We start from the raw sequence: 461,373 nt of genomic DNA on the forward strand, positions 1-461,373 counted from the left end.
TAATTCTGCCAAGCACATACATCGTTATAGCTGCGATAATAGCGCCGACCGACTGGGCAGTACCCAAAGCGCCTTCCTTTCCCAGTAAACGCATGATAAGCATTGCCGGTGCAGTGACCAGGAAACCCTGTGCCAAACCTTTCAGCAATGCCAGGAACAACATGCGGTACCAAAGGGGATGGAATTTGAAATAAACAAACTTCCGCTGTACCGGATTGGTAAAATGGCCACGGAAGCAGACAACAGAAGCCAGAATAGTTATCACCAGCACCACACCTGTGATAATGGAATAAGCCCTTTGAACCGCCGCCGCTCCGTCGTGCGATTCTATAAACCAGCCAATGACCACCGGGATCACTACTGCTATGATAGTATAAAAGAAGGTCTCCAGCCCATAGTAATAGTTACGGTTGCCATCATTGGTAATTGCCAGCGCCAGATAGTCGCGGTTCGACCAGTAAAAGCCGAAAGACATTCCCATAATGATACCTGCTATACCAATACCTGTAAGGTCAAGTGTTTTCAAAGACATCATCACCATCATAGACACGGCGCTTAACATCATACCTATTGAATACAGTTTCCTGATGTTAAAGTGTTTCAGGAGGAATCCATTCAGGAGAAAGGTAAGCGGGATGCCGGTATAAATAGTGAGCTGGTAGATCACCACTTTGGTGGGATCATTGGAATTACGCATGACGTAGGCGGCCACAAAAATATCGATCACCGGCAGCACGAATGCATACACCAGGTTGGTGAGCACCAATATCCGGAAATTATGTGGCTGGCTATTAAAGTGCGCAACTTCACTGCTTAGTTTGTTCGCCATAAGATTATTTTAATAGATCCAGGATCGCTTTCAGCGAAAAATCTGCGCCACATACGAACTCATCGGCAGCACCATAGTAAACGGTGATAGTATCACCATCCGGATGAACAATATGCCCGTTTGTAAAAACCACTTTACCAAAGAAGCCATTAAGTTCATAATCGGCAGACGGCACCATGATAGGAGTATCTGTCCGGGCAAGCACTTTCGACGGATCCTGTAAATCGAGCAATACAGCGCCCAGGCAATATTCATGTGCTTCGTTGGCACCATGATAAATTTCAAGCCATCCCTTTTCTGTTTTAATGGGCGCAGCCCCGGCGCCTACACGTGCACTATCCCATTTCCCCGGGCGGGTTTTTACCAGACAGTGGTGATTCCCCCAATGCAGTCCATCGGGAGAGGACGCCAGCCAGATATAGTTACCACCCAGGTCAACGCTGCTGGGACGGTGGAGCATATAATACAGACCATTGACCTTTTCTTCAAAGATGGCGCAGTCTTTATTATGCGGCGGCAGTATCATACCATGGTTCTCGAACTCATCCCAATTGACGGTGGTACGCATGCCTACTCCTACTCCATTTTCAGATACGGCGGTGAAGGTGAGATAATACCTGCCTTCCAGCAGTGTAACACGGCAATCTTCGATACCAAAGGCTTCCAGGATGCCGGAGCCCTGTAATAAAGGATACCCCCCGGGTTCATAGAACCTGATGCCATCCTCACTGCATACAAGACGCAGATGAGATAATGTCGTCAGGTAATCGGCTCCTTTATAAGTAATCACACGCGGGTCAGAAGCATCCAGTTCCGGGTCATCTGTAGCAATTTCCATGATACGCATACCTGTTGGCGTTAAAACCGGAAACGAGATAATACCATCTTTCTGTACCGGCCTTTCTGCTACACGGATCAGCATCCAGGTTTTACCGTCATATTCAAATACGCCGGGGTTCAGCAGGCAGGCGATCTGAAGGCCCTCCCTGGAGGGCTTCAGATCTGCGGGCGCCAATAACGGGTTTGCGGCAAAACGCCTTGCTATATCTTTCATTCATTTATTATTTAAATAATGCCTGGTGTTTTCAAACTAAATAACGCTTTATTAATAATCAGCATTCTGCGCCATAGTACCACCTGACCTGTCGATCTCTATTTGTGGAACGGGATATAAGTAATGCCTATCCTGGAAGTTGCGGCCGATGCCTGTAAGAAATGACTTTGCAGTTTTCCAGCGTTTGAGGTCGAGGAAGCGATGTGACTCAAAGCCAAGCTCTACCCTTCTTTCCTGCATCAGCCAGTTTTTCACGGTAGCCTTATCCGTTGCACTTACATTCCTGTCGGGTAAAGTGCCTGCGGGTGCTGTGCCGCCGGTGGCAGTAACCGTAGTACGTGCACGCTGTCTTACCTGGTTGATCAATGCTATGGCAGCGGCCGGGTTATTGATTTCGTTATATGCTTCCGCTTTCCATAACAGCACATCTGCAAAACGGATCAGGACCTTATTAGAAGGAGATTGTTCGTTTCCTTTATTACCGGTGTTGGTTTCGCCCAATATTTTATAAGAAGCCTGCGCTGTAGTATTAACCGTATATAACAACCTGGGATCATTGGCTTCAAAAGCAGCCAGGAAGTTTGCTGTAGGCGCCATAAAGCCCCAGTCCATGATCGCGCAAAGGCCGTTACCATTTGCGGGTACTTGCCCGGTTACATGGTTATAGGAAAAGATCACCTCCTGATCAGCGTATTCTTTGGCAACGGCAAAGTTGTCGAAATAGTTCGCGTTCAGGTGATAGAAACCGGTTGTTTCCAGTTCATTCACCAGGGTAATAACATCGTTCCAGCGCTCCTGGAACAGTGCCACTTTTGCCTGCATAGCAATCACAGCTCCTTTCGACACACGCCACTTATCGGTATTATCGGCATATTTTGTATTAGGTAACAGGTTCTTTGCTTCACCAAGGTCTTTTACGATCTGCGCCCATACCTCTGCCGCAGGAGCTCTTTTAGCGACTTCGTAGGCCTGCTGGAAGTTAGTCAGCGGTGTTAAGATCAAAGGCACATCTCCCCAGTAGTTCACGAGTTCAAAATAGTAGTATGCTCTCAGGAAAAGCACCTCTCCCAGCATCCTGTTACGGAGCGTTTGATCCATAGACAGGCGGGTAATCAACGCTTCATCGGTAAGATAAGAGATGGCTTTATTGATACGGGCAATACCTTCATAACTAAAACTCCACTGCCCTCTGAAGCCGGGGTTATCGGCAGTGAACGAAAAAGAACTAAACTCATCGATCCAGGCCTGATCGCCGTCGGGATTCCATTTCTTTTGCATATCGGCAGAAGCAATGTCCTGCAGAATGATATCAGGGCGGAAAACTGTGCCACCAGTCCAATCCCAGTTACCTCCCAATACATTTAAAGTATTGGCAAGTGTTTGATAAGAACGGTTGACAAACGAGGTGATGGTGCCTATCTGAGGATTACTTTGAACATCTTCCTCCGTTAGCTGGCCTATAGGTTTTTTATCCAGTTGTTTGGAGCATCCAATGCCGGTGCCTATCAGCAAACAAGTGGCTATGATATATATTGATCTCATGATTATAATGTTTAGCGTACTATGAAACTCAAGCATGTTTTAGAACGTCATGTTCACACCGAAAATGAAAGACTTCGCCAATGGATACGTACCCATATCCCTGCTGTCGGTAGACTCCGGATCCAGTCCTTTGTATTGGGTAACGGTAAAGAGGTTTTGTGCAGACACATATACTCTCAGGTTCTGGATCTGCGGAACTGCTTTACCCAGTAAAGACCTGAAGGAATATCCCAGCTCTACGTTCTTCAAACGCATATAAGAGGCATCTTCGATGTAGATAGAAGACATGCGGCTGCTGCCATTGTCGCTGAAAGTAGACCGCGGCGTGCTGTTACTGCTGCCTTCTCCATTCCAGGCTTCCAGCGTACGTACGCTATGGTTGAAAGGACGCGTATCATAATCAGTGATCTTTTTCATTTCATTGAACTTATCTACGTCCTGGATGCCCTGGAAGAGAATATTCAGATCAAAGCCTTTATAACTGCCGGACATGGTAACACCATAGGTCATTTTAGGAACAGGATTACCAATAAAGGTTCTGTCCTTATCGTCGATCACACCATTATTATCCAGGTCTTTGAACCTGATATCTCCGGGTTGTTCGCGTGGATGATCGGGAGCGCCTGCATTCAATGTATTAAACAGGTGCTGTTGTACTTCGGCTGTGTTCTGATAGATGCCTTCCATTACATAACCATAGAAAGATCCCAGTGGTGTACCCGGCTGGTCTCTCCAATAGTCACCCACCCTTACAGGCAGGTTAGGGTGTAATTGTTCTACCTTGTTGGTTACAGTGGCCAGGTTAGCACCTAATGCATATTTAAATGCATTATCATAGTTCTTGTAATTAATGGCCAGTTCGATACCTTTATTAGACACCTTGGCGGCATTGATATAGGTTGGGTCCACAAAACCTGTAGAAAGCGGCAGGTTCACGGGAAGCAGGATATCGCTTGTATTCTTGATAAAATAATCAACAGACACACTTAACTTTCTTGCAATCGTGATATCTGCACCAAAGTTGGTTTGTGTAGTAGATTCCCATTTAAGGTCCGGGTTGCCATAGCGGGCAATTACATAGTCGTCACCCACTTTGCGCATGAGCTGCTGCCATTGGTAATCTTCGAACTGCTGGTTACCCAGTTTACCCACGCTGGCACGCAGCCTGAGATCGGACAACCATTTGGCGCTTTTCATGAAAGACTCTTCGCTGATGCGCCAGCCTGCCGATACGGAAGGGAAATACCCCCACCTGTTATTAGGACCAAAGCGGGAGGAGGCATCTGCGCGAAGGTTAGCAGTAAGCATATACTTTGAATCGTACATATAGGTAGCCGAACCAAAGACAGAGAATAGTGTAGACTCAATTGCGGAGCCGGAACTGCGCATATCGGTTACAGAACCATCGCTGCCATAATCGAGATACTGGAAGGAGGGATCACTATATTCAAAGCGCCTGCGTGAGCCGCCCATGTTATCACTTCTGTAAGTGATATATTCCGTACCTACCAGTGCGCTGATGGAATGTTTGTTAATTCTTGTGGAATAGTTCAATGTATTGTTCCAGGTAACAGCATACTCCTCACCTCTTGCCTCATCCAATGAGTTGGGCCTGTTCTGGCGTCCCAGTCCTTTGTCGGCATCTTCGCCTCCGCCATTATCATCACCGAAGTTCTGGTTGAACTTTTTGCTATGCCCCATGGTAAGATCAATACCTACGTTGGTACGGAGCTTCAAAGCCTGGTTTTTCAGGAAACCATATTCAGCGTAGAAGTTACCGAAGGTTTTAAGGTTATTCACCCTGTCGTTTGTGAAATAAGCCAGGGCAATGGGATTGCTGGTGTATTCGTATTCACTTTCCCAGCCACCGGCAGCCAGGTTATTATTTTTATAAAAAGGCAGATCAGTGAACGGATCCCTTGCTTTCCAGGTGGGATCGGAGGGATCTTTATAAACCGGGATCACAGGAGGCCGGATGAGCGCATGGCGGATGATACCAGGGGCATCTCCCCTGGATGATATACGGCTGAAAGCAGTATTACCAAGCTGGATATTAGTGCCCACCCTGAGGCGATCGCTCAGTGATGCATTAATATTGGTACGAAATGTAAGCCTTCTGAATTTGTCGTTGTCGAACACTACGATACCGTTTTCCTGGTAATAAGTTCCGGAAAGCAGGTATTGCACTTTATCGCTGCCGCCGCTGGCGCTCAGCTGAACGTTCTGAGAGTAGCCTGTTTCAAACAGTTCGTCCAGCCAGTTGGTATTGGCCAGGTCGGAACGGTTCTTATCGGCAGTGTAAGGATTGTTCGAGGGAGAATAACCGATGGTATTGTTCCAGCTTTCTTCCATTTTGGCCATATACTGCCGGCCATTGAGCATTTTGGGCAGGTTGCCTGCCTGCTGGATACCGCGGAAATAGTTCAGGTCGAGGCTATTCCTGCCTTTTTTACCGGTTTTGGTAGTGATCACGATAACACCGTTAGCGGACCGGGAGCCATACATGGCAGCGGCAGAAGCATCGCGCAAGATGGACATGCTGGCGATATCGGTAGGATTGAGGAAGGTGATATCGGTAGCGGGAATTCCATCTACCACAAACAGCGGGCTGGTACTGCCGATGGTACCCACGCCCCTTACCTTAATATCAATTCCATCGCCGGGAGCCCCCGTAGCGGAGGTAACATTGAGGCCGGGCACCTGGCCTTGTAACATTTGCCCTACATTGGCGACCCTGCGCACCTCGGTGTTTTCCATGTTCACCGTAGACAAAGCGCCGCTGATGGAGTTCCGGCGCTGGGTAGTATAACCTACCACCACAACATCGCTCATAGAACTGTCAACCGCTGCGTTCAGCACAATGGATAGCGCCGACTGATTCGCTACCTGTACCTCCTGTGGCTGGTAGCCGGCGTAACTTATTACCAGGGTACCGGATGGTGGCGCCATAATAGAGAATTTACCCAGTGAATCGGTAGTTGTTCCCCTGGTAGTACGCTTCACTTGTATGGAAGCATACTGCAAGGGGCTGCCTGAAGCCGATAAAACGGTACCGGAAACGCGGATATCCGGGTTCTGCGCCCGGAGCATGGCAGGTAATAAGAAACTAAGAAAAAGGATGCCGGTGCAGTACAGAAAAGACCGGATCCGGGCAGATAAGTGGGAGCTTCGCTCCTGCTGATTTCTTTTCATATAGCAGTATATTACTGTTTTAAATACCCGTAATGAAATAACCGTTAATACCATAAAAGTATGACGGTGAACAAGTTAGACTTTGCACTATAGTATCAGGACCTTACACTATAGTAACATCCGGCCATTGAGCCGGCTGCTTTTACGGGTAGTCCCATGCAGGCTGGTCATGAGATAGCTGATTGCTGCGCACGGTAGTCGTTTGGCGCCAGGTCGTATCGTTTTTTAAATTCACGGTAGAAATAAGACTGGCTATTAAAGCCGGTACGGTAGAAAATTTCGGATACGGTAAGCTGGGTAGTTGCCAGCATATGCGCTGCGTGGCGGAGCCGGATATTCTTAATGAACTCGCCCGGCGTCATGCCGGAGAGGGTTTTAATTTTCCTGTACAATTGCATTTTGCTCATAGCCAGTTCCTTTTCCAGGCGGGCTGCATTCAGCTCTACATCGTCGAGCGCGGCCTCCACGATGGCCACTACACTATCGATAAAAGCTTTATCGGCGTCGGGGATGCCGGAAGATTCCAGGTCCAGGGTTGCCGTATCCCTGAAGATCTCCGTGGTTCGTTCGCGGTATTCGAGCAGTTTCCTGATGCGCACCAGTAAATGAGCGGTATGGAAAGGTTTCGCGATATAGGCGTCGGCGCCCACCTCATAACCTTGGGTTTGATGTTCCATACTGTCTTTGGCCGATAGCAGGATAAACGGGATCTGGCAGGTAGCCGGCGCTTCTTTTACACGGCGGCACAGTTCCAGTCCATCCATATCAGGCATCATGATATCACTTATAATAAGATCGGGGGTATGCTTTTGTAAAAAGGCGATCGCTTCTGTGCCATTCACGGCTTCATACATATTATAGTGTTCCTGCAAAAGGTCACGAAGCAGGTAGCGGATATCGGCATCGTCCTCTACAATGAGCAGTTGTTTGCGGTCTTCATCGCCTACTACCTGTGTCAGGTAAGTACGTTTATTCTGTTCGCCGGCGTCATACACCTGTGGAGCTCTATGCCAGGCTGTTACCGAACGGTAGAGTAAAGAAGGATGTTCCGAAACCGTTGCAGCCGAAGCGTGATCATCCCTGTTCACCAGAGGTAACTGTACATGGAATGTTACTATATCATCGTTACATTCTGCATGAATGGCTCCCTGTAACATCGTAACCAGCTGCTGTGTAAAAGCAAGCCCTATTCCGGTACCAAATTTATCGGCCGTGCTGCCGGCGGCTGAGCCCGAATAAAAGCCGGTAAAGAGTTTATCCATTTGCTCCGGCAACATATGACAGCCGGAATTGGAAACCATCATATCAAGACGGGCGCCGGTTCTTTTCATCACGAATAAAACCGTTGCCTGTGGCGGAGAGTGCCTGAAAGCATTTGACAGCAGGTTAAAGACGATCTTTTCCAGTTTGTCTTTATCCATCCATCCTGAAATACCTTCATCGATCTGGCGGCGATAGGTTTTCTCCTGTTGTTCTGCCAGCGGAACAAAAGGCGCTGCCAGGTTGTGCAGCAGTTCGGAGATATCGCAATAACCATATTTAAGATCAGCGACATCGGCTTCCGCTTTCCTGAAATCGAGCAATTGCTGAACGAGATAGGTAAGGCGGGCAGCCTGCTGGTGAATCACCGACATAAAACGGGATCTGTCTTTTTCCATCGACCGTTCAGCCGAACCCAGGATCAACGTCAATGGCGTTTGCAGTTCGTGGGCAATATTGGTAAAGAAGCCAAGACGTTGCTGGTGCAGTTCTTCTTCCCGCAGCCTCATACGATGTTCCAGTTCCAGTTCATTACGGATCAGCATCCTGTTGCGACGGTAGCGGTAAATTGCATAGGCGCCCCAGAGGAACAGGAGCACATAGGCGATCAAAGCCGGCAATGACAGCCAGGGATACTGTTTCACTGTTACCTGCATAGCAGTAACTTCCTGAGACCATTGCCCTTCACCATTAGACCATTTCAATTTCAATTTATAGTTACCGGGTGGCAGGTTGGTATAAATGATCTTACCGGGCGTAGTTTCTTCATGCCAGATCTTATCATATCCTTCCAGCAGGTAAGTAAACTTACATTTTTCGGCATTAAAGAAGCTGACTGCCCTTACCTCCATTTCAATAAAACCTTCTTTGCGCTGCAATACATATTCGCCTGGTGTTGAGCCGGATGGATGTATGACGCTATAACTATCATCGGGTTTTAAGACCTCTCCTATGCGGCGGTTAGCCAGCACCAGGTTAGGCAGGTCATCGGTATTTTTAATTTCAGCCGGATGAAAATAACTGAAGCCAGCGACACCTCCCATCAGCAGGTATCCCGCCGCATCGCGGTAAACTGCGCCATCGGCAAACTCATTGCCATGCAAACCATCGGCCTGCTGGTAATAACTGATAGCTGCTTCCATGGGAGCAGCAGCCGAACTGGCAGCAAGCGCACCAGCAGACGAATTAGCCGGATCAACAGTTGCAGCGGCACGGGCAACCGGCGTTCCTGAAGCAACGGCCGGCGATACACGGGCCAATCCCCTGTTGGTGCTTACCCATATGGCGCCGGCGGCATCTTCCTGAATAGCGTGAATCGTATTATTGGGAAGACCGTTATCCGTAGTTAATTTATTAAACACAGGCATCGCCTTTCCCTGCTCATTTTCATTAAGCGCGTTCAAGCCATAACTTGTACCTATCCAGAGACGATGACCATTGTCGTAATACAGAGATAATACATCGTTGTTTGACAGGCTTCCTTCATAGGTAAATGCTTTATACGATGTAAAACTGCGTGACTTCTTATTCATCAGGCTAAGACCACCGTAGCGGCATCCTACCCAAAGATTATTATTCCTGTCTTCCGCCAGCGCATAAATAATGTCATTGGCGGGACCATTAACACCGTTCTTACTGTTGTTCGAAGTGTATTGCGCTATAAACTTAACGGCAAAGCCTTTACCGGGTTGTTCAGTTAATTTCAAGTGCACCAATCCAAATCCACTGGTACCCAGCCAAACAGAGCTGTCTTTATCGGGCAGGACGGCATATACCGAGCCGAAGGCCGGGAAGCGTTTTGTTCCACTCACTTCACTCCACTTTATAAAGCGCCTGTTTGTTTTATCATAAAGACCAATGCCAGCTCCATCGGTGCCTATATAAACGAGCCCATCGTGTCCTTCTTTCATTACATACACAGCATTGTTATCGAGGGATGCCGGATAAGAATAGTAACGCCTGCCAATGCCCGTTGCAGCCGCACTTACATCCGGCATTTCTATGATACCACCACCTTTGGTACCTATCCACAGGCTTCCATTCACTTTACAGAATGAACGTACAGCGCGATTGTAAGGCATATTGTTATCTGCCATCGCAACAGAGACAAAAGGTTTGGTTGCCGGAGACACTTTGATGATACCATTACCATCGGTGCCATACCATAAGATCTGTTGTGGTCCCTTGCACCAGGATGTGATACGGATATGCTGCATCTGCTGTACTTCTGCAGCCAGGAAAGACGACGATTGAAAAGCAGCATCATACACGGCAAATCCCCTGTTTGCCCACGCCAGCAGATAATGCTCTTTGTAGAAGCTCATAGCAGTAATCCCTGCAGGCAATGTAAGCAGCCTGGTTGTTTGACGCGCATTGCCGGAAAGGCGATAAAGCTGGTTACCGGCGTCAACATAAAACAAGGCATCATTCAGGAGAAAAAAGCTATTGATGCCGCGGGTGGCAGCTGCATGACGGATAGCATTAAAGCTCCATCCATCGGCCTGGTATGCTTCCAGTATGCCGGCATTATTCAGCAACCAAAGGCGATTAGACCTGTCGAAAGCCATTTTAGTTACACCGGATGGGTGGCGTGGTAAAACACAAAGGCGAAAAGTATCTGCCGCCACGTCGTAACGGAGCAGCCCGTCATGCTGGGTAAAACAATACACAGTTCCGGCAGTATCAACAGTCAGCTGAAACTCCTGTTCACCGATGTTGCTGCGCTGATACTGGCCGTAAAAATAGTTTCTGATCGCACCGGTAGTTTTATTGAAACGGGAAATACCTTCGATAGTGCTCACCCAAAGATTTCCCCTTTTGTCTTCTGTAATAAACCGGGCGACATTGTTGCCTATGCCACTGCTGCTACCGGTGTTGCCATAATTGAATACATGGAAACTACTGCCATCGTAGCGGTTAAGGCCATCCCAGGTAGCAACCCATAGGAGGTTATCGGCGTCGTTATAAAGAAAATTCACAGAGCTGTTAGAGAGGCCGTTCTTGTTATCGAGCTTTTGAATGAGGAAGCGTGCAAGCGGAACAGGCTGGGCATGCAATTGAGAGAACGCACTGCAAAACAATACAGGCAAAAGGATACAGCAGCATAATCCGGATATTGGAATGCACCGGGCAATCCTCTTCTTCGCAAGCAACATTCGCATCGGGTTTTATAGTGGTACAAGGGTTGACCACAAAAAGTACGCCGTTTGGAAACGGCGCCGCATGATACAGTCTTCATATGCGAAGTTTTGGATCAGTATTTCATTATCTGCGTCTTTAAGTATGCGTCCAGTTCCTGTTGTTTTAACTCCAATAAGGTGCCGATCCCGGAAACTATATCGGCATCAGGGATAGCAAGGAACTGCTTCCAGCCATCGAACCCTTTCTTTTCATATACCAGCTTTGCCAGCAGGGAACCTATAGCATAGAGCGTCGACACATCGGCATTGATATCTTTCATAGATCCTTCCGGGAGGAGACCGGAGGGGCTGACATTATTATCGAGGACATATTTCTTTAATACCGCCAGCAATTGCTGATAAGGAAGCCCCGCGCTACCTCCCAGATAGGAAGCAATACCTTCATTGGCCAACCTCAATGGCGATGCAATGCCGAGATCATTTATATATTCGTGCACCAATTCATGCGGATAATATTCAGTATTACTTCCCGAGAATACAACGCCATTCTCTATCACACCACCGTTCCTGGCATAAAACATATTGCGTACATAATCCGCCCCTTTCACATTATACATTTGATGTACATCTCTGCAAGAGTAATAGGTAAACTTCTTAACGGGCAGCTTAAACAGGTGTGCCAGTGAATCATTGAATTTATTCAACGCATTTGCTTCGTTGCGGTTAAAGGTTTCCTCTGACTGTTTTAAATAGCTGATGTTACCTATTGTAGTTTTATACCAGTCTCTTGTATACCAGTCGGTATAGCTTTCAAAAACAAACTTTTTCTTTATGTTATCATAATTAGCCAGCAGGTTGTATACTGCCTGGATTGAATTGTGAGAAGTGTCGTCCCGCGATATAAATGCCATCTTTGCAATGTATTGTTTACCGGTAACTATATCCATTACGCCCAGCAAAGTTGGCTTATAGTACTCCGGGTTATCGTAGTACATACCAGAATAGTAGATCTTATAGATCAATGCTGCGTCTCCCCATTTTGCCATTGCCGAATCGCTGAACTGGTTATGCAAATATTCAAGATCCCTCCGGTTCCGGAAAAGGGAATCCACTGCGTTATAAAATTCTTCCTGCCGTTCTATATTGGCAGAATTATGTTTATGATCGAGGTTCCAGGAGATGCCTCCCAACTGTTCAATAGACTGTGCAGTTGAAGGAAAAGACCAGGTTAGCAGTAACGCTATCCCCCAAATAAAACTCCGCCCCTGCCGAAAATTCTTCATGGTATCTTTTTAAACTTGTTTTACTACCAAGGGGTACGAAAGAGCAGGCAAGGATTAAACCTGCGGACACTAAGATCGTGGTGTTTGGCCGAACAAACCATCTGCTCATACTATAATAGCGCCGTTAGTGTAAATAGAGTGCTGGCGGTTTTTACTATATTGGAGATCCGTTGCTGTCCATTTCAGGCAACGGTATAAGGTTTAGTGACGGCCAACCGGAGTAGGGCAATAGTTTGCGTAACCTGCGGGGAACGATTGGCGCCCTCAAGGGCAGTTTGCATATAGACAGTACTTACGGAAAGGCCCCAAAATATCGTTGAGTATCCCTTACCGTAACAACCTCTAAAGTTCCTAGCGAATGCGGAGGAGACACCCAAAAATGGCTATAAAGTGATTAACTTAGGATATGGCTGTCTAAGTAGTTTTATTCGACGATAATGCCTTCCTGCTGGATGCGTTTGAGATCCTGTTCTATAATATGGAACATATTGTACTGAAAGCCCGTTTTACCGATACCCGCGACTTATTGACCCGTATACAGCAATAACAGCCTGATATATACTTATGGATATCAACATTCCACCCATGGACGGCATAACAGCCATCCTTGAGATCATTGTTGCACACTCACAGGCGAAGATCATAGTGAAGGTCACAGCTATAAAATGATCGCCGATGAATGTGGCATCAGTTACCAGACCGTGAAGTCTCATATCAAGAACATATACCACAAGCTGCATGTAGCCAGCATGACGGAAGCAGTAAGTAAAGCGCTCCGGGGAAAGCTGGTATAAACCAATAGGCGGTTATCCATTACACCGGTTCAGGTCCTGTGCCTTTGTCGTCAATCTTTATTTCCCCGGTTTTGACCGGGCTTTTGGAAGGTTGTTCTTCGCCGAAGAGCACTCCCCACTGGCGGAACATTTCTGTGCGGTCGAAGATGATCTTAAGAATGGCTATTATGGGTAAAGAGAGGAACATACCCGAGATACCCGCCAGCTTGCCGCCTACGAACACACCAACGATACTAGCCAATGCGTTGATCTTTACTTTGGAGCCAACGATCCTGGGCATGAGAATATTGTTATCGAAGAACTGAACAACAGCTATAACGATAAGAACCGTCCATACCGGCCCCAGTTCCTGCGAAGATGAGACCGTTAATAAAACGGCAATGAGGTTACCTATCAGCGCTCCTATATAGGGAATAAGGTTAAGGAAGGCAAACATAATAGCTATTAAGATCGCATGCTTGATCCCAAAAACAGAAAGCAGGATGCCTAACAATATTGTCATATAAGTTATCTGAATGAGCAAGCCCCCAATATAACTTTTGATAATAGCTTCTGTTTCGTGCATCACCTCCTGTACCTTATCATGGGCCGAGCCACGAAACCAAAGGAAGACGAAATTGAGTAATAAATTTTTATAATATAAAAGGAAAAAGATATAGATGGGGATGAGTCCGAAGAAAAGGAGCAGGTTGGTGGCTGAAGCCGCAACGGAGCCAAGCAGGTTGCCCGCATAGTTGAGCAGTTTATTCCCCTGTTCGTTTATTACCTGGGTTTGCTGCTGGGCAGAAAAATGGCCTTTCTTTTCGATCCATGCGCTCAGATTATTGATGTGCATGGTCATATTATCTCTTATTTTGGGAAAATCGCTTACGAGGCTGTTTATCTGGCGGAAGAAGAGCCATACGAAGAGCGCCACAACAATCACCAGCAGCAGGATAGCAAGCAGTATAGCTATCGTTTGGGGCACCTTTTTTTTCACCAGGAAACGACAGACGGGCAATAACACCAGGGAAAGAAAGAAGGAAAGGATAAGCGGCATGATAACGTCGCTCGCCAGCATTATGAGGGCGCCAACCAAAAAAAGCCCCAGCATTTCAATCGATCGCCGCACGGTGAGGGGCAGGGTAGAATTTTCCATGGTGTGTCAGTTGTTTTATAGCCGGTCAATATTTCAAGAAGCAGGCCATTCCTGCAATCTAATGAAAAAAACAAGATTACCTGTATACAGGTATTGTTGGTATCCTGTTTGAGTTATAGGTTTGTGGTACATTTTTTATAGTAAAATATTGGTATGCGGTATAAGTATGGGCGTGCTTATAACCAAATCCAGTTTAGCGGGCACTTTCGGGTGCCCGTTTTATTTTAAGAATGGCGGAGCAGCAGAAGCTATAAAGCCAAAGGCCGGATCGTTAAAAGATCCGGCCTTTTTATCATTAAAGCGGTTAAGCTTTATCCTATCTGAAGTTGTACTTGATACCAACAGTCCATGTTCTTCCGAAACCAGGATAAACGCGGTTGTTTTTACCAGAGCCATTGTCACCGATTTTGAAGTCGGTAGCAACAGTAGGATCATACTTAATGTCATCAGTAGATTCTGCGATATATTTTTTATCGGTCAGGTTGTCTACGTTCAAACGGATAGTGAACCTGTCTTTACCCCATTTGAAGTTGTAAGAGAGCATACCATCGAACAGGCCGTAAGAAGGCAGTTGCCAAGCTTGCTGACCTTCTTTAGTAGCATCTGTACGGTTTTCCGGAGTGAAATTGGCGTAAAGTTTAGTAGCATAGTAGTAAGAACCTCTCAGCCTTAAACCTTTTACGATTTCGTAAGTAGCGGCGAAGTTAGCTGTCGTTTGAGCAGCGTCACCTACTTTCAGTCCTTTGGTATAGAGGTTAACAGTACCGAGTTTTTCGTTGCTGTCGTTGAACACGTCGGTAACAACGTTGTTGTCGTATTTCCAGTTACCGAATGAAGCCATAGCCTGGATTTCGAGCTGTTGAATGGGATGGCTGTTCAGTTCAAATTCAACACCCTGGTGAATAGCAACCAGACCATTGATATTAGCCCTGTAAGTTAAGCCAGTTGCAGGGTCGGGGAAGTTCCTGATGATGTTTTTATCTTTCCACTCAGTACGGTAAAGGTTCACATTAGCGGCCAGGTATTTAGAACGGAAACCGTAACCCAGTTCGCTTGTGAAGATCTTTTCGTTAGTGATATTTTTTACGATATCAACGTTGTTGTTGTTAGGCCATACGGTGTTGAAGAAAGGCGCCCTTGTGAGGTAACCGATGTTTCCAAACACGTTGTGTTGTGCATTGATACGATAGTTTACACCACCTTTAACTGTATAAGCCAGGAAGTCTTTCTTCTCAGATTTCCACCTGGAATCAGTTTTCTTGTCGTACAGGAAGTGATCGATACGCTGATAGTTCGTATTGCTTAAAGAGCCGGCAGCGAAGATGCTGAAGCTTTTCACGTTATACTCACCAGACAGGTAACCGCCGACTTGTTTAACCAGACCATCGTTCGCATAGTCGATAGTACCGTTTTTATCGTAACCGGCTACGTATTTATTAGGGTTGTTTACGTCTTTAGTTTCGAAGTAAGCAGCAGTACCCAGGGCATCATCTACTCTGCGGTAGTGAATACCTTTATAGTAACGTAAGTCGAGACCCGCATTAACAGTGATAGCATTAGTGAAGTCATGTTTCAGGTTCACGATAGCGCCATACCAGTTGTGAGAGTTCATAGAAGCACGACGGATGATACCATTGTTAGAAGCGTCGGCTACGTATTGTCCCTGGTAAGCACCAGCAGTAGGCCATGCGGGGTTAGCAGTAGTAGTACCGAAACCAGCAGTAGCGAAACCGCTGTTCCAACGTTTGATATCGTCGAAGCGGATCAGGCCATTGGCGTCTTTAGCAACAGTGAAGCCAGTAGAGCCGTTGATAGTGCCGATAGGGCCGGTTCCACCACCACGACCGAGAGATGCATAAACTACAGCGCTCAGATCAGTTTTTTCGCTGATATTCCAGTAGTAGTTGATGTTAGCCACTGGTTTGTGGTAGAAGTTTTTGCTCCAGCTATATTCTTTGCCATTGAGGTAACCGTAAGAGTCGTTATACTTGTCGCCTCTGTTCACAACAGCAGTGTTGTTAGGGTTGCCGTACAGGGTTTCGTATTTGATAGCTGCGCTACGCTGGTTGTGCCATTGAGGCGCACCGGTTACAGTAGCAGTAAGGGTGTGGTGGCTGTTGATCTCCCAGCCCAGGGTAGCGAAATAGTTCCAGCCTTCGAATTTAGTTCCGTCTACATAGCCATCGCCACGTGTGTAAGAACCTAATACAGAGAGAGCCAGGCCATTTTTATTTTTACCGGTGTTATAACCGAAGGTATATTTCATGTAATTGTCGTTACCAGTGGTAGCAGAAACCTGACCACCTTTTTCCATTTCGGTAGCTTTTGTAACGATGTTGATGTTACCACCTACAGCTGCAACAGAGAGTTTAGAAGCACCAAGGCCTCTTTGAACCTGAACGTTGCTGGCGATTTCGGCCAGACCAGCCCAGTTACTCCAGTAAACCGCGCCGTTTTCCATGTCGTTTACAGGAACACCGTTCACCATTACGGCGGTGTTAGCCTGGTTGAAACCCCTAACGTTGATACGGGAGTCGCCGAAGCCACCACCGGATTTTGTAACGTAAGTAGAAGGAGTAACCTTCAACAATTCGGGGAATTCTTTATTACCGATCCTTTCTTCAATTACTACAGAGCGTAAAGTAGAAACGGCAACCGGCGTTTTACGGTCGATAGCGATGTTACTGCTTACAACCACTTCTTTCATTGCCAGCTGGCTAGATTCGAGGCTTACATCGCCAAGATCCTGACCTGCCTGAACACTGATAGTTTTAGGAAGAGATCCAATAGAGGAGATTTCAACGGTAGTGGCTTCAGCCAGTGGGAAGGAAAAGCTTCCGTCCGCACCTGAAATGTAACGAACTTCTCTACCTGACTTTTTTACTGTTAGGGTAGCGCCAGGGATACCTTCTTTGGTAACGGCATCAATGAGGCGGCCTTTTACGTGGGATTGGGCTAACATTGCAAGGGGAGCTAATAGCACGAATGCAATTAGCAGCAGTTTTCTCTTTAAAAGCATAAGAATGTTACTTTTTTTCAGCTGCAAAGAAAAGAAATAAAAAGTTTCCAATTTCAACATAATGTTAACAAACGGTTACGTAACCTATTGACATTTTGGTCTGGGAGGGTTATATTCTCCTGTTAACCTGTTAGTTAAAAGGCAATTACGGTAAAGCCGATGCTTCCCCGTATTTTTGCATTTCAATTCCGAAATATGCTGGATAGTATAGAAAGTGCACTTGACGACCTGAAGAAAGGAAAGCTTGTGATAGTAGTAGACGACGAAGACCGTGAGAATGAAGGCGATTTTGTTACGGCAGCTGCCAATGTAACCCCCGAGATCATCAATTTCATGAGCAAGGAAGGCAGGGGCCTGATCTGCGCTCCTTTGACCGAGGAAAGGGCCGACGAACTGCAGTTAAACCTGATGGTCAATAATAATACGGCGTTACACGCCACGCCTTTTACGGTAAGTATAGATCTTTTAGGGCATGGATGTACCACTGGGATCAGTTCTCATGACCGCGCCAAGACCGTTCAGGCGCTGATAGACCCGGCCACCACTCCTGCCGACCTGGGCCGTCCGGGGCATATTTTCCCCTTAAGGGCCAAGAACGGGGGCGTTTTGAGGCGTTCCGGCCACACAGAGGCCACTGTTGACCTTGCCAGGCTGGCGGGATTTGCGCCTGCCGGGGTATTGGTAGAAATAATGAATGAAGATGGCACCATGGCGCGTCTTCCCCAGTTAAGAGAGATCGCCAACAAGTTTGATCTCAAAATCATTTCCATCAAAGACCTGATCGAGTACCGTTTACAGACCGATTCTCTTATAGAGGAGATCGTTCGGGTAGATATGCCTACGCAATATGGTCATTTTAAACTGGTGGCTTTCCGGGAGAAAACGAATGGGGCAGAGCATCTGGCGCTTATTAAAGGGGAATGGACCAAGGAAGAGCCGGTACTGGCCAGGGTGCATTCCAGCTGTTTTACGGGTGATATATTGGGCAGTATGCGTTGCGATTGTGGTGAGCAGCTGCACAAGGCTATGCAACGGATTGAGGCAGAAGGGAAAGGTATTATATTATATATGAACCAGGAAGGCAGGGGAATAGGACTTGTAAATAAGCTGAAGGCCTATAAGCTACAGGAGGAAGGAATGGATACGGTGGAAGCAAACCTGCATCTGGGCTTTCCCATGGATCAGCGCGATTATGGTGTAGGGGCGCAGATCCTGCGTTATCTTGGCGCCACCCGCCTGAAGCTGATGAGTAATAATCCCCGCAAGCGGGCGGGACTAAAAGGTTACGGCATCGAAATTGTAGATATCGTACCCATTGAAATTTGCCCTAATGAGCATAATGAAAAATATCTCAGGACCAAAAGAGATAAACTTGGACATGAAATACTTTCCAACAAATAGCTTTTAGTGCATACTCTAAACCAAAAATAAATATATACCCAATGGCTTCAGACCTGTCTAAACTACTGCAGAAACAAAAGAACCAGATATTAGAGATATGGATGAACAAGCAGCTTGCGGATATAAGTTTGCGTGAAGACCTTTTGTCCAACGAAGATCTGCGGGAGCAATCCACAGAATTGCTGGATGCCGTTGTAAAATATATCGGAAAGAACAATACTGATGGTAACGCGGATGAATTCGACCCTGTATTCGAGATCTTGTCCGGGATATCGTTAAGCCGGGCCAAGCAAGGTTTTTCGCCCCGCGAAACCGGCATTTATATCTTCAGCCTCAAGGAGGCGCTGCAGGAAGTTATTCAAAAGGAATACAGTAATAATACCACGCTTTTATACGAGAGCTTCATTACGATCAATAAGCTGGTCGACAGTTTTGGCATTGTTACTTTTGAAACATACATCAAAGGTCGTGAAGAGGTGATACTGCGCCAGACAGATGAGATCACGGAAATCTCCACTCCCGTTATACGGGTATGGGACGGCATACTGGCATTGCCTATTATAGGAACGCTTGACAGTTCGCGTACACAGATCGTAATGGAGAACCTGCTCCAGGAGATTGTAGTAACCGGCAGCAGTATAGCGATCCTGGATATTTCAGGTGTACCTACGGTAGATTCGCTGGTTGCGCAGCACCTGATAAAAACAGTAAGCGCTACGCGACTGATGGGAGCGGAATGCATCATCAGTGGCATCAGGCCGGAGATTGCCCAAACGGTAGTTCACCTGGGGATAGACCTCTCCAATATTATTACAAAAGCTTCTCTTGCCAGTGCATTACATTATGCGTTCAGCATGTTACAACTGGAAGTAAAAAAGAAATCTATAAAAGCAAACCGGGTGTAGGACATGGACAGAATTCCTATTCTAAGAATGGGTCACTTTCTGTTGGTGACCATACAAACGGACCTATACGACAGGCTGGCACTGGAGCTGGAAGCGGACCTGGTGCAAATGGTGAATAAAACCAATGCCAAAGGGGTACTGATAGATATTTCAGCCCTGAGCATAGTGGATTCCTTTATGGGAAGGATCATTGGCAATATTGCCAGCATGTGTAAGATACTTGATGCCGAAACGATCGTAACCGGCATGCAACCTGCGGTAGCCATCACTTTAATAGAACTGGGGCTTGATTTAAAAGGCGTTCATACGGCTCTGAATGTAGAAAGGGGTATGGCGATACTGCAGGCGAAGATCAGGGAGCAGTCCGATATCAGCGAAGAGACAGACGACGAAGACGACGATGATTATCCGGATACTGAACGCTTTGAATCTTCTGATACATGATCCTCACACTCAACCAGGAGACCCTCCCTTTATATAAGGAGCAGGAGGTGATACTGCTTCGTAACCGGATCAAAGAGTATGCGGTTAAAATAGGCATGGGCCTGGTAAATCAAACAAAACTTATCACTGCTGCCAGCGAGCTGATGCGTAATATGCTGAAGTATGCTGCCGGCGGCTCCGTAAAAGTAGAAGCTGTTAGTAAAGGCAGGGAAACCGGCATCCGGCTTGTATTTACAGACAAAGGGCCTGGCATCCCGGATATTGCACTGGCGATGAAGGACGGCTATTCTACAGGCAAGAGCCTGGGAGTAGGCTTACCCGGAACCCGGCGACTTGTAAGTGAGTTTGATATCAAAAGCAAACCGGGAGAGGGCACTGTTGTAACAGTAATAAAATGGAAGAATGGCTAGAATGCACCATCAATTTTTTAATGTCGCTGACCGAAGCTACCTGGCCATCATAAAAAAAGATATTCATTCCCTTGCAGTACAGTTGCCGTTTTCATCGAACCAACTGGCAGAGATAGATATCATTGTTGCGGAATTAACCAGTAACCTGATCAAATATGCAAAAGAAGGACAGTTGCTGGTAAAATTAATTGATGAAGACGACAGGCAGGGAATAGAGATCTTAAGTATAGACCAGGGGCCCGGCATGTCGGATGTAAGCCGTATGCAGGAGGATGGCGTGTCTACCGGCACGTCCCTGGGCCAGGGTTTGGGCGCTATTAAACGGCTGTCGCATGAATTCCAGGTGTATTCCGTAAAGGGCTGGGGCACTATTGTACTTACACGGGTATGGACAAAAGCGCCGTCGTTTATTAAACCCAGGAAATTATTTGAAGTACAATCGGTAGTTGTACCCAAACCGGGAGAAACCGGGTGTGGCGATGGCATGGCGTATAAAAAGACGGGCAATCACCTGCTTATATTTTCCGGAGATGCTTTAGGTCATGGCGAGGATGCCGGGGAGGTGATGGAAAAGGCTGTAAAAGCATTTCATGACAGCCCTGAGACAAGCCCGGCAGCAACTTTGCGTTTCATGCATACCGAGGTGCGGAAAACACGCGGGCTGGTAGCATGCGTAGCTTCTTTCTCATTCAGAGAAAAAAAATGGACCATTGCCGGGGTAGGCAACATTAGTATACGTTCCGGCAACTTTGAATTTTCGAAAGGTTATTTTTCATATAACGGCATTGTAGGTTTAAATATACCTGGCAGTATGAAAGACCAGGAAATCATTTGTGAGCCGCATCAGCGGCTTGTATTTTGTTCTGACGGTCTTAAATCGAGATGGGAGTTGCCCAAACTGGCGGGCATTTATAAATATGATCCAATAATACTGGCAGCAGCTTTGTATAAGGATTATGCCAGGAATACAGATGATATGTCGGTTATCGTTGGCAAAATAAACGTATCGTAATGAAGGAAATCGCCAGGGTATCTCTGTCAAATGAAATGGACCTGATACTGGCTCACCGCCGGTCGATGAAGCTTGCCGAGATAGCAGGGTTATCTTTATCGGCACAGACTACATTTGCGACTGCCGTATCGGAGGTGGCGAGGTTAATCCTGGACCGGAGCCGTGAAGGCGTTTTAAAAGTAGGCATTTATTCCCTTGGCAGGGAGCAGGCCGTGGTGGCCTATATCTGCGACAGAAGAGCCGATATTTCCCTTAAAAATCCCGAGTTACAGAACGCCCGCAAACTGGTCAATAAATTCCAGATCACAACGACGCCTGAAGAGGTATGTATCGAGCTTTATTATAACATTCCGCTGCTGATCCGTAATATAGAACAGAAAATCAAAGACTGGCAGACGATGTTCAGCCAGGACCTTCCGGTATCGCCCTATGAAGAGATCAAGCGGAAAAATGAGCAATTGTTACTACTGGCGGAGAAATTAAAAGCCAGTGAAAACCAATACCGGACGCTTACCAATGCTTTGCCCCTGATCATTTTCACGCTCAACAGCAAAGGCCAGGTGGTGTACACGAATAACTGGATGCATACCTATACGGGTTATACGGCCGATCAGCTGAACGAAGAAAAGTGGCAGCAGGTAGTTCATCCCGAGGATCATCCTTCGTTCCTGATGATGCTGCAGAATGTAGCGGCGGCAGAGGGCGCGATCATTAAAACCCAATGCCGGATCAAAGATGCGCTGACGGGCAGGTTCAACTGGCATGTGATATCGGTATCGCCTTTACAGGAGGAGAGCAACAGTGACCTGTTCATAGGTTATATCGTAGATATTCATGCCCAGAAAGAGTTTGAGCAGGCAATGCGCGACAACCAGCATCTGAAGGAAATACAGCATAAGCTTACGCGCAATGAAATGGAGTTGCGGCATAATATCAACCAGCTCAACCGGAGCAATACCGAGTTGCAGCAGTTTGCCTATGTAGCCAGTCACGACCTGCAGGAGCCTGTTCGAAAAATGATCTTCTACAGTGACTATTTTCATAAGAACTATTCGCAACTGATAGATGAAAAGGGCAGTTTGTTCTTAAACAACATGCTGCATGCCTCGTACCGGATGCGTAACCTGATCAATGATCTTTTATCGTTCGCCAAAATACGGAAGGAAGACACCAGTTTTGAACCTGTAGAGCTTAATGAAATTGCATCGGAGGCGCTTCGCGATCTTGAGATAACCATTAATGATAAGAAGGCCAGCATTCATATAGCGCCACTGCCTGCCATCGAAGGCAATGCGATACAGCTGGTACAACTATTCGAGAACATTATCGCCAATGCGCTGAAGTATGGGAAAACGGATGTTGCTCCTGAAATACAGATACAGGCCAGGTTCACAGATGATCAGCAGGTACGTATCAGTTTTGCGGATAATGGCATCGGTTTTGAGACCAAATATCTCCCCAAAATGTTCACCTTGTTCCAGCGGTTACATGGTATCGGGGAATACGAGGGCACGGGCTTTGGGCTGGCCATTTGTAAAAAAATTGTTGATTTGCATAATGGAACTATTGATGCGAGCAGTACACCGGGAGCGGGCGCTGTATTTACGGTCACGCTTCCTTTGCTGCAATCTAAAAAAATAAATGGCGATGTCTTTGAATATTAAGATACTGCTGGCAGACGACGATAAAGAGGACCAGCTGATACTTTCGGATGCTTTTCACCAGATAGGCATCACGAATGCTGTTCATTTTGAAGACAATGGAGAAGGCGCGTTGCAGCACCTGGAACGTAGTTTCGAGGAGAACGTGTTACCCCAGCTTATCATACTGGACCTGAACATGCCGCGTATGAACGGTACACAAACCCTGCGTATTTTGAAGCAGGATGCGCGGTTCAAACATATTCCTATCATCATTTATTCCACTTCGCTGAACAACATCGAGCGTGACGAGTGCATCAGGCTTGGAGCGCATTCTTATATCATCAAGCCACTCACTTTCAGCGAGTATATTAAATCGGCGGAATACTTCTACAATTTATGCCTTCCTGCGCCTAACGAGCAGTAAGATGCAGACAACCTGTTATTGTCCGGCCAGGAAAACAGCATTTGCGAAGAGTAGCTTTCCTCCTTCCCAGAAATGGCGGAAAAGGGGGTTATCGGCCAGGTAAACGACGGTACCTTTTCCGAGTCCCTGCGCGCCAAAGACCAAACCATCTTTAATACGTGGTTTCAGGCGGCTTCCTACAAAGCCTGAAACGTAGTTCTCTTTTTTAAGGACGCCTACATTCCAGCCGTTCTTCAGGAAATTATATACTGTTGACTGCTGTTTAAGCGTATAGTAGCTGCCGCTGTAGCCATAAGCCAATGGATGGGAATCGTCGAGGTCGACCCTGAAAATAGCGCCGGGTATTGCTTCTGCAGCGCCGTCACGTTCCTGCTCGCTGAAACGGTGGAGCATGCTGTAGCTGCCAACAGAGTCATTGTCTTTTTCTTCTTCTTTTGGCTGGATGCCCCATCCTTCGTCCGACAGTCGCGCCACTGCCTGTTCTATTGCCACCAGCTTCCCTCCTTCTTTTACGAACGTCCTGAGCTTATCATTTACATTTTTATCGTTGAGGACGTCGTAATAGCCGTCGGGCATGATGAGCACATCATAATTCCTGAGGCTGAAATCGGCGAGATCGCGGGTATTGAGTAAAGTGACGGGATAATCAAGCACCTGGTCGAAGAAGGCCCAAACTTCGCCTGCGCCGAGCGAAGAAGTTTGTTCGCCTGTCAACAGTGCTACGCGGGGTGCGTGCAGGTAGTGAATGCCTGAAGAGCCGAAATCGGCGCCCTGGTCAACAAAACCACTTTCCACAGATTCGGGTTGCAGCTGGAAGTTGCGGCAAACTTTGTTGGTGACAGCGCTCCATTCAGGGATATTTCCTCCTTTCAATACCAGGAGGGTACCCCTTTCATAGACCTTATTTTTATACGTAAACGGTTTTTGAGCAAACCGCAGTCTTACTTTCTGCTGCAGCAAGGCAGCCATCGCCTGGGCACTTTGCAGGGAATTATAAGGAATGAGCAGGCCATAATTGCTGGTAATGTCGGCAGCAGGCGCCGGTTCGCCGGTTCTATTCTCCTGAATTTCAAGGCGTTCTTTAACGGCATAGGCTTTCAGGTTATAAACATAAGGTATTGCCCAGGCGGTAATATCGTAAGTCACCGAATCGTTAAGCCGGCTTCTGGGTTCGAACAATACCCTGAGCAGGTTACTACGTGGCTGGAAGGCAGTTATAGCAAGGTGTTCACCTTCGTCGCGGAAGCTTTCTTCTTTATCGGAAAAGTAGTTCAGGCCGCGGAACGATTTGGAAGCCAACTGACCATAGCGGATATCATTTGCATGGAGGAGCCGTTTCAATCCTTCCAGCTGCGCTTTGTTTTTAGTGGTCACCACATATGTTTTATACACGGCGTCTTTGGCGGCGGTGTTATCGTCGAAAAACTTTTTGTATTCGGTAACCAGGCGGGCAGCGTTTTTGGCGCTGATCTCGATGGTGGAAAGTCCTGCGGTGTAGTGGTGTGCAATTCTATCGGAGAGCGTTAATGTATCGCCGTCGCTTTTAACGATGCCAAGTCCTCCCCTGCTATGGCCGCCTTGTTCAAAGGTCATGCCTATGGCGCCGTTGTACATGGGATAGGTATCGCCGTAAGAGGGGTAAAAGAGGTCGAATTCTTCGCGTGTAAAGTAGAGCCACCCGTTGGCGTCGAAATAGCGGGCATTGTTTTTCCCGGACAGAACCTGGAACTCACGCTGCCAGGGTGTGATAACTTCGTGGAGCGGTTCGGCTGCGGGGGCAAAATAATAGGGAGAATTATAAAGCTGTTCGTGGAAATCGACATGCACCTGCGGCATCCACTCGTTGTATTTTTTCATCCGCTGCTGCGATTCTACCTGGGTTTGCCATGCCCAATCCCTGTTGAGATCGAAGTTGTAGTGGTTACTTCTGCCGCCGGGCCATGGTTCATCGTGTTCGCGTGACTGTGGATCGACATTGTATTTTCTGCCTACCACGCTGTTAAACCAATTCACATAGCGGTCTCTGCCATCGGGGTTGATGCAGGGATCTATGATCACTACAGTTTGTTTCAGCCATTCTTTGGTTTGTTTATTTGCGGGATCGGCGAGGGCAAACAAAGTTTGCATGGCAGCCTCTGAGGAAGAGGGTTCGTTGCCGTGTACGTTGTAACTAAGCCAAACGACTGCGGGGGCCTGCGTGGTAGCAGCAGCGTCTTTGCTGCTCCCTGCCAGTCTTAAGTTATTACGTTGTATTTCGCCCAGTTTTGCGATATGAGAGGGGTCGCTTATATATACGACGATCAATTCCCTGTTCTCCGTGGTTTTGCCATAAGATTCCACTTTCACCATATCGGGCCGGGCTGCTGCTACTGCCCGGCAATAGGCTACCACCTGGTGATGTGCGGTGTACCTGCTTCCTAATTTATAACCGAGGAACTGTTCCGGGCTTTGAACCGATTGCGCGTGGACGGTAAAAAAGCAACACAATAAAACGGAGAATAGAAATATTTGCCTCATAAACGCGATATGAAATAAAGGTGTAATATAGCTGATTTAGGAGTTTCATTCTTAGATTTTATGTAGGTTTGAGGAGCCTTTTGCATGTATGCAATAACGGGTGACAGAGAGACCAGTAAAAACATTGATATTATGAGTTTCGAACAAGGATTTCTCGCAGATATTACAAAGCGATTCCGTATCTATAAAGAGATGGGTGATAAAACCCTTGCACAGCTCAGCGAAAAGGAGCTGTTTTTCCGTCCCTCGCCGGAAAGCAACAATATTGCCATTATCATACAGCATATGTATGGCAGTATGTTAAGCCGCTGGACCAATTTCCTTACGGAAGACGGGGAGAAACCCTGGCGGAAAAGAGATGCCGAGTTTGAAGCTACGGAAGCTTCAAAGGCAGACCTGTTGTCGTTTTGGGCGGAGGGCTGGAAATGCCTGCTCGACACGCTTTCTTCCCTGAAACCTGAAGATCTCACCAAAACCATTTATATCCGTACGGAACCTTTGATGGCCTATGACGCCATATTAAGGCAGCTGGCGCATTATTCTTCACATGTAGGGCAGATCATCCTTCTGGGAAAAATGATCAGGGATAAAGACTGGCAGTCGCTTAGTATTGTTAAAGGCCATAGCTCGGAATATAACCAGTCTATGGGCATGCGTTAGCGGGAATTCCGCCGCTTGTCCGTTTTTTGGTATCTGATTTGTCAATGGTAGCTTATCTTTATTTTTTAGGGTTAAATCACGCGTCTTCTGAAGAAATTTCTGAAAATACTTGGTCGTATTCTCCTTACCCTATTGGCGATTCTGTTATTATGCTGGTTGCTGTTGCAAACAGAAACGGTTCAGAATTTCATCGTACGTAAGGTAACTGTCCGTTTGTCTAAAGAGCTGAACACGGAGGTGCGGATCAAGCATGTAAGTCTTACTTTTTTCAACAAGATGAACCTGGAAGGCACACTGGTGAGGGATCTTCAGAAAGACACCCTGTTGTATGCCGGCAAGGTGAAGTTGCGGATCACGGACTGGTTTTTCCTGAAAAGCAAGGCCGACCTGAAATATATAGGGCTGGAAGATGCGGTAGTAAAACAGTACCGGAAAGATTCCATCTGGAATTTCCAGTTCCTTATCGATCATTTTTCCAGTAACGACACGGTTCCCAGGCCAAAGCGGAAGTCGCAGTTGTCGTTCAATATCAAAAAGCTGGATCTCAAAAACGTATCGTACCTGAAGAATGACCTTTGGGTAGGGGAACGGATGCGTTTGAGGGTGGGCAGTCTTTTACTGGATGCAGATAATATTGATTTCAATAAAGGTATTCTGCAGGTGAATGAAGTGATGCTCGATAAACCATTCTTTACCATCGAGGATTTTGACGGGCTGCGTCCGCCCAGGCCTCCGCGTAAGAAAGGTTTGGATACGGGCATGTATTTTAACAGCGGGCACCTGTTTGTACAGGTTGGGAAGATAAAGATCACCAATGGTCATTTTGCGATTGGTGCAGAACACCCGGATTCGGACCCGGGTCTTTTTGATGGCGCCAATATTGTTTTTTCGAAGATCAACAGCGATATCACCGGCTTCAGTTTCATAGAGGATACGATGCGGGCCAATCTTGTGCTGGCAGCCAAAGAGCGGTCGGGGCTGGATGTAAAACAGCTAAAGGCTAAGTTCCGCTTTACTCCCCAGATCATGGAATTTGCGCGCCTGGATCTGCGCACCGGCAAATCACGTCTTCATAATTACTATGCGATGAAGTATAAAGACTTCAACAAAGACATGGGTGATTATATAGACAAGGTGATCATGGATGCTCATTTCAATGAGTCGGAGGTGAGCTCGGATGATATTGCTTATTTCGCGCCGGAACTGCGTAACTGGAAGCAGCTGGCGCTGATGAGCGGTAAGTTCAACGGCACTGTCGCCGATTTTTCGGTTAAAGATCTTTTTGCCCGGACGGGTAATGTTTCGTTTATAAAAGGCAACCTGTCTATGAAGGGACTTCCCTATATCGGGAAGACCCAGATATCGTTTACCAATGGTCTGTTACAAACCAATTATCAGAATGGCGTAGCCTTATTACCTGCGTTAAAAGAAATAAAGGAACCCAACCTGGCTGCGCTGGGGACCGTTCAATACAAGGGTGATTTCAATGGTACCATCTATGATTTCAAGACGATAGGCAATGTTACTACCAGTTTGGGTGGTGTGTACACAAACCTGAGCATGAAATTCCCTGCGCGCGGCGAACCGTCATATGCGGGTTCGGTGATCACCAAACAATTTAATCTTGGAAAATTCATCGAGCAGCCTATGCTGGGCAGGGTAAGCTTCGACGGGCAACTTACCGGTTCGAGCTTTTCGATGAGCCGGTTAAAGACGGAGCTGAAAGGGCATTTCAGCGAGCTTGAATTCAATGATTATGCTTACAGCGACCTGGTATTCGACGGCACGATCGAGAAGCGTTTTTTTAAGGGAGCGTTTAAATCGAATGATACCAATTTCGGTTTCACCAGTAATATACAAATAGACCTGAACGATTCTGTTCCGAGGATCAACCTGCTGGGCGACCTTGTTAATTCGAATCTGAAGGCATTGAATTTCACCAAGGCTGATTTTCGTCTTACCGGGTTATTTGACCTTGACTTTGCGGGCAAGAACATCGATGATTTCCTGGGATCGGCCAAAATACTGAATGCCACCTTATCGCACGATACCAGTCATTTAAGTTTCGATTCATTAACAGTCACCGCCTATACCGATACCGCCAACCGCCGTGTGCTTACTGCGCAGAGCAATGAATTTGATGTAAGCCTGCGCGGGCAATATAATATCATGGACCTGCCGAACAGCTTCCAGCTGTTCCTGAACAAGTATTATCCAGCTTATTTTAAAGCGCCTGCCGTAACGCCCAAGAACCAGCGTTTCATGGTTTCATTAAAAACACGTGCGTTCGATGACTATGCGCGGATCATCGATTCCAGGTTATCGGGCCTTAACAATGCCCTTCTGATAGGTGGGATCAATACCAGGGATTCAGGCATCTTTTATGTGCGTACGGAGGTTCCTTTTGTAAAGTATGACAAGTATCGTTTTGAAAATGCGAATTTTCAGGGACGTGGTGATTCTATAAAGCTGCGTTTAACGGGTACACTGGACAAGGCTTATATTGGCGACAGTCTTTTCTTCCCCAATACTTCCATTGCCATTAATTCGGAAAAGGATCATTCTGTTATTAAGTTAACCACCAGTGCGAATACCACATTAAATGCCGTAGAGCTTAATGCCGATGTGTTCACGCTCGAAGATGGTGTACGTATTAATTTCCAGCCATCGTCGTTCGTGGTGAACAACAAATCGTGGACGCTTGAAAAAGAAGGAGAGCTGGTGATCCGGCGCAATTTTGCATCGGCCAGGAATGTTCGTTTTACGCAGGGTTTCCAGGAAATGAACATTGAAACGGAGGAAGTTGAAGGCGGCAATCACTCGAACCTGGTGTTAAGGCTGAAGAATGTGAACATAGGCGACTTCACGCCACTTATCACAAAAACGCCGCGCCTCGAGGGTGTTGCCAATGGCAGTGTGCATGTAAGCAATTTCTTTGAGAAGATAAATATCAATGCCGACCTGCAAACGGAGCAGTTCAGGCTGGATGATGATTCGGTGGGAGTAGTGATGTTGCGGGGAGATTACAATGGCAGCACGGGAATGGCCAGGTTCAATGTACTTTCGGACAATGAGAAATACAAGGTTGCAGCCCAGGGCACCTATAATACCAAGGACTCTGCTGGTTCGCCTCTTGCTATAGAAACCGACTTGAAAGATACCAGGGTAACCATCTTAAACCGTTTCCTGAACGGGCTGTTCTCGGAGATCACCGGGCAGGCATCGGGTAAGCTAAGGATAAGCGGCAATCCTGCTACCCCGGATTTAAACGGCAGGCTAACGCTAAGGAAAGCCGGGCTGAAGGTCGACTACACCCAGGTATATTATTATATAGACTCTGCGATCGTAAATTTTGATAACAGTGGTATTGATTTCGGCGAATTCACGGTAAGGGATAACCGCAACAACAAAGGCACCGTAAAAGGTAAACTATACGAAAGAGGGTTTGAGAATATGCGGTTTGATTTCGACATGAGCACCAATAAGCTATTGGTACTGGATACCAAACCGCGCGATAACCAGCAGTTTTATGGCCAGGCGATAGGCAGGGCTACCCTTTCGCTGAAGGGCCCCCTGGAGAATATGCGGATGACGATCACCGGAGAGGTGAACGATACTACCCATATCTATATTCCCAGTTCTATCAACAAGGAAACAGCGGAAGCCGATTTCATCGTCTTCCGCAAGTACGGTACGGAGATGCAGCAGCTGGAGAAGAAAGCCGGCAATACCAAGCTTAGCATAGACCTGGACTTAACGGCAAACAACCAGGCTACCATTGATGTGATACTCGATGAACTTGCGGGTGACGTTATTAAAGCCACGGGCAGCGGCCGTTTACAGATAAGTGTTCCGGCTACCGGGCCTTTGACGATGAAGGGGCGTTATAACATTGAAAGAGGTAGTTATGATTTCAATTTCCAGTCTATCATCAACAAACCCTTCCTGCTGCTGGAAGATGCGGGTAACTATATAGAATGGAATGGTGATCCTTATGATGCCAATCTTCATATCGATGCACAGTACATTGCAGAGCGGGTGTCGTTAAACGAGTTGCTGAGCAACCAGGCATTGAACCTTAGCAGTGCGAGCGGATCGTTGCGTGGCTACCGTGGCGAGGTATATGTCATTGCAGCGTTACGCGGTAAGTTAAGCCGGCCTGATATCGGGTTTAAAATAGACTTCCCTCCTACCAGTGTCATCAAGAATGACAATGACCTCATATTGCTGATGAACCGCCTGCAGAGCGATGACAATGAGATGCTGAAGCAAGTGACTTATCTTATCGTATTCGGTTCCTTTGCTTCTTATGGTGAAGCGAGGACGAATACGAATGTAACATCTTTAGGCCTTAATACGATATCACAGAAGATCACGTCGGAGTTAAACAAGCTGGTCTCCAACTTCCTGGTAAAACTTACGGGAGATAAAAGTCTCCAGTTCGACGTAGGCACTTCGGTATATAGCAGCGCAAGTTTATTTGGCGGGCAGGATGTGGGGGCCAACAAGGTAGACCGGCAGAATGTGAATCTTAAGATCAACAAGAGCCTGCTCGACGGCAAGCTGATCATCAGTTTCGGTGGTGACTTCGATTTCAATCTTAGTAATGCGCAGGCTGCCCAGGCGGGTAATTTCCAATGGTTACCGGATCTGAGGGTTGAAATTGTATTATCGAAAGACCGCAAGCTTCGTGCGGTTGTGTTTAATAAAAGCAGTCTTGATGTGAACTCCGGTGTCAACTCTTCCGGTCTTGGAAGGAGGAACCGGCAAGGGGTGAGTATTTCTTATACACGTGATTTCGATCGTGTATTTGGAACGAAACCCAGGCGGGTAAAGGTGCCTGAGCCGGCTGAGCCAGCGAAAGTGGATGGGGGGAAATAGATATCAGAGGGCAAACCTTGAGAGCCTCTCAACAAGTTTCAATTTCACACAGGATTATTTTATATTAAAAAACATGAGAACATTAGCATTATTAGCCATCTGTATAACATTTGCTTTGCTCACCAGTTGTGAGCAGACGCAAAACAATTCAACAGAACAGGCACAGATCAATTCCAACAAACCCGCACAAGACAGTGCTAAGCAGCCAGCCAACGACTCTGCAGCGCAGGCTCAAAACAATACTGAAGAAAAAGCAAACCAGTTGTTAAAGGAGTTTTATACGAAGTATATTACAGCCTTTGCTACGGAGCCTGCCGGTCCTGAGAATGAAAAGAAAATAAAAGAGTTACAGAAAGAATACTGCACAGCAGCATTTTTTAAGAAAATTCCAGGCATCATAGAGGAATCAGAAGCTGATCCATTTTTAGATGCCCAGGACAGTAATATTGCTTACCTGGAAACATTAACTATTGAAAAAGGAGCAGCAAAGGATGAATATATTGTCTCTTATATTCCAAAAGAAGATAAAATTATTGTTCATGTCACAGTAGTTAAAGAAGGAGATAGTTATAAAATAGATTCAGTAAAGTAATTTCGTTTCTTCTCTTCAAATTAGTTCAACAATATTAGCAAGCTCTTTCAGTAGGAAGCCCCGATGTTCTTCAATGGTAGAAGCCTTATTAAGTTATTTATCACCTCGTAGCATTGTCTTAACAAGCGCTAAATCATACCAATTCTCATTTGGCAGACAGCTTTGTACATCGATAGTTACAGATTTTGACCGACTGCCCGCAGACAGCCATTTGTAAAAACATTGTAGTGGCTATAGCAATTCGATTTGTATTGCCTGTACATTATGGCCTCCCGCCAGTAATGGTGCCACCGGCAGCTTTGCACCTATCTCATTTATGATTCTATGAAATAAAGGCAGAAATGCTTCTTTTCGAGACAATACAAAATCGGCGTACGGGCATTTTTTCAGTATTTCGAAATTGTTACGCAAACGTTCCCAAAAAGCCGGGGGTTGATGGGCAAAAAAAATAGATTTCGTTGAAAAATAACGGAAGATTATTGAATTTCATCCAATTAGAGAAAACGCTAACATACGAACAAGTGTAAGTTTTATGCGTAATTTTGAATTTCAAAGTTTGTATCGCGTATGTCACTTACATCCACTATTGCGCTCCCTGTTACGGGGCTGACCGAAAGCGGTATCACCTGCCACCAGGTGCATTACCAGTTAACACCAGAGGAATTAACCGCGCAGGCGGTGCAACGCCAGGAGGGCGAGCTTAATGATTCCGGAGCGTTGTGTATCAATACCGGTGAGTTTACCGGTCGCAGTCCACAGGACAAATTCATTGTAAAAGACATTATCACAGAGGACACTGTGAACTGGAACCAGTTCAACATTCCTATCGGCGAGAAATATTTCCACCAGTTGAAGGCCAAAATGCTGGACTACCTGAATGCGAACGATGAAATATGGGTAAGAGATTGTTATGCATGTGCCACACCTGCTTTCCGGTTAGGGATCAGGGTGATCACGGAGTCGCCCGCGGCCAGTTTGTTTGCCCATAATATGTTCCTGCGTCCTGCGGAGGAAGAACTGGAGTATTTCAAGGCAGAATGGCAGGTGATACAAGCGCCCGGCTTCAAGGCAGATCCTGCTGTTGACGGCACGCGCCAGCACAATTTTGCTATCATTTCGTTTGTACACAAGACCATATTGATAGGCGGTACAGGGTATACCGGTGAGATCAAAAAGGGGGTTTTTACTATTCTCAACTACCTGTTGCCCCAGTTCAAGGATATCCTGAGTATGCATTGCAGCGCCAATATGGGCAAATCGGGTGATGTTGCTTTGTTCTTTGGATTGAGCGGTACAGGTAAAACCACTTTAAGCGCCGATCCGAGCCGCAGGCTGATCGGTGATGATGAACATGGCTGGAACAAGAACCATATTTTCAATTTCGAGGGTGGTTGTTATGCGAAATGTATTGATCTGAGCGCAGAGAAAGAGCCGGCTATATTCCGGGCTATCCGTTCGGGAGCGCTGGTAGAGAATGTTGGTTTTTATGAGGGCACGCAGGAGATCGATTTCTCGAACCGTGCCATTACAGAGAATACGAGGGTAAGTTACCCTATTCATTATATTCCTGGTTCTGTTGAGCCCAGTATTGGCGGCGTTCCTGCCAATGTATTCTTTCTTACCTGCGACGCATATGGGGTATTGCCTCCTATCAGCAGGCTGAATGAGGCGCAGGCCATGTATCAATTTATCAGCGGTTATACCGCACGTGTGGCAGGTACTGAAACTGGAGTAACCGCCCCCAAAGCAACGTTTAGCGCGTGCTTTGGCGCTCCTTTCCTGCCATTACACCCTGCTGCCTATGCCGAGATGCTGGGCAGAAAAATGAAGGCACATAATGTGAATGTATGGCTGGTGAATACCGGCTGGACAGGTGGCCCATATGGCACCGGTAACCGGATGTCGTTAACGCATACCAGGGCTTTGATCACCGCTGCTTTGAATGGCACGCTGCAAAAGGGCAACTGGGAGAAGGATCCTGTGTTTAACATGGACATACCACAGTCTTGCGCCGGCGTGCCGCAGGAAATTTTAAACCCACGCAGCGCATGGGCCGATAAAGTTGCCTACGACGAAGCTGCTGCGCAGTTGGCAAAGTTGTTCAACGAGAATTTCTCGAAATATGCCGACAGAGTACCCGCTGAAATTTTAATCGAGGCACCTTTGGCAGTTTAAATAATTTGCCTACATTTAACAACTTGATTTTTCAGTTTTTGCTGAAAAACATATAAAACGGCCTCTTCGATTGCTATGACATAAAATAAGAACTCCGCTCAAGGGCGGAGTTCCTTTTTATAGCTATATCTGTTTTGTATCGCTTTATGGCCTTTACCGGCACCGGCATATCGGCATCGGTTGTTGTTATGTAAATGGCGCCTGTTTCTCCTTATTTGCACAACACTTTATTTACACAGCACTTTATTTGCGCAACACTTTAAATTCTGTGCGGCGGTTCTTTTGCCGTCCTTCAGGATTATCGGAGCCATCGTCGTTGGTGTTTGGCGCTACGGGCTGGCTATCGCCGTAACCTGCTGCTTTGAGGCGGCCGGCGCTGATGCCTTGTGTTACCAGGTAGGCCACTACATTATTTGCACGTTGCTGGGAGAGTTTCTGGTTGTATGCTTTGCCGCCGGTGTTATCGGTGTGGCCGCTGATCTCGATCTCCATGGAAGGATTATCTTTCAGCATTTGCACCAGTTCATCCAGCGCGGGTTTTGATTCGTCGAGGATGACGGCTTTATTCAGGGCATAGAATACATGTTCGAGCACCTTCACCTCGCCTGCTTCGGGAACGGGCGCTATTGCGGTCAGGCACAGGTCGGGGTTGCGCAGCAATGCTGAATCCCATGAGGCCTGGCTTTGAAATAAAAGACTTCCCTGCTGGTACGAAGGCGCTTCGGCTGTAGCCTGCAGCGTTGCTGCTTTTGCCGGTGTAAACTGATAGCTGCCATCGTCGCCGGTGGTAACCGTAGACAGTTTGGACTGATGTGCGGCATCCCATATGCTAACACGCACACCGGACAATGGCGCTCCTGTTTTACAATCTTTCACGAGGCCGGTTACCTGCTGCATTTGCGGCGCTTTGCGGATGGTAAATAATTCGAGGCAGCAGGCGCTGGTACGATCGGAGCTTAAGACAACGGCAGACTGCCATGACTTTGTACCGGGAGCTACAGCAAAATAGAGATCGTCTTTCGCGGAGTTATAGGGATAGCCGATGTTTACAGGCTCCGCCCATGTTTCGCCCTGCTTTTTAGTGCTGTAGACATCGAAACCTCCCATGCCGATACGGCCGTTGGAAGCAAAGAAAAGCGTTGCACTGGCTTCATGAAAATACGGGGCTTGTTCATCGGTAGCGGTATTGATGGCTGCGCCCATGTTTTCTACTTTAACGGGTTCGCCGGAGGCATCGAGCTGTGCGCGCCAGAGGTCGTAACCCCCATAACCGCCGGGCCGGTCGCTGGCGAAGATCAACCACTGTGCATCGGGCGTAAGATAGGGCTGCTGGTTGTTTGTTCCCTTGCTGTTTACCATCGCGTTTAAGGCAATGGGATCGGACCAGCCATTGCCATTGCGTTTACAGCGGTAAATGGCGGCGGACTTTTGTTTTCCGATGGTAGTCCAGCGCGTGATAAGCATGGTTTGCCCGTCTTTGCTAATAGCAGCAACGCCCTGGTGCTGATCGTTGGATTGCGTTAATTCCAGTTTGTTTACAGACACGGGAACAGTATCGCGGTAGACTGCTTCGTATAACCTGTTATGGTGGAGTTTGTTTTTTGCAGCTGTGGCATCGGCACGGGTAGAGGTAAACACCAGGGTGGCAGCGTCTTTCCATACGGGAGCATAGCTGGCGCCTTCGGTATTCATGATAGCGGGTGCGGCTGCCACGTGGAATAAAGCAAGATCGCTGCGCTGCAACTGCTGCCGGATAAAGTCGAGGGATGCCAGTTCCTGTTTGGCTTTGGTCACGTAAGAAGAGGCGGCACTATCTTTATAATTATTTATAAACAAACTAAGATAATCTGCTGCTTCGGCGTATTGGCCTTGTTTCTTTAAAGTTTCCCCATAGTGAAAGAGGGCCAGCGGGTGTGCATTTTTACCGGCGTCGGCTACCTCTTTGTAGTAGGGCGCTGCTTTTGCGTAGTGCGTTAGCAGGCGATAACTTTCGGCGAGGTGGTAAACAGCATCGAGGTATTTATCGCTGCCATCGCGTTTTTTAATGGCGAGGGAGGCTGCACTATAGGGGTCGAAGCTATCGGCATCTTTATCTTTTTTTCCGGCAGCGAGGTATTTCTCGTAATAGCTGCTGGCAGAGGCGTAGTCGCCTTTTGTATAGAAGTTATTGGCGGCGTCGAGGTATTGATAGCTAAACTGCGCGTGCAGGGTTATTACGCCGGATAATAAGGTCATGCTTAGTAAAAGCCTTTTCATATATAAGTTCTCCAGGTTTGATAGTTGATGAAATGATTACAACCGCGGGCAAACGAATTCCACTTCTTCGGTCTTTACTTTGCGGCGGATAACTGTGCTGAGAGAGATCTCGAAGCTGTTAGCGCCTTTGGCTATTTTACCAAGATCGGAAGTATTGATGTCGTAGCTGGCACCCAGTACCCAGTTGTTATAGTTGACGCCTACGAAGGGCGACAAAGCATCGCCGAAGCGGCAGTTGGCGCCTATCATTACATCGGTACCGGGGGCGGCCTGGCATTGCACGTAAGCGCCGAGCATTTTTTCGGTTGCTTCGCCCTGTTTCATATAAAGGGCATTGGGTGTGATGCTTGCTCTATCGGACAGCATGATCCTCACCCCTGCGTGGAAGTTGTAGCGCATGGCCAGTTTCGCTTCCTCGGAGCCATCGATGAAGCGGTCGTTAGGGCGTGTAAGGTGCGCTACCGAGAAACCAGCGAAGAGGTTCATTTTCTTACCGGGTGTGGCGTCGAAATAAAGAGCGCCTGCCCCTGCATCGAAGTTTGTTTGTGCGCCTCTTACAAACGTTTCGCCACCTGTACCGGGGTTATAACCTGTAATGGCATTATACTGGTTACCGAATGTTGCTTTAGAGAAATCGAATTTCTTTTGGATCAGGCCGGCCTGTAAACCCAGGTTGAGCCGGTGATAGCCATTCTTACCAAAACGCACGCCTGAGAACGACATGCTGCCATAAGCGGTGGTATGACTAAAGCCGCCATCGCCGGCAGACTGGCGGAGTGCGCTTATGCCGAAAGCGGTACTGGATGTGGCATTGAAATCGGCAGCAACACCGGGTGTATTAAACGCGGGTGCAATACTCCCCCACTGGCTGCGATAGATGCCCGATACGCGGACATCGCCATCGAACACACCTGTAAGGGCTGGGTTTAACCAGGCGGGATAAATGTAGTACTGAGTGTAATGCGGATCCTGTGCCTTCGCATGCTGTAAAACTGCGCCAGTAAGCAGCAGTAAGAGGATGGTTTGTTTCAGTTGTTTCATTTCTTATAAGCTTTAGTCGGAATGTTTGTTTTAGAGATTTATCTTAGAATGGTTAACGTTCCGGTAATCGTTTCCTTCTTAACCGGGAGGCGTATGATATAGTAATACGTTCCGGCGGCAAGGGGTTTTCCTTCGGAGGTTCCATCCCATGGGGTGGTGTAACCAGCTGCGTGAAAGACCTGCTGGCCGTACCTGTTGACGACTATCACAGAAGCACCTTCATAAGCTGCAAGCTGTGGAATGAACCAGCGGTCGTGGATGCCGTCGCCATTGGGGCTGAAACTATTGGGCACTTCAACCGGCAGAAGCATCGTTACTTTAACGGAGTCGGTAGCCGTGCAATTGCCCGGGCCGCCCGAAGCTTTTAGCAGGAAGCGCTGATCATGTGTTACACGATAAGAAGGGTTCAGCACATCGGGACTGTTGAGCAAAGCTGCGGGCTGCCAGCTGAATGTAAGCTGCGCTGCATTCATGGCGGAGGCCTTTAATGTAACCTGGCTGTCTTTTAAAGCATTGAGGTCGGCACCTGCATCTATAAGCGGCAAGGCATGAACAGTATAGCTGGCGGTTGCCGGTAAAGAAGCACATCCCTGTCCGCTGGTGACTGTGAGGTTTACCGTATAGTTACCGGGACGGGCAAATTGTTTTACCGGATTTCGGGTAGTTGCGCCGGAGCCATCACCAAAATCCCAACGCCATTCCTTTATTACTTCGCTGGTACCGGCCGGGGTTTCACCGGTGAACTGCAAAGGCGCATCCTGGCAAACGGAAGCGGCATCCGCTGAAAATAAGGCTATGGGAGCTGCGGGGATATTAAAACCAAACGTAGTGTCGGCAACACAACCCTGTGCATCGGCGGCCAGCAGGCGCATGGTATGCGGACCTGGCTGCAGGCTATAGCTGGTTGTTTTGGTTTTAGCAATACTATCATCGGGGAAATACCATTGCCATGTGCTGATATCTTCACCACCTTCAAAGGAAGCAGCAGCATTGAATACAACGTCTTCTGTTTTCCGACAGCCTTTGTAGCTGACATCGTAAGCTATGACATGGGTTGCTTTTACCTGTATGTTATAGGGTATACGTTCCGTATGGCTGCAGTTGGTGACTGATAAGCCGGTAGCATACAGCGGAAGATCGTACATGCCTTCCGTTTTGAATGCGTAATACCCGGGTAAGCTGTAGCGATAGTAGGTGATGCCATCAATTATTTCGGTTCCGGTGGAAACGGGTTGCAATGTTGTAACATTTGCGGCCGGCGTAACAACAGCCGGCAATTCGGAGAAACGCCATTCGAGGCGTTCGGGCTGGTATCGCAACAAGACCGACAGCGCTACGGGCGTGTTAACGCAGGTAAACTCCTGGCTGCCTGTTGTGGCTGCATACTTGTTTTGAATAGAGGCGAGGCCGCTCTTAGCCGACAATAATACGCCTGCGTTAAAGCCATAGCTTAAGCCTGCTCCCATTCCGCAGGTGATAGCAGTAAAAGCATCATCGCTGTCGATGACACATTGCTGTGCTCCCCCGGCAGACCAGCGTTTTACCACTACTGTATAACCGGCTTTGTTGGGATGGGCATATGCGTTGTCGTAGTTATCCGGCTTTCCATCGATCTTCAGCTGAGCTAAGCCTTTAGACGGTATAATGAGCAACAGGTAGGTGGCTTTAACGCTGTTGCTGTTATCCCTGAAGCACTGCGTGCGGCGTACCGCCTGACTGGTTGCACTAAGATAGATCATGGATGGATTACCTGTTCCGGTGTAACTGCATGCATTTGCCGACGGCATATACTGTGCTACAAAGATGGGCTTATCAGCTTCAATGAAGTCGGCAGTGTTACTCTGGTACTCGTAGTAAGAGCCGTTTAGTCCCCATAACCGCTGGCCATTCTTTTTCACGATAGTTGCGGGATCGGATACCAGGATACGATAGATATTGATGTTATGCTGCGCGGGATTATCATCGACACTGGTGGGGCTGGTCATAAACTCCGTTCCCCAGGCAGGAAGCGGGACGGCCTGCTGCAGCAGGTTTTGAGCGCTGCCATCGGTGCCGGTACAGGCCACCTGCGTATAACTGCTGCCGGAGAAAACGGCTACCGGGTAGCAATTCCCCTGGTCGTTGGCAACGGATGTTACCCTGGTGCCAGAGAGATCAGCGCCGTTTTCATCGTCTACTGCTTCGCCGGCCATCAGGAAAACTTCTCCTTTCTGCAATGTAAGCGTAAAGGCCGTTCCTGCTTTGCGGCCGCCGCGCGTATTGGCAGATGGCGTTATGTTCAGGCGCGTATTGTTGTTTGCGGCGATGATGTACATAAAAGAGAAACAATCTTTATTTCCTCCCCTGGTTCTGGCGCAGGATTGTTTTGAATTCAGGGATACATAAGCATAACCCCATGTATCTGCCGGCAGCAGTAAAGCCGTAGCAGCGCCATCGGGGGCTGCTATGCGTGCATAGGCAACAACAGGCACATTAGTTTCGATATGAATGGCGTGCTGACGATAGACATCTTCTACGTTACCTGTTTTAAACAAACGTGCATCGTAAGCCGCCGCAGGAATACCTTTGGGAATGGGTTTACTGGTAGCTATTGTATTAGCTGCCACATCATATTCTTCGAGATAGGCGGTTCCACTGATAGTTACACGAATATGCGCATTTGTTGCTGCGCTGAAGCACAGGTACATTTCCTGTGCATTACCGGCGCCGCTTCCCATAAGCCTGTGCGGGGCATATGCCACCCAAAACTCCTTTCCTTCGTTGGAAAGAGATTGCGCAAAGCACCACTCCTGCTGCAAAAACAGCAGGATGGTTACCGGCACGATCGTTTTAATATGGGTGATTACAAGATGCCACATAATGTAAGCTTTATCTTAAAATAGTTACGGAGCCTGTAAGTGGTTTTTCAGTTTTTTTCAATTGTATGATATAGTAGTATGTCCCTGAGGGTAAACGGCTGCCGTTCTGCGTTCCATTCCATGGAGCGGCGTACCCTTTGGAATGATAAACCTGCTGACCGTAGCGGTTAAACACAGCAACAGTACAATCGGTATATGCAAACAAGTTCTTTATTTCCCAGAGATCGTGGATACCATCGTCGTTAGGCGTAAAGGCATCGGGGATAACAACGGAGCGAAGCATGGTTACTTTAACATCGTCGGTAGCCGAGCAAACGCCATCTTTATCGGTAGCGGTTAATGTGAACACCTGGTCCTGAATCACTTTATAAGCAGGGTTCAAGGCGCCCGCATGATCGAGCAGGGCTGAGGGCGACCAGGTAAAACGTAACTGGCCAGCCTGTTCTGCTGTGGCTTTCAGTATGATGGCATCACCCTCTTCGCCAAACAAATCGGGGCCGGCGCTGATACGGGGGCTAAGCTTTACCTGCAGTTGACCCTGCGCATCGGTGGAGCGGGAAGTACAGCCATCGTTATCCGTTACGGAGAGATGCACAAGATAAGCGCCTGCCTTTTCAAACTTTTTATTTGTATTTTGTTTGTTATCGGTGGTGCCGTCGCCAAAGCTCCATGACCAGGAAACAATGGGGGCAGCAGCTGCGGTACTTTTATCGGTAAAGACTACTGTTGTTCCTTCGCAGGGAGCCTTATCAGAAAGATCGAAGCCTGCAACGGGGCCATTTTTAAAGATGGCGCTGCTCATATTCTTTTCCAGGGAAGCGCTGCAGCCAAAGGCAGATGTAGCCTTAAGGCTAACCTTATACGCTTTTGCGGTTGCATAGGTATGAATCGGATTACCGGCTGTGGCGGTGTTGCCATCGCCGAAAGTCCAGTAATAAGAAAGCGCACCCTGTTCACTTATTGTAGTGTTATTGGTAAAGACGGCTTCTCCTCCCGGCATACAAACAGCATCCGGCAAGGTAAACTGTACATCGGGCAAGGCATGTACTTTAATAGTACGGGTAGCGGTATTGCCTATACAACCGTTGTTACCAGTGGCTTTGAGCGTAACCGTGTAGGTTGCTGCGGCAGCAAAATTCTTATCAAAGGGAGCAGCGGTGTTACGTGTAACATCCGGTGTACCATCGCCGAAGCTCCAGGTCCGTGATTGAATAGCGGCACCGGGGTCTTTGCTGTTATCTATGACAGACAGATCGGTAAGCGTTGCGGCAGCGTTCAGGCAAAGATCTTCCGGCGCAGTGAAAGCTACTGCCGGAACAGGTTTCACGAAGATATTCGCCGAAGCGGAGTCTTTACAGCCTTGTGTTGTTGTGTAGATATACCATACAGCGTGGCTTCCCATGCCTGCTTTTTCGGGCTGGAATGTACCATCATTTGCGGTAGCCTCTCCCCTGTAGTAACCACTCCCCGTTAAACCGTTTGTGACGGTGGCGCGGGCTACGGATACGGATGCCGTGTTAAGGCAAACATCATCCAGTGCGCTAAAGCTTATGGCAGGAGCGGGTTGCAGCACCAGCTGCCAGGAAGAATCGTTCACACACCCTTTTTCAGTTGTTGCTTTCAGTTGCAGCTGGTAGGTGCCTGCACTGTATTTGTGTGAAGGACTGGCCGTTGCAGCCGTATTGGGATTGGCAGGTGTTGCAGCGGCATCGCCAAAGTTCCATAACAATGCGCTGGCCAACTGTCCGTCTGTGGCAGTAACATTACTTTTAAACTGTACAATGCCATTGGAAGGCAGGCAGCCTTTGTCGTGCGTTACATTCAACACTGGTTTTGCATACACCTGCAGATTCAGCAGGGCTGTATCGCTGATACAGTTTTCACTTATTTTAAGCACGTGTTTTATAGTAACCTGCCCGGACGACTTATAGGTATGCGACTGATGCTGTCCATTTGCTGTAGCTGTAATTACTTCACCGTCGCCAAAGTTCCAGTACCAGGAATGCGCCGGCAGCATGGGGTTGGTTTCCTGCAAAGCAGTAGCAGCCTGTTCACAGCTAAAGGTTCCGGCGGCTACATTGAATACGGGTGTAGCCGGCTTATCAACCAGTGCAAACAGTGCGGTGGTATCGGCTACGCAGGCGTTGCCATCGATGGCTATGAGGCGGGCGCTGTTGTTACCGGAATGGAAGGTATAAGCAGCATCACGTCCGCTTGCCGTTCCTGGCGTGGCGCCATCCATAAATTCCCATTCCCATCTTTTGATCTCTGAGGAGTCGTTGAACTTGCCACGCGCCGCAAAGCGGATGAGCTCGGATGATCTACAATTTTCATAAAGAATGCTGAAGCCCGTTCGCAGGCTGTCTTTTACAATGATGTCGTAAGGAATACGTTCCGTGTTAGCGCATTGCTCTACGCTGGATGCGGTAGCGAATACAGGCACTGAGAATTCTCCGGGTTTGAGGAAGGTGTACACGCCTGGCAAACGATACCTGTAGTACAATACCCCGCTTACCATTTCCTGTCCTGCTGCTACCGGGCTATTATCGACTATATCTGCGGCAGGCGTAATCGTTCCGTTCAGGTCGCTCAGCTGCCATAGAAGACGTGAGGGCTGGTAACGGATGAGCACCGACAGTTCAACAGGCGTTCTGGCGCAGGTATAGTGGTTGGCGGTATCGCTGCTGTTGTATTTGTTATGAAGGAAAGGCACGCCACTGAGGTTATTGATATAGGTACCTGCGTTATAAGAATAACTTAATGCGCTGGAGAAGCCATAAGTGATGGCGTTAAAGGTGGAATCGCTTTCAACGATACAGGTGGCGGGCGCCCTGGGATCGGTGTTGGACCTGGTATTCCAGCGGCGGACCACTACGGAGTATCCGGGCAGGTTGGGGTTTGGATAGGTGTGGCTATAATTATTTTTCAGGCCATCGATGGTCAAGGAGGCAAGGCCTGCAGTAGGGATATTCAGGGTGAGGAAATTCCAGTCGATTGTTAATGGCCGTGCTTCCATACCGGGAAAGGCAAGGCGCTGGAATGCCGTTTTTTTGATGCCTTGTTCTATAGGGCTCAGGAAGATCATTTCCGGATCGCCGAGGCCCTGGTAGCCGCAGGTGCCTGTAGAAGGAAGGATCTGCATTACCTGAACCGGTTCATTGGCTTCGATATAATCGGAGGCTGAGGACCAGTATTCGTAATATCCTTTAGAGGTCATGCCCGTCATAACAGCGCCGTTACGTTTTACGATGGTGCCGGGCAGTTTAGGCATTACACGGAAAAGGTTGGCGTTATGCATGGTGGGATCGGAGCTTACACTGGAAGGAGTTGTAATGTAACGTCGTCCCCAGGTTTCTACTGGAAACATTTGCTGGATGGCCATGTCTTCGGGCGGATGGCTGCCGCTAAACGATCCGCAGGATACGTAGGCACCGCTGCTTCCCACAAATGCGGCTATCGGGAAACAGGTACCATCGCTGTTGACAACCGACTTTACAGTTGTGCCTATAAAGTCGTTGGAACCCCTGATATTACTGGTGGGTACGTTTGCCATTACCTGGTAGATCTCCCCTTTATTGAGCGTAGCGTAGAAAGGCGTACCTGCCGGCAGGCCACTGCGGGTGGCATTGGTTGGATTTATTTCGATGCGGGTATTGTCGTAATGCGCCACTACAAAGATCCATGCAAAACGGCCCAGTTTTTCGAATTCGGTTACTGTTTGATCGTGGCTCAATACGCGGTAAGAATAGCCCCATGATTTAACGGGGATGAGCATGGTAGCTGCGGCGGAAAAGGGTGCGTATTCAATTTCATAAGCAACGATGGGCACATCGCTTTCGATATGGATGCCTTTGTTTCTGAAAGTGCCTTCGGAGTTGGTGCCGCCGGGCCAGATAGAAGACCTGCTGTACAGCATGGCATCCCAGGGCGAGGCCGGGATATCGCGTAATCCCTGCGGGATATTTTCGCTGCGGACAACGGTATTGGCGGGTACGCGGTATTCTCTTTTATAGGTAGTGCCGTGAAGCGACACCGTTACTTTAGCATCCTGTTCTGCGCTAAAGGCGATGGCAACGCGCGGCGTATCGAGCCATGCATTGTTTTCCATTTCTGCGGCATGGCCGAAGCCCGCCCAGAATTCAGTTCCCTTATTGGTAATATTCTGTGCAACTGCCAGCGTTTTCAATCCCAGCAAAAACAATATGATATAAAGTTTCCTCATGGTCATCACTTCACGCATTCACGTTTTAAATAAAAATCTTACTATTTATAAGGCGCTTCACAGGTTATTGTGCATACTGCCGGCAAGTGATTTGCCGGCAGTATGCTATTGTATTTTTTATCGCACCAGGTTTATACTTCCTTTCTTCGTCATCTCTTCGCCGCTGAGCATGGTCATCTGGCATACATAGATGTAGACACCCGACGGCTGGAGAGCGCCATTCTTTCTTCCATCCCATCCTTCTTCTTTGTTGCTTGTTTCAAACACCTTTTGTCCCCACTGGTTAAAGATCATCAGTCGTAATGACCTTATCTCGTTACCATAGATGCGGAAGACATCGTTCACTGCATCGCCGTTTGGCGTGAAGCTGTTTGGGATGAAGATGTTATCGGTATAGGTTGTGGCTGTGGCAACCGGAGAAGTAAGCAACTCACATCCTCCAAGGCCTCTTACCAGCAATGTCACTGTTTGCGAAGGTTGCAACCCGCTGATGGTATGAGTTGTGCCATTGGCTCCGGAGCTTGGGGTAGTCCAGGTGGCGCCGTTATCGGCAGATACCTGGTAACCTGTTGCGTTGGCCACTGCATTCCATTTAAACCTTACCATGCGTACACCTGCGGTATCAACAGTTACTGCGGGCGCTGCTACGTTAGGTATGATATATAAACCTGCGGGCACCCTTGCTGCGATATCGCACCCACCACGGTTGGCACTTGCATAGTATTGCGTTGCGGCTGTTGGGTTGGTGACTGTGTACGAAGTACCGGTAGCCAGCAGCGTGCCGCCTGTTACCCTGTCGTACCAGGTATAAACCACATCGGAAGCAGGGTTTTTGATCTGGAATGTAACGGCGCTGCCGGGGCATGTGCCGATGTTGTTGTTCACCACTTCGAGCACGGGCAGTTCTTTTACAGTAAACTGTTTACCTACATTGCCTATACAACCGTCGTTGGCTATAGCTGTAAGCGTTACCGTATAGTTGCCTGCTGTATTCCATTTCTTAGAAGTGGTTTTATCGGAAGCGGTGGTATTGTCGCCGAAGTTCCAGCTCCACCTGTTCAATACGGCTCCGTTACCTGCTGTACCGTTTCCTTCAAAGTTGCCTGTGAAGTTGATACAACCCGTGTAGTTGGTAGTATAATCAACAACAGGCGCTGCTATTACATTGATTGTAATGCTGCCTTCCACCAATTTGCTGCAGGTAGCAGCATCTTCGCTATATACAGCCTGTACAGGGATGATAAAGTTTCCTGCTTGTGTAAAGCGGATCTCGTTTGCCAGCAGGTAGCCATAGAAGATACGATTGTCTGATACAATTGTATCTACCGGTACCGGGGTATTGACGACAACATCACCCGACGGTGTTATACCTGTTGCTGCACTGAGTTTCCAGGTAAGTGAACTTGCCATTACAGGCAGGTAGACTTTGGGTTTAAACGGTGCATTGACACAGGTATAGGTATTGGCTTCGGGCAACTGGCTGTAAGTGTTGCGATAAGATTCATTGGTGAAGTCTACCGGCGGCACCTGGAAGCCAGCATTGTAAACAAAGCCCTGAACGTTGTGTGGCGCATGAACCAATGCCGTAAAGGGTTGATCGCAGGTAATACGAATAACAGAATCTACATTGTTGTACCGCTTCATAGCCACTTTATAACCGGCAAGCTGCGGGTGCGTATAGCTGGTATCAAAACTATGTACTCCTTCTATTTTAAGCGAAGCAAATGCAGCTTCGGGTACTACGGCAGTAACATAGTTTATAATGGTTTCGTAGGTACTGGATGATTTTCGCACGTAGGAGAGAATGTCTTTCACACCATATCCTAACGGGGTAAGGTAGTGCATGCCTTCATTAGAACCCGGGTTGCTATATTCATCGTTGCCACAGGCAGTAAAATAGGTCGTAAACTGCCCTACCATTACTGGTTTATCGGCTTCGATGTACTGGGGCTCGCGGGTGGAGAATTCGTAATAATTGCCTTTGATGCCTGTCATGACAACGCCATTACGTTTTACGACGGTAGCCGGATCTTTTACCATTACACGGAAGATATTGAAGAGAAACTCGTTCTGGCTGTTCTTCGATGCCAACGGCGTGGTAAGGTAGCGGGTGCCCCATGCCTGTGAAGGATAAGCCTGCTGATAGAGCGACTGATCGGCACCATGTAAAATTGGTTCGCAACGGATGCCTGTACCGGAGCTGCCTGAGAACACTGCTATTGGCTGGCAGTTACCGCTTTCGTTTGGCACAGAAACTATTTTCGTTCCTGTGAGTTCGTAGGATGCATAGGTGAGTTCGTTATAAGTGCCTCCTGTTTCGGCTTGTGTATAGCTGCGGATATAAGCGCCAATTAGCTGGTAAACCTGGCCACGTTGTAATGTTACACGGAACGGTACCCCTGCCTGGCGTCCGCCTTCGGTATTATTCGAAGGGGTTATTTCCACGATAGTGCTGTCGCGGTCGGCCACTACATTCACCCAGGCTTTGCCCATCGTCATATTGCCATAACCGCTGAACTGGCGTGCACCGAGTGTGGTATAAGCTTTTCCATAAGTACCTGCCGGCATGAGCAGGGAATAATTTGCTTCCAATTCCATGAACGCCGTAGCTGCAATGGGCTTATCGCTTTCTATGAGCACCCCCCTGCTGAACAATCCTTCGCCGCGCAGACGTGCATCGTAAGCGCCTGATTTAGGAATGGCGTCGGTGGTCAGGATCTTACCTGCGGGAACTGTATATGATTTTTTATAATTGGTTCCGTTTACGGAAACAGTTACCTGTGTTGTTTCATCTGCTGCCAGTATAAACCTGAAGTTCTGCCCGTTACCCTGGTACTGGTCTCTGGTGAGGCCATATGGCGCCCAGAACCTGGTACCCCTGGTGCTGCTGTCGGACGGAGTTGTTACTACAGGGCGAACGGGTTCTTTTCCATCGGTCATACCGGTAAACTTACCTGCAAAAGCGAGGTCTGCTTCCGAGATCTTATTACCCAGTGAATCGATGATGCTGTTAACGCCGGCTGTCCATACAGCGGCAGCATTGGTGCGTCCCAGTTTAATCTGAGACTTGATGGGTAAAGTATAAAGCCAGGGATCGATAAAGAACTGTTCAACGGAATAGTTATAAGAACCGGCGCCTGTTGTTGCTGCGTCTACGTAATAGTAGAGTGATTTTTCTGAGGCGGCCAATCCTGCGGGCAGCACGCCTGAATATCGTTTCAGGGTAATAGCAGCAGGCACGCTGGCGCCCCATGTAATAGCGGTAACGGTATCGGTACCCATCATAAACACCTGGCGTGTACCTGCTGCCGGCGCTGCCGGTATGGCTGTAAGCGCAGGCGGCGCTACTGAAGGGAAGAATTCGTAAGCACCAAGATCTGGCACACCACCTGTTAATGTTACGGAACGTGTGTTACCAAGTTTATCGGAGGCGTTACCTTCCAGCTGCATACCACGGCCCTGTAAAGCCCATGAGCCATCGTTCGCTGCTGCGGGACGCAGATCGGTATTGCTGGTGTAAGCCGGCTGGTACACGATAGAATTCATTTCGGTACCATATTGCGCCTGCCATGCGGGCAGGTTGGCGAAGTTCTTTTCGAACGCACCATTGGTAGGACCTTGTTTCACGAGCAACGCACCGGACGTATAAAGCAGGTTGTAATCGGAGTTGATATGTTCTGCCGTATAGTTATAGAACACAGCCGGCCCACCGCCGGTGTTGGCAAAGATGTTATTGAACACATTGGTGAAGGAACCGGAGTTGGCATACTGGTGATTTACCCAGAATGCCGTGTTATAAATACCTGCAGCAGGAGAAGTATTTAAGATAGAGTTGTTATAGTAATTGGTAAAGGCTGCGTTGCCGGTATAGATACCTGTTGCATAAACGCTGTTACTTGTTCCTGCTATCGTTGAGTGAACGCTGATCTCGTTGTTGATGATATCGAGATAGGTTGCAGATTCGTTATAGAGACCCGTCACCAGTGAAGTTAACCCGTTGCGCGCCATCACGGTGTTATTCCGGATCTTACCTCTTGCAGTGGCAGTACCATCGTTACCCGTCATATAGATACCGTAGATATAGCCGGTATTATCCTGCAGGCTGATGTTATTGCCGGAGAGCTCAAAATCGCCGTCGCAGTTGTTCGTGTAGATAGCATATACGCCCTGGTTAAAGCTCGCCGCCTTGTAAGCAGTTTTCACGGGTACGGTATTGTTCTGAATTTTAATGCCTTTGGTATGCTGAACGTAGATAGTGTGGTGATAACAACTATCGAAGCTGTTGTTAACGATAGAATCTTTTTCGGATGGGCGGCTGGCGGTTCCTACTATGTAGATGCCTTTGGCGCCACGCTGGAATTTATTGTTTTTGATAACAAGCGCATTGCCTTTAAAACCTGTAGCGGCATGGATACCTGCAACAGTTGTTTGATCGGCGCCGTAAGTAGCATACGCTGTAGCTGAAGGCAATGCTGCTTTAATGATACAACCTTCGATCCTGATATCTGAAGCCAGGTTCAGGATATCGAAGGTTCTTCCGTAGGTCGCATTTTCGGAGGCGATGGTCATATTCAGGAAACGGAAGTGGCTTGCGCTATCGAGGCGCAATGTATAGTTCAGGGGAACAGACTGCGCATTGAAAGTTACGATGGCATCGGCTGCATTACCTGTTTCGCTGCGGAAGGTGATGGAGTTTGTTTCGGAGCTATTGGGGATAGCTGCAAAACGCACCTGTTCGCTATAGGTACCGGCTTTAACGTTAAACACCACCGCGCTTGTAATACCACAGGAGATAGCTTTCTCCACATCGGCGAAAGAGCTGAAGTTGCGGGTGCCGGCGGGATCGGTGGGCTGCGTTTTATCGATGGTATAAGTACCGCCGGGGAAGAGCCCTCCTATCGTAATTTTTACGGGATCGGAATAGGCCGGTGTACCGCCGTTACATGATACTGCCGCCCTATAGTACAAAGTATTATTTGTTGTTGTAAAACGAAGCGGCGGCGCTACCAGCGGATCGGAGATATTCGTCCAGGTTCCGGAAAGATCAGTTGCCGATTGCCATTGGTAGGTCATACCCAGGCCAACGTCGTTATTTTTAAGATTCAGCAGCACCTCTTTGCTTACGCATGCGGTAGTACCTACGTTGGCAAAGCTTTGCCCCGGCAGGAAAGAAGTGTTACAGCTGGGTAAAGAAAACTCTACGGCGCCGATATCGGGTGTAGTAGTATTACGGGCTGTTTTATAGTAGTCGACCGTCACTTCTGCGAGCGCTTTGCCTTTACCGTCGAATGCTGCCGATGTTGGTGTAAAGTTACCGGAGGCAGCATCCTTGAAAGCGGGATCAACCATAAGAGAAGCAGCATCGAAGCCTGTACCTGTACGCCAATCGGCCAGTGTAGCGTACTCTACACCTTTGCTATAACCGTATAATACGGTAGGGTTGGCATCGAAGAAGAAGTTGTTATAGTTCAGGGTGAATAATGAATAGTCGTTATCGGCGAAATAAACGGCATACTTGAGTCCTGCCCCACCGCGTGTAATAAAGAAGATGTTATCGATGACATTCACCGAACCTACGTTGGAAGAAGTATAGAAGCCATATGCGGGTGTGAGGGCTGTTGAAGCGCGATCGTCGAGCGAAATGGTATTATGGTAGTAGTTCACCATATTGGACCCCATGTTATAAAGCGCATAGATGGTTCCGAGGCCTTTGATATCGTAGATGATGTTATTGGCGACCAGGTGTTCGAAACCTGCTTCGGAATCGGCATTGGAGTGGCCGATGCCATAAAATACGATAGCTGCATTTTCGAGGTGACCATCGAAGAAAGCATGGATACGGTTCCTGGTAATTGCCGAAGCCATATTGGCCTGGGAGAGGTAGATACCGTATACTGCTGAAGGCGTAGCGGTACGATCGGGGCGGCTGAGGTCGTTACCGTCGATAGTGGTAAGCGCGGTATTGGTCAGGTAGATACCATAGGTGTAGAAGTTCTTAATGGTATTATTGATGATCTTATTGTTTGATACGGGATAGTCTTCGTAACCGGGCGTGCCACCGACGATAGAGATGCCATATACGCCGCCATTGATGCTGTTCGATTCCAGCACGTTGCCATCGCAATAGGAGCCATAGGCAGTTGGGCCTGAGCCGCCGCTGATGACGATACCGTTATAGAAGGAACTGGTAGTGGCGCTGTTGACGTCGATGATACAATTCTTCACGGTATTGGAGTCGGCATTGTTCATTAGATGGACGCCGTAGCCATATTGGGAAGAAGTGGTGCCGAGTGCGGTTATGCGAAGATTATTGAAGATGACGTGCGAGGTACCGTTCATTTTGATCACCGCTCTTTCATTGGTATTGGAGCTGAGATAGTTGATGGTTGCGCCGTTACCGTTAAAGGTGATGGTATTGGTGGTGGATGTACCATAAACCTTATTCATCACCAGTTGTTCGTTGTATGGCGTGCCTGTATTCACCACGTTAAACACAACGGGGCCGCCGATGCCGCATTTGATATAGTTATAAGCGTCTGTAAACGTTTTAAACTGCCCGGCTCCGGGTGTAGTGAGACTATTATCGATGGTAAAGGTTCCTGATACGCCGGGCGTTTTAGACACCAGTACGCTGGATGAGGGTGCAGACTGGTTGCTGGCAACACAGGTTACCATCAGGCGATAGTACGTATTGCTTATAAGCGAAGTAGTGAGCGTGTCTTTGGCAGCGCCGGCGATGTTCTGCCAGGTATTACCGTCGGCGGACGACTGCCATTGATAAGCCAGTCCCATAGCTTCTGTACCTGTGCGTGACAGGAAGAACGGTTCTTCGGGGCAGGCGATGGTTTTAGTGGAATTGGCCGTACCTGCCGACGGGGCTCCGCTACAATCAGGAGGCGCTACCTGCCAGGTAAAAGTAAGGTTGGGGCGTGTAGTTGCGGTACCCAGCTCTGTGGTAGTTGTAGTGGTACAGAAGCTGGTGATATCGTTGGCGCCGTAGGTGTGGGAAGCGTTAAAGGGAAGCCCGGTAGTCCAGGCCACTGTTGGGTTAAAAGTTTCAAGCTGCAGAAACCGGCTGCCGCCGTTCACGCAAATTTCGATAAGGATATTGCTGGTACCATTCCAGAAAAATTTATCGCTAAAAGTAAAAGTATTGATTCCGGCAACGGGTGATAGTGCAGCGTTGGTATAGAACTGGGCCGGAGTAGGCTCCCAGGCTGTACCAAGAGTAGCTTTTGCCGTGGCGCCCATTTTAATCGAATACTGTTGTAATATGCCGCAGTTGTTAAGCGCCAGCACATTCACCTTCAATCCGGTGATGTAGCCGCGTGTAAGACCTGCGGCCTGCAATTCGGATGCAAGGAAAAGATACTGCGAGCGGCTTCCTTCTTTGTTGCCTGGTAAAGGGGAAGGGAAGCTGGTAGCGGTATTGCCGGTAGTTCCGGAGCCAACTGTAAAGTCGGTTTGTGCTTTGAGTTGCCGGAATGGGAGGACCGTGGTTACCAGTAATAAAATAAAGGATACACAAAAAAATTGGTTGATTTTTTGCTTCATCATTGCAGTTAGTATTTGAACGTGGTAGCGGGCGAAATAATTCCTGGGAACAGCTCCTGCCCTTCGTGTAAAAATAGTCTTACTGTATTTCAAAAGTTATAGGCACAAACACGCAAAATCCACTGAGTAGAAACCCCTATACGGATAAAATTTATAATCCAATAGTCGTTGATCTTCATGTTATTTCTTTGAGTAGAAACACTCAAATCAGTTAACTTTGAGAAACTACTGTTTAATATCTTACTACATTTCTCACCTCAAATATCCATTATGCCGGTCTGCCGATTTGTGTACCTGCTATTGTTCTGGCTTTCAGTGCAGTTATGTGCTGCGCCTGTTTATGCCCAGGAAAGGGCAGCCAGTACCGATACAGCCGGGATACTGCGGATGCTGGCGACAGCGGATTCGGTTTCACATGCGAATCCACCGGAGGGTTATGCATTATACGCCGAAGCGTTAAAGAAGAGCTGGGAAGCTCATTTTTACAAGGGTGTTGTTATGGCGCTAACCAAAACAGGCACCTGGTTCTTCGGCAACGACATAGGTATCGCTATTCGTTATGGCACAGAGGCATTGCGTGTGTATGACGAAAAACGGCTCAACGATATCAAGGTAAAGGCTCCTCTTTATCTTTTACTGGCTGAGGCTTACGATGAAAAAGGCAGGCAGGATTCCTCAGCCTATTTCTATTACCTCCTGAACGATGATCTGGATCGGCTACCCCAGGTGAGTCCTGCGTTTGCCACCAATCTTTACATTAAGCTTACGGTGTTCTGGCTGCATATGAATTATGATACGGCATCGATACGGTATACAGCAGGGCAGTATGTGAACCAGGCATTGAAGGCTGCTGCGAACCAGCCAGAAACCAGTGCGGCGCGGCTAAACACTTTTTTCCTGCAGGGACTTTATTTTCATGCCATCCGGCAATATGATTCTTCACGCTATTATTTTCTTCTTTATTTAAAGAAAGCACCGGGAATGAATATGGCGCGCCGCATATCCACCTTGCTGAATATTGCGGATACCTACCTGCTCGAGCATCAGCCGGAGAAAGCACTGGTTTATACCAACCAGGTAATAGCCCTGAGGCAGAACAGCGACTACGAGGTATCGTTATCCTATTACCTGAATGAAGCTGATTTCATGAAAGCCGTTGCTATGTTTCAGCAGGGCAAGTATGCACAAACGATTCCCATGTTACAGCAATATCTTTCTTATTCCACAGGCAAGGGTAAGCTGCTCCGCTTTGATATGATGGAGGCGCACCGCATGCTGGCAGAATCGTATGAGCACCTGGGCATGTACGACAAAGCGCTGGAGGAGAACAAAATACATATCCGGCAACAGGATAGCCTGAATCAGAAAGACAAGCTGGATATGATCAACCGGCTGGAGATGCGTTACCGGATAGCGCAGAAGGATAAGGAACTTGCCTTACAACAACTTACAATCACGGAAGCGGGTAATAACGTGCGGCGTAAGAATTTCTGGATAGGCATTATATCGATATTGGCGGGCGGGCTTGCCATCATTTTTGTTTTATGGCAAAGAAGCAGCCGGCATAAGCAAAAATTACAGGCCGAAAAAATAAACAGTATACAAAAAGAAATGGAGATCACGCGGTTGAACGCTACGATCTCGGGTGAGGAGAAAGAGCGGAAACGACTGGCGCAGGAGCTGCATGATGGTGTGGGCGGCATGCTTGCTGCGGCGAGGATAACACTGGAGCTGGCAACGCACAAACTGCCGCCAGTGCTGGTTCCCGACTTTAGTGAAGGCATTAAGATATTGGAAGAGGCTGCTATTGAATTGCGCAAAACCGCGCACAATATGTTACCCGATGTATTAGAGACAAAAGGGCTTGTGCAGGCAGTAAAATCGTTCTGTTATAAAGTAGGTCACAATCATGCTACCGAACTTTTTTTTCAGTGTTATGGTACAGAAAGGCGATTCAACATTATTTTTGAGCTGGCTATATACCGGGTTGTACAGGAATTAGTGCATAATATTTTAAAGCATGCACACGCCAGCAAGGCTATTATTCAAATGGAATTTACGGAAACGGGTATTTCTATTACGATAGAAGATGATGGTGTAGGAATGCCCGAAAATGTGAAACAAGCTTCGGAAGGTATTGGCCTCGCTAACATATATGAACGGGTTCGCACTGCCGGTGGTAGTATAGATATTGAAAGCAGTCCCGATAACGGCACCAGTATTTACCTGGAATTCGAGATCCAGGCAGAAAACCAAAACTAATGATCAACGTAGCAATCACTGATGACCAGGCCATCATTCGTTATGGAGTGGGACGGATACTTGAAGAAGATCCGGGGCTTAGCCTTACCGGTATTTACAATGGAGGGGAGAGCCTGCTTGCCGGCTTACGCAATGAGCAGCCTGATGTATTATTGCTGGATATACAAATGCCCGGGCAAAACGGCGTAGAGCTGGCGGGCATCATCACTCAACGTTATCCTGCGATACGGATCATAGCCCTTACCAATATTGATTCTCCCGAACAGGCAAGGGATATGATACAACAGGGTTGTCTTGGATATTTACTAAAGGATACCGAGCCCCGTGTATTGATTGAAGCCATCAAGACGGTATATCGCGGAGAGCAATTCATTTATGAAGATCTGAAGAAACAGTTGCTGAACCTGATGCTTCAAACGCCAAGTAATATTATCACGCGCCGTGAAAGAGAGATCCTTCGTTTTGTAGCGGAGGGGTATACCAACCAGGCAATCGCCAATGAGTTGTTTCTTAGTTTGCGCACTGTAGAAAACCATCGCACACGGTTATTACAGAAACTAGGTGTGAAGAATACGGCATTGCTGGTAAAGGTTGCGCTGGAGAAGAAGCTGATATAAGATGCCGCTGTTCCTGGCTGATACAAGAGGCTGCAAAGCTACTCCGATATAAGAAAACCGTTCCGGTTGATCAATGCTTTTGATGCCTGATGCCGGAACGGTTTTAAGAAGCTATATAGGAGCAAGACGAAGATCAGAAGAGGCCAAACAACATGCCATCTACTTTGCTGATGATCTCACCAAAGTCTTCTTCGCGTTCTACAAATTTATTTTTGTCTACATCAATGACAAGTACAGGACCTTCTTTATAGTTATCGATCCAGCGGTTGTAGAGTTCATTCAGTTTTTTAAGATAATCGAGGCGGATATTTTCTTCATATTCCCTGCCGCGTTTTTGTATTTGTCCTACCAGCGTAGGTACCGATGCTTTGAGGTAGATCATGAGGTCTGGTGGTTGCACCATAGACTTGAGGGTCTGGAAGAATTCGTAGTAATTATCGAAGTCTCTTTTGCTCATCAATCCCATTTCGTGGAGGTTGGGCGCAAAGATGTTGGCATCTTCGTAGATGGTTCTATCCTGGATAACGGTTTCGGTTCCTCTGTGAATTTCGAGCAACTGGTTGAGGCGGCTGTTGAGGAAATAGATCTGGAGGTTAAAGCTCCAGCGTGGCATATCCTCGTAGAAGTCCATGAGGTAAGGGTTATGGTCTACGTCTTCGAACTGGGGGATCCAGCGGTAGTGTTTACTCAGGAGTTCGGTCAATGTGGTTTTACCGGCGCCAATATTGCCGGCTACGGCCACATGTTTTGGTTTTTTGGTCTTTGCCATTGTTTTTATAAGTACGTGCGGATAGTTAAAAATAGTTCACTCCTGTTGCCTGGCGTACCAGTTTCAAAGTTTCGCTGGCGCTTGCCCTTGCTTTTTCGGCACCTGCTTTCATGATTTTGGCGAGCAATTCTTTGTTGGCCTGGAGGTCGGCTGCTTTTTGCCTGATAGGCGACATAAAGTTCACCATATCTTCTGCGAGTTGTTTTTTAAGATCGCCATAGCGGATGGCGCAGCCGTTGAAGGCAGTTTCGTAGTGTTGCACGACATCGGGCGTACTTACGAGGTTCATGAGGGTGAACAGGTTTTCGATATAATCCGGCTTTTGAGAATTGGGTTCGGTTGGGCCGCTATCGGTTTTTGCTTTCATGATCTTTTTACGGATGGCATCGTCTTCATCGGCGAGGTAGAGGGTAGCCATCTGGTTTTCGCTTTTGCTCATTTTGCCGTTGCCGTCGAGGCTCATGATCTTTACGAGCTGTGTGCCATAGTTGAAGGCCTGGGGAGCGGGGAACAGGTCGCCGTAACGATAATTGAATCTTTCGGCAAATTTCCTGGCCAGTTCCACATGTTGCTCCTGGTCTTTTCCCACGGGCACTTTTACGGCCCTGTGCACAAGGATATCGGCTGCCATAAGAACGGGATAGGTCAATAAACCTGCGTTTACGTTATCGGGGTTCTGGCGGACCTTATCTTTAAAAGTCGGCGTTTTCTCCAGTTCGCCAACATAAGCCATCATATTAAGATAGAGATAGAGTTCTGCGATCTCTTTCACATCGCTTTGTACGTACAGGGCTACCTTTTCGGGATCAAGTCCGCACGCAATATTTTCAGCTACTACACGCAGCACGCTGTTCTTAAGCTCTTTTGTATCGGGGTGAGTGGTAAGGCTATGCCAATCGGCCACAAAGAAATAACAGTTATACTCATCCTGCATGCGCACGTAGTTGCGCATAGCGCCAAAATAGTTGCCCAGGTGTAAGAAACCGGTCGGGCGAATACCGCTTAATACTACTTCCTTCATAGGGCGCGAAGATAAGAATAGATGGCAGATGATGGACGGCGGATGGCAGAAAGAGATTTTTTAGGCAGGCGCTCATAGGTGAAACGGAGGAGGCGATATAGGAAAAGAAGCAGTTCTATTAGCTTTAGGCGAGCCAGGTGCCAGAAAAAAGCCGGGTAAGCCAACTCTGTTATAATAAAAGTTTATCATCTCTTGATGGAACGTTCCGGCAAACCATGTTTTTTTATAAACTCAGTGGCCTGCTGGGTTTTTCTGACAACAAAGGGGTCATTTGCATAATCACGCATTTTTACTCTGGCAACTGCGAGACTCCTCTTTTCCATTTTCTTTCCATTAGCTACCATAAAAGCGTTTTTATCTTTATCAAATTTAGACTATTTTCTAACCTCGAGCAAAAACGACGAATAATTGGTTCCCCTCTGCAAGTTTTCCCATCGATCGCTAATAAACCCACGTACAATAAACCATACGTTGATCTCTTTCCAAAACCGCCAAATATTCATCTGATATAACCTGGTGCGGCTTTCTGTACTTCCCTGCAGAAAAACAAAGGCTTCCGGATTCGTTTCAATAAAATCCAGCACTGTAAAGGCTACTGTTACCAATATCTTATCGCGATCTGCATTGTTTGTTACGGCTTTATCATTAATTGTTTGTGCAGCATCGTCCCAATCGCCGAAAGAAAGATTATAAGCTTCAGTTTTTATACCTCGTAAACGTATGTAAACTACAGCCTTTTTGATCCGGCCACGCGGGCCTTCGCTGTAGAATTCGTAATAGGATTTCCGGGTGTCTTTTACAAAGGCATAACTATCAAGCAGCATCTCATACCATTTACACGATGTTAATTTAAGGTTTTATTTCCCAGGCCTTCGGGAGCTTTTCCGACAGATACGAAACTTTGGATAGCGGACTGTAGCATAAGGCCTGCTTTTGTGATTTAATCAGGCTGTTTTCAAGCCGGATAGCTGTATTTAAACACGCTGCATTTCTTATTTTTAGTTATCAAAAGCTATTGTTTATGGTGCGGTTCACGGCGGTTATTGAAAAATTCGAACAGAAGGGGGAGAAAAGCGGGTGGACCTATATTGCCATCCCGGAAGAACTGGCGCAGGAGCTGAAACCTGGGAATAAAAAGTCGTTCAGGGTGAAGGGCAAGCTTGACAATTACGCTTTTTCGGGATTGACGCTGCTGCCCATGGGAGATGGCAATTTTATATTACCCCTGAAAGCGGAGATCAGGCGCGAAATAGGAAAGAACAAGGGCAGTAAGCTGCTGGTACAAATGACGGAGGATAAAACCTTTAAAATTGTTACCCCGGAAGACCTGACGGCCTGCCTGGCAGATGAACCCGGGGCATTGCAGCATTTTGAAAAAATGGCTCCCTCCCACCGGAACTACTTCATAAAGTGGATCGATGAAGCGAAAACCGATGCCACCCGTACAAAGCGGATCGCTATGACGGTAGAGGCCATGCGGAAAGGGATGGATTATGGAGCGATGATAAGAAACGCAAGGCAGCAATAGAACAGGTGCCGGATAGCAGTTCTTGTGAGCACAAGTAATAGATGAGGGTGGAATTGAATGGAGCATGATCCGGGAGAACAGCGATTCCAAGGCACCTCTGAGGTGTTCCAGGACGGCTCTGAGATTCCCAAGGCGGCTCTGAGATTCCAAGGCACCTCTGAGGTGTTCCTGGGCGGCTTTAAAGTGGCTTGTGAACGGCTATATAAAGCGTTCTTTTGAGCAGCGAGGTGCGCGGGGGAGAGATTACAACCAGGCGCTTTGTTTAAATCCACCACAATTTACGATTCCTTTCAAGTTATCATTCTTCCCAAACAGGTTTGCCCCGGCGGCTTTTTGCTAAAAAAAGAGACGGTTTTGGCAAGGATGCGCTAAAGCATCCTTAAAGCTTCCTAAAAGCTTCTTTAAAGCATCCTAAGAAAAGTTCGTTTTTTTAGCAAACCGGAAAATGTGCTCCAAATATCTTAGCAATTTTTGTTACCGTTTATTTTCCTTTATCTACCTTCCTCTATCTGCGGTCTGCCCTATTGGCTTCTGCCATCTATTTTCTATTTCCCGATATTTGCTTTATCGATACCAGTACCTACATACCAGCGAGTGTTTTAGATTCTTCTATTGAGTACCTGAAGGGCGTTGGGCCTTTGCGGGCAGATATGCTCAAAAAGGAACTTAATATTTTTACTTTCCGGGACCTGCTGGAACATTTTCCTTTCCGTCATATCGACAAAACCAAGGTGAATCTTATTGGCGAGATCTCGCCACAGACCGAATATGTGCAGGTAGCGGGCAAGCTGGTGGATATCGGAGTGCTGGGAGAGAAACGCGGAAAAAGGCTTGTCGCCTATCTCAAAGATAAAAGCGGTACGCTGGAACTTACGTGGTTCCAGGGGATCAACTGGGTGCAGAAAAGCCTGCAGCCGGGACAGGACTACCTGGTGTACGGGAAAACAGGTTTCTTTAACGGGCGGCCACAGATCACCCATCCCGAGCTGGAGTTATTAGCGGGTGTAAAGGCCGATGGCAAGGCATTCCTCGAGCCAATTTATCCTACTACCGAAAAGTTGAAGGCAAGGGGCATTACTGGCAGGCAGATTGGGAAATTTACCAGTGCGTTGCTGCCTTTGCTGTCGGAAAGAGAGCTGCCGGAGAACCTGCCGGCATCGATGCTGGAGAAGTTAAAGCTGCCTTCGCGGTTTCAATCGTTTTGCAATGTTCATTTTCCACGGTCGCAGCAGGATTATGATGCGGCGGTGCGGCGCCTGAAGTTTGAAGAGCTTTTTGTGGCGCAGGTGAGCCTGGCGCTGGTGCGTATGGAAAGACATCGTTTCAGCCGTGGGGTGAAGTTTGAGAAGGTGGGTGAACTGTTCAATACATTCTATAATACTGCGCTGCCTTTTGAGCTTACCGGCGCCCAGAAAAGGGTGTTGAAAGAGATCAGGAATGATACGGCCAGGGGACGGCAGATGAACCGTTTGTTACAGGGCGATGTAGGCAGCGGGAAAACGATCGTAGCCTTATTGAGCATGCTGATGGCGGCAGACAATGGTTTCCAGAGCTGCCTGATGGCGCCTACGGAGATCCTGGCGCAACAGCATTATGCAGGCTTGTCTTCTTTACTGAAGGATATGCCCGTGGAGATAAAGCTGCTCACAGGCAGCACCAAAGCGGCAGAGCGGCGGAAAGTGCTGGCGGCGCTGGCCGAAGGCAGTTTGCATATGGTGGTAGGTACGCATGCGGTGATAGAGGATGCGGTTCAGTTTGCGAACCTTGGACTGGCCATTGTAGATGAGCAGCATCGCTTTGGCGTGGCGCAAAGAGCGCGGCTATGGAAAAAGGCGCCCATTCCCCCGCATGTGCTGGTGATGACGGCCACTCCTATTCCGCGAACGCTGGCGATGACGGCTTATGGCGATCTTGATTACAGCGTGATGGATGAACTGCCGCCGGGGCGTCAGCCCATTACCACAGTGCATCGTAACGAGATGCAGCGGGCGGGCGTTATGGATTTTATACGCGCAGAGATCGCCAAGGGGCGACAGGCTTATATTATTTATCCGCTGATAGAGGAGAGTGAGAAGTTAAGCTATGAAGATCTGATGCAGGGTTATGAGCAGGTAAAAAGCTTTTTCCCGGAACCCAAATACCGGATAAGCATGGTTCACGGGCGGCAGCCCGCTGAACAAAAAGACGTTAACATGCAACGTTTTGTAACGGGTGATACCCATATTATGGTTAGTACTACCGTTATTGAAGTAGGTGTAAATGTGCCGAATGCTTCGGTAATGGTGATAGAAAGTACGGAGAAGTTTGGGTTATCGCAGCTCCACCAGTTGAGAGGACGCGTTGGGCGGGGAGCTGAAAAAAGCTTTTGCATACTTTTAACAGGGTCTAAAGTAAGCAATGATGCCCGGGAAAGGATCAAGATTATGTGCGCAACGAATGATGGGTTTAAAATAGCGGAGAAGGACCTGGAGCTTAGGGGACCCGGTGACATTGAGGGGACGAAACAAAGCGGGATGCTAAACTTTAAGCTTGCCAGCCTCGTAAATGATAAACAGATCCTGGAGTCGGCCAAAATATTTGCCGGGCAGCTCCTCGACAATGATCCGGACCTGAGTTCGGCAGATAATTTGCCGCTAAAGAACTATCTTCTTGCCCGGAAGGGAAAAACTGCGTGGAGCAAGATTTCCTAACAACATTTTAGCATCGTACAACGTTTTAGTTATTAGCTTATAAAAATTCATTCAGCTTGAAAACCTTTACCAGGATAACCGGCTTTGTTTTGCTGTTGCTGGCAGTGCGGACTGCAGATGCTCAATATTATGAATTTATAGAAAACAAAGGTCAGTGGAATGAACGCGTTAAGTTTAAGGGCAATATTCCCAACGGCAGTTTTTACTTACAGACGGCAGGCTATAAGATAGTACAACACAATGCAGCCGACCTGGTTGCGCTATCAGAATATTATACGGGGCATTCGCATGGCAGCGCCAGTAATGCCGGTTCTTCGCAGGGAGGATCGTCGGGAGGGCATGCGCAGCAAAGCGCGCTTCGTTCAGGCGATGACCATGCGGGAGAAGGCGGCACTGCCGGTGGCGCTCCCGGCAGTGGCGGTACAACACCACCATTGGTAGTTCGTTCTCATGCCTATGAGGTAACTTTTCTGGGGGCTTCTACCACGCCAACGATTATTAAAGACAAACCTACCGAAGGATATTACAATTACTTCCTGGGTTCCGATTCTTCGAAATGGGCATCGGGATGTAAGGTTTTCCAGGCTGTTACCTACAAGAATATTTACCCGAACATCGATATCCGCTATTATACCGACAACGAGTTCCTGAAGTACGATATCATTGTGAACCCGGGTGGTAATGTGAGTGATATTATCATGCAGTTCGACGGCGCCGATAAACTGGAAGTGAAAAAGGGAGAGCTGAAGATAAAAACAACTACAGGTGATGTTACCGAACGTGCGCCTTACACTTATGAACTGGGCGGTGCAGGAAGAAAAACGGTGGATGCATCGTATATGGTAAGCGGTAACATTCTGAAGTTCAAGGTAGGCAATTACGATGCCGCCTCAACATTGGTGATCGATCCTACCGTGATATTCGCCACCTTCTCGGGCAGTACATCGGACAACTGGGGATTTACGGCAACGTACGACGGCCTGGGTAATTTCTATGCCGGCGGTATTGTTTTCGGTGATCTGTTTCCTGTTACGAACGGGGCTTATCAAACCCAGTTTGGCGGAGGTGACCGGAGCGATAACAGTGCGCCCTGTGATATTGCCATTATGAAATTCAATCCTTCGGGCCGCAGTCTTATTTATGCTACGTTACTGGGTGGCTCGGGTAACGAGCAGCCCCACAGTATGATCGTAGACCAGAAGAATAACCTGGTTATTGCGGGCAGGACCAGCTCCTCGAATTTTCCGCAAACAGACACTACCTGGGGACCGGGTGGTGGTTTTGATATTTTCATCACCAAGCTGAATGAAACCGGCTCTGCCCTGATTGGCTCGCGGAGGATAGGCGGCACTGCATCGGATGGCGTGAACATTATTCCGAAATATACCAGCGCCGGCTCTTTCCCGCTTCGTCCCAATTATGGTGATGATGCGAGAAGTGAGGTGATACTGGATGACGAAGACAATATTTACCTGGCGGCGCAAACGCAGTCGGGCAATTTCCGTACTACAGCCAATGCCTTTCAAACTACTATGGGCGGCGGACAGGATGGTGTGCTTATAAAGACCAGTCCAAATGTCAAGAACATTCTTTTCAGCAGTTTTCTTGGCGGCTCGAAAGATGATGCGGCTTTTGTACTGGCATTACATCCTACCACTAAAAACATTTATGTAGCGGGCGGCACTACCAGCCTCAATTTCCCCGGTACACAAAACGGGGCTGTTCTTCAAAGCAGCTACCAGGGCGGTGATGATGACGGTTTTGTGAGCATTGTAAGCAATGACGGCAGCCAGCTTATCAAGTCGTCTTATTTCGGTACCGGCGCCAATGATCTCATTTTCGGGATACAATTCAACAGAGTAGGCGATCCGTTTATCATGGGCACTACTACCGGCAGCTGGCCGGTTCAGAATGCGGCGTTTGTAGAGGCCAATGGTAAACATTTTATCAGCAAGCTGAATGCAGATCTTACGGCTTACCAGTATTCCACTACGTTTGGCCCCAACAGAACAACGCCCAGCATCTCTCCTACCGCCTTCCTGGTAGACCGTTGTGAGAATGTGTATGTATCGGGCTGGGGCGGAGGTATCACCATGAGCAGTGGTTATAACCAAAACAGCGGCACACGCGGACTTACCACAACGCCAGATGCTGCAGTGCCTAACGACAACTCCAGGGACGGCAGTGATTTTTACTTCTTTGTCCTGAAAAAGGATGCCACCAGCCAGTTATACGGAACCATGTTTGGCCAGACCGGTGGTATGGGAGATCATGTGGATGGTGGTACTGCGCGTTTCGACAAGCAGGGGATCATTTATCAATCTATCTGCGCCAACTGTGCGGGAGGTGCGCGCTTTCCCACCACTACAGGTGTATGGTCGAATACCAATAAAGCATTGGGCGGAAGAGGCTGTAACCTGGCCGCGCTGAAAATTGCCTTTAACCTTGCCGGGGTGGGCACTTCCATCAGGGCTTCGGTAAACGGCATTGTAAAGAAAAGCGGCTGTATTCCACTTACGGTTGATTTCAGGGATACTATCGGTATTGCGAAAACATATACCTGGAACTTTGGAGATAACAGTCCCGAGGTTACCACCACTACCCCATCGACAAGTCATACTTATACCGCTGTTGGCATTTACCGTGTGCGGCTGATAGCAACAGACCCTTCTTCCTGTAATATTTCCGATACGGCGTATATCGAGATTAAAGCAGGTGATAACAGGGCTGATCTTGGTTTCACTTACCGGAAGTTAACGCCTCCGTGCGATCAGCTGAATTATGAATTCACGAACACTTCTACGGCGCCTTCCAAACCTTTCCTCGACACTTCGTTCGTATGGAGCATGGGCGACGGCACTATTTTAACGAGACAAAGTCTTACTACACCTTTTGTGCACCAATATGCCAGTGCAGGCACTTATAATGTGGCGCTGCGGCTGGTGGATACCAGTTACTGTAATTACCCGGATTCTGTTGTGCAGCAGATCAGGATCGCTATCAATGTAAAGGCGCAGTTTGAAACACCTGCATCAGGATGCCATCCTTATACGGCGGTGTTCAACAACACCTCACTCGGCGGGCAAAGCTTTTTATGGAATTTTGGAGACGGCACCACTTCTACCGAAGAATATCCGTCACATACTTATGCACAACCGGGCACATATACGGTAACACTTACAGCCACTGATCCTACCACCTGTAACGTAACGGATGTTTCGGCGCCGTTCACTGTTACGGTAAGTCCCAATCCTGTTGCGGGCTTTACTTTCACGCCTACGCAACCGGTTAAGAATACGCCTTATACCTTCACCAATACCTCATCCGGCGCCGTGTCGTATATCTGGTCATTTGGCGATGCGGAAGGCGTTGCAACCACCAAACGTGATACCGTTATCTCACATATCTATAATGAAAGCGGGGAATATACTGTTTCACTGATCGCGACGAACCAGTATGGCTGCCGCGATACGGCAGAACAGCAGGTTTCGGCTATTATAGAGCCGCTGGTAGACGTGCCAACAGCGTTTACGCCCAACGGCGATGGCATCAATGATTATGTGCGTTTGCGTGGTTATGGTGTGGCGCGTATGGTATTCCGCATTTACAACAGGTGGGGAGTATTGATGTATGAGTCGATCAGCGCCAAAGATCCCGGATGGGACGGTCGCTATAAGGGAGCGCTGCAGCCCCAGGATGTGTATGGCTTTATTGCAGACGTAGAATTTTCGGACGGAAGACGTTATCAGAAAAAAGGCGATATCACCTTATTGAGGTGATGCAGCAGATTTATTGAAGTAAAAAGATTAGAGATATGCCTAGTTCATCACACTGGAAAAAAGCAGCGTTTGCGCTTGTAGCCGCGATGACATTCGTGTTATCTGCCGGGGCGCAGGACCTGCATTTTTCGCAGTATTTTAATTCGCCCCTGCTTGTGAATCCTGCAAACACTGGTTTTGCACCGGATGTCGACTGGCGGGCCGGTATCAACTACCGGAACCAGTGGTCGAATATTACCAATAATCCCTATAAAACCATGAGCGCCTGGGGCGATATGCAGCTGTTCAACGACCGTTTTGAAAGCGGCTGGCTGGGTGTGGGTGGCTCGCTGCTGCGCGATGTGGCGGGCAGTGGTAATCTTACTTCTACCAAGATCTATGGCTCTGTAGCCTATCACCAGATGCTGGGACTGGCCAGTTTGCTTAGCGCGGGCTTCAGCGGGGGTTGGGTGAACAAGAGGGTTGATCTGTCGAAACTTACTTTCGACAATCAATGGAATGGTGATTTCTTCGATATCACGCTGCCCAACAATGAGCCTTTTGCCTATTCTGCGGTTGGTTATTTTGACCTGAATGTGGGTATGAACTATGCTTATTTCCCGAATGACAAGGTTTACCTGAACGCGGGCGCCAGCGTAATGCACCTGAACCGGCCGAAAGAGTCCTTTTTTTCGGCAACGTCTGTTGACGCCCAGCTTAATATGCGTTACAACTTCTTCGTGAATGCTGCCGTTAAATTAAATGACAAGTGGATCATCAACCCGAATGTTTACTATAGCCGTATGACGAACGCCACAGAGGTGGTACTGGGGCTGAATGCCAATTACAACCTCAGCGGCGATGGTTCGGCACAATTGATCGGGGGCCTGTATTACCGTAAGGATGAAGCATTTATACCTATGGCGGGTTACCAGTGGAACGATCTGAAACTCACTATCAATTATGATGCTACTACGTCGTCGCTGAAGTCGTATAACCAAACCAAGGGGGCGTACGAGTTCTCGCTCGTTAAAACGGGGCTTTTCAATGCCACTAAACCAATAAAATGTCCCACCGTCAAGTTTTAGCAGAACGGCTGCGGTTTGTTTGCTTCATGTTACGTACTTTGCGACAAACAAACCCCTTTCATGTTCGAATTTCACGCCGACAGGAAAAGATATTTTGACATACAGATAGCTAATGCGGCCCAGCATGTGATCCCATTCATTAACGAGGTATTTCCTGTTAAGCCCGGTATGCGGGTGCTGGAAATAGGCTGTGGCGAAGGCGGCGTTCTGAAAGCATTCACCGATAAAGGCTGTACCGGCATAGGCGTTGAGTTTGATGCGCAACGTATAGAAAACGGCAAGCTGTGGCTGAAGGAAGATATTGAAGCCGGCAAGATCCATTTTATCACGAAAGACATTTTTGATACCGACGCCGAGAAAGACCTTGGCGGCGCTTTTGACATTATTCTCCTGAAAGATGTGATCGAGCATATTCATGACCAGCCCCGCCTTATCGGCTGGATGAAGCAGTTCCTTAAGCCAGGCGGCACCATTTTCTTTGGCTTTCCGCCCTGGCAAATGCCATTTGGCGGACATCAGCAGATGTGCACTCATAAATGGCTGAGCAAGCTGCCCTGGTATCATTTGTTGCCGCGTTTTATATATAAAGGCATATTGAAGCGTTTTAATCAACCTGTGAATGATCTGCTGGAGATAAGGGATACCCGTATTTCGATAGAAAGATTCGAGCGTATAGCGCGTGAGCAGGGCTACAATATTGTGAATAAGACCCATTTCCTTATTAACCCTATTTATGAATGGAAATTTGGCTGGAAGGTAAGAAAGCAGTTCCCATTCATTACACATATACCCTACCTGAGAAATTATATCACCACCTGTGTTTACTACCTGATTGCCGATAAGAATGTTACGACATCTCGCAATTAGGGTTTATTTTTAATCAAAAAAAAGGAATGGTATCCGTTGTGGAAAGAGGAAAAATAACAACCGAACATCTAACTGCTTTAAAGGAAATTGTTGGCGACGAATTTGTATTCGTTGATGCCGACTCTGTAAAGTATTATGGGCATGATGAAACAGAACATCTGCTGTATTTGCCCGACGTAGTGGTAAAGCCGCGTACTGCTGAAGAAATCAGCGCTATCATGAAATTATGCAATGAATATGGCATCCCTGTAACCCCGCGCGGCGGCGGTACCGGTTTGAGCGGCGGCGCCTTACCACATCTTGGCGGTGTATTACTGGCCACAGAACGACTGAATTCCATTCTTGAAATAGACGAAAGAAACCTGCAGATAACAACCGAACCGGGTGTTATTACGGAGGTGCTTCAGAATGCAGTAAAGGAAAAGGGCTTATTCTATCCTCCTGATCCCAGCAGCCGCGGCTCCTGTTTTATAGGCGGTAATATTGCCGAAAACAGTGGTGGTCCGAAGGCTGTAAAGTATGGCGTGGTCAAAGATTATGTGCTGAACCTGGAAGTGGTGCTGCCTACCGGCGAGATCATTTGGACAGGCGCCAATGTATTAAAGAATTCTACGGGTTATAATCTTACCCAGCTGGTGGTGGGCAGTGAAGGCACGCTTGGTATTGTTACCAAGATCGTATTACGACTTATACCCTTACCGAAATATGACCTGCTGATGCTGGCGCCGTTTGCATCGCTTGAAAAAGCCAGCGAAGCGGTCAGCGCGATCTTCCGTGCGGGCTTTGTGCCAAGCGCTATGGAGCTTGCAGAGATCGATGCGCTGAAGATTGTAAGCAAGATGGTTGACAGCCATGTGGTACCGGTAAACGATGATATTGCAGCCCACCTGATCATTGAAGTAGACGGTAACAATCTTGATGTACTGATGAGCGAAATGGAAGCCATCGCCACTTTATTGCAGGATTTTGAAGCCGGAGAGATCTTTTTCGCCGATGATGCCCAGCAAAAAGCGGAGCTATGGAAGCTACGCCGCCGTGTAGCCGAAGCGGTGAAGAGCAGTGGTTATACTATCGAGGAAGACACTGTTGTTCCCCGTGCAGAATTGCCTGCCCTTATTAAAGGGGTGAAGGCGCTTGGCAAAAAGCATGACTTTCATGCCGTATGCTATGGTCATGCCGGAGACGGTAATCTTCATGTACGTATCCATAAAGACGGTATACCCAACAGTCATGGTAACGACGAAATGCAATTCATACTTAGCGAACTGTTTAAACTGGTGTACAGCCTTGGCGGTACCATCAGCGGTGAGCATGGCATAGGACTTATTCAAAAAGGTTATATGAATATCGTATTCCAGGAGGCAAATCTGAGACTGATGCGGGAGATCAAAAAAGCTTTTGATCCGAACAACATTCTCAATGCCGGGAAGATCTTTGATATAGCATAACCCCTAAAAGAAGATAAAATGAAAAAGACATTACTGGTTTTAGGTTTATTGCTGGGTATTACCCAATTGCAGGCACAACAAGGGCTGCCGCCTACGTATGAAAGCGGAAGCGGTTCCGGGGAAGGTTTTCAGACCAATAACATTTTTATAGGTGGAAGCCTGAGTCTTGGATTTGGTTCCAACTATTTCAATATTGGCGGCAACCCTGAAATCGGCTACAGCTTTTCGGAGTGGATAGATGCGGGTCTGGCTTTCAACATCAACTATACCAGTAATAAGTGGAACTACACCGGGGGCGGCGATATTAAACAGAATACATTCAACTATGGCGGCGGTGTATTTACGCGGTTATATCCTATCCGCAACCTGTTTGTTCAGTTGCAACCTGAATACAACTGGAGTTCCACTACCTACAAAACGCCTGGTTATGCCGATGAAAAGTATACGACCAGTGCGCCCAGCCTGCTGGCAGGTATTGGCTATGGCCAGCGGATAATAGGGCAAAGCTCTTACTACATTGCCTTGTTATTTGATGTAAACAAGGATAAGAACTCACCTTACAGGAACTATGACGGAAGTTTTATTCCTATTTTACGGGCGGGCTTTAACTTTTACCTGCATCAAAATCGTTAACGATTTCAATCGGGGTATTGTACACTTTCAGGCGGTCGCGCCAGTCTTCGTATAAAAACCCCTGTAATTGCTGGTGATTGATGTGGCCGATAATATGATTATAATATCCTGCTGTATTCAGCAGGATTATTTTTTTCTGGTAAACCGTTCCTGAGTTCCAGGTAAGCATTTCGAACATTTCATCGAGCACGCCATAACCTCCTGGTAATACAATAGCGGCATCGGCGAGGTCGTACATCATTTGTTTCCTGGCGGGTAAGTCTTCCACCACATGCAACTCGCTGATGCCTTCGTGCTGGTTTTCCATTGCCACCAATGCTTCGGGCATTACGCCTACCACCTTGCCTCCGGCATGCATGGCGGCGTTGGCTAAGGCACTCATCAATCCTTTGTTTCCCCCGCCGTAGATAAGCGTAATTTTCCGTTGTCCCAACAGGCTGCCCAGTTCGGCAGCGTGTTGTTCATATAAGGGAGATGCGCCCTTGCGGGAGCCGCAAAATACTGCCACTGCTTTGTATGCCATACATGGGAATTGAGGCGCAATAATACAACAGGTCACACAAATTCAGGGAATATTCCGCGCATATACTTCTCGATCACCGAGAGCTTCCAGCGCAGCAGTTCCAATTCCTGCTCCTGCAAACTGCCTTTGGGGCGGGCACCGGGGATAGACTGCTGCTCCGCCGTTGTTTTTACGTGCAGCAAAACGCCTTTGATCTTGCGTTCGAGCTGAATGGTTTTGCTGTTTGCCTGTTGCACCTGCAGGTTATATGATTCTATGCGTTCTGTTAGTTTTTTGTTGCGCTCTTCAAAAGCCTGGGCTTTCATTTGCAGGTCGTGGAGCTTTGCTGCATTTGCGTTTTCGGTAAATTCAACAGGTGGCTGCGGATCCTGTACCGGGATGCGCCTGCGCCGTTTGAGTGTAAAAGGGCCGTGGTTATCATTCATAACTTGCTGATAGCTATTAATGGAAACCAATATATAACAAATTATCTTCAAAATACAAGCGTTCAACCGTATTTTCGGTGTAAACAAAGATAAAGCAAGAGGCCCCCAAACACAATCCTGCACAAAAACGCATAAACAGGAATGATAAATTGCAAAAAACCTCAGTTTTATTGATATTTGTTATTCACCATCATCAGGAATATTTATATGTCACCACTATTGCTGTTCTCTTTTGTCATTGCGTATTTCGTGATCCTGCTTGTTGTTGCCTGGTATACGGGGCGTAACTCGAACAATGAATCGTTTTTTATAGGCAACCGCAACAGTAACTGGATGCTTGTTGCGTTTGGGATGATAGGAACTTCGCTGAGCGGTGTCACGTTTGTGAGCGTGCCGGGGGGCGTTGGTGATGTTGCGGGGGGCAGTTTCAAGGGTTTTGCGTATATGCAGGTGACCATAGGTTATCTTATCGGCTACTGCGTTATTGCTTTTGTGTTACTGCCGCTGTATTACCGGATGCAGCTCACTTCCATTTACAATTATCTGCAGCATCGTTTTGGAAATATTGCCTATAAAACGGGGGCTTTATTCTTTATCATCAGCCGTACCGTAGGCGCTACCGCCAGGCTTTATCTTGTTATCAATATCCTGCAGTTCTTCATTCTTGATAAAATGGGGGTGCCGTTTGTGGTAACAGCCGCCGTTATCCTGCTTATGATACTGCTGTACACTTTTGAGGGCGGCGTGAAAACCATCGTTTATACCGATACATTGCAAACCTCTCTGATGATCATAGGACTGATCGTATGTGTTGTATATATACTGCAGCAACTGCATTTGAGCGGTGGCGAAGCGCTAAGCCAGATGCAGCAGAAGGGCTACCTGAATGTGTTCAATACCGATGTAAACAGCAAAGGCTTTTTTTTGAAGCAGATCATAGGGGGCGCCTTTATCACCATATCGATGACGGGGCTGGACCAGGAAATGATGCAGAAGAACATTAGTGTGAAAAGGCTTGGCGATTCGCAGAAGAACGTTGTTACCATGGCGGTAGTTATGACGGGGGTATTATTCCTGTTCCTGATGCTGGGCGGCTTATTATACCTGTATGCGGGCAGCATAGGCGGCACTTATACCGATGCAGTGGTGAACGGGGCTCCTGTAAAGCAATTTATTGTGGCCCATACCAGCGATATAGGGCATTCCACCAATGTCATAGGAGACAAGATCTTCCCTACGCTGGCGCTGAATTATTTTCCACCGGCGATCAGCGTCATATTCATCATTGCACTGATCTCGGCATTATTTCCCAGCGCCGATGGTGCGCTGACCGCGCTCACCTCTTCTTTCTGCATCGATATGCTTGGACTGCAGCAGCGGGAAGAACTTGGTGAAAAAGGAAAGAAAAGAGTACGTTTGACGGTACACCTGAGTTTCGCGATCATCTTCCTGTTATGTGTGATGGTATATTATTTCCTGAACAATAACAGTATCATCGATATCATTCTTGACCTGGCGGGATATACTTACGGTCCGTTGCTGGGGTTATTTGCTTTTGGTATTTTCACGAGGAGGGGGCTTCCCAATTCGCTTTGGGTGACGGCTGTTTGCCTGATCGCTCCTGTTTTATCGTATTTTCTATCGCACAATGCCAAAGCCCTGTTCAATGGTTACCAGATTGGCATTGAATTGTTGTTAATCAATGGTTTATTTACTTACCTGGGCTTATTACTCATTTCCAAACCGGCAAATGCCACAACAGCAGCAGCAGTATGAACCCGGTTTTAGTACATCCTGATGCAGAAAATTATGCTGGCAGTCACACCAGCCCTGAGGATGCCGTGTTACAAAAAATTAATGCGGCTACTTATGCCGGTCATGCCCAACCGCATATGCTTAGCGGGCATGTGCAGGGCAGGCTGCTGGAGATGCTTAGTAAGATGCTGAGGCCCAGGCAGATATTGGAAATCGGCAGTTTTACGGGTTACAGCGCCGTTTGCCTCGCAAAAGGGTTACAGGAAGGCGGGCAATTACATACCATCGAGCTGCGGGAGGCGGATGCCACTACTTCAAGGGAAAATTTTCGGCTTGCCAACATGCAGAATCTGATAACTTTGCACACCGGCAACGCTTTGGATATTATTCCGGCACTGCCCTATACATGGGATCTTGTTTTTATAGATGCAGATAAAGTTAACTATATCGCATACTACGAAATGGTATTACCACGTTTAGAGCAGGGAGGCATTATAATTGCCGATAACGTATTATTTCATGGCCAGGTGCTTCAGGAGCCTCTTAAGGGCAAAAATGCGAAGGCCATTGATGCTTTCAATAAGCATGTGCGTGAGGATATACGTACTGAGCAGGTGTTTTTAACGGTACGTGACGGACTAATGCTTGTGAGAAAGAAATAAAAACTTACCGGATGAAGAAATTGATCTGTATGTTTAGCGCCATATGCCTGGCGCTAATGGTAAAAGCACAGGCTGACGCTGTGGCTACTTATATTGCGGCTTACAAAGACCTGGCGGTGAAAGAAATGATCCGTTCCGGGGTTCCCGCTTCCATTACGCTTGCCCAGGGTATACTGGAAACCCAGGCTGGGCAAAGTGTGCTGGTAAAATCTTCCAATAATCATTTCGGTATCAAGTGTAAAACAGAATGGAAAGGTGGTAAAGTGTACCACGACGATGATGAGAAAGGCGAATGTTTCCGCAGTTATATCAGTGCAGAGGAGTCGTACAGGGATCATTCCGATTTCCTGAGAAACAGGGCGCCTTATGCGTTTCTTTTCCAACTGGATCCAACCAATTACGAGGGCTGGGCCAAGGGGTTGCGTAAGGCTGGTTATGCCACCAATCCTGCCTATGCACAGATGCTGGTAAAAATAATTGTAGACAACAACCTTCAGCAATATACCCTGCTGGCTTTGAACGGCATTCCGGCCGAAGCGAAACAGGACGATATTTTCGCTACCCGTACAACTACTCCTGCCGGTGCGCCGGTAATGACCCCTGCCGGGATAAACAGTGTACAGGCAGCCGCAGAACAGGAAGAAGAAGCGGCGGCCAACGGCCAGCCTGAAGATTCTGAAACAACAGCACCAGTTGCCGTTGCTGCCCCGGTAAAACCTGCTGTGGCTGCGGCAAGCTATCCTTCCGGATTATTCAAGATCAATGAAACCAGTGTTATCTATGCCAGTTCCGGCACTTCCCTTTTCGCGCTGGCCAATAATCATAATGTTACCTACAAAAAGCTGCTGGAGTTTAATGAGATGGAGGAAAAGGACATCCTGGAAAGCAGCCAGCTGGTGTACCTGGAGAAAAAGCCTAAAAAAGGCAGCAAAGACTTTCATGTAGTGACCACAGGTGAAACCATCGAGACAATTGCCCAACTGGAAGGCGTTCGTCTTGAAAGCCTGATGCTTTACAATCACCTTGTAAAGGGCCAGCAGCCTAAGACAGGAGAAAAGGTTTATTTACGAACCGTTGCCCCCACAGTTCTTGCAAAAAATAAAAAGTAGACATTAAAACAGTTTAGGACCGTATTTTTGACGCCCGGAATATTGGATATTACCTATAAACTATTTCTATGTCATTGATACAGGTCCGCGATAAAAAGTTCACTTCTTACCTTACTGCACAGGATATTCAACAACATATTGCGACACTGGCAGACCAGCTGAATACTGATTATGCCGGCAAGCGTCCGCTTTTTATCGCTGTTTTGAACGGATCGTTCATGTTTGCCTCTGACCTGTTCAAGTACCTTACCATAGACGCTGAGATCTGCTTTATCAAGCTGGCATCTTATAAGGGAACCAAGTCTACCGGTCATGTTATCACTGCCATAGGCCTGGATACCGACATTACCGGCAGGGATATCATTATCCTGGAGGATATTATTGACACCGGCAAAACCCTGAACCAGTTTCTTCCGCAGATCACCAACCAGCAGCCTGCTTCGCTTAAGATAGCAGTATTGCTGCATAAGCCTGAAGCGACCGTGTTCCCGGTACAGATCGACTACTGCTGTTTTTCTATCCCCGACAAGTTTGTGGTTGGCTATGGACTTGACTATGATGGCTTAGGCAGAAATCTGCCGGAGATCTACCAACTATCCCAGGATTAAGCTAATTTTAGTTTTTACCCAGACTCCCTCAGCGTGAAAAAATTGTTGCTTGTTATATTAACCTCCATTATCCTATCATTTACCGGCCGGGCGCAATACTATATCCGCGGCACTATAAATGATGAGCATGGCAAACCGCTCCCGAATGTTAAGATCAACCTTTTTTCCAAAGGATATATAGGCTTGTTTTCCGGCAGTTGCGGCATTCCCAGTTCTCTGCGGGTAGATACCATCATACTGGAAGCGGAGGGATACCAGTTATTAAAAACCGCTGTCAATACCAGCCAGTTCCAGCAGTTTGTTCTCAAATGCCTGCCGGCAACACAACCGCCTCCCATGCATTTATCGTCTGTGACAAAGAACCTGCTGGCATCGGGGCGATACAGTTTCGTTCCTTCGAACGAGAGTTATAGCAGGCAGATACAAAATGACTTTGTAACCTGCGCCGAATATCCCGAAACAGGATTCGCGTTAAATGTAGACCGGGCTTCTTACAGCAATGTAAGGCGTATGGTTAAAAGCGGCAGCTTTGTTCCACCTGATGCGGTACGGATCGAGGAAATGCTGAACTATTTCAACTTTAAGCTGCCAGAGGAGGAAGGTGATATATTACCTGCAAAAGGCTTTACCTGCCTCAGCCAGGTGACATCGGCTCCCTGGAGCAAGACCAACCAGTTGCTTTTTATTAACCTCAAGGCCCCCAAGGTTGACCTCACCAATCTTCCACCTTCCAACCTGGTATTCCTGATAGATGTTTCGGGATCGATGGACAAGCCCAACAGGTTACCCCTGATACAATCTGCATTCAAATTACTGGTTGAGAATCTCCGGCCTATAGATACGCTTGCCATCGTAGTATATGGCGGTGATATTGGCGTTAAGCTGGCACCTACTTCCGGGGCTGACAAGAAAAAGATCAATGATGCGATAGACCTGCTGGCGCCCAATGGCGATACGCCCGGTGCGGGCGCTATTAAAGCGGCTTATGCCGAGGCGGCAAAATCGTTCAATCCCAATGGTAATAACAGGGTGATACTGGCTACCGACGGGGACTTCAATGTAGGGGAGTCGAGCGAAAAGGCCCTTGAAGAGCTTATTATACAGCAGCGCCAGTCGGGTATTTATCTTACCTGTCTTGGATTGGGCATGGGCAACTACAAAGACAGCAAGCTGGAAACACTTGCCAAAAGAGGCAATGGCAATTTTGCCTACCTGGATAATATGAATGAAGCGGAAAAGGTATTGATAAAGGAGTTCACCAAAACACTGTATGCTGTTGCCAATGATGCGTTCCTGCATATCAGCTTCAATCCGCGTATGGTTTCTTCTTACCGGCTTATAGGTTTCGATAACAGAATGGAGGCGTTAAACGATAGTACTGCCCAACTGGAGGGTGGCGAAGTTGGGTCGGGGCATTCCCTTGTAGCTATTTTTGAAATTGTTCCGGTAGCGAAGAATGTGGCTCCTGAAGGAAGCGATGTTATCGTTGCTGGCCGTTACGGCACCATAAAGCTGCAATATAAAATACCTGGCAACACCAATACACGTAAGCAACAGTTTAGCGTACCTGCCAATTTTATACCTTTTGATCAAACCGATCCGGCTATACAGCAGGCAGCTGCTGTAGCAATGTTTGGAGAATTATTAAAACATTCTAAATTTGCAGCCGGTTACACCTGGGATGATGTAAGGAATATTGTAGCGAATGTTAACCGCAAAAGCGATTCAGTGTTGGACAAGGAGCTGTTGACGTTGGTAGATAAGGCCCGGAAGATCTATACTTCCGGAAAAAAACGTAAACGGAACAACAAAGATTAAGGAGCTGCTGTTCTATAAAAAGCAAACAACAACTAAAGTATAATTAGCCAAAGGAGAACAACAACTAAAAAACCGAAAGAGGTGTTCTAACTGAACACCTCTTTTACTTTATCGAAAAAGCTCTTTTCATTTTTGCCTGGTTGCGGCTGGAAGTTGGAGCTACCGGATAATTTTTCCAGCATATCTTTTTCTTCGGCCGTCACATTCTGAGGGGTCCAGATGTTCACATGAATCAGCTGGTCGCCTCTTGTGTAACTGCTGTTCACATCGGGAAATCCTTTTCCTTTTAAGCGGAAGATCTTACCGCTTTGCGTACCTGCCGGGATCTTGATTTTGGCCCTGCCGTCGATGGTGGGTACTTCTACCTGTGTACCGAAAACGGCATCGGGGAAAGAAAGGTAGAGGTCGTAGGCCACATTCAGCCCATCGCGTTGTAATTCTTTATGTGCTTCTTCTTCTATGAGAATGATAAGATCGCCCGGCATACCGCCCCGTTCTCCGGCATTACCTTTACCGCTGAGGCTTAGCTGCATTCCTTCCTGCACACCTGCGGGAATATCGAGGGTTACCATTTCTTCGCCGTAAACCCTGCCTTCTCCTTTACAGGAGCCGCATTTGGCTGTGATGGTAGAACCTTCACCATTACAGGCAGGACAGGTTGTTACGGTCTGCATTTGACCGAGGAAAGTATTGGTAACGCGTCTTACCTGGCCGCTGCCGCCGCAGGTGCCACAGGTTTGGACGCTGCCTTTGTCTTTGGCGCCGCTGCCGCCGCAGGTATTACAGTTAACGTATTTCTTTACTTTGATGGTTTTAGAAACGCCGTTGGCCATTTCTTCGTAGTTGAGTTTGATCTTCACACGAAGATTGCTGCCGCGTACGCCGCGTGCTCTTCCGCCGCCTCCGCCGCCGCGACGGCCACCGCCGCCACCGAAGAAGCTGCCGAACATATCGTCGCCAAAAATATCGCCGAACTGGCTGAAGATGTCATCCATGTTCATGCCGGCTCCGCCGTAAGCGCCGCCACCTGCAGCACCAGGTCCGAAGGCATTATGGCCAAAACGATCGTATTTGGCGCGTTTATCAGCGTCACTTAGTATTTCGTAAGCTTCTGCTGCTTCTTTAAACTTTTCTTCAGCTTCTTTGTCACCGGGATTTCTGTCCGGGTGGTATTGCATAGCCACCTTACGATAAGCTTTTTTGATCTCATCGGCAGCGGCCGTTTTGCTTACACCCAGAATTTCGTAAAAATCTCTCTTTGCCATTAGGATATTATGTAATTACTATTTGCCAACTACCACCTTGGCAAAACGAATGATTTTGTCGTTCAGGTAGTAACCCTTTTGAACTTCGTCGATCACTTTTCCCTTTAACGACTCATCGGGAACCGGGACTTCTGTAATAGCTTCGTGTTTTTCTACATCGAATTCGGATTGAACGCTTTCCATGGCTTTCAATCCTTTTCCCTGTAGTGTGCTTCTCAGCTTATGGAAAACCAGCTGAATACCTTCTTTGACTTGTGCCAGATCGCCTGCTGACTGTAACTGTTTTTCGGCCCTGTCGCAATCATCCAATACATCGAGCAGAGAAACGATGACTTCTTTACCTGCGGTTTGCATTAATTCGAGGCGTTCTTTTGAGGTTCTTCTTCTGAAATTATCGAATTCAGCCATTAAACGCAGGTACTTGTCTTTTTGCTCCGCCACTTCGGCCTGCAATTTTTCGAGTTCACTGCCAGATACGTCACCAGATGAAGCAGCAGCGTTGTCTGCGCCTGCATTTTCGTCAGTTTGAGTAGCCTGGGCATCCGTGTTTTCAACAGTAGCATCTGTATTTTGCTGCAATTCTTGCTCTTCCATAGTCATATTAATGTTGTCAGGTACAAAGGTCAAATTTTTTGCCAAGGCAAAATAAAGGAAAAACTGTCAGTACCTTTGCTGGATGACAAAAGTGTTCCTGAAGAAAAAAATCGCTCCGCGTGTTGCTAACGGCCATCCCTGGATCTTTGCCAATGAGGTAGAGAAGGTAACCGATGCTGCTGTTGAGCCCGGTGCTATTGTAGATGTATACTATCATGATGAGAAATTTTGCGGCAGAGGTTATATAAATCCCAAATCACAGATCCTTGTTCGCCTGCTTACCCGTAAAAAGGAGGCTATTGACGAGCAATTTTTCCATAATCGCATACTCCAGGCCTGGCAATACCGCCAGCGCACCGGTTATACTGAGAACTGCCGCCTGGTTTTTGGTGAAGCCGATGAGATGCCTGCGCTCATCATTGACAAATTCAACGATTATTTTGTTATCCAGACACTTTCGCTGGGCATGGACAACTGGAAACCAGCCATCATTGCCGCCCTGCAGCGAATTTTCGAGCCTAAAGGCATTTACGAAAGAAATGATGTTCCGGTGAGAGAACTGGAAGGGCTGCAACAGCAAAAAGGCTTTTTGAGCGAACCGTTTGATCCTAAGATCATTATAAATGAAAACGGGCTTCGTTTTCATGTAGATCTTGAAAATGGTCAGAAAACAGGCTATTTTCTTGATCAGCAGGATAACCGCCGCGCCATACAGCATATTGTAAAGGGGGCCGAGGTATTGGGTGCTTTCACTTATACGGGCACCTTCGAGATCCATGCTGCTCATTATGGGGCAAAAAGTGTACTTGGGCTTGATATCAGCGAGAATGCCGTAGCCCAGGCCAATCGTAATGCTGCCCTGAATGGGTTGGACCAGATCTGCCGTTTTGAAGCTGTCAATGCTTTCGACGTGCTGAAGCAATGGGTAAAAGATGGCCGCCAGTATGATGTAGTAATGCTTGACCCACCGGCGTTCACCAAAAGCCGTGAAAATATCCAGAAAGCCATCACGGGGTATAAGGAGATCAACCTGCGTGGTATGAAGCTCGTTCGTAACGGTGGTTTTCTTGTAACCAGCAGTTGTACCAACCTGGTACATCCCGAGTTATTCCTGCAAACCATAGATATGGCTGCCAAGGATGCCCGTAAACGCATAAGGCAGGTAACTTTCCAGGCACAGGCCAGTGATCACCCGATCATCTGGGGTATGGATAATACCAATTACCTTAAATTCCTGATCGTGGAAGTGTGCGACAGGTAACCGTTACTGTATTACCTGGAACCGGCCGGTTTCGATGATCCTGCCGGCCTTATCTTTTAGCTGAAACACATACAGACCTCTGTAATAACCGGCAAGGGGAACAACGATCTTGTTGTTCTCTATTGCCGTTTCTGTCATTTTCTTACCAACAAAGCTGAAAATAACGAGGCTGTAGTTTTTGTCTATTTCGCCGGGGAATTCAAAATTGATATAGGAAATGGCGGGGTTGGGATAGTATTTTACCAGTTTAGGACTGAGAAACGGCTCTTCGGAGCTTGCCGCATAAAAGGAAGTGCATGCCAGCAACAGTACCCCTATCAATAGCAACAGGGGTGTTTTTTTTACTGTTTTTTGTATAAAATATGCGTGTAAAGCTCTTCTCATATCCTGTGGTGTTTCTTTAATAAAATTACGAAATAATCGTGCCTGAGTAAAAAATCCGGAAAATTTTAAGGTAGCATGAATTTTTGCCTGATATAACCGACAAAAAAGCGGCTGTCGAGCCCCTCTCCTGTCACTTCACGGCATAAAGCCTCAGTTTCCAGCGTCCTGCCTTTTGCATGAATCTCAGTACGTAACCATTTTAACAGTCCTGCCAGTTGCACATTGTTGAGCTGGCTATTCAATGCCGGCATTACCTGTTGTGCCTGGTGCCAGAACTGGGCGGCGTACAGGCTTCCAAGGCTATAGGTTGGAAAATAACCGAAACTGCCATGGCTCCAATGCACATCCTGCAGGCAACCTGTAACATCATCTTTTACTGTTACTCCCAGATGATCGCGATAGAGTTCGTTCCAGCGGGCAGCTACTTCCTTTACCGGCAATTCCCTGGAGATCAGTTCCTTTTCTATCACATACCGTATATATACATGCGAGTGATAGGTTAATTCATCGGCTTCGGTTCTTATAAGGGAAGGCTCTACCTTATTTATTCCCCGGAAAAAGCGTTCAGGATCGACCTCTTTAAGCTGCTCAGGGAAAAAGCGTTTTAATTCGGGCAGGTAATGCTGCCAGAATACCAGGCTGCGGCCCACACAGTTTTCCCATAACCTGCTTTGCGACTCGTGGATACTCAACGAGGCATATTCTCCTGAAGGCAGGCCATATTCTTCGTTGGGAAGGCCTTGTTCGTATAAGGCGTGGCCCACTTCATGAATGCAGCTCCAGGTCATATTCGCCAGGTCGTTTTCATCGATACGGGTGGTGATACGCACATCCTTTGCACTGAAATTAGTGGTAAAGGGATGTTCGGACAGGTCCTGGCGGCCTGCTTCGAGATCAAAGCCTAATTCTTTTACCAGATACATTCCCCATTTCCATTGCTGCTCCTTTGGATAATTCTGTTGAAGAAAAGAAGTATCCGGTTCCGGCTGCTGCCTTACCGCATCGATCAGTTGCTGCAAGGCGGGCATAAGTGCGCCAAAAAGGGCATCGAGGCTCTTTACTGAGGCAGATCTTTCATATTCATAAATGAGGGCGTTGTATGGATGGCCTTCATACCCTAGCAGGTCGGCTTCTTCGGCCTTCAGGCCGACCAGTTCGGATAAGGAAGACTGGAACAATTTGAAGTCATTCGCCTTACGCGCTGCTATCCAGCTCTGGAAAGCACGGGAGACCGCTTCTGAACTACGGCGTACAAAGGCTGCGCTCAGTTTCTTACGGCGCACCAGCTCATCGTAAGACAATGCTATGTTCCTTTGTTGCACGGCATTTAAATCGCCGCGCTGTTGTAATTCATATACCAGCTTTTCAAATGCAGCAGCAGTGGCCCATTCGTGTGCCGTTTCACTTAATGTTGCCAACTGCCGGGCTCTTGCTCCGGCGCCTTTCTGCGGCATATAAGTTTCCTGGTCCCACTGTAAAACAGCAGCTGCATAACGCAGGTCTGCCACACGGCGCATATGATCGCTATATTGCTGGTAAAGGCTGTCGGATGCTATCATCATCTACTGGCTTTTGATAAGCTGCGATTTTACAACATAAAACGCATCCGGCAGCGCGAGGTTTATAAAAACATTTCAGGAACCTGGTCAGGCACAACGAGCCGGCCCAATGTTTTTTGTTTTATCTCTTCCATACTTACGCCGGGAGCCCTTTCTTTTAATACGAAGCCTTCGGCCGTTATTTCCAGCAGCGCAAGTTCAGTTACTATCTTTTTCACGCAGGCAACACCTGTCAGGGGCAAGGTACATGCGGGTAATAATTTGCTTTCACCCTTTGGATTGGTATGCTGCATGGCTACGATGATATTGCGGGCGCTGGCCACCAGGTCCATTGCACCGCCCATACCTTTCACCATTTTGCCGGGGATCTTCCAGTTGGCGATATCCCCATTGTCGCTTACTTCCATTGCACCCAGTACCGTGAGATCGATCTTTCCGGCGCGGATCATACCAAAACTCTCTGCGCTGTCGAAATATGCGCCGCCTGGCAGCAGTGTTACTGTTTCTTTTCCTGCATTAATTAAATCGGGGTCTACATCGTCATCAACGGGATAGGGGCCTGTACCCAGGATACCATTTTCGCTCTGAAGAATTACTGTCATTCCTTCGGGGATATAATTAGCTACCAGGGTAGGAATGCCAATACCCAGGTTTACATACATACCATCTTTTAATTCACGGGCAATACGTTTTGCAATGCCGAACTTATCAAGTGCCATAGATCGTTTGAGATTTTAACAGCCAGAACAAAGAATTACTGAGCAGTGAGGCGTACTGTTTTTCTTTCAATACGCTTTTCATAACCTACTCCCTGGAAAATGCGGTGTACATATACGCCTGCCACATGGATCATATCGGGGTCAAGCTCGCCGGGAGCTACGAGATGTTCCACTTCGGCAATGGTAATGGTTCCCGCTTTGGCCATTGAAGAAGAGAAGTTACGTGTGGCTTTACGGAATACCAGGTTACCCATGGTATCGCCTTTCCATGCTTTAACAATGGCATAGTCGGCGGGCAAAGCCAATTCCATCAGGTATTGTTTGCCATTGAATTCACGGACTTCTTTGCCTTTGGCGATCTCGGTGCCTACACCAGCGGGGGTAAAAAAAGCAGGGATGCCCATGGCGGCCATTTGTATACGAGTGGCAAGCGTTCCCTGGGGAATGAGATCAACCTCCAGTTCGCCTGATAACAGCTGGCGTTCAAATTCAGCATTCTCGCCTACATAGCTGCTCATCATTTTTTTGATCTGTCTTGTTTTCAATAACAAGCCCAGGCCAAAATCATCCACACCGGCATTATTGGAAATACAGATAAGATCTTTAACGCCCTTTTCGACAAGGGCTGCAATACAGTTCTCCGGGATGCCACATAAGCCAAATCCTCCCAGCATTAAAGTGGCGCCATCGGCAATGTCGCGGATGGCTTCTCCGGCATTTAAGACAACTTTATTCATATAACAAGCAATTGACGTGTTTTTTAAGCTTAGCGCAGCTTATGTGCCGGCGTAAACCGCAGGGAATTTTTATCGAGTTTCCCTTTATCCATACCAGGCTTTATTTTCAAGCGTTGAAGATGCGTGGTATCGGCAGTTTTCAGCGCTTCTTTTCTTAGGGCCTCTTTGTTATTTACTTTAGGTAAAACCGGTACTGAGTCGTGTTTCTGAAGTGAATCCTTTTTGCCGGCCAGGGAGTCTTTTTTCAGATTAATTTCTTCCTGTTTCAGCCTTATGGAATCTTTTATGCGAAGTTTTACCTGTAAAATGGAATCTATTCTGCTCTGTTCATCTCTTGCCCTGTTACCTAGCGCCTGCACAGAATCCATCAGCACTTTATTCTTATCGGGGTGCTCCTGATAATAACGTATGCTGCGATAAAACTCTTCTCTGGTGATATGGTGAACCTCAAAAACCTGCTGATATTGTTCTACTGCATGTTTAAAAATACTATTACGAGCGGTATCGTGTGCGCTTGCATCCATGGCCAGTTCATCGGCCCGCATCATATCCCACATCACCTGCTGCATTTTGTCCGGTGATAAAATGCCACCGGGATTACCGTTTCCACAGCCGCCAGCCATCAACAGCAATACCAGCGATAGTATATATGCAAAGCCCAGATTAGGTTTGATCATTTCAATTCCTCCTTATACTTACTCATATTAGCAACGTCGAGCTTTGATAAAAGGTCGCCGGCACGAACGCGGTCCTGTGGTGGCGCCTTTTTGAAAATACCGATAAATTCGGATGCTTTACTTTGCATAAAGAACTGGACGATCATTGTATTAGGGTTGTCCTGGTTCATAGATTGTAATTTGGTTAATCCATCCAGCACACTTTTCCTGGCTTCATTTTCTTTATCGAAAAGCATATCGAGGCCGGAGCGGTAGTACCCGTAAATAACATCATGTACAATATTATAACGGGTATTGTTAAGGTTTTCGGCCAGCCAATACCTGTTACGCAAACCGTCGAACGAGCGCCATCCACTGATGTTACGTGCTTCGGGCGCATTATTGACAATGTTCTGAGCTTTCTGAAAATAAGGAGCACCGGCTTTTAATGCAAATGAGTCGTAATCGAAGCCCAGGATCATATATACGTAATAAGCAAGCGTAGCCGTTAAATTGGCCGCAAGTGCGTCTGAGCCCTGGACCCTGTTTTCGTTGAACTCTACGGGCTGGTATTCGACATACTTAAATACAAATTCACCGTCCTGGAAATTGATGAGTGCTGACTGGAAGGAACTGTTATATACGGGACGCGCCGCCTGCACTGTAAGATTTGCCTTAAATACATTCTGTTCCACCATATCGGTTATGGTGACCAGGAAATTACATACGATCTTCTCATCGGGTTTGAAGACATCGTTTGTCCATTTACGGTTATTGAGCAGGTTGGTTAGCTGCGTTTGTAATGTATTGAAGATCTTTTTATCGATGGTATTATATACCCGCTGCGACTGTACGGTTACTTTGGCCTGCAGTTCCTGTGCCTGCGAAGCAAGTCCTGTACATAGGATCGCCAGTAGCAAATAAAGTTTACGCCTCGCCATAGAGTTTTTGAATAATGGTATTCACAATATCGATCGCGATCTCTTCTTTCTGTTTTACGTCCGATTCAAACACCACTCCCTGTTTATCTAAAATAGTCACCTGGTTGGTATCAATACCAAAGCCGGCATTTTTATTCCTTAATGAATTTAAAATAATCAGGTCTGCGTTTTTTGCAACGAGCTTCTGATTTGCAAATTCCATTTCGTTTTCCGTTTCCAGAGCAAAGCCCACCAGTAACTGCCCGGGTTGTTTTAAGCTACCCAGCGACTTAAGCACATCATCAGTTTTTACCAGTTGCAGGCTTAGTTCACCTGCGGTTTTTTTTATTTTTTCTGTTGCCACTTCAGCAGGCCTGTAGTCTGCTACGGCCGCCGATAATACGGCTATATTAGTATTACTGAAGTCTTTAACGCAGGCTTCATACATTTCCTTCGCGGTAGTCACGTGCGTTACTTTTATATGGGCACAGTTAACTGACTGCGAGGTAGGTCCGGTTACCAGGTGTACTGCTGCTCCCTGCTGATAGAGGGCTCTAGCGAGGGCAAATCCCATTTTGCCTGAAGAATGATTTCCAATGAATCTCACGGGGTCAATGGGTTCATAGGTAGGCCCTGCGGTAACCAGTACGTTCTGACCTTCCAGCGTTTTCTCCCTGAACACGTTGTAAGTGAGATACTGCATAATATCTTCGGGCTCGGCCATTCTACCTTCGCCGTACAGGCCACTTGCGAGTTCGCCATTGGCGACGGGGATCACTTTGTTGCCATACCCGATAATTCTTTCGAGGTTGTTACGGGTAGCGGGGTGATGCCACATATCTTCATCCATAGCCGGCGCTACTACAACCGGGCAGGTTGCTGAAAGATATACTGCCAGCAGCAGGTTATCGCATTGCCCGTTTGCCATTTTTGCCAGTGTATTACAGCTAAGCGGCGCTATCAACATTACATCGGCCCAGCGGCCCAGCATTACATGGTTGGCCCAGGTTTGTTCATCGGACAGGTCCATTAATACCGTTGATTTCGATAAAGTAGAGAGCACCAGCGGCGATACAAAATCAGCGGCGGCGGCAGTCATTACAATACGAACTTCTGCGCCGCTTTTCACCAGCGATCTTACCAGCAATATTGCTTTATAAGCAGCAATGCTGCCTGTAATTCCTATCAATATTTTCTTCCCTGCCAACATGTTTGTGTCAATACTTTTCAAAATAACAAAAAACGACAGTTGCTAACTGTCGTTTTCATGAATTTATTTTCCCTGGCGGTGCTGCTCTTATCTGAACAGATCGTCGTCGTTTTTGCGGTAATAGACCTTTTCCTCCATAAATTCCTGGGTAGCAAGGATAGCCGGGTTTGGCATTTTTTCATATGCCCTTGAGATTTCGATCTGCTCCTTGTTTTCATGAATTTCTTCGAGGCTGTCGGTATGGCTGGCAAACTCTTCCAGCTTATTATGCAGCTCTTCACGCAGGGCAATATTGATCTGGTTCGCTCTTTTGGCTATGATAGCGATAGATTCATATAAATTGCCGGTTTTTGCCTTGATATCGACAAGACTTTTCGTTTCAACCACATTGGTTGTATTAGCGCTGAGTTGCCGTCTTAGCTTGCTCATCTTTTAAATCTTTTATGTATTTAATTGTATGTTCGGAAGGAGCTTTCAAGCTATTCACTTCCTTAAAATATTTACTATGCGGAAAACGTTCGTTAAAATCTGTGATCTCTGCAAGCACCTTTTCAAAACGTTCTTCCTGCTTGTCAATAATACTTAGTTCGGCGTATTTGTAATACGATTTGATGGACAGACTCTTATAGAAGTCGGTCTTTTCAGAATCCGGATAATCGTCTATCAGTATTTCAAAAACAATAGACGCTGCTTTATAATAACCGAGGTTATAATAAAGTTCGGCGCTTTTGAAATCTTTTTCTTCCAGTTTGGCGCGGCAGAGGTCGATAAGGGCGGCTGCATCTTTCGCTTTAGCAGAACCGGGGTGCATATTGATAAATGCCTGCATCAGGCCCATTGTTTTGCTGGTAGGGGTTTGATCCAGTTCTACTTTTGGCGATTGTTTAAAGAAGCTATAAGCGCGCATGTATTCGCATTCCTCCGCTCTTGGGCTACCGGGGAAATTGTCGACATATGATTTAAAGAGGTTTTCGGCATTCAGGTAGTCCTTCATGTAGTAGTAGGCGAATGCGTTTTTATAGTGCATGTCTTCGAACCGCGGCGTGCCCTTTACGTAAGGGAACAGCTCGTCGAAAAGCTGCGTAGCATAGCTATAACGCTTCTGGGCGTAATAATTCTCTGCCATCTTGTACTTGTATTCGTTATCCTTGCTTTTCAGCACACGGCTGAACTTGGAAGCACAGGAAGTTAATACCGCGCAGATCAGAATAAAGAAGACAAGTTTTTTCATCATAAAGTGGGCAAAATTAAGGTATTACCCGCAATATAGAAAGGCCTTCCTGTTTACAACCTTTCTAATTTCTGAAATAATAGTTAATTGTATTGTACAAAACACAGCATGACAGCCTTTAAAAGCACCCCGTTCGTACATTTCATACTACATATTAAGCTGTATGTCAACAACTTATTAGTACAATACCGGTTTTTAGTTTAAATAGAACCATCAGCAGGCCTGATTGGCTGCCGTATAGAATTATTATTCACTACACCCGGCAGGCTCCAGTTAAGAAAAGTTTGTAGCAAGCCATGCCTGCGGAGACCGCAATGCGGCGTAACATACTAATCTATTACGCACTTCCGTGCTTTTGTATTCCGCAGCCTTTGCCTGTAATCAGCTGTCAACTGAATATCGCCGAGGTTGAAATAGCGCATGGCAATGCTTACGGCTACTCTTCACCCAACTTATAGTACCCGCCTGGCGATGCAAGGCATCATCGGGGCCACGTGAGCGCAGCAAGGGGATAAGTTAGCGACAAGGTGCCAGGCGCCCTTTCTGCTGCAAACGGCAGCCTGGCCCGGTTCAAAGTACCGTGCTGTCATCGAGAGACTATACAGGCATAAAAAAACAGCCCTCCGTATGGAGGGCTGTTTAAAGGCTAAAAGTATTTAGAACTATTTAGTACGCTTTAAGTTTGGGTGTGGAGCTGGTACTGAGTTAGGACCATCTTCAGTTGTACCCTCGAAGTCTACAGTGTTAGCATCACCTTCCTGACCGTAAACGAACAGTAAGCGGCTTTCAGAGATACCTTGTTTTTCAACCAGGTACTTCTCAACTGCATTTACACGATCCCAGCTTAATTGCTGTGCACGTTTGTTAGCAGCACCGTAACCGATGATCTTAACTTTACAAGTTGGGTTTGCGTTCATTTTTTCTGCGATGCTAGCTAAGATAGCTTCACCATCTTTACCGATTCTTACGGCGCCAGATTTGAAAGTTAAGCTAGGCAGATTAGTGATAGCGCAATCACCGCCTGGTTTCCAAGAAGCTAATTTATCGCGTAACTCTTTGCAGCACTCAGGCTCAGGGCAGTTACCTACACCATCAGCGTTAACAGGGAAGCATTTTTGAGGAGTCAGCAATTCTTTGTCTTTGTAGTCAGGAACACCGTCACCATCTGTATCGAGTGCACGACCGCGAGAGTCAACAGGTGCTCCGGCAGGAGTGTTAGGCTCGAGGTCGAATTGATCAGTGATACCATCACCATCGGCATCAGGTAATACCGGAGGAGGCAACTTCATGTGTTTAGGGCTGTTGAGCTCGTTGTAGATGAAGTTGTTGGGGTTGATCCACCAAAGGGGAGCCACTCTCTTAGAAGAGTTACCCAGGGCCAGACCACCACGGATAGAAGTGTAGCTGATGAAGTCGTTAGACTTACCTGCGTTCACACCGTCCAGGTCATCAGAGAAAGGCACAGTAAACCTTTGTTCGATACCCAGAGACAGTCTGTTGCTAAGTTTCCAAGCGATACCGCCACCGAAGCTTGCAGCATGACGTAACAGGTAGTTATCGTCGATACGGCCAACTGGTTCACGGTTTCCGTTAGGAACAGGAGCGTTAACATTATAGTCGTTCATCCTGTTTTTCAGGGCGTCTTTAATGTCTTTTCTTTTACCGCTGAAGTTAATGCCGTTCAGGTTTGCACCTCTCAGGCTGTTATCAACGTCAACATCAGCTGCAACCAGGCTATAACCTGCAAACACGTAGATATTTGCTTTAGGATTGCCTCTGTAGTTGCTGATAGTATTTAAAGAAGCGATCAGGTCTAAGTTACCCTGGTGAACCGCTGTCTTGTAGTTAGCAACATAAGGACCAGCGCCCCAAACAGCAGCTTCTGCACCGTTAGTGGCAACTCTTGTACGATAGTCCAGACCATAGTTGAAAGAACCGGTGTAATCAGCTCTTACAGAGAACACGTGGCCTAAAGACTTTCTCAGTGAGAGACCACCGCCAAAACCTGGACGACCATCGATATCACTGATAATAGTGGAGTATCCACCGTGGAATCCTAATTCCCACATATCACGAGGACGGGCAGGGTAAGGATACTGGTTGTTTTGGAACTCATTGTACTGAGGCAGGCGCTTTGTAGCAACCTTCGAAGAATCTTTCCACCAATCCGCGGTGGCGTCATTTTTTTGTGCAAACGTCGCAGATCCTGCCAGGCCTAAAAGACCCAGGATCATTGTGTACTTTTTGCTTGCCATAGGTATAATTTAATTTTTTTGTTAATATTTTCTACCCAATAATACTACAACTTGGCACGGCAAAGTTAATCATCGGGAGTAAAATACCAAATTTTTAGAACTTATTTTGCCGTGATCTACAAAATGAAGACAGCAATTGCAGTGCCAATGTTGCTTTTAACATTTAATTTTTATTGTGGCTATATTGCAGCCCAAGTTTAAGCAATGGAAGCAGCACGCAGGGTAATATCATCGGAACTGGAACTATTTGAGTCCCACTTCAGGGAGGCAGTGAAAAGCCGTGTCTCTTTATTAGACAGAATAATGCAATACATTGTAAAGCGAAAGGGTAAACAATTGCGTCCCATGTTCGTTTTACTTAGTGCCAGGCTGGGTGGGCCGGTCAATGAATCGACCTACCGGGCGGCTTCGCTTGTAGAGCTTTTACATACGGCCACGCTTGTTCATGACGATGTGGTGGACGATTCCCTTGAACGGCGGGGCTTCTTTTCCATCAACGCCTTGTGGAAAAACAAGATTGCCGTACTTGTAGGCGATTATCTTTTGTCGAAGGGGTTACTTCTTTCGCTTGACAACGGTGATTTTGGCGTATTGCAGGTGCTGTCGCGCGCCGTTAAAATGATGAGTGAGGGGGAATTACTGCAAATGGAAAAATCGCGTAATCTCAATCTCAGCGAAGCCACTTATTATGAAATCATCAAGGGAAAAACAGCCTCTCTTCTCGCCTCAGCGTGTGCTGCTGGAGCCAGCACTACTTTCACGGACCCGGCTGCTGTAGAAAAAATGCAGCTATTTGGTGAAAAAACAGGAATGGCCTTCCAGATAAAAGACGACCTTTTTGATTATGGCAGCAGCAATATCGGCAAACCTACAGGTAACGATATAAAGGAAAAAAAGCTGACGCTGCCACTGATCTATACACTCAACAACTGCGATGCTGCACTTCGCAAAAAGCTGATCTATATCATAAAAAATGAAAATAAGAAAAAGGAGAAGGTTCAGTTCGTGATAGATGCGGTGACCGATGCAGGGGGTATCCGGTATGCAACCGAAAAGATGTTCCGTTTTCGAGACGAAGCATTGCAATTGCTGCATGAATTTGAAGATTCAGAAGTACGAAACGCGCTCGAAGAACTGGTTCGCTACACTACGGACAGGGAATTTTAACCAACCTCAACTGCATTTTTTTGATACAGAAACGCTGGAACATATTAAAGGCGGATCAGCCTAAGGCTCAGGCATTGCAGCAGGCGCTGCAGATCAACGAAACACTTTGCGAGATTCTCGTACAAAGGGATATCAGCACTTATGAACAGGCTTTCCGGTTCTTCCGGCCCAGTCTTAGTCATCTTCATGATCCCTGGCTGATGAAGGACATGGAGAAAGCTGTAGCGCGTATTTTGAGAGCGATCGGGAAACAGGAAAGGATCCTTGTTTTCGGCGACTACGATGTTGACGGAACTACTTCTGTGGCATGTATGTACCGCTTTTTGTTTAAACTTCATAAGGCTGTTGAATTTTATATTCCGCACCGGTATAAAGAAGGCTATGGTGTATCGCGGGAAGGTATTCAGTTTGCAAAATCAACGGGCTGCAGCCTGGTTATATCGCTCGATTGCGGCATAAAATCCGTTGAGCTCATTCGCGAGGCTGCTGATATGGGCATTGACTTTATCGTTTGCGATCACCACCTGCCCGATCCTGAGCTGCCGGCTGCCGTGGCCATTCTCAATCCCAAACAACCCGACTGCGAATATCCCTATAAAGAGCTTTGTGGCTGCGGTGTAGGCTTTAAGCTTATTCAGGCGCTGTCGCAAAAGCTAAACCTGCCGGAAGAGGCTTATATGGGCTACCTGGACCTGGTGGCAACCGCCATCGCTGCCGATATTGTTCCCCTTACAGGCGAAAACAGGACCCTGGCTTATTTTGGCCTGCAACAGATCAACAGCCATCCATCTGCGGGCATCAAAGTACTAGTAGCGCAAGGTAAACTTACCAGTCCTGTTCTGCTTAGCAACCTGGTATTTGTGGTAGCACCGCGTATCAATGCAGCCGGCCGTATGGATGATGCCCGCAAGGCAGTACAACTATTCATAGAAGAAGACCCGGAAAAGGCGCAGCACTACGCCGAAGAACTGCAAAACAATAATACCGATCGCAAGGAAGCGGATTTCTCCATCACTGCCGAAGCGTTAGCCCTTATACAGGGCGACCCGGTAATGCTGCAACGAAAAACAACAGTTTTGTTCCAGGAGCATTGGCATAAAGGAGTGGTAGGGATAGTAGCTTCACGTTTAATAGAAAATTATTACCGTCCTACTATCATTCTCACCAAAAGCGGCGAGGTGATTGCGGGAAGTGCACGCAGCGTTAATGGTTTCAATCTTTATGAAGCCATCCATGCGTGCCGCGAGCACCTGCTTGGGTATGGAGGTCACTTTGCAGCAGCAGGCATGACCCTGCTGCCAGACCAGGTAGCTGCGTTCAGCAGCAAGTTTGAGGAAGTAGTAGCTGCCACCATTGCACCGGAATCTCTTGTACCGGAAATTATAATAGACGCAGTTGTGAGCTTCGCCGATCTTAAACTTTCTTTTTATAATATTCTCTGCCAGATGGAACCTTTCGGGCCGTGTAATACACGCCCGGTATTTCTTTCGAGAGGCGTGTTCAATACAGGTAATTCGAAGCTGGTAAAAGAGCAGCATATACGGTTTGTAGTAAAACAAAATCATATCACCATTACCGGAATCGGCTTTAATATGGCCAGCCGTTTTCACCTGCTGGAGCAAAATCACCCTATCGATATTGTTTATACACTTGACCTCAATGAATGGAATGGTGAAAAATATCTGCAATTAAAAGTTATTGACTTCAGATTGTCTGAGTAATAAGAGAGCGCAATTCAAAAAAAGAGGATGGCTCCTAAATAAAAATAGTCGCCGATCGTCGCTTAAACAGGGACCTTCTCTGCCAGGGACCCGAATGAAAGGAGGAGGTTGGCTCCTAAATAAAAATAGCCTCTGAGAATCGCTTAAATGGGTACCCGACTCCATCAGGGATACGAATAAAAAGAGGGTATTCTACATAGAATACACCCTCCTCTTTTACATTACAGCGCTCTACTTTGGAGCGCACAGGCATCAAAAAGCCCGTTATTCCATCTGAGCCGGCATGCCCGCCGATTTCACTGGTGTCATCGCTGCAATACTGATCGCCTATGTGTTGTTTAGGCAGACATTAGATAACGGAAGAGATGAGCGATGCGTTGCTAATAATATTAGTGGCTTTTTTTTTACAAATGATCTTTTGCTAAAAAAACGATCTTTTTCAAGGAAGCTTTAAAGAAGCTTTTGAGATGCTTTAGTGAAGCTTTAAGAGTGCTTTGTCAAAACTGCGCTTTTTTTTAGCAAATAGTATATGGCTCCATCGGGGCCCCGAATGAAAGAGGCCGTATCGCACTTATGTGATACGGCCTCTTTTTTATAATTTATTATATTAAGAAAGTAACGCCACGCTCCTGTTTATAAACTCAGTAAGATTAGCGCCTTTCAACAAGCCCTGGGATAGCAACGCCAGATCGGCGAGGTTACGAATTTGTTGTTCCTGCTTCGCGGTATCACTTTCTTTCAACAAAGCCTGATACACTTTATGATTACCGTTAACAGTTAAATTCACTTCATCGGGCATCGTTGCATAAAAAGCAGCCATACCTCCACCCATGCCAGCCATATCTTTCATACGGCGCATGAACTCGGGCCTGGTAGCAATTACAGGAGGGGTATCGGGGCTTAAGCCTTTTACCTCTACATTCAAGTTCAAATCGGATACCTTAAAGCCAAACAAGCCTTTCAGTTTTTCCTCTTCTTCCTTGCTCAGGACCATATCGGTATGTTCCTGTTTGTCGACGAGGTTGTCGGCAATATCGGAATCCACCCGCACAAAATGAACGCTGTCCCATTTCATCTCCATATTGTTGATGAAAGCGGCGTCGACCATGGTTTCCAGCTTCACCACTTTATATCCTTTGCCTTGTGCCGCTTTGATATAAGCGTCTTGCTGAACAGGGTCGGTGGTGTAGATAATAACGCTTTTCCCTTCCTTGTTTTTCTGTAAAGTATCGGCAGCCGTTTTGTATTCTTCCAAAGTGTAGAACACGCCATCGGCAGCATCTTCCATTACCAGGAATTTATTTGCTTTGTCCAGGAATTTATCGTCGGTCATCATCCCGTACTTAACAAATAATCCCAGGCTTTCCCATTTTTCCTCGAATGATTTTCTATCGTTACGGAAGATCTCATCCAATTTATCGGCAACCTTTTTGGTAATATGGGCATTGATCTTTTTTACATTGGGATCGCCCTGAAGATAGCTACGGCTAACGTTCAAAGGGATGTCGGGGCTATCGATCACACCATGCAGCAGCATCAGGAACTCGGGCACGATATCTTTTACTTCGTCGGTAACGAATACCTGGTTGCTGTACAGCTGAATTTTATCCTTTTGGATCTCGTAGCTCTGTTTGATCTTAGGGAAATAAAGAATACCGGTAAGATTGAACGGATAGTCGACGTTCAGATGGATCCAGAATAAAGGCGTTTCGCCGGCGGGATACAATTCACGATAAAAGTTCTGATAGTCTTCATTAGTAAGCTCGGAAGGCTTCTTAACCCAGATAGGATTGGTGTTATTGATCGGGCTTTCTTCTTCTTCTTTTGCTTCTTTATCATCGGCCTTTGTAGACTCGTCTTTGAAGTAAATAGCTACCGGAAGGAATTTACAGAATTTTTCCAGGATCCTTCTTATGCGGTAGCCATCCAGGAACTCTTCGCTATCCTCATTTATATGAAGCACGATGCGGGTTCCCCTATCGGCTTTATCTATTTCGTACAACTCGAACTCGGGGCTTCCATCGCAGCTCCAGTATACCCCTTTGGCATCTTCGCGGAAGCTTTTGGTAAATACTTCCACTTTACTGCTCACCATAAAGCCGCTGTAAAATCCGAGGCCGAAATGGCCAATGATATTGGCGTCTTTGTATTTGGTCAAGAACTCTTCGGCGCCGGAAAAGGCTACCTGGTTAAGATATTTATCTACCTCTTCGGCAGTCATACCTACCCCACGGTCTATTATACTTAATGTTTTTTCTTTAGGATCCAGCACAACATCTATCCGCAACTCTCCCAGTTCGCCTTTTGCTTCACCGATAGAAGATAATGTTTTTATTTTTTGCGTGGCATCAACGGCATTACTTACCAGTTCACGCAGGAAAATTTCGTGGTCACTGTATAAAAATTTCTTAATGATGGGAAATATATTCTCCGTCTGAACACGAATCTGCCCTTTTTGCATACGAATTCTTTTTGGGGAGAAAAAGAACAAAGAAAATACCAACCCTGCGGCTCCGCCATTTTGACGCATCCCTGCTCTTCAAATATGTCAATTTCTGCTGCTATTTCACTAATGCCGGCTTCCCTGATTCGTGAATGCTATGATCGGGTGGGAAATGTCAAGCCTTTGCGTACCTATTCCAAGGGAAATGACGGAAGCCTGTTTTATTTTCTGTTTCCCAGTTTTTCTGACGATTCCCGGATTATCAGTTCTGCCCTGAGGAAAGTAGTATGAGCGGAGCGGATCACTGCCGATCCGGTCAAATGATTAATGAGGTTACTGGCAGCCACCTCTCCCATCTGGTAGCCGGGATAATTAATGGTTGTAAGATTAGGTTCGACCACTGTTGAGACGGGATCGTTATTAAAACCGGCAAAGGCAATATCGCCGGGAATTGCCACTCCAGCTTTTTTTAAAGCGAGCATACAACCTACTGCTGCGTGGTCGTTGGCAACAAAGACCCCATCGGGTCTGCTCTTCATTTGCAATATCGTTTCGGCTGCGGCGGCGCCGGCTTCGGGGCTTAAATTGCCGGTAAGCACCAGCTTTTTGTCGAACTTTAGCTGGTGTGCCGTCAGTGCACGCTGATAACCTGCCAGCCTGTCGGCATAAACATTCATTTCAGAAGCCACGGTAATGTGCGCAATGCGTTTACAGCCCTGGCTTATCAGATGACTTGTTGCCTCAAAAGCCGCTTTTTGGTTATCGATTAAAATGGTAGAACAGTTTTCGACCTCCGCTACGCGGTCAAAGAATATGAGTGGAATGTTTTTATGCAGGAAAGGGTCAAAATGAGACAGGTTATTGGTATCATAAGCCAGCGATACCAGCAGCCCATCGACGCGGCTATTAAACATGGTTTTCGCGCTGGCGATTTCTTTTTCGGTGGATTCTGAAGACTGGCTAATAATTAAATTATACCCTTCCTTGTTCGCCACACTTTCAATTCCCGCAATTACAGTAGACATGAAATAGCTATTCAAGCGGGGAACGATTACGCCAATCGTATTTGTTTTCGCATTCCTGAGGTTTCGGGCAAAATGATTTGACCGATATCCCATTTCTGCCGCCAGCTCAGTGATCTTCTTTTTCGTTTTTTTACTAACCACGGGATGATCCTGTAAAGCCCTGCTAACAGTAGCAATGGAAATATTCAATCGTTTGGCAATATCGTAGATCGTAACTTCTTTGTTCATATACAATCGATTGCGGTATCTTGACCGGTAAAGCTAAGGCATTTGTTCTGAGATTCCGGCTGAGAAATAACCCTTCCTATTATGACCGTTTTCATTAGCGGCAATCTGCGGTCAGCAGCCTGCCAGTTATTCGAGGTGATGCATTCGTATAAAATTTACCACACCTGCGATATTTTTCACCTCGAGTTTGCGCAAAATATTCTTGCGATGCGTAGCTACGGTCAACTCGCTCAGGAACAGCTGGTCGGCAATTTCCTTTGTCGACAGCTCCTTCCCTATCAGCTTTACGATTTCTATTTCACGACGTGTCAACTGGTACTTTTTCATAAAATCGTCCGGGAACCATTCATCTGCGGCGGGGGGTGTTGCCTGTTCCTCGAAACAGGTACCACCAGCCAGCACCCTGGTTATCGCTTCTTTCAACAGAGCAGCCGATATATTTTTCAATAAATATCCGGCAGCGCCCAGCTTTCGAACGTCGGCCTGTAGCTGCGGCTGATTATAGTTTGAGATCACCAATACTTTGACTTCCGGGTAATTTTTACTTATAGCTGTCAATGCCTGAATACCATCGAGCCTGGGCATATTTAAATCGAGCAGTACCAGATCGGGCTTAGTATTTGCCAACCGGTCAAGTAACTGCCGGCCGTTATTCACTGCCTCCAACACTTCCCAAGCGGGTTCTGTTTGTAAAACAGCGGTTAAACCGTCTATCAGTAACTGGTGATCATCGGCTATTATAATACGGGCCCGTTTCATTTTGTACTGTTTTTTTGATAGGACAAGGGAATTTCTATATTAACCAGGCTGCCCTGGGGCAGCACATTTTCGACATTCATCTGTCCTTCGAGATAGGCCACTTTGGTACGGATACTCCGCAGGAACAAATTTCCCTGCTCCTGAACATGCCTGGGTATTCCCCTACCATTATCTTCGACCAGGATACTTACGACGTCGTCATGTTCCACCACTTGTACCAGCGCCTGGGTTGCGCCTGCGTGTTTTATTATATTCTGCACCAGCTCCTGTATGATGCGATATAGAGTATTATGGAAGGTGACAGCATACGGCTGTTCTCCCTCAAATCCTATAAATACCAGCGTAATATTCAGTTTACCTGAAGTATTCGCCAAACGCACCAGATCTTCCGTTGCATGTCTGAAGCCATATTTTTCTATCGCTACAGGCGTCAGCTGGTGACTTATATTACGCACGGTATGTGTTACCATTCCCAGGATCACTGCTGCCTGTTCCCTTTTTTCATCCTGCGGCAAAGCGCTTATATTTAACGAAGCCAGTGATAACATTGATCCCAGTTCATCGTGCAACTGGTCTGCCAGCACCTTCCGTTCGTTTTCCTGGACAGCTACAATAGTATCGGTAAGTTGTTTCTGCTGTATATTCATTTGTACCAGCAATTCCTCTTTGTCTCTTCTATAACTGTTAAACCGGCTTGCCAGTCCAAACGTAATAATGATCATCTCCAGCACGATACCTGTGAACATGCTATACTTTTCAAGATAGGATGGCAGTGCTATCAGCCCCATATGATACAATGCCTCTGCCAATGCGCAGAAGGCAAATACCACTATTGCCAGCAGGTAAACCTTTGCCTCACGACTGCCGCCTAATGCCCGGCGAACCAGGTATACCAATACGACAAGAATAGCAGCAAAAGAGGTTGCAGCCAGGATCCGCAAGAAATACATGGTAGGCTCATTCATCTGCTGATAAGGAATAGGCGCCAGTATCAGTAAAGCCATTATTCCCATCACCAGCTTTCCTGCGGTGATCACCTTATGGTACCAGCTGGCCCTGTTCATTTGCGTGAATACCTGCAAAAACTGCAATGAAGCAATCATATTGAGTACTGCAAATAAAGGTCGCGACCGGCTGGGGAAATAAGTCCATTCCGGCCATAAATAATGAAAACCTAACCCTTTGTCGGCCCAGATCCATAATGTTACGGAGAGCACGTATAATGAATACCAGAAGTACACCCTATCGCGCGTAGTAGCGAACAGGAACCAGCCGAATAAAATAATCAGCACTACTATGCCTGTAAGCAAACCATTCAGCAGGTTCTCCCGGGAAGCTGCCGCCAGCAACTGCGCTGCGGATCTTATCGTAAAATTTACGTTGAGGGATTCATGGTGCTTATCTACCAGCAGCAGGTAGGTTTCAAAGCCTGCTGTAAAAGGAAAAACAAAAGAGGAATACTGCAAGGGCCGCTGTTCAAAAGGATAGTAATCGCCGGTCACTGACAAGCGGTGTATGCTGCCGTCGTTTGTTACTCCATACCATTCGAGGCGGTTAATATGTGCATTGTCTGTTACCAGATACCAGTCGTTGCCGGCAGGCGCCTGGCGTGCGTCAATGGCCATCCAGAAAACGGAAGAGGTAAAACCGGGTTTCAGGGCCGGTGCCGGCATCACAGAAAAGCTGCCTTTCTTTAGTAAACGGAAGGCTTCCCGGGCTGTAGCGGTACGGCTGCTATCTTCCCAGATCCGCATTAAGGTTATAGTGCTATCGTCCGGACGGGCCTGTAAAAGGCCTGCCGGAAACAAAATTATCAGCAAAAATAAAAGCGGGTTTAGCCTTCGCATAGCGTCTTTCACAAGATACATCGTGAAATTTGCATTAACTACCTTGAAAAAGGTATTTTTTAGTGTCACAAATACATTAAATTTACCGTGGTTCAACCCTCACCCCTTTAATACCCCCGTCAGCAAAGCATTCAAAAGCAAGAGGTTGTCTCAACAGAGACAACCTCTTGTGTTTTTTACAAAAACGAAGACGCCTTCTTTTGGAAGGCGTACCCTTAAAATTGTATCCCATATTCAGAGGATCTCAAAAAAAAGACACCTGCCAATTGCAGGTGTCGTTCCATATTTCAATTACTTTTTCTTATGCTTATCCTGCAGGTCCTTTAATTTCTGCTGAGATTCAAGCATCTGCGAATATCGCTCCTGCCACTTGCTTTTCGTCTTGGGCTTTTTACGGTTCGCATCCATCTTAGCGAGGATCTTATCATGATCGATAATATAATGCTGGATCACAAACTGTAAGGCCAGTGTAACTACGTTGGACACAGTATAATACCAGGTCAGTGCCGAAGGCAGCTTATTGAACACAAATAACAGGATGAAAGGGAAAATATAGGGCATGTATTTCAACGCAGGGTTATCCTGTGTAGGCGTCATGCTCATATTGTAAATAGAGATGAGGAAGCTAGTAACCACCGCAGTGATTGTAAACAAGCTCAGGTGATCGCCCAGTCCGGGTATACTGAAAGGGAATTTCAGTACATCGTCAAATGCCGACAGATCTTTTGACCATAAGAATTCCTGTCCGCGTAACGCGAGGTTGGAGTTAAAGAAACTATATAATGCAAAGAAGATAGGGATCTGCAATAAGGCGGGAATACAACCTCCCAACGGATTCACGCCGGCTTCGCGGAACAGCTTCATCTGCTCCATTGCAAACGCCTGCTGATCATCGCCCAACCTTTTCTTAATGGCATCCAGTTCCGGACGCAATACCTTCATTTTAGCGCCGCTCAAATAGCTGCTATAGGTTAATGGAGAAGTCACCAAACGAATAAACAGGGTAAGCAGTAAAATCACCCATCCGTAGTTACTTACCAGGCTGGCAAAGAAATTAAATACCGGCATGATGATCCATTTGTTGATTGGACGTACAAATGAATACATATCCCTACCCAGGTTCACGATCTTGTCCATTTCGGGAGCGGCGTTCTTCAATGCCTTGTATTCGTTAGGACCATAGAACAATTGCAGCGGGACAGCGATCTCAGCCGATGCCGGCGCTTTGATCTGCAGATTTGCCTTAACGTTACTCAACACATCGGAAGAATCTGTTCTGCGCGCCCAGTTCACTTCGCCGCCTGCAAAACCTGACCTGCTGATAACCGTTGTGTTAAAGAACTGCTGAACAGCGCTTACCCATTGTACAGGCTTCTCAAACTTTTTGTTGGTTTTGGAAGAAATATAGTCAAAGTCTCCGCCTTCGCTAAAACAGATATTACTCTGTTGCCTTTCGTAGTCCCTGGAACGTTCGTGGCTCTCGGGGTTTACATTCCACAGGAAGTTGAGCACATTGCCTGTAAGCAGTTTGTCGGCTTTTACCATTCCGATGTTCCAGTCGATCAGGTATTCGTTGGGTTTAATAACAAACTGGTGTGTTACGCGCTCTCCCCCGGCAGCAGCCAGCGTGTAGGTAAGCGTTTGGCTACCGTCTGCATTTTTAACAACGGGTGACGCCTGGAAAAACAGCTTTGAGACCTCTGCTGCATGTCCATCGGATGTATTGATATTATAAGTCAGGTTGTCGCCTTCCTGCGCGCCCAGTTCCACTGTTTTACCGTCGTGAGCGCGATATTTTTTCAGCAGCACGCTTTTTACCCGGGCGCCTTTGTTGCTGAAGCTTACTTTCATCAACTCATTCTCTACTACGGTCAGTTGCTCTGCTCCGTTTGCAGCATCGAGGAAAGTACCGGCATCGTTAACCCTGGTAGCAGAATCCCTTCTGACAGAGTCCTGTGCCGCAGCAGCCTTATCGGCGGGCGTGATCTTGTTCAGATTGGCCAAAGCAGTAGAATCTTCCAAGCGTTTTCTTTCCGCGATAACAGCCTGATTCTGTCTGCCGGTGTACCAGAAAAAGGTAATAAACAATATCCCCAATAACACAAAACCAATGATCGTATTCTTATCGGTCTTCATATATGACTATAAAAATTGAGCGGCAAAGGTAGGGATTGAAATGAAGAACGCCGCTCAAAAGGGCGGCGTTCTTGGAAACTAATGATTTTTAACTACTTGTATACCGCCTATCCGCTTTTTGCACCCTATATCAACATACTTGTTTCAAAAACAGCTTTATTTTTCAGCGGTAAACCGATTTTAACGTCCACCGCCGGGGCAGTTACGTTTCAGGAATTCGGTGAAAGTGCTTTTCAGATGTTTCGTTGTTCCTTCGCCCTCGTTGATAGAATGGGTACGGTTAGGATAACTCATCAGCTGGAACACTTTGTCGTATTTGATCAGTTCATTTATCAGCATCTCTGCGTTCTGGTAATGCACATTGTCGTCGCCGGTGCCATGCACCAGCAGCAGCTTACCTTTAAGATTCTTTGCATAAGTAACCGGCGAGCCGTTTACAAAATCTTCACGGTTCTCCTGCGGGATCCCCATGTAACGTTCCTGGTAAATATTATCGTAGGTCAGTTGGTTTGCTACGGGTGCAATAGAGATACCGGTTTTGTAGATCTGCGGATACTGAAACAACAGGTTTAATGTAGTAGAGCCGCCGCCGCTCCAGCCCCAGACTGCAATTCTGCTGGTATCTACAAACGACCACTGTAGGATCTTTTCAGCTGCCTGCGCCTGGTCGCGGATATTGATGCGACCTATATTACGGTAGATAGCTTTTCGCCATGCCGCACCTTTGGCAGCTGGTGTGCCGCGTCCGTCGAGACTTATCTGAATATATCCGTCTGCTGCAATATCACCATCGTATAAGCGGGTTCCTGCACTGCCGTAGCTGTCTTTAACCGTTTGGGTTGCGGGCTCGGTGTATACATAAAACAGGACAGGATATTTCTTCGTTGAATCGAAGTGGGCAGGTTTAATCATCCAGCCATCCATGGTTACCCCTTCGGCAGTTGTTACCTGGAAGAATTCTACCGGATAACGCGGACCTGGTTTGCCCGGGCTACGCTGCTGGTTGCTGATGGTAGTATGCTTAGGCAGGCTTACCCATTCACCCATAGGAGGCGTATTTGCATTCGAAAACTGATGTTCGGCATAAGCGCCGTTAGGCGACACTTCATAACTGTGTGTGCCCTTCTGGCTGGCAGGCGACAACAAAACATTCTCACCTGTATTTATATTCACGCGGTACAGGTATTTCTGTGTAGCATTTTCAGGCGATGCCATATAATAGATGTTACCTGTTTTATCGTCAATAGCCTGGATGGTCATGATATCATACTTGCCTGTAGTAATGCGCTTCTCCGTTTTTCCATCCCTGCTTACCAGGTAGATGTGCCTGTAACCATCCTTCTCTGAAACCCACAGGAAATTTTTACCGCCATTCAACCATTCCCATCCTTCCGGAATATCGCTCCAGCGGGCTTTTATATCAATCCAGGCTTTTTCGGTTTCGGTATATATTACCTGAGCTGCGCCAGTGGCGGCAGTACACAGGAATATTTTACTTTCATTTTGTTTGCGGTTCAGTTGCTGTAGTACCAGCTCTGTAGCGTTTGCAGCCCATTCCATGCGTGGGATGTAGTGCTGGCGGTTATCGCCGGGCACGTTCATCCAGCGGGTTTGTGCGGTAGTGATATCTACTACCCCCACTTTGCATGGTGACGGCGCCTCTCCTACTTTAGGATACTCGACAGGAACAGTAAAAGAATAGATAGAGTCTGTATTGTTGATCATCAGGAAGTTCCTGATCTGACGTGCGTCAATTTGCCAGTAGGCGATCTTTTTACTATCGGGACTCCAGCGGAAACCATCGCGGCAATCAAACTCTTCTTCATACACCCAGTCGAAAGTACCGTTGATCATACGGTCTGTACCATTCGTGGTCAATGCCTTTTCCTTGCCAGTAAGGGCATCTTCCATATAGATATTATGCTCGCTAACGTAAGCTACTTTTGAGCCATCGGGCGACAGCTTTGCAAACATCAGCGAGGCTGCAGCACGTGCTGTCCCTACTTTACGCAGTTTACCTGAAACCAGGTCGAGCAACCAGTAGTCGCCACGCGTATCCAAACGCCATACTTTCTTGCTATTGGTATAGATCAGCAGTTTTTTACCGTCTTCTGAAAAGAAGAAATTACGCACTTTTAAAGGTGCACTGCTATCCTTAGGTGTAAGGCGGGAGGGTTCCACTATTACTTTTCTTCCAAATGCCGGAAGCTGGTACTGGACGATAGCGCCTTCTTCTTCCTGGTAAAAACCATTGCCATCGGTTGTCCATTGATATCCTGTTGGCGGCTGGGCTTCTGAACGGGTTGCAATAAGCAGTGCGGCAATGCCGAGCAGTTTAAAAAAATGCTTCATTCTGGTAGCTTCTTTTTCTTGGTTTATTGGTATAATCTAACTTCTGTATACTTAATGACCGGCAGCCTTTTAGCTGCCGGTCACAGGCAAGATAAGTATTGCCGCTTTATATGTTATATTAAATAGCTTCGCTCTGCAGCACTGTGTTCTTCAGAATACTTTTCTGGTCGTTATAACTGCGCGCTGCTGCTATAAAGTGTACGAATAAAGGCGCAGGGCTTTCCACTGTACTCTTCAGTTCGGGGTGATACTGAACGCCGATAAAGAAAGGATGGCTGGGGATCTCCATGATCTCCACAAGACCAGTTTCGGGGTTGCTTCCGCTGAATACGACACCGCTTTCTTCATATTTAGAAAGATACTGGTTGTTGAACTCGTAACGATGACGATGGCGTTCGCTGATCTCAGTGCTTCCGTAAATACGATGTGCCAGGCTACCTTCTTTTATTGCACATGGATAAGCGCCTAAACGCATGGTACCGCCAAACTGGGTAACTTTTTTCTGTTCTTCCATAATGCTGATAACCGGATCGGGGGCATTGGCATCCATCTCGGTAGAGTGTGCGCCTGTTAAGCCCAGTACATTACGGCCGTACTCAATAACAGCCATTTGCATACCCAGGCAAATACCAAAGAACGGCAAACCATTTTCACGTGCATACTGTACTGCAACGATCTTACCTTCGATACCACGCAATCCGAAGCCAGGCGCTACCAGCAGGCCATCGAGGCCATCGAGTTTTTCTCCTACGTTTTCAGGAGTGATGTATTCACTATGTACGTTCACGACCTGTACTTTCACCTCATTCATGGCGCCGGCATGTACGAAGCTTTCGAGGATCGACTTATAAGCATCCTGTAGTTCAATATATTTTCCGATAAGGCCAATAGTAACTTTGCTCTTAGGATATTTCAGTTTATCGAGAAAGCCTTTCCATTTTTCGAGTTCAGGTTCTTTATATGCGGTGATATTAAGTTTGCGCATACAGATAAGATCGAGCTTTTCGCGCAGCATCATCAAAGGCACTTCGTAAATAGTAGATGCATCCATCGCTTCAATTACCGCTTCTGTTTTAACATTACAGAACAGTGCAATTTTACGTTTAATATCATTGCTCAAAGGCTCTTCGGTACGGCACACGATGACATCGGGATGAACGCCGGTTTCGCTCAGCATTTTCACGCTGTGCTGGGTTGGTTTGGTTTTCAATTCTTTTGCTGCGCGCAGGTAAGGAATGAGCGTGAGGTGAATTACCGCAACATCTTCTTCGGGCAATTCCCATTGCAGTTGGCGAACTGCTTCTATAAAAGGTAAGCTTTCGATGTCGCCTACTGTACCGCCAATTTCGGTGATCACGATATCAAACTTGCCTTCTTTGCCTAAAAGCAGCATGCGGCGTTTGATTTCGTCGGTAATATGCGGTACCACCTGAACGGTTTTGCCCAAATAGGCGCCTTCGCGCTCACGGTTGATAACGTGCTGATATATACGGCCTGTAGTAACGTTATTAGACTGGGAAGTGAATATATTAAGGAATCGTTCGTAGTGTCCAAGATCCAGATCGGTTTCAGCCCCATCTTCTGTTACATAACACTCACCATGCTCATAGGGGTTTAACGTGCCCGGATCTACGTTAATATAGGGATCCAGCTTTTGAATTGTTACCCTGAAACCACGAGCCTGCAGTAGCTTAGCCAACGACGCCGCGATAATTCCCTTTCCCAGACTACTGGTTACACCACCAGTAACAAAAATGTACTTTGCCATATATATGGATGTTAGATTGAACACACGAAACAATACAATAACGACGAATACTTTACTATCCGGCGACAATTGTAAACAATAAATTCAGTTTGGTGACCTGTGCTGTGAAGGTCATGCAAACCTAAATCAATTTTCTGTTTTAAAAAAATGAGGGACCTTAAAGATGTATAAAAAGCCGGTTACATATCATTAACGATCTTTTTATAACTGGTCACCACCCCTTTTATCAGCGAAGAGCTGAATCCCTGGTGTTCCATTTCGTTTAAACCGGCAATGGTGCAGCCCTTGGGTGTGGTTACCTTATCGATTTCCTGTTCGGGATGGGTATGTTTTGTTAATAACAATTCGGCGGCCCCTTTTACCGTTTGGGCGGCAATAAGTGATGCCGTAGCAGCGTCGAAGCCGATTTCGATGCCTCCCTGTATATTGGCGCGGATATAGCGCATGGCGTAGGCAGTACCGCAGGCGCCCAATACCGTAGCCGCATCCATTAATTTTTCTTCTATTACAACAGTTTTTCCGAGCTGGTTGAACAGATCTTTCACGAATTGCTCCTGTTCTTTGCTGGCATTGTACTTACAGATACAGGTGATACTTTCCCTGATAGCTATTGCGGTATTGGGCATGGCGCGGAATAGAGTGAAGTCTTCCCCCACCACTTCCTGCATATCCTTGACCCAAATACCGGTGATGACACTAATGAGCGTATGTCTTTTGGCGTCGAGGTCGGGTTGCAGCTGTTCCAATATATCTTTTACCTGGAAAGGCTTGACTGCAAGGATGATCCAGTCGGCGAACTTGACAGCCTCCGCATTATTATTACTTACCAATACGCCTTTTTCTTCCAGCGGTTGCAGGGTAGAAATATTACGTTTTGTAATGATAATATGTTTAGGCTGAATGAATCCGCTGCTGATTAATCCTTCGGCTATGGCCGTACCTAAATTACCGCCGCCAATGATGGCTATCTTTTTGCTCATTATGCTGAATTGTTCGATGGAGGCACAAAGCTAGGAAATATCTGCGTTTTTTACCATACCAGGTGATGTGCCGGCAGGAACTCTTTACCCGATCAAGGCGGCTTATTAGCGGCTTTAGTGCGGCTTTTATCCGGCAACTTTGCAACAATGTAGCAAATAAAGATTTAAACCCCTAGTTTTGCAGCATACCTAACGCAAATATTCCATGACGACAACCACTGCAACCGATATACTTCATGCTTCATCCGACGTTATCATTATTGGCGGCAGCTACTCGGGGCTTTCTGCTGCCATGGCCCTGGGGCGTGCACTCAGAGATGTATTGATCATAGACAGTGGCCTGCCATGTAACAGGCAAACGCCCTACTCGCACAACTTCGTTACACAAGACGGCAAACCTCCCCAAACGATTGCTGACGAAGCGAAGGCCCAGGTATTGCAATACCATACTGTGAGGTTGCATAACGACCTGGCTACTGCGGCTACAAAAACGGAGGGAGGTTTCCGCGTCCAGACCCAATCCGGACAAACCTTTTCCGCAAAAAAATTATTGTTTGCAACCGGGGTTAAAGACATTATGCCTGCTATCCCAGGGTTTGCGGAAAGCTGGGGGATATCGGCCCTTCATTGCCCATATTGTCATGGTTATGAAGTAAGGCATCAAAAAACGGGAGTTATGTGCAATGGAGAATTGGGTTTCGATTTTGCACGCTTGATAGCTAACTGGACGGGAGATCTTACGCTTTTCACCAATGGGCCTTCTACCTTGCATGCGGCGCAAACCGCCAGGCTTGCACAACTGAATATTCCCGTTATAGAAACAACGATCAGCGCGTTAAAACATACAAACGGTTATATAAAGGCGCTTGTGTTGAGCGACGGCAATGCCATTCCATTAGATGCACTTTACGCCCGTATTGCTTTTGAACAACACTGCGCTCTTCCCGTTCAGCTTGGATGCCAGCTTACCGAACAGGGTTATTTACAGGTAGACAATTTTCAAAGAACAACCATTCCCGGCGTTTTTGCATGCGGAGACAACTCCAGTTTTATGCGTGCCGTATCAGCCGCGGTAGCTTCCGGAACAATGGCGGGAGCAATGATCAATAGAGAAATGGTAGACGACAGGGGTTAGTTCACGGCGCCGTGAACGACGGTAAAATAAAAAAGCATGGACTTCATATCCCATACCGACGAGTCGGGGTAGAAGATCTCGAGCCCCATGAAAAAACTATCCGGCAGCCTGGGGTCTGTAACCTTTACTATACTGTTCACCATATCCTGGAGAAGGGGTTTGAGACGTTTTGTTCTGAAATAGAGTGAATCGGCCGGGAAAAGGGTTTCGTCGTAAAAGGCAAGGGATAAGGTATCACGTTTTGAGCTTACCGTTGAGGTAATACCCTGATGAGCAAGGTAGCTATTGGCTTGAAGGAGTGTCAGGTCCTGGAATATCGGGAAGTCGATAACAGGCTGTGCAGGTTGGTTGTCTTTATAGCAACCGGTAGTAATAACAGCTGTCAATAGGCCTACCAGCAGCATTCTCAAAGGCTTCATAGTGAGTCTCGCTTTTTTGTTAGCTCGCAGCCGCTCTCTTCACTTACAGAGAATCAACGCACAGGATCTGTGTTTTTTCATAAGGGTTATTCTCAGCAAACCAATCTTCTCCCGGCAGCTTAAATTTTTATTAAATACGTCTGCAAATTAGAACTTTTTATGAATAATTATCATAATACTTCCGCGTTGCAACAGCGAAAGAAATCCTAATCTTTTCAGCACCGTATTTACGCGTTAGCTATTATGCACAGATATATATATATTTCAGTATAGTCAAACATTTTATCACTCTTTCGCCCGTTGCATATCCGTTCACCCCTTTTCCATAGTATTAAAAAAAGCTTATAGAAACAGCTTAATTAAGGGATAGCAAGCCGACATCTACTTATCCAGCCACTGTTTAAACAAGGGGACTTTTTCCCGGCTTACCACTACTTCCCTGCCGGGTTCGCGTTTTAGTACCACGCGTAATTTATTCGAGGAATATTGTTGTATGCTGTTTATACTGCCAACGTGTATGATGTGCTGGCGGTTCACCCTGAAAAAATCATCGGGATCCAACTTTTCTTCAAGTTCGTCCATGGTAAGTCCCACTCTTATCTGTTCACCATCTTTTAATACCAGATGGGCTATGGTGAAGGCATAGTAAATAAAAGTCGACATCGGCAGCCAGCACAGTTTTATAGCCATCCCTGAAAGGGATCATAAAACGGGTGCGATAGGTAGCCTGTTTATGATTCAGCAATTCCAGCAGCTGGTGCATGAGCAAGGTTGTGTTGGGCTGCATGCTGTTCGCTTTAACCTTATCGAGTGCCTGTTCTCTTTCTACAGGTTTAAGCAGGTAATCAAGACTATTTACTTTAAATGCCCGCACGGCATACTCATCGTAAGCTGTAGTGAAGATAACCGGGCAAAGCAAGTTCACTTTCTGAAAGATATCGAAGCTCAATCCATCGGCGATGCGAATGTACATCAATACCACATCCGGATGAGGATGTTGTTGAAACCAGGTTACGCTTCCTGCCACTGTATCAAGTGTGGCTATTACATCAATATCAGCATGTATGTCGGCCAGCAATTTTTTCAAACGTGTACATTCGGTTTCTCATCTTCAATGATCACTACCCGCATAATATCTTATTTATAGATCAATCAATGGCAGTTTTACGATGAATTCACCGTCTTCTTTTTCTACAATAACAGTTTCATTAAACAGCAAAGTATATCGTTTCTGAATATTATCCAATCCGAGGCGGGTTGACGGCAGCATATGCGGTATCAGCTGAATGTTATTACGTACTACCAGTTTATCGACACCATCGTCACCTATCCTTATGCGTAAACAAAGGCTGTCCTGCAGTAACAAACCTGCCTTCTTCTACAAAGATCTTTTCAAGATAACCACTAACCTGGGGGCGGAGATCTACGTTTTCCGTACCTTCCAACAAAGCCGCATAATCACGGATGGTTAAAGCAGTAGTTGTATCGAGCGTCATCACCGGTAATTCCGGGGTTGGCATTACAGCCAAAGCCTCATCGCTTCCGCCGCCCGAACGACAACTGCTTACTACACTCCATACAAAAACAACCAAGGATAATACGGGTATTCTATTGTTGCTCATCCAAAATTTGCCGCCAGGCTTTATTTTACTTACGGACAGGCAAATGTGCATTAGCAGTATTCAGCTCAAATCCTAAAACCAATGAACCGGAAAAAATCGGGACTGAACCGAAATCTCCGGCCAGTTAAAAGCATGACAATGCTTGTGAGCCATTAAAATGCAGGTTTTCAATAGAAAGAAGACAAACAACTTACATACGCTTTAAAGCCATTCTCAACAAAGGATAGGCTTTGCCCTGGTCATCAAGCGCAGACCGTTCATATGGTTCAAAGCCCAGCTTATTGTAAAATGCCAGCGCTTTTTTGTTCTGCTCATTTACATCCACTTTACAGGCGCCCAGTTGTTCTATAGCAAAATGCATGAGCCATTTGCCTAACCCCAGCCCTATGCAATCAGGTGATAAAAACAACATCTCCACTTTATCAGTTGCTACGCCAATAAATCCAACTACACTGTTGTTGTATAACAGGCAATAGACCTGCAAAGCGTAAAAATCAATTTCTTTTACAAAGGACTTAATTTCCTGCAAATCTTCTTCGAGCAGGAAATCATGCGTAGTCCGTACCGATTGCTCCCAAACACTTACCATCTGGTCTCTGAAAACCTCCTGGTAAGGCGCTATTTGAAAATCTTCGCTCTTCATATCTTCCTCCTATCTTTTAAATTTCATGCACCGGCTGTAAATGAATGAGCCATAACCGGGGATATCCATGGTTATGGCTCATTCTATTTAAACACCTTAGAATATTTTACCGGCTGACAAATAATTCCTCACATAGTCATCAACCCCCTCTTCAAGAGAATAAAATGGCTTGTGGTATCCTGCTTCCTTCAGCTTATTCATATTGGCTTCGGTAAAGTACTGGTATTTATCACGGATATCTTCAGGCATATCGATGAACTGAATATTGGGTTCTTTATCAACGCCGGCAAACGTTGCTTTTACCAGGTCGATAAAAGAGCGCGCTGTACCTGTGCCCAGGTTATACAAGCCGGATGCGGGTTTACCGGCGGTATCAGCCTCCTGCTGTTGCATCAGCCAATACATGACCTTCACCACATCCTTTACGTAAACGAAGTCGCGCAGTTGCTCGCCATCGTTAAAGCCATCTTTGTGGCTGCGGAACAGCTTAACCAAACCGGTATCCCTGATCTGGTTAAAGGAATGAAATATAACGCTGGCCATACGAGCTTTATGATATTCATTAGGGCCATATACATTAAAGAACTTGAGACCTGCCCAGAAGGGGGGCTGTTGAGTTTGTTGTAACGCCCATTTGTCGAATTCATTTTTGCTTATACCGTAAGGATTCAATGGCTGGAGCTGTTTCACCACTTCATGATCATCGTTATACCCCAGTTCACCATTGCCATAGGTTGCAGCCGAAGAAGCATATACCAGTGGAATTTGCCTGGCAGTACAATATTCCCACATCTTCTGAGAATACTGCACATTTAGCTCTTCGTGTATAGCGTAATCGAATTCGGTTGTATCGGTACGTGCGCCCAGGTGAAACACAATAGAAATTTCAGGTTGTTCTTTTTCAAGCCATTCGAAAAAAGACTGACGTTCTACAGTTCTGATATATTCTTTGCCTTCCCAGTTGGCTCTTTTCTTTTCTACTCCGAAATCATCCACCAATATGAGGTTATGGTGTTCGTTTTCGTTCAGAAACTGTACCATACAACTGCCAATAAATCCTGCCGCACCCGTAACAATAATCACCGGTGTATCATTTAAATTGCTCATGCCGCAAACGTAAGAAAAGATGGCAGATGGAAGAATGGCAGGCGGCAGAAAGTTGGGCGCCTTCATCCATTATAATTATTACTATATTTAAAATTTTTCCCCATTTTTTTAAGAAACTAACAGTCATCCGGATATTTTTTTCACCATTTTTGAACTTTAGAGGCGTTTTTTTCGCAATTTTACTATTCGAAATGGCTATTTGTTCCAGAAATATGCTTGTTTTGTCATCGCAAAAAAAAATTTAAACTCTATGTCATTACGATTTCAGGCAATCAATGACCTTACCAACGCAACGAAAGTTGCTGTCCCCAGTACTTCGAAAGTAACTGCCATCTTCGGGGAAAATGTTTTCACCCTTAAAACAGCCCGTTCATTTTTAAGCGATGAAGCTTACAAGAGCTTAGTTGCGAGCATTAAGGGAAGCAAAAAAATTGATCGCGCCGTTGCCAATCAAATCGCTAATGGTCTGAGGGCCTGGGCTGAGAGCAAAGGCGTAACACACTATACACACTGGTTCCAGCCCCTGACTGGTACTACTGCAGAAAAGCATGACTCATTCTTCACCATCAAAGGTGACGGTACGCCTATCGAAGAGTTCGATGGCGGCACCCTTATTCAACAAGAGCCTGATGCGTCTTCTTTCCCTAATGGTGGTATCCGCGCTACTTTTGAAGCACGTGGTTACACTGCGTGGGATCCTTCTTCACCTGCTTTCATCATGGAAATTGGCGAGGGAAAAACTTTATGTATCCCTACCATTTTCGTTTCTTACACCGGTGAACTGCTTGACTACAAAGGACCTTTGCTGAAGGCCCTGGAAGCCATGAACAAGTCTGCTGTGGAAGTAGCCAACTATTTCGATAAAAACGTTACCAAAATAACTGCTACCCTGGGATGGGAACAGGAATATTTCGTTATTGACGAAGCCCTGGCGAATGCCCGTCCAGACCTGGTTCAGTGCGGACGTACCGTATTTGGTGCTTCTCCTGCGAAAGGTCAGCAACTGGAAGACCACTACTTTGGTTCTATTCCTGAGAGAGTGTATGCTTTCATGCGCGATTTCGAAGAAGAGTCGTACAAGCTGGGTATTCCTTTGAGAACGCGTCACAATGAGGTGGCTCCTGCTCAGTTCGAGTGTGCTCCTATCTTCGAAGAAGTTAACATTGCTGTTGACCATAACACCCTGCTGATGGACGTCATGAGCCGTGTGGCTAAACGTCATAAGCTGCGTGTATTACTGCACGAGAAACCATTTGCTGGTATCAACGGTAGCGGTAAACACAACAACTGGAGTATGGCAACCGACACAGGTATAAACCTGCTGGCTCCGGGCAAAACGCCTAAGACCAACCTGATGTTCCTTACTTTCTTTGTTAACACCATTAAAGCGGTTCATGATTATTCTGACCTGTTAAGGGCTGCTATTGCTTCTGCAGGTAACGATCACCGTTTGGGTGCGAACGAAGCGCCTCCTGCTATCATCTCTGTATTCGTTGGTCAGTCGCTTGCAAAAGTGCTTTCCGATATAGAAACAAGAGTTAGTGATAAATTCGACGAACAGGACGAAGCCATTCTGAAACTCGATCTGCACCGCAGCATTCCTGAACTACTGCTGGACAATACCGACCGTAACAGGACTTCTCCTTTTGCGTTTACCGGCAACAAATTCGAGTTCCGTGCTGTAGGTTCCAACGCCAACTGTGCAAACGCTATGACCGTTCTGAACACTATCATGGCTGAAACGCTGAAAACCTTCAAGAAAGATGTTGACGCATTGATCGAAAAAGGCGAGAAGAAAGAGATTGCCATCATGCACATTATTCAGAAGTACATTGTAGAAAGCAAAAAAGTACTGTTTGAAGGTGACGGTTATAGTGAAGAGTGGGCTAAAGAAGCTGAAAAACGTGGTTTACCTAACGTAAAAACCACTCCGCTGGCACTTGACGCGATGATCACTGAAAAGGCTAAGCACCTGTATGAATCAAACGCTGTTTACACACATACAGAGCTTGAAGCGCGTCATGAAATTGAACTTGAGAACTACCTGAAGAAAGTACAGATTGAAGGACGTGTTATGGGAGACCTCGCTCTTAACCACATTCTTCCTGCTGCTATCAAATATCAGACAAGCCTGGCAACCAATATCAACAGCCTGAAAGCTGCTGGTTTACCAGAAGCCGCCTATGCTACGCAAGTAGAATTGCTGAAAGAGATCTCTGAGCGTGTAAACATCATTTACACCAAAGTAAATGAAATGGTTGAGGCAAGAAAAGCTGCGAACAACCTCACCAATACCCGCGAAAAAGCAATTGCTTACGAAGCAGAAGTTAAAGCGAAGTTCTTCGACGAGATCCGTTACCATGTTGACAAACTGGAACACCTGGTTAGCGACGAAGACTGGACCTTACCCAAATACAGGGAAATGCTCCTGTTGCGCTAATAGCAGCTATAATTATCATCGGTTTTATAGAAAAGCCCGTATCGTAAGATATGGGCTTTTTTATTCCAGGTATGGTTTGCCGTTTGCCCCCCAAACACCCCTTTTTCGCCGAATCGGGATGTACGAAGCGTGCGGTAGAAGCTGGGAAGATGTAAATTTATAAGGCAGTTACAACCAACTGCAATACAAAAAAGTCAGTTATGAAAAAGATGATGGTAGCCCTTGTTGTCCTGGTAGCATTGGCTTCAGGCAGCGCTTATGCACAACGCCCAGGCGGCGGTGGCGGCAATCCGGCTCAACGCAAAGAGATGATCCTCAAAAACCTGAAGGATTCTGTTCAGCTGAGCGATGATAAAGCCAATAAAGTAGCCGATATCCTCGAAGAAACCAGTAGCAAGAGAAGAGAGATCTTCCAGGATCAGTCTTCTGACCGTGATGCTAAAATGGCTAAGATGAAGGAACTCCAGGAGGAATCAAACAAAAAGGTGAAAGCTATTCTTTCTGAAGAAGAGTATGTTCGCTACGAAACCTACCAAAAAAACCAGATGGGTCGTATGATGAGGCCCGGTGGTGGACGCGGCCCCAGGCAACAGCCCCAGCGTTAATATCAGCGCTTTAATACGTTTCACGTACAGCCCCCCATGGCATTTGGTTACAGAATGGCATAAAAGCAAAGAGGTTGGTCTTAAACAGGCCAACCTCTTCTTGTATCATCAATAAATTATTATTGCATCTGGAAAGTTTCGAGGAATTTGGTAGTGAAGTTACCTTTTCTGAAATCTTCGTTCTGCATCAGTTGTAAGTGGAATGGAATGGTAGTTTTCACGCCTTCGATCACGTATTCGCTCAGCGCGCGGTACATGGTATCGATGGCTTCTTCGCGCGTACGTGCAATAGTGATAAGTTTACCAATCATAGAATCGTAAAAAGGAGGGATCACATAACCTGCATAAACGTGGCTGTCGACGCGTACGCCATGGCCTCCGGGCGTATGTAATACGGTGATCTTGCCTGGTGAAGGCCGGAAATCGTTATACGGGTCTTCGGCGTTGATACGGCATTCGATAGCATGCATCTGGGGTTCATAGTTCAATCCGGAGATCTTTTCGCCCATTGCTATTTTCAGCTGTTCTTTAATAAGATCGAAGTTGATCACTTCTTCCGTAACACAGTGCTCTACCTGAATACGGGTGTTCATTTCCATGAAATAGAAATTTCTGTGTTTATCGACCAGGAACTCAATGGTACCGACGCTTTCGTAGTTGATAGCGGATGCAGCTTTGATAGCTGCTTCGCCCATACGCTGGCGTAATTCGGGTGTCATGAACGGAGAAGGAGATTCTTCTACCAGCTTCTGGTGACGGCGTTGGATAGAGCAGTCGCGCTCGCTGAGATGACATACGGTGCCATAGCGGTCACCGGCTACCTGGATCTCGATGTGACGGGGATCTTCCACGAATTTCTCCATGTAGATGCCATCATTCTTAAAAGAAGCGGCAGCCTCGGTTTTAGCGGTGTTGTAAGCGCGCTCCATTTCTTCTTCGCTCCAAACCACACGCATACCTTTACCTCCGCCACCTGCAGTAGCTTTAAGGATAACAGGATAACCAACGAGATTTTTAGCAAGTTCTTTTGCTTCTTCCAGGCTTCCTAACAAGCCGTCACTACCGGGGATACAGGGAACGCCTGCTTTGATCATCGTTTCTTTTGCGGTGATCTTATCACCCATAGAATTGATCATTTCGGGAGTGGGGCCTATAAATTTAATACCGTGGTCGCCACAGATCTGTGCGAATTTGGCGTTTTCTGCGAGGAAACCATAACCCGGATGAATTGCATCGGCATTCGTGATTTCAGCAGCAGCCATAATATGGGGAATATTGAGATAAGATTCGCTGCTTTGAGGCTTTCCAATACATACTGCCTCATCAGCGAACTTTACATGAAGACTGTCTTTATCGGCAGTAGAATATACCGCTACCGTTTTAATGCCCATTTCGCGGCACGTGCGGATAACACGTAATGCTATTTCACCCCGATTGGCTATCAGTACTTTTTTAAACACGACTATTATTTATTTTGAAGGATAAATGCAAATGTCAAATGCTGTAGTGACTGCCTGGCAGTATACTACTGTAACATTCTACATTCTTACGCGGGTTCTACCAGGAATAAAGGTTGATCGTATTCAACAGGACTAGCGTCATCAACAAGTACTTTTACAACCTTGCCGCTTATTTCACTTTCAATTTCATTGAACAGTTTCATGGCTTCGATAATGCAGATCACTTTACCGGGAGCGATTTCGGTTCCTACTTCGGCAAACAGTGGTTTATCGGGTGAAGCGCGACGGTAGAAAGTACCGATCATAGGGCTTTTAATAGTAATCAGGTTATCGGTTTTAGGGGCAGCCGGGGCAGCTTCTGCAGCCGGCAAAGCGGCAGCAGGAGCCGCAGCTAATTGCTGTGGCACAGCCGGAGCTGCAGCATATACAGGAGCAGCAGGGGCGGCGAAGACAGTCTGCACCTGGTCTTCTTTCTGCTTGATGGTTATCTTAAAGTCCTTCTCCTCAATGCTAATCTCCCCGATGTTACTTTTATTAATAACCTTGATCAGTTCCTGAATGTGTTTGAAGTCCATATAATGATTTTTGGGGTTTTTATTGCTTTTTTACCTCGTTTTAAGCAAAAATGGGTGGCAAAATAGGCAATTTTCACATAATAATAGCTTTTTTGCCAAAAGAGGGATGTTTTCCCGAACTAAATGAATAATGCGACAAAAGGATAGCAAATGCTATCCTTTTGTATATCTGTTGTATCGGCTTAATCTTTTACACGCTCTACGTACTCGCCGGTCTTCGTATTAATACGGATGATCTCACCTTCGTTCACGAACAAAGGCACGTTTACAGTAGCTCCTGTTTCAACTGTAGCAGGCTTTAAAGCACGCGTAGCAGTATCGCCGCGTAAACCTGGCTCACAATAGGTAACCTGCACCACAATTTTCTCAGGCAATTCTGCACCAATAGGTTGTTCGGACTCGGTATTGATAAATACAAATACTTCGGAGCCGTCTTTCAGGAACTGAGGAGCATCGATCATGTCTTCTGCAAGCGCGATTTGCTCGAAAGTTTCGTTATTCATCAGGTTGAACCCTGTTTCATCTTTATACAGGTACTGGAAAGTTTTTTTCTCTACACGAACCGGGAAAATAGTTTCACCACTATTCCAGGTTTTTTCAATAGTACGGCTGTTGTCAACACCCTTTAACTTAGCCCACACTTTCGCTGCTGCACGTGCAGTTTTGTTTTCTCCGAATTCTACCACCGAGTACAGACTGCCGTCAAGTTTCAGGATCATTCCACGGCTGATATCTGATGTAGTTGCCATAAAAGAATTTTGTTAATTTTTACTTTTAAACCCCCAGGTTAATATGCTGAGGCACATAAGGTCGCAAGGTAAGACCTATTTTCTAGTCTATCAAACCCGGATATCCCCTTTTTAAAACCGGAAACCCCATGACCGTTGACGCGGCGATTTCAATACAGGGGCTCCGAGATCGTGTTTTATAAGGCCTTTTCCCGTGGGCACCCTGGAAAAGAACCACTTAGGCATGTAAAAGCATCACTCTCTTATATATTATATAGCAATATGTTTCGTGCAAAATCTCCATTCAATTATGATTTCTGATCGTCCATCCCAATTATTTATAAACGCCAGAAACACGCACTATATTCGTTCGCCGCCTGGAGATCATCAGGCAGACGCCGTGATTGTGTTATTACCAAAGTAATTGTAGAAAAGAGCTGAGAATCTGACCAATCTGCAACACGCCGCAGACCAGTACTACTCATTTTCTAAAATCCAATGGCTTGAAAAAGACATATTTTAAGTTCCACACCGTTAGTTTATTTCTTTTCCTGATAGCCTATCCGGCCTTTGCGCAAAAGGCAGAAGGCTATTTGCAAGACAGCAGCAACAAGCCCGTCGCCTTCGCCAATGTAGTATTATTCGGTTTACCGGACTCGTCGTTTATCAATGGCGCCATATCAAATGAACATGGGCATTTTATGATCACCTATGCCGGTAATCATACGGAGGGTTATCTGCATATCAGCTGTATGGGCTTTGAGACCATTATATTGAAAGCAAAAGCGGATATGGGGCGGATTTGCTTAAAGAGCGCCGTTTCTTCGATACAGGAAGTTATCGTAAAAGGATCGCGCCCGGTGATCAGGAATATAAACGGCAAGCTTCTCGTAAATGTAAGCAGCAGTTTTTTAAGTAAGGCGGGGAACGTATTCGATGCCTTGCGGCGGAGCCCTGGTATTACAGTAGATGACAATAACAAAATAACGGTGTTTGGAAGAGGTGTACCGATCATCTTCTTAAACGGGCGGGAATTAAAGAATCCGGCAGAGCTAGCCACGCTACAGTCAAGCGATATCGTCAGCTTTGAAATAGACCGGAACCCTTCAGCGGAATATGCGGCAGCGGGCAATGCAGTCATTAAGATCACCACTAAAAAGGCACCTTCAGACGCTGTCAATTTCCAGCTCTATAATGAAGCTCAATTTGCGAAAAGGTATAGGAATTCAACAGGTGGCAATTTGAATGGGCGGTTTGGGTCAACGGATTTTGCGGTCAACTATTCTTATACTGCGAACCGCTACAAAAACCTGGAGGAAGCGTATGAAAATAACTTCCAGGACTCTTATACTATCACAAACCGGAATTCTGCGGTCAGGTATCCGTCTTTTACTGCCCATAACATCTATGGCGCCATTAACCAGGCTTTTTACAAGAAACACGTTATTGGTGCGCAGGTAACTTTGAAGCGTGAGGATTCGAAAGAGAAATCCCAGGCAGCGCAAACCATCGCGCGTACCGACAGGGCCACCGTATTCAGGGATGTCAATAAAAGTGGCAACGGCAAGGCCGATGTATCGACCTATAGCCTGAATTACCTGTTTAAAATGGACAGTGCAAGATCGTTGTCGCTTATTGGCGACTATTCGAAAGTTTCTGATATTTCTGCGGAAAAAATCACGGAATTGAATCATACCAATAGTACATTGCTCAATACCTTACTGGATAATCGAGACAAATCGGAAGTTTACAGTGCGGTCGCCGATTTTGAGACGCCGGTTTTCAGGCGTATCACCATGAAAGCAGGGGGAAAGTATGCTGAGGTGAAACGACAGAGCCAAAGGATTTCCACCAATATAGACAACCTTGAAAATAATTATACAGATAACAACGCCATCAACGACCAGATCAGCGCTGCCTACCTGAAAGCTGATTTTCGCGTTGGCGCTTTTACCATGAATACGGGGTTACGGTATGAGCGAACCGAGACAAAGGTGAGGTCGTTGCAAACGACGCTTGTAGATTCAACTTACGGGGAATGGTTTCCGAGTGTTTCTTTCAGCAGCAGATTTCGCAGCAGCCGGGTGTCTTCGTTTACATTCGGTTATACGCGTAAAATAGACAGGCCGGCTTTTCGCGAGCTTAGTACCAATGTCATTTATTTCGACGCCAATTCCTACGCCGTTGGCAATCCCAGGATACGGCCTACCCTTATCAATAATTTCAGTGCAGACCTGTCTTTATTCAGAGGGCTGAGTCTCAATTTCGGCCACCGTATAGAAAACAGCCCCCGTGTTTTAACTGCGGTTCCGGATGACAGGAACCCTACTATTATCAAGTACACCTTTGTTAATCTTGACAAAGCGCAATACAGTTTCGTGAATATCGACTATTCTTTATCCCGGAAATGGTATGAGGGCACCTTAAGTACAGGTATAGAGAGGCCGTCAATAAAAGTTCCGTTCCTGGGGGAAGTGAGGAAGGTTCAAAAGCTGAATTACATATTGAAGGTGGAGAACAATTTTAGCCTGTCGGACAAGGTAAGTGTGTTTTGCAGTTATGTTTATTACAGCAGGAAAGACGATCTGATGACACATTATTATGGCCGTTATAATCTATCTGTTGGCGGGAATGCTTCCATTTTAAAGGATAAGTTAAAAATATCTCTCCTTGCGAACGATATATTGAATAAATCGGATACGAGGTGGGAGGACAAGTATGCGAATATTATCTCTGGTTCGATCCCTGATCACGATAATACCTGGGTAAGACTGATTGTGCGGTACCATTTCAGGAATTTCAAAAAAACGAATGTGAAAAGGATTGCGGGTGAGGAGGAACTTGACAGAATGTAGCGGATTACATTTTTCAGTGTTAACTTTAGTATATGAAGCAATACGTTTTACTATCCATTTTCATCGTTACGGCGTTGTTTTCACAGGCGCAACAGTTTGATGACACTCCTCCATACAAAAAGAACAGTTCGCTGCCGGAGTTTAAGATTCTGCAGGCAGACAGTACCTGGTTTACCGACCTGCTGATCCCGGAACACAGGCCGGTTATTATCATGTATTTCAGTCCCGAATGCGGGCATTGCCAGGTAGAAGCTGAAAATCTTGCGCAAAACCGCGACAAACTCGACTCAGCCTTCATGTTGTTTGTTTCTTATCATTCCCCTGAAGAGGTTGGTGCGTTTGTGAAAAAGTATAAACTCGACAAATTCCGCTATACAGCTGCCGGCAGGGACACCGAATACAATCTGCCTTCTTTTTTCAGGGTACAGCAAACGCCGTTTATCGCTGTTTATTCTAAATACCATCAGCTTGTGAAGGTATTTGAAGCCGGAGCCAATGCCGAGGAGCTCAGTAAATTGCTACAGGAATAGCCACCTGGAAAAGTTTTATGAAGATTCTTTTACAGAAGGGAGGTATTATTATGTCTTTTTTGTAGGATTTTTGCCACCGAAATATACTATATGAAAGTGACTGTTGTAGGTGCTGGCGCGGTAGGCGCCACCTGTGCCAATAATATAGCCAGGAAAGAACTTTGTGACGAATTGGTTTTAATAGACATTAAAGAAGGTATTGCCGAAGGGAAAGCACAGGATATCTTACAATCAGCAGCATTGCTAGGCTTTGATACCCGTATTACCGGTTGCTCCCGTGATTATGCCCATACAGCAGGCTCTGATGTTGTTGTTATCACTTCGGGGCTGCCGCGCAAACCCGGCATGACCCGCGAAGAGCTTATTGGCGCCAATGCCGGCATTGTAAAGGAAGTGACGCAGCAGATCCTGCGCTATTCTCCCGATGCTATTCTTATTATTATCAGTAACCCTATGGATACGATGACCTATCTAGCCTGGCAGAGTTCCGGTTTGCCTAAACAGCGTGTGATTGGTATGGGCGGAGTGCTCGATAGTGCGCGATTTAAATATCAGCTGAGCAAACAGCTCGGTGCGAGTGCAGCCGACCTCAATGCCGTTGTCATAGGCGGCCATGGCGATACCACTATGTTACCCCTTATCCGTTATGCCAACTGGAACAGTGTTCCGGTAACAGCGCTGTTAACACCTGAACAACAGCAACAGATAGTAAACGCCACCATGGTTGGCGGCGCCACGCTTACCAAGCTGCTCGGCACTTCGGCCTGGTATGCTCCCGGAGCTGCTGCTGCCGCTGTTGTGGAGGCTATTGTACGTGACGAGAAGAAACTCATGCCGTGCAGTGTTCTGCTTGAAGGTGAATATGGCCTTAATGACATCTGCCTGGGTGTACCTGTTACCATTGGTCGTAATGGCTGGGAAAATATCATTACTTACCAGCTTAATGAAACGGAACAGGCAATGCTGCATCAAAGTGCTGATGCCGTTCGCAGCATGAACGATGTGTTGAAGAACATTTAAATATCGCAACGTTCCGGTGTCTGGATACTGTGAATTTCGATGGAAGTTAAGGCAGTAACAGATCTTATTTAAAGCTGGTGGCAGCTGCAGCAATAGCTGGGATATCCTGCTGGTTCATACATTTGAAATGCCCTTTGGGGCATTTTTTGTGTCCTATTTTGCTACAGGGGCGGCACGACAGTCCTTTTACTTCAAAGATCCGTGATGCTACCATCTTAGCGCCGTAATAAGGTGTCATTCCAAAAGCCGGGACCGTATTGCCCCAGATAGAAATGACGGGCTTTTTAAAGGCTGCTGCTATGTGCATCAGCCCGGTGTCATGTGTGACAATCGTTTTCGCATTCTTCACGAGCCAGGCGCTTTCATTGAGGTTAAACTTACCGCAGGCATTATAGATACGCACAGGATCATGCGCTGCAATAAGATCCCCTTCGGTCCTGTCTTCCGGGCCTCCCAGCAAGATCACCGGGAAATCTATAGCTGCACATAATGCTTTCAACTTATCAAGGGGCAGCTTTTTGGTATTCAGCGCCGCTCCAATTACGACGCCCACATAACCAAAATGATGGCTAAGCGGCAGGTCGGACATAGGCAATTCGTCTGCGGGAGGGATAAAGAAATCAAGCCCCTGTCCGTCGTTTTCCACGTCGAGGAATTTTACTGTTTCCAGGCAACGGTCTACAATATGTTTATCGGGTAATATATTGATCTTGAGAAAGGAGGTCAGCAGGAATTTTTCGATATTCAGTTTATTGAATGCAACAGACTTAACACCGTGCAGGGCACGTTTCACTCTCAGGGTGCGCAGGTTTTTATGAAGATCGATAACCAGGTCAAATTTTTCGGTTTGCAGCCGCGCGATCATTTCATCCCAGTTGTTATCCAGCATATGCAACTTATTTACATATGGGTTGGAAGCTATTAGTCCCCGGAACGATTTCTTGGTCAGAAAATGGACTTCAGCATCCGGCACCTGCTGTTTAACACAACGAATTACAGGCGTAGTTAATACTATATCGCCAATAGAGGAGAAGCGGATGATCAGTATTTTCATTTATTCTTCTATATAGTTCAAATCTTTGCCAAAGGTTTCCTCAAGCCTTGTCAATGCCCATATGGCAATGCCAAAGACCACGACACCTACTGTAATATTTGCCACGACAGAATTGTAATGCAGGCGGTACTTGAGGAACTCGTATGCAATATTAATAAGAACTACTGTTCCGCGCACCAGGTTGGGCGCAGTATTCGTAACTGTAGACCTGATATTGGTCCCAAAACTTTCGGCAGCGACGCTCATGAACACTGCCCAGTACCCTACCGAAAATCCCATAACGCCAATACCAGCATAAAAAACAAACATGCTTTGCGGGGCAAACATGTAGAATAAAACGATGGTGATAATGGACAATGTCATAAATAATGCGATCGCCTTTTTACGGCTGCGCATCCACTGAGAGATAAGGCCGCATGCAAAATCTCCGAAGGTTAGTCCCAGGTAGGCCAACATGATACAGTTAATCGGGATCACCTTTCTTTCTTCGTCTGAAAACTGAAGGCCCATAGCGTCGGCCAGCTCCGGCGAATACTTTGCATACAATTGAACAATATACCAGAGGGGTACTGCTACCAATACAACGCCTATGTACTTCATCATTCTTTTTCGTTCACTGAAGATGAGTTTAAAGCTGCCTTTGCGGGCTTCGCTGGTTTTCATGGTTTCGAACATGCCCGATTCCATAATACCTACACGTAATAGGAGCAGGCATATACCCATACCCCCTCCGATGAAGTAGCAGTAACGCCAATCGCCCACCCATTTCACGACAAAGCCACCGACTACGGCGCCCATGATACCGGTGCCTGCTACCAGCGCCGTACCTATGCCGCGCTTTTCCTTGTCGAGCAGTTCATTGACCAGCGTTACGCCGGCCCCGAGTTCACCTGCCAGGCCAAAGCCGGCGGCAAAGCGCAGGAGCGCATATAAGTACACTTCTGTAACAAAGCCATTAGAAATATTCGCAACTGAATAAGTAAGTATGGAGCCAAATAATACCGACAACCTGCCTTTCTTATCTCCCAGGATACCCCAGAAAATACCACCTGCCAGCATACCTATCATCTGCCAGTTATCGAGCATTAACCCTATCCGTTCAATTTCTTCACGGGAGGTAATACCCAGATCGCGCAGGCTGGCGGTACGGATCATTCCAAACAAAAGCAGGTCGAATATATCGACAAAATACCCCAGGGCTGCCACCCAGACAACCAAACTGGTTAACGTGTATTTTTTAGACATGGTACGGAAAGGCTTAGGCTTATGGCAATCGTTAGGTCGCTCCGTTATTCACTATCGGGCGGCAGAACCGGAGTCGCCTTTTTTTTACCGAAAAATATTTTAAAAATGACAGGTAAGGTAGTAATTAAAATGATAGCAATGGTAATGCCTTCGATATGATCTTTTAAACTGAAGCCAAAACGATTTTGCACCCAGCTTTGTAAGAAGTGGCCACCCAGCATCATGGAAGCAACCCAGCAAATACTGCCTATTACATTATAGAACAGGAAAGTAGCACGGTTCATTTTTACGATACCTGCGATGATAGGTGCAAAGGTGCGGATAACAGGCAGGAACTTGGCAAGGAAAATGGTAGCCTTACCATATTGTTCGTAAAAGTCTTTGGCTTTGTACAAATGTTTTTTCTTAAAGAGCAGGGAATCTTTTCGCTGGAACAAGAGGTCGCCGGTTTTAGCACCGAACCAGTAACCAACAAGGTTACCAAGAATAGAAGCCAGGATCACCATCAGGATGAGTACACTATAATGCACTCCAAACAAAGAGCGGGCGAGATCTTCGATATAAAGTCCTGCGGCAAACAACAAACTATCGCCAGGCAGAAAAAAGCCGAGGAATAAACCTGTTTCGGCGAAGATGACGATCAATAATACAAACACTCCACCGTTGTGGATAATCCATTCGATAAACTGCTGAACAATTCCTTTTTCCATTATTCTTTATTATACTTGTTGAGGTGTGGCCAGTTCTCCTTCCCACTTGCTCACCACGCTGGTTGCTAATGCATTGCCCAGAACGTTGGTAGCAGTACGGAACATATCACAAAAGTGATCGATAGGCAGAATCAAAGCTATGCCTTCCGGCGGAATTCCGAACATACTACAGGTGGCAGCGACTACCACCAGTGATGCTCTGGGAACGCCTGCGATCCCTTTACTTGTGAGCATAAGTACCAACAACATCGTCAACTGCGTTCCAAGGTCCAGCGGGATCTTAGACGCCTGTGCAATAGCAATACTGGCAAACGTCATATACATCATGCTGCCATCCAGGTTAAAAGAATATCCCAGCGGCAAAATAAACGACACCACCTTATCCTTACACCCAAACCGCTCCAGTTCTTCCGTCAGTTTCGGGAATACAGCTTCACTTGAAGTAGTACTAAATGCTATGATTAACGGCTGTAAGATACGCTTTATAAGCAAAGGAAGTCTGTTACCTAATATTAACCAACCCACTAAAAGTAAAAGACCCCATAAGAGAAAAATACCGATCAGGAAGTAGACAAAATAATACATGTAAAATCCGAAAATGCCCAGTCCTTTTTTTGCGATAATGGCGGCGAGCGCGCCAAATACACCCAAGGGCGCAAAGTTCATTACATATCCCACCATTTTCAGGATGATATGTGATACTGCATCCAATGCTTTTACCACTATTTTGCCTTTATCGCCGATGGCTGCTGTAGCTACACCAAAGAAGATAGAAAACACTACGATCTGTAAGATCTCGTTGTGCGCCATGGCATCTATAAGGCTTTTGGGGAATACGTGTTCCACAAATTTATCAAGGGAGAATTCCTGCGTTTTACCTACGAGGTCGGCTGCTTCTGCTTTATCGGCCAACGAGCTGCCGATTTCGATATGTGCGCCCGGCTGAAAGAAGTTTACCAGCAGCATACCCAGCAATAAACTCGCAAGTGAAGCCGAAATAAACCATAACATGGCCTTACCTCCTACCCTTCCCACGGTTTTAAGATCACCGAGTTTTGCAATACCCACCACCAGTGTACAAAATACCAGGGGTGCTATGATCATTTGAACAAGAAACAGAAATATTTTGGTGAGCAACCTTATTTTAGGAGCAAAAGAATTGATGGTTGCCTCAGAAGCCTGCGTATGAACAATATAACCCAGGACTGTACCTAACAACATTGCAACCAGAATATACAGCGTTAATTTGTTCTTTTTCAACATGAGCTTCCGTTATAATTTGCGCAATATAGCAAATAGTGGAAGGTGATTTACATTTTCTATCGCAGTAGAAAAAATCATAATACGGTTTTTTTGACGAAATATTTGGGAACGCGTACGAATAATACCTATTTTTCCAGATCGTTTAGCGTAAATCAACTTAACTGTATGAGTCTATTTGCTAAGAAATCACTTCAATCTTTACTTGCTCAAGCAGGAGATTCGGAGAAAGGTTTAAAGCGCACCCTTTCGGCCAGTTCCCTGGTAGCTTTAGGGATCGGCGCAATTATCGGAGCAGGTCTTTTTGTAAGAACAGCAGCTGCCGCCGCGCAGAATGCGGGTCCTTCGGTTACTTTAGGTTTTATTGTTGCAGCCATTGGCTGCGCCCTTGCGGGTTTGTGTTATGCCGAATTATCATCATCTATTCCCATTGCCGGCAGCGCCTATACTTACAGCTATGCCACCATGGGTGAGCTGATAGCCTGGATCATTGGCTGGGATCTTATTCTTGAATACGCTGTAGGCGCCGCCACCGTTGGCATTGCCTGGAGTGAATACCTAAATAATTTACTTGTAAATGTGTTGCACTGGAAGGCGATACCTTATGAATGGTGTCATTCTCCCTTTGAACATAATATAGCAGGCGTTCATGGTATTATCAACATACCTGCGTTGTTCATTGTAACTGCGCTTACCTTATTACTGATAAGGGGTACGCAGGAATCGGCGCTGGTAAACGGGATTATCGTTGTTACCAAAGTTGCGATCGTAATACTCATTATTGTAATAGGCTGGCAATTCATCAACCCTGCCAACCATACGCCTTACATACCTCCTGCCGGCACTTATACAGATCACCAGGGTATTTCACATAGCTTCGGTGGCATTATGGGGATCCTTGGATCGGCGGGTGTCGTCTTCTTTGCGTTCATAGGCTTCGATGCGGTAAGTACGGCTGCACAGGAAGCCAAAAATCCGAAGAGAGATATGCCTATAGGTATTCTTGGTTCTCTTGCTGTTTGCACTGTATTATATATTCTGTTTGCGCATGTATTAACAGGCGTAGCTACTACCGAAGATTTCAGAACCAGTGGTAAAGAAGCCTCTGTAGCTTTTGCTATCAACAAATACATGCATGGTTATGCGTGGCTGGAGCAACTGGTAACTATCGCCATTCTTGCAGGGTTTTCTTCCGTAATACTGGTAATGCTGCTTGGTCAATCGAGGGTGTTCTATTCCATGAGTAAAGACGGCTTACTGCCCAGGACCTTCAGCGCCATTCACCCCAAATATAAAACGCCGTATAAAGCCAGCCTTTTTGTATTGATACTGGTAGGCATTTTCGCAGCATTTGTACCAGGCGATGTAGTAGGTGATATGAGTTCGATAGGAACCCTGTTTGCGTTTATGCTGGTTTGCGCGGCCGTTATTGTTTTACGAAAAACAGACCCCGGGTTAAAAAGGGAATTCAAGACGCCATTTGTACCCGTGCTTCCTATTATAGGCATTATTGTGTGTGGCGCTATGATCTTTGGGTTGGGCTGGACCAACTGGCTTCGTCTCATTGGCTGGCTGGCATTAGGTTTCATTGTTTATTTCGGGTATAGCAAGAAAAACAGTACGGTTCAAAAAGAGCTGCGCGGCGAAAAAGCCGACGCCTGATCCTAATTACCGATCAAAATACCTGGCTGCCGCAACTTTTGAAGTTGCGGCAGTTTTTTTACGTAGCCCTTATACCTGTCTGTCGGGCGGAATTTTAACCTCAGCAGGGGAACAATTTGCTGCTAAAACCTTTTTTGCTGTAAAACGGCGGTATTTTCCGTAAGCAGCCATTACTTTGCAGGCTGCCGCCGAAATAGTAATTTTGCGCACGAATATTTTTTAAGCGTTATATAATTATACATATTATGGGTCGCATATTTGAAGTAAGAAAAGCCACGATGTTTGCCCGCTGGGACAGGATGGCCAAGCAATTTACCCGCATAGGAAAGGAGATTGTTATTGCCGTGAAAGCAGGTGGCCCCGATCCTGCCACAAACCCCGCCTTACGCCGTTGTGCACAGAACGCCAAAAGCGTTGGCATGCCTAAAGACCGCGTAGAAGCTGCTATCAAAAGAGCACTTGGCAAAGACACCACCAACTACGAAGAGATCTTATACGAAGGATATGCGCCTCACGGTGTAGCCCTGGTAGTAGAGACAGCTACCGACAACCATGTTCGTACCGTAGCCAACGTAAAAGCAGCTTTTAACAAGGGCGGCGGATCACTCGGCAACAGTGGCAGCGTAAGCTTCCAGTTCAAAAAAATGGGTGTTTTCAAACTGAAACCTGAAGGTGTTAATCCTGAAGAGCTTGAACTTGAACTTATCGATGCCGGCCTTGAAGAACTGGGCGAAAGCACCGATGATAAAGGCGAAGAAATAATAGTGTTACGTTGTGCTTTTGTTGATTTTGGCAGCCTTCAGAAAGCACTTGAAGAAAAAGGTATCACACCGCTCAGTGCTGAAACAGAATGGATCCCTACTACTACAGTGCCTGTGAACGATGAACAAGCCGAAGAAGTAAGTAAGCTCATTGAACGCCTGGAACAAGACGAAGACGTTAACAAGGTATTCCACAACATGGGATAAGAACATTCAGTTATACAAAGGACAAGGCCCGCTAATGCGGGCCTTGTCCCATTAAGGACGATCCATGATGTGTAAAACCGTTCTTTTCATGACAGCTCCATCCATTTTGGGCATAGCCCTATTATTCTTTAACGAAAACAATCCGGTTCCTGTCTGCTTTATAAATAGCAGCAAAAAATTCTGACAGCATATTGAAATCACTGGCAGGATAACGGTCCGGCACTATCTCGTATTTACGGAATACGGTAATATTATTGCCTTCTACCTTATAAGCAATGGCATAACTACCAAACTTATTAGACAAGGTAACGTTCTTTGGCACTGCTTCAGGTTTGTAACCTGCCGGGATCTTAATGGAAACAGTATCTATATCACGGAACCCGTAAGAGAACCTGATATCAAATTTCCTTGGTTTTTCTGTCGATAGCCTGGAGCCTGATCTGCTAAGCATGTTAGGCGATACAAAGAGTCTTTTACCGGAAACGCTGGCATAACCTGTGGAGCTGATATGAAGGATTTCGGTAACCTCGGGTAACGACTGCATTTTTTCGGAGTATTGTACGTTCTCTACTTTATAGGTAGGCAAGCTAAATGCGCTATTGAGGTGACGGTCTCTTTGTTCTTTAGTAGCATTATGAATAAGGCCAAATGCTTCTTCCTGCTGAATACCAGTAAAAACAGTTGTTATATCGGCCAGCAGGTTGCCTTCCTCATCCACCAATGCATTTACCTTTCTGCGCTGCTCATTTTCCGCCACGGAATAACGGGGTGTCCAGGCTACTTTACCTCCGTCTTCCGTAATAAGCAATACCTGCCTGTTACCGGTAAAACTACCCATAAAGCCGGCAGGAATGTTCTGGTTGGTGCATTCCAGCCAAACGCTGTCTTTGCCATTGGGCACGCATACGATGATATGATCAAAATAATCATTAGGAAAATCTTCAATCAATCCCTGTTGTCCTTTACCGGAATTTACGAGCACATAGTGAGAACGGATACCTGCCTCCTTCAGCAGGCTGGTCATATAATTAGACAAAGCTTTACAATCGCCGTATTTTTTTGCAGCCACATAGCTGGCGTCAAAAGGTTGCAGGCCGCCAATCCCCAATTGAATACTGATATACCTTGTATTCCGCTGCATGTATTGATACAATACCCGGATCTTTTCCTTATTGTCGGTGATGCCGTCTGCTAAAGCATGCACCTCTTTCTTTACCTGATCAGGCAAAACATCGCGTCCCTGGTTTAGTTTAAGATAAAACTTACCGAGTTCCTGCCAGTTACTCATGTTGCCAGCATAACCACTGTATTCAAATACAGAGGGTGCCAGATAAACAACCGGGGTTACTTCTTCCCAGGGCAACTGGTAGGGTTCAGGAATTAATGGCATGAGGTTTTTCACTTCCCATACATATGTACGGTTTTTAGCGGTAGTAATAATGGGATTGCCAGGATAGTTACTTTGTTTATAGCGCAACTGATAAGAAGTATCGGCTTCTATAACAAGCCTTGACAACTGCACTCCTATATTTCCTTCCCTTACAGGCTGCCATTGAGGTAACACATAAATACCATTGTAAGCAACCTCATCTTCATATTCTACCGTAAACGGGTATTGATGATAATTAAAATCGTGGCTTTTGTAACGTGCATCCGTTGCCAGTGTGCCATCGTCGTCATAAGCAAAATCGCGGATATCCTTTTTCTTCACGGAACGCAATAAATGGCCGGAGGCATCGAACAGTTTTCCTGTTATATCGCTCAGCCCTTTAAACTTACTGTATTCGTGTATGTAATGTGCATAGTAATAGCCTTCTTCGTCTAAAATCGTATACGCGTATTTGCTATAGACTATCGCCTTATCAGTTCCTTTTATCACTACCCGTTTCTCTTCGAAACGTTTCACGATATGAGCGTTCTCTTTTATGGAATCCGGGATCAGGCTTACATTATAATCCTGTGCGTACGCGTTCTGCACTACTACCAAAAAGATGAGCAGCAAACCAGTGTATAAAATTCTGCTTACCATTAATTCACTTTTTTAAAGACAATTTGTTCTCCCTGTTTCTTAATCACATAGGTATAGAACTCCCGTAACGTCTGATAATCGTCCGGTTCAAAAAGCGTTTTATTTATCATTAAACGATAGCGCATCTGAACAAGGTTTCCGGCTACCGCTATCACGTATTCAAATTTCCCCTGGGTTTCATTCAGGTGTACCCGAGTAGATTTAGGCAACTCTTCCACTTTATACCCGTCTGGAATTTCCATGGTAAACAAATAAGTATCATCGATACAATAGGGCATTTCTACGGGATAAAAGCGTTCTGCGGCTTTAAAGGGGTTCTCTTTCTTCACTGCCAATGCCATCAATGGATTGAAATACACGATAGGTTCGTCTTTAAAATCGAATGCAATATCGTAATGGCAATCAAGCGGCTCTTCCAGTAAGGAAACGGAGTCTATTCCACCATTAGAAACTTCCACATCCTGGGAAAAACCTTTTTTAATATCCTTAAAATATTCTTCCTGTTTGGTTGTTCTTAACTTGCTACGCACCCCAGCAGATTCAAAATAGCCCATATTATGGGTAACAGTTCCTTTTAACTCATTCTTTTCCTTAGATATAAATACGATCGTGCTATTCTTTTCACGGAGAGAATCGGGAGACAGATCGATCAATATCGGCATTTTGTCGATTACACGGCCAGAGCCATTATAACATTCGCCGGATAACTTACCAAATCCCAGGTTATATGTTGCATCGAGGTTAAAAAAGACAGTATCTACCAGTACACGTGACAATACGTAGTTGAACTTAGATATGATAGGATAAGTTTCCATAGCCCTTCCATTATCTCTTGTGCTCAGCAAAACGGGATGTGCATCATATCCCTTATTAATATAGATAGTTGTCAGCAACAGGTTCAGATCTGCGACATTACCTTTTTTTGTCTGAAAGGTCTTCTTCAATGACTGGGAGCGGTATACTGCGGAATGGTCGGTACAGGTATAATTATCTCTTACATAGCGATAAATACGTTTGGCATTTTCGAGTGAGCTTAGATTTTCATCAACAACAGCTTTGAGTTCGGCATCCAACCAACCATTACGATCGGAGAGGCCTGCTCCGAAGCTTTCATGTTTCAGCATTTCATCTGCCATATCCATCCAGTTACGCAGGATCTTTTTCGGAGGGACATCGGGATAACGTATGGTAGACAACTGGAACTCAATCTTAGCTATGTAATTACGCAGCGTAGTTATGTATGCTTCTTTTTTCAGGGCCGGCACATTTTCCATAGCCCAGATACTTTTTACCACATTGCCGCGCCAGGTATAGGTTTGTGAAGGGCCGGCAGTTTCGCCGACGTCGGAGATATACAACGATCCATACGATACCATAGCGGTATCTATACAGTAGGGATGATACCCTTGTTTTACAAAAGCAAAGTCCAGTAAAGCAGGAATGGTCACCTCATACTCGCTCCACAGACGTGGGTAATTACCCTGGTAGTACCAGGTGGGTATACGATAGCTGCCCGGATCACTAGTGGTGAAGGTATATTCTATAATAGAGCCTTCTTTAATATTCGGGAAAGTGAATTTACTTGTCTGATATCCTTCAGATTTTTCTTTAAAGATGCTGCCCTTATCGAGTTTGGTAACGACAACCTTTCCATCTTCCAGGTTATAAGTGGCAGCCTCCAGTTTTTCAAGTTGCTGCGGCAACCTTCCGTCGACGTATAGACTAAAGGCTACGGTAGCCACGTCAAAAGAATTTTTCTTCAGCAACCTGGTTCTGACATGACAGGTAAATTCGACGCTGATATCTCCTTTGTTGTTCCCAACAAACTGAGTTGATCCTGATTCAAATAAAACTACTGCATCGGCAGTGCTATCGACGCTGTAATAAGTGGGAGTGAAATCACTAGCCTTAACGTCTCCAAATTTGAATTTGGGGCGGTTTTTCTGGGCAAAGCCGGTTGCTGCAAAAAGCAGCGCCAGGAGCACCGGCAGAATTCTGGTATTCATGGTCTTTAGGGATAGGTGAAACTCGCACAATAATACAATAATTATTGAGTTGTGTCCCCTATCCCTCACATGAATTAAATCAGTTCCTGTAAGTATTCCCGGTAACGGTTGTAAAGATGTCCGGCCTGCAGGTAAGCTGATTGCGGGCTCATAAAATGAGAAAATTCGAAAGTGATCGCTTTATCGTATCCGGCCCTGCGTGCTGCTTCGAGCTTCAGGCGTAATTTTTCAAATTTGATGGGGAGGAACTTGATAGGCATGTCGCGATCAAAACTTTCAGCGTTAGTCCAGCACTGCATGCCATATTTATCTGCCAGTTTTTTATTGACAGCGAAAAAGTCGTCAAGTTCGTGATAATCAATGTGTCCATCCTGGAATGCCACCGCATCTACTGCGCCCTGGATACCTGCAAAGATCTCATTCCATTCTTCCTCATGCGCGCTTAGTGAAACTGCGTCTTCCCTGGTTAGTGTACCGGAGGCGGCCATCACCGCTTTTTTGCCGTCGATCCAAGGCGAAATAAAACAGGGAAGCCCGTTACTTACGCCTTTACATTGCATCCCCAGCGTCCGGAAAGCGTGTACAGCATTTTTCGTATTGCGACTGATCTCCATACTGAGGTACCAGCCTTTAAAGCTCTTATGATGTCCGTAACGTTGCCATACCTCCTCTATAACATACCTGTTACAGTCTATTTCGTGCTGCATATCGCCGGTATCCCAGTATTTACCACTGTCGTATAAGCCAAAGTAAAACTGCATCTCCAGCTCATCGGCCAGCTCGAGGAACATAGACACCAGGTCAACCGGAGGTGTATAACACTGATGTTCCTTAACCAGGTAGGCAGAAGGATAGGTAAGGAAACGCCGGTAGCCGCTTCTTATAAGTATTACCGTGTCGATACCTACAGCCTTCATGTGTTCAAAGTCTTTTTTCCATTCGGTGCGTCCCCAGTTCTGGTGGGGGATATCGTGGCTAATCTCATCCAGAAAAGTGCCTGTTATCTTCATGTCAACCTTTTATAAGTATTTATTTTTCCTGAGATAATCTACCCAAATCACATACGCTGGCGGCCTCAAATGAATACCGTCTGCTGTCAGCTCTTTTTTGAGATCACCGTTTTTATCGGCAAACAGTGGGTGCAGGTTCAAATAAGTTAGTCCAAATTCTGCTGCTATCTGCTGAATACCCTTGTTAAGCGTAAGAATACTATCCTTTTTATTTTTAAGATAGGCGGGCTGGGTTACAGCTTCGTTCAAAGGCAATACACTTTGAACATAGATCTTTGTGCGGGGAGTGTTCTGCCGCAGATATGTTAAGATACGGCGGTAGTTATTCAAGATCACGGGAATGGGAAGTCCCCTGCTCAGATCGTTAATGCCTATCAGTAAAAACAGTTTGCGGGGTTCTGCTTTGGCGACACCTTCGAGTCTTGCCAGTACGCCAAAAGTATTGTCGCCCCCGATGCCACGATTGAGGACCGTTTCACCAGGCAGCAGCTCCCACCAGGGGCCACGCTCGGTGATGCTGTTTCCCAGCAAGAGGATACCATTCTTTACCACAGGAAGGCTATTGAACAGTTCCATCCGGCCCTGGTAATAAGTGTTGTTATAACTGCTGTCGATCTGGTTGGTTTTGGCAGCAGGAGTGCTGCCAACGAGACCTTTATTTGTTAAATAAGCTGCCCATTCGAGGTAGCCAGCATGTTTCAAGTGCAAGTTATCCGTCGTCAATTCCTTTTTCAGCTGCCCATTAGCGTCTGAAAAGACCTCACGGTTCAGGTCGACATATTCACAGTTATAACGCACTGCCACCTGTCTCAGGCTATCGTTCAATATGCTGACGCGTTTATTGCTGATCTTCTGGTAAATGGCGGCAAGGCCCTGCTCAGCCACCGGCAGTACGGATTGCAGGAAGATCCTGGTTTGTGGCTGTTGCTGCCGGATACGTGTTACAATTCGCTCATAGTTGCGTGCTATATATTCAACAGGCGTACCGCGCTTTAAATCGTTGACGCCAATCATCAGGAAGATCTTTGCGGGCTTTAAAACCAATACTGAGTCAATTCGGGCGAGCACGCCCCATGAATTATCTCCGCTGATACCGCGGTTTATTACATTTACACCTGGCAGCACTTCCTGCCATGGGCCTGCTTCTGTAATGCTGTTGCCAACAAATGCTACCAGGTTCGTTGTGGATGGCTGCAGCCGGCTAAAGAAGCGCATCCTTTCCATATAGTAACCATTGGCATAACTGCTGTCTATTTCATCTTTTTGCTGCGCTATTGCGCCTGTGTGTAAGGCCATCAATACTATTCCAGCCTGTAACCATTTTCTCATATCGCTGTAATTTTTAAACGATCGAACCAGGTGAACTTAAGGATTATCATACAGGTTACGCATACTGCCAAGGCAGAAAAGCCTTTAGCCATATACCCGAATACAAAGAACACGGGCATGATGACCATACTCATTTGCCAGCAGATACCAACTATTACATTCAGCATATCCCATTTAAACTGCCGGTTAGGCTCAAAAGACGGGTTTACTTTCTGTACCCATTGCAGCACGGGTTTCCAGAAGCCCCAGGGGCGTGTATTTGCGTAGAAGCTTTCCAGCACCTGCCTGTCGGGAGCCGGTGTGAGCAGGCAACCGATGATGCTGGCACTCATTGATATTACCAATATTATAAAGAATGAAATAAGCGTACCGATACCGCTTCCGAACAAGGAAGCATAAGAAGTGAAGTAAACGGCACTGAGCCAATGCATAAAGCCGGGCACAAAGGTGGCTGCAATAAGGCCCGCCAGCATACCTGCAAAATATCCATAACCATTAAATCGCCACCAGATCCACTTCAACACGTTTGCCGCTGCATATCCGCCATATAATGCCGAGGAGATCCACAAGGTTAATGAACTAAGTGAATGTGCAAACAATCCAAAAACACAACCTATTAATATGATGCTTACAGAAGTAAGATAACTACACTTTACATAATGCCGTGGCGACTCGTTTGGCCGCAGGTATTTTTTATAGAAATCGTTCACCAGATAAGCAGGAGCAGCATTTACGAATGCAGAAAAGGCGCTCATGAACGATGCCAGCAAGCCGGCAAGTACTACGCCCCTGATGCCTGCCGGCAGGTAATTGCTCACCACCTGGCTAAGGATCACTTCAAAATCGGGTTGCTGCTGTCCTCTTAGTACCGGCATAAAATATACAAAACCAATAAGCGTTAAGGCACTCACCATCATAAACAGTGGAATGTATAACACCAGGTTGGTAAAGCCTGAAAGCATGGCAGCTTCGCCGGGTTTGCGCGCGCTTAAGATACGCTGCATATCGAAACCCGGAACCGGACCTGCCAGGCTCGCAAAGATACCTTTGCCTATCATCATCATCATTAAAGCACCAAACCACACAAAGCCATCTTCAGAGATTTTAGCGTTTGCCTGCGGAAAGTTATTACCCCAATTGATATTCAATTTCCATTCAGGCCAGAAGGAAGACCATCCTGCGGGCAACTGCTGGTGCAGCGCCTGGTAATCCACGCCTTTCACGGCATAAGTCACCACCAGCACACAGCTTACTACCAGTATACCATACTGTAATACTTCCGTGGCCACCACGCTGTACATACCTCCTTTCACCGTGTACAAGGTTGTTAGCGCTACAATAATAAAAGCATAAGACTGCTCATTGGTAAGCACGCTATTACTAAGATCCCATGGCAAAATGTTGGCGGCGAACTTGCCAATACCTACAAATACATAACCGATGAAACCGATAACGCTTATAATGGCAAAGAAGATCACGATCATATGCGACAGCTTACCGCCTCTATCTTCTCCAAATCTTTTCGTGATCCAGTCGGCTCCCGTAATGGCGCCGCTTCGCCTGATCCAGATAGCGAGAAATACCATCACGAAGATCTGGTTCCAGATAGGCCACAACCAGGGCAGCCATGCAGCCTTAAATCCATATACGAATAAAAGCGATACATAAAACGCCGTACCGCTTACATCGAACATACCGCTGCTGTTACTGAAGCCCAGCCAATACCATTTAATACTATTACCACCCAGGAAATAAGACTGGATATTAGTGGAAGCCTTTTTAGAGATCCAGAAACCCAGCCCTATAATAACAACCAGGTAGGCTAAAATGATCAGGATATCTATCGTCGATAAATTCATGCGCTATTGGTAAATAATGAAAAATACAGTTTAAAATAATTTAAGTTTTCCATAGCCAGCCCCTGCGAACAAAAAATACTGTCACCATAGATACAATACCTGTAAAGATGAATCCGGCCAGCACGCCCGTAAGTGGCTGCTGCAACATCCATTTATAAGCGACCATACCGTTTGTCAACCGCAATAAAGGCAGCAACAGCAGGTTGCCGGTTATATAAGCTACCATAGGGTTTCTGCCGTTCTCAGCCAGATAATTCACCAGTTTGCCACCTATGGCAGTTGCTTGCAAAGCAGCCAGTATGATCATCATAAAAAAAGCAAGGCCACTGCTTACAAAATAATAACTCCAGGTAGAAGGATCTTTTTTTATTCCGCCTTCGCAGGCCTCCCAGCATAATCCCAATAACAACAACAGCGCTCCTGCCTCGAGGAACCTGACGAGCAGCGGGTAGGCTTCCGCAGCACGAGCACGTTGGGTATATACCAGCAGCACTGCCAGTATAACCGTTGTAATAATCATATTCAAACCTGTTTGCCTGCTAAACAACAATATTACGTTCGCTACGAGCAGACAACTGCAGGCAAGTACCGTAAGCGGCAGCCAGTTCTTCGTCTGCTTTTCCTGCACGGCAGGCGTATTGGCATATTGCAATAACCAATCACCGGCAATTGTACCAGGCACTATAATGAACAGATATTTCAGATAATAAAACCTGTAAGCCCATGGCAAGGGAGACCAGTTATAGACTATCTTATTCCATGACGAGGTATCTTTTGCCAGGAACACCGCCATAACGAATAGCAGCAGCAGTGACCGCAAGCCGGGTTGACGGCGGGTATACCACCATAAGAGTGTTCCGAACAAAGCCATGTTGGCCAGCACAACAATAATGATATCGCTGTGCTGTAATGAAAATGCGCCTCCTTTAAAAGGCAGGAATGCCAGCATAAGTATAGCTATACCATAGGCAATAGCGGGCGGCACCTGGCTACCCGAAGGCCAGCGATACAACTGTGCAAACAGTAACAGGAATGCCAGCATCTGCAAAAGACAAACCAACGGAAGAGATAACTGCTCCGCAGAGAGACTTCTGGCGTGCATGGTAAACAATGCAAAAGAGACAAGCGCCACAAAACGCCTGAAGGCCGTTACCACGATAATACCGCTGTGCGCTGACTGAGCCACCTTCTTCTTTAAGGCTAATGGTATTGCCGCCCCCATACTAAAGAGGAAGAAAGGAAAGACCAGGTCGACCCAGGTAATGCCAGCCAAAGACGGCTGAAAACTATGAGCTGGTGGCGGTGTTTGTGCGTGATACATCCATGCCGGGAGGATACCAAATGCAATGCTGCCGGAAAGCACCATCGCCAGAATGGCCATTCCTCTCAAAGCATCCAGGGATTTATCACGTACGGGCATATTATCTTTTATTTCTTTTTTAGAATGATTGCACTCATTACAGCCCTTTCTCCTGCCGTATCGGAAGGCTTCACTGTTAATTTTCCGTTCACTACCATACTGGTAGATCCGCCACCGTCGAGATTCAGGGCTGCGGTGCACCCCATACGCTTCATGAGATCGGCCAGTTCACGCAAGCTAAGTCCTCCTCCACCGCCGGTGCCAACATCGCCTCCCTGAACAGCCACCAATACGATCTTACCTGTACCGGTATAACCGATGGCACTGCGCGCTCTTGAGATGGAGTTGTCGATATCTATCAGCTCAGCGGTATCTGTAACATTTATATTTCCATTTTTTATAAGTACCGGAGAGCCGCCAATGGCGCTGGCAACATTCCACTGCACTCCGCCTGCCGGGAAACCAGCTGTTGGTTGTTGCTGAGGAGCACTGTTAAGTACATTGGGACTGGGAGCCGGGTAACTATAAATAGTTCCATTGCCGGTTCCTACATGATAAATCCAGGTGATATCGGGCGCACCGGCAGCAGTAATACCGAAGGCGCCGCGTGTAGGGTAATAGGTTGCAGCCGTACCGTTATATTGCCTGCCCAGCGACTTAATGTTAACTGCACTTACGACGCCATTATATTGCACAAGACTATAAGAAGCATTGGTTCCGAAAAAGCCACCATTGATACACACATAAGGCTTTCCTGGTTCCGCAGCATAAATGGCAGCGGGTTTGGTATTCTTTTCCGGAAGCACCGGTTTAAGCTCGAGCTGAGCATTCTTAGGATCGAAGGCTACACAATAGGCATTTAAAGCCTTACCATTATAAGCTGTAGTATTCTGATACACTGCTATACCGGAAGGCAGCCCTTCCATTAATGCAGCAGCTTTTTTCCAGTCGGAGGGCAGAGACACTACCGTATCGGTTACAACCGGGGGTGTTACCGGATCAGGAGTTACCGGCCTTACATTGCCGTAAACATCGTCATGCGAAGAGCAAGCCATACCTGCCAGCAAAACGGCAGGTATGGCTATATAGCAACAATATCGGTGAAGCATATACAAGGGTTTAGGGTTTGGTTCCTTCAGCAACAGCATCCCATAGCGTCTGCTTCAGATAATTGGCCTGGGGGGTATACATATGTATCAGGTCGAACAGCATGACACCACCGGAGCTGTTATTGAGGATATATTTTATTGCCCTTGTGATCTCAGCTTTGCTAGACCACTGCAGGTTGCCCATATCTATACTTCCATATAAAGGCACTTTATTCTTCGTAATGTACTTGATGCCGTTGAGAGAGCCTTCGATACTCCACCAATGATAGGTAAGATTAGCGGTAGCGCTGTTTTCAGATAAAAGGACCTGCGTAAAATAGTTACCTGTCATCAGCACGTCCAACTGTTCGAGGTAGCCGGTTTTATTATACTCGGGGTAAGCCCAATCGAAACGAATTGTCTGATCATTAAACGGATCATAATCCTGGCTGGCCCAGTTTACGCCTACCTGATAGTAGCTTCCGTACCAGGCGCCTACGTACACACCGAAATCGACATTGGGTTTAATAGCCTTCACAGCTGCGCGGGCACGTTTGAAGAAATCGTAGATAACGGTAGAACGGTATAGCAACCATTTTTTATAGTATTTACCTGTTGCTTCAGGCAATATTGTTCCGCTGCTGTTCTTCCAGCTTGAAACGATATCGGAAGGGAAACTCATTGCTGCTGCTGCGTTGTCGGTATATTTCTCTTTCAGGAATTCGATGAACTTTGTTTTACTGTAATCGGAGAAATCGGCGTAGATATCTGCATAACGGCAGTAGTCGAGCAGGATACCATCGATATCATATTTAGAAACCACTTCCTTTACAATATTCAGTGCCCGTTCCTGAACTGCAGGCTGGGCAGGGTTCACGAAACCATTTCGGCCTGTGCTTGTAATGGGAACACGTTTACCTGAGGCATCGCATACGATACTTTCGTAGCTGTTTCTGAATGCCGGATCGTCGTAGAGTTTACCCATTGGAACGGAGGCATCGCCTTCCACAAAAGTTACCGTAGATACATATACTTTAAACCCACGCTTTTTCGATTCTTTTATCATAAATCCAACATAGTCGACACCTGCCTGTAATGATTTGCCATTGAGGCTGGTGAACTGTGTAGCGTAGGCGCTGGGAAACATGGTATAACCGGCACTGCCTTTTACGTCGAGCACAAGGCCTGTAATACCTACTGTTTTCATGGTATCGAGCATGAGTTTCATTTTCGCCGTATCGTTGAGGCGGCCATAGCTACCAAACACATTCGACTTACAATCGACCCAAACCATTACATTACGTTTGCGGACCGTATCGGTATTTACCGGTTCGCCGCTGCCCCCGCCTCCCGTACCGGGGTTGCTGCTGCTTTTTTTGCAGGCCGCTCCCAGACAGAGCAATCCACCGCATATCAATATTTTGAGGAAACCATACTGCTTCATATGCTTTAGTTTTATTGAGGTGAATATTTAGTAAACTCGTAAGCCATTACGCCGCCGTTTGTAAGCATTACATAGACGAACATACTTTCGCGGTCGTCGGAGAAACAAGAGCAGATATCGGCCGAGCCATTTCCATTAGAAGTTGCCGTGAGCTGGGCAGCCGAAGCAAACACCCTGAATTTGGAGAAGTCGGCACTGGAAGAGGTAAGGGCGATATTGGAAGTATTGGTAACGTCGAACACAGAGAGCCCTGCTGAAGTTGCTGCGGAGCTATTAAAGGTTACGATACCCAGGAAGTTTGCATTGTTGAAACGGAAGTAATCCATAGCCATATGCGAGCCGCCAACCACAGCGGTTTCTGTAGTGAACGCAACTGAACGGGAGTTATTGCTGCCATTTACCAGCGCTATTTCATTTGCATAGTTCACGAAATAATCGCCACCGGCATTTGCAGAAACAGGCTGCGCCTCGGCGTAGAAGCTCCAGGAACCAGACTGATAAGGCGCCACCGCAGGCGTATTACTTGCAACAGCACCGCCTTCTACCCGCCAGTTATAAATAATATTTGACACACCGGCTGTAGCAGACACCATTGCATTTTTAGTAAGATCGCCAAAGAGGTTCACCCTGCGCCCGATACCACCGTCGCCAGAGATGGCTGCCGGGTTGTTATTTGTCCATTGTATCAGCTTTACAGGACTTGCGTCGAATGCATCGTTATACCTGTAAGCGTAGAACACTGAATTCTTAGGAGCATATGATACCACCAGGATATGGCCAGCCGAGTCGTTGGCTATAGCAAAGCTGCGGAGGCTTCCGGGAGGCGCCGTCATATTCTGTACATACTGACCTGTTTTACGGTTGTAGATCCTGTAAGTAGACGGCGTAGTGCTTACTGCGAGTACCAGGTAATCGCCGCTGACTGCCATAGAACGGAAGTTATTATCGGTGGCAAAGCCATTGATCTCAGCAGCACCTTTCTGCCATACCAGCCTGCTGATACCTACACCATAGTTCAGTTTCACCGGAGCAACCACTTTCAAGGTATACACTTTAGTGGAACCATCTACACCTGTTACGGTAAGTGTTTTGTTTGTGCTGAGGTTTATACTTGTACCGTTGGCAATAGACACTTTGGAATGCGGGTTAACAGTACTTGTTAATACAGATGCGGAGACATCTATACCGGGAATGATAAAGAAAGAAACTTCGTTGGTAGTATTATTAATAATTCCATCGGCCACCTGTGTTGATCCGTTGTCGACATAGGTGATAGAAGCAGAACGCAGGTTGAGGTCGGCCACCTGACGGCCAACGAGCACAAAATTCGACTTTGTACCATTACCCGCTGTGATCTCCAGGTTTACCGGCTTGCTAAGATCCATAGGCATGCCCAGTGCGGGGCGCATCACAGCATCGCCGGGGATAGTAGACCGTACAATGATCTTTGTAATATCGGTAGACACATCTGAGTCTACCGGATAGAAGTAAGGGATATTGAAGTAAATGGTATCGTTGCTTCTTACCGCTTCAAAAATGCGATCCTTGCCATTGCCTTCGAGCGTAGCGTAGATATCGCTTAATACGGATGAAGCAGCACGCGGTATGGGATCGGCTTTACGGCAGGCGACAAAACAACTTGTCAGCCCCATCACCGCCGCCAGAAAATATTGTATCGATTTCATATCTGTTCGTTTTGGTCTTTACAATGAGGTGAATTACCATCCTTTAATCTGGGTAAGGGCGGTATTGTTTTGTAATTCAGACGCAGGAATAGGGATATAGTATAGTGCACCTGTAAACTGCCTGTTGGCGTTGTCGGCACTTACCGTTTCATAAGTGTAACCGGTACCGGCTGCACTGATCTTATGGCCGGTAAACCTTACATTGTTCAGCACCGTATGCGCTTTTCTCCAACGACGAAGATCCCAATAACGATGGCCTTCAAAGGCAAGTTCCACTTTACGTTCATGCTCTACTGCTTCCATCAGCTGTACGGTAGTGGAGGCATTGGTATTAGGCAGACCTGCACGGTTACGCACTTCGTTGAGAGAGCTTTGTGCGGAAGAGATATGATTTAATTTAGCTTCAGCTTCGGCATGAATAAGTAATACCTCGGCATAGCGGATCTCTACCCAATCCTGTGTACTTCCGTAGGTAACGAAAGTAGTGTTCAGCGAATCGAGGTTCTTTTTAATATAATAGCCTGTTACTGTGCGGCGCGGGTCGGTATTAACACCAAACTGCGTAAAGCCTTCGGTGGCATTGGCAGCGGTAGTATTAATGTTACGTCCTTTCCAGGGTGCGCCGTTATACAGTATAGTAGAATAGAAACGCAGCTCTCTGCCCACATAAGGGTTGGCGGCCTGCGAAGCGTTACTCCAAGAGAAACGAGTGCCATCGGCCATTTCAAATTCATTTACCAGTTCGGCAGTAGGTACACCCAATGATAAAGCCTGCCCTGGCGCATCGCCCGGAGGCGTATAGGTAAGATCGTAGGTATGTGTTAACTGTGGTGCAACAAAACTGATCTTGAATACCGCTTCCGTCGTATTCTTTTTCGAGAACACCGATTCGAGCTTATAGTAGCCCTGGCTTGCAAGATCCTTTACAGCCTGTGCAGCATTGGCGGCATTCTGATAATAAGCAGGCGCATTGGCGGCAGCAACACCTGTGAGCGGATCGGAGTTATAAAGTTTCTGATCGTATTCAGCTATAGAAGCTGCATAGAGCCATGTGCGCGCCAGCATTGCATAAGCAGCACCTTTAGTAGCACGGCCTGATTTTACCGGGATGACAGGCAAATGATCTGCTGCATACTGAAAATCCTGTGCGATAAACTTCCAGCAGTCTTCTTCGCTGGAACGTTCGCGGGCATTGGTACTATACTGGCTCATGTTATCCATGATAACAAAGCTACCGTGCAGCCTGGCCAGCCAGAAGTAAACATAACCACGAACGAACCTTGCTTCCGCCTCATAACCTGCTTTTGCATTTTCATCGATCGTCGCATACTTCGTCATACCGTCGAGGAATTCGTTGATACGGCGGATACGCGTATAAGCGGCCTGCCAATAGCTCAGTTGGGGTGTAGATGCAGTAACCCTCGATGCATCTGTAGCCAGGATGTTAACCGTACCATTACCGGCGACGTTAGCCGTGTACTTCATAATATCCGACAATGCATCGGAAGCATTGCTATAACCTATGGGGAAGGCACCAAATTTAAAAGTCTGGAATTCGGCATACATGCCGGAGATATACAATTCTATGTTGGAAGGATTTTTCCATACTGCAACATCGGTATACCGGTCGGTAGGATCAATATCTATATTACAACACTGCATTGTAGCCATGACACCCACTGCCAGAAGCGACAACCGCATGTTTGAAAATATTTTCTTCATATCATTTCCTGATTAAATGTTAGAAAGTAATGTTCATGCCACCTGAAATCATACGTTGCTGGGGATAGAACCCGTTATTCACGTTAGGCATCTCGGGATCGAGGTATTTGAGTTTATCCCAGGTGATAAGGTTGAACCCGGAAACATATAAACGCAATTGCTGGATCTTAGCGGCCTGTAACCATTTAGAAGGAAGGGAATATCCTATCTGCAATGATTTTAAGCGGACATAGGACCCGTCTCTTACCCATCCGGAATTAGCATTTGCATTGTGCGCGGTTAGTGAAGCTTTATAAGAGCTGAGACGAGGAAATGCTGCATTAGGGTTATCGGGAGTCCAGGCATCTTCTACCAGGAAATAAGGAGAGTTACCAAAGTTGTAGAAAGCACGTGTAAAAGGCGTATTGTCTTCCACACCGCTAACGCCGCTTGCGCCTTCGTATGCACCGGCAAGGCTTACATTACATAATGCGGCGCCCTGGAACAGTGCAGACAGGTCGAATCCTTTATACTTAAGATCGATATTAAAGCCGAACATCAACTCGGGCATATTACTGCGGCCAACAAAGGTCATATCATCTGTACGGGTAAGGCGTCCATCGCCGTTCAGGTCTTTGTACTTAAAGAATCCCGGCGCCAGGAAGCCACCACTGGGAGAGATGCCATTTGCCGCTTCATGCCAATCCTGGTACATACCTTCGGCAACAAAGCCAAGCTTTTGTCCGTAGGGTTTACCTACGACACGCTGCCATTCGGGCAGACCTGCGCTTTCGGTATAGCGTAAGATCTTGTTACGCGCCCAGTTAAGGTTGCCGGTAAGTCCGATCTGCAGGTCGCCGATATGGTTGTTATGGCGCAGTTGCAAATCGAACCCGTGGTTGGCCATTTTACCATAGTTGGTTGTAGCGGGGTAATACCCACCAATTGTTAAAGGATAGGTAGCGCCTGTATTTACGAGGATACCTGTCGTTATTTTATCGAACCACTCGAAATCTACAGACAGTAAGCCGTTCCATAATATAGATTCAAAACCTATATTCGAAGAAGTAGCTGTTTCCCATTTAACATTAACGTTTGGCGGGCTGCTGGTATATAAAGCTGAAACGGGCTGACCTCCCATTACTACAACAGGGTCGGTAGTCAACTGGAATGTTTGCAGGTAACCAAATGCACCGGCAACGTCGTTACCCAGGCGTCCTACCGAGCCTTTCAACTTGAAGAAGCTAACAGTTTTATTGAGGTCTTTAAAAAAGTCTTCTTTACTTACGATCCAGCCCAAGCCTACTGCGGGGAACATCTTCCAACGATTGTTCTTTGCAAATTTTACAGATGCATCCCACCTGTTAGCCAGTTCAAGCAAATACCTGTCTTTATAGGCATAGTTTACGCGAGACACGAGGCCTGCCCTGGCATCTACACCGGAAGTACCTGTTGGCGTGATCCAGTCGCCTGCAGCGGTGCTACCGAAATTAATTTCCTGTAAATCGGTAAGCGGGAAGTTGCTGGCGCCGGTAGAGAATAGGTTGCTTCTATAGCTGGACCATTCGTAAAGCACCAGGCCTGTAAAGCTATGTTCACCGAACTTATTATTATAGGAAAGTGAAGGCTGGAATGTACGGCGGTTATTCTGGGAATAAGACTGACGTAATGTTGTTTTGGTAATGCCGGGAGGATTAGGGATAAGCGTATAGTTACCTGTTACCTGATCACGTGCGCGTCCCATAAGTTGATACGGCGTTAACCAGCTTTTGTTTTCGGTACTACTTTTATCGTACGCGGCAAGCAGTTTTGCTTCGAGTCCTTTTACGCCGGGCACTTTAAAGACCAGGGATACGTTACCCTGGAAAACGTTGGTTTGTCCTTTCTGATAACCAGACTGTTCAATAGCTGCGATAGGGTTCACCCAACCGGCACCTGCCTGATGCGCTACCGGAAGGCCGTTAGGCGCATACATAGGCATGTTAGGCAGCATACGCACTGCCTGGTAAAAGGGGTTCATATAACTATCGTTATCGGGGGTGATACCCGGCGTATTCGACAGTTGCTGACGAGCGCCCAGATCCAATGCAACGGAGAGATAATCGTTCAGCTGGGCATCGACGTTTGTACGAACGTTGTAACGTTTGTAGTTGGTATTCTTAACAATGCCCTGCTGGTCGAGATAGCCGAGGCTTGAGAAATATTTCACTTTATCGGTACCCCCTCTTACGGTAACACCATGCTGTTGCGTTGTTGCGGTATTGTCGACAAGTGTACCTACCCAATCGGTGTTACCCAACAGGGGATTGGTATTCGTGCCATTTCTTACCGCATCGATCTGATCCTGCGTATAAACAGTAGGAACGGGATCGCCATTTGTATGGGACTGGTAATCGTTATCCATATCTATGCCCTTGTTATACCAGGTCATATAATCGGGACCATTCAGGAATTTAGGGAAACGGGTATTGGAGTTCACTGTTACCGCGCCGTCGTAGCTGATCACCGGTTTCTGGTTCTTACCTCTTTTTGTAGTGATAAGGATGATACCATTCGCTGCCTGTAAACCATATACAGCTGTAGAGACGGCATCTTTCAGAATAGTGATACTTTCAATTTCATTGGGATCGAGGTTGGCAAAGGAGGGTCGTTGTACGTTATCTATAATAACCAGCGGTCCCTGGTTAGCGCCATAAGTTCCGATACCACGTATACGGAGCGTAGCATCATCGTTACCGGGGCGGCCGGATTGCTGCAAGGTAGTAAGGCCTGGCAGTCGCCCTGAGAGCATGTTGGTAACGTTCATGGTGGGCATTTTCTTCAGCTCATCGCCATTGATCTGGGCAACAGAACCCACTACATTGGTACGTTTCTGTTTGCCATAGCCTACCACCACCACTTCTTCCATTTCTTTAAGACTTTCGGTAAGGGACACTACCAGTTCTTTGCCAGCTTCGGCATTGACGGTAGCCAGGACATAGCCTGTCATAGAGATCTGCAGGGTTACGACAGCCTTGTTCACCGATAACGCAAACTTACCGTTATCGCCGGTGGAAGTACCCGTTGTTGTACCCTTTACCAGCACAGAAGCTCCTGCCAAGGGCTTACCTGTTGCATCTGTAACTGTACCGGTAATTTTGTGAGACTGGGCCATCAACAAAGAATAGCATGCCACAAAGACTGCAAGCAGGGTTATCCTTCGCCACAGCCACAAGGGGAGTTTTGAATTTCTCATATTCAATTGTTTGGTTTATTACTGACGAAAATGTTGATTAAGCTGATTATAAAAGATCGCCGTTCACTGCTACGGGTCTGCTGAAGGGATGCAGGTACTTATCGAGCAGCACTGCCACTGCCCGCCTGCTCAATTGCTCACTGACGACGACACCTGCTGCTGCAAGATCTTTCACCACCTGTTCTGCCGTAACGGTGACACCTGTTTCCTGTAAGATCTTTGCAAAAGCTGCTGCTGTAAGCATATCGCCTGAACCTGCCCAGTATTGCTGCAATGCAGGATAATACAGGCGCAGTCCCTGAACCAGTTCATAACCGCTTACGGGCAGTGCGGGATAAAACCAAGTTTGGTTGGCCCACATATAGGGAACGCCTGTACCTTTTAAAATACCGGTGGCACCTATCTGCTGTATTATTTCAAACTGCGGATCTTCGACAGGTACATCTATAAAAGGCATGATATAGCCCCTTGCCTTCAACAACACCTGCTGTACTTCCCGTACGTTCAACTGTGCGGGCTGCTGGTGGTGTTGTATACAGACAGCTGCCATAGCACCTGCGGCCTGTCCTATCTGCAATACTACCGGTTGCAGGCGGGTGGCGCCGTTCACGATATTGGAGACACTGATACTTTTTTCGGCGACAATGAGACCATCTACCCCTTCGGGGATGAGGCTGCCCATAGGGACGTTATAAGAAGGCACTTTGATTTTTACGAAGTCGATTTTGGGGGCTGCCGGATTCTTCAGGTGATGATGATCGATGGTGTAATCGCCCACTGCTATTCCTGTGCGATACAAGGCCTGTTCGTTATCGTAAGGACGAGCCACATGGTTAAGGGTAAACGTCACCAGTCCTTTTAAACGGCGTGATTCCCTGTGATAGGCGATCATGGGCAGTTTATCGGGCGTATTAAATTCGTCATCAGCCAGGCCCAGGTTCTTATATCCCAGCGCTGTTTGCAGGTAATACACGAAACGCAGGGTATGCAATTTTGCCTGCTGCAATGCTTTTTCGCGGCCTGCTGTGCTGCTGTCAATGATGTTGAGATAGATATCATTGCCGCACTTAGGCCAGTTGATCATGTATTTGTTGTTGGGAAGCTTGCCGTACTGCATCATACGGAAACAATTGTTCTGCGGGCTATCGAAAGAAGCGGGATCAGAAACATCGCAGCTGCAATCGAATACTTTGGCGTCATAACCTTCGGGACGCGCTATGGTTTTATCTGCATTTTTGCCATAATCTTTCAATACGGCCACGTAGGTAAGATCCTGGATAATATCATTTGCTTTTGCGGGAGCATAAGCTTCGCCTGTTGAATCGCGGTTATCCATGCCGATACGATAGCCGGCGCCGGCGGCGGCAAGTACATCGCCCAGTTCGGTAGCATCTATGAGAATAGCCGCATTGATAACACAAGGCTTTTTATTGCGTACAGCATTTACTACCCAATTATTATTTTCACGTTTAACAGAAGTAAACCTGGTATTAAACCATACCTGCAATTGTTTTTCGGCAGCAGCGAGCTGTTTGAGAATAGCGTCGCCGACATGCGGCTCGAACAGGGTATTGCTTACCCAGCCGGTTTCAACGGCAGCAGGACCGCCGTAATGCTGGTAAAGCTTTTGTCTGAATTCGCCCCAAAGGCCGCCTGGCAGCTTATGATTACCATCGATAGCAGAGACGCCAGCGCTTGTTAACATGCCACCGAGCCACGCGGTTTCTTCTATAATCGTAACATTCACACCCATGCGTGCGGCCTGAATGCCTGCAGTAGTTCCGCTGGCTCCGCCGCCGATAATAAGCACATCTGTTTTATGAACAGCCTGGGCATACAAACCCATACTGCCAAACAGCATCAGAAAGAATAAAAAGCAGTTTTTGGTTCTGAATGTCATTTACAGAAGTTTTAATAAACAGAAATCTGTACCCTATATGACAATTCCTCCCGGTCGAAGTCCCGGCTGTCATATGTCATAGCAAATCGTTAGAAACAGAGGCCGCTAACAGACAGCGGCAATACTTGCTACAATCCGTTAAAAAGCCATTTCAATTATTCCTTATCTCACTTAGCTGTTACACTGTTATTTCATGCAAGCTGAAAACCTAATCGTATTCTTCAAGACCTTTCTATCTGAAACTCCAATCGTTATTACCTGAGCCTGTTACTTATCAAATGTTATCTGCTTTAAGCGTATTCCATACCTGGTAGAGGGCACGAGGTACATGGAAGCAACCTTTCCATTTACCGCCTTTTAAATTCAGCAGTACTTCTCCCCTGCGGTTCAGGTAACCGAACCATTCGCCGTATTGCTGGTCTTTAAAGTGCGTCCATGTATACGCATGTACCTTATGGAACCATTGCAGACAACGTTCGTCGCCGGTATAGGTATACCCTTTGGCAAGCGCAACCAGGGTTTCGACATGCACCCACCATAATTTCTGATCCCATTCCAGTTGCTGCGTGGGATGCCCCAGCAGATCGAGGAAGTAGAAAATACCGCCGTATTCTTTATCCCATCCGTATTCGAGCGTACGCAGCATAATATCACAGGCTTTTTTCACCAATGCTTCATCTTGCAAGCGGCGACCGAGATCCATAATAAACCACATGGCCTCTATGGTATGCCCCGGGTTCATTAACCTGCCTTCGAAGCTGTTGGAGAAGCTGCCGTCGGGATTTACGTTTTCGAGGATCAGGCCGTGTTCGGGCTGATAGAAAACGTTCATCACCTCATGAATTACTACCGGCGCCAGCTCGTTCACTTTTTCGGAACCTAACAAGTGCTCCATTTCAAGCGAGAGATTACACAGGATCATGGGTAAGCTAAAACCCTTCAGGGGACGCGTTCCCGGGTAGGCTTTGTTATAAACTCCTTTCCAGTCGTGCTGACGTTCCAGGATATTATTAAAGGTAGAAACGGCTATCTCCTTATACTTATCACTGGGTTGCACCTTGTCGAGCGCCGCAAAGGCCATGGCAGCAAAACAGTCACTAAAGATGTTATAAGGCTGAACCAATGGTTTTCCTTCGGCTGTAAGGGAGAAATACCAATTACCGGATTGGTCGCGGCCGAACTTTTCCATAAATGCGGCGCCATGCAAAGCCATATCGAGCCAGCTTTTTTCGGCAGACACATTATGGTACATATAACTAAAGCACCAGACCTCCCGGCCCTGCAACCACATGAACTTGTCGGTGTCAAACACCTTTCCTGTTCTGTCGAGGCAGGTAAAGAAGCCACCGTTCCTATCGTCCCTACTGTTTTGCAGCCAGAAGGGCAATACATTATCAACCAGCTCTTTCCGGTACATTTCTGCATACTCCTGCAGGGCAGGTAAACTCTGTACCATTTCGCCGGTAGCGAGACCATTACTTATATCAACAGCAGTTATACCCACAGTTTGTAAATTATTTAAGCAGATAGCAATTATGAATTATTTTATCCTTCTAAACCAAACTTACTAATATTTTTTAATTACAAAAGATATTTCTTCATTTTTTTTCACAACCTCGGCATCCTAAGCAGTAAATTACATTATATAGAATTGATATTCAGCAGATAATGAAAAAAAAGTGCAAATATCAAGGTAATTTCCGGGCTATTGATGGCATAAAATAAGTGTACATTCTACTATTTTAACAGGCAGAGCAAGGACCAAGTGGGTATTTTCACCCATTAGTAAATTAATTTTTATCTAAAAAAACATCATGTTTTTAAATTAATTTACTAAGTTTGACTAAATCAATATTCTCCACCAATAACTACTTCACTTATGCAGCTATCGTTTCGTGGTGCACGAATAAGGGCAACCTTATTATTGGGTTCGTTTTTAAGCCTTACTTGCCAGGCACAGCAACCCCGTTTAACTCCTGAGTTAAATAAGCGATTGCTGCTGGCCGCGCAGGGCAGCGTCGTAGCATTACCCGGCCTGTTAACGGAGAAACTACCTGTTATATCGTATAATAAGATGGTATTACCTGGCCCTCAATATCTTATATCGGACGATCCGGAGTATATCCGTGTACCTGAGGGGATGGCATTCCGGGAGACAGTGACGCCGGGAGCGGTAAGAGTATATTTATATAATGTGAACGGGGTAAAGACTCCTGCGAAGATTGACACTAAAATAGCGGCGCTGCTGAAGAACACGGGCAGCCGGCCATTACATCTGCGTATGCTTAAGTTTTCGTCGCAAAAGCCTACTACCAGTTATTTCTTTGCCGGCAAACAGGGGCTTGCCGACTATTTTGCAGCGCAACCTGATACGGCGATCCGTACGGTACAGCCTGGTGAAACAATAGCGATAGATCCTGCGCAGGAGAAAGCCATTGTAAAATATGATGAGCTGGTGCATGGTATTTACGAGTTCACCATCGATGAGACGGCAGAGATAAGCGTAATACAGACCACTGCCGATAAAGACATTATAAAGGCTGCAGCAGGCATAACCACGGTATTGCCCGGGAAAAGCAAAAGTGGCGCCGGCCGTGGTGTATTTGGCGTCAGCAATTACCGGGTATCGGCGGATAGTGTTATAGATACCAAAAACGGCATCAGCCAGATCATTGTTGCCGATGGGCGTCATGACAGTTGGGTGAAAGGCATAGAAGGCAGCAGTGGCGCGATAGCCACCCTTGCCGGTAACTATGGCGTATTATATAATATAGACCTGAAATGGAAAAGCAGCAATGGCCAGGGGCTTGCGCTGGTGACCTGGAATGCACGCAGCGATAACAACCAATGGTGCGGCGCCATGGCCAATACCATGATTGCCAGTAACGGCAAGTTCAAAGGCGGGATCATTCAGCTGCCTTCGGACAAACTGGTTACGCGCAAGGCGCCGGAAGCCGTGCTGGTGCAGTTGTTTATGCCTGATGGCGCAGGAGAAGAGCAGACCATTCATCTTACCTATTCTCCTCCGGGGGCTTCCTGTTTACCGACGCCATTGGTTTTCATCCCGGTAGACATTAAATAACGGGACTGTTGCGGAGCGCCTGGGCAGGCTGCATTTCCGGGTCTTTGAGGAGGTTTATCTCTTCAGGGACGGCGGGGAGACCGGGGAGCAAGTGCGATGCAAGTGCGATACAAGTGCGATATAAGTGCGATGCAGGTGCGGTAGAGGTACGCTTATGCCATATCGAAGGCAGGTATATGCTATACCGGACTGAAGCAGGCGTATTTGCCATGTGATTTAGCTGCGCCGGTTATCAACTTTTTTTAAAAACTCCGTGGACAGTAACGAATAACAGGCAGGCGGCATGTAACGGGCTTAAAGAGCAGGTAATAAAAGCAGCCATAAAACGCAAAATACCGCAATATAATTGTACTTTTAATGCAAAAACCAGCAAACATTCAGGACAATAGCAGCAGTTGGGCAAATAAGTCTTTTTAAATTTTTTAAATAAGAGTACTTTTAATTGTTTCATCTTATTCACGGTTCAAATCACAAGTTGTGGCGATGACAATCATGACAAAGACTTTTTTTGAAGAATTGACAATGGAGAACATTACCGGGGTTGCCTATAAAAACCTGCAGTTAAAGAAGATGATCATTTCCATCTTCGCCAACCAGGGCAATGCTACTATTGCCGACCTGGGCAAGGAGCTTAATTTAAGTACCCCCAAGGTCACCAACCTGGTGAACGATCTTATTGAAGAGGGGCTGGTTGAGGATTATGGTAAAATAGATTCTACCGGCGGGCGCAAGCCTAACCTGTATGGTTTGACAGCCGATTCGGGGTTCTTTATAGGTGTAGAGGTAAAGCGGCATCACATCAATATCGGGTTGCTGGATTTCAGAAAGAACCTGATCCGGTTTTCGGGTAAGCTGCCTTTCCAGTTAAACAATACACAGGAATCGCTGGATACGCTTTGTTTGCTTATAGAACAGAATATAAAGGAGCTGCCTGTTCAGAAGGAGAAGATACTTGGATTGGGCATCAACCTATCGGGGCGCATCAACTACGCGACGGGTTATAGTTATAGTTTTTTCAATTTCAGTGAAGACCCGCTGAGTAAGATACTGGAGCAGCGTATAGGCATCAAGACCTATATAGAGAACGATTCAAGGGCTATGGCTTACGGAGAGTTTTCGAATGGGGTTGTATCTGGAGAAAAGAACATATTGTTCATTAACCTGGACCATGGTATTGGGTTAGGCATTGTGATCAATGGCCAACTGTATTATGGCAAGTCGGGGTTTGCGGGTGAGTTTGGGCATATTCCTTTCTTCAACAATGAGATCATCTGTCATTGCGGTAAAAAGGGCTGCCTGGAGACAGAGGCATCGGGGCAGGCGTTGAAGCGCATGGTTATTAAAAAGATAGAGGAAGGCAGTACTACGGCCATCAGCCGCAAGCACAAAAAACCTGAGGATATACAACTGGAGGATATTATCGATGCCGCACTAAATGAAGATGTGCTGGCGATTGAACTGATAGAAGAGGTTGGTGAAAAGCTGGGCAAGGGTATTGCCACTTTAATAAACCTGTTCAATCCTGAACTGGTGGTACTGGGCGGCGCTATGGCGCAGGCGCAGGATTATATAAGACTACCCGTGAAAAGCGCCATCAACAAATACTCGCTGAGCCTGGTTAATAGCGATACGCAACTGAAGATATCGGCACTGGGTGTAAAAGCGGGTGCGGTAGGCGCTTGTTTACTGGTTCGCAATAAAATATTTGATCATTGACAAATACGTTAAAAACATAAAACTCATGGTAGATTCATTTGAAAAAGTTCCCTGTCATATTTATGAGGGAGCCAAAGAAGCTTCTGCAGCCATAGCCAAAACAATTGCAACACTTATCAGAGAAAAACAGCAACAAGGTAAACCTTGTGTGCTTGGACTGGCTACCGGCTCCTCTCCCCGCCTCTTATACGCAGAACTGGTTCGCATGCACAAAGAAGAAGGTCTCAGCTTTCAGAATGTGATCAGCTTCAACCTCGATGAATACTACCCCATAGATGCCGATGCATTGCAGAGTTATAACCGGTTTATGCATTCGAACCTGTTTGATCATGTAGATATCCGTCGTGAAAACATTCATATACCGGATGGGACCATTGCCAAAGACCAGGTAAAAGCGCATTGTGCCGCTTATGAAGAGAAGATAGAAAAGGCAGGCGGGATAGATCTTCAAATTCTTGGCATTGGTAATAACGGGCATATTGGTTTTAATGAACCAGGATCCAGCTTATTTTCAAAGACCCGTCTTATTACACTTGATAATTCAACCAGGCTGGCCAACTCGTTCGAGTTCCAGACGGTATCGCAGGTGCCCAGGTTAGCTATTACGATGGGGATACAAACGATCCTGAAAGCGAAAAAGATCATACTGATGGCGTGGGGGCCGCTTAAAGCGCCCGTGGTGCAGTTGGCGGCAGAAGGCGCCGTTACGGAGCAGATACCGGCCTCTTTACTGCAGCAGCATGACGACGTGAGCTTTTTCATGGATACTGCCGCCGGCTCTGAGCTAACGCGCAATAAATCGCCCTGGCTCACCGGAGAATGCATATGGACGCCCGAGTTGGTGAAGAAGGCCGTTACCCAGATGGCATTAAAGCTTCAAAAACCCGTTTTAAGTCTCACAGACCGCGATTACAATGAATTTGGCCTCAGCGACCTGCTGGTTGAAAAAGGAGACGCTTATGAGGTGAATCTACAGGTTTATTATATGCTCAGGGATACCATCACCGGCTGGCCGGGCGGGAAGCCTAATGCGGTAATACCTAACCACCCGGAACGTTCGGCGCCTTATCCTAAGAAAGTGATCCTGTTTTCTCCGCATCCTGACGATGATATTATTTCGATGGGCGGCACTTTCCAGCGGCTTCATGACCAGGGGCATGAGGTGCATGTGGCCTACCAGACGTCGGGTAACATTGCGGTAACAGATGAGTTTGTAACGCGCTTTCTTGATTTTGCGGTGGGATTTGAGAATATGTTTGGCATGGACAGTGAGAAATCGCAAAGGATATTACAGGAAGCGCGTTCTTACCTGAATGAGAAGAAATCGAATGAGATAGATACGGCGGAAATAAGGGCTATCAAAGGGCTGATACGTCGTTGTGAGGCTAAGGCTACCTGTCGTTATGTTGGATTAACAGATGAGCGGGCGCATTTCCTGAATCTTCCGTTCTATGAAACGGGGGCTATAGAGAAGAAGCCTATGGGTGAAGAAGATGTACAAATTACGATAGACCTGTTGCGGAGCATCAAGCCATTGCAGATCTATTGTGCCGGCGATCTTGCCGATCCGCATGGTACGCATAAGGTATGCCTGGATATTATATTTGAGGCGATACGCAGGATTAAAGCAGATGGAGATGAGTGGCTGAAGGATTGCTGGGTATGGTTATACAAAGGCGCATGGCAGGAGTGGGATATTTCTGAGATAGAGATGGCGATACCGATGAGTCCTGACCAGGTGATGAAGAAGCGTTTTGGTATATTCATACACCAGTCGCAGAAGGATTCAGTTCCCTTCCAGGGCAGTGATGCGCGGGAGTTCTGGCAGCGTGCCGAGGAGCGGAATGCGAATACAGCGAACCTGTATGCGCAGCTGGGGTTAACGCAATATGCTGCTATGGAGGCATTTCGTCGCTGGCATTATTAAAAAAAACTTTGCGGCAAAAATATTTCCCCTTATTTTTGCCGCCCATTCGGCGAGGTAGCTCAGCTGGTTAGAGCATCGGATTCATAACCCGAAGGTCGGCAGTTCAAGTCTGCTCCTCGCTACAAACACTACTTGAAGGCTGAAACGTAATCACAGAGAGCGTTTCAGTCTTTTTGTTTTGTACTTCTTTCTTTCTCTCCTCGCGGCATTTTGTAACCAGTAACCTCAAAAGTTACCAAAACAGTTACCAAAAATGCAGCAACTACCGAACAATTGCCGCGCTGGCAAAATGAGTGTTTTCCCGAAGAACTGGAATACTGTCAAGGCGAACATCAATCTCAAGTGGTATATCAAGTACCGTTTCTATGATGACAATCTCAACAAGAGTAGGCAGGTTGTCTTAAAAGGCATGAATATGCTTACCAGGCTTGCAGAAAAACAAGCTGCAGTAAGAATCCAGCTTAAAGATGAGCAAGACATGCTTGATCGAGGATACAATCCCATCACAGGAAGTTATCATGAAAATACAAGCCTGCTAGCGATACAGGAATCAGAGCAGGAAATAGAAGAAGACCTACAATTGCCTTCCCGTCGACGTCGAAGCTTATTGCGCCCTCACCAATAGCATATACCTTATCCATAGAAAGCAAGATAGAACCAATGTATAATTATTTTTTATGGATAACCGTAAATTAAAATCGTTATCCTACCAATAAAAAATCCCCGGCATAGAAATGCGCGGGGCAGCATTCATTTACAAAATTAAGGTATGAATCTCGCCAATATGAGATATTATTCACATGACATTTATCAGGTTAATTCGATTGTTTTGTTTCAACCTCAGCCAGTCGCCTTTCCATAATCTCCATTTTCTTATTTTGTTGGATAATATAAAGGGTGAGTTCTTCTATCTTTTTCAGGAGTAATACCTGATTATCTCCAAGATCAAGGCCTTCCTTTTTAACCTCTGCAGCAGAAGGAACTTCGGGGAGATGCTTGTTTTCTTTGATGAAGCTTTCGACATGAGAAAGCGACGGAAGTTGGTAAGAAGAGTCGAAGACATAGTCGGCCCATACCTCCTGCGTCACCTTCACTTTACGAGCTCCAACAGTCCCCTCTACCGCTAGCCTGTAAGCGCCAGGTGTTACTGTTCCAATTCCAACATTAGCATCAGGCACACATAACGGTGTTCCTGCTGTATATAACCTTACATCTGTCGAAGGGGTTTGCACAATGAGTTCCGAGCCAACACCTCGCGAAAAGCGACTATCCCCATTAACATCCAGCTTATAAGCAGGAGTTTTCGTACCTATGCCCACGTTTCCGCCTGCTGGATTCAAAAAAAGACTTTTGAAATCACTCATAGAATAATTATAGCACTGCAATCCGTCTGCCCCCACCCTCATTTTAATATCAAACGGCAAGTAATGTACATAGGCGTTAGTGGATATATTTGTTTCACCATTTACATCCAGTTTATAGGCAGGGGAAGTTGTTCCTATGCCTACGTTGCCATTTGGAGCAATCTGCATTTTTTCAGTTATAGTATAAGAGTGATTTCCAGTGAATATTCTAACTCCACCAAAATCACCTATCGTAGTCCAATCCGCGCCACCATCCCTAAGCTTTATAAAATGTGTTTCATCGACGCCATATATATTGGCGGACAATCCACTATTTTGTAATCTTACATCTCCGAGGACATCTAATTTATAAGCAGGGGAAGCCGTTCCTACACCAACGTTGCCGGCAGCCGGAAATACATTGGTTTGACATAAACCGTAACCACCGGCAACAAAAGTACCAAACAGGAGGATCATTTTTTTCATAGTAAAGAGTTTAGGTTATTGAATTGCAGGAAAGATATGAAAAAACCTCGGGCGACATCTAGGGCATAGTTGACTGCTTGCCTATGAAAAACTAATTTACTTCAAGCCAGCACCAGTAAGATCTATCATCCAACTGGCTCTTATGCGGCACATAATCTATTACCTATATCGCCACACTCATAAAATGATATGAATGGCAGCCGACATCCCCTGAGCTATTAAAGACCGCTTATCTTACCCTTCTTAGCAATAGCAATAATCTTTGGGCTAATTTTATTAATCGTTATAGATAAGGAGAAGATCAGTATTCGCGAATTAAGCCTAAAGATCGAAGTTTATAGAAAACCCATGTAACCATAGTACAGGCATCTACCTTTTTAGTTTCGGATTTTTCACATGTGGTACCGGCTCTTTATGGCGCCAGTACCACTCTACTACTCGCCGCGTCAACCTATTGTAAATATCGTTCTCCAGATAGAGTTCGGTGTTGCTTCGCGTCAAGCTATTTACATCATTGCTTATTTCATTCTCTACCTCTTTTGAAAAGGACTTCGATGCAATCAAACTATCCCGAAGCGAATTCGCCAATAACACAAATTGGTTATCCCAATTAGCTTTTGCATTTCCTCTTATTTCATTATCCAATTTTTCCACAATACGAATCAATTCACCTTGCTGCGTTTCAGCCTGCCCTGATTTAGGCACATATGTTTGCCAGAGAAATCTGGCGACTTCAACATAGACAGCTTGCAGCGTATCCTTACTATTTACTGGATAAAGCAAGGTTGTATCGCAGCCCGAATTATTCCATGCAGTTTCGAAATATTCTTCGCTAACGTATAAACAAGTATTGATTGTCACCATATGATCATAAGATATCCTGCGACCATCTCTCGTCGCAGGTTGCCACAAAGGGCCATTACTAACAGCGTTAGCCACCCGGCGGCCAAATTCAGGACACTCACTGGACTCTTGCTTTACCGCAGACACCTTGCCAGTGCTATCTACATGGAATTTCAGTATCACCCGTACCGTTGCAGTAGGAATGCAGTCAAGTGTATCAATACTCACCTTATCTATAAGAAATTTTCGCCACGCTGCGTCACCTCCAGGAAATTTTGGCGGCACAATATTAACCTGCCTTGCAGACAATAAGAATAAACAGGGCATCAGGAGTAAATATGTAATAGAAGGCTTCATAAAAGGAAAATAAGCATTATAGGGCTCAAAACTGAATTTAAGTTGTACGCGTAAATTTGCCAAAAAAGACGGACAATCCTTCCCAAGTACTATTTTCGGGATTTAATGCCTGCTTCTTTTCAATGTCATCATGGCATCCCATGGCTTCAGCAAATAAGATAAAATCCCGTACAATTTGGTTAGATAATTGTCCTGTTTTCGCTACGCTTAAGGGACTTTTCGAAAACAGCTCAAAAGTTCCTTTTCTTTTTCCGTCTGATCCACTGTAAACCAACATACGACGAATTTTCAGGTCCTTCAATTTGCTTTTCAAGTCCAGCTAATTGCCCCTTAAGCTCAAGATTATTTGTACCTGCCGATCACGATAGTAATTAAATATCTCGATTAACTCAGCATCTAACAGAGCAAACATATGAGCATCTTCGAGCAGACTCTCAAAGATCCGGCGCAAATATACATACGAACCGATGCCTACTCCATTTGCCGCCAACCCTATTGCCCTGATGAATTCCTTCAACAAATCTTTGGAAAGCACTTTATCATATGCCTTGATCTGAGAGATATGTATATCCGCGATTGAAACATATTGTCCAACTTTCTGTAATTCCTGTACTTCTGCATCAAAAAACGAATAAACATAAAAATCCTTTTTTGTGCGAAGGCACCGTAAAGTATTCGTACGAATCCCATTAAAACTATTAAAACTCGGTTGTCCACCTATCATTACTTCATAAGTAGTATTTTCCTTCAAGTCAGGATTATAAGCATTAACATATGAATCATGTTTATTAAGGCATTAAACTCATCAAATTCATTTGATTCACACTTGATTCGACTATACAATGGCAGCTCAAAAAAATATCTATGACTATCTAACTTATTTTACATCTGATTTTTTTCTCAAAGTTACATTTTATAAAATGATGCATATCCCAATCCCGCCTGGTCTCACCCATCAGTAAAAAATTGCCATGCCTCAACGGTATATCCAGCAGCATCGCATTCGCCTCCCACTTCCGGCACTGCTGTCTACCTTCAATACTTTTCATAATATCTTTGCAAGATTATGAATCCGGATAAGCCTATTAGCACGCTCTCAGAAGATAAATTTCAACGCTATGAATTTGCAAAAAGAATAGCCGGTATTGTGGGCACGCCCAAAATAGCCGAATCGCTCGTCGTTGGATTGTACGGCAAATGGGGAGAAGGAAAAACGAGCGTACTAAATTTCATCAGACAGGAATTACCCAAGGAAACAGTAGTTGTCAATTTTAATCCGTGGCTATTCACTAGCCAGACGGAATTACTGAACGCCTTCTTCCAAGAGATGGCAGGCGCTTTAGGGGCTGCCAAAAAGTCTATCAGGGAAAAAATCGGCACAGCAATGGCTGATTATGGAGCCGCTATTGGTTCCGTGACCAAGTTCATGGGCATGCCTCTAGATAGTGTCCAAAGATCAGGGGAAGTACTTAAAAATATCTCTCTGGCCAGCGCAAAGACACGGGTGGACAAACTCATCGTACAGGCCAACACTAACATCGTCGTATTCATTGACGACATAGACCGGCTTGATGTACAGGAAATTCAGTATATCTTTAAACTAGTCAAACTGGTAGGAGATTTCCCAAGAACCTGCTACATTTTATCCTTTGATGACGAAATTGTAGCGACAGCACTTTCCGAAAAATATCGCTCAACTCAAGAAAATGGAGGATATAAATATCTTGAAAAAATCATACAAGTCCCTCTGAAATTACCAAAAGCAACCCAGACAGCACTCAGACAATACACACTCGAACTATTGGACAACATCATTTTTAAAACCGGAATAGTATGGGATCAGGCAGAAGCGGCTGCCATCGACAAAAAGATAGAGGAAATCTTTCTGCCTATTGTTGATAACGCACGTCTGCTTGGCAGGTACGCCAACGCCTTGTCTTTTTCTTTACCACTGCTAAAGGGTGAAGTGGACACTACTGATTTGATACTACTGGAAGGCATAAAAGTCTTTTTCCCGAAATTCTATGATTTCATTCGGGAGAACCCAGATATATTTACCGATAGGACTCTAATATTCGGAGGTGTAGCGGACGAACAAGCTCAAAAAACTGAAAAAAATAAAAACATAATACAACAGATTACAGTCTATTCTGAAAAACAACAAAAGACCATCCTAGCGTTGGTGAAATATCTCTTTCCTCAACTTTCATCCGAGCGAATAAGCTACCCTAGGTTAAGTGGCCAAAAAAAGGAAAAAACAATGAACCTATCTCACCCGCGTTATTTCGATCGCTACTTCACGTACTGTGTTTTGCAAGACGACATATCTGACATACTGTTAAAAAACATTTTTTCCAATATTGCCAATCAATCCGTCGAATACGCTACAGATACTGTAAAGGATTTATTTGATAATTACGGCGTAGATAACGTCCTTTTTAAACTTCTCGACTGGACAGATGCTCTTGAAGACAAAGCCATTCAACAGTTTGCTATCGCTATTACTTTGAATAGCATTAGCCTGTCGGCAAAGGCAACATTCCTACTACGCAGTCAATTACAAATTGCAAGTATTATAGTTTCAAGATGGCTACGAAGTTTACCGGATAATGAAAAAGAAGAAGCACTCTTTATTGTTCTGGAAAGAAGTGACAACTTTGATTTTACCATTGGACTCTGGTCGGATGTACTTTGGAGCAGTCATGATGGCTACTATAATCCGCCACCAGAAGACCAAGACTTAAGGGCGAAGAAAGCATTGGTCTCCCATTTTCTGAAATTGTGTGATAGTCAACCATTTTTTGATATACTAAACGAACTGCATCTGCGGTTTTTACTCCGAATAGCACATGACATAGGTCGGGTGCCAGGATCAATTCAAACAATCATCGAAACAGGGCTTAAAAATATAGAAGGCTTTGCGCTTAGATTTTTAAAGCTTTATTCATGTACAGTAATGTCGGCAGGAAATAAAGGAAAGCAAACTTTTAAAACACAGATCTATGCTGAAGATTTTGAAGACCTTAACAAAGTCTTCAAGCCGGAAATATTGAACAACTACCTTCTTGCAGAATTCGGCATGCATCCCTTGCCATTCACACCTACGCAGTTATCTGACCGACAACCTGCATCTGATGCAGAAATTGTTTCCTCTTTTCAATGGCATTTAACCCAACTTAAAACTAATGCCTATTCATAATTAACCACAAAACAGCATTCTATCAATATGCTACCGACCCCATGGTCCTATACTTTGAACTGTAAATACTCAAATCTCAGCAATCGCAGCCATGTTTCCCAATATAAACCGAACCCGATTCTGTTCATTATGTTCGAGGTTCACGCTGATCCATTCATCAATATATTTCTGAGATAACAACTCAATAAATTGAGCCTTTAGATAATTCTTAAGAGCGCCAGAGCACTGTTTTATCTCGTCCCAGATAGATACACGGTTATTGAGTACGTGAACAATATCCTCAAAATCAGAACTAAAGCGACCTTCGTTTTCGCCACGATCTGCAAACGCTTCGAGTTTTGTAGCAATAAAATAAGGCCCAGCAAATACCCGGATAGTGATTCCATCTTCCAAATCAACAGCAATCGCATTAGCGAATGCCTCTGCATACCACTTATTCGCAAATCCTAAGATCTCGTCACTTGTAGGCATGACATCAACGGTAATTCCCAGTACTGTATACCGGCAAATAACCCCTGACGCCACGTCGTTCACAAAGCCTTTTTCCCGTAGTTTTTCCTCAATGACAGCATAATCTCTATGATGCACTACCTCAACAACAATATCAACATCGTCCGTGGGACGAGTCTCTGTTTCAGGTCTAGTAGAATACAAAGAAACTGTGGATCCGCCTACAAAAACGACGTCGGCAGCCAATTCTCCGAGCGCCCGGTAAACCGTTTTTATTCTAAGCACATTTTCACGGTGACTCATAATATTAGTTTCTGCAATTCATCAATGGCAACCTTTAATTCTCTGACTCGGCCTACCCTGATAATATCAATACTAGCAAGGGCTTTATAAAGCACTTCATCCTCTCTAACAGCACTAACAACTGATTTATATAGCGGCTGAATCGAGAGCCCTCTTATATCTCCATCTTCATATGGCCAAACGTAATTCATCTCCGTTTTAAAAAGCTGATTGTAAAAAGGATGAGAATGCGCAGTCGCAATTCCGGTTACCATCGTTCCCGGCAGTTGTGGGAATACATAATGTAACCCATAACGAATAAATTCCATAAGCGATTGCCGGTATACCTTTTTTTTAGTATCGTCGACCAGTCCGGCAAGATGACTACGTTGCAAAGACTCTGATATTTCTGATACGCTTAAATGAAGCGAAGACGCAAAATCTCGGTACTGCCATTGGCGGTCAGCATTGTTCAGCACTTTTAAAAGCACTACGATATCCTGCGGGCGCATCCCGTTATGCGATTTCATGGTATAAATATACAAATTCGTTTGCTGTTTGCAAACAGCAAACGGCAAATTATAAAGCAAGAAGCCATCACTCTATTGGGAGAAACCAGACTATTACAGAAGAAAAACCAAATTCACGCCTCCGTTTTTCCAGACTTTTAGTCGAATTGATACTAAATCACTTCGTTGCCCTATACTTGCGCCCAAGTATACTACTTGAAGGCTCTTCAAATAATTTTTGGGGGGCTTTTTTGTTTTATAAGGCTCGAAACGAGATTTAAGTTTTATGCCAAATCTTTTCCTAAGCCCTATTTTTCGGAGTTTAATGCCAGCTCCTTTTTTATGTCATCCTGGCATCCCATGGCTTCGGTAAATAAGATAAAATCCCGCACAACTTGGTTAGATAATCGTCCTGTTTCCGCTACAAACACTACTTGAACGCTGAAACGTAATCACAGAGAGCGTTTCAGTCTTTTTGTTTTGTACTTCTTTCTTTCCTCGCGGCATTTTGTAACCAGTAACCTCAAAAGTTACCAAAACAGTTACCAAAAATGCAGCAACTACCGAACAATTGCCGCGCTGGCAAAATGAGTGTTTTCCCGAAGAACTGGAACACTGTTAAAGCTAACACCAATGGTATATCAAATACCGTTTCAATGATGACAATCTCAAAAAGAGTAAACAGATTGTCCTAAAGGGCATGAATATGCTTACCAGGCTCGCTGAAAAGCAGGCTGCAGTCCGAACTCAGATCAAGGATGAACAAGAAATGTTGGAGCGTGGATACAACCGAATAACGGAACATCTACTTGCGCAGACAAAGCCAGAGATCACACCGGAATCTGAGCCAGAACTAGATGAGGATTTAACCGAAACAACTCCGTTTTTGGAAGCTCTATTATTCGCCCGTGTAATGATTAAATGCTCAAGACATACACATGAAGATCTGGATAGCATACTTAAATACATCAGAATTGCTGTATTAATGCTTGGATACGACCGAATACCAGTTAAAGAGGTTCGCCGCCGACACCTTATCACTTTACTGAATAAGTGCGGCGAGATAAAACTATCTTGGAGAAAACATCTTCTGGCGGAGAATCCTGGAAAGAAGATAAAGGAGAGCTGGACATCAGCCACCTTTAACAAGTATCGTACACACCTTTCAATGGTATACAGACAGCTGTTGAAAATGGAGGCAGTTGATTCCAACCTATGCGAAGCCATTGACTTGGAAAAGTACATAAAGAAAGCCCGGAAACATTGACATCAAAGGAGGTAAAGGAGGTAAACGAGCACATATTTAAGTCCGACTATAACTTTTGGCGATTTATGCAGATCTTCTTCCATTCTGGCGCCAGAGAAACAGAGATTATGCGAGTTAGAAAGGAGGATGTGGATATTGCCCAACAAAGAGTAAAACTATTGATTCAAAAAGGTATCTCTTATAGGGAGGAATGGCGACCTATAAAGACAATAGCCATACCATTATGGGCTGAATTATCCAGCGAAGCAAAGCCCGGGCAGGTTCTATTCAGCAAAGGATTGAAACCTAGTAACAGACGCCATAAGTGCACGGCTAATAGCCGAAGCCGAAATACAGGCCACGAAGATGATTGGCCATACAAGCACACCTATGGTTAGGAGTATCTACGATACAAACAACAAAATCCGTTGGAGCGACCTGATAAAAGAGGTTAAAAACAAATTCGCATAATAATCGTTATCTCCCCGGGGAAAAGATCCTCCGGGGAGATAACATTCTATTGAAAATGATAATTTATCTACCTAAGACCTGAATTTCGTAAGTCTGCAGCAGGAGTTATATGACAGTTGTCAGTTTATTTTGATTGTTTAGTTTCTACCTCGGCCAGCCGCTTTTTTACTTCAACTAATTCTTTGTTTTGCTCAGTGATTTGTTTGTTTTGCTGGATAATATAGAGGGTAAGTTCCTCAATCTTTTTCAGAAGTAGCACCTGGTTGTCGCCGAGATCGAGGCCATCCTTTTTCACTTCAGCGGCGGAGGGGACTTCGGGAAGGTGTTTATTTTCTTTGATGAAGGTTTCGACATGAGAAAGTGATGGGAGTTGGTAGGAAGAGTCGAAAACATAGTCGGCCCAGGCTTGTTGGGTTATCTTTATTTTTCGAGCACCTACTGTCCCTTCTACAGCAAGCCTATAACTTCCGGGATTTTCAGTACCTATTCCTACATTACCACCGTTGGGAACCAAAGTAATTTTGCCATTTTCACCATAATTTGCCATTTTCACCATAATAGATACCCATCATTTCAAATCCACCATTTCCGACATTATTATGCGTCTGAAATGAAAAAGCTTTGCCATTTGCACCTTGCACCGTACTCCAGGCCCTGCTTTGAAACACCATTGCAGAATAATCATTTGTTTGGAAGCTTGCTCCATGAAAGGTATTCGCGTCATTCATTTTTATATCACCATTTACATCCAGCTTATAAGCAGGGGAAGTCGTACCTATTCCAACATTAGCGTTTTCTTTTATCCAAATAGGATAGCCAGCTGATGCGCTTTGATAAAAGACCATTTCCCCATTTTCACCTGCTGAAAACTCATTATGGTTTATTCCCCTTTTAATCTGAAAACCACCATCGCTCGCATTTGCCAATATTTTTCCAGCAACTTCCAATTTCTGAGTTGGAGAAGTTGTTCCTATGCCTACGTTGCCGTTGGGAAAGCTAGATGCGACGTAATTTCCACTTTTAGCAAAAAGCATGGCAGGTATTGCATTATTATCATCAGCAACATTTATTATTCCTGCACTAGATCCGGCATTGTAGAATTGAAGAACTTTTGCTCCAATAGTTAATACGTTTGTACCAGTACCAACATTTATATTCCGATCTGTAACATTTCCAGTTTCTGTCACTTGTTGCAGTGAAGGAGTTTGTGCGCTAGAAAAAAAAGCCGCCATAAGGTAGAGTGGTAGAAAAATCATTTTTTTCATAGAAAAGAGTTTAGGTTATTGAATTGCAGGCAATGTAACAAAAAAGCCCTGGCAGGACAACCGGGGCATATTCAGGATACAAGAGCTATCATATTACTCTGGCTGCTTTACTTCGATATCTGATACACGTTTTTTCAATTCCGTAATCTCTTTGTTTTGCTGGATGATATACAAGGTAAGCTCTTCTATTTTCTTTAGAAGTACAACCTGGTTATCGCCGAGATCGAGGCCGTCTTTTTTTACCTCTGTAGCAGAGGGGACCCCGGGAAGGTGTTTGTTTTCTGTGATGAAGGTCTCGACGTGAGAAAGCGATGGAAGCTGATAAGAAGAATCGAAGACATAATCGGCCCAGTTTAGCTGCGTCACTTTTATCTTACGTGTTTTTATATTGCCGTTTACATTCAACTCCCGCTGCTCCGCAGTTGTACCTATATTTACAGAGCCCGTGACGCTTCCTCCAGAAAGCGACAAATAGGATGAAGGATTAAAGTTTCCTGAATGCCATATCTCATTCCATTGTTTCCAACCATCGGCACCAGTTCTGAAAAACGCCCTATTCGGCTGATTATAATCGCCTCCTACTATCTGGAATCCCCTTGCATAATTACCTTGCTGGAAAACAGAATTTGATCTTGGTTCTCCTGGATTATATCCATATGGATTGTTATTGGGTGCAGGATCGAACCTAAAAATTCCACCTTGATCAATACCCGGGTTAACAGTATTAAAATCTAACGTGGGATTGCTTCCAGAAATAACAGGAATTAAATTCCCTTTGTGCCAGACTTCATTGCCCCCTTGCATTAAAATCCCAGAAACATTAGCGGAGCCGTTCACATCCAGCTTATAAGCCGGGGAAGTTGTTCCTATGCCTACATCCCCATTACCTTTGAGAGTGAGCAGATCGGCTGTCTGATATCCATTATTATATAAATGACTGAAAACAAAGTCAGTGGTCTTGGTCTCTGCTCTGTAAATGTTTCTGATTTTACCAGTGATAGCAAACATATCTTTCCATGAAATGTTTTTTGAAATATTGTCAGAGTATGTACCCTCCAGTGTTATAAAGTCTTTCGATTCATTGCCACTTGTAATGACACTGCCTCGTTCTGTTACAGTTTGCAGTGTTTCACCGGTTTGGGAAAAAGAGGTATAGAAAGCGATAGATAAGAATACAAGGCCGAACATTTTTTTCATAGTAAAGAGTTTAAGTTTTTGAAGTGTAGGCAATGTAACAAAAAAGCCCTGGCAGGACAACCGGGGCATATTCAGGATACGAGATCCATCACGTTATTGTGGCTGCTTTACTTCGATATCTGATACACGTTTTTTCAATTCCGTAATTTCTTTGTTTTGCTGGATGATATACAAGGTAAGCTCTTCTATTTTCTTTAGAAGTACAACCTGGGTATCGCCGAGATCGAGGCCGTCTTTTTTTACCTCTGCAGCAGAGGGGACCTCGGGAAGGTGTTTGTTTTCTGTGATGAAGGTTTCGACGTGAGAAAGCGATGGAAGCTGATAAGAAGAATCGAAGACATAGTCGGGCCAGCCGATTTGAGTGACTTTTATTTTTTTTGTTGTTATATTGCCATTAACAGCAAGCTTGCTCTGGGGCGTAGTTGTACCTATACCAATATTACCCTGAAAGAAGCCGCTACCATCTGCTTTCAGCTCCATAAGTTTCTGCCAGGTATCAACGCGCTCTATGTCAAGAATGTTCCTTGCGGCTTCTACATCTTCTTTAAATACTGTCATAATAAACCTTCCACCATTGGGATCAATCCTGGTCCAACCATTAGGGTTAGCTACTATTCCAGAAGTACCTCCGGCATCCACGTATGGTGTGTAAAACCTTACCAAGCCTTCCGATCTTATATTACCCATTACATGCAGTTTTTCAACGGGCGAAGTTGTTCCTACACCTACGTTGCCATCGGGCAAGACTATTGCCCTTATCAGTCCTTTAGTAACTAAACTAACAGGGTTATTCCCGTCGCCGCCAACACCGGTGCCTGTACCTGCATTCCCAAATTCCAGGTAGCCATTTCGAACACTACCTGCATTGTTATAACCGGCGATAAAACCTGAACTTCTATGTAGCCGAAGCACTTCATCTCCAGAACCCACACTTAATGTAATTGGATTAGTTGTAATGCTCCCCCTATCAGTAACACTCTGTAAGGTTTCCTGGGCAAAAGAATAATTTAAGACGACGCTACCTGCTATCAAAAGGGCAATCACTTTTTTCATAGTAAAAGTTTAGGTTATTGAATTTCAGGCAAGGTAAGAAAAAGCCCCGCTACTGGCAGGGCTTTACAACTAATGCGAAATAAAACAAGGAGTTAAAGTATATTAGTGGTTATCAGTACCCGGATGATTTGCCTGCAATGCAGCAATCTGCTTTTCCATGCTCTCTATCTTTTTATTTTGCTGGCTGATTTGCTTATTTTGACCGATGATATATAAGGTCAATTCTTCTATCTTTTTTAATAAAATGGCTTGATTTTCTCCAAGATCAAGGCCTTCCTTTTTTACCTCTGCAGCGGAGGGTACTTCGGGGAGGTGTTTGTTTTCTTTGATGAAGGTTTCGACGTGAGAAAGCGATGGGAGCTGGTAAGAAGAATCAAAGACATAGTCGGGCCAGCCGATTTGAGTAACTTTTATTTTCCTTGTTGTTATATTACCATTCACCGACAAGTTCTTCTGAGATGCCGTTGTACCAATTGACATATTGCCGTAATTCACCTGGTTTCCAGAGAGGGTAAGATCGCCGTTAAAGTGACTGGTTCCATTGTCGAATAATTGAAGCTGCGGGCCGCCATTTGTTCCATTAGCATGATATTTCCAGAAACAAAGAGCGTCACCATATGTACCTGTCATATTGTAAAGCTTCCAGCAGTTTGCGCCCTGTCCCGTTTTTGAATTGTTAATAAGGGTGACAGCGCCTCCTTCAGGCGAATTCATTTCAGTAATGAGTTGCCCACTTGTATAAGCATCACCAGCTACTGTTAATTTGTAACCCGGCGAAGCTGTTCCTATACCCACGTTGCCATTACCCTGGACGGAGAATGCAGTATTTCCTCCCGAACCATTTTGTCTACCAGTAAGACCATAATTTACTCTTAACAGAATATCTGAAGGATTAGAACTGGTGCTGCCTATAAAAATACCGTTCTGATCGGTAGTAAATCCGCCTACATACCCGCTATTTGTGCCAATCAAATCTGCCTGTAATTTTGCAAACGGAGAAGCCGTCCCTATGCCGACATTACCGGCAGACTCATTATTTATAATAATATTATATCCATTGCGACTACCGATATACATATGATCGCCTTCAGCGAGCATGCTATTATAGTCGAACCGCAAACGACGGTCTCCTGTTATATTTTTCAACCACAATATGGGATAAGCAGCAGTTCCTTCTGTATTCTGTAGCAGTAATTCTCCGTTGGCAACATGCAGTTTTGCCAATGGAGAATTCGTTCCAATTCCTACATTTCCACTTGTGGGGAATGTATTTTGAGAAAACACTGATGTGCTGTGTAAAATGAGGATCAACAAAAAGCAATACAGTCTCGCTTTTTTTTTCATAGAAAAGAGTTTAGGTTTTTGAATTGGAGGCAATATAAAAGGCCTGGTGTAAAAACACTCAGGCCATTTTTACGAAAAAACACATCAGGCAAAATAGGATTATCTGTACACTCACAGAATGACAATTATCATGTTAAACAGTTTCAGAAAAAGTTGAAGGGCGTTATAGTCCTAATATTAGCCAGGTGCTTTTACTTTTATGAGTCCCATAGCTCGCCCAAACTGAATAAAAACAATAAAAACCAGTAAATTCCGGCAGCCACCTCGTTTCTATCGCGTACGAGACATAACAATTACCAAGTTATTTTGATTGTTTGGCTTCCATTTCAGCCATCCGCTTTTCCATTTGCTCTATTTTTTTGTTTTGTTGGATGATATAGAGGGTAAGCTCTTCTATCTTTTTAAGGAGTACAGCCTGATTATCTCCGAGATCAAGGCCTTCCTTTTTCACCTCTGCAGCGGAGGGAACTTCGGGGAGGCGTTTGTTTTCTTTGATGAAGCTTTCGACATGTGATAACGATGGGAGTTGATAAGAAGCATCAAAAACGTAGTCTGCCCAGGTTTCCTGGGTTACTTTTATTTTGCGAGCGCCAACCGTGCCTTCAACGGCTAGTTTGTATTCCATGGGATTTGTAGTCCCTATTCCTACATTCCCATTCGGCTTGATCCTCATACGTTCAGCAATTCCGGTATTAAAACTAAGAAATGTTCCATTTTCTGCATTTAACACTACGCTAGTCCCGGTGTTAAATTGAAGATACCCGGTGCGAACAGTACTTGTATTATCCCAGCCAGAAATATAACCATTTGGGTTAGTAACTCTTAAACCTTCCGCGTTACTTGTGTAGAGGGCGCCTGAAAATCCTGCTTCCCCGTTTACGTGGAGCTTAAAAGCAGGAGAAGCTGTTCCTATGCCAACGTTGCCATTATCCATCAGCGTTAAGCGGCTATGGCATAACCCGCCTCCACATCCCTGGTTATCATAGGCCCAGAATTGAAGACTATTTCCATAGACGCCAGTCATGTTGAATAACCGCCATGAACTTGCGGTACCATTGGCTGTTTTTGCGGCATTGGAAAGAGTTAGCGCCCCTCCAACATCTCCAGACCTGCTACTTATACATTCCCCCCTTACAATTGCATCACCATTAACATCGAGTTTATAAACAGGAGAGGTTGTTCCTATACCGACATTACCGCCTTGGCTGTTCAACACCAACGGTATATTATAGCCTACTGCATGATATGAAGGTTGAATCAACGCATATCCCCCATTTAAATGATTGCCAAAAGCGTTAAGAGAAACCTTGGCATCCCCGACGGAAATATTTCCACTATTGACATTTAAGTAGGCACCATTTAATATTTCTATGCTATTTGATGTACTGTTACCATTGGAAGTAACTGTCTGCAGCGTTTGAGAAAAAGAGTGATTAAAGGCAAATAAGAGTAACAGCAGGTTGATCATTTTTTTCATAGTAAAAAGTTTAGGTTTTGAATTGCAGGTAAGGCAGCAAAAGTATGGCCTATAGACAGAGTGTTTACAGCTGGTTAAGAGAAAGCAATCAGACAGCAGCAGTAACAGTTAATATTTCCTCTGATTTTCTTTTAGTTCGGCTATTTGCTTATCCAGGCTCTCAATCTTCTTGTTTTGATTGATAATATACAAGGTCAATTCTTCTATCTTCTTTAATAAAATAGCTTGATTATCTCCGAGATCAAGGCCTTCCTTTTTTACCTCTGCAGCGGAGGGAACTTCGGGGAGATGTTTATTTTCCTGAATGAATTTTTCTACATGGGAAAGAGGAGCTAGCTGATAGGAGGAATCGAAGACATAATCGGCCCACCCTTCCTGGGTTACCTTGATTTTAAGAGTAGTAATTGTTCCATTTACAGCAAGCTTTGATTGCGGATTAGATGTACCTATTCCAACATTTCCGCCATTGAGATAGCTATTACCAAATGTACTTAAATAAACTACCTTCTGCCCTTGATGACTTACAGCAAATGCACGCTCACCAGCACTATTGTGTGTCATCCATTCCAGAACTCCGTCGGCTGGTGAATAAAGTTTTTTATCAGCAGAATTATGATCAAAACCGATGCCACCTCCTTTAATTGTTAATTTCTGGTCCGGATCGGCCACGCCGATACCTACGTTTCCACCAGCAGGATTCAAAAGAAGACTCTTCAGGATACTTCCTGAAAAATTAAAACATTGCAACCCATCTGCACCGACTTTCATTCGCAAATCAGCAGGAGCGTAATGTATGTAGGCATTTGTAGCAATACTTGCATCCCCGTTTACATCCAGCTTATAAGCAGGAGAGATTGTTCCTAATCCCACATTGCCATTGCTGGAAATCCGCATAAGATCCGTCCTAACATTATCCGTTGTACTTTCCTGAAACGAGAATCCGCCACCACCCTGACCTCTTTGATTTTTAAAATAAGTCATCCCCCCACCTCCATCATCATTCCAGCTAACATAGGCGCCTTGCCCAGATACAATATTATTGAGATGAACTGACCCTATTCGCCCATTACCATTGACATCCAGCTTATAAGCAGGAGACGAGGTACCAATTCCTACATTGCCATTTTCTTGAATTGTAAGTAAATCACTTATGACCGCACTATTAAAAAGCCGTGCACTGGCATCTCTTGAATACCAAGTCCATAGCCTACCAGAAATATTACGATCTTTAAAATTGAACCCAGCGTACTGACCGTTAGAGGTGAATTCGTTCGCTATAATAATATTATCCGTTGTACTTCCTCTATCTGTCACGCTTTGTAATGTTTCACCTGTTTGAGAAAAAGAGGAATTGAAGAAAAAGAAGAAGATTACAAGGCCGATGACTTCTTTCATAGTAAAGGGTTTAGGTTATTAGATGCAGGCAAGGTAGTGGTAAAAACCTTCTTCAGGAAGTTCTTTTACCACTAATACGAAATAAAATAAGAAGTTAAACCACATTAGTGATTATTAGTATCTGGATGATTTTCCTGCAATGCAGCAATCTGTTTTTCCATACGCTCTATCTTTTTGTTTTGCTGGCTAATTTGTTTGTTTTGACCGATAATATATAAGGTCAATTCTTCTATCTTCTTTAATAGAATGGCTTGGTTATCGCCGAGGTCAAGGCCATCTTTTTTTACTTCTGCAGCGGAGGGGACTTCGGGAAGGTGTTTATTTTCCTGAATGAATTTTTCTACATGTGATAGGGGAGCCAACTGATAGGAGGAGTCGAAAACATAGTCGGCCCATCCTATTTGAGTGACTTTTATTTTTTTTGTTGTTATATTTCCATTCACTGCAAGTTTGCTCTGGGGATTCGGCGTTCCTACTCCCACATTACCGCCATCGGGCGCCAGGCAAACAGTAGCTCCTCTTAAAGAAAGAGGTTGCAATATTGATGTTGTTGGATCTACAGAAGAAATGGTATTATTACCAGTATTAGCGAAATATATTTCATTGCCATTTGATATCCGAATTTTACCGTTGGCTACTTCGAACTTCTCACCCGGATTACTCGTTCCTACACCTACATTTCCTCCCATCGGATTTAATAAAAGGTTTTTGAGCGTAGTTCCGGAATAATTAAATACCTGGAATCCTTCGGCTCCTACTTTCAGTTTAATATCCATCGGGCTATAATGAACAAAAGCACTTCCTGCAATATTTGCTTCACCATTTACATCCAGCTTATATGCCGGGGCGGTTGTACCTATGCCAACATTTCCGTTCAAAATGCTTGTTGTAAGAGCTTCTATATATAAAGGCTTAAATTGGTTTGTCTGCCTATCGTGGGATACCACACTTCCTCTACCTTCATGGTAATACAATTCCAGTGCGGGGCCGCCAATAAGATTATTACTTCCCGTTACCCTCAAGGCGTTGCTCGTTTTATTATCTAAGTCAGTAACGCTCTGAAGAGTTTGAGAAAATGCAAAATGAAAGGCAAGGGAAAATACAAGCAGGCTGACTACTTTTTTCATAGTAAGAGTTTAGGTTATTGAATTTCTGGCAATATAAAAAAGCCTGGTGTAAAACACTCAGGCCATTTTATGAAAACACTTCAGAGAAAATAGGATTTCTATGCATTCATGGTATGACAATTATCATGTCGAGCAGTTCTGCAAGAAGTTGTAGCTCTACAACAAAAGGAACAATAATATCAATCTACCAGGTTATTTTGATTGTTTAGCTTCCATTTCAGTCATCCGCTTTTCCATTTGCTCCATTTTCTTGTTTTGTTGGATGATATAGAGGGTAAGCTCTTCTATCTTTTTAAGGAGTACAACCTGGTTATCACCGAGATCGAGACCGTCTTTTTTTACTTCGGCGGCAGAAGGGATTTCGGGGAGGTGTTTGTTTTCTTTGATGAAGGTTTCAACATGTGATAACGATGGGAGTTGATAAGAAGAATCGAAGACATAGTCGGCCCAGGCTTCCTGCGTCACCTTTATTTTGCGGGCGCCTATCGTCCCCTCAACAGCTAATTTGTAAGAACCAGGCTCTTTAGAGCCTATGCCGACGTTTCCATTGGGAAGAATAGCCACAGCGTCGTTTCCGTAACCTGCCATCAAATACAATGGGTGAGCTGATTCTGTTCCTATCCTACCGGCTGCCGCACCCCAGATATTATGGGAGAAGATGCCTGTTTTAACCGAATTACTTGTCACCAGCAACTTGGCATTGACATCGCCATGCAGATCCAACACCTTCTGCCATCCCTGCGTATTGTTAGGAGAAGTTGTTCCTATACCAACGTTACCATCTGAAGTCAAAATCAGCCCAGGACGATACACCAGCTGACTATAGCTTGAAACCACAGGTGCATATTTTATTTGAAATCCTAGTGCATCATCTACGTCTGTTGTAAGCTTGATTCCGTAAGAACTCAACATATCCACATGATTTACAAACTCAATTGCAGATGCTCCATTTCCGAATTGCCCTATTTTTAAATTTTCAAAATTATACATGCCGGGGATAGCTATTTTATGATTGTAACCATTGTTGGAATTACCTATCTGAAGCGTTTCGTTTGGCATAGTTGCACCTATACCGACCCTTCCTGTGAAGGGTTGCAATACAAAAGGCGCTCCGCCGTCATAAGTATCAATGTAGCCATAAGGTGCACCCGAATTGTGCCGCCACCCGAGGAAAGATGATTGTCCGGAAGCCATCGAGCGGCCTACACCCAAAGAAACCCCTTCGGCCTGGGGAACCAGAAACGTATTTCCACGTTCGGCAACGGTTTGTAAGGTTTCCTGGCAAAAAGAATAGCTGGATAGAATAATCATAAACAATAAGCCGATCATTTTTTTCATAGTAAGAGTTTAGGTTATTGAATTGACGGTAATATAAAAAAATGCCCCGGCAGAAGTACGGGGCATTTTTAATATTTGTAATTATTTCAGCGAAGTAGCGTCCGTTTGAATTCAGGAAGGACCGTAGCGAGACACATGAACATAGTTAATCATGCTCTTTTCAGTGATTGACGAGTTGCGTGTCGGTGCATAGACCACGCATATGGTATTATTACCTATTACGTTTTCCCCTACCATCTTCCGACACGGCGAAACTTATGGACTGGCGCTGCCGGTAACGTACAGGCTTGCCTTGTATGGTAGCCGGAAACCAGCGCGGGCTCTTTTTTATAACACGCATCACTTCTTCTCCCGTTCCATATCCCGGGTCTTCCAATATTTTAACTTCAGAAACACTTCCATCTTTTTCAATCAGAAAGGCTACCACAACTTTATGCAAACCAACAGGCGCCCCATTTTTAGCAGCCACCTCTTTCCGGAGATGTTTCGCTAAAAATTCCCTGAAAGCGGCATCTCCTCCCGGAAATTTAGCGCCAACCGAATCAGCTCTTGTGACGGGTTTCGCCGGAAGCGTGTCCTGTGCATGCAGTTGATGGAACCCTATAAAAAATAGTATACAGTATAGAAGCTTCATAGTACCAAGATACTCATATCCGGGCAATTTACTGTTGATTGGGCTGACAATTGTCATTTAATTTGATTGTTTTGATTCTACTTCGGCCAACCGCTTTTCCATTTGTTCCATTTTCTTGTTTTGTTGGATGATATAGAGGGTAAGCTCTTCTATCTTCTTTAGAAGAACAGCCTGGTTGTCACCGAGATCGAGACCGTCTTTCTTTACTTCGGCGGCGGAGGGGACTTCGGGGAGGTGTTTGTTTTCCTGGATGAATTGTTCAACATAGGAAAGCGGAGCAAGTTGGTAAGAGGAGTCGAAGACATAGTCGGCCCAAGTAGTATGATCTACCTTTATTTTCCTGGTACGGATACCGGTTTCTACAAACAGACGGTAACCTGCGTCAGAAACGTTATTGGTTCCTATCCCCAGCCTGCCGTCATAACTAAAGACAAAGCCCTTTTCCAAGGTTACCGGATTGGTTATTGCTAAATTATTCATCCCAGAGGCATAAGCATTTATACCGATGGTCCATTGCCTTGCATAAGAGGTTCTTGATATAACCTTGCCGGTTCCGTTACATGCAAGCGTAAAAGAAGCTTCACCATCAAGAGGGTTTAAAATCTGCAATTGCCCATAAAGATATTCAGGACTTGAAACTATTATTCTCCCACCTACCTGCAACTGTGCAGCAGGTGCAGCATTACCGATACCAATTCCAACACTTCCATTTGGAAAATTTGAGTATTCCGATTGAAAAACTAACGGCTTCAAGATAGAATTAGACCTATCGTAAGATGATAAGTAAGTAACATTATTCCTATAATACAATTCTGCCGCCGGACCGCCTGAAAGATTAAAATCACCGGTCACCCTTATTGAATTAAGGGTATTGTTCCCCCTACCTGTGACACTGTGTAAGGTTTCTGCTTCCTGAGCAAAAGAGGTATTAATGACAAAAGAGAAAGCCACCAGGCTGAGTACTTTTTTCATAGTAAAGGTTTAGGTTATTGAGTTACCGGCAAGGTAATAAAAATCTGTAGCCCGGCTGTATTCGTGTTTTGCGCAGCAAGGTATGCAATGGTATGATTCTATGGCCTACGATGGGATGAATAAAGGAATGGGCTTAACATTCAGTTCACATGGCGCGGGTATTTTGCAGGTCTTAACAGGTCAACTGCTATGGAGCGGCCAATGCATATACAAGACAGCGTGCAGGATTGGATGCAGGGAAATGAAGCTGCTTTTGAAGCGGTATTCTATCATTACTACCCGCGACTCAAGCGTTACCTGGTGCGCTATATCAAATCTGAGGCCGGCGCAGAAGATATGGCCATGGAGGTGCTTACCAAACTGTGGCAGAAGAAAGAAGCCCTGCGGGATAGTAATACTTTTGAAAACTACTTGTTTACCATGGCCCGCAACCGCATGATCAACCAATTGCGGGTGAAAATAAATGAATGGCTTTCGCTGGAAAACCTGGCAGAAGGGGCGGCAAATGAGCATTATGATCCCCTGTTACTTAAAGAGCTTGAAAATGTTTATCACGAGAGTGTAGCCGTACTACCCGCCCAACGAAAGACCATATTCATGCTGCACCGCAATGAAAATCTCACCTATAACGAAATTGCCCAACGGCTTGGCATTTCACCCAAGACCGTGGAAAATCAACTTTCGGCGGCGCTGAAGCAATTGCGGCTGGCAATGGCACAATATCTCACCAGTATTATACTGTAAGCTCCTCTATTAGCCTGCAGCTTCCCATATTAACGAATTGTTACCGATAGGGGTAAAGCACCCGGCTTGTGTATGCTGTATGTAATATGTCCCGATTCATGCAGCAACAACCAATAGACAGGCAATTATTAACAACTTATCTTAAAGGGGATTGTACTCCCGGGCAACTACAACAGGTAAAGCAATACTTTGAAGCGCCGCAGTATAAAGAAAGTCTTGAAGCGTTTTTGCATGAGGACTGGCTGCGACAGGCTGCTATTCCGGTAGCGGTAACTCCGGATGTTGCAGACCAGTTTCAAAGGTTCAGGGTTGCTACCGGGCAGCAGGTTGAAACGACTGTTGTTACCCTACGGAAATGGAGGGGGCTGCGGGGTGTGGCGGCGGCGGCTTGTGTGGCCGTAGTTGCGGTGGCGGGATGGTTGTTATATCATTCTTATGGCCCGACACAGGAGGCAGTTGTTGCTACGCAATGGAAAACTTTAACCACCAAGCCTGGAAAGGTTAGCGAGGTGATGCTGCCAGATTCATCGATGGTATACCTGGGACCCGCTTCTACACTGCGTTATAACGAGGGATATCCTGCTAAGAACCGGCAACTATACTTACAAGGTGAGGCCTATTTTATTGTACAGCACCGCGAAGGGCCTGCTTTCACCGTTACTACGGGGCGTTTAACTACGGTTGATATTGGTACCGAGTTCAATATTTCTTATCATCCTCAGCAGGCTGCTATTGCTGTGGCGGTTGCCAAAGGGAAAGTAGAGGTGTTACAGCAAACAGCTTCCCATACCGTGACAAGCCGTTCTCCTTTAACAGCCAGCCAATGCCTGTATTACGACACGGCTACGGCTGCCATCCGGTTTGGTAATACAGCTCCTGATTTAATCGGGGCCTGGCGAAAAGGGATCCTCCATTTCAGGAATACAACCTTGCAGGAGATGGCGTTACAACTGGAGCGTTATTACAATATACAAATCCGCTTCAGCGATGATATGCTTGCAAAAGAACGGATCACTACCGTGTTGCGGAGAAGATCGCTACCTGATGCTTTACAGGTGCTGTCGATGACGGCTGGGGTTCATTGCAGCCGTAAAGGTGATACTGTATGGATAAAAAAAAGTTCCGCTTTGTTAGAAAGCGGAACTGCTAAATAGTTTCTGAACGGTGTGGAGGGCAATCCATTGACCGTTCCCTATCAACCATAAAACAAGTTTTAAAAGTATGCAAAAAAGACGAATGGGCAAACCAGTAATCTTACTGTTATTGCTGCTATGTACTATGGCATCCTACGCGCAGGATGGGTACAAGAAAATTTCTGTACAGTTCAAAGGCGCTTCCTTACAACAGGCCTGCGCTGAACTGGAAAGGCTCTCAGGCTTCAGCTTTTCTTATACAGAAGCCAATGCACGTTTATACGGCAAAAAAATCAGCCAGTCTTTTACCAATCAAAGCTTACCGCAGATCCTGGATAAGATCTGCGAAGGCACGCCTGTCAGGTGGACACAAAAGGATGGTCTTGTATTTTTGTACGTGCCGCCGGTGAACCGCACGCCTGTTAAAACGGCCCCCAAGCCCGGAACCATCAGCGGTATCGTCACCGATGAAGAAACAGGTTTGCCTGTAGCGGGTGCCTCGGTTAAAGCTGGCAACGCCAATGCCATCACTGGAGAAGATGGCAGTTATTCTTTAGCGCTGGAAGACGGCAGCTATACGTTGCAAATACATCACCTGAATTATACTTCCAGGCAACTGGCAGGCATTCGTATTACCAGGCTGACGCCTGTGGTGATGGACGTTTCTGTAAAAAATGTAAATAATGCACTGAACGAGGTGGTGGTAGTTGGCTATGGCACTCAAAAGAAAGCGAATGTTACCGGCTCTGTTTCTGTTATCAATGGCAACCAGATTGAAAGGCGACCGAATACATCTACTTCCAATGCACTGCAGGGTCTTGCTCCGGGTGTTACGGTTACTTCGCAGACAGGATCTCCCGGTGGCGATGGCGCTCAAATAAGAATAAGAGGCATTAATTCATTCGGAGGTTCGAGCAGTAGTCCACTTGTCATTATTGACGGGGTAGCCGGCTCTATAGACGATGTGGATGTTAATCTTATAGAATCTATCTCGATATTAAAAGATGCGGCATCCTCTGCTATTTATGGTTCAAGGGCAGCTAATGGCGTTATACTGATCACTACCAAAAGAGGTAAAGACCAGCTATCAGTAAACTACAAGGGATTTGTTGGTAAACAAAAAGCCACCGCCATTCCCAAGGTTACGGATGGATTGACTTATATGCGCGTATTCAACGATGCGAGTATGAACGATAACGGCACCAAAATTTACAGTGATGCAGACATCGAAGATTTCAGAAAGAAATATGAGGCTGATCCTAAAAATTATGACTGGCAGGACGCTATTCTACAGGGAAGCGGTATGATGCAGCATCATTTTATTTCATTAACTGCGAATAGCGGCATTATTCGTATCACACCTTCTTTGAGTTATGTAGACCAGGAGGGCATTATTAAAAACACCAATTTTAAAAGATATATCTTCCGCAACAACCTGGATATAACGCCAAGTAAGCGATTTTATATTAAAGCAGATGTAGCTGTTACCAATAAAAACAGGAAACAGATTGCGGATGAAGGCACCATCTGGAATTACCTGGGACGCATGCCTACGAATATTCCCATCCGCAATGGAGCGCGCTGGTCGGACGGCTGGGTAAAAATCAACCCGGTAGGATACATCGAGGATGGCGGTAACCGCAAGGCGAATAACCTGGAGTTCTATGGCAATCTTAGCATCAACTATAAACCAGCAGACTGGCTCTCTTTTACGGGTATGTTTGCGCCACGTTATCTTACCAGCAATGTTCACCTGTTCAGGAAAAGTGTGATGACGTATTATGCTGATGGCTCTGAAGCGGGCGCAGGTAATACTTCCACAGAGTTAACAGAATCGGCATACAGATATTTCTATGGCACTTACCAGTTCCAGGCATCGGCTCAGAAAAGCTTTGGCGGGCATAATTTCAGTCTGATGGGCGGAACATCCCGGGAAACGTATGATGAGAAGTTATTGTCGGGTTACAGAAAAGATTTTGTGTACGATTCGTATGAGCAATTAACTGCGGGTGCAGACAATGCTACGAAAGACAATAACGGCTTGCAGAACCAGTGGATACTTGTGTCTGCCTTTGGCCGCTTTAATTATGATTTTAAGGGAAGGTACCTGGTAGAGGCCAATATACGACGTGATGGCACCTCCCGTTTCCGTGGTTCCAACCAATGGGCAACCTTTCCTTCTTTTTCTGCGGGATGGGTTATATCGAAAGAAAACTTCTGGCGTAGCTTAGCTCCTGCTGTAAAGATGCTGAAGGTCAGGGCTTCATGGGGCAAGCTGGGTAACCAGAACATTGGTTCTTCTTATTATCCTTTTGCAGAGGCATTATCGTTAGGCAGCGTTTCTATGGGGGGCAACATTTACCAGATGATTACGCAGTCAACCTTATCGAATGCCAATCTTCGCTGGGAAGAAACCGAGATGAAGGGTATTGGATTAGATGCCAACCTGTTCAGCAAATTATCGGTAACATTCGACTGGTATGATAAAAAGACAAATGGCATTCTGCTTAAGTTAAACACTTCGCAACTTACCGGCCTGGCTTCTCCTTACCAGAATGCAGCGGTGGTAAGTAATAAAGGCTGGGAACTTGGCGCCAGGTACGATAACAAGTGGGGAGATTTCCAGTTAGGGGTAGGCTTCAACCTGTCTGATGTAAAGAACAAAATAGTGGATATGAAAGGGCAAACCTCGGGCGATTTACTTCGCCAGCAGGAAGGGTCTTCCATTAACTCTATTTACGGATATATAGCAGATGGTTTATACCAGACGCAGGATGAAATTAATGCCGGCCCAACCCAGATCGGCACTTTAAAACCCGGCGATGTAAGATTCAAAGATCTTGCCGGCGCACTTGATGCAAACGGGAAAACAATACCTGATGGTAAAATCACTGATGCTGATAAAACAATCATTGGCAGCACCATTCCGAGATATACTTATGGAGGCAACCTTGATCTGGGATGGAAAGGTTTTCGTTTAAGCGCCTTTGTACAGGGTGTAGCGAAAGTTGATGGTTATTTAAATGCACATTATGTGATCCCTGCTGCCAACTCCAGCGCTGTTAAGCCATGGCAATTAGATTACTGGACGCCGGAAAACAGGGATGCGGCTTTACCACGAGTATCCGTCACCTCTACCAACAACACGCAAAACTCCACGTTGTGGATGAGAAGCGCCGCCTATTTCCGTCTTAAGAACGTTCAGTTGGGCTATGAAGTTCCGGCAGCCGTGTTAAATAAAATAGGATTAAAGAATGCGTTTGTATATGTAAATGGCCAGAACCTTTTCACTAAGACCAAATTTTACCAGGGATATGATCCTGAGATCAACTTTGACGCGGGCGCTACAGATGGCGTGTCGTTAGGCGCGGGCAACTACTATCCCCAGGTTAAGATCTTCACATTTGGCGTTGACATTAAATTCTAAACAATGAACTGTTTTTATAAAGTAACCAGAATGGCGGTGGTAGCATTGTGCTCCATCACTACCTTATACTCCTGCAGTACTGATCTTGAATCGCTCAACGGTCCGTCTACAGGTACTTTTCCTGCCAATGCCAATGAGGCCCAGATGGGACTGTATGGCGCTTATCAGAATATCAGTAAGCTTGATGCGGCCAGTACACCTATCTGGCATGTGATGGATAATATCACGGATATAGGTTATGCAAGGCCCGGCACGAACTACACCTCCCCTATCACAAGTGCTGTTGCAACCGACAATACTTTAGCCAATAAGCCCTGGCAAATTCATTATCAAACGATAGCCCGTTGTCATACTGTACTGGACAACCTGGATCGTATTAAAAGCTTCATGACAGAGGAAGCTTATAAACAACTGGATGCCGAGCTCCGTTTTATACGTGCGTATTGTTATTCACAACTCATAGAATTATATGGTGCTGTTCCATTGTTAAAGCATTCGGTTGATCTTAGCAGTGCCAGCGTACCTCAGACGCCGAAGGCAGAAACAGAGCAGTTTCTGCTGGATGAATTAAGCGCCATTGCAGAGAACCTGCCCGTTTCCCAGGCGGGCTTCGGAAATGTAAGAGCATCGAGAGTAGCGGCTTATATGTTGAAGGCAAGAGTTGCCTTGTATGCGAAAAAATATACCGATGCTGCTGCGGCGGCGAACCAGGCTATTACACTTTCATCGGGCATACATGATCTGACGGCCTTTAACAGCAGCATTAATTTTGCCGGTAAAGACCATACTGCGGGCGAACCAGAGCTATCCAATATTTTCGGCCACACCGGTTTCAAAACCAGTAAAGAATGGATATGGGTTGCAGAGTATAACCAGGCTATTCCGGGGAACACCCACAACCAGCAATACTATTCCGCTTCACGCTTAGGTAAAGGCGTTTGTTACTGGGGGCCTACGCAGGATTTAATCAATACTTTTCAGTGCAAGGACGGGTTACCGATTACAACATCGCCCCTGTATGATGCTGCAAAGCCTTTTGAAAACCGTGACCCGAGATTAGACATGTATTGCGCCCGTCCGCATGCACGTTATGCGGGCTACCAGTTTGAGCCTGCCACCAGTTTTTCAACAGTAAAAAATTACTGGCCTGTTATCAATGGCCAGGCAACTACTCCTTCCAATGTTACCAATACAGATGCTACGAATGCCTACAGATCGTTCAGTGGTTACCTGTGGCGCAAACCTATAGATCTTGCTGATTTTGCGACCACATCGGTAAGTGGCGTATCGGATCTGAATGTGGGTATTTTCCGGTTCGCGGAGTTGTTGCTTATTTATGCAGAGGCCAAGATAGAGGCGAATGAACTGGACAACTCGGTGTATGAAGCTATCAACCGTGTTCGCCGCCGTGCGCTGATGCCCGACCTGCCAAGCGGATTAACGCAGTCGCAACTGCGTACAGCCTTACGTTACGAGCGTAAGGTGGAACTGGCTAATGACGGACTCCGGTGGTATGATCTACGCCGCTGGGGAATTGCCAATAAAGTAATGAACGGTTATATTTATCTGAACCGGGATGCCAAGGCATGGACAAAGGCTGTTTTAACCGGTTTTGATGACAGCTATACTCCTATTTACAACCGTGCGGAAGCCATCAAATATTTTACTTCACAGGAAGTGATCTATGATGATAACAAAGATGGTTTGTGGCCTATTCCTAAATCTGAAATGGATGCCAACAAGCTATTAAAACAGAATCACGGCTATTAATTTCAAAAATCATTATCATGAAAAAGAGATTTTTAGGTTGCCTGTTCATTTTCTTACTGGCAACATCTGCCTCGTTCTCCCAGCAGAAGTATCAAAAGCCTGCGCTGGAGCAAAAAGGTTCGTGGTCGCTGATCATGGTGCCTGATCTGCAGAACTATGTCAAGTGGCAAAGGAACCAGCCGCTGGTGGACCTTATGATGGCATGGATCGCTGACAATATCGACACACTGAATATCAAGATGGTGATGGGTGTGGGTGACCTGGTAGAGAATGACGGCAAAATAACCAATGATTATGACGGCGACCAGACCTCTAAAAGCCAGTGGGAATGTGTGTCCCGGGCTTTCGGGAAACTGGACGGGAAGGTGCCTTATATTGCTGCAACGGGTAATCATGATTATAGTATTGACCCGCAGGGCAACCGCACATCTTCGTACAGCCATTTTTTCACTACAGAGAAAAATCACCTGAACCAGAAATACCTGGTTCAGAATACGCGTAATGAGCAGGGGCAGCCTACGCTGGAGAATTCGGCTTACGAATTGAAAGGATTAAATGGGAAGGACTACCTGTTCGTTACTGTTGAGTTTGGACCCAGGGATACCGTTCTTGCCTGGGCAAAAAACATAGCAGCCTTACCCCAGTATAAAAATCACAGGGTTATATTATCTACGCATGAATACCTGAATGAGAAAGACCAGCGTACTACCCGTGAAGTAAACTGGTTGTACTGGCAGCCTTACAACATAGATAATGTTATCCAGAAATCGCCCAAGGTAATATTACCGGGAGCCAATAACGGGCAGCAGGTATGGGAGAAAGTTGTACAACCTTCGTCCAACATTGAAATGGTATTATGCGGCCATATTTCCGGAGAAGGATACCGGAAGGATAAAAACAGTGCCGGCAAGAATGTTCACCAGATCTTATTCGATGCCCAGTCGTTGGGAGGAGGACACAGAGATGGAAACGGTGGTGACGGCTGGTTGCGGATACTTGAATTTTTTCCTGACGGCAAGACGGTAAAGGTTAAAACGTTTTCGCCTTTATTTGGGGTATCGCCAACTACCCAGCAGTTTGCCTGGAAAAAAGACAGCAGGAACGAGTATGTTATTTCGTTTGAGTAACCTTGGAATTGACCCCAAAGATGACTTTTGTGGCAGGAATATAAAAAACGCTTTCGGGGGAAAAAGTGCTGCTTTGGGTGGTTCCAGGTCCGGATCAAGTGCGATGCAAGTGCGATACAAGTGCGATACAAGTGCGATCATGGTATACTTATGGTATACTTATGGTATAGCTATCGCATATGGGTAGTATATGTTGCCGGCTTAAGACGGCTCCCATTAACCTTTGCGACGGCAAATGGGGCTGACCATGTTATTTTTGGTCAGCCCCACAATTTACCTGGCCTACCAGACTTTGGTTTGGTGGTTTGACTGAAGTTGCAACATGATTTTGCTCTGCATATGCTTCAATTATTTCTGCAACAGTGCAGAGAGTTTTACATCCAGCGCCTCGCCCCGCAGATCGGTAGCGACAATAACTCCGGCAGGATCTATAAGAAAGTTGCGGGGGATACTGGTAACGCCATATAACAAGGCTGCGTTAGAATTAGGACCTTTCCCATCAGACAGCTGTATCCATGGCATAGCATCTTCCTTTACAGCACGCAACCAGTCTTCTTTCCTGAGATCGAGGGAGATAGAGATTATTTCAAAATTTTTCTGATGATAGTTCTTGTAAGCAGCAAGTAATACGGGATTTTCGGCCCTGCAGGGTTTACACCAACTAGCCCAGAAATCGACCAATACATATTTGCCCCTGCATTGATCGAGTGACACCCTGTTTCCTTTTTCATCAGGTAAAGTAAAAGGGATGGCTTTTTCACCTATTCTTGTTTTCCGCAAGGCATCAAACCGGGCCTGTAGCTGCAGTCCTTTCTCTGAATTACGCAGTCGTTCGCTGAGGCCCAGAAATAACGGTTCGGCAAGGAGTCCCTGTGAACTTCTTCCACGTTTTACAGCGATAGCAAGGCTTGCTTCTGCATAGGGGTATTGTTGTACAAAACTGGTTTCGATGCTATCGATCTTTTTGTATAGTACTGTCATGGCGGGAGTCAGCTTATTAAGTGACACAGTATCCTTCAAGAGGTAATAAGCTTTGGCCTGATCATTTAGCGGTTGCAACGCTTGTTGTAAAGGCCTGAGCGCTGCCTGCATGTTCTCTTCCGGCGATTGTTGCGCCAGCATAGATTTGCTTAGCAGGATCAACAATACCATTATCAACACAGATCTTTTCTTTTGCATCATATTTTGTTTTAAGGATTATTATTCATTCCGGGATTTTGCGCCATTACCTTACGGGGAAAGCGTAATACCAAGCGTTCTGGTTTCAAAGAATACGACGCAGACACAATTCCGTCGGCCGTCATCAGCTGATGCGCAGACTGCGTATTTGCCAGCAGCGGGTCTACCGAAAGCCTTCTCATATCGAACCAGCGGTAGCCCTGCACAGCGAACTCACGCTGTCTTTCTTCCATAATAAACGATAATAGTTTTATCTTATCTGCGCTGGTATCTGCCGGAATAGCTGCTTCTGTAGCCGGCATCCTGTTTTTACGCAGCGTGAGCAGGTCATCTGTTGCTTTACTTAGTTCTCCATTACGGGCAAAACACTCTGCCCGAAGCAGGTACAGGTCAGGCAATACAAATCCTACCTGCGTGAGCAACGGCCCTATCCTGCGATAGGCTCCGGCGGGGAGGTTGCCTGATGGGTAAGCTTTAGTGGAATAGAACTTCAAACGCAGATCACCGGGCTTAAACAATTTGGAGACTGCTGGTGACATCACAAATGTGTTTACGAAATAGCCGTAGGTATTGGAGAACTGCCTGCTGAAGATATTTTCTTCATTCACTGCATGTGTAGGGATGGCGGGTCCTCCTAAAGTTGCAATAGGAAGGAATGCGCCTCCTGTAGCGAAGGTTTGATTATAATTATACAGCTTTACCGAGATAGCCGATTGCGCCAGATCGTCGAAGGCGCTATTGAGCAATGGCAGCGCTTTTTCTGGTTGCTGCATAAACAGGTACACCTTTCCCAGCAGCGCTTTTCCAAGCGGGCGGGACATGCGTAGCCGGACAGAGAGCTTTGCAGGCAAATCGTTGATGGCTGTTTCGAGGTCACCCAGGATCTGATCATACACTTCCTGTACTGATGCGCGTGAAAAGCTGGTTAATGAAACATCGGCAGTGTTTACCAGGGGGAAACCGGCGTCGTGCGTGGCAGTTGCCGGATTGTATGGCTTGCCATAGAAATTGATAAGCAGGAATAAGGTCCAGGCTCGTCCTGTAAGCGCTTCGGCCCGCAGGCTTTTCTTTTGCGCTTCGGGCCCCTCTGCATTCATCACTTCGTTGATGATCTTATTATAGAGATAGATATTGGTCATAAGACCATCTAACTCCGGCGCATTTTCTTCGGCTTCATAGACTTCATCCTCCCAGCGGAACAAGCGTTGCTCGCGTGTAGTAGCTGCATCGAAATAAGACTTTATGGCAATGATATCATCGCCCAATATCACCTGCGGATTTGCACTTATATTAAGCAGGCTGGCATTGGTAAGCAGCCGTCCATAATCATCGGCGGTACCGGCAATTACGAAGCCTTTGGGCTCTACTTCGAGGAAGCTCTTTTTGCAAGAGGCAGCCAACACTATTATACATGCGGAGACTATATACAAATATGTTGAAGAAACTTTCATACTTTTTGTTTTAAATAGATACATGAGCACCAATGGTGAGGCTATTCTGGTTAAAAGGTATTGCGCGTACACCACCTTCGGTAATATTACCGATACCATTATGAAACTCAGGATCAATGCCGTAATGGTTGGCTTTCCATAACATCACGTTATTCACCTGCACGCGGAAGCTGATTGCTTTGGCTTTGACCCTTTGCAAGATGCCAGCAGGCAAACTCCAGGCAAGCGTGATGTCGCGCATTTTAATGTAGGCAGCATTGAGCACATTTACATTTCCTGCGGTGTAATAGGCGACATCACGTTGTGCCGCCAATGCAGCGGTAGGCACCCACGCAGGAATATTGGTGAAAGCCTCATCACCTGACTGTTTCCACCTGTTGGCAAACTCTGCATTTACGTTACCGCTGGTAAAGCTGCCGGCAGTGTGTACGAGGCCGCGGCCTGTATACAGGCTATTGACGTCGCGCCGCATTTTATGTCCAAAACTGTATACCAGATTTATATCCAGTGTAAAATTTTTGAAGCGCAGGGTATTACTCAGTCCCCCGTTCCAGACAGGCTGTACGGTTCCCATATACAGCACATCATTGATACCGGCGGCATTTTTAGCTTTCGCAACAGTATTGTCGTTCAATTGCACCAGGGGATTTCCATCTTTATCAAGCCCTCCATAACGGTATGCAAACAATGCGTAGGCTGCGTAACCTTCCAGGTAACTGGCATCTATTTTACCTGCGGCTGTAGTGATGGGTGTAGCCAGGTTAAGACGGGTGATCTTGTTGCTGTTATAAGAGAGGGTGAACAACGTACTCCATTCCAGGTTCGTGTTTATTACATTACGCGTATTGAGAGAAAGCTCTGCGCCCTTGTTGATCATATCGCCAAGGTTACCGGTGATTTGTGCATAACCGGAGAAGACATTCGTGTTGACCCTGCCGATAAGATTTTCTGTTTTTTTATGGTAAAGGTCTATGCTGGCGTTGATCCGGCTATCCAGTACAGAAAAGTCGATACCCATGTTGACAGTGCTGGTACGTTCCCATGTGAGTGCCCTGTTGGCGGGAGTAGCTATGAGCAGGCCAGTTCCTTCCACTCCATTTATCTGATTATTTGGAGTCAGGATATCGTATGATGCTGCACTGCCGGGGTTGGGACTATTGCCGGTGATACCATATGTAGTGCGTAATGCAAGCCTATCAATCCAACTGACGGACCTCATAAAACTTTCGCCACTGATCAGCCATTTGCCACCGACACTCCATATTGGCCTGTTTTGTGCGGATTTGTCTTTACCAAAAAGGTTGGACTCATCGATACGCCAACTGGCGTTGAAGGTGTATTTGCGGAGAAAAGTATAAGCAGCATTGGCATAATAGGAAGTAAAACGCGTTCTTCTTTCTGTATCCCGGAACGGAACCGCATTTGTCATCAGGCTCTTACCGGTATTATTCAGCATTACCGGATTTACGATGCCTGTGTCTGCCAGCTTTGCATAGTTGATATTCTGGTAAGTTTTCAGGAGTTCGTTATACCCCCATACCTGTGAAGAGCGGGTAGTAAGCAGCAGTTCCTGCGCTTCCTGACCGGCAAGTAAGGAAAGCTGATGCCGCTGGTTATTCCATGAATTATTATACGTCAATTGATTTCTCACCGTCCAGTTGCGCGTAGACGAATCTGTTACAGCATACCTGCCACCTTTTGTGGGCAGATACCAGGTAGGCGTTCCGCCGGTAGTGGCGGCAGGAACCGTGTACTGTGCCACTTCGGCCCTGACACTATATGCTTTGGCATCATCATAAGAAGTGCGGGTAGCAGCTCCTTTCCACAACCCGTAAGTACCTTCAAACTTCAGTCCTTTCGCCAGTGCCAGTTGAATACCACCGGTAATTCTTGCCAGCAAAGCATCGGACCGGGTATACCCGTAATTGAATTCATTGACCGGATTATAATTAAGATCTATGCCACTCTTACCGGTATAGGCCATGCGGGTACTGTCGGAAAGGTATTGCATATAAGGCATGTCTATACTTTGCCCTGACTGGTCGTTAAACAGCTGGTACGGATAAAAGCGATTATTAACGGCGAGGTTTCTTTTGGCAGTACGCAACTGATTGGTAAGATCAGTTACCAGGAAGACAGCAGCGGTTTTCCCCAGCTTAATATCCTGTCGTACATTTATTTTAAACGTATTATTACTTTCTCCCGGCTGGTTACTTACTGTACTGGTATAGGCCGCTGAACCATAAAAGCCATATGTTTTACTACCGCCTCTAACAGAAATGGAGTGATTCATTAAAGAGGCGGGGCGGTACCATCTATCGCGGATCTGCTGCCTGTTATCGATAGCCGCCAGGCTGTCGAGGCTGGCATCCGCCTGCTGAGCAGAGATCAGTCCCCTTGCCCTGTTGTATAAAATCTGCTCATGCGGTGGCACTCCCCTGGAAGCGGTATAAATACCTGTGAATGACGACACCGTTGCCCAGGGATTGATAACAGGGTCGAATATGTCGCGCGCTCCCTGGATGAACTGTCTGCTGTTGAGCACCGGCATATAGTTCAGATCACCGCGTCCCTGAAAGCTGTAGAAGCCATCATATTCGACACTCAGCTTTTCGTCGGTATTACCACGTTTGGTTTGTATGACAATAACGCCGTTGGATGCGCGGGAACCCCATATAGAAGCCGCTGCCGCATCTTTCAATACCGTTATATCTGCCACATCCTGGGGATTAACGGACGAAATATCTTCCAGCGGTACGCCATCCACTACGAAAAGTGGCGTTCTGCTGCCGTTGAGTGAAGTAAGTCCTCTCACGAGTACAGGATTGGCAGCAGCGGCAGGCGAGTTATTGATGACCAGGCCAGGGACGAGGCCATCCAGACGTTGCAAGATGTTCATACTGGTAGAGCGATTGAGCACCAGATTCATGTCGGGTTTAGCAAATGAACCGGTACTTCTTTCACGGGGAAGCACCTGGTAGCCGGTACTTACGATTTCCACGACCTGTAGTTTATTCTCTTTGATAGCTGCCGTTATTGCCAGGTACTGCCGGCCATTCACCGCTATTTCCAGTGTGTAAATGTTCACGCCTGCTACGACGACAATTGCATTTACAGGAAGATGTTTTAGCTCAAAGCTGCCATCATCAGCGGTAACCGTTCTAAGGCCGGTTCCTTTCACAGTAACGGACAGGCCCGATATAGCAACGCCTTTATCGTCGGTTATTTTCCCGGTAAGGTCACTGGTAGGCATGGCATCATCGACAAATACCGCCAGGCTATGCGAGGGCAAGGCTTTACGGGACAGCAGGATGGTTTTTCCTGAAATACGGTATTGCAAAGGCTGATCCTTGGTGATAAGATCCAGGAAAGCTTCTACGGCCATATCCTTTACGGATACCGACACCGGATGCGTAGCCTCCAGCAAGTTGCGGTTGCCAAATACTACGTATCCCGACTGTTTCCTGATACTGTCGAATACGGTTTTCAACGAAAGGTTGTTGCCTGACAGGGTGATCTTTTGCGAAAAAGTGCGTGCCGATACCTGGAGGCAGATCGTAAATAAAAATAAAGTCATCAATCTCATCATCAGCGGGATTAAAGCGGGCAGCTGAAAGCGTATCCTGATAGGTATAGGAATAGCCTTACAACTGCGCATAGCAGTTTTTTGCATAAATTGCAGTGTTTGGTTCTTGAATTTTGTTGACTAAGGCAATTTTCCAGGTTAACCAACTTCTGCCGGAAGTGCCGAAATCACTTCCGGTTTCTGTTACCGGGGCAATACAACCAGCCTGCGCCCATTTTCTATTGTTACATGTAAGTCTGCATCCTGTAATCCTTTCAGTACTTCCTGCAGCGGAAGGTCTTTTCTCATATAACCCATGAAATGTACATCCGGAATACCTTTGGGATATTCTACCTCTACATTATACCAGCGTGCCAGTTGCATCATCGCTTCTTTTACGTCGGCATTTTCGAAATTAAACAGTCCATTTTTCCAGGCTACCGCCTGTTCCGTATCTGCTGGTTTTACCATGAGCTTGCCCTGCACCAACATTGCCTTCTGACCGGGCTGAAGCAAGACTTTTTTATCAGCATATGGCGGTTTTCCCCTTAGGGCCACTTTACCATCCAGCAACGTAACAGCGAATGCATTGTCGCCAGTATATGCCTGTATATTGAAACTGGTACCCAGTACAGCTATTTCGGCCCTATTGTCTGATTCTACAAAGAAAGGTTTGTTTTTCAATTGCGCCACTTCGAGATACGCCTCGCCTGAAATCTGAATACGTCTTTCTGTACCATCGAAAGTGGTGGGGTACCGGATGGTGCTGGCAGCATTCAACCATACCCTGGTACCATCAGACAACATCAGCTGAAACTGCCTGCCATTAGGCGTGCTAACCGTATTAAAAGCAGCAGTGCCGGCTGCGTTTGCATCGCCCTTATATTGCAGCATATTGTTCTCCAGGATAATCTGTGCACCACGTTCTGCTGCTATATGCCCGTTACCCAGGCTGTCGAGCACAATACGCCGTCCATCCGACAAAGTAAGAACAGCTCCATTGCCGCCAGGGAGGATCAGCTCTGTGGAGGAGAGTTCCCCGCCAGATTGCAGACGGGTATTGTAGAACCACCAGCAGGTGGCAACCAGTACCAAGAGGGCGGCCGCAGACAAACGCACCACCAGCGAACGGATACGTGCTTTTCGCCGGAGCAGTTGCATCTCCCGCTCTTCGCGGTAAATCCGCAATTGGAGCCGATCGAGCCATTCCGGCTGGAATGAGGGTAATACGTCCATCGTAATCAATTGCTGGTAATCGTCAAATACATGGATGTACTCTTCTTCAGAAAGTTCCTGAAGCCAGGCATACAATTCCTCTTTTTCCGTTTCGGAAATAGTATGATCGGCCATTTTCTGTAAAAGCGAGTGGTATTGCATATCTGCAGCTTATATCTACCAGCCGTAGCCAAAAGAAAAGTGTGGACGTTTTCACGGATTTTTTTTCAGACAGCGGAACGCAAGAGCAAATATTTGCCACCTGCCAGCAACAATAGCGTAAACAGCGGCATCTGCTTTACGTCTTTCCTTACTACTTTAGATGCTATATACAGCTGTTTTACTACTACGGCTTTAGAGAGCCCTGTAATAGCAACGATTTCACTGAGGGAATAATCATCTATGACCCTTAATGTGTAAATCAGCCGTTGCCGGTGAGGAAGGCGATCGATTGCCTTCATGGCAGCAGCGTACATTTCTTTGTATTCCAGCGGCTGATGGTCCGTTGCTGTCAGCGTACCGGAAGCCATTTTATTCTCTCTTCTGAGGGAAGCTGTCGCCTTTCGTTTCATATCCACAACGAGGTTTCTTGCTATTTTTATCAAAAAGCCCTCAAACGAGTTGATATGAGGCAGCAGCTCTCTCTTAATCCAGATTTTAATAAAAGCTTCCTGGATAATATTTTCAATATCTGCACCCGGGCAGAAAGGCAACAGCCGTTGCTGAAGCCTGGGCTGATAGTAGCGGTACAAAGCGGTAAAAGCCTCCATATCCCCGGCTGAGATCCGTACAAGCAGTAGTGCGTCTTTATCTGGAGGGTCGGCTGTCAAAATGAATGCTATTAACAGCAAAGAAACAAAATTTGAGCGACTTCAATTCACTGATGCATGGCCAGGGTTTAAGCAAGCCCTGCTTTAGGTTATTGGGGCGCTTAGCCATGTTTTTTATATGTTATTACTATTCTATAGCCATCCGGGTCTAACAGGGTGGTGCCATTGGCTAACCAGTAGGGGTTTTTAGGCTTAACCCCGGGTATCTGCAATTCTGCTGCCCGTTTGAGCAAATCGAGATAGGCTTCGTAATTATCTGCGTAAAATACGAGCAGGTCATCTTCGTCAACTGTATGAACCGGAGGTTCGTTGGACACGGTAAATTCCAGATGCCAGCCGGCATCTTTTAGTCCCAGAAAAACGCCATCATAGTTTTGATGATTTTTAAAGTCGCCGATTATTTCAAGTCCCAGCAGATTTGTGTAAAAGGTAATTATTGGTTGTAATGACATCGTATGTCTTGCCACTCTTAAGATCATAGTCAGACTTTATTGCAAATTAAGATACATTGCCCTTGAATTTTAAACCCAAACTCTTAAACCATGAAAAAAAACAATCAGTCTGCTGGCGTTTACCTTTATTTATCTGAACAATTTGTTTTGCCAGACCACTGTGGGAACATTGCAGACAGTTACAGAAAACGGGAATACGACGACAAAGGATATTTATGCGGCGCAATACTTTTCGGAAGGCACTACTGCTGGTTTCAGCTTCAGAGATCGTGATCTTTCCGGAAAAAGCTGGTCATTGTATGCACAGGGAGGAGCTATGAAATTTACCAACCAGGCTAATGGGAATATCATATCCTTTCTATCAGGTATGCGCGCTAAAAATCGTGCAGCCACTGATTTGCTCCATTTCGTTTTGTTCATACTTAGTTAGCTTTAAAGCATGACTCCGGAATTTCAAAAATTCTCTGATAGCCTGGTGAGAATAAAACAATTCCGCCACCATATTTCCCAGATACCTGCCCGACTTTCTTAAAAGTTTGTCAGTTGCTTTGCGATATGCTTCCGACGACATTTCTTTCCTCCTTAGAGAATAAGCAATTTTAATTCCATTACTTCTATTCTCTATAGGATATTCACTTATCATTTTCACACAAACGATATAGTCGGGATATTCACCTGAAGCATTCACCAGTTGTACCCTTTCAAGAAAACCGGCAAGATGCGCGCGAAGCGTTTCAACACGGTAATACTTATTGTATTTTTTAATTGATAACAAATTACCCCGTATTGTTTGTTGCCACAATCCATTAACCTCCGATTTTTCGAGCAGTCCCTGTTTTTCCAGGCAACTTAATACATCATCAGCAGCCTTATTATCCATTTGCAAGACCTGGCATATATCATCTTTTGACACCAGCCCGGCCTTAGTCTTTTTAAGCAGTTTAGCTATTTCCTTCTGACTAATCATTATATTTGGAGTATGAATACTATAGATATTTTTTTGGGCATCGGAACAAATATCCTGTCCAGCTACATCTACGAAAAGGTAGCGAATTTTCTAAAAAATATCTGTTTTTAGTTTAAAAGAGGCACAAGGTCGGTGACTTATTCGGAGAGAGGCAAAACACAACTAAACAGCCTGTTACATTTTACAAAATCATATATTATTTCTATTTTGCGTGTACACTGAAGTAGTTTTTAAAACCCAGTTCAACACAACCAGCTAACTATCAAAACCTTACACTATGGATTCAGCAGAGCTTGCCGCATTCCTGTTTCAGCAAATAGAAGAAACCATTGGTTTTAAGCAGTATGTAAGCACAGTTAACATTTCTTACGACCATGGCAATACTTACGGGAATGAATATATCCAGGTGATCTATAGAGTTACGGGCAATGATCAATTTGAACAACTACCTTTTAATGAGCGGAATAGTATGTTTCAGATGGCTTCGACCTATGTGTTTACGCTAGCGACCAACAGGAAAAGGTTTGAGGAGAAAGAGAAGCTGTGGCGCATTATTGCGTTCAGATACATTTATGAGAGTCTTATGTCGTATGCTGCATTAAAGCTGGAGAAACATCTTGACCCGGAAAGCGTAGTTATCAAGATAAAAGGAATCGATCTCTGGCCTATGAGCAATTATGCGGAAAAGTTTTTCCTTACAGATACAACAGACCGGTATAGCAATGCGATGCTTTCGGATTTCGACATAGACATCGTTCAATGGAACAAGCTGCATGAACTGGCGAACAACTCTAAGAAAATATATGATAAAGAGAAAAAAAGATTTACGATAACTGCAGCGGAAATAACAAGCATATCGTATCTGAATTCAAACTCTGTTTACGCAACACTTTTGCGTTACAACGTGCCTATTAAAATCAAGGGAGTTAAAACCATAGATGCAACCTATATACATACACTTAAACTAACAGAAGCCTTAAAAAAAGAAATGAATGCCGGCGACTGGGCGATCTGCCGTCCATCTGTTTGTGAAAGGATACTGACTTATTTGTATGACCACTACCTATTATCCGAAAAAGAAAGTATTATCAATCACCAGCAATCCGAGTATTTAAAAAATTTTGCTGTTCAAGAGGGGGACATTGTACAATTACAGGACAAACGTATTGTTGTTGTATGCTCTGTATTCTTTGATTCGAATCATTCGGCGAATCTGAAGTATGTTAATTTAAAGACCAATCTGGAGACCGGTGAGCGAACGAGGGTTATAGAAATAGGGAAGGCACTTTATCATCTCAAAAGGAAAGATTTCCTGGATTTTATGAGCAGCATAGCTGTCAAGCATTTGTCTATCCTGGATAAATGGATGGCTAAAAGAAAAACAAAACTGATGTTTTCGCCATTTGAGCCTGATCTGGTAAAGGGGCTTCCTCATTAAATACGCTCCAAATTCATTATATTTGGACTACTATGAGCACTATAGAATTAATTATTGGCGTTCTTCTGAACATTCTCTCCGGCTTTTTTTATGACAAGATCAAAGCCTTCATTAAAAAAATACCTTCTTTCTGATTTAAAAGAGGATTCGAACCGGCACTCCTTCCTGCCAGACCTACCTGCTTCATAATCAACCTTTTATTGACAGCCTATTTTTAACCAGCTATATTATTTTGCGGAACATTCATTTCCTTCTGTAAATCTCTAAAAACATAACCTATTAAGAAAGAGTAATTTATGCAGTAATTCTACGATTGAGATGTTGCAGTTCCTCACCTATCAGGCAGTCACTCCTTTTTAACATTATGATATACAAATCATTATAAAGCAATTTCAATTCAGTCTCCGCACATAACGCTGGCACCTTCGTATACAGACCAATGCTTGCTGACAGATCTTAACTTATTCAGAAACAATTATATCTGCCGGCATTTGCGGGGAGGGTAACGTGGAATTATGATAGCTTTGCACAAAAAAAGTATGTCTTTCACTTCCCTTGGCTTATCTGCATTTTTACTTAAGGCGCTCGACGAACAGCAGTATAAGGCACCCTATCCGGTGCAGGAACAGGCAATTCCGGCGTTGTTAAAGGGGAAGGATGTTTTGGGTATATCCAAAACGGGATCGGGCAAAACAGCAGGTTATTTGCTGCCGATACTGGAGTTGCTCAGCAAAAACAAGATAGAGAAAAGGGACCGTCATGTACGGGTTTTAATAATGGTTCCCACCCGGGAGCTGGCTATCCAGGTAAATGATTCGTTTGGGCGGTTTAGCCATCATCTGCCGCAGCAAATAAAAACCATGGCTGTTTATGGCGGCGTTTCTATTAATCCGCAGATGATGGCGCTTCATGGTACTGATATTTTGATTGCTACCCCCGGAAGGTTGCTGGACCTGATGCATTCAAATGCGGTGCATTTATCGCAGGTGGAAATACTGGTCCTGGATGAGGCGGATAAGCTGCTTCATTTGGGTTTCAAAGAGGAGATGGATAAGATCTTTTCGTTTCTGCCTTCCAAACGTCAGAATGTTCTTTTTTCTGCAACTACCACCGATGACATCAATGATATGCAAAAGCTATTGCTGCATCAACCGGTGAAAATTGAAATTGCAGCTGAGGAGCATGATATAGATGCCATAGAACAACTGGCTTATCATGTAACAGCAGACCGCAAAGGACCCTTTTTGCGTTACCTGATCAAAAATGAGGATATGCAGCAGGTGCTGGTGTTTACTTCGGCTGTAAGAACGGCAGACAATCTTACGGGCAAACTGATTAAGAATGGCATTCATGCGGCATCGCTGCATGGGCATTTGAGTCAATCGGCGCGCATTAATACGTTGCAACGCTTCAAGGAGGGGAAGCTACGTGTGTTGGTAGCTTCTGATCTTGCTTCGCGTGGCATTGACATACAGGAGCTGCCTGTAGTGATCAATTATGAGCTACCGCGGTCGCCAAAGGATTATATTCATCGCATCGGGCGCACGGGAAGGGCAGATGCGTCGGGAAGAGCTATTTCATTGATCTGTCCTGAAGACCAGCATCATTTTGGGATCATTCAGAAAAAGATGGGCAAAAAAGTGGAGACCAGGGAGAGCGATGCTATTAACCTGCATGGATATTAAAACTACTTAGCTTGTTGTTAGTAAGACTGTTTACCCTGGCGGGAGAATTTTTCGCCACTGGGACCGCCACACCAGGGCCAGCCATGGAAATATGTAAGCGTTCCGGATGTCAATTCCTGGATTGCAAGCAATTTTACTGTTGGTTTCAGGTTGTGTGATAGTCTTACAGTATCGTTGGTAACCATTTCGTAGCGGTTATATAAATTGTTCCTGGTATCGTTATATTCACCCGAGGGAGTAAATGTAATTGTCGCCTCATCCTGAGCGGCTATAAACCGGCCGGAGCCATCGCCCGGATCGTTGCGGGTTTCGATTAGTTTCCAAGAACCTACTATTGAATTTGTGGAATACTGCTCTTTCTCTTTAGCGCAAGAAAGCAGCAGGAAGGCAGCCAGCATGATGTATAATAATTTCATGGCACTTGTTTAGGGTTTTGATCATTGATCTGCCGGTATCGTTGCGTTGGGACAGAAATTTAGTAATTGCGTCTGTGAGCGTGGTCAAGGGCGGGAGGGTAAAGGCGGCAGATGATGCTACCGGCTTTGGTCTTGATGCTGGCATTTCGTAGGCTTTCGTAATACAGATTGACCTAGTGACTGACAGCATTAGCGAATGGTATTAGATGACCAGCGCTTTGCTTACGCATGTTAAGAAGGACTTTTTGCAGGTAACGTGTTCAAATATTATCAGCGCTATATTCCTGATGTTGTAGAAACCGGGGCTGCCTAAACAAATAATCCGATTAGAGAAGCCATTCGTAGCAGGGTGGCTTTAAAAGAACAGCAGTTGACCCAATAAGGGGTCAAAGGGTAAGGCCTGTATGTCTATACAGGCCACTTTTAAATTTCCTAGTAGCACCAGGCTGTTTTGCCTTAGATGGGTCTATTTTTCCCCTAAGCCCTGTATTTTGATACAGGGCTTTTTTATTATCTCGCGATAGCGGCGGTTGTGCCCAGTTGATTCCGTTTTTCATAGTAGAGGCCAACCAGGATGCTATTACCGTTCCGGTCTATTTCAGCGCGCCGTATTTTGCTTTTTCGAATTTCGCGGCTTCACCTTCCTGGAAAAAGAAGGGCGCTGCGCCGATATGGGGCCAGCGCTGATAGGGAGCGGTGTACTCTATCAGGTATTCCTGGTTAGCCAGCGGCGTTTTATGCTCCCGGAACCTGAGGCGATGGGCTACCCCATTGGGATCAATACCAACAACACACTATCCGCGCGTTGGAATGGTGTCTTTCCGATTGGTCCGGGAGGTCGCATAGTTCAGAAGCTGCAATAAATATTTTCCGGGATAAATTGATTTGGAAATATAAAAAGCAGCTCCTAGCTTTACACTGTACTAGATAAATAGTACACTAAAACAATACTCATGATAAATATAAGAGACCTCAACTTTTCGTACAGGCGAAAGCAGGTTTTCAACAAGCTGAACCTTTCGCTGGAAGCTGGTCATATTTATGGGTTACTGGGTGGAAATGGTATGGGGAAATCGACCTTACTGCGGAATATAGCAGGGTTATTATTCCCGGATTCCGGTTCCATCACTGTAAACGGGCATACTCCTGGTTTACGCAAGCCTTCTTTTCTGAGAGAGCTATTTATGATACCGGAGGAATTCTTTATTCCCAATATCACTATCGACCAGTATGTTAAGAGCAATGCGCCTTTTTACCCACATTTTGATGCGGAGCAACTAAAGAAGTACCTGCGGGATTTTGAGATACCGTTGGGCAACAAGCTACAGGATATGAGTTACGGTCAGCGCAAGAAAGCGCTGATAAGTTTTGGATTGGCTTGCAATACGCCGTTGCTGCTTATGGATGAACCTACGAACGGGCTTGACATTGTGAGTAAAAGCCAGTTCCGCAAGGTAATGGCTGGTGTGGCGGATGCAGGCAGGTGTATTGTAATAAGTACGCACCAGGTCAAAGACCTGGAGAACCTGATAGATGGAATTGTTGTGGTGGAAGATGGCAGGATATTATTTCACCAGACAATTGAAAGCATTTCCGGCAAGCTGGTGTTCCGGATATCGTTTGATGCAGCGGATACTGAACATGCTATTTATGCAGAGGAATCGTTCAAGGGCAATGCATTGATACTTGCCAATACCTTTAAAGAAGAGACGGCGATAGACCTGGAGTTATTGTATAAGGCGATTATATTTAAGCATACGGCATTAGCTGCTCTTTTCGAACCAACCCACTCTCCCACTCTTAAAACTACTGATCATGTCTGAACAATTGAATTTAAAAAGGCTAGGCCTGCTGATACGTAATCACTGGTGGGAGAACGGGCGGCTGTATGTGCTTGGCATTGTAAGTTTGATAGGATTGCTTGCGATTGTTTTTGGGATAGCGGTTGTTCCGGAGATCACGGTTAGATCGCCTTTTGAGCGGAACAGTTATTTTCAGACGGCTATTATAGGGTTGTATGTATCGGGCGTCATATTTGCCAGTGCATCGTGCCTGTCGATATCGGGTAAAACCAAGCGTATTTACTGGTTCATGCTTCCGGCGAGCCACCTGGAGAAGCTGCTTACGCTGGCGTTTTACACAATGATCGTATTTCCTATTGTATATATGACCTGCTATCTGGGTGTGCAGGAGCTTGTTATTGCGTTGCTACCGGCAGATAAGGTAGCTGCGAATGAAACGCTTGTCTCGTTTCTGTGTACAAGGAACGATATAGAGATCATCATTCCGCTATTTTTCGGCTTTCAATCTTTTTTCCTGATGGGCAGTATTTATTTTCAGCGCTTTGGTTTTATAAAGACCGTGATAGCATGCGCCATATGCATGTTACTATTTGTGGCGCTTATGACCAAGACCCAGGAGATGCTTGCCGCTCCTATGCCCGCTTATAAAGTGGACTGGAATGGTATAGAGGTCGTAAAACGTTCTCAAGCGTTTGTACGAATTTATACTTACCCGGACTGGATTAAAATACTGGCAACAGTGGTTGCAAGTACGGCATGGGCGCCAGCGTTCCTGCTGGTTGCCTGGTTCAGGCTAAAGGAGAGAGAGGTATAAGGCAACAAATGTTTTTCAAGCAAACCAATATGTATGCAATTTCATAACAACGGTCAGGCTATTTATTTACAGATAGTGGACTATGTGTGCGAGCAGATACTGCAGCAAAAATGGCTTCCGGAGGTGAAGGTGCCGAGTGTAAGGGAGCTGGCGATGCAGCTGGAAGTGAATCCGAATACTGTTGCCAGGGCTTATGATTTCCTGAAGCAGCAGGAGATCATAATGGATAAGCGTGGCATAGGTTATTTTATCACAACAGGAGCTGTGGCGTTGGTGATGCAATACCGGAAGAAGATATTTATAGACACTGAGCTTCCGCCGGTTTTCAGGATCATGCGCATGCTGGATCTATCGCCGCAGGATCTTCAACCATTATTTGAGCGCTATAAAAAAGAGGTTAACTCTTAAACTCCATAAAAATGAAAACAAGTAATAAGATATTAGCCGGGATTGTGGTATTAGCTTTTGGCCTCCCGGTGTTATCGGCTTTCATTATAAAAGCCAAAATAGCAAAGGGGGATTGTATTACGCGGAGAATAGAACCAGATGAGGTGACGTTGCGCAAATTGCGACGCCCGTTACCGGCGGGAGATTTTTCTGTGGTCAAGTTTAGCGGAGTGGGTGGCAACTTATCGTGTACCCTATATGGATCGGACACTTCCGGCTACTCCACAAAGAGTGAGAATATAATGGGAGACAGTGTACGGTTGCATTGTTTAAATGACACGTTATATGTGGACTTTATACAAAAGCCGAGAAAAGGCACACAGGTGTATTATGACATTATAAAAATGGCGTTGTTCGTGAAATCGGCTAAGACCATTGTCGTTTCCGAGACGCACCTGACAATAGCCAACCCGGGAGAAATCAGTTCTGATTTATCGGTAAAGATACAAGCCGATACCCCTTATGGCTCCTCCACTTCTGTTCTGGTGCAGGCGGATCGCCCGGATTACCGGAGCGGGCGGAAGCTGACATTAGATGCCAATGGGGGCAGTATCCTGATACACCCGTCGAACCCGGCCGACACGCTGGCGCTTGAGCTGAGGGGCGACACAAAGCTTGAATTGCCTGTTCCGGTGCATCATGTTATTGGGAGAATAGGTGATTCGGTTGAAGTAAAAGGCAACTGGAAGGAGTTAAGGGAGCTTCCACGGCGGTAAAAACAGGGCAGGCTTCAAATGAAAAGAGATCGTAAGCGGTATGTTACCGTTATACGATCTCTTTTTGTTTATATGATGGAGTGCCGTTTATGGCCCGTTTATGGCCCGTTCATTGTTCGTCTATCTCCCGTATATAAAGCGTACTTTTTCGTAGATGGGAGCATCCAGGCCGGCGGATCGCCGGCAGTGAATAAAGCTTTAGTAATTATACAATGATTTGGAAGTATTACCGGTGCAGGTATACCTGTGACCGACGGGCAATGTGGTATAGCAGCAAAATTGTGCGGGTATCAGACGCTACAATGTAGGCATTGTAGCTAGATTAAGGGATACACGACCTCTATGTGCGGGTTACAGAAGGAACTTCAAGAATTACAAGGGAATTATAGGAGCAATAATAGTTGTTATCAAAAATAAAAATCAATATTGAAAGGTGTTGCAGCAATGTATATCGTGATATACGTATGAGGCCATGAGAAAAGATTATTTTTGATTTTTTTATCTTATATAGATCACTTAATTTCAATTCAGAAAATTAAAAGTAGTCCCCTCTCCTAAGTGTGTAGTCTTTGTTCAACCTTAATAATTATTAAGGCAGGATATTTCTTTAGTATTATTTAGTAAACGAACCGGAAGTGATGCTTTCCGGCTGGTTTATATGTAATTTTTTATATCCAATATCTATTGATCAATGCGAGCAAAATGGAGCATGAGATAATCTATAAAGAACAATCCGTTACCGGGATCCCAGTAGCGGTACCCCAACCCCTGCAGCACTACCTGTTACCCTGGCCCCAGGAGACGATCTGCTGTCATTTCCCATTTGGTCATATTATAATGCAGCGTTATAACGGCAGCAGGATCGGCGCCTGTTATTATGTAGCCGCGTTGAAGGAAGAGATAACGATCTTATTTTCTTCGGGGCGGGCGATGGCGACGCTTCATTTCCAGTTAAAGAATAATATTACGACGCGGCTCGCGGGGGCCAGGCATTGCATTATATTACCGGAGCGTTCGTATGCGGCTTATTCCATTCCTGCGATAAGAGAGAGTGAGAGTAATTTTCATGCCGGCATAACGGAATCTTTTCATTTTGAATTTGACGAGCAATATGTGCAGGCGGCGGCGGAACATTATGATGAGTTTGCCAAGCTGCCTTATAGCATGCAACCCGGTATTACAGAGGTATATGCATTGCCATCGTGTCCTTTGAGCTTTGAAGCTTCGGACATTCTGCATGACGAGCTATTCCGGCTGGAGCCTTGTGAGATGCTAGAGCAGAACATACGCATACAGGCTGCGAAGCTGATGGCACATTATCGTACCGACAGCCGGCCTTTCACGCTGGCCGGTATGATACCTGAAGTAAGAAAGAACCCGGTATACGGGATCAATACAGATCAAAGAAGGAAAAGGAAGAGTATGCCTCCTGAAAACAGCTCGACGGAGTATGACCTGAGTTACTAAATACACAGCTTAAACCAACACATATGAAAGACAGCACAAGCAGCAATTTACCCGGCGGCGGATCGACCGGAGGATACATTTCAGGGTTACTCCCTCCCAGGGAATCGGAAAACAAAACATTTCTGGCCCATACGCTAGGTGACAACAAGTTGTTCAGGTGGTTAATGGTGCTTCTTGTTCTTGTACAGTTCATCATCTTCAAACTATTATATCCGTATCCTGATTTCTTTTCGGATAGCTGGAGTTATATCAGTGCTGCACAGAAGCATCTGAATGCCAATATCTGGCCTATAGGATACAGCAAGTTCCTCTGGTTGTTTCATGAGGTCACTCATTCGGCAGTAGCGTTAATATTTTTCCAGTATGCAATTTACCAGTTAGCGGCTTTGTATTTCTACAAAACCATTTTATACTTCTATCCTACGAGTAAGGCTACGAGGATCATATTGTGCCTGTTTCTTTTTTTCAACCCGTTGCATCTTTACCTGTCGAACTATGTATCTACTGACGGACCGTTTGTGGCGTTAAGTCTTGTCTGGCTTTCGGAGCTGATATGGATATTACAGCGTCCACGTATGAAGCATATCATCGTTCTGTCTGTGATCTTTGCTATTGCATTTTCGTTTCGTTATAATGCGATGTATTATCCCGTTATTGCAGCGGTGGCGTTTTATTTCTGCCGTAAACCTTTGTGGTTTAAATTAACAGGGGTATTTCTGGGGCCTGTATTGATCATACCTATTGTGCTGATAACATCCCATGCGGCCAAGGAGATGAGCGGGGTAGCGCAGTTCCCGCCTATACTGGGGGGCTGGCAATGGGCCAACAATGCTTTATATATCAGGGAATATATAACTATTGACACTACTCAATTTCCCAATGCGGAGATGGCCTCACTTGACAGGTTAGCCAGGCAATTTTATGAGCATACCCCTCCCGGGCAGCGTGAACCGGATACTTATGTAGGCAATTATTACATACGGCAAAAACGTGCGCCTTTAAAGATCTATATGGCGATAAAATACCAGGATGGCAGTGTGCCTTCGTGGGCGAAGGTGGCGCCGCTATTTGATGAATATGGAAAATATATTCTCAAAAAACACCCGCTGGGTTATGCGCGGTATTTTATGTTACCCAATGCGAAGAATTATTTTTTGCCGCCCCTGGAGAAGCTGGAGCTTTATAATCTGGGGCTTGACAACCTGGAGGACGTTGTACGGAAATGGTTTGATTTCGAGGGCAGGCAGGCTAAGGTGGTATCGAAGGATGTGCAGCACTATGTACTGATCATACTTCCAACCTTATTTATGGTACTGAACCTTTATGGTCTATGGGTACTTTATTCTTTTGCGAGCAAAGGGAGGTTAAGGGGTATTTCGCGGGGATTCATCAGTACGGTACTTTTACTTGCTGTATTGCTGGTATTAAATTTTTGTTTCAGCATTTTTGCGAATATAGTGGTAATGCGTTACCAGATATTCCCGATGATAGTGCTGCTGACGTTTGCGGTGCTTTTGACCGACTATCTGAATTTAAAGTTCAGGGAAGAGGAGCAGCTGTTGCGGGAGAAACAGGAGAAACAAGCTCCGCATGCGGAGCATCGTTTGCTCAGTGCTTAAATGGTTCTATTTTAGCTTATTCGCTAAAGCACCCTTATTTATTCACTAAAACACCTTTATGAGTGGGCTAAAGCAGCTTAATTCGTTTATCGAAACATCTTAATCCGTTCACTTAAACACCGCCGTATGTCTGCCATAACCGTTATCATACCTTGTTATAATGAAGCGACGCGCTTACCGGTAGCTGAATACCGGCAGTTTTTGTCGGCGCACGAGGATGCCCTCATTTTTGTAAACGATGGCAGTTCGGACAAGACGCTGGCGTTATTATATGCTTTAAAGGAAGAATATCCATTGCAGGTAGCGGTACTTGACCTGGAGAAAAATTCGGGCAAAGCGGAAGCTATACGGCAGGGGATGTTGTGGGCAACCCATTTGCAACCGGATGCGATAATAGGTTTTATGGATGCCGATCTGGCGACTCCGTTGGAGGAGCTTATTTATTTCAAAGACGCGTTCAAAGACAGGCGGCTGGATTTTGTTTTTGGATCGCGGATAGCGCGTATCGGGGCCAATATACAAAGATACCAGGCGCGTCACTACCTGGGCCGGGTGATAGCCACTTTTATCAGCAATTACCTGCGGCTTCCGGTGAATGACAGTCAGTGTGGCGCCAAGTTCTTTCATGCCGGTTTTGCAAGGCAATTGTTTGCAGAGCCTTTTGTATCGCGATGGCTGTTCGATGTTGAGCTCTTCCGGCGGATATCGTTGCTTGGGATAAGGGTTGACAGCTGTACCCTGGAATTACCTTTGCATACCTGGGTTGAAAAGGGTGGATCGAAACTGGTGCTGCGCGACATGGTAAAACTGCCATGGGAGTTTTACAAAGTGATGAATTACTATGCCGACAAGCGGAATTCGGTAGACATTTCGTTGTTATACCGGGATATTGGTGCGCAAATTTATTCTGCAGGGTTGAAAAGGACGCCGGGCAGGATCATTATGGATCAAGTGGATCCATAGGATCGAGGTGCAGGCAATCCAATACGGGGTAAAAAGCCAGTTCATGCGCAGAGAGGCGTTTTTTATCGCTATAGGGCAGGTATCCCAGTTCTTTCACATTTCTTTTATCAAAACGCTGGTCTTCGATATAGCGTGCCTGATCGATAGTTGTAACGCATAATGCCATTTTATTGAGAGGGATGCCGTAACGGATCATGAGGCGCGTGCCATTCCTGAAGTTTGTAGTGGTATGCCGGGCCTGCGGCTCTATAATAATAGCTTTTGCGGGTATACCGAGGTGTTTTATAAGGTACTGTTTCATTTCCAGCGCTTCATTAAAGGGCGTATGGAAGGGGTGACAGTAACCGCCACTAACAATAATAAACGGCGCGAGGCCTAGTTTAAACCGTTTTGCAACCAATTCGCAACGCAGTTTACCGCCGGGAGAGATGGCAACACCATAAATTTCGGGGCCTTCACCGGGAACGAGTATTGCGGAATATTGGTATTTTTTCCAATCTGTTTTCTTTATTTCCCGGACTGCGGCCTGGTTCTCTCCGGATTCCAGCGGCTCGAAGGCCGCCGGCTCATTGCGGTCGTTAAGAACCATCAGCCAGAGTGCCATGTGGAGTGAAGGTTCGTAAAACAGTTTCATATCTGATGCCTGTTCATTTAAAAAACCAAAAAGGTTCTTTACTGTGCTACGATAATAGCCGCTGTTAACGGGATAGCTCGCAGAATCGATCGAGGGATAGCGCATTTTTTGTCCCAATCCAAACTGGGCAATGATATAATTACTACCCTCCATATACTGTGCCCAGGTTTTGAGGAGGAATTCCTTGTTTGTAAGCTTTACAAAAAGCTGGTAAGCTCCGGAGGGACGCAGTTCGTTATCGATCATCTCATCAAAAGCCCTGGTATTTTGTTCATATAGTTCCCCCAAACGTTTATCCAATTTTAGGCTATCATCGGGAGACCACATAAAGCCCGGAAGCAGGGTGTCGAGGGCTGTAGTTTTATCGGAGGCATGCGTAGCCAGAAGATCGCGCCGCTGGCGGAATATTTCGGACAATCCGCTATCTTCTGCCAATAATTTTTTCAGGTCCGGGAAATGGCCTATGGCCGTTAGCAGGTAGAAATTTTTATCTGCAATTACGTTTCCGGATTTCAGCATTTTATGATTTTGCCTAAACCCTGCATTGGGTTGTGCAAAGACGGAGATCGCCGGCAGCAGGAAAACCGCCAGGACAAAGCAAGCCTTAATCATTGGTACAGATCGTTTTATATTTTTCATAAATGTGGGGCGAAGATAGGGATAGATGGCAGATGGTGGTAACAGATGGCAGGAAGGAAATGTTATTCTTTTTATACAGCGGGCTGGAAAGGCAGTCAATAGCGGCTATACCGGCATACCGGATATTGCGGACGGGGGATCTTTTGAAGAGGTAGAATTGTGGGCGCGGGACCTAACAGGAATGCGTTACAGCTGCGAATAGGAAAGAGCTGGCCTGCGTTTTGCCGGACACCGGTGCTGTGCCGCAGGCCAGCGGTCAAAAAAAGGTTAGTATAATCTTTTTTAGTTATTAAAGCTCAATGTAAAGCTAGCCGTAAAGCCGCTTGCGGCAGGAACGTATCGGCATACTCCTCCTACACAAAACAATCCGGCTCTTTGCCTGCCATAGGCCAGGCTAAAACGTGCTCCGTTCTTCATAAAACTTCCACCAAAGTTGTAATAGTGAAGATCTGTTTTGCCGTAGTTATACAAGTCGCTCAGGTAAAAGCTCCATAACGGGGCAAATGCAAATTCGGCAACGGCAGCTGCCCAGTTACCTTTATCCTCTTCGGTATAGAGGTGTTGCAATTCGAGCCGGGCTGATTTCTTTGCGGCAAATTTATAAAGGATGTTAACGAGGCCTATATGTGCTTTTATGTTTTCGTAGTTACCGCCTTCAACGATGCTTTTATTGTAAAATACATAGTGATAGGCAGCAATAGATTGCCATTGGTTATTCCATTTCTTTTTCCACTCCAGGCTTCCATCCCTGAAATAAGCCATATCGCCCTGCTGAAACAGTTTACCTGCTGTTTTCAGTGCTTTATACTGAGCGTAGTTAAGAGATAATTTTGAGCTGCCAAGATTCACGAATACGTCTGCCTGGCCTCCTGTTTCGCCTGCCACCTGCGGGTTGTACACATAAATATTGGTGGTCAGATAATCGTGTTGTTTTGTGAGTGACGGAATATAGTTCACCGGGAGCACCGTGCCTTCCACTTCGCGCTCTGCCCTGAAATCCATATTACTTAATGAACGAATAGAAAGGTTGGCTCCCCAATTGCGCCCGGTGTAGGTTGTATTAACCAGGAGTGCTTTACCGGTAGACTCGTCGTATTGATTCACGAGGTGTGGATCGGAGCTTTTACGAACATACTCTGCATTTAGTGAAAATGAACCGGCATCCATTGCCAGGCGGCCGGCCCAGGCATTCACAGTAGCGGGGAAATCTTCCATATTACCCGTGTAGGACTGGAATCGGCTTACATAGCTGCCACCTGCGGTGAAGTGTACAGCAGCGTCGTCCGGTGCTTTAACGAGTGTATTAAGATCAATCTCTGCGTCGGCGCCCCTGACAACCGCGTTGGCATAGTCGAAGTATTTCCTCGGGCGTCCGTAAACGAATTTAAGTTTGAGAAAGGGAACGGGCTGCACCTGGATATTGGCGCCTTCGAGTGCATTATTAATGCCAATCTGCCTGTTTTCCCATGAGCGGAATACAAGGCCGCTACCGAACTGTTCATAGAAATCGCCTACCTGTACGGAAAGCTGTTTACCGGAATACCTGAAGTAGCGGTTTACCAGTTTACCTTCTGTTGTGTTCAATTTGGTACTGACAAAAGGAAATCCCTGAATAGCAGGGAGGTAAGCTTCGTATTGAATGCCTGCTGAAAACTGTTTGTAGGTATAGTCGAGTTTAAAGAAATTATTGGAACCGAATTTATCCTGTGGCGGTGTGGCGCCTATGGCTGTGTCTTTCCGATACAGCTGGGTATAGCTTTCAAAACTTCCGCTTAAGTGTCCTTTTCCCAGCTGTTCGAGCTGGGCGTATCCCGTGGATGCCATTAGGGTCAACGTTAATGCAGCTGACAGCATCCAAACGTTCTGCCTCATAAATTACAATGCTTTAATCTTTTCAAAAAGTTCTTCTTCGTTGCCAGCCACATAACCTACGTGCTGATAGACTACCTTGTTATTCTTAATAACCAGCGTATATGGAACATCATTTATATTGAAAGCCCGTTTCAGGTCGTGATTAACATCGAGATAGATCTCGAACGGCCATCCTTTACCAGTGACAAACGGTTTTACCCTCTGACTGGTGCGGGCATCGTCAATTGATATCGCCAGGAATTTAAACGGAAGCTTGGCTTGCCATTCTTTATACAGGTCGCTGATATTATCCAGTTCAGTTACACATGGCACACACCAGGTGGCCCAGAAGCTGACGATAATGGCCGTATCTTTTGTATCGCCAATTAGCTTTGCGAAATCGACAGATCTACCTGAGGTAGATTTAATAGCTACGGCAGGAAAATTTTCCTGCCCGTAGCTTGTTGCGATGTTAAGCAGACATGCCGCCACCGTTAATCCGAGTATTTTTTTAAGTATCATTTCTTAGTCATAGTTTTTGGTTTCGCCCACATTAGCGATCTGAACGTTGGCGGTACCTATCAGGTTGAACTGGTTGCTTCCATAGATCACATAAGCAACGATCCTTGATTTTGCTACGTTAATATTATAAGCGTTGTTAGTAGCTGTTTTACCGGTAGTGCTGAAAGTAAAGTCTTTTGTCCATTCATTATTTTTCACCTGCGCATCAAGAGGAATTGCATCGCCATTATAGATATCGGCCACACCTATCTGGCGGAGCACATTTGCATGAACGAAGTCGGGAATAGGATTAGGTCCGTAGTAAGGATTAGTTGTTGAGTTGGGGTTGTTATATGCATTTACCTGCGGATAAACCAGGCCATCTTCAACAAGCATGATCATCACTTTCATTGGAATATTGGAAGCAGTTGCATATTTCACTTTCACTTTACCTGTAATAGCGGTGCCACTTACTGTGCTTTGAATAGCGATACCGAGCGGAGGCCATTTGTTCGTGAACTGTGCGTCGAGAACGGAGGTTTCTTCGTTCCATTTGCTGCCGTGGTTAACTAAGGCCCAGGGGAAACTGTTGATGCCATAGGCATTACAAAGGTTATCGGCATGAGTAAAGTAAAAAGGATCGGAACCGCCACCGCCGTGAATGCCCACAGTAATACAATTAGGCTTTTTTGCGATATAAGCTTCCAGGATGCGTGCAGCCCTTGGGCAATACTGGCACCAGGTGCCTGTATAGTCTTCAACAAGTACTTTCTGAGTATAAGGAGAGGTACCGCCGTCTTTTACCCGCAATGTAACTTCGTTTGAAGGCAGGTCGCCTCTTTTGGCAGTTATTTTAACGTCTTTTACGGTAGTAGGGATGAAGATGCTATCTACAGTGGAGATACCATCGATATAAAAACGGGCTACGCTTGTTATATCTTTTCCGGCCTTATCCTTGATGCGGATGGCGACAAAGTCGAAGCCATTTTTTTCTACAATGTCTTTAGACAAAGTCACATAAATGGAATCTTTTGCAACGGGAGGATTCACGGGGGGATCTACTTCCCCGCCGCCGGAGGAACCACCACTTCCTTTGGAACAGGATAGCAACATTGCCACCAGGCAACAGGCGAACATAGAAGAGAACAGCGTTCTTTTCATAACACTTTATAGTTATTGTATTGAATAATATGATCAGTTAGTTTGAACCGGCACAAACAGAGCTAACGGTTCACTACAAGGTCATAAAGATATTTTTCTAAATCGAGATAAAACTGAGGGTAAATACTCAATTATAATAATGGCTATTTATAACCATTATTATAATTGAGCAGATGGCAGGCCACCTTAGTATTTGAGAATACGGAATTCGGTGCGACGGTTTAATTTCCGTCCATCCGGATTGTCGGAACCATCGGGATTATTATTGGGCGCTATTGGTTTAGAAGCGCCATAGCCTTGTGCTTTTATTCTTTCGGGGCTGATGCCTTTGCTAACGATATAGTTTACGCAACTTTGCGCCCTGGCCAATGAAAGGCGTTCATTATACACCTCGCTACCTTTACTATCAGTGTGTCCGCCAATTTCAATGATCATTTCTTTATTCGCATTAAGCATTGCAACCAGTTTATCCAGAGAGCGTTCAGATCCATCGAGCAGTTGTGCTTTATCGTAAGCGTAGTATACATTTTCAAGCACTTCGGCGTGAGTGGTATCAACAACCGGCTGTATTACAACTGGTTCTTCTTTAACAGGTTGTGGTGTAATTACAGGTGCCGGTTTGTGTTGAACGATGCGGAAGAGCTCGAGGCAACAGGCTGCAGACCTATCGGAGCTCAGCCATATTTCGGAAGACGCAGCGCCTGCGCCGGTGCGCTTTGCATAATAGATATCATCTTTTACGGAGTTAATGGGATACCCCAGGTTTACAGGACTATTGAAACTACCAGCTTCCCCCCCTGCGCTAAATAAGTCAAAGCCGCCCATGCCAACACGTCCATTGCTGGCAAAGAACAGCCGGCTGCTATCGGTATCGTAATAAGGCGCCTGTTCATCGCCGGCGGAATTTATTATGTTACCTGCATTGAGTGGCTCCTGTTCTTTTTCCAACTGATCAATGGCTATATACCAGATATCGAAACCTCCGTGTCCCCCGGGTTTATTACTGGAGAAAAAAAGGTATTTGTTATCGGAAGTGACAAAAGGCTGCTGTGCGCTGTAACCAGCAGTATTGATGATCGCAGGCAAGGGTTTGGGGTCGCTCCATTTGCCATCCTGCTTTACAGCTTTAAGGATCATCGCTTCTTTGTTTCCGGCAGCTTTCCATCGGGTAAGATATATGGTATTGCCATCTGCACTTACCGATGCAGCCCCCTGTTCCATTCCCCTGGCGGCTTTTAGTTCAGTGGTCACTGCGGGAGCTACAGCACCCTGGCTGTATTGTAGCAGAAACAGCTGATTGCTGAAAGATGATTTCTTTAAGCTATCAACAGGTCTTGTACTGGTGAACATGAGTGTAGCTGAATCTAACCAAACGGGGGCATAATTAGCACCCGTACTGCTCATGGCCCCCTGCCCTTTTATCACCTCAAAATATTGCAGACCTGGCTTGGCCAACTCCTTTTGTATAAACTTAAGATTGGCAATTTCTCTTTCTGCAGCTTTTTTGTAGTTATCCTCCCGGGTATAACTTGTAAGAAAGGCAGAGAACGCCGCTTCGGCTTCTGCATACTTTTCCAGGGCCCTTAACTGCGCAGCAAGATGAAACTGCAGCAGCGGATAGTCTGTAGTGTTGATTGAAAGCAACTGCTGATAAGCAGCCGCGGCTTTAGACGGATAATTCAGTTGGCGATAGCTTTCTGCCAGTTGCCATAAAGCCTTTTCACGACCGCTTTTCACGGAGAGTTTTTTCTTTTCAATAGACTGGGGTTTATAGGGAGCATACTCCTCTTTATCTGTTTTGGAACTATTGCCCAGGTATTTTTCGTAATAGTTTGCAGCAGATGCATAATCAGCGCTGGCGAAATAATTATCGCCTGCTTTCAGATAATCGTAAACAAACTGGGATTTTGCGGCAGTAGCTGTGATGCAAAATATCCCGGCAATAATATATAGTTTTTTCATACTAAACTAACGTAATGTTGATTGGAGATAGATCTATAACCTTGGGCAAACAAATTCGACCTGTGGCGTTGGCGTTTTCTTCCTACCTATGAATGACAACGATATTTCAAAGCTATTGGCAGAACCGGCCATCTTGCCCAGATCAGAATTATTGACATCGTAGCTGGCGCCCAGCATCCATCCTTTATTGGTGAATCCTATGTAGGGAGAGAAGGCATCCTTCAGGCGATAGTTACCACCCAGCATTACCGTTAACTCGTCGTTCACTTTATATTGGGCATAAGCGCCCAGCATTTTTTCTTCTGCCGTACGTTGTTTCATATAAAGCAGGTTAGGAGTAACGCTCAACTGATTAGACAAGCTGATACGCGCGCCACCATGAAGCGTATATCTGACAGGGAATTTTTCATTCCCTGATGCACTGAACTTATCATCGGCCTGTGAAAGGTGAGAGAAAGATACCCCTGCGAAGAAGTTGGCCTTCTTACCGGGCGTAGCATCGAAGTACATAGCGCCGGCCCCCGCATCAAAAGCTATTGCTGCGGTACGGTCCAACACTTCAGCGCTGTTGGAGCCGGTGGGGCCTGTAATATAATTCCATTGGGAGCCAAAGGTCATTTTCTCCCTGTCAAATTTCCTTTGAATAAAACCAGCCTGTAAGCCCAGGTAAACCTTGTGCATACCTTCTTTACCAAAGCGTAAGCCGGTATAAGCCACGTTGGCATAGCCGGTGGTATAGGCATAGGCAGCATCGCCCGCTGTTTGCCGCATAACACTTAGTCCTGCGTTCAGGTTTTTCTCTGTCGTCATTTCGGCGGACAGTCCGTATGTTTTAAAAGGAACGCCCAGGCCTCCCCACTGTGTTCTATAAATCCCCGATACGCGGTAACTACCGTCAAAAGCCCCGGTAAGTGCCGGATTCAGCCATGAAGGATACATGTAATACTGCGAAAAATGCGGATCTACCTGAGCTTTAAGTGAAGCGCTCAACGGTAACAGCAACATCATCAGCAAACACGATTTGTACATATTTCTCATTGCAGTCAATTTTAGCATTATAGATTACTTTATAATAGTCACCGCTCCTGTTAACGGTTTTCCTCCGGTTCCCAGGTTAATAATATAGTAGTAAGTTCCGGCCGGCAGGTCCTTGCCATCCGATTTACCATTCCATGGTGTTGCATATCCTTTTGTACGAAATACCTGTTGTCCATATCTGTTAAACACAGCAACGGCTGCATCTTTATAATCGGAGAGGTAGGGGATATCCCAGAGATCATGAATCCCATCGCCATTAGGCGTAAAGGCATTGGGAGGATCGATAGCCTTAAGCAGCTCAACCATTACAGAGTCGGTAGTTGAACAATCAAATTCATTGGTTGCGGTGAGATGGTATAAGCGGCTTTCGGTAACAGTGAGCGAAGGCTGCAATACAGCGGCGCTGCTTAAACCAATTGCCGGATCCCATAAGAATTTATAATTAGCATTGGCAGATGCGTTAAACCGGATCATTGTTCCGGCTTTCACAACAAAGGAAGGGCCAGCATCTATAACCGGATTTGACCTTATGGTAACAGGCAAGAGGAATGGATTAGAAACGCATCCCTGTGCATTCTTCACCGTCAATGATACACTATAGGTTCCCGAATTGCTATACCGGACAGAAGGCCTGGGTTCTGAAGAAATGCTGCCATTGCCGAGTTCCCAATGCCATTCGGACAAGGCAGATCCAGGTGCAGTGCTTTTATCGGCAAATGCCACAGATGCGCCGGCACAGAAATCTGTTGCATTCATTGTAAATGAGGCAACCGGCTTGTCGTAAAACTTATTGGTTAGCCTGGAAGCATCATCGCCACAGCCATAGGCAGATATCACACTCAGTTTTACGTTATAATTACCGCCAGTCAGATACTCATAAGAGGGATCTTTTTCAACAGACGCTCCTCTTCCATCACCAAAATTCCAGGTGTACTTCAATGCACTATTATCTGCTACAGTTGTTGTATTAACAAATTTCGCATGACCATTGGGCATACAAATAGCCTCCGGGGAATTAAAGCCTGCCACCGGGTTGGCGCGGACATGCACTGTTTGCCCCCACTCTTTGCTTATGCAGCCGTGAGCGGTAGTAACAATGTGTTTTACCTGATATGCTCCATGAGTAGCGAAGACAAATGTAACAGGTAAAGCAGCAGCCGTTTCCTTACTGGTTCCGTCAAAATTCCATTGCCAGCGCGTGATTGATTCTCCGGCGGGAGCTGTAGCACTGGAAGTAAAGCTCATTTCAGTTCCTTCACATATATCATCGGTAAATATAAATGCAGCTTCCGGCACGGCATATACTTCTATAAAGCGGGAGGCAGTAGCTACACATCCAGAAGCTGCAGTAAATTCGTATATAATCTCATGTTTACCGGGACCTGCCTGTGCCGGATTGAAGATACCTGTTGCCGAAGTTCCATTGCCTTTGTAAACACCCGTTCCAGAAACCCCATTGGTTACTGATGCTTTTGCAACTGAAACAGGAGCCGCATTCTCACAAACAGCGGTCAGCGGATCAAATACAAAGGTAGGCGCCTGGTTAAACACAGCCTTGATCAAAGTATCTTTCACACATCCTTTTTCAGTAGTAGCCTGATATTTCACATCGTAATTACCATAAGTAAAAATATGCGAAGGGCTTGCGGTTGTGGCGGTGTTAGGATTAGCCGGGTTTGCGTTGCCATCTCCAAAGTTCCAGGCATGACCGGTAACGGTTTGTCCGTCGGGCGTGGATGTTGTATTATCAAATTTCACACTACCATTTTCCGGCAGGCACCCCTGGGGGAAGTTAATATTTAATTTAGGGTTGGCATATATTTTTACTTTACCAGCAGCAGTATCTGATACGCAGGCATCGCTGATCTTTGCCACCAATTTAACTGTATATCCGGCAGCGCCTGTGTAGTTTGCAGGCTGGGCAGCATTGGAGTTAGCCTCTACGGTAACGCCATTACCAAAGTCCCAATACCATTTTACGACAGCGCTATTGCCTTCATAGCTTGCAGAAGGAGTAAAAGTATAAGTTCCGTTTTCGCATACGTCTTTACCAGAAACAGTAAAGTCTGCTACCGGAGGTTCATATAACGAGATCAGGCGTGTTGTATCTGCTACGCAGCCATCAGTAGTTATAGATCTAAGCGATACAGGCCGATCTATGCCTGCTTCTATTTTTCTGCTCTGTTTAATACCTTCTGCATTGGCGCCGCCCGGGAAAGTCCAAAGCCACTTTTGAAGTTCATATCCTTCTTCCGACGTAGCAAGACCTTCCACCGCTACAGGATCAGCGGCGCAGTCTGATGTAGCGGCAAAACTAAAGCCCGCCTTAGGCTGTGTTCTCACGATGATACGCAGTGGAATTTCCTCCGACCTGGCGCAGTTACCCACTTCATCTCCATACAGCACTACCGGAAGATAAAAGGTGTCGGCATCATTAAAAGAATAAGAGCCAGGAAGCGTGTATTTATAGAAGGTTGCGCCATCGATAGTTACCGTTTCAGCCACTGCGGGATTATTAACTGTAACATCTGCTGCGGGACTGACTTTACCGGCCAGCGCACTCAGCTTCCATGTAATAGCAGTGGGTTTATAAGCTACCAATGCGGAGATAGCAACAGGCGTATTCACACATGTAAAGGCATTCCAGTTGGTGGCAGTATTAAATGTATTGTGAATAAAACTTCTGGCATGCAGGTTATTGATATGTGTACCTGCATTATACGAGTAGGTTTCCTGCGGACCGAGCCCATAGGTAACGGCAGTAAAAGAGGAGTCGCTATAGACCAGACATTGCCCGGGTGGTGTGGCAGGAAACAATGGGAAGTTTGCCCATCGGCGAACTATCACATTATAATTGCGGTCGCGCGGATGAGGGTACGTATACAGGTCTGCCGAAGGAATAGCTGATAACGGCTGGCCATCGATACGTAAAGATGAAAGTCCGGTACCCTGGTTATTGACGATGAGGGTCAGATAGTTTACCTGTATTGTTTGCCTGTTATTTCTAAAGAAGCCTATTTTATTAATTCCCTGGGCAACCGGGCTGATAAAAAGAATATCGGGATCATTCAAGGTTGGGCTACCTCCACCGCATAAAGCACCGCTTCCCATGAGTTGTGCCACCATTACAGGTTTATCTGCTTCAATTAAATCGGCGGAAGCACTTTCGTGGTAATAGAAGTTATTTTTCAGGGTACTTACATTCAATGCAGTTCCATTTACTTTCACCACCGTAGTGGGATCGCTTACAACTATTTTATAGCCGGTGAACTGATTACGTGCCGGTATACTTGAGTTGGAAAAGGGAGCGGTAAGATACCTTGTACCCCAGGCCTGAAAAGGAAACAGCTGATACATATCGGCATCCACGAAAAGATCGCCGCGTCCTTCCGAACATGCCATAGGGTTAGTAGTGTTACCACTACCAGCAAAAGCTCCGAAGGGATAACATTTTCCAAAACGATTGGCTACAGCAGTTAGTCTAGTTCCTGACATTTCCATCCCCCTGGGGTTAAGTCCCATTACCTGGTAGATATCTCCTTTGTTCAGAGTTACCTGGAATGGCTGGCCTGCGGGCCGTCCTCCGCGTGTTGGCACTGCTGGGGTTATTTCAACGACAGTATTATCTTCGCTGGCCACAATGAAGTTATAGGAGCGGCTGCCGGAGGGGCCGTTCTGAGCTGTATTCACCGACAAATAACTATACCCCCAGGTATTTACAGGCATAAGCATGGTAGCTCCCGAAGTGCCTCCGGCGAATGTATGGGAATAGGCAACCACAGGCACATCACTTGTGATATGAATACCATGATTGGTGTATAATCCTTCGTTGGTACCACCATTCACCAAACGACAGTCAATAAAAGTGAGGTCCCATCCTTTGGGCATATAGTCTGATGCTATTACAGCATGAGCAGGCACGTGATACGTTCTTTTCCAGGTTGTATTATGTACGGTTACCGTGACATTTGCGGCCTCTTCGGCACTGAAATAGAGAACCATTTCCTGCGTATTAGCCTGATCGTCGTCAGGAGCGGTGCCACTGGAGTTACGGTCCATCAGATCATGATGGCCATAGCCTACCCAAAAATCTGTTCCACGGTTAGAAGGCTCCTGTGCCTTCAAAGCAGCACAGGAGCCTGTTATAAAGAGTAATATCAATAAGCAGTTCCTCATTATCTTACAAGGTTTATGGTACCTTTTTTAAGCTGACGCTGATTGTTGGTTCTCACGATTTCCACTACATAGATGTATACACCGGAGGGCTGTGGCTTTCCTTTATACCTGCCATCCCACCCTTCGTTCTGATTCTTTGATTCGAACACTTTTTCACCCCACTGATTAAAGATCATCAGGCGCATTTCCTTAATAGCGTTACCATAGATCCTGAAGGTTTCATTTTCTACAGGCCCGTTATTATTTGGAGAGAAAGAATTAGGAATAAAGATTTCATCTGTAACAGTAGTAGTATCTGCGGCAGCCGACACAACCGGTTCGCATCCACCGATAACCCTGACTTTTAAAGTCACTTCTTCACCTACACCCAATCCTGAAACTGTATGTGTAAGGCCAAGCGTACCGGAGGAAGGCGTTTGCCATGCTGCACTGTTATTCAAGCTTACTTCGTAAGCGGTGGCACCATTTATAGCAGCCCATCCGAATGTTACTTCGTGTGCTCCGGTAGTAAGCACTTTTACTACAGGTGTTTCCAGCGGAGCAGCCATTTGAACAGCCACTTCTTTTCTCTGTGCGCTGACACATCCGTTCAGTTCGCTTTCCACCCAGTATGATACTGCACCGTTCACACCCGGGATATTCCAACTGCTACCTGTATGAACCGGGGTTCCTCCCGTATTGGCATTGTACCAGTTATAGTTTGCTCCGGCTACAGGACTTGCCACTTCGAGGGAGGCTGCCGTACCGGGGCATATCACCACCTGCGGACTTACCATTGTTACAGCAGGACCATCACCAACAGTTACTGCTTTTACAGTATCGGCAATACAACCATTTACATCTGTTACGGTAAGTTTTACCTGGTAAGTACCTGTTTGGGCATACTTGTAAGCAGTATCCTGGTGAGCAGCCGCGGCCCCCGGTGTACCCAGATCCCATGACCAGCGGGCCACATCGATATTATTGAAGATATCGGCAGTTCCTTTGAATGTAACGATTCCGCCTGCACAGTTACCGGCTACAGAGAAATCAACCTTTGGAGCGGCTACAACTTTCACAGGTATCACCAGGTTGAGCATAGCGCCACATGCTTCGATCTCGCCACTGGTGATCTTTACATTCACCTGGTAATCACCAGCGCTATCAATGACATAGTTACCATCGAGACTATATTCGTAATAGGCGACTCCATTAATGATAACGGTATCTGAAGCTTTCGGATTATTTACAACAACATTACTGCCCGGCGTAATGTGTGGCACATCTGCCAGTTTCCATTCTATTTTATCGGGCTGCATGCTGGTACGGAAGCGGAATTTAAACGGAGAGCCCACACAGGTATAGGCATTGATACCGCCAGCCGTGTCGTTATTATTAGAAAGTCCTGTTCTTACACTCTCACCGTTGATCATCCGGCCCAGGTTAAAGGCATAACTTTCGTTATCGCCAAGACCGTATGCAAATCCTGTAAATGCAGAGTCGGAACGAACCACCACAGAACCGAGGCTATTGGTCCATTTCTTCACCACTACGGTATAACCTGGCATGGTAGTATGAGGGGCAGCATAATCGTATCCGCTGCTACCATCGATGGAGAGCGTTTTAAGTCCTTCATCGGGGATAATGAGTGACAGGTATTGATTACTGATCCTACCTGTAAGAATCCTGGGGAACACTGTTTCTTTAACAGCTGCTTCCAGCGGAGTGAGATAAAACATATCAGGATCGCCCTGTCCGGCATAGCCACATACCGTTCCCGGAGAAGGGATATACTGTGCTACCATTATTGGTTTGTCCGCTTCAATATATTCTCCCGACAGTGATTCTATCTGGTAGTAAGTATTATTAATTATTCCTGAAAGCGGGCTGCCATTACGTGTCACCTTTGTTGCAGGGTCTTTTACCAGCACCCTGTAGATAGCAGGGTTGGTGAGCGCTACCGATACAGAGCTGGCTGTAGGTGTGGTCAGGTACCTTTTACCCCATGCTTTTGTTGGCAGGTTTTGCTGGAACAGGTTATCAATATTTCCTGTTACGTTATTATTACAGTTTACTGATGTACCACTGCTGCCTGAGAAAACAGCGACAGGATAGCATTTACCACTTTCATTGATAACACTTCTTACCCTGCTGCCGGTAATATCGTATCCATTTTCTACATCATAGTTACCGCCAAACACCTGGTACACCTCCCCTTTCATGAGTTGTACTTTGAACGGCGTATTTGCCGGACGGCCATTAAATGTAGGCTGAGAAGGTGTTATTTCAACAACCGTACTATCATAGGCCGCTACCACATAGAACCAGGAATGTGCGTTCGTCTGGAAGTTCTGTGTATATGCCATGGCAGTATAATCGTACCCATAGGTTCCTACAGGAAGCAGCGACGTCATACCTGAGCTATTGGAATACTGCCCTATTGCCGTAGGTATACGTGGTGCAATACGTGCATAGGCCGCAACAGGCACATCGCTGGCAATACTGATCCCTCTATCGGACCAGCCCTCATTCATGAGCCTTGCGTCTGCAGGTCCCATACGTGGAATAGAATCGGAAAATACCGTTGAATAGGCCGGCACATTGTATTCGCGTGTCCAGGAAGTACCATTGACACGAACGATAATATGAGCAGGCTTATTTGTTGCAGAGAAATAAAGCACCATAGCCTGATCGTTCTGCTGTTCAAATGAGAAGCTGTGTCCGTACGCTGTCCAGAACTGGGTACCCAGGTTACTGGTATCGGCCGGACTTATCACTACCGGCGGGACAGGGTCTTCTTTGCCATCGGTAAGGCCTGTAAACTGATGCAGCCGGGCCAGGCCAGTATCCTTCAATACATTGGAATAAATATCAGCGGAGCTGCGGGCATTTATATTCCATGCAGCATTATTAGACATACCCAGTTTCAGCGTTTTTTCTTTTTCAACCGTACCTAACCAGGAATCGAAGTAAGACTGCTGTACAGTATGTCCTGCAGGTTCATCGCCGGTTGTAGTAAAGGCTGTATAGAAGTACATATACTGCTGGCCGGGTGTTAAACCTGCTGGCGCCACACCTGAGTATCGGCGTGCTTCTACTGTTGCAGGCACTTTAGTCCCCCAGGTTACTTTTGTCACCGTATCGGTACCAAGCGTAAAGATTTGCGTGATCCCTGGCGCCGGCGTTGCAGGAGTTGCTGTTAGTAATAAAGGCTGAACAGTGGGCAAGAACTCGTAAGCGCCCAAATCCGGCACGCCTGCAGGCCTTGTAGTTGGGCGTCCGTTGCCATTAATATCTGTGTTGTTCACAGGAGACTGAACACCGCGGCCATGCATTGCCCAAACTTCGGGATTAGCCAGCGCCGGAGCCAGCCATTCGTTTTCAAATACCGGTTTATAAAAGAGGGAATTGTAGTCTATATTATACCTGCTCCTCCATTCAGCAAGGGTGGTATAATTGTAAGACCCGCGTGCCAGTGGCACAGCCCCCTCGGTATAATACATATTGTAGTCGGAAGTAGCCAGGGCACCATCGTAGTCGGCAATATTGGCGGCTTTTCCCGATCCCGTATTTGCAAATATATTATTATAAAGATATAAACGGTCTTTGGGAATGCTGCGCACATCGGGTTGTACGTTAAGAAGGCTGACAAAAGCAGCACATCCGGCGGCAGCAGGAGACTGATTCCAAACAGAGTTATTGAACATATAAAGTCCCCTGACCGAAACAGCATTAATACCATAGGACTCTACCTCTCCGGTGGTCTTCACGTTCACTACGTTGTTCATTACGTTAGCATACCTGCTTGCTGCTATATACAAGCCAGAGATACTTCCCGTATTATCTTCTACTGCAAGAATCCTGTTTCCTGATATATTACTATTATAAACTGTATCGCCCAGGCAAGAGAGCAATTCAATACCATATACCAGTGTATTGGTATTGCTGATATGGATTGTATTATTCCTGAAATTGAGTACACTATCGCAATGATCTGCCAAAATGCCATAGGAAGTTGAGTTCATCATGCCACTGCGGGTAATGGTATTACCAGAGGCGGAGATCCTTGTTATATAGCTCACAAAGATATCATAGTAGTAAGTGCCGCTGAAAGTATTGCTATCAAGAGAGAAACGTTGCGCTTCTTTTTGTACGCCATTCAGATAAATACCTGCAGCTCCATTATTGATCACGTTATGCGATATCACATTATCAGTACCCCAAAGCGTTTCACCAAAGACCCCTGCCACAGTATTAGAAATACGGCCTGTTACGGGAGTATAGATTACACAATGTGAGATATTATCGAAAGAAGATGTACCTGTAAATTCTACACCACGTCCGTAGGCACCATTTTCACTTTGCGCAACAATTGTCAGATGCTTGAAGGCGATATAATTGGTACTATTAAGCCGCACCACGTAGTTGCTGTCCTGTGTACAAGGTGTTACCAATGCTACAGAAGCAGCAACCTGGTCTTTGCTGAGGAAGGTTACCGTTGCATTAGCGGAAGTACCCGGTATTTTAGGAACGGTCACTCTTTCGCTATACATCCCCGGTGCTACCAGGAAGCGGACATGCCCTGTAATGCCACATGCCATGGCAGCAATTGCATCTTTAAAGTTGGTAAAGTTGGAACCGCCGGCGGGTTGTGCAGGATCAATAGTATAATCGCCCGCCGCAAAACCGGCGTTCAGCGTTAGAATTGCCGGATCGGAATATGCCACGCCGGTTCCGCAAACCACTGCCGCCCTGAAATAAGTGTCGGTAGTAGCCAGTTCATATTTCAGGCTACTTACATCAAGAGAATCGCTGATATCTGTCCATGGCCCCGTAGCAGCAGCAGCTCTCTGCCATACATATTTCTGACCGCCACCTTCGGTATTACCTGTAAGCGATAAGGCAACTTCCGTTCCCATACATATGCCGGAAGCAGGAGTAACAGCGGCTACACCAGGCGCCGGTGGCGTTATACATGGGGCCAATACAAATTCAATAGCTCCCACATCGGGCCTCACACTGCTTCTGCCCGTATTAAATATATCTGTAGTAACTCCTACACCTACTCCCATGTTATCGATAGAAGCCAGCGTTGGTTTAAAGTTGTTATTGGCGGTATCCTGATATACCGGGTAAAGATCTTTAGAATTATTATCGGCAAGTGTCCTGGTATACCAGTCGGAACGATTCACAAAGTTGACATTCGTACCTGATCCATAACGTCCCCAGTACTTATTACCATTACCACTAAGCCATATCACGTTGTTATCAGAAACAAAGGGTATATTACTTGTTGTAATATAGATGCCCAGCTTATCGCCAGTACCTCCCCTGCTTATGGTGAAAATATTGTTTTTCAGTTCCGTACCTGTGGGACTGCCAAACTGGTAGAAGGCAGCAGTAATGCCGGTTGATGCACTGGTGGTATGATCCAGAGAAAATGTATTGTGGTACAACTTCACATTACTACATGCACCGTTGTATATACCATACTGAGAACTTCCATTCCTGATCTTATACATCAGGTTATTGGATATAACGATTGGCTTTTCTGCCGGTCCATTGTAAGACGACAACTCTATACCATAAAACCCGCTGCTATTGGTGGTATTGGCATCCGAAGTATTATGAATTCTATTTTTAGAAATCGATAATCCCGGAATACTATAAGATGTTTCTATAACGCTTATCGTACCAGATTCAGTCCTATCGGGACGAGTAAAATCGTTACCGTCGATACGCGCATCTTCCGAATAACCCACAAAAACACCTGTCATGTAAAAGTTGGTAATAATATTATCGATAACACTGTTACCAGCCAACAGCGCACTGCTATATCCGTGCATGGTCACTCCATAATAACCGCCTACAATAGTATCGGCCTGAACGGTATTATAATTACAGTTAGAAATACTTGAGGAAGTTGCATTTGTGGCAGTGCCACCGATAACAATACCTGCATAATTCTGGGTAGTACCGGTAACCGGCAATTCTATACGGCAATGGCTGAAGGTATTATGAGTGGCGTTATTAGTTAACCAGGCGCCCCAGCCATAAGCTCCCTCAGCAGCATTTATCTTAAGGTTATCAAAGGTCACATAGTCGGTACCATTCAATGTAATCACCGCACGCTCTTCGCTGATATCGGAAGCGAACTTCAGGGTATTACCATTTCCTTTGAATGTAATGGTATTGGCAGCAGAAGTGCCTTTAATAGAATCCAGCACCAGTCTTTCGTTATACACCTTACTAACAGGGATCACATTAAAGACAACCGGGCCTTTAATGCCACAGGTCATAGCAATCCTGGCTTCATTAAAGTTCAGGAAGTGACCTGTACCATTTGTATCAATAATATATTCGCCGCCCGGCAATGCCTCATTAACAGCAATACGGAAAGTATCAGAATAGGCAGTCATAGCGCCGCAGGTCACCGCCAGACGATAGAACAGCGTTTCAGTAGGCTGTATAGTATGCACGGGGGAAGCGGCAGCGCCTGAAATTGCAGAGAATGCACCATCTTTCTTAGATGCAGCCTGCCACTGGTAAGTTTGCTGCGAACCAAAACTATTTCCCTTTACATTTAATACAATAGAAGTAGTGATACAAATAACAGAGTCGCTGGCAACCACCTTGCCGGCAACTGGAGGCGTAACACACGCAGGAGGTGTAAACTCATAAGCACCCAAGTCAGGGGTTGATGTATTACGGGCCACTGCTACTGCATCGCTATTTACCAGTCCTGCCAAATCTACGCCTGCATTATTAATTACAGGGTTCTGCGGGATGAGGTTATTAGTGGCAACACTTACGTAAGCGGGGTCAACAATGGTAGAATGTGCATCGTACCCGGCCTGCTGCCAGTCGAACATTGATTTCTTTTCGCTGGTTTTATAGCCTACATATTTGTTACCCTCCAGTTCTTCATTAATATACAAATCGTTGTAGTCGCTTAGCATAACAGAAGCAGGCGCATTCATATACATTGCATATTTGGAGCCGGCTCCTGCCCTGTTAAGCGAAATAATATTATTGCTGAAACGAAGTGCTCCGGCAGTAGTGGTTTGATAGAAGCCATAAGTAGCATAGTTACTACCAGCACTGATAGCGCCGTCAACATTGATGGTATTATGAAAATACCATGCTCTATCCGACCCATTATTATAGAGCGCATAAACGCTACCCTGTCCTGAAACGTTATAGAAAAGATTATTACTGATGATAGTTTCGCGGCCTGCAATCGCATCTGCGGCAGTCAGATAAATACCATAGATATCCTCCGTACTTTCAGGATTGCCTCCAAATGGATTAAATATGCGGTTCCTGGTGATATTAAGACTTGACTGCGCCCCTATTACATATATACCATAAAACTGAGTTGTATTGGTACGTGTAGGACAGCTGATCAGGTTGCTATCAATAACAGCACGATCGGAATTACCTCTGTAAATACCAAACCGGTAAAAGTTGGTGATCACATTGCGGCGAATAACGGTACCGGTATCGTTAGCAGCAAGCGCTACCCCATAAAAACCGCCGTTGATGATATTATCTTCAAAAATATTGAACAGGCATCCCGAATTTGCTGCAGTGGCGTCAACATCAGACCCACTCACTGCAATACCTGCATAGTTAAAATTAGTATTGGTAGTATCGGTATATATTTTACAATTGCGGATGATATTATAGGAAGCCTTGCCTGTAAGATGCACAGTATACCCATACTGGCTACCCAGGTTGCCGGTTGCCGTTATCACCAGGTCATTAAATATAAAATGCTCGGCTCCAGACAGTTTTATTACAGCTCTTTGTGTAGGGCTGGAAGAAGTATAGGAAAGGCTGTTGCCATGCCCGTTGAAGGTTATAGTATTCAGATCAGAAGATCCGGCTACAGGCCCTAAGATCAATTGTTCATTATAGGGACCAGAACCTGCTACAACATCAAAAACAACTGGTCCGTTTATACCACAGCGAATAGCATTCCAGGCCTCATTAAATGACTGGAAGTTAGTGCCGCCTGAAGCCTGGTTCTTATTGATGGTAAAGTTTCCGGATATACGCTGCAGTGTATTTACTTTAATACCGGCAGAAGGCGTATTATCAGTTCCACAGGTACTGATGACGCGATACCAGGTATCCTGGGTTTGGATAACGTTAACCTTAATACCATTTCCTCCCGTAATGTTGGCCCATTGACTATTGTCGGATGAAGATTGCCATTGATAAGAGAGGCCACTGCCCAGATCACCGCCAAGCAAGTTCAGAGCTACGATACTTTGCGTACAAACAGGGTTTTCGGCAACTACAACAGTTGCCGCCGCAGGTGGGTTGGCACATGCCAGCAAATTATATTCGTACGCACCAATGTCGGGTATAGAATTATTTCGAACATTGCCTGCAACATCGTACGAAACACCGACATAGGTCCCCTTATCATTGATTACACCGCTGTTGGGGATAAAGTTATTTTCAGACGGCCGCCGGAAGAGTGGGTTTTCATTAAAAGATGCGGCATCCTTCCCGGTAGCTGTACGCCAGTTGGCAAGCGTTGCTCTTGCACTTCCATTATAACCTACATTGGTAGTGGCTATATTACCCGTATAAAAGTCATTATTATTACTTTCATAAGTTGTGGCAGCCGTTCCCATATATATACAATAATTGGTTGCACCTCCGCCACGGGTAAGGCTTACCAGGTTATTCATAAACTGAAGGCCCGATGCGCTTACTGTTTGGTAAAAGGCATAGGTTGCACTTTTACTGATATTGGCTGTATTGTCAAAGGAAATAGTATTGTGAAAACACTGCACATAATCAGATGAACCATTAGCAATACCATAGAAGATACCTGAAGAGTTGAAGTTATAGATCAGGTTATTGTAAACGATATTAAAGTTGCTTGCGGTAGCATCGGTATAATAGAAATAGATACCATACATGGTACCTGTATTACCTGGTGTAGTAGCGGCAATGTCGTGTATGCTGTTTTCGGAGATCCTGGCATTAGTAGTATTACCGCCAATGTAGATACCAATAAAAGCCCAGCCTGTACCATTTGAAAGATTTACACGTGTAGGCTGAGAAATATTATTATGCTCAATGATAAGCCTGTTTGTATTTTCGGCACGAACACCATAGTTGTAAGTGTCTCTTATTTCATTGTCAGCAATTGTTATATTATTATTGGGAGTGCTGCTATTACCACAAACAACAATGCCATAGAATCCACCTGAGATGGTATTATGAATAACCGTGTTCCCATCGCAAAGCGCATTGTACCCGTCGGTTGAGTAAGTATCATTTCCGTTAATAACAACACCAGCAAAATCACCGCTGTTGGTATTAATATCTGCATTAATAGAACAATTCTTTATGGTGTTATTATCGGCATTGTTCATCATATGTATACCAAATCCGTAAGTGCCGCCGGTAGCGTCTATTTTGAGGTTATCGACGGTAACATAATCGGCACCATTCAGTTTCAGCACATAAGGAGCACTGTTGATCTTTGAAGCCCATGCAAGGGTATTGCCATTACCGTTAAAAGTAATGGTGTTGGTACTGCTGCTTCCTGGTATTTCGGGAATCAGCACCTGTTCCCGGTAAACCGTATTGGTTGTGGCAACATCGAATACTACCGCCCCATCTACACCGCAGTCTCCCAGCACCTGTGCGGCAGCTGAGAAAGATGTGAAATTCGTAGCAGACTCCGGCAACGACGAATTAATGGTGTAGTTGCCTGCCAGTGGGCCAGCGCGGAAGGTCAGCGTATCGGAATAAGCATAGAGCTGTCCAACAGTGCAATACACACCTATACGATAATAGCTCAGTCCCGGAATTGAAGTAGCGGAGAGTTTTGTTGGATCTGGATTAGCTCCCACCGTTATAAACGGCCCTGCAGGCGATCCTGCTCTTTCTACAAAATACATCATAATGGGGCCGGAGCTGTTGCCGGTGAGTGAAAAGTTCAGCGTACTGCCTGTGCAGCCGGGTGGGTTTGCCAGAGAAACTTTTCCTCCGGTGAAGTTATCAGGGCAGGAAGGCGGAGCCTGTGCCATTGCAGCCAGGGACAAAAGAGAAAAAAGCAGCGCCGGGAAAACAACACGGCATACAGCCATATTTGTCCTGAGGCAACAAACAAACAGTTGTGAGCACCTAAGCTTCATGGGAATTTGCAGTTAGTTTATGGATTTTGGAGGATAAACCGGCCTGTTTTATAGTCCAACACAGGTTTATTTATCACTGTGCTAAAGGTATTTTCATAAAATGGCGATTCTCTGGCCAAAAAAATTCAATTTAAAAAATGGCTATTTATAGCTAATTTGCTGGAAGATCATCCAGCCGTATCCTTAATTGCCGGGAAAACAGCCGGTCTTGCCGTCCGAAAAACTACTTTTACCAAATACTGCTTAAGATGAGCTGTGGGAATTTTGCGCTGACTGTTGAGAGGTACTTGCATTTGATTTACCGCAGATGTAAGTTGGTTTCTCTTTTCCTATTGCTACCGTTTGTATTACAGGCACAACTATATTCCGAATTGGAAAAGGGGGCATTGTATGATACAGCCTCTATCAATAAAGCGCTTCAGCGGGGAGCTATGATCCGGACCTCAAACCCTGACAGCTCCTACCGGTATTTTAACCAGGCGCTAAAAGGGAGCTATGCGATCAATTATGACCATGGCGTAGTATCATCCTTTACAGAAATAGGAAAATGGTATTATAACCGGAACCTTTCACTGGCCATCCGGAATGCCCGGAAGGCACTGGAGGAGTATCAACTGAGAAAATTATCGGATAACACTTTGAAGAATCAGGCCTACCTGCTATTGGCCAAATCCTATGATGCCAGCGCGGTCCTCGATTCAGCCGCTTATTACTACTATCATATCAATGAAGAAATAGAAAAAGGTAACATCAAAGACCCGGGGCTCGAAATACAACTGTATTCTACCCTTGCTGTATTCTGGCTTAATAACAGCAGTTATGTGGATGTAGAATACGCCCAGCCTGTAAAGTATTTTATCAGTAAGGCGCAGCAAGCCTTAACAAGGCTACCTGCCAAACCCGGGACCTATGCAGAGCTGTACCGGTTACAAGCCCTTTATTATTGCAGCATCGCAAACTTTGATTCTGCACGCTATTTTTTCAATAAGAACCTTCAACTACTGGCCAACAACCCGGGCTACTCACCCAACCTGCCAATTATATTGCTGAACCTTAGCAATTCGTATATCATGGAGAAACGCCCCGCTGAGGCAAAGTTTTACATAGATAGTGTTATGCGGTTAAACCATGCTCACTTACTTGAAGAACGGCTTCAGATCACAGCTAATCTACAGCTTGCCATGGTGTATTACCAACAGAAAAAATATGCAAACTGTATTTCAGTGCTTGATGATACCTGGCGGCGATTTGATATGAATTTTCTGAACAAAGACGTTATTGATGCCTATAAGATCTATGGAGATTCGTACGAAGCACTAGGGCTTACAGATAAAGCTATCGCCTGTAAGAATAAGTATATTGAACTGTATGATTCCTTTGCAACAAGGGACAAGCTGAATATGATGTCGAAAATCGAAAGCCGTTATCGTTTATCGGAAAAAGACAAAAAGCTGGCGGAGCAGAATCTTCAGATATCGAAAGCGGAGAATAACGCCCGGCAGAAAAGCCTTTGGGTCATTGCAATTTCACTTCTTGCTATTGTAGGATTTATTATATCGGCCCTGTGGCTGCGTGCTAACCGCCACAAGCAAAGACTTCTGGCCTACCGCTTCGAGAAGCAAATGGAAATAAGCCGTTTAACATACACCATAGCAGGTGAAGAAAAAGAGCGGAACAGGATTGCACGCGAATTGCATGACGGCATTGGCGGATTGCTGGCAGCAGCCAAAATAAATCTTGACCTGGTAAAGAAGGAATATCATTTCAACAATGAATCAAATTTCATCGAGGTAATGCAGCTGGTAGATCAGGCAGCTTCGGACCTGCGCAAGACAGCGCATAATATGATGCCCGAAATATTGATGCAGGATGGGCTCGTAAAAGCATTGGAGCAGTTTTGCAATAGTATTGCCAGTAAAAACACTACCCATATCTATTTTGAAGTAATAGGCACTAATATTAAGTTAAAATCGGAGCTCGAACTATCGCTATATCGCATTGTGCAGGAGCTGGTCCATAATATTATAAAGCATTCCCGGGCTACTGAGGCATTTATACAGATCAGTTTTTCGGAGGACGAACTTAATATTTCGGTCGAAGACAACGGCATCGGCATATCTTCGGAAAACAAAAAAGGGCTCGGGATCAAAAGCATACAGGACCGGGTAAAGGCACTCAACGGAAATATCAGTATTGAAAGCGGATATGCACGTGGTACAAACATTTATATTAATATAGCGCTGCAAAAAGAAAACATTGAAACAATATGATCAAAGTAAGCATTGCAGACGACCACGAAATAGTACTAAGCGGGTTGCAAAAAATACTGGCAGACGTGAACGACATCACGGTCACCGCCTTATACACTAACGGAGACGCTTTGCTGGAAGGCCTCGTCACCAATAAACCCGATGTACTTATACTGGATATCCAGATGCCTGGAAAAAAAGGAACAGAATTAGCCCCCATCATCAAAAAGAAATATCCTTCTGTAAAGATCATCGTATTGTCGAATGTCGAAATTATGGCGCAGATAAAAAGGATGCTTCAAATGGGATGTATGGGCTATCTGCTTAAGAATACAGATTCGGAGACTTTTATTAAAGCCATCCGTACGGTGTACGGAGGAGAACAGTTCTTACATGAGGAAGTAAGAAAACAGATGGTCAATAGTTTATTCACCCCTTCCCACTACGTGAAAATAACCCGGAGGGAAAAGGAGATCCTCCAAATGATCGCAGACGAACTTACCACCCAGGAAATTGCAGACAAACTATTCTTAAGTACGCATACAGTAGATAATCACCGGAATAATCTGTTACAGAAGCTGAACGTAAGAAATACGGCAGGGCTTATGAAGAAAGCGGTAGAAGAAGGACTGATATAAAGCAGAGAAGGCTATTCCATAAAGAATAGCCTCGCCTCCGTTAACAGGAAACGCCCATATCCCGTTATAATTTAAATGTTTTGAAGAAGGGGCCGTTTACCATTGAAACGACCCATTTCTTATGCAGGGGGTATTAAACTATTTAATGTGAATACTTAATGCCACTTCATATTGTTTACCGTAACCACGACGATTATTACCGCCATAGAAGAAGTTAACTTCACCCATTTCCTTCACCGGTACACCTATACCAGCCTGAACGCTGCCAGTTGTTTGATAAAGCAAGGAGGCATGAAACACTTTTTCATAATTAAACTGTGCTCCACCGGTAAAGATGTTATCATTGTTGGAAAAACGTTTAAAAGAAGCTAAAGGTTGAATAGACATATCACCTTCCAATATAAAATTGTAAGCAGCATTGAACTGAAACAGCTGGATATCGGACAACCTGTTTTCATCCTTGGAAAATATCTTCCTAAGGTTGGTAGCAGAAGCACCTATTGAAAACTGCTCATATTCATATACCGCACCAAAATCACCGTCCGCAGTCCACCCCTTATCATTAAAAGTTTTCACATTCGGATCAACCTGCCCTTGATTATTAATATAAGCAGACTCATCAAGGCGCTCGCGATACATGCTGGCAGCAATACCCAGCCTTAAACGCTGCTGCTCATCCATTTTTACTACATAGGAGTAAGCCAGCCTGCCTGTTGTACGACGCAGGAGACCGCTTTTGTCGGAAATCACCTGAAGGCCTGCACCAGAGTTTGCTCCAAAGCGCATATCACCCGTCATCATGAACAAGGATGGTGCCCCGTCAAAACCAATCCAGCTCTTGTTCATCAGCTGATAAAGATGCGCATAGTTATTGGCACCGGCATAAGCTGCATTCCACAAAAAGCGGTTCTGGAAATACTGGCTGATAGGATTATTAAAATAGGATTGTGCATTTGAAGAGCGGGCGCAAACAAGGCTACCCACCAACAATATTGTATATAAAATCTTATTTTTCATTATTTGTACTTTTAAAATCAGTTAATACAGGTTATCATCTCTAGTTCACAATAGTTACCGTACCCTTCCGTATAACCTGGTTGTTAACCGTTAATACGTAGAAATAAGTGCCGTTTACCAATGGCTTGTTATTTAATGTGCCATTCCAGCTGTTATCGTAGTTACGACGTTCATACACTGTTTTTCCTGCCCTGTCGAATACCTGTAAGCGGTTGTTCGGATAAGCGTCGAGGTTATCCAGGACAAAGAAGTCATTGATACCATCACCATTAGGCGTTATCAGCATCTTCTGACCAATAGCCTGGAAGTCTTCCCTTACATCTATTGCAATCTGCTGACTGCTTACACAACCTTCGTAACTGGTAACAGTTGCAGTGTAAGTTGTGCTTTGCATTGGCCTTGCATTTGGACTGAAGCTTAAAGGATAATCCAGACCCGTAGCAGGTGACCAGTTAACGCTGCCACTTGCACCGTTAATGATCAATCTTGTTGTTACACCCAGCGAAATGCTATTCCCTTTTTCGCTGGCAATAGTAAATACCGGCAGTGGGTTCACTACTACACGGAATGTTTTAGATGTTTTATCTACACCACCATTAGCAGTTCCACCATTATCCTGAACTGTAACAGTAACATTAGCTGAGCCACTGGCGCCGTCTTTTACAATAAACCTTACATTACCAGTAGTTCCTGATCCTGTTACCTGAAGTACTTCGAACAGACCCGCGTTATCGGATTGAACAGAAAGTGTTGTTGTTTGAGCAACTTCAGGTCCCGCATTAATACCCGACAAAGCAACTGTCTGCTGATCTTTGGTATAACACAGCGTTTTAGCAGCAGGCTGGTTTAACTGGGGAGCCTCATTCACATCCTGAATTGAAAGCGTAAATACTTTATCGAATGTAACACCGAACTGAGTAGTGCTTCTTACGCGAACACTAAAACTGTTTTTCTGTTCATAATCTAAAGCAGCAGTTGTTCTCAACTGGCTACCGGAGATTGCGAACAACGTATTGTCTGTATCGCCACTACCTGTTACAAGGCTGTAGGTAAAGGTTGCTCCCGGATTTTCAGACACACTGCTCAAATCACCTGCTTTAGTACCGGCAGCCTGGTTTTCGTATACAGTAACAGCAGCAAGGCTTACACTTGTAGTAGCGCCTGGTTTAACAGTTAATACCGCAGGCACATAAGTAAAGAAATAATTATCAGAAGCGCCGCCAGCTACGGTAATCGAATAAGTACCGGCAGGAGAGCTTGTTGCAGCAACACTGCTTGCTATAGGTTGAACAGCGAGGGATTCTTTGCTATCATTCGCAGCAAAGCCGTTATAGATCACCGTAAAATCGGGATTAGGCATGCCGCTGTATTTACTTTTATCTTCTGCAGTAACGGTCAGCTCTTTCTTCGTTACTGTCAACTGGCCATTTGCGTAATTGATATTGTAATTACCGGAAGTATAACCACCAGGAGTGATCAAATACCTGCCGCCGTTTTTAGCTCCTTGAGAAGTTCCTGAATAAGACAGGGTTCCTCCTAACACGGTTGCATCGTCGCCGGTAACAAAACCATTATAAGAAACACCGTTACCGCCAGTATAAGCTATTCCATCATATTCTTTGGTAGCATCTTTTGCAGTAACTAATAGCGTTGCTTTATTGATACTAAGTTTATCCGAAGCAAAGCTTATTTCGTAGTTACCGGAAATATAACCACCGGGAGTGATATCATATTCACCAACAGCTTTTGCACCTTGTGAAGTGCCAGCGTAAGACAGAATACCACCTAATACGCTTTCATTCTCATTATTGACAAAACCGCTGAACAATACACCTTTCCCACCGGCATATGCTATACCATCGTATGTTTTAGCATCTGTTTTTGCAGTAACAGTAAGTGCCGCTTTCGTTACTGCCAGGTTACCGCTAACATAATTGAAAGCATAGTTATCAGAAACATAGCCTGAAGGAGCGATCTGGTAGGAACCTGCATTGGTCGCTCCCTGTGCGTTACCGCCGTAGGCAAGCGTACCGCGCAATACATTCTCGTCTTCACCTTCCAGAAATCCACTATAAGAAACTGCATTACCACCGGTGTATGCAATACCGTCATAAACTTTGGAATCGTCATGAGCAGTAACTGTGAGCGGAAGCTTATTAACGGTGAGTACGCCATTGCTATACTGAATATCGTAATTACCAGAGGCATAACCACCAGGTGCGATTACATAAGAACCGCCATTTACAGCACCTTGTGCGTCACCGGAGTAAGAAAGGCTTCCGCCCAGTACCGTTTCCATTTCACCTGTAGCAAAACCAGAATACGTAACACCATTTCCGCCAGTATAAGCCCGGCCATCATAGTTTTTGCTATCAGCTTTTGCTGTAACCCTGAGGATGGCTTTACCAATTGTAAGGGTACCGTTAGTAAAGCTAATGTTGTAGTTTCCGGAAGTATAACCACCAGGAGTAATCACATAAGTGCCGGGAGTTTTAGCTCCTTGCGCAGCTCCACCGAAGGTAAGGGTACCAGCAAGGTTAGCCGCAGATTCGCCCGATGCCAGCCCCACGAACTCTACACCATTACCACCACTATATGCAAGAGCATCATATGTTTTGGATGCATCTTTTGCTCTTACTTCCAGCGCCGTTTTATTGATAGTCAGATTACCATTAGCATAGCTGATATTATAGTTACCTGAAGTATAACCAGAAGGAGTGATCACATAAGTGCCCGCATTTTTAGCATTCCTGGCAGTACCACCATAGGCAAGGGTTCCACCCAGCGAAGCAGCATTGTCAGAAGAAGCCATTCCGGAGAAATTTACTCCGCCACCGCCTGTATAAGCGATACCATCGTAGCTTTTTACTATATCTTTTGCAGTTACCACCAGATCTGCTTTATTAATAACCAGCGTACCTTTTACAAAGCTGATATCGTAAGCATTAGAGGAGGTGATACCAGCTGGCATGATGTCATAGGAACCTACATTCCTGGCACCTTGAGCATTTCCGGAATAAGTTACTGTACCGGTTAATGAGGAAGCGTTATCTGTACCAACAAAGCCACTATAAGTAACACCTTTTCCGCCACTGTAACCATTACCGTCATATACCTTCACATCGCCCGCAGCCGTAATGGTAAGTGGTACTTTTGTGATGGAAAGTGTACCGTTCTGGAATACGATGTCATAGTTTCCGGAAGTATAACCACCAGGAGTGATATTATAAGTTCCGGCAAATTTAGCTCCCTGTGAATTGCCGCTGTAAGTAAGCGTACCACCCAGGTTAGTTACAGTTTCTCCGTTTGCAAAGCCAGTAGCGGTAATGCCGTTGCCGCCACTATAGGTATTACCATTATAAGCTCTTGAGAGATCTTTTGCTTCAATGGTAAGACGCGCTTTATTAATTACCAGGGAACCGTTACCATACGTAATAGTATAGTTAGCGCTGGTATAACCGGAAGGAGTGATCACATACGTGCCCACATTTTTAGCCCCCTGCGAATTACCAGTGTAAATTAAGACGCCGCCAAGACTAGCAGCATCGTCCCCGTTTATAAAACCGGTATAGGTTATCCCATTACCGTTAGAATAAGAAGTTCCATCATAATTTTTAGTTTCATCTTTAGCTTTCACGTTAAGAGAAACTTTATTAATGGTCAAAGCACCATCTATATAGATAAAGTTATAGTTGCCCGAAGTATATCCACGTGGAGTGATCAGATAAGAACCACCGTTTTTAGCACCTTGCGCAGTACCACCATAAGATAGCGTTCCACCAAGATTCGTTTCACTTTCACCCGAAATAAAGCCACTATAAGTTACACCATTACCGCCGCTATAAGCAAGACGGTCATAGTCTTTACTATCAGCTTTTGCAGTTATTGTCAGATCTTTTTTGCCAACACTGAAAGAACCATTGGTATAGCTTACGGTGTAGTTGTCAATAGTAGAACCGCTTGCATTGCTGATCAAAATAGGATAAGTAGCAACCGCTGCATTGGCAGGCGTAGCATTACTTGTTATGGTAGTGGTAATGGTTTCGCCAACAACCAGTCCGGTTTGTGTGAATTCGGAACCAGAGAAACTTCTGGCAGTACCATACGTTTTAGATTGATTACTTGCAGTAATGGCTAGTGCCCTTTTATTGATCGTTAATGTACCAGGACTAAAATAAATAGAGTAGTTAGATGAAGCCAAACCAGTAGGGTATATATTATAGTAACCCCAGTTTTTAGCCCCCTGGGCATTACCAGTATAGCTTACGGTACCGGTGATATCCGAGTTGGTGATAGATTCACCGCCTACGAAACCGCTCAGATCGTAGCCATTGCCATCGCTAAAGCCAACACCATCATAAGTTTTGGTAAGAGACCTGGCCGTAACAGTGAAACCTGCCGGATTCACAAAACCTACTGTTGCACTGGTAGTAGTAGAAGCCAGCACGTAGTTGTCTTTATCGGTTCCGCTTATCGCCAGTCCGGTTACAGTCACAATTTTGGCGCTGCCAACATTTTTGTTATCGTAAGTACCGGTAGCAGGGTTATTCAATAATACATTATCACCTGTTACAAGGCCTTCAAGACGATAGTTGTTGGCAAGTGGTTTGGCTGTAACAGTAGCGTCATATGTTTTAGTCACATAACCTTGTAATACGCCGGTTACAGTCTTCTTATTCACCTTAATATTTACAGAAGGTTTAACCGAAGAAGTATTGCTGGCTCCTGCGGTCAGGTTCAACGTACCGGTAATAGTATAATTACCTGCTTTGCCACTATAGGTGGCAGTATTCCAAGTAACCGGCGTACTTTCTATGGTATTGTTGTCATATACCGCGAACACTGAGGTGGGAAGATTCAATGCATCGCCATATGTAATTTCGATAGCGGTAACTTCACTTACAGCTACTACATTTTTACGAACCAGTACCGTTATTTTAGCCCTTTCCGATTCGCATGAGCTGGCAGTCTGAGTGACCCAGTATTCCTGCACTCCCGGATTAGCTGTGCTAACTGGCGGGGCCGTAGCCGATCCGCTGCCACCGGTTGCAGCAGTATACCACAACAGAGAGCCTGAAGCTGAAACTGAATTTGAAAGAGGAGAAGGTGTAGCCCCTACATTATAAGTAACATCAGTTACAGTTGGCTTTACAGGGCCATTTACTGTTAAAACAGATTCGTCTGAAGTTGTTTGTACTGTAGCATTGACAGATGAAGTAAGAATACAACGATATTTATACCCCGACATAGCCAGGGTTGCACCGGTAATAGACAACTGGTTAGAATTAACACCGTCGTACACTGCGCTATTCGCAAGATCCTGGTACCCTGATCCGATGTTCACCTGCCACTGATAGCTGATCGATCCTTGTCCTATGGTAGCTGTTAAGCTTAAGCTTGTATTAGAGCTGGTACAAACAGATTTATTACCTGCCTGTTGCGAAATAACCGGGGCAGGCACAGGAACAATAGAAGTTACAGCAGAATAAACATAAAAATCCTGACCATTTACCGTTTGCTTATAATAAGAACGTATATAGTAGGTCTTGGAAATGCTACCTGCAGGCACACTGATATTTAAAGCCAGCGGTTCATTATTATAGTCTTTCAATACAGTGGATACTACGTTTTTAACTACTCCTGTTGTATTTACAGTAGGAGTAGCATTGTCGGTAGAGTAAATCCAGCCATATTCAGCAACACAGGTTTGCGTAAGCGTAGTATTTATATCAAGCTTATAACCCTGCTGCCCAACCGAAGCAGTTGCAGGATTAAAATTTGTAGGAGTATAATTTAACTCAAAGGGGTTTACATAAGTTCCACCTGTAGGCGTTTCAACGTCAGAAGAAGTAGAAGTTGATGCTTTATATTTACCGGGAGAAATGGGCTGGATAGGACATACCAAAGCCTCATACCAAACGCTGGAACGAGTGCCCCCATCTATAGCAACAGACAAAGTATAATCTTTACCATAGTTCTTGTTAGCCTTCAGCCAATTAAGAACTTGTTGTTGGATACCAGCATTGTTTGCAAACGCATTTGCCGTCATTGATGTAGGTGCCGGAGAAAACACGATATAATCGGAAAACCTTGTAAACTCTCCATTACTCGTTGTTTGTCCCGGAGCATTGGTATAAGCCAACTGCCCTCCGTTTACATCGAAAACTCCATTTTGATTGTAGTCGAAGTAAAGCCCTGCCCCGGAACTGCTGGAGATAGAGCTAGCGCTGCTACCATTATGATAGTGAAATACAATCGCAAACCAATGGCCGCATCCATCATTGGCAATCCATACACCACCAGAGTGCGCATATGACATCTTGAAGCAGAAACTCATCACAAAAACCATCAAAAGCGGCAGAAGCTTTTTTCTCAAATTCATGCAAACAGGGTTAAATCGAACAATAAACTATCAGCAGTACAAGACCGTTCAGATAAACACACATATTTATCTGCCATACATCAATAGCTGGTGAGAATTGTGGGTTAAGTAAACCCTCGAAACAAAATGATATCTGTGGCTAAATTAGAAGATACAGGATATTGTCAGTTTTGCCTTGGCTCTCATTCATACTGGGGTATTGGAATAGTTAAATAAGCTCTAAATTTTGGGAACATTGTTAATTGGATGTAAAAATAGAGTCCCCTTGTTTAAGTATTTTATTTCCTCTGCAATAAAAAGTCCGAAGTTTTGAAGTTGGGACTACAATAGACCCCAGGGTCTAATTGGCATGTAAATGCTCCGCATAAGCTGCAGGCGTAACCCCTTCCAGTTTTTTGAAAGCCGCAAAGAACGTGCTTCGTGAGGCAAACCCCGCTTCCAGCCCTAAAGCTTCAACCTTGTTCTGCTTCCATTCCCTACCCTGCCTGAGTTGCTGCTTTACGTAATTTACCCTGTAGCCGTTGATAAAATCAGTAAAACGTTTCTTATAGTGTTCATTCAACACATACGACAACAAATGTGCAGGCATAGACATACTTCCGGCTAATTGGGTGATGGAAAGGCTCTTAATTTTAAATAGCTGCTCTGCAGTAATTGACTGTTCAATAAAATTCACAAGAATGCGCGTATCCTGGTCATTCCCCGTTTTCTTCCGGGTTTCCCGTATACGCATGAGCGTTTCAGTGGTCATTCCAAGAAAAGAAGCGATACAAGGTATGGGAATGATATCTATCTGGCCAGGCCTGTTTTCTATAAAGTAGTCGTATTTCTCTCTGGCAGAACCGATGCGGATAATATAAGAACGTTCCTGCGCTTCCTGGTAATATGCCTCCAGTATCTTACGCATGATTATATTCATTTCAGGAAAACGCTCGTACCATTGCTGTAGTACATCTACAGGTACCCCTACCAGTGTACAATTATCAATGGCCTGCATCGATTCCTTTGAAACTTTTCCATACATCCCCGAAATGGAGGTCACAAAATCACCTTCAACCGAAATCCAGGTGGTAAGTTCACGGTTACGTTTGGTAGAAAAGCCGCGTATAATTCCTTTGACAACAAAGTAAACGCTGTCGCAGATCATGCCTTCTTTGACCAGGAAAGCATTCTTTTTCAGCTGCTGAAGAAAAGCGTGCTTGTACATATCATCCTTAAAAGCAGCAGAAACCGGATGCAGTGCATTAAACTGCGCAATTACCCTTTCAACAATGAAAGGATCAGCAATCGTTGTAGACTTAGACAATGTCATACCAGAACCAAATTGCAAAGATAAGGCCCATCTATAGTAGAGAAGTGCTTATATATGGTTCTTGTTTATGATTCAAGGGAATTTTAATTTTGCCTGGTAGCCGCCTAAATAATCTCAATTGAAAAATGTATTGATCATAGATGATGAGGAAAAGCTCCGGAACCTGCTGTCACGCATTCTTCGCTCAGAGGGATTCGAAGTACAGGAAGCAGGTGATGGGAAATCAGCGTTGAAGAAAGTAGCTCAAAGCCATTTTGACGCTATCCTTTGCGATGTTAAACTGCCCGATACCAGCGGCGTAGCTTTGGTTCAACAGCTAAAACAAGCATCGCCTGTTACAGAGATCATATTACTCACGGCTTACGGAAATATTGCCGATGGAGTACAGGCTATAAAAAACGGGGCATTTGACTATATCACCAAAGGAGATGACAATGAGAAAATTCTTCCCCTGTTACACCGGGCCATTGAAAAATCACAACTGCAAAAACGCGTTCAGGAATTGGAAAAACGCGTTGGCAATAAATTCTCCTTCGACGCCGTCATAGGTAAATCCAAAGCCATAAAAGAGGCTATAGCCCTGGCAGAAAAGGTGACTCCGCTTGATACCGCAGTTTTGCTTACAGGAGAAACAGGTACCGGAAAGGAAGTATTTGCCCAGGCCATTCACCAGGCAAGCCCCCGTTCCGGCAAAAGCTTCGTAGCACTGAACTGTAGCACCTTCAGCAAAGAAATACTCGAAAGCGAGCTCTTTGGCCATAAACAGGGGGCTTTTACAGGAGCCCTGAAAGATCAGAAAGGATTAATAGAGGAGGCCTCCGGAGGTACACTGTTCCTCGATGAAATTGGCGAAATGCCGTTGGAATTGCAGGCCAAACTGCTGCGGGTACTGGAAAATAATGAGTTTATAAGGCTCGGAGATACCAAACCTACCAAAGCTAATTTCAGACTTATTGCCGCCACAAACAGAGACCTGAAAAAAGAAAGCGAAGCACAACGCTTTCGCCCGGATCTGTATTTCAGGCTTAATATTTTTGAAATACACCTGCCGCCATTGCGGGAAAGAGTTAAGGATATCCCCGCCCTTGCAACATTCTTTGCCGACCTTTTCGCAGGCAAAACCAATAAAAAAACTTTCCAGCTTACCGGAGAATTCCTTGAAAAATTACAGGCATATCCCTGGCCGGGGAATATCAGGGAGCTCAAAAACAGCATTGAGCGCGCAGTAATACTTGCCAGCGGCACGGAACTCACTGGCGAACTGCTTCCGGCCGACATGCAAACACCTGTTCTTCATACGAATGGTTTATCGGCCTTCAACCTCGCAAGTATAGAAAAACTGCATATTCAACGCGTACTCAACCACACCAGGAATAATAAGGCCGAAGCAGCCCGTCTTCTGAATATTGGATTGGCCACGCTGTACAGGAAAATTGAGGAATACGGCATCAGTCAGTAAACCCGTATTTATCCGAAAATTTTAAGCCGTCGAGACGGGAAATAGCCGTAACTTATAGCTGAGAAATCACTTGTCATATGAAAAAAGTAATGCACATTTTCAGCCGGAAAGGTCGGCATACTGTTAGCGTAAGTCCCGATACAACCGTTTTGGAAGCACTCCGGCTCATGTCCGATAAAAACACCGGCTCCGTAGTTATAATGGATAACGGTGAATACCTGGGCCTCGTTACAGAACGCGACTACTCCCGCAAAGTAGTATTAATGGGTAAATCGTCAAATGAAACGCGTGTTGCTTCTATCATGACCACCAATCTGCCCACCGTAACCGAGGATACCAGTGTTGAAGAATGTATGCAGCTCATGAGTAACCGCAACGCCCGCTATCTTCCCGTATTTAATGGAAATAACTACGTGGGCATCATTTCAATACATGACGTGGTAAGAGAGACCATTTCGGCACAGCAGGAAACTATTGATCATTTGCATAGTTTTATATATTCAAACGGATAATAATTTTTACCCCCCTTTTTTACAAAATACGAGGGATTTTCACTTTAATTCAGTTACTTTCGTTGGGATAGAAAAAAAGAAGGCCCACTGTAGAAACAGACGGCCTCTAACGATTGCTTGCCATATGAAAATCTTAGAAAAATCTTTTTTTGTATCGCAGCTCTTATCTTTGCTGCTCTGTTATACGACCTCTTCGATTGCTATTTTCACGATTGCTTGTCGTATGATTTAATATTCTTTGATAAAGGTATTACGCAGCACAGCGCAAAACAAGACAACTTATGGGGTATTTTATTACGTCAAAAAGGGTCACAAAAATGCAGGACCCTTTGTGGAATTGAGTTATAGGAGATTTTACATATGACATCCAACCGGTTTACAGATGCTTTATTCCAACTGGTCAGATCTCTGGAGAAGTCTGAAAAAAGGCATTTTAAGCTCTATATAAAAAGAAGTTCAGGAAAAGAAGACCTTAAGATTATTCAACTGTTTGACGTCCTCGATAAATTGTCGGAATACGACGAAAAGCTGTTGCTGAAAAGGTTGCCTTCTATTCAAAAACCGCAACTCGCCAACCTCAAAACCCACCTCTATAAAGAATTACTGGCCAGTCTGCGCTTGCTGAAAAGCGCAGAAAACATTGACCTTCAATTAAGCGAACATCTCGATAACGCCCGCATCCTTTATAACAAAGGACTGAAGCACCAGGGATTAAAAATCCTGGAAAAGGCCAAAGAAATAGCCAAGCTTAATCACAAATACAACTTTCTCGCTCAGGTTATTTCGCTGGAGAAAAAAATAGAAACACTCCATATTACCCGCAGCTCCTCGGAAAAGGCTGAAGCACTGGCTCATGAATCACTGGTTATCAGCGGACACATAGACAGGGTAGTAAAGCTTTCCAACCTGGCACTTCTGCTTTATCGCTGGTTCATAAAAAATGGACACGCACGTAACGAACACGACGAAACAGATATACGGCAGTTCTTTAAGGAAAACCTTCCTTCCGATGTAGCCGCTATAGACGATTTCTACGAGTTGTTATACCTCTACCAGAGCTATTGCTGGTATGCCTTTATACGCCAGGACTTCCTGATGTATTATCGCTATAGCCGCAAGTGGATCGACCTTTTCCGCGCACAGCCCGAAATGAGTACGGTTGAACCCGGTCACTATGTAAAAGGCATGCACAATCTGCTGAATGCTCACTACGACCTGCGTAATTTCAGGGAGTTCCAGCAAACACTCGCCGAGTTCGAAGCATATGCCGAAACTCCGGCAGCCAATACACACGATAACTTCAGGATCCATACTTTCATTTATATCAATGGCGCACGCGTGAACTGGCACCTGATGACCGGCACTTTCAAAGAAGGGCTGAAAAAAGTGCCCGAAATGGAAGAAAAAATGAATGAATATGCCCTTTATATAGACTCACACCGGTTATTGGTCTTCAACTATAAAGTGGCATCGATGTATTTTGGAGCCGGCGACTATGATAAGGCGATCGATTACCTGCAACGTATTATGAACGGCACAGTGGCCGACCTGCGTATTGACCTTCAATGTTATGCGCGCCTCATGCACCTGATGTCCCATTACGAGCTGGGCAACTACGATATTATGGAATCATTGACCAAATCAGTCTTCCGCTACATGGCCAAGATGGAAAACCTGACAGTCATTGAAGAGGAAATATTCCGCTTCCTGCGACGCTCAGGCAATATGTCGGCCAGGGAACTACAGCCCGAACTGGAAAAGCTGCTCACGGCCTTGAAGCAATTTGAAAAAAGCCGCTTCGAAACAAGGGCATTCGCCTACCTGGACGTTATTTCCTGGATAGAAAGCAAGGTATACCGGAAGCCTATGAGCCAGGTGATCTTCGATAAATATCAGCAAAGTAAACGAAGCGCTTAGTGAACGCATGTTAAAAACAGCTATTTCAATATTATGTCTTACCCTTGGGACCGGCTATAGTTATGGGCAGGATACCATTCCGCCTGCTGACGCAAGCCGGTACCTTGGACGCGAGGTTGTTGTAAAAGGCAGGATCTATGGCGGCAAATTCCTGGATAAGGCGCAAAACAGTCCCACCTTCCTGAACATGGGGGCAGCATACCCCCTTCAGCCGCTAACGCTCGTAATATGGGGCAACGTGCGGAAATCATTTTCTTTTCAGCCCGAAGTCTATTTTCAGAATAAAATGGTATACGTGACCGGAACGGTAGATACCTACAAAGAAAAACCGCAGATCGTTATCACTGCGGTTTCCCAGATAAAAGAAATAAAATAAAGTACGATTCGCTTAACAAGCTTCTATCAACTTACCCAATTCCCTGGCCAAAGCTGTTTCTCCCTTAAAAGCCTCATTCCAATGGCTACTTCCCAAGTTGTCTTTCGACATAAAAATCTCATGATCGGCGTCCGGCAAATGCACGACAAAACACTTATATGTACTGCATTTCGTTTCCACTTTCACTTTTGTTTGCCGGTAAGGAATGGTAAATGTTCCTGGGATGCTCTCTAAGTTCATAGATCATTGATTTAGAATAAAATAATTGCAACTAAAATGCCAGTTGCATTTCTGTTGCATTATCCCGGTATTAGCATAGAAAAAAAACCAATTCAGGTATTATTTTCCACATATTTATAAACCAGGAAGCATTATGGGAAACGACTGCTATTTTATTGCCGGGATGTCTATGGAATGATAAAAGGTGTCACAATATTCGTTACCTGGGCAGGCGTTAATCCTTCGTCAAATGCTTCTGTAGCTGCAGTCACAGAAATATTACCGCTGGCACCGGGCAAGGTTGTAATATTAACGCCGCCCTGCGTTACATTATCTTCGCCGTTATAGCTATTTTGAACTGCAGTACTGGCAATGTTGCTGCTGTTACCCGTAATCCATGGCTTCACATCGGCAGAATGACCCGCAGCCCGCCGCATTTGCCTGATATGCGATGCATGTCTGGCTTCTACAGAATGAATATTTAATGCCGCCGTTAAAAGATCGCCTCCTTCTACCAGTTCTTTCGCTCTTCCTTTGTAAGCCCTTACACCTGTATCTTCAAAAGTTTGGGCAACCGCCAGCATAGTTGCGTAATTGGTAAATACAGTAGCAAACGGCCCCGAATTACTCCCCTGCCCTCCGGTAAAATCATATCCCTTGGCATTGGCTGTAACAGGAGTACCTCCCAGCGACCTGATAGCCTGTGAAAGAAAATCAACATGCGCTTTCTCATGGTCTCTGATAGTAGCAAAGGCGCCGGCAGCAGCCGTCGACGGGAAAAGGGTCGTTTTACTGGCAGCTACCAGGTAAAACTGGTATTCCAGATGTTCCAGTGATAACGCGTAGTTCAGTACCTCCAGTACCTTATTCGTAGCCGGCGGAGCTGCATACGCCTTTTTGAAAAACCCTCCCAAGGCAAATGGCAAGGCAGTGGCTGCAATCTTGCCGCCTACACGGGTAAAACGTTTAAAGGCATTTCTCCGCTCATCGAGGCGTTCGTACACCTCGGGATCTGTTTTCCCTAATTCCTCAATTATGGCAATGATGTTCATGGTTTCTGTTTTAGTAAGATGGTAAATCGCTCGCATTGAGCGCTGTTTTGATAAATGGCTTCGCCATGGTAAGCACTTCAATTGGTTTCCGCGACTTGTCCAGACCGCTGGCGTCAACCACAGAGCTGTCTGCAAAACTGCCATTACTGATAAGGTCGCGGATATAGGCAGCATGACGTGCTTCCACACTTACAATTTTGCCGGCGAGCTCAAGGTAATCGCTGTTTACGATAAGGCGCCCTGCTCCGTTATAGGCCGAGACTCCCAGGTCTTCAAAAGTTTTGGCTGTCGCCAGCACACTGTCACGGCTACCGAACGTTACACTGGAAAAATTAACTTCCAGCGACGGCAAAGCACTGTTGCCAAGCGCTTTTTTGAAGAACTCACGATGGGCAATCTCATGATCCCTGATATCGGTAAGCAACGCCGTTTCCAACGCAGTAATACCGGAATAGGGAGTAAGCGCTACCTGCGTGTAAAAGGCAGCTTCCAACTGTTCCAGTGCATAAGCATAATTGAGTATGCCTATGTCGCCGCTTCCCATGTAAGCGCCCGAATTGAAGCCATTATCGTTCTTACTCTTACTGCAGGCAGCTGCTGCCGCCACTAACCCACCGGATAACCCGGCGTACCTAAGAAACTTCCTTCTGGAAACGGAGGACGCTTGAGATGGTTCCCCTTGTTCCGTACTGTCAACTGTTGATTCAGGTTTTATCATAAATCAGCTTTTGAAGATGATGAAATGGTATAACAGTGAAGAGGTACGAGTATTGTTAAGAAATAGTTTTAAATAAAAAAGCCCGCCCGTTGACGTCTCCCAAAATATGTCCGGTATTTAGGAAGCACATCATCAAAGCAGGTCTTTTTATTATAGTCAGGAACACCTATATTGCATATAACTCCAATGCTCCTATGTTATTCCCTGAAATCCGATAAACATTGAACTACCCGATTCTTTCTTACCAACGGGTATAATATGAGCAGAAAAAATTCTACAAAAAAAGTGGATAAAGCCGCCATCGCTATGGTTTGCTTTGGCATAATACTATGTGCATTTTCTCTTTTCTTCCAGCGATATTGGATCTTGTTATTGGGCATCACCTGGATAGCATTGCCTTTGTTCTTTACCGAAGAAACTCACCACGACGACTTTGATACCGACCCTCCGCCCGACTAAAACGTTTTTGTACTACATTATGTAAACGTTCAGCTGCACCTTTACTTTCCGGGTAATTACGCACGTTCATTTCCAGCAAATACTTCGCAGAACTATACTTTCCATTTTTTTCACAAAAAGAGGCAATCCAGTCTACAAGGTATTCCGGCGGCAAAAATGTATATCCCAGTTGCACAGACAACTCCTTATATCCCGCCTCCAGCAGTTCAGGCTTTTGTAAAAGCTGTTTTACTTCAGCCTGGTACCCTTTAAACAGAAAACGTAACCCCTCCAGCTCCGAACGCAAAGGCACAGACCCATGATCCTCCGATTCATAATAAGCAAAGTTCCATCTTAATCCCACAGGTGCATTCCGCTTAAGCTTTGCAGCAAACGTACGGATAGCCCGCTCCTGGTCGGTGGTAGTATCTATTTCAGAATGTTCCTTAAAAGCAAGCGACATAAAAAGCTGCCTTCCTTTAAACCTGTTCTCATCCCGGAATAAGCTATCAGCCCTGCGCAACATATACTCATTATCCCACCATAAACTGGGATCTATCGCCAGATAAGAATGAAACATCCCGGGATGATGTAATAATATATTAACAGCAGCCAGCCCTCCAAAGGAATGACCGGTAAGTATCCTGTAACCCATCGTACGATAAGAACTATCTATTAATGGCATCATTTCATTCTTAAGGAAACTGATAAACCCTTCAGCACCGCCACTGGATTCAAAAGAAGCGCTGATACCATTCATCGCCTTAACGTTCGCATAGGTTGGAGTAAGATCACGTGTGCGATCTGTATTTAAGATCCCAACCACAATCATCTCCGGCAACTGGGCATATGCACCTTTACTAAGAAATTGAAGCATGCCGGTTAATGAATGAAAGTTGACATCACCATCCAGAAGATATAACACGGGGTAACGCTGGGTCGGATACCTGGGATCATTATAATGCTGCGGCAGATACACCCAGTAACTCCTGTTTTCTTTAAGCTCACCTGAATAAAGATGATAAGCTTTCCCTATAGATATAACGGAGTCGCCTACCGTCTGACAATATGCTTTGGCAGGCACCAGCAAACAACTTAAAATGCCGATACCCCATAACATTCTCTTTATATTAAACAGCCGTAATAAATAGAAATCCATTTTATATTTTTTCAGTTATTAATGCACGACCAGGTGTTGCCTGGGCCTCCCGGCTTTATTCTTCTTTTTATGGGTTCGTCCCCACCATACAAGAAAGCCGGTAATAGGCAGAGATGTAGCGATAAGCCCCGCCACAAACGTGATCATTTTTCCTATCCACCCATACCAAAACCCGATATGAAGGTTCATATTGACCGATTCAATCCGTTCCCCTTTAACCAGCTGTGCAGGTATAGGCAAAGATTTACCGGAATATTTATCGATTAGCAGCATTTGCCCATCATGACTTTTTAGCCCAATATGCGCAGCAGCAATGGCATAATAAAAAGTCACACTGTCTTTGGGAGGAATAGTAAGTCTTACCTGCCAAACACTACTATTAAGCTTAAATAAACGCTGGATCACAGTATCCAGCGGAGCTGCTGCAGCTCCTGGACTGTAAGCAGCAGCTAGTTTCCGCAATTCGCGATAAGGTTCCTGTTTGCCTCCCAGGCTGGTATGTAACACTTTATTTACTGGCTTATTAACTATAATCAGCCCTGTAACAGTAAGCAATAGTGTGGGAATAAGACTATAAAAGCCCAATACATTATGCAAATCGTAGTTCACCCGCTTCCACTTCCCCTTCCATTTAATCTTGAAACACATGTCCAGGAAAACGTTAGTCCATTTCTTCGGCCACCATAATACCAGTCCTGTTACCAATTCAATCAGAAAGATCCAGGTTGCAATTTCTACGATCAGGCTCCCGGTATCATGCAACAATAGCTCAGCATGAATATGAGCTACCGTATAAAAGAAATAGTAAGCCCCGTTTGTCTTAAGCACCTTGCCCGTATAAGGATCCAGCCAGGTAAATTTGAAATGCTGCCTTTTATCAGCGGAAGCAACCTTAAATGACCGCTTCGGATCTTTATAGGCAACAAAATAAAAAGGCTTATGCTCCGGCATCTGCTTCTTAAAAGCAAGCAGTAAAGCTTCTGTAGAAAGCTGTCTCTCTTTTACCTCCTGTACATAAATAGCACGGTGATTGATACCATCAATAATCTCATCGCAAAAAACAAACAAACTGCCCGACAGGCACACAACAAAAACAATGATGCCGGACACCAGGCCCAGCCATAAATGCAACCAGCTGTTAAGCTTACTTAACCAGCCAGCTCCTTTCTTCCTGCCCGGCTTTACAGAGGATGTAACTTTCATGTGCGGAATACTATCATTTAAAGGGTTGACCTTACAGCGGTCAACCCTGCTTTGTTTTTATCTTTACCAGCATTTCATCCCGAAACTGCTGCCACTTTGTCTTTTTTGTCCCAACATCAGCATGCCGCTGCAAAGCAGCTTTAAAGCCACCTTAAAGCCGTCTATGAGCCACTTAAAAAATACGCCATCCTGTCTGTTATCTGCCCCTCCACAATCTATCCCCGCAAAAACAGGCAACTTCCAAATACGCATACCGCATGCTGGTATGTAAATACTAAAACTTATAGGTCATATTCACAATGAACTGACGCTTAGGCTGCGGAGCAGCCCAGAAGTCAGCAGTCCAGTATTGCTCATTGGTAACATTATTTAACTTCAGAGCCAGACGATATTTCGATTGCTCATAGAAAACAGTAGCGTCAAACTTGGTATATCCCGGAACAGTAAAGGAGTTGGCATCATTCAGGTAAGAATCGCTTACAGTATTACCACCACATCCAAGTCCAAGCCCTCTTACAGCTCCCTGCATAAACTTATAACTGATCCATACATTTGCGACATTGGCAGGAGTAGAATAAGGACGCTTTCCGTCAACAGCCGCAGCCGCTTTGGTATACTTGCTTTCATTGTAACCATACCCGAAGATCATATGCATACCAGGGAAAGGATTTGCAATAACATCAGCCTCAAATCCTTTACTGCTCTGCGTTCCATCCTGTAAAGAATAAGTAGGATTAGCAGGATCAGGACGCACCTTGTTATCAACCTTAATATCATAATAACTCAACGTTCCGGATAATTTACCTTTCAGAAGTTCAAGCTTCACCCCTCCCTCAAGTTGATTGGCATGCTCCGGTTTGAAATCTGTCTTGGCGGTTGGATCTGCAGAAGTGGTGCCAGGAGCCACGTTGGTAAAACCATTCATATAGTTTCCAAATACAGAAACTTTGTCTTTCACCACCTGGTACACAAGCCCCAGCTTAGGAGAAGCAGCTGTTTGATCATAGTCATCAAATTCATTGTCGTAATAATCAATACGCAAACTGGCCATAGCAAGCAACCTGTCTGTGATATTTATTACGTCAGAAACATAGGCGCTGTAAGTCTGTAAATGTCTTTTGTACTGAGAATAATTAAGCCCCGCCAATACCTGCTGGTACTTGGCCATAGAAATATTGGGGCCGGTTTCATTTAGCTTTACCTTATCAAACGGATTCACAGTAGCCCTGCGGTCCGAGCTTGTCAGATCTACATAATCCAATCCAATCAATAGCCTGTTACGCAGCTGCCCTATTTTAAAGTCACCAACAAAATTCTGCTGGAACTGGCTGATACCGAAATTGCTGGGAATATTCATAATTCTGCGCGAAACAGAATCACCGGTAGGGTTGATGAGCAGGAACAGGTAGTTAGCCGCATTATCTGTGCTCGCATAAGAGTACGCCGTTTGAGAACTCCAGCTATCCGATAATTTGTAAGTAGCTTTCGCGTACGCATTAAAAATGCGGGCTTCGCTTAACAACTCATCGGTAGTATAGGAATATTTGAAGTTCCAGTTAAGATCGTCAAAGCTTTTGGCAGCAGTAGTGCTCGCAAAACCTACATAAGTAGCATTCCGCCTGGAGTTATAAAATTCAAAATCAAAATCCAATGTAAGTCTGTCATTCACCAGGTAAGTAAAAGAAGGTGCAAGTACGGTGCTCTTGGCTAGCCCAAAATCCTGAAAGCTTCTCTCTCTGTGATACGCACCGTTCACACGGAATAGCATTGTCTTCTCCTTGTTCAATGCCGTATTAAAATCACCGGTTAAGCGGCTAAGCCCCCTGCTGCCACCGGAATAACTGATCTCCCCTTTCGTAAGCTCCCCGGGCTTTTTGGTGATCCGGTTAACAAGACCTCCATAAGTGGTAAGGGTAGAGCCAAATAAAGTGGCCGAAGGCCCTTTAATAACTTCAATCCTTTCCAGGTTCACAGGGTCCGACAAAGATACCCAGTTGGTAGACATACCATTCCTGATGGCACCTGCTGCATTCGCCCCGCTAAAACCACGCATCCGCATAGCCAGTCCTACCCCTCCCGATCCCAGACCTAAAGTAATGTTATTCACACCAGGCGCCGCCTGAAGCGCACTCATAAAGTCAACGACAACCTGCTCTTGTAAAAGTTCTTTAGGAACAACCGTGTACACCTGTGGATTCTCAAGATTGGCGAGTGGCATACGGGCCACATAATCGCTTTGTTTTTTAGCAAATTTCGCAGCCGCAGTAGAAACAACAACCTGCTCCAGCTGAACTTCACTCTCCGCCAGCACCAGTGAAGGAAGCTCCAACACACCATCCCCCGCCAATACGGCCTTTACCGAAACAGTAGTAAGTCCTACAGCCACTGCCTCCAGCTCGTAAGCCCCCGCAGCAACATGTTTAATTTCAAAATTGCCGGCAGCATCTGTTATAGCAGTTTTACGAGTACCCTTCAGCAGGATATTGATATTTTCAGCCGGCTTGCCGTCAGCAGTCCTGACACTTCCTTTAATCACTCCGGTAACCCTATCCTGGGCCTGGAGTGTACAACACAGTAAAACAAATACAAATAAAGAGGCAAACAGGCGTAGTCCCTGCACTAATGATTTCATGATTTATATTTTATAAGGTTTTGGTTAGGTTCACAGGCCCCTTTTTCCGCATAGCGAAAAAAAAATTCCGTATAGGCAGCTATAACAGCCGCCACCACATTTAGCTTGCAGAAGGTTGGATTATTATGGTGGGCAAAATTAAAACGCTACCTGTCAGACATATAACGCAAAAGGGAGTATTAAATGCCGCAAAACGGAATTGATATTTCTATGACAATTAACTGCACATGAAATCGGTATTCCATAGCAAAGACTTCAGGGAACTAATGGTGGTGAAAGAACTTCCTGATAATTTCGCCTGCACCGGAAGCCTCAGCCAACACTCCTACAATATTGACTACAACGGCATACACGGACACGTAAACGAAATGCTGATCAATGGCTTCCTGGTTGTACACCGCGTGATTCATTCGCCGCACGAAATACAGATCCTGACAGAACACGACTTCCCTTTCCTGAAAATGCAGTTTGAGTTAAAAGGACACTCTGCTTATCAACCCGCAAAACCAGGTAGCCTGGCCGTAGATATTCCCGAAGGAACACATAACCTCTTCTTTTTCCCCGCTGTAAAAGGCAGGCTAAACTACCCTACCACAGAAAGATTCACCCTGGAAATCATGCTGTCGGTAAATTGGCTGCAACACGTTTTCAATGGCGACTTATCCAGCCTGAAACAGTTTGGCTACGCCATCGATCATACACAACCGGCGGTAATGGGAGTGAGAAGTGGTTTTATCACCCCCGTCATGAAACAGGCGATCTTATCAATTATCCACTGCCCCTATACAGGTATTTTAAAGAAAATATATGTCGAAAGTAAGGTGCAGGAATTACTGGTATTACAAATCGAACACTTCAGTAACGCCTCGATCATAACCGAAGCTGCTCCGGCAAGAACAGTTATTAAGCAGGGAGACACTGAAAAATTCCATTACGTAAAAGAATTGATCAACAATAATTTACAGGAACCCTGCTCACTTATAAGACTCGCAGAACTGGCCGGAATGAATGATTTTAAATTAAAGAAAGGATTCAAGGAATTGTTTGGCACCACCGTTTTCGGCTATATGACAGAAGTAAGAATGAATAAAGCAAAGTCATTGTTATTGGAAGGGAAACACACCATATCCGATATTTCATGGTGGGTGGGCTATAAAAACCCGCAACATTTCACTGCAGCTTTCAAACGCAAATTCGGATACCTGCCCAGCGAATTGAAAAAATAGTTTTTAGTGAGGCCCTGAGACCAGGGCCGCACTTTTTTCCACATATATTTGAGAGACTTTTCACAAACTCATATCCATTCTCTGCCAACAATAAATCTTGCCGGTCTTTTCTAAGCTATACGTCATGTTAACAGGTATTGCAGTAACAAGCACAGGTTAGTGCCGTAAGCGAGTGAATGGAATGCAAACTTAAGACACAGCAGTAGATCGCTGTTATCGAAAACAGGAAAAGCAATTACGAAATAAGAAAAAGAGAGCCTACTTGAAATTGGTCCTTAATTCCACCATGCCGGTAAACTCAGCTTCCCGGGTAGAAGATACCTCTAATGCTGAAGCATCACGCCCGTTTATGCGGCCGCCGGAAGCAGGGATAGCATTATTGGTCAGGTAAGAAAGTGCTTTCGAAAGATTGTTCTCAGCAGCATCACCAAAATCATATCTCACATCATCAACACCGGCGATATCAGGTGCTATACCATTGAAATAAGCACCCTCACCCTTGCTGTTGACACTTGTAAACTGCGACATATAAACAGTATACTTACTGATATTAATACCAAAAAAGCCTACGGGTTTACCGTAGGTTTTAACGCCAACTAATTTCACCGGAACATAAGGCTTCAGGCTATTCAAAAGCAACTCACTCGCAGAAGCCGTATTGCCGCTAACTATAAAAACAATGTTTGCCTGGTCTTGCAGCGAACCCTTTTTAGAAAACTTGCGCGTGTTGCCGGATTCAGAAAAATCAACATCGGCATAACTTGCAGCAGTACCATCCCTTTTAAGAACAGGCTGCTTTTTCTCATCGAGATACGGCAAATATTTCAGAATGCTTGCCTTGCCTTCCTGCATCAGTTTATTAAATGACTCCTTATACATAACAGCGCCATTAGCCGAAGCCGGAGCCAGCAGGTTGGCAAAATATTCTGCAGTAGATACATAGCCACCACCATTATAACGGAGATCAATAACCATATCAGTCACACCGGCAGTTGCAAAACTTGCAAATGCCTGGTCCAGCGCAGTCTGTGTACCAGATAATACACTAAACCGTGCAAAAGCAATATAGCCTATCTTTTTACTGCCCGAAGTAAACACCTTTGTTTTTAGTATCGGACTGCTGGTATAGGCAGCCTTTTGCAACGTCGCACTTAATGTATTACCATCCGGTTTTACTACAGTTACCGGAAGACTGCTTTGAGCAAGCGCACTGTTTAAAGCCGATGCATTCACAGTTACAGCGGTATTATTCAACTGGGTGATACGGCATCCACGCGTTAATCCCGCCAGGTCAGCAGGTGAACCTTGGTTTACATAACGGATATATACACTTGATCCATTCACAATAGCCAGTTCCATTCCCAGATCATTCCCCTTCCCTTCCAATGTAACAGCCGCAACCTGGCCCGTTTGCCCGGTAGTAGACTGCGCCTCTGCAAAAGAATACTTTGCCTGCGTTGTACTGCCTGAATACTCATAAGGAGCATTGGTCTCGGGATTTACTTTTATTTGAGACAAAGCAAAAAGCTCTTTCTTGAAACTCTGAAGTTCATCCGTTCCTGAATACTGCCTCGGATTAAAGCTTTCATAAGAAGGAAGCGCATCATACCAGAGATAGGTCTGGCTCGCATACAGATATAACGTATCCATGTTAAGTTCAACCGCAGTGCCGGTAGTAGGCGTCGCAGGTAACTCCGTATTATCGCCATTATCTTTTGACTTATGGCAGGAACTTAATATTAAGCTTCCAAAAACGAAACAGGAAAGTATTACTCGAGGATTCATATTCCTAAATTACGATTTTTTAAAACCCTTTGATTTAGCCTAACCAAACTAAAGCTGTTTTTAATTATTACAAAAACCTGACAATTCATCTCAGGAAGTACCCTAATTCACCTGCATCTTTGCATCGCTTTCAGTATCAAAGAGAAAGCCCCATGGAAATGGGGCTCGGGTTTACTGAAACCATTTACTCGCTTTGTTTCAGCAACATTCTTCAATAAGTTTTAATATTTATCTGGTCGATAAATTCCTGCTGCCATCTTCAGCTACATAGTATCTGAAAGTTAAATAGGGTGCCGGCCAGAATAAATTGGTTACCTGCGGAGGATTTCCAAGATAAATGTTCACCAGTTCCAGTTTGGCATATAAACCTGCCGCAGTGCGTATTACAAACGTCCTTCCCTTAATAGGCACGCAAATGTGGTTCTGACGGGAATAGAAATACCAGCCATTACCATTACCGGCATCCCATCCCGCAGCAGTGATACCACTCCCATTAAATACCTCGTCAGAAGGCGCCTCAGTTACCTGGTCATAATATTTTTCAATAACAACCATTGCCCCCTGGCCCGGACCACCATAACCAGGAGTCCCCGTCGCAGTTCCGTTGTTAATAGCAACCAGCGAATTATATTCATTGGTAAAAGCCAGGTCCCAGTCGGCATTTTTCAGGTAAGCAGCAGAATCGGCAGCATCTTTTACAAACTGCTGCTTCCGGTCGCTAAGTCGAAAAGTGAATAACTGAAAGGACCGCTTCTCCTTTACAGAGCCCGCCGGAGGATCTCCTATAGAAGCAAGTGTATCACCCGCCAGGTCCTTGACAACGGTACTTTTCCCGTCCTCCAGCGAAGGAGCCACATCATCCTTTTTACAGGCTACCAGTAACAATATACCAACGCATGTAAATAATAGAGGTCTTAGCACACATGAAATATGTCTTATCATAGTAAGGTGTTTTATTGTAGTCCAGGTTTATTCTTTTGGGCAAAACACCGCCACGCCAGTCCTGCCATAAACATGCGTCCCGGCTGCGCCGGCATTAACCGGTCGGTGTAATCGCCAATATTCTCTACAGAAAACTGCACCGTCAGCCGCTCGCCCGCCAGCTTTTTTTGCGCAGAAAAATGAAACAACGCATAGCCACGCACAAATACATCATACGGATCGATATACCTGTTATCATCCTGGTCCATAAACCCATACCTGCTTCGGTAACTGCTGCGAAGCGAAAGGTTTACTCCCCACGGCTTATACTCATAAAATACCTGCAGGTTTACCATGTGCCTGCTACGATCCGGTAGCCCAAAATAGTCTTTCGAAGTAGCCCGCACTACCCCTCCTACCGCACGCAACTGGTTGTAGGGACTAACACCCGCTTCTATTGAATCAATGACACCCCTGTCCTTCGCATACAAGAACTGGTAACCTGCCGAAACCAATAACCCTGCAAGCGGTGTATAACGCACACTGGCCTCCAGCCCGCTGGTATAAGCCCGGTCGATGTTAAAATAGGATTCAATACGCCCCGAATTGGTCTTTATACCAATCTGCCGCGAATAGATCATGTTATGAATACTGTTGTAAAAACCGCTCACCCCCAGTTCCAGATGCGAAACCGGCGTAATAGTAAAGCCGCCATTATACGAAGTAGAAGTTTCAGCCTTCAGGTTAGATACCGTAGCAGCTGCAGGCCATATCTCCTGTACCACACCTGCCTTTTCCAGGTCGCGGATACCCTGCTGAATAATATTTGAACCAACAATAGTATAGCCATACACAAAATTGGTAAACACCTGGTACATCTGCCGGTAAGTAGGAGATTTGAAACCTTGACCAGCCGAAGCCTTTATCGTGATCCATGACGCCGGGCTATAGTTAACCCCTATGCTTGGCGTCAGCTTACCTCCGTATCTGTTGTTGCCGCTATACCTGGCCCCCGCAATAACATTAAAACCGGTATATGGCTTCCAGTTGCCCTGAACATAAACAAAATAATTTGCCATACTGCCCCCGGCAGCTTTATCATCAAAATTGCTTGTCCGCAAATACTCTCCACCAGCGCCGCCAATAAACTTCAGATCATGAGTCGTTACATCATGTGCAAATTGTACTTCGCCCCTATGAACCTGCTCCAAAAAATTATTGCGCTGCAATACATCGCCACTTACCACATCAGTTACGTCCTGCCTGGAACCATAATGAGTAAAATAATAACGGCTCACTACCCGCGTATTCCCATTAAGCTGACTATTCAACGCCAGCATACCATTAAAATCATTTTCATCGAGAACGTCTTTCGAAACGGAACCACGGCCATAATTATGAACCATTTCAGAATGACGCCCCGAATACCGGATGCTGGTGTGTAAAGTATGCCGCGCCCCTAACTGGTACCTCCCCCTTCCTTGTAACGTCAGACTGTTATAAGGAGGCACCGTTTTACCATCTTTCAGATACAGCGGATCGGTATTAAACCCGTCAGTCTTATAATAATTAGCCGAAACAAAGGCTGTACCCTTCCGGTCGCTGAAAGAAGTTTCCGCCTCAACGGTAGCATCCAGCGAATGAAAGCTGCCATATAATACATTGGCCAGCGCCTGCGTCTGGCTTACCTGCTGCCGCGTAATAATGTTTACCACCCCGCCCAGCGCCTCGCTCCCAAACAAACTCGATGATGCCCCTTTTACAATTTCAATACGCTCCACCTGTGATAATGTAACCCGCGAAAGATCAAAATTGCCACTGCTCCTGCCCGCCATAGGCTGCCCATCGAGCAGAATAGTAATGTATTCAGCGCTAAATCCCTGCATTTGAAGTCCAACCGAACGGTTGCCTGCCCCCAGGTTACTCACTACAGCCATTCCCGTCTGCTCCCGCAACAACTCATCAAGACGCCGGCTTCCCATCGCCTCAATCGCTTTTCTGTCTATTACCAACGCAGGCATAGGAATCTGCCTTATGTCAATGACATTATCAACGTGGGTCACACGTTGGCTTCCGGTTACCGTAACCTCCTCCAGATTCCTATGTTTACTGCTGCTATCAGCCGGTTGTGCACAGGCAAACACTACACAACACAAAGCCAACAGCATGCTATAAATATATTTCATGCGTTTTCAATCTGTTTACATCAAAACAGGATCAGTAATAAGAATGCTGAAAAAAGCTGCTGGTGAAAGGCAGCCAAGCGGAGTAAATGGAGTGCAACAATAGTTTTTTCCCCCGGTTGAATATTTACCATTTCAGAAAAAAGGCTTACGAATAACGTAAAAGTCATTTTTCAGTCAATTTTTGCCTTTTTACGTTTGTTAATTTATCGAAAAGCCCCTTTAAACCACTGAATGTCTAAGTTTTTCTTTATATTTTGCGATTCATTTCGCACAAACAGAGCTTTCAATAACCTCCTTTATGCCAACACAAGTGCTTCAAAAAGAGGATTTAAACAAAGATATCCTAGCTGTATCAGGGAATTTATTCGGGCAATTCGGTTTTAAAAAAACCACGGTAGAGGATATTGCCAAAGAAATTGGTAGAAGGAAGAGTTCGCTTTATTATTACTACAAAAGCAAAGAAGAGATATTTGAGGCGGTAGTAAATGAAGAAATGCATCGCTTTTTCCGGCAGATCAAAAGATCTGTAGCCCAGGCAGTAGGCGCCAGGCAAAAGCTCCTGATGTATTGCCGGGCCAAATTTCATCACCTGGCCTTATTATGCAATCTGAATGGCATATTGAAAGGTGAAGTGCAGGAAGTACAATGTATTGCCACTCCCTTACGCCATAAATTCGACACTACCCAGGTAGCCCTGGTACGCGAAATATTACAGGAAGGTGTCGCCAGCAACGAATTTAAAACAATGAGTGGAGGAGAAATGGACAGCTTCGCCTACATTATAGTAAGCTCTGTAAAAGGATTGGAGTCACCGCTTGTACTCAACAAACAGGAACCCGACCTCAATGCAAGAATAGAATCTATTGTAGCCTTAATGGTAGAAGGCATCGGCAAACAGGAAATTACGCCGTCAGCCTCATAAGATGTGAAAGAAATTGCTGAAACCATCTCGTAGCCTGCATATAATGGAATAGGACGATCCCCAGTACAGCACAGCTGATACCCGCCATTACATCCAATACATAATGATGGCTGCTATAAACTGCCGCAAACCATATCCCCGCAGTTACCACGGCAAAAAAGATATTGATAAGCCCCATCCTGCCCTTTAGCCCGTAGTATAACACAAGCGTAGGATAAGCAGAATGCAGCGAAGGCATAGCCGCAAATACATTGGAACTCTTCGAATACAATCCGGAAAAAACGGACACGTTAAAGAATTTGTCAAAACGGGCAAGCCCGGCCGTATTACCCGGAGTAGATGGGTTAAACGTAAACCCATATTGCTGCACATACCATGGTGGCGCAGCCGGATAAACATAATACCCGATAAACCCGATAAGATTGATCAATAAGAAACTAAGAGAAAAATAAAAGAACCGCTTCCGGTCTTTAAAGAACAAACGCCCCGCAAATACTAAAGGAACAGGGATCCAGCACAAATAAGCAAACCCGCTGAATACATCCAGGAAGCTATTGTTATTGATAACCCAATATTCATTAGGCGTATAAACCTTCCCGCCGATCATTATACCAAACAGGCTTTTTTCTGCCTCATACAGGCTTCCAATATGCACCGTGTTAAAGCGATAATTTGGAAACGCCTTCATATAATCAAACAGTATCCAGAATATAATGAACACCGAAAAGCCTACAATAAACTTCCGCGTAACACCCGATACCAGGAAGAGAATATTAAAGATGGCAACCAAAACCAACTGATCCGACTTGAAGCCAATTAACCAGAAGGATAAAAGAAGGTAAGCCGCAGAAATAAGACCCGAAACGATAACGTTTTTACGAAGGTCTGACCGATAGTTGTTCAAAAAACACCATTTTACTTTGGAAAATCAGAGCGAAAGATCTTGTCCCATAGCGCAGAACTTACACCATATCCTTTGTCCGGATCAGAATAATGATGCAGCATATGATGCTGTTTGATCCTTTTCATGATACCACTCTTAAAATTGTAGTGGTGCATGGCATAATGCATCATATCATACATCAGGTAACCGATCAGGAAGCCGCCGAAAAAGGCATAAAAGTTAGCCTTCACCGCAAAAAAAAGCCCAAAGAAAAAATATAGTATCAATGCCATGGGAATGCTTGCCGAAGGTGGCATCACCAGCCGCATCTTATCACGCGGATAATCATGGTGTACACCATGAAATATAAAATGCAGGCGTAAACCCCATTTCGATTTAGGAACAAAATGAAATACAAAACGATGTAAAATATACTCCGTCACAGTCCAGATAGCAAAACCCAATACCAGGTATCCTAAATAACCCAGTACCGTACCTGCCGCGATAGAAAGATAGCTCAGATAAGCTATCACAGGAATATAAATAAAAAGAGGGACCGTAAAATGAACCTTTGACAAACTCTCCAGGAGACTGCTTTTAAACATCCTGGAAGACTCTGTAGAATTTGAAATATAGTTTTTAGGCATAGCTACTAAATTTTAATGCGTTCCACCATTTCTTTACCGCTAACAGGGTCCGAACCTTTTATTTCTACATACTCTATATTGGGAGAAAACATGCTGCCACCATTGATATAAATAAAGATCCGGCCAATACGCATATACTTGTTGTTAACCGTGGCATAAACATGATAATGTTTGTCAACAGCCGATCGCTCCAGGTACAAAGGCATCTTCTTATACGATACAAAATGCAGCTCATATTTCCCGTTACCCAACGCCTTGGATTTTAAGCCATAGGCAAACTTCCGCTGAATAAACGAAAGATCCTGCTTTTGCCGCTTCTCTGTATAACGGATCCAGAATACCTTAATAGGCTCATCGGCATCCAGCACACCATCTTTATAATTCAACTCATACATGATGGTATTGGCATTGGGTGTCCGCTGAAGATAAAACAGGTGGTCTGCGCCCCGCGGTGGAGTAGGAAATGTATCCTGTGGCTCCGTAGCCGCTGCCCGGGCATTCCAGGCAAACAAGCTTACAAACAAAAACACCAGCACCTTGTTTACATTACCTATCACAGACACTTTTGCCTTTTGCTGCTCTTCTTTTTCAAGCGCTTCCTTTAATTCCATCGTCTTTTTTGCCCCACGCAATCTCCCGATAGCCGTTATATTCGTCATAATGGCCATAAAAGTTAAAGGCAACGTGAAAACGGACATGGTCTCAAATACATGATAACGGAAACCCTTTATATAAAGTTTATAATCACCACCAATATAATAAGCAGTAACGCCACAGGCAATAGCAGTAATACCGATAAGAATAACCCGCTCAGGCCTTTGCATAAAACCATCCTTGCATTCTATCCCCAGACCTTCAGCCCTCGCCCTTGTATAACTTACCATAATAGATCCTATCATGGCAATAAACGCAAACAGCGAACTGAAAAAATAGTGATGCGCAACCAGGTAATAACAAATACCCAGAAACAAAACCATCTCGCTGTACCTGTCAAGAACCGAATCATATAAAGCCCCAAAACGGGAGCTCATATTTCCCAGACGGGCTACCTGGCCGTCAAGCATGTCAAAAAGACCGGCAAACAGCACTAATGCACCTGCCCAGCCAACATAGCTTAAATCGCCACGATGGCCTACTTCCGCCCCCTTTATAAAGATGACAGCAACACCGATGTTCAGCAACAACCCAATAGTGGTTACTGCATTGGGGGTAAGCCCCATTTTAATCAATAACCTTACGAAAGGATTGATTACTTTGTAAATGCCCAATTGTATACCCGTACGGACAGACATATTTGTTAAGATCAACAGTTTTTAAAAATCAAATTTCACCCGGGCCCTTATTCCCCACTTGGCAATTTCAGGATGATCCAGGTAAGTAAAACGCTTTATAAAATCTACCCGCACAAGTTTAAAAATATTCGCAATACCTACACCGGCTTCGAAATAAGGCGTTTTTTCCATTGCAAATGTAGATACTACGCCGTTAGTTGTAGGAAATTTCATTTGCTCCCCGTTTTTATCCGGGTTATTTTCATCCCTCAAAGTACCATAAAGCAATTTCCCCTCAATAACCTCACGCCATTTCAGCTTCTTCAACAACGGTATTTTATTGAAAATGAAGCCATTAAAATAATGATCCACCATCAGCGATGCATACTGGTCATTCACAAACTCCATAAAGTTCATGAGGTTGAAAGAAGCCAGTTGTAACGAATAACTCTGGTTAGCCCTCGGAATGGAAAGTAATGGGAAAGGAACCTTTCCATACAGCTTACCACCTTCAACCGCTACGTCGGTATATCCCAGCTGCGACACATAAAAACGCTTCTCCGCACGAAGGTTGACGGTGTGATAAGTGTATTCACCACCCCAAAGCCCTTTAATTCCAGCTATATAACGAAGCGTAAAAATCGGATACTTGTTAATAATGGGAATACGATAAAGTTTGCCTTGATAATACTGTTCATGGGGAGCCCAGCGAAACTCAGCGCTTAACTCTGTAGTAGTAAGATCATTTATCTTTTCAAGGCCTCCGCCAGCCAACGGCTTAATATAGGAAATAGCACCGGCAGGTTCCTGTTTCCAACGCTTAAAGCCAAAGTCGTAAGAAATATGATCACCAAATTCCCGCACATAATTAAAACGGAAAATATCGTTATACAACCATTTATCGTTATTACCCCGCTTGAATGACAATAAAAGGTTATCCTCCTGCACAAACTGCAACTCCTGGCCAGGAATTTTAGTCTCACGTTGGAAACTGGCCCTTACATAATGAAACGGGTAATGGTAAATAGACTTATTATTGATAGAATAAGTGCCGCTCACAAAATACTTCCATCGCTCATCCTTAAAACCATAAGCCCCATAAGTTTCAAAATAATAACGTTTGCTCAGCCTCGGGGTCGTCCTGAATCCGGCACGGAGCCTGAACCCCTCCACAGGGTTGAAACTATAAAAAGTATTGGCGGGCCCAACTTCTATAGGACCAGCCTGCTTATACCCAGCCAAAGCAAAAGTACCCCAATCCATTAACCGCCTGAAAGACTTCATCCTGCGCAAACTGTCTATATTGGCATAAACTTTAGACTCCGCAGCAGTAAGCGTATCATGCCTTACATTGGTCCAGAAACTATCCACGTGCTGATCAGCGTCTGCAAGAATAACATTCGCAGGGCCACGGAAAACAGTATCGGCAATAGGTTCATTGAATTTAAAATTCTTAAAAGAAACAGAACGCTCACCAAAGATACCACCACCTTTAGGATTCAAACCAAAGTCTACTATCATGCTACTCTTGGTAAGATAATACCGCTTCTCGGCATTCCTTTCAAACTCCTGGTTGATCTTCAGCTGACGTACAAAGTTGATATTGGCCCTGGCACTGATAAACATATCAATCTGCTGTATACCATATTTTCCGTCAAGCGTAATATACATCGTGCCACGAAACAGCAGATCATCAGGATTACGTGGCGTGAAATACATCTTTACCAGCTTCTCACCGTCAAGCTCAACCGTATCCCTGATATAGAACATATAAAAGGTAGGCGCCATATCGGCAATAGGACTTAGGAACTGGTTGGTGAGCACCGAGATATTGTTATCATAAATATTGATATCCTCGTATAAACGATTCAGATAGCTGCTCACCCCAACCATATCAACAAATTCACCGAAATCCACTTTCTTGTTGCCCTTCACAATCGACTTCTCCGCTTTCGGGTCCTTACGGTAATAGTAATCCGATAAGGTCTCCTCCAGGAAAACAGGCGTCACAACAGAACCTTGCAGCTTCGAGGAATCTTTATTATCAAACACAAAATTGTAACGCCTTATCAGCTTATTATCAGTGATTTTTTTAGAGATCTTATTCAGAGAAACCAGGACCTTTTCATATTTCTCATACGAAACCGACTCGTAAGCTTTAATACGGTTAGAATCTTTATGAGCAATCACCTGCCTGATCAACTCCACAGCAGGATTATCCTTATTCCTGTATTTCGCCCTTTTTTTTGTGGTCACCGTTACATTATTGAGCGCAGCCGGAAAAGGCGTCAGCTCTACGTCAATAACCAGTTTCGTACCTTCCGGCAAACGACGTTTTACCGTCTTATACCCAACGATAGAAAATTCAATAAATCCCACCCTCGCATCTGAAGAAATTGTATAACGCCCGTCAGTGCCTGTGATCATACCCTCTGCACCGGTAAAGTAAACGCTAACATTCTGTACAGGCAGCTTGGTCGATGCATCTCGTACAATGCCCGACACAGTAACCTCCTGTCCCGTTGCCCATTGAAAAGCCATGAGCAATAGCATCACTATACCCAATCTAAGCTTGCTTACCCGTTCCATTTACTATTTATTTAAAGACAAATTTTTTCTGAAGAACATAATTATACCCGATTCCTACCACCACACTCACCAATATTTTGGATATGGCCAGATCAACAGGGGTATAGTGTAACATAATATACAGTCCACCGGTATTCAGGAAGAAATTCCCGGCCCACACGATCATATAGCGGACCATCTGAACATACCTGTTTTTATCGGCAGCATTAAACACCCAACGCCTGCTCACCGTAAAGTGAAACAAACCTCCGGCAACAGAACCCGCCATACCTGCATACCATTCATTTACATAACATACGTAGGCAAGCAACAATGTAGTTGAATAATCGACCAGAGTGGCCGAAAGAGATGTTACTTGTGCTTTCAAAAATGCCATCAGTAGATATGCATGAGTACGATTGATCTCAATAAAATATGCGCATAAACTGCGGCAAGCACATCGTCGAGCATTACCCCCCACCCTCCCGGATATTTCTCCATCCTACGGATATACAGTGGTTTAAATATGTCCATAACTCGGAATAATACCAGCCCTGTCAGCAGGTATTTCCATTCCAGCGGCACAAAAAGCAGGGTAATGCACATGCCTGCCGCCTCGTCTATCACAACCCGGTAACTATCCTTCCCCCATTCCTTCTCTACCACATTACCGGCATAAATACCCAGTATTAATAACAATAGGGTCGCAATTATTTGCCCCCCTATTGAAGAACCACCTGCCTGGGCAAAATACCAAACCAGCAGGCATGCAATGGAAGCATAAGTGCCTCCGCCTTTTCTGATATAGCCTATGCCAAGGCAGGTGGAAAGAATCTTCGCTATTATCATGACATTACTTCCACCAGATCCTGGTAGTAATCCAGTCCCAGGTGCGTAATCAAATCTTCGCCCATCATATGACGGAGCGTATTCTGCATTTTGATCAATTGTTTGAAGATATCATGCTCAGGCCTTAAACCTTCTGCAGTTTGAGGAGATTTCAGGTAGAAAGAAAGCCATTCCTGGATACCAGACATGTTAGCCCTCTTCGCAAGGTCAACGAACAATGCAAGGTCGAGAACTACAGGCGCAGCAAGAATAGAATCGCGGCACAGGAAGTTTACTTTGATCTGCATTTTGTAACCCAGCCATCCGAAGATGTCGATGTTATCCCAGCTTTCTTTGTTATCACCATGTGGCGGATAGAAATTGATCCTCACTTTATGGTAAATATCACCATACAGTTCAGGATTGGTATCAGGCTTGAAGATATCTTCCAGTACACCCAGTTTCGAAACCTCTTTTGTCTTGAAGTTATCAGGATCGTCCAGAACCAGGCCATCCCTGTTACCCAGGATGTTGGTAGAGAACCAGCCGCTAACACCAAGCGCCCTGGCTTGTAAACCTGGAGCAAGGATGGTTTTCATCAGCGTTTGACCGGTTTTGAAATCTTTACCGGCAATAGGCGTGTTGGTTTGTTTAGATAACTCAACCAGTGCAGGAATATCGCAGGTAAGGTTAGGAGCGCCGTTTGCAAAAGGAACGCCCAGTTTGATCGCTGCATAAGCATAGATCATGCTGGGAGAAATATCAGGAGCGTTTTCCTTCAATCCTTTTTCAAAACTTTCTATAGTAGCATGCGTTGCTGTAGGTTCAAAATAAATCTCGGTAGAACCACACCAAACCACTACAACGCGGTTAACATCATTGGCTTCTTTAAAGTTCTCGATATCATCCATTACCTGTTTTGCCAGATCCCATTTGGTAGCGCCGGTTTTAACGAAAGTACCATCAAGGTTCTTAACAAAAGTCCTGTCGAATACAGCTTTCATCGGTTTGATGGCCTCCAGTTCAGGTTTAATAGCCTGTAACAGAGATGCATCCAGCACCTTAGCGTGCATAGCAGCCTGGTAAACATTATCTTCATACAAATCCCATCCGCCGAATACGATATCGGATAGATTCGCTAAAGGCACGAAGTCTTTAATCAAAGGATACCTGTTCTCAGTTCTTTTACCCAAACGGATATTGCCCATTTGCGCAACAGAACCAATTGGTTTTGCAAGGCCCTTGTTCACAGCAATAACACCTGCCATGAAGGTGGTGGAAACTGCTCCCATGCCAGGTGTTAATATACCCAGCTTTCCTTCAGCTTTCCGGATTTGCTCTTTCATATACTTATTGTTTATAGAATAATAGTTCAAAATTGATGAGGGTGTAACTCATGGTATTGCCATATTGCAAACCAGGAAACAGTAGCATTCACTGTTTCCTGGTCCGTAATATCAGCTATCGATATGTCATTTCATTTATCCTTTGGGGGCTTCCAGGTTTTCCTGTTTCAGCAGGTTGGCATACTCTTCTAATTGAAGCTTAGCCTTGCGGGAAGCTTTGATTAATTTGTCAACTGCTTCCTCGATCTGGCTGAAAGTATGAGTAGCCATAAGAGAAAAACGGATCAGAGAATCCTCCGGTGGCACAGCAGGAGAAACTACCGGGTTCACAAATACTCCTTCTTCCTGGAGTATCTTGGTGATCAGGAAGGTCTTGTCATTATCGCGGATATAGATCGGAAGAATAGGGCTTTCCGTTGCTCCCAGATCAAAACCAGCTTCTTCAAGCAGGGTTTTGGCGTAATTCGTATTCTTCCAGAGATTATCAAGATGATGTGGCTCGTTTTCAATCAGGTCAAGCGCAGCAATTACACTCGCTGCAGAAGCCGGCGTCATACTGGCACTGAAAACCAGGGAACGCGCTCTGTGACGTATATAATCAACAACATCGGCATCACCGGCAATAAATCCGCCAAGAGAAGCAAGCGACTTGCTGAACGTACCCATGATAAGATCCACTTCACTCGTAAGCCCGAAATGAGACGCCGTACCAGCACCTTTTTCACCGATAACGCCCAGGCTATGAGCATCATCTACCATAATGTTGCAGCCGTACTTCGAAGCCAGCGCAGTGATCTCAGGCAACTTCACGATATCACCTTCCATGCTGAAAATGCCGTCAACAGCAATCAGCTTTACTGCATTCTCAGGAAGCTGCGACAATTTGAACTCCAGATCAGCCATATCGTTATGGCGGTATTTTATGACCTTGGAAAACGACAGCCGGCAACCGTCAATAATAGAAGCATGATCGTATTCGTCGAGAATAATATAATCGTTACGGCCGGTAATGCAGGACAACACCCCCAGATTCACCTGGAAACCTGTACTGAATACCGCTGCATCTTCCTTCCCTACAAAAGCTGCCAGCCTCCTCTCTAATTCTACATGCAAGTCAAGCGTACCATTAAGAAAACGCGACCCGGCACAACCGGAGCCATACTTCTCCACTGCCTTCTGCGCCGCCGCTTTAATAGCAGGGTGATTGGTAAGACCCAAATATGAATTAGAACCGAACATCAGCACTTTCCGCCCTTCAATCATTACTACAGTATCCTGTGCGGATTCTATCGGACGGAAGTAAGGATATAAGCCCTTCTCTTTAATAACTGCGGCATCCTTAAATGCGGCGATCTTTTCTTTAAGGTTTTTCTGCATTTAACCCGTATTTCAAATTGTATAAACACTCACAGGGAACGAACTCCTAATTTCCGGCGTGTTTTCCTATTTATTCCCCCGCCAAACGCAGCAATTTACTATTTACTATGCTGACAATGAAGTAAAAACTTAAAAAACACAACCGAATAGTTTGGTTGAAGAAACATCAACAAAAATAATAGGATATTAGAACAAATGACCCATTTGTTCAAAATTTATTTAAAAAAAAACATACCCCGTGCAGCGTTTTTCATTTTTTTAAAAAAAGGCAGTTGTGGAAACAACCGCCGTAAATTATAACCAAATCCAACTGTAGACAACTTTACAGGCTCCCGCCTCCTCACTCACACCCGTAGGCATGGCGACCATGAAAAACGACTAAAATTTTAGAACGTAAACGTATTTTAGTCTATAAAATGACAAAAAAAACTAGAAATTCCGGATACCGTTCAACATAATACTCACCAAACTATCCATGGTCCCTTCTATTTCCTCTAATTTGCCATTCAAAATGGACGCGATCTCTACCCCACGCTGCGCACTGATCATTACAAACGCCATCAGGTCAAGATCCGCATTCCCCATATTCTTAAACTCACCGGTCTCTATCCCAAACTCAAGAATATTCTTCACCAGATCTACCTCATTATTATCAAAGTTCCTCCTGATGCCACGCTCTATCTCCGAACAATTCTGCACTTCCCTCACTACCACCTGGTATAAGACACTTATCTGGGCAATTTCCCTAAACTTCATGCGCGTGAAAGCCTCTAATTTTCCGGAAGCCGTAGTTTGCTGAGCAACCGCAGCCTGAATGCGACATAAAATAGCATCCTTCTCACGCTTCATGACAGCGTCAAATATCTCCTCTTTACTCTTGTAATAATAATAGAGCGTACTTTTACCCTTGCCTACAGCACGGGCAATATCCTCCATAGTAGTCTTATTCAGCCCGTAATGGCGGAAAAGTTTGGCGGCCTCCTGCAATACTTCACATCTGATAATATCCTCCTTGGGGAGCGTCATACTTTTAGACCGAATTGGTTTAAAAGTCCAAAATTAAGCGCTTTCTGCTTTCCGTCCACTTTTATTTTTGTTTTTTTATGAACGGCATTCCATCTATACCATTATCGATTTTGGTAATTTCAACGGCCACAACCCTGATTTTATCTCTCACAACATAGAAAGGTTTTACATTTACGTTTATCTATCTTCAATTATCTTATGAGCAAAAAAAGTAACTACTGGCTGAAAAGAGGCCTGCTGGTCATTATTGGCATCGCCCTGTTGGGTGCAGGTTTCGCCTGGTATCTGATCCGCGAAAAATTCTCCGACACAAGCATCGTTAAAGCCGACTACACCGTAACAGCTTCCTCTTTTATCAAAGAATTTGAAAAAGAAGCCGGCGCCGCAAATCAGAAATACACAAACAAGATCATCGAAGTATCAGGTAACGTGTCAGAAAAAGAAGCTCCTTCCGATTCTGTTACCAACATTAAATTTATTGATACAGCAACAGGCTCCTACGTGATTTTTGCATTTCAGGGACAACATATGAAAGAAGCACAAAACCTGAAACAAGGAGCCCCGGTAGCCATCAAGGGCGCCTGCAGCGGCGGACACTTCAGCGAAATACTCGGATTTACCGCAATAGAGTTCAAGCGCTGTGCACTCGCAAATACCGCAAAATAACATCCGTACTCAATCATTACTTATCATAAACAAACATTCATGAAAAAAACAATCTTACTATTGGCATTAGTAGTAGCTACCGGTAGCTTATTCGCACAAAAGAAAACAACCACATCGGCAACTGTAAGCTTCGACGCAACTACTCCCGCCGACGCCCTGCCCAAAGCCGATAATAACACAGTTATCGCAGCCCTTGACCCAAAAACAGGAGACATCCAGTTCGAAGCTACCGTTCAAAACTTCGCGTTCACCAACCCAACCATTCAATCACACTTCAATGGCGAAAAATGGCTGAACTCAGAAAAATACCCCAAATTCACATTCAAAGGCAAACTGTCTAAAGCCGACTTTAAAAAAGACGGCACATATCCCGTAACAGTTACAGGCAACCTAACCGTTAAAGAAACAACCAAAGAAATAACCACCCCCGCTACAGTAACGGTAAAAGCCGGCGTTATCACAGCTACAGCAGCATTCCCGCTTACATTAGCCGACTATGGCATCGTAACAGATGGCAAGAAAATCGCTAAAGAACCCAAAATAACAGTGACCGCAGAATTCAAATAATTAAAAATGGGTTGATCCATACTTGCGATCAACCCATTTTTGAAACGCCGGCGCTCCAACGCAAGTAAAGGCAGAACAACCTGCTCTTCGGTAAGCCTGCGAACAAAAGGATCAGTTAACGGCAAAGCCGCCCAATAAGCGCTTCATGCTGAGGATACAATGAAGTAAGTATGCCAGCCTCTGCCATTTCAAAGTCATCAAAATGAAAACCAGGCGCCACAGTACAGCCGGTAAATGAAAATAAGCTCCCCGGCGCAGGCTCACTGGCAAACCAGCAATTGGCAGGCACTACATACTGAAAACATTCTCCTGCCCCAATATTATTGCCTAATCGCACGACCTCCAGCTGCCCATCCGCATGAATAACATATATCAGCAATGTACTGCCCGCATAAAAATGCCAGCATTCGTCGCTCTTGATTTTATGAAAAGCTGAAAAATTCCCCCGGTCAAGTAAAAAATAGATCGCCGTCGAAAAAGGCCTTGCAGCAGAAAACCGTTGAGGCAACCCTTCAACAGGAATCAACGCATCACTGCGATAAGTTTCTTTGTAAAATCCACCTTCAGGATGAGGTGCTAGCCCGTAAGCCCGTATCAACGCCTGCACCTCTGGTATTGCTGATTCAAAATCCGACATATTCAAATGTAAAGGTAAATCCGCTACCAGCCTCCGCCACCACCACCTCCTCCTCCGCCGCCGGACGAACCGCCGCCACCGCTTCCCGAACTCCAGCTCGAACTGCCAGAACTACCCGAACTGCCGGAACTGCTGCCCGATCTACTTCCCGATGAAACAGCTCCCACCTGCGCACGCTGCAACGAAGTATCCAAACGCTTCGACATAGCGCCGGCAAGCGCTCCATACGCAAAAGCTTCACCCGCATACCAGCCAGGACGATACTCCGTTTGTTTTAACACTCCCTCGAATTTTTTAGCCCATTTATTCTCCAGGTCAAGCGCTATTGCATAGGGCAACAAACGCTCAAACAACTCGGGAGTCAATTCCGGAGGCATCAGCATATTCAGCCGCCGCTCCTCCGCTGTCGACAAATACAAACGGAATCCTTTTAACTCAGCCCGCAACACACTTCCTTCCGGCGTATAAGCAGGTATCAATATTATAAACAAAACGAATCCCGTAATGATCATTAAAGAAAACACCAGCGACAATAAAGAAAATGAACTGATCCCCATTACCAGCATCCAGCTGGTTGCACCAAGAAAAGGCAACGAAAAAAACAAAAGAAGCAACCCCGATACAAAAGCCTTTTCTCTGAAAAACTTGACCCCCATTACAAAAGCTCCAACACTTCCCACCCAGAATACCAATCCCAATGTCAAACCTATCGACACCGACACCTCCTCCACAATAAACAGGAAGCCCAAAAGCACCAGAACAGTACACCAGCTGGCATGCCATAACTGGCGGGAATTGCTCTGGTAATAGTCCTTAATCGCCAACTCCGCTTTCAACTCCTTTTCCAGTTGACTCCTGGCATCGCTAAACCGCCTGTAATTTGTATTGCTTACAGTAAGCGTCGTGTTCTGCAAGAACAATCTCTTGTAAGTTTCCCGCTCTTCTTCAGACAATACCTGTATGTCTCCCGCCCGTTTTTCCAACGTAAAAACAGCGTTCTTCGCACGGGTCTGCCTTACAAAAAGCAGCTTCTTGACAGCCATATGAATGATTGTAACGGAAAAAAGCTTGCTATCTATTTTACGCTTATAAGCATAACGGATCTTAGCAGGCGACCAGTCACGTGGAGGTTTAAAGCTGGGCACTACTACCTGGTCAGGCGCATCCCTCCCATATTTCCTCCAACGTTTATAATAAAAGCTATAAAGAAAAACAACACCGGCCAATGCCAGTAAAAAATCTTTAAAGTACCAGATCTGCGGCCAAAAACCCAATGGCGGCGGACGCTGTATCAATCCCGGCTGCCACCCGGCTGCTATCGTCAATCCTTCAAACACACCCAATCCAAAAGCCTTGAACACTGCGTTGCCGCCCGCATCAGCTTTTGCATTGCAATCCCGGGCCGCCGACCCTCTTACACCGGTATAACACGACATCTGCTTTACGGGCGCTCCTGCGGGTAAATGCATGACCGCTTCTACAGTATCGATAGGAAACTCCCAGGCATTGCCCGTTACATTCCAATACAACTCATCATATTCCTTGAAAAAACCAACATGCCCCCTCGATTCATAACTTATCCGGTAAGTATATGTTCCACTTTCCAGAAACATATTGGCATTACCGATATAAATGATCAGGGAACCATTTTTATCCGCTACATGATACGGCTCCTGCTCACCATCCCTTTGTACATCGGTAACCTTCACATCAACACGCTGTTTCCGGCCAAACCTGTCCTTCCGGAAATAAGGAAGCGTTCTGAAGATCCCGCGTTTTATCTTGTCACCGTCAGCCACCACCTTTATTGTCTCCGTCACCTTTACAAGCCCGGACGTATCTACGATTATATCGGAGCGAAACGACAATATCCTTTCCGGCAGTTGAGCCGCCGCCAGCTGACATATCAGCAGCAAAAGAAGAAAACAGTATTTTTTCATCGGGTAGCGTTAAAAGACACCTGGGGCACCTGTAAATGATCATTGTTCTCCAACTCAAAATAGTCACCTTTCTCAAACTTCCCCATCCCCGCTATAACACTGGCAGGAAAGCTTTCAACGAGAATATTGTTCTCTCTTACACTGGCATTATAATAACGTCTTGCCGATTCAATCTCAGTCTCCAGCCGGGCAAGATCATCCTGTAACTGCCGGAAATTTTCACTGGCCTTCAAATCCGGATAACTTTCTGCCACAGCAAAAAAACTCCCTAAAGCCTGGCTAAAACGCTGCTCTGCAGGCAGTTTCTCTCCCGGAGCAGACGCCTTCATCGCCATAGACCTGTTAACAGATACCTGCTCCACCACGCCTTTTTCAAAAGCTGCATATCCCCTGACAATCTCCAGCAGGTTGGGCACCAGATCATACCTTTTTTTCAAAAAAACAGTGATGCCGCTCCATGCTTCGCGCCTGTAATTCCTGGCCTTAACAAGCCGGTTATAAGTGCTGATTGCCCAGAAAATGAACAGGAAAATGAGAGCAGAAACAATAAGGATTATCCAGGTTGTGCTTTCCATTCGGATTGTTTTTTGATCTAAGAGCCTTATAAACAAATATTTTGCCATATATAATCCGCTCTAATCATAACGCTCCCTGCAAAGCGGGCATTTCAACTGCCTGGGCAGCTCCAGCCCTCAACGCTTACCCTTTACCCGCCCCAACAGCAGCTCTCCCACACGAAAAATGGCTGAGAACCCGCCGTTGCGTACTTTTGCAGGAATGCAACAGAAATATTCCATAGAAGAGATCATCAGCTATTTTGATATCGACCAGTTAAATAGCATGCAACAGGCATCGTTGGCCGCACCCGCAGATCAGGACATCATTCTCCTGTCCGCCACGGGCTCCGGCAAAACCCTTGCGTTCCTGCTGCCCATGTTACAAACACTCGACAGCACCAATAAACAAACCCAGGCACTGATAATAGCCCCTTCCCGCGAACTGGCTCAGCAAATTGAAACAGTCTTCAAACGCATGCGCACCGGCTTGAAAGTGACCTGCTGCTACGGCGGCCACCTTCGCGAAACAGAAGAAAATAACCTGATAGAACCACCGGCAGTGCTCATTGGGACGCCCGGACGCCTCGCCGATCATATTCGCAGAGGCAATATCACCCTCCCGGGTATCACCACACTCATACTGGACGAATTCGACAAATCGCTCGAAGCCGGATTTCACGATGAGCTCTCCTTTATTATATCGTCTCTCCCTTCCATCAAAAAAAGAATGCTGATCTCCGCCACAGAGTCAGTAGAGATCCCGGATTTCGTTAATCTGAACGAACCGCTCGAACTGAACTTCCTGGGCGATGCAGCAGCCGACAGCAACAAACTGGCAATCCAATACGTGCTGTCCGACGAAAAAGATAAAGTGGATACACTCTTCCGGCTCATCTGCCATCTCGGCAACCGCCTTACCATCGTATTCTGTAATCACCGCGATGCCGTAGAGCGCACCAGCGCATTACTGCTTGAAAAAGGGATCTATAACGAATTCTACCATGGCTCAATGGAGCAGCGCGACCGCGACAGCGCCCTCAGTAAATTCAGAAATGGCACCGTATCGGTACTGGTAACAACCGACCTGGCAGCCAGAGGCCTCGACATACCTTTTATCCGGTACATCATCCATTATCACCTGCCTGCCACCCAGGAGATCTATACCCATCGCAACGGAAGAACAGCACGTATGGAAGCCAGCGGTACCGCCATACTCCTGCTTGGTCCCGAAGAAAAGATCCCGGACTATATAACAGAAACAGTGCAGCCCATTGAATTGCCCGAAAAAGCAGTACTTCCGGAAAAACCCAAATGGACGACCTTTTTTATTGCAGCGGGCAAAAAAGACAAGGTGAATAAAATTGACATCGTCGGCTTCCTGTCGAACAGAGGACAATTAAAAAAGGAAGACATCGGTTTAATCGACGTGAAAGACTTCTTCTCATTTGTAGCCATCCGGAAATCAAAAGCCAGTCATACCCTTCAGCTTATCCGGAACGAAAAGATCAAAAACAAAAAAGTGAAGATTGAAATAGCAAAATAAAAAAGCCCTCTTGTAGAAACAAAAGGGCGTCTTCGATTGCTTGCCATATGAAAAATCTTCAACCCCTAAGGGCTTATAATATTATAATCAGTTCAATATGATCTTCTTGTAAGGAAAGGCAAAACTAATACACCATCCAGGCTAAAACCTATCCTAACACGTTAAATTAATATAAAGATTGTGCCACATTTTTCAATTCACGGATACATAAATCATTAAAATATGCATCACTTTTCTCTTTATGAAGCAAAGTAAAGGATTAAATACCTAAAAACAATAACATATTTTATTTTTAAATACGTCTTTAAGCTCAACCCGCGTCCACTAAAAAATCATAAACAAGTGATTATTAATTAGTTCTACCGGGATACACTTTTAGCGCTTCTTCAAGGCAGTTCATAGCTCTATCTATTGCACTTTCATTTAATACGTAGGCGAGCCTTACTTCCTGCTTCCCAAGGCCCGGAGTACCATAAAAACCACTGGCCGGCGCCATCATTACGGTCTGCTTTTGATATTCAAAACTTTCCAGGAGCCATTGGCAAAATACGTCGGCATCATCCACCGGAAGCTGCGCCATTGCATAAAACGCGCCGCCCGGGTTAGGACAAAACACACCTGGCATCGCATTAAGCCGCTCAACAATCAGGTCACGCCTCGATTTATAAGCCGCCTTGGTTTCATCAAAATAATCTGCCGGCAGATCAACAGCCGCTTCACCCGCTATCTGGGCAAAACTGGGTGGACTTAACCTTGCCTGCGCAAATTTCATCACAGTTTCAATCAAAGCTTTATTGCGGGTAACAAATGCCCCAATTCTGCCGCCACACGCGCTGTACCTTTTGCTGATGGTATCCATCAGTACCACGTGATCTTCAATACCCTCCAGCTGCATGGCGCTGAAATGCTCTCCTTCGTAACAAAATTCACGATAAGCTTCATCCGAAAACAGGTAAAGATTGTGTTTGGTAACAAGCTCCTTCAGCACAAGCATCTCTTCTTTACTGTAGAGATATCCTGTAGGATTATTAGGATTACAAATAATGATCGCCTTTGTACGTGGCGTGATAGCCTTCTCAAACTCTTCAATTGCCGGTAAAGCAAAGCCATTATGAATACTGGAAGAAATAGGCACTACCTTAACGTCGGCCTCAACAGCAAAACCATTGTAGTTGGCATAAAAAGGCTCCGGTATAATAACCTCATCACCCGCATCAAGACAGGCCATAAATCCAAACAGGATCGCTTCCGACCCTCCGGTGGTAATAATGATCTGTTCGGGAGTTACCTGAACACCTACCTGGTTATAATATTGAACCAATTTTTTCCGGTAGCTTTCATTACCCGCACTATGGCTGTATTCCAGAATTTTAAATTCTGAATGACGCACCGCATCAAGTACCATTTTGGGAGTTTCAATGTCAGGTTGTCCAATGTTTAAATGGTATACGATCGTTCCTCGCTTCTTGGCAGCTTCGGCATAGGGCACAAGCTTTCTTATAGGGGAAGCAGGCATTTCCCTGCCTCTGTTACTGATCTTTAGTTTTGACATGGCGCAAATGTCTTTAGAATCGTTATAAAAATCAAACAATTTTTAAACGCTATATTCTTTAAAAAAAATGGGTGTTAAAAGGTCGTAGATCCCTTTAACACCCAATTCATTATAGTAAGTCAAATCTGTTTACTTCGTCTTCGCAGGAGCAGTAACCACCTCACCGGAAATGGTCAGCTGAACTGGTTGCTGCACGTTTGCAATCTTCACATGAACATTTTTTGTAAACTGGCCGGCAGCAACTGCATTATAAGTAACCTTGATCTCGCCGGTTTTTCCTTTCAAAATAGGAGTTTTGGGATAAACAGGCGTAGTACAACCACATTCAGCAGTAGCATTTTCAATAATAACAGTTTTATCGCTGGTATTAGTGAAAGTGAATGTAGTGGTAACCGGTACATTCTGGGGCACTTTACCAAAAGAATGCTTTACTTCCTTAAACTCAAGCGGTGAAGTAGACGTGGTTTGAGCAAATGTAGCCGCAGAGATGAGCAGGCACGCGAACAGGAACAACTTCTTCATACTTTCTTATTTTATCTGGTTCAATTTTACTTGGTTTTCGCAGCTGGCTGATCCTTGTAAGTATCGCCATGGAATAACAATTGTTTCGTAAGGCCATTAGAGAAATATACAGTCACTGACTTTACAAAATGGCCTTCGGTATAACCGTTAAAGCCCAAAGTTATTTTAAATTTCTGACCAGGAGCATAAGGACCTGCCTGCCACTTAGGCGTAGTGCAGCCGCAGCCAGCCTGAACATTATCTATTTTTACCGAATCTTTACTGATATTTTTAAGCTCCAGGTCAAATTCCACAGGCTTGCCGTAAGGGATCTTTCCCAGGTCATGATCCGTTTCCGAGAACGAAATCACCTTTTCGATGTCTTGAACAGGTGCTGTACCAGTGTTGGTTTGAGCGTGAAGGCTGCCAAAAGCTATTAAAAGCGCCAGGCAACAGGCTATTTTTTTCATGTGATTAATTATTACTATCTGAACAATGTGATAAAGTTATTGATAAACTTTATTTCCTACACTTTTCAGTAAGAATTTAAGCGGAGTTTATTACCTGACCTCCCAAATGAAAATCGTTTTGGACTTTCACGGGTGGTAAACCCTATTTTTGTGCCATGAACAATACATCTGCAGATATTCAAATGAGCAATGACATGCTCTCTTACGAAGGGTTCAGAGCAGAGGTGCTGAAAGACTACAAAGTAGCGCTGGAAAGTCGCGAAGCTAGTTTACTCGGTCGCCGCGAGGTATTGACAGGCAAGGCCAAGTTTGGCATTTTTGGTGACGGTAAAGAACTTGCCCAGGTAGCTATGGCTAAGTTTTTCCAGCCTGGCGACTGGCGCGCCGGTTATTATCGTGACCAGACTTTTATGTTTGCCACAGGTTTAGCTACAGTTGAACAGTTTTTTGCACAACTGTACGCCGACCCCGATCTTAAAAATGAGCCCTTTAGTATGGGCCGTCAGATGAACGGCCACTTCGCTACCCGCATCGTGCAGGACAATGGACAGTGGGAACCGATAGCCGATAAGCTGAACGTATCTTCCGATATTTCAACAACTGCAGGCCAGATGCCCAGAGCACTCGGCCTCGCATTCGCCTCGAAAGCATTCCGCGAAGTAGCACAACTGCATTCAATGGAGCACCTGTCGCGTAACGGCTCCGAAATATGCTTCTGCACCATTGGCGACGCCTCTACTTCGGAAGGCCATTTCTGGGAAGCCGTAAACGCCGCAGGCGTATTGCAGGTGCCCCTGGCCATTTTTGTATGGGACGACGGATATGGTATCTCCGTGCCTACAAAATACCAGACCACCAAAGGATCTATCTCAGCAGCACTGAAAGGATTCCAGAAAAAAGACAATACCAACGGAGTTGATATATATAAAGTACAGGGCTGGGATTATGCCGGCATGTGCGAAGTGTTTGAATCGGCGCTCACCAGAATGCGCGACACGCATGTTCCCGCAGTATTTCATGTCGAAGAAATAACACAGCCACAGGGCCACTCCACCTCCGGCAGTCATGAACGCTATAAATCGGCCGAAAGACTGGAATGGGAAAAAGAATGGGACTGTATCAAAAAAATGCGCGAATGGATCATCGAAAATGGCATTGCCAATGAAGATGAACTCGCCGCTATAGATGAAGCTGCCAAACAAATGGTGAAAGAAAGCAAGGCAAATGCCTGGCGCAAATACCAGCAGCCCATCAAGGAACAGGTGCAGGAAGCAGTGTCGCTGATCCGCAACATGACGGTGAACGACATGGAAGCCTACAGCAAGGTTCAGGACCTGGCCAAAGACCTGGAAAACAACCGCGAACCGTTGCGCCGCCATATCATGCGCTCATTGGCGCTTGCTACGGAAATTGCTCCCGGGTCGCCATCGGTAGCCGAAGTAAAGGCCTACCGGAAAAAACTGCAGCAAATCAACGATCCGCTCTATAACAGTCTCCTGTATAACGAAGGTGAAAAAAGTGCCCTCAAAGTACCGGTAGTAACTCCGGCCATCGATGAAACAGCACCGGTGATCAACGGCTACGAATTATTGAACAAATACTTCGACCAGCTCTTCGCCTCCAATCCTTCAGTACTGGCTTTTGGAGAAGATGTGGGTAAGATCGGGGACGTAAACCAGGGCTTCGCCGGGCTACAGGAAAAACACGGCAAAAACAGGATCTTCGATACCGGTATCAGGGAGCTCACGATCATAGGGCAAGGCATAGGACTCGCTTTACGCGGCTTAAGACCTATTGCCGAGATCCAGTATCTCGACTACCTGCTATACGGCCTTCAGCCGTTGAGCGACGATGTGGCAACGCTCCATTACCGTACAGGTGGCCAGCAAAGCTGTCCGCTTATTGTACGTACCCGTGGCCACCGCCTGGAGGGTATCTGGCATAGTGGCTCTCCAATGGGCATGATGCTTAACGCCTTACGTGGCATATATCTTTGCGTTCCGCGCAACATGGTACAAGCTATCGGCATGTATAATACACTGCTCAAAGCCAATGACCCGGCAATTATGGTGGAATGTTTGAATGGCTACCGCCTGAAAGAAACCATGCCCGCCAACCTGCTGGAATATACCGTTCCATTGGGTGTGCCCGAAGTAATAAAAGAAGGCGCCGATATCACGGTTGTATCTTACGGCTCCACACTCCGTATCGTTCAGGATGCAGCCGTACGTTTACAGGCATTAGGCATCGATATCGAGATCATCGACGTACAAACTTTACTTCCTTTCGATACACAGCATGTGATCTTCGGCTCATTGCAGAAAACCAACCGTATCATCTTTATCGATGAAGATGTGCCCGGAGGCGGCGCTGCATACATGTTCAACAAAGTAATGGAAGAACAGGGTGGCTACAAATGGCTCGACGTAGCGCCACGAACGCTCACGGCAAAAGCGCACCGCCCTGCATATGGCAGCGATGGCGATTACTTCAGCAAACCAAATGCAGAAGACGTCATAGAAGCCATCCAGGACATGATGGCGGAATAAGAACAGATGGCAGAATAGCAGATAACTGCTAAGCATCTTTCTAAATAGAAATAGCCCCGGCAAAACCGGGGCTATTTTATTATTTGCTAAAGAATGCTAAAAAAACGATCATTTTGAAAGAAGCTTTTGAGAAGCTTTAAAGAAGCTTTGAGGATGCTTTAAGACTCCTTTTACAAAACCGCCTCTTTTTTTAGCAAAAGCTGACACCGTTTTTTTAGCAAAACAGGATGCGCACAGTTTTCAACACTTCATTCCTAATCCTGATCCATTGTCATAATATCCCTGTCAAACAAATAGAGGCCGCTCTTGTCGTCACCCACCAGTTCCAGCTTATCATTACATTCACGGGCTAATCGCTCCTCTTCCATTTGTTCATTTACATACCATTGAAGGAAATTATGAGTAGCATAATCCTTCTCCTTCAACGACAGATCTACAAGATCATTGATGCTGCCGCTCACTTTCAGCTCATGATCCAGCAACTTTTCAAAAGCCTTTTTGAGCGATACAAAAGTTAACACCGGCTGTTCCAAAGCAGGGACCACGGCAAAACCACCACGCTCATTGATATAATGAATGAGCTTTAACATATGCATACGTTCTTCTTCACTATGTCTGAAGAAAAACTGCGTTACACCTTTCAATCCGGGCTGGATCTCAGCCCAGCTTGCCATGGCCAGGTAAGCCTGCGACGACTGGGCTTCCATAAATACCTGTTGGTTCAAAGCCTCCTGCATTGTTTTCGATAGCATAATTTCTATTTTGGGTTAACGGTAAACTCTCTTCTTCTAATGTACAGCTTTATTTGATTCCCGGAATAGCCACATCGGGAAGAAAACGAACTGCCATACAACATGAATCATCGATGCTATCCCTGAAGCAATTGGGCAAGTCTTTTTCTCAATTTCTCCTCTCCCGGCAGCATAGCGGCCTCAAGAGAAATATTAATAGGAACAGCGGGCAAATTCAAAGCTCCCATTACCTCCACTGGCCCGTCGAGATAATTGAAGCAGGCTTTAGTGATCCGGTAGGCCAGCGCTTCGGCAAAAGAATTATTCTGCTGCTCTTCAGTCAGCACCAGGCAACGTCCATGTTTTTTAACCACCTCGAACACCAGCGCTTCATCTAATGGATACAACGTACGAAGATCTACCACATCTATCTGTCCGGGAAAAGAGGCAGCTGCGGCTTTTGCCCAGTATACGCCCATACCGTAGGTGATCACGCAAGCCGATTCTCCATTATCAACACACGCAGCCGTAGCTTCGGTAACAACCGCCGCCTTACCTAATGGCAGTATATAGTCTGAAGCAGGCTCTACCATGCGTGCCGGATCGGTACCCGGCACTTTACTCCAGTAAAGCCCCTTATGCTCCAGTATCACCACCGGGTTCGGGTCATAAAATGCAGCCTTCATCAGCCCCTTTATATCAGCAGCATTCGAAGGATAAACCACCTTAATACCTTTTACCGACAATAAAGTTGACTCTATACTTCCGCTATGATAAGGCCCGCCGCCACCATAAGCCCCGGTAGGCACCCTTAAGATCATTGGCACCGGAAACTTACCATGACTTAAATAGCAGGACTTTGAAATCTCCGTCACCAGTTGATTTAACCCCGGATAAATATAATCGGCAAACTGAACTTCAACGATAGGTTTAAGCCCCACTGCCGTCATGCCAATGGTAGAACCAATAATATAAGCTTCCTGTATGGCAGTATTAAAAACACGATGCGTACCAAATTTATCAGCCAGTGTAGCAGCTTCACGGAACACGCCGCCCAGCCGCTGCCCTACATCCTGACCATATAATACACATTCCGGATGCGCCCGCATAATATCTTCAATGGCATGCAAAGCCGCATCAACCATCATTACTCTTTCGCCCAACTGGGGCTGGCGTACACCAAGTTCCTGCGTAACAGGGGTCTCTGCAAAAACATGTGCGGTAACCTGCTCCACATCCGGTTCGTTTGCAGCACATACAGCATCAAACGCCTCCCGGACAATGACAGCCGCATCTTCGTCAATTTTAGATATCTGCTCTTCCTGGTAACCATGCATCGCCATCAGGCGGCGTAAAGCCGGAAATGGATCCTTCAGCGCATGTTTATCCAGGTCTTTCTGCGACCGGTAAAACTCTTTCCTTACCCCGCTGGTATGATGCCCCAACAGCGGCACACTGGCATGAATAAGCAGAGGAGCCCGCTTCTGTCTTACAAATGCTACCGCCTCTTTTAAAGCAAAATAGCTGGCTACAAAATCGCTTCCATCTACCTGCATCCGGTGCATGCCTTTAAAACCGGCTGCATATTCGTAAGCATTCATGGCACGCGCCTCCTGGGCCGACACACTAATGCCCCATTGATTATCCTGAACCAGGTAAATGATCGGTAGCTGCTTTAGTACAGCAAACTGGAAAGCCTCGCTAACCTCGCCCTCAGTAATACTGTTGTCTCCAAACGAACACAATACCACAGGCAGCTCACCGTCGGGTCCTTTTACTAATAAAGGAGAAGCTGTTTCTTCGAGAAAACGCAGCCCCTGTGCAATGCCGGTAGTAGGAATAGCCTGCATCCCCGTGGCACTGCTCTGATGAATGATCCTGGGTTTGGTTTCGTCAAGTGAAGAAGGATGACAATAATAAGACCGTCCTCCCGAAAAAGGGTCTTCGGCCTTTGCCATCAGCTGTAACATCAGTTCATGAGGCGTAAATCCAAGCGACAATAACATACTGTCGTCACGGTAATATGGACTTACATAATCGCAAGGCAACAAATGCATGCCAACAGCAATTTGTATGGCTTCGTGACCTTTGGAAGTAGAATGTACATATTTACAGGTACTCCTGTTATTCTCGTACAAGTTCCCCATAGCCCGGGCGGTCGCCATGAGATGATACGCCCTGGCGATTTCGTTAATGGCAAGCATGAGATAATTGATCCATTATTTTATCTCCAGTTCAAACATCCTTTCCTGTTCCAAAAAGCCCTCCAGCACATCTCCAACCACACACTCACCAACACCTGCCGGTGTACCGGTGAAAATAACATCACCGATGTTAAGCGAAAAATACTGGGAGATATTAGAGACCAGCTTGTCAAAGGAAAAAATCATGTCACTGGTATTCCCACGCTGTACAGTTTGATTATTCAGCGTAAGAGAGAAGTTAAAAGATTTTTTCATCAGCTCAGGTATCAGGGGTAACCACTTGCCAATAACAGCAGAGTTGTCCCATGCCTTTGCTTTTTCCCAGGGAAGTCCCTTACTTTTTAGTTCATTTTGCACATCCCGTGCAGTAAAATCTATACCCACAGATATGGCATCGTAATAACGGGAAGCCATACGCTCCTGTATGTATTTCCCGTTTTTCGAAATACGCAACACCAACTCCACTTCATAATGAAGTTCATTGGAAAACTCAGGGTAGTAAAACGGCGTATGCGCCTGCAATAGCGCACTTTTAGGCTTAAGGAAGATAACAGGCTCATCAGGAACATCATTGTTAAGTTCCTTTGCATGATCTGCATAGTTTCTACCAACACAAAAGATTTTCATAGATAAACTTTTTTAGTAAATAATAATCATACTCGGGCGATAGCCAGCTAGGGTACAATTGGTATCAGCCTTTTGCGTGCATCATATTTATGCTAAAATACTGTTAATCAGCCGTTCTATTTCGAAAAATCTAAATTATTCACCTGGCTTGCCGTTTTTTCCACCCCTATTTGGGCAAATTGCTCGATAATACCGGTACAAGCCAGTATCTTTTTGTTCACTGTTTCCACCTCCTCAGGAAACCATTTTCCAAGCACAAACTCAATTTGCATCCCCTTAGGATATTGATTTCCAATACCAAAGCGTAATTTGGGATACTTATCCGTGCCCAACATGGCCTGAATATCCTTTAGCCCGTTATGCCCGGCATCGCTCCCCCCACCCCGCAACCTTAATTTATTGATGGGAAGCGCAAGATCATCCACAATGGTCAGCGTTTGCTCCATAGGGATCTTTTCCTTGTCCATCCAGTACCGGAAGGCTTTCCCACTTAAATTCATGTAAGTGGTGGGCTTGATACATACAAATATTTTTCCCTTCCACTTTACCTCGGCAACTTCCGCCAGGCGGTCGGTCCTGAAAACACCACCGTGCTTCTGCGCAAAAGCATCCACTACATCAAAACCTATATTATGCCGGGTATGAGCATACTCCTGCCCTATATTCCCCAATCCAACGATCAGAAACTTACTCATTTTTAATAATAAATGAAACCCAAAAGTAGTATTTTTACTAAGCTCGGATTTCCATTATTAAGCTTTTTAATTTGTACGCTGCATCAACTTTTGCTTTTGTCAACCGACTTATCTCTTCCGGTACCCATTCGGATATGCCTTTGGATGAGGTAAAAAGAACAAAACTTACCAATATCTGTGTGCTTAGTTGCATGCCGGTAACCACCTTTTTCCTGATAGTTAACCTGCTTAAACAATACTACACACTCGGCTTTATCAATCTCGCCATCCTAGCCGGTGGTGCTACAATATTATATATCAACTACCAGCGCCGCTACTACCTGGCCCGGTTACTGTTGCTGATAGTCAGTAACATCATTTTTACCGTAAGCAGTATCCTGTATCACAATGGTGGCGAGCATTTCCTGCTCTTAACCATCATCCTTGCCGTCATTCTGTATAATAATAAATGGTTCATCTACATCTTCAGCGGCATCACAGCCATTGCCTACATCTGGGTATATATCGAAAAAAGCCGCTCCCCCATTATAACCAATGTAGGCGGAACAAGAGCCATCATCAACCTTGCAATGATGCTGCTCCTTTTCATTATCAGTCTTAACTATTTTAAACAGCAGCACCTGCACCACCAGCAGGTAATAGAAAAAAAGAACAAAGCCCTCTACGATCAAAAAATACAACTCCTCGCACAAAAAGATGCCCTGGAAGAAAATAACCAGATGCTGGGAGAATTGAACCGTACCAAAGAAAAACTTTTTTCAATCATAGCCCACGACATGCGATCGCCTCTCGGCAGCCTGCGTGGATCACTCGACCTACTGCAGCAGCGCATGATCTCTGCCGCCGAGTTCGAACAAATAGCAGCCATCCTCATCCAACAGGTCGACGACCTGCAGGCCAGCCAGGAAAACCTTTTGCAATGGAGCCGGTCGCAGCTCACCGGCATTTCAGTTAAAGAACAACTGGTCTCCCTGCGGAAACTGGCCGAAGAAAAAACAGCCTTCCTCCAGCCACAGGCCGTTAAAAAGGACATCTTAATTCGCATCGACATTACCGATCAGGCACTCGTAAAAGCAGATATGGATCATTGCAGCCTTATTCTAAGAAATCTGTTAACCAATGCCATCAAATTCAGCCCCGTAGGAGGACTCATTATAGTAAGCAGCCAGGCCCATAAAAACTTTGTGTGCCTTTCCATCTCCGATCAGGGCATCGGTATATCGCAGGCACAGCTCGATCTGCTGAATTCCGGATCTGTAAATGTCTCAACCAGGGGCACCTCCAATGAAAAAGGAACAGGGTTAGGACTTTTACTCTGCAAAGAATTTCTTGAAAAAAACGGCGGCCGCCTCGAAATTACCGCCAACCATCCCAAAGGCAGCGTAGTTAGCTTCCTGTTGCCCATAGCCAGTTGAGCCAGCCACAGCCCAGGCCTTATCCCACGGCCAACACCTGTATTCCTTCATTTGAAACAAGCAAGCATTCCCCTGGTTTCAAACCTAAAATCACATACATGCAAAAAAAAACGGGCCGACTGCTCTTGGCAGCCAACCCGTTTTTGCTATTGGAATCAGTCCGTTTACTTCTTCTTGTCTTCTTTCGCCGCAGCAGCTTCTTCTTGTTTCAGCTGACGTGTCATAACTACAGAAGCAACAGGAATACGTGGAGAGTTCATCACCTCCATGTTTTCTGCTTTCACATCCTGAACACGAATGTTGGCATTCAGTTCCAGGGTAGTGATGTCAACCTCAATGTTCTCTTTCAGATACTTAGGTAAAGTTTTTACCTTCAGCGCTTTCATTTTGGTGATTAGTTTACCACCGGCTTTAACACCCACTGAAGTACCTACAAACTTCAGAGGCAGCGTAGCGATAACTTTTTTATCTTCTACCAGTTCCAGCAAGTCAAGGTGGATCAGTTCGTCTGTAACCTTGTCAAACTGCAGGTCTTTCAGTACGCATCTGTAAGCTTTTCCATCCAGCTTGATTTCAGCAAGCTGGAATTCACCTGTGTACACCAATGGTTTAAAAGCCTTGGCCGGAGCGGAGAAGTTGATCTCCTTGGCACCCCCGTAAATTACAGCAGGCACGAGTTCCTGAGAGCGAAGCTGGCGGGTGGCTTTTTTGCCAAAATCGGTCCTCAGTTGTCCTTCGATTGTAATTGTTTTCATTTTATTATATGTGTTTTATTAAAAACGCTTTCTTACTGGTGTCTGCGCTGCGAATGAATGAACAAGCTTGTAATGCTCTTGTTTTCATACGCATTCCGGATAGCGATGGCGAAAAGATCTGCAACACTTAACGCCTTTATCTTGGCGCTCTCCTTTTTCAGGGGAATAGTATCACAAACAACAAGTTCCTCCAATACACTCGCCTCAATATTTTCATAGGCTTTTCCGCTAAGGATAGGATGCGTACACAGTGCACGAACACTTCTGGCACCTTTCTCCTTCAACAGACCCGCTGCCTTCGCAAGCGTACCGCCCGTATCACAGATATCATCGATAAGAATAATATCTTTTCCTACCACATCACCTATTACTACCATGCTGGCAATTTCATTTGCCCGCTTGCGATGCTTATCACAAATAACCATTTCAGCATTGAAATAGCTCGCAATTTCCCTTACCCTGTTCGTACTTCCTACGTCAGGGGCCGCAAAGGTAAGCTTTTCGAGGTTTAATTGCTCGATATAAGGAATAAAAATGGCTGAACTGTCCAGGTGATCCACCGGAATATCAAAGAATGCCTGGATCTGGGGAGCGTGTAAGTCCATGGTAATCACCCTGTCAGCACCTGCGGCCTCTATAAGGGTGGCTACCAGTTTGGCTCCAATCGCCACCCGTGGCCGGTCTTTCCGGTCCTGACGCGAAAAACCATAATAAGGGATCACTGCTACTATTTTACCGGCGCTGGCCCTTTTGGCAGCGTCAATCATTAGCAGTAACTCCATCAAATTATCAGTAGGAGCAAAAGTACTTTGCACTAAAAAAACATAATCCCCCCGGATACTCTCCAGGAAGATGGGCTGAAACTCGCCGTCACTGAATTTCTGAACATTAATCTTACCCAGGGACGCTCCGAATTTTTTAGCCACCTTTTCCGCCAGATGCTGAGAACCTGTGCCGGAAAAGATTTTAACAGATGGGTTCATAGCTACAGAATGAGGCGCGAAGATAGAAATTCAAATATTATTTGGTGTATATTTACAGAACAATAATTTTCCTATGCTTAGCACCAAAATTAAAAACTGGGCCGAAGAAGACCGGCCAAGAGAAAAACTCATGCGCAAAGGTGTACAGCACCTGAGCAACTCCGAATTAATTGCAATTTTGCTAAACAGTGGCACCCGCAACACATCGGCAGTGGCTGTTGCCCAGCAATTACTGGCAGCCGTAAACCACGATCTCCAGCGCCTGGGAAAAATGTCTGTACAGGAAATTATTAAACTAAACATCAAAGGTGTAGGCAGCGCACGGGCAGTGGCTATAGCTGCCGCCCTCGAACTTACCATTCGCCGCACAGCCCAGCAATTACAGGGAAAAACAATAAAATCTACAGAAGAAGCTGCATATTTCCTGCGGATGCTGCTCCAGTACCGCAAACAGGAAATGTTCGCTGTGCTCTTCCTCAACACCACCAACAGGGTCATCCACTTCGAAATCATCAGCCAGGGCGGCATCACCAGCACCATTGCCGATCCCCGCGTGATTCTCAAAAAAGCACTCGTTCACGATGCCGTTCATGTCATCCTTTGCCATAACCACCCAAGTGGCGATACCACTCCCAGTAAACAGGATGAAATATTCACCTCCCGCATAAAAACTGCCGCCTTACTTATGGATATACACATCATCGACCACATCATCGTAGGCGAAACAGGCCATTATAGCTTTGCCGATAATTCCCTCATGTAGCAGCAGCCCCCCCCTCGAGGTTATGCCTGTGCATTAGGACCGCCGAAATTCATAGGTATTTCTATTTGCTCCATATCCTGGATAGGACCATTGGCAGCTTCATAACGCTCTACATTCTCCTGTAAAGCACGCATAAAACGCTTCGCATGCATAGGCGTAAAAATAATACGTGATTTTACCCTGCTTTTAGGAGTGCCGGGCATCACGTTCACAAAGTCAATAACAAACTCTGCATGAGAATGCGTGATAATGGCTAGGTTCGCATAAGTACCTTCCGCTATTTCTTCGCTGATTTCTATATTAAGCTGATTCTGTTGCTGATCTGACATTCGTTTCTTTTTGGCAAAAATAAATAAAGCGGGCGATAGTTCAGGATATCAATCCTGCTATCACCCGCTTTATTACATTAAGACAATATCTGCCAAACTATCTGAGTCGCATACTCGATACAATAGCATCAGTTGTTGTACCCTGATACCCCAGGTTTAGCGCAGTATTATCTGCAAACACCGCCTTGGTAACAGTTACAATGATCTGACCCTGAGTACCCTTGGGCACACTAACAGATTTCACTGCTTCCAGCTCCTGGCGATCAATGGTAATGGTTTGATTAGCCGCGGTGGTAATGCCCGAAATGCTGTAAGAAATAGTAGTGTTCTGGTTTACAGCCCGCTTTAACACAAAGTGGATATCAATTGTGGTATCACGGGGCGGCGCAACAATAGAACTATTATCAAATACTGCATCTACATAAGGCACAGTAAAGGTTCCTTCTAAAACATTGTCTCCCGACGATTCTTTTTTGCATGCAGTAAAGATCAGCACAAAAAAGAAAGCCATGTATATAACTGAGTATTTCTTCATATTGTTATTTTTAAAGATCAAACCACATTTTCACGTTAAACAGTGATATTTCCGGCGCATTAGGATTAGCCAGTATCTCAGAGCTTCCGGGATATTGGAACCTGCGGAACAGGTTGGTACCACCTACCACACTTGGCGGTCTCAGAGCCGGTGTTTCACTACCCTCTGGTCCGGAACGCCTCCATTCAGTGAAGGCATCGATACCGCGGTCCATCTTATCTACCCAGTGCTGGTAATGAATAGCAGCGATCGCATCAGCAGCAGTCATGCTGGTCAAACTGGGTCTGGCGGCAGCAAAATTTGCAGCATCTGCAGCAGCTACACCCCAGAAGATACAGGATTGCGTTATTGCAGCCTTATAAAGTTCATCAGCCCTGGCCATATTCACACTAACACCCAAACCTCTTGCATATACCTCTGCCTGGTAAAAAAGAGCTTCCTGGTAAGTGAATACAAATTCAGGCTGGTCTGCAACGTGTATGGTTTTTGCAAGCTTTGCATGAACAGCATCATTCGCATTGGCGCCTGGTTCTATACCTACATAAGCTGTCTGACCGGTCGGCCTGTCAAAGAACCTCGGCAAACGCGGATCGGCATTTGCATTCATGAAATCCACAACGTAGGGAGAACCATAGAAGAATTCCCTGCCGCCATTATACTGCAGGTTAATAGCATACTTGGGATTTCTCTTGCCCGCTGTTGTTGCAAAGGAAACTTTCATATTATCAGCCGCTGCCGATATTAAACCTCCGTCGGTAATAAGGGTACCTATGGCCGCTGCCCTTGCAGGCTCTTTATCTACCATAGTAAGCAACGCCCTTAACTTAATCGACTTGGCCGCTTTGATCCATTTGCTGATATCACCACCGTAGAACATGTCATAGGAACCGGTGAACTTGGTTTCATTATCCTCGTCAAATAAAACCAGTGCCTGGTCTACTAATGCAACCACACTATCAAGCACATCCTTCTGAGGATCAAAATGAGGAGAAGGATAAAGATTGAAATTGAACGCCTCTTTGTATGGAATATCTCCATAAATAGTCGTTAAATCATATACCGTTTGCGCCAGCAACACTTTAGCTTGCGCTACACCATTGTTATTTTTCGGTGTATAAGTATTCGCCTTGTCTATGATGTCTCTCAGGTTGGCGCCTACACTCGTATAAAACTGCGTCCATATGTTACCATAGCTGAAAGCGCTGAACACATAAGCATCTTCACTGCGCGTTCCCCAGCTGATACCTAACGTAGAGTTACCGCCACCCGCAACAGATTGTCCACCCAGTGCCATAGGAATATATAAGTCACCACCAGCACGGTTGTTGACATAAGATGTTGTGGCAAACGAAAACAACAACTTCGCATCTATCGCCTTGGCATTGTTGGGATCTTCGTTAACATCAAGGAATTTCTTACAGGATCCCAGCGACAATGCTGCCAGCAGGCCTGCCATTACATATATATATTTTCTTTGCTTCATAGTTAATTAGTTGTATTAAAGTTTAAGCCTCACGTTGAACCCAATAGAACGGGTGGTAGGTACAGAGTTGAATTCTACACCCTCACCAACAGTACTGTTTGTGAAAAAGTTAGCCTCAGGATCAATATGAGGAATATTATCATGAATGATCCACAGGTTCCTGCCTTCTACACCTAACTCAATTCCTTTAATAAAGCTAAATACACCGGAAAAATTCTTTTGAGGGAACATATATGAGATCCTTACTTCTCTCAGCTTAACATAAGAAGCATCGAATATATTCGCCTCCGTATTGGATGATACAAAGTTGTTCGCCCAATAATCTTCTGTACTTTGAACAGCTACAGTATTGGGAACATACTTACCATCAGCAGTTTCATTAACACCTTTATCGATGATAGGTTGATCTCTGTGGCCAGCAGTTTCAATAGCCATACCGCTCGTACGTAAGCTAGAAACAGTGCTGGAATAAAGCGTACCACCTTTCCTTATATCAACAAGGAATCCTAAATTAAATCCTTTGTAGGTGAATGTATTGTTCACACCCAGCATCCATGACGGATACAGGTTACCTAAACGAACATCACCGGTAGTCACACGATAACCATTATCCGGATCTATAACAATATTTCCGTCCGGATCGCGAAGCCAGCCGGTACCATAAATACCAAACTCTTTTCCTTTTTCAGCCCTGATCTGCAGTGAGCTCCAGCCGCTGGCCAGTGTATAGGTCTTGATAGATTCAGGTAACTCGGTCATGATCTGTTTGTTCTTTGAGAAGTTACCATCGATTCTCCAGGTGAAATCACTTGTCTTAACAGGTATGATACCTAATTGAATCTCCCAGCCAGAGTTCTGAACAGTACCCGCATTGGTCCTTAAGGTCCGGAAACCTGTAGAGTTAGGTACAGCCAGCGCTACGATCTGATCGGAAGTTTTTGACTTATAATAGGTAACATCGAGATTGATCCTGTTTTGCAGGAAACGCAGTTCAGCACCAAACTCATAGGAGTTTTGTTTTTGAGGCTTCAGGTTGTAAGCAGGAGAAGTAATAGGAATGCTATATGCAAGCGCTCCGTTGAAAGGGAATGTTACACCATAACCATACTGCGCAAAGCCAGCGCTCTGAGGATTGTAATAAAAATCTGTCAGGTAAGGCGATTCATCACTACCAACACTTGCCCAGGTAGCCCTTACTTTACCATAGGAAAGCCAGCTCGGTTTCTTCATTACTTCGGTAAATACAAAGCTGGAACTTACAGAAGGATAAAAATAAGAACGGTTGTTTACAGGCAGCGTAGAGCTCCAGTCATTTCTGCCGGTAGCATTAAGGAAGAGGAAGTCTTTATAGTTGAACTCAATTTCACCAAACACACCTAAAATACGTTTGCGCTGTTGGAAATTCTGAGTTACTACCACCGCAGCGTTCGCAAAAGAATATAACTGGTCAACAGTCAGCTCCTGCGCATCACCCTGGCTGCGCCTGAAATACTGCTCGTAAATATTACCACCTACCAGCGCCTTGAGCGTAAGATCTTTGGCAATAGGTTTTAAAGCAGTGATCGTCAGGTCATTGTTAAGAGTACGGCTGTACAGGTTGGCTTCAGTAAAACCACCGGTAAGCATACCAATAGTACCATTACGCGTAACACCTTTCCTGAATTCGTTATAAACGTCCAGGCCAATATTATTGGTAACAGTGATCCAGTCTACAGGTTTGTAGTTCAGCACTGCATTACCATAGATCCTTTCCAGGTCACCGGAATAACCGTTGTTGTTAATGATCCAGAATGGGTTGTTACCGGTACGTGAAGGCGACACCGGTATTTGCTGACCCGTTTCAGGATTAATATAGTTGTCCCTTAACTTCTGCATATCCACAGTCCTGGGAATGTTGTATAAAACGTTACCCAGGATGTTAGGGTTGTTGGAACTTTGTACAGGACGGCCCTTGGAAGAAATACCCATATAACTTACATTGGCCCTCGCATTGAATTGGGGAGAGAAAACCCGGCCGCCGTTAAGTGTCAGTGAATTTCTTTTGTACGATTGATTAGGAACAGTACCATCCTGTGTAGTATTGGAATAACCTAACCTGAAATCAGCACCTTCATTACCACCTTCAAAAGAAACAGAGTTCATGAAAGTATTACCGGTTTGAAAGAAGTCTTTGATGTTATCAGGATAAGCTTTCAGTGTTTCCTGCTCTCCCAGGAAGTTGGTGAACTGGCGATCCTGTACATCACTGATCTTGGGACCCCATCCGTTAAGCTGTGCCACTTCATAAACGCCATAAGTACCTTGGGCATACTCGTTCTGGAATTTAGGCAGTTTCAGCACATTATCGAAACGGGTAGAAGAATTTACGGTAACAGAAGAACGGCCCGATTTACCCTTTTTGGTAGTGATAACGATCGCACCGTTTTTTGCACGCGCACCATAAAGCGCAGTTGCAGAAGCTCCTTTCAATACTGATACAGATTCAATATCATCAGGATTGATATCACCAGCCCTGTTACCATAGTCCACAGAAGCTATACCTGTAGGAGCCGCACCAGACTGGGTTGCAATGTTAGGACTGCCATTATCTATAGGCAAACCATCGATCACAAAAATAGGCTGGCTGCTGCCACCCAGGGAGCTTACACCACGAATTACAATCTTGGAACTGCCACCCAGGGTACCGGACTGAGCCGTTACACGTACACCAGCCAGTTTGCCTGCAAGTGAGTTCACCACGTTGGCTTCACGGGCTTTATTCAGTTCATCACCAGCAATTTGCTGTACGCTGTAACCCAATGATTTTGTTTTACGCGTAATGCCCATTGCGGTAACTACCACCTCTTCAATAGTGGATGTCTCCCGCACAAGTGTAACGTTTATGGTAGATTTCGTACCTACAGTTACTTCTTTTGAAACAAAACCTACAGAGGAAAATACAAGCACATCGCGATTGGCTGCATGGATCTCGAATACGCCAGCCTCACTGGCAGCAACGCCCGCCGAAGAACCTTTAATTTGAATGGAAACAGAGGGTATCGGAACATTGTTTTCATCAACAACCTTACCAACCACCGCTCGCCGCTGCGCTAACGCAGACGTAAAAACGCATAGTAACCCTAATAAAAACGTTACTAGTTTTCTCATGTGTATATGTTTAATGATTAAATACTAAATACTCAAGTATTTACTTGTTTTAATACAGCAGCAAATCGTAATGTCAGTTTCTTGCAGGTACAGGATAAAAAATGGATTTCAATGAAATCTTGTCGGTTTTTTATGCGGCAGTTTATAAGGTTTGTTAGCTTTTTAAATGTTCTCAAATCACTGTTAGTTGAATTCTCATTTCAGTTTTTTAAGAAAGCAGCAACGCAATATTAAGCAATAAGTTAATTTTTAACCAAAAAATAATTTTTTTACGCTTTTAACAGGACAAGGAGCATTAAATAAATGCTGCATGCCTTGCATACTTATTTTTGTAACATGTTCAAACACCTGAAACAAAAATGGAACGTAAATGGCTGGCGCCTCCTGCTTATTATTACAACCTTTGCCCTGGGAGGCAGCGCCTGCGGGTATATCGGCAGACTAATTATGAAAACCCTGCCCATAGAACACCGTGCCCTATGGCTGATAATTTACATACTGTTAGTTAGTTTACTATGGCCACTCTGTGTCCTCATCGTCAGCATCCCACTCGGTCAGTTCCTTTTTTTTCGCCAATACCTGGCAAGGCTCTTCAGCAGAAAAAGAAGAACGGATAAAAAATAATACTTTTGCAGCCTATGCAAGTATTAGACGGGAAAATCGCATCCCAATCCGTAAAAGAACAATTAAGACAGGAAGTATCCCAGCTCATGGCTGAAGGAAAAAGAGCGCCCCACCTGGCGGCGATCCTCGTTGGCAGCAACGGCGCCAGCGAAACCTACGTAGCCAATAAAGTAAAAAGCTGCGCCGAAATAGGCTTCGAATCAACACTCGTTCGCCTCGAAGAAACAGTCTCCGAAGAAGCATTACTGAATACCATACAAAACCTGAACAATGATGCTGGTATTGACGGCATCCTCGTTCAATTACCGTTACCTAAACATATCAGCGAACAAAAGGTCATCGAAACCATCCACCCCGATAAAGATGTCGATGGCTTCCACCCTAACAGCGTAGGTAAACTCGTTCAGGGCCTCGAAACCTTTGTTCCCGCTACCCCATATGGTATCATGCTCATGCTCGAACACTTCAACATCAGCACGAAAGGCAAACATGCGGTAGTTATTGGCCGCAGTAATATAGTGGGTCGCCCTATGAGCGTACTGCTTAGCAGCAATCACGCCTACGGCAACTGCACCGTCACCATCTGCCACTCCCATACCGCAAACCTGAAAGAAATATGCTTACAGGGCGATATCATAGTAGCAGCGCTCGGACGCCCCGAATTCGTAAAAGCCGATATGGTAAAACCCGGAGCAGTGATCATAGACGTAGGTATCACCCGCGTGAACGATGCTACAGCCAAAAAAGGATACCGCATTAAAGGCGATGTCGCATACAACGAAGTAGCAACAGTCGCAGGCGCCATTACACCGGTACCCGGTGGCGTAGGCTTAATGACTATCGCCGGCTTGATGAAAAATACACTGGTCGCTTATAAAAGGAGAATATCCTGATGACTACCAACACTACAGATACAAACTTGTTACCCGTGATGGAATCCTTCTATACCATTCAGGGAGAAGGATTCTATCAGGGAAAAGCCGCGTACTTCATCCGCCTCGGAGGCTGCGACGTAGGCTGCTTCTGGTGCGATGTGAAAGAAAGCTGGGACGCCAGCGCTCACCCCCTCTATACCATAGAGCAGATCACCGAACGCGCAGTTCAGGAGGTTACAGCCGTAACGCCCGACACCTTCCCCGTCATCGCAGTCGTCACAGGCGGCGAACCCCTCATGCACGAACTCTATGAACTCACCGAAGCGCTCCAAACCGCAGGATTCGCTACCAATATCGAAACATCCGGCTCCAGCCCGTTAAGTGGCTATTGGGACTGGATCTGCCTCTCTCCTAAAAAATTCAAAGCCCCGCTCCCCGAAGTAGCACAGGCTGCCAACGAGCTAAAGGTCATTATCTATAATAAACACGATCTGATCTGGGCCGAAGAACAGGCTAAATTGGTGCTCCCTTCCTGTAAACTCTATCTCCAGCCCGAATGGGGTAAGGCAGCAGAAGTAACCCCGTATATTGTCGACTACATTAAAACACATCCACACTGGGGATTAAGCCTGCAGATCCATAAGTACATCAACGTTCCTTAAACAGAACGTATCTTTAACATCCGCTCAACCATAGATCCAGACTTGCTGCCATACAAAGGCTGTCAAAAAAACACGCCTGCCCCTCATCCACAAAAAAGTACGCTTTATAGAGCCGTTTATAAGCCGCCTTCGAGCCCTCTTCAACCCAACGGCCATGTTCCTGAATAAAATCCCCGCTCCAGCATCAACCACTCCAACTATCATTTGCCCTTTTATTTTAACAGCCACCTGCCAATCACCCCACCCCTGTAATCCAACCATCCGCCATCTGCCATCTATTCCAAATAATTTCCGAACTTCCAGCTATGGAAAAGTTGCTCTTGATCTGCGGGTTATTGCTCGGAACTGTGGCCCACACCCAGTACAATTCCGAAAAAGTGAATAAAAAAGCGGTTGACGCATACGAAAAAGCAATGCTGCAGTTACGCGACGGTCTCGTAAGAGACGCTATCCCCCTGCTCGGCAAAGCGCTTGAATACGACCCCAATTATGTAGATGCTTACCTCTCCCTCGCCGGCGTCTATGGCGAATTGAAAAACTATAGCAAAAGCATCTATTATTACGAAACAGCAAGAAAGTTCGATACAGCCTACTTTAAATATTACGACCTCCCCTATTCTATCAACCTCGCCGGCGAAGGCCGCTTTGCCGAAGCATTACAGGCCGCAAACAGGTTCCTCGCACTCGACAAACTGTCCGATCGAAGTATCGCCAATGGCAGATATAGAAAGAAAACATACGAATTCGCACTGCAGCAACAGGCCCGCAACACCAACACCAGCTACGTCTTTGCACCCATAAATCTCGGCGACAGCATCAACTCGCCGCAGTCGGAATATTACCCCTCCATAACTATCGACGACAGCCTCTTCGTTTTTACCCGCAAAGGCGCAGGCATCCGCGAAGACTTTATGTCAAGCAGCCGCCTCCAGCCCCAAACACCCTATACCAAAGCAGGCCTCATCAACGGCGATATCAATTACCAGCCCTCAAAAGGCGCCCTCCATATCTCCCAGGACGGCGAATGGCTGCTGTTTGCAGGCAATTTCTCAGGACAAGGATTCGGTAACTTCGATCTCTACATCTCCTATTATACCCCTACCGGCTGGAGCGAACCACAAAACCTCGGCCCTAACATAAATACTGAATTCTGGGAAAGCGCCCCCACCCTTAGCCCCGATAAAAAAGCCCTTTATTTCAGTAGCAACCGCCCCGGCGGCTACGGCGGAAAAGACCTGTATGTAAGCTACCGCCAGCCCAACGGCCGGTGGAGCCCCGCAGCTAATATGGGACCCGCCATCAATACCGCCGCCGATGAACAGGCACCCTTCATCCATGCCGATAACCAGACGCTGTATTTTACATCCGACGGGCTCCCAGGCTATGGCGGCACTGATATTTTTGTACTAAGAAAAAAAGATAACCAGGAATGGGGCATCCCCGAAAACCTCGGCTATCCCATCAATACCATAGAGAACGAAGGCACCTTATACGTTGCCTCCAACGGCATCGATGCCTACTACGCCAGCGATCGCGCCGATAGCCGCGGCGGGCTCGACCTCTACAAATTCGAACTCCGCCCCGATATCCGCCCGGTTAAAACGCTTTACGTAAAAGGCCATGTATTCGATGCCACCACGCAAAAAGGCATTCCCAGTACTGTAGAACTTACCAACGACAGTAACCAGCAGCTGGTTACAAAAGTTCAAACCGATGAAACAGGACATTACTTTATAACACTTCCCGTAGGCAAAGACTACACCTTTACCGTTAACCGCAAAGGCTATCTCTTCTACAGCGATGTGTATGCCCTTTCCGGAAAACCTGCCGACACCACTTATCAGAAAAATATTGCACTCCAGCCCATACGTATCAACAGTACCGTGATCCTGAAGAATATTCAATTCCCATCCAATTCCTACGAACTGGCCCCGGTTAGCCGCATCGAGTTGGATAAACTGGTCGACCTCCTTGGAGAAAACCCGGCCATACATATCCAGGTCAGCGGCCACACCGATAATACCGGCGACGCAGCTCAAAACCTGAAGCTCTCTGCCAACAGGGCAAAAGCTGTAGCAGACTATCTCATAAGCAAAGGCATCGATCCAAAACGCATCACCTCTAAAGGTTATGGCGCTACCAAACCCCTGGCAGGCAATGATACCGAACAGGGAAAAGCACAAAACCGGCGCACAGAATTTACCATCACCAGCTTATAAAAACCATCCAGAACCATGAAAAACACAGCCCTGCTATCACAGATAGCCTTAACCCTCGTACCTCATATCGGTGCTGTTCAGGCGCGCATGCTTATCAACCATTTTGGCGATCCGGAAGCAATCTTCCGTGCCAGCAAAACAGAGTTGAGCAGCATTGGCTATATCGGCGAAGTAAGAGCTTCGGCTATCCGCCATTTCAACAACTTCGAAGCAGCAGAACAACAGATCAGGTTCATCGAAAAATATAACATCACACCCCTGTTTATAACAGACCCCGCTTATCCCCAACGCCTTACCCATTGCCCCGATGCACCCGTATTGCTTTATTTTAAAGGAAATGCCAACCTCAACAGTAATAAGGTCATCAGTATTATCGGCACAAGAGGAAACAGCAGCTATGGACGCCATATCACCCAACAACTGGTAACAGATCTTGCCGAACTGGCAGAAAATGATCTCCTCATCACAAGCGGACTGGCTATGGGTATCGATGCCATAGCCCATGCAACCGCATTACAGGTAGGCTTACCCACAGTGGGCGTACTGGCGCACGGCCTCGATACCGTGTACCCCTCCCAGCATCGCCACCTCGCCAAAGACATGCTGCACGCAGGTGGCCTGCTTACCGAATATTGCTGGAATGTAGCGCCCGACAAATACAACTTCCCGAAACGAAACCGTATTGTAGCAGGCATGGCCGACGCCATAATCGTGATAGAAACCGGCACCAAAGGAGGTAGCATCATAACCGCAGAACTCGCCTGCAGCTACAACCGTGAAGTCTTCGCCATACCAGGAAGAATTACAGACCCCGGAAGCAAAGGATGCCTCTCCCTTATTGCCGACAATAAGGCAGCGCTTCTCTCCGGCGCAAAACAACTGTTTCAGATGATGCGCTGGCCCCATAACCAGCCGCCGGAACCTGCATTAACCACTACCCTCAACACTTTGCGCGCAGAAGAACAGTTTGTCATTGATTGCTGCCGGCAACACGAAATAATAACCCTCGAAGAACTCTATAATACCTGCAACCTAAGCAACGTGTCTACACTGCTTGTTCAAATGGAATTAAAGGGATTGATCCTTTCCCTCCCGGGAAAAAGGTACACCCTGCCGCCATCCCTGCTCCGGCACTTATCATAACTATAATGGCAAAGTAAAATAAAACGCAGATCCACCCGTCACAACCGCTTCAAACCATATCTCGCCACCATATACTTCAACAAGCTCTTTGTTGATGCTGAGCCCCAGACCATAGGTCTGTTCGCCGGAAGTACCTTCACGCCCCGCAGCCCCCTCAAATATCTTTTCCCGCATTTCCTCAGGAATGCCCATACCATTATCCTGAACACATACCTGAACATGATCCGGAAATACATCCAGCGCAACATAGATCCGCTCTCCGGAAGGACTGAACTTAATCGCATTTACGATCAGGTTATTTACAATCCGCCAGATCTTATCATAATCAGCTTTCACAATAGTACCAGGCAGCACTTTTAAAATGATCTGCTGCTGTTTATTCTTTGCTTTGAAACGAAGCAGGTCAACACACTGACTTATCAGCAGGCCAAGGTCAATGGCGTTCTCAGATTGCTCCCTGCCTTTCTGAATATTGGCATCCAGCAGATCCTCGATGATCTCAAGCGCATGTACACTTGAATCACGCATGAGCGCTATCATCTCCTGCTCCCTGGGCTCCAGTACAGATCTCGCCAATAAAAAATTACAGATCCCGCTGATTCCCCCCAAAGGGTTCTTAAGATCATGCGCCATCACCTTCATCACACGCTTATAATTACTGTTGCTGTTCGCAAGCGCCTCGAGCGTCGCCTCAAGCTGTTCATTCTGCAGGTTGATACGAAGCCCGTTTTTCTTCGATTGCCGCAGGTTATAATAGATCAGTAACGACACCGCCGCCAGCGTGCAGGTCACTACAATTGTGAGCAGGAGGAATATGGTGCTCCGCCGCTCCTTTTCAGCCAGAAAATGCAGCTGATACTCCGTTTTTAAATTCTGGAATTCCCTGTTGAAATCAGCACCCGCCAGCTCACGCTTACTCATATCTATCGAATCCTTTGCAAGCAGGTACCGGTCAAAATAAAAACGCGACTGCTTCGGATTCCCCTGCTGGTTATGATACAATAGCCGCATTTTAAGCAGCAGCACATAAGTCTCCTCATAAGGCAGTTGCTCCGGGTGAGCTTCTACCTCGCGCAATACTACATCCATTTCCTTCAGCCTGTTAAGAGCCAGCAACACCCCGGCAAGTTTAAGCCTGGTGATATGCGCATCTCCATTGTAATACCCCTTCTGGCTATTGATCGCTATATTCTGCCTGTAAAGATCGATAGCCTTAACAGTATCCCCCTTCTGCAGCCAGGCATCCCCCTCATTACCATATACTACAGCCCTGGCCATAGCCACATACTGGCTCTTATTAGGATACTGCGCCTCCCGCGATGTTATGAAAGCTAATGTCTTATGATAATAATACAAAGCGCTGTCAGGCATTCTTAACCGTGTATAACACAAGGCTATATTATCCAGCGTTCCCTGGTGCGCAGCAAACAGCTCAAAATTCTCCTTGCAGAGGTCTGCACTCTCAGCCGATTCTTTATACCAGCCCAAAGCCTCCCGGTATTTAGCCTGCCGGTAGCTTACAGTACCAAGCCGTCCACTGAAATTACTCGTAGCGATCCTGTAAAAACAACTATCCGAAGTCTCCTCCATCGCCACCTTGCTGGCATAATAATATTGATAAGCATTATTATACTGCTTCTGCGCAAGCAGTATATCCCCTTTATGAAGATTAATATTTACATACTCCCGGTAATATTGCCGTTGCAACTTTTTATTTTGCAGTAACCCCAGCGCACTGTCAACATAAACCATTGCCAGCTGGTATTCGCCCTTCTCGTGATAATAATTCCGCTTAAAATCATACTTCCTGTAAAGATCACCAATCCCGGCGCCATCCATCTTATGATAAAAAACATCGATATCATGAAAAATAGCCGCAACACTGTCCGTCTCCATCCGCGCATCGGCCTTCACAAGCAAACTATCTATGATAATAGGATGGTCTTTCATCTGGGTAGCTATATGCCGGCAGGCACATAGTGCCAGCAACCAGGCAAGCATGAGAAACTTTTTTTGCATCGAAGAGGATAAGTTGGATAAGAAAGGTATGCACTCATGACAAACCGGAAATAACACAGTGAATATATTTTAAATTAACGACATTGCCATATTCTGTTATGAATTTATCACAAACAAATACAATACAACCCTTAGTTTCAGATAGGAACGCAGAATTCAATATTTTTGATGAAACACGATAATGGCCATGTGTAATATCTCAGCTTTCAAAACCCTCCTGCTCGGCAGCGCCTTCATTTTAACCTGCTCCGCACAGGCACAAACAAAAGCAGTGGCGCTCGATATGTCTCCCTTCGGCGATGCATCACGACACTGGTACGGCATCCCCGATAAACATAATATGATTCAGCCCGCTCCCGGTCACCCGCAATACGCCTCTACCGATCTGGATGCAATAGGACAAAACATCCTGCTCTATCAAAAATCGAACGGAGGCTGGCCAAAGAACTACGATATGCTCGCCATCCTCACACCCAAACAAAAAGATACACTAATAGCAAATAAAAGCGAGCTCAATACAACTATCGATAACGGCACCAGCTACACACACGTAGCAGCATTGGCTCAGATCTATGCGGTTACAAAGAACAACAGCTATAAGGAAGCTGCCATCAAAGGCCTTCATTATCTGCTCGAAGCACAATACCGCAACGGCGGCTGGCCCCAGTATTATCCTTTGGAAAAAAACTACAGCAGCCACATCACCTATAACGACGATGCCATGGCAGGTGTAATGTTCTTATTCAAAAGCATCACCGACGGCGATACCCTCTATAACTTCCTGTCCTCCACACAACGCAATAGAATAAAATCCGCCTTCAACAAAGGCATCGACTGCATCCTCAATACCCAGATCCGCGAAAAAGGAGTGGCAACAGCATGGTGCCAGCAACACGATGAAGTCACCCTCGCTCCGGCCTGGGCACGAAAATTTGAACCGCCATCCATCTGTAATGCCGAAAGCGTTAAAATCCTGCAACTATTGATGAGCATCAAAAACCCATCTCCTGCCATCATCAAAGCCGTAGATCAGGCAGTAGCCTGGTTCCGGCAATCCGCTATCCATGGTATCAGGATCGAAACAATACAGGCGCCGGCAGCAAACGATGGCATCTTTGGCAAAACATTGAGAACCGACAGGATAGTAGTCGCCGATAGCACCGCACCCGACATCTGGACACGCTATTACGAACTCGGTACACATCGCCCCCTGTTCTGCAACCGCGACAGCAAGGTCGTTTACAGCCTCGCAGAAGTAGAAAGAGAACGCCGCGTAGGTTATGCCTGGTATACCGACGCACCTAAAAAAATACTCGATAAATACGAATCCTGGAGACAAAAAAACCTCTTGTAAAACAGCAGAGATAAGAGCCCGATTTTGTAAAAATAAAAATCCTCTTATCTTTGCACATGGCAACAAGAATTACTCCCTCTAGCAAAACCTCAGCACAAACAAGATTTTTTGGCCAAGGCCTTACATTTGACGATGTGTTGTTAATGCCCGCTTTCAGCCAGGTATTACCCCGCGAAGTGGACATCCGTTCTCAGTTAACAAAAGATATCTACCTCAACGTCCCCATGCTCTCCGCAGCAATGGACACCGTTACTGAAGCTACCCTGGCTATAGCACTGGCACGCGAAGGCGGTATGGGTATCCTCCATAAAAATATGAGCATCGAACGACAGGCCGAGCAGGTGCGAAAAGTAAAACGTAGCGAAAGCGGCCTCATCCTCGACCCCGTTACCCTCCAGGAAGACGCCACCATCGGCGACGCCCTCCGCCTCATGAAAGAAAACAAGATCGGCGGCATCCCCGTTGTCGACAAAAACAGCAAACTCATAGGCATCATCACCAACCGCGACCTGCGCTTCGAAACCGATAAGCGCAAAAAAGTGGTCGATGTCATGACAAAAGAAAACCTCATCACGGCACCAGAAGGCACCGATATGAAAAAAGCGGAAAAAATTCTCCGCCAATACAAGATCGAAAAACTCCCCGTAGTCAATAAACAGGGCAAACTCATAGGCCTCATCACCTACCGCGATATCATTCAGCTGATCAATAACCCCAACGCCGTAAAAGACGGCTACGGCCGCCTCGTAGTAGGCGCCGCCCTCGGCATCACTAAAGACCTGCACGACAGGGCCTACGCCCTGCAACAGGTAGGTGTCGACGTGATGAGCCTCGACAGCGCCCACGGCCACCACATCGGCGTGATCGAAGCTGTAAAATCCCTGAAGAAAAAATTCAAAGGCATCCAGCTTATCGCAGGTAACATCGCCAGCGCAGCAGGCGCCAAAGCCCTCGCCGACGCAGGCGCCGACGCCGTTAAAGTTGGTATTGGCCCCGGCTCCATCTGTACTACACGTATCGTGGCAGGCGCAGGCGTTCCCCAGCTCACCGCCATCATAGAAGCCTCAACCGCCCTCAAAGGACGTAACATCCCCGTTATCGCCGACGGCGGTATCCGCTACACCGGCGATATGGTGAAAGCACTCGCCGCAGGAGCCAACGTGGTAATGATGGGTAGCGTTTTCGCCGGAACAGAAGAAAGCCCCGGAGAAACAATCATTTACGAAGGCCGTAAATTCAAAGAATACCGCGGCATGGGTAGCCTCGGCGCCATGCAGCAAGGCAGCAGCGACCGCTACTTCCAGGATATGGAAGACGGCATCAAAAAACTCGTGCCCGAAGGCATCGAAGGCCGTATCGCCTACAAAGGACACCTAAGCGAAGTGGTCACCCAGTACGTAGGTGGCCTCCGCGCAGGAATGGGCTACACCGGCTCTAAAGACATCAAAGCCCTCCAAACAGCTACTTTCGTTCAAATTACCAACGCAGGTATGCGCGAAAGCCACGCCCACGACGTCGAAATCACTAAAGAATCTCCCAATTATAGCAGGAAATAGCCTCAAATTCTTATGCCGGTACCACGTATCGGCATAAGAATTGAACTTATATATATTAAGTAATACGGTCCGCCCTGTTAAAACGAACAACCTACTATGATTGAAATAAGGAATGTCAAAAAAAGCTTCGGAGAAAAAACAATACTGCACGACGTTACAGCCACGATGGAAGCAGGTAAATGTAATTTGATCATTGGAGCCAGCGGCAGCGGTAAAACCGTTCTTACGAAATGTATGGTAGGCCTGTTCAAACCCGACCAGGGAGAAATCCTCTACAACGGGCAGAATATGCTCGAAATGACCGACGAAGAACGTAAACAGCTCCGCCAGCAGATTGGAATGCTCTTCCAGGGCTCCGCCTTGTTCGACTCCATGACCGTGGAAGAAAATATTATGTTTCCGTTAAACATGTTCTCCAACCTTAGCTATAAGGAACGCCGGAAAAAAGCAAATGAGGTACTCGCCAGGGTAAACCTCAAAGACGCCAACAAAAAATTTCCGGCCGAGATCAGTGGCGGTATGAAGAAAAGGGTCGGAATCGCCCGCGCAATCGTTCTCAATCCCAAATACCTGTTCTGCGACGAGCCCAACTCAGGCCTCGACCCGCAAACTTCCCTCCTCATCGACCACCTCATCAAGGAAATCACTGAGGAATACGACATTACAACCATCGTCGTTACCCACGACATGAACAGCGTAATGGAAATCGGTGACCGTATCTTCTATATGCACCAGGGTAAAAAACAATGGGAAGGCTCGAACAAAGACATCATCTTCAGCAAAGACAAGCTCCTCAACGAGTTCATTTTCGCCTCAGAATTCCTTCAGGGCGCCAAAGAAATGAGAATGCTGGAAGAGAAAGGGGAATCTCCGGCTAATAATCAATGACATTAAGCAACAATCTTACCTTTAAAATATAAATTTCCTCATATTTTTTCTGGTTTGATTGAGCTACTTTTGCCCATTCTCAAACCTAAAATCAAAGATTTGCCATGGCAGTTTTGGTTAACAAGCGGTCAAAGATCATAGTACAGGGCTTTACCGGAACAGAAGGTACATTCCATGCTTCTCAGATGATTGAATACGGCACCAATGTAGTTGGTGGTGTAACTCCTGGCAAAGGAGGTTCAACACATTTAGACAAGCCAGTATTTAACACAGTAGCTGATGCAGTAAAAGAAACAGGCGCAGACGTAAGTATTATTTTTGTTCCGCCGGCTTTTGCAGCAGATGCCATCATGGAAGCCACTGATGCAGGAATTGCATTGGTAGTTTGTATTACAGAAGGCATTCCTACCCAGGATATGGTAAAAGTAAAAAATTACCTCCAGGGTACCTCTACCCGCCTGGTTGGTCCTAACTGCCCTGGCGTTATCACAGCTGGTGAAGCTAAAGTGGGTATCATGCCCGGATTCATTTTCAAACCAGGACGTATCGGTATCGTATCCAAGTCTGGTACTTTAACTTACGAAGCTGCCGACCAGGTAGTGAAAGCTGGCTTAGGCATCAGCACAGCTATCGGTATCGGAGGTGATCCTATCATCGGCACACCTACCGTTGAAGCAGTAAAATTATTGATGGAAGATCCCGAAACCGACGGTATCATCATGATCGGTGAAATCGGTGGTAGCATGGAAGCTGATGCTGCACGCTGGATCAAAGACAACCTCAAAAAACCTGTAGTGGGTTTCATCGCAGGTCAAACAGCGCCTCCCGGCCGCCGTATGGGCCACGCTGGTGCTATCGTTGGTGGCGCAGAAGATACTGCCGCCGCTAAAATGAAGATCATGGGCGAATGTGGTATCCACGTAGTAGCCAGCCCGGCCGACATCGGAAAAACAATGGCTGCCGCACTCAAAAAATAAGCATATTAACACAGTATAGCTTTTTACAATAACGCCCCGGAACATCCGGGGCGTTATTGTTTTCCCCCACCCCCACACCATTTTTCAGCCCATTTAACATCCCAAAACAATAGAATTGACTTTCTTTGATCTAACTTCCGCTAAGCAAAAAGTCTATTGAATGAAAAACAGCTTCCTGGTATGCCTGATAGCATCCTTACTGTCGTCTTTCCAACTATCTGCACAGCAACACACCGATAGCTTCCCTAATCAATGGCGGGAAATCGATAGCCTGTATGCAAAAGCAGATCTGCCTAAATCAACCTTATCAAAAGTAAAAAACCTTTATAACAAGGCATATCAGCAAAAGAATGAACCCCAGATCATCAAAACACTGATCTACCAGCTCCAACTTACCTCCAGCCTCAGCGACAACGATAACAGCGCCTCTTCCCGCATCACCGGACTGCAACATGAAATCCCCAAAGCATTCAGCATCCCGCAAAAAAGCATCCTGCAAACCCTGCTGGCAAAAGAATATTCCATAGCCTACCAGGAATATAGCTGGAAAATAAGGGGACGTCAAACAATATCCAATGATACTACAGCCGACTTTACCCAATGGTCGGCCACCCGCTTTTACCAGGTCATCGACAGCCTCTGGAAAGAAGCCCTGACGCCCGCTCAGGTTTTGAAAACAACAACGATCAGCAGCTATTCTCCTGTTATAATACGCGGAACCGTTGATTCAACAATCCAGCGCGACCTCTACGACCTCTTACTCCGCGAAGCACTGGAGAGTTACCGGTTGGCCAGCGCCATATCATTCAATTTCCAACCCGGCAAAATAACAGAAGCCGCATTCCTGCCCGCTGCAACATTCGTCAATCACGATTTCACAGTATCCGGCCCTTCCGATCAGCTCTCAAAAACTTTAAAATACTACCAGCTGCTGCTAAAGCATCACTTGAATGATCCCAATCCCGCAGCGCTGCTCGATCTCGACATAGACCGTATTCAATGGGCTTTCAACCTCAGCCAGCCGTCAGACCCGCAAAGAGACAGCCTTTATCTCAATGCATTGAATGCAATAACCAGCCGCTATGATAACGAACCTGCAGCCGCCGGCGCCTACTTTCAGATAGCAAACTATTATGCGGTAAAAGCTACGGGCTATAACCCGCTCACCGATACCGCCAACCGATACTACTATAGCAGGGCCAAAGCCATCATAGAAGAACAACTGGCACGCCCGTACCCCGAAAGTCAAACCAGGACCGGCATGAGGCAATTGTTATACAGCATAACCTGCCCTAAGCTCTCAACCATCGCCGAAAAGATCAATATCCCCGGCCAGCCATTCCGCCTGTACGTTTCTTATAAAAACACCACAACCCTCTATGGCAGGCTCCTGCGCTATAACGCATCCCCCGATGCAAACCTGAAATACCAGCTGTACGAACCAGCAATAGCAGATAGCTTGCTGGCTCTGCCGGCTTATAAACAGTTTTCTCAAACACTGCCCGCTACAAACGACTATCAGAAACATAGCGTGGAAATAAAGCTCGACGCATTACCGGCTGGCAGGTACATCCTGGTAACCAGCTCCGATAGCAGCTTTTCAAAAAAACCGGAACAACTGTCGATACAACCGTTCGACGTCACAAACATCAGTTATATCTATCGCAATAACAGCTACTTTGTCCTCGACCGCGAAACAGGAAAACCACTTGCCGGATGTAATGTTCTTATTACACCCACCTATTGGGATTCCAAAACCGGTACACAAAAGGATAAGCCCACACTATCGTTTCGCACGAATGAAAACGGCTATTTCCAGCCACAGAAAATAAATGGAGCAGCTAAAACAATATTAACCTGGCATAACGATACGCTCGTCCTGGAAGCCAGCTCCTACTATGAAAACAGATCCGGGTCACCTCAACAGACTGCAGAAAATGTAAGGGTGCATTTCTTTACAGACAGAAGCATCTATCGCCCTGGTCATACTGTTTTCCTGAAAGGAATAGCAGTAACACAACGCAGCAGCAACAAACAACCTGCTATCCGCCCGGCAAACGACTCTATAAAAATTTTCCTTTATAATAGCAGTTATACGGCTATCGATTCCATTATGGTATCTACCAATACCTATGGCTCCTTCACCGCACAATTTAAACTGCCGGCCCAGGCACTTACAGGCAGTTACAACATCCTGACCCGTACATCTCAAACACTCCCTCGTGCTACATCCTATTACGGCGCCACCACCATCCAGGTCGAAGAATATAAACGCCCTAAATTCTATGTTTCATTCGATACACTCCCCGGCAGCTATAAACTAAACGATACCATTATCCTTACCGGTAAAGCAAAAGCATATACAGGTAACCCTATAGCTAATGCAAATGTAACCTATAGCATTACCCGCCAGGCACATATCCCATACCAATGGCTGATTAAAACAAACAGGCTGCCGCTTATCCAAAAGACCAATATCATCAACGGCATCGTTACTACCGATGAACAGGGCGCCTTTACCATAAAATTCCCGGCAAGCCCCAACCTCAATATCGCACGCGATATAAAGCCCGTATTCACATTCGAAGCCACTGCAGCCGTAACCGACCTCAGTGGCGAAACCAGGGAAGGTCTTAATACTATCAGTATAGGTTACACTCCTTTACAGGTAACATTGAACACTCCCGATATCGCCGACACAAAAAACTTTACACAGATCTCCGCAAGCGTCGAAAACCTTTCCGGAAAAACGATCCCGTCTAACGTAAGTATCACGGTCTTTCCCCTCGAAGCCCCGCAACGCCTTATCAGGCAAAGGTATTGGGACCAGCCCGACCAGTTTGTCATGAGCTATAACGAATATATCCGTGACTTCCCTAACGATGAATATAAAGACGAAAACAACAGGGATACATGGCCAAGAAAAACAGCCACAGTTAAAGCCGTATTCTCAACAGCCGGCAAACAGGCTTATACACTTAACCGTTCCCTTCCAGCCGGATGGTATGTCATTGAAGCAGGTGTTACAGATAACAACAACGATACTATCAAAGACATAAAATACATCCGCATCTTCGACAGATCAGCTAAAGAGCTGCCATTCGCGGACTATAACTGGAGCTATGATCCACAAGAGCGTAATTATGCACCCGGCGACTCCCTGCATTTATTAAACGGCAGCAGCGTAAATGAACGCTTTGTCATTGAATACAGGCAACAGGGGCAGAACGAACCAGCTCCCTTTAGCTATCATAAAATAAAAAAAGGACAAACAGAGCAAACCATCCGCATCCAGGACAAAGACTGCGGAGGTTTTAGAATAGCACGTGCCTTTGTGTACAACAATCGTATGTACACGACATACAATGATATCAAAGTAGCCTATCCAGGCAAAACACTGAACGTCTCTTATAAAACATTCAGGGATAAAACAACACCAGGAAGCAAAGAAACCTGGAGCATCCAGGTAAAAACAGACACCGCTACTACCGCACAGGCCGAATTATTGACAGCCATGTACGACGCCTCCCTCGATCAGTTCCGGCAGCATGCATGGGAGATACCCGATTACTGGCCCGCCTCAGGTTATTACCAGTGGAATTGGCAAAACGGCAACAACTTTGAAAGCCAGGAAAGCAGCGAACCTTATTTCCCGGCACCGGAAAACGACTTCCAGGCCTATTACAATAACCAATATAGTAAGCTCGCCACAAGCATCTCAGATTTTAACGAACTAATCGTAGGAGAAGAGATCAGCTATGCTCCTGTTACTTCATCGCACGTAAGGGGTACAGAAATGGTGAAATTCACTCCACCTGCCGTCTCTTACGATAAAGAAGTAGATAACAGATCTGCCAGGCTAAGAGGATCATTCGCAATGCCTGCACCAATGCCTGCCGGAGCGATGAAACAAGCCTCTATGGAACTGAAAACATTCTCCGCAAACAATCCGCAGGAAGCCCAAAGAGAAGCAACCCCGGATCTATCTGCTGAAAACGGCAACCCCGGAATGCCCATACAGGTAAGAAGACAATTCAACGAAACCGCATTTTTCTTCCCGCAATTATACGCCGGCAAAGAAGGTAATTACACCTTCAGCTTTACCATACCCGAAGCACTCACCCAATGGAAATGGTTAAGCCTCGCACACACGCCTTCACTGGCATTCGGCACACAGCAACAAACCATCACTACACAAAAAAGCCTGATGGCACAGGTGAACGCCCCGCGCTTCATACGCCAGGGCGACAAGCTGACACTAATAGCCACCATCAGCAACCTCGATACAACAGCACTAAGCGGCCACGTAAAACTCGAACTCCTCGATCCTGTCACATTACAAACCATAGACGCAGTCCTTGGCAATACCACAGCCAGCAGGCAATTCAACACCGCCGCAGGTCAGTCTTCGGTATTAGCATTCCCTTTAAATATTCCTGCAAACTATCAGCAGGCTATCACCTACCGCATCACTGCCGAAGCAGGAAACTTCAGCGATGGCGAAGAGAATACAATACCCGTACTGCCCAACCGCACACTGGTTACCGAAACAGTGCCATTGCAGCTAAGTGGAAATACGACGAAAAACTATCGCCTCGAAAAACTATTGCAACAACAAAGCAATACGTTAAAAACCGAATCACTGACATTACAACAACAAAGCAATACGTTAAAAACCGAATCACTGACAATAGAATACACAACCAATCCGGCATGGCAGGCCCTGCAATCACTGCCCTACCTTGTCGAATATCCTTATGAATGCGCCGAACAAACATTCAACAGGTTCTATGCAAACAGGCTGGCGCATTTCCTGATCCATCGCTCACCAACATTCAGCAACGCTTTCAGCCTCTGGCAAAAAGATACTGCCGCATTGTTGAGCAATCTTGAAAAAGAGGGATCACTAAAACAACTGCTGCTTACCGAAACCCCATGGGTGAACGAAGCAAAGAACGAAAGAGAACAAAAACAGCGGCTCGTAAAACTTTTCATAACCGATGCCAATACCAACACATCTGCGGCACTGCAACAGCTGCAACAAATGCAGCAGCAGGATGGCAGCTTCAGCTGGTTCAAAGGAGGACAGCCCGACAGGTACATTACCACGTACATCGTAACAGGCATGGGCAAACTGCAAAAACTTGGCGCCCTGTCTCTCAACAAAGGGGCGAATAACATCTGCACAGCAGCCATCGCATACATCGACAGGCAAGCTGCAGAAGAATACAAACAGCTCATCACCCGTAAAGCCGATCTTAAACAAAACCACCTCAGTTCAGGCGCCATCCAGTACCTGTATGCACGCAGCTTCTTTAAAAACATACCTTTCAAAGACAAAACAGCATACCAGTTCCTGCTTACACAGGCATCCACCTATTGGATGAAACAAAACAATTATAATAAAGCATTACTGGCAACAGTATTATATCGCAACGAAAAAGGTGCCGTAGCCAAAGACCGTATCCTGCCATCCATCCTCGAACATGCTATTGCAGACAAAGAAAACGGCATGTACTGGAAAGATCGGATCACCTGCTTCTGGCACCCCTCTCCTATAGAGCACCAGTCGGCCATCATGATGGCAGTTGCCGAGATCAGCAAAGGATATACAGCATCCAAACTAGACAGCTTCTACCGCGAAATGCGCACCTGGCTGGTCCTTAACAAGCAAACAAACAACTGGGGCACCACAACAGCTACTGCCGATGCATGTTATGCCCTGCTCGCCGACATCTCGGAATTGAACAGCGGCAGGCAGGTGACCATACAAATAGGAGATACAACTATCCAGTCGGCACAACAGTCCACCGAAGCCGGAACCGGCTATTTTTCCAAAAGAATAGAAGGCGCAGCAGTAACCCCTGCCATGGGTAATATCAAAGTAAGCACCTATGCCAAAATACCCGATGCACGTAACCAGTCCAACATCAGTTATGGAGCAATATACTGGCAGTATTTCGAAGACATGAACAAGATCACTGCCCCCGCCGGCAATCCATTATCGATAGAAAAGAAGTTGTTCCTGCAAAAAACAACTGAAAAAGAAAATACACTGGAAGACATCGCCCCAAACACAACACTGAAAAAAGGAGACAGGATAGTAGTCCAACTGGTATTAAAAGCCGACAGGGACATGGATTACGTACACCTCAAAGACATGCGCGCAGCCACCATGGAGCCCGTTGATGTACTAAGCGGCTACAAGTGGACCGAAGGCCTCGGCTACTACGAAGCCAACAACGACGCCAGCACCAGCTTCTTTATAGACCATTTACGTAAAGGAACCTATATCGTTAGCTACCCGGTATACCTTTCGCACGAAGGCACCTTTACCGCCGGCATTGCAACCGCCTCCTGTATGTATGCGCCATCCTTTAACAGCCACAGCGAAAGCAGGCAGCTGCAGGTAAAACAATAAGCAATATATCTTTGCAAACATGGAAGTAGATTATATCATCATAGGACAAGGCATCTGCGGCAGCTTTTTAAGCTGGGAACTAAGTAAGGAAGGACAAAAACTTTTGATAATAGATGAACCAAGGCCCTTCTCCTCTACCAAAGTGGCAAGCGGCGTCATCAACCCCGTTACAGGCCGCCAGGTAGTAACCACATGGCTTGCCGAAGAACTGATCCCTTTCACGTGGGACAGCTATAGCCAGCTGGGCGAACATATAGGCGAACAACTGGTAGAGCCATGCAGCATCTACGCCTTCCCGCCATCAGAACAAATGCGGGAAGCCTATAATAAAAAAATGGAAGAAGGTCCTGGTTTCGTCAAACCCCTTCCAATTGAAACAACAGAGCTGTATCACCAGTATTTCAACTTCAGGAACGGTGCAGTAGAGATCACGCCCGTATGGCTTATTCACCTGCATAAACTCCTGAAAGGCTGGCGGCAGCAACTAGCTACTTATCACACCCTTTGGGAAGAAAAGTTCGACAACACGCAATTGCAGATCCAGCCCAGCCATGTAAGCTATAAAGGCATAAAAGCAAAAAAGGTCTTCTTCTGTAATGGGATAGATACCTTTGAGCATCCGCTTTGGTCAAAGCTTCCCTACAGTTATAACAAAGGCGAAGCCCTGATAGCCGACATCCCCGGCCTTCCGTTCAAACACATCTATAAATTCGGCATCACCACCCTGGTCCCCTGGTACAATAACCTCTGGTGGGTGGGCAGCAGTTACGACAACCACTTCACCGACGACCAGCCCTCCGAAACATTCCGCAACAGGAAAATGGCAGAGCTCGAACTCCTGCTCAAATGCGACTATTCCGTCATCGACCATATCGCATCCATCAGGCCCGCCACAATAGAACGCAGGCCTTTTGCAGGCTTTCATCCACTGCACCCCACTGCCGGTATCTTCAATGGAATGGGCACCAAAGGCTGTTCCCTGGCGCCCTACCTCGCCAAACAGCTGGCAAGAGAAACGCTCTATAACGAACCGGTAATAGCGTCCGCCTCCGTGCAACGCTTTAGCGGCATCCTCAAATAAAAAAAACAGGGAGGCCTGGCAACGCTGAAATCAGGCCTTCCCCAGAGACAATAACCCAGGGAAGCCGGCTCTCCAGGTCAGCCTCTCCTCTAGTAAAACATGCGCAAACCTGCTCTCCTAATCAAGCCCTCCCTGTGCTCATAATTTAAAACTAAGCCTGTCGCAGCTTGATCAGAAATATTTGTTCGTCTCAAACAACCATCGTAATATTGCGATATGGGAGCAACAAAATCAGATCTCTTCACCAAACAGCAGAACCAGGTAGCGAATATGGCTAAAGCATTGGCACATCCTGCCCGTATTGCCATCCTGCAATACCTGGTTAAAAAGAATGCCTGTGTATGTGGCGATCTGGTAGAAGAACTGGGATTAGCACAGGCAACCACTTCACAGCATTTGAAAGAGCTGAAAACAGCCGGCCTTATTCAGGGCGCTATCGAAGGGGCGAGCGTTTGCTATTGTATCAACCCTAAAGTATGGAACCAGTACAGAGACCTGTTTGCCGGTTTCTTTAAGGAAGTGAATCTGACAGGAGAAAAATGTTGCTGACATTTTTTTTACTTACAACCATCGCAATATTGCAATTATACAATAAATAAAAAAACATGCCTACAGATCAGGAACTCAAAAACATGGTAAGGCAGAAATACAGCGAAATTGCCTTACAGGATAAAGAGGAGAATCAAGCCTCCTGCTGCGGCGCCGGCAGCTGCTCAACAGAAGTGTACAATATTATGAGCGACGATTATACCGCGCTTGAAGGCTACAATGCCAACGCCGATCTGGGTTTGGGATGCGGCCTGCCCACGCAATTCGCACAGATAAAAAAAGGCGATACGGTGATCGACCTGGGCAGCGGCGCCGGCAACGACTGCTTTATAGCCCGCCATGAAGCAGGTGAAACCGGAAAGGTCATCGGTATCGATTTCACACCTGCCATGATTCAAAAGGCCCGTTATAATGCAGAAGTACGCGGCTTTAATAACGTAGAGTTCCGGCAGGGCGACATCGAAAAGATGCCGGTGACGGCAAATACAGCTGATGTAATAGTTAGCAACTGTGTTTTAAACCTCGTACCCAATAAGGACGGCGTATTTAAAGAGATCTTCCGCGTTTTAAAGCCTGGCGGCCACTTTAGTATATCCGATATCGTGTTGGAAGGACATCTGCCCACCAACATACAACATGCTGCCGAAATGTACGCCGGCTGCGTATCCGGCGCCATTCAAAAGCAGGCATATATGGAGCTGATCGCTGCAAACGGTTTTTCCAATATCACCATACAAAAAGAAAAAGCGATCATCATACCAAACGATATTCTCTCCGGCTATTTATCATCAGAAGAAATAGCGGCATTTAAAAGCGGTAATACGGGCATTTATAGCATAACAGTATATGCAGAAAAGCCCGATGAGGCCGCAGCGCCCTGCTGTGCACCCGGCTGCTGCAATTAATAGAAAACAGGTACCTCCCATACCGCTGCTCCTGACATTCATAAATAAACAAGCCATGCAGCTTTACCCTACAATTGTGAGCTATCTCAAAGAAGCAGAAAAAGAAATAGACTTTATCCCAGCTGAAAGAAAAGATGCACTGGAAAAATTGACCGCTTTTGTAAAAGAAAGGACAGGTGCAGGTAAACCATCATATCTGGTGTTTATCTGCACCCATAATTCCCGGCGCAGCCATACCGCTCAATTGTGGGCTGCCGCTGCTGCCGCCTATTACAGCATCGATCACGTAGAAACTTATTCGGGGGGTACAGAAGTAACAGCCTTTCATCAAAACGCCATAAAAGCCCTGTCCAACGCAGGTTTTCACATAATGCCGGCTAAAAACGGCGAAAACCCGGTATATAACGTAAAGCTGGGCGATCACCTGCCCATTATCAGGTCGTTTTCAAAAAAATTCATGGACACCCCCAATCCCCAGGCAGATTTTGCGGCTATAATGACGTGCTCCAGCGCAGACCGGGGCTGCCCCTTCGTTCCCGGTGCCACAGCCAGAATTGCCATCCCGTACAACGACCCGAAAGCTTCCGACGGTACGCCACAGCAGGAGCAGGTATACGCTGAAAGAGGCAAAAACATTGCAGTTGAAATGCTCTATGTTTTTTCCGGTATAAGAAAAAGCTGAACAGTATTGAAATTATCTTAACGAATTTATTCCGCGCAGAAAGCAGTCTTATATCTTTGCACGCTAGTAAAACTTCTTGTGCTTATGAGTCAGCAAAAAGTAGAGCCCGATTACCGGATTCCACTTAGTTACCGCCGCATGGAAAACATGCATATCGTATTCTGGCTGTTTAAAGATATCAGCTGGTGTATGATCTGGAAACCGCTGGGGATTATCATGATCTTCCCCACACTTATCATCTCCATTGTCATCGCCTGGCGCACCCGCCAGCTGGTATCCGAACTCTGTCATAACCTCGCCATCTCCATCTGGATCGCCGCCAACAGCTACTGGATGATCAGCGAATTCCTCCATTTCGACGACCATATCGTTTTCGGCACCTTCACCTATAAGCACATGGCCATGATCCCGTTTTGCCTGGGCATCCTCATCCTGGCTTACTACTATCTGTACTGGAAACCAAAGAATAAAAACGAAATAGAAACCTTATAAGCCAAACCTTACTTGTTGGTTTGCACCGCTGCTTTCGAAGCAGACACCTTACCCGCCAGTAACGTAATACCAAAACCAGTGATCGCAACCAGGGCAAACGCCCAGCGCAGGTTGGCAGCTTCAGCAATATAACCGATCACAGGAGGCCCAAGCAGGAAACCTATATAACCAACTATCGACACCGCAGCTATAGCCGGACCGGGAGCCATCTTTGTATTCTTACCCGTAATACTAAACACCAGCGGCACTACGCACGATACCCCAAAACCGGTGATCAGGTACCCGATCATCCCGGTAATGAAATAAGGAAAAGCTACTACGGTGAACAATCCCAGCGCAATCAAACAGCCGCATAGCTGCAGCATCTTCTTCACGCCATGTTTGTTAACCAGCGAATCGCCCACAAACCTTCCGGCTGCCATGGCACACATATAACCGGCATAACCAATTCCTATATGCGACGGCGTTACATGAACCACTTTCTGAAAATAGATCCCACACCAGTCATACATCGTCCCTTCGCAGGCCATGCTTGCAAAAGCGATCAGGCCCAGCTTCAGCAAAGGCTTGTCGGGCAAGGCCAGCAGTGGCTTCTTGACATTGGTTTTTACATCTTCAGAAAGAGCATCGCCAAAAGAATAAAAAGTCAGTAGCAGCGTCAGCACACCTACAACCAGGAAATGCATAAAAACAGATACCTGTAATGAAAGCATCAGCCATCCTACCGCAGCACCTCCAAAGCCTGCAAGACTCCAGACGCCATGAAAAGAAGCAATGACCGACTTCTGGTACAAAGCCTGTACACCCACGGATTGTGCATTGATAGAAATATTGAGAAAGTTGCGCGAAGCGCCAAAAAGAAAAAGTAATACCACCAGCTGCCATACCTGGTTCACCAATCCCAATGCCGGCAACAGTGCAGCATATAACAACGCGCCGGCCAGCATCACAAACCGGCTGCTCACCCGCCCCAGCAACATCCCCGTGAACGGAAGCGTTAATATCAGTCCCATTGGCAACGCAAACAACACCGATCCCAGCTGCGCCTCATTTAAATGTAACTGGCTCTGCAGCGTGGGAATACGCGAAGCCCAGCTCGCAAAAGTAAAACCCGAAATAAAAAAGAAAATACTGACTGCTATCCTGATCTTTAATCGCGACGGAGCAGCATCGCCGGAAACTGATAATGACATAAAATATACCTCTCTTACATTTTTTTAGTCTGAGAAGCAAGCATCGTTGTAGCAAGGCCCAATACAGCAATCAAAGTAAACGACCAGCGCAAACTGGCAGCCTGCGCAATAAACCCAATTAACGGCGGCCCTATCAAAAAACCTAAAAACCCGATAGTGGATACCGATGCCAGCGCCATACCAGGCGTCATCGTCTTCGACTTACCCGCCAGGCCATACACCAAAGGCACCACCGACGAAACACCAATACCTACCAGCAAAAAACCAATGGTTGCCGGCACCAGGTGCGGAAATAATACCGAAGTAAGCAACCCCGTCGCAATAAGAATACCACTACCCTGTAACACCGCAGCGCTGCCCATCCGCGTTACCATCCAGTCTGCCGCAAAACGCCCGCCAGCCATCGTACTCATAAAAGCAACATACCCCAGCGTCACATATTCCTTTTCTACTTTTACCACCTTCTGAAAATATACCCCGCTCCAGTCAAACATGGTTCCCTCACATACCATACTCCCAAACGCAATCAATCCCAGTTTCAGGATAGCCGCATCCGGCACCACGAAAATGGGCTTGGGTTCGTCCGACTTTTCATCTTCAGGAAGGGTATAACGATGGGCCATCAACACCAGGAGCAATGCAGCCGTAAAAATGAGACAAAAATGTGTAAACGTCGACATATTCTTCGATACCACCAAGGCACCTATCGCCGCCCCGGTAAAACCCGCAAGGCTCCACAGTCCATGAAAAGAAGCCATAATAGACCGGCCATACAAAGCCTCCACACCAACAGCCTGCGTATTCACGGCTATATTGCACATATTACTGAACAACCCAAAAAACACAAGCCCCACAACAAGTTGCCATACCGAAGCAGTAAGCCCCAGCATCACAAGCGTCGCAGGATACATCAATGCTCCGATAAGCATCACCCGCTTACTCCCCAGGTGCGATACCAGCCAGCCCGATAAAGGCAAACTGCACATCAGTCCCACCGGTAAGGCAAATAAAACGCTCCCCAAACCCGCATCGCTTAAATGCAGTTGGGTTTTTATATCCGGAATACGGCAGGCCCAGCTGGCAAACACAAGCCCCGCTATGAAAAAGAACACACTCACCGCTATGCGGTACCCACGGTTCGCATCAATGGATAAAGAAAAATTCATGATAGTAGACCTCTATAAGTTAATTCAAAAGGGAAAGGATTAAATGATGTTGATCCCCATTTCAGCATAGGGCATCAGCAACTCCATCTGTTTATCCACCTCGGTAATGATACTTTCTATACCCGTTATATCACAAACCTTGTAAGTTTCAGCCGTACCTATCTTATTATACGTAGTAACCGCAACCACCCTGCTGGCCGATTGCATCATAGCACGCACCACCTCTACCTCGTCGTAATCCTTGATCGTAATACCTATCTCATGATGCACACTGCAAATACCCAAAAAACAAAGATCTACATGCACCTGGCTGAACATGCGTAATGCCTCTGCCCCAAGTGTCACCTGCGCATCCTTTTGCACACGTCCGCCGGCCAGCACCAGGTCCACGGAAGGATGATCACATAACAAGGTAACCACGGGAACATTGTTAGTTACCACCGTCAGCGGCAGATCATGCGGCAACATCCGCGCCAGCGCATAAGTAGTGGTTCCCCCGCCCAGCATGATCGTATCGCCGGGTTGCAGTAACTGCAAAGCCTTTTGCGCAATCAGGTTCTTATCAGCTTCCAGCTCATGCACCCTGTCCCTGAAGTTGTGAAGATTGGGAGAATGAGGAATAGCGCCGCCCCGCACCTTGGTAAGCAAACCATTGTTGGCCAGCAATTCAATATCCCTGCGCACCGTATCCTCCGACACCTGTAACGCCTCGCTTAATTCGCCCAACTTCACCTTCTGATCCAGTTTTAACTTCTGCAAGATGAAGTCCAGGCGTTCTTCTTTCAACATTAAATGCAAGATTTTACTACAAAATAACACCAAATATTGCAATTGTCGCAAATTATTGCACTTAATTTGCATCAAATCGCAAGTTATGGCAAGAGTTATTATCGATATGGATGAGGTTATGGCAGACACAATAGCCCAGTTTATCGCCTGGTTTCAGCGTGAAGGTTACAACGTTGATCCGGCAGCGCTGGAAGGAAAATCAGTTCAGCAAATGTTCCCCGATTACGAGTTGGCACGCCGCTTCCTTTATACCCCTGGCTTTTTCCGTAATAAACCGGTGATGAAAGATGCGCAGAAAGTAGTAGAAGCGCTGAACCAGGAACACGAAGTATTCATCGTATCCGCCGCCATGGAATTCCCCCAGTCTCTTATTGAGAAATACGAATGGTTGCAGGAGCATTTCCCTTTCATCACCTGGCAACAGATCGCATTTTGCGGCAGCAAAGCACTCGTTCACGGCGATTACATGATCGACGACCATCTCAAGAACCTGGATTATTTCAACGGCGAAAAACTCCTCTTCACCTCACCGCACAATACCACTATCGATAAATACACCCGCGTAAATACCTGGCGCGATGTAGCCGACGTACTACTCCCCGGCCATCAGTTATTTAACTGATCCGGCAGCGCCCCAAATGAAAGAGGCCGTATCAACCCTTTGACACGGCCTCTTTAGTTGCTTATAAATGAATTTTATTCGCTTTTGAGGAACTTCAACAAGTCAAGCAACTCTTTAGATTTTACTGTGGCCTTATCTGCTTTATCAAAAATATTGAGAAGCACTACCTGTTCTTCTACTATTTGCACGTAGTAAACAACACGTGCGCCACCACTTTTCCCTGCATTTTTTGATGCAATCGCTAAACGGATCTTATAACAATCATGTCCTAATGGGTCTATACTTTGAATCTCAAGAGGATTTTCTTCCAGTTTGTCCAGTAAGTTGGAAAACTCTTGTTTTAAAGAGGGATATTTTTTTTACCAGCTTTTTTAGTTGCTTGTCGAAGATCGGGATGGTAGCAACACTATAGCTCATTTAGCAATTGGCGTGCAGGCCGGGTTTTTACTTTACCGTCTTTTACCTTGGCAGCAAGGCGGTTTGCCTGTCTGGCTTCGTGTAATTCTTCCAATGCTCTTACATCAGCCGAAGTAGCAACTTTTGCCTTTTCTACATAAGAATAGCCTTTTACGCGCTTGTAAAAGCTGGCACCTTGTTCTGTATCTGGAATGTCTAAAATCAGTTTCATCGCACCATCTGCCGTATATCATAACGGTTTCCTTCTATACAATAATAACGCATTTTCACGACAAACCAGTACCCCAAAAGGCACCAAACAGCCATTCCACAACAAAACCAGCATACCGCCTGCGGAAAAATCAGGATTATCGGCGGCCGGCAGGCGGTTACGTGCAACTATCGGTTATCTTTGCTGCCCATATTAAAACCAGGAAGTATATATGTATCGCTCACATACCTGTGGTGAACTTAGATCAGGAGATATCAACAAGGAAGTAACCCTCGCGGGATGGGTACAAACAGTAAGAAAATTAGGCGCGGCCATTACTTTCATCGACCTGCGCGATCGCTACGGCATAACGCAGCTGCTGTTCGGCGAAGAATTAAGCCCGCTCCTGGATGCTACTCCCTTAGGACGGGAATACGTAATACAAATAAAAGGTATCGTTACAGAACGTACCAGCAAAAATGCCAATATCCCTACCGGCGACATCGAGATCACTGTTCAGTCTTTCACCATTCTGAATAAATCCGCGGTGCCCCCCTTCACCATCACCGACGAAACAGATGGCGGCGAAGACCTTCGCATGAAGTTCCGCTACCTCGATCTCCGTCGTAACGCTGTCAAAAAGAATATCGAACTCCGATACGCAGTAAGCCGCTCAGCCCGGAACTACCTGCACGAGAATGGATTCATGGATATAGAAACCCCGTTTCTCATTAAATCCAGCCCCGAAGGCGCACGCGACTTCGTGGTTCCTTCCCGTATGAACCCCGGACAGTTCTACGCACTACCACAGTCGCCACAAACATTCAAACAACTGCTCATGGTAAGTGGTTACGACCGCTACTACCAGATAGTGAAATGTTTCCGCGACGAAGACCTCCGCGCCGACCGTCAGCCTGAGTTTGCTCAAATCGACTGTGAAATGAGCTTCGTTGAACAGGAAGACATTCTCCAGATGTTCGAAGGCCTGGTAAAACGCGTATTTAAAGACGTAAAGAATATCGACTATTCCGATGCCGTACAACGTATGAGCTGGGAAGATGCTATGTGGAACTATGGTAACGACAAACCCGATATCCGTTTTGGCATGCAGTTGCTGAACCTGAAATCAGCCTTCACCCGCGCCGGTAACCTGGAAGCGACAGGTGAACTGATCAATGGCGCCGGCTTCGGCGTATTCGACAATGCAGAAACAGTGATCGCTATCGCCGTTCCCGGTTGTGCAGAATATAGCCGCAAACAAACCGACGAACTGACCGATTGGGTAAAACGTCCCCAGATAGGCATGCAGGGCCTGGTATTCATCAAATGTAATCCCGACGGCACTTTCAAAAGCAGCGTAGATAAGTTCTATAGCGAAGACAAACTGAAAGCGATAGCTACAGCAGCCGGCGCACAGTCAGGCGACCTCCTCCTGATAGTAGCAGGCCGCGAAGAACGCACCCGTAAAGCAGCCAGCGAATTACGCCTCGAAATGGGCAAAAGACTTGGCTTACGTAAGGCCGATGAATTTAAGCTGTTATGGGTACTGGACTTCCCATTATTCGAATATGCCGAAGAGGAAAACCGTTGGGTAGCGCGTCACCACCCTTTCACTTCTCCCAAGCCTTCCGATATACCGGTGATGATCAACAACGACCCGGCTATCGCGAATGCAGAAAAATACCTGGAACATCCCTATTCCAACATTAAAGCCAATGCCTATGATATGGTGTTGAACGGCAATGAAATTGGCGGTGGTTCTATCCGTATTTTCCAGCGTGAGCTGCAGGAGAAAATGTTTGCAGCATTGGGTATGAGCAATGAAGAAGCATTGGACAAATTCGGCTTCCTGTTGGGCGCCTTTGAATATGGAGCGCCACCACATGGCGGCCTGGCCTTTGGTTTCGACAGGCTTTGCGCTATCATCGGCGGCAGCGAAAGCATCCGCGACTTTATCGCATTCCCCAAAAACAACAGCGGCCGCGACGTCATGCTCGACGCCCCCGCAGCAATCGATCAAAAACAGTTCGACGAATTACAGATCAAACTGAATTTGCAATAAGCCAATCAATTATAAAAGAGGTTGTATCGGAAGATGCAACCTCTTTTATATTCCCTATTTGCCCAACCGCGCCCCGCTTAAGCTGTTATCAACAACTATATTGCTCCCATACGGCCCACCGCTCTTTCTATGCTGGAATAGTATTTGTACCGCAACAGGAAACAAATAACCGCTACATATGTCTTACACTCATTTAGCTTACCTGAAGCCAGGCAAATCCATCGACCTGGAAACGCTTGAAAACAATATTGCCGCCCGCTATGAGGGAATGAAAAACAGCACCAAACCAGTCATTGTAGATGAAGCAGGCATGCTCCGTATTTCATTCAATAGCTACAACTTCTATATCACCCTTGTCTCCGCATCACACGTAGCCGTAGAAGCCAGAGAAACGGCGGAACAAGTCGATAAAGACTGGGCTGAAAACGCCTACGATAAAGGAGCACTAAAAGAATCCACCATACGGCTCGACTTTTATGGAGATGCCGACCCCGAAATGGAATACTTCAATGACAGCCTTTTCATCCTCGAAGAAATAGAAAAGACCGGCGACACGATTATTTTTCATAGCAACTAGAACCATACAGCAGCTACACAGCCTGCTTTCAAATCAGTATAAAAATTAGCGGCGGTTATTGAAATAACCGCCGCTACTACTATCATACAATATCAGCGTATACCATTATTCATATTCATACAAAAAGCCTCTGCTAACGCTACTGCGGTCAAAATCCTTCTCAAATCCCTTTACCAGTAAGTTGCGCTTATCATAAGTATATACGCCGTTACCAGCGGTATCCCATTTATTCGATTCCTCGTTAAGATACAACCCGGTAATACCAACACAGTTGCCGGCGTCATCATATTTATAAAAACTCTTTCCCACAACAACACCTTTATAGCTGCTTTCGCTCTGCACTAACTTGCCATCCTTATTATACAGAAACGCCTGATCTCCCATCTTTACAATATTCCCGCGGTTATCATAGGCATACTCAGTACGCTTCGATTGATCGCGGCTTAATTCATACATCCGGCCAATCATGATATTGTCGCTGTATTTTATCCTGCCATGCTCTTCATATACATAATTGGTGCGTTGTACATTGGTATCTATTCCCTCTGTGATATCCGTTTTCATTACCTGGTTACCCAACGAATCATACACATAGATAACCGTTCCCTCACGGGGGTCGATATTGTAATGATAATGAGACACAGTCTTAATGATCCTGCCGGCTTCGTCATAAGTATAGAAGGTACTGTCGAAACGGCCTGTTGCGGAATCGGAGATCTCACCCGGAGGTAAAGAAGCATCGATATTATATACCGGCCTTATCACCAGCACCGCTTTTCCCGCACTGTCATAATAAGAGGTTTTCACCAGGCGTTTCTTATAGATCTCTCCGTTTGCATCGTACCTGACATCGTAATACCTACTTACATGAACATGGCTGGCGACAATACTGGCCTGGTCAACTTTTATGGGTTCCTGCAACTTTTTAGCAGGCACAGAGGACTTGCATTGAGTAAAAAATACTGCCAAAAGCAGCAATAAGGGCTGAAGCTGTTTCATGCCGCAATATACCTAATTTGCATGCTCACAAAAGCATGATATGAGTCAACGGAAGAACACGCCCAGCTTTGCCGACAAGGTGATAGCTTTTAATGAATCTGTACATTTTGAAGGCAAACTGCCCCCGGGTATCCGTATCATGAACCCATTCCGCGAACACCCCGAAGTACCTGCTATCGCTTCCACCTTTTATAAAAAGTTCTATGATGATCACCATCCCCGCCACCTGATCCTGGGCATCAACCCAGGCCGTTTTGGCAGCGGCGTTACCGGCGTACCCTTTACAGATACCAAACGGCTTAAATCGGAATGCGGCATAGCCTACAATGGCAAAGAAACCCATGAGCCCTCTTCGGTTTTCATTTACGATATGATCAACGCTTTCGGCGGACCATCGGCGTTTTACAGCCAGTTTTATATCCATTCCATTTGCCCGCTTGGTTTTACCTCCGTCGCCGCCAATGGCAAGGAAGTGAATTATAACTATTACGACAGCCAGGCCCTCACCGACGCAGTTTACGACTTTATCATAGACAATATCCGCCAGCAAATAGCGCTCGGGGTATATACCGGTACCTGCTTTTGCTTTGGCACAGGCAAAAACGAAAAGTTCCTCCGCCGCCTCAATGAAGAATACCAGTTCTTCGGAAAGATAGTAGCGCTGGAACATCCCAGGTTTATCGTACAGTACAAAAGCAAATCGAAACAGGACTATATCGATAAATATTTGCAGGCCTTTGCCGGGGTGTTGGAAGAATAGACCGCGGGGTTTCGTGTTTTTTTACTAAATTGAAACCGTCTTCGAATTTTTGCCATAAGCATTTAAGGAAACGAACTGCTAACAAAACCAATTTGCTTATGAGCCTTGCAGAGCTATTAACACAATATAAATGCCATCAGGGCATGTGGGATGAGATGTGCGATACCGGCGAAATCCGTGAGCATTATCAAAAGGTATTTGCAGCCTTGCAACAGCTTGATGTAAATACATTGCAACAGAAAGATCTGCTGGCAAGTGAGCTTTTCATGAACCAGGGGATCACTTTTACAGTATATAGCGACAATGCAGGCATTGAACGTATCTTTCCTTTCGACATTATTCCCCGCATCATCACCGGGCGCGAATGGCAACAGATCGAACGCGGCATTCAACAGCGCCTGAAAGCGCTGAATATGTTCCTGAAAGACATTTACTCCAACCAGCACATCATTAAGGACAGGGTAATACCTGCGTCGCTGATTGCCTCCTGTCCCCACTATATCCGCGAAGTCTTCGGCATTAAAGTGCCCTATGATATCTATGTCCATATCTCGGGCATAGACCTTATCCGTGGCGGCGATGGCCGCTTTTACATCCTGGAAGATAACCTTCGTACTCCCTCCGGCGTTTCCTACATGCTCGAAAACCGCGAGGTCACAAAACGTATCTTCCCCGATATGCTGGCCGCAAACAAGGTGCGTATGGTACATAATTACCCATTGCTGCTGCACCAGATCCTGTTATCCCTGGCGCCGCAGCAGATCTCTACACCTACAGTGGTATTACTCACACCCGGCATCTACAATTCAGCCTACTACGAACATACTTTCCTGGCCAAACAAATGGGCATCGCCCTCGTAGAAGGCCGCGACCTGGTGGTAGACAACCATAAGGTGTACATGAAAACAACAAAAGGCCTCGAACAGGTGCACGTGATCTATCGCCGTGTGGATGACGACTTCCTCGACCCGCTGCTGTTTAAACCCGATAGTGTATTGGGTGTGCCCGGCCTGTTAAGCGCCTACCGCAAAGGCAACGTAGCTATCGTAAACGCCGTAGGAAACGGGGTTGCCGACGACAAGGCGGTATATGCCTATGTGCCTGCCATGATAAAATATTACCTGAACGAAGACCCGATCTTAGCCAACATAGAAACCTACGAACTAAGCGATACCGATGCACGTAAGCATGTTTTCGAAAACATTGAGAACATGGTCGTAAAACGCACCAACCAGTCCGGCGGCTATGGTATGGTCATGGGCAATAAAGTAAGTGATGAAGAATGGCAGCGTGCAAGAACTGCTATAGAAGCAGATCCCCGAAGCTTTATTGCACAACCGATCGTAAAATTGTCTACTGTACCCTGTTTTATAGATGGTAAACTACAACCCAGGCATGTGGATTTACGTCCCTATGCACTATGCGGCCCCAACGGCATCCAGATCGTTCCGGGAGGCCTCACCCGCGTTGCACTGCGGGAAGGCTCGCTGATAGTTAACTCTTCACAGGGAGGAGGCAGTAAAGACACCTGGATTATAGATTAAGATTAATATACTTTAACCATGCTTAGCAGAATCGCTGATTCTTTATTCTGGATGAACCGCTATATGGAGCGCGCCGATGGTATGCTGCGCTCCATCAAGGCATACTATATCTTGTCGTTAGACAAAAGCCTCGACGATCAGCAAAGCTGGCAACCGGTATTGGAAATTTTCACAAGTGCACAGCAGGACCAGATCCAGCTCATGACCAGCGATACCGAAGCCGTACTGCAACAGTTGATCGTAGACACTCAAAATGTAAACTCACTAAAGGTGATCGTTACCAAAGCGCGCGAAAACGCACGCGGCGTACAGGACCATATCACCAAGGAAGTATGGGAACAGGTGAACCAGATGTACCATCTTGTAAACCACCCCACCCTTTCTGCAAGACTCAGAAGTTATAATGCGCTCGATGTCATCGACAACCTTACCCGCCATAGCCTCCTGTATACAGGTGTCATAGACAGCACCATGTCGCGCGGTATGGGCTGGAACTTCATGAACCTCGGAAGATTTATAGAACGGTGCCTGCAAACCATTCAGCTTACAGAAAAACAGTTTGGGCTCATCGGCTATAACCTCTACCCCAACCGCGATATCATACAGTGGCGCTGCCTGCTGCTGAGCCTTTCCGGATACGAAATGCATTTAAAGAAATACCGCACCACGCAATACAACCAGAACGTATTACACCAGGTGGTCATCAGCCCCGAGTTCACACGGTCGCTGGTCTACTGCCTGAGCCGCATCGACAAATACCTGGAAGATATTACAAGCCAGAACCCATCGCCCGAAAACAAGGCGCTGGTACGTTGTTTCGGCCGTCTTTACAGTAATGTAAGATATATTGAACTGGGTAACCTGAATACAGTTACTTTGCAGGAGTTTTTTGAAAATACGAAGAGAGACCTGCTCGATTTCAGCAGACGATTGGGTCAATGTTTCTTTTCTTATGCTTAATGCGATTATATGCCGATTTTCAATATACATCACATCACACGGTACGAATACAACCGGCCTGTTAAAGAAAGCACCAACGAAATAAAGATCTATCCGTATCAATGCCCCGAGCAGGAAACGCTGAGGCATGAACTGATCATATCGGGGCATCCCGAGGTACAGGTCTTTACCGATTACTGGGGCAACCGCTTTGGCAGCTTCAATGTATTGCCCCTGCACCAGGAGCTCACGATAGAAAGCAAACTGGTGGTTCGTACCACGGCGTCGTCGCAGTTGCGCATCAACTTCCATGGCAGCTTCGAACAGCTGGCGCAGGAAGTGAATGGCCAGTTGCAACTGCTTGAACTGGCTACGGCAGAATCTATAGCCCTGCAAAAAGAAATTGAAGAAATAGCTGCTCATATTCAGGAACGCGCCCGCAGCGTTGCCGCCGCCGTAGAATACTGCGGAGAGTACATCTTCAAACACTTCCAGTATATAAAAGGCATCACCAATATAGAAACCACGGTCGACGAGGTGCTCCAGCACCGCGCAGGCGTATGCCAGGACTTCGCGCACCTCATGCTGCATATCCTGCGTACATTGGGCATTCCGTCACGTTATGTAAGCGGCTATATCTGCCCCAACAAAAACGGCATGCGCGGCGAAGGCGCCACACACGCCTGGATTGAAGCCTGGATCCCCGGATTCGGATGGGCAGGCATTGACCCTACCAACAACGTCTGGGTCACCAATAACCACGTTAAATTAGCCGTAGGACGCCATTTTATTGACTGTACCCCCGTAAAAGGCTCCTTCAAAGGCCCAGCCCGGCAAATACTCTCGGTCTACGTCTCCGTTGGCTACGAAGACGGCCATACTTTTGAAGAGATCAACAACGTAAATACGCCCACAGATGGCTCCGTAACCACAGAAGACGGTGACAGTGAAGGTTTTGCGAATCAACAGCAGTAATCGTGAAAAATATTGCATCTTGCAGGCCTGAATTTCAAAAAATATGAAAGGTCTGGGGCTATATCGTTTATTATCTGGTATTTTATCTATCATTTGTTTCCTGCTTTTTCCGGTTTTCCTGCTGCTGTTGTTCGCCGTTTTCGTCGACTTCTCAGCAGCACTCCAGCTATTCATCATTCTTAGCGTGTTATTGTATTATTGGCATTCCCGCAAATTCTTCCTGCAGGTTTACATACAAAGAGAACCCTACACTGCCCGTTCAAGAGACTGGTTGCAGGTAAATGGCTTTGTTACATTGATAGCAACTTTGTTTGCCGTTGTGAACAGCGCACTGGACCTGATATTGCCGGCAAGAAAAGAAGCAACAAAGGCAACCCTCAAAGAACTGGTAGAAGTGAATCCGGGTACCCGCCAGGATTATATCGACTTTGCCATAACAGCTTCTTATTGTATCGCCTTCTTTATATTCACCGTGCTGGTCATTCACGTGACCTGGACACTGTTATTGGTCCGGAAACAAATGAAACTGCAAAAACAGGAAGAATAATTATGAGCAGCGCTACACCTCTTGCAGAAAGGATGCGTCCTGAAACACTGGACGATCTCGTAGGACAAGAACACCTGACGGGAAAGGGGAGTATTTTGCGTAATGCAATAGACAAAGGCACTATTCCTTCCATGATCTTATGGGGCCCTCCGGGTGTGGGTAAAACCACTATCGCGAATATTGTGGCCCATACCTTACAAGTACCTTTTTACCAGCTCAGCGCCATCAGCAGCGGAGTAAAAGATGTACGTGAAGTAATAGAGCAGGCCAAACAGCAAACCCAGGCCATCTTATTCATAGATGAGATCCACCGCTTCAACAAAGGACAGCAGGACGCCCTGCTGGGAGCAGTGGAAAAAGGCACCATCACATTAATAGGCGCCACCACCGAAAACCCTTCGTTCGAGGTTAATGCGGCCCTTTTAAGCCGCAGCCAGGTATACGTGCTCAAAGCCCTCACGGAAGAAGCAATGGTACGACTGCTGCAACATGCGCTGCAAAACGACAGCACATTGCAGCAATACAATATAGAACTACAGGAAACGGCCGCCCTCATCAATATCTCAGGCGGCGATGCGCGCAAGCTGCTGAACCTGTTCGAACTGGTAGTGCTTTCAGCGCCGGCAGCCGATAAACTCGTCATCACCGACCAGCTTGTCATGTCTATTGCCCAGAAAAGAGTAGCGCTTTACGATAAACAGGGAGAACAGCATTACGATATCATTTCCGCCTTCATCAAAAGTATGCGCGGAAGCGACCCCAACGGCGCCGTATACTGGCTCGCACGTATGATAGAAGGTGGTGAAGATGTAAAATTCATCGCCCGCAGGATGCTCATCTTTGCTAGCGAAGATATCGGCAACGCCAATGCCAACGCATTGCTGTTGGCCAATGCCACCTTCGATGCCGTTACCAAAATAGGATATCCCGAGTCAAGGATCATCCTGTCGCAGTGCGCCATCTACCTCGCATCATCGCCCAAAAGCAATGCCTCCTATATGGCCATAGGCGATGCCATAGCAACCGTACACAAGCAGGGCGACCTGCCCGTTCCGCTTCATTTGCGCAACGCACCTACCAGGCTCATGAAAAATCTCGATTACGGCAAAGATTATAAATACGCACACTCCTTTGAAGGCAACTTTGCCGAACAGGAATTTTTACCCGATAAGATCAGCGGAGCCAAATTCTACGACCCCGGCAAAAACGCAAGGGAAGAAGAGCTCAGACGCTTTCTGAGAGAACGCTGGAAAGATAAATATGGATACTAAACGCTATTGCCTTTATTAAACAAAATGTTCCTGAATGAGACTGAGCATCACCTGCCGGCATTTTAAAGACCTGGCCCCTCACGAAATCTATGCATTCATGCGTTTACGCAGCGAGGTGTTTGTGGTTGAGCAAAGCTGCATTTATCTTGATGCAGATAATATAGACCAGTATTGCTATCACCTGCTGTTGCGCGATGGAACAGAGATCGCCGCTTATGCCAGGTTGGTCCCCCCGGGCGTATCCTATACCGAAACTTCAATAGGCAGAATTGTTACCAATCCCGCCTATCGCGGCCAGGGCAACGGCAAGCAACTCATCAACATAGCGCTGGAAGAATGTTCCCGCCTGTTTGGCGTTGGCCCCGTTAAAATAGGCGCACAACTCTACCTGAAAGAATTCTATAAAGCCTTTGGCTTCGTTCCCGTAAGTGAAGTATATGACGAAGACGGCATAGAGCATATCAAAATGCTGCTGACACCTAACCCTTCAACTCTGTTTTAAGGAAACGGGCAGTATGGCTTTCTTTGTTTTTGATCATCTCTTCGGGTGTACCCTCAAAAAGGATGCGCCCGCCGCCATCACCACCTTCCAGGCCCACATCAATAATATGATCGGCCACCTTTATCACATCCAGGTTATGTTCTATCACTAATACCGTATTACCACGATCTACCAGTTTATTCAGCACCTCAAGCAGGTGTTGAATATCCTGGAAGTGAAGCCCGGTAGTAGGCTCGTCGAGAATATAAAATGTTTTGCCCGTATCTTTCTTGGCCAGCTCTGTAGCCAGTTTCACTCGCTGAGCCTCTCCCCCGCTAAGGGTAACCGCGCTCTGCCCAAGTGTTATATATCCCAGCCCCACATCCTGCAACACCTTTATCTTACGGAACAGGTAAGGCACCGCTTCAAAGAAATCACACGCTTCATCAACAGTCATGTTCAGCACATCGCTGATCGACTTGCCCTTATACCTGATCTCAAGCGTTTCCCTGTTATACCTTTTGCCGTTACACTTTTCACAGTGCACATATACGTCGGGAAGGAAATTCATTTCAATCACCCGCATACCGCCGCCTTCACAAACATCACAACGGCCACCTTTTACATTAAACGAAAACCGGCCGGGATTATACCCCCTGATCTTGGCTTCAGGAACGGCAGCGAACAACTGCCTGATCTCTGTAAAGAAACCGCAGTAGGTAGCCGGGTTACTTCTTGGCGTACGGCCAATAGGCGACTGGTCAATCTCTATCACCTTATCAATATGCTCCAACCCCTTTACACTTTTATAAGGCAGCGGTGTCATCCGGCTGTTATAACAATGTTTGGAGAGGATGGGATACAAAGTTTCATTAATAAGCGTACTCTTACCGCTGCCGCTCACGCCGGTTACCAGTACCAGCTTACCAAGCGGGAATTTCACCGATATGTTCTTCAGGTTATTACCGGTAGCGCCCTTCAGTTCAAGATGAAGCCCGTTACCCTTTCTGCGGGTTGCCGGTACTTCAATACCCTTTTTACCGTTCAGGTAAGAAGCCGTATCGGATGGCGCACGCAGCACCTGCTCAGGAGAGCCCTGGGCAACGATATGACCGCCATACTTGCCTGCACGCGGACCTATATCAACCAGGTAATCTGCCGCCAGCATAATATCCTTATCATGCTCCACCACCAGTACACTATTGCCAATATCACGCAGGTTACGCAATGCAACAATCAACTGGTGGTTATCGCGCTGGTGTAAACCAATGGAAGGTTCATCGAGAATATAAGTAATCCCCTGTAACTGCGATCCTATCTGCGTTGCCAGCCTTATACGCTGCGATTCACCACCGCTGAGCGTACGGGAAGGCCTGTTCAGCGTAAGATAAGTAAGCCCTACATCAAGCAGGAACTGTAACCTTTCCCTTATTTCTTTCAGGATATCTTTTGCTATTGCATTCTGCTTATCGGAAAGCCTTTTCTCGATACCTGTAAACCAGGTCATCAGCTTATCAAGGTTCAGGGAGCTTACCTCCGCAATATTCCTTTCATCGACCTTGAACCAGAGACTTTCCTTTTTTAAACGGGCGCCTTCGCAGGCAGGACAGGTTTTAAGTTCCATAAACTGTTCTGCCCACTCCCGGGTACTTTCACTGCTGCCCGCAAACCAGCGGCGGATCATGGGAATGATCCCTTCAAACTCACCATCGTAAGGCGTCGACGCCATCGATTCATCAAAATCTTCTACCTCCTGGCTGCCGCCTTCGGCATTACCATAAAGCAGGATATTAAGACCGGCTGCAGGAAGATCCTTCACCGGTTTATCGAGACTGATCTTATTCTTCCGGGCAATTTGTGCAACAGTTTTAAACATATGTGCTTCCCGCTCTTCCCCCAGCGGCGCTATACCACCTTCACGGATACTTTTATCCGGTTCAGGCAAAATAGCCTCCATACTTATAGAGTATACATTTCCCAATCCTTTACACGAAGGGCACGCACCATAGGGCGAGTTAAAGGAAAACGCATTGGGAGAAGGTTCTTCATAACTGATGCCCGTATCTACGCACATCAGTTGCTTTGAGTACTGCACCAGGATATCTTCTTTGGACCCGCCATCTACCAGCAAAAACATCAGGTCCTTGCCCGACTTCAGCGTTTGCTGTACACTCTGGCTCAGGCGCACCTTCATATCATCGGTCACCTGTAAACGGTCAATTACCACCTCAATATCATGGATCTTGTACCTGTCGAGCTGCATCCGGGGTGTGATATCCAGCACCTCGCCATCTACCCTCACCTTTAAGAAACCCTTTTTACGGATCTCTTCAAAAAGCTCGCGGTAATGCCCTTTACGGCCACGCACCAACGGAGACAGCAGCGTTATTTTCTTACTTTTAAATTTTTTGAATATGTTGTCAACGATCTCCTCTTCGCTGAACTTGGTCATCTTCTTGCCCGTATTGTAGCTGTAAGCTTCGCCTATACGTGCATAAAGCAAACGCAGGAAATCGTATAATTCGGTAATAGTACCTACCGTGGAGCGGGGATTCTTATTGGTGGTCTTTTGTTCGATAGATATAACCGGGCTCAGGCCAAGGATCTTGTCCACGTCAGGCCGTTCCATATCGCCCATGAACTGGCGGGCATAGGCGCTGAAGCTTTCCATATACCTGCGCTGTCCTTCGTTATAAATAGTATCGAAAGCCAGCGACGATTTGCCACTGCCACTCACGCCTGTAAATACAACGAGTTTATTCTTAGGAATACTTATATCAAGATTTTTCAGGTTATGTTCCCTGGCGCCAAATACCTCAATTTTTTCCGTCGCTTCTGCCACTGTTTCGGGGAGACTCTTTTCTTTAACTGCCATAATAACTTGTGTCGGTCATCGAAGGTAGAACAAAGTACGTTAGATATTGTTGAAGAAAAAGTTATGGTCTGAAATCTGAAAATGGCATAGTAATTGGCTACCCTGATCTAAAACATGAAAGTTATGAAAACCCTGAAAATGTCAGTAACGGGCCTGTTGAGCGCCGTAATATTATTTTCTTCCTGCAAAACCTGGAACAATAGCCAGAAAGGCGCAGCTGTAGGCGTAGGCGGCGGAGCCGCTGCCGGTGCCGTTATAGGCAAAATATCAGGCAACACTGCCTTGGGAACCATTATCGGCGCTGCCGTAGGTGGCACAGCCGGCGCTATCATCGGCCGTAAAATGGACAAACAGGCAGAAGATATCAAAACCCAGGTTCCTGATGCTAAAGTAGAAAGGGTGAACGAAGGCATTACCGTTGAATTCAGCAGTAAAGTACTCTTCGGATTCGACAGCTACAGCCTTACCGATGCCTCCCGCGGTTCTCTGGATAAACTCATTAAAGTGCTGAACACTTATCCCGATACCAACGTAGAAGTTCAGGGACATACCGACAACAAAGGTACTGCCGCTTATAACGACAAGCTGTCATTACAACGTGCAGAATCAGTTGCCAGCTATGTGAAATCACATGGCATCGCTTCTTCCCGTATCACTACCAGGGGTTTTGGCTTTAACGCCCCCAAATACACCAACGATACCGAAGACGGCCGCGCGCAAAACCGCCGCGTAGAATTCGTGATCACCGCCAACGAAAAAATGAAATCAGAAGCCGCACAACAGGCTAATCAATAATAAGATCTGTAAACGTTAAGAGAAACGAGGCTGTGTCAATTAAAACACAGCCTCGTTTTTTTGTGCATTCACCCCAACTTCCTGATTCTCACTCCCCTACCCCGTCAGCCAGTCATCTCTACTCCATTCCTTATATTATTTTTAAAAAGAATAATTGGCAATTCAGAAAAAAGAGGAATTTTTGTAATATATCACCTATAACCTTTATGAAGTTCCTTTTAAAGATTTTCCTTGCATTCCTGGTATGCGCACAACTCATTGCCTGTACAAAAGAATACAGTAAAGAGGGCGGCAACCATGTTGTAATACCGCCTCCTGAACCGCCAGTTCCACCTAATGAGCCAGTGAAAACAGATACTGCAGTATATGTAGCCGGCTATTACAGCGTCTTCAGGGATGGCGTATTTACAGCCGTCAGCCTTGCAGTCATATGGCGCAACGGAGTACCCATCGTACTAACAGACAGCACACACCATGCCCGCGCACAGGATGTTGTTGCCGTTGGCGACGATCTCTATGCAGTAGGATTTGAATACACCGACGATCCCCTCATCCGCAAAGCCATGCTCTGGAAAAATGGCGTCCCCACCGCATTAAGCGATGGCAAAACCGACGCCGTAGCCTATTCTATCATAGTAGATGGCTCAGACGTATACATAGGCGGTTTCGCAAGAAAAGGCGACCGCCTGAACAAATCAGTCGCTACCCTTTGGAAAAACGGCGTAGCCCTCTCCCTCACAGATGGCCTCTATAATGCCTACATCTTCAGTATCACCAAACACGGCAGCGATATTTATTGCGGGGGCTCGGAATGGAATCGCTCCTCCATCGAAGTCGCCAAATACTGGAAGAATGGGGTCGCCGTATCACTCAGCGATGGCCTGTATAAAAATGTTATCTCCGGCATCATTGCAGACGGCAATGGCGTTTACGCTTCCGGCACTCAAACACCGATGAACACCCGGGAAACAAGACAAGCGCTGTTGTGGAACAACAAAACCCGTACAGCACTAACCGATGGAAAAACACATAACGCCAGCGCCAACGCCATTCTCCGCATTGGCACAGACTTTTATGTAGCCGGTATGGACGAAAGGTTTGCCGTTATCTGGAAAAACCAGGTACCCACCTACATCGCCGACAAAAGTTATTGGGCCAGTTATGCAGCTGATCTTTGCGTGTTTGGAAACGACTTCTACGCCGTTGGCAACATCGTACTGGATGACCCCAGCTATCCATTATACCCCGTTCTCTGGAAAAACAACCAGGAAACCCGCCTCGAAAACAATGGCGGAGGGGGTGAAGCCTTTAGCGTATTTGTAAGGGAAGAAAAGAAGTAAAAGATTGATAAATGACGCCGCCCGCAATAGCCGCAAACACTTTCACATGGCCGGCTTAGATGCTGCACTATATCATAACTAACCTCAAATGCAAAAACAAAGAAGGGTGAGCATATCAGGAAATGATACGCCCACCCTTCTTAAATAGCACTTCAATATTCAAATAGTATTACATAAGATCTTCAGCACACATGGTGTCAGTGCTTCTTTGCATTAGTTTTAGCACTGCTCCAGCGCCTGCAATATATCTGCAGCAATATCATCGATATACTCAAGACCTACAGACACCCTGATCAACCCCGGCGTAATACCTACAGCCAGCTGATCCGCTTCACTGAGTTTGGAATGGGTAGTAGAAGCAGGATGCGATGCAATGGTGCGGCTGTCTCCCAGGTTTGAAGTAAGCGTGATCATTTTCAGCGCATTCATAAAGGTTACGCCGGCATTCAAACCACCTTTTAATTCAAACGTGATCAAACCACCGCCACGGCTCATTTGCTTCTTCGCGATCTCGTATGCCGGGTGACTTGGCAGGAAAGGATATTTCACACCATTCAGCTTTGGATGGCCTTCCAGTTTCTTAGCCAATGCTTCAGCATTGTTGGAATGCCTTTCCATACGCACATCGAGCGTTTCAAGACTTTTGGTCAATACCCATGCATTGAATGGCGCCATAGAAGGACCGGTATTCCGGCAGAACAGGTAGATCTCGCGAACCAGTTCTTTTTTACCAACAACAATACCTCCCAATACACGCCCCTGGCCATCTATCCATTTGGTAGCGGAATGCACCACCAGGTCGGCGCCGAATGCTATAGGGCGTTGAAGATTAGGCGTAGCGAAACAGTTATCGACACAAAAGATGATGTTATGCTTTTTAGCCAGCTTACCCACCTTTTCCATATCAACGATATCCAGGCCGGGGTTGGTTGGCGTTTCAAGATAGATCAGTTTGGTATTGGGCTTTATCAGCGCCTCCCAGCTGTCTATATCGCTTGCTTCGCCATAGGAGTATTCAATGCCCCATTTAGGCATATACTTCGTCAGCAAAGTATGTGTAGAGCCGAATACAGAAGAACAGCTTAAGATATGATCCCCGCTTTGCAGGAAGGTCATAAACGTTCCAAAGATGGCCGCCATACCACTGGCGCAGGAGAACCCTGCTTCCGCGCCCTCCAGGGCACACATCTTATCGGTGAACTCCTGTACGGTAGGGTTACTGAAACGGGTATAGATGTTATGGTCGTTAACTTCATTAAAAGCATCACGCATATCCTCTGCACTGTCGAAACGGAAGCTGGAGGTCATAAACAAAGGCGTGCTGTGTTCGTTTTCATCAGTACGCTGTGTCTGAATACGGATAGCGTTGGTATTAGGATGCGGCATGTTGAGATTTTTGGGGCTATTGAGATCTATGTTTACACAGTTACAGGTTTACCATTCACATTTACCTGCCATTTGAGGTCACCTCCGGCGCGGCGTAATGTTTCGGCAACAGAACAGTATTTGTTCATAGACAGTTCTGCCGCACGATAGGCTTTGGTTTCATCGATGTTGCCGGTAAGGTCAAACACAACGGTTACGTCTTGCCAGAGCGAAGGTTCTTTGCCGGGTTCGCGTTCGCCGTCGATATGAATAGAGAAATCTGTTATTTCCTGCCTTTGTTTCTGAAGGATAGAAACAACGTCAACCGCGCTGCATCCTCCCAAACCTGCCAGCAATACCTGCATAGGTCTGAAACCATTGCCGGTACCGCCTTTCTCCACGGGAATATCCATGCGGAGCTGCTGGTTGTTGGTATCTGTTGCCGTAAAGCCATACTCCCCCTGTGTGCGGGATAATTCTATTAAAGCCATAGCAAAAAAATTTGTGGGGCAAAGATAGAACTAAACACCGCTGGTTCAGCATTTTTTGACCTAGGCTATTGTCACCTGCTTTTCGAGGTAAACATCCTGTATAGCCTGAAGTAACTGAGCCCCTTCGGCCAAAGGACGCTGAAACGCCTTCCGGCCCGATATCAGCCCCATACCGCCTGCTCTTTTGTTGATGACAGCCGTTGTTACCGCTTCTTTCAGATCGGACTCGCCTGAGGATGCACCGCCGGAATTGATCAGTCCCGCACGCCCGTTATAACAGTTGAGCACCTGGTAACGGCACAGATCAATAGGATGACCGGAAGCCAGTTGAGTATACATTCTTTCATCCAGTTTGCCGTAACTGCTGCCGCCCATGTTCAGCGCCTTGAAGCCACCGTTATTTTCAGGCAGCTTCTGCTTTATGATATCCGCTTTAATGGTCACTCCCAGGTGGTTAGCCTGGCCCGTAAGATCGGCAGACACATGATAATCCACGCCATCCTTTTTAAACGCGTTATTGCGGATATAACACCAGAGTATCGTTGCCATTCCAAGAGAATGCGCCTCCTCAAAAGCATGTGCCACTTCAACGATCTGCCGGTCCGATTCCGGTGAACCAAAATAAATGGTAGCGCCCACAGCTGTAGCGCCCATATTCCAGGCATCTCTTACAGAACCAAACATGATCTGGTCATATTTATTGGGATAGGTCAACAATTCGTTATGGTTGAGCTTTACGATCAGCGGAATTTTATGCGCATATTTCCTCGCCACAAACGACAAAGCACCAAAAGTGGTAGCTACAGCGTTACACCCGCCCTCGATAGCCAGCTTTACAATATTTTCGGGATCGAAATAAATGGGATTAGGTGCAAAAGAAGCGCCTGCACTATGTTCAATGCCCTGATCTACAGGCAGTATGGAAAGATAACCCGTACCCGCCAGCCTGCCGGTATTAAACAACGCACCAAGACTTTTCAGCGTAGGTATATTCCTGTCCGATATGCCGAACACCGTATCTACAAACTGGGGAGAGGGCAGTAATAACTGGTCTTTGGAAACTGTTGAGCAGTTATGCTCCAACAAGCTGGCTGCCTGATCGCCAAGCAACGCGGTAATTTTTTCAAAAGTCATAGTATAATATTTTCCTGCCATTGATTCCCGCAATAATCCTGCCTACCGGTAATTACAATAGTCCGCCCTTACAACAGCGGCCCGGTTCTGCCTGCCAATCCCTACCAGCCATTTCAACCTTATATGGTACCGTAGCAGGAAGTTTTACGTGTCAAGGTATCTATATTGCAGCTTTACAGTGCTGTCTTTACTTTCCTGTAAGCGTTGCTATCATACCCGAAGCGTTCTTATTGCCGGGATATACTTCCAGGGCCTTCCTATAATTGGCCAGGGCTTTTCGCTTGCGCCCTTTGCTTTTGTAACAGTCACCGATAAGTTCATAACAATAGGAAAGATCTTCCGGGCGCCCCTTTAATTCCAAAGCAGTTTCAAACACCCGGATAGCATCATCCAGCTTATTTCTGCGTTGTACGTATTTGCCGGTGCTTATCAGGTCGCCGATCTCAAAACCAAAATCATACAGGTCCTGCTCTTCAGCCTTCAGCATACGGTAATAATTCAATCCATCATCAACATTGGCCAGCACCCTGTCACGAATAGACAGGTAAACAGATCTACGCGGAACCGTAAAAGGTTTATGCTGTAAAGCATTCAGTATCGCCGTTTTTAAAGGCCATACTTTCATCTGCTGGTTGTTGGTCATCATAACAATGAGGGTACGGTCACGAACATGATAATAAAAAGCAGCCTCGTAATTACTATTGGAGCCCTGGTGCTGATGCCATACCACGGTATCTCCTTCGAATACGACTGTACCCAAACTGCTTTCTCCTCCCGGAAAATTCCGGCCCAGGGTTCTCAAAGAAGCCTCGTTAATTACTTTGCCCTGATGCAATGCCATTACCCATCTGTAAAGGTCTCCAATTGGCAGCCTTACCCAGCCTTTTACGCCGCCCTCGCGATACAGCACATTATGCCCTTCATTGTCGAAAGCCCTTGCCATACCCGCTGCATCAACCGGGTAATCCACAAGTGACTGCGTCATACCTGCCGGTTTGAAAAGATATTCCTGTATAAAATCCTGGTAACTTAGCCCGCTAACCTTTTCAATGATCCGTCGCTGCAACGATACATTGATGTTGTTGTAAATATAGACGGTACCGGGCGCTGCCGCCAATGCCTTCAGTGTGATCAGGCTACTATGTATTAAAGAATCGGTGCCATCTGCCGCCGGGCCGAGTACGGGAATGCCACTGGTATAATTGAGCAGGTGCGCCACCTTAACCTGGCCGGCCCAGGAAGGAAATTCAGGAAAGAACTTCGACAAACTATCCTCCAGCGATAACTTACCTTGCTCACAAAGCACCATGATAGCGGCCCCGTTAAATTCCTTGCTAACAGATCCTATGTCAAATTTAAACTCACGGGAGAGCGGCACCATCGTGGAAACATCGGCAAAGCCGAAAGAATGCAGATAAATATTATTCTGACAGACAACCATGATGTTGCCGTTAAAGATGCCACGCTTATAAGCAGTTTGCATAATAGAATCTACCAGTTTCATTTCCTGCTGGGCATAAGCAGCGATGGTAATACCCAGCCAAAAGCAAATTCCAAGGGCGAGTTGTTTCTTCATTAAAATCTATAGTTTGGTAACAGCGCAATCTCCTGCGCCTCATATACACGACAATATTAATATTATATTTTACCACGATACAAATAAATTGGAAGAGCGGTTTAACCGAAACAGCATCTCTTTAACTTCGCTGCATGAAAACAGCAAGCATCCATGAGTTGAAAAATGAATTAAACGCATTGCCGCCGGCAGAACTGATGGAATTATGTCTTCGTCTTGCCAAATTCAAAAAAGAGAACAAGGAGCTGCTCACCTTCCTGCTCTTTGAAGCGCATGACCTGCAAAGCTATATCGAAGGTGTTAAAGCCTATATGGATGAAGAATTTGCAACCTTGCCAGCCAGCCCCTATTTTCAGAAAAAGGCTTTACGCAAAACGCTGAAAGGTGTCAATAAACATATCAAATATGCAGCGGCAAAAGAAGCAGAAATAGAGCTGCTGCTTTACTTCTGTCATAAAATAAAGCAATCAGGCATCCGGCTTGAAAGTTATACTGTGCTCAATAACCTCTTCCAGCAACAGGTAAAGAAGATCAAAAAGGCGATAGACAGCCAGCACGAAGACCTGCAATACGACTACCTGAAGCAGCTGGAAAAGATCACAGATCTATAAGAGTTTAAGTAACCAACGAAAACCAAAGATGCATCAGCCTGCAATTACCTGATACAACTATTGGCATTCACGCTTTAAGCAGGCAGCATACAGCGCAACCGGAACGTTAATAATATCCGGAAATGGCCGGGCGCCTACATGGCTCATGACTATAGCCAACCACGCTACGGGACATCCCGGCAGGTCTATAAAAAATGAAGGCCGCATTTAGACAAATGCCGCCTTGCTATCAACACAAACAAAGAATGAGAAAGTTTATAATTATTTTCCCAGTAACCCGTCTATGGTAACTGCTGCATAATACAGCGCACCTAAAGTAGGACCACCGGCATATTGGATATAGTTATTATTGAAAATGTTGGAACCACCGATCTTGAGCGTTGTTTTGGAAGCAGGCACCCTTACAGTTACCTGGGCATCAACCGTATTTATGGCAGGCACCCTGCCTGTTACCAGCGGGCTCTCCCACAGGAAAGACTGCTGCCATTTATAAACGACACTGAAGCCTACGTTCTTAACGATCTCCCGGTTGCTAAAGCTGATATTGGCAGACCATTCCGGCGTATTAAAACCGGTTACGAAAATATCATCACTGCTGCCGGATTTCAGCTTATTAAAGCTGGTATTACCACCTATCGAGAACTTCTTATAGAAATTGTAAGCGGTACCTATCGCAAAACCATAGTTGGTGTACTTGTTCTTGGCGTTAGTGTACACACGATACCTGTCCTGTCCCTTGCTGGCGCCATTGTTACCATCGGCGCTGGCAGTAGTAGCATCCCTGTTCCTGTCGAGCATTGCTATCACGGCAGCATCGGAACCTACTGTTTCACCTTTAGGAACAAACACCTGCACCTGGCCAAGGAAGCCATCGTAGGTATTGGTATAAGCGTCTATATCGATAGAAAGCTTGTTATTCAGCAACACACTTTTATAACCTATTTCAAACGATTTAATTCTTTCAGGCCTTGCTTCCGGCAGGTTGGCCACCACCAGCAGGTTCCTGTTAGCCAGGGCTGCCGCATCGGTGGAGTTAGCTGTTTTTACTGCCGCATTGAAATTCGCTACAGAACTTTGTGTATAGCTGTTTTCCAGGTAGCCCAATCCTTTGTTGATATAAGACAGGCTTCCCACCCTCTTTACACGGCCGTTGTTCACATAAGATAACGCTTCGAACAAAGCCGGGAAACGATATCCCTGCTGATAAGTAACACGGAAGTTATGACGTTTGGCAGCTGTATATACCGCAGCAACACGCGGCGTAAACTTCCCTTTGAATTCGGGGTTGAGATCGTAACGCAGTGAAGCAAAGAGTTTCAGCTTTTCTTCCCAGAATGTTTTGGTAGCCTGTGCAAAGCCGCCATATTTTTTATACAATACGTTTTTACCAAAGCTACCATCGGCCAATGGCTTATTACGTTCTTCAATAGAACGGCTGAAATCAACGAAGTTGTTACCATCGGGTATTACCTCGTAGATTCGCGCATCACCGCCAACAAGCAGGTTCACCCATTTAACGGTATTGCTGAGATCCCACTGCCCTTCTATATGATACATGCGGCTTTTCTGGATCAGCGCAGAACCGCCTGTAACCGGTGCGTCGGGAATAAGACTTGACTTTATATCCCAGTTATTGATATGACGGATAACATTTAAGATAGAGTCGAAGCGGGCTGTACCAGGCTCTGCGCGGCCGGCGTCGGCGGCTGCCCTGGCGTACTTGTTGGCAGCTGCAAAATTTGCGGAGGTAAGCCCATTATTAGCTGTACCATAAGCATTCAACGCATTTTTGTATTTGGCGCCCCAGGCGCTGTTGCTGCCGCCGCTGAACAAATCCATGTTATCGGCAGTAGGTTTAACATTATAGGAATCACCTGTATTTTCAAGCGATATATAACCACGTACCAGGAAGTTATCGCCTTTCACTTCTACTTTATGGTTCTGAACGATCACATTATCCAGCTGCACTTTGTTACCTCTCTGGAACACACCGTCCATTTTACCAAACCGGTAGTTATAAGAGATCTCTACATGATCTGTAGGACGGAAGTGTAAGGCGCCATCGAATTTCAGGTTATCTACAGTTGGACTTACCAGGTCCTTTTCCCAATAGCCGGTACGGGCAACAGTTAAAGGAGGGGCAGACTGGTTGTCGACGGTAAGACCGGTAATGGAAACAGTATTGCTTCCTGCAAGTGCATCATCGCCATACTTATTCCAGCCGTCGAACACCGCATTATTATCACCGTTGAGTGAAGGATATAATGGGTTAGCGGTTTTAAGATTGTTGGGGTTCTGATCTTTGCGCGTATCGGACAGCCAATCGGTGCCTCTCATATAAGAAGCATTCAACTTAAAAGCAAACTTGTTATTAAACGCTTTTGCAAAACGGAGCGCCGTTTCGGTAAGGTTACTTAAATCGCGACCGGTACCACCAACATGGTTGATACCTGTTTTCTGATAGAAACTAAGCCCCTGATCGGTGAAAGGACTTTTAGTGATCAGGTTAGCCATACCGTTGATAGCGTTCATGCCATACAAGGCAGAAGCTGCACCAGGCGTGATCTCCACGCTTTGAATATCCAATTCGGTGGGTCCAATGGCATTACCCAGCGGCACACCAAGTGTTGCGGCCTGCATATCAACACCATCTACCAGCTGCATGAAACGAAAGTTGTTGGGGATATTAAAACCCCTGGTATTCGGCACCTTGAACGTAAGGCTTGAGGTGGTCATTTGTACACCTTTTACGGTTTCAAGCGCATCGTAGAAACTGGGAGCAGGGCTTTCCCTGATAGCCCTGATATCAAGCTTTTCAATGGCTACGGGTGATTTGAGAATACTTTCGGGTAAACGTGACGCAGTAACTACCACGTCGTTACCAAGATAGGTTTGTGTTACCAGCGCTACCTGCAGGTTAGAACTTAAGGAAGCAACAGTGAACTCCTGCGGTTGAAAACCCACAGAAGAAAAGATAAGCGTCAGCGGCAGTTTCAGTTTGGTTCTGATCTTAAACTCACCATCTTTACCTGAAACAGTACCGGCAACAGTTCCTTTAATTTGCACGCTTACATCGGCAAGCGGCTCTTTTTGCTCATTCGTTACTTTACCTGATATTTCTATCAGTGCATTACCCTGCGCAAAAGCGCCTGTAGCAAAAGCTATTTGCAGCAGCACCAGCAAGGCCAGTCTGCTTGTTTTTGTTTTTAAAAAGGAGGATGAGGACTGTTTCATAATTATTAGTGTGTAAAGTTAGTCTTTTAGTCCATTTTTTTAGTAGACTAAATAGGTATATTTTTTTATTTATTAAAAATCCGGTGTTTACCGGCTATCGCTACTCATTTAATTTGATTTAAAAAGCTTTCACCAGGATGCGAAGACTCCATATAATTACGAGGATACCTAAAAGAATATAAGACCATTTTTTAGGCAAACGTCCGGCAATACGCGCTGCAAGCGGTGCAGCCAGCAGGCCGCCGATGATGAGTGCAATGATCACCTGCCAATGACTTACTCCTATCAGAGAGAAGAAGGTAAGTGCGCTTGCGAGCGTTACAAAAAACTCTGTGAGGCTGATAGAACCTATTACATACTTGGGATTACGGCCACGGGAGATCAATGTAGTGGTTACAATAGGCCCCCATCCCCCACCGCCAAATGAATCGAGGAAACCTCCTGCTACCGCCAGGATGCGGTAGTTCCTGAATTTCTTTTTGAACTTGATTTTTCTGAAGGCAGTGAACATAATACGGACACCCAGGAAAAGTGTATACACCGCCATCACCGGTTTCAGGTAGTCGGCGTAGCTATCTCCATATTTGCTTAAGAGCCAGGCGCCGGCAACAGCACCTATCACACCGGGAACAACCAGCACCTTGAAGAGCTTTTTATTTACGTTCCCGAATTTGAAATGGCTGTATCCCGAAGCGCCGCTGGCAAACATCTCTGCAGTATGAATGCTGCTGCTGATAGCCGACAGGTTGATACCTGCCGATAAAAGAATAGTAGCGCTGGTTACGCCGTATCCCATACCAAGCGCGCCATCCACCAGCTGGGCAAGGAAACCGGCAAGCACAATCCAATGAAAGTTTTTGTCGAGCGTTCCGTACCAGGCAACTGTATTATCGGCCAGTTCACGAAGCGGGATATAGGAGAAGATAAAATGCCCTATCAGCATGAGGCCAAAGATGGCAGCGCTATAGGTAGCCACCTTTTTCCATTTTCTTTCACGCCTGGCGCCGGCATTTTCGATCAGCGGCCTGGTGATGGCGTTAAGCCTGTTCACCTTGTAGGTGAAGTCGCCGCTTAACTGATTACGGATCTCATGTAGGTTACGGATGGTTTCTTCAATGCTGCCGGGAATGGCTTCGTTCAGCACCTCTTTTAAACGTTTGGCTGCGGTAGGTGATTTACCATTGGTAGAGATGGCTATTTTCAGATCTCCTTTCTGCACAATAGAACCCAGGTAAAAATCGCAGAGCTCAGGCGTATCGGCTACATTCACCAGCAGTTTCCGGCCATTGGCCAGCACCCTTATATATTCGCTGGTTTCTTTGTCATTGATGGCTATCACCACAATATCCTTATCATCCAGGTCTGCCGGCGCAAAAGCCCGTTCATGAACGGTTATTAACGGGGAGGATGCAACCAGCCGGCTTACCTCTTCAGAAACCCTGGCGGCTACAATGGTTATTTTAACCGCCGGGGCATTGGCAAGCAATGCCGACAGTTTCTCGAGGCCTACGTTCCCGGCGCCTACCAGCAGCACATGCATCTGTTCCAGTTTCAGAAAAACCGGAAACAGAGTATTATGAACCTGTGCGGGTTCGCCACCTATGACACTTGTTATTGCAACCTCCTGCTCCATCTAGCTAATTATTTTTTCACGGATTACAAAATCACCGAACGTCTCTTTCTTTTTACGTTTACGGCTATACAAACTCAGCAATGAATCCAGTTCCTTCAGGATTGTTTCTTCATCGATACCTTCCTTATACTTGGTATTAAGCCTGGTACCTTCCCTGTCGCCGCCTATATGCAAGTTATAGTGTCCGTACGAAGTTCCAACGAAACCTATTTCAGCAATATAGGAACGGCCGCAACCATTGGGACAACCGGTCATACGAACGGTGATAGCGTCGTCGCCCAGTTTATATTTTTCGAGGAGCGGCTCTATTTTACCGATCAGGGTGGGAAGATAACGCTGTCCTTCTGCCAGCGCAAGCGGGCAGGTATTCATAGCCACGCAGGCGATGGCGTTCCTGCGCATAGAAGAAGCATTCTCCGTATGCTGCCTGATGCCATACCGTTCCAGGATCTCATTAATCACTGCTTTATCTTCTTCGAGAATATCTGATAGTATCAGTTTCTGGTTGGCGGTGAAACGGAAGTTTGCTTTCCTGGTTTTGGACACCTCCAGCAGCGCTGTTTTCAGTGGCAGAGTTTCGGTATCCATCACGCGGCCATTTTCAGCAAATACGGTGTAATACCATTTGCCTTCGTGGTTCTGCTGCCAGCCGAAATAATCCACACGTTCCGTAAATACATAAGGGCGGGGCGCTTCCAGTTCAAAGCCACAGCGTTTTTCCAGTTCTGCTTTGAATGCTTCTACGCCCATTTTATCAATGGTATATTTCAGGCGGGAGAACTTACGGTCGCTGCGGTTGCCGAAATCACGCTGGATAGTAATGATCTCGTAAGCCGCCTTCAGCACTTTTTCTTCAGTATCGCAGAAGCCCAGCATTGTGGCTAACCTGGGATAGGTATTGGCATTACCATGTGTTGCGCCCAGGCCACCGCCGGCTGCGATATTAAAACCTTTCAGTTCATTGTTCTCGATGATGGCAATAAGTGCAAGATCATTGGCGAAAACATCCACATCGTTATTAGGAGGTATCGCTATCGCCATTTTGAATTTACGGGGCAGATAACGATCCTGGTACAATGGATCTTCTTCTTCCTTTTTATTGGTCAGCGGCGCTTCGTCGAGCCATATTTCATAGTAGGCTCTTGTTTTGGGAAGGCCCAGCTGGCTTAGTTTATCGGCATAGGCAAACACCTGCTCGTGAACAGGCGACTGTTTGGGATGCGAAGAACAGATCACGTTCCTGTTTACATCGCCGCAGGCGGAGATGGAATCGAGGCCGGCAGTATGGAAGTCCTGCAATGTGGGCTTTACATGATTCTTGAGGATACCGTGCAACTGGATGGTTTGCCTGGTGGTTATTTTGATCACCCCTGTGGAATGTTGTCCGGCAATGTGGTGTAGTCCTTCCCATTGTTCGGCGGTGATAAAGCCGCCGGGTAAGCGCAGGCGGACCATGTAAGAATAAAGCCATTCCAGTTTTTTGGCGCTGCGTTCTTCCCGCCTGTCGCGGTCGTCCTGCTGGTACATGCCATGGAATTTCACGAGGGCCTGATCGTCTTCGTATAAAGCGCCGGTGAGCTGCTCCTGCAGGCTTTCCTTTAAGGTACCCCTGAGGCCGTCACTGGCCAGTTTTATTTTTTCTACAGGAGATAAATTCTGTTGTTCCTGACTCATAATCTTTAGTTGATGGTGGATGTTTTAGTATACATCTTTCAGATACCTTCCTTCGTTCTGTAATTGTTCGAGATATTCTTTTGCTTCTTCGGCCGATTTGTTGCCATGTGCGGTGATGATGCTAAGCAGGGCCTGCTCCACATCTACGCTCATAGGCGCTTTGGCGCCGCACACATACAGGTAGGCGCCGCTGTTCAGCCATTCCCAAAGTTCTTCAGACTCCTGGTACATGCGATGCTGTACATAGATCTTCTGCATCTGGTCGCGGGAGAACGCCAGGCTCACTTTGCTTAACACGCCTGTTTCCACAAAATTCTGGATCTCGGTCTGGTAAAGGAAGTCGGAAACAAAATGCTGTTCACCGAAGAAAAGCCAGTTACGTCCTGATGCGCCGGCGGCATCACGTTCGGCTATAAAAGAGCGGAAAGGCGCGATACCGGTTCCGGGGCCAATCATGATCACGTCTTTGTCTTCAGCAGGCAGGCGGAACAGGTTGTTGGGATGTATATAAAAATCGAGTGTGCTGTTTATTTCCAGTTGTGCAAGGAAATCGGAGCAAAGGCCGTATTTCTTTTCATCATTTACGGGAAAGCAAGTGCGCGATACGGTAAGATGAATTTCGCCGCTATGCGCCGAGGGTGCAGAAGCAATAGAGTACAGTCTTGGCACTGTTGGTTCCAGTATACCCACTACTTCTTCGAACTGGGTTGCATCTTTTACCGGGTAGATCTTCAGCAGATCCACAAGGTCGATGCGTGTAGCAGGGATCTCCTGGTTAACGATGGCGGCGTATTTCGCCACCACCCTTTCGGGCAGGTGAACAATGTTCAGTTTCTTTTGCAACAGTTCGCCCAGCTGGTAAGTGGTGTCTTTATACTGTACTTCATGAGCGGCCTGTAAGCCAGCCAGAGACAGGATAGTATCCACCCATTGCTTTTTATTGTGCGGAATCACACCTAATGCATCACCGGGCTGGTATTCCACGGTATCATCTGTTGCGATCTCTATATGATAAGTTTCTTTGGCGGAGCCGCGGTCGTTCAGGTTAACATTGGCCAGGATGGTTCCGGCATGTATTTTCTTATGACCTGTTTTTTTAGGCGCTGCTGCGGGGGCCGCTGCAGCTGCGCTGCCGGCGTTGGCTAAAACCTGCAATACCTGGTCGAACCACTGCTGTGCATCCTGTTCGTAGTCGGTATCACATTTCTGTAAGTCCAGCAGCCTGTTGCCGCCCAGTTTTTCGAGCTGTGTATCTACGTCTTCTGCGGCTTTACAAAACAGCGGGTAAGACGTATCGCCAAGGCCGAGGATACCAAACTTCAGTTGTTTGAGTTCGGGTGCCTGTTCAAACAAGTGGTCGTAAAATTTCTTAGCGGTAGCAGGCGGTTCGCCATCACCTTGTGTGCTGAGTACCGTAAAGAGATATTCTTCTTTTGCAAGATCGGTCAAGCGATATTGATCGAGGCCGGAGAGTTTTACGGCAATACCTTTCTTCTTGGCCACAGCGGCAAACTGGGTAGCCAGCTTTTTGGAGTTGCCGGTTTCCGTTCCGTAGGTAAGTGTGATCTTTTTTACCTGTGTTGCAGCTGGCGGCGCATCCAGTTCCTTTACAGGAACAGCTACCTGGCCTGCGCTTTGCGTGATACCAGCCAGGAAACCATTCATCCAGATCAATTCTTCCCTGGAAGCATTGCTGATCAACTCCCTGAACAATTTTAAATTAGGCTCTGCTAACATGGGCGGTAGGATTATACTTGTGATGAATAGGTGCTACGGGTTTGAAGTAAACATCTTTACTATTGCTGTTGGGCAACCATGCAAACTGCGCATGTAACGATACTACCCGGCCAATGACAACCAGTGAGGGAGAAACGAACGCGCTTCCTTTCAGTTTATCGGCATATTCATAAATGCCGCAGGTATGCACGTTTTGCAACGGCGTAGTGGCCTGTTCAATTACAGCCAACTGTACCTCGGGGGACACGCCATTACGGATAAGATTATTCACTACGTTTTCCAGTGTTTCGGAAGACATATAGAATACGAGGGTATCGGAGGTAGTTGCCAGGTCTTTCCAATAAGCATCCGAAACCACATCAGATTTATAAGCAGTTAAAAAACGTACGGCGGTAGCATATCCCCTGGCGGTAAGCGGCATACCTGCAAAGGCAGCTGCGCCAAGGGCGGCTGTGACACCGGGAATGATCTCATAAGGAATGCTATGCTCCTTCAACACTTCAAGTTCGTCGAGGATATTGGAGAAGATGGAGACGTCGCCGCCTTTCAGTCGTACAACCAGTTTACCTTCCAGCGCATAACGTACCATCAGGTCATTGATAGCTTCCTGTGGCGTAGAGGCGCCCCTGCGGCATTGTTTTCCAACATATACCACGGTTGCTTCCGGATTCATATACAGGCCGAGGATCTCATTACTCACCAGGCGGTCGGTAAGCACTACCTCTGCCTGTTGCAAAAACCGGATAGCTTTTGCTGTGATCAATTCAGGATCACCGGGCCCGGCCGCTGCCAGTATAACTTTTCCTTGTTTGCGAAGTGTTGACATTACCCGATAAATTTAATAGAATAAATAAGCAGTTAGTTTATCCCGGTCCCCAGTGAGACCGGGATAATAGTTTAGTATATTTTAATAAAGTCCTTCTACAGATAAATACCTTTCACCCGTATCGTAGTTAAAGGTGAGTACGGTGGCTCCTTCAGGTATTTCGGCAAGCTTCTGTGCTACGGCTGCCAGTGAAGCGCCTGTAGAGATACCAACGAAAATACCTTCTTCTTTCGCCAGGCGCTGTGCGTAAGCAAAAGCATCGTCTTTAGTCACTTTGATAACACCTTCCAGGATGCCTGTATTGAGGATGGAAGGAACGAAGCCTGCGCCAATACCTTGCAAAGGGTGCGGTCCGGGAGCGCCGCCGCTTAATACGGGAGACAGTTCCGGTTCAACCGCAAAAACCTTGAGGCCAGGAAATTTTTCTTTCAGCACTTCGGCCACGCCGGTGATATGACCGCCTGTGCCTACACCTGTGATAAGATAGTCGACACCATCGGGGAAGTCGGCAAGAATTTCCTGTGCTGTTGTTTTGCGGTGGATCTCAGTATTGGCTGCGTTATCGAACTGTTGTGGCACCCATGCGCCGGGAGTGGTTTCTTTCAGTTCCAGGGCTTTTTCGATAGCGCCTTTCATACCTTTTTCGCGTGGCGTTAAAACAAATTCTGCACCGTAGGCTGCCATGATCTTGCGGCGTTCAACGCTCATAGATTCAGGCATTACCAGTATAAGGCGATAACCTTTTACTGCGGCCACGAGTGCCAGGCCGATACCGGTGTTACCGGAAGTAGGTTCAATGATAACACTGTTTTTAGAAAGCAAACCTTTTTTCTCTGCATCTTCTATCATTGCCAGAGCGATCCTATCCTTGATGCTGTTGCCGGGATTGGTACGTTCGAGCTTAATCCAAACATTTGCCTTGTCGCCATACACGTTGTTGATCTTTACATGCGGCGTATTTCCTATTGTTTCCAGGATATTTTGTGCTTTCATTTTTTATTGATTTATATGACAAAATTTAAAGGTTCAGGAAAGGGGTTGTTGTCTTTTACTTTGATCTCGCTTTTGTGATATACCACAGAAGAAGAGGGAATACTATAGGTAAGGAAAACGTTACCACCGATAATGCTATCGCGGCCTATTACTGTTTCGCCTCCCAGGATAGTAGAGCCTGAGTAAATGATCACATTATCTTCCACTGTAGGATGCCTTTTGGCATTCGCATGCCCTTTAGTCACATTCAGTGCGCCGAGTGTTACGCCCTGATAGATCTTCACATTATTACCTATCACAGTGGTTTCGCCTATTACTACGCCGGTACCATGGTCAATAGAAAAAGCATGGCCGATGCGTGCGCCGGGGTGGATATCAATCCCGGTTTGGCTGTGTGCATGTTCTGTTAGCAGGCGTGGCAACACGGGCACCTTCAGCACGTGCAGCTGGTGTGCAAACCTGTAAACAGCGGTAGCGAAAAAGCCGGGGTAAGCTATCAGCACTTCTTCGATGGATTTGGCGGCCGGATCGGAATCAAGGATCGCCTGTGCATCTTTCTGCAATACATCATAGATAGCAGGCAGTTCAGCAAAGAAGTCCTCGGTTATCTTTTGGATGATCTTGGCTTCATGGATCACCTCCTGCAGGAAAGTTTGCAGGTGGCTTTGCAACAAACGGAATTCATTTTCAATTTCGAGACTGCCATGGAGCCGCTTTTTGCGGGTACCAAAGAGGAACTGGAACAACCTGTCGGCGAACTCAGCAGCCAGTTGTTTACTGGGAAAACCTGTAAAATTGGGCTGGCTCCGCTGCAACAAATCGTCTATTAATTGCTGATAACTACTCATGTATGATTTCTATTTAGTATTACTGGATCATGCAGGCCCCAACGGTCACATGACTTGTTTCGTCGATAAGTATGGCGCCACCGTTCACTCTCAGTTTTTCGTAAGCATCAAAGGCTACAGGTTTTGCAGTTTTGATGACCACTTTCACGATATCGTTCAGCACGGCCTGTTCGGGCGCCTGGTGTTGTTCAAGTGTGTTTACGTCGACCTTATAAGAAATTTCCTTTACAACACTTTTCACCAAAGTACTGTTCAGTTGCAGCAGGTACTTTCTGCCGGCAACCAATGGTTTGGAGTCCATCCAGCAGAGCAATACTTCCAGGTCTTGACCTACGGAAGGTAGGTCATCGCTTTTTACAATCACGTCTCCCCTGCTAACATCCACGTCATCGGCCAGGTGCAGGATAATGCTTTGCGGAGCAAAAGCTTCTTCTACCTGTTTGCCGCCGGTTTCGATAGCGCTGATGGTTGTAGAGGTTCCTGAGGGCAGAATGGTTACGGTATCACCTTTCTTATAAACACCGCTTACCAGTTTGCCGGCGTATCCGCGATAGTCGTGCAGCTCTTCTGTCTGCGGACGGATCACATACTGCACGGGGAAACGGGCATGGGTAAGGTTAATGTCTTTTTGCACCTGTACGTTTTCCAGTACCTTCAGTAATGAAGGCCCTTCGTACCAGCTGATGGCCGTAGATTTTTCTACGATATTATCTCCATTGAGGGCGCTGATAGGAATATAGGTGACCTGTTCCAGGCCAAGTGATTTTGCCATGGCGGCATAATCGATCACGATATTGTTAAACACATCCTGGGAGTGTTCTACGAGGTCCATTTTATTTATGGCCACCACTACATGGGGTAATTTCAGCAGTGACGCTATGATGGAGTGACGGCGTGTTTGTTCAACCACACCGGAGCGGGCATCGATCAAAATGATGATGAGATCCGAGTTAGAAGCACCGGTAACCATGTTACGGGTGTATTGGATATGACCCGGTGCATCGGCAATGATGAACTTGCGCTTAGGTGTAGAGAAATACTTATAGGCCACATCAATGGTGATACCCTGCTCGCGTTCTGCACGCAAACCGTCGGTTAGTAAAGCCAGGTCGATCTCACCTTCTTCCTTATTCTTACTCTGGCGTTCTATAGCCTCCAGCTGGTCGATCATAATACTTTTGCTATCGTATAACAAACGACCGATGAGGGTGCTTTTGCCATCATCTACGCTGCCTGCTGTTATGAAACGAAGTAAATCCATCTTTGTATGTTAAGTGTTGAGTGCTATTGTTAATTGCTTTCCATTAGAAGTAGCCGTTCTTTTTCCTGTCTTCCATAGCGGCTTCAGAAACTTTATCATCGATCCGGGTTTCACCGCGTTCGCTTGTTTTTGTAGCGATGATCTCCCTGATGATATCGTCGATAGAAGAAGCGCTGGATTCAACAGCAGCGGTACAGGTCATATCACCTACTGTTCTGTAGCGAACGGTTTTGGTAGATACTTTATCGCCGGGTTCCAGCTGGATAAATTCGGAGGTAGCTACCAACTGTCCTTCATGTTCCAGCACTTCCCGTTCATGGGCGAAGTAGATAGAAGGCAATGCTATTTTTTCGCGGCGGATATAATTCCAGATATCCAGTTCCGTCCAGTTACTGATAGGGAATACGCGTACGTTCTCGCCTTTGTTTATTCTTCCGTTATAAGTATTCCAGAGTTCGGGGCGTTGTAGTTTGGGGTCCCACTGACCAAACTCGTCGCGAACGGAGAAGATCCTTTCTTTTGCTCTTGCTTTTTCTTCATCTCTTCTGGCGCCGCCGATGCAGGCGTCGAAGCCAAACTCTTCGATGGTATCGAGTAAGGTGAAGGTCTGTAGTGCGTTACGGCTGGCGAATTTGCCTTTAGGCTCGGTAAGGCCTTTGGCTTTGATGGTATCACCTACCTGGCGCACCACCAGTTTTTCGTCAATAGAAGCAGCCAGTTCATCGCGGAAGCGAAGTGCTTCGGGGAAGTTGTGGCCTGTATCGATATGAACCAGGGGAAAAGGGAATTTCCCTGGCCGGAATGCTTTAAGAGCCAAATGAACCAGCGTAATAGAATCTTTTCCACCGCTGAATAACAAAGCTGGTTTTTCGAACTGACCAGCGACTTCACGCATGATATGAATCGCTTCGGACTCCAGGTGATCTAAATAGTCTAATTCATACATAATGCTCATTCATTTTTTGTGTTCAAGCTATAAATCATTTATACATCAGTATTTCCGGTACGGATGTGTTGCAACCTAATCCTATGATGCGGTATTCATCAGGCGTGAACGTGCAGTCCACATTCTTTTTTACTTGCATCTTCCCACCACCAGCGACCGGCGCGGAAATCTTCACCGGGTTTAATGGCTCTTGTACATGGTGCACAGCCAATGCTTACAAAACCACGGTCGTGTAAAGGATTATAGGGTATATTATATTGACGGATAAATGACTGAAGTTCGTCGGTAGACCAGTTAAGGAGCGGATGGTATTTGGCTATATTATTACTGCCGTCCCATTCAATGGCGGTCATATCGGTACGGTTGGGCGAATGTGCGGCACGGATACCGGTGATCCATACCTGCTTATCTTGTAAAGCCCTTTGCAGTGGTTCCACTTTACGAATGAAGCAGCATTGCTTCCTGTTTTCTACAGATTCGTAAAAGTTGTTGGGTCCTTTTGCTTCAATAAAATCCTGCAGAGAAGCAGCATCGGGATAGTACGGTGTGATAGGCTGTTTGTATCGTTCAAGGGTACTGCTCCAGGTAGAATATGTTTCGGGGAACATACGGCCTGTGTCGAGCGTAAATACGGTTATAGGTAACTGTTCGGTAAAAATGATGTGAGAAATGGCCTGGTCTTCCCAGCTGAAACTTGTAGAAAAGATAACGCCACCCGGGAAAGCATCCACAACATTCCGCAGTGCGGTGATGATGTCGGAGGTGTTGGTAGCGTGTTGTAGTAAATCGAGCGAATGCTCTTTAGTACTCGTTTGCATTGATAGTTCGTTGATAGTTAACAATAGAAGCCAGAATACATGCTGCGGAAATTATCTGCAACAACAACAGCAACACATGTATTTTTTCATCTTTTCCATCAACGAAAAATTGATTTCATTTTATTAAACCCCATCAACCTGGTAGACAAAAGTAGGATAGTTTTTGAAAATCCCTACCACTTTGGTGGATTATTTTTAGGGAACTTTACGAACAGTTGTTTGAAAACAGGCACAAAGCCAGGCCTGTCCTGTTGCGTTGTTGTACTTTCCCGGGTAATAAAACGGCTCCGGCGTATCATAAAAGATCCATTTCAACGGCAAACTGAAAGAAGAATGCCTGGCTCAGAAAAGAAGATTCCATTTTTTTTCTGCAATTTCCGGGAAGTAATTTCCAGCCGGAAGACTTTCATTTCCGGGCGTGCCGATACCGCCTGTTACCAGAGAGAAAATACATTTTTTTTCATAGGAATAGGTTGGTGAAAAAGCGCAGGTCATCAAACGGTTGCGGGAGTCATTTTCAAATGTTTTAACAGACATGCTGAAAAAAAATTTGTTGGAAAAATGAAATGTGCTCCTATCTTTGCTTCAGTTCTTTAAACAATTACTTATCAAGAAAGGCAGAGGGACATGGCCCGATGAAGCCTTGGCAACCCTCCTCTTAGTACATTACAGGGGCTTAATCTGTAAGAGAATAGATGGAGAAGGTGCCAATTCCACCCAGGTATATCAACTTAATTGTTGGTTATAACTGAGGAGAGATAAGTCAGATTCAAAGTTTGATTTACCTGCGGTTTCCGCTAAACATACTCAAGCCCATCTGACTTATCAGATGGGCTTTTTCTTTGTACCTGCTCCACTGCGCTTTCATCGAAAAAGAATGCGCGCTTCTTATTCGTGCTAAGTATTGCCAGCAAGAAATGTCTAAACAAAATCAATTATTCCATCTTTCCGCATCAGGCGATGCGGGAAAACAAAACTGTCTAAACATGAGCAATGCAACGCAACTGATTCACAGCATCCCGGTAGATCCACAAACAGGCGCTATATCTGTACCCATCTACCAAACATCAACATTTGTGCAGGAAGCACCTGGTGTAAACAAAGGTTACGACTATGCAAGGTCTAATAACCCTACACGTGCCACGCTGGAACAAATTATTGCACAACTGGAGAAGGGCCATACAGGCGTTGCATTTGGCAGCGGTCTGGCAGCTATCGATGCGGTTTTAAAATTATTACAGGCAGGCGATGAAATCATTGCTGTAGATGATATCTATGGCGGCGCCTTCCGGTTGTTTACACATATTTATGAGAAGTTTGGCATTAAAGTAACTTATGTAGATACTACCAAAGCGGAGAATGTATTTGACGCCGTTACTCCCAATACCAGGCTCATTTGGCTTGAAACGCCTACCAATCCTACATTAAAGATCTCCGATATTGCTGCTATCGCCAAAATAGCAAAAGCCAGCCGATGTTTATTGTGCGTGGATAACACTTTTGCTTCACCCGCCTTACAACAACCTCTCACGCTGGGAGCTGATATTGTAATTCATTCTGCTACCAAATACCTGGGCGGTCATAGCGATCTTATCGCAGGCCTGGTAGTAACACGTGAAAAAGAGCTGGGTGATAAGATCAAATTTATACAGAATGCAAGCGGCGCTATCCTGGCTCCTTTCGACAGCTGGCTGGTGATACGCGGCATCGAGACCTTACACCTGCGTGTAAAACAACATAGCGCCAATGCGCTGGCTGTAGCCAAATACCTGCAGCAACATCCATTAGTTGACAGTGTATATTATCCGGGTCTTGAAACACATCATAACCACGAGATCGCTAAACAGCAAAGCAAGGGCGGATTCGGCGGTGTGGTTTCTTTCAACCTGAAGAACGACACCGAAGAAGCGGCGATCAGTTTTGTAACACAAACCCAATACTTCAAGCTGGCCGAAAGCCTGGGCGGTGTAAAAAGCCTGCTCTGCCATCCGGCTAACATGACACATAAATCTATTCCTGCTGAAAAGCGCCGTTCTTCAGGCGTTAGCGACAGCCTGATACGTTTATCGGTAGGATTGGAAGAAGCAGAAGACTTACTGGCCGACCTGGAACAGGCATTTGAAAAAGTAGCCAGCAAGCAATTAAAGGCAACAAAAACAGTTTAAATCCTACATCATTTAAATTAATACTATGAGCGACCATCGTTTTGAAACGTTACAGCTGCATGCAGGACAGGAAATAGACCCTACCACCAAATCACGTGCGGTGCCTATTTACCAGACCAGTTCTTTTGGATTCGACAATGCGGAACATGCTGCCAATTTGTTTGGATTAAGGCAGTTTGGCAATATCTATACAAGGATCATGAATCCTACCACCGATGTTTTTGAAAAGCGTATTGCAGCGCTGGAAGGCGGTGTAGCTGCGCTGGCAACAGCATCGGGACAAGCGGCGCAGTTCCTGGCGTTAAGCAACATACTTCAGGCAGGAGACAACTTTGTAAGTACCTCTTACCTGTACGGCGGTACTTATAACCAATTCAAAGTTGCCTTTAAAAAACTGGGTATTGAAGCCCGTTTTGCTGAAGGTGACAGCGCTGAGAATTTCGCAAAGCTGATCGATAAAAACACCAAGGCTTTATACCTGGAAACAATAGGCAACCCACAGCTGAATGTACCCGATTTCGAGCGCATTGCAGCGCTGGCCAAAGAGTATGATCTGCCATTGATCGTAGACAACACCTTTGGTGCAGGCGGGTACCTGTTCCGTCCTTTGGAATGGGGTGCCAATATAGTTGTGGAATCTGCCACCAAATGGATTGGCGGTCATGGCAGCTCTATCGGCGGCGTTATCGTAGACGGAGGTAATTATAACTGGGGTAATGGTAAGTTTCCACAGTTCACCGAGCCTTCTGAAGGTTATCATGGCCTGAAGTTCTGGGACGTGTTTGGCGAAGGCAATCCTTTAGGCCTACCTAATATTGCATTCAGTATTAAAGCACGTGTGGAAGGTTTAAGAGATTACGGTCCTACGTTGAGCCCTTTCAATGCCTTCCTGTTATTACAGGGATTGGAGACTTTATCACTGCGCGTTGAAAGACATGTAGAGAATGCGCTGGCATTGGCGAAATGGCTGGAGGCGCATCCTGCAGTGGATTATGTATGGTATCCCGGCCTGGAAAGCAGCCCTTATCATACACTGGCGAAGAAATACCTGACCAATGGTTTCGGCGGTGTATTACAGGTAGGTATCAAAGGCGGCAAGGAAAAGGCCGCCCAGTTTATCGACAGCCTGAAGCTGGCAAGTCACCTTGCCAACGTAGGTGATGCCAAAACGCTGGTAATACATCCTGCCTCTACAACACACGAGCAGCTGAGCGAAGCGGAACAGGTTGCAAGTGGCGTATTACCCAACCAGGTAAGAGTAAGTGTAGGCATCGAGCATATTGAAGATATCAAGGCGGATTTCGAGCAGGCATTCCAGAAAGTGAATGCAGGCGCAGCAGCGGCTACAGCAAGCTAGTCACAAAGAATCGGCATTCAAAAGTGAAAACGGGAGAGAGCTACTGCCGTTTTTCACTTTTGAATGTTGTGTTATTATATAAACGAGTACAAGAAAAAACGAAGAAATTGAGCCAGGTATTTTCATCCGGGGAACCCTTTACGCTGGAGTCGGGCAAGGTATTACAGGGATTTCATTTATCCTATACCACTGCCGGCCGGTTAAATGAAGCGAAGGACAATGTAGTATGGATCTTTCATGCGCTAACAGCCAACAGCAACCCTATTGAATGGTGGCCGGGGTTGGTAGGGCCAGGTCATTTTTTTGATCCTGAGCGGTATTTTATCGTATGTGTAAACATGCCCGGCAGTTGTTATGGCAGTATATCGGCTCTCGACGAAAATGCTGCTACCGGCAAGCCTTATTATCATACTTTTCCCTTGTTCACCACCAGGGATATGATAAGAGCTTACCAGCATCTGAAAGCTGCGCTGGGCATCGATAAGATCAAAATAGGCATCGGAGGCTCTATGGGCGGGCAGCAGCTGCTTGAGTGGGCGATAGAAGAACCCAGCCTGTTTGAGTATATCATTCCCATTGCCACCAACGCCTTTCATTCGGCCTGGGGTATTGCCTTCAACACTTCACAGCGTTTATGCATAGCGTCTGATCCCAGCTGGAAGGAATCGCATCCTGCAGCGGGTTTAGAGGGAATGAAACTGGCGCGTTCGATAGCACTTCTCTCCTATCGTCATTACGATACTTACCAGAAAGCGCAGAGCGGTGTTACTGAAAATACTGCAGCATTACCGGTAGACGAGCAGGTATTTAAAGCCAGCACCTATCAGCAATACCAGGGCGATAAGCTGGCGAAACGTTTTACCGCTTTCAGCTATTACTTCCTCAGTAAGGCTATGGATACGCACAATGTAGGCAGGAACAGGGTTTCAGCAGAAGAGGCCCTGCAACGTATACAGGCGAAAACACTGGTCATAGGCATCAGTACCGATATTTTATTTCCTCCTGCAGAGCAGGAATTTATAGCACGGCATATACCCGGTGCACAGGTAGCCATCATAGATTCACTGTATGGTCATGATGGCTTTTTGCTGGAATACGATAATATCACCCGCTTACTCAACAATTTTATACAAACCCAGCCGGCAGGCATCACTACTGCGGCTTTAATCAATTCATAAATGGAAACACAGAAGCAATTAACGATAGGCCTTTTTGGATTTGGCGTAGTAGGAGAAGGTTTATATAAGGTATTACAGCAAACCCCTTCCCTGAAAGCAAGCATCAAAAAAGTATGTATCAAAAACCCTGGCAAAAAGCGCAATGCACCGGATAGTCTTTTTACAAGCGACAGGAATGAACTGTTATTCGATAAAGAGATCAATGTTATTGTAGAAGTGATCGATGATTCTGTTGCTGCTTTTGAAATTGTATCTACTGCATTCCAGCAGGGCAAAGCTGTGGTGAGCGCCAGTAAGAAAATGATCGCAGAACATTTACCCGAGATATTGAAATACCAGCAGGATACCGGTTTACCATTCCTGTGCGAAGCTGCCGCCTGCGCTTCTATACCTGTTATCCGCAACCTCGAAGAGTATTATGATAATGACCTGCTGCATGGCATCAAAGCCATCATCAATGGCTCAACCAACTTCATTCTTACCAAGATGTTTGAAGACAAGCTGGGTTACCAGGAAGCTTTATTGCTGGCGCAGCAGTTAGGCTTTGCCGAAAGCAACCCCAAACTGGACGTAGAGGGTTATGATGCGGTGAACAAATGGTCTATCCTGCTGAACCACGCTTATGGTATTGTGGAACATCCGGATAACCTGGTATTCACCGGTATTCAGAATGTGCAATCCGGCGATGCGGCAGTAGCAAAAGAAAAGAACTATGACATTAAGCTGGTAGCGCAGGCACAGAAGCTGGTAAGCGGCAAGGTGGCGGCTTATGTGATCCCCCAGTTTGTAAAACACGACGACCAGTTATCATTTGTAAAGAATGAATACAACGGTGTAGTAATAGAAAGCGGGTTTGCCGATAAACAATTCTTTTATGGCAAAGGCGCCGGCAGCTTTCCTACGGCATCGGCTGTACTGAGCGATATTTCTGCATTAAGGTATAACTACCGTTATGAGTATAAGAAACGTTACTATCATACACCCGGTGAGTTAACGCACGACTTTTATGTGAAGGCCTATGTTAGCTTCAGCAGTTTAAAAGATATTGTAAAAGAAGACTTCGAATGGATCGAGGAGTGGCACGGCGGACTGGAGAGAAGTTACCTGGTAGGTGTCATTCACTTCGAAAAGCTGGCTACACAACAATGGTGGAAGGCCCCAGGGGTATCTTTAATCCTGGCTCCGGACCCGGTTATAGAAAGCATAGAGTTACGCAATATCAAAAAACGTAGCTTAGAGCTGGCAGGAATAGGCAATTAGTAGAAATAATAGAAGAGGCTACACCCCTTTCAGGGGAGTAGCCTCAATAGGATAATGAACCAGGTCTTCGGATGTACTGGTTATTAGTATTCGTCTTCGTTGAACATGAAGTCTTCCTGGCTGGGATAATCAGGCCATATGTCTTCAATGCTTTCATACACTTCGCCCTCATCTTCCAGTTCCTGAAGATTTTCCACCACTTCAATAGGAGCGCCAGAACGAATAGCATAATCTATCAATTCATCTTTCGTAGCAGGCCAGGGCGCATCTTCCAAATAGCTGGCTAATTCTAGTGTCCAGAACATAGTAAAACTTTTTTAGTTTTATCTGGGAATATTGTTTTTAACAGGTCCGGCTTCGATTATCAGGAAAAGAAATCCGGAATTTCCGCAAAAGTAGCGGTTACATTGAAATAACCAAAAATGCCTTTCCACAGTGGTGCAAATAAATATCCAAAATCGGTTAAGTTTGTATTTCCCTGTCAAACCAGGTAGCCGGACACATGTTAAGAGCAACAAATATCAAGAAGCGTTACGATCAGTTACAGGTATTAAAAGGCGTTGATTTAATGGTAAATAGAGGCGAAATAGTCTCCATTATCGGTTCGTCGGGAGCCGGGAAAAGCACTTTGTTGCATATCCTGGGAACTTTAGATACTGCTGATGAGGGAGAGATCTATCTTGAAAATGAGCCGGTTTACCAGTTGAAGGGTAAAAAAATGGCAGCCTATCGCAATAAACACATGGGTTTTGTATTCCAGTTTCACCATTTACTGCCCGAATTCACTGCGCTGGAGAATGTATGCATACCCGGCTGGATTGCAGGCACCAGGCGCAAAGAGGTGGAGAAAAGGGCCAGCTACCTGCTCGAAACTTTAGGCCTGGGCCCCAGACTTCATAACAAACCACAGGCACTGAGTGGCGGTGAGCAGCAACGTGTAGCAGTAGCCCGTTCTCTTATTAACAATCCTGCCATCATATTTGCCGATGAGCCTACCGGCAACCTCGATAGCGTGAACGCAAAGGAACTGCATCATCTTTTTGTGCAATTACGTAACGAATTCAACCAGACCTTCCTTATTGTTACGCACAATGAAGAGCTTGCAGGCATGAGCGACCGCGTTTTGCATATGAGGGACGGGCTGATTGTATCGGAATAAACTACCAGGCAGCAGCTTGCATACAGCGGGACCCAATACCAGGCAACTGATTATAATCGTAACGGGATACTCAGGTACGGGGTATCCAGGGAATTTCTGCCACCTGAAATATGTGACCGGCATAACGGGCTAATACGAAGAGATAGTCGCTGAGGCGGTTAAGATATTTTATCACCAGCGGTTCTACCGGCATTTCCTGTTCGGTCATTGCCACACAGATACGTTCGGCGCGACGGCATACACAGCGGGCGATATGAGCCGTTGAAACGGCAACATGTCCGCCGGGGAGAATAAAATGTTTCATAGCAGGCAGCTCTTCCGTCATTCTGTCTATTTCGTTTTCGAGGAGGGCAATGTCTTCTTCTTTCAGATCGGGAATACTCATTTTCAGCTCTTTTTCAGGATCACAGGCAAGGGCCGCGCCTACTGTGAAAAGGCGGTCCTGGATCTCTTTCAGCATGGCGCTCAAATGAGGGTGATGCAGGTGATCGCTTACCAGTCCTATGTAAGAGTTGAGTTCATCGACAGTGCCATAGCTTTCTATACGAAGATGACTTTTAGGCACTTTTGTACCTCCGATCAGGGATGTTTTTCCTTTGTCACCGGTTTTGGTGTATATTTTAAAGGCCATATTTGTGTGTTGTAAGCGTGTATTAAAACACTAAATGTATCGAAAAACAGTTATACAGCCGGGTGAATCTGAAGGCAAAACATTAGTTTTACGGTCGCATTCGCTCCATTTACTCTCCTTTTTACAGCAGCAGGTGAACCATTGCGGTTCATTATTTCCTATCCTTTAAAAGATATTCCGATGAAGTATTTGAAGAAGCTTACCGGGCTGCTGGCGTTTCTTGTTGTATTACTCACCATGCCCCTGGGCCATGCGCTGATGATTGTAATGGAAAAAACACTGGGGCATACGCATGTGTTCACAGCTGCTTTTTTACTGGGTTTTGCCGGCCTGTTATTGTTGCTATGGGGTGCCAGGCTAAAAAAAGAAAACAGCGCCACCTTCGCCGGGTTATTTGCCGGTTTGTTCATATGGACCGGCTGGGTGGAATTTGGCTTCGTTTATTTTGCCCACCGCTATCATGTGGCTCCGCTGGTTGAAAACGGGGTGGTAGTAACCAAGCCGGAATATCTTATCATGCCTGCGTCTGCTGGTTTCCTCGTAGTAATAGTGTTGCACTATTTGTTCAGTACCCATACAGGCTGCCTGTTCTTCTGCTGGCTGCAAAAGCAGCTGCATATACCCGTACCAGTGCGCAAACAGCCTAAAGCCGGCAAAAACTTTTCCGTTATTACAGCAATGGAACTAATAGCCATCTTATGGACCTTTTACCTGCTCCTGCTATTTGTTTACGACCAGGCGTTTTTAGGCGACCGTCATGCCGTTACTTACCTCGTTGCATTTGGTTCGCTGTTATGGTCGGTATTGCTGATGCGCAACCTGGCGAGGATCAGGCAAATGGGCTATGCCATCCGTTATGCTATACCAACAGTGATCATTTTCTGGAATTTCGTTGAGATCCTGGGGCGGTGGAATATCTTAAATGAGATATGGGTAAAACCTTATGAATACTGGCTCGAAATGGTGTTGACGCTCGCGGTTTTTGTTGTATTGTTTGGCGTTTCGCTGTTAGAAAGGAAAAGAGTGGTGATAGCGGGCTTCCGAAGGCGGCTCTAAGGCGGCTTATCGGCGGCTATATAAAGCGTTCTTTTTTGCTGATACTTTCCTGGTTTTGTGAATTTGAGGGGAATGAAAATACGAAAGAAAACGCGGCTTTCTGTTTAAAAAATGGGAGCCGTGCCGGGGCCGGGAATAAGAAGAGGCTGTATCTACTTAATCGATACAGCCTCTTCAATATTTATCTATAGAGCTGAATATCAGTCTATTTCATCTTCAGTGTTTGATTAGTTCAGGCGATCACTTTCTATCAATCCGTCACGAAGCCTTACGATACGTTTGGCATACGCAGCAATATCTTCTTCGTGCGTTACCAGTACCACCGTATTACCTGCCTGCTGGATCTGACTGAACAGCTCCATCACTTCCACGGAAGTTTTGGAATCGAGGTTACCGGTAGGTTCATCGGCAAGTAAAAGAGAGGGATTGTTCACCAGCGCCCTGGCAATAGCCACCCGTTGGATCTGACCACCGCTCAGCTCATTTGATTTATGGTGACTGCGTGTTTCCAGTCCCACCTGTTTAAGCGCTTCCATAGCGCGTTCCAGGCGTTCTTTTTTTCCAACGCCGGCATAAATAAGAGGCAAGGCCACATTTTCTGCGGCGGTGAGCCTCGGCAGCAGGTTAAACTGCTGGAATACAAACCCTATTTCGCCATTACGTACGTTGGCAAGCTCATCGTCGGGCATTTTGCTCACATCTTTTCCATTCAACACATATTTTCCACCGGTGGGTGTATCGAGGCAGCCGAGGATATTCATGAGCGTACTTTTGCCGCTTCCGGATGGTCCCATCAATGCTACGTACTCATTTTGGTGGATATCGAGCGATACCCCTTTAAGCACGGGAATCGCCTGGGTACCCATGTAATAATTTTTCAGAATCTGCTCCAGATGGATAATGGAATTCATGGAATGAGCATATTTTAAATAATTATAATTTATTTCTTTATCACCTTAGGCACCTGGAAGAAGCCATTTTGCTGCTCCGGTGCATTTAACAGGGCCTGGTCTCTGCCTTCGCCTGCTGTAACCTTATCTTCGCGCCATACGTTAATAGCGTTACTCATATGTAACAAGGGTGGCACGCCAGTTGTATCTACCTCGTTCAGCTTATCAACGAAGGAGATCATACGCTGCAGGTCTGTTTTAATTTCTGCTCTTTCGGCCTCGTTAAACTGGAGCCTTGAAAGGTGTGCCAGCTGATCGAACACATTTTCTGTTATTTCCATATAAACAAAAATAGCAGAAAGCGCCATTCTTTTTACTAAAAATGGAACAGCGGTAAAAAGCGGTTTTTAGCGACAAAAAACGATCTTTATATTTTATAATAATGCTCAAACCTTGGAATGAAGTCGGACACCCATAACATTTACATAGTAGAGGATGATGAATTTTACGGCTCCATGCTGGAACACTACCTGTCATTAAACCCTGACTACCAGGTAAAGCGATTTAGTTCTGCCGCCGGTTTTCTCAAAAGTATTCATGAGAAGCCTGATGTGGTGACGCTGGACTATTCTTTACCCGACAGTACAGGCGATAAGTTATTGCAGCAGATCACGGAGGTAAGCCCTGATACGCGTGTGATCATGATATCGGGACAAAACGATATACAGGTGGCGGTAGACCTGATGAAGAAGGGCGCCTTTGCCTATATCGTCAAAAATGAGGAAACGAAAGACCGGTTATGGATGGTGCTGGAAACGCTGAGTTCACATTTTGCAATGCAGCAAAAGATAAAATCATTGCAGCATGAGGTGGCTAAGAAATACAATTTCAAGTCGATCATAGGCAACAGTGCAGCTATCCGTAAGGTTTTTGATCTTATCGAGAAAGCCAGCAACACCAATATAACGGTAAGTATAACGGGAGAAACGGGCACAGGTAAAGAGCTGGCGGCAAAATCCATTCACTTTAACTCGGCGCGAAAGGACAAGCCTTTTGTAGCGGTAAATATTGCGGCGATACCACGTGACCTGATTGAATCGGAGTTGTTTGGCCATGAAAAGGGATCATTCACCGGAGCAGTGGCGCGGCGGATCGGTAAGTTCGAGGAGGCCCATAAAGGCACCTTATTCCTCGATGAAATTGGCGAGCTGGATTTTAACCTGCAGGCCAAGCTGCTGCGGGTATTGCAGGAAAAAGAGTTATCGCGTATAGGCACCAACGAGGTTGTGGCGATCGATGTTCGCATTATCGTTGCCACGCATAAGAACCTGGCGCTGGAAGTTAAAAAAGGCAATTTCCGGGAAGACCTGTATTACCGGTTACTGGGGTTACCGGTGCATCTGCCTCCTTTAAGAGAACGCGACAGCGATGTACTGCTTATTGCGCGTCATTTTATAGAAGCTTTCTGTAAAGAGAACGGGCTTCCCGACAAGCAATTATCGGTAGAGGCAAAGAAGCTGCTGTTACAGCATCCTTATCCGGGTAATATCCGTCAGTTAAAGTCGATGGTAGAGTTGGCATGTGTCTTAAGTAATTCTAATGAAATTCTTCCGGAACATATAGAAGAAATACAAATGCCGGATGGTGTTAACGTTCCCGATGAAGGTCAGTTAACCTTAAAGCAGCATAATACACGTATCATACAACAATGTCTTGATGCTAATAATTTTGATGTTCTAAAAGTTGCACGTATATTAGACATTGGCAAATCTACCATCTATCGTATGATCAATAACGGAGAGCTGATCCTTTATAAGAATACGGCTAAAGTAAATTAGGCCTTGTTCCCTTTGAAAGCCATCCATTTGACAGAGGCGAGCGAAACAGCATATTTGGAATTCAAATCCTATGGCATTTTTTTTATGAATATCAACCTGCAGCAACAATTAAAAATCCTACTCAGCAGTAGTCTTAATATCAAGCTGGCATCGACGGGACTAAATTGTTCGGAGGAAGGCAACCCTGTTTCGTTTATGGCGAGTAAATCGTCCAATACCACGGAGGCAGGTTATCAGATGGAGCCCGAAGTGCGTATGTGGCTGAACATGCTGATATCGAGCATGCCCAAAGCAACACTTATTACAGACAGTGGCCGTTTTATACAACTTACCAACCAGCAGTTCTGTGATATCTTTCATCTATCAAAAACGCCGGAGCAACTGACAGGCTACAATACAGCAGATCTTGTAAACGATATTGCCGGCAATATTCACGACATACTGGGCTTTACCAGTAAAACGCTGGAGATCTATAATAACCGCCAGCCACTGGATAACGATGAAATTCATTTAAAAGACGGCCGCATTATTATGCGTGATCACAGGCCCCTATATCTTAAGGAGCAGTTCATTGGTCACTTATGGACATTTTCTGATGAAACCGAACGCATAAGAGGAGCCGACAGCATCAACAAACAACGTAATTTCTACGAGACCATCCTCGATAATATACCTGCAGACATAGCGGTGTTTTCATCTGATCACCGTTATCGTTTTGTAAATCCTGTAGGTGTTAAAGACCCTGTACTGCGCAAATGGCTGATAGGTAAAACGGATGCCGACTATTGTGTATTCCGCAACAAAAGCATGTCTATTGCCGAGGGCAGGCGGGCGCTTTTCAACCAGGTTGTTTCTACCGGAAAAGAGTATACCTGGGAAGAAAAGGTCGTTAACCGCAACAACGAAGACGAGTATCATTTACGGAAAATGAGTCCTGTATTCAATGAAGCCGGGGAGCTTGACATGCTCATCGGTTACGGGATAGACGTTACTGAACTCAAAAATATAGAACGCCAGGTGCAGCTGAGTGAAAAGAAGTATAAAGACCTTTTCAACTACAGCCAGGCAATTATATGTACGCATGACCTGGAAGGCAATTTACTGGAGGTTAACCCGATGCTTTGCCAGATGCTCGAAAAAAGCGAATCGGACCTGACGGGCAAAAATCTGCGCCAGTTTTTACCGGAGCAGGACCAGGGCATTTTCGACGATACCTATTTGCCTACCATTCAAAATAACAACAGGGCCAAAGGCCTGTTCCGCGTGATATCGGGCTCCGGGCGCAGCGTGTACCTGTTATACCAGAACTATAAAATGGTACCGGACAACCCTGATCAACAGCCCTATGTCATTGCATTTGCACAGGATGTAACCGACCGGATCAAAGCCGAAAAGCAACTGAAGGAAGCAAAAAAGTTAACAGAAGAAACGGCTAAGATCAAAGAGAAGTTTTTGGCGAACATGAGCCACGAAATCAGCAGTCCTATGCGCAGCATACAGGAGCTGGCCGGGGATATGCTGGTTGACGCTTCGTTAACGCAGGACCAGTTTCAATCGTTACAAAGTATTCACCGCTGGTCGGAACACATTCTGACAATCGTCAGCGACATACTTGACCTGGAGCAGGCTACCGAAGGCAACCTGGAACTGGAGGAAGTTAATTTCGACCTGGTAAAAGTAATCCAGTCTGCCATTGCGCCTTACCGTGAAATAGCAGCTTCCAAAAAGCTGGAACTTGTTTTCGACAATCACCTTACTTCGAGTTACAAGGTAGTGGGCGACCCGGCAAGGCTTACGCAGGTTGCAGATAATTTACTGAGCAACGCTATTAAGTTCACCCATACGGGGATCATTATCATAAGAGCCGACATAGAGAAGGAGACACCTAAAGCAGTGACGCTGCATTTATCGGTCAAGGATACAGGCATAGGCATAGCGGAAGATAAGCTGATAAAGATCTTTCAGCCTTTTGCACAGGCACATGAAAGCACCGACCGTAAATACCGCGGAACCGGGCTGGGACTAACACTTACCAAAAAACTGGTAGGCTTGCAACATGGCAGTATATGGGTTGAAAGCCAGCCACGAAAAGGCAGCACCTTTCATGTACAGATCACCTACCAGAAGCCGCTGGCTCCGGGCATACATAAGCCGGTTGCCATAACAAACAACACACCGGGCAACCTGGGAAAGCTGAAGATCCTGCTGGCAGAAGACAGCGAAATAAGCCAGCTGCTGGCACGCAGCGTATTGCAATACTGGGGATTTGAATCAAAGACCGCCTCCAATGGCGAAGAGGTCATCCAAATGCTGGAACAGGAAGATTTCGACCTGATATTAATGGATATACAAATGCCTAGGAAAAATGGCGTTGAGGCAACTATGGAGATCCGTAATATGAGCAATGAGCGTAAGCGTAATGTCCCGATCATTGCACTTACCGCTACAAGTATGAAGGGCGAAGAACAAAAATTCCTGTCCTCCGGCATGAATGATTATATTACTAAACCATTTAAGGAACAAGAATTGTATAATGTGATAAGCCGGGTGTACTATAGTGTTATCCGGGATTAATCATCGACTATGAGTGAGCAGAAGTTATATGATCTTACACTGGTGAACCAGGTGGCAAAAGGAAATGCCGTGTTCATCAAAAAGCTATGCGCCGCGTTTGTTACAGGCTCAAGGGAAGCTATGGATGAAATGAGCCATGCCATTGCAGCAGCAAACTGGCCCGAAGTAGGCCGCCTGGCGCATAAGGTAAAGTCTACCATCGACACGATGAATATTGTTGAAGCCAAAGTGCTGATAAGGGAAATAGAAGCGCTGGCAATACAGCAGCAGTCGCTGGAACAGGTGCCTGCATTATTAAGCAGGTTACAGGAAATGATCAACGCCGTATCGGCGCAATTAAACGCAGATTTTGATCTGAAGTTGCATTAGAGCATATATATATAAACAGGAAAGCCGCCCGAAATGAGCGGCTTTCCTGTTTATATTACTTACTGCATCAAAGAATACTGCTGTTGCTTCTATTTGCCTGATCTTTTGGCGAATTCTGCTTTCACTTTTTCAAGATGCGCAACAAAGTCTTTGGCAGTACCTTCATAACCATATTTATAGGTGCTGAGCGGTTCTTCTTTTAAATCGAGGAACATATACAGCGGCTGGGCATTGAAACCAAATTTCGTGATTTCATAGTCCAGGTTTCTATCACCTACATTGGTTATTTTCTTACCGTCTTTGTTGGTATACTTTTCTTCGTCTGGCAGTTCTACGGCATAGTGATCAACATAGAGGCTTATTAAAACGAAGTCTTCCTTCATTATTTTAAGCACTTCCGGATCGGACCATATGGAGTTTTCCATTTTACGGCAGTTAGCGCAGGAATGTCCTGTAAAGTCGAGCATTACAGGTTTATTCAACGCCCTTGCCGCTTCAAGTCCTTCCTGCAGATCAAAATAAGCTACGAGTCCGTAAGGCACATGCAGCTCATTCACCAGCTTCTGCGGCGGTTTAGCCGCTGAAGTAGCTGCTCCGGCACTATGGCTGCCTCCACCCGATCCTATTTTATACTGCAGTTGATTCAGATCGAAGTCCTGCGTAGTGGCAGGAGGCAGGATACCGCTCATTGCTTTCAGCGGAGCGCCCCACATACCGGGAACCAGGTACATCGCAAATGCAAAAGAGCTGATAGCGAGGAAAAGGCGTGGTACGCTTACATGAGGCATAGGGCTGTCGTGGGAGAAAGAGATCTTACCCAGCAGGTACATACCTAACAATACCGCCAATACGATCCAGAGGGCCAGGTAAACCTCCCTGTCGAGCAGGTGCCAGCCCTGGATGAGGTCGGCATTGGAAAGAAATTTCAGACCCAGCGCCAGTTCAATAAAGCCGAATACAATTTTCACGCTGTTAAGCCAGCCACCGCTTCTTGGCAGCGATTTGAGCATAGAAGGGAAAAGCGCGAACAGCGTAAACGGCATTGCCAAACCAATACTGAAGCCCAGCATACCAAGTATGGGCGCCAGTCCTATACCTTCTTTACTGGTTTGTGCCAGCAGCGACCCAACAAAGGGACCGGTACAGGAGAACGATACTATCACCAGCGTAAGCGCCATAAAGAAAGTGCCAATAAGGCCTCCCTTGCCGGCTTTGGCATCTGCCTTAGTGGCCCAGCTGCTGGGCAGGGTCAATTCAAAAGCGCCAAAGAACGAAATGGCAAAGACTATAAAAATAGCAAAGAACAGCAGGTTTGCTGTAAGGCTGGTTGAGATCTTATACAGAATATCCTGCCCGAATAACATGATCAGGATAAGCGTAGGAATAGTATAGATAAGGATAATAGACAGGGAATAAGTGGTAGCGCTGCGAATGGCGGCACCCCTGTTTTCACTTTTCTTCAGGAAGAAGCTAACAGTAACCGGAAGCAGCGGGAATACGCAGGGAGTGATAACCGCCGCAAGTCCTGCCAGCAGGCTCAGCAGAAAAGTGGTAAGCACTCCTCTCCCTTCGTCGCCGGTAGCAGCGGCACCCGCAGATGCTGCAGGAGCAGCAGGTAATACTTTTACAGAGAACGATTCACTGCCACTGGGAAATTCTTCGCCCTTGCGCGCCAGCCAGTCGAACGTGCCCCTGATAACAGCCGTATCTGTTGCTGCTACATGCAGCGGATATTGAAAGGTGACGCTATCGGTAAAGAAATGAAGCTCGGCTTCAAGTCCGGCATCTTTCACTACCTGCTGCTGCCCCTTCTCCACAGGCACGTCGCCTGAACGCACATACCTGGCAGTTTTAACAGAGTCGAAATGAATAGCGGAAACGAAGGCGTCGTCTTCGCTTTGTTTTTTAACGGAAAAAAGCTGGGTGCCTTTTTCTGCGATAGCCTTAACTGAGAGGGTTACCAGGCTATCGTTTGTGCGTTCGGCAGTAAAAGAAAACTGCACAGGCGCTTTATCCTGTGCAGCCGTCCTATTTAACATACCAACCGCAGCCAATAATACTACGATCGTTATTATTCTTTTCATTGTTGAGGGCTACGAACTAATTACAGTAACTTGATATCAAATGATTTAGTAGTAGGAGGTAAACACTGGCTATCATCGCATACCATATATTCTACAGTACCGGTGATATTGGTTTTTACTTTTCCTTTCAAGGTAATGGTTTGAACGAAGTCTACTTTTTCGCTGAAGTATTTTACATCAACGCCAAAGTTTTCATCGTGGTCTACCTTAAGCGTACCCACTTCTTTGGGAGAACCTGTAACTGTTACCAGCGGGTTCTTTTTGAAAGTGATCTTGGTTGGAATAGGACCTCCGTCTGGTGTAGACTGTGAATACAGGTGCCATGGTTTGGCAAAGACAGCACTGATCACCACTTCGTAAGTATTTCCTGTTTTCTTTTTAGCGGTAAAGGTCCATTTAACCGGATCTTTTACCTGCGCGTGTACGGTAGCTGAAACTGTCAACAGCAACGCCAATAACCAGACTAGTTTTTTCATTGTAAATCGTTTGATTCTAGATATAGATCTTTCTCTCTTTATAAGACGCACAAAAACGATGAACGACCTATATCGTATATGTTAATTTAATCCCAAAAGCCAAAACTGATTGGGGAAAGCAAAGTTACGGAATAGATAGAAGATAGCAGACAGCGCTTATTTCCAGTTATTATAAATGGAAAGCGCAGCGAGCGTCCAGAAGAAAATATTAGGCAGCCAGGTACGTCTTGGGTTAAGAAAAATATGCGAAGCAAGCGCTGCCCCGGGAACCATAGACAGCAAACCAGCTTCATAACCGGCATCTTTACTGATGAACATAGCCGGGATAAGCGCCAGCAACATAAAAAGTAAAACAGCCCACTCCTTCCGCACCTGTATCAGCATGCGGCTGGCATTAGCCCTCCAGGAATAGATTCCCGCCAGCAACACTACAGCAAGCGCTATAAGCGTAGCTACTACCGGGCGCAGATCGGGCGGAAGGCGGAACGGCGTTCCCCACTCAGGAATATAAAGCCAGATACTGTTAAGATCATTACGCAGGAATAGCACGAACAGCAGGAAATAAAAAGGTGTAAGTATGCCGATCAATAATATGAACCACTCGTTTAGCTGAAAAGGCCTTAAAATGGCGATAGCGACAAAACACACAAGGATAATGGTCATAGAAGGATGGTATAAAAGAACAGCCGTTCCTGCTATAAAACCAATATTATAAATAATAGACCGGGATTGGGAGGAACTCTTAAGTTGGGTCATTTTATGGAATAGCCAGATGATGAGACTATTACATAATAAAGCTGGCGTGATATGATTCCATTGCTCGAATAGCGAAGTGAACAGTACATAACACATGGCGGTAGTAAGCGCCTGCTTCTGCAACATCCGCAATTCATTGAGCATATAGTTCAAACGGAAAGCCTGCAGCAGTACAATAACATGGTAAAGCACCATAACAATCACATCCGGCAGTTCGGGCAGAGCAAACAGGAAAGGACTGAGCGCACCATTACCGTTCGCAGGTACTACCTGCGGCGGGTGCATGAAGAACGGCAGATGGAGCAGGATGCTGAGCATGATAACCCAAAAAACATTTGCTACAGACCGCTCGCGGAAGAGATTTACCACATTATATAGATGAATTAGAACTCCACTTTGGCAAAGCAAATATAGTTCCTGTATTCGCAGGGTACAATCATCTGGTAACTACTCACCTGTTTCGCAAAACGCGGCATAAAGCTATACCCCTTATCAAGGTTCTTGAAAGTTGGGCTTCTGTGAATCTGGCCATCGGCAGTAATGCTCTGATCATTCAGCAGAAGGTTCCTTTTTTCAAGCTGGTTAAACACGAAATGGATCTCGCTACCGGTACGCATGGTACCATAACCCAGGTAATTATCGCTATTGTCGTCGTATTGCGATTTGCGGATAATATTGGCCCATTCCATCGTTCCGGTGGTATCGAACGACATCACAGCTATATTATCAGCATAATAACGGGTTACCTGGAAGCCCCCGAAACCACCATAACGCCCCCAGGGATAGTAGTAATTATTAAACGGACTGCCCCAGGCGTAGTAGTTATAGGGAGAATAAAAAGGAGATCCCCATCCGCCATTCATATAGTCCCACCGGCTGTTGGGACCAGAGCGGGATGATGTATAAACCGACTCGGCAGCAATCGCAAAACCGCCATCTTTCCGCATAACTATGTTCTGAAGGAAAAAGTCGTTAAAGGCTGTTTTCACACTCCCGTCGCCTTTGGCTTCATTACGCAGCTCCTCGCTGAAGGTGGTATTGTTGTTGGCCAGGATAGAGGCGGAATTTTTATCCCAGAGACTGCAATAAAGGCCGTCAACATTCCCTCTTTTGCTTTTGCTATAGAAGGAAGTGAGCAGGTAATGTTTATTGACATTATCCACTTTCAGCCTGATATCGTCCATGAACAGGTTCATAAGGTCAATGGAGGCGAAACGGGCAGTATCGCTCACAGCAGGTTTAATAACCAGGTCGAGCCTGGTGATATTATCATTTTGTGAAGTTCCCGATGCACGGAGAAAAGCAAGATCTCCCTCATTATCGAGAACAAATTCGTTGAGAAAAGCGTTACGCTCATCCATAGCGATGCCCATGCGGCTCTTGCGGATCAATCCAAGTTTGCTGGTAAAGAGGCTGAGGGTAACAAGGTGAAGTTTGTCGTTTTTGGTGTTGATCTTTAACACGCCAATCTTCTCTTTGTCGTCGCTGTTAAGAATGGTATAGAGTTTTTTGGAGCTGGAATAGCTGATATCGGTTGTATCGAGCAGCAGTGGTTCGCCTACTATTTCGCCGTTACCGTCGAGTTTGGCCGCCATGCAGTAAACGATACTGCGACGCTGGTATTGGTAAAAAAGATAGGAAAAATCTTTATAGTAAATGAAGTCTACATTGATAGTACGGTCGGGCATGAAGTCAAGGGTATGCTTCTTCACTACCTTCATGTTGTTGTCGTAGGTAGTGATGGTATGATTGTCGCGATAGTTCTTATATATCAGAAAATGGTCATTCATTTTACCGATGACCTCAAAATTCAGGTTCCTGACATCTTCCCTGTCAGGTTCGGAATAGGATATTTTCTGAGCTATTGAACTACCTCCTGCCAGGAGCAAAAACGCCGCTACAATTAGACTTCTCATACCTATAATTTCAGCTAACAAATGTAAGGCTTACAAGGACACGATTTTTCATTATACATTTGTTAATATTTCAGAACACGAATTTTAATATTTTATTTGTGGGTAAGCAGTTAAATAAGGTTTCAGCAGCAGGTTTAGTGATAGCATTAGGGATCATTTATGGCGACATCGGAACCTCTCCATTATACGTATTAAACGCTATTATCAACGGTCGCGAGATTTCGGAAAAGCTAATACTGGGAGCATTATCCTGTATTATCTGGACGCTGACACTGCAAACCACCGTAAAGTACGTGATACTGACCTTAAAAGCCGATAACAAGGGCGAGGGTGGTATCTTCAGTTTATATGCGCTGGTACGGCGACAACGAAAATGGCTGGTAATCCCGGCCATGTTAGGAGGTGCAGCCCTGCTGGCCGATGGCATCATCACCCCTCCCATCACAGTCACCTCCGCCATTGAAGGCTTACGTACAATAAGCCAGTTCAAAGGCATTTCACAGCACACGATCGTATACATTGTCGTGGGCATATTTGCAGTATTCTTTTTCATGCAGCAATTCGGCACATCCGCCATAGGGAAGATGTTTGGCCCCATTATGTTCATCTGGTTTGCTACCATGGCATTGCTGGGTATAGCACACGTATCGGATGATGCCGCTATCGTAAAAGCGCTAAATCCTTATTACGCGATAGACCTGCTGGTTAATTATCCCAAAGGTTTCTGGTTATTGGGAGCCGTATTCTTATGTACTACGGGTGCTGAAGCGCTTTATTCCGACCTCGGGCATTGTGGCCGCGGTAACATAAGGGTTAGCTGGATCTATGTGAAAGCCTGCCTTATCCTGAACTACCTGGGCCAGGGCGCCTGGCTGCTGGCCAACTACGACCACGTAACGGTAAATGAAGCCGTTGCCCGTCAAATAAACAACCCGTTCTATGCCATCATGCCCGACTGGTTCAAAATACCCGGTATTATCATTGCCACCGCAGCTGCTATTATTGCCAGCCAGGCGTTGATAACAGGGTCTTTTACCCTCATATCTGAAGCAATGCGCCTGAACCTCTGGCCCAAATTAAAGGTCAATTACCCTACAGAGGAAAAAGGTCAGGCCTTTATTCCAGGTATCAATACCCTGCTGTTTATAGGTTGTACGGGCGTTGTTATCTTCTTTCAGAAATCATCGAATATGGAAGCCGCTTATGGGCTGGCCATTACCCTGTGTATGCTCAGCACCTCTATCCTGTTTGCTAATTATATGGTAAGCCGGCGCACACCTTCCGTGCTCATCTATCTGTACCTGGCAGTTTATTTTACAATAGAAATATCGTTCCTGATAGCCAACCTCGAGAAATTCCCGCACGGCGGTTTTGTAACGCTGGTAATTGGCGGCGGACTCTTTTTTGTCATGTACGTTTGGTTCCGTAGCCGCAGAATTAAAAACCGCTACGTCGAATTCGTCCGGCTCGAACATTACCTGCCCATGATCCAGGAACTGAGTAACGACAAAAGTGTTCCCAAGTATGCCACGCACCTGGTATATATGACCAGCGCCAACAACCCCAAGGAAATAGAACATAAGATCATTTATTCCATACTGAACAAAAAACCAAAACGGGCAGATATTTATTGGTTTGTACACGTAGACGTACTCGATGATCCCTATACCTGCGAGTACATTGTAGACCATATCATCCCCAACGACATTATACGCATAGAGTTCAGGCTGGGATTCCGGGTAGAACAAAAGATCAATCTCATGTTCCGGAAAGTAGTGGAAGAACTGGTAACGAACAAAGAAGTAAACATCACCAGCAGGTACGAAAGCCTCGAACGGAATAACGTAGTGGGCGACTTCCAGTTCATTGTGATGGAAAAATACCTGTCGGGCGACAACGAACTGCCATTTACAGAGAAGCTGATCATGAGGGTGCATTTCTGGCTGAAAGATATCAGCCTGACGGAAGAACGCGGTTTTGGATTGGACCCGAGTTTTGTAACAGTAGAAAAATTCCCGCTGATAATATCACCTACGCCAAGCATACCACTAAAGCGTATCTTCAACGAGTTTGAAGAGGAATTATAGGAGCTTACCTTCCCGGGCAAAATAATAAAGAGGTGCTACTGCTCGTGTAACAACACAGCAACAGCCTCTTTATTTCGTAAAGTATAGTCTATAGCCACCCGCACAAAATCGTTGAGTGAAATTTGGTTGATCGACGCCCAAAGCGCAGCCTCCTTATGAAGATAAGCGGGTATCCTGATATTAAAACTGCCTTTGTAAGACTTCTCAGGTTCTTTACCAAGCGCCTTACAAGTCTCTAAATAATCGGCTACCGCCGCTTTAAACGCCGCTTTAAGTTCCGCAACGTTCGTTCCCTCAAAAGTAACCAGGTCGTTGATGCCAACTATTCTGCCATGAAATACTTCGTCGGCAGAACTATAACGCACAGAACCATGATAACCGTTGTGTATTAAAGTATCAGTCATCGTTGATTAATTTTTTTTGTTTTAAATGCGCAATCAAATATTTGACTGCATATTCCTTCATGATATTTCCCGGGTGAGGCTTATGAAAACAGATCAGGCTTTTGTGCCGGTCAGCAAACTTTCGCCTCGACCCTCCCGTTTTCCCATTCGGTAATTCATAATACCCAAAATGATCAAGCAGCTTAACTGCTTCATCCCACTCGAAATCTTTTGGCTCCGACAGAAGCCTTTCCACCAACTTTTCAATCCTGCTCATCAGTTACACTGTTTGTTTGCCGAATACATATCCGATGGTTAACAATTATATATTGGCTATCAGGTGCAACTAATTTTCAGTCACAAATATACAAACTCCCCTGCAACTAAAAAACAGTTGCAATCTTTTTTCCCAAAATATTTTATATAGGAACGATCTGCTGCTTCTTGTTTTTCCTGATCTTTTCCGGAATGACCTGGAGTATGGTCTGCTTTAATACTTCTACCAGCTTCCGTTTCACAAAATCACGGTGAACAATTAAGCTAACCTCTCTAACAGGCGCCGGCTGCTTAAAACTGCGCAGATGTTTCAACTGGTTGGCAGTCATATCGGCAGTAGCCAGTTCTGGCAAAATGGTGATACCGTCGTTGATATCAACCATCCGCCGCAGGGTCTCCAGGCTGCCGGCCTCATATTCAAAATGGCTGGTTTTGCCTGCACGCCTTAATTCACACAGGTTGATGATCTGCGAACGAAAACAATGCCCTTCTTCCAGCAACCATAACTTATCAGGATCTATATCTTTAGGCAGCACATAGTTCTTACTGAACGCAGAATTATTTTTGGAAACGTAGACCAGCAATTCTTCATAAAAAAGAATGTTTTCTTTGATACCCTGCTCCTGGAGAGGCGTGACAAGAATACCGGCATCGATTTTCCCTTCACGTAATTTACTGATCATAAGCGCCGTCGTAAGCTCATTCACGATAAGCCGTACCTGGGGATACTTCTTGGTAAACGCAGGTACTACCAGTGGCAACAGGTAAGGCGCAATGGTAGGTATAATGCCCACCCGCAGCTCTCCGTTAACAATGCCCTTCTTTGCATCAAGCATCTCAAGCAGATCATTCCTGCCCGAAAGAATGCGGCGCGCCTGCTCAATGATCTCACGCCCCGCTTCCGTGGGTAATACCGGCTGTTTGCTCCTGTCGAAGATTTTCACACTTAGCTCTTCCTCCAGCTTATGGATCTGCATGCTTAAAGTCGGCTGGGTCACATAACAATGCTGGGCGGCTTCAGCAAAATGGCGATGCGTATCTACCGCTACAATATATTCCAACTGTGTAAACGTCATAGTATTTATCTATCAGGCCATAAAATTAATCGATTTGACTGATAAGTATAAAAATGCAACATTTGCTGAAGATAAACGTTGAACAACTGAAATCATTATAAACCGCTATGGCGGTATCACCGGTTCCGACGCCGATATAGGGCTCGGCAGATGGGAGTAGAGCACCCGGAGGACCGGAGTTGATGTATAGACAAGTAGTACATTAACTAGTTGGCTGACTGACAGATAACAGGAAATACCGGCAGCCGTCCTGTAATTTTCCCTGTTATCTGTCGATAGCCATTCTTTCCAAAAAAATATTACAACTGAACCTCCGAAAGTAACACATTGGTTCCCACCTGCAGCCGGTGTACCACCCCCGATTTCAATGCAAAGTTTTCATGTACATGTCCAACCGGAAAGTCGAAACAAACAGGATAGTCATATTCTTTAACCTGTTCCAGGATAATATCATATACCTGGCTGCCAAAAGGAATGGTGGTATCCTTCATATCAGAAAAGCTGCCAACGATAAGCCCCGCCAGGCGGCTAAGCTTACCGCTGCGTTTTAATTGCAGCCACATACGGTCTATATTATACAGGTATTCACCAACGTCCTCGATAAAAAGCAGATGCCCGCTGGTATCATAATCCGAAGCCGAACCAATAAGATGAGCAAGTAACGAAAGATTACCGCCAGTGAGTGGGCCAGAAGCCTCTCCTGGCCGGTTCATACTATGCGGAGTGGCGCTATACTGCATAGTACAGCCTGTTATAGCCTGGTAAATAGAATTAAGAAATACATCCTCCGCCCCGGTGCAGTCGTTAAAAGCGCCGGCCATGGGAGAATGCAGCGACGCTATTTGTTCTGTAGCAAAAAGATGAGCATGCAACAGGGTAATATCACTGTAACCAATGATCCATTTGGGCTGTTGCCTGAACTTTTCCCATTGCAGGCGATCTATAATGCGGCTCATGCCATACCCACCCCTGCCGCAAAGGATAGCCTGAACGCCGCTGTCATCCATCATCTGCTGCAAATCGGCAAGCCGGTCTTCATCCGTGCCGGAGAAATAATGAAATTGCTGCCCCGGCGTACTCCCCATCTTCACATGAAAACCCCATCGTCGCAAAGCAGCAATGCATTTCTCCATTTTTTCAAGCGCCATATAACCCGAGGGACAAACGATACCTATGGTATCGCCTTTTTTAAGTGCAGGAGGAACTAAAACCATCTTCAGACTATTTCAGCCAAAAGTATCTCATCCGCATGATATAGCCTACCATGGAAGATCACTTCACTTTGCCGGTTTTGCTCCTTTGTACCGCAGAAAGTACCCTGTTGGGATAATTGCTGATGATACCATCTACACCAAGCCCCATGATCCTCTGAATGTCCCCGTCACCGTCAACGGTCCATGGAATAAGACAGCTGTTTAACGCTGCTATACGCTGAACGGTTTCAGCCGTCACTAGCTTAAATTCAGGGCTGTATACGTCAGGTACAAAACCAAGTCGCTTAATATTATCCTCAACAGACGCAGCATTACCTACCAGGTACGAAAGAGCAAGCTCAGGATATTTCCTGTGCAGGTATTGAAGCGCCCTTACATCAAAAGACTGTATGAGCACCCTGTCTGAAAGATGCTTGTTTTCTATTTCCTTCACCACCAGGTCAGTAAATACTTCAGGCTCCGGGTGAAATACATTGTCACCTGCCAGCGACTTGATCTCGATATTATACTTAACAGGAGATAACTTCTTGGCAGCAACATAATTTTCTACGGAATCAAACACCTCAGACAACAATGGTTTATAGGCCGCCATTTTCTTCTGTTGCGCAAATTCAGGATTAGGCCTGCTACCCGCATCATAACGGCGCACACTGTCATAGCTCATCGTATAGATGTTGAACCCACGCTGGTTATCACGGGTAATGATGTCTTTACCCTCCGGAGTTCTTATCGCAAAGTTCATAAACTGATCATGAGACACCACCACCTTGCGGTCTTTGGATATTACACAGTCCAGCTCCAGGGTAGCCACCCCAAGCTTCACAGCATTGATAAAGGCAGGAACGGTATTACAGGGATATAAACCACAGCCCCCCTGGTGCGCCTGGATATCAAATTTACCGGCCGCTATATAACGGGGCTTAGATAAAGGTTGTAAAGCAAATGATGTATCTGCTGGTTTGGCAGCTACAGCTTCTTTCTCTCCCGTAAGCGTTAAACCCATTTCAGCCAGCGCCACATAAATACCCGTAACCTGCTGCGACGCACTCCTGAGGAATTTCACACCGCCCGAATACTCCACCATTTTAAAACTATCAACCCACAACCGCTCCAATGTGGTAGAACCAATAGCGGCGCTGATAACCAGCTCAGCATTTACAAGGCTTACCTCGGCAAACTGGGCAGGACTGCCAGCCGGGAAAATATACTTCCCCGCATATTGAGACAAAGATGTATCAGGAACCTGAGCCTGCACCTGCAGGCTTATAGCCAATAGAAAAAAAGCAAATAACTGTTTCATACAATTGAATATTTAAAAACCAAGTTTCAGTAACACACCAAAAGTGCCTCTGTTACCCGCAATATAAGTGGGCATGCCAATGGCATCACCGGTATTGCCTGCATCTATCAGGAACTTCTCATCAAAAATATTTTTACCAAATACGCTGATGTCGTATTGAAGTTTACCTTTTTGCCAGCTAAGCCCCAAAGTACCGTTAGCCACACCATACCCGTCCTGGCTCAGATCCTCCCTGTTATTATTATCGAAATAAACTTTCGATTTATAGGTATAGGAAGGACGGAAATAAAAATTCATCGTATTGCCGCGAAGCGGGAAGTTAAGATCAAGACCACCGGAGAAACTGTTCTTGGGAGTAAGACGGAAAGTATTACCTGCGTTCTCCTGCGCATTGCCTTTCTCATCTTTATCATTGAACTGGGCGTCTATATATCCCCAGTTACCAAAGATGCTGCTGTTCTTATAGAAATAATACTGTGCCGCCAGTTCTAATCCAAAACTATGCGCCTTACCGGCATCTCTGGAAACATAAGTAAGATTACCATTTACAAGCTCATAGGCATTTGACTGGAAATGACTCCAGTCATAATAATAGGCTGCTACATCATAAGAAAGCTTGTTATGCAGCAAACGGCCTTTGGCGCCAGCTTCATAACTCCACACAATTTCAGGCTGAAGGAAAGTAGTATCAGAAACAGTTACCATGATCACGCCAGGACGGCGGCCACGGGAAACAGAGGCATATACATTATTATTGGGCGCATAGTTGTAACCCAGCGCAAGACGCCCTACATACGACCAATATCCTTTCTCCACACTGATCTTACCATTGGTTGGCTTCCAAAGCAGGTTGGGATACTGCCCCATCAGAATGCCCAGTCCGCCCGGCTGTTGCGAAGGATCGGCCTGATAACCGCCCATTTGCTTTTCATAACTCCCCCTGATACCTCCTGTGATCGATAATTTCCTGCCCGGCTTGTAAGTGCCATCAGCAAAAAGTTCGTAAGCAGTATTCTTTCCATAGTCATGCGACCACTCTTCGTGATAGGTCTGAAGCGGCGCATTGGAGATAGCAGCTACCAACTGCCGTATCTGCGCAGGCAAAGCGGCAGAAGGAATGCCCGCCGCAGCAAGTATCGCCGATACATTAGGAAGATTGGTAGAATAATTAGGCACCCCATTCGTTAATACCGGCTTCGGAACAAAGATCATAGGCAGCAATGCATTTACCTGGACGCTCGAAAAACCAGCTCCCATAAGCTGCTGTCCCACAGCAGCACTGATGATAGGCATCGCAGCCACATAAAGCGCCTGCTCATTCACCCTTAACGGCAGATCGGTGTGTGCATTTTCATGAAAGAAGCTGCCACCGATAAAACCGGAGAAATTCCTTTTATTATCATAGTTCAGCCTTAACTCCTGGCTAAACTGTTTGCCTTTCGCAAGTTCATGTAAAAAGAGAATAGGCGACATCGTTCCGTCAGCATCAAACGCCTCATCAGAATCGTAACTACGGAAACCAGTGATAGACGAAAGGCCCAGCCTGTCTGAGAAATTATGATTCACCAGCAATGTAAGCGCCACCACATCCCGCTTGATATACAAAGAATCCCCCGCATCTAACCCCGCTTTTGTCCAGGCTTTCGTATCTCCGCCCGGAGGCGCGTACTGGCCACTCTTGAAGCTGGTGCCAGGATAATTATCATGCTGGTAGTTTACAATGAAGTCGGCAGTAGTATTAGGCCCCGCTTTAAACCGGGTGGTATTTCTTAAAGCAACAACATTCCTGCCGTTTAACCTTCCACCAGCTGCATTTTCAATAAATCCGTCGCGGTCATTGTAATAAAAAGCAAACCTGTTGGCCCACTTGTCGCCAATAGGCGTATTGATAAAACCATTGGCTATCTTCTGATTCCAGTTACCATACCCAAGTTGTATAGCGCCTGAAAGCTTATCTGTAGGTTTGTTCTGGATAAGGTTAACAGCACCAATCTGCGCACCTCGCCCAAACAGTGTTCCCTGCGGACCTTTTACAACCTCTACCCTTTCCATATCAAAAAGCTCGGCGACAGACCCGCGTGACCGCGACATGGAAACGCCGTCCTGGAATACCGATACACGGTTTTGCGTACGCGTATCACCTTCATCAGAAGTTATCCCCCTTATCACATAGCTGGGATTATTAGGGCTCTGCAATTGCATCTGAAAACCAGGAACCAGCTGCGTAAGCTCATCATACTGGCGCACACCCATTTTATCGAGCGTAGCACCGCTGATGGCCGATACCGCCACCGGAATATCTATACGGCTCTGTAAACGTTTTTGCGTTGTTACCGTTACCTCCTGCAAATCGGTAGCCGACATGGCTAAAGAGATGTTCACCACCTGCGGAGCAGATGACACCACTACTGCACGCGAAAAACTACTATAGCCCACAGGAGACACCTGCAAACGATAAGTTCCATAAGGAAGCTTGGAAAAAATAAACGCGCCGGCACTATCAGTTTGCGCAGACCATTTCTTCTTCTCGGTATTTACAAGTATTACTGTTACTGAAGGAACGGAAGCCTGAGCGGCAGAGCTAACAACACCTGAAACAGATCCGTTACTTTCTTGCGCAACCAGCCGGGAGAAAAACACCGGTACCAATAGCAGAAGTAATACAAGGGTTAAGTGTGAAGGCGTTTTAAACATGAGTGCTGAAATATTTGCGCTAAACTATTCGCACACTATTACGTCAGCATTAAATTAAAAAAACCTTTATGTGAAATTCTGATAGTAACATACCTTACATAAGGCACTATCGTTGGTTATCTCATCTCCTGCAAGCTGCTTCCCTGCATAGTTACAGTTAAGCTATGCCTGCTGCCACACTTCAACGCATAGTTGTTACGCTGATGCCCTACAGGAAAATCAAAACATACAGGATAATGATAGCCTTTTACCTTTTCATTGACAATGGCATAAAGGTCTTTGGGAAATTCATCCGCAGGTACAGGATCAGCCTTAACACTAAAACCACCTATAATAAGGCCTGCAAGCTGTTCCAACTTGCCGGTACGTTTCAAACTCCAGAACATACGGTCGATATTATACAAAGGCTCATGTACATCTTCGAGAAACAGTATCTTGTTGGCTACATAAAGATCTGAACGGGTATCCGATAAGTTCTCTAGCGTACGCAAATTGCCGCCCACCAGTTGCCCCACAGCTTTCCCCAAACGGTTATTCATGTTCGCAGCAACTTCATAACGCATCTTTTCACCTGAAAGCGCCTTTTGAATAGAAAGTATCGTCTTTACCTGCGTATCGTCAGCCTTACTCCAGTCATCAGGAAAACTGTTGCACATTTTGGAATGAATGGTCGCCACCTGGTGATTGCGGTTAATATGACAATGCAATAGCGTAACATCGCTGAAACCAATGATCCATTTAGGATGACGGCGAAGCCCCGAAAAATCAAGCTGATCGATGATCCTTACAATACCATACCCGCCCCGTGCACACAAAATCGCTTTTATATCCCTATCATCAAGCATTTCCTGGAAATCAAGAAGCCTTTCAGCATCAGATCCCCCCAGGCTGCCATCTTTCTTACCTATGGTACGCCCAACCTTTACCTTATATCCCCAGCCGGTGATCTGCTGAACAGCGCTCTGGATATCATTGAGCGTGATATAACCTGCCGGACTGGTAATACCAATAGTATCCCGCTTGGACAAATAAGGAGGAACAACCATCGGCACAGACCGCCTGGTGAGCGCCTTGGCCCCCAATACCCCCGGGATACCCGTAGCCGCGAGCAAAAGCCCGGTTTGCTGTAAAAAAGATTTCCTGTTCATTGGCTGAAATAACTAAAGTTAGCCATTAATCCTCAGCATTAAGCCCCGTAACACTAAACCCAATAGTAACTCCCCTGCCATCTACCATCTATTTTGTACTTTTGCAGTTCGAATTGTTTATAATGAATCAACCGAAGAGATACTTGATTACGGCAGCATTACCATATGCTAACGGATTAAAACATATAGGTCACCTGGCAGGAGCATACCTGCCGGCAGATATTTATGTACGTTACTTGAGAGCCCAAAAACGGGATGTAGTATTTGTTTGCGGCAGCGATGAGCATGGAACCGCCATCCCCATCCAGGCTATGAAAGAAGGAATTACCGCGCAGGGAATTATTGATAAGTACCATCCCGTTATTCAGCAGAATTTCGAGGACATGGGCATCAGCTTCGATATCTATCACAGAACCAGCGCTCCCATTCATCACGAAACAGCTCAGGAATTCTTCAAAGCTTTACATGATGCCGGAGAACTCGAAACAAAGGAAACAGAGCAATACTATGACGAAGAGGCCCAGACATTCCTGGCCGACCGTTATATCAAAGGCACCTGCCCCGTTTGCGCTAACCCCGGAGCTTATGGCGATCAATGCGAGAAATGCGGCACCTCCCTTAGCCCCGACGAACTCATCAACCCGGTAAGTACCTTAAGCGGCAAACAACCCGTAAAGAAAAAAACAACACACTGGTACCTCCCCCTGAACAGGCATGAAGAGTTCCTGCGTGAATGGATCTTAAAAGAACACAAAGACGACTGGCGCGCCAACGTTCTTGGCCAGTGTAAAAGCTGGATCGATGGCGGCCTGCAGCCCCGCGCCGTAACACGCGACCTCGACTGGGGTATCAAAGTACCGGTTGAAGGCGCCGAAGGCAAGGTCCTGTATGTCTGGTTCGACGCCCCTATCGGTTATATCAGCGCCACCAAACAATGGGCACTGGATCAGGGTAAAGACTGGACCCCATACTGGAACGACAAGGAAACCAAACTGGTTCACTTCATCGGGAAAGACAATATTGTATTCCATTGTATCATCTTCCCCGTAATGCTGAAACTGCATGGCAATATCCTGCCAGCTAACGTACCGGCCAACGAATTCATGAACTTGGAAGGCGATAAAATGAGCACCAGCCGCAACTGGAAGCTCGAAATGCAGGACTATATCAACGACTTCATCAGGCCTGAGAACGGAGGTTCACAAATGGCGGATGTATTACGCTATTACCTGACCACCATCGCACCCGAAAGCAAAGACAGCGAATTCACCTGGAAAGGATTTCAGGACGCCAATAACAGTGAACTGGTAAGCATCTTCGGCAACTTCGTCAACAGAACATTCGTGCTCATGCATAAGTTATCCGGCGGCAAAGTGCCTCCCTATCACAATGCCATAGCCGATGACGCCGATAAAAAACTGGGTGCAGACATCGCAGCAGCAAAAACAAACATCGAACGCCTGCTCGAAGAATACAAATTCCGCGATGCCCTGTTCGAAGTAATCGACCTGGCACGCAAAGGCAACAAATACATGCAGGACAAAGAACCCTGGATCGTTGCCAAAGGACTTGCAGAAAATCCGGAAAAGCAACAGCTGATAGACAACTGTTTACACCTGTGTTTACAATTAACAGCCAACCTGGCCATTTTCATTAACCCCTTCCTCCCCTTCACCGCCCACAAAATGCTGGGTATGATGAAAGTGGTGGAAAAAATGCTGGGTTGGGAAAATGCTGGCAGCCTCAAACTGCTGAGCGTAGGTTACACCCTCCGTGCCCCCGAATTATTATTCCGCAAAATAGAAGACGCAGAAATTACGGCTCAGGTAGATAAATTGAAAGCAGGCCTCGCTGCTGCAACAGAACAGGCCAAACAAAACGAAACAAACAATAAAGTGGAAACAACCAATACCCCGGCACCAGAAGCTCCTGTAAAACCTGAGATCCAATACGACGATTTTGCAAAGCTCGATCTTAAAGTAGGCACCATCGTAACAGCCGAAAAAGTTGAAAAAGCCGACAAACTATTAAAGCTGCAGGTCAACCTTGGCTTCGAAACCCGCACCATTGTGTCAGGTATCGCTTTACACTACAAACCCGAAGAAATCACCGGCAAACAGGTAGTAGTGGTTACCAACCTGGCCCCCCGCAAAATGCGCGGCATAGAAAGCCAGGGCATGATCCTGATGGCCGAAGACAATAACGGGAAACTGCACTTCGTAAATCCCGAAGAAAACATTAACCCCGGAGCAGGGGTAAGCTAAATAAAAAGGGGCTGACCAGGTAACGGTTAGCCCCTTTTTATCGGATCCCAGCCCCGCATCCCGGGAAAACCTGTCAGGTAAAATTTAGCCCCCCTCAAATATGCTATGGCCCCGCAATCATATACCACATGATCGTATACCACAAGCATAACCCCGCGATCAGTATACCATAAGTATACCATAACCGCTCTTGCATCGCACATACATCGCACTTGCATCGCACTTGCCTCCCTCTATCCCCGAGCACCTCCTTTTGCCCACCAGGCAAAACTTCCTCTCTCCCTCTGCTTCCTCTGCGCATCAGACAAACCTTCCTCTACCCCATGCTCCTTTTGCCCACCAGGCAAACCTTCCTCTCTACCCCTGCTCCCTCTGCGCATCAGACAAACCTTCCTCTACCCCATGCTCCTTTTGCCCACCAGGCAAACCTTCCTCTCTACCCCTGCTCCCTCTGCGCATCAGGCAAACCTTCCTCTCCCCCCCTGCTCCCTCTGCGCATCAGGCAAACCTTCCTCTCCCCCTGCTCCCTCTGCGCATCAGGCGCAACGTCTTCTTCCCCTTTCGCGCACAAGCACAACTTCTGCCCCCCTTTACACCAACATCAACATCCAGTTAAACATATCCCCCCATTATTATGTTACTATAACCTCGAGCAAATTCAACCCGCTTGAAAACAGCACATTTTTTGTTATCTTCGTTAAGATAGTTAGCTATGCAACTATTTAAGCGATCTGTTGACCACTCGAAAATCAAACGCACCGATGAAACCTGCCAGGTAACATCAGGCCTAAACTAGATTCTATGCTGATGAAACGTACCATTAAGAAAGTCGCCGTTTTAGGAAGCGGAGTCATGGGCTCCCGCATTGCATGCCATTTTGCCGGAACAGGCGTATCCGTACTGTTGCTGGATATCGTGCCAAAAGAAGCCGCAGCATCGGATAAACCATCCGAACGTAACAAAATCGTAAATGAAGCGTTGCAGGCAGCCATCAAAAGCAGCCCTTCCCCCGTTTACCATAACAACGTCATCAAAAACATTAAAACCGGCAACTTCGACGATAACCTGAAAGATATCGCCGGTTGCGACTGGGTAATAGAAGTAGTGGTGGAACGCCTCGACATAAAACGCCAACTCTACGAACGCATAGAACCATTGCGTACACCCGGCACACTCATCACCACCAACACTTCCGGCATCCCCATACATATGCTGGCCGAAGGAAGAAGCGACGACTTCAAACGCAATTTCTGTGGCACGCACTTCTTTAATCCACCACGCTATTTACGCCTGCTGGAAATTATACCCGCAGCCGGTACAGATCCCGCCGTGATAGATTTCCTCATGGAATACGGCGACCTGCACCTCGGGAAAACCACCGTCCTGGCCAAAGACACGCCTGCCTTTATTGCCAACCGCATCGGCGTATTTGGCATCATGAGCATCTTCAACAGCATGGAAAAGCTCGGCCTCACAATAGATGAAGTAGATGCGCTGACAGGCCCGCTCATTGGCCGCCCCAAATCAGCCACCTTCCGTACCGCCGACGTAGTAGGGATCGATACACTGGTAAATGTGGCCAAAGGTGTGGCAGCAAACTGCCCCGATGATGAAGCAAAAGCCGTTTTCGCCATCCCCGGCTGGCTCGAACAAATGGTGAATAACAAATGGCTCGGCGATAAAACAGGACAGGGTTTCTTCAAAAAAACAAAAGGCGCCGGCGGCGAAAAGGAAATACACGTCCTCGACCTCAAAACATTGGAATACGGCCCGCGTTCAAAACCAAAATTCGCAACGGTTGAAACGGCAAAACCAATAGAAGACCTGAAGCAACGGCTTAAAGCACTCGTAGCAGGCCAGGATAAAGCCGCAGAATTCCTGCGCCATTTCCACTACGCACTGTTCTCTTACATATCACACCGCGTCCCTGAGATCAGCGATGCCCCATACCGCATCGATGACGCCATGATGGCCGGCTTCGGCTGGGAAATAGGAGCCTTTGAAAGCTGGGACGTATTGGGAGTTGCAAAAACAACCGACGCCATGAAAGCCGCTGGTTACACAGTAGCGCCCTGGGTCGAAGAAATGCTGGCCGCAGGAAACGATCGCTTCTATAAAATAGCCGGCGGACAACGGTTATATTACGATCCAAACAAGAAAACATACGAGGGAACCGAAGGTGCAGCAGAACAGCCAACCCCCTTCATCGTACTCTCTAACTACAAAGACAAGATCATCTGGAAGAACAGCAACGCATATGTCTATGATATCGGCGACGGCGTGGCAGCCCTGCAATGGAATACCAAAATGAATACCATGGGCGGCGAAGTACTCGAAGCCATCAACAAAGCCGTAGGCATCGCAGAAGAACGCTTCAAAGGACTCGTGATCGCAAACGAAGGCGCCAACTTCAGCGCAGGAGCAAACGTAGGCATGATCTTCATGTACGCCGTAGAACAGGAATACGATGAACTGGATATGGCAATACGCCTTTTCCAAAGCACCATGATGCGCGTACGTTACTCGTCAGTACCGGTAGTAGTAGCCCCACACGGACTAACTTTAGGCGGCGGTTGCGAACTCAATTTGCACGCCGATAAAATTTGTTCGTCTGCTGAAACTTACATAGGTTTGGTAGAGTTAGGCGTAGGTCTGATTCCGGGTGGCGGCGGCACAAAAGAATTTGCGCTCAGAGCTGCCGATGAGCTCCACAACGAAGAGCCAGACACCAACACGCTGAAAAATCGCTTTCTAACTATTGCCACTGCCAAAGTAGCGACTTCTGCACACGAAGCTTATGAGATGGGTATCTTCCGTAAAGGGCACGACGAAATCGTCATGAACCCCGCACGAAGAATAGCCGAATCAAAACGCAGCGTACTTCAAATGCACGACAGTGGTTACACAACGCCCTTACAAAGAAAAGATATTAAAGTCCTCGGACGTTCCGCACTCGGAGCACTGTACGCCGGCATCAACGGAATGTGGAGAGCCAACTATGCAACAGACCACGATGCATTGGTTGCCCGCAAACTCGCCTACGTCATGTGTGGCGGAGATCTGAGCGAACCAACTTTTGTATCGGAACAATATTTACTCGACCTCGAAAGGGAAGCATTCCTCAGCCTCGCTGGCGAAAGAAAAACCCTCGAAAGACTACAAAGCGTTTTAAAAACCGGTAAACCGGTTCGCAACTAGCATATACATGAGAGAACAAACAAGAGGCCGTATCAATATACTGATACGGCCTCACTTATTTTTAGACAAAGTCTTCCTCCTCGCACTATTGCCTGGGAAGAAAATCCTCCCGCACCGGACTAAAAACATCTATCAGCATCCCCGCTTCCAAACAAACCACCCCATGCACTTCATTCGATGGAATGAAAAAAGCATCTCCGGCTTTCAACTGCTTTTTCTCACCCGCTATCTCCACCTCAAAAACACCACTGGCAATATGAGTTCCCTGCGAATGATGATGATGATGCAAACTGCCAACTGCTCCCTTTTCAAAAGCAACCTTCACCAGCATCAGGTGCGCATCATAAGCCATTATTTTGCGCGTTACACCCTCGCCCACCGGCTCCCAGGCAATGGCGCTGTCTTCTATAAATCGTTGAGAAGAGAACATATCATTACTGTTTGCTGCAAATAGACTATTTTTTCTTAGCCGTTGCCCACCTTTCTTCAATAAAATTCCAGTTCACCACATTCCACCATGCATTGATATAATCAGGCCTGCGATTCTGATACTTCAGATAATAAGCATGCTCCCACACATCAAGACCCAGTATAGGAAAACCTTTCAGTTCACTTACATCCATCAAAGGATTATCCTGGTTGGCAGTAGAGCCAACTACCAGCTTATTGTCTTTCCCTAATACAAGCCATGCCCAGCCACTTCCAAACCGCGATTTACCCGCATCTGTGAACTGGGTCGTAAATGCTTCAAAAGAACCAAAATCCTTTTCAATAGCTTGAGCCAGCTTGCCCGATGGCTTGGCGCCTGTAGACGCAGCCATTGACTTCCAGAACAACTCGTGGTTATAATGCCCGCCAGCGTTATTACGCATCTTGGTAGAATATTTCGAGATATTAGCCAGCAGCTGCTCAAGCGTAACTTTACTCGTATTTACATTTTCTGCTGCTACGGCTTCCCCCAGCGCTTTCGCATAAGCAGCACCATGTTTCGAATAATGCAGCTCCATTGTAGCAGCATCTATAACCGGCTCCAATGCATTATAAGCATAAGGCAAAGGCTGCTGCGTGTAAGGTGTTGCCAGAGGGGCAAACGGACTAAACTCTTTTGCAAAAGAAGAAAAGGCGGTAAACGACAATCCCGTTACCAGTCCCGCCTTGCCCGCTTTCTTGAGAAAATCCCTGCGGTTGGAATGATCCATAGTTTCCATACGATTATGATTAATTTGATTTTAAAGATACAAAAGATGGCACCCACGTCCACCGATAATAATGTTAAGCCTTTAACGCATCAATCCGCGTACCACAATGCTTTCGGTAACAGAAACGATTTTCACGGTAAGCCGGCACCGCTTCCATGCCTTTTTAACCGTACATCACAATAGCCGCCGCCCGCCACCTCCCACGGGTTAAATTTAGTAGACCAAATTCTCTAAACATGAAGAAAACCATGGCAATGGCAGCCCTAAGCCTCTTAGGTGCAGCACAATTGCACGCCCAGATCGATGCAGGACTATTCCGCTTCCCCGATGTCTCCCGATCACAAATCGTCTTTAGCTACGGCAACGACCTTTGGCTAATGCCCAAAGAAGGCGGACAAGCCATCAAATTAAGCTCCCCAAGTGGAAGCGAATACCTGCCCAAATTTTCACCCGACGGCAAATCCATTGCATTTACAGGCAACTACGACGGTAGCGAAGATGTTTATGTAATGCCCGTCACAGGTGGCATACCCCGCCGCTTAACGCAACATGGCGAAGACGACCGGGTTATCGACTGGACGCCCGACGGCAAAAACGTACTGTTCGCATCCGTTCGCGAAAGCGGCAAAGCCAGGTTCAACCAGTTTTATACCATAGCCGCCACAGGTGGCCCCGCAACAAAACTCCCGCTCCCCTATGCCGAATTCGGTAGCTATTCCCCCGATGGTCAGCAGCTCGCTGTAGTATTCCGCACACAGGCAGGCCGCAACTGGAAACGATACCGCGGCGGATGGAAAGCAGATATTCACCTCTTCAACCTCGCCACAAACGAATCTTCGAATATCTCCGCTAATGATATTGCCGGTGATGAATTCCCTATGTGGTCAGGCGCCTATATCTATTTTATCTCAGATCGCGGCAAAGACCTGCGTATGAACCTCTGGCGCTACAATACCACCACCAAAGCCACAGAACAACTCACCAGCTTTAAAGACGACGATATCCACTTCCCTTCAATGGGACCGGAAGACATTGTCTTTGAAGCGGGCGGAAAACTGTATCTCTACAACCTCGCTGCCCAAAAGCTCAAAGAAGTAAAAGTGCAGCTCCTTACCGACAATATCCCCTTAAAACCCAGACTCCAGCAAGTAGAAGACTATATTCAGCACGCCGACATTAGCCCCGATGGCAAACGCGTAATTATTGAAGCACGCGGCGACCTCTATTCACTCCCCGCCGAAAAAGGCTTCGTAAAAAACCTCACCAGCACATCCGGAGCCGCAGAACGCTACCCCGCCTGGTCACCCGACGGTAAAACCCTTGCCTACTGGAGCGATCAGTCTGGAGAATATGAACTCTACCTCAAAGACCTCACAAAAGAAACACCCGCCCGCAAACTAACCAGCTACGGCGCCGGGTACCGCTACGGCCTCACATGGTCTCCCGATAGTAAAAAGCTCGCCTTCATCGACAAAGCCATGCGCATTAAGATCTTCGATATAAATAACCTCCAGACAACAGAGGTCGATAAAGCAATCACCTATTTGCATGGCGATCTCGAAGGGTTTACCTGCAACTGGTCTCCCGATAGCCGCTGGCTGGCATTCAGCCGCGATCAGGCTAATTCACACCAGGCACTCTATCTCTTCAACTATACAGCAAAACAGCTCCACCAGGTGACCAGTGGCTTCTATAGCTGCTCCAATCCTGTCTTTGACCCGGAAGGTAAATACCTCTACTTCCAGACCAGCCAGTCCTTCAGACCATCCTACAGCGACATGGATAACTCGTTTATCTATGCCAATAGTACAGTCCTCGCAGCAGTGGCGCTGCAGAAAAAAACGCCCGCTCTCCTCGCCGCACAGAATGACAGCGTAACCATTAAGAAAGAAGACGACAGCAGCAAAGCAGATGATAAAAAAGAGGACGATAAGAAAGACGCAAAAAAAGACAAGGATAAAAAAGATAAGAAGCCCGAAGACAAGACCAAAGAAAAACCAGCCACCATCATCGACATAGAAGGCTTCGAAAGCAGGATAGTATTATTACCGGTACCGGCAGGCAACTATAAAACCCTCGCCGCTAATAAAGAAAAACTGCTCTTCATAAAGCAAACCAATACCGGTGCCGCATCCGGCCCGGGAACGCTCATGTACTACGACTTAAAGGAAAGGGAAACAAAAACAATAATAACTCCCGTTTCAGCTTATCTGCTATCCGCCAATGGACAGCAGGTGCTGGCAGTACATGGCAACAAATGGTCCGTCATCAAACCCGCCGAAAACCAGAAGATGGATAAACAGGTCCCCATACAGGAAATGAGAACCTGGATCAATCCACGGGAAGAATGGACACAACTCTTCAACGAAGCATGGCGCCTCGAACGCGATTACTTCTACGATCCACACATGCACGGCGTAGACTGGAACAAAATAAAAACGCAATACGAAAAAATCCTCGCAGGAGCCACTACCAGGGAAGACGTTAATATGGTCATAGGAGAAATGATCGGCGAACTCAACGCCTCCCACACCTACCAGGGCGGCGGCGACGGAGAGAAACCGTCATGGTCCTCTGTTGGCTACCTCGGTATTAACTGGCAACCCGAAGGACACTACTATAAAATAGGCAAAATCATACGCGCAGGCGTGTGGGATGCAGAAATACGCTCTCCACTCGACAATCCAGCGCTTAACATAAAAGAAGGCGATTTTATTCTTTCCGTTAATGGTCTTCCCATTACCACTGAGCAGGAGCCTTTCGCTGCTTTCCAGGAACTGGCTGGTGAAACAGTAGAACTCCTCGTAAACAGCAAACCTACATTCGAAGGAGCAAGAACCATTATTGTGAAAACAATAGGAAACGAATACAGACTTCGCCACCTTGCCTGGATCGAAGAAAACCGTAAACGCGTAGACGAAGCTACCAACGGTGAAGCAGGTTACATCTATGTCCCCTCTACAGGCGTTGACGGACAAAACGAACTGATCCGCCAATACAGCGCCCAATGGAATAAAAAATCACTGATCATCGACGAACGCTTCAACAACGGCGGACAGATCCCCGATCGCTTTATCGAACTATTGAACCGCGCCCCGCTTGCCTTCTGGGCCATCCGCGATGGAGAACGCTTCTCATGGCCGCCCAACGCCAACTTCGGCCCTAAAGTAATGCTCATCAACGGCTGGAGCGGTTCCGGTGGCGACGCCTTCCCCGACTACTTCCGTAAAAGAGGCCTCGGCCCCCTTATCGGTAGCAGAACATGGGGTGGATTAATAGGCATTAGCGGCGCCCCCGAACTCATCGATGGCGGAGGACTCACTGCCCCTTCATTCCGTATGTATAATCCCGATGGCACTTGGTTTAAAGAAGGCCACGGAGTGGAACCCGATATCGCGGTAGACGAAAACCTCGGCCAAATGGCAAAAGGAACCGATCCGCAACTCGAACAAGCCATCACAACCATCAAAAAACTACTACAGGAAAAAAGCTTCCAGGAGCCTAAACAACCTCCATACGAAGTACGATAACTTACCCGCGGAAACCACATCAGGTTCCTCCAAATAAAAACAGGGCCGTCCCAAAGTAAGGGGCGGCCCTGTTTTCTATCCGTTGAAAACGCCGCTCCGCATAAACAAACCGGCAACCTTCGCTGTCACAATGTCAATAAACTAAAAAAATTAGCCAGGGCCGCCTATAAGCCGTCTTAAAGCCGCACTAAAGCCCCTGATGAACCATCTTAAAAATACGCCGCAATGTCCGGATGCTAAAAAACTTACCCCAGGCTGGTTACGGCAGCAGCAACATCGTCATCGTACGCGGACCATGCGCCCCCAACACCAGCGACTGCTCTATATCCGCCGTTTTAGACGGGCCGGCAATGAAAGCCCCGAAACCATACTGCACAGGAAACCTCTCAGCAATCCGCACATAAGCATCATGCATCGTTGCCACCAGCTGCTGTTTGGATAACAGCATAATCAGATGCTCCGCAATAAAAGGAGCAGCCCTTTGCCCCATAGACTGCTCAGTAACCCAAACAGCCCCATTTTCACACACTCCAAAATTACCTTCCATCACCATTACCCCAACATCCTCCAGCGTATGAGGATCTGCCGAAAGCCAGTCTGTTTCAGCTACAACAGCCAGTTGCGGTACAGTGGTTATTTTACGCGGAAACGCTGCAAAATCTGTTTGCAGAATAGCAATAATTTCTGCTATATCATTTACCTCACGCAACGAGCCGCCAATCCCACGGAACGTCTGGATATATTTATCCGCATCCGCCGCCTGTTTACCAACAAATCCCTGTACATCAGGCAATGCAGTAGCAGCAGGCTGATTCTTGCGCAACGTGCTTAATATTTTTTCCCTGGCATTCATGACTTCCTGTTTTTTTGATACCACTCTTTAAAAGATTCCTTGGGAGGAACCGGCATCTCCCGCTGGTTATACCACGGATTGAACTTGTTATTCACCAGCCCCGGCACCGCACGCATCGCAATCCTCCCCATTTTACCCGCAATCTTATACATCCCCGGATTCGCTAACGTAACAGCCATCGCCTTCATCGCAGCCGTTTTGGCCCTGGGCGTAAACCCTTCTTTCACCAATACCTGGCGCCATTGATAAAGCTGGTTATGAATATCTATTTTAACAGGACATACATTCGAACACGACCCGCAAAGGGTAGAAGCAAATGGCAGATCGGCATTGGCACGCATATCAAAATTAGGAGCCAGTATAGAACCAATAGGCCCCGCCACCGCATTGTGATAACTATGCCCCCCGCTGCGACGGTAAACCGGGCAGGTATTCATACAGGCCCCGCAACGGATACACTTCAATGCATTACGGAACGACTCCTTCCCCAGGTGTGCACTCCGCCCGTTATCCACCAGCACAATATGCATCTCCTGCCCCTTGCGCGGTTTTGCAAAATGACTCGAATAAGTAGTGATAGGCTGCCCCGTAGCACTCCGCGTAAGCAAACGCAGGAATACCCCAAGATGTTTACGCTGCGGTATCAGCTTCTCTATCCCCATACACGCAATATGTACATCAGAAAGATGAGCCCCCATATCGGCATTCCCTTCATTCGTGCATACCACAAACTCTCCCGTTTCAGCAACGGCAAAGTTCACTCCGGTAAGCGCCACCTTGCGCTCCAGGAAATTCTTACGCAAACTCAATCGCGCCGCATGTGTAAGAAATTGCGGATCGGCATTGCCTTTCGGCGTACCAAGATGCTCATGAAATAACTCCCCTATCTCTTCTTTTTTCCAGTGTATACAAGGCAATACTATATGACTCGGAGGCTCTTTGGCAAGCTGCACAATACGCTCCCCCAGATCTGTATCTACTACATCAACCCCGTTATCCGCAAGATAATGATTGAGATGACACTCCTCCGTCAGCATCGATTTACTCTTCACGATCTGCGTTATACCATGCTGCTTCAGAATACTATGAACAATACGGTTATGCTCATCGCCGTCAGCAGCCCAATGAACAACAATACCGTTTTCACGCGCCTTCTGCTCAAACTGTAACAGGTATTCCGATAAATTGGAAAGTACATTATGCTTTATAAGCGAAGCCGTTTCCCTCAACTGCTCCCACTCCGGTAACAACCAGGCAGCCTTGTCGCGCTTCTGGCGTATCCACCATAAAGTTTCATCATGCCAGTTCACACGGGCCTCATCAGCATTGAACTTTTCAGCTAAATCGGGATGGTCTTTAATTCGCTGGTTCATCGATCACGCTATTTAAGATTTCAGCAATATGGATCACTTTAACAGCACTCCCTTTCCTGCGCAGTATCCCCTCCATATGCATCAGGCAACTCATGTCTGCCCCCGCAATATAAGCTACACCCTGCTGCTCGTGGTCTGCTACACGGTCTTTGCCCATCTTCACAGAAACGGCTTCCTCTGTAACACAGAAAGTGCCGCCAAAACCACAGCATTCATCTTTCCGGTTCAACGCTACCAGCTCAAGCCCCTCAACCAACTTCAGCAGTTGAACAGGTTTCGAAAAAGGCGCAGCTACCAGTTCTGTCATCTGCGACATCATAAGCCCTCGCTGACCATGACAGCTCTGGTGTAATCCTACTCTATAAGGAAAACGCGCCTCCAGTTGCTCCACCTTCAGCACATCAGTAAGAAATTCGGAAAGCTCATAGATCCTGCTCCTGATCTGGCTGGCCGCATGCTCATCCCTGGCAGAATGTAAATGATCCTTCACATGCAGCGTGCAACTGCCCGATGGGCAAACAATATAATCGAATGAAGCAAAATCCTTTACAAAATTTTCATTACAACCCGCACCAAGATGTTCATATCCCGAATTTGCCATAGGCTGGCCACAGCAGGTCTGCTGCATCGGGAAAAAAACCTCGCACCCCAGCTTCTCCAGTAACTGCAGCGTAGCAATCCCTACCTGCGGATAAAACTGGTCAACATAACATGGTATAAAAAGCCCTACTCTCGTCATACGCTTTGCTGTGTAACCGTGTAATATTTCATTTCTATCAGGTCTCCCGGTAATGCTTTTGTATTCCAGTGCTTATGAATAGCAATCGCCGCACCTACTGCAGTAGCCTGTGCTACAGAAGCAGCAAACACCTCTAATTCAGGAAAGGCCGCTGCCAACAAATGCATATATACCGGGTTTTTACTAAAACCACCATCAACAAAAATACGCTGCACACCAGTATCCTGGATCACCAGGCTGGTGCTTATTTTCTGCTGCTCCATGATGTCCGCTATCAGGCAATGATACGCCTGCGCAGCACTGGAGAACAAGGAAAGATCACGATGCGGAAATACCGACTGTGCCAGCGTTCCTGGCTCCGCCACCACAAAAGGAGGTGCCACAGGCAACCCCATCAGCAGATCCGGATCGAAAACAATAGCACGGAAGAAACGAGGCGACTCGCCAAAATGATCAGCGATCCGCTTCACCTGCTGCTCATGTTCATTACCCGCAAAAATACGCGACGCCTTTACAGGCTTGCCATGATATTCTATATAACAAAGCGAATCCTGCGCCAACTCTTCCTTGGTAAGCGGATTCGCATTAAATGGATTCAGACTAATACACCAGGTCCCTGTCGAAATAAGCAGGAAGGGCGCAGAAAACCCCGTCAGGTAAGGGATCAAAGCAGAAGAACTATCATGAAGTCCCCCACCCACCGGTATCTCCACACCATGTATACTGGTGGGAATCACAGCATCCGAAGGTAATATTGGCGCAAATACTTTGTCCAACCCTTCAGCTGTTACCCAATGATGATAAGTATTACGGGTATAATCCCATAACTGTGTATGGCAACCTATACTGGTAATATCGGTACAAGGAAAATCAGCTACCAGGTAGCTGAGAAACTGGGGCAAATGCAGCGAATAAGCAATACGCTTAAAAAGCGCAGGCTGTTCCTTCTTCAGGCGATACAGTTGCATGCCCGAGTTCAAACTCCCCAGCACCGGCGAAGCAGTAGCAGCCGACACCTCCAGCGCACCGCCATACTGCGCATAAAACGCCTGCTGCAATGCCGCCGGGTAAGGTTTAAGATAATTATACAACGGCGTCAACGGAACACCGCTTTTATCGATGTGCACAAAACTCGCTCCGTAAGAAGTAAAGTTGATCGCCTTAATACTAAACTGTGGCAAATGCATTATCTCCGTAAGCGTTTCACGAACCCAATGCGTAAGTAACTCAAGATCTTCACATTCATCACCATCTTCATCCGTCGTTTGCTCCAGTTGCGTGGTCTTCTCCCAAACGATATGATAATGCTCGTCAAAGATGAAAAGTTTCTTATTGGTTTTTCCTATATCGAATATGGCGATCATGATGTAACAACTTAGCGTTAATAACTTATGGCAAATGAACCGGCAACAGGTAAACGCATCACATCCGTATTACCCGCTGCCGGTATATTCTTTATAATCCTGTAGCAACTGTATTTTCCCCTCTTTCCTTTACCAGCGCACCTCTTACATCGAGAGAACGGTAAAGCTGAAGAGGATCTAAAGCGCCACCCGCACGTAAACGCGCTTCAGCAACCAGCGGCCGCACATCCGTACGGTAAGCCTGCTGCAATATCTCCTGCGCCTTCACTACGTCATTCGATGCCTGCGCTGCCTTCAGCCCGCTCTCATCAACAAGTAATGCCTGCGCATAAGCGATCATGATAGCCTCTACACTTTGCAACAGATCTTCCAGCGGATCCTTCACATTATGAGAAGCATCGATCATCCATCCCAGGTCCGAAGCATGATTCATATTACGCGCATCCATACCCTCCACCAGCTCTTTAAATATAAGAAATAACTGGTAAGGATTAATGCTGCCTACAGTAAGATCATCATCACCATACTTCGAATCATTGAAATGAAAACCAGCCAGCTTTCCTTCCATCAGCAACAGCGAAACGATCTGCTCGATATTCGCATTGGGAAGATGGTGACCCAGGTCTACCAATGTATAAGCCTTAGGCCCTAACTTATTGGCATACAACAACGACTGCCCCCAGTCGCCAACAGTGGTAGAATAGAAATTAGGCTCAAAAGCTTTGTATTCCACAAACAGTTTCCAGTTGTCCGGAAGCGCATCATAAACCTCCTGCAAACTTTCAAGTGTATGCTGGAAAGCACCGCGGAAATTCAGCTGCCCCGGAAAACAGGAACCATCAGCCAGCCATACAGTCAGCGATTCAGATCCCAGCTCTTTGCCATACTTGATCACCTCTATGTTATGTTCAACAGCCTGCTTGCGAACAGCCTTGTCTACATGCTGCATAGAGCCAAACTTATAACTATGTTGCTGGTCTTTCTGATCCTGGAATGTATTCGAATTCATGGCATCAAACCTAAGACCATGCTGCGCAGCCAGCTCCTTGATAGCCTTTGCATTCCCCGGAATATCCCAGGGAATATGCAGCGAAATAGCGCCGCTGCTGCGGTTTAAAGCATGCAGCAACCCAACATCTTCAATCTTCTCTTCCAGGCTGCGGGGTTCACCGCCTCTTCCCGGAAAACGACCGAAACGCGTCCCCCCGGTTCCTAATGCCCAGCTGGGAATAGCAACCTGGAAATCAGAAAGCTTCTTGATCACCGCATCTATGTTGTTCACCTCAGCAGCAATAAAATCAAACCGCTTCCTATGCCCGCTATACAGGCTATCGTTCAACGTGTCTATTTTGTTTTTTTCCAAAAGCATAAGCAATACATTTTAAAAATGAACACTGGGCAACCCCGCCCCACAATCCTGCCAGCAACCATCCCTCTCCTCTTATACATTCACCTCCCGGCCGTCCGCCTCCCATCAATCATCTTTCAGTCATCCGTCATCTATCGCGTAAACGCCATCGCAACCCCACCGTCAACATTCAGAATGTTACCGGTCGACTTGTTAAGCAACCCGCCAACAAATGCAAAACACGCATTGGCGATATCATCAGGTAAGATAGCCTCATTCAGCAATGTTCTTTTTGCATAATAAGCAGGCAGTTCTTCAACTGTAATACCATACGCCTTCGCACGGCCTTCGGCCCAGCCACCTGCCCATATATTCGAATCGGCAATAACAGCATCGGGATTCACCGTATTCACACGGATATGATCACCGCCAAGCTCGGCCGCCAGCAGTCGCGTAAGATGCGCCTGCGCCGCCTTCGCAGAACCATAACCAGCATTGTTAGGCCCCGCAACAACAGAGTTTTTGGAAACGATATTAATGATATCGCCACCCAGCGCCTGCTTACGTAATACTTCTACACCAGCCTGCGACACCAGGTACTGGCCCTTCACCAATATGTCATATAACTTATCCCAATCACCTTCAGTATGGTCTGCCAAAGGTTTTGATATACTGATACCCGCATTGTTCACGATAATATCAACACCACCAAATGCCAGGGCCGCTTCCTTAAAAGCCTTACGGATAGAACCGGCATCCGTCACATCAAGGATCGCAGCAGCAGCGGCATCTTTACCGAACTTCTTCTTAAACGCTTCTGTAGCGCCGGCTAAACGCTCTTCATTGATATCATTGATCACCACAACAGCGCCTTCCTCGGCAAACTTCTTCGCAATAGCCTTACCTATACCACCGGCACTGCCCGTTACCAATGCAATTTTGCCGCTTAAAGCTTTAGGCTTCGGCATACGCTGAAGCTTCGCCTCCTCAAGTAGCCAGTACTCAATGTCAAACGCCTCCTGCCTCGGCAATGAAGTGTATTCAGAGATAGCCTCAGCGCCCCTCATCACATTAATGGCATTGATATAGAACTCCGCAGCAACACGCGCAGTTTGCTTGTCCTTTGAAAAAGTGAACATCCCTACACCCGGGTACAATATCACCACCGGATTCGCATCACGGATAGCAGGACTGTTCGCATGCTTGCACGTATTGTAATACTCCTCGTACATCTTGCGGTAAGCCTCGAACAAAGGAGCGATCTTCTCTTTAATAGCAGTAACATCCGATAAGTCTTCCTGCGGCGCCAGGTTCAACACCAATGGACTTATCTTGGTACGCAGGAAGTGGTCAGGACAACTGGTACCCAATGGAGCCAGCCTGTCCAGGTCATTCGAATTGATAAACTGAAGCACACGGTCATCATCGGTAAAATGCCCGATCATGCTTTGCTTGCTGGAACAGAAACCGCGTAATACAGGAGCCAGCAAAGCAGCCTGGCTCAGCCTTTCCTCCTTAGGTAACGACTGCAGCTTCTCACCGCCAAACACAGGCTTCGATTTACCGATATGTTCTTCAAGATATTCAGCACAACGCTCAATCACCTCCAGCGTATTAACATAGCTCTCATAGGCCGTATCACCCCAGGTGAACAAACCATGCGAACCAAGCATGATACCACGGATGCCTGGGTTCTCATCAAGACATTGTTTCAGCTGCAGGCCCAGCTCAAAACCCGGCTTCTTCCACTCTACCCAGCCAATAGTACCACCAAACAGCTCCTGGGTGATCTTCTTGCCATCCTTCGCAGCAGCAATAGCAATAGCCGCATCAGGATGCAGGTGATCTATATGTTTGAAAGGCAGAAAACCATGCAATGGCGTATCTATAGAAGGCGCCTTCGATGCCAGATCATAAATGCAATGGTTGAACAGCTCCACCATTTCATCTTCAAATTCAACACCACGATAAATATTCTTCAAACTGCGCAGCCTGTCAACATATAAAGCCGCAAGCCCGCTTTTGGTTAAAGTACCGATATCACCACCGGAACCCTTTACCCACATCACCTCCACTTCATTTCCGGTTAAAGGATCCTTCGCCATGGCTTTGCACGACGTATTCCCACCACCATAGTTGGTCAGCCGCAGGTCTGCACCAAGCAGGTTCGAACGATAGATCAGCAATGCTACCTCATCCCCTTCCATGGCAGCAGCCTTGCTTTCGTCCCACAAATAACTCACATGTTTAAATTGCTTCGTCGTAGTAGACATACCTCTGTTTTTAATTCAAAAGTTATTGATAAAGATTAGTGTACACTTTGTTGAACAGGCTCGGCGCCAGCCTGCTTGCTCTTCTCCGAATTACCATACCCCACCAGCAGAATAGAAGCCATGATCACCACAATACCAGCTATAACAGTAGCATACGTTTTCCGGCTTACACCCTTCCACTCCTTTAATACCAGACCCCACACATTCGCGATCAAAATAATAAAAGCCATATGCAGTATCCATGAACTCGCTCCGTTACCCAGCTTACTTTCCCCCATACCATAAAAAAAGAATTGCAGGAACCACGTCGTCCCCGCCAATGCGCATAAAACATAATTGAGTAATAACGGCGTCTTCTTGTTGGTATAATTACCAAACGTCCGGTTCCGGAAATTCAGGATCATACACCATATGAAATTAGTGGTCAGCCCACCCCATAACAGCACTACATAAATAACATTGTTCTGGAACAACGGGTTGCTGCCACGCGCTACAGCCAGCTCTGCCATTGGCTTCCCGGCCTCGATGCCAAAATTGAAACAGGCACTGAGTATCCCCGATACAATAGCAACAAACAACCCCTTCCCGATACGAAAATCATGGCTCCCCGCAGGCAACCCTTTACTCGAAAGATCCTTGTCCTTCAGCATCCCCGCCTTACCGCATATAACAATGCCAATGATACAAACAACAATACCCGCCAGTATCAGCCTGCCCCAGTGATTACTGGCAATAATGCTCATGCTGTCCTTCCCCGCCTCAGGATAAATATCATAATAAACAGAAGGAATAAGCGATCCGAAAACAGAACACAATCCCAGGATAACACAGCTGCCAAGAGCTATCCCCAGGTAACGCACACCTAACCCATAAGTTAAGCCGCCTATCCCCCAAAGCACTCCCATAAAAAATGTCCACGTAAGCGTTGAAGTACTGGTGTCCGCAATGATCTCAGCAAAACCCGGAACCGTTAACCAGGCCGCCAGTGGAGGTACAATAAGCCAGGAAAAAAGCCCACCCACGATCCAGTAACTCTCCCAGGCCCATTTTTTAACTTTATTGTAAGGAATATAAAAACTACCCGAGGCAAAGCCTCCAATGAAATGAAAAATAACCCCTAATAGCACGCCCATAGTTCGTTCTAAGTTTTTCGTTATGGCAATATGATCTTCACTAAAGATAAAAATTCGGTAAACCGGGCCGTCATGTACTGTCATGCTCTACACCCTATCTTTGCAATATTTAACATAATTGCATAGGTTTGGAGGAACGATGAAGAAGCCTGCTATATTTCAGCACCTGTCAATTGATTATTACGCTGCTACTCCCAAGTACCTGCAGCTCGTTCACGGCATCATGAAAGCCACAGGCGAAGGCGTGCTCAAAGAAAACGACCTCCTGCCCTCTATCAACGAATTAAGCTTCGAATTCGAAATCTCCCGCGACACAGCCGAAAAAGCATACAAATACCTCAAAAAACTAGGCATCCTCGGCTCCGTCCCCGGAAAAGGATACTTCATCAAAACAACAGACCTCCATCAGCCCCTGAAGGTCTTTTTGCTCTTTAATAAACTAAGCGCACATAAGAAAATAGTCTACGACGCATTTACCAGCACCCTGGGCGATCTCGCTGCTATCGACTTCTATGTATACCATAACGACTTCTCCCTCTTCAGGAAGTTCCTGAGTAACAGCAAAAACGATTACACGCATTACGTCATCATCCCACACTTCCTCGAAGGAGGCGAAAATGCACACGCAATCATCAATACCATCCCAAAGGAAAAACTCATCCTGCTCGATAAACTCGTACCAGGTGTAGAAGGCGATTATGCCGCTGTTTATGAAGATTTCGGTAAAGACATTTACCGCGCGCTCGAAGAAGCAAACGACCTCCTAAGCAAATACCATACTCTCAAAATAGTATTCCCCGAATACACTTATTTCCCAAAGGAGATCCTCGAAGGCTTCTTCCGTTTCTGCGGCCAATACGCCTTCAACCATAAGGTAGTACACGACATCATTACCGAACCTATAGCTCCAGGCGAGGTCTATATTAACCTTATGGAAAACGACCTCGTTATCCTCATCGAACGCATACTGGCAACACAATTGAAAGTAGGCCACGAAGTAGGTGTAATATCCTACAACGAAACCCCGCTGAAGAAGATCATCTTAAATGGTATTACCACCATCTCTACCGACTTTCAGCAAATGGGAGAAAAGGCGGCTCAGATAGTATTGTCAAGAAGCCAGGAACACATAGCCCTGCCCTTTTATCTGAACCGAAGGGCATCACTCTAGAAATGATAGGCGTTGCCATAAAGCAATGCATGGCTCTTAAACGATACATCCTGCAAAATGAAACACCTACGCTTTCCGCTCCGAAAACTTAGGCAACACAACCAGCCTTACAATAGTATGAGCCAGCAGCGATAATACCGCTACAGCCGCAAGTATCAGCAACCGCTTTAATGGAGTGTCAAAAACATCCGCAACAACGGAGATCTGCTTACCGGCAAACAATGTCGCCATCAAAAAAAGCAACACCCCAAATATCCAGAGCGTAGCGTGCGACCAGAAATACTTCGTCTTATGAAATCCCTTATCACCAAAGGAGGTGAACAGAAGTACAACATGGGCAATGAAAAATAATAAGGCAGTAATTCCCATAACGGCAAACAAAATAGTCATAGCATTTTTTTTAGCTGTTAGCGTCCTGCTTAAAATTAGAAAAATTCATACGTATTTTGAATGTTCCTTCAAAAACTTTATATTCGTATCATCCTATCCTGATTTCAATATCCCAACCATTTAGTAGATTTTTTAAAACATACAAGCTAAACGCTTTATAGTTCAGCGCGTTAAGCATGTACGTTATATATAAAGCATTCTTACTGCCAATTTATTCCTATTGAAAACTACCTAAGCCGTAAGGTCAGGTATGTAACGAACGCTGGCAGGCTAAGGGTTTCACTTGTTGAGCATAAAGGCAGGACGATGCTGAACGTCCTTGCTATTTATGCCTGGTCGATGATTAGCTCCTGTGTCCACAGGAGCTTTTGTCTTTACACCATATAACCTCCATCCATCATCAACACCAACTCCCTATCTTCGCTTATGCAGCAATACAGCTTTTTACTCTATGGAGCCAATGGCTATACAGGCGAACTCATTGCACGGCAGGCCGCAAACTTAGGCCTGAAACCACTCCTGGCAGGCAGAAACAAAACCGCTGTCACCCGGTTGGCCGACGAACTAAATATGCCATACCGTATCTTCGGCTTAAACGATACAAAAGCCCTCCACGCAGCACTTGCCGAAACAACTCTTGTAATACATGCTGCCGGACCATATCATATTACAGCATTACCCATGGTAAAAGCCTGCATCGAAACAGGCACCCATTATATCGATCTCAACGGCGACATCAGCGTGTTTGAACTAATCCGGTCTTTCCACGATAATGCATTGCAAAAAGACATCATGCTTTTACCAGGCGCCGGATTCGATGTGGTGCCTACCGACTGCCTCGCCATGTCCCTGAAGAAAAAACTCCCCGACGCCACTTACCTGCAAATAGCATTTACCATCACAGGCAGCAGCTTATCACGCGGCACCGCAATAAGCACCTTGCACCAGCTCGGAAAACCGGGAGCCCGCCGCTTTAATGGCCTGCTACAGCACGAACCCGTTGGTAAAAGAAGGTTCAACTTTACCTTCCCGGGCTTCAGTAAACCCTTTTTCACCATGAGCATCCCCTGGGGCGATCTAAGTACCGCCTACTATTCAACAGGTATCCCAAACATCGAAACCTATACCGGCATCAGCAAGATTGCCTGGTATTTCCTGAAAGCACAAAAAGCCTTCAACTGGCTGCTCCGCAGCAACCTTGCCCACAAACTGATCCTCGGAATAATAAAACAATTGCCCGCTGGCCCAGGCACACAAACACGGCAAAAAGGAGCCAGCCTCATCTACGCCAGGGTCGAAAATATAAAAGGAGAAACAGTAAACGCCCGTCTCCGCTGTTCCGAAGCCTATGCATTTACAACCGATGCCGCTTTACTGATAGCAGAAAAAATAACCGCCAGCAATTATAAACCCGGGTATCAGACACCCGCAAGCGCATATGGAGTAGAATTGTTGGATTCCTTGCCAGCCCAATATTTATAATCCGCCATCACTTGCCAACACCATCGGCGATATAAGGAATACCTGCAACGCCTGCCTTCTTTGGTTTGGCCAGATCTATCATATCTGTAATGAACTTGAGAATAATATGATAATCAACCTCTATCAGCTCGCCAAACACAATCATTTCATCGATTTTAAACAAACGCGGTGATTTCACTTTCTTCTTGAAAGTAGCAAGATGTAACCCCAGATCACGGGCAAGGGTAGACATAGCGTAAAAGGCGAAGACCTGGTCGAACGATTTAATTCTTCCCGCCTCAAATTCCGCCTTTAGATATTGGATTTTATTATTAAGTATTCTGGGGGGCACGCGTCGTTGGGGTTATTATTTTAATTAAATTAGTTTTTTACAAAAACTGGGTAACTGATTCCTCTATTTTATACGACAAAACAGTAAAAACGTATTTAAAAAGCGCATTTTTTGACTGTTTTTTATATCTTTAGCACATAACATCGGACTAATTCAACAGTCTCCACAACAACGTAACTATTCGCGCGGGTGGGTAACCACACTGTACGATTTTTAATAAAACGGGGATTCTTCCTGTATCTACAGGGAGGATATTTTTTTCAATCGTACCCGCTGATGCTGGTGAGAACGGATTATAAAACCCAGATAACGAAGATGATGCCAGCAGGCTGCCGCACCATCACTTTAACGCTACTATTAACTTTTACAGAGGAACCGTTTCCCCAATTTACCAGGCAACTAGTAAAAAAATGGCGGAAAAGCGCATTTATTGACTGTTTTTTTTATCTTTAAGACACAACACCTGGCTATTGAACAGTCTCCTCCTTAATAGTAACAATTGATCAGCCTGTTAAACAACCGGTTGACCAATCTCCAAATAATCGGGAGTGCATCTGTAAGGATGATATCTTTATATACTGGTCATACTCGGGCGCTTGCGCAAACAGCTTCATCATATTCAAAAGAATACAATGTAAGCCCAATTTGCATTTTGGTTTGTTCTTTGCGGACTTAAAGAAATATATAAACTGGATGGATATATTAGCAGGAGATTAAAGAACCTTAGAATGTTGTTAAACTAGCCTTAAGAGTAAATGAACAGGCCAGACTAACCCTTTTTAGTAAAAGCGGTTTATTTATCTTTGAGCGTTTCTGGATTGTGTTGTTCCCTGCACAAAATGCCAGTACTAATTTAAAAATCGCATGAAAGCTGCATTTATTGAAGTAACCCGCTTTTTGTTGATTTTACTGTTTGTCTACACAGCCTCCAGTAAGATCCAAACCTTTCATTCCTTCCAGATCCTTCTTACCAAATCTCCTTTAATAGGAAGAACATTTGCGCTCCCCGTAGCCATTTTCATTCCTGCCATAGAAATTATTGCCACTCTCTTATTGGTCTTCCCCAAAACCACTTTGAAGGGCTTTTACCTGTCAACCGCCTTAATGGCGTTGTTCACGCTTTATGTTTCCTATATGGTGCTCTTCGCCCCTAAACTGCCATGTTTATGCGGAGGCGTGATAGAAGCAATGAGCTGGAAACAGCACATCATATTCAATGCAGTATTTACAGTAATGAGTTTCACTTGTTGTATATTATATAAAAGTTTGCCAACAAAAAAACAAACAGGTATATTAGCCGCCCAGCCTGTCTAAAACAACCGGGCGTCTCCACCGTTAAAAGTTTAAACTATGACAAAAATTTTGATTGGCTTCTTAGCCATCGTGTTGGGAGTAGCAGGCAGCACCCTCATCGCATCTCCTAAAAAGAACCAAATGGCCGGCGCCACTGGCGGGTATGTTTATGTAAAAAATGCTGGCCCCGGTTACAGACAGATAAACACCAGTGATTACAACGGATATAACTGCAACACAACAGAATATGGCGGCAGTGTATGCGGTTACTACGTTACGGAATATGGAGCAGGTATCGTAACCGCAGCTACATATACCGATGCTGAAGTAGCTGAATTCGCATCCGGCTATTCCGCTAAACTTAGAGCAATTCAAACCGTAGCAATGGAACCCTACAGAGGTACCTATGAAGAGTTTATTTTCGAATAGCTCTTCTCTTCAAACGAATCAAAATACTACTATGGCAAAAGAGGCTGTGTCGTACGATACAGCCTCTTTTTTATCGCTCATTCTGAGCAATCCCGCTCAGCGCAATTTCATCCGCAGGAATATTAAAAACATAACGGGGACTATTCGGAGCCAGCGTATAAGTTGTGCCATCAACAACCCGCTTTAACGTGATCTCTGCCCCTTCCTTATTTAAACGCGCAAGATCATCCCACCGCAGCCCACGCCATACCAACTCCTTCCTCCTTTCAGCCAGCGTCAGCAAAAGAGCAGCGCTACCCCCGGAAGCAGTGAGCGGCGTAAATGTGTTCTGCCTGTATCGCTTTACCAGCAGTTGATTCAGGTAACTAAGGCAAACATCTACAGCCTCCCTGCGCGCAGCACATTCCGCCTTGATTAAATAAACCTCATCAGTAGCAATACCAGTAAAAGGATAAAAAGTCGAAGGCCCGTAATACCCCCTCTTTAAAATAGCATACTGCCCCGTTTTCCCATAATATACCGATCCCCGTATATCATTAGTATTATACATCTTTAACAATACCGTATCTATCGATATAAAAGTATTCGTCAGCACCTTGTCTGCCGAATAAGCCAAAACAGCAGTTGTGGCAAATAAGGTCTCATCATTGTTCATCACAAATGGCTGCGCCGAACTCGTACTAACCCCATTATAATCTATAAGCTTGTTATAACGGCTCAAACAGCTGTCAGCATACCGCTCCGCCATCGTATAATCCTGCATGGTCAAACCAATCCTCGCCAGTAAAGCATCCGTAGCCATAACCGACGGCTGATTACGGTTAGCCGGTAAGGTCGTTGGCAATAAAGTGCGCGCTTCCAGCAGATCCTTTAGTATCTGGTCATAAACAGCCTGCACCGAAGCCCTGGGCTGAATATCATCGATCGCAGCCTTCAACTTTATAGGAATGCCCGGATCTGTCGACGCAGTGTTCTTATCATATATCTTCGCAAAACATTTTACAAGATTATACATATTGTGAGCCCTTAAAAACAAGGCCCACCCTCTCAACACTTTCCCCGCAGGTGTAGAAGCACTATCCATCTTCTCCATCGCTTCCATCGCATTGTTGGCATAAAATATCCCTATATACGGATATTGCCAGTCTTGACGTACTGTCTCACCAGCAAAAACATCCTTCTCCCATAAATAACTATTACGTTCTGTCCCCGTAACCTGGAGCAGGTTTGCATAACTGCGATAATAATATTCGTCAGCCGACAATATAGGCAAAGCAGGTGTTACCCCATGCGTTTCTATTTCCAGCATGGCCCTGACATCACTGAGCGAAGCAGGTTCCACAATATCCGATCTGGGCTTTTTATCCAGGAACTTCGAACAGCCACTGCCTGCCAGAACCACCACCAATAGTATCAGGTATTTTTGCAATTGCATAATCCCTTTTTTAAAATTCGGCTTTAAAACCTAAGGAATATGTTTTAGGAATAGGAACCGTTAATGCTTCCGGATCCAATCCCTTATCATTCGCTCGCCATATAACACCCAGGTTGTTGACATAAACATTCACACTTATATTCTTCATCCCCCATTTCGTCGTTTTCGCCCTGCTTCCTAATGCCCACGATAGCTGAATATCCTGCCACCTTATATGATCTCCTTTTTCTACCAGCACTTCCGAATTGGAATAAAAAGCAGTCTCCGATTGACTTGCACCCGTTGTATAAGCAGGCATGCCAGGTACCGTAGTTGTCAGCTCATCACCCCGCTTCTGCCATCGGTTGCCAAAATCAGCCATATGATATTCACCTCCGTAAAAACTATACAACGCATAGTAATTCACAGAAGGCCTCTTGAAATAATAATCCAGCTTATAAATGATATTAAAAGAAAGCGACAGGTTGTGATAACTGATCGTATTCCTCATACTTCCAAATACACGAGGCACCATGGTTCCATGAAACCTTAGATCACTTCTGTCAAGAGAACCCGTAATACTTGTATAAACCGTGCTTTGCTTACCATTCGCATAACCAATAGGTCTGCCGGCAGTATCAAGCCCCGCAAACCGGTACGAAAACACAGAACGCACAGGGTAGCCCGGTAACGGATCTATATCGTAATCGCCGCTTACAATAACACTATTGGCACCCGTCTGCGGGTATTTATACTCCTTCACCGTTTCCCTGTTATAATTGAACAGCACATTCGTCTCCCATCGGATCATACCTTTCGTATTGATAGTATTCAACTGAATGTCAACGCCACTGCCATTGATATTCGCCGAATTGCCTTTGAAAGCCGAAACACCCGTCTGCTGCGCAACAGGCATCCTGCCGATAAGATCAAGTCCATTCTTCCGGTAAAACTCTATCGTTCCCGATATCCGGTTATTCCGGCTCGAAAAATCAATCAGGAAATTAATGTTCCGTACCCTTTCCCACGATAAAGAAGGATTCGGAGGACTAAAAATCGAATAGGTCGGATTACCATAAATGCTGTTAAGCACTGTATTGGTATTTATCGTCAGGTAAGCTGAAAGAGAGTTGTCTATATTCCCGTTATAACCATATGAAGCCGAAAGCTTGAGATAAGGTAGCCAGCCTGCCTTGTAAAAAGCTGACTTGCTTACAATCCACCCCGCTCCGGCACTCCATAAAGGCACACCCCGTTTGTTGGCGGAGGCCCCGAATAAATTCGATTCATCACGCCTTAAACTGCCCGTCACTAAATATTTACTGTCATAAACATAAGAGAAGTTGCCATAAACCGACCTGTTACGATCCGCCCGCCATGACCCTGGAGCTAAAGTATTGAAGATCTTCGCCGTCTGAAGTGGATTAAAATAATAGGGAAAGAAAGTATTGAAATCCACCGGCACACTGGCGCCAGTAGCAGGATCATAGCCATTGTAAAGCTCCCTGCTGATTACCCGGTCCTGGCTTCTTACCTCGTAACCGGCAATCGCATTAACAGCATGCTTCTTAAATAATACCTTCTCATAATTTGCCTGAAAACGCCCAAAATGAGAATGCAGATCATTTTCGGTATTGGAAAGTATGGCCCCCTTCGGAAACGGGTAACTGATAACACCCGTACTTCTGTTGATCTGGGTGAACGTATTCACCTGGTACCGGACACTGTAAGAATTGGCATCCGACCACACCCCAACATCCGACACCGCTTTGTTATACTGGTAATTGCCCGAAACCGATAAGCCCGGTAACAACCGGTAGGTCGCCGTGACATTGATACGGCGATCGTTGATTCTTGTTTTAGTACGCCGGTACTCATTTCTCAGCTCATCCAAAGGCCGGTACTGCCAGTCAAGCAAACGCCCGCCACCAGCCGTATCCGTATAACTTTGCTTCAGCCCGGGCAAGGTAGCCGTTCCCGTTACCATCACTGGTAACGCATTTCCCTTTTCATCAGCCAGCCTGGCAAACGGATAAGCAGGATTATACTTGTCCGCCTGCTCATAACTGTTCGAAGCCGTAAAAAACAGGTCAGTACTGATCTGGAGCCTCTTATCCAGCAACGAAAGCGTATAATTCCCTTTTAAAGAAAATCGCTCAAACAGGTTCTTTACATTCGATGGCACATTCCGGTCATAACCGCCCGATACATAATAGGTCTGTGTGCGCGTGCCGCCTCTTACATTTACCTGGTATTGCTGGTTGAAACTCGATTGATAAAAATATTTGTTCAGATCATCACGCACATCATATTGCTTCAGCGCATTGATCCGCTGCGCAGAGTCCGCCGATGATATCAGCCCCCTCGACCTGTCCATCATGATCTGAACAGCAGGATTCACCGCCTGGTAGTCCCTAAAGCCGTCAAATGCCCCGCTTTTATAAAGAAACTGCTGAACATCGATGTATTCCGAAGAAGAAAGCTGTGGAGCATAATAAACATCAGGCTTAACACCATACGTAAAGTTCGAACTGGCGCTTACCTTGGGCTTGGCGCCCAATACGCCCTTTTTACTTTGAATAACAATAACGCCATTACCGGCCCGGGTACCCCAGATGGCCGCCGCCACCGCATCCTTTAATATCGTAACACTTTCTATATCATTGGGATTGATATCGCTTAATTCCCCCTCATAAGGATAATTATCCAATACAATCAACGGCGTCGTATTTCCGAAAATAGTGCTCCGCCCCCTGATCGTAATTCCTACATCACTGCCGCTGTTATTGTCGAAAAGTACACCGCTCGCAACGCCTCTTAACCTGTCCAGGATATTCGTACTGATACTCCTGTTGAGCAGGTTGTTATCCACAACAACATACGAAGCAGCCGACTTTGACCTTTTGATTTGTTGATAACCAGTCGACGCAACAGTTACATCTTCCATCCGCTGCACCAACTCGCGCAACTGGATGCGTAATTTGCCCTCTCCCTTCCATTCCATTTCAACAGGCTGATAACCAACACGATTAATAACAAACGTCGACGGAACCGGTACGCCCGGCATACTAAATACACCGGCTTCATCTGTCGCCAGCGAACGATGTGTCCCCTTCAGCTGTATCGTAGTTCCAGCCAGCCCCTCATTTAATGTATCCGTCACCACACCCTCAATCACACGCGTTTCCACAACAGGAGCTTCAGCAGCCTTCGCCACTACAATACCCTGCGACTTCCGTATAATGATAGCATTGTCATCAGGTGGAATAACAAATTCTAACCCCCTTTCACGCACTAACATCATCATTACATCCTGCAATGGCTTGTTCAGTACATGAATCGCTATCCGCTCCTTATCGTTGATGTAATTATTGCCGTAATTAATATTGTAGCCCGTCTGCTTTTTTATCCGGTTAAAAACCTCTTTTAAAGTGATTTTATTGGCGTCAAGTGTAACCCGTACCCGGGAGGGGATTTTTTGCTGACCGAAAAGTAAACCACTTAACAGCCACGTAATCAATAAAAGGAACGGTTTTTTAACAGCAGCGTTGAGCAAATTTCACAGTATTTCTTATGATAAAACTAGCCAATCCACCTGAAATAAAAAAGCCAACAGGCTTGTAAAAACCTGTTGGCAGGGTATTTTTCTATAGCCATAGGCATATACTGTCCCTCAAATGAGGCACTAAGGTGTTAGTCGAGTATCTTTCATAGGTTCGCTGTCCTGATAATCCGAAGAAAGATTTACTCTGGTTTTCTATCTCATGTATATGTTTTCCTAGTGATTTTCCTGCTTCTGACAAGCCAGGAATAAGTTGTAGCAACGGCTGTTTCTACCATATGACACGCGCCGGAGAAATATCTACATACGGATTTTAAAAAAAATTGTAGCTCCCTCCCCTGATTGTAGAAACTTGCGTACTTTTGTACCGATGAATTCCGGTTTTCTACCCGCTAATTATCAGATTTAATATCCATTAAAAAAACTGCTAACTACGTGTTATTTGAAAAACATTGGATATTATTGTTTATTGTTTAGACCCTATAGCATTGATGACAAACGACGAAATATTGCTGGCGCGTATCGCAAAACATGATCAGGAGGCATTCCGGGAGATCAGGGAGCGTTACCAACCATACATGCGTTTGCAGGCATTTCATATTCTGAAATGTGAACAGCAGGCACAGGATGTGGTTCAGGAATGTTTTATCCATATCTGGGAAAAACCCAGGCAGATCGATAACCTCGGCGCTTACCTGATGACCGCTACCAGGAATAAGTGTAAAAGGGCTCTCGAAAACCGTCAGCGCGAAAAGAAACTGCTGGCCGACTTTGGCCTCACCATGAGCCGGAGTTATTCAACAGACCCCGCCGCTACCGGCGAACTCGGTAGAGAACTTAATCAGGCAGTTTTATCACTGCCGCCACAACAATACAAAGTATTTCTGGCGCACCACATAGAAGGAAAAAGATATAAAGACATCTGCGAAGACCATGGAATGACCGAACATGCCGTTAGAAATTATCTTAATATAGCCTTGAAAAAACTCCGGGAAAAATTAGCCCATCTCACGTAAAGACACCGTTATGGAAGACAAGAAATTATCGCGTCTCTACATACTTATGGCAAACGAACTGTTTGACCGTATCACTCCTTCAGAAAAAAAAGAACTGCAGGAGTTGCTGACTGAAGATCCTGAAGCCATGGAACTTTGGAAAGAGTTTCAGGCGGCATACGCTTCCGACGAAATAAAAGACAAAGTCCAGGAATTTATCCGCCAGGACGATACCGAAGTATTGATGAAAGCAATACGTCACCGCTCAAGACTACGTAAGATCAGCCAGGTCGCAGCTGCTGCTGCCATCGTCGCTGTAGGTGCTTTCGCCCTTAAACAATACTTCTTCCAGCCTTCAGCCCAAACAAATCGCCCTACAATTGTTGCAGGAGCTACCCTTAATAAAGGTAACCTCACCATCCAGCTGCCCTCCGGCAACCAGGTGAACCTGGCATCATTCACGCGATACCAGGAAAAAAATATCCTGCTCCAGAACGATACCGTTAATCACATCCTGAAATATACCAGCCTCGGCGAAAGCGCAGAAGGCGCAACTAATATTTTATCAGTTCCCGCAGGCCAGGAATACCACCTGGTACTGGAAGATGGCACCGAAGTTTTTGTAAACTCAAGCTCCCAGGTTCAGTTCCCGGCGTCCTTCGCAGATAATAGCCGCGAAGTCGCCATCAGTGGTGAAGCATTCCTCAAAGTAGCACAGGATGCTACCAAACCTTTCCAGGTACAACTGCCCAAAGGCACTGTCCAGGTATTAGGCACTTCATTTAACGTGAATACCTACGACTCCGCCTCCTTGAAAGTATCCCTGAAAGATGGCGCAGTAGCATTCCTCAATAATAACCAAAGCACCCGCCTCTCTCCGGGCCAGCAGGTTATACTCGACAGACAAACCGATCAGGTTGCAGTCAAACCTTTCAACGCCAATGAATTAAGTTGGACCGAAGGTAACTATGTACTGGATAACATGCCATTGAGCGAACTCAAAAACCTCCTGCCACGCTGGTACGGCGTAGAAGTGGTTTTCGACAACGATGCCATTAGCAAAGAAGTGCTCACCGTTACACTCAATAAGAAAAAGCCTATTGACCAACTGCTGGGTTATCTGCAAATGGCGTTGAACTGCAACTACCGCTTCGAAAACGGCGTACTGCACCTCCGCTAAGAATTTATTTGGCCATTATCACTTCTGTTTACCTTATTCCGCTACTTTAGCGGCAATGAGAGCATACTTTATTAGTGGGTTAGGCGCCGACAAAAAAGCTTTTCAAAATATAAACCTGCCCCGGCCATTTGAAACAATTCATCTGAACTGGATCGCCCCTCTGGCGGACGAATCCATAGCAAGTTATGCACAACGTCTTGCCGGTCAAATTAATAGATCAGAAAGCTTTATATTGATAGGCCTTTCCTTCGGAGGATTGATAGCTACAGAAATAGCTAAAATCATCCCGCCATATAAACTGGTGCTCATTTCAAGCGCCGCCACCCGCAAAGAATTGCCTTTATCAATGCGGTTTGCAGGTTTGTGTAAACTGGAAAAATTACTGCCCTACAAATCCCTCCGCAAACCAGGCCGCCTGCTGAACTACGCCTTCAGCCCCCTGGATAACAATAGCCGCCAGATCATACATGCTATGATCGCAGCATCTGATCCCAATTTCATAAAATGGGCAATAAAAGCTGTATTACATTGGAATAACAAGAAAAAACCAGCCAACCTGCTGCAGATCCACGGCGACAAAGACAAGATCTTCCCCGGCAAAAATGCAAAGTCAGCCATTATGATGCATGGAGGAGGCCACTTTTGTGTCTATAGCCACGGAGCGGTAATCAGTTCCCTCATTGTAAACAATTGCACTCCCGAATAAACAATTGCACTCCCGAATAAACAACTGCACTCCCAAATAGAACAATTGCACTCCCGGATACAATAACCTTCAAACAAACAATCGTACTCCCTTCATTACAATTACCTTCCCCCAGGCTGATCCTATCCCCGCGGAGCCTTTGCCAGGTAAACCGTCTGCCATACCCTGGTTTGCTTGGCTTTCCGGCCGCCACCACCGCCGCCAATACGGCCCAGTGAACCACTGCCTATCGAAACCCCCATTCCACTGCCGCCAAAGCCGCCCATGCCAAACCCACCGCCGATCGAAATACCACCGCCTCCGCCACCACCGCTGCCGCGTTGACCCGGTTGTGGTAAAAGACCGTCAATATAAAACCCTACAGCAAGATTCCTGTTAGCATAAACACCACTGGTCACCTTGGGATATAAAACTTTCAATGGCACCTTGGCTTCATATACCAGGTCTCCCGCTGCATTGAAATTAAGGTTCACCTCCACCCCCTCTTCACTTACCTGCCCTGCATTATAATTATCGATAGCCGTAGTACTGCTGAAACCAAATAACCGGTACGATTCCAGCCCCGGCAGGCTTGTATTGCTGTTTGCCCCTGCCGCACGGCCCGAAATAGGCGCACCATTCCTTCTCAACCCCTCGGCGCCGGTAGGAAACGAAATACCCGCCGCCCTTTCTTCACTCATCTCCGCATGACTGTTAAACCATACTGTCATACCACCTTTGATAATCTTCTCCTGCGTCTCCTCATCCTTGGTGGTCATTTGCACATATACGTTGTTCGAATCACTCGTGATATTATAAGCGAGCTTTTCCTTTTGCGCATAATAACGCAAAGGTTTTACCCAGTCGCTGTCATTTCCATCAATAACAATAGGCGCCTGCTGCCATTGCGTAGGCTGCAAAGCATCCCCCTGATCCCCCCTGGCAGAACGACATCCCCAGGCAAACAATAAAACAGCTAATGACAAAAAGCCGTATACACCGGTAGTGGATTGTTTCATACCAGCAAATTTAACCAGAATGACCATTCTGATACGCAGGAAAACCCGGATTTAACGAACTCATAGGCAGTGTAACAAAACCTTAATTCTTTCCTTACGGGCAATTAGTAACCATATTGTCCGTATCTTGGCGGCCCATCAAGCTTTATTTTACTGAAAGTGACTTTGTGGCCTGTCCATTAACAATAATGGTCTGGAATTTTTATTCTTAAATCATACTTACCCTGCGATTATGGTCGTAATTATTGTTTTTTTTCTGTGCCATTGGTTCCTTTCATTATTCTTTCACTCGTTCTTTTTGCACCGCTACGCCTCCCATCAACTATATACCACCCATAAGAACTGGGAACGCTTTTTCTATTTTTCTACCTGGCTTACACAAGGCTCTTCTTTCCTGGTGCCACGCGCCTATGGCGTCCTGCATCGCATGCACCACGAATACAGTGACACCGAAAAAGATCCGCATTCCCCGCATTTCTTCAAAGACATCTGGCAAATGATGTGGCATACCGCAAAAGTGTTCACGCAGATCCGTACAGGCGAAAAACAACCCGAACCACAATTCACAAAAGAATACCTGCCCAAATGGGACCTGCTCGACCGCTGGGGTAATACACTGCTGGTACGACTGGTTTTTATGGCCGCCTATACCACCATCTATATCATTTTCGCACCCAACTATTGGTGGTTCCTCCTGCTGCCCATCCATTTCCTGATGGGCCCTATACAAGGAGCTGTCGTAAACTGGTGCGGCCATAAATACGGCTATAGCAATTACAGCAATGGCGACCATTCAAGAAATTCTACCCCCTGGGGAGTATTACTCATGGGCGAATTATTTCAGAACAACCACCACTACGAAAAAAACAGCGCCAACTTCGCAATGAAGTGGTTCGAATTTGATACTACCTATCTCATCATGCGGGTCTTGAATAAAGTACGTATCATAAAACTCATTCCCCTCGAAATAAAAAATCAGCAATCCAGGTAAAAAGCCGGCAGTTGCCATCCACCACTATCCCATTCGCTGCCTCTCATATTTCAGCGGAAATAACTTACCTTACTGGTAGCTATTCCAACGTGTATGAAATACAGTTTCGCCATTTTCAACCTGCTGGCCGCCGTTTTCTACTGTTCAGGCAGCCAGTTGCAAGCCCAGTCAGCATCCCCTTCTCCATTACAGTTATGGTACCGGCAGCCCGCTGCCAACTGGAACGAAGCATTACCACTCGGTAATGGCCAGCTTGGAGCCATGGACTGGGGAGGCGCCGCCACCGCCTGCTTTCAGCTGAATGAACATACCTTGTGGACAGGTGGCCCGGCCCCGCTCGACCCCAACAAAGAAGCCATAAAATACCTGTCACAGGTACGCGCAGCCTTGTTCAGAGACAGTATCAAAGAAGCCATCAGTCTCCTCAGGCAAATGCAAGGCCCCAATACCCAAATGTACCAGCCAATGGGCGATCTGCTCATCAGGCAGTCTTTTACAGGCGAACCTGCACAATACCAGCGGCAGCTCAACCTTTCTACAGCCAGCACACTCACCAGCTTCCAGGTAAATGGCGTTACCTACACGCGGCAGGCATTTATCTCCGCCCCCGATAACGTAATGCAGATCCATATCAAAGCAAACCGCCCGGGCGCACTCAGCTTTGAAACTGTCGTTCAGCACCCGCTGCCATACTATAAAATGATCACCACCGACAACCAGATCGTACTTGCCGGTAAAGCCCGCATCAACAGCGACGCCGATGGTAATCTCTATTCAGATGACAGCCAGTGCGCAGGCATGCGCTTCCAGTTCAGGGTTAAACTAGCCGCTACCGACGGACAGGTAACAACTACCGACAGCTCTCTTCAGGTAAACAACGCCACCGAGGCAATACTGCTCGTAGCCGGCGCCACAAGCTTTAACGGCTACGATAAATGCCCCGATAAAGACGGCAAGAACGAAGCCGCCATTACCACTGAATATATTCAGAAAGCACTGACAAAAACAGCACAGCAACGCTGGAATGCACACCTGAAAGACTATCGCTCTTTTTTCAACCGTGTATCTCTCGATCTGGGTGCCTCCGCTAATAGCGCCTTGCCTACCGATAAACGTCTTGCCGCCTACAAAAAGGGCGACGCCGATCCGGCGCTCGAAGCCCTCTATTTTCAATATGGCCGCTACCTCCTTATCAGCTGCTCAAGACCAGGCGGACAACCTGCCAACCTCCAGGGCATGTGGAATAAAGAACTCAGCCCGCCCTGGCGCAGCAACTACACAACCAACATTAACCTGCAAATGAATTACTGGCCCGCAGAAGTGTGTAACCTCTCTGAAATGACCGAACCTTTGATCCGGCATATTCAGCGGCTTGCAAAAAATGGAACCGCAACAGCCAGCGAATACTATCACGCCAAAGGCTGGGTAGTGCATCATAATACCGACATCTGGGCGCAAACAAACCCCGTGGGTGAAGGCGCAGGAGATCCCAAATGGGCCAACTGGTCACTCGGTAGCCCCTGGTTAAGCCAACACCTCTATGAACACTACCGCTTTACAGGCAACAAACGTTACCTCCGCGATACAGCCTATCCGCTGATGAAAACAGCAGCGCTCTTCTGTCTCGACTGGCTGGTGGAAAAAGATGGATGGCTGGTTACAGCCCCTTCTACCTCTCCGGAAAATGAATATATCTTACCCGGCGGCACCAAAGGCACCGTTACCGTGGCCTCAACAATGGATATGGAAATTATCTGGGATCTGTTCACCAACATCATGGAAGCAAGCAATGTATTGGGTATCGATCAGGACTTCGCAGCACTCGTAAAACAAAAACGCAGCCAGCTCAGGCCTTTCCAGATAGGTAGAAAAGGAAACCTGGTAGAATGGTACGCCGATTGGGAAGACACCGATCCTAAGCATCGCCATGTTTCTCACTTGTTTGGCCTGCACCCCGGCCGCGAGATCTCCCCCCTGCTCGATTCTGCCATTGCCAACGCCTGCCGCAGAACACTCGAAATACGCGGCGATGGCGGCACCGGCTGGAGCAAAGCCTGGAAAATAAACTTCTGGGCACGGCTGCTCGATGGCAACCACGCCTATAAAATGCTCGGCGAACTACTCCGCTATTCTACACTCGATAACTTATTCGATACACATCCCCCGTTCCAGATCGACGGCAACTTCGGGGCAACAGCAGGTATCGCAGAAATGCTGCTGCAAAGTCACCTGAATGAAATACAATTGCTGCCGGCATTACCCAACGCCTGGGAAAAGGGTAATGTAAAAGGCCTCGTAGCACGCGGAGGTTTCGAAATAGAACTATTCTGGGAAAAAGGTAAACTAACAAAAGCATTCATCCTCTCCCGTAATGGAGCGCCGTGCAAACTTGCCACAAACAATAAAATAACTATTAAAGGGATCAGCACAACATCAAAACAACAAACAGTGAACAGCAATATTCAGTACATCACCACCTTCACAACAAAACCAGGTACCAGGTACGAAGTAACAGGCCTGCTATAACTGTACAATTAATTTAATGGCTTATAACCTGTGCTGTTCATAAAAATTGGCAGGCACGGCATCCTGAAGTGCAGCTATCTCTTCCGCCGTCAGATCAGGGGCTGCAGGCACCAGTAATGCTTCCTGTAGCTGCTGCGCAGTTCTTATACCTACTACTACACTGCTGATAGCAGCATTGCTTAATACATACCGGATAGCAGTTTGCACACTGTCTCTGTGAGTTACCGACTGCTCACGGATAGCAGTTGCACCTTGCTCCACTACAGTAGCAAAATGCCCCAGGTAATCCTGTGGCTGCTTGTTTATCAGCAGCCCGCCGGCCAGGCTGCCCCTTGCCAGCACGCCCACCTGGTGCTGCTGCAGCAGATCAAGACAATGCTCCTCCGGCCGCCTGTCAAGCAGGCTGTATTGCATCATCACACTGGCGATCGAAGAATGACGAACATACCAGTCTATAACATTCGGCCTTATCGACGATATCCCGTAATAACGGATCTTCCCCTGCCGCTGCAATAACTCAAACGCCTCCACCACTTCTTCTTTACGATCTTCCAGCATACCGCCATGTAACTGGTACAGGTCTATATAATCAGTTCCAAGTCTTTGTAAACTATCCTCTATCGCCGATAATATATATTCCTTCGAAGCATTCCAGTCCCACCCGCTTCCATCTTCACGCCACTGGTTACCCACTTTGGTCGCCAGGATAACATCCCTGCGCTTCCCCTTCAGGTAGCTTCCAAGCATACGCTCATTCATCCCCTTTGCATACAGGTCGGCAGTATCAAAAAAATTGATACCCTTTTCTATTGCCTTATCAATAAGCTGCTGATTGTGCGGTGCATCAGGCTGCAGCGACATACATCCAAAACCAATAGCGCTGATTTGCAAACCCGATTTGCCCAGTGTGCGGTATTCCATAGTATTGATTTATTTAATGGTCGACTGCCTTACCACCAGTCGCGGAGATAACTTCACCTGGCAGGGTAACCCCTTCCCCGGTGCATCGTACTTGCCCAGTTGATCCATCAATAACTGCACCGATGTACTGCCTATCGCCTCAATAGGTTGCTCTATCACCGATATACCCGTAGGATATAAACGGAATACATCATGATCATCAAACGAAAGGATAGCAATATCTTCAGGCATCCCCAGCTTCAGCTGTACAATGGCCTCCAGCCCCATGATGCCCAGGTAATTCGTTGCAAAGAAAAGAGCATCCGTTTCAGGATGCGCACGCAGAAAATCAGCAATGGTCTTCACGCCATTCTCATTGCCTACATGCTCGTAAGCAATACTCAACACCGCCTCCGTATCAGCCAATCCATATTTTCGTAACCCGTCGCGATAACCGTTCTCCCGGTCATGGATCTGAACCAGGTTCAGATCCACAGTAACAAATGCAATATTCCTGCGGCCGTTGGCAACCAGGTGATCCACCCCCGTCATCACACCATTGTAGCTGTCTACCAGCACATAAGGTAGCTCGATACCGGGTAGGTAACTATCTACCTGAACAATAGGTTTGCCTTGTTTCTGTAACCACTGCAATTCCTCTTCCATGCCAAATGCAGGCGTGATCAGGTAACCGTCCATCTGGCGTTGCGCCAGCATCTGTACCATATCCCGCCCACGCTCTTTATCGTTTTCCGAACTGCAATACACGATCTTATATCCAAATAATGAGGCCTCCTTTTCCACAGCATGTGCAAGCCTGGCAAAAAACTGCCCGCCCATACTCTCCACCAGCAACCCTAATATATTGGTATGCCCCGTACGTAAACTAACTGCAACCTGGTTCGGAAAATAACCCTCGCTCCGGCTCGCCGCAATAACCCGGTCAGCCACCTCACGGCTGATACGCATTTTGTCGGCTTTGCCATTTAATACAAACGATACCGTAGTCGGCGAAGTACCCGTTATACGGGCAATGTCTTTAATGGATACTCTTTTCATAATGTGTATTCCGCACCTTTAAAACCTTTTAACCGGTACACATAAAAGTACCGGGAGATGCGCCCGTTCCTTTTTTCAGCAAAACTGTGCAACAGAATAACGGATTCAAAGGTTGTTTTATAGGTATCCACAGGATGTAAAGGATAATTACTTGGAACAATACAAAGGGCATCGGCTCCCTTCTGTAAACCTGGCCGCCATGTATTCAGCCAGGCATAATGATGCAAATCGTTTAACTCACCAATACCAATAACAGGCGATTGTATATGCCGCCCCACATAATATTCCAGGTGAGCCGCCGGAAACCACTTGTTGCAAACAATAGGGATGCCCGCATTTAGCTGCTTTTCCCGCTCCTGTTGCACAAACCAATCCCGGAAATCAACACTGAAATTACGCCAGCCATACAAATCCAGCGTAAAATCCCCCTCCCCATACGAAGCCTCCGCTTCTTTATCACCTATCGTGCCGGGATAAAACCTGATTAAACAGGTTCCCCCCACCACTACTACCAATAAAAATACCAAACCTCCACGCAAAAACAAAGGAAGCTTCTCCTGCAACCGCTCAGCACGCCTGTCAAGATACGAAGCAGCAATAAAACAAAGGGTCATAAAACCAGGACCGCTCCAGTGAGGCAGCACTGACCTGAAAAGCGAAAGCACGCTAACCACCGCAATAATGGGTAATCCACAACACAGCAGTAATATCTTGACATCACGCTGCAAAAGCATATTACGACGCAGATATAGTAAAGTAATTACTATAAGTACCACGTTCACCGGGTTATTGTAAAAGAACTGGCCGAAAATAGTCTGTATAAAACTATCCTTGTCCAGCATAAGCTGTTGCACCTCCACCCGCTCACTATGATACGTCCATGTCACAAAATTGTTCTGCACATTCCAGAGCAGAATAGGACTGATGATAAGCGCCGTCAGTAAAATCGACAGGTAAAACCCCGGCACAGCAAAGATCCGCCGGTTATAGATTAAAGCATATAACCCAAAACCACCCCACAGGAAAACACCATGCACCTTACACATGATACAAAGCCCGTTGAATAAACCAACCTGTATCCATAATGCAAGCGACGACTTATGACCCGCAATGCCATCCTGAACGATCTGCAGCATGTAATAAAGTGCTATCAGCCAGCAAACGGCCTGCGGACTGTCAGGCAAAATAAAAGTACCTGCAATAAGTGAAGAATATAAACTGGCAGTATACAATACGGCAGCATACCAGCCCGTCCGCTCATTTTTGATAGCCTTGCCTATGTAAAAAGAAAGCCATGTACCCAAAGCAGCAAACACAATGGCGCCCAGCCTTACAAATACCTCCTGCAAAAAATGCAGGTTAAACGTAAAAGCACGGACCAGGAATGCTACAGCCGGAGGATGATCAAAATAATTAGGCTGTAAATGCAACGCATAAGTGTAATAATAAACCTCATCGTTCCCTAATTCCAGCAGCATAGCCGCCAACAAACGCACCAGGGTAGCAACAACGATCAGGTACCAGAGCTTTTTTCGATACATGCAGTTAGGTTAATGAAAGTTGAACAAAAAGTTGCTTAAAAAATTCCAGGCAAACACACAGGCAATAGCCCCCGCCTTAGCCACATAAAAACGAATATGCAGGCGCTCGTTAAAAAACCATAGCAATAGATTGTTCAATACCAGTCCTATTAAAGCAAACCCGGCAAACCGCGCAAACTCAAGATGCCACAAACGATTTGTACTTTGGAACGTCCAGATCCGGTTCAATATGAAATTGTTGACTACGGCAAACGTAAACCCGCAGGTATTCGCCACAAACTTATTCAGAGAAAGCTTTTCCTTGCAAAACCAGGTAATACCAAAATCAATACACAATCCCGTAAACCCTACTACAGCGAATCTGGCAAGTTTTAATAAAGAATCAGCGATCATTCTACAGTTTTCAGGATTTTTCGTCTAATTAAACGCCTATAATAGTTACCACCCCGCGAACAGGGTTATGCGCGATGAAAATAGTAAGAATTTATCTCATAGCAGTGTTAACGCTTATTTTTGGTAACTTTTTCTCCCTTCCCCTTTGCATCCCCCCTCCTGCAATCTCAACCATACAAACAACTATCCGTCATCTGCCTTATCGTCTCCTGCCTAAATAAATTTTGTCATTCAAAATAAACGGCATTACTTTGGGAATCAAAGTGCTTTTCTTATGACGCAATCCAACCAGCACCTGGCTGCCCTCCAAGACATTAAACAAATGATGGAAAAAAGCAGCCGCTTCATCAGCCTTAGCGGCCTTAGCGGAGTAGCAGCAGGTATTTGCGCCATTATAGGCGCTTTCATAGCCCACTCCTGGCTCCAGGATCCGGCCTTCAGCGAAAGCGAAGAAATACTGTACAGTTCCGGAACAAGACCAGCCAGCGTAATACTCCAATCGCGCCTTTTCGTTTTGGCTGCTGTCGTATTCATTGCAGCACTTTTCCTCGCCATCGTCTTTACATGGCTCCGCAGTAAACAAACCGGGATTCCGCTATGGGGCAACACTGCCCGCAAAGTAATGGTCGCTGTAGCCGTCCCAATGGCTGTTGGGGGCATCTTTATACTTAAAATAGCAGATGCGGGAGCCTATGGACTCATAGCCCCCGGTTGCCTCTTCTTCTACGGCCTCGCCCTCCTCAACGCATCCCGTTATACCCTCGTTGAAATCAGGTACCTCGCTTATACACAACTTATACTCGGAGCATTGAATCTTTGGCGGATCGGTTACGGCCTCCATTTCTGGACGCTCGGATTTGGTATATCACACATCATTTATGGCATCGTTATGTGGTATAAATACGAACGCAACTAAACAAAGGCAATGAAGAATCCGATAGAAAATCTCAATAAAATTTTCGATAGCCGCATAAGGCTAGGCATCATGAGCGCACTCATGGTCAATGAATCCGTGAACTTCAACGACCTTAAACAATTGCTCGATATCACCGACGGTAACCTCGCCAGCCACCTCAAAACCCTCGAAGAAAACAACTTTATCAAAATAGAAAAAGGATTTATTGGCAAAAAAACCAATACCACCTACTCGGTTACCAAAGAAGGCGAAAAAGCATTTAAATCACATCTCGAAGCCCTCGAAAAAATGATCCGCGCCATAGAGTAATTTTTTTACCCATACACTTTGTAAAACAAAGCACTTTAAAACAAAAAAATATGACAACTGATCAAGCCCCCAACCGCTTCACCAACAAGGTCTTCTTTAAGGCCTTCATTACAGGATTTCTCATCCTTATCATGTTGGTCCCCGCCCAATATGTCAATAACCTGGTTAAAGAAAGAGAACAACGCCAGAAACAGGTAGTAGAAGAGGTAAGCAGCAAATGGGCAACGGCACAAACCTTTACAGGCCCCTACCTCGTTATCCCCTACTCCGTCTCCCAGCCGGGAAAACAGCCTGTCACCCAAAAAATGATCCTGCTCCCCGAAGAATTGAAAGTAGACGGAACAGTAACCCCTGCACAAAAGCATCGCTCTATTTACCAGGTACTACTGTATAAGGCAAAAATTGAATGTACTGGCCATTTCCGTTTCGTTCTGCCCGAGAACATCCCCGCCACAAATCTGAAACTCGGCGAATCACGTATATGCATCGGTATTTCCGATTTCAAAGGAATAGAAGACAAACTCCAGCTGCAAGTGAACAACATCCCGCATACACTGCAACCCGGCCTGCCTACTTCTGAAATAGACAATTCCGGTTTCTCAGCCCCCCTGGCGCTGACAACCACCAATTTAGATACTACCCTCTCTTTCCGTTTGCCATTGCAGCTTAAAGGCAGCAGCCAGCTTCATTTTGCGCCCCTTGCCGCCAATAGCAGCTTCAGCTTAAGCTCTCCGTGGCCAAGTCCTTCTTTCGACGGCAGCGCACTGCCTTCATTGCCAGCCGACCCCGGTCCGGACGGATTTCATGCAACCTGGAATTTTAATCAGGCAAACCTGCCTTTCCCTGTTGCCATAACAACAGAAACAGTGAACAAACAGGCGTTGGCATTCGGCCTCACCATGATGGAACCGGCAGACCAATATGTTAAAACGCTGCGCTGCACCAAATACGCCATACTGTTCATAGGCCTTAGCTTTGCATTGTTCTTTATGGTAGAACTCATGTACAAACGCCCGGTACACCCATTACAATACCTGCTGGTAGGATTAGCACTTACAGTGTTCTATACCCTCCTGCTTTCTATAAGCGAATTCATTCAATTCGACCTGGCTTATCTTATAGCCACTGTAGCTACTGTATCTCTTATCTCATTGTATGTCAAAGGCTACTTCGGCAACTGGAAAATAGCAGGCATTTTCGCCGGCCTGCTGAGCGCACTCTATGGTTTTATCTTCATCCTAATCAGGCTCGAAGACACAGCCCTGCTGGTGGGAAGTATAGGACTGTTCGTAATGCTCGCCATCGTAATGTATATAAGCCGCCGTATTAACTGGTACGGTTATGCGGCTAACTCATAGCGGAGAATGGATAGTGTGTAAGATAATGGCACCTCTGGGGGGAGGTGCCATTTGTTTTTTTTGTTAAAATTTTATGGGCTGCTACAGTGTCTGCGCCTCACGCTGCAACTGACCCTTTGCATTAAAATACAGGTATTTCTTCTGTACAAGCGAACTCTTCTCTACATAAATACGGTACTGAAGCGATTTATCTTTTTTGGTAACCTCAGCCACTTCACCCGGTGTCCATTCGTGGTACTTGCTTTTCTCAAGACCATCCTTCACTGCCTCCGGAAGCGCTTCAAACGCCATCATTTTATTCGTCTCTTTCCACTCACCTTTACTCGTAAACCATGCATGCGTTTCTACACCTCCATTGGTAAATTCCGCATGCCAGCTCGTTAAGTTATCTTTCCAGGATACATTTTCAGCTTTTGGAAACATTTCTTTAAATGCATTGGTTACTTCGGAAGGCATCTTACGTATCTGCCCCATTACCGATCCGGCACATACTGTCAGTATTAACATAGCCGCGATTATCTTTTTCATGCTTTCTGGTTTTAAAGTTCTTCATGCAAACATCGTGCACGTCCACCAGATACAGGCTAAACACCTGGCAGATTTCTTGTATATCACCCTCTATGTTTGTGAAAAATACCTTCTTTATCATTTTATTAACCTGTATCAGCGTACAGGTAAAAGCGCAGAAAACCGTCACAGGACCATATGGTGAACTATTTTCCGTTTGCACCGTTGCTTCAGGCTTAAGCGATCCATGGGAAATAACTGTTGGCCCCGATCAATACCTATGGGTCACAGAATCACGTGGCTACCGCGTTTGCAGAATTCATCCGCTTACCAGCATAAAATCTGTTGTGCTAAACCTGGATAGTGCGAAAAACTTCCCGCGTTACGACCTGCTGCCCGAAGAGCAGTCCGGAGGCAAACCCTGGCCGCAGAGCGGCCTTATGGGAATGGCCATCCACCCCAATTTTGCCAAAGAACACCCCTACGTTTACCTGGCCTGGCTCTCCAGCTTTGCCGGTGCTGATAGCACCGGCAAAGGATGCCTCGAAGGCAATAAAGGATGTTTTTTTAAAACAACCATCGCACGCTTCTCCTACAACGCCAGTACCCAGCGCCTCGAACAACCGGTTATCATCTGCGATACCATACCGGGCAGTAACGATCATAATGGCGGAAGACTATTAATAGCCCCCGTAAACAATAATTATTATCTCTTCTACACAGTAGGCGATATGGGTGCAGGCCAGTATGGCAATGCCGGCAGGTCAAACCACGCCCAGCAAACAGGGAGTTATGAGGGAAAAGTATTACGTTTTTGTACTATACCCGACAACGACACAGGCCGTTACGATAAGTGGATCCCCAATGATAACCCTTTTAATTCTACTGTTCAGAATGCAGTTTGGTCGTATGGCCACAGGAACGCCCAGGGTATCTGCCAGGCAGTGATCCAGGGCACAAACAGGATCTATGCAGCCGAACACGGCCCCTTCTCCGATGATGAAATTAACCTTGTCGAAAAAGGAATGAATTATGGGCATCCCCTTGTTATTGGCTACAACGATAACAATTACAACCAGCTCGCAGCAGGAACCACCCGCGACAGCAGCTTGCCTGGCAAATGGCACTCTACCTACCCGCTCATCAACGATGAACATGCGAATGCAAATACAATAGGTTCCATTTATCGTGATCCGCTGCTAAGCCTCTACCCTGTTTCCAATGATTCACTGACAAAGCTTTTCGGGGTCTTGCAGGAACCTGGAAAAGAAATGCCCGACTGGCCCTCCGAAGCCCCCTCCTCGATAGAAGTATATCAATCAACAGCCATACCCGGATGGCATAACTCACTCCTGGTAACAACATTAAAAGGAGGAAAACTGATTCGTCTCCTCCTCTCAAAAAACGGTGATAAAATAAAGGGAGAGCCTTTACATTACTTCAATGCAAAGGTCCGTTACCGTGATATCGCCGTTTCACCCGATGGCAACACCATTTACCTGGCTACAGACAGCAGCACAGTTTCATCGGGACCTACACAGCATAGTAAAGCCGTACCCGAACAACGCGGCACGATCATCGCATTTAAATATATAGGACAACAACAGTCTACGCCTCCAGAACAGCCACAGGAAAACGATCCAGGTAAGGTGCCAGCGGCAATAAACCATTCTCGCGATGAACAGTAACACCGGTAAATAGTTCACGCCATACATCGGGAGCCCCGCCAGGTAATTCTATGGCCAGCTTATCCCATAAAGCATGACCCGCGCGCGCTTCTGTCCATTGTGTAATATCTACCGGTACAACAACAAGTACCCATTTACCTTTCCAATGCCTGGCAAATGCCAGCACATGCTTTCCAGCGTTTACAATTGTCAGAGGACTGTAATCACCCTCCAGGAACAATTCCTGATGCGCTTTTCTGAAATGTAACACCTCTTTTGTAACAAATAATTTCTCCACGCCTGTAGAACGCTCCTGCATCAGCCACTCCAGCAATTCCGCGCGTGCGCCTTCTCCTTCCTTTGCCTCCAGCAGCTGCATCAGCTGTTCCCTATGCACATAATCAACGGCTCTCCTGTTATCAGGATCTACATAACTCGTATCCCATAGCTCACAGCCCTGGTAAATATCCGGTATGCCCGGCGCTGTACACTTGATAACAACCTGCCCTAATGTATACACCGATGCTACAGCAACAACCTTCTGCACAAATGGCACAAAACTTTCCATGAATGGAGGATAATCAATAATGCCATTGATAAAGCGAACGCAGGCATCCTCGTACGAACTGTTGATCCGCGTATAGGTCGTATACTCCTTGGCCTCCCTTAACGCCTTTACAATAAACGCCTTTGAACGCTCATAGAATGTTTCGTCATGCCTTCCCGTGGCAGGATAGCTGCCTATAAGCGACTGGTAAATGAAATACTCATCATTGAACGAAGGCTTTATCATCAGCCCCGCCTCCTCACAGAACGTACTGTTAACCCTGTTCCACTGCTGAACCAGCACCGTCCACTCTTCCGCCATTTCAGCAAGCACATTGATACGCAGGCGTGCATCTTCTCCCCGCTTCGTGTCATGCGTAGACGTTGTATTTAATGAATAACGGCTATTCAATAAACGGTCAGCCATCTTTTTATGGAACGCATCGATTGAAATACCTAAACGCACCGGCGAGTCGCCAACTTCATTATGCGAGATCAATGGATTATATAAATAAAAGACGGTATCCTCCACACCCTTTGCAGCCAGCGGACCGGTGAATTGCATCAGCCGCATGATAAACTTGATCTTATTGGCTGCACGCTGAGGATTGCCGTTACCCTCAAACAAAGTCTCCAGGGCTTCCAGTTCCTCACTGCAATCAGGCGCCTTTACAGCCGCAATGGCAAAAGCCCTGCGAACCAACTGCCGTTCTGCCTCAGGCAAAGGAAAACTGTCTGCATAGATCCTGTACACAGGTAATGCCGCCATCCAAACACCTAATGCCTTCCTGAGCCGCTCACGGCTATAGGAAACACCTTGTAATACCTGTAACGATTCCAGGTAATTCGTCAGCATATCCCACTCGCCTGCTAAATAGGCCTTCAGGAATTCATACTTTTTCTCAAATACAAGATCTTCGTAAGGAGGCATACCAGGTACCCAACGCTGGTAAAAATCCTTTAAGCGCAAAGCCCCGTCCTGGCTCGTCAATACCTGGTTCACGAAGGAAAGAAATTCATAACCGCTCGTACCCTCGAGCTTCCAGTCTCCCGGTAATTGCTCCTGATACTCTAATATCTTCTCCGCAATCATATAACAGTCCTCTCCAAGCAACTTCCTGAGCCGTTCAATATACTCCCTGGGATGACATAAACCATCTATATGATCAATCCTTACACCCTGGATCATTTGATCTTTGCATAGTTCCTGCAGCAACTGATGATAATCCTCGAAAACAGCAGGGTTCTCCATACGCAAACTGATAAGCGCGTTCACGGCAAAAAAGCGGCGGTAGTTCATATGAGTATCCGCTTTTTGCCAGCAGGCCAGCTCATAACACTGGCAATTCACCCACTTCATCAGTTCTCTAGGATGGCTGTTTATTTCGTTCAAACGCTGCGTTACATAAGCAAGCACCTCAGCGTCTTCCCGCACTGCTTCAATCAACACGTGCTTCTGGGCCGTCCAGCCTTCAAGTGGTGCAGCCCAATCATCGTAAAGCCTGTCAACACGTTCGCGCCAAACAGCCTGGCTCACCGGCAACAGGTATTCGTAAATGCCCGGTGCAACAGGATACTGTTCCTCATAATACACGATCATAACACCCTCTTCCTGCCAGGCCAGTTTTATTTCCCCTTTATTGAAACATTCCGCTGCATCTTCACCAAGCACCGGCAGCATCACCTTTCCACCATGCTCTTTACCATATAAGCCCCAGTTGATATCAAAATAGTTATAATAGGGCGAGCGTTCACCACGCTCCAATACATCCATCAACCGCTTGTTCGCGGAACTGAACGCCATATGATTCGGAACAATGTCCTGTAACCACGACATTCCCAGGGCTTTTAACTGTTGCGATAGCTCCTTCAACTCTTCCAATGTACCTATCTCAGGATTTATCTGACAGGGGTCTGTAACATCGTAGCCATGCGTACTACCGGGAACTGAAGTGCCAACCGGCGAAGCGTAGATAGTGGAAATACCAAGACGATGCAGGTATGGAAGGATCTTTAAAAGATGCTGAAAAGTAAAACTGCTGTTTAGCTGAACACGATAGGTCGAAGAAGGAAAGTTCATGTAATATCTTTTTAAACTTCTAAAACAATAACAGAATAACCAGGCAAAAAGGCAGGAACGGCGGTATCACTACCCGAACTCAGCACAAGCCTTGCGCCACTGTAAACCAATGGCATTTGCTGAACCAGCTCACTGCAGTTGAAAAGCAGCACCAGCGTTTCACCGCCTCCCTTTCGTTCCGCTATTAACAGCCTGCTGTGAACATCCCCCTGTTTAATGATCTTCATATGATGACGGTCCCGCGCCAGTAAGGCAGTTCTCGTTTTCCTGAGCTGGATCAATTCCCTGTACCATTTATATAAATCACTTCCCCGGTAATTCCATGACAGCACACACTTGTCAAAGCTCTCCGGATCCTGGGGATCAGGGAAATCGTCCTTAAAATTGAAATAGGAAAACTCCTCACGTCTTCCCTTGCGTACAATCTCCGCCAGTTCGGGATCCTGGTGGTCGGTGAAAAAAAGGAATGGGTTGGTTTCGCCATACTCTTCTCCCATAAATAATAATGGAGTATGCGGCGATAACAGCAAAAGCCCCGCAGCAAGTTTTAGCTGCTCCTTTGTAAGACACAAAGACAGCCGGTCTCCCAATGCCCTGTTTCCTATCTGGTCATGATTCTGAATGAAAGCAATGAACGAAGAATAAGACAACTCTCCCACCGGCGCCCCAAACAGTTTTTTCCGGTGTTCCGAATAAATACCATCATAAACATAACTGTCACGGAAAGCCTTCTCCAGCTGCCACATATCACCAAAATCCTCATAATAACCATCCTGCTCGCCGGTAAGCAGGCTGTGTACCGAATGATGGAATTCATCTATCCATTGTGCATCCAGCCCGTAACCACCCTTTCCTATGCCGGTAACATACCTGGGATGATTGAGATCCAGTTCCGCAATAAGTAGTTTATGTACACCCGATTTTTCTTCCAGTAAGCGCACCTCCTCTTTCAGTTCCTGCATCACGTGATGTGCACTGAAATCCCATATCGCATGCACAGCGTCCAGTCTAAGCCCGTCTACATGGCATTCTCCCAACCAGAACAAAGCATTTTCTATAAAATAATTGCGCACACCGTCACACCATGCATCATCAAAATTCAGGGCCTTTCCCCATGGGGTCTTATACTTGTCCGTGAAATAAGGAGCATAACATTCAAGGTAGTTACCGTCGGGCCCGAAATGATTATAAACCACATCAAGCAATACCGCGATACCAGCTTCATGAGCAGCATCCACCAACTGTTTAAAAGCCTTTAAGCCACCGTAAGCCTGCTGTACCGCATAGGGATAAACTCCATCGTATCCCCAGTTACGGTTCCCCGGGCATTGCGCCACAGGAAGCAGCTCGATGGCAGTAATACCAAGCTCTTTCAGATAAGGCAGCTTACTTATTACCCCCTCGCAATCATGTTTATCCGTAAAACATCCGATATGCAACTCATAAATGATAAGCTCATCCCTTCTTACACCCTTCCACTCCTGGTCGGTCCAGTCAAATGCACGGTCAACCACTTCCGATGGCCCATGCACCCCCTGCGGTTGCGATACAGCAGCCGGATCAGGAACGGGCGCGGCGCCATCGACAGAAAACCTGTACAGGTCGCCAGGCTGCAGTAAAGTGGTCTGCAATATCCAATATCCCCATTTATCTTTCTGTAACGGAATAGACAATGACCCGGAGCCTGCTATTTCCAAACTAACCGATTCTTTCAAAGGAGCCCATACAATAACATCAGTGACACCACTGGAATGATAAAATACGCCAGGCCTCCTTCGATATGGATTTTGTTGTTTCATAGTATTTACAAGTACAGGCATATCTGCAAACCGCATGCAATAATTCACCTGCGTGCAAAAAGTGCCTCACCTCCCTATGCAATAATTCGTCCATCTGACGATGTGGAATATTCACCACAACGGCACTTGTTTTTGGCATATATTTTCGTTATATTTAAATAAATAGCAGTGTATGATGAATGCAGAAAAGAAGAACCATCCCGATACAAAAAAACATCTTATAAAAGCAAAAGAACATCTTCAAGCCGGGGAATGGCAGGAAGCCCTTTCAGACGGCTCCGCCAATGCCTTTCGTGAAACTGCAGAAGAAGGTGCAATAACCGACAAAGAGATCAGCGATCAGCAACTCGATAAACTATTAGCTGAAAACAACCCAAAAAATAGGCCTGGCGCCAGCCAGGCCTATTAAAGACAAACAAGAGACCCTTTGCCACCTACCTGAAATGCTTCAATGAAGAAACATTGATCACCTTATCATTGTGATCGATAAACTGTACGGTCACTTCCTCAGGTGTCACTGAAAATGTAGTGAACCCTTGTGTAGCTGCTGTAAATTGTCCGCCATTTTTATTCAGCGCAGCGGGTCGTGATTCCGAAGCTGCACCCGATATCACATAATGCGTATTACCCGCAGGTTTGGTATACTCCAGGTGATGTTCATGGCCCGAGATATACAACTCAACGCCATATTTCCTGAACAACGGTTCCAGCACACCCCGCATATTTTTAGTGTCCTGTATATCTGCGCGCCATCCGCCTGTATAAACAGGATGATGCCCCACAACGATCTTCCAGGTAGCCTTGCTGGCCTGTAGTTCCTGCTCCATCCATCTGAGCTGCGTTTCTACCGCACCGGCAGGATATTTAATACTGTCGTGAGCCTGACCACGTAATTGCTTTTCTATCGGGTCCGTATCAATAAACAGCATCAATACCTTTTGTGCCGTATCACCATTGATGTTGAACGTCTTTGAATAATAACGTGAAGGCATCGTCCAGCGGCTGCTCATTTTGGTATAAGCAACCTGTGCATCAGGATTTGTGATATAATCATGATTACCTAGTACAACATACCACTTAACATGTAAGGACTGTGCAGTATAAACAGATTCATAGGAAGTGATCCATTGGTGATCCTGTGTACTGGCAACACCATAAGGATAGAAATTATCACCCACAGCTACCACAAAAGAAGCGTCCAGGTCATGCGCAGCCTTGCCCATACCTGCCGCAACTTCCTTCTGATAATTCTCGCCATTACGGCCCCAGTCGCCCATCACTATAAAATTAAGCGCCTTTGCCGGCTTCTTCAGCCCTTCAATAGAACCACCGCGATAACCCTGGTCATCTGTAAGAGGAGCCTGTGCCTGTAGCATTGCTACGGAACACAGACCAGCTAATAGGATAAACAATTGCTTCATACTAGTTATAACCTTTATTCTGATTAAGATTAGGATTCAGCACCCTTTCAGTTGAAGGAATAGGGAAGAGCCTGCGATCAACGCTTTCGCCGCCTTCTTTGAATCCCCACTTGCCTTCATACTTTCCGAAACGGATCAGGTCATTACGACGCCAGCATTCCCATGCCAGTTCCCGGCCTCTTTCATCCAAAAGCTGATCTAACGTTACACCCGATACAGGAGTGGTGACACCTGCCCTGGAACGGATCTTCCGAACCAGCACATCAGGTGTCTGCATTTCTCCCTTCACAGAAGTGGCAGCAGCACCGCGCAGGATAGCTTCAGCCTTCATCAGGTACACATCCGCCAGCCTTAAGATTGGAATATCATTACCCTGGTAACGGTCAGTAGAAGAATTAGGGTCGGGGAAGAATTTAATAGAACGTGCACCTCTTGAAATACCGCCAACTTCAGTACCTACATTCATCGTAGCCGCATCGGTAAGCACGATCTCCGGAGTAAGATCCAACTGGGCCGAACCATTCATGATAGCCTTGCCATCATTATCAAACTGCTTTCCTGCCAGCCAGGTACTGTTCCTCACATCGCCAGCTAACTTAAACAGGTTGTAGAACTCAGGCACAGTACACATAGCGTTACTGGGACTATAAGGCAGTTTATACTTGTTACGTAAAGTACTGTGAAGGGAGTAACGCGTAAGGTGATTACCCTTGGCTTCTACAGGATCAAAAATAGCAGCCATGATAGTTTCACTGTTAGCACCATTGGTAGGCGAGAACAGGTCGGCATAATTGGCAACCAATTGTAATGACGATTCATTCAGCAGCTTATCGGCATACTCCACGGAAGCCACGTACTTGTTGGCACCAGTATAATACTCCGCATTCAGGTATAACTTCTGTAGTAAAGCATAAGCCATCCAGCGCGTAGGTCTGCCGTAGTTAGCCTGGCCAACAGTAGAAGGAGCAGGCAAATTGGGGATCACAGCCAGCAGCTCTTTTTCTATATAATCAAACACCTCTTTGCGGGTCGATTGCTTAGGCAGTTCCGCAGTACCGAAACTGGTAATGGGAATGTTTCCGAACAGATCCATCATATAGAAATAAAACAGGCTTCTCATAGCACGCAATTCCGCTATAGAAGTATTCTTCAGGTCGCTGTTTTCCGCTTTGGAGAAAAGATCCAGGATCCTGTTACACTCGGAGATGGCGCTGTACCCCCATGACCAGGTACCCTTTATCGTAGGATCTTCCGCATTCCAGCTATGCTTATGAAGCGCGATGTATTTACCGCCATCGTAGTAACCGCTACCGCGGGTAGGAATAATAGCTTCGTCGGTAGATAATTCCACGTTCCACCAGTAACCGGTAGAGAAATCGGAAGTTGATAACTTCCGGTAAACAGGACCGGATGCAGCAATATAAGCAGCTTCCGATTTAGGGAATGTAGATGGCGTTAATTCAGATTCCGCATCCACATCCAGCTTCGTGCAGCCCGTTGAAACAACAGCAGCGGCACCGGTTAATATCAGGAATAACTTATTCATCATTATTACGCTTTAAATAAAAGGATTCAATTAAAACACCATATTCACACCAACCAGGAAAGAACGTGTCTTGGGATAAAAGTTACTGTTGTCAATACCAGGTGTTTGCCCGGACATATTAACTTCAGGATCCATACCTCTGTAGTCAGTGACTGTAAAAATATTATTACCGCTTACATACAAACGGAAACGATAAGCAGCTTTTGTCTGGAAAGAATATCCCAGGGTAGCGTTATCCAAACGCAGGAAAGAGCCGCTCTCGATAAACCTGTCCGAAATAAAGGAGTTCTTGGTATCTGCCGCAGACTCTGACAAAGTTTCTACAGGAATATTGGTATTGTTAGCCAGCGTAGGGTTGCTCATATACGCCCAGGTAGCATTCAGGATCCTATTACCAGCAACACCCCTCAGGAAAAAGTTGAGATCAAAACCTTTGTAGCTGAAGCTGTTGTTCCAGCCATATAAGATCTTAGGCTGCGCAGAACCGGTATAATCAAAGTTTTCCCAGTTGTCATTGGAACCGGATACTGATCCGTCTTTGCCATAAAATAACGACATGCCCTTTGTATCCTTACCCGCGTATCTCCTGGTATAGAAACTACCCAGCGCATGACCGGCCTCTATCACCTGGTAACCTGAAACGCTCGACTGGCTCCTGGCAATGATATCAGCAGCAGCATAGAAACGTGCCGCAGAGAACATATCGTTCGATATAGAAAGTACTTTGTTTACGTTATGTGCAACGTTTACCGAAGTAGTCCAGCTGAAACTACCTTTCTTAATAACATTTGCATTCAGCACCAGTTCAATACCCTTATTGCTCATTTTGCCCACATTGGCGACATAAGAACCATAAGAATAAATAGTGGTAGAAACATCATAGCTGCCAATCAGGTCAGAAGTACGTTTCTCATACACGTCAATTGAACCGGAAAGTATATTGCGGAACAACGCGAAGTCTAAGCCTACGTTCACCATTGAAGTACGCTCCCACTTCAGGTTGGGGTTCTCATTCTGAGAAGTACGTACCGAGTTAACGAACTGACCGTTATAATAGAATTTCTCGCCGGTACCGGAGCGGTACAGCAGCAAAGAGATATTAGGATCAAAGCCTGCGGTATTGCCCGAAACACCATAACCCGCACGCAGCTTGAGTTGATTCAGGAACCTTGCATTTTGCAGGAAAGCTTCACGGTGTAAATTCCAGCCTGCCGATACCGCAGGGAACATACCCCAACGGTTGTTTCTGCCAAAGGCAGAAGAACCATCCCTACGCATAGAAGCCTGTAACAGGTACTTGCCTTTATACTCATAGTTCAACCTTCCGTAAAAAGAGATCAGTCGCAGCGACTTTATATAAATATCACCAAAGTTCACCAGCTCCGAGTTATCACCTAATCCCAGGTTATTCCAGGTCAGGTCATCAGTTAAAAAGCCCTGGTTCGAAGCGCCGAAACCGTCGCCCAGTTTATCTTCCTGGAACGAATAACCGGCAAGTAATTTCACGTGATGCTCACCAAAGCTCCTGTCATAATCCAGGTACGATTCCAGGACCTTCTTGGTATTGGTTACAGCAGTACGCGTAGCCGCACCGTTTTTACCCTGCGCCAGCATCGATTGTGAATTATAATAACTGTTGTAATTCACCTGTTCTTTCTGCATCGACAGCAAAGTGTTGAAGTCGAGTCCTTTGAGGATATTCACTTTCACCGTTCCGTTTACAAGGAACAATTGTGTCTTGTTCTGGATCAGGTTGTTCTCGATCAGGGAAGCAGGGTTATAATACCCCATTGCACCTGGAGTACGGGTCACGTCTTCCTTAAAAGTACCGTTGGCATTCCTTACACCTGTAACAGGTAAATAAGTCAGCATATTGTTATAAACCTGCGAAGGAATATCGTTGTTGGTAGTATTACTGTTGGTGATATTCAAACTCAGTTTCAGCCTGTCGTTGAAAGCCCTGTGGCCTATGTTCCCGCGGATGATCATCCTGTCCATAGAGGAATTACGGATAATACCCTGGTTGTTCAGGTAGTTTACACTGGCGCCATAATCCGAATTTCCCGAGCTGCCACTATAAGAAAGGTTATGATTGTGCGAAACGCCGGTACGTGTTACTTCTTTTTGCCAGTTGGTATTGCTGGCATCGTCGGCATCATATTCAGTCTGGTCGAGGTTGATGGCGGGATTTTTAAAGTCCAGTACCGGCGTCTGCTTTTCCACAAATGCACGCAGCTGGTCGCCGGTTGCCATATTTATTGTCTTTGAAATGCTTTCAAACGCTACGTAAGAGCTATATGCCAGTCTTGCCTGTCCGGGTTTTGCCTTACGCGTAGTGATCATAATAACACCATTTGCAGCGCGTGAGCCATAGATGGCAGTAGACGACGCGTCCTTCAATACATCAATGCTCACGATGTCATCAGGAGCTACCAGGTATAACGAAGCTCCCGGTACACCGTCTATTACGTAGAAAGGCTCCTGCGCACCCGCTCTGAAGCTCGATGGACCGCGTAATATCACACCCGGATTCTCATTAGGGTTCCCACTTTTGGTAATGTTCAAACCCGCAACCTTACCTTGCAGCAATTGTGCAGGCGAACTGAATACCCCCTGGTTGAAGTCTTCAGCCTGTACCGAAGTAACAGCGCCTGTGATATTGGCTTTTGAAGTTTTGCCATAGCCAACCACCACAATATTGTCGAGGTTCTGCAACTTTTCTTTCAGCACCACCGATAAAGTAATACGACCGTTCTCTTTAGCCATATAACCGTTAAGCGTATCAGAAATATATCCCAGCGAACTGACAATAAAAGAATAAGGGCCACCAACAGGAACAGCCGAAAAAGTAAAGATTCCCCTGGTGTTAGTACTTACCGTAGAGTTGAAGGTTCCGGCCTTATCGGCAGCCTTAACTGTTACACCCGGTAACGCATCCCCGTTTTCCGATTTAACTATACCTGTTACCACAGCAGTAGTCTGCTGCCCGTAGCTGTATACCGCCGCCGGCAGTAATACCAACAGCCACAGCAGCCTTTTTTGCATAAACGTTGTCGGACGAAGTTTTTTGTTCATGTTTGTGATTTTATAATTGGCAAAAGAGTGCCTGTTCATTACCTGGGTAATGATTACCGGGGGGTACCTGCCACCGGCACAACAGGATTTTTGCAACATTTACCTGTTTATATAATAGATGTTATTTTCTTTTCTGATCGTAAGCCCGTTAAGTAATACAAGTGTCTCTAAAAAGTTATCTGCAGTTTCTTTTGCCGGATTGTAAACGCCTGTAAAAGTCATATCCGCCACATCTTCTTCGCTAAAACGGATCCGTATGCTTCCACTGCGTTGCAACTGAGCGAGCACACTATTTAGCGGTTCATCTTTAAACGTTACAACAGCAGGCGCCGTCACCGCTTTCTTTTCCGTAGTCGCCTTCATCGCAGGCCGCTCATCGAAGGTCCTGACAATAGGATTGCCATTAACAGCCACAACCAGTTCCTGCCCCGGATCCAGGTAAGTAACAGCGCTGCTGTTCAATCCCTTGCCCTCAGTCGATACTGCCTGCACCTTTACCTTTCCGCTATATAACCGCACACTCACTTTACCTCCTTTATCTTCGCGCACACGGAACGAAGTTCCTAAAGCAGTGGTCGCCACCTGCGCAGTATGTACTGTAAACGGCTGCACCTTACTATTCTTCACCCGGAACAATCCGTTACCCTTCAAATAAAGATCCCTGCTGTTATTCCTGAAAGGCTGATAATAAGCAACCGAACTATTAGGCTCCAGCGTAACGGAGCTTCCATCCTGCATCGCAATGAACATGGTATCACGCGAAGTATTCTCCTGTTTTACAAGGCTATCCTTTTTAATGCCGGCAGCTGCAACCATTGCCCGCTGCTTACCCGGAAACACTTGCCACAACAAAAAGCCTCCTGCCAGCAATACCGCAACGGCAGCCGCAGCAACCCACTGCATTGGCTTCATCCGGAATACACGCAACGAAGTTTCGGTCTCTATTCTTTTCAACATCGACGCCGTTAATGCATCAGGCATCGGGTAATCACTGGTAACCTCCCAGCTCTCCTCTGTCATATATTTCTCCAGCTCGCCGGGATACTCAATAAAGTAAAGCCTCACCTGCCGCTCTTCTTCATCAGTACACGCTCCCCTGAAAAATTTCTGGATAACCGCTTCGGGAATATTCATACCATGTATTCGTATGAAAAAGAATTTACCCTTAGTACGTAACAATTAGTTAATAATAGAAAATAATGGGCAGATAGCAGCCGTGATGAGAAAATTGCCCGAAGCTTATATAGAATTCCTGTTGCCGGATTATAAATAATGGCGCTGAGTTCCCTAAAAAAACATCCCGATCACATTTCTTAAATGTCGCAGGGCCTTTGCAATATGTGCCTCAACAGTTTTGGGTGATACCGATAACTCGGAGGCTATATCCTTATGTGACAGTCCCTCAAACCGGCTTAGTTTAAAAACCTTTTTACATACATACGGGAGTGTCTCTATCTCACTGAGGACAAGCGCCATCTCGTTCCTGTGCTCCGCCTGCTGGTTGTATTCATACCCCAAAGAAGAATCGGATTCAGGTATAAGACTGCTCACATGCGTAGCTTCCTTACGCAAAAGATCTATTACAATACTTTTTGCCGCACGGAATAACTGTGCCGGTAAATCATATTGTTCCGACAACATTTCACGCTTTTCCCAGATACGTATAAAAGTAAGCTGAACAGTTTCTTCGGCAAGATAGTGGGATCGGGTATACTTATATATATAGCGGTAAAGCCTCGAATGATACTCATAGTAGGCCTTACGGAAGCTGTTGCTGTTTCCTTCCTTTATACTTTTTACCTGATCCATAGAAGAAGAAAGGCAAATTTCCCGCTTAATACAGCAACCGGGCTAAAACCCCGTGTTATGCTATCATTATCTTATAAACCAGCAGCGACAAGCCGCGTTGATCGCTGCGCCGCCACACAGCCATTCATTATTATTTTAAAGTTACCATCACCACTACGGGGAAAATGTATCTGGCGCCTGTTTTACTTTTACGCCGCGTTAAATAGTCGTAACCCAATGCACAGTATTACTGAACTAAAACTGGATAATGAAACGACGTTCAGAGAGATCTTCGATGAATATCAACATCCGCTTTACCAGTTCCTGCTTCAGAAGATAGGGTCCGAATTCCAGGCACGCGAAATTGTTCAGCTCAGCTTTATAAAACTCTGGAAATACAGGCACCAGCTCGATCCTGGTATCGATATTTCGATCCAGCTTTTCAGGATCGCCAAAACAGTTCTGATCGATGAGATCAGGAAGATACAGACCCGCGACAAACATCATAAAATGATGTCTGCCACGCCATCCACTTCCGACGACCTTTTAAATAATATTGCATATAAAGAAACGAGGAACAAGCTGGCACGCATTGTAAGTCTGCTGCCCCCTAAAAGAAGAGAAGTATTTGAATTAAGCAAAATAGATTGTCACAGTAACAGGGAAATAGCAGAAATACTGGCCATTTCACCCAAAACAGTAGAAAACCATATAACGCTCGCCCTGAGATTTATCAAGCCTTTTTTCTGTTTTCTGGTTATATGTTATAATCTTGCACTTCTGAACATCCAGGCTTGATCTTTTCTGAACAAATGAAGGATAAACATCCAAATAATAAAGAGAATACTCCGGAAGGTATGGAGGCGTTAAGCCGGCACCTGAAAGAGCAATCTATGAACCTGGACGATTTCCTTTCAGAAGAAGAATGGCAGAAGTTTCTTCAGCAACGTCCTTCAGCGCATCATAACGAAGAAGAAGAGACCAGCTATCACCAGGTATATCGCGCCAGCCTGGGCCGGACCAAACGTAAGAAAGCGATCATCAGCGGTTCCGCAGCAATAGCGATCCTGGTCATTATTATAAGCAGCCTGTACTATATGTCCGGCAATCATAACAGCCCGGTAACACAAATAGCAGCCTTTACCTATAAAAACATTTCTGCCAATCCTGAGCAGCTTTCACTGCCTGATCGTTCTGTAATATTTCTATACCCAGGCAGTGAAATCAAGTACCAGCCGGATTATAACAGCAGCCACCGGCAGGTAAGCCTTTCCGGCAAGGCCGTATTTACAGTTGCCCCAAAAGCAGGCCTGCCTTTTACTGTTTATTGCCAGAGCATTGCCACAACAGCCCTCGGTACAAAATTCCAGGTCGATGGACAAACAACTGATCCCCGGGTACACCTGTACGAAGGCAAAATAGTGATCCGCAGAATCCAGGATAGCACCATAAAAAGATATCCTGTTATTGGTGAAACTATTGCGTTCATTGAAAAAGAAAACAAATTTTATACAGTCACATCAAAAGCGCCCCAAACGCTTGCAAACATCCCGGGCAGGCAGGCAAACAACACCGGCATTGCAGGCAGGAACAAAAGCCCCGGAGACAATGAAGACAATGCCATTTATCGCAAGCCAGTCCGCAACTACCTCAATTTCAGCAATAAAAAACTGAGCACAGTTTTCGACTACCTGGCACGCCAATACAAAGTAGAGATCCATTACCCTACGGAACTCGCCGAAGCAACCAACGTAATGTTCTCCATAGATGCATCACAACCCATTGACCGCATTCTGGACAACATTTGCCAGACAACAGGCATGACACTGAAACAAAGCGGTGACAAGGTTTTCACTATCTCAAAATAATTTTGTTTTCATTAGGGGGAATACAGAACGTAAAACGTATTAGGGCTGAGATTTTATTTTCAAGCATAATCCGCTGATATGTCTAAACGTTTACCATTATTAAAAAATTATTTCCTTTTAATGATCGCAGTTGCTGTATCCGCAGCAACCATAGCGCAGGATACAGCATCAGTAAGGGGTATGGTCACCGATGAAACAGGCCGCCCTATCGCGGCGGTATCGGTGCTAAGCCGCAACTCGCTCAATCCCAAAGCTTACCAGGCTATAACCGATTCATTGGGCCGTTTTATACTGGCAGCATTACCTACAACGGGCACTTATCATTTCGATTTCGTATCTGCCGGTTACCAGCAACGCTCTGTAACGGGCTATGTCATTAAGAAAGGCGTTCCCAATACAGTAATGGTTAGCCTGGCCATCGACGAAGCCCATCTTCAGGATGTAGTGGTCGTTGGTTATGGCACCCAAAAGAAAGTAAACCTCACAGGTGCAGTGAACCAGATCTCCGGGGATGATCTCAGAGACCGGCCCGCCACTAACATTACCTCTATGCTGCAAGGCGCGATCCCTAACCTTAATATCAGGGTGGCCAGCGGCGCTCCGGGTCAAATGGGCTCCATCAATATCAGAGGTATCGGGTCTATCAATGCCGACGGTGCAGCGGCGGCAACAGAACCTTTGATCCTCATCGACGGTATTCCCGGCACCCTCGACAGGTTGTCTCCTGAAGAAGTAGAAACCATCACCGTACTTAAAGACGCCGCATCAGCAGCGATCTATGGTGCACGGGGCGCCTTCGGTGTTGTTCTGGTTACCACCAAAACGGGGGCATCCGGAAAAACACAACTCCGTTATAACAACGCTTTCAGTTTCTCTACCCCCACCGTTAGCACCGACTTTATCACTACCGGGTACGACTGGATGAAATTGAACGACGACGCCCTTGCACATATAGGCGGATATTCTGGTTATTCTCCGCGTGATTATGAAGAATTACTTGCCCGCAGGAACGATAAAACAGAAGATCCCTCCCGGCCCTGGATCACCATCCAGAACAGGAACGGCAAAGATCAATACGTTTATTATGGTAACTACGACTGGTGGGATATCATGTTCACCAAATGGCAGCCCATGCAAAACCACAACATCTCTATAAGCGGAGGAACCGACAAGGTAAGTTTCATGCTCAATGGCAACCTTAAAAACAAGGACGGTATCATGCGCATGCATACTGATAAGTACAGTTCCAAAGCACTCAGGGCAAAAGTAACTGCAAAACTATACCCATGGCTTAAGATCACTAACAATACCAACTTTTATCACTCCAGTTACGATTACTTCGGCAGGGAAGGTGGCGGCAGCGCGAACTTCACAAACATCAACGTGCATGCGTCTCCTGCTTATGCTCCCATGAACCCCGATGGTACCGCTACTTATATCACAGGCTTCAACGCCTATGATATAGGCGACGGCATTTTCTCCATGCTCATCAATGGCAACACACGTGGACGCGACCGCAAATACGAATTCACCACTATTAATGAAGCAACAGTTACACCGTTCAAAGACTTCAACATCACCGGTAACTATAGCTTTAACATGTATACCGACCCGTCGTATTACAGGCAGGCGCCGGCAACTTATTCCCTGTACCCCGGTGTCATTGAAACAGCTACCAAATATGCCGTTGATCAGCTCACAGAAACACAACAGTTCAACCAGGTTCATGTAATGAACCTGTACGCAGACTACACTAAAAACATTAACCACCAGCACAACTTTAAACTGGTGACAGGTTTTAACCAGGAGTTACGTTTACCCAAAAAGATCACAGCTACGCGTATGGACCTGGCCTCGGGCACTTTGAACGACCTTAACCTCGCTTCAGGCACACAAACCGTTGGCGGCGGTTCCAGCGAAGTGGCCCTGCAAGGTGTTTTCTTCCGTTTTAACTATGATTACAAAGGACGTTACCTTCTCGAAGTCAATGGCCGTTACGATGGTTCATCCCGTTTCCCTAAAGGACAACGCTGGGGTTTCTTCCCATCCGTTTCTGCGGGATGGCGCGTGAGTGAAGAAGCATTTTTCAGCCCATTGAAATCAGTAGTAAGTGATCTGAAACTAAGAGGTTCTGCAGGGCAGCTTGGCAACCAGGCATTGATCTCCAACAGCTACTATCCTTATATCTCCACCATCACCGGCGGCACGCTCGACTATATTCTCAACGGCGAGAAAGTAAAATATTATAACGATCCGGCACCTGTATCCAGCAACCTCACCTGGGAAAAGATCAACTCCTATAATGGTGGCGCCGATGTTTCATTTCTCAAAAACAGACTTACAGTAAACTTAGACTACTTCGTTCGTAAAACAACAGGTTCTCTTGCAAACGGCATCACACTGCCTTCTGTATTTGGCGCCGCCTCTCCTGTTGTTAACGCAGCAGACCTTCAGACGAAAGGTTTTGAAGTATCTGTAAACTGGAGAGACAGGTTCCCGGTAGCGGGCAAACCATTTATTTACCAGGTAGGATTAAATATGGGCGATAATCAAACCATCATCACTTCATCTCATGACAAAACCGGCACATTGGGAAGCCTCTACAATGGCAAAAAAGCAGGCGAGATATGGGGCTACATCACCGATGGATTCTTTACCACCGATGCTGAAGCAAGAACTTACCCCGTTAACCAGGTATTTCTGAATAAGGTGCGTACCGATAACAATATTCCCATCAGGGCAGGTGATCTCCGCTGGGTTGACCTTAACGGAGATAACAAGATCAGCTCAGGTTCAGGCACTATCACAGATCCGGGCGATCAAAGAGTTGTAGGGAACAATACGCCCCGCTACCAGTACGCCATCAATATGAGCGCACAATGGAATGGCTTCGATCTTTCCGTGTTCTTCCAGGGACTTGGCAAAATGAACTGGTATCCCGGCAACAATGCCGATCGCTTCTGGGGTCCTTATTCCCGTCCGTACTTCTCTTTCATTCCTAAAAACTTTACACAAGACATCTACTCCGAAGCCAACAAGGAAGCCTACTTCCCCAACCTGCTGGCTTATGTAGCATTGAATCCCAATAATGAATTAAGAGCTACCAACAACAGGTATATGCAGGACCTTGCTTACCTGCGCCTGAAAAATATTACGCTTGGCTACACCCTGCCAAAGCAATTATTGACAAGGGCTAAGATCCAGCAGCTGCGCCTCTTCGTGAGCGCAGAGAACCTGCTCACCTGGACCAAATTGAGAAGCGACTATATAGATCCTGAACAGGCTATGTCAGACGCCAACGGCCGTGTGTATCCTTTCAGTAAAACAATCGCTTTCGGTATAGACCTCACATTCTAGAACAGCAGCATTTATCGTTATGAAACAGCGCATAATAAAAACCCGCATACAGGAGAATGTTTGTGGGAAGTTCCATCCGATCACCGAAAAAGTAAAAAGCATACGGATGAAAAAAATATACCTGATCTTCTTTTCCACTATCCTGTTTACTGCATGTAATAAGGATTTCCTGGAACGGTATCCCACTTCCACAGTATCGCCGCCCACGTTCTTTACATCTGAAAATGACTTCAAGATCTATACAAACCAGTTCTATTCGTTCCTTCCCGGCGGTACCGATGTTTTTGGCGAAACAGCCGACAACATTGTAAAATCATCACTTGATCCCGAAGTAGCCGGCACACGCCTGTTACCGGAAACAGATTCCAAATGGAACTGGGATGATCTCAGGGCGATCAACTTCCTGCTTACCAGCCAGAATGCCATCAACTACAGGGACGTAACAGTGCGCGATAAATACTTTGGCCTGGCACGTTTCTTCAGGGCCATGTTCTACTTCAAAAAAGTGCAGCTGTATGGCGACCTGCCCTGGTACAACCATGCCATTGAAAGCGGCGACAGCATTAGTCTTAAAAAAGCAAGAGACCCGCGTACACTTATCATGGACTCTGTTCTCGCCGACATCAACTTCGCCATCGAAAAACTGGAGGCCACTAAAAGTGTAGAGCGTATCACACGCTATACTGCGCTGGCGCTGAAATCCAGGATCTGCCTTTACGAAGGTACCTGGCGTAAATACCATACAGCGTTTAACCTGCCCGATGCCGACAAATTCCTGAACGAATGTGTATCGGCATCCGAAACACTTATGAACAGCGGCGCTTACCAGGTTTATACCAAAACAACCGGGCCCACAGGCAAGCCTTACCAGGACCTTTTCGCTACCCTTACTATCGACCCGGTAGCAGACGAAGTGATCCTGGGCAGACGCTATTCCGCAGAGCTTAACATCAGGCATGGTCTGCAGTTTTATATGACCTCACGTACACAGGGCAAACCCGGCCTGGAAAAAAGACTGGTGAACAGCTATCTCATGGCCGATGGCTCACGTTTCACCGACATAGCCGGCTACGATACCATGCAATTCTATAATGAGATCCAGAACCGTGATCCCAGGCTTGCCCAAACCATCCGCACGCCTGGTTATACCCGTATAGGTCAAACCACTGTGTTGTCGCCCGACTTCCAGACGACCATGACAGGTTACCAGCCTACCAAATGGCTGAACATCATAGCTTACGATGGCAGCGGACAGTCTGTCAATGACCTGCTTCTCTTCCGTCTTGGTGAAGTACTGCTCAACTATGCAGAAGCCAAAGCGGAGCTCGGAACCATTTCACAGCAGGACATCAATATTTCTATCAAACTTTTGCGCGACAGGGTAGGTATGCCTAATCTTATCATAACAGATGCCAATACGAAACCTGATGCCTATCAGGCGGCATTGTACCAAAACATCAGCAGCACCAATAAAGGCCTTTTGCTCGAAATCAGGAGAGAGCGCCGTGTAGAACTTGTAATGGAGAATGACCTGAGATGGGAGGATCTTATGCGCTGGAAAGAAGGTCACCTGGTGGCTGAACCATTCCGCGGCGCCTATTTCCCGGGGGCAGGGCTGTATGATCTCGACAAAAACGGCTCAACCGATCTCCAGGTATATGCAGGTAACAAACCCGCTGATGCCAGCTATTACCAGGTGCCGGTTAGTGACCTCACCGAAGGAACCAAAGGCAACATTCTGGTACTCAAAAATATCACTAAAGTATTCAACGAAGACCGGGATTATCTCTGGCCAATTCCTGCAGGTCAAATAGCCCTGAACAAGAACCTGTCACAGAATCCCAACTGGAAATAAACGAACCGATACCTTATGCGTATAAACAAGAAGTCATTATTCTATATCCTACTACCATTACTGGCAGCATGCAACAAAGATCCCTACATGCCCAATGGACCGGCGACACAAATAGAGCTGAGCAGTAACAGCACTACCTACGGCAATAATAACGACGCCGATCAAAAGCTCAGCACTATCCGTTATATGACCTATAACATACATGCTGCCAATCCGCCCTCACAGCCGGATTCCACAGACATCAAGGCTATTGCGAAAGTGATCACCGATGCCAATCCCGACATTGTATTTCTCCAGGAAGTAGATAAAAACACCGGCAGAAATAAATACAGCGGAGACCAGGCAGCCGCCATTGCCGGGCTCACTAAAATGAACTACAGCTTCTTTTCTTCTATTTCCTATCTGAGAGGACTGTATGGCGTTGCCATCCTTTCGAAATACCCGCTGAAGTCGATCAGAAAATACTACCTGCCCAAAGAGCAGCCCGATCACGAACAACGGGTACTGGGCCTGGCTGTAGTAGATCTTCCGGGTGTTGATTCATTGGTGGCGGCGGTAACACACCTGCAGCACAACAGCGCCACCAGCAGGGTGGCCCAGATAAATGAGATCAACAGTGTTATGGCAGGCATCAAACAACCCGTACTCATCGGCGGCGATATGAACGCCAATCCATCTGCAACGGATTTCATTACGGCCTTTGATGCGGGCTTCACACGTACCTGTACAAGCGGCTGTTCCAATACCTATAGCGCACAAAGTCCCAACACACTTATCGACTACCTGGCTTTCCGTCCTGCCACTGCATTTACCGTTAACTCACATAATGTGATCAACGAAACATATGCATCGGACCATCTGCCGGTAATCTCTGAACTGAAAATTAACAGATAAGATTATGAAACTCAGATTAATCCTTATAGCCTGCTTCGCATTTGCAATGGTGGCAACCGGTTGTAAAAAGAATGATTCGCCGGTAACTCCGCCGGTGATAACAGTAGGCGACAATTTTGAACACGTTGAAGGCCTCAACGTAGGTGATGTCGTTAATCTTAAGGTCAAGGTAAGCGCTGCTGCCGGCATTAAACGCCTGGCCTGGTACTTCGTTACCCGTAACGCCAACGGCACCACTGCCGGCACCCCGGCAACTGTAGACAAAACAGATTACCCGACAACGCTCGATCAAACCATCACCTTCACAGTAGCAGAAAACTTCTCAGAACTCGTCATCACTTCTTTCGATAAAGCGCACCGTCATGCCGAAGTTCATATTAAACCCGAGAATATCAGGCATTCTCCCATACTCACTTTTAAAGACAATATCCGCTTCCGCGAGTCTGTTTTTGAAAACAAGAACCTCACCATCGAAGGCAACATCACTTCAGAATTTGACCTGAAATCGTTATCTTACCAAACAGTGATCAACGGTGTTCTCTCAGGAGAGAACAGTATTGCCATTACAAATAAGAACATGCCTTTTGCAGTAAAACTGGTGGCAGGTAAAAACCTCTCCGCCATCATCGTTAAAGCAGTGAACCAGTATAATGGCCTGGGTGTTGACACGTTCAAGATCGGAACCGTTGTCGATGACGACGTTATTGTTACACTCGCCAACAGCCAGACCAATGTACCGGTAGTGTACGCAGGCATCGACAATACCCTTTCAGGCACCATCTTCTCCGGCTCCGCCGTTACCAACCTTACTTATGCTGTAAAAACAAACGGAAGCTACGGCAGCGAAATGCCTGTAGCAATTGGCACACCAGCTGACGAATTCACGTTCAGTGTTTCTTACGCGGGTACCAAAGGAGCGCAAGCCATTCGCATTACGGGCCATAATGCCGGTAACAAAACCAAAACAGCGGAGTTCAACGTCAGCAAAGTTTATTCAAAACTGAAAGTATTCAGGGATGTGAAGCTTTCGTCAGAGATCGGCGCCGGCAAAAACAACTGGTTTTCGGCCTATCAAACTCCGAATGTTTTTGATATCACCAATGCAGCGCCCGTTCAAACAATGATGGATCTTCTCTTTGCCAAATATGCGGACGGCGACTACCGTCTCATGGCTCCATCCATCTTCGATGCCGGCACCGCCTATAAGAACGCAGTACAACCTTATATGGTTGGCTTCAATAAAGCGCCGTATACAATGGTGAGCACCAACAGGGCCTCACTTACACCGGTTGTATTCAACAACCTTGAATGGGACGGCGATATGATGAACTTCCTGGATACTGCTGTAAAGAACAAGGAAAACTACAATTTCTATACGACCAACCGTCGTTATAACAACAGCTTTTCCACCACGCAAGGCTTCATTATCGGATGGGGGCAATTCAGCCCTATCAATAACCAGGCTTTCGGCATCGTTATAGTAAAAGACTTTACCAAAACCAGTACCGGCGCCACGCTTACCCTTGACATTAAAGTGCCGGACGGAGACAACAGGACCAAATTCAATCCCGTTTCTATCTTAAATTATAATCCATAGCAATAATGATCAGAACCATTTTATATGTCAGCTATAGCCTGCTGCTTCTTATAGCAGGCTATAGCGCTGTGTTGGCGCAGAACGGGCAAATCATTGCGGCGGCAACACACCAAAAACTACAGCATCACAGCGGCTCTTTATCAGCGGAGCAGCGTAAATACAACGCAGGCAGTAACGGTGTTATCGTTATGACCTATAACATTCATCACGCCAATCCTCCTTCAAGGGAAAAGGAACATATTGACCTCGACACGATAGCGGCAGTTATTCGTAACGCCAAGGCTGATCTCGTTGCAATCCAGGAGCTGGATAGTGCTGTGATCCGTTCAGGCAACAGCTTCCAGCTTAAGTTGCTGGCAGAGAAACTGAATATGTATTATTATTTCGCCAAAGCGATCTCCTACCAGGGTGGCAGTTATGGCGTTGGAATTCTGTCGCGCTATCCCATCCGTGACATGCAAACGGTTCAGCTTCCAAAGATCGAAGGCTTTACGGGGGAAGACAGGGTGCTGGCAGTTGTAAAGATCACCCTGCCGAAAAACAAGGACATCTATTTCGGATGTACCCATCTCGACGTAAGCAAAGAAGAGAACAGGATTCTGCAAACAAAGGCGATCGCCGGCTTTGCAGCTAAACTTGCCGTTCCTTTTATCATGGGCGGCGACCTGAACTCTACAAATGAAAAAGCAGCTATTCAACAGCTCTACAACGTATTGCAGGACGCCTCTTCCAAACAGGAACCCACTATCCCTGTATTGAAGCCTGTGCGGCGCATAGACTATATTCTCTATACGCGCAATGCTTTCAGGGTAAAAAACGAAGAAGTATTAACCAGCCGTAACTACGAATCAGACCATCTGCCTTTCGTGGCTCACCTCACCTGGTAACTGTAAAGCGTCGTGATAGGCTTTCCATAAATAGTAGCCGCCGCAGATATTGATCACATCACGGAAGCCATTCTGAATAAGAATACGCTGCGCCAGATAACCACGCATGCCCTGCTGACAAAAGATATAAATTGTTTTGTCGCGGGGCAGCTCTTCCAGCTGCAGCCGCAAATTATCCAAAGGAATATTGATAGCGCCGGCGATGGTACCGCACTGATGTTCCGCTTCGGTTCTTACATCTATCAGTGTAGCATCTTCGGGCAGTGTTTCCACCTCGGTACATTGCATAACCCTGGCGCGGCCTTTAAGGATATTCTCAGCTGCAAAACCAGCCATATTCACCGGATCCTTTGCAGAAGAAAAAGGAGGCGCGTAGGCATGTTCCACTTCCATGAGATCGTAGATCGTGCCTTTATGTTTTATAACGGTAGCCAGTATATCCAATCGTTTGTCAACCCCATCGGCGCCAACCACCTGTGCCCCCAGCAGTTGCCCGTCTTCCGGAGAAAATACAATTTGTATGGTCAACAGCTGTGCACCGGGATAATAGCCTGCGTGAGAATTACCATGCGTCACAGAAACCAGGTGTTTTATACCACTGCGCATCAACTGTCCTGAGGTTAGCCCGGCCACGCCGATGGTAAGATCGAAAAGCTTCACGATAGCGGTATTAATAGCCCCCCTGTAAGGATACCGGTTATCCCATACCATGTTATCGGCGCAGATGCGGCCCTGTTTGTTGGCAGGACCTGCCAGCAATGAAACAACAGGCTGTCCCGAAATGGGGTGCGGGAATTCAACAGCGTCACCTACGGCATAGATGAAAGGGTTGGAGGTTTGCATAAATTCATTTACGCGGATCCCGCCTGCCTTTCCCGTTGTTAAGCCGGCTTTTCCGGCCAGTGAGAGATCAGGTTTGGCGCCAACGGCGAGAATGATGATATCTGCTTCCAGCAGTTCTCCGTCTTCCAGCTTTATCTCAAACTGATCATCCCGTTTCCTGAAGCTGGTTACAACGGTATCGAGGTGCAGCAGCACCCCTTTTTCCCGCAAATGCTGCTGGGCGATAGCAGCAAGCGGGGGATCAGTAACAGCGGGTAATACCTGGCAGGTTTTTTCAACAAGACTCACCTGTAAGCCCAGTGCGCTCAGGTTGTCGGCCATCTCCAATCCTACAAAACCGGCACCGATAACCACGGCCCGGACAATATCATTTTTAGCGATATACGCTTTTATGTAATCAGTATCGGCAACGCTACGTACTGTAAATATCCCTTCCTGATCTACGCCGGGAATATTCGGGCGAACAGGGTTGGCACCGGGAGCCAGTACCAGCTTATCATACGTTTCTGTATATTCTTCTCCGGTGATCAGGTTCACTGCCGTAACGGTTTTTGCTTCGGCATCAATAGCTGTCACTTCCGTTCTGATACGGATATCGGCCTTGAAGCGATTGGCAAAAGAAGTAGCTGTTTGTACAAATAGTTTATTACGGTCTTTGATAACGTCTCCGATGTAATAAGGGAGACCGCAGTTGGCATAGGATATATATTGGCCTCTTTCGAAAATAATGATTTCAGCATCTTCACTTATCCTTCTCAACCTTGCAGCAGTGCTGGCGCCCCCCGCAACCGCACCGATAATGATATATTTCACTTCGCCTGGATTTTAATACAAAACTGGCACTAATACAGCTAACAGGAAGTGACATTAGTCATTGGTTAAAAGATATTTATCCCTCATTTTATAGGGTCAAAAAAAACGAACGCCCGAAAGCATTCGTTTCAATGCCCACCGGCGGCACCGGAGGTTTCTTTATTTGCGGCTTAGTATCGCAGGCAACTACTGCAGCCTATCCTTCCCTATCATTGCCCCAGGATCGCCTGCAATGTCAATTGCAATTGTTCTCCCCTGAGGTTTTTAGCTATGATCTTTCCATTTTTATCTAACAGGAAATTCTGCGGCACTGCTTTGATACCGTACAATGCTGTAACACCTCCATCATAACCGTTGCTATCACAGAGCTGCGTCCATAACAGTCCATCCTTTGCCACTGCTGCCAGCCATTGCGGCTTATTGCTATCCAGCGACACGCCCAGGATATCAAATCCTTTCGTCTTATACTTTAGGTAAGCTTTCACCAACTCCGGGTTTTCCTTACGGCAGGGCGGGCACCAGCTTGCCCAGAAATCGACCAGCAGGTATTTACCGCGGAACTCCTGCAGCGCGCGCATCACACCTGCAGCATCGGGCAACCTGAACACAGGCGCTACCGCTCCTAACGCGGTACGAATACCCGCATCGAAGTAATAAGCGATACGACGCCCGTAATAAGACTGCTTCACCGCCGGATCGAGTACCTCGTACAGCACCTTTGCTTTTTCGGTGCCCTTGTACGAAATAAACCTGTCGTATATAACGATAGCTGCCCCCAGCCAATTGCTGTACTGCCGCACGTATGCTTCCGACTGATTTTCCAGCGCCTTTACAAACGCGGTATCATCGCGGCCATTACGCCGCGGCACCTTCGCCATAAATTCTTCCCTGTATTTCATCCATGCATCCTGCTCGGGCGATCCGCTTACGGCAGCATCGAAAAGCCGTGAAGCTGCTGCCTGCACAGTGATCGTATCATAACCGGCCAGGAAAGAGACCTGCTGGGGGTTTCCGGATAATTTCATCGTTACCATCAAAGGCTCGGGAAGGTGGGCGCTGATAAAAAAGTTACCGGCTGCTATACGTGTTGAATCAATATGATCTGTTTCCTGGTAGTGGTAAGAGATATACACCCACCCCGTGTCCATTCCCTGCAGCTTTCCCCTGATCGCATACCGGGCACCGGCTGCCGGCGCTGCCTGTAAGGCAGCACCGGTTAGCAACAACAGGCAGAGCGCACAAAAAAAATGCTTCATCTTATTTGTTCTTATTTTCAAAAAACTGATTGACACCATACAGGATATACTGCAGATGTTGCCTGCTTATTGTATCCTTCGTGCCCGGAATGGCGGCCACTATCATCTTCTGTACTTTTTCCAGGTGCACTTTAGCCAGGAATTTCATATCGGAGTTCATCATCTGCTGTGCAGACATAGAAGCGATGAGGCCAGCTATGCCGCCCTTTACCGCATTTGCATCTATCAATCCTTTCAGGTTCTCGACATAAGCACGTTGCAGTTTCCTCCTGTAAAAATCAATTGGCTTGCCGCTGCGCAACTCTGTCCATAAAGCAGCTTCAATATCAGACAGCAACTCTTCGGGGGTGTACATACCCGGATCGCGGAAACGGTTCACCTGTTCTTCAAGCCTGGTAAGCCTGCCTCCCGACATCATGAGCATTAGCATTGTCGTTTGACTTTCCGACAACGGATCGCCCAGGGCCGGGTTGTTGATCCTGTTCAGGATAGAAGTATCCAGCAGCCAGGTTTGGGTTTCCAAAACATGCCTGCACAGGAAAGCCACAGCTTCTTTCTGAACCAGGCGCGGCGTATACGTATAAATAGCGCCCGCCTGATCTACGCTTTTTGCAGTTTGCGGAACGCCAGCCAGGTTCTTTAAAACATGTCCGAGGTAACGGTCGCGCTGATTCAGAACACTCTTGTACATTTCAGTAAGATTGGTATAATCATCACCGTCTTTCTCACGCGTCCATTCTATCAAATGGGGTACAATACGCTTCAGGTTCTTCATACCGTACTCGCCAGCTTTCATACTGTTGTCGCCGAGGTCTTCGGACTGAGAACGCGGATCGTAATCTTTACCTTCTCCGCTGAACCATAAGCGGGGGTTTACACTTAAACTATCTTTGATCCATTTGTTAAGTACAGGCAATTCCTCTTTACCTGTTGCCGCATCGGGAATAGGCGTGTATCCCCATTGTATCGCCCATTTATCGTAATCATTGATGCGGGGAAAGATACCGGCATGGCCAATATTATCTTCCGGCTGTGCTACATAGTTAAAACGTGCATAGTCCATGATAGAGGCTGTATGTCCATGTTCTTCGACCCAGGCTTTATCGCGCAGCTTTTCAACAGGCGTGGCACTGCTGGCGCCCATGTTATGACGTAAGCCCAGTGTATGTCCTATTTCATGAGAAGAAACAAAACGGATCAGTTGCCCCATCAAGGTATCGTCGAACACCATCTTACGTGCTCCCGGATCAATAGCAGCGGCCTGTGTCATATACCAATCGTGCACCAGCTTCATCACATTATGGTACCAGCCCACATGGCTCTCGATGATCTCGCCGCTGCGCGGATCGGCCACATTAGGCCCATATGCATTTTCTATCGTTGCGGCATAATAGCGGATTACGGAGAAGCGTGCATCTTCCAGGCTCATTGTTGTATCGTTCTCAGGCCATTCTTTACCGGAGATCGCATTTTTGAAGCCTGCACGTTCAAAAGCCTTACTCCAGTCGTTGATACCGGCAATGAGATATGGGCGCCATTTTTTTGGCGTTGCGGGATCGATATAGTAGACAATGGGCTTTGCCGGTTCTACCAGTTCTCCGCGTTTCCATTTTTCCAGATCTTCTGCGCGGGGCTCGAGCCGCCAGCGATGAATATAAGTTTCCGTTTCCGCTTTCTGCTGGTCGTCGCCAAACAGGTTATAGTCGCTTGCAAAGTAACCTACGCGATAATCGAAATAACGTTTCTTCATCGGTGTTTTCGGGAGCAGGATGAAAGAGTTATTCAATTCCAGCGTAACGGCCCCTGCGGCGCTGATGCCCGGCAGCCCTGCCCTTTCAGCGGGTGGAGCTCCCTGGTAAGTTTTAATGGAACGCACCTCCGTATTGATGGGAAAGGAACGCACACTTGAAATATAGCTTCTGTCGGCAGCCAGCATTGTAAGGCTGTAAGCGCGCTTGGCTGCGGGCGTAAATGCCAGCACCACATTATCGCCTTTCAGGAAATCGGTAACATCTATTACAACCCCGTTATCATCCTTACCTTTTGCTTTTATATCGAAAGCGGCGGCGATAGGATAAAGATTTGAGTTCTCGACTGCTTTATAGATCTGGTTAGTAGAGTCGGCAGTACTGATAAGGGTGATGATACGCAGGAAGACGTTATTGGCAGGCCCTTTCTCCCAGCGGACCACCTGTTCATTCAGCTCCTCACCACCAAAATTACCTGCACCCGGTGTGGATTTACTCAAGCGGGTAACTACCAGGATATCGCGTCCCAGGATACTATCTGCCAGCTCAAACAAATACTTAGAGTCTAACTGGTGAACAGTGAACAAGCCTTTTTGAGTAACGGCCTTTGAGGTAACGACCTCTTTATAAGGTTTTACTGCACTCTTTACAGAATCGGGCTTTACTACCACTACCGGCGTTGCGGCCTTTGTTGTTGTTTTTTTTCCTTTCAGAACAGCACAGGATGCGGCCAGCAGCGGCAATACTGCCACTGCCGCCATCCCACGATAAGAGCGGTTTTTCATGAATCCTTTATACATCGTTATTAAATAAATGGTATGTTTTAATTTCTGTAACCCAGGTTCTGCGTGAGGTTGGGATTGGCATCCCTGGAGGCCTGCGGAATGGGATATAATGCATCGGTTGACTGCCAGGATGAAGGTTTGAGCGCTTTCATGACTGCATCTATTTCGCCGGTACGTTTTAGCGTAAACCAGCGGTGGCCAAGCTCACAGAAAAACTCTCTCCTGTTCTCCTTTCCAATTTCATCGAGCAATACAGTATTATCTGCAGAAGTAATAGCTGATAATCCGGCTCTGCTTCGCACAACATTCAGATCATCTGCGGCACCGCTTTTAGCACTTCTTGCGCGTGCTTCGGCGCGGATAAGGTACTGTTCGCTCAAACGCAGCACAACAGGATATTCTGTAACGCCGGCAGCTACTGCCAGCGCATTTGTGCGATACTTGTACTTGAAAGCAAACTGGTACGACTGTCCACCTACCACTGTATCTTTTACCCATTTACGGCGTGCATCATTGGCGGCGAACTGGGCCCATAATGCAGGTTGCAATTTGAATGTAATACTGGCTGCCGTATAAGAAGCGGGCAGCAACGTTCCTGTTTCCGCAACATAAACGTTATTAGCACTTAATGCAGGACCGAACTGAAAGATCGTTTCCTTGCTATCTTTTACAAACACACCTGTGCCGATGGATGCGGTTGGAATGAGATTATAAAGGGTTTTATTGTCGAGTACGAGTGTTGCGTTTTCGATAGCAGCTTCATAATTGCCGGTGAACAAATAAACTCTTGCCAGTAAGGCAGCGGCTGCGTACTTATTGGGCGCGAGGCGACTTCCTGAACTGGTTGAATAGTCGGTACCCAAATCGTCACGCGCCTGGATAAGGTCGCTGATAATTATTTTATACACATCGGCGGCGGCAGTACGCGGCAGGTAGGCCGACACATTGGGATCGGTCATTGTAACCAGGGGCACATCGCCGAAGATATTCACCAGGTAAAAAAATGAGTAAGCACGCAGGAAGCGCGTTTCGGCCAGCAACTGCTTTTTTACAGCGGCGCTGGTGCCTTCGATGGTTGTGAGTCCCTCTATAATACTATTAGCTTTGTATATAGCAGCATAGAAATCTGTGAAGAAACTATTGGAAGCTGAAGTTAATGTAGGATCCTGCTCATTTGCGTATAGGTCGGTATAAGGTGAAGCCACGCCCAAATACTGCATCTCATCGGCGGCGACAGCATTGTAGATTGTAAGGCCGGTATTTTGTGATAAACTTTGTGATAGCGTTGAATATAGACCGCTCACAGCAGCTTTGGCTGTGCGGTCTGATTTATATACCAACGCTGCTGAAGTTTCATTAACCGGCGGATCAATTTCCACGAGTTTAGAGCAACCTGTTACGGCTACTATTGCCGCGACCATCGTAGTCTTTAGAAATATATTAGATCTGAACATATAAGCAGTTTAGAATGTGATTTGAATACCTGTAGAAAAGGTTCTCAAAGGTGGTGTTCCAACGGAAGCAGATTCAGGATCATACCCCTGGTAACCGGTAAAGGTCAACAGGTTTTGTCCCTGTACATATACACGCACCTGCTGCATTTTGGCTTTGGCTGCGATTTTAGCAGGAATGGTATAAGAAAGGCTTACATTTTTGAGCCTTACAAAGGAACCGTCTACAACCGATGCGTCAGAGCCTGTATAGTTGGTATAAGCCAGATAAGCATTCCTTGCTTCTACGGGCGTTCTTCCAAGAGCAGTAACGAGTTTGGCGGGGTTGCCCAATGCCAGGTAGTCGTGCATTACCTGTGCAGACGCGTTATAGTCATATCCCGGCGGATAGAAGGACGAAGCCAGCAAGCTGCGCACTTTACGATTCACGAACTGGAACATTACATCCAATGACACGCCCTTGTAGGAAAAGCTGTTATTCAATCCTCCATAAAATTTAGGCAGTTGAGAACCTACGAGGTAACGATCGCCCCGACCGGTAGCTGCAAATCCTGTAGAGATGCTATTGTCCTTGTTAAAGTCTTCAAATGTTGGCAGCCCTGTCGTTTCGCTGATACCGGTGTACTTATACATATAATAAGCAGAGATAGGATTACCCACGACATAAGAAGTATAATAGCTACTCTTTTCGATATTGGGGAACGATACCATTTTATTATCCAGGAAGCTGATATTAAAGGAGCTGTTCCAGTTAAATGTTTTCGTTTTAATGTTGGTGGTGTTCAGGCTAAATTCCCATCCTTTATTCTGCACCAGTGCGGGCAGATTAGATTGGAATGAGGTAAACCCGGCCTGCGCGCTGATGCTCTGGTTGATCAGCTGATTATCGGTACGGTTCCTGAAATACACAGCAGACAACAGGATCCTGTCATTAAGCACACCTGCTTCCAATGCAAACTCCATTTTCTTAGTACGCTCCCAAGCCGTAAGATTATTGGCTATTCTTGCGGGGATCAACCCTGCATTTCCGTTGTAAACATAACTGTTGGTGCTATAAGTTTGCAGATAGCTGTAATTGGCAATGTTGTCATTACCGGTCCAGCCATAACTTGCGCGCAGTTTACCGAAACTTAGCCATGGCAGCATGTTGCGGACAGCCTTTTCTTCCGTAAAGATCCAGCCTGCTCCCAGGGAAGAGAAATTACCGAATTTCCTACCGGGCCCAAAGCGGGACGAGCCATCTCTTCTTACAACCAGGTTCAGTAAATATTTATTCTGGAGGTTATAGTTGAGGCGACCAAACAAAGATGCGTATTTATAATCCTGAGACCCGGTGGTGACAGAAATTGTTGTTGCGGAGTTTGGATTTGAAAGTGCGTCATCGGAAGGGAAACCTGATGCCAGCATATAATAGGGCATGCGTGATTTCCGGTATTGCCATGTACCTCCTACCAATGCTTCGAGCGTACCTTTCCATACCGGGCGTTTATAGGTTAGTTGTGGTTCTACGATATAGTTATGGGTTACATTATAAGAATAACTTGCAGATGCGGTATTTGTAGACACACTTGGGTCTTGCGCGGACATAGGGCGTTTGGCCGTTTGTTCCATATCCAGCCTGTTAAAACCTACGCTTGTTTTAAAGTCGAGTCCTTTTAAAAGCGTGTATTTCACATTGACATTAGCCATGAGGTTAGAGGTCCGGTTGTCATTTGCTATATTCAGGTAGCCAAGCGGATTGGCTTTACCCGAACCATCGAGCCAGTACAGGCTTCCATCGGCATTGTATAAGGGATAGTTTGGAGGCAGGCTATACGCCCATGTAGCGAGGTCGGTAGTAGAGATATTATTCTTATCGGCCAGGTACATGACGCTGGCACCTATTGCCAGTTTACGGTCGGGCGACATATGATTGACGCTGAGTTTTGCCGACATACGTTTATAACCCTGTGCGCCGGGATAAATATTCGTTTCATCGTGATAAGTGCCGCTCAACAGGAAGTTGGAATAGTCGGTGCCACCTGATACACCTGCTGTTGCTTCTGTTGTGCGGGCGGTATTACCCAGGAACAATTTCTGGAAATCGGTATAGCCGTTCTGATCCCATACGAGCAGGTCTGGTGCGGTTGCAGCAGTAGGCGTTTGTCCCCAGTTGGAGAACCCCTGTTTACGTAAAGCGAGATATTCCTCTGTACCTAACAGGTCTACAAACTTCGCCACATTAGACCAGGCGGTATTCACGTTCATATTGAGCTTTGTTTTTCCTGCCTTCCCTTTTTTGGTTGTAATCAATACTACACCATTGGCGCCGCGGGAACCGTAAATAGCTGTAGCATCTGCATCTTTCAATACTTCTATGCTTTCTATATCGGCGGGATTGATGCTGTTAAGCGGGCTGGTATTTCCTTCAGCGGAAGGCAATACGGGTGTTGAGGTGCTGTTAGGATTGGCTCTCGACTGCACGTTAATAGGTTCTGCAACAAAAGGAATACCATCTACAACATACAATGGCAATACGCCCATGGTCAATGAATTCAATCCACGGATCTGTACGTTAAAGCCGGCACCTGGCAAGCCATTGCTCTGGTTAATGAATACACCAGGCATGCGTCCCTGCAAGGCCTGAAGCACGTTGGTAACAGGTTGTTTTGCAATTTCATCGCTACTCACTTTTACGATGTTACCGGTATTATATCTTCTTGAGGTGGTGCCATAAGCCATTACTACAGTTTCATCGAGCTGATTGGCTGACGCTGCGAGGTAGATAGCGCCGAGGTTCGCCTTGTTAACGGAAAGTTCTCTGGTAGTGAAGCCAACATATGAAATAATCAGTATGTCGCCTATATTGGCTCTGATACTAAAACGCCCGTTATTGTCGGTGGCAACGGCTCTTGTAGTACCTTTTACTGTTATATTGGCTCCGCTCAATGGAGCCGCGCCATCTTCCCTTAACAAGAAGCCTGTGACATCGGCAGGCGGCGGAGGCGTTGCTGCCATCACATAGGCAGCAGCTTCCAGCGGCATTGCTTTTACCGGTTTAGGAGACAAAATGATGGTTTGTTCTTCTATTTCGTATTGCAATGACTGGTTGCGGAAAAGCAGCTCCAGGAAATCTTTCAAGGGCATCTTTTCAGCAGACAAGGTTACCAGTTTTGCTTCTTTGAGCAATTTCTTATTACCGATCACCAGGTAACCGGTTTGCGTTTTAATTTCGGAAAACGCAGCTTCCAGAGATACATTTTTCCCTTTAAAACTGACGACCTGCGATACCCCTTTTGCGCTTACGTGCAGGGTTGCCAGGATTACCAATACAGCAGTTAGTTTCATAACGCGCATCATTTGGATGACGAACCGGTTTCCTGCGCTGGGGTAAACACCCTTAAGCTCCTGCCTGCCAGGAGTAGCGGCATGGGAAGACCGGTTACAAGGAATTCGAAATAGCATACCTTTGTAACAGTTTTGGTTAATTAATAAGCACTCTTGCGTGACTATATTTAGAGATTAGCCAACTAAATTGCCGTTCCGGTCGCGAGCCGGAGCGGTTTTTTATGATGGCATCACCACAAGTTTCCTTTGTCCATCCATTCTGAATTTAACGCCTGTTTTCTCCAGCATTTTCAATGCCTGTGACAGGTTTAGGTTGGTTCCCATTTCTC

General features: G+C 46.0%; 341 protein-coding genes, 1 tRNA gene and 1 riboswitch (2 of these 343 running past the window's edge). Of the genes, 135 read left to right on the forward strand and 207 right to left on the reverse strand.

All coding sequences use genetic code 11. The features are described from left to right. The 6 genes from ESB13_RS11705 to ESB13_RS11730 all read right to left on the reverse strand — a co-directional run. Positions 1-829: the 5' portion of an MFS transporter gene (locus ESB13_RS11705; protein WP_129003479.1), read on the reverse strand. It extends 464 nt beyond the left edge of the window; 829 of the gene's 1,293 nt are visible here — the first part of the coding sequence; its start codon is at positions 827-829; its stop codon lies off the left edge, out of view. Positions 830-833: 4 nt separating this feature from the next. Further along, a complete protein-coding gene (locus tag ESB13_RS11710; protein ID WP_129003481.1) occupies positions 834-1,883 on the reverse strand; it encodes a glycoside hydrolase family 130 protein in 1,050 nt (349 codons plus the stop codon). A 51-nt stretch (positions 1,884-1,934) separates the two neighbouring features. After that, the gene (locus tag ESB13_RS11715) at positions 1,935-3,425 is read right to left on the reverse strand and encodes a RagB/SusD family nutrient uptake outer membrane protein (protein WP_129003483.1); all 1,491 of its coding nucleotides are present in this window, start codon (positions 3,423-3,425) and stop codon (positions 1,935-1,937) included. A gap of 39 nt (positions 3,426-3,464) precedes the next feature. Continuing rightward, complete coding sequence (locus ESB13_RS11720; RefSeq protein WP_220399660.1) at positions 3,465-6,617, reverse strand: SusC/RagA family TonB-linked outer membrane protein; 3,153 nt, start codon at positions 6,615-6,617, stop codon at positions 3,465-3,467. Positions 6,618-6,784: 167 nt separating this feature from the next. Further along, positions 6,785-10,966: a hybrid sensor histidine kinase/response regulator transcription factor gene (locus ESB13_RS11725; protein ID WP_164974184.1), complete on the reverse strand. Its 4,182-nt coding sequence runs from the start codon at positions 10,964-10,966 to the stop codon at positions 6,785-6,787. A 164-nt stretch (positions 10,967-11,130) separates the two neighbouring features. Continuing rightward, the gene (locus ESB13_RS11730; RefSeq protein ID WP_129003487.1) at positions 11,131-12,300 is read right to left on the reverse strand and encodes a hypothetical protein; all 1,170 of its coding nucleotides are present in this window, start codon (positions 12,298-12,300) and stop codon (positions 11,131-11,133) included. A gap of 665 nt (positions 12,301-12,965) precedes the next feature. Here ESB13_RS11730 and ESB13_RS11735 point away from each other — a divergent pair. Next, positions 12,966-13,094 carry a helix-turn-helix transcriptional regulator gene (locus ESB13_RS11735; RefSeq protein ID WP_129003488.1) on the forward strand — a complete coding sequence of 43 codons (129 nt, stop codon included), beginning with the start codon at positions 12,966-12,968 and terminating at the stop codon, positions 13,092-13,094. A 19-nt stretch (positions 13,095-13,113) separates the two neighbouring features. Here ESB13_RS11735 and ESB13_RS11740 read toward each other — a convergent pair whose 3' ends face one another. Both ESB13_RS11740 and ESB13_RS11745 read right to left on the reverse strand, forming a co-directional pair. After that, on the reverse strand, positions 13,114-14,232 hold the full coding sequence (locus tag ESB13_RS11740) for an AI-2E family transporter (protein ID WP_129003490.1): 1,119 nt from the start codon (positions 14,230-14,232) through the stop codon (positions 13,114-13,116). A 316-nt stretch (positions 14,233-14,548) separates the two neighbouring features. Continuing rightward, positions 14,549-17,194 carry a TonB-dependent receptor gene (locus ESB13_RS11745; RefSeq protein WP_164974185.1) on the reverse strand — a complete coding sequence of 882 codons (2,646 nt, stop codon included), beginning with the start codon at positions 17,192-17,194 and terminating at the stop codon, positions 14,549-14,551. A gap of 252 nt (positions 17,195-17,446) precedes the next feature. Between ESB13_RS11745 and ESB13_RS11750 the strand changes: the two genes are divergently transcribed. The 7 genes from ESB13_RS11750 to ESB13_RS11780 are packed head-to-tail and all read left to right on the forward strand — an operon-like array spanning position 17,447 to position 23,490. Further along, the gene (locus ESB13_RS11750; protein ID WP_129003494.1) at positions 17,447-18,652 is read left to right on the forward strand and encodes a bifunctional 3,4-dihydroxy-2-butanone-4-phosphate synthase/GTP cyclohydrolase II; all 1,206 of its coding nucleotides are present in this window, start codon (positions 17,447-17,449) and stop codon (positions 18,650-18,652) included. A 41-nt stretch (positions 18,653-18,693) separates the two neighbouring features. Further along, complete coding sequence (locus tag ESB13_RS11755; RefSeq protein ID WP_129003495.1) at positions 18,694-19,557, forward strand: STAS domain-containing protein; 864 nt, start codon at positions 18,694-18,696, stop codon at positions 19,555-19,557. A gap of 3 nt (positions 19,558-19,560) precedes the next feature. Continuing rightward, entirely contained in the window at positions 19,561-20,001 is a 441-nt protein-coding gene (locus tag ESB13_RS11760; protein ID WP_129003497.1) for an STAS domain-containing protein, read from the forward strand. After that, positions 19,998-20,411, forward strand: coding sequence for an anti-sigma regulatory factor (locus tag ESB13_RS11765; protein WP_129003499.1), 414 nt, complete (start codon positions 19,998-20,000; stop codon positions 20,409-20,411). Before ESB13_RS11760 ends, ESB13_RS11765 begins: the two co-directional genes overlap by 4 nt. Then, positions 20,404-21,423 (forward strand): ATP-binding SpoIIE family protein phosphatase, encoded by a 1,020-nt coding sequence (locus ESB13_RS11770; RefSeq protein WP_129003501.1) that lies wholly within the window; start codon positions 20,404-20,406, stop codon positions 21,421-21,423. The genes ESB13_RS11765 and ESB13_RS11770 overlap by 8 nt, the downstream gene beginning before the upstream one ends. After that, complete coding sequence (locus tag ESB13_RS11775) at positions 21,423-23,087, forward strand: ATP-binding protein (protein ID WP_129003503.1); 1,665 nt, start codon at positions 21,423-21,425, stop codon at positions 23,085-23,087. The genes ESB13_RS11770 and ESB13_RS11775 overlap by 1 nt, the downstream gene beginning before the upstream one ends. Further along, complete coding sequence (locus ESB13_RS11780; protein ID WP_164974186.1) at positions 23,071-23,490, forward strand: response regulator; 420 nt, start codon at positions 23,071-23,073, stop codon at positions 23,488-23,490. Before ESB13_RS11775 ends, ESB13_RS11780 begins: the two co-directional genes overlap by 17 nt. A gap of 15 nt (positions 23,491-23,505) precedes the next feature. Here the strand turns inward: ESB13_RS11780 and ESB13_RS11785 are convergent, their stop codons facing one another. Then, on the reverse strand, positions 23,506-26,007 hold the full coding sequence (locus ESB13_RS11785; protein WP_129003507.1) for a M14 family metallopeptidase: 2,502 nt from the start codon (positions 26,005-26,007) through the stop codon (positions 23,506-23,508). A gap of 132 nt (positions 26,008-26,139) precedes the next feature. Between ESB13_RS11785 and ESB13_RS11790 the strand changes: the two genes are divergently transcribed. The 4 genes from ESB13_RS11790 to pckA all read left to right on the forward strand — a co-directional run bounded on the left by ESB13_RS11790 (position 26,140) and on the right by pckA (position 34,315). After that, positions 26,140-26,667 carry a DUF1572 family protein gene (locus ESB13_RS11790; protein ID WP_129003509.1) on the forward strand — a complete coding sequence of 176 codons (528 nt, stop codon included), beginning with the start codon at positions 26,140-26,142 and terminating at the stop codon, positions 26,665-26,667. Positions 26,668-26,829: 162 nt separating this feature from the next. Then, entirely contained in the window at positions 26,830-31,548 is a 4,719-nt protein-coding gene (locus tag ESB13_RS11795; protein ID WP_129003511.1) for a translocation/assembly module TamB domain-containing protein, read from the forward strand. 73 nt (positions 31,549-31,621) lie between these two features. After that, the gene (locus ESB13_RS11800; protein WP_129003513.1) at positions 31,622-32,140 is read left to right on the forward strand and encodes a DUF3828 domain-containing protein; all 519 of its coding nucleotides are present in this window, start codon (positions 31,622-31,624) and stop codon (positions 32,138-32,140) included. A 567-nt stretch (positions 32,141-32,707) separates the two neighbouring features. Beyond that, the gene (gene pckA, locus ESB13_RS11805) at positions 32,708-34,315 is read left to right on the forward strand and encodes a phosphoenolpyruvate carboxykinase (ATP) (protein ID WP_129003514.1); all 1,608 of its coding nucleotides are present in this window, start codon (positions 32,708-32,710) and stop codon (positions 34,313-34,315) included. A gap of 243 nt (positions 34,316-34,558) precedes the next feature. Here the strand turns inward: pckA and ESB13_RS11810 are convergent, their stop codons facing one another. From ESB13_RS11810 to ESB13_RS11830, 5 genes are all read right to left on the reverse strand, one after another. Further along, positions 34,559-36,571 carry an OmpA family protein gene (locus ESB13_RS11810; protein ID WP_129003516.1) on the reverse strand — a complete coding sequence of 671 codons (2,013 nt, stop codon included), beginning with the start codon at positions 36,569-36,571 and terminating at the stop codon, positions 34,559-34,561. Positions 36,572-36,607: 36 nt separating this feature from the next. After that, positions 36,608-37,612, reverse strand: a complete 1,005-nt coding sequence (locus tag ESB13_RS11815; RefSeq protein WP_129003518.1) for a PorP/SprF family type IX secretion system membrane protein — start codon at positions 37,610-37,612, stop codon at positions 36,608-36,610. Between the two features lie 38 nt (positions 37,613-37,650). Further along, positions 37,651-40,470, reverse strand: a complete 2,820-nt coding sequence (locus ESB13_RS11820; protein ID WP_129003520.1) for a PKD domain-containing protein — start codon at positions 40,468-40,470, stop codon at positions 37,651-37,653. A gap of 10 nt (positions 40,471-40,480) precedes the next feature. Further along, the gene (locus ESB13_RS11825; protein ID WP_129003522.1) at positions 40,481-44,710 is read right to left on the reverse strand and encodes a PKD domain-containing protein; all 4,230 of its coding nucleotides are present in this window, start codon (positions 44,708-44,710) and stop codon (positions 40,481-40,483) included. Positions 44,711-44,809: 99 nt separating this feature from the next. Beyond that, a complete protein-coding gene (locus ESB13_RS11830) occupies positions 44,810-52,249 on the reverse strand; it encodes a T9SS type B sorting domain-containing protein (RefSeq protein WP_129003524.1) in 7,440 nt (2,479 codons plus the stop codon). A 267-nt stretch (positions 52,250-52,516) separates the two neighbouring features. Between ESB13_RS11830 and ESB13_RS11835 the strand changes: the two genes are divergently transcribed. Together ESB13_RS11835 and ESB13_RS11840 are read left to right on the forward strand one after the other, a co-directional pair. Beyond that, positions 52,517-54,508, forward strand: coding sequence for a tetratricopeptide repeat-containing sensor histidine kinase (locus tag ESB13_RS11835; protein WP_129003526.1), 1,992 nt, complete (start codon positions 52,517-52,519; stop codon positions 54,506-54,508). Then, positions 54,508-55,125, forward strand: a complete 618-nt coding sequence (locus ESB13_RS11840; RefSeq protein WP_129003528.1) for a response regulator — start codon at positions 54,508-54,510, stop codon at positions 55,123-55,125. Before ESB13_RS11835 ends, ESB13_RS11840 begins: the two co-directional genes overlap by 1 nt. Positions 55,126-55,258: 133 nt before the next feature. Here ESB13_RS11840 and ESB13_RS11845 read toward each other — a convergent pair whose 3' ends face one another. The 4 genes from ESB13_RS11845 to ESB13_RS11855 all read right to left on the reverse strand — a co-directional run bounded on the left by ESB13_RS11845 (position 55,259) and on the right by ESB13_RS11855 (position 57,739). After that, complete coding sequence (locus ESB13_RS11845) at positions 55,259-55,894, reverse strand: deoxynucleoside kinase (protein ID WP_129003531.1); 636 nt, start codon at positions 55,892-55,894, stop codon at positions 55,259-55,261. A 25-nt stretch (positions 55,895-55,919) separates the two neighbouring features. Continuing rightward, positions 55,920-56,915: a tryptophan--tRNA ligase gene (trpS, locus tag ESB13_RS11850; RefSeq protein ID WP_129003533.1), complete on the reverse strand. Its 996-nt coding sequence runs from the start codon at positions 56,913-56,915 to the stop codon at positions 55,920-55,922. A gap of 185 nt (positions 56,916-57,100) precedes the next feature. Beyond that, positions 57,101-57,259 carry a hypothetical protein gene (locus tag ESB13_RS23790; RefSeq protein WP_164974187.1) on the reverse strand — a complete coding sequence of 53 codons (159 nt, stop codon included), beginning with the start codon at positions 57,257-57,259 and terminating at the stop codon, positions 57,101-57,103. Between the two features lie 30 nt (positions 57,260-57,289). Beyond that, the gene (locus ESB13_RS11855; protein ID WP_129003535.1) at positions 57,290-57,739 is read right to left on the reverse strand and encodes a DUF6934 family protein; all 450 of its coding nucleotides are present in this window, start codon (positions 57,737-57,739) and stop codon (positions 57,290-57,292) included. Positions 57,740-57,936: 197 nt separating this feature from the next. On the opposite strand from ESB13_RS11855, the gene ESB13_RS11860 reads away from it, so the two are divergent. From ESB13_RS11860 to ESB13_RS11890, 7 genes are all read left to right on the forward strand, one after another. Continuing rightward, positions 57,937-58,443, forward strand: coding sequence for a YdeI/OmpD-associated family protein (locus ESB13_RS11860; protein ID WP_129003537.1), 507 nt, complete (start codon positions 57,937-57,939; stop codon positions 58,441-58,443). Between the two features lie 524 nt (positions 58,444-58,967). Beyond that, positions 58,968-61,133, forward strand: a complete 2,166-nt coding sequence (gene recG / locus ESB13_RS11865) for an ATP-dependent DNA helicase RecG (RefSeq protein ID WP_246022520.1) — start codon at positions 58,968-58,970, stop codon at positions 61,131-61,133. Between the two features lie 56 nt (positions 61,134-61,189). Continuing rightward, on the forward strand, positions 61,190-64,912 hold the full coding sequence (locus tag ESB13_RS11870; RefSeq protein WP_129003539.1) for a DUF7948 domain-containing protein: 3,723 nt from the start codon (positions 61,190-61,192) through the stop codon (positions 64,910-64,912). A gap of 35 nt (positions 64,913-64,947) precedes the next feature. Beyond that, a complete protein-coding gene (locus tag ESB13_RS11875) occupies positions 64,948-65,979 on the forward strand; it encodes a PorP/SprF family type IX secretion system membrane protein (RefSeq protein WP_129003541.1) in 1,032 nt (343 codons plus the stop codon). A gap of 60 nt (positions 65,980-66,039) precedes the next feature. Then, positions 66,040-66,846, forward strand: coding sequence for a class I SAM-dependent methyltransferase (locus ESB13_RS11880; protein WP_129003543.1), 807 nt, complete (start codon positions 66,040-66,042; stop codon positions 66,844-66,846). A 26-nt stretch (positions 66,847-66,872) separates the two neighbouring features. Continuing rightward, complete coding sequence (locus ESB13_RS11885) at positions 66,873-68,294, forward strand: FAD-binding oxidoreductase (RefSeq protein ID WP_164974188.1); 1,422 nt, start codon at positions 66,873-66,875, stop codon at positions 68,292-68,294. An 18-nt stretch (positions 68,295-68,312) separates the two neighbouring features. Beyond that, positions 68,313-68,927: a hypothetical protein gene (locus ESB13_RS11890; protein ID WP_129003545.1), complete on the forward strand. Its 615-nt coding sequence runs from the start codon at positions 68,313-68,315 to the stop codon at positions 68,925-68,927. On the opposite strand, the gene ESB13_RS11895 is transcribed toward ESB13_RS11890, so the two are convergent. Continuing rightward, entirely contained in the window at positions 68,899-69,450 is a 552-nt protein-coding gene (locus ESB13_RS11895) for an LOG family protein (RefSeq protein ID WP_129003547.1), read from the reverse strand. The genes ESB13_RS11890 and ESB13_RS11895 overlap by 29 nt on opposite strands. Before the next feature lie 32 nt (positions 69,451-69,482). Continuing rightward, positions 69,483-69,875 carry a hypothetical protein gene (locus ESB13_RS11900; protein ID WP_129003549.1) on the reverse strand — a complete coding sequence of 131 codons (393 nt, stop codon included), beginning with the start codon at positions 69,873-69,875 and terminating at the stop codon, positions 69,483-69,485. A 207-nt stretch (positions 69,876-70,082) separates the two neighbouring features. Between ESB13_RS11900 and ESB13_RS11905 the strand changes: the two genes are divergently transcribed. The 5 genes from ESB13_RS11905 to ESB13_RS11925 all read left to right on the forward strand — a co-directional run bounded on the left by ESB13_RS11905 (position 70,083) and on the right by ESB13_RS11925 (position 75,827). After that, entirely contained in the window at positions 70,083-71,651 is a 1,569-nt protein-coding gene (locus ESB13_RS11905; protein ID WP_129003551.1) for a sodium:solute symporter, read from the forward strand. Next, on the forward strand, positions 71,648-72,292 hold the full coding sequence (locus ESB13_RS11910) for an O-methyltransferase (protein WP_129003553.1): 645 nt from the start codon (positions 71,648-71,650) through the stop codon (positions 72,290-72,292). Before ESB13_RS11905 ends, ESB13_RS11910 begins: the two co-directional genes overlap by 4 nt. Positions 72,293-72,303: 11 nt before the next feature. After that, positions 72,304-73,401: a glucosaminidase domain-containing protein gene (locus tag ESB13_RS23795; RefSeq protein WP_164974189.1), complete on the forward strand. Its 1,098-nt coding sequence runs from the start codon at positions 72,304-72,306 to the stop codon at positions 73,399-73,401. Positions 73,402-73,469: 68 nt separating this feature from the next. Next, positions 73,470-74,009, forward strand: a complete 540-nt coding sequence (hpt, locus tag ESB13_RS11920; protein ID WP_129003555.1) for a hypoxanthine phosphoribosyltransferase — start codon at positions 73,470-73,472, stop codon at positions 74,007-74,009. Positions 74,010-74,042: 33 nt separating this feature from the next. Beyond that, the gene (locus ESB13_RS11925; RefSeq protein WP_129003557.1) at positions 74,043-75,827 is read left to right on the forward strand and encodes a vWA domain-containing protein; all 1,785 of its coding nucleotides are present in this window, start codon (positions 74,043-74,045) and stop codon (positions 75,825-75,827) included. Between the two features lie 86 nt (positions 75,828-75,913). Here ESB13_RS11925 and dnaJ read toward each other — a convergent pair whose 3' ends face one another. Both dnaJ and ESB13_RS11935 read right to left on the reverse strand, forming a co-directional pair. Further along, positions 75,914-77,092, reverse strand: coding sequence for a molecular chaperone DnaJ (gene dnaJ, locus ESB13_RS11930; protein ID WP_129003559.1), 1,179 nt, complete (start codon positions 77,090-77,092; stop codon positions 75,914-75,916). Between the two features lie 18 nt (positions 77,093-77,110). Continuing rightward, positions 77,111-77,686: a nucleotide exchange factor GrpE gene (locus ESB13_RS11935; RefSeq protein ID WP_129003560.1), complete on the reverse strand. Its 576-nt coding sequence runs from the start codon at positions 77,684-77,686 to the stop codon at positions 77,111-77,113. An 82-nt stretch (positions 77,687-77,768) separates the two neighbouring features. On the opposite strand from ESB13_RS11935, the gene ESB13_RS11940 reads away from it, so the two are divergent. Next, positions 77,769-78,947, forward strand: a complete 1,179-nt coding sequence (locus ESB13_RS11940; protein WP_129003562.1) for a class I SAM-dependent rRNA methyltransferase — start codon at positions 77,769-77,771, stop codon at positions 78,945-78,947. A gap of 3 nt (positions 78,948-78,950) precedes the next feature. On the opposite strand, the gene ESB13_RS11945 is transcribed toward ESB13_RS11940, so the two are convergent. The 10 genes from ESB13_RS11945 to ESB13_RS11990 form a co-directional block, all read right to left on the reverse strand. Further along, the gene (locus ESB13_RS11945; RefSeq protein ID WP_129003564.1) at positions 78,951-79,331 is read right to left on the reverse strand and encodes a T9SS type A sorting domain-containing protein; all 381 of its coding nucleotides are present in this window, start codon (positions 79,329-79,331) and stop codon (positions 78,951-78,953) included. A gap of 65 nt (positions 79,332-79,396) precedes the next feature. After that, positions 79,397-80,893, reverse strand: coding sequence for a carboxypeptidase M32 (locus ESB13_RS11950; RefSeq protein WP_129003566.1), 1,497 nt, complete (start codon positions 80,891-80,893; stop codon positions 79,397-79,399). A 59-nt stretch (positions 80,894-80,952) separates the two neighbouring features. Beyond that, a complete protein-coding gene (locus tag ESB13_RS11955) occupies positions 80,953-81,609 on the reverse strand; it encodes a 3-oxoacid CoA-transferase subunit B (protein WP_129003568.1) in 657 nt (218 codons plus the stop codon). A 35-nt stretch (positions 81,610-81,644) separates the two neighbouring features. Continuing rightward, on the reverse strand, positions 81,645-82,346 hold the full coding sequence (locus tag ESB13_RS11960; RefSeq protein ID WP_129003570.1) for a CoA transferase subunit A: 702 nt from the start codon (positions 82,344-82,346) through the stop codon (positions 81,645-81,647). Positions 82,347-82,375: 29 nt separating this feature from the next. After that, a complete protein-coding gene (locus ESB13_RS11965) occupies positions 82,376-83,023 on the reverse strand; it encodes a DUF4296 domain-containing protein (protein WP_129003572.1) in 648 nt (215 codons plus the stop codon). Next, a complete protein-coding gene (gene porD, locus ESB13_RS11970) occupies positions 83,020-83,943 on the reverse strand; it encodes a type IX secretion system protein PorD (protein WP_129003574.1) in 924 nt (307 codons plus the stop codon). The genes ESB13_RS11965 and porD overlap by 4 nt, the downstream gene beginning before the upstream one ends. Continuing rightward, positions 83,930-85,132 carry a bifunctional phosphopantothenoylcysteine decarboxylase/phosphopantothenate--cysteine ligase CoaBC gene (coaBC, locus tag ESB13_RS11975; protein ID WP_129003576.1) on the reverse strand — a complete coding sequence of 401 codons (1,203 nt, stop codon included), beginning with the start codon at positions 85,130-85,132 and terminating at the stop codon, positions 83,930-83,932. Before coaBC ends, porD begins: the two co-directional genes overlap by 14 nt. An 87-nt stretch (positions 85,133-85,219) precedes the next feature. Beyond that, positions 85,220-85,561, reverse strand: coding sequence for a DNA-directed RNA polymerase subunit omega (locus ESB13_RS11980; protein WP_129003578.1), 342 nt, complete (start codon positions 85,559-85,561; stop codon positions 85,220-85,222). Then, entirely contained in the window at positions 85,530-86,366 is an 837-nt protein-coding gene (locus ESB13_RS11985; protein ID WP_246022521.1) for an outer membrane protein assembly factor BamD, read from the reverse strand. The genes ESB13_RS11980 and ESB13_RS11985 overlap by 32 nt, the downstream gene beginning before the upstream one ends. A gap of 659 nt (positions 86,367-87,025) precedes the next feature. Then, a complete protein-coding gene (locus tag ESB13_RS11990) occupies positions 87,026-88,618 on the reverse strand; it encodes an OmpA family protein (protein WP_129003580.1) in 1,593 nt (530 codons plus the stop codon). Positions 88,619-88,822: 204 nt separating this feature from the next. Here ESB13_RS11990 and ESB13_RS11995 point away from each other — a divergent pair, with 204 nt between their 5' ends. Continuing rightward, the gene (locus ESB13_RS11995; RefSeq protein ID WP_129003582.1) at positions 88,823-89,785 is read left to right on the forward strand and encodes a polyprenyl synthetase family protein; all 963 of its coding nucleotides are present in this window, start codon (positions 88,823-88,825) and stop codon (positions 89,783-89,785) included. Between the two features lie 20 nt (positions 89,786-89,805). Beyond that, the gene (recJ, locus tag ESB13_RS12000; RefSeq protein ID WP_246022523.1) at positions 89,806-91,506 is read left to right on the forward strand and encodes a single-stranded-DNA-specific exonuclease RecJ; all 1,701 of its coding nucleotides are present in this window, start codon (positions 89,806-89,808) and stop codon (positions 91,504-91,506) included. A gap of 607 nt (positions 91,507-92,113) precedes the next feature. Here recJ and htpG read toward each other — a convergent pair. The 8 genes from htpG to proC all read right to left on the reverse strand — a co-directional run bounded on the left by htpG (position 92,114) and on the right by proC (position 105,044). Next, positions 92,114-93,967, reverse strand: coding sequence for a molecular chaperone HtpG (htpG, locus tag ESB13_RS12005; protein ID WP_129003584.1), 1,854 nt, complete (start codon positions 93,965-93,967; stop codon positions 92,114-92,116). 203 nt (positions 93,968-94,170) lie between these two features. Continuing rightward, entirely contained in the window at positions 94,171-95,202 is a 1,032-nt protein-coding gene (locus ESB13_RS12010; RefSeq protein WP_129003586.1) for a LacI family DNA-binding transcriptional regulator, read from the reverse strand. A gap of 126 nt (positions 95,203-95,328) precedes the next feature. Beyond that, complete coding sequence (locus tag ESB13_RS12015; RefSeq protein ID WP_129003588.1) at positions 95,329-95,961, reverse strand: response regulator transcription factor; 633 nt, start codon at positions 95,959-95,961, stop codon at positions 95,329-95,331. Continuing rightward, positions 95,958-97,781, reverse strand: a complete 1,824-nt coding sequence (locus ESB13_RS12020) for a sensor histidine kinase (RefSeq protein WP_164974190.1) — start codon at positions 97,779-97,781, stop codon at positions 95,958-95,960. The genes ESB13_RS12015 and ESB13_RS12020 overlap by 4 nt, the downstream gene beginning before the upstream one ends. Positions 97,782-98,099: 318 nt before the next feature. Further along, the gene (gene yidC, locus ESB13_RS12025) at positions 98,100-99,944 is read right to left on the reverse strand and encodes a membrane protein insertase YidC (RefSeq protein WP_129003592.1); all 1,845 of its coding nucleotides are present in this window, start codon (positions 99,942-99,944) and stop codon (positions 98,100-98,102) included. A 180-nt stretch (positions 99,945-100,124) separates the two neighbouring features. Beyond that, positions 100,125-102,296, reverse strand: coding sequence for a S9 family peptidase (locus ESB13_RS12030; protein ID WP_129003594.1), 2,172 nt, complete (start codon positions 102,294-102,296; stop codon positions 100,125-100,127). Positions 102,297-102,414: 118 nt separating this feature from the next. Beyond that, positions 102,415-104,064: a CTP synthase gene (locus ESB13_RS12035; RefSeq protein ID WP_129003595.1), complete on the reverse strand. Its 1,650-nt coding sequence runs from the start codon at positions 104,062-104,064 to the stop codon at positions 102,415-102,417. A 179-nt stretch (positions 104,065-104,243) separates the two neighbouring features. After that, positions 104,244-105,044, reverse strand: coding sequence for a pyrroline-5-carboxylate reductase (gene proC / locus ESB13_RS12040; protein WP_129003597.1), 801 nt, complete (start codon positions 105,042-105,044; stop codon positions 104,244-104,246). 205 nt (positions 105,045-105,249) lie between these two features. Here proC and ESB13_RS12045 point away from each other — a divergent pair, with 205 nt between their 5' ends. After that, positions 105,250-106,179, forward strand: a complete 930-nt coding sequence (locus ESB13_RS12045; RefSeq protein ID WP_129003599.1) for an NAD(P)/FAD-dependent oxidoreductase — start codon at positions 105,250-105,252, stop codon at positions 106,177-106,179. On the opposite strand, the gene ESB13_RS12050 is transcribed toward ESB13_RS12045, so the two are convergent. The 7 genes from ESB13_RS12050 to rfaD form a co-directional block, all read right to left on the reverse strand. Beyond that, a complete protein-coding gene (locus ESB13_RS12050) occupies positions 106,176-106,598 on the reverse strand; it encodes a hypothetical protein (RefSeq protein ID WP_129003601.1) in 423 nt (140 codons plus the stop codon). The genes ESB13_RS12045 and ESB13_RS12050 overlap by 4 nt on opposite strands. Positions 106,599-106,979: 381 nt before the next feature. Further along, positions 106,980-107,261: a LytTR family DNA-binding domain-containing protein gene (locus ESB13_RS23945; protein WP_220399662.1), complete on the reverse strand. Its 282-nt coding sequence runs from the start codon at positions 107,259-107,261 to the stop codon at positions 106,980-106,982. Next, the gene (locus tag ESB13_RS24190; RefSeq protein ID WP_220399663.1) at positions 107,203-107,685 is read right to left on the reverse strand and encodes a LytR/AlgR family response regulator transcription factor; all 483 of its coding nucleotides are present in this window, start codon (positions 107,683-107,685) and stop codon (positions 107,203-107,205) included. The genes ESB13_RS23945 and ESB13_RS24190 overlap by 59 nt, the downstream gene beginning before the upstream one ends. Positions 107,686-107,739: 54 nt before the next feature. Then, on the reverse strand, positions 107,740-107,964 hold the full coding sequence (locus tag ESB13_RS12060) for a hypothetical protein (RefSeq protein WP_129003603.1): 225 nt from the start codon (positions 107,962-107,964) through the stop codon (positions 107,740-107,742). Then, positions 107,921-108,220: a biotin/lipoyl-binding protein gene (locus ESB13_RS12065; protein ID WP_129003605.1), complete on the reverse strand. Its 300-nt coding sequence runs from the start codon at positions 108,218-108,220 to the stop codon at positions 107,921-107,923. Before ESB13_RS12065 ends, ESB13_RS12060 begins: the two co-directional genes overlap by 44 nt. Positions 108,221-108,410: 190 nt before the next feature. Then, positions 108,411-108,863 (reverse strand): GNAT family N-acetyltransferase, encoded by a 453-nt coding sequence (locus tag ESB13_RS12070; protein WP_129003607.1) that lies wholly within the window; start codon positions 108,861-108,863, stop codon positions 108,411-108,413. 96 nt (positions 108,864-108,959) lie between these two features. After that, entirely contained in the window at positions 108,960-109,970 is a 1,011-nt protein-coding gene (gene rfaD, locus ESB13_RS12075) for an ADP-glyceromanno-heptose 6-epimerase (RefSeq protein ID WP_220399664.1), read from the reverse strand. A 250-nt stretch (positions 109,971-110,220) separates the two neighbouring features. On the opposite strand from rfaD, the gene ESB13_RS12080 reads away from it, so the two are divergent. Continuing rightward, on the forward strand, positions 110,221-112,410 hold the full coding sequence (locus ESB13_RS12080; protein ID WP_129003609.1) for a glutamine synthetase III family protein: 2,190 nt from the start codon (positions 110,221-110,223) through the stop codon (positions 112,408-112,410). A 200-nt stretch (positions 112,411-112,610) separates the two neighbouring features. Continuing rightward, positions 112,611-113,015, forward strand: a complete 405-nt coding sequence (locus tag ESB13_RS12085; protein WP_129003611.1) for a hypothetical protein — start codon at positions 112,611-112,613, stop codon at positions 113,013-113,015. A gap of 119 nt (positions 113,016-113,134) precedes the next feature. Here ESB13_RS12085 and accC read toward each other — a convergent pair whose 3' ends face one another. The 3 genes from accC to efp all read right to left on the reverse strand — a co-directional run bounded on the left by accC (position 113,135) and on the right by efp (position 115,799). Continuing rightward, the gene (gene accC / locus ESB13_RS12090; protein WP_129003613.1) at positions 113,135-114,475 is read right to left on the reverse strand and encodes an acetyl-CoA carboxylase biotin carboxylase subunit; all 1,341 of its coding nucleotides are present in this window, start codon (positions 114,473-114,475) and stop codon (positions 113,135-113,137) included. An 86-nt stretch (positions 114,476-114,561) separates the two neighbouring features. Further along, positions 114,562-115,050: an acetyl-CoA carboxylase biotin carboxyl carrier protein gene (gene accB / locus ESB13_RS12095; RefSeq protein ID WP_129003614.1), complete on the reverse strand. Its 489-nt coding sequence runs from the start codon at positions 115,048-115,050 to the stop codon at positions 114,562-114,564. A 182-nt stretch (positions 115,051-115,232) separates the two neighbouring features. After that, positions 115,233-115,799, reverse strand: a complete 567-nt coding sequence (efp, locus tag ESB13_RS12100) for an elongation factor P (RefSeq protein WP_129003616.1) — start codon at positions 115,797-115,799, stop codon at positions 115,233-115,235. A 482-nt stretch (positions 115,800-116,281) separates the two neighbouring features. Here efp and ESB13_RS12105 point away from each other — a divergent pair, with 482 nt between their 5' ends. The 3 genes from ESB13_RS12105 to mdh all read left to right on the forward strand — a co-directional run bounded on the left by ESB13_RS12105 (position 116,282) and on the right by mdh (position 120,183). Continuing rightward, the gene (locus ESB13_RS12105) at positions 116,282-118,633 is read left to right on the forward strand and encodes an outer membrane beta-barrel family protein (protein WP_129003618.1); all 2,352 of its coding nucleotides are present in this window, start codon (positions 116,282-116,284) and stop codon (positions 118,631-118,633) included. Between the two features lie 32 nt (positions 118,634-118,665). Beyond that, complete coding sequence (locus ESB13_RS12110; RefSeq protein ID WP_129003620.1) at positions 118,666-119,163, forward strand: TlpA family protein disulfide reductase; 498 nt, start codon at positions 118,666-118,668, stop codon at positions 119,161-119,163. 90 nt (positions 119,164-119,253) lie between these two features. Continuing rightward, the gene (gene mdh, locus ESB13_RS12115; RefSeq protein WP_129003621.1) at positions 119,254-120,183 is read left to right on the forward strand and encodes a malate dehydrogenase; all 930 of its coding nucleotides are present in this window, start codon (positions 119,254-119,256) and stop codon (positions 120,181-120,183) included. A 64-nt stretch (positions 120,184-120,247) separates the two neighbouring features. Here the strand turns inward: mdh and ESB13_RS12120 are convergent, their stop codons facing one another. From ESB13_RS12120 to ESB13_RS12135, 4 genes are read right to left on the reverse strand one after another with little or no spacing between them, the layout of a single operon-like run. Further along, entirely contained in the window at positions 120,248-121,237 is a 990-nt protein-coding gene (locus ESB13_RS12120) for a glycosyltransferase family 9 protein (protein WP_129003623.1), read from the reverse strand. Continuing rightward, positions 121,238-122,482 carry an MFS transporter gene (locus ESB13_RS12125; RefSeq protein ID WP_129003624.1) on the reverse strand — a complete coding sequence of 415 codons (1,245 nt, stop codon included), beginning with the start codon at positions 122,480-122,482 and terminating at the stop codon, positions 121,238-121,240. Between the two features lie 44 nt (positions 122,483-122,526). Further along, positions 122,527-123,192, reverse strand: a complete 666-nt coding sequence (locus tag ESB13_RS12130) for a DedA family protein (protein ID WP_129003626.1) — start codon at positions 123,190-123,192, stop codon at positions 122,527-122,529. 9 nt (positions 123,193-123,201) lie between these two features. Continuing rightward, positions 123,202-124,455 carry a dicarboxylate/amino acid:cation symporter gene (locus tag ESB13_RS12135; RefSeq protein WP_129003628.1) on the reverse strand — a complete coding sequence of 418 codons (1,254 nt, stop codon included), beginning with the start codon at positions 124,453-124,455 and terminating at the stop codon, positions 123,202-123,204. Positions 124,456-124,620: 165 nt separating this feature from the next. Between ESB13_RS12135 and ESB13_RS12140 the strand changes: the two genes are divergently transcribed. Both ESB13_RS12140 and ESB13_RS12145 read left to right on the forward strand, forming a co-directional pair. Beyond that, on the forward strand, positions 124,621-126,114 hold the full coding sequence (locus ESB13_RS12140; RefSeq protein ID WP_129003630.1) for an amino acid permease: 1,494 nt from the start codon (positions 124,621-124,623) through the stop codon (positions 126,112-126,114). A 245-nt stretch (positions 126,115-126,359) separates the two neighbouring features. Continuing rightward, positions 126,360-127,082 (forward strand): YebC/PmpR family DNA-binding transcriptional regulator, encoded by a 723-nt coding sequence (locus tag ESB13_RS12145; protein WP_129003632.1) that lies wholly within the window; start codon positions 126,360-126,362, stop codon positions 127,080-127,082. A 121-nt stretch (positions 127,083-127,203) separates the two neighbouring features. Here ESB13_RS12145 and ESB13_RS12150 read toward each other — a convergent pair whose 3' ends face one another. The 13 genes from ESB13_RS12150 to ESB13_RS12215 all read right to left on the reverse strand — a co-directional run bounded on the left by ESB13_RS12150 (position 127,204) and on the right by ESB13_RS12215 (position 149,232). Next, positions 127,204-129,111, reverse strand: coding sequence for a DUF3857 domain-containing protein (locus tag ESB13_RS12150; protein ID WP_129003634.1), 1,908 nt, complete (start codon positions 129,109-129,111; stop codon positions 127,204-127,206). Then, positions 129,111-131,117 (reverse strand): DUF3858 domain-containing protein, encoded by a 2,007-nt coding sequence (locus ESB13_RS12155; RefSeq protein WP_129003636.1) that lies wholly within the window; start codon positions 131,115-131,117, stop codon positions 129,111-129,113. Before ESB13_RS12155 ends, ESB13_RS12150 begins: the two co-directional genes overlap by 1 nt. 74 nt (positions 131,118-131,191) lie before the next feature. Further along, positions 131,192-132,127, reverse strand: a complete 936-nt coding sequence (locus ESB13_RS12160) for a DUF4434 domain-containing protein (RefSeq protein WP_129003638.1) — start codon at positions 132,125-132,127, stop codon at positions 131,192-131,194. Between the two features lie 9 nt (positions 132,128-132,136). Continuing rightward, the gene (locus ESB13_RS24050; RefSeq protein WP_246022524.1) at positions 132,137-133,456 is read right to left on the reverse strand and encodes a GDSL-type esterase/lipase family protein; all 1,320 of its coding nucleotides are present in this window, start codon (positions 133,454-133,456) and stop codon (positions 132,137-132,139) included. Continuing rightward, complete coding sequence (locus ESB13_RS12175; RefSeq protein WP_129003640.1) at positions 133,453-135,315, reverse strand: sodium:solute symporter family protein; 1,863 nt, start codon at positions 135,313-135,315, stop codon at positions 133,453-133,455. Before ESB13_RS12175 ends, ESB13_RS24050 begins: the two co-directional genes overlap by 4 nt. A 40-nt stretch (positions 135,316-135,355) precedes the next feature. Then, positions 135,356-136,735, reverse strand: a complete 1,380-nt coding sequence (locus ESB13_RS12180; RefSeq protein WP_129003642.1) for a DUF5009 domain-containing protein — start codon at positions 136,733-136,735, stop codon at positions 135,356-135,358. Between the two features lie 8 nt (positions 136,736-136,743). Further along, on the reverse strand, positions 136,744-137,784 hold the full coding sequence (locus tag ESB13_RS12185) for a phosphodiester glycosidase family protein (RefSeq protein WP_164974191.1): 1,041 nt from the start codon (positions 137,782-137,784) through the stop codon (positions 136,744-136,746). A 10-nt stretch (positions 137,785-137,794) separates the two neighbouring features. Then, the gene (locus tag ESB13_RS12190) at positions 137,795-139,207 is read right to left on the reverse strand and encodes an alpha amylase family protein (RefSeq protein WP_129003646.1); all 1,413 of its coding nucleotides are present in this window, start codon (positions 139,205-139,207) and stop codon (positions 137,795-137,797) included. Positions 139,208-139,218: 11 nt separating this feature from the next. Next, a complete protein-coding gene (locus ESB13_RS12195; protein WP_129003648.1) occupies positions 139,219-140,892 on the reverse strand; it encodes a DUF5018 domain-containing protein in 1,674 nt (557 codons plus the stop codon). Between the two features lie 33 nt (positions 140,893-140,925). Further along, entirely contained in the window at positions 140,926-142,614 is a 1,689-nt protein-coding gene (locus ESB13_RS12200) for a RagB/SusD family nutrient uptake outer membrane protein (RefSeq protein ID WP_129003650.1), read from the reverse strand. Between the two features lie 19 nt (positions 142,615-142,633). Further along, on the reverse strand, positions 142,634-145,828 hold the full coding sequence (locus tag ESB13_RS12205; protein WP_129003653.1) for a SusC/RagA family TonB-linked outer membrane protein: 3,195 nt from the start codon (positions 145,826-145,828) through the stop codon (positions 142,634-142,636). Positions 145,829-145,874: 46 nt separating this feature from the next. Then, on the reverse strand, positions 145,875-147,728 hold the full coding sequence (locus ESB13_RS12210) for an FAD-dependent oxidoreductase (RefSeq protein WP_129003655.1): 1,854 nt from the start codon (positions 147,726-147,728) through the stop codon (positions 145,875-145,877). A gap of 274 nt (positions 147,729-148,002) precedes the next feature. Further along, entirely contained in the window at positions 148,003-149,232 is a 1,230-nt protein-coding gene (locus ESB13_RS12215) for an AGE family epimerase/isomerase (protein ID WP_246022526.1), read from the reverse strand. Between the two features lie 375 nt (positions 149,233-149,607). Here ESB13_RS12215 and ESB13_RS12220 point away from each other — a divergent pair, with 375 nt between their 5' ends. Further along, positions 149,608-150,810 (forward strand): copper amine oxidase, encoded by a 1,203-nt coding sequence (locus ESB13_RS12220; RefSeq protein WP_129003657.1) that lies wholly within the window; start codon positions 149,608-149,610, stop codon positions 150,808-150,810. On the opposite strand, the gene ESB13_RS12225 is transcribed toward ESB13_RS12220, so the two are convergent. Beyond that, positions 150,803-151,021, reverse strand: a complete 219-nt coding sequence (locus ESB13_RS12225; protein ID WP_129003659.1) for a hypothetical protein — start codon at positions 151,019-151,021, stop codon at positions 150,803-150,805. The genes ESB13_RS12220 and ESB13_RS12225 overlap by 8 nt on opposite strands. 281 nt (positions 151,022-151,302) lie before the next feature. Between ESB13_RS12225 and ESB13_RS12230 the strand changes: the two genes are divergently transcribed. The 4 genes from ESB13_RS12230 (at position 151,303) to ESB13_RS12245 (ending at position 155,078) form a co-directional block, all read left to right on the forward strand. Continuing rightward, the gene (locus ESB13_RS12230; protein ID WP_129003661.1) at positions 151,303-152,526 is read left to right on the forward strand and encodes an ROK family transcriptional regulator; all 1,224 of its coding nucleotides are present in this window, start codon (positions 151,303-151,305) and stop codon (positions 152,524-152,526) included. A gap of 25 nt (positions 152,527-152,551) precedes the next feature. After that, entirely contained in the window at positions 152,552-154,453 is a 1,902-nt protein-coding gene (gene nagB, locus ESB13_RS12235; protein WP_129003663.1) for a glucosamine-6-phosphate deaminase, read from the forward strand. A 48-nt stretch (positions 154,454-154,501) separates the two neighbouring features. Beyond that, positions 154,502-154,575: transfer RNA gene (locus tag ESB13_RS12240), tRNA-Met, on the forward strand. Positions 154,576-154,706: 131 nt separating this feature from the next. Next, positions 154,707-155,078, forward strand: a complete 372-nt coding sequence (locus ESB13_RS12245) for a hypothetical protein (protein ID WP_129003665.1) — start codon at positions 154,707-154,709, stop codon at positions 155,076-155,078. A gap of 190 nt (positions 155,079-155,268) precedes the next feature. Here ESB13_RS12245 and ESB13_RS12250 read toward each other — a convergent pair whose 3' ends face one another. From ESB13_RS12250 to ESB13_RS12265, 4 genes are all read right to left on the reverse strand, one after another. Continuing rightward, positions 155,269-156,282 carry a hypothetical protein gene (locus ESB13_RS12250; protein ID WP_129003667.1) on the reverse strand — a complete coding sequence of 338 codons (1,014 nt, stop codon included), beginning with the start codon at positions 156,280-156,282 and terminating at the stop codon, positions 155,269-155,271. 369 nt (positions 156,283-156,651) lie between these two features. Then, complete coding sequence (locus ESB13_RS12255; protein ID WP_129003669.1) at positions 156,652-157,482, reverse strand: energy transducer TonB; 831 nt, start codon at positions 157,480-157,482, stop codon at positions 156,652-156,654. 37 nt (positions 157,483-157,519) lie between these two features. After that, positions 157,520-157,795, reverse strand: a complete 276-nt coding sequence (locus ESB13_RS12260) for a hypothetical protein (protein WP_129003671.1) — start codon at positions 157,793-157,795, stop codon at positions 157,520-157,522. Between the two features lie 6 nt (positions 157,796-157,801). After that, complete coding sequence (locus tag ESB13_RS12265) at positions 157,802-158,233, reverse strand: hypothetical protein (RefSeq protein WP_129003673.1); 432 nt, start codon at positions 158,231-158,233, stop codon at positions 157,802-157,804. A 315-nt stretch (positions 158,234-158,548) separates the two neighbouring features. On the opposite strand from ESB13_RS12265, the gene ESB13_RS12270 reads away from it, so the two are divergent. Continuing rightward, positions 158,549-160,681 (forward strand): KAP family P-loop NTPase fold protein, encoded by a 2,133-nt coding sequence (locus ESB13_RS12270; RefSeq protein WP_129003675.1) that lies wholly within the window; start codon positions 158,549-158,551, stop codon positions 160,679-160,681. A gap of 69 nt (positions 160,682-160,750) precedes the next feature. Here ESB13_RS12270 and ESB13_RS12275 read toward each other — a convergent pair whose 3' ends face one another. Together ESB13_RS12275 and ESB13_RS12280 are read right to left on the reverse strand one after the other, a co-directional pair. Further along, positions 160,751-161,434: a hypothetical protein gene (locus ESB13_RS12275; protein WP_129003677.1), complete on the reverse strand. Its 684-nt coding sequence runs from the start codon at positions 161,432-161,434 to the stop codon at positions 160,751-160,753. Continuing rightward, the gene (locus ESB13_RS12280; protein WP_220399665.1) at positions 161,431-161,943 is read right to left on the reverse strand and encodes a hypothetical protein; all 513 of its coding nucleotides are present in this window, start codon (positions 161,941-161,943) and stop codon (positions 161,431-161,433) included. The genes ESB13_RS12275 and ESB13_RS12280 overlap by 4 nt, the downstream gene beginning before the upstream one ends. Positions 161,944-162,628: 685 nt before the next feature. Here ESB13_RS12280 and ESB13_RS12285 point away from each other — a divergent pair. Continuing rightward, positions 162,629-163,189 carry a hypothetical protein gene (locus ESB13_RS12285; RefSeq protein WP_129003679.1) on the forward strand — a complete coding sequence of 187 codons (561 nt, stop codon included), beginning with the start codon at positions 162,629-162,631 and terminating at the stop codon, positions 163,187-163,189. A 574-nt stretch (positions 163,190-163,763) separates the two neighbouring features. On the opposite strand, the gene ESB13_RS12290 is transcribed toward ESB13_RS12285, so the two are convergent. From ESB13_RS12290 to ESB13_RS12340, 11 genes are all read right to left on the reverse strand, one after another. Further along, positions 163,764-164,186 (reverse strand): hypothetical protein, encoded by a 423-nt coding sequence (locus ESB13_RS12290; protein ID WP_164974192.1) that lies wholly within the window; start codon positions 164,184-164,186, stop codon positions 163,764-163,766. Beyond that, positions 164,170-164,904, reverse strand: a complete 735-nt coding sequence (locus ESB13_RS12295) for a hypothetical protein (protein ID WP_129003682.1) — start codon at positions 164,902-164,904, stop codon at positions 164,170-164,172. The genes ESB13_RS12290 and ESB13_RS12295 overlap by 17 nt, the downstream gene beginning before the upstream one ends. 93 nt (positions 164,905-164,997) lie before the next feature. Continuing rightward, a complete protein-coding gene (locus ESB13_RS12300) occupies positions 164,998-166,101 on the reverse strand; it encodes a hypothetical protein (RefSeq protein WP_129003684.1) in 1,104 nt (367 codons plus the stop codon). Positions 166,102-166,194: 93 nt separating this feature from the next. Continuing rightward, a complete protein-coding gene (locus ESB13_RS12305) occupies positions 166,195-167,154 on the reverse strand; it encodes a hypothetical protein (protein WP_129003685.1) in 960 nt (319 codons plus the stop codon). Between the two features lie 102 nt (positions 167,155-167,256). Beyond that, a complete protein-coding gene (locus ESB13_RS12310) occupies positions 167,257-168,498 on the reverse strand; it encodes a TMF family protein (RefSeq protein ID WP_129003687.1) in 1,242 nt (413 codons plus the stop codon). 301 nt (positions 168,499-168,799) lie between these two features. Then, entirely contained in the window at positions 168,800-169,975 is a 1,176-nt protein-coding gene (locus ESB13_RS12315; RefSeq protein ID WP_129003689.1) for a tail fiber protein, read from the reverse strand. Between the two features lie 108 nt (positions 169,976-170,083). Further along, positions 170,084-171,370, reverse strand: a complete 1,287-nt coding sequence (locus ESB13_RS12320) for a hypothetical protein (RefSeq protein WP_129003691.1) — start codon at positions 171,368-171,370, stop codon at positions 170,084-170,086. 104 nt (positions 171,371-171,474) lie between these two features. Beyond that, the gene (locus ESB13_RS12325) at positions 171,475-172,497 is read right to left on the reverse strand and encodes a hypothetical protein (RefSeq protein WP_129003693.1); all 1,023 of its coding nucleotides are present in this window, start codon (positions 172,495-172,497) and stop codon (positions 171,475-171,477) included. Positions 172,498-172,689: 192 nt separating this feature from the next. After that, on the reverse strand, positions 172,690-173,835 hold the full coding sequence (locus ESB13_RS12330) for a hypothetical protein (RefSeq protein ID WP_129003695.1): 1,146 nt from the start codon (positions 173,833-173,835) through the stop codon (positions 172,690-172,692). Positions 173,836-174,046: 211 nt separating this feature from the next. Beyond that, positions 174,047-174,469, reverse strand: a complete 423-nt coding sequence (locus ESB13_RS12335) for an energy transducer TonB (protein ID WP_220399666.1) — start codon at positions 174,467-174,469, stop codon at positions 174,047-174,049. Between the two features lie 57 nt (positions 174,470-174,526). Next, positions 174,527-175,441 (reverse strand): hypothetical protein, encoded by a 915-nt coding sequence (locus ESB13_RS12340; protein WP_129003699.1) that lies wholly within the window; start codon positions 175,439-175,441, stop codon positions 174,527-174,529. A gap of 189 nt (positions 175,442-175,630) precedes the next feature. Here ESB13_RS12340 and ESB13_RS12345 point away from each other — a divergent pair, with 189 nt between their 5' ends. The 5 genes from ESB13_RS12345 to ESB13_RS12365 all read left to right on the forward strand — a co-directional run bounded on the left by ESB13_RS12345 (position 175,631) and on the right by ESB13_RS12365 (position 183,642). Beyond that, positions 175,631-176,185, forward strand: a complete 555-nt coding sequence (locus tag ESB13_RS12345; RefSeq protein WP_129003701.1) for an RNA polymerase sigma-70 factor — start codon at positions 175,631-175,633, stop codon at positions 176,183-176,185. A 98-nt stretch (positions 176,186-176,283) separates the two neighbouring features. After that, positions 176,284-177,339, forward strand: a complete 1,056-nt coding sequence (locus ESB13_RS12350) for a FecR family protein (RefSeq protein ID WP_164974193.1) — start codon at positions 176,284-176,286, stop codon at positions 177,337-177,339. A gap of 82 nt (positions 177,340-177,421) precedes the next feature. After that, a complete protein-coding gene (locus tag ESB13_RS12355; protein WP_220399667.1) occupies positions 177,422-180,745 on the forward strand; it encodes a SusC/RagA family TonB-linked outer membrane protein in 3,324 nt (1,107 codons plus the stop codon). Between the two features lie 3 nt (positions 180,746-180,748). Then, a complete protein-coding gene (locus tag ESB13_RS12360) occupies positions 180,749-182,515 on the forward strand; it encodes a RagB/SusD family nutrient uptake outer membrane protein (RefSeq protein WP_220399668.1) in 1,767 nt (588 codons plus the stop codon). Between the two features lie 17 nt (positions 182,516-182,532). After that, entirely contained in the window at positions 182,533-183,642 is a 1,110-nt protein-coding gene (locus ESB13_RS12365; protein WP_129003707.1) for a metallophosphoesterase, read from the forward strand. Between the two features lie 348 nt (positions 183,643-183,990). Here the strand turns inward: ESB13_RS12365 and ESB13_RS12370 are convergent, their stop codons facing one another. From ESB13_RS12370 to ESB13_RS12400, 7 genes are all read right to left on the reverse strand, one after another. Then, a complete protein-coding gene (locus tag ESB13_RS12370; RefSeq protein ID WP_129003709.1) occupies positions 183,991-184,824 on the reverse strand; it encodes a peroxiredoxin family protein in 834 nt (277 codons plus the stop codon). An 8-nt stretch (positions 184,825-184,832) separates the two neighbouring features. Continuing rightward, a complete protein-coding gene (locus ESB13_RS12375) occupies positions 184,833-186,272 on the reverse strand; it encodes a RagB/SusD family nutrient uptake outer membrane protein (RefSeq protein WP_164974194.1) in 1,440 nt (479 codons plus the stop codon). A gap of 10 nt (positions 186,273-186,282) precedes the next feature. Then, a complete protein-coding gene (locus tag ESB13_RS12380) occupies positions 186,283-189,945 on the reverse strand; it encodes a SusC/RagA family TonB-linked outer membrane protein (RefSeq protein WP_129003713.1) in 3,663 nt (1,220 codons plus the stop codon). A 96-nt stretch (positions 189,946-190,041) separates the two neighbouring features. Then, positions 190,042-191,214, reverse strand: a complete 1,173-nt coding sequence (locus ESB13_RS12385) for a FecR family protein (RefSeq protein ID WP_129003715.1) — start codon at positions 191,212-191,214, stop codon at positions 190,042-190,044. A gap of 65 nt (positions 191,215-191,279) precedes the next feature. Beyond that, complete coding sequence (locus tag ESB13_RS12390; RefSeq protein WP_129003718.1) at positions 191,280-191,882, reverse strand: RNA polymerase sigma factor; 603 nt, start codon at positions 191,880-191,882, stop codon at positions 191,280-191,282. A gap of 101 nt (positions 191,883-191,983) precedes the next feature. Then, a complete protein-coding gene (locus tag ESB13_RS12395; protein ID WP_129003720.1) occupies positions 191,984-192,361 on the reverse strand; it encodes a VOC family protein in 378 nt (125 codons plus the stop codon). 334 nt (positions 192,362-192,695) lie between these two features. Further along, on the reverse strand, positions 192,696-193,301 hold the full coding sequence (locus ESB13_RS12400; RefSeq protein ID WP_129003721.1) for a hypothetical protein: 606 nt from the start codon (positions 193,299-193,301) through the stop codon (positions 192,696-192,698). A gap of 277 nt (positions 193,302-193,578) precedes the next feature. Between ESB13_RS12400 and ESB13_RS12405 the strand changes: the two genes are divergently transcribed. Next, positions 193,579-194,739: a hypothetical protein gene (locus ESB13_RS12405; protein WP_129003723.1), complete on the forward strand. Its 1,161-nt coding sequence runs from the start codon at positions 193,579-193,581 to the stop codon at positions 194,737-194,739. A 539-nt stretch (positions 194,740-195,278) separates the two neighbouring features. Continuing rightward, the gene (locus tag ESB13_RS12410) at positions 195,279-196,424 is read left to right on the forward strand and encodes a DEAD/DEAH box helicase (protein ID WP_129003724.1); all 1,146 of its coding nucleotides are present in this window, start codon (positions 195,279-195,281) and stop codon (positions 196,422-196,424) included. A 17-nt stretch (positions 196,425-196,441) separates the two neighbouring features. Here ESB13_RS12410 and ESB13_RS12415 read toward each other — a convergent pair whose 3' ends face one another. Then, complete coding sequence (locus ESB13_RS12415; RefSeq protein WP_129003725.1) at positions 196,442-196,840, reverse strand: hypothetical protein; 399 nt, start codon at positions 196,838-196,840, stop codon at positions 196,442-196,444. A 953-nt stretch (positions 196,841-197,793) separates the two neighbouring features. On the opposite strand from ESB13_RS12415, the gene ESB13_RS12420 reads away from it, so the two are divergent. The 7 genes from ESB13_RS12420 to ESB13_RS12450 all read left to right on the forward strand — a co-directional run bounded on the left by ESB13_RS12420 (position 197,794) and on the right by ESB13_RS12450 (position 204,668). Continuing rightward, entirely contained in the window at positions 197,794-198,663 is an 870-nt protein-coding gene (locus ESB13_RS12420; protein ID WP_129003727.1) for an ABC transporter ATP-binding protein, read from the forward strand. Beyond that, complete coding sequence (locus ESB13_RS12425) at positions 198,656-199,456, forward strand: hypothetical protein (RefSeq protein WP_129003729.1); 801 nt, start codon at positions 198,656-198,658, stop codon at positions 199,454-199,456. The genes ESB13_RS12420 and ESB13_RS12425 overlap by 8 nt, the downstream gene beginning before the upstream one ends. A 33-nt stretch (positions 199,457-199,489) precedes the next feature. Continuing rightward, positions 199,490-199,864 (forward strand): GntR family transcriptional regulator, encoded by a 375-nt coding sequence (locus ESB13_RS12430; protein ID WP_129003731.1) that lies wholly within the window; start codon positions 199,490-199,492, stop codon positions 199,862-199,864. Positions 199,865-199,875: 11 nt separating this feature from the next. Further along, positions 199,876-200,619: a hypothetical protein gene (locus ESB13_RS12435; RefSeq protein WP_129003733.1), complete on the forward strand. Its 744-nt coding sequence runs from the start codon at positions 199,876-199,878 to the stop codon at positions 200,617-200,619. A gap of 702 nt (positions 200,620-201,321) precedes the next feature. Further along, positions 201,322-202,086, forward strand: coding sequence for a hypothetical protein (locus ESB13_RS12440; RefSeq protein ID WP_129003735.1), 765 nt, complete (start codon positions 201,322-201,324; stop codon positions 202,084-202,086). A gap of 23 nt (positions 202,087-202,109) precedes the next feature. Next, positions 202,110-203,705: a glycosyltransferase family protein gene (locus ESB13_RS12445; protein WP_129003737.1), complete on the forward strand. Its 1,596-nt coding sequence runs from the start codon at positions 202,110-202,112 to the stop codon at positions 203,703-203,705. A 126-nt stretch (positions 203,706-203,831) separates the two neighbouring features. Next, on the forward strand, positions 203,832-204,668 hold the full coding sequence (locus ESB13_RS12450) for a glycosyltransferase (protein ID WP_129003738.1): 837 nt from the start codon (positions 203,832-203,834) through the stop codon (positions 204,666-204,668). On the opposite strand, the gene ESB13_RS12455 is transcribed toward ESB13_RS12450, so the two are convergent. From ESB13_RS12455 to ESB13_RS12490, 8 genes are all read right to left on the reverse strand, one after another. Next, positions 204,646-205,914, reverse strand: a complete 1,269-nt coding sequence (locus ESB13_RS12455; protein ID WP_129003741.1) for a YdcF family protein — start codon at positions 205,912-205,914, stop codon at positions 204,646-204,648. The two genes, ESB13_RS12450 and ESB13_RS12455, sit on opposite strands and share 23 nt — an antisense overlap. Before the next feature lie 309 nt (positions 205,915-206,223). Next, positions 206,224-207,813: a DUF6029 family protein gene (locus tag ESB13_RS12460; protein ID WP_164974195.1), complete on the reverse strand. Its 1,590-nt coding sequence runs from the start codon at positions 207,811-207,813 to the stop codon at positions 206,224-206,226. 3 nt (positions 207,814-207,816) lie between these two features. Then, positions 207,817-208,314, reverse strand: a complete 498-nt coding sequence (locus tag ESB13_RS12465) for a TlpA family protein disulfide reductase (RefSeq protein ID WP_129003745.1) — start codon at positions 208,312-208,314, stop codon at positions 207,817-207,819. A gap of 3 nt (positions 208,315-208,317) precedes the next feature. Next, positions 208,318-209,454 carry an Omp28-related outer membrane protein gene (locus tag ESB13_RS12470; RefSeq protein WP_129003747.1) on the reverse strand — a complete coding sequence of 379 codons (1,137 nt, stop codon included), beginning with the start codon at positions 209,452-209,454 and terminating at the stop codon, positions 208,318-208,320. 186 nt (positions 209,455-209,640) lie between these two features. Further along, positions 209,641-211,416, reverse strand: coding sequence for an OmpA family protein (locus ESB13_RS12475; RefSeq protein WP_129003749.1), 1,776 nt, complete (start codon positions 211,414-211,416; stop codon positions 209,641-209,643). Between the two features lie 33 nt (positions 211,417-211,449). Continuing rightward, positions 211,450-212,454, reverse strand: a complete 1,005-nt coding sequence (locus tag ESB13_RS12480; protein ID WP_129003751.1) for a PorP/SprF family type IX secretion system membrane protein — start codon at positions 212,452-212,454, stop codon at positions 211,450-211,452. Between the two features lie 24 nt (positions 212,455-212,478). Next, positions 212,479-216,630, reverse strand: coding sequence for a PKD domain-containing protein (locus ESB13_RS12485; protein WP_129003753.1), 4,152 nt, complete (start codon positions 216,628-216,630; stop codon positions 212,479-212,481). After that, entirely contained in the window at positions 216,630-226,775 is a 10,146-nt protein-coding gene (locus ESB13_RS12490) for an Ig-like domain-containing protein (protein WP_129003755.1), read from the reverse strand. Before ESB13_RS12490 ends, ESB13_RS12485 begins: the two co-directional genes overlap by 1 nt. A gap of 371 nt (positions 226,776-227,146) precedes the next feature. Between ESB13_RS12490 and ESB13_RS12495 the strand changes: the two genes are divergently transcribed. Further along, positions 227,147-229,045 carry a sensor histidine kinase gene (locus ESB13_RS12495; protein WP_164974196.1) on the forward strand — a complete coding sequence of 633 codons (1,899 nt, stop codon included), beginning with the start codon at positions 227,147-227,149 and terminating at the stop codon, positions 229,043-229,045. Then, positions 229,042-229,662: a response regulator transcription factor gene (locus ESB13_RS12500; protein ID WP_129003759.1), complete on the forward strand. Its 621-nt coding sequence runs from the start codon at positions 229,042-229,044 to the stop codon at positions 229,660-229,662. The genes ESB13_RS12495 and ESB13_RS12500 overlap by 4 nt, the downstream gene beginning before the upstream one ends. Positions 229,663-229,800: 138 nt before the next feature. Here ESB13_RS12500 and ESB13_RS12505 read toward each other — a convergent pair whose 3' ends face one another. From ESB13_RS12505 to ESB13_RS12515, 3 genes are all read right to left on the reverse strand, one after another. Further along, positions 229,801-230,679: a PorP/SprF family type IX secretion system membrane protein gene (locus tag ESB13_RS12505; protein ID WP_129003761.1), complete on the reverse strand. Its 879-nt coding sequence runs from the start codon at positions 230,677-230,679 to the stop codon at positions 229,801-229,803. 40 nt (positions 230,680-230,719) lie between these two features. Continuing rightward, positions 230,720-237,061 carry an MBG domain-containing protein gene (locus ESB13_RS12510; RefSeq protein ID WP_129003763.1) on the reverse strand — a complete coding sequence of 2,114 codons (6,342 nt, stop codon included), beginning with the start codon at positions 237,059-237,061 and terminating at the stop codon, positions 230,720-230,722. A 340-nt stretch (positions 237,062-237,401) separates the two neighbouring features. Beyond that, on the reverse strand, positions 237,402-238,373 hold the full coding sequence (locus tag ESB13_RS12515) for a helix-turn-helix domain-containing protein (protein WP_129003765.1): 972 nt from the start codon (positions 238,371-238,373) through the stop codon (positions 237,402-237,404). A gap of 118 nt (positions 238,374-238,491) precedes the next feature. Here ESB13_RS12515 and ESB13_RS12520 point away from each other — a divergent pair, with 118 nt between their 5' ends. The 4 genes from ESB13_RS12520 to ESB13_RS12535 all read left to right on the forward strand — a co-directional run bounded on the left by ESB13_RS12520 (position 238,492) and on the right by ESB13_RS12535 (position 242,637). Then, complete coding sequence (locus ESB13_RS12520; protein ID WP_129003767.1) at positions 238,492-239,832, forward strand: sigma-54-dependent transcriptional regulator; 1,341 nt, start codon at positions 238,492-238,494, stop codon at positions 239,830-239,832. 77 nt (positions 239,833-239,909) lie between these two features. After that, on the forward strand, positions 239,910-240,344 hold the full coding sequence (locus ESB13_RS12525; protein ID WP_129003769.1) for a CBS domain-containing protein: 435 nt from the start codon (positions 239,910-239,912) through the stop codon (positions 240,342-240,344). 360 nt (positions 240,345-240,704) lie between these two features. Then, on the forward strand, positions 240,705-242,261 hold the full coding sequence (locus ESB13_RS12530; RefSeq protein WP_129003770.1) for a hypothetical protein: 1,557 nt from the start codon (positions 240,705-240,707) through the stop codon (positions 242,259-242,261). Between the two features lie 7 nt (positions 242,262-242,268). Next, entirely contained in the window at positions 242,269-242,637 is a 369-nt protein-coding gene (locus ESB13_RS12535; protein WP_129003772.1) for a hypothetical protein, read from the forward strand. A gap of 12 nt (positions 242,638-242,649) precedes the next feature. Here ESB13_RS12535 and ESB13_RS12540 read toward each other — a convergent pair whose 3' ends face one another. From ESB13_RS12540 to ESB13_RS12550, 3 genes are all read right to left on the reverse strand, one after another. Beyond that, positions 242,650-242,877 carry a hypothetical protein gene (locus tag ESB13_RS12540; RefSeq protein WP_129003774.1) on the reverse strand — a complete coding sequence of 76 codons (228 nt, stop codon included), beginning with the start codon at positions 242,875-242,877 and terminating at the stop codon, positions 242,650-242,652. Positions 242,878-243,044: 167 nt separating this feature from the next. Beyond that, positions 243,045-243,944: a ferritin-like domain-containing protein gene (locus tag ESB13_RS12545; protein WP_246022528.1), complete on the reverse strand. Its 900-nt coding sequence runs from the start codon at positions 243,942-243,944 to the stop codon at positions 243,045-243,047. After that, positions 243,919-244,626, reverse strand: coding sequence for a ferritin-like domain-containing protein (locus ESB13_RS12550; RefSeq protein ID WP_129003776.1), 708 nt, complete (start codon positions 244,624-244,626; stop codon positions 243,919-243,921). Before ESB13_RS12550 ends, ESB13_RS12545 begins: the two co-directional genes overlap by 26 nt. Before the next feature lie 258 nt (positions 244,627-244,884). Here ESB13_RS12550 and ESB13_RS12555 point away from each other — a divergent pair, with 258 nt between their 5' ends. After that, positions 244,885-245,085: a hypothetical protein gene (locus ESB13_RS12555; RefSeq protein ID WP_129003778.1), complete on the forward strand. Its 201-nt coding sequence runs from the start codon at positions 244,885-244,887 to the stop codon at positions 245,083-245,085. Here the strand turns inward: ESB13_RS12555 and ESB13_RS12560 are convergent. The 3 genes from ESB13_RS12560 to ESB13_RS12575 form a co-directional block, all read right to left on the reverse strand. Next, on the reverse strand, positions 245,033-246,223 hold the full coding sequence (locus tag ESB13_RS12560; protein WP_129003780.1) for an alpha/beta hydrolase: 1,191 nt from the start codon (positions 246,221-246,223) through the stop codon (positions 245,033-245,035). The genes ESB13_RS12555 and ESB13_RS12560 overlap by 53 nt on opposite strands. Positions 246,224-246,241: 18 nt before the next feature. Next, positions 246,242-247,426, reverse strand: coding sequence for a PepSY-associated TM helix domain-containing protein (locus ESB13_RS12565; RefSeq protein ID WP_129003782.1), 1,185 nt, complete (start codon positions 247,424-247,426; stop codon positions 246,242-246,244). A 274-nt stretch (positions 247,427-247,700) separates the two neighbouring features. Further along, a complete protein-coding gene (locus tag ESB13_RS12575) occupies positions 247,701-250,058 on the reverse strand; it encodes a TonB-dependent receptor (RefSeq protein WP_129003786.1) in 2,358 nt (785 codons plus the stop codon). Between the two features lie 227 nt (positions 250,059-250,285). Between ESB13_RS12575 and ESB13_RS12580 the strand changes: the two genes are divergently transcribed. Beyond that, positions 250,286-251,284 (forward strand): helix-turn-helix transcriptional regulator, encoded by a 999-nt coding sequence (locus ESB13_RS12580; RefSeq protein WP_129003788.1) that lies wholly within the window; start codon positions 250,286-250,288, stop codon positions 251,282-251,284. Between the two features lie 258 nt (positions 251,285-251,542). Here ESB13_RS12580 and ESB13_RS12585 read toward each other — a convergent pair whose 3' ends face one another. The 3 genes from ESB13_RS12585 to ESB13_RS12595 all read right to left on the reverse strand — a co-directional run bounded on the left by ESB13_RS12585 (position 251,543) and on the right by ESB13_RS12595 (position 256,176). Next, entirely contained in the window at positions 251,543-253,069 is a 1,527-nt protein-coding gene (locus tag ESB13_RS12585) for a S41 family peptidase (protein ID WP_129003790.1), read from the reverse strand. A gap of 228 nt (positions 253,070-253,297) precedes the next feature. Next, complete coding sequence (locus tag ESB13_RS12590) at positions 253,298-254,011, reverse strand: HmuY family protein (RefSeq protein WP_220399669.1); 714 nt, start codon at positions 254,009-254,011, stop codon at positions 253,298-253,300. An 11-nt stretch (positions 254,012-254,022) separates the two neighbouring features. Continuing rightward, entirely contained in the window at positions 254,023-256,176 is a 2,154-nt protein-coding gene (locus tag ESB13_RS12595; RefSeq protein ID WP_129003791.1) for a TonB-dependent receptor plug domain-containing protein, read from the reverse strand. A 298-nt stretch (positions 256,177-256,474) separates the two neighbouring features. Here ESB13_RS12595 and ESB13_RS12600 point away from each other — a divergent pair, with 298 nt between their 5' ends. Continuing rightward, entirely contained in the window at positions 256,475-257,098 is a 624-nt protein-coding gene (locus ESB13_RS12600; protein ID WP_129003793.1) for a TetR/AcrR family transcriptional regulator, read from the forward strand. Here the strand turns inward: ESB13_RS12600 and ESB13_RS12605 are convergent. From ESB13_RS12605 to ESB13_RS12645, 9 genes are all read right to left on the reverse strand, one after another. After that, positions 257,079-258,002, reverse strand: a complete 924-nt coding sequence (locus ESB13_RS12605) for a phosphatase PAP2 family protein (protein WP_129003796.1) — start codon at positions 258,000-258,002, stop codon at positions 257,079-257,081. The genes ESB13_RS12600 and ESB13_RS12605 overlap by 20 nt on opposite strands. Before the next feature lie 11 nt (positions 258,003-258,013). Then, the gene (locus tag ESB13_RS12610; protein ID WP_129003798.1) at positions 258,014-258,628 is read right to left on the reverse strand and encodes a sterol desaturase family protein; all 615 of its coding nucleotides are present in this window, start codon (positions 258,626-258,628) and stop codon (positions 258,014-258,016) included. 5 nt (positions 258,629-258,633) lie between these two features. Further along, positions 258,634-259,920: a DUF4833 domain-containing protein gene (locus ESB13_RS12615; RefSeq protein ID WP_129003800.1), complete on the reverse strand. Its 1,287-nt coding sequence runs from the start codon at positions 259,918-259,920 to the stop codon at positions 258,634-258,636. Positions 259,921-259,941: 21 nt separating this feature from the next. Next, the gene (locus ESB13_RS12620) at positions 259,942-262,488 is read right to left on the reverse strand and encodes a DUF5686 family protein (RefSeq protein WP_129003802.1); all 2,547 of its coding nucleotides are present in this window, start codon (positions 262,486-262,488) and stop codon (positions 259,942-259,944) included. A 7-nt stretch (positions 262,489-262,495) separates the two neighbouring features. After that, positions 262,496-262,855 (reverse strand): GtrA family protein, encoded by a 360-nt coding sequence (locus ESB13_RS12625; protein WP_164974197.1) that lies wholly within the window; start codon positions 262,853-262,855, stop codon positions 262,496-262,498. Between the two features lie 8 nt (positions 262,856-262,863). After that, entirely contained in the window at positions 262,864-263,316 is a 453-nt protein-coding gene (locus ESB13_RS12630) for a phosphatidylglycerophosphatase A family protein (RefSeq protein WP_129003806.1), read from the reverse strand. Beyond that, positions 263,313-264,641, reverse strand: coding sequence for an inositol-3-phosphate synthase (locus ESB13_RS12635; protein ID WP_129003808.1), 1,329 nt, complete (start codon positions 264,639-264,641; stop codon positions 263,313-263,315). Before ESB13_RS12635 ends, ESB13_RS12630 begins: the two co-directional genes overlap by 4 nt. Before the next feature lie 135 nt (positions 264,642-264,776). After that, entirely contained in the window at positions 264,777-266,018 is a 1,242-nt protein-coding gene (spt, locus tag ESB13_RS12640) for a serine palmitoyltransferase (RefSeq protein WP_129003810.1), read from the reverse strand. A 429-nt stretch (positions 266,019-266,447) separates the two neighbouring features. Beyond that, positions 266,448-267,044 carry a TetR/AcrR family transcriptional regulator gene (locus ESB13_RS12645; RefSeq protein WP_129003812.1) on the reverse strand — a complete coding sequence of 199 codons (597 nt, stop codon included), beginning with the start codon at positions 267,042-267,044 and terminating at the stop codon, positions 266,448-266,450. A 198-nt stretch (positions 267,045-267,242) separates the two neighbouring features. Here ESB13_RS12645 and ESB13_RS12650 point away from each other — a divergent pair, with 198 nt between their 5' ends. Next, complete coding sequence (locus ESB13_RS12650) at positions 267,243-267,710, forward strand: OB-fold protein (protein WP_129003814.1); 468 nt, start codon at positions 267,243-267,245, stop codon at positions 267,708-267,710. A gap of 39 nt (positions 267,711-267,749) precedes the next feature. Next, on the forward strand, positions 267,750-268,277 hold the full coding sequence (locus ESB13_RS12655; protein WP_129003816.1) for a YceI family protein: 528 nt from the start codon (positions 267,750-267,752) through the stop codon (positions 268,275-268,277). Between the two features lie 115 nt (positions 268,278-268,392). Here the strand turns inward: ESB13_RS12655 and ESB13_RS12660 are convergent, their stop codons facing one another. The 3 genes from ESB13_RS12660 to ESB13_RS12670 are packed head-to-tail and all read right to left on the reverse strand — an operon-like array spanning position 268,393 to position 271,429. After that, a complete protein-coding gene (locus ESB13_RS12660) occupies positions 268,393-268,914 on the reverse strand; it encodes a cupin domain-containing protein (RefSeq protein ID WP_129003818.1) in 522 nt (173 codons plus the stop codon). 23 nt (positions 268,915-268,937) lie between these two features. After that, complete coding sequence (locus tag ESB13_RS12665; protein WP_129003820.1) at positions 268,938-270,854, reverse strand: DUF2207 domain-containing protein; 1,917 nt, start codon at positions 270,852-270,854, stop codon at positions 268,938-268,940. Further along, positions 270,851-271,429: a LemA family protein gene (locus ESB13_RS12670; protein ID WP_129003821.1), complete on the reverse strand. Its 579-nt coding sequence runs from the start codon at positions 271,427-271,429 to the stop codon at positions 270,851-270,853. The genes ESB13_RS12665 and ESB13_RS12670 overlap by 4 nt, the downstream gene beginning before the upstream one ends. A gap of 202 nt (positions 271,430-271,631) precedes the next feature. Between ESB13_RS12670 and ESB13_RS12675 the strand changes: the two genes are divergently transcribed. Then, positions 271,632-272,954 carry a DEAD/DEAH box helicase gene (locus ESB13_RS12675; RefSeq protein ID WP_129003823.1) on the forward strand — a complete coding sequence of 441 codons (1,323 nt, stop codon included), beginning with the start codon at positions 271,632-271,634 and terminating at the stop codon, positions 272,952-272,954. Between the two features lie 349 nt (positions 272,955-273,303). On the opposite strand, the gene ESB13_RS12680 is transcribed toward ESB13_RS12675, so the two are convergent. The 3 genes from ESB13_RS12680 to ESB13_RS12690 all read right to left on the reverse strand — a co-directional run bounded on the left by ESB13_RS12680 (position 273,304) and on the right by ESB13_RS12690 (position 275,477). After that, positions 273,304-274,506, reverse strand: a complete 1,203-nt coding sequence (locus ESB13_RS12680; RefSeq protein ID WP_129003825.1) for a pyridoxal phosphate-dependent aminotransferase — start codon at positions 274,504-274,506, stop codon at positions 273,304-273,306. A gap of 129 nt (positions 274,507-274,635) precedes the next feature. Then, positions 274,636-275,028 carry a DUF1573 domain-containing protein gene (locus ESB13_RS12685; RefSeq protein WP_129003827.1) on the reverse strand — a complete coding sequence of 131 codons (393 nt, stop codon included), beginning with the start codon at positions 275,026-275,028 and terminating at the stop codon, positions 274,636-274,638. Positions 275,029-275,054: 26 nt separating this feature from the next. Next, a complete protein-coding gene (locus tag ESB13_RS12690; RefSeq protein WP_129003829.1) occupies positions 275,055-275,477 on the reverse strand; it encodes a DUF1573 domain-containing protein in 423 nt (140 codons plus the stop codon). Between the two features lie 155 nt (positions 275,478-275,632). Here ESB13_RS12690 and ESB13_RS12695 point away from each other — a divergent pair, with 155 nt between their 5' ends. Further along, positions 275,633-278,026 (forward strand): alpha-ketoacid dehydrogenase subunit alpha/beta, encoded by a 2,394-nt coding sequence (locus tag ESB13_RS12695; protein ID WP_129003831.1) that lies wholly within the window; start codon positions 275,633-275,635, stop codon positions 278,024-278,026. Positions 278,027-278,280: 254 nt separating this feature from the next. Here the strand turns inward: ESB13_RS12695 and ESB13_RS12700 are convergent, their stop codons facing one another. The 4 genes from ESB13_RS12700 to pth form a co-directional block, all read right to left on the reverse strand. Further along, positions 278,281-278,778, reverse strand: a complete 498-nt coding sequence (locus ESB13_RS12700; RefSeq protein ID WP_129003833.1) for a ferritin — start codon at positions 278,776-278,778, stop codon at positions 278,281-278,283. 116 nt (positions 278,779-278,894) lie between these two features. Then, entirely contained in the window at positions 278,895-280,961 is a 2,067-nt protein-coding gene (locus ESB13_RS12705; protein WP_129003835.1) for an alpha-ketoacid dehydrogenase subunit alpha/beta, read from the reverse strand. Between the two features lie 15 nt (positions 280,962-280,976). After that, positions 280,977-281,588 carry a fumarylacetoacetate hydrolase family protein gene (locus ESB13_RS12710; protein ID WP_129003837.1) on the reverse strand — a complete coding sequence of 204 codons (612 nt, stop codon included), beginning with the start codon at positions 281,586-281,588 and terminating at the stop codon, positions 280,977-280,979. Positions 281,589-281,704: 116 nt separating this feature from the next. Next, the gene (gene pth / locus ESB13_RS12715; protein ID WP_129003839.1) at positions 281,705-282,283 is read right to left on the reverse strand and encodes an aminoacyl-tRNA hydrolase; all 579 of its coding nucleotides are present in this window, start codon (positions 282,281-282,283) and stop codon (positions 281,705-281,707) included. Positions 282,284-282,354: 71 nt separating this feature from the next. Between pth and ESB13_RS12720 the strand changes: the two genes are divergently transcribed. Next, complete coding sequence (locus tag ESB13_RS12720) at positions 282,355-283,698, forward strand: sensor histidine kinase (protein ID WP_129003841.1); 1,344 nt, start codon at positions 282,355-282,357, stop codon at positions 283,696-283,698. 164 nt (positions 283,699-283,862) lie between these two features. On the opposite strand, the gene ESB13_RS12725 is transcribed toward ESB13_RS12720, so the two are convergent. Then, positions 283,863-284,453 carry a 50S ribosomal protein L25 gene (locus tag ESB13_RS12725; RefSeq protein ID WP_129003843.1) on the reverse strand — a complete coding sequence of 197 codons (591 nt, stop codon included), beginning with the start codon at positions 284,451-284,453 and terminating at the stop codon, positions 283,863-283,865. Between the two features lie 32 nt (positions 284,454-284,485). Next, the gene (locus tag ESB13_RS12730) at positions 284,486-285,436 is read right to left on the reverse strand and encodes a ribose-phosphate pyrophosphokinase (RefSeq protein WP_129003845.1); all 951 of its coding nucleotides are present in this window, start codon (positions 285,434-285,436) and stop codon (positions 284,486-284,488) included. A gap of 73 nt (positions 285,437-285,509) precedes the next feature. Between ESB13_RS12730 and radC the strand changes: the two genes are divergently transcribed. After that, positions 285,510-286,199 (forward strand): RadC family protein, encoded by a 690-nt coding sequence (gene radC / locus ESB13_RS12735; protein WP_129003847.1) that lies wholly within the window; start codon positions 285,510-285,512, stop codon positions 286,197-286,199. Between the two features lie 20 nt (positions 286,200-286,219). Here radC and ESB13_RS12740 read toward each other — a convergent pair whose 3' ends face one another. The 4 genes from ESB13_RS12740 to ESB13_RS12755 form a co-directional block, all read right to left on the reverse strand. Further along, positions 286,220-286,528 (reverse strand): DUF3467 domain-containing protein, encoded by a 309-nt coding sequence (locus ESB13_RS12740; protein ID WP_129003849.1) that lies wholly within the window; start codon positions 286,526-286,528, stop codon positions 286,220-286,222. A 97-nt stretch (positions 286,529-286,625) separates the two neighbouring features. Next, the gene (locus tag ESB13_RS12745; RefSeq protein WP_129003851.1) at positions 286,626-287,063 is read right to left on the reverse strand and encodes a hypothetical protein; all 438 of its coding nucleotides are present in this window, start codon (positions 287,061-287,063) and stop codon (positions 286,626-286,628) included. Between the two features lie 10 nt (positions 287,064-287,073). Beyond that, on the reverse strand, positions 287,074-288,546 hold the full coding sequence (locus tag ESB13_RS12750) for a SusD/RagB family nutrient-binding outer membrane lipoprotein (protein WP_129003853.1): 1,473 nt from the start codon (positions 288,544-288,546) through the stop codon (positions 287,074-287,076). 15 nt (positions 288,547-288,561) lie between these two features. After that, entirely contained in the window at positions 288,562-291,693 is a 3,132-nt protein-coding gene (locus tag ESB13_RS12755; protein WP_129003855.1) for a SusC/RagA family TonB-linked outer membrane protein, read from the reverse strand. A gap of 336 nt (positions 291,694-292,029) precedes the next feature. Between ESB13_RS12755 and ESB13_RS24295 the strand changes: the two genes are divergently transcribed. The 5 genes from ESB13_RS24295 to dprA all read left to right on the forward strand — a co-directional run bounded on the left by ESB13_RS24295 (position 292,030) and on the right by dprA (position 297,216). Next, complete coding sequence (locus ESB13_RS24295) at positions 292,030-292,317, forward strand: DUF6787 family protein (RefSeq protein WP_407920872.1); 288 nt, start codon at positions 292,030-292,032, stop codon at positions 292,315-292,317. 14 nt (positions 292,318-292,331) lie between these two features. Continuing rightward, on the forward strand, positions 292,332-293,210 hold the full coding sequence (locus ESB13_RS12760; protein WP_129003857.1) for a bifunctional 5,10-methylenetetrahydrofolate dehydrogenase/5,10-methenyltetrahydrofolate cyclohydrolase: 879 nt from the start codon (positions 292,332-292,334) through the stop codon (positions 293,208-293,210). After that, positions 293,210-293,854 (forward strand): 7-carboxy-7-deazaguanine synthase QueE, encoded by a 645-nt coding sequence (locus ESB13_RS12765; RefSeq protein WP_246022530.1) that lies wholly within the window; start codon positions 293,210-293,212, stop codon positions 293,852-293,854. Before ESB13_RS12760 ends, ESB13_RS12765 begins: the two co-directional genes overlap by 1 nt. A gap of 305 nt (positions 293,855-294,159) precedes the next feature. Further along, positions 294,160-296,073, forward strand: coding sequence for an OmpA family protein (locus ESB13_RS12770; protein ID WP_129003859.1), 1,914 nt, complete (start codon positions 294,160-294,162; stop codon positions 296,071-296,073). Between the two features lie 15 nt (positions 296,074-296,088). Next, positions 296,089-297,216 (forward strand): DNA-processing protein DprA, encoded by a 1,128-nt coding sequence (gene dprA, locus ESB13_RS12775; protein WP_129003861.1) that lies wholly within the window; start codon positions 296,089-296,091, stop codon positions 297,214-297,216. Here the strand turns inward: dprA and ESB13_RS12780 are convergent, their stop codons facing one another. Continuing rightward, positions 297,217-299,235 carry a sensor histidine kinase gene (locus tag ESB13_RS12780; RefSeq protein WP_129003864.1) on the reverse strand — a complete coding sequence of 673 codons (2,019 nt, stop codon included), beginning with the start codon at positions 299,233-299,235 and terminating at the stop codon, positions 297,217-297,219. A gap of 187 nt (positions 299,236-299,422) precedes the next feature. On the opposite strand from ESB13_RS12780, the gene pelA reads away from it, so the two are divergent. From pelA to ESB13_RS12830, 10 genes are all read left to right on the forward strand, one after another. Continuing rightward, positions 299,423-300,589 (forward strand): pectate lyase, encoded by a 1,167-nt coding sequence (gene pelA, locus ESB13_RS12785; RefSeq protein ID WP_129003866.1) that lies wholly within the window; start codon positions 299,423-299,425, stop codon positions 300,587-300,589. A 56-nt stretch (positions 300,590-300,645) separates the two neighbouring features. Beyond that, positions 300,646-302,145 carry an IMP dehydrogenase gene (gene guaB / locus ESB13_RS12790; RefSeq protein ID WP_129003868.1) on the forward strand — a complete coding sequence of 500 codons (1,500 nt, stop codon included), beginning with the start codon at positions 300,646-300,648 and terminating at the stop codon, positions 302,143-302,145. 96 nt (positions 302,146-302,241) lie between these two features. Next, positions 302,242-303,033 (forward strand): ABC transporter ATP-binding protein, encoded by a 792-nt coding sequence (locus tag ESB13_RS12795; RefSeq protein ID WP_129003870.1) that lies wholly within the window; start codon positions 302,242-302,244, stop codon positions 303,031-303,033. 104 nt (positions 303,034-303,137) lie between these two features. Continuing rightward, entirely contained in the window at positions 303,138-304,010 is an 873-nt protein-coding gene (gene sucD, locus ESB13_RS12800; RefSeq protein WP_129003872.1) for a succinate--CoA ligase subunit alpha, read from the forward strand. Between the two features lie 160 nt (positions 304,011-304,170). Further along, positions 304,171-310,431, forward strand: coding sequence for an alpha-2-macroglobulin family protein (locus ESB13_RS12805; RefSeq protein WP_129003874.1), 6,261 nt, complete (start codon positions 304,171-304,173; stop codon positions 310,429-310,431). Positions 310,432-310,450: 19 nt separating this feature from the next. Further along, positions 310,451-311,512: an NAD(P)/FAD-dependent oxidoreductase gene (locus ESB13_RS12810; protein ID WP_129003876.1), complete on the forward strand. Its 1,062-nt coding sequence runs from the start codon at positions 310,451-310,453 to the stop codon at positions 311,510-311,512. Positions 311,513-311,728: 216 nt separating this feature from the next. Next, positions 311,729-312,061 (forward strand): ArsR/SmtB family transcription factor, encoded by a 333-nt coding sequence (locus ESB13_RS12815; RefSeq protein WP_129003878.1) that lies wholly within the window; start codon positions 311,729-311,731, stop codon positions 312,059-312,061. Positions 312,062-312,117: 56 nt separating this feature from the next. Next, positions 312,118-312,966 (forward strand): arsenite methyltransferase, encoded by an 849-nt coding sequence (locus ESB13_RS12820; protein ID WP_129003880.1) that lies wholly within the window; start codon positions 312,118-312,120, stop codon positions 312,964-312,966. Positions 312,967-313,021: 55 nt separating this feature from the next. Continuing rightward, a complete protein-coding gene (locus ESB13_RS12825; RefSeq protein WP_129003882.1) occupies positions 313,022-313,648 on the forward strand; it encodes a low molecular weight phosphatase family protein in 627 nt (208 codons plus the stop codon). An 84-nt stretch (positions 313,649-313,732) separates the two neighbouring features. Then, positions 313,733-314,140 carry a hypothetical protein gene (locus ESB13_RS12830; protein ID WP_246022532.1) on the forward strand — a complete coding sequence of 136 codons (408 nt, stop codon included), beginning with the start codon at positions 313,733-313,735 and terminating at the stop codon, positions 314,138-314,140. An 8-nt stretch (positions 314,141-314,148) separates the two neighbouring features. Here ESB13_RS12830 and ESB13_RS12835 read toward each other — a convergent pair whose 3' ends face one another. From ESB13_RS12835 to ESB13_RS12845, 3 genes are read right to left on the reverse strand one after another with little or no spacing between them, the layout of a single operon-like run. Then, the gene (locus ESB13_RS12835) at positions 314,149-315,333 is read right to left on the reverse strand and encodes an MFS transporter (RefSeq protein WP_129003884.1); all 1,185 of its coding nucleotides are present in this window, start codon (positions 315,331-315,333) and stop codon (positions 314,149-314,151) included. A 14-nt stretch (positions 315,334-315,347) separates the two neighbouring features. After that, positions 315,348-316,499, reverse strand: coding sequence for an MFS transporter (locus tag ESB13_RS12840; protein WP_129003886.1), 1,152 nt, complete (start codon positions 316,497-316,499; stop codon positions 315,348-315,350). Positions 316,500-316,538: 39 nt separating this feature from the next. Continuing rightward, positions 316,539-317,288 carry a DeoR/GlpR family DNA-binding transcription regulator gene (locus ESB13_RS12845; protein WP_129003888.1) on the reverse strand — a complete coding sequence of 250 codons (750 nt, stop codon included), beginning with the start codon at positions 317,286-317,288 and terminating at the stop codon, positions 316,539-316,541. Positions 317,289-317,373: 85 nt separating this feature from the next. On the opposite strand from ESB13_RS12845, the gene ESB13_RS12850 reads away from it, so the two are divergent. Next, on the forward strand, positions 317,374-317,910 hold the full coding sequence (locus ESB13_RS12850) for a 5' nucleotidase, NT5C type (RefSeq protein ID WP_129003890.1): 537 nt from the start codon (positions 317,374-317,376) through the stop codon (positions 317,908-317,910). Positions 317,911-318,316: 406 nt separating this feature from the next. Here ESB13_RS12850 and ESB13_RS12860 read toward each other — a convergent pair whose 3' ends face one another. After that, complete coding sequence (locus tag ESB13_RS12860) at positions 318,317-318,538, reverse strand: hypothetical protein (RefSeq protein ID WP_129003892.1); 222 nt, start codon at positions 318,536-318,538, stop codon at positions 318,317-318,319. Between the two features lie 211 nt (positions 318,539-318,749). On the opposite strand from ESB13_RS12860, the gene aspS reads away from it, so the two are divergent. Then, positions 318,750-320,579, forward strand: coding sequence for an aspartate--tRNA ligase (gene aspS / locus ESB13_RS12865; RefSeq protein ID WP_129003893.1), 1,830 nt, complete (start codon positions 318,750-318,752; stop codon positions 320,577-320,579). A gap of 178 nt (positions 320,580-320,757) precedes the next feature. Next, on the forward strand, positions 320,758-321,156 hold the full coding sequence (locus ESB13_RS12870) for a hypothetical protein (protein ID WP_129003895.1): 399 nt from the start codon (positions 320,758-320,760) through the stop codon (positions 321,154-321,156). Positions 321,157-321,261: 105 nt separating this feature from the next. Here ESB13_RS12870 and ESB13_RS12875 read toward each other — a convergent pair whose 3' ends face one another. Continuing rightward, the gene (locus tag ESB13_RS12875) at positions 321,262-322,155 is read right to left on the reverse strand and encodes a hypothetical protein (RefSeq protein WP_129003897.1); all 894 of its coding nucleotides are present in this window, start codon (positions 322,153-322,155) and stop codon (positions 321,262-321,264) included. 40 nt (positions 322,156-322,195) lie between these two features. Between ESB13_RS12875 and ESB13_RS12880 the strand changes: the two genes are divergently transcribed. The 7 genes from ESB13_RS12880 (at position 322,196) to ESB13_RS12910 (ending at position 328,693) form a co-directional block, all read left to right on the forward strand. Beyond that, positions 322,196-322,915, forward strand: a complete 720-nt coding sequence (locus ESB13_RS12880) for a uracil-DNA glycosylase family protein (protein WP_129003899.1) — start codon at positions 322,196-322,198, stop codon at positions 322,913-322,915. 98 nt (positions 322,916-323,013) lie between these two features. Beyond that, positions 323,014-324,459 carry a circularly permuted type 2 ATP-grasp protein gene (locus tag ESB13_RS12885; RefSeq protein WP_129003901.1) on the forward strand — a complete coding sequence of 482 codons (1,446 nt, stop codon included), beginning with the start codon at positions 323,014-323,016 and terminating at the stop codon, positions 324,457-324,459. Positions 324,460-324,477: 18 nt separating this feature from the next. Beyond that, complete coding sequence (locus ESB13_RS12890) at positions 324,478-325,419, forward strand: alpha-E domain-containing protein (RefSeq protein WP_129003903.1); 942 nt, start codon at positions 324,478-324,480, stop codon at positions 325,417-325,419. A gap of 9 nt (positions 325,420-325,428) precedes the next feature. Further along, positions 325,429-326,373, forward strand: coding sequence for a transglutaminase family protein (locus ESB13_RS12895; protein ID WP_129003905.1), 945 nt, complete (start codon positions 325,429-325,431; stop codon positions 326,371-326,373). 43 nt (positions 326,374-326,416) lie between these two features. Then, positions 326,417-326,920, forward strand: a complete 504-nt coding sequence (locus ESB13_RS12900) for a hypothetical protein (RefSeq protein WP_129003907.1) — start codon at positions 326,417-326,419, stop codon at positions 326,918-326,920. A 2-nt stretch (positions 326,921-326,922) separates the two neighbouring features. Beyond that, a complete protein-coding gene (locus ESB13_RS12905; protein WP_129003909.1) occupies positions 326,923-328,191 on the forward strand; it encodes a replication-associated recombination protein A in 1,269 nt (422 codons plus the stop codon). Between the two features lie 34 nt (positions 328,192-328,225). Next, complete coding sequence (locus tag ESB13_RS12910) at positions 328,226-328,693, forward strand: GNAT family N-acetyltransferase (protein ID WP_129003911.1); 468 nt, start codon at positions 328,226-328,228, stop codon at positions 328,691-328,693. On the opposite strand, the gene uvrA is transcribed toward ESB13_RS12910, so the two are convergent. After that, positions 328,671-331,547 carry an excinuclease ABC subunit UvrA gene (uvrA, locus tag ESB13_RS12915; RefSeq protein ID WP_129003913.1) on the reverse strand — a complete coding sequence of 959 codons (2,877 nt, stop codon included), beginning with the start codon at positions 331,545-331,547 and terminating at the stop codon, positions 328,671-328,673. The two genes, ESB13_RS12910 and uvrA, sit on opposite strands and share 23 nt — an antisense overlap. Positions 331,548-331,670: 123 nt before the next feature. Here uvrA and ESB13_RS12920 point away from each other — a divergent pair, with 123 nt between their 5' ends. Both ESB13_RS12920 and ESB13_RS12925 read left to right on the forward strand, forming a co-directional pair. Then, a complete protein-coding gene (locus tag ESB13_RS12920) occupies positions 331,671-332,342 on the forward strand; it encodes an OmpA family protein (RefSeq protein ID WP_129003915.1) in 672 nt (223 codons plus the stop codon). Between the two features lie 206 nt (positions 332,343-332,548). Then, positions 332,549-333,682 (forward strand): hypothetical protein, encoded by a 1,134-nt coding sequence (locus ESB13_RS12925; RefSeq protein ID WP_129003917.1) that lies wholly within the window; start codon positions 332,549-332,551, stop codon positions 333,680-333,682. Positions 333,683-333,901: 219 nt separating this feature from the next. On the opposite strand, the gene ESB13_RS12930 is transcribed toward ESB13_RS12925, so the two are convergent. The 4 genes from ESB13_RS12930 to ESB13_RS12945 all read right to left on the reverse strand — a co-directional run bounded on the left by ESB13_RS12930 (position 333,902) and on the right by ESB13_RS12945 (position 338,248). After that, entirely contained in the window at positions 333,902-335,068 is a 1,167-nt protein-coding gene (locus ESB13_RS12930; protein WP_129003919.1) for a trans-sulfuration enzyme family protein, read from the reverse strand. Between the two features lie 32 nt (positions 335,069-335,100). Then, on the reverse strand, positions 335,101-335,538 hold the full coding sequence (locus ESB13_RS12935) for an OsmC family protein (RefSeq protein WP_129003921.1): 438 nt from the start codon (positions 335,536-335,538) through the stop codon (positions 335,101-335,103). Positions 335,539-335,598: 60 nt separating this feature from the next. Then, positions 335,599-336,672, reverse strand: a complete 1,074-nt coding sequence (locus ESB13_RS12940) for a class I fructose-bisphosphate aldolase (RefSeq protein ID WP_129003923.1) — start codon at positions 336,670-336,672, stop codon at positions 335,599-335,601. Positions 336,673-336,859: 187 nt separating this feature from the next. After that, the gene (locus ESB13_RS12945) at positions 336,860-338,248 is read right to left on the reverse strand and encodes a serine hydrolase domain-containing protein (RefSeq protein ID WP_129003925.1); all 1,389 of its coding nucleotides are present in this window, start codon (positions 338,246-338,248) and stop codon (positions 336,860-336,862) included. Positions 338,249-338,382: 134 nt separating this feature from the next. On the opposite strand from ESB13_RS12945, the gene ESB13_RS12950 reads away from it, so the two are divergent. After that, a complete protein-coding gene (locus ESB13_RS12950; protein WP_129003927.1) occupies positions 338,383-338,859 on the forward strand; it encodes a hypothetical protein in 477 nt (158 codons plus the stop codon). 261 nt (positions 338,860-339,120) lie between these two features. On the opposite strand, the gene ESB13_RS12955 is transcribed toward ESB13_RS12950, so the two are convergent. The 11 genes from ESB13_RS12955 to ESB13_RS13005 all read right to left on the reverse strand — a co-directional run bounded on the left by ESB13_RS12955 (position 339,121) and on the right by ESB13_RS13005 (position 353,366). Continuing rightward, positions 339,121-342,093 carry a TonB-dependent receptor gene (locus ESB13_RS12955; RefSeq protein WP_129003929.1) on the reverse strand — a complete coding sequence of 991 codons (2,973 nt, stop codon included), beginning with the start codon at positions 342,091-342,093 and terminating at the stop codon, positions 339,121-339,123. 118 nt (positions 342,094-342,211) lie between these two features. Next, positions 342,212-343,726 carry a TSUP family transporter gene (locus tag ESB13_RS12960; RefSeq protein ID WP_129003931.1) on the reverse strand — a complete coding sequence of 505 codons (1,515 nt, stop codon included), beginning with the start codon at positions 343,724-343,726 and terminating at the stop codon, positions 342,212-342,214. Next, positions 343,727-345,400 (reverse strand): NADPH-dependent assimilatory sulfite reductase hemoprotein subunit, encoded by a 1,674-nt coding sequence (locus tag ESB13_RS12965; protein ID WP_129003933.1) that lies wholly within the window; start codon positions 345,398-345,400, stop codon positions 343,727-343,729. 24 nt (positions 345,401-345,424) lie between these two features. Further along, positions 345,425-347,137 (reverse strand): diflavin oxidoreductase, encoded by a 1,713-nt coding sequence (locus tag ESB13_RS12970; RefSeq protein ID WP_129003935.1) that lies wholly within the window; start codon positions 347,135-347,137, stop codon positions 345,425-345,427. Beyond that, positions 347,121-347,963: a uroporphyrinogen-III C-methyltransferase gene (gene cobA / locus ESB13_RS12975; RefSeq protein WP_129003936.1), complete on the reverse strand. Its 843-nt coding sequence runs from the start codon at positions 347,961-347,963 to the stop codon at positions 347,121-347,123. Before cobA ends, ESB13_RS12970 begins: the two co-directional genes overlap by 17 nt. A gap of 81 nt (positions 347,964-348,044) precedes the next feature. Continuing rightward, positions 348,045-348,956 carry a cysteine synthase A gene (gene cysK, locus ESB13_RS12980; protein WP_129003938.1) on the reverse strand — a complete coding sequence of 304 codons (912 nt, stop codon included), beginning with the start codon at positions 348,954-348,956 and terminating at the stop codon, positions 348,045-348,047. A gap of 11 nt (positions 348,957-348,967) precedes the next feature. After that, on the reverse strand, positions 348,968-349,804 hold the full coding sequence (locus tag ESB13_RS12985; RefSeq protein ID WP_129003940.1) for a serine O-acetyltransferase: 837 nt from the start codon (positions 349,802-349,804) through the stop codon (positions 348,968-348,970). A gap of 19 nt (positions 349,805-349,823) precedes the next feature. Further along, entirely contained in the window at positions 349,824-351,065 is a 1,242-nt protein-coding gene (locus ESB13_RS12990) for a sulfate adenylyltransferase subunit 1 (protein ID WP_129003943.1), read from the reverse strand. A gap of 43 nt (positions 351,066-351,108) precedes the next feature. Beyond that, on the reverse strand, positions 351,109-352,011 hold the full coding sequence (cysD, locus tag ESB13_RS12995; protein WP_220399670.1) for a sulfate adenylyltransferase subunit CysD: 903 nt from the start codon (positions 352,009-352,011) through the stop codon (positions 351,109-351,111). 98 nt (positions 352,012-352,109) lie between these two features. After that, a complete protein-coding gene (locus ESB13_RS13000) occupies positions 352,110-352,829 on the reverse strand; it encodes a phosphoadenylyl-sulfate reductase (RefSeq protein ID WP_129003947.1) in 720 nt (239 codons plus the stop codon). A 342-nt stretch (positions 352,830-353,171) separates the two neighbouring features. After that, positions 353,172-353,366 (reverse strand): hypothetical protein, encoded by a 195-nt coding sequence (locus tag ESB13_RS13005; RefSeq protein ID WP_129003949.1) that lies wholly within the window; start codon positions 353,364-353,366, stop codon positions 353,172-353,174. A gap of 65 nt (positions 353,367-353,431) precedes the next feature. Beyond that, positions 353,432-353,594: riboswitch (SAM riboswitch) on the forward strand. Between the two features lie 221 nt (positions 353,595-353,815). Here ESB13_RS13005 and ESB13_RS13010 point away from each other — a divergent pair. The 4 genes from ESB13_RS13010 to ESB13_RS13025 all read left to right on the forward strand — a co-directional run bounded on the left by ESB13_RS13010 (position 353,816) and on the right by ESB13_RS13025 (position 358,789). After that, entirely contained in the window at positions 353,816-354,994 is a 1,179-nt protein-coding gene (locus ESB13_RS13010; RefSeq protein ID WP_129003951.1) for a trans-sulfuration enzyme family protein, read from the forward strand. A 25-nt stretch (positions 354,995-355,019) separates the two neighbouring features. After that, entirely contained in the window at positions 355,020-356,351 is a 1,332-nt protein-coding gene (locus ESB13_RS13015) for an O-acetylhomoserine aminocarboxypropyltransferase/cysteine synthase family protein (RefSeq protein WP_129003953.1), read from the forward strand. Between the two features lie 107 nt (positions 356,352-356,458). Beyond that, positions 356,459-357,529: a homoserine O-acetyltransferase family protein gene (locus ESB13_RS13020; RefSeq protein WP_129003955.1), complete on the forward strand. Its 1,071-nt coding sequence runs from the start codon at positions 356,459-356,461 to the stop codon at positions 357,527-357,529. Further along, on the forward strand, positions 357,530-358,789 hold the full coding sequence (locus ESB13_RS13025) for a homoserine dehydrogenase (protein ID WP_129003957.1): 1,260 nt from the start codon (positions 357,530-357,532) through the stop codon (positions 358,787-358,789). 83 nt (positions 358,790-358,872) lie between these two features. On the opposite strand, the gene ESB13_RS13030 is transcribed toward ESB13_RS13025, so the two are convergent. Beyond that, positions 358,873-359,094 (reverse strand): DUF2795 domain-containing protein, encoded by a 222-nt coding sequence (locus ESB13_RS13030; protein WP_076374923.1) that lies wholly within the window; start codon positions 359,092-359,094, stop codon positions 358,873-358,875. 197 nt (positions 359,095-359,291) lie between these two features. On the opposite strand from ESB13_RS13030, the gene ESB13_RS13035 reads away from it, so the two are divergent. Continuing rightward, a complete protein-coding gene (locus ESB13_RS13035) occupies positions 359,292-359,948 on the forward strand; it encodes an ABC transporter ATP-binding protein (protein WP_129003958.1) in 657 nt (218 codons plus the stop codon). A 70-nt stretch (positions 359,949-360,018) separates the two neighbouring features. Here ESB13_RS13035 and ESB13_RS13040 read toward each other — a convergent pair whose 3' ends face one another. Continuing rightward, on the reverse strand, positions 360,019-360,579 hold the full coding sequence (locus tag ESB13_RS13040) for a cob(I)yrinic acid a,c-diamide adenosyltransferase (RefSeq protein WP_129003960.1): 561 nt from the start codon (positions 360,577-360,579) through the stop codon (positions 360,019-360,021). Between the two features lie 180 nt (positions 360,580-360,759). Here ESB13_RS13040 and ESB13_RS13045 point away from each other — a divergent pair, with 180 nt between their 5' ends. Then, on the forward strand, positions 360,760-361,635 hold the full coding sequence (locus ESB13_RS13045) for a hypothetical protein (protein WP_129003962.1): 876 nt from the start codon (positions 360,760-360,762) through the stop codon (positions 361,633-361,635). A 227-nt stretch (positions 361,636-361,862) separates the two neighbouring features. Here the strand turns inward: ESB13_RS13045 and ESB13_RS13050 are convergent, their stop codons facing one another. Next, positions 361,863-362,546, reverse strand: a complete 684-nt coding sequence (locus ESB13_RS13050; protein ID WP_129003964.1) for an ABC transporter ATP-binding protein — start codon at positions 362,544-362,546, stop codon at positions 361,863-361,865. Between the two features lie 29 nt (positions 362,547-362,575). Next, positions 362,576-362,866: an Asp-tRNA(Asn)/Glu-tRNA(Gln) amidotransferase subunit GatC gene (gene gatC / locus ESB13_RS13055; protein WP_129003966.1), complete on the reverse strand. Its 291-nt coding sequence runs from the start codon at positions 362,864-362,866 to the stop codon at positions 362,576-362,578. Between the two features lie 117 nt (positions 362,867-362,983). On the opposite strand from gatC, the gene ESB13_RS13060 reads away from it, so the two are divergent. The 3 genes from ESB13_RS13060 to ESB13_RS13070 are packed head-to-tail and all read left to right on the forward strand — an operon-like array spanning position 362,984 to position 367,306. Next, complete coding sequence (locus ESB13_RS13060) at positions 362,984-364,363, forward strand: sigma-54-dependent transcriptional regulator (protein ID WP_129003968.1); 1,380 nt, start codon at positions 362,984-362,986, stop codon at positions 364,361-364,363. A gap of 54 nt (positions 364,364-364,417) precedes the next feature. Then, positions 364,418-366,937, forward strand: coding sequence for an ATP-binding protein (locus ESB13_RS13065; protein ID WP_129003970.1), 2,520 nt, complete (start codon positions 364,418-364,420; stop codon positions 366,935-366,937). A gap of 9 nt (positions 366,938-366,946) precedes the next feature. Further along, complete coding sequence (locus ESB13_RS13070; protein ID WP_129003971.1) at positions 366,947-367,306, forward strand: Hpt domain-containing protein; 360 nt, start codon at positions 366,947-366,949, stop codon at positions 367,304-367,306. Positions 367,307-367,395: 89 nt separating this feature from the next. On the opposite strand, the gene ESB13_RS13075 is transcribed toward ESB13_RS13070, so the two are convergent. From ESB13_RS13075 to ESB13_RS13090, 4 genes are all read right to left on the reverse strand, one after another. After that, on the reverse strand, positions 367,396-369,390 hold the full coding sequence (locus tag ESB13_RS13075) for a protein-disulfide reductase DsbD family protein (protein WP_129003973.1): 1,995 nt from the start codon (positions 369,388-369,390) through the stop codon (positions 367,396-367,398). A gap of 20 nt (positions 369,391-369,410) precedes the next feature. Beyond that, positions 369,411-369,866: a protein-disulfide reductase DsbD domain-containing protein gene (locus tag ESB13_RS13080; RefSeq protein WP_129003975.1), complete on the reverse strand. Its 456-nt coding sequence runs from the start codon at positions 369,864-369,866 to the stop codon at positions 369,411-369,413. A 156-nt stretch (positions 369,867-370,022) separates the two neighbouring features. Beyond that, on the reverse strand, positions 370,023-370,940 hold the full coding sequence (locus tag ESB13_RS13085) for a hypothetical protein (RefSeq protein WP_129003977.1): 918 nt from the start codon (positions 370,938-370,940) through the stop codon (positions 370,023-370,025). Positions 370,941-371,005: 65 nt separating this feature from the next. Next, positions 371,006-372,538, reverse strand: a complete 1,533-nt coding sequence (locus ESB13_RS13090) for a hypothetical protein (RefSeq protein ID WP_129003978.1) — start codon at positions 372,536-372,538, stop codon at positions 371,006-371,008. A 98-nt stretch (positions 372,539-372,636) separates the two neighbouring features. Here ESB13_RS13090 and ESB13_RS13095 point away from each other — a divergent pair, with 98 nt between their 5' ends. Then, a complete protein-coding gene (locus tag ESB13_RS13095) occupies positions 372,637-374,625 on the forward strand; it encodes a KUP/HAK/KT family potassium transporter (protein ID WP_129003980.1) in 1,989 nt (662 codons plus the stop codon). A 35-nt stretch (positions 374,626-374,660) separates the two neighbouring features. Here the strand turns inward: ESB13_RS13095 and ESB13_RS13100 are convergent, their stop codons facing one another. The 7 genes from ESB13_RS13100 to ESB13_RS13130 form a co-directional block, all read right to left on the reverse strand. After that, a complete protein-coding gene (locus ESB13_RS13100) occupies positions 374,661-375,029 on the reverse strand; it encodes a type II toxin-antitoxin system HicB family antitoxin (RefSeq protein WP_129003982.1) in 369 nt (122 codons plus the stop codon). Next, positions 375,022-375,285: a type II toxin-antitoxin system HicA family toxin gene (locus tag ESB13_RS13105; RefSeq protein WP_129003984.1), complete on the reverse strand. Its 264-nt coding sequence runs from the start codon at positions 375,283-375,285 to the stop codon at positions 375,022-375,024. The genes ESB13_RS13100 and ESB13_RS13105 overlap by 8 nt, the downstream gene beginning before the upstream one ends. A gap of 142 nt (positions 375,286-375,427) precedes the next feature. Next, positions 375,428-376,360 (reverse strand): hydrogen peroxide-inducible genes activator, encoded by a 933-nt coding sequence (locus tag ESB13_RS13110; protein WP_129003986.1) that lies wholly within the window; start codon positions 376,358-376,360, stop codon positions 375,428-375,430. 299 nt (positions 376,361-376,659) lie between these two features. Continuing rightward, entirely contained in the window at positions 376,660-377,574 is a 915-nt protein-coding gene (locus ESB13_RS13115) for a S66 peptidase family protein (RefSeq protein ID WP_129003987.1), read from the reverse strand. Positions 377,575-377,632: 58 nt separating this feature from the next. Continuing rightward, positions 377,633-378,874: a glycerophosphodiester phosphodiesterase family protein gene (locus tag ESB13_RS13120; protein WP_129003989.1), complete on the reverse strand. Its 1,242-nt coding sequence runs from the start codon at positions 378,872-378,874 to the stop codon at positions 377,633-377,635. A gap of 12 nt (positions 378,875-378,886) precedes the next feature. Then, positions 378,887-381,568, reverse strand: a complete 2,682-nt coding sequence (locus ESB13_RS13125; protein ID WP_129003991.1) for a TonB-dependent receptor — start codon at positions 381,566-381,568, stop codon at positions 378,887-378,889. 116 nt (positions 381,569-381,684) lie between these two features. Further along, positions 381,685-382,716 (reverse strand): S66 peptidase family protein, encoded by a 1,032-nt coding sequence (locus ESB13_RS13130; RefSeq protein WP_129003993.1) that lies wholly within the window; start codon positions 382,714-382,716, stop codon positions 381,685-381,687. A gap of 122 nt (positions 382,717-382,838) precedes the next feature. Here ESB13_RS13130 and metG point away from each other — a divergent pair, with 122 nt between their 5' ends. Both metG and ESB13_RS13140 read left to right on the forward strand, forming a co-directional pair. Further along, on the forward strand, positions 382,839-384,980 hold the full coding sequence (gene metG / locus ESB13_RS13135; protein WP_181955303.1) for a methionine--tRNA ligase: 2,142 nt from the start codon (positions 382,839-382,841) through the stop codon (positions 384,978-384,980). 801 nt (positions 384,981-385,781) lie between these two features. Further along, entirely contained in the window at positions 385,782-388,178 is a 2,397-nt protein-coding gene (locus ESB13_RS13140; RefSeq protein ID WP_246022534.1) for a 3-hydroxyacyl-CoA dehydrogenase/enoyl-CoA hydratase family protein, read from the forward strand. An 85-nt stretch (positions 388,179-388,263) separates the two neighbouring features. Here ESB13_RS13140 and ESB13_RS13145 read toward each other — a convergent pair whose 3' ends face one another. Then, entirely contained in the window at positions 388,264-388,608 is a 345-nt protein-coding gene (locus ESB13_RS13145) for a cupin domain-containing protein (RefSeq protein WP_129003995.1), read from the reverse strand. 25 nt (positions 388,609-388,633) lie between these two features. After that, on the reverse strand, positions 388,634-389,386 hold the full coding sequence (locus ESB13_RS13150; RefSeq protein WP_129003997.1) for a superoxide dismutase: 753 nt from the start codon (positions 389,384-389,386) through the stop codon (positions 388,634-388,636). 227 nt (positions 389,387-389,613) lie between these two features. On the opposite strand from ESB13_RS13150, the gene ESB13_RS13155 reads away from it, so the two are divergent. Next, complete coding sequence (locus ESB13_RS13155) at positions 389,614-392,907, forward strand: S41 family peptidase (RefSeq protein WP_129003999.1); 3,294 nt, start codon at positions 389,614-389,616, stop codon at positions 392,905-392,907. Positions 392,908-393,166: 259 nt separating this feature from the next. On the opposite strand, the gene ESB13_RS13160 is transcribed toward ESB13_RS13155, so the two are convergent. From ESB13_RS13160 to rhaT, 7 genes are all read right to left on the reverse strand, one after another. After that, complete coding sequence (locus ESB13_RS13160) at positions 393,167-393,760, reverse strand: LutC/YkgG family protein (RefSeq protein ID WP_129004001.1); 594 nt, start codon at positions 393,758-393,760, stop codon at positions 393,167-393,169. Next, complete coding sequence (locus ESB13_RS13165; protein ID WP_129004002.1) at positions 393,757-395,133, reverse strand: lactate utilization protein B; 1,377 nt, start codon at positions 395,131-395,133, stop codon at positions 393,757-393,759. Before ESB13_RS13165 ends, ESB13_RS13160 begins: the two co-directional genes overlap by 4 nt. Continuing rightward, positions 395,117-395,872 carry a (Fe-S)-binding protein gene (locus tag ESB13_RS13170; protein WP_129004004.1) on the reverse strand — a complete coding sequence of 252 codons (756 nt, stop codon included), beginning with the start codon at positions 395,870-395,872 and terminating at the stop codon, positions 395,117-395,119. Before ESB13_RS13170 ends, ESB13_RS13165 begins: the two co-directional genes overlap by 17 nt. Next, positions 395,869-397,236: an FGGY-family carbohydrate kinase gene (locus ESB13_RS13175; RefSeq protein ID WP_129004007.1), complete on the reverse strand. Its 1,368-nt coding sequence runs from the start codon at positions 397,234-397,236 to the stop codon at positions 395,869-395,871. The genes ESB13_RS13170 and ESB13_RS13175 overlap by 4 nt, the downstream gene beginning before the upstream one ends. Before the next feature lie 91 nt (positions 397,237-397,327). Continuing rightward, positions 397,328-398,605 carry a TIM barrel protein gene (locus ESB13_RS13180; protein ID WP_129004009.1) on the reverse strand — a complete coding sequence of 426 codons (1,278 nt, stop codon included), beginning with the start codon at positions 398,603-398,605 and terminating at the stop codon, positions 397,328-397,330. 131 nt (positions 398,606-398,736) lie between these two features. Then, a complete protein-coding gene (locus tag ESB13_RS13185; protein ID WP_129004010.1) occupies positions 398,737-400,857 on the reverse strand; it encodes a bifunctional aldolase/short-chain dehydrogenase in 2,121 nt (706 codons plus the stop codon). Between the two features lie 35 nt (positions 400,858-400,892). Further along, positions 400,893-401,990, reverse strand: a complete 1,098-nt coding sequence (gene rhaT / locus ESB13_RS13190; protein WP_129004012.1) for an L-rhamnose/proton symporter RhaT — start codon at positions 401,988-401,990, stop codon at positions 400,893-400,895. 139 nt (positions 401,991-402,129) lie between these two features. Between rhaT and ESB13_RS13195 the strand changes: the two genes are divergently transcribed. Next, positions 402,130-403,161, forward strand: coding sequence for a GntR family transcriptional regulator (locus ESB13_RS13195; protein ID WP_129004014.1), 1,032 nt, complete (start codon positions 402,130-402,132; stop codon positions 403,159-403,161). A gap of 66 nt (positions 403,162-403,227) precedes the next feature. Here the strand turns inward: ESB13_RS13195 and ESB13_RS13200 are convergent, their stop codons facing one another. Beyond that, the gene (locus tag ESB13_RS13200) at positions 403,228-403,551 is read right to left on the reverse strand and encodes a hypothetical protein (protein WP_129004016.1); all 324 of its coding nucleotides are present in this window, start codon (positions 403,549-403,551) and stop codon (positions 403,228-403,230) included. A gap of 426 nt (positions 403,552-403,977) precedes the next feature. Between ESB13_RS13200 and ESB13_RS13205 the strand changes: the two genes are divergently transcribed. Beyond that, positions 403,978-405,033, forward strand: coding sequence for a saccharopine dehydrogenase family protein (locus ESB13_RS13205; RefSeq protein WP_129004018.1), 1,056 nt, complete (start codon positions 403,978-403,980; stop codon positions 405,031-405,033). 7 nt (positions 405,034-405,040) lie between these two features. Here ESB13_RS13205 and ESB13_RS13210 read toward each other — a convergent pair whose 3' ends face one another. Then, positions 405,041-405,364 carry a hypothetical protein gene (locus ESB13_RS13210; RefSeq protein ID WP_129004020.1) on the reverse strand — a complete coding sequence of 108 codons (324 nt, stop codon included), beginning with the start codon at positions 405,362-405,364 and terminating at the stop codon, positions 405,041-405,043. A gap of 864 nt (positions 405,365-406,228) precedes the next feature. Here ESB13_RS13210 and ESB13_RS13215 point away from each other — a divergent pair. Both ESB13_RS13215 and ESB13_RS13220 read left to right on the forward strand, forming a co-directional pair. Continuing rightward, a complete protein-coding gene (locus ESB13_RS13215) occupies positions 406,229-406,678 on the forward strand; it encodes a MauE/DoxX family redox-associated membrane protein (protein WP_129004021.1) in 450 nt (149 codons plus the stop codon). A gap of 36 nt (positions 406,679-406,714) precedes the next feature. Further along, entirely contained in the window at positions 406,715-407,086 is a 372-nt protein-coding gene (locus tag ESB13_RS13220; protein ID WP_129004024.1) for a hypothetical protein, read from the forward strand. Positions 407,087-407,156: 70 nt separating this feature from the next. Here the strand turns inward: ESB13_RS13220 and ESB13_RS13225 are convergent, their stop codons facing one another. Together ESB13_RS13225 and ESB13_RS13230 are read right to left on the reverse strand one after the other, a co-directional pair. Next, the gene (locus ESB13_RS13225; RefSeq protein ID WP_129004026.1) at positions 407,157-408,521 is read right to left on the reverse strand and encodes a RagB/SusD family nutrient uptake outer membrane protein; all 1,365 of its coding nucleotides are present in this window, start codon (positions 408,519-408,521) and stop codon (positions 407,157-407,159) included. A 10-nt stretch (positions 408,522-408,531) separates the two neighbouring features. Next, positions 408,532-412,020 (reverse strand): SusC/RagA family TonB-linked outer membrane protein, encoded by a 3,489-nt coding sequence (locus tag ESB13_RS13230; protein WP_129004028.1) that lies wholly within the window; start codon positions 412,018-412,020, stop codon positions 408,532-408,534. A gap of 533 nt (positions 412,021-412,553) precedes the next feature. Here ESB13_RS13230 and ESB13_RS13235 point away from each other — a divergent pair. Genes ESB13_RS13235 through ESB13_RS13245 form a run of 3 tightly spaced genes read left to right on the forward strand, consistent with a single transcriptional unit; the run spans position 412,554 to position 414,943 of the window. Further along, positions 412,554-413,078, forward strand: a complete 525-nt coding sequence (locus tag ESB13_RS13235) for an RNA polymerase sigma factor (RefSeq protein WP_164974198.1) — start codon at positions 412,554-412,556, stop codon at positions 413,076-413,078. 10 nt (positions 413,079-413,088) lie between these two features. Next, a complete protein-coding gene (locus tag ESB13_RS13240) occupies positions 413,089-414,237 on the forward strand; it encodes a FecR family protein (RefSeq protein WP_129004032.1) in 1,149 nt (382 codons plus the stop codon). A 55-nt stretch (positions 414,238-414,292) separates the two neighbouring features. Continuing rightward, positions 414,293-414,943: an alpha/beta fold hydrolase gene (locus ESB13_RS13245; RefSeq protein WP_129004034.1), complete on the forward strand. Its 651-nt coding sequence runs from the start codon at positions 414,293-414,295 to the stop codon at positions 414,941-414,943. A gap of 122 nt (positions 414,944-415,065) precedes the next feature. Here the strand turns inward: ESB13_RS13245 and ESB13_RS13250 are convergent, their stop codons facing one another. Further along, a complete protein-coding gene (locus tag ESB13_RS13250) occupies positions 415,066-415,941 on the reverse strand; it encodes a hypothetical protein (RefSeq protein WP_129004036.1) in 876 nt (291 codons plus the stop codon). Positions 415,942-416,173: 232 nt separating this feature from the next. Between ESB13_RS13250 and ESB13_RS13255 the strand changes: the two genes are divergently transcribed. Beyond that, on the forward strand, positions 416,174-416,932 hold the full coding sequence (locus ESB13_RS13255) for a fatty acid desaturase (protein WP_129004038.1): 759 nt from the start codon (positions 416,174-416,176) through the stop codon (positions 416,930-416,932). Positions 416,933-417,025: 93 nt separating this feature from the next. After that, the gene (locus tag ESB13_RS13260) at positions 417,026-419,458 is read left to right on the forward strand and encodes a glycoside hydrolase family 95 protein (RefSeq protein ID WP_129004040.1); all 2,433 of its coding nucleotides are present in this window, start codon (positions 417,026-417,028) and stop codon (positions 419,456-419,458) included. Between the two features lie 21 nt (positions 419,459-419,479). On the opposite strand, the gene ESB13_RS13265 is transcribed toward ESB13_RS13260, so the two are convergent. Genes ESB13_RS13265 through ESB13_RS13280 form a run of 4 tightly spaced genes read right to left on the reverse strand, consistent with a single transcriptional unit; the run spans position 419,480 to position 423,351 of the window. Next, entirely contained in the window at positions 419,480-420,379 is a 900-nt protein-coding gene (locus ESB13_RS13265; protein ID WP_129004042.1) for an aldo/keto reductase, read from the reverse strand. 9 nt (positions 420,380-420,388) lie between these two features. Next, the gene (locus ESB13_RS13270; RefSeq protein ID WP_129004044.1) at positions 420,389-421,417 is read right to left on the reverse strand and encodes a LacI family DNA-binding transcriptional regulator; all 1,029 of its coding nucleotides are present in this window, start codon (positions 421,415-421,417) and stop codon (positions 420,389-420,391) included. Further along, on the reverse strand, positions 421,414-422,958 hold the full coding sequence (locus ESB13_RS13275) for an ArnT family glycosyltransferase (protein WP_129004046.1): 1,545 nt from the start codon (positions 422,956-422,958) through the stop codon (positions 421,414-421,416). Before ESB13_RS13275 ends, ESB13_RS13270 begins: the two co-directional genes overlap by 4 nt. A 9-nt stretch (positions 422,959-422,967) precedes the next feature. Then, positions 422,968-423,351 (reverse strand): GtrA family protein, encoded by a 384-nt coding sequence (locus ESB13_RS13280; RefSeq protein WP_129004048.1) that lies wholly within the window; start codon positions 423,349-423,351, stop codon positions 422,968-422,970. A 274-nt stretch (positions 423,352-423,625) separates the two neighbouring features. Between ESB13_RS13280 and ESB13_RS13285 the strand changes: the two genes are divergently transcribed. Genes ESB13_RS13285 through creD form a run of 3 tightly spaced genes read left to right on the forward strand, consistent with a single transcriptional unit; the run spans position 423,626 to position 425,934 of the window. Next, complete coding sequence (locus tag ESB13_RS13285) at positions 423,626-424,267, forward strand: hypothetical protein (protein WP_129004050.1); 642 nt, start codon at positions 423,626-423,628, stop codon at positions 424,265-424,267. Between the two features lie 9 nt (positions 424,268-424,276). After that, positions 424,277-424,576: a winged helix-turn-helix domain-containing protein gene (locus ESB13_RS13290; protein WP_129004052.1), complete on the forward strand. Its 300-nt coding sequence runs from the start codon at positions 424,277-424,279 to the stop codon at positions 424,574-424,576. Between the two features lie 50 nt (positions 424,577-424,626). After that, positions 424,627-425,934 (forward strand): cell envelope integrity protein CreD, encoded by a 1,308-nt coding sequence (gene creD, locus ESB13_RS13295; protein ID WP_129004053.1) that lies wholly within the window; start codon positions 424,627-424,629, stop codon positions 425,932-425,934. A gap of 81 nt (positions 425,935-426,015) precedes the next feature. Here creD and ESB13_RS13300 read toward each other — a convergent pair whose 3' ends face one another. Next, on the reverse strand, positions 426,016-426,462 hold the full coding sequence (locus ESB13_RS13300; protein ID WP_129004055.1) for a PepSY-like domain-containing protein: 447 nt from the start codon (positions 426,460-426,462) through the stop codon (positions 426,016-426,018). Between the two features lie 92 nt (positions 426,463-426,554). Here ESB13_RS13300 and ESB13_RS13305 point away from each other — a divergent pair, with 92 nt between their 5' ends. Beyond that, the gene (locus tag ESB13_RS13305) at positions 426,555-428,129 is read left to right on the forward strand and encodes a PQQ-dependent sugar dehydrogenase (protein ID WP_164974199.1); all 1,575 of its coding nucleotides are present in this window, start codon (positions 426,555-426,557) and stop codon (positions 428,127-428,129) included. Here the strand turns inward: ESB13_RS13305 and treY are convergent. Both treY and treZ read right to left on the reverse strand, forming a co-directional pair. Beyond that, complete coding sequence (gene treY, locus ESB13_RS13310; protein WP_129004059.1) at positions 428,050-430,734, reverse strand: malto-oligosyltrehalose synthase; 2,685 nt, start codon at positions 430,732-430,734, stop codon at positions 428,050-428,052. The two genes, ESB13_RS13305 and treY, sit on opposite strands and share 80 nt — an antisense overlap. 11 nt (positions 430,735-430,745) lie before the next feature. After that, positions 430,746-432,533, reverse strand: coding sequence for a malto-oligosyltrehalose trehalohydrolase (gene treZ, locus ESB13_RS13315; protein WP_164974200.1), 1,788 nt, complete (start codon positions 432,531-432,533; stop codon positions 430,746-430,748). Between the two features lie 172 nt (positions 432,534-432,705). Here treZ and ESB13_RS13320 point away from each other — a divergent pair, with 172 nt between their 5' ends. Next, a complete protein-coding gene (locus tag ESB13_RS13320; RefSeq protein ID WP_129004063.1) occupies positions 432,706-432,942 on the forward strand; it encodes a hypothetical protein in 237 nt (78 codons plus the stop codon). 25 nt (positions 432,943-432,967) lie between these two features. On the opposite strand, the gene ESB13_RS13325 is transcribed toward ESB13_RS13320, so the two are convergent. The 5 genes from ESB13_RS13325 to ESB13_RS13345 form a co-directional block, all read right to left on the reverse strand. Next, positions 432,968-433,954, reverse strand: a complete 987-nt coding sequence (locus ESB13_RS13325; protein ID WP_129004065.1) for a purple acid phosphatase family protein — start codon at positions 433,952-433,954, stop codon at positions 432,968-432,970. A 1-nt stretch (position 433,955) separates the two neighbouring features. After that, positions 433,956-435,503 carry a RagB/SusD family nutrient uptake outer membrane protein gene (locus tag ESB13_RS13330; RefSeq protein WP_220399672.1) on the reverse strand — a complete coding sequence of 516 codons (1,548 nt, stop codon included), beginning with the start codon at positions 435,501-435,503 and terminating at the stop codon, positions 433,956-433,958. A gap of 27 nt (positions 435,504-435,530) precedes the next feature. Continuing rightward, complete coding sequence (locus ESB13_RS13335; RefSeq protein WP_220399673.1) at positions 435,531-438,575, reverse strand: SusC/RagA family TonB-linked outer membrane protein; 3,045 nt, start codon at positions 438,573-438,575, stop codon at positions 435,531-435,533. 99 nt (positions 438,576-438,674) lie between these two features. Further along, entirely contained in the window at positions 438,675-439,709 is a 1,035-nt protein-coding gene (locus ESB13_RS13340; RefSeq protein ID WP_129004067.1) for a FecR family protein, read from the reverse strand. A 153-nt stretch (positions 439,710-439,862) separates the two neighbouring features. Then, entirely contained in the window at positions 439,863-440,384 is a 522-nt protein-coding gene (locus tag ESB13_RS13345) for an RNA polymerase sigma factor (protein WP_129004069.1), read from the reverse strand. 216 nt (positions 440,385-440,600) lie between these two features. Between ESB13_RS13345 and ESB13_RS13350 the strand changes: the two genes are divergently transcribed. The 7 genes from ESB13_RS13350 to ESB13_RS13380 all read left to right on the forward strand — a co-directional run bounded on the left by ESB13_RS13350 (position 440,601) and on the right by ESB13_RS13380 (position 450,821). Beyond that, a complete protein-coding gene (locus tag ESB13_RS13350) occupies positions 440,601-441,161 on the forward strand; it encodes a sigma-70 family RNA polymerase sigma factor (protein ID WP_164974201.1) in 561 nt (186 codons plus the stop codon). Positions 441,162-441,175: 14 nt separating this feature from the next. Further along, entirely contained in the window at positions 441,176-442,231 is a 1,056-nt protein-coding gene (locus tag ESB13_RS13355; protein ID WP_129004073.1) for a FecR family protein, read from the forward strand. A gap of 120 nt (positions 442,232-442,351) precedes the next feature. Next, the gene (locus ESB13_RS13360) at positions 442,352-445,588 is read left to right on the forward strand and encodes a SusC/RagA family TonB-linked outer membrane protein (RefSeq protein ID WP_164974202.1); all 3,237 of its coding nucleotides are present in this window, start codon (positions 442,352-442,354) and stop codon (positions 445,586-445,588) included. Between the two features lie 106 nt (positions 445,589-445,694). Beyond that, positions 445,695-447,443, forward strand: coding sequence for a RagB/SusD family nutrient uptake outer membrane protein (locus ESB13_RS13365; protein ID WP_129004077.1), 1,749 nt, complete (start codon positions 445,695-445,697; stop codon positions 447,441-447,443). A gap of 15 nt (positions 447,444-447,458) precedes the next feature. After that, the gene (locus tag ESB13_RS13370) at positions 447,459-448,337 is read left to right on the forward strand and encodes an endonuclease/exonuclease/phosphatase family protein (RefSeq protein ID WP_129004079.1); all 879 of its coding nucleotides are present in this window, start codon (positions 447,459-447,461) and stop codon (positions 448,335-448,337) included. 4 nt (positions 448,338-448,341) lie between these two features. Continuing rightward, complete coding sequence (locus ESB13_RS13375) at positions 448,342-449,934, forward strand: hypothetical protein (RefSeq protein ID WP_129004081.1); 1,593 nt, start codon at positions 448,342-448,344, stop codon at positions 449,932-449,934. A gap of 5 nt (positions 449,935-449,939) precedes the next feature. Then, positions 449,940-450,821 (forward strand): endonuclease/exonuclease/phosphatase family protein, encoded by an 882-nt coding sequence (locus tag ESB13_RS13380; protein WP_129004083.1) that lies wholly within the window; start codon positions 449,940-449,942, stop codon positions 450,819-450,821. Here ESB13_RS13380 and ESB13_RS13385 read toward each other — a convergent pair. The 6 genes from ESB13_RS13385 to ESB13_RS13410 form a co-directional block, all read right to left on the reverse strand. Then, positions 450,783-452,477 carry an FAD-dependent oxidoreductase gene (locus ESB13_RS13385; protein ID WP_129004085.1) on the reverse strand — a complete coding sequence of 565 codons (1,695 nt, stop codon included), beginning with the start codon at positions 452,475-452,477 and terminating at the stop codon, positions 450,783-450,785. The genes ESB13_RS13380 and ESB13_RS13385 overlap by 39 nt on opposite strands. A 209-nt stretch (positions 452,478-452,686) precedes the next feature. After that, positions 452,687-453,733 (reverse strand): TlpA disulfide reductase family protein, encoded by a 1,047-nt coding sequence (locus ESB13_RS13390; protein WP_164974203.1) that lies wholly within the window; start codon positions 453,731-453,733, stop codon positions 452,687-452,689. A gap of 1 nt (position 453,734) precedes the next feature. Beyond that, positions 453,735-456,266 carry a zinc-dependent metalloprotease gene (locus ESB13_RS13395; RefSeq protein WP_220399674.1) on the reverse strand — a complete coding sequence of 844 codons (2,532 nt, stop codon included), beginning with the start codon at positions 456,264-456,266 and terminating at the stop codon, positions 453,735-453,737. Between the two features lie 38 nt (positions 456,267-456,304). Then, positions 456,305-457,720 carry a RagB/SusD family nutrient uptake outer membrane protein gene (locus tag ESB13_RS13400; RefSeq protein ID WP_129004091.1) on the reverse strand — a complete coding sequence of 472 codons (1,416 nt, stop codon included), beginning with the start codon at positions 457,718-457,720 and terminating at the stop codon, positions 456,305-456,307. A 9-nt stretch (positions 457,721-457,729) separates the two neighbouring features. Next, a complete protein-coding gene (locus tag ESB13_RS13405; RefSeq protein WP_129004093.1) occupies positions 457,730-461,161 on the reverse strand; it encodes a SusC/RagA family TonB-linked outer membrane protein in 3,432 nt (1,143 codons plus the stop codon). 102 nt (positions 461,162-461,263) lie between these two features. After that, on the reverse strand, positions 461,264-461,373 hold the 3' end of the coding sequence (locus ESB13_RS13410; RefSeq protein ID WP_129004095.1) for a FecR family protein. The gene runs 1,081 nt beyond the window's last position; only the last 110 of its 1,191 coding nucleotides appear in the window; its start codon lies beyond the right edge, outside the window — the gene reads right to left on this strand; it ends in the stop codon at positions 461,264-461,266.

It is taken from the genome of Filimonas effusa (assembly GCF_004118675.1).
Classification (GTDB): Bacteria; Bacteroidota; Bacteroidia; order Chitinophagales; family Chitinophagaceae; genus Filimonas; species Filimonas effusa.

Bases quoted from the DNA above. Each gene is read 5' to 3' on its own strand.
- ESB13_RS11710 (WP_129003481.1), bottom strand. From the start codon at position 1,883: ATGAAAGATATAGCAAGGCGTTTTGCCGCAAACCCGTTATTGGCGCCC.
- ESB13_RS11715 (WP_129003483.1), bottom strand. From the start codon at position 3,425: ATGAGATCAATATATATCATAGCCACTTGTTTGCTGATAGGCACCGGC.
- ESB13_RS11720 (WP_220399660.1), bottom strand. From the start codon at position 6,617: ATGAAAAGAAATCAGCAGGAGCGAAGCTCCCACTTATCTGCCCGGATC.
- ESB13_RS11730 (WP_129003487.1), bottom strand. From the start codon at position 12,300: ATGAAGAATTTTCGGCAGGGGCGGAGTTTTATTTGGGGGATAGCGTTA.
- ESB13_RS11735 (WP_129003488.1), top strand. From the start codon at position 12,966: ATGATCGCCGATGAATGTGGCATCAGTTACCAGACCGTGAAGTCTCAT.
- ESB13_RS11740 (WP_129003490.1), bottom strand. From the start codon at position 14,232: ATGGAAAATTCTACCCTGCCCCTCACCGTGCGGCGATCGATTGAAATG.
- ESB13_RS11745 (WP_164974185.1), bottom strand. From the start codon at position 17,194: ATGTTAGCCCAATCCCACGTAAAAGGCCGCCTCATTGATGCCGTTACC.
- ESB13_RS11750 (WP_129003494.1), top strand. From the start codon at position 17,447: ATGCTGGATAGTATAGAAAGTGCACTTGACGACCTGAAGAAAGGAAAG.
- ESB13_RS11755 (WP_129003495.1), top strand. From the start codon at position 18,694: ATGGCTTCAGACCTGTCTAAACTACTGCAGAAACAAAAGAACCAGATA.
- ESB13_RS11760 (WP_129003497.1), top strand. From the start codon at position 19,561: ATGGACAGAATTCCTATTCTAAGAATGGGTCACTTTCTGTTGGTGACC.
- ESB13_RS11765 (WP_129003499.1), top strand. From the start codon at position 19,998: ATGATCCTCACACTCAACCAGGAGACCCTCCCTTTATATAAGGAGCAG.
- ESB13_RS11770 (WP_129003501.1), top strand. From the start codon at position 20,404: ATGGCTAGAATGCACCATCAATTTTTTAATGTCGCTGACCGAAGCTAC.
- ESB13_RS11775 (WP_129003503.1), top strand. From the start codon at position 21,423: ATGAAGGAAATCGCCAGGGTATCTCTGTCAAATGAAATGGACCTGATA.
- ESB13_RS11780 (WP_164974186.1), top strand. From the start codon at position 23,071: ATGTCTTTGAATATTAAGATACTGCTGGCAGACGACGATAAAGAGGAC.
- ESB13_RS11785 (WP_129003507.1), bottom strand. From the start codon at position 26,007: ATGAGGCAAATATTTCTATTCTCCGTTTTATTGTGTTGCTTTTTTACC.
- ESB13_RS11790 (WP_129003509.1), top strand. From the start codon at position 26,140: ATGAGTTTCGAACAAGGATTTCTCGCAGATATTACAAAGCGATTCCGT.
- ESB13_RS11800 (WP_129003513.1), top strand. From the start codon at position 31,622: ATGAGAACATTAGCATTATTAGCCATCTGTATAACATTTGCTTTGCTC.
- pckA (WP_129003514.1), top strand. From the start codon at position 32,708: ATGTCACTTACATCCACTATTGCGCTCCCTGTTACGGGGCTGACCGAA.
- ESB13_RS11810 (WP_129003516.1), bottom strand. From the start codon at position 36,571: ATGAAAAGGCTTTTACTAAGCATGACCTTATTATCCGGCGTAATAACC.
- ESB13_RS11815 (WP_129003518.1), bottom strand. From the start codon at position 37,612: ATGAAACAACTGAAACAAACCATCCTCTTACTGCTGCTTACTGGCGCA.
- ESB13_RS11820 (WP_129003520.1), bottom strand. From the start codon at position 40,470: ATGTGGCATCTTGTAATCACCCATATTAAAACGATCGTGCCGGTAACC.
- ESB13_RS11825 (WP_129003522.1), bottom strand. From the start codon at position 44,710: ATGCGTGAAGTGATGACCATGAGGAAACTTTATATCATATTGTTTTTG.
- ESB13_RS11830 (WP_129003524.1), bottom strand. From the start codon at position 52,249: ATGATGAAGCAAAAAATCAACCAATTTTTTTGTGTATCCTTTATTTTA.
- ESB13_RS11835 (WP_129003526.1), top strand. From the start codon at position 52,517: ATGCCGGTCTGCCGATTTGTGTACCTGCTATTGTTCTGGCTTTCAGTG.
- ESB13_RS11840 (WP_129003528.1), top strand. From the start codon at position 54,508: ATGATCAACGTAGCAATCACTGATGACCAGGCCATCATTCGTTATGGA.
- ESB13_RS11845 (WP_129003531.1), bottom strand. From the start codon at position 55,894: ATGGCAAAGACCAAAAAACCAAAACATGTGGCCGTAGCCGGCAATATT.
- trpS (WP_129003533.1), bottom strand. From the start codon at position 56,915: ATGAAGGAAGTAGTATTAAGCGGTATTCGCCCGACCGGTTTCTTACAC.
- ESB13_RS23790 (WP_164974187.1), bottom strand. From the start codon at position 57,259: ATGGTAGCTAATGGAAAGAAAATGGAAAAGAGGAGTCTCGCAGTTGCC.
- ESB13_RS11855 (WP_129003535.1), bottom strand. From the start codon at position 57,739: ATGCTGCTTGATAGTTATGCCTTTGTAAAAGACACCCGGAAATCCTAT.
- ESB13_RS11860 (WP_129003537.1), top strand. From the start codon at position 57,937: ATGGTGCGGTTCACGGCGGTTATTGAAAAATTCGAACAGAAGGGGGAG.
- ESB13_RS11875 (WP_129003541.1), top strand. From the start codon at position 64,948: ATGCCTAGTTCATCACACTGGAAAAAAGCAGCGTTTGCGCTTGTAGCC.
- ESB13_RS11880 (WP_129003543.1), top strand. From the start codon at position 66,040: ATGTTCGAATTTCACGCCGACAGGAAAAGATATTTTGACATACAGATA.
- ESB13_RS11885 (WP_164974188.1), top strand. From the start codon at position 66,873: ATGGTATCCGTTGTGGAAAGAGGAAAAATAACAACCGAACATCTAACT.
- ESB13_RS11890 (WP_129003545.1), top strand. From the start codon at position 68,313: ATGAAAAAGACATTACTGGTTTTAGGTTTATTGCTGGGTATTACCCAA.
- ESB13_RS11895 (WP_129003547.1), bottom strand. From the start codon at position 69,450: ATGGCATACAAAGCAGTGGCAGTATTTTGCGGCTCCCGCAAGGGCGCA.
- ESB13_RS11900 (WP_129003549.1), bottom strand. From the start codon at position 69,875: ATGAATGATAACCACGGCCCTTTTACACTCAAACGGCGCAGGCGCATC.
- ESB13_RS11905 (WP_129003551.1), top strand. From the start codon at position 70,083: ATGTCACCACTATTGCTGTTCTCTTTTGTCATTGCGTATTTCGTGATC.
- ESB13_RS11910 (WP_129003553.1), top strand. From the start codon at position 71,648: ATGAACCCGGTTTTAGTACATCCTGATGCAGAAAATTATGCTGGCAGT.
- ESB13_RS23795 (WP_164974189.1), top strand. From the start codon at position 72,304: ATGAAGAAATTGATCTGTATGTTTAGCGCCATATGCCTGGCGCTAATG.
- hpt (WP_129003555.1), top strand. From the start codon at position 73,470: ATGTCATTGATACAGGTCCGCGATAAAAAGTTCACTTCTTACCTTACT.
- dnaJ (WP_129003559.1), bottom strand. From the start codon at position 77,092: ATGGCAAAGAGAGATTTTTACGAAATTCTGGGTGTAAGCAAAACGGCC.
- ESB13_RS11935 (WP_129003560.1), bottom strand. From the start codon at position 77,686: ATGGAAGAGCAAGAATTGCAGCAAAATACAGATGCTACTGTTGAAAAC.
- ESB13_RS11940 (WP_129003562.1), top strand. From the start codon at position 77,769: ATGACAAAAGTGTTCCTGAAGAAAAAAATCGCTCCGCGTGTTGCTAAC.
- ESB13_RS11945 (WP_129003564.1), bottom strand. From the start codon at position 79,331: ATGAGAAGAGCTTTACACGCATATTTTATACAAAAAACAGTAAAAAAA.
- ESB13_RS11950 (WP_129003566.1), bottom strand. From the start codon at position 80,893: ATGATGATAGCATCCGACAGCCTTTACCAGCAATATAGCGATCATATG.
- ESB13_RS11955 (WP_129003568.1), bottom strand. From the start codon at position 81,609: ATGGCACTTGATAAGTTCGGCATTGCAAAACGTATTGCCCGTGAATTA.
- ESB13_RS11960 (WP_129003570.1), bottom strand. From the start codon at position 82,346: ATGAATAAAGTTGTCTTAAATGCCGGAGAAGCCATCCGCGACATTGCC.
- ESB13_RS11965 (WP_129003572.1), bottom strand. From the start codon at position 83,023: ATGATCAAACCTAATCTGGGCTTTGCATATATACTATCGCTGGTATTG.
- porD (WP_129003574.1), bottom strand. From the start codon at position 83,943: ATGGCGAGGCGTAAACTTTATTTGCTACTGGCGATCCTATGTACAGGA.
- coaBC (WP_129003576.1), bottom strand. From the start codon at position 85,132: ATGTTGGCAGGGAAGAAAATATTGATAGGAATTACAGGCAGCATTGCT.
- ESB13_RS11980 (WP_129003578.1), bottom strand. From the start codon at position 85,561: ATGAGCAAGCTAAGACGGCAACTCAGCGCTAATACAACCAATGTGGTT.
- ESB13_RS11985 (WP_246022521.1), bottom strand. From the start codon at position 86,366: ATGATGAAAAAACTTGTCTTCTTTATTCTGATCTGCGCGGTATTAACT.
- ESB13_RS11990 (WP_129003580.1), bottom strand. From the start codon at position 88,618: ATGGCAAGCAAAAAGTACACAATGATCCTGGGTCTTTTAGGCCTGGCA.
- ESB13_RS11995 (WP_129003582.1), top strand. From the start codon at position 88,823: ATGGAAGCAGCACGCAGGGTAATATCATCGGAACTGGAACTATTTGAG.
- htpG (WP_129003584.1), bottom strand. From the start codon at position 93,967: ATGCAAAAAGGGCAGATTCGTGTTCAGACGGAGAATATATTTCCCATC.
- ESB13_RS12010 (WP_129003586.1), bottom strand. From the start codon at position 95,202: ATGAACAAAGAAGTTACGATCTACGATATTGCCAAACGATTGAATATT.
- ESB13_RS12015 (WP_129003588.1), bottom strand. From the start codon at position 95,961: ATGAAACGGGCCCGTATTATAATAGCCGATGATCACCAGTTACTGATA.
- yidC (WP_129003592.1), bottom strand. From the start codon at position 99,944: ATGAAGACCGATAAGAATACGATCATTGGTTTTGTGTTATTGGGGATA.
- ESB13_RS12030 (WP_129003594.1), bottom strand. From the start codon at position 102,296: ATGAAGCATTTTTTTAAACTGCTCGGCATTGCCGCACTGCTTATTGCA.
- ESB13_RS12035 (WP_129003595.1), bottom strand. From the start codon at position 104,064: ATGGCAAAGTACATTTTTGTTACTGGTGGTGTAACCAGTAGTCTGGGA.
- proC (WP_129003597.1), bottom strand. From the start codon at position 105,044: ATGAGCAAAAAGATAGCCATCATTGGCGGCGGTAATTTAGGTACGGCC.
- ESB13_RS12045 (WP_129003599.1), top strand. From the start codon at position 105,250: ATGACGACAACCACTGCAACCGATATACTTCATGCTTCATCCGACGTT.
- ESB13_RS12050 (WP_129003601.1), bottom strand. From the start codon at position 106,598: ATGAAGCCTTTGAGAATGCTGCTGGTAGGCCTATTGACAGCTGTTATT.
- ESB13_RS23945 (WP_220399662.1), bottom strand. From the start codon at position 107,261: ATGTCGACTTTTATTTACTATGCCTTCACCATAGCCCATCTGGTATTA.
- ESB13_RS12065 (WP_129003605.1), bottom strand. From the start codon at position 108,220: ATGAGCAACAATAGAATACCCGTATTATCCTTGGTTGTTTTTGTATGG.
- ESB13_RS12070 (WP_129003607.1), bottom strand. From the start codon at position 108,863: ATGAAGAGCGAAGATTTTCAAATAGCGCCTTACCAGGAGGTTTTCAGA.
- rfaD (WP_220399664.1), bottom strand. From the start codon at position 109,970: ATGAGCAATTTAAATGATACACCGGTGATTATTGTTACGGGTGCGGCA.
- ESB13_RS12080 (WP_129003609.1), top strand. From the start codon at position 110,221: ATGTCATTACGATTTCAGGCAATCAATGACCTTACCAACGCAACGAAA.
- ESB13_RS12085 (WP_129003611.1), top strand. From the start codon at position 112,611: ATGAAAAAGATGATGGTAGCCCTTGTTGTCCTGGTAGCATTGGCTTCA.
- accB (WP_129003614.1), bottom strand. From the start codon at position 115,050: ATGGACTTCAAACACATTCAGGAACTGATCAAGGTTATTAATAAAAGT.
- efp (WP_129003616.1), bottom strand. From the start codon at position 115,799: ATGGCAACTACATCAGATATCAGCCGTGGAATGATCCTGAAACTTGAC.
- ESB13_RS12110 (WP_129003620.1), top strand. From the start codon at position 118,666: ATGAAGCAATACGTTTTACTATCCATTTTCATCGTTACGGCGTTGTTT.
- mdh (WP_129003621.1), top strand. From the start codon at position 119,254: ATGAAAGTGACTGTTGTAGGTGCTGGCGCGGTAGGCGCCACCTGTGCC.
- ESB13_RS12120 (WP_129003623.1), bottom strand. From the start codon at position 121,237: ATGAAAATACTGATCATCCGCTTCTCCTCTATTGGCGATATAGTATTA.
- ESB13_RS12125 (WP_129003624.1), bottom strand. From the start codon at position 122,482: ATGTCTAAAAAATACACGTTAACCAGTTTGGTTGTCTGGGTGGCAGCC.
- ESB13_RS12130 (WP_129003626.1), bottom strand. From the start codon at position 123,192: ATGGAAAAAGGAATTGTTCAGCAGTTTATCGAATGGATTATCCACAAC.
- ESB13_RS12135 (WP_129003628.1), bottom strand. From the start codon at position 124,455: ATGTTGAAAAAGAACAAATTAACGCTGTATATTCTGGTTGCAATGTTG.
- ESB13_RS12140 (WP_129003630.1), top strand. From the start codon at position 124,621: ATGAGTCTATTTGCTAAGAAATCACTTCAATCTTTACTTGCTCAAGCA.
- ESB13_RS12145 (WP_129003632.1), top strand. From the start codon at position 126,360: ATGGGTCGCATATTTGAAGTAAGAAAAGCCACGATGTTTGCCCGCTGG.
- ESB13_RS12150 (WP_129003634.1), bottom strand. From the start codon at position 129,111: ATGGTAAGCAGAATTTTATACACTGGTTTGCTGCTCATCTTTTTGGTA.
- ESB13_RS12155 (WP_129003636.1), bottom strand. From the start codon at position 131,117: ATGAATACCAGAATTCTGCCGGTGCTCCTGGCGCTGCTTTTTGCAGCA.
- ESB13_RS12160 (WP_129003638.1), bottom strand. From the start codon at position 132,127: ATGAAGATAACAGGCACTTTTCTGGATGAGATTAGCCACGATATCCCC.
- ESB13_RS24050 (WP_246022524.1), bottom strand. From the start codon at position 133,456: ATGAGAAAATGGTTACAGGCTGGAATAGTATTGATGGCCTTACACACA.
- ESB13_RS12175 (WP_129003640.1), bottom strand. From the start codon at position 135,315: ATGAATTTATCGACGATAGATATCCTGATCATTTTAGCCTACCTGGTT.
- ESB13_RS12180 (WP_129003642.1), bottom strand. From the start codon at position 136,735: ATGCCCGTACGTGATAAATCCCTGGATGCTTTGAGAGGAATGGCCATT.
- ESB13_RS12185 (WP_164974191.1), bottom strand. From the start codon at position 137,784: ATGCTTCACCGATATTGTTGCTATATAGCCATACCTGCCGTTTTGCTG.
- ESB13_RS12190 (WP_129003646.1), bottom strand. From the start codon at position 139,207: ATGAAGCAGTATGGTTTCCTCAAAATATTGATATGCGGTGGATTGCTC.
- ESB13_RS12195 (WP_129003648.1), bottom strand. From the start codon at position 140,892: ATGAAATCGATACAATATTTTCTGGCGGCGGTGATGGGGCTGACAAGT.
- ESB13_RS12200 (WP_129003650.1), bottom strand. From the start codon at position 142,614: ATGAAGAAAATATTTTCAAACATGCGGTTGTCGCTTCTGGCAGTGGGT.
- ESB13_RS12205 (WP_129003653.1), bottom strand. From the start codon at position 145,828: ATGAGAAATTCAAAACTCCCCTTGTGGCTGTGGCGAAGGATAACCCTG.
- ESB13_RS12210 (WP_129003655.1), bottom strand. From the start codon at position 147,728: ATGACATTCAGAACCAAAAACTGCTTTTTATTCTTTCTGATGCTGTTT.
- ESB13_RS12220 (WP_129003657.1), top strand. From the start codon at position 149,608: ATGCAGCTATCGTTTCGTGGTGCACGAATAAGGGCAACCTTATTATTG.
- ESB13_RS12225 (WP_129003659.1), bottom strand. From the start codon at position 151,021: ATGGCAAATACGCCTGCTTCAGTCCGGTATAGCATATACCTGCCTTCG.
- ESB13_RS12230 (WP_129003661.1), top strand. From the start codon at position 151,303: ATGACAAAGACTTTTTTTGAAGAATTGACAATGGAGAACATTACCGGG.
- nagB (WP_129003663.1), top strand. From the start codon at position 152,552: ATGGTAGATTCATTTGAAAAAGTTCCCTGTCATATTTATGAGGGAGCC.
- ESB13_RS12245 (WP_129003665.1), top strand. From the start codon at position 154,707: ATGCAGCAACTACCGAACAATTGCCGCGCTGGCAAAATGAGTGTTTTC.
- ESB13_RS12250 (WP_129003667.1), bottom strand. From the start codon at position 156,282: ATGAAAAAAATGATCCTCCTGTTTGGTACTTTTGTTGCCGGTGGTTAC.
- ESB13_RS12255 (WP_129003669.1), bottom strand. From the start codon at position 157,482: ATGAAGCCTTCTATTACATATTTACTCCTGATGCCCTGTTTATTCTTA.
- ESB13_RS12270 (WP_129003675.1), top strand. From the start codon at position 158,549: ATGAATCCGGATAAGCCTATTAGCACGCTCTCAGAAGATAAATTTCAA.
- ESB13_RS12275 (WP_129003677.1), bottom strand. From the start codon at position 161,434: ATGAGTCACCGTGAAAATGTGCTTAGAATAAAAACGGTTTACCGGGCG.
- ESB13_RS12280 (WP_220399665.1), bottom strand. From the start codon at position 161,943: ATGAAATCGCATAACGGGATGCGCCCGCAGGATATCGTAGTGCTTTTA.
- ESB13_RS12285 (WP_129003679.1), top strand. From the start codon at position 162,629: ATGCTTACCAGGCTCGCTGAAAAGCAGGCTGCAGTCCGAACTCAGATC.
- ESB13_RS12290 (WP_164974192.1), bottom strand. From the start codon at position 164,186: ATGGCAAATTATGGTGAAAATGGCAAAATTACTTTGGTTCCCAACGGT.
- ESB13_RS12295 (WP_129003682.1), bottom strand. From the start codon at position 164,904: ATGAAAAAAATGATTTTTCTACCACTCTACCTTATGGCGGCTTTTTTT.
- ESB13_RS12300 (WP_129003684.1), bottom strand. From the start codon at position 166,101: ATGAAAAAAATGTTCGGCCTTGTATTCTTATCTATCGCTTTCTATACC.
- ESB13_RS12305 (WP_129003685.1), bottom strand. From the start codon at position 167,154: ATGAAAAAAGTGATTGCCCTTTTGATAGCAGGTAGCGTCGTCTTAAAT.
- ESB13_RS12310 (WP_129003687.1), bottom strand. From the start codon at position 168,498: ATGAAAAAAAAAGCGAGACTGTATTGCTTTTTGTTGATCCTCATTTTA.
- ESB13_RS12315 (WP_129003689.1), bottom strand. From the start codon at position 169,975: ATGAAAAAAATGATCAACCTGCTGTTACTCTTATTTGCCTTTAATCAC.
- ESB13_RS12320 (WP_129003691.1), bottom strand. From the start codon at position 171,370: ATGAAAGAAGTCATCGGCCTTGTAATCTTCTTCTTTTTCTTCAATTCC.
- ESB13_RS12325 (WP_129003693.1), bottom strand. From the start codon at position 172,497: ATGAAAAAAGTAGTCAGCCTGCTTGTATTTTCCCTTGCCTTTCATTTT.
- ESB13_RS12330 (WP_129003695.1), bottom strand. From the start codon at position 173,835: ATGAAAAAAATGATCGGCTTATTGTTTATGATTATTCTATCCAGCTAT.
- ESB13_RS12335 (WP_220399666.1), bottom strand. From the start codon at position 174,469: ATGAAGCTTCTATACTGTATACTATTTTTTATAGGGTTCCATCAACTG.
- ESB13_RS12340 (WP_129003699.1), bottom strand. From the start codon at position 175,441: ATGAAAAAAGTACTCAGCCTGGTGGCTTTCTCTTTTGTCATTAATACC.
- ESB13_RS12345 (WP_129003701.1), top strand. From the start codon at position 175,631: ATGGAGCGGCCAATGCATATACAAGACAGCGTGCAGGATTGGATGCAG.
- ESB13_RS12350 (WP_164974193.1), top strand. From the start codon at position 176,284: ATGCAGCAACAACCAATAGACAGGCAATTATTAACAACTTATCTTAAA.
- ESB13_RS12355 (WP_220399667.1), top strand. From the start codon at position 177,422: ATGGGCAAACCAGTAATCTTACTGTTATTGCTGCTATGTACTATGGCA.
- ESB13_RS12360 (WP_220399668.1), top strand. From the start codon at position 180,749: ATGAACTGTTTTTATAAAGTAACCAGAATGGCGGTGGTAGCATTGTGC.
- ESB13_RS12365 (WP_129003707.1), top strand. From the start codon at position 182,533: ATGAAAAAGAGATTTTTAGGTTGCCTGTTCATTTTCTTACTGGCAACA.
- ESB13_RS12370 (WP_129003709.1), bottom strand. From the start codon at position 184,824: ATGATGCAAAAGAAAAGATCTGTGTTGATAATGGTATTGTTGATCCTG.
- ESB13_RS12375 (WP_164974194.1), bottom strand. From the start codon at position 186,272: ATGAAAGTTTCTTCAACATATTTGTATATAGTCTCCGCATGTATAATA.
- ESB13_RS12380 (WP_129003713.1), bottom strand. From the start codon at position 189,945: ATGCAAAAAACTGCTATGCGCAGTTGTAAGGCTATTCCTATACCTATC.
- ESB13_RS12385 (WP_129003715.1), bottom strand. From the start codon at position 191,214: ATGCAATACCACTCGCTTTTACAGAAAATGGCCGATCATACTATTTCC.
- ESB13_RS12395 (WP_129003720.1), bottom strand. From the start codon at position 192,361: ATGATCTTAAGAGTGGCAAGACATACGATGTCATTACAACCAATAATT.
- ESB13_RS12400 (WP_129003721.1), bottom strand. From the start codon at position 193,301: ATGATTAGTCAGAAGGAAATAGCTAAACTGCTTAAAAAGACTAAGGCC.
- ESB13_RS12405 (WP_129003723.1), top strand. From the start codon at position 193,579: ATGGATTCAGCAGAGCTTGCCGCATTCCTGTTTCAGCAAATAGAAGAA.
- ESB13_RS12410 (WP_129003724.1), top strand. From the start codon at position 195,279: ATGTCTTTCACTTCCCTTGGCTTATCTGCATTTTTACTTAAGGCGCTC.
- ESB13_RS12415 (WP_129003725.1), bottom strand. From the start codon at position 196,840: ATGAAATTATTATACATCATGCTGGCTGCCTTCCTGCTGCTTTCTTGC.
- ESB13_RS12420 (WP_129003727.1), top strand. From the start codon at position 197,794: ATGATAAATATAAGAGACCTCAACTTTTCGTACAGGCGAAAGCAGGTT.
- ESB13_RS12425 (WP_129003729.1), top strand. From the start codon at position 198,656: ATGTCTGAACAATTGAATTTAAAAAGGCTAGGCCTGCTGATACGTAAT.
- ESB13_RS12430 (WP_129003731.1), top strand. From the start codon at position 199,490: ATGCAATTTCATAACAACGGTCAGGCTATTTATTTACAGATAGTGGAC.
- ESB13_RS12435 (WP_129003733.1), top strand. From the start codon at position 199,876: ATGAAAACAAGTAATAAGATATTAGCCGGGATTGTGGTATTAGCTTTT.
- ESB13_RS12440 (WP_129003735.1), top strand. From the start codon at position 201,322: ATGGAGCATGAGATAATCTATAAAGAACAATCCGTTACCGGGATCCCA.
- ESB13_RS12445 (WP_129003737.1), top strand. From the start codon at position 202,110: ATGAAAGACAGCACAAGCAGCAATTTACCCGGCGGCGGATCGACCGGA.
- ESB13_RS12450 (WP_129003738.1), top strand. From the start codon at position 203,832: ATGTCTGCCATAACCGTTATCATACCTTGTTATAATGAAGCGACGCGC.
- ESB13_RS12455 (WP_129003741.1), bottom strand. From the start codon at position 205,914: ATGATTAAGGCTTGCTTTGTCCTGGCGGTTTTCCTGCTGCCGGCGATC.
- ESB13_RS12460 (WP_164974195.1), bottom strand. From the start codon at position 207,813: ATGAGGCAGAACGTTTGGATGCTGTCAGCTGCATTAACGTTGACCCTA.
- ESB13_RS12465 (WP_129003745.1), bottom strand. From the start codon at position 208,314: ATGATACTTAAAAAAATACTCGGATTAACGGTGGCGGCATGTCTGCTT.
- ESB13_RS12470 (WP_129003747.1), bottom strand. From the start codon at position 209,454: ATGAAAAGAACGCTGTTCTCTTCTATGTTCGCCTGTTGCCTGGTGGCA.
- ESB13_RS12475 (WP_129003749.1), bottom strand. From the start codon at position 211,416: ATGAAAAAACTATATATTATTGCCGGGATATTTTGCATCACAGCTACT.
- ESB13_RS12480 (WP_129003751.1), bottom strand. From the start codon at position 212,454: ATGAGAAATATGTACAAATCGTGTTTGCTGATGATGTTGCTGTTACCG.
- ESB13_RS12485 (WP_129003753.1), bottom strand. From the start codon at position 216,630: ATGAGGAACTGCTTATTGATATTACTCTTTATAACAGGCTCCTGTGCT.
- ESB13_RS12490 (WP_129003755.1), bottom strand. From the start codon at position 226,775: ATGAAGCTTAGGTGCTCACAACTGTTTGTTTGTTGCCTCAGGACAAAT.
- ESB13_RS12500 (WP_129003759.1), top strand. From the start codon at position 229,042: ATGATCAAAGTAAGCATTGCAGACGACCACGAAATAGTACTAAGCGGG.
- ESB13_RS12505 (WP_129003761.1), bottom strand. From the start codon at position 230,679: ATGAAAAATAAGATTTTATATACAATATTGTTGGTGGGTAGCCTTGTT.
- ESB13_RS12510 (WP_129003763.1), bottom strand. From the start codon at position 237,061: ATGAATTTGAGAAAAAAGCTTCTGCCGCTTTTGATGGTTTTTGTGATG.
- ESB13_RS12515 (WP_129003765.1), bottom strand. From the start codon at position 238,373: ATGACATTGTCTAAGTCTACAACGATTGCTGATCCTTTCATTGTTGAA.
- ESB13_RS12525 (WP_129003769.1), top strand. From the start codon at position 239,910: ATGAAAAAAGTAATGCACATTTTCAGCCGGAAAGGTCGGCATACTGTT.
- ESB13_RS12530 (WP_129003770.1), top strand. From the start codon at position 240,705: ATGACATCCAACCGGTTTACAGATGCTTTATTCCAACTGGTCAGATCT.
- ESB13_RS12535 (WP_129003772.1), top strand. From the start codon at position 242,269: ATGTTAAAAACAGCTATTTCAATATTATGTCTTACCCTTGGGACCGGC.
- ESB13_RS12540 (WP_129003774.1), bottom strand. From the start codon at position 242,877: ATGAACTTAGAGAGCATCCCAGGAACATTTACCATTCCTTACCGGCAA.
- ESB13_RS12545 (WP_246022528.1), bottom strand. From the start codon at position 243,944: ATGCGAGCGATTTACCATCTTACTAAAACAGAAACCATGAACATCATT.
- ESB13_RS12550 (WP_129003776.1), bottom strand. From the start codon at position 244,626: ATGATAAAACCTGAATCAACAGTTGACAGTACGGAACAAGGGGAACCA.
- ESB13_RS12555 (WP_129003778.1), top strand. From the start codon at position 244,885: ATGAGCAGAAAAAATTCTACAAAAAAAGTGGATAAAGCCGCCATCGCT.
- ESB13_RS12560 (WP_129003780.1), bottom strand. From the start codon at position 246,223: ATGGATTTCTATTTATTACGGCTGTTTAATATAAAGAGAATGTTATGG.
- ESB13_RS12565 (WP_129003782.1), bottom strand. From the start codon at position 247,426: ATGAAAGTTACATCCTCTGTAAAGCCGGGCAGGAAGAAAGGAGCTGGC.
- ESB13_RS12575 (WP_129003786.1), bottom strand. From the start codon at position 250,058: ATGAAATCATTAGTGCAGGGACTACGCCTGTTTGCCTCTTTATTTGTA.
- ESB13_RS12580 (WP_129003788.1), top strand. From the start codon at position 250,286: ATGAAATCGGTATTCCATAGCAAAGACTTCAGGGAACTAATGGTGGTG.
- ESB13_RS12585 (WP_129003790.1), bottom strand. From the start codon at position 253,069: ATGAATCCTCGAGTAATACTTTCCTGTTTCGTTTTTGGAAGCTTAATA.
- ESB13_RS12590 (WP_220399669.1), bottom strand. From the start codon at position 254,011: ATGATAAGACATATTTCATGTGTGCTAAGACCTCTATTATTTACATGC.
- ESB13_RS12595 (WP_129003791.1), bottom strand. From the start codon at position 256,176: ATGAAATATATTTATAGCATGCTGTTGGCTTTGTGTTGTGTAGTGTTT.
- ESB13_RS12600 (WP_129003793.1), top strand. From the start codon at position 256,475: ATGCCAACACAAGTGCTTCAAAAAGAGGATTTAAACAAAGATATCCTA.
- ESB13_RS12610 (WP_129003798.1), bottom strand. From the start codon at position 258,628: ATGCCTAAAAACTATATTTCAAATTCTACAGAGTCTTCCAGGATGTTT.
- ESB13_RS12615 (WP_129003800.1), bottom strand. From the start codon at position 259,920: ATGTCTGTCCGTACGGGTATACAATTGGGCATTTACAAAGTAATCAAT.
- ESB13_RS12620 (WP_129003802.1), bottom strand. From the start codon at position 262,488: ATGGAACGGGTAAGCAAGCTTAGATTGGGTATAGTGATGCTATTGCTC.
- ESB13_RS12630 (WP_129003806.1), bottom strand. From the start codon at position 263,316: ATGATAATAGCGAAGATTCTTTCCACCTGCCTTGGCATAGGCTATATC.
- ESB13_RS12635 (WP_129003808.1), bottom strand. From the start codon at position 264,641: ATGAAAGAGCAAATCCGGAAAGCTGAAGGAAAGCTGGGTATATTAACA.
- spt (WP_129003810.1), bottom strand. From the start codon at position 266,018: ATGCAGAAAAACCTTAAAGAAAAGATCGCCGCATTTAAGGATGCCGCA.
- ESB13_RS12645 (WP_129003812.1), bottom strand. From the start codon at position 267,044: ATGACGCTCCCCAAGGAGGATATTATCAGATGTGAAGTATTGCAGGAG.
- ESB13_RS12650 (WP_129003814.1), top strand. From the start codon at position 267,243: ATGAGCAAAAAAAGTAACTACTGGCTGAAAAGAGGCCTGCTGGTCATT.
- ESB13_RS12655 (WP_129003816.1), top strand. From the start codon at position 267,750: ATGAAAAAAACAATCTTACTATTGGCATTAGTAGTAGCTACCGGTAGC.
- ESB13_RS12660 (WP_129003818.1), bottom strand. From the start codon at position 268,914: ATGTCGGATTTTGAATCAGCAATACCAGAGGTGCAGGCGTTGATACGG.
- ESB13_RS12665 (WP_129003820.1), bottom strand. From the start codon at position 270,854: ATGAAAAAATACTGTTTTCTTCTTTTGCTGCTGATATGTCAGCTGGCG.
- ESB13_RS12670 (WP_129003821.1), bottom strand. From the start codon at position 271,429: ATGGAAAGCACAACCTGGATAATCCTTATTGTTTCTGCTCTCATTTTC.
- ESB13_RS12675 (WP_129003823.1), top strand. From the start codon at position 271,632: ATGCAACAGAAATATTCCATAGAAGAGATCATCAGCTATTTTGATATC.
- ESB13_RS12680 (WP_129003825.1), bottom strand. From the start codon at position 274,506: ATGTCAAAACTAAAGATCAGTAACAGAGGCAGGGAAATGCCTGCTTCC.
- ESB13_RS12685 (WP_129003827.1), bottom strand. From the start codon at position 275,028: ATGAAGAAGTTGTTCCTGTTCGCGTGCCTGCTCATCTCTGCGGCTACA.
- ESB13_RS12690 (WP_129003829.1), bottom strand. From the start codon at position 275,477: ATGAAAAAAATAGCCTGTTGCCTGGCGCTTTTAATAGCTTTTGGCAGC.
- ESB13_RS12695 (WP_129003831.1), top strand. From the start codon at position 275,633: ATGAACAATACATCTGCAGATATTCAAATGAGCAATGACATGCTCTCT.
- ESB13_RS12700 (WP_129003833.1), bottom strand. From the start codon at position 278,778: ATGCTATCGAAAACAATGCAGGAGGCTTTGAACCAACAGGTATTTATG.
- ESB13_RS12705 (WP_129003835.1), bottom strand. From the start codon at position 280,961: ATGCTTGCCATTAACGAAATCGCCAGGGCGTATCATCTCATGGCGACC.
- ESB13_RS12710 (WP_129003837.1), bottom strand. From the start codon at position 281,588: ATGAAAATCTTTTGTGTTGGTAGAAACTATGCAGATCATGCAAAGGAA.
- pth (WP_129003839.1), bottom strand. From the start codon at position 282,283: ATGAGTAAGTTTCTGATCGTTGGATTGGGGAATATAGGGCAGGAGTAT.
- ESB13_RS12725 (WP_129003843.1), bottom strand. From the start codon at position 284,453: ATGAAAACAATTACAATCGAAGGACAACTGAGGACCGATTTTGGCAAA.
- ESB13_RS12730 (WP_129003845.1), bottom strand. From the start codon at position 285,436: ATGAACCCATCTGTTAAAATCTTTTCCGGCACAGGTTCTCAGCATCTG.
- radC (WP_129003847.1), top strand. From the start codon at position 285,510: ATGCTTAGCACCAAAATTAAAAACTGGGCCGAAGAAGACCGGCCAAGA.
- ESB13_RS12740 (WP_129003849.1), bottom strand. From the start codon at position 286,528: ATGTCAGATCAGCAACAGAATCAGCTTAATATAGAAATCAGCGAAGAA.
- ESB13_RS12745 (WP_129003851.1), bottom strand. From the start codon at position 287,063: ATGAAGAAATACTCAGTTATATACATGGCTTTCTTTTTTGTGCTGATC.
- ESB13_RS12750 (WP_129003853.1), bottom strand. From the start codon at position 288,546: ATGAAGCAAAGAAAATATATATATGTAATGGCAGGCCTGCTGGCAGCA.
- ESB13_RS12755 (WP_129003855.1), bottom strand. From the start codon at position 291,693: ATGAGAAAACTAGTAACGTTTTTATTAGGGTTACTATGCGTTTTTACG.
- ESB13_RS24295 (WP_407920872.1), top strand. From the start codon at position 292,030: ATGTTCAAACACCTGAAACAAAAATGGAACGTAAATGGCTGGCGCCTC.
- ESB13_RS12760 (WP_129003857.1), top strand. From the start codon at position 292,332: ATGCAAGTATTAGACGGGAAAATCGCATCCCAATCCGTAAAAGAACAA.
- ESB13_RS12765 (WP_246022530.1), top strand. From the start codon at position 293,210: ATGACTACCAACACTACAGATACAAACTTGTTACCCGTGATGGAATCC.
- ESB13_RS12770 (WP_129003859.1), top strand. From the start codon at position 294,160: ATGGAAAAGTTGCTCTTGATCTGCGGGTTATTGCTCGGAACTGTGGCC.
- dprA (WP_129003861.1), top strand. From the start codon at position 296,089: ATGAAAAACACAGCCCTGCTATCACAGATAGCCTTAACCCTCGTACCT.
- ESB13_RS12780 (WP_129003864.1), bottom strand. From the start codon at position 299,235: ATGCAAAAAAAGTTTCTCATGCTTGCCTGGTTGCTGGCACTATGTGCC.
- pelA (WP_129003866.1), top strand. From the start codon at position 299,423: ATGTGTAATATCTCAGCTTTCAAAACCCTCCTGCTCGGCAGCGCCTTC.
- guaB (WP_129003868.1), top strand. From the start codon at position 300,646: ATGGCAACAAGAATTACTCCCTCTAGCAAAACCTCAGCACAAACAAGA.
- ESB13_RS12795 (WP_129003870.1), top strand. From the start codon at position 302,242: ATGATTGAAATAAGGAATGTCAAAAAAAGCTTCGGAGAAAAAACAATA.
- sucD (WP_129003872.1), top strand. From the start codon at position 303,138: ATGGCAGTTTTGGTTAACAAGCGGTCAAAGATCATAGTACAGGGCTTT.
- ESB13_RS12805 (WP_129003874.1), top strand. From the start codon at position 304,171: ATGAAAAACAGCTTCCTGGTATGCCTGATAGCATCCTTACTGTCGTCT.
- ESB13_RS12810 (WP_129003876.1), top strand. From the start codon at position 310,451: ATGGAAGTAGATTATATCATCATAGGACAAGGCATCTGCGGCAGCTTT.
- ESB13_RS12815 (WP_129003878.1), top strand. From the start codon at position 311,729: ATGGGAGCAACAAAATCAGATCTCTTCACCAAACAGCAGAACCAGGTA.
- ESB13_RS12820 (WP_129003880.1), top strand. From the start codon at position 312,118: ATGCCTACAGATCAGGAACTCAAAAACATGGTAAGGCAGAAATACAGC.
- ESB13_RS12825 (WP_129003882.1), top strand. From the start codon at position 313,022: ATGCAGCTTTACCCTACAATTGTGAGCTATCTCAAAGAAGCAGAAAAA.
- ESB13_RS12830 (WP_246022532.1), top strand. From the start codon at position 313,733: ATGAGTCAGCAAAAAGTAGAGCCCGATTACCGGATTCCACTTAGTTAC.
- ESB13_RS12835 (WP_129003884.1), bottom strand. From the start codon at position 315,333: ATGTCATTATCAGTTTCCGGCGATGCTGCTCCGTCGCGATTAAAGATC.
- ESB13_RS12840 (WP_129003886.1), bottom strand. From the start codon at position 316,499: ATGAATTTTTCTTTATCCATTGATGCGAACCGTGGGTACCGCATAGCG.
- ESB13_RS12845 (WP_129003888.1), bottom strand. From the start codon at position 317,288: ATGTTGAAAGAAGAACGCCTGGACTTCATCTTGCAGAAGTTAAAACTG.
- ESB13_RS12850 (WP_129003890.1), top strand. From the start codon at position 317,374: ATGGCAAGAGTTATTATCGATATGGATGAGGTTATGGCAGACACAATA.
- ESB13_RS12860 (WP_129003892.1), bottom strand. From the start codon at position 318,538: ATGAAACTGATTTTAGACATTCCAGATACAGAACAAGGTGCCAGCTTT.
- aspS (WP_129003893.1), top strand. From the start codon at position 318,750: ATGTATCGCTCACATACCTGTGGTGAACTTAGATCAGGAGATATCAAC.
- ESB13_RS12870 (WP_129003895.1), top strand. From the start codon at position 320,758: ATGTCTTACACTCATTTAGCTTACCTGAAGCCAGGCAAATCCATCGAC.
- ESB13_RS12875 (WP_129003897.1), bottom strand. From the start codon at position 322,155: ATGAAACAGCTTCAGCCCTTATTGCTGCTTTTGGCAGTATTTTTTACT.
- ESB13_RS12880 (WP_129003899.1), top strand. From the start codon at position 322,196: ATGAGTCAACGGAAGAACACGCCCAGCTTTGCCGACAAGGTGATAGCT.
- ESB13_RS12885 (WP_129003901.1), top strand. From the start codon at position 323,014: ATGAGCCTTGCAGAGCTATTAACACAATATAAATGCCATCAGGGCATG.
- ESB13_RS12890 (WP_129003903.1), top strand. From the start codon at position 324,478: ATGCTTAGCAGAATCGCTGATTCTTTATTCTGGATGAACCGCTATATG.
- ESB13_RS12895 (WP_129003905.1), top strand. From the start codon at position 325,429: ATGCCGATTTTCAATATACATCACATCACACGGTACGAATACAACCGG.
- ESB13_RS12900 (WP_129003907.1), top strand. From the start codon at position 326,417: ATGAAAGGTCTGGGGCTATATCGTTTATTATCTGGTATTTTATCTATC.
- ESB13_RS12905 (WP_129003909.1), top strand. From the start codon at position 326,923: ATGAGCAGCGCTACACCTCTTGCAGAAAGGATGCGTCCTGAAACACTG.
- ESB13_RS12910 (WP_129003911.1), top strand. From the start codon at position 328,226: ATGAGACTGAGCATCACCTGCCGGCATTTTAAAGACCTGGCCCCTCAC.
- uvrA (WP_129003913.1), bottom strand. From the start codon at position 331,547: ATGGCAGTTAAAGAAAAGAGTCTCCCCGAAACAGTGGCAGAAGCGACG.
- ESB13_RS12920 (WP_129003915.1), top strand. From the start codon at position 331,671: ATGAAAACCCTGAAAATGTCAGTAACGGGCCTGTTGAGCGCCGTAATA.
- ESB13_RS12925 (WP_129003917.1), top strand. From the start codon at position 332,549: ATGAAGTTCCTTTTAAAGATTTTCCTTGCATTCCTGGTATGCGCACAA.
- ESB13_RS12930 (WP_129003919.1), bottom strand. From the start codon at position 335,068: ATGCCGCATCCTAATACCAACGCTATCCGTATTCAGACACAGCGTACT.
- ESB13_RS12935 (WP_129003921.1), bottom strand. From the start codon at position 335,538: ATGGCTTTAATAGAATTATCCCGCACACAGGGGGAGTATGGCTTTACG.
- ESB13_RS12940 (WP_129003923.1), bottom strand. From the start codon at position 336,672: ATGACTTTTGAAAAAATTACCGCGTTGCTTGGCGATCAGGCAGCCAGC.
- ESB13_RS12945 (WP_129003925.1), bottom strand. From the start codon at position 338,248: ATGAAGAAACAACTCGCCCTTGGAATTTGCTTTTGGCTGGGTATTACC.
- ESB13_RS12950 (WP_129003927.1), top strand. From the start codon at position 338,383: ATGAAAACAGCAAGCATCCATGAGTTGAAAAATGAATTAAACGCATTG.
- ESB13_RS12955 (WP_129003929.1), bottom strand. From the start codon at position 342,093: ATGAAACAGTCCTCATCCTCCTTTTTAAAAACAAAAACAAGCAGACTG.
- ESB13_RS12960 (WP_129003931.1), bottom strand. From the start codon at position 343,726: ATGGAGCAGGAGGTTGCAATAACAAGTGTCATAGGTGGCGAACCCGCA.
- ESB13_RS12965 (WP_129003933.1), bottom strand. From the start codon at position 345,400: ATGAGTCAGGAACAACAGAATTTATCTCCTGTAGAAAAAATAAAACTG.
- ESB13_RS12970 (WP_129003935.1), bottom strand. From the start codon at position 347,137: ATGTTAGCAGAGCCTAATTTAAAATTGTTCAGGGAGTTGATCAGCAAT.
- cobA (WP_129003936.1), bottom strand. From the start codon at position 347,963: ATGTCAACACTTCGCAAACAAGGAAAAGTTATACTGGCAGCGGCCGGG.
- cysK (WP_129003938.1), bottom strand. From the start codon at position 348,956: ATGAAAGCACAAAATATCCTGGAAACAATAGGAAATACGCCGCATGTA.
- ESB13_RS12985 (WP_129003940.1), bottom strand. From the start codon at position 349,804: ATGAGTAGTTATCAGCAATTAATAGACGATTTGTTGCAGCGGAGCCAG.
- ESB13_RS12990 (WP_129003943.1), bottom strand. From the start codon at position 351,065: ATGGATTTACTTCGTTTCATAACAGCAGGCAGCGTAGATGATGGCAAA.
- cysD (WP_220399670.1), bottom strand. From the start codon at position 352,011: ATGTATGAATTAGACTATTTAGATCACCTGGAGTCCGAAGCGATTCAT.
- ESB13_RS13000 (WP_129003947.1), bottom strand. From the start codon at position 352,829: ATGCAAACGAGTACTAAAGAGCATTCGCTCGATTTACTACAACACGCT.
- ESB13_RS13005 (WP_129003949.1), bottom strand. From the start codon at position 353,366: ATGTCTGTTAAAACATTTGAAAATGACTCCCGCAACCGTTTGATGACC.
- ESB13_RS13010 (WP_129003951.1), top strand. From the start codon at position 353,816: ATGAGCAATGCAACGCAACTGATTCACAGCATCCCGGTAGATCCACAA.
- ESB13_RS13015 (WP_129003953.1), top strand. From the start codon at position 355,020: ATGAGCGACCATCGTTTTGAAACGTTACAGCTGCATGCAGGACAGGAA.
- ESB13_RS13025 (WP_129003957.1), top strand. From the start codon at position 357,530: ATGGAAACACAGAAGCAATTAACGATAGGCCTTTTTGGATTTGGCGTA.
- ESB13_RS13030 (WP_076374923.1), bottom strand. From the start codon at position 359,094: ATGTTCTGGACACTAGAATTAGCCAGCTATTTGGAAGATGCGCCCTGG.
- ESB13_RS13035 (WP_129003958.1), top strand. From the start codon at position 359,292: ATGTTAAGAGCAACAAATATCAAGAAGCGTTACGATCAGTTACAGGTA.
- ESB13_RS13040 (WP_129003960.1), bottom strand. From the start codon at position 360,579: ATGGCCTTTAAAATATACACCAAAACCGGTGACAAAGGAAAAACATCC.
- ESB13_RS13045 (WP_129003962.1), top strand. From the start codon at position 360,760: ATGAAGTATTTGAAGAAGCTTACCGGGCTGCTGGCGTTTCTTGTTGTA.
- ESB13_RS13050 (WP_129003964.1), bottom strand. From the start codon at position 362,546: ATGAATTCCATTATCCATCTGGAGCAGATTCTGAAAAATTATTACATG.
- gatC (WP_129003966.1), bottom strand. From the start codon at position 362,866: ATGGAAATAACAGAAAATGTGTTCGATCAGCTGGCACACCTTTCAAGG.
- ESB13_RS13060 (WP_129003968.1), top strand. From the start codon at position 362,984: ATGAAGTCGGACACCCATAACATTTACATAGTAGAGGATGATGAATTT.
- ESB13_RS13070 (WP_129003971.1), top strand. From the start codon at position 366,947: ATGAGTGAGCAGAAGTTATATGATCTTACACTGGTGAACCAGGTGGCA.
- ESB13_RS13075 (WP_129003973.1), bottom strand. From the start codon at position 369,390: ATGAAAAGAATAATAACGATCGTAGTATTATTGGCTGCGGTTGGTATG.
- ESB13_RS13080 (WP_129003975.1), bottom strand. From the start codon at position 369,866: ATGAAAAAACTAGTCTGGTTATTGGCGTTGCTGTTGACAGTTTCAGCT.
- ESB13_RS13085 (WP_129003977.1), bottom strand. From the start codon at position 370,940: ATGCTCAGCATCCTGCTCCATCTGCCGTTCTTCATGCACCCGCCGCAG.
- ESB13_RS13090 (WP_129003978.1), bottom strand. From the start codon at position 372,538: ATGAGAAGTCTAATTGTAGCGGCGTTTTTGCTCCTGGCAGGAGGTAGT.
- ESB13_RS13100 (WP_129003982.1), bottom strand. From the start codon at position 375,029: ATGACTGATACTTTAATACACAACGGTTATCATGGTTCTGTGCGTTAT.
- ESB13_RS13105 (WP_129003984.1), bottom strand. From the start codon at position 375,285: ATGAGCAGGATTGAAAAGTTGGTGGAAAGGCTTCTGTCGGAGCCAAAA.
- ESB13_RS13110 (WP_129003986.1), bottom strand. From the start codon at position 376,360: ATGACGTTTACACAGTTGGAATATATTGTAGCGGTAGATACGCATCGC.
- ESB13_RS13115 (WP_129003987.1), bottom strand. From the start codon at position 377,574: ATGGTTTTAGTTCCTCCTGCACTTAAAAAAGGCGATACCATAGGTATC.
- ESB13_RS13120 (WP_129003989.1), bottom strand. From the start codon at position 378,874: ATGAAACAGTTATTTGCTTTTTTTCTATTGGCTATAAGCCTGCAGGTG.
- ESB13_RS13125 (WP_129003991.1), bottom strand. From the start codon at position 381,568: ATGTTTAAAACGCCTTCACACTTAACCCTTGTATTACTTCTGCTATTG.
- ESB13_RS13130 (WP_129003993.1), bottom strand. From the start codon at position 382,716: ATGAACAGGAAATCTTTTTTACAGCAAACCGGGCTTTTGCTCGCGGCT.
- metG (WP_181955303.1), top strand. From the start codon at position 382,839: ATGAATCAACCGAAGAGATACTTGATTACGGCAGCATTACCATATGCT.
- ESB13_RS13140 (WP_246022534.1), top strand. From the start codon at position 385,782: ATGCTGATGAAACGTACCATTAAGAAAGTCGCCGTTTTAGGAAGCGGA.
- ESB13_RS13145 (WP_129003995.1), bottom strand. From the start codon at position 388,608: ATGTTCTCTTCTCAACGATTTATAGAAGACAGCGCCATTGCCTGGGAG.
- ESB13_RS13150 (WP_129003997.1), bottom strand. From the start codon at position 389,386: ATGGAAACTATGGATCATTCCAACCGCAGGGATTTTCTCAAGAAAGCG.
- ESB13_RS13155 (WP_129003999.1), top strand. From the start codon at position 389,614: ATGAAGAAAACCATGGCAATGGCAGCCCTAAGCCTCTTAGGTGCAGCA.
- ESB13_RS13160 (WP_129004001.1), bottom strand. From the start codon at position 393,760: ATGAATGCCAGGGAAAAAATATTAAGCACGTTGCGCAAGAATCAGCCT.
- ESB13_RS13165 (WP_129004002.1), bottom strand. From the start codon at position 395,133: ATGAACCAGCGAATTAAAGACCATCCCGATTTAGCTGAAAAGTTCAAT.
- ESB13_RS13170 (WP_129004004.1), bottom strand. From the start codon at position 395,872: ATGACGAGAGTAGGGCTTTTTATACCATGTTATGTTGACCAGTTTTAT.
- ESB13_RS13175 (WP_129004007.1), bottom strand. From the start codon at position 397,236: ATGATCGCCATATTCGATATAGGAAAAACCAATAAGAAACTTTTCATC.
- ESB13_RS13180 (WP_129004009.1), bottom strand. From the start codon at position 398,605: ATGCTTTTGGAAAAAAACAAAATAGACACGTTGAACGATAGCCTGTAT.
- ESB13_RS13185 (WP_129004010.1), bottom strand. From the start codon at position 400,857: ATGTCTACTACGACGAAGCAATTTAAACATGTGAGTTATTTGTGGGAC.
- rhaT (WP_129004012.1), bottom strand. From the start codon at position 401,990: ATGGGCGTGCTATTAGGGGTTATTTTTCATTTCATTGGAGGCTTTGCC.
- ESB13_RS13195 (WP_129004014.1), top strand. From the start codon at position 402,130: ATGAAGAAGCCTGCTATATTTCAGCACCTGTCAATTGATTATTACGCT.
- ESB13_RS13200 (WP_129004016.1), bottom strand. From the start codon at position 403,551: ATGACTATTTTGTTTGCCGTTATGGGAATTACTGCCTTATTATTTTTC.
- ESB13_RS13205 (WP_129004018.1), top strand. From the start codon at position 403,978: ATGCAGCAATACAGCTTTTTACTCTATGGAGCCAATGGCTATACAGGC.
- ESB13_RS13215 (WP_129004021.1), top strand. From the start codon at position 406,229: ATGAAAGCTGCATTTATTGAAGTAACCCGCTTTTTGTTGATTTTACTG.
- ESB13_RS13220 (WP_129004024.1), top strand. From the start codon at position 406,715: ATGACAAAAATTTTGATTGGCTTCTTAGCCATCGTGTTGGGAGTAGCA.
- ESB13_RS13225 (WP_129004026.1), bottom strand. From the start codon at position 408,521: ATGCAATTGCAAAAATACCTGATACTATTGGTGGTGGTTCTGGCAGGC.
- ESB13_RS13235 (WP_164974198.1), top strand. From the start codon at position 412,554: ATGACAAACGACGAAATATTGCTGGCGCGTATCGCAAAACATGATCAG.
- ESB13_RS13240 (WP_129004032.1), top strand. From the start codon at position 413,089: ATGGAAGACAAGAAATTATCGCGTCTCTACATACTTATGGCAAACGAA.
- ESB13_RS13245 (WP_129004034.1), top strand. From the start codon at position 414,293: ATGAGAGCATACTTTATTAGTGGGTTAGGCGCCGACAAAAAAGCTTTT.
- ESB13_RS13250 (WP_129004036.1), bottom strand. From the start codon at position 415,941: ATGAAACAATCCACTACCGGTGTATACGGCTTTTTGTCATTAGCTGTT.
- ESB13_RS13255 (WP_129004038.1), top strand. From the start codon at position 416,174: ATGGTCGTAATTATTGTTTTTTTTCTGTGCCATTGGTTCCTTTCATTA.
- ESB13_RS13260 (WP_129004040.1), top strand. From the start codon at position 417,026: ATGAAATACAGTTTCGCCATTTTCAACCTGCTGGCCGCCGTTTTCTAC.
- ESB13_RS13265 (WP_129004042.1), bottom strand. From the start codon at position 420,379: ATGGAATACCGCACACTGGGCAAATCGGGTTTGCAAATCAGCGCTATT.
- ESB13_RS13270 (WP_129004044.1), bottom strand. From the start codon at position 421,417: ATGAAAAGAGTATCCATTAAAGACATTGCCCGTATAACGGGTACTTCG.
- ESB13_RS13275 (WP_129004046.1), bottom strand. From the start codon at position 422,958: ATGTATCGAAAAAAGCTCTGGTACCTGATCGTTGTTGCTACCCTGGTG.
- ESB13_RS13280 (WP_129004048.1), bottom strand. From the start codon at position 423,351: ATGATCGCTGATTCTTTATTAAAACTTGCCAGATTCGCTGTAGTAGGG.
- ESB13_RS13285 (WP_129004050.1), top strand. From the start codon at position 423,626: ATGACGCAATCCAACCAGCACCTGGCTGCCCTCCAAGACATTAAACAA.
- ESB13_RS13290 (WP_129004052.1), top strand. From the start codon at position 424,277: ATGAAGAATCCGATAGAAAATCTCAATAAAATTTTCGATAGCCGCATA.
- creD (WP_129004053.1), top strand. From the start codon at position 424,627: ATGACAACTGATCAAGCCCCCAACCGCTTCACCAACAAGGTCTTCTTT.
- ESB13_RS13300 (WP_129004055.1), bottom strand. From the start codon at position 426,462: ATGAAAAAGATAATCGCGGCTATGTTAATACTGACAGTATGTGCCGGA.
- ESB13_RS13305 (WP_164974199.1), top strand. From the start codon at position 426,555: ATGTTTGTGAAAAATACCTTCTTTATCATTTTATTAACCTGTATCAGC.
- treY (WP_129004059.1), bottom strand. From the start codon at position 430,734: ATGAACTTTCCTTCTTCGACCTATCGTGTTCAGCTAAACAGCAGTTTT.
- treZ (WP_164974200.1), bottom strand. From the start codon at position 432,533: ATGAAACAACAAAATCCATATCGAAGGAGGCCTGGCGTATTTTATCAT.
- ESB13_RS13320 (WP_129004063.1), top strand. From the start codon at position 432,706: ATGATGAATGCAGAAAAGAAGAACCATCCCGATACAAAAAAACATCTT.
- ESB13_RS13325 (WP_129004065.1), bottom strand. From the start codon at position 433,954: ATGAAGCAATTGTTTATCCTATTAGCTGGTCTGTGTTCCGTAGCAATG.
- ESB13_RS13330 (WP_220399672.1), bottom strand. From the start codon at position 435,503: ATGATGAATAAGTTATTCCTGATATTAACCGGTGCCGCTGCTGTTGTT.
- ESB13_RS13335 (WP_220399673.1), bottom strand. From the start codon at position 438,575: ATGAACAAAAAACTTCGTCCGACAACGTTTATGCAAAAAAGGCTGCTG.
- ESB13_RS13340 (WP_129004067.1), bottom strand. From the start codon at position 439,709: ATGAATATTCCCGAAGCGGTTATCCAGAAATTTTTCAGGGGAGCGTGT.
- ESB13_RS13345 (WP_129004069.1), bottom strand. From the start codon at position 440,384: ATGGATCAGGTAAAAAGTATAAAGGAAGGAAACAGCAACAGCTTCCGT.
- ESB13_RS13350 (WP_164974201.1), top strand. From the start codon at position 440,601: ATGCACAGTATTACTGAACTAAAACTGGATAATGAAACGACGTTCAGA.
- ESB13_RS13355 (WP_129004073.1), top strand. From the start codon at position 441,176: ATGAAGGATAAACATCCAAATAATAAAGAGAATACTCCGGAAGGTATG.
- ESB13_RS13360 (WP_164974202.1), top strand. From the start codon at position 442,352: ATGATCGCAGTTGCTGTATCCGCAGCAACCATAGCGCAGGATACAGCA.
- ESB13_RS13365 (WP_129004077.1), top strand. From the start codon at position 445,695: ATGAAAAAAATATACCTGATCTTCTTTTCCACTATCCTGTTTACTGCA.
- ESB13_RS13370 (WP_129004079.1), top strand. From the start codon at position 447,459: ATGCGTATAAACAAGAAGTCATTATTCTATATCCTACTACCATTACTG.
- ESB13_RS13375 (WP_129004081.1), top strand. From the start codon at position 448,342: ATGAAACTCAGATTAATCCTTATAGCCTGCTTCGCATTTGCAATGGTG.
- ESB13_RS13380 (WP_129004083.1), top strand. From the start codon at position 449,940: ATGATCAGAACCATTTTATATGTCAGCTATAGCCTGCTGCTTCTTATA.
- ESB13_RS13390 (WP_164974203.1), bottom strand. From the start codon at position 453,733: ATGAAGCATTTTTTTTGTGCGCTCTGCCTGTTGTTGCTAACCGGTGCT.
- ESB13_RS13395 (WP_220399674.1), bottom strand. From the start codon at position 456,266: ATGAAAAACCGCTCTTATCGTGGGATGGCGGCAGTGGCAGTATTGCCG.
- ESB13_RS13400 (WP_129004091.1), bottom strand. From the start codon at position 457,720: ATGTTCAGATCTAATATATTTCTAAAGACTACGATGGTCGCGGCAATA.
- ESB13_RS13405 (WP_129004093.1), bottom strand. From the start codon at position 461,161: ATGCTATTTCGAATTCCTTGTAACCGGTCTTCCCATGCCGCTACTCCT.